General features: G+C 63.5%; 470 protein-coding genes, 2 tRNA genes, 1 other RNA gene, 7 pseudogenes and 2 riboswitches (2 of these 482 cut by a window edge). Of the genes and pseudogenes, 214 read left to right on the plus strand and 266 right to left on the minus strand.

The genetic code is table 11. The features are described 5' to 3' along the window. Positions 1-752, plus strand: partial view of a CHASE2 domain-containing protein gene (locus IB279_RS10175; RefSeq protein WP_112770899.1) — the end only. It extends 1420 nt beyond the left edge of the window; only the last 752 of its 2172 coding nucleotides appear in the window; its start codon lies off the left edge, out of view; it ends in the stop codon at positions 750-752. A gap of 168 nt (positions 753-920) precedes the next feature. On the opposite strand, the gene IB279_RS10180 is transcribed toward IB279_RS10175, so the two are convergent. Next, entirely contained in the window at positions 921-1925 is a 1005-nt protein-coding gene (locus tag IB279_RS10180) for a FecR domain-containing protein (protein ID WP_082566463.1), read from the minus strand. 252 nt (positions 1926-2177) lie between these two features. On the opposite strand from IB279_RS10180, the gene uvrB reads away from it, so the two are divergent. From uvrB to tyrS, 3 genes are all read left to right on the plus strand, one after another. Continuing rightward, entirely contained in the window at positions 2178-5159 is a 2982-nt protein-coding gene (gene uvrB / locus IB279_RS10185; RefSeq protein WP_060520654.1) for an excinuclease ABC subunit UvrB, read from the plus strand. A 91-nt stretch (positions 5160-5250) separates the two neighbouring features. Beyond that, positions 5251-5457 carry a hypothetical protein gene (locus IB279_RS10190; protein WP_060520653.1) on the plus strand — a complete coding sequence of 69 codons (207 nt, stop codon included), beginning with the start codon at positions 5251-5253 and terminating at the stop codon, positions 5455-5457. A gap of 297 nt (positions 5458-5754) precedes the next feature. Then, a complete protein-coding gene (gene tyrS / locus IB279_RS10195) occupies positions 5755-7017 on the plus strand; it encodes a tyrosine--tRNA ligase (protein ID WP_060520652.1) in 1263 nt (420 codons plus the stop codon). A gap of 589 nt (positions 7018-7606) precedes the next feature. Here tyrS and IB279_RS10200 read toward each other — a convergent pair. Next, complete coding sequence (locus IB279_RS10200) at positions 7607-7957, minus strand: helix-turn-helix domain-containing protein (protein WP_226020687.1); 351 nt, start codon at positions 7955-7957, stop codon at positions 7607-7609. Positions 7958-8123: 166 nt separating this feature from the next. Here IB279_RS10200 and IB279_RS10205 point away from each other — a divergent pair, with 166 nt between their 5' ends. Next, positions 8124-9005 (plus strand): NAD(P)-dependent oxidoreductase, encoded by an 882-nt coding sequence (locus IB279_RS10205; protein WP_112770901.1) that lies wholly within the window; start codon positions 8124-8126, stop codon positions 9003-9005. A gap of 135 nt (positions 9006-9140) precedes the next feature. Here the strand turns inward: IB279_RS10205 and IB279_RS10210 are convergent, their stop codons facing one another. Further along, positions 9141-9872: an LssY C-terminal domain-containing protein gene (locus IB279_RS10210; RefSeq protein ID WP_112770902.1), complete on the minus strand. Its 732-nt coding sequence runs from the start codon at positions 9870-9872 to the stop codon at positions 9141-9143. A 218-nt stretch (positions 9873-10090) separates the two neighbouring features. Continuing rightward, positions 10091-10678, minus strand: a complete 588-nt coding sequence (locus IB279_RS10215) for a J domain-containing protein (RefSeq protein ID WP_034788490.1) — start codon at positions 10676-10678, stop codon at positions 10091-10093. A gap of 677 nt (positions 10679-11355) precedes the next feature. Here IB279_RS10215 and IB279_RS10220 point away from each other — a divergent pair. After that, positions 11356-11568 (plus strand): cold-shock protein, encoded by a 213-nt coding sequence (locus tag IB279_RS10220; protein WP_034788487.1) that lies wholly within the window; start codon positions 11356-11358, stop codon positions 11566-11568. 322 nt (positions 11569-11890) lie between these two features. On the opposite strand, the gene dusA is transcribed toward IB279_RS10220, so the two are convergent. Continuing rightward, the gene (dusA, locus tag IB279_RS10225; RefSeq protein ID WP_112770903.1) at positions 11891-12982 is read right to left on the minus strand and encodes a tRNA dihydrouridine(20/20a) synthase DusA; all 1092 of its coding nucleotides are present in this window, start codon (positions 12980-12982) and stop codon (positions 11891-11893) included. Positions 12983-13157: 175 nt separating this feature from the next. Beyond that, entirely contained in the window at positions 13158-13958 is an 801-nt protein-coding gene (locus tag IB279_RS10230) for a glycosyltransferase family 25 protein (protein WP_192339184.1), read from the minus strand. 400 nt (positions 13959-14358) lie between these two features. Here IB279_RS10230 and IB279_RS37630 point away from each other — a divergent pair, with 400 nt between their 5' ends. The 7 genes from IB279_RS37630 to IB279_RS10260 all read left to right on the plus strand — a co-directional run bounded on the left by IB279_RS37630 (position 14359) and on the right by IB279_RS10260 (position 17919). Continuing rightward, positions 14359-14481, plus strand: a complete 123-nt coding sequence (locus IB279_RS37630) for a hypothetical protein (RefSeq protein ID WP_255380892.1) — start codon at positions 14359-14361, stop codon at positions 14479-14481. 187 nt (positions 14482-14668) lie between these two features. Further along, a complete protein-coding gene (locus IB279_RS10235; RefSeq protein WP_060584956.1) occupies positions 14669-15061 on the plus strand; it encodes a hypothetical protein in 393 nt (130 codons plus the stop codon). Positions 15062-15171: 110 nt separating this feature from the next. Next, positions 15172-15408, plus strand: a complete 237-nt coding sequence (locus IB279_RS10240) for a hypothetical protein (protein WP_234798742.1) — start codon at positions 15172-15174, stop codon at positions 15406-15408. Positions 15409-15601: 193 nt separating this feature from the next. Continuing rightward, the gene (locus tag IB279_RS10245; RefSeq protein ID WP_082566472.1) at positions 15602-15838 is read left to right on the plus strand and encodes a DUF982 domain-containing protein; all 237 of its coding nucleotides are present in this window, start codon (positions 15602-15604) and stop codon (positions 15836-15838) included. Between the two features lie 327 nt (positions 15839-16165). Continuing rightward, the gene (locus tag IB279_RS10250) at positions 16166-16372 is read left to right on the plus strand and encodes a hypothetical protein (RefSeq protein ID WP_034788476.1); all 207 of its coding nucleotides are present in this window, start codon (positions 16166-16168) and stop codon (positions 16370-16372) included. Positions 16373-16626: 254 nt separating this feature from the next. Beyond that, positions 16627-17313, plus strand: a complete 687-nt coding sequence (locus IB279_RS10255; protein ID WP_060520644.1) for a fumarylacetoacetate hydrolase family protein — start codon at positions 16627-16629, stop codon at positions 17311-17313. A 75-nt stretch (positions 17314-17388) separates the two neighbouring features. After that, a complete protein-coding gene (locus IB279_RS10260; protein ID WP_112770905.1) occupies positions 17389-17919 on the plus strand; it encodes a gamma carbonic anhydrase family protein in 531 nt (176 codons plus the stop codon). 49 nt (positions 17920-17968) lie between these two features. Here IB279_RS10260 and IB279_RS10265 read toward each other — a convergent pair whose 3' ends face one another. The 3 genes from IB279_RS10265 to IB279_RS10275 are packed head-to-tail and all read right to left on the minus strand — an operon-like array spanning position 17969 to position 20092. After that, a complete protein-coding gene (locus IB279_RS10265; protein ID WP_112770906.1) occupies positions 17969-18364 on the minus strand; it encodes a Fur family transcriptional regulator in 396 nt (131 codons plus the stop codon). Beyond that, the gene (znuB, locus tag IB279_RS10270) at positions 18364-19194 is read right to left on the minus strand and encodes a zinc ABC transporter permease subunit ZnuB (protein ID WP_034788464.1); all 831 of its coding nucleotides are present in this window, start codon (positions 19192-19194) and stop codon (positions 18364-18366) included. The genes IB279_RS10265 and znuB overlap by 1 nt, the downstream gene beginning before the upstream one ends. Then, positions 19187-20092, minus strand: coding sequence for a metal ABC transporter ATP-binding protein (locus IB279_RS10275; RefSeq protein ID WP_060584952.1), 906 nt, complete (start codon positions 20090-20092; stop codon positions 19187-19189). Before IB279_RS10275 ends, znuB begins: the two co-directional genes overlap by 8 nt. Positions 20093-20275: 183 nt before the next feature. On the opposite strand from IB279_RS10275, the gene znuA reads away from it, so the two are divergent. The 3 genes from znuA (at position 20276) to IB279_RS10290 (ending at position 23010) form a co-directional block, all read left to right on the plus strand. After that, positions 20276-21277, plus strand: coding sequence for a zinc ABC transporter substrate-binding protein ZnuA (gene znuA / locus IB279_RS10280; protein ID WP_034788457.1), 1002 nt, complete (start codon positions 20276-20278; stop codon positions 21275-21277). A gap of 318 nt (positions 21278-21595) precedes the next feature. Continuing rightward, positions 21596-22798 carry a GTP-binding protein gene (locus IB279_RS10285; RefSeq protein WP_112770907.1) on the plus strand — a complete coding sequence of 401 codons (1203 nt, stop codon included), beginning with the start codon at positions 21596-21598 and terminating at the stop codon, positions 22796-22798. After that, positions 22798-23010 carry a hypothetical protein gene (locus IB279_RS10290; protein WP_060600944.1) on the plus strand — a complete coding sequence of 71 codons (213 nt, stop codon included), beginning with the start codon at positions 22798-22800 and terminating at the stop codon, positions 23008-23010. The genes IB279_RS10285 and IB279_RS10290 overlap by 1 nt, the downstream gene beginning before the upstream one ends. Positions 23011-23045: 35 nt before the next feature. Here IB279_RS10290 and IB279_RS10295 read toward each other — a convergent pair whose 3' ends face one another. Both IB279_RS10295 and IB279_RS10300 read right to left on the minus strand, forming a co-directional pair. Beyond that, the gene (locus IB279_RS10295) at positions 23046-23447 is read right to left on the minus strand and encodes an RcnB family protein (protein ID WP_089044173.1); all 402 of its coding nucleotides are present in this window, start codon (positions 23445-23447) and stop codon (positions 23046-23048) included. A 124-nt stretch (positions 23448-23571) separates the two neighbouring features. After that, a complete protein-coding gene (locus tag IB279_RS10300) occupies positions 23572-25200 on the minus strand; it encodes a glycoside hydrolase family 43 protein (protein WP_192339185.1) in 1629 nt (542 codons plus the stop codon). A 345-nt stretch (positions 25201-25545) separates the two neighbouring features. Here IB279_RS10300 and IB279_RS10305 point away from each other — a divergent pair, with 345 nt between their 5' ends. Both IB279_RS10305 and IB279_RS10310 read left to right on the plus strand, forming a co-directional pair. Next, a complete protein-coding gene (locus tag IB279_RS10305; protein ID WP_034788445.1) occupies positions 25546-26121 on the plus strand; it encodes a TRAP transporter small permease subunit in 576 nt (191 codons plus the stop codon). Continuing rightward, positions 26118-27938, plus strand: coding sequence for a TRAP transporter large permease subunit (locus IB279_RS10310; protein WP_034788443.1), 1821 nt, complete (start codon positions 26118-26120; stop codon positions 27936-27938). Before IB279_RS10305 ends, IB279_RS10310 begins: the two co-directional genes overlap by 4 nt. 85 nt (positions 27939-28023) lie before the next feature. Here the strand turns inward: IB279_RS10310 and IB279_RS10315 are convergent, their stop codons facing one another. From IB279_RS10315 to IB279_RS10365, 11 genes are all read right to left on the minus strand, one after another. After that, positions 28024-28437 carry a cupin domain-containing protein gene (locus tag IB279_RS10315; RefSeq protein WP_090293957.1) on the minus strand — a complete coding sequence of 138 codons (414 nt, stop codon included), beginning with the start codon at positions 28435-28437 and terminating at the stop codon, positions 28024-28026. 149 nt (positions 28438-28586) lie between these two features. Next, the gene (locus tag IB279_RS10320; RefSeq protein WP_034788435.1) at positions 28587-29693 is read right to left on the minus strand and encodes a TRAP transporter substrate-binding protein; all 1107 of its coding nucleotides are present in this window, start codon (positions 29691-29693) and stop codon (positions 28587-28589) included. A gap of 275 nt (positions 29694-29968) precedes the next feature. Next, positions 29969-30997 (minus strand): L-glyceraldehyde 3-phosphate reductase, encoded by a 1029-nt coding sequence (gene mgrA, locus IB279_RS10325; protein WP_034788432.1) that lies wholly within the window; start codon positions 30995-30997, stop codon positions 29969-29971. Positions 30998-31126: 129 nt separating this feature from the next. Continuing rightward, on the minus strand, positions 31127-32305 hold the full coding sequence (locus IB279_RS10330) for a Gfo/Idh/MocA family protein (protein ID WP_112770909.1): 1179 nt from the start codon (positions 32303-32305) through the stop codon (positions 31127-31129). 15 nt (positions 32306-32320) lie between these two features. Continuing rightward, on the minus strand, positions 32321-33082 hold the full coding sequence (locus IB279_RS10335) for a sugar phosphate isomerase/epimerase (RefSeq protein ID WP_034788429.1): 762 nt from the start codon (positions 33080-33082) through the stop codon (positions 32321-32323). Positions 33083-33151: 69 nt separating this feature from the next. After that, complete coding sequence (locus IB279_RS10340) at positions 33152-33841, minus strand: D-lyxose/D-mannose family sugar isomerase (RefSeq protein ID WP_112770910.1); 690 nt, start codon at positions 33839-33841, stop codon at positions 33152-33154. Between the two features lie 5 nt (positions 33842-33846). Then, positions 33847-36321, minus strand: a complete 2475-nt coding sequence (locus IB279_RS10345; protein ID WP_112770911.1) for a glycoside hydrolase family 2 protein — start codon at positions 36319-36321, stop codon at positions 33847-33849. Between the two features lie 89 nt (positions 36322-36410). Continuing rightward, positions 36411-37505: an ABC transporter ATP-binding protein gene (locus IB279_RS10350; protein WP_034788421.1), complete on the minus strand. Its 1095-nt coding sequence runs from the start codon at positions 37503-37505 to the stop codon at positions 36411-36413. A gap of 4 nt (positions 37506-37509) precedes the next feature. Further along, on the minus strand, positions 37510-38337 hold the full coding sequence (locus tag IB279_RS10355; RefSeq protein ID WP_370689664.1) for a carbohydrate ABC transporter permease: 828 nt from the start codon (positions 38335-38337) through the stop codon (positions 37510-37512). Positions 38338-38452: 115 nt separating this feature from the next. After that, complete coding sequence (locus tag IB279_RS10360) at positions 38453-39361, minus strand: carbohydrate ABC transporter permease (protein WP_192339186.1); 909 nt, start codon at positions 39359-39361, stop codon at positions 38453-38455. A 200-nt stretch (positions 39362-39561) separates the two neighbouring features. Next, a complete protein-coding gene (locus IB279_RS10365) occupies positions 39562-40797 on the minus strand; it encodes an ABC transporter substrate-binding protein (RefSeq protein ID WP_089044178.1) in 1236 nt (411 codons plus the stop codon). Between the two features lie 520 nt (positions 40798-41317). Here IB279_RS10365 and IB279_RS10370 point away from each other — a divergent pair. From IB279_RS10370 to IB279_RS10385, 4 genes are all read left to right on the plus strand, one after another. After that, entirely contained in the window at positions 41318-42373 is a 1056-nt protein-coding gene (locus tag IB279_RS10370) for a LacI family transcriptional regulator (RefSeq protein ID WP_112770913.1), read from the plus strand. A gap of 112 nt (positions 42374-42485) precedes the next feature. Beyond that, complete coding sequence (locus tag IB279_RS10375; protein WP_112770914.1) at positions 42486-44108, plus strand: ABC-F family ATP-binding cassette domain-containing protein; 1623 nt, start codon at positions 42486-42488, stop codon at positions 44106-44108. Positions 44109-44435: 327 nt separating this feature from the next. After that, positions 44436-44798, plus strand: coding sequence for a hypothetical protein (locus tag IB279_RS10380; RefSeq protein ID WP_060584923.1), 363 nt, complete (start codon positions 44436-44438; stop codon positions 44796-44798). Positions 44799-44968: 170 nt separating this feature from the next. Continuing rightward, positions 44969-45166 (plus strand): hypothetical protein, encoded by a 198-nt coding sequence (locus IB279_RS10385; protein WP_112770915.1) that lies wholly within the window; start codon positions 44969-44971, stop codon positions 45164-45166. Positions 45167-45248: 82 nt separating this feature from the next. Here the strand turns inward: IB279_RS10385 and gndA are convergent, their stop codons facing one another. The 5 genes from gndA to ccoG form a co-directional block, all read right to left on the minus strand. Further along, entirely contained in the window at positions 45249-46679 is a 1431-nt protein-coding gene (gndA, locus tag IB279_RS10390; protein ID WP_112770916.1) for an NADP-dependent phosphogluconate dehydrogenase, read from the minus strand. 181 nt (positions 46680-46860) lie between these two features. Next, positions 46861-47019 (minus strand): cbb3-type cytochrome oxidase assembly protein CcoS, encoded by a 159-nt coding sequence (gene ccoS, locus IB279_RS10395; RefSeq protein ID WP_043615060.1) that lies wholly within the window; start codon positions 47017-47019, stop codon positions 46861-46863. Then, positions 47016-49304 (minus strand): cation-translocating P-type ATPase, encoded by a 2289-nt coding sequence (locus IB279_RS10400; RefSeq protein ID WP_192339187.1) that lies wholly within the window; start codon positions 49302-49304, stop codon positions 47016-47018. The genes ccoS and IB279_RS10400 overlap by 4 nt, the downstream gene beginning before the upstream one ends. Further along, a complete protein-coding gene (locus IB279_RS10405) occupies positions 49301-49813 on the minus strand; it encodes a FixH family protein (RefSeq protein WP_034788399.1) in 513 nt (170 codons plus the stop codon). Before IB279_RS10405 ends, IB279_RS10400 begins: the two co-directional genes overlap by 4 nt. After that, positions 49810-51384, minus strand: coding sequence for a cytochrome c oxidase accessory protein CcoG (gene ccoG, locus IB279_RS10410; protein WP_034788396.1), 1575 nt, complete (start codon positions 51382-51384; stop codon positions 49810-49812). The genes IB279_RS10405 and ccoG overlap by 4 nt, the downstream gene beginning before the upstream one ends. Positions 51385-51611: 227 nt before the next feature. On the opposite strand from ccoG, the gene IB279_RS10415 reads away from it, so the two are divergent. From IB279_RS10415 to IB279_RS10435, 5 genes are all read left to right on the plus strand, one after another. After that, entirely contained in the window at positions 51612-53090 is a 1479-nt protein-coding gene (locus IB279_RS10415) for a sodium:alanine symporter family protein (protein WP_089044184.1), read from the plus strand. After that, a complete protein-coding gene (locus tag IB279_RS10420) occupies positions 53066-53899 on the plus strand; it encodes a helix-turn-helix domain-containing protein (protein ID WP_246801892.1) in 834 nt (277 codons plus the stop codon). The genes IB279_RS10415 and IB279_RS10420 overlap by 25 nt, the downstream gene beginning before the upstream one ends. Positions 53900-53963: 64 nt before the next feature. Continuing rightward, positions 53964-54374, plus strand: coding sequence for an SRPBCC family protein (locus tag IB279_RS10425; RefSeq protein WP_112770918.1), 411 nt, complete (start codon positions 53964-53966; stop codon positions 54372-54374). Between the two features lie 4 nt (positions 54375-54378). Further along, entirely contained in the window at positions 54379-54732 is a 354-nt protein-coding gene (locus tag IB279_RS10430; protein WP_112770919.1) for a VOC family protein, read from the plus strand. Between the two features lie 138 nt (positions 54733-54870). Beyond that, on the plus strand, positions 54871-55767 hold the full coding sequence (locus IB279_RS10435) for a hypothetical protein (RefSeq protein ID WP_192339188.1): 897 nt from the start codon (positions 54871-54873) through the stop codon (positions 55765-55767). Positions 55768-55801: 34 nt separating this feature from the next. Here the strand turns inward: IB279_RS10435 and IB279_RS10440 are convergent, their stop codons facing one another. Continuing rightward, entirely contained in the window at positions 55802-56605 is an 804-nt protein-coding gene (locus IB279_RS10440) for a helix-turn-helix domain-containing protein (protein WP_113188881.1), read from the minus strand. A 104-nt stretch (positions 56606-56709) separates the two neighbouring features. On the opposite strand from IB279_RS10440, the gene IB279_RS10445 reads away from it, so the two are divergent. Beyond that, positions 56710-58263 carry an MFS transporter gene (locus IB279_RS10445; RefSeq protein ID WP_112770921.1) on the plus strand — a complete coding sequence of 518 codons (1554 nt, stop codon included), beginning with the start codon at positions 56710-56712 and terminating at the stop codon, positions 58261-58263. 379 nt (positions 58264-58642) lie between these two features. Here IB279_RS10445 and ccoP read toward each other — a convergent pair whose 3' ends face one another. The 4 genes from ccoP to ccoN are packed head-to-tail and all read right to left on the minus strand — an operon-like array spanning position 58643 to position 62049. Next, the gene (ccoP, locus tag IB279_RS10450) at positions 58643-59506 is read right to left on the minus strand and encodes a cytochrome-c oxidase, cbb3-type subunit III (protein ID WP_112770922.1); all 864 of its coding nucleotides are present in this window, start codon (positions 59504-59506) and stop codon (positions 58643-58645) included. Positions 59507-59510: 4 nt separating this feature from the next. Continuing rightward, entirely contained in the window at positions 59511-59663 is a 153-nt protein-coding gene (locus IB279_RS10455) for a CcoQ/FixQ family Cbb3-type cytochrome c oxidase assembly chaperone (protein ID WP_034788377.1), read from the minus strand. Between the two features lie 12 nt (positions 59664-59675). Beyond that, positions 59676-60407: a cytochrome-c oxidase, cbb3-type subunit II gene (gene ccoO, locus IB279_RS10460; RefSeq protein ID WP_034788367.1), complete on the minus strand. Its 732-nt coding sequence runs from the start codon at positions 60405-60407 to the stop codon at positions 59676-59678. A 13-nt stretch (positions 60408-60420) separates the two neighbouring features. Beyond that, positions 60421-62049 (minus strand): cytochrome-c oxidase, cbb3-type subunit I, encoded by a 1629-nt coding sequence (gene ccoN / locus IB279_RS10465; protein ID WP_112770923.1) that lies wholly within the window; start codon positions 62047-62049, stop codon positions 60421-60423. Positions 62050-62236: 187 nt separating this feature from the next. On the opposite strand from ccoN, the gene IB279_RS10470 reads away from it, so the two are divergent. Further along, positions 62237-62737 carry a hemerythrin domain-containing protein gene (locus tag IB279_RS10470; RefSeq protein WP_112770924.1) on the plus strand — a complete coding sequence of 167 codons (501 nt, stop codon included), beginning with the start codon at positions 62237-62239 and terminating at the stop codon, positions 62735-62737. A 94-nt stretch (positions 62738-62831) separates the two neighbouring features. On the opposite strand, the gene IB279_RS10475 is transcribed toward IB279_RS10470, so the two are convergent. The 8 genes from IB279_RS10475 to hemN all read right to left on the minus strand — a co-directional run bounded on the left by IB279_RS10475 (position 62832) and on the right by hemN (position 71014). Then, positions 62832-63542, minus strand: coding sequence for a PAS domain-containing protein (locus tag IB279_RS10475; protein WP_034788334.1), 711 nt, complete (start codon positions 63540-63542; stop codon positions 62832-62834). A gap of 371 nt (positions 63543-63913) precedes the next feature. Next, positions 63914-64843 carry a lipid A biosynthesis lauroyl acyltransferase gene (locus IB279_RS10480; protein WP_112771185.1) on the minus strand — a complete coding sequence of 310 codons (930 nt, stop codon included), beginning with the start codon at positions 64841-64843 and terminating at the stop codon, positions 63914-63916. A gap of 11 nt (positions 64844-64854) precedes the next feature. Then, complete coding sequence (locus IB279_RS10485; protein WP_034788322.1) at positions 64855-65883, minus strand: zinc-binding dehydrogenase; 1029 nt, start codon at positions 65881-65883, stop codon at positions 64855-64857. A gap of 277 nt (positions 65884-66160) precedes the next feature. Further along, on the minus strand, positions 66161-67444 hold the full coding sequence (locus tag IB279_RS10490) for a beta-ketoacyl-ACP synthase (protein WP_060520623.1): 1284 nt from the start codon (positions 67442-67444) through the stop codon (positions 66161-66163). Between the two features lie 12 nt (positions 67445-67456). Then, positions 67457-68659, minus strand: coding sequence for a beta-ketoacyl-ACP synthase (locus IB279_RS10495; protein WP_060520622.1), 1203 nt, complete (start codon positions 68657-68659; stop codon positions 67457-67459). A 1-nt stretch (position 68660) separates the two neighbouring features. Continuing rightward, positions 68661-69146, minus strand: coding sequence for a 3-hydroxyacyl-ACP dehydratase FabZ family protein (locus IB279_RS10500; protein WP_034788315.1), 486 nt, complete (start codon positions 69144-69146; stop codon positions 68661-68663). A 115-nt stretch (positions 69147-69261) separates the two neighbouring features. After that, entirely contained in the window at positions 69262-69546 is a 285-nt protein-coding gene (locus IB279_RS10505) for an acyl carrier protein (protein WP_089044188.1), read from the minus strand. A gap of 118 nt (positions 69547-69664) precedes the next feature. After that, on the minus strand, positions 69665-71014 hold the full coding sequence (gene hemN / locus IB279_RS10510; protein ID WP_113506194.1) for an oxygen-independent coproporphyrinogen III oxidase: 1350 nt from the start codon (positions 71012-71014) through the stop codon (positions 69665-69667). A gap of 216 nt (positions 71015-71230) precedes the next feature. On the opposite strand from hemN, the gene IB279_RS10515 reads away from it, so the two are divergent. Continuing rightward, the gene (locus tag IB279_RS10515) at positions 71231-71968 is read left to right on the plus strand and encodes a Crp/Fnr family transcriptional regulator (RefSeq protein ID WP_051659129.1); all 738 of its coding nucleotides are present in this window, start codon (positions 71231-71233) and stop codon (positions 71966-71968) included. Positions 71969-72200: 232 nt separating this feature from the next. On the opposite strand, the gene IB279_RS10520 is transcribed toward IB279_RS10515, so the two are convergent. The 6 genes from IB279_RS10520 to IB279_RS10545 all read right to left on the minus strand — a co-directional run bounded on the left by IB279_RS10520 (position 72201) and on the right by IB279_RS10545 (position 77465). Continuing rightward, the gene (locus IB279_RS10520; protein WP_034788308.1) at positions 72201-72629 is read right to left on the minus strand and encodes a L,D-transpeptidase; all 429 of its coding nucleotides are present in this window, start codon (positions 72627-72629) and stop codon (positions 72201-72203) included. Between the two features lie 129 nt (positions 72630-72758). Continuing rightward, positions 72759-73730 (minus strand): adenosylcobinamide-phosphate synthase CbiB, encoded by a 972-nt coding sequence (gene cbiB, locus IB279_RS10525; protein WP_192339189.1) that lies wholly within the window; start codon positions 73728-73730, stop codon positions 72759-72761. Position 73731: 1 nt separating this feature from the next. Further along, the gene (gene cobD, locus IB279_RS10530; RefSeq protein ID WP_192339190.1) at positions 73732-74733 is read right to left on the minus strand and encodes a threonine-phosphate decarboxylase CobD; all 1002 of its coding nucleotides are present in this window, start codon (positions 74731-74733) and stop codon (positions 73732-73734) included. Then, complete coding sequence (locus IB279_RS10535; protein WP_192339191.1) at positions 74730-76034, minus strand: cobyrinate a,c-diamide synthase; 1305 nt, start codon at positions 76032-76034, stop codon at positions 74730-74732. Before IB279_RS10535 ends, cobD begins: the two co-directional genes overlap by 4 nt. Continuing rightward, complete coding sequence (gene cobA / locus IB279_RS10540) at positions 76031-76870, minus strand: uroporphyrinogen-III C-methyltransferase (protein WP_375292943.1); 840 nt, start codon at positions 76868-76870, stop codon at positions 76031-76033. Before cobA ends, IB279_RS10535 begins: the two co-directional genes overlap by 4 nt. Before the next feature lie 130 nt (positions 76871-77000). After that, positions 77001-77465, minus strand: a complete 465-nt coding sequence (locus IB279_RS10545; protein ID WP_113553211.1) for a cobalamin biosynthesis protein — start codon at positions 77463-77465, stop codon at positions 77001-77003. A gap of 459 nt (positions 77466-77924) precedes the next feature. On the opposite strand from IB279_RS10545, the gene IB279_RS10550 reads away from it, so the two are divergent. Beyond that, a complete protein-coding gene (locus IB279_RS10550) occupies positions 77925-78710 on the plus strand; it encodes a TSUP family transporter (RefSeq protein ID WP_060584895.1) in 786 nt (261 codons plus the stop codon). 180 nt (positions 78711-78890) lie between these two features. Here the strand turns inward: IB279_RS10550 and IB279_RS10555 are convergent, their stop codons facing one another. Next, positions 78891-79391, minus strand: a complete 501-nt coding sequence (locus tag IB279_RS10555; RefSeq protein WP_210338622.1) for an HD domain-containing protein — start codon at positions 79389-79391, stop codon at positions 78891-78893. 142 nt (positions 79392-79533) lie between these two features. Next, a complete protein-coding gene (locus tag IB279_RS10560; RefSeq protein WP_146749511.1) occupies positions 79534-79866 on the minus strand; it encodes a hypothetical protein in 333 nt (110 codons plus the stop codon). 311 nt (positions 79867-80177) lie between these two features. On the opposite strand from IB279_RS10560, the gene IB279_RS10565 reads away from it, so the two are divergent. Beyond that, complete coding sequence (locus IB279_RS10565; RefSeq protein ID WP_060520613.1) at positions 80178-80771, plus strand: isoprenylcysteine carboxylmethyltransferase family protein; 594 nt, start codon at positions 80178-80180, stop codon at positions 80769-80771. A gap of 198 nt (positions 80772-80969) precedes the next feature. On the opposite strand, the pseudogene IB279_RS10570 reads toward IB279_RS10565, so the two are convergent. From IB279_RS10570 to cobU, 5 genes and pseudogenes are all read right to left on the minus strand, one after another. After that, positions 80970-81396 (minus strand): annotated as a pseudogene (locus tag IB279_RS10570) (EamA family transporter). Further along, positions 81396-82040 (minus strand): cob(I)yrinic acid a,c-diamide adenosyltransferase, encoded by a 645-nt coding sequence (cobO, locus tag IB279_RS10575; protein ID WP_043617391.1) that lies wholly within the window; start codon positions 82038-82040, stop codon positions 81396-81398. The pseudogene IB279_RS10570 and the gene cobO overlap by 1 nt, the downstream one beginning before the upstream one ends. A 146-nt stretch (positions 82041-82186) precedes the next feature. After that, the gene (cobN, locus tag IB279_RS10580; RefSeq protein ID WP_192339194.1) at positions 82187-86017 is read right to left on the minus strand and encodes a cobaltochelatase subunit CobN; all 3831 of its coding nucleotides are present in this window, start codon (positions 86015-86017) and stop codon (positions 82187-82189) included. Between the two features lie 103 nt (positions 86018-86120). Beyond that, positions 86121-87185, minus strand: a complete 1065-nt coding sequence (gene cobW, locus IB279_RS10585) for a cobalamin biosynthesis protein CobW (protein ID WP_089044197.1) — start codon at positions 87183-87185, stop codon at positions 86121-86123. A gap of 3 nt (positions 87186-87188) precedes the next feature. Continuing rightward, positions 87189-87713, minus strand: coding sequence for a bifunctional adenosylcobinamide kinase/adenosylcobinamide-phosphate guanylyltransferase (gene cobU / locus IB279_RS10590; protein WP_060520781.1), 525 nt, complete (start codon positions 87711-87713; stop codon positions 87189-87191). A gap of 134 nt (positions 87714-87847) precedes the next feature. Next, a riboswitch (cobalamin riboswitch) is annotated at positions 87848-88306 on the minus strand. A gap of 202 nt (positions 88307-88508) precedes the next feature. On the opposite strand from cobU, the gene IB279_RS10595 reads away from it, so the two are divergent. After that, the gene (locus tag IB279_RS10595) at positions 88509-89090 is read left to right on the plus strand and encodes a cation transporter (RefSeq protein WP_034788257.1); all 582 of its coding nucleotides are present in this window, start codon (positions 88509-88511) and stop codon (positions 89088-89090) included. 72 nt (positions 89091-89162) lie between these two features. On the opposite strand, the gene IB279_RS10600 is transcribed toward IB279_RS10595, so the two are convergent. Then, positions 89163-90620 carry a cobyric acid synthase gene (locus tag IB279_RS10600; RefSeq protein WP_112771186.1) on the minus strand — a complete coding sequence of 486 codons (1458 nt, stop codon included), beginning with the start codon at positions 90618-90620 and terminating at the stop codon, positions 89163-89165. Between the two features lie 250 nt (positions 90621-90870). Between IB279_RS10600 and IB279_RS10605 the strand changes: the two genes are divergently transcribed. From IB279_RS10605 to IB279_RS10620, 4 genes are all read left to right on the plus strand, one after another. Next, positions 90871-91014: a hypothetical protein gene (locus tag IB279_RS10605; protein ID WP_089044242.1), complete on the plus strand. Its 144-nt coding sequence runs from the start codon at positions 90871-90873 to the stop codon at positions 91012-91014. Between the two features lie 784 nt (positions 91015-91798). Next, complete coding sequence (locus IB279_RS10610) at positions 91799-92797, plus strand: ABC transporter substrate-binding protein (RefSeq protein WP_034788254.1); 999 nt, start codon at positions 91799-91801, stop codon at positions 92795-92797. 292 nt (positions 92798-93089) lie between these two features. Next, the gene (locus IB279_RS10615; RefSeq protein ID WP_034788251.1) at positions 93090-94001 is read left to right on the plus strand and encodes a proline/glycine betaine ABC transporter permease; all 912 of its coding nucleotides are present in this window, start codon (positions 93090-93092) and stop codon (positions 93999-94001) included. After that, the gene (locus tag IB279_RS10620; RefSeq protein ID WP_060520608.1) at positions 93994-95040 is read left to right on the plus strand and encodes a glycine betaine/L-proline ABC transporter ATP-binding protein; all 1047 of its coding nucleotides are present in this window, start codon (positions 93994-93996) and stop codon (positions 95038-95040) included. Before IB279_RS10615 ends, IB279_RS10620 begins: the two co-directional genes overlap by 8 nt. Positions 95041-95322: 282 nt before the next feature. Here IB279_RS10620 and IB279_RS10625 read toward each other — a convergent pair whose 3' ends face one another. Next, a complete protein-coding gene (locus tag IB279_RS10625; RefSeq protein WP_089044198.1) occupies positions 95323-96189 on the minus strand; it encodes a D-alanyl-D-alanine carboxypeptidase family protein in 867 nt (288 codons plus the stop codon). 365 nt (positions 96190-96554) lie between these two features. Here IB279_RS10625 and IB279_RS10630 point away from each other — a divergent pair, with 365 nt between their 5' ends. After that, entirely contained in the window at positions 96555-97913 is a 1359-nt protein-coding gene (locus IB279_RS10630; RefSeq protein WP_113293967.1) for an O-antigen ligase, read from the plus strand. Positions 97914-97978: 65 nt separating this feature from the next. Further along, a complete protein-coding gene (bmt, locus tag IB279_RS10635; RefSeq protein WP_112770935.1) occupies positions 97979-98995 on the plus strand; it encodes a betaine--homocysteine S-methyltransferase in 1017 nt (338 codons plus the stop codon). Positions 98996-99084: 89 nt separating this feature from the next. Here bmt and IB279_RS10640 read toward each other — a convergent pair whose 3' ends face one another. The 3 genes from IB279_RS10640 to IB279_RS10650 all read right to left on the minus strand — a co-directional run bounded on the left by IB279_RS10640 (position 99085) and on the right by IB279_RS10650 (position 103091). After that, positions 99085-101052: an acyltransferase family protein gene (locus IB279_RS10640; protein ID WP_192339195.1), complete on the minus strand. Its 1968-nt coding sequence runs from the start codon at positions 101050-101052 to the stop codon at positions 99085-99087. A 168-nt stretch (positions 101053-101220) separates the two neighbouring features. Next, the gene (locus IB279_RS10645) at positions 101221-102351 is read right to left on the minus strand and encodes an aminotransferase class I/II-fold pyridoxal phosphate-dependent enzyme (protein WP_112770937.1); all 1131 of its coding nucleotides are present in this window, start codon (positions 102349-102351) and stop codon (positions 101221-101223) included. A gap of 104 nt (positions 102352-102455) precedes the next feature. Continuing rightward, positions 102456-103091, minus strand: coding sequence for a transcriptional regulator (locus IB279_RS10650; protein WP_034788230.1), 636 nt, complete (start codon positions 103089-103091; stop codon positions 102456-102458). Between the two features lie 205 nt (positions 103092-103296). Here IB279_RS10650 and IB279_RS10655 point away from each other — a divergent pair, with 205 nt between their 5' ends. Next, the gene (locus IB279_RS10655) at positions 103297-103644 is read left to right on the plus strand and encodes a hypothetical protein (protein WP_034788228.1); all 348 of its coding nucleotides are present in this window, start codon (positions 103297-103299) and stop codon (positions 103642-103644) included. Positions 103645-103853: 209 nt separating this feature from the next. Here IB279_RS10655 and IB279_RS10660 read toward each other — a convergent pair whose 3' ends face one another. From IB279_RS10660 to IB279_RS10685, 6 genes and pseudogenes are all read right to left on the minus strand, one after another. Continuing rightward, positions 103854-105896: a VWA domain-containing protein gene (locus tag IB279_RS10660; RefSeq protein WP_210338623.1), complete on the minus strand. Its 2043-nt coding sequence runs from the start codon at positions 105894-105896 to the stop codon at positions 103854-103856. Between the two features lie 2 nt (positions 105897-105898). Then, positions 105899-106368, minus strand: a pseudogene (locus tag IB279_RS10665) (RNA polymerase sigma factor). Positions 106369-106559: 191 nt separating this feature from the next. Further along, positions 106560-107309, minus strand: coding sequence for a phosphodiester glycosidase family protein (locus IB279_RS10670; protein ID WP_112770938.1), 750 nt, complete (start codon positions 107307-107309; stop codon positions 106560-106562). Positions 107310-107399: 90 nt separating this feature from the next. Continuing rightward, positions 107400-107951, minus strand: a complete 552-nt coding sequence (locus IB279_RS10675) for a hypothetical protein (RefSeq protein WP_146749512.1) — start codon at positions 107949-107951, stop codon at positions 107400-107402. Between the two features lie 129 nt (positions 107952-108080). Continuing rightward, positions 108081-108785, minus strand: a complete 705-nt coding sequence (locus IB279_RS10680; protein ID WP_192339196.1) for a 4Fe-4S dicluster domain-containing protein — start codon at positions 108783-108785, stop codon at positions 108081-108083. 107 nt (positions 108786-108892) lie between these two features. Next, the gene (locus IB279_RS10685) at positions 108893-110467 is read right to left on the minus strand and encodes a trimethylamine methyltransferase family protein (RefSeq protein ID WP_034788211.1); all 1575 of its coding nucleotides are present in this window, start codon (positions 110465-110467) and stop codon (positions 108893-108895) included. Between the two features lie 334 nt (positions 110468-110801). On the opposite strand from IB279_RS10685, the gene IB279_RS10690 reads away from it, so the two are divergent. After that, entirely contained in the window at positions 110802-111497 is a 696-nt protein-coding gene (locus tag IB279_RS10690) for a B12-binding domain-containing protein (protein ID WP_034788208.1), read from the plus strand. Between the two features lie 96 nt (positions 111498-111593). Here the strand turns inward: IB279_RS10690 and IB279_RS10695 are convergent, their stop codons facing one another. Further along, on the minus strand, positions 111594-111752 hold the full coding sequence (locus tag IB279_RS10695; RefSeq protein WP_034788206.1) for a hypothetical protein: 159 nt from the start codon (positions 111750-111752) through the stop codon (positions 111594-111596). A 39-nt stretch (positions 111753-111791) separates the two neighbouring features. Between IB279_RS10695 and IB279_RS10700 the strand changes: the two genes are divergently transcribed. Next, positions 111792-112412, plus strand: coding sequence for a DUF1638 domain-containing protein (locus IB279_RS10700; RefSeq protein ID WP_089044205.1), 621 nt, complete (start codon positions 111792-111794; stop codon positions 112410-112412). An 85-nt stretch (positions 112413-112497) separates the two neighbouring features. Here the strand turns inward: IB279_RS10700 and IB279_RS10705 are convergent, their stop codons facing one another. After that, positions 112498-113157 carry a hypothetical protein gene (locus IB279_RS10705; RefSeq protein ID WP_146749513.1) on the minus strand — a complete coding sequence of 220 codons (660 nt, stop codon included), beginning with the start codon at positions 113155-113157 and terminating at the stop codon, positions 112498-112500. A gap of 182 nt (positions 113158-113339) precedes the next feature. Here IB279_RS10705 and dmeF point away from each other — a divergent pair, with 182 nt between their 5' ends. From dmeF to IB279_RS10725, 4 genes are all read left to right on the plus strand, one after another. Further along, complete coding sequence (dmeF, locus tag IB279_RS10710; RefSeq protein WP_110818617.1) at positions 113340-114329, plus strand: CDF family Co(II)/Ni(II) efflux transporter DmeF; 990 nt, start codon at positions 113340-113342, stop codon at positions 114327-114329. A gap of 27 nt (positions 114330-114356) precedes the next feature. Continuing rightward, positions 114357-114632: a metal/formaldehyde-sensitive transcriptional repressor gene (locus IB279_RS10715; RefSeq protein ID WP_034788200.1), complete on the plus strand. Its 276-nt coding sequence runs from the start codon at positions 114357-114359 to the stop codon at positions 114630-114632. A gap of 385 nt (positions 114633-115017) precedes the next feature. After that, complete coding sequence (locus IB279_RS10720) at positions 115018-115254, plus strand: hypothetical protein (protein ID WP_110818618.1); 237 nt, start codon at positions 115018-115020, stop codon at positions 115252-115254. 112 nt (positions 115255-115366) lie between these two features. Then, positions 115367-115669: a hypothetical protein gene (locus IB279_RS10725; protein WP_089044209.1), complete on the plus strand. Its 303-nt coding sequence runs from the start codon at positions 115367-115369 to the stop codon at positions 115667-115669. A gap of 30 nt (positions 115670-115699) precedes the next feature. Here the strand turns inward: IB279_RS10725 and IB279_RS10730 are convergent, their stop codons facing one another. Genes IB279_RS10730 through IB279_RS10740 form a run of 3 tightly spaced genes read right to left on the minus strand, consistent with a single transcriptional unit; the run spans position 115700 to position 116291 of the window. Beyond that, entirely contained in the window at positions 115700-115915 is a 216-nt protein-coding gene (locus tag IB279_RS10730) for a hypothetical protein (RefSeq protein ID WP_034788194.1), read from the minus strand. Next, on the minus strand, positions 115915-116073 hold the full coding sequence (locus IB279_RS10735; protein WP_156400735.1) for a hypothetical protein: 159 nt from the start codon (positions 116071-116073) through the stop codon (positions 115915-115917). Before IB279_RS10735 ends, IB279_RS10730 begins: the two co-directional genes overlap by 1 nt. 44 nt (positions 116074-116117) lie before the next feature. Next, positions 116118-116291, minus strand: coding sequence for a hypothetical protein (locus IB279_RS10740; RefSeq protein WP_089044211.1), 174 nt, complete (start codon positions 116289-116291; stop codon positions 116118-116120). 403 nt (positions 116292-116694) lie between these two features. Here IB279_RS10740 and IB279_RS10745 point away from each other — a divergent pair, with 403 nt between their 5' ends. The 15 genes from IB279_RS10745 (at position 116695) to IB279_RS10810 (ending at position 127001) form a co-directional block, all read left to right on the plus strand. Continuing rightward, positions 116695-117000 carry a hypothetical protein gene (locus IB279_RS10745; RefSeq protein WP_060520594.1) on the plus strand — a complete coding sequence of 102 codons (306 nt, stop codon included), beginning with the start codon at positions 116695-116697 and terminating at the stop codon, positions 116998-117000. Between the two features lie 42 nt (positions 117001-117042). Then, on the plus strand, positions 117043-117165 hold the full coding sequence (locus tag IB279_RS37635; RefSeq protein ID WP_034788190.1) for a hypothetical protein: 123 nt from the start codon (positions 117043-117045) through the stop codon (positions 117163-117165). Between the two features lie 47 nt (positions 117166-117212). Beyond that, positions 117213-117476 carry a DUF1488 domain-containing protein gene (locus tag IB279_RS10750; protein WP_034788542.1) on the plus strand — a complete coding sequence of 88 codons (264 nt, stop codon included), beginning with the start codon at positions 117213-117215 and terminating at the stop codon, positions 117474-117476. Positions 117477-117750: 274 nt separating this feature from the next. Continuing rightward, positions 117751-118524 (plus strand): pyrroline-5-carboxylate reductase, encoded by a 774-nt coding sequence (locus IB279_RS10755; RefSeq protein ID WP_112770942.1) that lies wholly within the window; start codon positions 117751-117753, stop codon positions 118522-118524. A 362-nt stretch (positions 118525-118886) separates the two neighbouring features. Next, positions 118887-119066 carry a hypothetical protein gene (locus IB279_RS10760; protein WP_060601062.1) on the plus strand — a complete coding sequence of 60 codons (180 nt, stop codon included), beginning with the start codon at positions 118887-118889 and terminating at the stop codon, positions 119064-119066. 45 nt (positions 119067-119111) lie between these two features. Next, positions 119112-119915, plus strand: coding sequence for a formyl transferase (locus IB279_RS10765; protein WP_112770943.1), 804 nt, complete (start codon positions 119112-119114; stop codon positions 119913-119915). Between the two features lie 237 nt (positions 119916-120152). After that, positions 120153-120455, plus strand: a complete 303-nt coding sequence (locus IB279_RS10770) for a virulence factor (RefSeq protein WP_060520592.1) — start codon at positions 120153-120155, stop codon at positions 120453-120455. Beyond that, entirely contained in the window at positions 120448-121050 is a 603-nt protein-coding gene (locus IB279_RS10775) for a methylenetetrahydrofolate reductase C-terminal domain-containing protein (protein WP_112770944.1), read from the plus strand. Before IB279_RS10770 ends, IB279_RS10775 begins: the two co-directional genes overlap by 8 nt. Continuing rightward, complete coding sequence (locus IB279_RS10780) at positions 121047-122138, plus strand: methylenetetrahydrofolate reductase (RefSeq protein ID WP_034788174.1); 1092 nt, start codon at positions 121047-121049, stop codon at positions 122136-122138. Before IB279_RS10775 ends, IB279_RS10780 begins: the two co-directional genes overlap by 4 nt. A gap of 89 nt (positions 122139-122227) precedes the next feature. Continuing rightward, on the plus strand, positions 122228-123193 hold the full coding sequence (locus tag IB279_RS10785) for a methyltetrahydrofolate cobalamin methyltransferase (RefSeq protein ID WP_034788171.1): 966 nt from the start codon (positions 122228-122230) through the stop codon (positions 123191-123193). A 39-nt stretch (positions 123194-123232) separates the two neighbouring features. Then, positions 123233-123535, plus strand: coding sequence for a hypothetical protein (locus IB279_RS10790; protein WP_034788169.1), 303 nt, complete (start codon positions 123233-123235; stop codon positions 123533-123535). Positions 123536-123582: 47 nt separating this feature from the next. Further along, complete coding sequence (locus IB279_RS10795; protein ID WP_060520591.1) at positions 123583-123915, plus strand: hypothetical protein; 333 nt, start codon at positions 123583-123585, stop codon at positions 123913-123915. A 157-nt stretch (positions 123916-124072) separates the two neighbouring features. Further along, positions 124073-126145, plus strand: coding sequence for an ASKHA domain-containing protein (locus IB279_RS10800; protein WP_051659127.1), 2073 nt, complete (start codon positions 124073-124075; stop codon positions 126143-126145). Between the two features lie 135 nt (positions 126146-126280). Then, entirely contained in the window at positions 126281-126484 is a 204-nt protein-coding gene (locus tag IB279_RS10805) for a hypothetical protein (RefSeq protein WP_112770945.1), read from the plus strand. A gap of 199 nt (positions 126485-126683) precedes the next feature. Then, entirely contained in the window at positions 126684-127001 is a 318-nt protein-coding gene (locus IB279_RS10810) for a hypothetical protein (RefSeq protein WP_034788160.1), read from the plus strand. A gap of 74 nt (positions 127002-127075) precedes the next feature. Here the strand turns inward: IB279_RS10810 and IB279_RS10815 are convergent, their stop codons facing one another. Then, positions 127076-127684 (minus strand): MarR family transcriptional regulator, encoded by a 609-nt coding sequence (locus tag IB279_RS10815; protein WP_210209345.1) that lies wholly within the window; start codon positions 127682-127684, stop codon positions 127076-127078. Between the two features lie 127 nt (positions 127685-127811). On the opposite strand from IB279_RS10815, the gene IB279_RS10820 reads away from it, so the two are divergent. Further along, positions 127812-128066 (plus strand): acyl carrier protein, encoded by a 255-nt coding sequence (locus IB279_RS10820; RefSeq protein ID WP_034788158.1) that lies wholly within the window; start codon positions 127812-127814, stop codon positions 128064-128066. A gap of 340 nt (positions 128067-128406) precedes the next feature. On the opposite strand, the gene IB279_RS10825 is transcribed toward IB279_RS10820, so the two are convergent. The 5 genes from IB279_RS10825 to IB279_RS10845 all read right to left on the minus strand — a co-directional run bounded on the left by IB279_RS10825 (position 128407) and on the right by IB279_RS10845 (position 133007). Further along, complete coding sequence (locus tag IB279_RS10825; RefSeq protein ID WP_034788156.1) at positions 128407-129264, minus strand: transporter substrate-binding domain-containing protein; 858 nt, start codon at positions 129262-129264, stop codon at positions 128407-128409. Positions 129265-129328: 64 nt separating this feature from the next. Then, a complete protein-coding gene (locus IB279_RS10830; RefSeq protein WP_034788153.1) occupies positions 129329-130105 on the minus strand; it encodes an ABC transporter ATP-binding protein in 777 nt (258 codons plus the stop codon). Between the two features lie 2 nt (positions 130106-130107). After that, complete coding sequence (locus IB279_RS10835; RefSeq protein WP_060520588.1) at positions 130108-130830, minus strand: ABC transporter permease; 723 nt, start codon at positions 130828-130830, stop codon at positions 130108-130110. After that, positions 130830-131549, minus strand: a complete 720-nt coding sequence (locus IB279_RS10840) for an ABC transporter permease (RefSeq protein WP_112770946.1) — start codon at positions 131547-131549, stop codon at positions 130830-130832. Before IB279_RS10840 ends, IB279_RS10835 begins: the two co-directional genes overlap by 1 nt. Positions 131550-131582: 33 nt before the next feature. Further along, positions 131583-133007, minus strand: coding sequence for a M20 family metallopeptidase (locus IB279_RS10845; protein WP_112770947.1), 1425 nt, complete (start codon positions 133005-133007; stop codon positions 131583-131585). A 293-nt stretch (positions 133008-133300) separates the two neighbouring features. Here IB279_RS10845 and IB279_RS10850 point away from each other — a divergent pair, with 293 nt between their 5' ends. Beyond that, positions 133301-133957: a GntR family transcriptional regulator gene (locus tag IB279_RS10850; RefSeq protein ID WP_112770948.1), complete on the plus strand. Its 657-nt coding sequence runs from the start codon at positions 133301-133303 to the stop codon at positions 133955-133957. A gap of 28 nt (positions 133958-133985) precedes the next feature. Here IB279_RS10850 and IB279_RS10855 read toward each other — a convergent pair whose 3' ends face one another. Then, positions 133986-134630, minus strand: coding sequence for a VIT1/CCC1 transporter family protein (locus IB279_RS10855; protein WP_060520584.1), 645 nt, complete (start codon positions 134628-134630; stop codon positions 133986-133988). Between the two features lie 83 nt (positions 134631-134713). Further along, complete coding sequence (locus IB279_RS10860; RefSeq protein ID WP_034788138.1) at positions 134714-135604, minus strand: LysR substrate-binding domain-containing protein; 891 nt, start codon at positions 135602-135604, stop codon at positions 134714-134716. Between the two features lie 112 nt (positions 135605-135716). Between IB279_RS10860 and IB279_RS10865 the strand changes: the two genes are divergently transcribed. From IB279_RS10865 to IB279_RS10880, 4 genes are all read left to right on the plus strand, one after another. Continuing rightward, positions 135717-135995: a hypothetical protein gene (locus IB279_RS10865; RefSeq protein WP_051659126.1), complete on the plus strand. Its 279-nt coding sequence runs from the start codon at positions 135717-135719 to the stop codon at positions 135993-135995. 99 nt (positions 135996-136094) lie between these two features. After that, positions 136095-136298, plus strand: a complete 204-nt coding sequence (locus IB279_RS10870; protein WP_112770949.1) for a DUF1127 domain-containing protein — start codon at positions 136095-136097, stop codon at positions 136296-136298. Positions 136299-137091: 793 nt separating this feature from the next. Further along, positions 137092-138096, plus strand: coding sequence for a GlxA family transcriptional regulator (locus IB279_RS10875; RefSeq protein WP_034788530.1), 1005 nt, complete (start codon positions 137092-137094; stop codon positions 138094-138096). Positions 138097-138244: 148 nt separating this feature from the next. After that, entirely contained in the window at positions 138245-138844 is a 600-nt protein-coding gene (locus IB279_RS10880; protein ID WP_112770950.1) for a YdeI family protein, read from the plus strand. 275 nt (positions 138845-139119) lie between these two features. Here the strand turns inward: IB279_RS10880 and IB279_RS10885 are convergent, their stop codons facing one another. The 6 genes from IB279_RS10885 to IB279_RS10910 all read right to left on the minus strand — a co-directional run bounded on the left by IB279_RS10885 (position 139120) and on the right by IB279_RS10910 (position 144585). Then, positions 139120-139533: a DUF805 domain-containing protein gene (locus IB279_RS10885; RefSeq protein WP_192339197.1), complete on the minus strand. Its 414-nt coding sequence runs from the start codon at positions 139531-139533 to the stop codon at positions 139120-139122. 234 nt (positions 139534-139767) lie between these two features. Then, positions 139768-140244, minus strand: coding sequence for a VOC family protein (locus IB279_RS10890; RefSeq protein ID WP_034788525.1), 477 nt, complete (start codon positions 140242-140244; stop codon positions 139768-139770). Between the two features lie 123 nt (positions 140245-140367). Next, a complete protein-coding gene (locus IB279_RS10895) occupies positions 140368-141660 on the minus strand; it encodes a diguanylate cyclase (protein ID WP_309142275.1) in 1293 nt (430 codons plus the stop codon). Between the two features lie 292 nt (positions 141661-141952). Beyond that, the gene (locus IB279_RS10900; RefSeq protein ID WP_034788121.1) at positions 141953-142786 is read right to left on the minus strand and encodes a response regulator; all 834 of its coding nucleotides are present in this window, start codon (positions 142784-142786) and stop codon (positions 141953-141955) included. Between the two features lie 185 nt (positions 142787-142971). After that, positions 142972-144045, minus strand: a complete 1074-nt coding sequence (locus tag IB279_RS10905; protein WP_112770952.1) for a cyclic nucleotide-gated ion channel — start codon at positions 144043-144045, stop codon at positions 142972-142974. 129 nt (positions 144046-144174) lie between these two features. Next, positions 144175-144585, minus strand: coding sequence for a GFA family protein (locus tag IB279_RS10910; RefSeq protein ID WP_112770953.1), 411 nt, complete (start codon positions 144583-144585; stop codon positions 144175-144177). 179 nt (positions 144586-144764) lie between these two features. Between IB279_RS10910 and IB279_RS10915 the strand changes: the two genes are divergently transcribed. Both IB279_RS10915 and IB279_RS10920 read left to right on the plus strand, forming a co-directional pair. Beyond that, positions 144765-145181: a nuclear transport factor 2 family protein gene (locus IB279_RS10915; RefSeq protein ID WP_034788108.1), complete on the plus strand. Its 417-nt coding sequence runs from the start codon at positions 144765-144767 to the stop codon at positions 145179-145181. Between the two features lie 120 nt (positions 145182-145301). Further along, positions 145302-146711, plus strand: a complete 1410-nt coding sequence (locus IB279_RS10920; RefSeq protein ID WP_034788105.1) for an adenylate/guanylate cyclase domain-containing protein — start codon at positions 145302-145304, stop codon at positions 146709-146711. 41 nt (positions 146712-146752) lie between these two features. On the opposite strand, the gene IB279_RS10925 is transcribed toward IB279_RS10920, so the two are convergent. The 11 genes from IB279_RS10925 to IB279_RS10975 form a co-directional block, all read right to left on the minus strand. Next, positions 146753-148510 (minus strand): adenylate/guanylate cyclase domain-containing protein, encoded by a 1758-nt coding sequence (locus IB279_RS10925; protein ID WP_112770955.1) that lies wholly within the window; start codon positions 148508-148510, stop codon positions 146753-146755. Positions 148511-148682: 172 nt separating this feature from the next. Further along, positions 148683-149444, minus strand: coding sequence for an MBL fold metallo-hydrolase (locus IB279_RS10930; RefSeq protein WP_192339199.1), 762 nt, complete (start codon positions 149442-149444; stop codon positions 148683-148685). 156 nt (positions 149445-149600) lie between these two features. Next, positions 149601-151157 (minus strand): caspase domain-containing protein, encoded by a 1557-nt coding sequence (locus tag IB279_RS10935; protein WP_112770956.1) that lies wholly within the window; start codon positions 151155-151157, stop codon positions 149601-149603. Positions 151158-151471: 314 nt separating this feature from the next. After that, positions 151472-151750 carry a hypothetical protein gene (locus tag IB279_RS10940; RefSeq protein ID WP_034788099.1) on the minus strand — a complete coding sequence of 93 codons (279 nt, stop codon included), beginning with the start codon at positions 151748-151750 and terminating at the stop codon, positions 151472-151474. Between the two features lie 168 nt (positions 151751-151918). Continuing rightward, the gene (locus tag IB279_RS10945) at positions 151919-154726 is read right to left on the minus strand and encodes a mechanosensitive ion channel family protein (RefSeq protein WP_162741178.1); all 2808 of its coding nucleotides are present in this window, start codon (positions 154724-154726) and stop codon (positions 151919-151921) included. A gap of 126 nt (positions 154727-154852) precedes the next feature. After that, positions 154853-155413, minus strand: coding sequence for a DUF924 family protein (locus tag IB279_RS10950; RefSeq protein ID WP_060601111.1), 561 nt, complete (start codon positions 155411-155413; stop codon positions 154853-154855). A 91-nt stretch (positions 155414-155504) separates the two neighbouring features. Then, the gene (locus IB279_RS10955) at positions 155505-156488 is read right to left on the minus strand and encodes an iron ABC transporter permease (RefSeq protein WP_192339251.1); all 984 of its coding nucleotides are present in this window, start codon (positions 156486-156488) and stop codon (positions 155505-155507) included. A gap of 87 nt (positions 156489-156575) precedes the next feature. Next, entirely contained in the window at positions 156576-157529 is a 954-nt protein-coding gene (locus IB279_RS10960) for an ABC transporter substrate-binding protein (RefSeq protein ID WP_034788092.1), read from the minus strand. Continuing rightward, entirely contained in the window at positions 157526-158329 is an 804-nt protein-coding gene (locus tag IB279_RS10965) for an ABC transporter ATP-binding protein (RefSeq protein WP_034788088.1), read from the minus strand. Before IB279_RS10965 ends, IB279_RS10960 begins: the two co-directional genes overlap by 4 nt. Positions 158330-158351: 22 nt before the next feature. Continuing rightward, complete coding sequence (locus IB279_RS10970) at positions 158352-158765, minus strand: DUF1636 domain-containing protein (RefSeq protein WP_034788085.1); 414 nt, start codon at positions 158763-158765, stop codon at positions 158352-158354. 104 nt (positions 158766-158869) lie between these two features. Then, positions 158870-159086: riboswitch (cobalamin riboswitch) on the minus strand. A gap of 177 nt (positions 159087-159263) precedes the next feature. Next, positions 159264-159740: a RidA family protein gene (locus IB279_RS10975; RefSeq protein WP_210209346.1), complete on the minus strand. Its 477-nt coding sequence runs from the start codon at positions 159738-159740 to the stop codon at positions 159264-159266. 481 nt (positions 159741-160221) lie between these two features. Between IB279_RS10975 and aspT the strand changes: the two genes are divergently transcribed. From aspT to IB279_RS10990, 3 genes are all read left to right on the plus strand, one after another. Next, the gene (gene aspT / locus IB279_RS10980; protein ID WP_226020693.1) at positions 160222-161910 is read left to right on the plus strand and encodes an aspartate-alanine antiporter; all 1689 of its coding nucleotides are present in this window, start codon (positions 160222-160224) and stop codon (positions 161908-161910) included. Positions 161911-161968: 58 nt separating this feature from the next. Then, on the plus strand, positions 161969-163621 hold the full coding sequence (locus IB279_RS10985) for a bifunctional aspartate transaminase/aspartate 4-decarboxylase (RefSeq protein WP_051659121.1): 1653 nt from the start codon (positions 161969-161971) through the stop codon (positions 163619-163621). A 179-nt stretch (positions 163622-163800) separates the two neighbouring features. Further along, complete coding sequence (locus tag IB279_RS10990; protein WP_051659120.1) at positions 163801-165480, plus strand: aspartate:alanine exchanger family transporter; 1680 nt, start codon at positions 163801-163803, stop codon at positions 165478-165480. Between the two features lie 178 nt (positions 165481-165658). On the opposite strand, the gene IB279_RS10995 is transcribed toward IB279_RS10990, so the two are convergent. The 3 genes from IB279_RS10995 to IB279_RS11005 all read right to left on the minus strand — a co-directional run bounded on the left by IB279_RS10995 (position 165659) and on the right by IB279_RS11005 (position 168406). Then, complete coding sequence (locus tag IB279_RS10995; protein WP_112770957.1) at positions 165659-166138, minus strand: SRPBCC family protein; 480 nt, start codon at positions 166136-166138, stop codon at positions 165659-165661. 128 nt (positions 166139-166266) lie between these two features. Beyond that, entirely contained in the window at positions 166267-168042 is a 1776-nt protein-coding gene (locus IB279_RS11000; RefSeq protein WP_034788081.1) for an SLC13 family permease, read from the minus strand. Positions 168043-168250: 208 nt separating this feature from the next. Further along, positions 168251-168406, minus strand: a complete 156-nt coding sequence (locus tag IB279_RS11005; protein WP_156400733.1) for a hypothetical protein — start codon at positions 168404-168406, stop codon at positions 168251-168253. Between the two features lie 858 nt (positions 168407-169264). On the opposite strand from IB279_RS11005, the gene IB279_RS11010 reads away from it, so the two are divergent. Continuing rightward, the gene (locus IB279_RS11010; RefSeq protein WP_034788071.1) at positions 169265-169564 is read left to right on the plus strand and encodes a hypothetical protein; all 300 of its coding nucleotides are present in this window, start codon (positions 169265-169267) and stop codon (positions 169562-169564) included. Positions 169565-169582: 18 nt separating this feature from the next. Here the strand turns inward: IB279_RS11010 and IB279_RS11015 are convergent, their stop codons facing one another. Beyond that, entirely contained in the window at positions 169583-170476 is an 894-nt protein-coding gene (locus tag IB279_RS11015; RefSeq protein ID WP_192339200.1) for a LysR substrate-binding domain-containing protein, read from the minus strand. 142 nt (positions 170477-170618) lie between these two features. On the opposite strand from IB279_RS11015, the gene IB279_RS11020 reads away from it, so the two are divergent. Beyond that, positions 170619-171011, plus strand: a complete 393-nt coding sequence (locus IB279_RS11020; RefSeq protein WP_192339201.1) for a RidA family protein — start codon at positions 170619-170621, stop codon at positions 171009-171011. 1 nt (position 171012) lies between these two features. Beyond that, complete coding sequence (locus IB279_RS11025) at positions 171013-172125, plus strand: NADH:flavin oxidoreductase (protein WP_112770960.1); 1113 nt, start codon at positions 171013-171015, stop codon at positions 172123-172125. 72 nt (positions 172126-172197) lie between these two features. Here the strand turns inward: IB279_RS11025 and IB279_RS11030 are convergent, their stop codons facing one another. Continuing rightward, positions 172198-173163: an MBL fold metallo-hydrolase gene (locus IB279_RS11030; RefSeq protein WP_192339202.1), complete on the minus strand. Its 966-nt coding sequence runs from the start codon at positions 173161-173163 to the stop codon at positions 172198-172200. 74 nt (positions 173164-173237) lie between these two features. After that, on the minus strand, positions 173238-174254 hold the full coding sequence (locus tag IB279_RS11035; protein WP_112770962.1) for an alpha/beta fold hydrolase: 1017 nt from the start codon (positions 174252-174254) through the stop codon (positions 173238-173240). Positions 174255-174373: 119 nt separating this feature from the next. Here IB279_RS11035 and IB279_RS11040 point away from each other — a divergent pair, with 119 nt between their 5' ends. Then, positions 174374-175402, plus strand: a complete 1029-nt coding sequence (locus IB279_RS11040) for a GlxA family transcriptional regulator (protein WP_234824412.1) — start codon at positions 174374-174376, stop codon at positions 175400-175402. Between the two features lie 107 nt (positions 175403-175509). Here IB279_RS11040 and IB279_RS11045 read toward each other — a convergent pair whose 3' ends face one another. The 11 genes and pseudogenes from IB279_RS11045 to IB279_RS11090 form a co-directional block, all read right to left on the minus strand. Continuing rightward, complete coding sequence (locus IB279_RS11045; RefSeq protein WP_309142276.1) at positions 175510-175890, minus strand: DUF1515 family protein; 381 nt, start codon at positions 175888-175890, stop codon at positions 175510-175512. Further along, entirely contained in the window at positions 175871-176128 is a 258-nt protein-coding gene (locus IB279_RS37085) for a hypothetical protein (protein WP_226020697.1), read from the minus strand. The genes IB279_RS11045 and IB279_RS37085 overlap by 20 nt, the downstream gene beginning before the upstream one ends. A gap of 120 nt (positions 176129-176248) precedes the next feature. Continuing rightward, positions 176249-176452, minus strand: coding sequence for a hypothetical protein (locus tag IB279_RS11050; RefSeq protein WP_060583383.1), 204 nt, complete (start codon positions 176450-176452; stop codon positions 176249-176251). Further along, positions 176449-177282 (minus strand): hypothetical protein, encoded by an 834-nt coding sequence (locus IB279_RS11055; RefSeq protein WP_192339203.1) that lies wholly within the window; start codon positions 177280-177282, stop codon positions 176449-176451. Before IB279_RS11055 ends, IB279_RS11050 begins: the two co-directional genes overlap by 4 nt. Before the next feature lie 26 nt (positions 177283-177308). Further along, on the minus strand, positions 177309-177797 hold the full coding sequence (locus tag IB279_RS11060; RefSeq protein WP_192339204.1) for a hypothetical protein: 489 nt from the start codon (positions 177795-177797) through the stop codon (positions 177309-177311). 656 nt (positions 177798-178453) lie between these two features. Beyond that, positions 178454-178915, minus strand: a pseudogene (locus IB279_RS11065) (hypothetical protein); the annotation flags it as partial. Beyond that, on the minus strand, positions 178912-179091 hold the full coding sequence (locus tag IB279_RS11070) for a hypothetical protein (protein WP_192339257.1): 180 nt from the start codon (positions 179089-179091) through the stop codon (positions 178912-178914). The pseudogene IB279_RS11065 and the gene IB279_RS11070, both read right to left, overlap by 4 nt. Beyond that, positions 179075-179815 (minus strand): annotated as a pseudogene (locus tag IB279_RS11075) (phage portal protein); the annotation flags it as partial. The gene IB279_RS11070 and the pseudogene IB279_RS11075, both read right to left, overlap by 17 nt. A gap of 120 nt (positions 179816-179935) precedes the next feature. Further along, on the minus strand, positions 179936-181108 hold the full coding sequence (locus IB279_RS11080) for a hypothetical protein (protein ID WP_192339205.1): 1173 nt from the start codon (positions 181106-181108) through the stop codon (positions 179936-179938). 120 nt (positions 181109-181228) lie between these two features. After that, the gene (locus IB279_RS11085) at positions 181229-182668 is read right to left on the minus strand and encodes a terminase large subunit domain-containing protein (protein ID WP_192339206.1); all 1440 of its coding nucleotides are present in this window, start codon (positions 182666-182668) and stop codon (positions 181229-181231) included. Continuing rightward, complete coding sequence (locus IB279_RS11090; RefSeq protein WP_134887784.1) at positions 182553-182942, minus strand: hypothetical protein; 390 nt, start codon at positions 182940-182942, stop codon at positions 182553-182555. Before IB279_RS11090 ends, IB279_RS11085 begins: the two co-directional genes overlap by 116 nt. Before the next feature lie 549 nt (positions 182943-183491). Between IB279_RS11090 and IB279_RS11095 the strand changes: the two genes are divergently transcribed. The 4 genes from IB279_RS11095 (at position 183492) to IB279_RS11105 (ending at position 185716) form a co-directional block, all read left to right on the plus strand. After that, entirely contained in the window at positions 183492-183860 is a 369-nt protein-coding gene (locus IB279_RS11095; protein WP_051659282.1) for a tetratricopeptide repeat protein, read from the plus strand. 616 nt (positions 183861-184476) lie between these two features. After that, on the plus strand, positions 184477-184647 hold the full coding sequence (locus IB279_RS11100) for a hypothetical protein (protein WP_156400691.1): 171 nt from the start codon (positions 184477-184479) through the stop codon (positions 184645-184647). A 233-nt stretch (positions 184648-184880) separates the two neighbouring features. Next, positions 184881-185012, plus strand: coding sequence for a hypothetical protein (locus tag IB279_RS37640; RefSeq protein ID WP_255380915.1), 132 nt, complete (start codon positions 184881-184883; stop codon positions 185010-185012). Between the two features lie 404 nt (positions 185013-185416). Further along, positions 185417-185716 carry a hypothetical protein gene (locus IB279_RS11105; RefSeq protein WP_089043607.1) on the plus strand — a complete coding sequence of 100 codons (300 nt, stop codon included), beginning with the start codon at positions 185417-185419 and terminating at the stop codon, positions 185714-185716. A 115-nt stretch (positions 185717-185831) separates the two neighbouring features. Here the strand turns inward: IB279_RS11105 and IB279_RS11110 are convergent, their stop codons facing one another. Then, positions 185832-186410: a BA14K family protein gene (locus IB279_RS11110; protein WP_112770965.1), complete on the minus strand. Its 579-nt coding sequence runs from the start codon at positions 186408-186410 to the stop codon at positions 185832-185834. Positions 186411-186601: 191 nt separating this feature from the next. Further along, on the minus strand, positions 186602-187684 hold the full coding sequence (locus tag IB279_RS11115; protein WP_112770966.1) for a D-alanine--D-alanine ligase family protein: 1083 nt from the start codon (positions 187682-187684) through the stop codon (positions 186602-186604). Positions 187685-187870: 186 nt separating this feature from the next. Between IB279_RS11115 and IB279_RS11120 the strand changes: the two genes are divergently transcribed. After that, the gene (locus IB279_RS11120) at positions 187871-188452 is read left to right on the plus strand and encodes a dienelactone hydrolase family protein (protein ID WP_112770967.1); all 582 of its coding nucleotides are present in this window, start codon (positions 187871-187873) and stop codon (positions 188450-188452) included. A gap of 71 nt (positions 188453-188523) precedes the next feature. Here IB279_RS11120 and IB279_RS11125 read toward each other — a convergent pair whose 3' ends face one another. After that, a complete protein-coding gene (locus tag IB279_RS11125; protein WP_051659281.1) occupies positions 188524-190176 on the minus strand; it encodes an arylsulfatase in 1653 nt (550 codons plus the stop codon). 507 nt (positions 190177-190683) lie between these two features. On the opposite strand from IB279_RS11125, the gene IB279_RS11130 reads away from it, so the two are divergent. Further along, positions 190684-191640 carry a hypothetical protein gene (locus IB279_RS11130; protein ID WP_060516144.1) on the plus strand — a complete coding sequence of 319 codons (957 nt, stop codon included), beginning with the start codon at positions 190684-190686 and terminating at the stop codon, positions 191638-191640. A 546-nt stretch (positions 191641-192186) separates the two neighbouring features. Here IB279_RS11130 and IB279_RS11135 read toward each other — a convergent pair. The 8 genes from IB279_RS11135 to IB279_RS11170 form a co-directional block, all read right to left on the minus strand. Next, positions 192187-192372 carry a hypothetical protein gene (locus IB279_RS11135; RefSeq protein ID WP_143556319.1) on the minus strand — a complete coding sequence of 62 codons (186 nt, stop codon included), beginning with the start codon at positions 192370-192372 and terminating at the stop codon, positions 192187-192189. Between the two features lie 8 nt (positions 192373-192380). Beyond that, positions 192381-192599 (minus strand): hypothetical protein, encoded by a 219-nt coding sequence (locus IB279_RS11140; protein ID WP_060516142.1) that lies wholly within the window; start codon positions 192597-192599, stop codon positions 192381-192383. A 10-nt stretch (positions 192600-192609) separates the two neighbouring features. Further along, positions 192610-192891 carry a hypothetical protein gene (locus IB279_RS11145; RefSeq protein ID WP_034793452.1) on the minus strand — a complete coding sequence of 94 codons (282 nt, stop codon included), beginning with the start codon at positions 192889-192891 and terminating at the stop codon, positions 192610-192612. A gap of 554 nt (positions 192892-193445) precedes the next feature. Further along, positions 193446-193619 carry a hypothetical protein gene (locus IB279_RS11150; protein ID WP_156400690.1) on the minus strand — a complete coding sequence of 58 codons (174 nt, stop codon included), beginning with the start codon at positions 193617-193619 and terminating at the stop codon, positions 193446-193448. Then, complete coding sequence (locus IB279_RS11155; protein WP_060516141.1) at positions 193616-194221, minus strand: hypothetical protein; 606 nt, start codon at positions 194219-194221, stop codon at positions 193616-193618. The genes IB279_RS11150 and IB279_RS11155 overlap by 4 nt, the downstream gene beginning before the upstream one ends. Before the next feature lie 86 nt (positions 194222-194307). Beyond that, entirely contained in the window at positions 194308-194901 is a 594-nt protein-coding gene (locus IB279_RS11160; protein WP_192339207.1) for a helix-turn-helix domain-containing protein, read from the minus strand. Then, positions 194891-195577, minus strand: coding sequence for a hypothetical protein (locus IB279_RS11165; RefSeq protein ID WP_162251803.1), 687 nt, complete (start codon positions 195575-195577; stop codon positions 194891-194893). Before IB279_RS11165 ends, IB279_RS11160 begins: the two co-directional genes overlap by 11 nt. Beyond that, on the minus strand, positions 195498-196232 hold the full coding sequence (locus tag IB279_RS11170) for a hypothetical protein (RefSeq protein ID WP_060583343.1): 735 nt from the start codon (positions 196230-196232) through the stop codon (positions 195498-195500). The genes IB279_RS11165 and IB279_RS11170 overlap by 80 nt, the downstream gene beginning before the upstream one ends. A gap of 812 nt (positions 196233-197044) precedes the next feature. Between IB279_RS11170 and IB279_RS11175 the strand changes: the two genes are divergently transcribed. Beyond that, on the plus strand, positions 197045-197695 hold the full coding sequence (locus IB279_RS11175; RefSeq protein WP_082566246.1) for a S24 family peptidase: 651 nt from the start codon (positions 197045-197047) through the stop codon (positions 197693-197695). Positions 197696-198401: 706 nt separating this feature from the next. Here IB279_RS11175 and IB279_RS11180 read toward each other — a convergent pair. Continuing rightward, positions 198402-198650, minus strand: coding sequence for a hypothetical protein (locus IB279_RS11180; protein WP_034793442.1), 249 nt, complete (start codon positions 198648-198650; stop codon positions 198402-198404). Between the two features lie 241 nt (positions 198651-198891). On the opposite strand from IB279_RS11180, the gene IB279_RS11185 reads away from it, so the two are divergent. The 3 genes from IB279_RS11185 (at position 198892) to IB279_RS11195 (ending at position 200017) form a co-directional block, all read left to right on the plus strand. Further along, positions 198892-199323, plus strand: a complete 432-nt coding sequence (locus tag IB279_RS11185; protein WP_060516136.1) for a hypothetical protein — start codon at positions 198892-198894, stop codon at positions 199321-199323. After that, positions 199320-199511, plus strand: a complete 192-nt coding sequence (locus IB279_RS11190) for a hypothetical protein (protein WP_192339208.1) — start codon at positions 199320-199322, stop codon at positions 199509-199511. The genes IB279_RS11185 and IB279_RS11190 overlap by 4 nt, the downstream gene beginning before the upstream one ends. A gap of 101 nt (positions 199512-199612) precedes the next feature. Beyond that, a complete protein-coding gene (locus IB279_RS11195; RefSeq protein ID WP_034793402.1) occupies positions 199613-200017 on the plus strand; it encodes a hypothetical protein in 405 nt (134 codons plus the stop codon). Positions 200018-200052: 35 nt separating this feature from the next. Here IB279_RS11195 and IB279_RS11200 read toward each other — a convergent pair whose 3' ends face one another. The 3 genes from IB279_RS11200 to IB279_RS11210 all read right to left on the minus strand — a co-directional run bounded on the left by IB279_RS11200 (position 200053) and on the right by IB279_RS11210 (position 201609). Continuing rightward, positions 200053-200205 (minus strand): hypothetical protein, encoded by a 153-nt coding sequence (locus tag IB279_RS11200; protein ID WP_034793400.1) that lies wholly within the window; start codon positions 200203-200205, stop codon positions 200053-200055. Positions 200206-200528: 323 nt separating this feature from the next. Then, the gene (locus tag IB279_RS11205) at positions 200529-200942 is read right to left on the minus strand and encodes a hypothetical protein (protein ID WP_060516134.1); all 414 of its coding nucleotides are present in this window, start codon (positions 200940-200942) and stop codon (positions 200529-200531) included. A 136-nt stretch (positions 200943-201078) separates the two neighbouring features. Then, positions 201079-201609, minus strand: coding sequence for a hypothetical protein (locus IB279_RS11210; RefSeq protein ID WP_246801893.1), 531 nt, complete (start codon positions 201607-201609; stop codon positions 201079-201081). Positions 201610-201812: 203 nt separating this feature from the next. On the opposite strand from IB279_RS11210, the gene IB279_RS11215 reads away from it, so the two are divergent. Then, positions 201813-202799 (plus strand): glycosyltransferase family 2 protein, encoded by a 987-nt coding sequence (locus tag IB279_RS11215; RefSeq protein WP_162727286.1) that lies wholly within the window; start codon positions 201813-201815, stop codon positions 202797-202799. Between the two features lie 224 nt (positions 202800-203023). After that, a complete protein-coding gene (locus IB279_RS11220) occupies positions 203024-203266 on the plus strand; it encodes a hypothetical protein (protein WP_034793396.1) in 243 nt (80 codons plus the stop codon). Positions 203267-203390: 124 nt separating this feature from the next. Here IB279_RS11220 and IB279_RS11225 read toward each other — a convergent pair whose 3' ends face one another. Together IB279_RS11225 and IB279_RS11230 are read right to left on the minus strand one after the other, a co-directional pair. After that, on the minus strand, positions 203391-204122 hold the full coding sequence (locus tag IB279_RS11225) for a class I SAM-dependent methyltransferase (protein ID WP_051659275.1): 732 nt from the start codon (positions 204120-204122) through the stop codon (positions 203391-203393). After that, positions 204119-205690 carry a GMC oxidoreductase gene (locus tag IB279_RS11230; RefSeq protein ID WP_181529498.1) on the minus strand — a complete coding sequence of 524 codons (1572 nt, stop codon included), beginning with the start codon at positions 205688-205690 and terminating at the stop codon, positions 204119-204121. Before IB279_RS11230 ends, IB279_RS11225 begins: the two co-directional genes overlap by 4 nt. 251 nt (positions 205691-205941) lie before the next feature. Here IB279_RS11230 and IB279_RS11235 point away from each other — a divergent pair, with 251 nt between their 5' ends. Then, entirely contained in the window at positions 205942-206142 is a 201-nt protein-coding gene (locus tag IB279_RS11235) for a hypothetical protein (RefSeq protein WP_034793392.1), read from the plus strand. A gap of 73 nt (positions 206143-206215) precedes the next feature. Here IB279_RS11235 and IB279_RS11240 read toward each other — a convergent pair whose 3' ends face one another. Continuing rightward, positions 206216-206482: a DUF1127 domain-containing protein gene (locus tag IB279_RS11240; protein ID WP_112770969.1), complete on the minus strand. Its 267-nt coding sequence runs from the start codon at positions 206480-206482 to the stop codon at positions 206216-206218. A 319-nt stretch (positions 206483-206801) separates the two neighbouring features. Here IB279_RS11240 and IB279_RS37645 point away from each other — a divergent pair, with 319 nt between their 5' ends. Together IB279_RS37645 and IB279_RS11245 are read left to right on the plus strand one after the other, a co-directional pair. After that, positions 206802-206924 carry a hypothetical protein gene (locus tag IB279_RS37645; protein ID WP_256439263.1) on the plus strand — a complete coding sequence of 41 codons (123 nt, stop codon included), beginning with the start codon at positions 206802-206804 and terminating at the stop codon, positions 206922-206924. Positions 206925-207099: 175 nt separating this feature from the next. After that, a complete protein-coding gene (locus tag IB279_RS11245; protein ID WP_060516128.1) occupies positions 207100-207531 on the plus strand; it encodes a GFA family protein in 432 nt (143 codons plus the stop codon). 283 nt (positions 207532-207814) lie between these two features. Here IB279_RS11245 and IB279_RS11250 read toward each other — a convergent pair. Continuing rightward, positions 207815-207890, minus strand: a tRNA-Lys gene (locus IB279_RS11250). Positions 207891-208186: 296 nt separating this feature from the next. Here IB279_RS11250 and IB279_RS36940 point away from each other — a divergent pair. Both IB279_RS36940 and IB279_RS11260 read left to right on the plus strand, forming a co-directional pair. Further along, positions 208187-208756, plus strand: coding sequence for a hypothetical protein (locus IB279_RS36940; RefSeq protein WP_210209347.1), 570 nt, complete (start codon positions 208187-208189; stop codon positions 208754-208756). A 134-nt stretch (positions 208757-208890) separates the two neighbouring features. Beyond that, a tRNA-Lys gene (locus IB279_RS11260) sits at positions 208891-208966 on the plus strand. Positions 208967-209021: 55 nt separating this feature from the next. Here IB279_RS11260 and IB279_RS11265 read toward each other — a convergent pair. From IB279_RS11265 to IB279_RS11275, 3 genes are all read right to left on the minus strand, one after another. After that, the gene (locus tag IB279_RS11265) at positions 209022-209939 is read right to left on the minus strand and encodes a PhzF family phenazine biosynthesis protein (RefSeq protein ID WP_112770970.1); all 918 of its coding nucleotides are present in this window, start codon (positions 209937-209939) and stop codon (positions 209022-209024) included. Between the two features lie 251 nt (positions 209940-210190). Next, positions 210191-210931 (minus strand): NUDIX hydrolase, encoded by a 741-nt coding sequence (locus IB279_RS11270; protein ID WP_112770971.1) that lies wholly within the window; start codon positions 210929-210931, stop codon positions 210191-210193. Between the two features lie 2 nt (positions 210932-210933). After that, positions 210934-212040, minus strand: a complete 1107-nt coding sequence (locus IB279_RS11275) for an endonuclease/exonuclease/phosphatase family protein (RefSeq protein ID WP_034793373.1) — start codon at positions 212038-212040, stop codon at positions 210934-210936. A 401-nt stretch (positions 212041-212441) separates the two neighbouring features. Between IB279_RS11275 and IB279_RS11280 the strand changes: the two genes are divergently transcribed. Next, entirely contained in the window at positions 212442-213893 is a 1452-nt protein-coding gene (locus tag IB279_RS11280) for a CHAD domain-containing protein (protein WP_192339209.1), read from the plus strand. Between the two features lie 48 nt (positions 213894-213941). Here IB279_RS11280 and IB279_RS11285 read toward each other — a convergent pair whose 3' ends face one another. The 6 genes from IB279_RS11285 to IB279_RS11310 form a co-directional block, all read right to left on the minus strand. Continuing rightward, positions 213942-215489 (minus strand): DUF1254 domain-containing protein, encoded by a 1548-nt coding sequence (locus IB279_RS11285; RefSeq protein ID WP_112770973.1) that lies wholly within the window; start codon positions 215487-215489, stop codon positions 213942-213944. Between the two features lie 376 nt (positions 215490-215865). Then, positions 215866-216783, minus strand: a complete 918-nt coding sequence (gene dapA, locus IB279_RS11290) for a 4-hydroxy-tetrahydrodipicolinate synthase (protein ID WP_112770974.1) — start codon at positions 216781-216783, stop codon at positions 215866-215868. A 463-nt stretch (positions 216784-217246) separates the two neighbouring features. Further along, entirely contained in the window at positions 217247-217888 is a 642-nt protein-coding gene (locus IB279_RS11295) for an Isoquinoline 1-oxidoreductase subunit (RefSeq protein WP_192339210.1), read from the minus strand. A 2-nt stretch (positions 217889-217890) separates the two neighbouring features. Further along, positions 217891-220044: a molybdopterin cofactor-binding domain-containing protein gene (locus IB279_RS11300; protein WP_112770975.1), complete on the minus strand. Its 2154-nt coding sequence runs from the start codon at positions 220042-220044 to the stop codon at positions 217891-217893. Positions 220045-220048: 4 nt separating this feature from the next. Continuing rightward, on the minus strand, positions 220049-220504 hold the full coding sequence (locus IB279_RS11305; RefSeq protein ID WP_034793355.1) for a (2Fe-2S)-binding protein: 456 nt from the start codon (positions 220502-220504) through the stop codon (positions 220049-220051). 240 nt (positions 220505-220744) lie between these two features. Next, on the minus strand, positions 220745-221140 hold the full coding sequence (locus tag IB279_RS11310) for an Ohr family peroxiredoxin (RefSeq protein WP_034793353.1): 396 nt from the start codon (positions 221138-221140) through the stop codon (positions 220745-220747). A 150-nt stretch (positions 221141-221290) separates the two neighbouring features. Here IB279_RS11310 and IB279_RS11315 point away from each other — a divergent pair, with 150 nt between their 5' ends. Beyond that, complete coding sequence (locus tag IB279_RS11315) at positions 221291-221776, plus strand: MarR family winged helix-turn-helix transcriptional regulator (RefSeq protein WP_034793351.1); 486 nt, start codon at positions 221291-221293, stop codon at positions 221774-221776. Between the two features lie 127 nt (positions 221777-221903). On the opposite strand, the gene IB279_RS11320 is transcribed toward IB279_RS11315, so the two are convergent. From IB279_RS11320 to IB279_RS11330, 3 genes are all read right to left on the minus strand, one after another. Then, positions 221904-222935 carry a DUF3095 family protein gene (locus IB279_RS11320; RefSeq protein ID WP_060583311.1) on the minus strand — a complete coding sequence of 344 codons (1032 nt, stop codon included), beginning with the start codon at positions 222933-222935 and terminating at the stop codon, positions 221904-221906. 199 nt (positions 222936-223134) lie between these two features. After that, positions 223135-223617: a transcription elongation factor GreA gene (greA, locus tag IB279_RS11325; protein WP_060583309.1), complete on the minus strand. Its 483-nt coding sequence runs from the start codon at positions 223615-223617 to the stop codon at positions 223135-223137. Between the two features lie 167 nt (positions 223618-223784). Further along, entirely contained in the window at positions 223785-225161 is a 1377-nt protein-coding gene (locus IB279_RS11330) for a phenylacetate--CoA ligase family protein (RefSeq protein ID WP_246801894.1), read from the minus strand. A 322-nt stretch (positions 225162-225483) separates the two neighbouring features. On the opposite strand from IB279_RS11330, the gene IB279_RS11335 reads away from it, so the two are divergent. Beyond that, complete coding sequence (locus IB279_RS11335; protein WP_112770977.1) at positions 225484-226137, plus strand: glutathione S-transferase family protein; 654 nt, start codon at positions 225484-225486, stop codon at positions 226135-226137. A 63-nt stretch (positions 226138-226200) separates the two neighbouring features. Here IB279_RS11335 and IB279_RS11340 read toward each other — a convergent pair whose 3' ends face one another. Beyond that, complete coding sequence (locus IB279_RS11340; protein WP_060516119.1) at positions 226201-227358, minus strand: M20 aminoacylase family protein; 1158 nt, start codon at positions 227356-227358, stop codon at positions 226201-226203. Positions 227359-227515: 157 nt separating this feature from the next. Here IB279_RS11340 and IB279_RS11345 point away from each other — a divergent pair, with 157 nt between their 5' ends. Then, positions 227516-228049 carry a putative immunity protein gene (locus tag IB279_RS11345; RefSeq protein WP_034793323.1) on the plus strand — a complete coding sequence of 178 codons (534 nt, stop codon included), beginning with the start codon at positions 227516-227518 and terminating at the stop codon, positions 228047-228049. A 7-nt stretch (positions 228050-228056) separates the two neighbouring features. On the opposite strand, the gene gcvA is transcribed toward IB279_RS11345, so the two are convergent. Beyond that, on the minus strand, positions 228057-229001 hold the full coding sequence (gcvA, locus tag IB279_RS11350) for a transcriptional regulator GcvA (protein ID WP_112770978.1): 945 nt from the start codon (positions 228999-229001) through the stop codon (positions 228057-228059). 124 nt (positions 229002-229125) lie between these two features. Between gcvA and IB279_RS11355 the strand changes: the two genes are divergently transcribed. Next, positions 229126-229830 (plus strand): SDR family oxidoreductase, encoded by a 705-nt coding sequence (locus tag IB279_RS11355; protein ID WP_034793321.1) that lies wholly within the window; start codon positions 229126-229128, stop codon positions 229828-229830. A 70-nt stretch (positions 229831-229900) separates the two neighbouring features. Here IB279_RS11355 and IB279_RS11360 read toward each other — a convergent pair whose 3' ends face one another. Next, on the minus strand, positions 229901-231103 hold the full coding sequence (locus tag IB279_RS11360; protein WP_082936511.1) for a sensor histidine kinase: 1203 nt from the start codon (positions 231101-231103) through the stop codon (positions 229901-229903). Positions 231104-231352: 249 nt separating this feature from the next. Between IB279_RS11360 and IB279_RS11365 the strand changes: the two genes are divergently transcribed. The 3 genes from IB279_RS11365 to IB279_RS11375 all read left to right on the plus strand — a co-directional run bounded on the left by IB279_RS11365 (position 231353) and on the right by IB279_RS11375 (position 232950). Then, positions 231353-231496, plus strand: a complete 144-nt coding sequence (locus IB279_RS11365; protein ID WP_034793319.1) for a hypothetical protein — start codon at positions 231353-231355, stop codon at positions 231494-231496. Positions 231497-231789: 293 nt separating this feature from the next. After that, positions 231790-232287 carry a GNAT family N-acetyltransferase gene (locus IB279_RS11370; RefSeq protein ID WP_034793767.1) on the plus strand — a complete coding sequence of 166 codons (498 nt, stop codon included), beginning with the start codon at positions 231790-231792 and terminating at the stop codon, positions 232285-232287. 246 nt (positions 232288-232533) lie between these two features. Beyond that, positions 232534-232950 carry a hypothetical protein gene (locus IB279_RS11375; RefSeq protein WP_034793318.1) on the plus strand — a complete coding sequence of 139 codons (417 nt, stop codon included), beginning with the start codon at positions 232534-232536 and terminating at the stop codon, positions 232948-232950. 38 nt (positions 232951-232988) lie between these two features. On the opposite strand, the gene IB279_RS11380 is transcribed toward IB279_RS11375, so the two are convergent. After that, positions 232989-233891: a LysR family transcriptional regulator gene (locus tag IB279_RS11380; protein ID WP_192339211.1), complete on the minus strand. Its 903-nt coding sequence runs from the start codon at positions 233889-233891 to the stop codon at positions 232989-232991. A 300-nt stretch (positions 233892-234191) separates the two neighbouring features. On the opposite strand from IB279_RS11380, the gene IB279_RS11385 reads away from it, so the two are divergent. The 5 genes from IB279_RS11385 to IB279_RS11395 all read left to right on the plus strand — a co-directional run bounded on the left by IB279_RS11385 (position 234192) and on the right by IB279_RS11395 (position 239193). Beyond that, positions 234192-234965: an SDR family oxidoreductase gene (locus tag IB279_RS11385; RefSeq protein ID WP_192339212.1), complete on the plus strand. Its 774-nt coding sequence runs from the start codon at positions 234192-234194 to the stop codon at positions 234963-234965. Positions 234966-235203: 238 nt separating this feature from the next. Beyond that, complete coding sequence (locus IB279_RS11390; protein ID WP_192339213.1) at positions 235204-237471, plus strand: mechanosensitive ion channel family protein; 2268 nt, start codon at positions 235204-235206, stop codon at positions 237469-237471. Between the two features lie 176 nt (positions 237472-237647). Then, a complete protein-coding gene (locus IB279_RS37650; RefSeq protein WP_256385282.1) occupies positions 237648-237779 on the plus strand; it encodes a hypothetical protein in 132 nt (43 codons plus the stop codon). A 416-nt stretch (positions 237780-238195) separates the two neighbouring features. Continuing rightward, positions 238196-238318: a hypothetical protein gene (locus IB279_RS37655; RefSeq protein ID WP_255380501.1), complete on the plus strand. Its 123-nt coding sequence runs from the start codon at positions 238196-238198 to the stop codon at positions 238316-238318. A gap of 482 nt (positions 238319-238800) precedes the next feature. Next, on the plus strand, positions 238801-239193 hold the full coding sequence (locus IB279_RS11395; protein ID WP_034793299.1) for a hypothetical protein: 393 nt from the start codon (positions 238801-238803) through the stop codon (positions 239191-239193). Positions 239194-239368: 175 nt separating this feature from the next. Here the strand turns inward: IB279_RS11395 and IB279_RS11400 are convergent, their stop codons facing one another. From IB279_RS11400 to IB279_RS11415, 4 genes are all read right to left on the minus strand, one after another. Further along, a complete protein-coding gene (locus tag IB279_RS11400; protein ID WP_309142277.1) occupies positions 239369-240169 on the minus strand; it encodes a nucleotidyltransferase domain-containing protein in 801 nt (266 codons plus the stop codon). Positions 240170-240251: 82 nt separating this feature from the next. Beyond that, positions 240252-241292 (minus strand): cell division protein FtsZ, encoded by a 1041-nt coding sequence (gene ftsZ, locus IB279_RS11405; RefSeq protein WP_034793296.1) that lies wholly within the window; start codon positions 241290-241292, stop codon positions 240252-240254. A 460-nt stretch (positions 241293-241752) separates the two neighbouring features. After that, positions 241753-242361, minus strand: a complete 609-nt coding sequence (locus IB279_RS11410; protein ID WP_034793282.1) for a glutathione S-transferase family protein — start codon at positions 242359-242361, stop codon at positions 241753-241755. Positions 242362-242528: 167 nt separating this feature from the next. Continuing rightward, on the minus strand, positions 242529-243326 hold the full coding sequence (locus tag IB279_RS11415) for an aminoglycoside phosphotransferase family protein (protein ID WP_112770982.1): 798 nt from the start codon (positions 243324-243326) through the stop codon (positions 242529-242531). 151 nt (positions 243327-243477) lie between these two features. On the opposite strand from IB279_RS11415, the gene IB279_RS11420 reads away from it, so the two are divergent. After that, positions 243478-243774 carry a hypothetical protein gene (locus IB279_RS11420; RefSeq protein WP_063891143.1) on the plus strand — a complete coding sequence of 99 codons (297 nt, stop codon included), beginning with the start codon at positions 243478-243480 and terminating at the stop codon, positions 243772-243774. Between the two features lie 12 nt (positions 243775-243786). Here the strand turns inward: IB279_RS11420 and IB279_RS11425 are convergent, their stop codons facing one another. From IB279_RS11425 to IB279_RS11440, 4 genes are all read right to left on the minus strand, one after another. Further along, positions 243787-244827, minus strand: coding sequence for an ABC transporter ATP-binding protein (locus tag IB279_RS11425; RefSeq protein ID WP_112770983.1), 1041 nt, complete (start codon positions 244825-244827; stop codon positions 243787-243789). Then, a complete protein-coding gene (locus tag IB279_RS11430; protein ID WP_246801921.1) occupies positions 244815-246521 on the minus strand; it encodes an iron ABC transporter permease in 1707 nt (568 codons plus the stop codon). Before IB279_RS11430 ends, IB279_RS11425 begins: the two co-directional genes overlap by 13 nt. A 74-nt stretch (positions 246522-246595) precedes the next feature. Continuing rightward, a complete protein-coding gene (locus tag IB279_RS11435) occupies positions 246596-247576 on the minus strand; it encodes an ABC transporter substrate-binding protein (protein ID WP_112770985.1) in 981 nt (326 codons plus the stop codon). A 171-nt stretch (positions 247577-247747) separates the two neighbouring features. Next, complete coding sequence (locus IB279_RS11440; RefSeq protein WP_112770986.1) at positions 247748-248674, minus strand: peptidoglycan-binding domain-containing protein; 927 nt, start codon at positions 248672-248674, stop codon at positions 247748-247750. Between the two features lie 233 nt (positions 248675-248907). On the opposite strand from IB279_RS11440, the gene IB279_RS11445 reads away from it, so the two are divergent. Both IB279_RS11445 and IB279_RS11450 read left to right on the plus strand, forming a co-directional pair. Continuing rightward, the gene (locus tag IB279_RS11445; protein WP_112770987.1) at positions 248908-249366 is read left to right on the plus strand and encodes a carboxymuconolactone decarboxylase family protein; all 459 of its coding nucleotides are present in this window, start codon (positions 248908-248910) and stop codon (positions 249364-249366) included. Next, complete coding sequence (locus tag IB279_RS11450; RefSeq protein ID WP_034793265.1) at positions 249366-250223, plus strand: sigma-70 family RNA polymerase sigma factor; 858 nt, start codon at positions 249366-249368, stop codon at positions 250221-250223. The genes IB279_RS11445 and IB279_RS11450 overlap by 1 nt, the downstream gene beginning before the upstream one ends. 27 nt (positions 250224-250250) lie before the next feature. Here IB279_RS11450 and IB279_RS11455 read toward each other — a convergent pair whose 3' ends face one another. After that, complete coding sequence (locus tag IB279_RS11455; RefSeq protein ID WP_034793253.1) at positions 250251-250658, minus strand: RidA family protein; 408 nt, start codon at positions 250656-250658, stop codon at positions 250251-250253. Between the two features lie 170 nt (positions 250659-250828). Here IB279_RS11455 and IB279_RS11460 point away from each other — a divergent pair, with 170 nt between their 5' ends. Next, positions 250829-251425 carry a TetR/AcrR family transcriptional regulator gene (locus IB279_RS11460; protein WP_176960261.1) on the plus strand — a complete coding sequence of 199 codons (597 nt, stop codon included), beginning with the start codon at positions 250829-250831 and terminating at the stop codon, positions 251423-251425. A gap of 35 nt (positions 251426-251460) precedes the next feature. Here the strand turns inward: IB279_RS11460 and IB279_RS11465 are convergent, their stop codons facing one another. The 7 genes from IB279_RS11465 to IB279_RS11495 form a co-directional block, all read right to left on the minus strand. After that, positions 251461-253365: an adenylate/guanylate cyclase domain-containing protein gene (locus tag IB279_RS11465; protein ID WP_112770988.1), complete on the minus strand. Its 1905-nt coding sequence runs from the start codon at positions 253363-253365 to the stop codon at positions 251461-251463. A 146-nt stretch (positions 253366-253511) separates the two neighbouring features. Next, complete coding sequence (locus tag IB279_RS11470) at positions 253512-254117, minus strand: deaminase (protein ID WP_034793244.1); 606 nt, start codon at positions 254115-254117, stop codon at positions 253512-253514. Between the two features lie 191 nt (positions 254118-254308). After that, on the minus strand, positions 254309-255808 hold the full coding sequence (locus IB279_RS11475; RefSeq protein WP_370689558.1) for a nucleobase:cation symporter-2 family protein: 1500 nt from the start codon (positions 255806-255808) through the stop codon (positions 254309-254311). Positions 255809-256196: 388 nt separating this feature from the next. Next, entirely contained in the window at positions 256197-256535 is a 339-nt protein-coding gene (locus IB279_RS11480) for a hypothetical protein (RefSeq protein WP_060516099.1), read from the minus strand. Positions 256536-256694: 159 nt separating this feature from the next. After that, a complete protein-coding gene (locus tag IB279_RS11485; RefSeq protein ID WP_060516098.1) occupies positions 256695-257333 on the minus strand; it encodes a glutathione S-transferase family protein in 639 nt (212 codons plus the stop codon). 85 nt (positions 257334-257418) lie between these two features. Then, positions 257419-257766 (minus strand): hypothetical protein, encoded by a 348-nt coding sequence (locus IB279_RS11490; protein ID WP_060583263.1) that lies wholly within the window; start codon positions 257764-257766, stop codon positions 257419-257421. Positions 257767-257858: 92 nt separating this feature from the next. Further along, entirely contained in the window at positions 257859-260294 is a 2436-nt protein-coding gene (locus IB279_RS11495; RefSeq protein WP_112770989.1) for an arylsulfatase, read from the minus strand. A 309-nt stretch (positions 260295-260603) separates the two neighbouring features. Here IB279_RS11495 and IB279_RS11500 point away from each other — a divergent pair, with 309 nt between their 5' ends. Next, positions 260604-261617, plus strand: a complete 1014-nt coding sequence (locus IB279_RS11500; RefSeq protein WP_089043569.1) for an aldo/keto reductase — start codon at positions 260604-260606, stop codon at positions 261615-261617. A gap of 285 nt (positions 261618-261902) precedes the next feature. Here the strand turns inward: IB279_RS11500 and IB279_RS11505 are convergent, their stop codons facing one another. The 4 genes from IB279_RS11505 to IB279_RS11520 form a co-directional block, all read right to left on the minus strand. Beyond that, on the minus strand, positions 261903-262844 hold the full coding sequence (locus IB279_RS11505) for an HlyD family secretion protein (protein WP_089043567.1): 942 nt from the start codon (positions 262842-262844) through the stop codon (positions 261903-261905). Then, positions 262841-263128: a DUF3302 domain-containing protein gene (locus IB279_RS11510; RefSeq protein WP_060583259.1), complete on the minus strand. Its 288-nt coding sequence runs from the start codon at positions 263126-263128 to the stop codon at positions 262841-262843. The genes IB279_RS11505 and IB279_RS11510 overlap by 4 nt, the downstream gene beginning before the upstream one ends. A 137-nt stretch (positions 263129-263265) precedes the next feature. Further along, positions 263266-264771 (minus strand): M81 family metallopeptidase, encoded by a 1506-nt coding sequence (locus IB279_RS11515; RefSeq protein WP_112770990.1) that lies wholly within the window; start codon positions 264769-264771, stop codon positions 263266-263268. A 291-nt stretch (positions 264772-265062) separates the two neighbouring features. After that, positions 265063-265851 (minus strand): transporter substrate-binding domain-containing protein, encoded by a 789-nt coding sequence (locus IB279_RS11520; RefSeq protein WP_034793219.1) that lies wholly within the window; start codon positions 265849-265851, stop codon positions 265063-265065. Positions 265852-266094: 243 nt separating this feature from the next. Between IB279_RS11520 and IB279_RS11525 the strand changes: the two genes are divergently transcribed. Continuing rightward, the gene (locus IB279_RS11525) at positions 266095-267006 is read left to right on the plus strand and encodes a LysR substrate-binding domain-containing protein (protein ID WP_051659269.1); all 912 of its coding nucleotides are present in this window, start codon (positions 266095-266097) and stop codon (positions 267004-267006) included. Between the two features lie 85 nt (positions 267007-267091). On the opposite strand, the gene IB279_RS11530 is transcribed toward IB279_RS11525, so the two are convergent. Further along, positions 267092-268075: an aldo/keto reductase gene (locus tag IB279_RS11530; protein ID WP_060603555.1), complete on the minus strand. Its 984-nt coding sequence runs from the start codon at positions 268073-268075 to the stop codon at positions 267092-267094. A gap of 71 nt (positions 268076-268146) precedes the next feature. Between IB279_RS11530 and IB279_RS11535 the strand changes: the two genes are divergently transcribed. Beyond that, the gene (locus tag IB279_RS11535) at positions 268147-268542 is read left to right on the plus strand and encodes a MerR family transcriptional regulator (protein WP_060516092.1); all 396 of its coding nucleotides are present in this window, start codon (positions 268147-268149) and stop codon (positions 268540-268542) included. On the opposite strand, the gene IB279_RS11540 is transcribed toward IB279_RS11535, so the two are convergent. The 3 genes from IB279_RS11540 to IB279_RS11550 form a co-directional block, all read right to left on the minus strand. Continuing rightward, entirely contained in the window at positions 268490-269560 is a 1071-nt protein-coding gene (locus IB279_RS11540; RefSeq protein ID WP_112770992.1) for an NAD(P)-dependent oxidoreductase, read from the minus strand. The two genes, IB279_RS11535 and IB279_RS11540, sit on opposite strands and share 53 nt — an antisense overlap. 27 nt (positions 269561-269587) lie before the next feature. Continuing rightward, complete coding sequence (locus IB279_RS11545) at positions 269588-270166, minus strand: TetR/AcrR family transcriptional regulator (protein ID WP_060583254.1); 579 nt, start codon at positions 270164-270166, stop codon at positions 269588-269590. Between the two features lie 504 nt (positions 270167-270670). Beyond that, complete coding sequence (locus IB279_RS11550; RefSeq protein WP_112770993.1) at positions 270671-272629, minus strand: elongation factor G; 1959 nt, start codon at positions 272627-272629, stop codon at positions 270671-270673. 353 nt (positions 272630-272982) lie between these two features. Between IB279_RS11550 and IB279_RS11555 the strand changes: the two genes are divergently transcribed. Then, a complete protein-coding gene (locus IB279_RS11555; protein WP_112770994.1) occupies positions 272983-273663 on the plus strand; it encodes a glutathione S-transferase family protein in 681 nt (226 codons plus the stop codon). 82 nt (positions 273664-273745) lie between these two features. On the opposite strand, the gene IB279_RS11560 is transcribed toward IB279_RS11555, so the two are convergent. Both IB279_RS11560 and IB279_RS11565 read right to left on the minus strand, forming a co-directional pair. Further along, positions 273746-274195 (minus strand): hypothetical protein, encoded by a 450-nt coding sequence (locus IB279_RS11560; protein WP_089043561.1) that lies wholly within the window; start codon positions 274193-274195, stop codon positions 273746-273748. Positions 274196-274466: 271 nt separating this feature from the next. Next, positions 274467-275444: a transporter gene (locus IB279_RS11565; protein WP_112975886.1), complete on the minus strand. Its 978-nt coding sequence runs from the start codon at positions 275442-275444 to the stop codon at positions 274467-274469. 239 nt (positions 275445-275683) lie between these two features. Here IB279_RS11565 and IB279_RS11570 point away from each other — a divergent pair, with 239 nt between their 5' ends. Further along, complete coding sequence (locus IB279_RS11570; RefSeq protein ID WP_112770995.1) at positions 275684-276733, plus strand: aldo/keto reductase; 1050 nt, start codon at positions 275684-275686, stop codon at positions 276731-276733. A gap of 98 nt (positions 276734-276831) precedes the next feature. Here IB279_RS11570 and IB279_RS11575 read toward each other — a convergent pair whose 3' ends face one another. Further along, the gene (locus tag IB279_RS11575; protein WP_060516083.1) at positions 276832-277455 is read right to left on the minus strand and encodes a hypothetical protein; all 624 of its coding nucleotides are present in this window, start codon (positions 277453-277455) and stop codon (positions 276832-276834) included. Between the two features lie 508 nt (positions 277456-277963). On the opposite strand from IB279_RS11575, the gene IB279_RS37090 reads away from it, so the two are divergent. From IB279_RS37090 to IB279_RS11610, 8 genes are all read left to right on the plus strand, one after another. After that, on the plus strand, positions 277964-278356 hold the full coding sequence (locus tag IB279_RS37090) for an antitoxin Xre-like helix-turn-helix domain-containing protein (RefSeq protein ID WP_034793180.1): 393 nt from the start codon (positions 277964-277966) through the stop codon (positions 278354-278356). After that, positions 278353-279048 (plus strand): RES family NAD+ phosphorylase, encoded by a 696-nt coding sequence (locus IB279_RS11585; protein ID WP_060603575.1) that lies wholly within the window; start codon positions 278353-278355, stop codon positions 279046-279048. Before IB279_RS37090 ends, IB279_RS11585 begins: the two co-directional genes overlap by 4 nt. A 431-nt stretch (positions 279049-279479) precedes the next feature. Beyond that, the gene (locus IB279_RS11590) at positions 279480-279920 is read left to right on the plus strand and encodes a GNAT family N-acetyltransferase (protein ID WP_112770996.1); all 441 of its coding nucleotides are present in this window, start codon (positions 279480-279482) and stop codon (positions 279918-279920) included. Positions 279921-280032: 112 nt separating this feature from the next. Then, on the plus strand, positions 280033-280542 hold the full coding sequence (locus tag IB279_RS11595) for a GrpB family protein (protein WP_089043558.1): 510 nt from the start codon (positions 280033-280035) through the stop codon (positions 280540-280542). Between the two features lie 72 nt (positions 280543-280614). Further along, a complete protein-coding gene (locus IB279_RS11600) occupies positions 280615-281016 on the plus strand; it encodes a GFA family protein (RefSeq protein WP_060516079.1) in 402 nt (133 codons plus the stop codon). Between the two features lie 104 nt (positions 281017-281120). Next, entirely contained in the window at positions 281121-281684 is a 564-nt protein-coding gene (locus IB279_RS11605; RefSeq protein WP_112770997.1) for a hypothetical protein, read from the plus strand. 292 nt (positions 281685-281976) lie between these two features. Next, positions 281977-282099, plus strand: a complete 123-nt coding sequence (locus tag IB279_RS37660; protein WP_256439264.1) for a hypothetical protein — start codon at positions 281977-281979, stop codon at positions 282097-282099. 219 nt (positions 282100-282318) lie between these two features. Beyond that, positions 282319-282885 (plus strand): hypothetical protein, encoded by a 567-nt coding sequence (locus tag IB279_RS11610; RefSeq protein ID WP_192339215.1) that lies wholly within the window; start codon positions 282319-282321, stop codon positions 282883-282885. A gap of 3 nt (positions 282886-282888) precedes the next feature. On the opposite strand, the gene IB279_RS11615 is transcribed toward IB279_RS11610, so the two are convergent. Together IB279_RS11615 and IB279_RS11620 are read right to left on the minus strand one after the other, a co-directional pair. Beyond that, a complete protein-coding gene (locus tag IB279_RS11615) occupies positions 282889-283659 on the minus strand; it encodes an adenylate/guanylate cyclase domain-containing protein (RefSeq protein ID WP_060516188.1) in 771 nt (256 codons plus the stop codon). 115 nt (positions 283660-283774) lie between these two features. After that, positions 283775-284662, minus strand: coding sequence for a LysR family transcriptional regulator (locus IB279_RS11620; RefSeq protein ID WP_127889144.1), 888 nt, complete (start codon positions 284660-284662; stop codon positions 283775-283777). 125 nt (positions 284663-284787) lie between these two features. Here IB279_RS11620 and IB279_RS11625 point away from each other — a divergent pair, with 125 nt between their 5' ends. After that, positions 284788-285132 (plus strand): antibiotic biosynthesis monooxygenase, encoded by a 345-nt coding sequence (locus IB279_RS11625; RefSeq protein ID WP_162728764.1) that lies wholly within the window; start codon positions 284788-284790, stop codon positions 285130-285132. Positions 285133-285194: 62 nt separating this feature from the next. Here the strand turns inward: IB279_RS11625 and IB279_RS11630 are convergent, their stop codons facing one another. Beyond that, positions 285195-286634: a DUF1254 domain-containing protein gene (locus tag IB279_RS11630; protein ID WP_112770999.1), complete on the minus strand. Its 1440-nt coding sequence runs from the start codon at positions 286632-286634 to the stop codon at positions 285195-285197. A 328-nt stretch (positions 286635-286962) separates the two neighbouring features. Here IB279_RS11630 and IB279_RS11635 point away from each other — a divergent pair, with 328 nt between their 5' ends. Continuing rightward, complete coding sequence (locus IB279_RS11635; RefSeq protein WP_112771000.1) at positions 286963-288900, plus strand: translation factor GTPase family protein; 1938 nt, start codon at positions 286963-286965, stop codon at positions 288898-288900. 106 nt (positions 288901-289006) lie between these two features. On the opposite strand, the gene IB279_RS11640 is transcribed toward IB279_RS11635, so the two are convergent. The 8 genes from IB279_RS11640 to napE all read right to left on the minus strand — a co-directional run bounded on the left by IB279_RS11640 (position 289007) and on the right by napE (position 296061). Further along, positions 289007-289855, minus strand: coding sequence for a hypothetical protein (locus IB279_RS11640; RefSeq protein ID WP_112771001.1), 849 nt, complete (start codon positions 289853-289855; stop codon positions 289007-289009). Positions 289856-290359: 504 nt separating this feature from the next. Next, positions 290360-290782, minus strand: coding sequence for a YciI family protein (locus IB279_RS11645; protein WP_060516071.1), 423 nt, complete (start codon positions 290780-290782; stop codon positions 290360-290362). A gap of 596 nt (positions 290783-291378) precedes the next feature. After that, entirely contained in the window at positions 291379-292077 is a 699-nt protein-coding gene (locus IB279_RS11650) for a NapC/NirT family cytochrome c (protein ID WP_034793141.1), read from the minus strand. 4 nt (positions 292078-292081) lie between these two features. Continuing rightward, positions 292082-292537 carry a nitrate reductase cytochrome c-type subunit gene (locus IB279_RS11655; RefSeq protein WP_089043553.1) on the minus strand — a complete coding sequence of 152 codons (456 nt, stop codon included), beginning with the start codon at positions 292535-292537 and terminating at the stop codon, positions 292082-292084. Between the two features lie 44 nt (positions 292538-292581). Then, positions 292582-295089 carry a periplasmic nitrate reductase subunit alpha gene (gene napA / locus IB279_RS11660; RefSeq protein WP_060603598.1) on the minus strand — a complete coding sequence of 836 codons (2508 nt, stop codon included), beginning with the start codon at positions 295087-295089 and terminating at the stop codon, positions 292582-292584. Next, the gene (locus tag IB279_RS11665) at positions 295086-295370 is read right to left on the minus strand and encodes a chaperone NapD (RefSeq protein ID WP_034793133.1); all 285 of its coding nucleotides are present in this window, start codon (positions 295368-295370) and stop codon (positions 295086-295088) included. The genes napA and IB279_RS11665 overlap by 4 nt, the downstream gene beginning before the upstream one ends. Further along, the gene (gene napF, locus IB279_RS11670; RefSeq protein WP_112771002.1) at positions 295363-295863 is read right to left on the minus strand and encodes a ferredoxin-type protein NapF; all 501 of its coding nucleotides are present in this window, start codon (positions 295861-295863) and stop codon (positions 295363-295365) included. The genes IB279_RS11665 and napF overlap by 8 nt, the downstream gene beginning before the upstream one ends. A 9-nt stretch (positions 295864-295872) precedes the next feature. Continuing rightward, positions 295873-296061, minus strand: a complete 189-nt coding sequence (napE, locus tag IB279_RS11675; protein WP_034793129.1) for a periplasmic nitrate reductase, NapE protein — start codon at positions 296059-296061, stop codon at positions 295873-295875. 389 nt (positions 296062-296450) lie between these two features. On the opposite strand from napE, the gene IB279_RS11680 reads away from it, so the two are divergent. Together IB279_RS11680 and IB279_RS11685 are read left to right on the plus strand one after the other, a co-directional pair. Beyond that, complete coding sequence (locus IB279_RS11680; RefSeq protein ID WP_112771003.1) at positions 296451-296825, plus strand: DUF4180 domain-containing protein; 375 nt, start codon at positions 296451-296453, stop codon at positions 296823-296825. A gap of 50 nt (positions 296826-296875) precedes the next feature. Beyond that, positions 296876-297457 (plus strand): GNAT family N-acetyltransferase, encoded by a 582-nt coding sequence (locus IB279_RS11685; RefSeq protein ID WP_112771004.1) that lies wholly within the window; start codon positions 296876-296878, stop codon positions 297455-297457. Between the two features lie 36 nt (positions 297458-297493). Here IB279_RS11685 and IB279_RS11690 read toward each other — a convergent pair whose 3' ends face one another. Then, the gene (locus IB279_RS11690) at positions 297494-298942 is read right to left on the minus strand and encodes an MFS transporter (protein ID WP_112771005.1); all 1449 of its coding nucleotides are present in this window, start codon (positions 298940-298942) and stop codon (positions 297494-297496) included. Positions 298943-299227: 285 nt separating this feature from the next. Here IB279_RS11690 and IB279_RS11695 point away from each other — a divergent pair, with 285 nt between their 5' ends. Both IB279_RS11695 and IB279_RS11700 read left to right on the plus strand, forming a co-directional pair. Beyond that, positions 299228-300118, plus strand: a complete 891-nt coding sequence (locus IB279_RS11695) for a LysR family transcriptional regulator (RefSeq protein ID WP_112771194.1) — start codon at positions 299228-299230, stop codon at positions 300116-300118. A gap of 156 nt (positions 300119-300274) precedes the next feature. Next, positions 300275-300643 (plus strand): VOC family protein, encoded by a 369-nt coding sequence (locus tag IB279_RS11700; RefSeq protein ID WP_089043548.1) that lies wholly within the window; start codon positions 300275-300277, stop codon positions 300641-300643. Between the two features lie 120 nt (positions 300644-300763). Here IB279_RS11700 and IB279_RS11705 read toward each other — a convergent pair whose 3' ends face one another. The 3 genes from IB279_RS11705 to IB279_RS11715 form a co-directional block, all read right to left on the minus strand. After that, complete coding sequence (locus IB279_RS11705) at positions 300764-301012, minus strand: cytoplasmic protein (RefSeq protein WP_112771006.1); 249 nt, start codon at positions 301010-301012, stop codon at positions 300764-300766. Positions 301013-301337: 325 nt separating this feature from the next. Further along, positions 301338-303647 (minus strand): rhodanese-like domain-containing protein, encoded by a 2310-nt coding sequence (locus tag IB279_RS11710; protein WP_112771007.1) that lies wholly within the window; start codon positions 303645-303647, stop codon positions 301338-301340. A gap of 124 nt (positions 303648-303771) precedes the next feature. Next, complete coding sequence (locus tag IB279_RS11715) at positions 303772-305508, minus strand: adenylate/guanylate cyclase domain-containing protein (RefSeq protein ID WP_060516063.1); 1737 nt, start codon at positions 305506-305508, stop codon at positions 303772-303774. A gap of 246 nt (positions 305509-305754) precedes the next feature. Here IB279_RS11715 and IB279_RS11720 point away from each other — a divergent pair, with 246 nt between their 5' ends. Together IB279_RS11720 and IB279_RS11725 are read left to right on the plus strand one after the other, a co-directional pair. Next, positions 305755-306678 (plus strand): bifunctional helix-turn-helix transcriptional regulator/GNAT family N-acetyltransferase, encoded by a 924-nt coding sequence (locus IB279_RS11720; protein ID WP_112771008.1) that lies wholly within the window; start codon positions 305755-305757, stop codon positions 306676-306678. Between the two features lie 250 nt (positions 306679-306928). Then, positions 306929-307285, plus strand: a complete 357-nt coding sequence (locus IB279_RS11725; protein ID WP_090294177.1) for a response regulator — start codon at positions 306929-306931, stop codon at positions 307283-307285. Positions 307286-307405: 120 nt separating this feature from the next. On the opposite strand, the gene IB279_RS11730 is transcribed toward IB279_RS11725, so the two are convergent. The 3 genes from IB279_RS11730 to IB279_RS11740 all read right to left on the minus strand — a co-directional run bounded on the left by IB279_RS11730 (position 307406) and on the right by IB279_RS11740 (position 310858). Beyond that, entirely contained in the window at positions 307406-308014 is a 609-nt protein-coding gene (locus IB279_RS11730) for a histidine phosphatase family protein (protein ID WP_112771009.1), read from the minus strand. A gap of 652 nt (positions 308015-308666) precedes the next feature. Beyond that, positions 308667-309362, minus strand: coding sequence for an SOS response-associated peptidase (locus tag IB279_RS11735; protein ID WP_089043543.1), 696 nt, complete (start codon positions 309360-309362; stop codon positions 308667-308669). 92 nt (positions 309363-309454) lie between these two features. Continuing rightward, positions 309455-310858, minus strand: coding sequence for a DUF1254 domain-containing protein (locus IB279_RS11740; protein WP_112771010.1), 1404 nt, complete (start codon positions 310856-310858; stop codon positions 309455-309457). A 288-nt stretch (positions 310859-311146) separates the two neighbouring features. Between IB279_RS11740 and IB279_RS11745 the strand changes: the two genes are divergently transcribed. From IB279_RS11745 to IB279_RS11795, 11 genes are all read left to right on the plus strand, one after another. Continuing rightward, on the plus strand, positions 311147-311722 hold the full coding sequence (locus tag IB279_RS11745; protein ID WP_060516055.1) for a TetR/AcrR family transcriptional regulator: 576 nt from the start codon (positions 311147-311149) through the stop codon (positions 311720-311722). After that, a complete protein-coding gene (locus IB279_RS11750; RefSeq protein ID WP_112771011.1) occupies positions 311719-312684 on the plus strand; it encodes a DMT family transporter in 966 nt (321 codons plus the stop codon). Before IB279_RS11745 ends, IB279_RS11750 begins: the two co-directional genes overlap by 4 nt. Before the next feature lie 16 nt (positions 312685-312700). Continuing rightward, entirely contained in the window at positions 312701-313642 is a 942-nt protein-coding gene (locus IB279_RS11755; RefSeq protein ID WP_112771012.1) for a DMT family transporter, read from the plus strand. Between the two features lie 78 nt (positions 313643-313720). Continuing rightward, complete coding sequence (locus IB279_RS11760; protein ID WP_112771013.1) at positions 313721-314452, plus strand: hypothetical protein; 732 nt, start codon at positions 313721-313723, stop codon at positions 314450-314452. A 256-nt stretch (positions 314453-314708) separates the two neighbouring features. Continuing rightward, positions 314709-315143, plus strand: coding sequence for an Rrf2 family transcriptional regulator (locus IB279_RS11765; RefSeq protein ID WP_113506301.1), 435 nt, complete (start codon positions 314709-314711; stop codon positions 315141-315143). A 164-nt stretch (positions 315144-315307) separates the two neighbouring features. Beyond that, positions 315308-316192, plus strand: a complete 885-nt coding sequence (locus IB279_RS11770; protein ID WP_112975906.1) for an NAD(P)/FAD-dependent oxidoreductase — start codon at positions 315308-315310, stop codon at positions 316190-316192. Positions 316193-316330: 138 nt separating this feature from the next. Further along, positions 316331-317149 carry an arginase family protein gene (locus IB279_RS11775; RefSeq protein WP_112975907.1) on the plus strand — a complete coding sequence of 273 codons (819 nt, stop codon included), beginning with the start codon at positions 316331-316333 and terminating at the stop codon, positions 317147-317149. Positions 317150-317286: 137 nt separating this feature from the next. Further along, positions 317287-318081: a DUF1194 domain-containing protein gene (locus IB279_RS11780; protein WP_089043536.1), complete on the plus strand. Its 795-nt coding sequence runs from the start codon at positions 317287-317289 to the stop codon at positions 318079-318081. A 79-nt stretch (positions 318082-318160) separates the two neighbouring features. Then, complete coding sequence (locus tag IB279_RS11785; RefSeq protein ID WP_090294187.1) at positions 318161-318685, plus strand: MarR family winged helix-turn-helix transcriptional regulator; 525 nt, start codon at positions 318161-318163, stop codon at positions 318683-318685. Continuing rightward, entirely contained in the window at positions 318682-319476 is a 795-nt protein-coding gene (locus IB279_RS11790) for a DNA alkylation repair protein (protein ID WP_112975908.1), read from the plus strand. Before IB279_RS11785 ends, IB279_RS11790 begins: the two co-directional genes overlap by 4 nt. Before the next feature lie 48 nt (positions 319477-319524). Next, positions 319525-319866, plus strand: a complete 342-nt coding sequence (locus tag IB279_RS11795) for a DUF6616 family protein (protein WP_034793040.1) — start codon at positions 319525-319527, stop codon at positions 319864-319866. Between the two features lie 25 nt (positions 319867-319891). Here IB279_RS11795 and IB279_RS11800 read toward each other — a convergent pair whose 3' ends face one another. From IB279_RS11800 to IB279_RS11810, 3 genes are all read right to left on the minus strand, one after another. After that, a complete protein-coding gene (locus IB279_RS11800) occupies positions 319892-320317 on the minus strand; it encodes a GNAT family N-acetyltransferase (RefSeq protein ID WP_090294191.1) in 426 nt (141 codons plus the stop codon). 196 nt (positions 320318-320513) lie between these two features. After that, entirely contained in the window at positions 320514-322106 is a 1593-nt protein-coding gene (locus IB279_RS11805) for an arylsulfatase (protein ID WP_192339216.1), read from the minus strand. A 152-nt stretch (positions 322107-322258) separates the two neighbouring features. Continuing rightward, on the minus strand, positions 322259-323923 hold the full coding sequence (locus IB279_RS11810; protein ID WP_034793006.1) for an arylsulfatase: 1665 nt from the start codon (positions 323921-323923) through the stop codon (positions 322259-322261). A gap of 331 nt (positions 323924-324254) precedes the next feature. On the opposite strand from IB279_RS11810, the gene IB279_RS11815 reads away from it, so the two are divergent. After that, the gene (locus IB279_RS11815; RefSeq protein WP_112975909.1) at positions 324255-324725 is read left to right on the plus strand and encodes a group III truncated hemoglobin; all 471 of its coding nucleotides are present in this window, start codon (positions 324255-324257) and stop codon (positions 324723-324725) included. Here the strand turns inward: IB279_RS11815 and IB279_RS11820 are convergent. The 4 genes from IB279_RS11820 to IB279_RS11835 all read right to left on the minus strand — a co-directional run bounded on the left by IB279_RS11820 (position 324683) and on the right by IB279_RS11835 (position 328093). Beyond that, positions 324683-324946, minus strand: coding sequence for an EamA family transporter (locus tag IB279_RS11820; RefSeq protein WP_112975910.1), 264 nt, complete (start codon positions 324944-324946; stop codon positions 324683-324685). The genes IB279_RS11815 and IB279_RS11820 overlap by 43 nt on opposite strands. 27 nt (positions 324947-324973) lie before the next feature. Beyond that, the gene (gene recX, locus IB279_RS11825) at positions 324974-325561 is read right to left on the minus strand and encodes a recombination regulator RecX (RefSeq protein ID WP_034792997.1); all 588 of its coding nucleotides are present in this window, start codon (positions 325559-325561) and stop codon (positions 324974-324976) included. A 260-nt stretch (positions 325562-325821) separates the two neighbouring features. Beyond that, positions 325822-326592: a siderophore-interacting protein gene (locus IB279_RS11830; RefSeq protein WP_034792990.1), complete on the minus strand. Its 771-nt coding sequence runs from the start codon at positions 326590-326592 to the stop codon at positions 325822-325824. Positions 326593-326863: 271 nt separating this feature from the next. Further along, positions 326864-328093, minus strand: a complete 1230-nt coding sequence (locus tag IB279_RS11835; protein ID WP_034792987.1) for a PLP-dependent aminotransferase family protein — start codon at positions 328091-328093, stop codon at positions 326864-326866. A gap of 499 nt (positions 328094-328592) precedes the next feature. Here IB279_RS11835 and IB279_RS11840 point away from each other — a divergent pair, with 499 nt between their 5' ends. Then, complete coding sequence (locus IB279_RS11840) at positions 328593-329042, plus strand: hypothetical protein (RefSeq protein WP_060605298.1); 450 nt, start codon at positions 328593-328595, stop codon at positions 329040-329042. A 122-nt stretch (positions 329043-329164) separates the two neighbouring features. Here IB279_RS11840 and IB279_RS11845 read toward each other — a convergent pair whose 3' ends face one another. Beyond that, positions 329165-329827 (minus strand): LysE family translocator, encoded by a 663-nt coding sequence (locus IB279_RS11845; protein ID WP_112771018.1) that lies wholly within the window; start codon positions 329825-329827, stop codon positions 329165-329167. Between the two features lie 240 nt (positions 329828-330067). Between IB279_RS11845 and IB279_RS11850 the strand changes: the two genes are divergently transcribed. Both IB279_RS11850 and IB279_RS11855 read left to right on the plus strand, forming a co-directional pair. Next, positions 330068-330667: a bifunctional 2-polyprenyl-6-hydroxyphenol methylase/3-demethylubiquinol 3-O-methyltransferase UbiG gene (locus IB279_RS11850; protein WP_112771195.1), complete on the plus strand. Its 600-nt coding sequence runs from the start codon at positions 330068-330070 to the stop codon at positions 330665-330667. A 590-nt stretch (positions 330668-331257) separates the two neighbouring features. Further along, a complete protein-coding gene (locus tag IB279_RS11855; RefSeq protein WP_192339217.1) occupies positions 331258-332778 on the plus strand; it encodes an arylsulfatase in 1521 nt (506 codons plus the stop codon). Between the two features lie 33 nt (positions 332779-332811). Here IB279_RS11855 and IB279_RS11860 read toward each other — a convergent pair whose 3' ends face one another. The 12 genes from IB279_RS11860 to IB279_RS11915 form a co-directional block, all read right to left on the minus strand. After that, positions 332812-333105 (minus strand): hypothetical protein, encoded by a 294-nt coding sequence (locus tag IB279_RS11860; RefSeq protein ID WP_226020593.1) that lies wholly within the window; start codon positions 333103-333105, stop codon positions 332812-332814. Positions 333106-333277: 172 nt separating this feature from the next. Then, positions 333278-333985, minus strand: a complete 708-nt coding sequence (locus IB279_RS11865) for a L,D-transpeptidase (protein WP_051659263.1) — start codon at positions 333983-333985, stop codon at positions 333278-333280. Further along, positions 333982-334896 (minus strand): glycine betaine ABC transporter substrate-binding protein, encoded by a 915-nt coding sequence (locus tag IB279_RS11870; RefSeq protein WP_192339253.1) that lies wholly within the window; start codon positions 334894-334896, stop codon positions 333982-333984. Before IB279_RS11870 ends, IB279_RS11865 begins: the two co-directional genes overlap by 4 nt. 543 nt (positions 334897-335439) lie before the next feature. Then, entirely contained in the window at positions 335440-337173 is a 1734-nt protein-coding gene (locus IB279_RS11875) for a PAS domain-containing methyl-accepting chemotaxis protein (protein WP_192339218.1), read from the minus strand. Between the two features lie 117 nt (positions 337174-337290). Beyond that, positions 337291-337806, minus strand: a complete 516-nt coding sequence (locus IB279_RS11880) for a metal-dependent hydrolase (RefSeq protein WP_060582795.1) — start codon at positions 337804-337806, stop codon at positions 337291-337293. Between the two features lie 130 nt (positions 337807-337936). Then, complete coding sequence (locus IB279_RS11885; protein WP_060516039.1) at positions 337937-338152, minus strand: hypothetical protein; 216 nt, start codon at positions 338150-338152, stop codon at positions 337937-337939. Between the two features lie 139 nt (positions 338153-338291). Next, a complete protein-coding gene (gene ubiA, locus IB279_RS11890; protein WP_112771021.1) occupies positions 338292-339206 on the minus strand; it encodes a 4-hydroxybenzoate octaprenyltransferase in 915 nt (304 codons plus the stop codon). 406 nt (positions 339207-339612) lie between these two features. Then, a complete protein-coding gene (locus IB279_RS11895; protein WP_034793680.1) occupies positions 339613-340275 on the minus strand; it encodes a peroxiredoxin in 663 nt (220 codons plus the stop codon). Positions 340276-340635: 360 nt separating this feature from the next. Further along, on the minus strand, positions 340636-341193 hold the full coding sequence (locus tag IB279_RS11900; protein WP_112771022.1) for a thioredoxin: 558 nt from the start codon (positions 341191-341193) through the stop codon (positions 340636-340638). Positions 341194-341308: 115 nt separating this feature from the next. After that, positions 341309-342298 (minus strand): threo-3-hydroxy-L-aspartate ammonia-lyase, encoded by a 990-nt coding sequence (locus tag IB279_RS11905; RefSeq protein WP_034792973.1) that lies wholly within the window; start codon positions 342296-342298, stop codon positions 341309-341311. A 63-nt stretch (positions 342299-342361) separates the two neighbouring features. Then, positions 342362-342949 (minus strand): hypothetical protein, encoded by a 588-nt coding sequence (locus tag IB279_RS11910; RefSeq protein ID WP_127889171.1) that lies wholly within the window; start codon positions 342947-342949, stop codon positions 342362-342364. A gap of 128 nt (positions 342950-343077) precedes the next feature. Continuing rightward, a complete protein-coding gene (locus tag IB279_RS11915; RefSeq protein ID WP_309142278.1) occupies positions 343078-344607 on the minus strand; it encodes a PLP-dependent aminotransferase family protein in 1530 nt (509 codons plus the stop codon). A 75-nt stretch (positions 344608-344682) separates the two neighbouring features. On the opposite strand from IB279_RS11915, the gene IB279_RS11920 reads away from it, so the two are divergent. The 11 genes from IB279_RS11920 to IB279_RS11965 all read left to right on the plus strand — a co-directional run bounded on the left by IB279_RS11920 (position 344683) and on the right by IB279_RS11965 (position 352094). Further along, positions 344683-345306 (plus strand): FMN-binding negative transcriptional regulator, encoded by a 624-nt coding sequence (locus IB279_RS11920; protein ID WP_192339219.1) that lies wholly within the window; start codon positions 344683-344685, stop codon positions 345304-345306. A gap of 131 nt (positions 345307-345437) precedes the next feature. Further along, positions 345438-346070, plus strand: a complete 633-nt coding sequence (locus IB279_RS11925; protein WP_192339220.1) for a LysE family translocator — start codon at positions 345438-345440, stop codon at positions 346068-346070. Between the two features lie 133 nt (positions 346071-346203). Then, the gene (locus IB279_RS11930) at positions 346204-347790 is read left to right on the plus strand and encodes an acetolactate synthase large subunit (RefSeq protein WP_192339221.1); all 1587 of its coding nucleotides are present in this window, start codon (positions 346204-346206) and stop codon (positions 347788-347790) included. 284 nt (positions 347791-348074) lie between these two features. Further along, positions 348075-348311, plus strand: a complete 237-nt coding sequence (locus tag IB279_RS11935; RefSeq protein WP_034792964.1) for a helix-turn-helix domain-containing protein — start codon at positions 348075-348077, stop codon at positions 348309-348311. 546 nt (positions 348312-348857) lie between these two features. Next, positions 348858-349067: a cold-shock protein gene (locus IB279_RS11940; RefSeq protein WP_034792962.1), complete on the plus strand. Its 210-nt coding sequence runs from the start codon at positions 348858-348860 to the stop codon at positions 349065-349067. Between the two features lie 126 nt (positions 349068-349193). Next, on the plus strand, positions 349194-349469 hold the full coding sequence (locus IB279_RS11945; RefSeq protein WP_060605329.1) for a hypothetical protein: 276 nt from the start codon (positions 349194-349196) through the stop codon (positions 349467-349469). Between the two features lie 47 nt (positions 349470-349516). After that, complete coding sequence (gene rpsU, locus IB279_RS11950; RefSeq protein WP_034792958.1) at positions 349517-349753, plus strand: 30S ribosomal protein S21; 237 nt, start codon at positions 349517-349519, stop codon at positions 349751-349753. 43 nt (positions 349754-349796) lie between these two features. After that, on the plus strand, positions 349797-350018 hold the full coding sequence (locus IB279_RS11955) for a hypothetical protein (RefSeq protein ID WP_060516031.1): 222 nt from the start codon (positions 349797-349799) through the stop codon (positions 350016-350018). 180 nt (positions 350019-350198) lie between these two features. Continuing rightward, entirely contained in the window at positions 350199-350582 is a 384-nt protein-coding gene (locus tag IB279_RS11960) for a hypothetical protein (RefSeq protein ID WP_060605332.1), read from the plus strand. A 304-nt stretch (positions 350583-350886) separates the two neighbouring features. After that, the gene (locus IB279_RS37665; protein ID WP_255380515.1) at positions 350887-351009 is read left to right on the plus strand and encodes a hypothetical protein; all 123 of its coding nucleotides are present in this window, start codon (positions 350887-350889) and stop codon (positions 351007-351009) included. A gap of 170 nt (positions 351010-351179) precedes the next feature. Beyond that, positions 351180-352094 carry a pyridoxal-phosphate dependent enzyme gene (locus tag IB279_RS11965; RefSeq protein ID WP_112771027.1) on the plus strand — a complete coding sequence of 305 codons (915 nt, stop codon included), beginning with the start codon at positions 351180-351182 and terminating at the stop codon, positions 352092-352094. A gap of 51 nt (positions 352095-352145) precedes the next feature. Here IB279_RS11965 and IB279_RS11970 read toward each other — a convergent pair whose 3' ends face one another. The 5 genes from IB279_RS11970 to IB279_RS11990 form a co-directional block, all read right to left on the minus strand. After that, complete coding sequence (locus IB279_RS11970) at positions 352146-352736, minus strand: hypothetical protein (RefSeq protein WP_210338625.1); 591 nt, start codon at positions 352734-352736, stop codon at positions 352146-352148. Between the two features lie 75 nt (positions 352737-352811). After that, positions 352812-353420: a hypothetical protein gene (locus IB279_RS11975; protein ID WP_146749517.1), complete on the minus strand. Its 609-nt coding sequence runs from the start codon at positions 353418-353420 to the stop codon at positions 352812-352814. 284 nt (positions 353421-353704) lie between these two features. Next, positions 353705-354724, minus strand: a complete 1020-nt coding sequence (gene ilvC, locus IB279_RS11980) for a ketol-acid reductoisomerase (protein ID WP_034792899.1) — start codon at positions 354722-354724, stop codon at positions 353705-353707. A 179-nt stretch (positions 354725-354903) separates the two neighbouring features. After that, complete coding sequence (locus tag IB279_RS11985) at positions 354904-355551, minus strand: TetR/AcrR family transcriptional regulator C-terminal domain-containing protein (RefSeq protein WP_034792897.1); 648 nt, start codon at positions 355549-355551, stop codon at positions 354904-354906. Between the two features lie 412 nt (positions 355552-355963). Continuing rightward, positions 355964-356482, minus strand: coding sequence for a hypothetical protein (locus IB279_RS11990; RefSeq protein ID WP_234824417.1), 519 nt, complete (start codon positions 356480-356482; stop codon positions 355964-355966). Between the two features lie 244 nt (positions 356483-356726). On the opposite strand from IB279_RS11990, the gene IB279_RS11995 reads away from it, so the two are divergent. Beyond that, the gene (locus IB279_RS11995) at positions 356727-357305 is read left to right on the plus strand and encodes an AAA family ATPase (protein ID WP_192339222.1); all 579 of its coding nucleotides are present in this window, start codon (positions 356727-356729) and stop codon (positions 357303-357305) included. Positions 357306-357670: 365 nt separating this feature from the next. Here IB279_RS11995 and IB279_RS12000 read toward each other — a convergent pair whose 3' ends face one another. Beyond that, a complete protein-coding gene (locus IB279_RS12000; protein WP_034792878.1) occupies positions 357671-358519 on the minus strand; it encodes a LysR family transcriptional regulator in 849 nt (282 codons plus the stop codon). Between the two features lie 296 nt (positions 358520-358815). Between IB279_RS12000 and IB279_RS12005 the strand changes: the two genes are divergently transcribed. From IB279_RS12005 to IB279_RS12045, 9 genes are all read left to right on the plus strand, one after another. Continuing rightward, positions 358816-359301, plus strand: a complete 486-nt coding sequence (locus tag IB279_RS12005; protein WP_309142279.1) for an isochorismatase family protein — start codon at positions 358816-358818, stop codon at positions 359299-359301. 177 nt (positions 359302-359478) lie between these two features. Then, positions 359479-360816 (plus strand): efflux RND transporter periplasmic adaptor subunit, encoded by a 1338-nt coding sequence (locus IB279_RS12010; RefSeq protein WP_112771034.1) that lies wholly within the window; start codon positions 359479-359481, stop codon positions 360814-360816. Between the two features lie 19 nt (positions 360817-360835). Further along, positions 360836-362779 carry a MacB family efflux pump subunit gene (locus tag IB279_RS12015; RefSeq protein WP_060605348.1) on the plus strand — a complete coding sequence of 648 codons (1944 nt, stop codon included), beginning with the start codon at positions 360836-360838 and terminating at the stop codon, positions 362777-362779. Between the two features lie 92 nt (positions 362780-362871). Next, positions 362872-363360, plus strand: a complete 489-nt coding sequence (locus IB279_RS12020; protein WP_060582757.1) for a hypothetical protein — start codon at positions 362872-362874, stop codon at positions 363358-363360. A gap of 39 nt (positions 363361-363399) precedes the next feature. Then, the gene (locus IB279_RS12025; RefSeq protein WP_112771035.1) at positions 363400-363582 is read left to right on the plus strand and encodes a hypothetical protein; all 183 of its coding nucleotides are present in this window, start codon (positions 363400-363402) and stop codon (positions 363580-363582) included. A gap of 11 nt (positions 363583-363593) precedes the next feature. Further along, entirely contained in the window at positions 363594-363824 is a 231-nt protein-coding gene (locus IB279_RS12030; protein WP_146749518.1) for a hypothetical protein, read from the plus strand. A 166-nt stretch (positions 363825-363990) separates the two neighbouring features. Further along, the gene (locus IB279_RS12035) at positions 363991-364389 is read left to right on the plus strand and encodes a hypothetical protein (RefSeq protein ID WP_034792862.1); all 399 of its coding nucleotides are present in this window, start codon (positions 363991-363993) and stop codon (positions 364387-364389) included. A gap of 44 nt (positions 364390-364433) precedes the next feature. Then, positions 364434-365132: a Type 1 glutamine amidotransferase-like domain-containing protein gene (locus IB279_RS12040; protein ID WP_112771036.1), complete on the plus strand. Its 699-nt coding sequence runs from the start codon at positions 364434-364436 to the stop codon at positions 365130-365132. Next, positions 365132-365704, plus strand: a complete 573-nt coding sequence (locus tag IB279_RS12045; RefSeq protein ID WP_112771037.1) for a nucleotidyltransferase family protein — start codon at positions 365132-365134, stop codon at positions 365702-365704. The genes IB279_RS12040 and IB279_RS12045 overlap by 1 nt, the downstream gene beginning before the upstream one ends. A 64-nt stretch (positions 365705-365768) precedes the next feature. Here IB279_RS12045 and IB279_RS12050 read toward each other — a convergent pair whose 3' ends face one another. Beyond that, a complete protein-coding gene (locus tag IB279_RS12050) occupies positions 365769-365993 on the minus strand; it encodes a DUF1127 domain-containing protein (protein WP_162766058.1) in 225 nt (74 codons plus the stop codon). Between the two features lie 95 nt (positions 365994-366088). Between IB279_RS12050 and IB279_RS12055 the strand changes: the two genes are divergently transcribed. Further along, positions 366089-367006, plus strand: a complete 918-nt coding sequence (locus IB279_RS12055; protein WP_112771038.1) for a LysR family transcriptional regulator — start codon at positions 366089-366091, stop codon at positions 367004-367006. 3 nt (positions 367007-367009) lie between these two features. Here the strand turns inward: IB279_RS12055 and IB279_RS12060 are convergent. Further along, positions 367010-367099 (minus strand): annotated as a pseudogene (locus IB279_RS12060) (DUF2280 domain-containing protein); the annotation flags it as partial. Positions 367100-367132: 33 nt separating this feature from the next. On the opposite strand from IB279_RS12060, the gene IB279_RS12065 reads away from it, so the two are divergent. Continuing rightward, positions 367133-367324: a hypothetical protein gene (locus IB279_RS12065; RefSeq protein ID WP_060582751.1), complete on the plus strand. Its 192-nt coding sequence runs from the start codon at positions 367133-367135 to the stop codon at positions 367322-367324. Here the strand turns inward: IB279_RS12065 and IB279_RS12070 are convergent. After that, positions 367321-367596, minus strand: a complete 276-nt coding sequence (locus IB279_RS12070; RefSeq protein WP_234824418.1) for a hypothetical protein — start codon at positions 367594-367596, stop codon at positions 367321-367323. The two genes, IB279_RS12065 and IB279_RS12070, sit on opposite strands and share 4 nt — an antisense overlap. Before the next feature lie 251 nt (positions 367597-367847). Between IB279_RS12070 and IB279_RS12075 the strand changes: the two genes are divergently transcribed. After that, positions 367848-368597 (plus strand): SDR family oxidoreductase, encoded by a 750-nt coding sequence (locus tag IB279_RS12075; protein WP_034792821.1) that lies wholly within the window; start codon positions 367848-367850, stop codon positions 368595-368597. Between the two features lie 232 nt (positions 368598-368829). Further along, positions 368830-369249 (plus strand): NUDIX domain-containing protein, encoded by a 420-nt coding sequence (locus IB279_RS12080; protein ID WP_112771039.1) that lies wholly within the window; start codon positions 368830-368832, stop codon positions 369247-369249. Positions 369250-369322: 73 nt separating this feature from the next. Here IB279_RS12080 and IB279_RS12085 read toward each other — a convergent pair whose 3' ends face one another. Further along, positions 369323-369775: an Lrp/AsnC family transcriptional regulator gene (locus IB279_RS12085; RefSeq protein ID WP_034792802.1), complete on the minus strand. Its 453-nt coding sequence runs from the start codon at positions 369773-369775 to the stop codon at positions 369323-369325. Positions 369776-369894: 119 nt separating this feature from the next. Here IB279_RS12085 and IB279_RS12090 point away from each other — a divergent pair, with 119 nt between their 5' ends. Both IB279_RS12090 and IB279_RS12095 read left to right on the plus strand, forming a co-directional pair. After that, positions 369895-370890 carry a nucleoside recognition domain-containing protein gene (locus tag IB279_RS12090; RefSeq protein WP_112771040.1) on the plus strand — a complete coding sequence of 332 codons (996 nt, stop codon included), beginning with the start codon at positions 369895-369897 and terminating at the stop codon, positions 370888-370890. Between the two features lie 371 nt (positions 370891-371261). Continuing rightward, positions 371262-372881 (plus strand): arylsulfatase, encoded by a 1620-nt coding sequence (locus IB279_RS12095; protein WP_112771041.1) that lies wholly within the window; start codon positions 371262-371264, stop codon positions 372879-372881. Between the two features lie 100 nt (positions 372882-372981). Here the strand turns inward: IB279_RS12095 and ftrA are convergent, their stop codons facing one another. After that, positions 372982-374019 carry a transcriptional regulator FtrA gene (ftrA, locus tag IB279_RS12100; RefSeq protein WP_112771042.1) on the minus strand — a complete coding sequence of 346 codons (1038 nt, stop codon included), beginning with the start codon at positions 374017-374019 and terminating at the stop codon, positions 372982-372984. Positions 374020-374105: 86 nt separating this feature from the next. Here ftrA and IB279_RS12105 point away from each other — a divergent pair, with 86 nt between their 5' ends. Together IB279_RS12105 and IB279_RS12110 are read left to right on the plus strand one after the other, a co-directional pair. Then, a complete protein-coding gene (locus tag IB279_RS12105) occupies positions 374106-374537 on the plus strand; it encodes a rhodanese-like domain-containing protein (protein ID WP_034792795.1) in 432 nt (143 codons plus the stop codon). Positions 374538-374725: 188 nt separating this feature from the next. After that, the gene (locus IB279_RS12110) at positions 374726-375202 is read left to right on the plus strand and encodes a GNAT family N-acetyltransferase (RefSeq protein ID WP_112771043.1); all 477 of its coding nucleotides are present in this window, start codon (positions 374726-374728) and stop codon (positions 375200-375202) included. A 732-nt stretch (positions 375203-375934) separates the two neighbouring features. Here IB279_RS12110 and IB279_RS12115 read toward each other — a convergent pair. Both IB279_RS12115 and IB279_RS12120 read right to left on the minus strand, forming a co-directional pair. Then, positions 375935-377167 (minus strand): HlyD family secretion protein, encoded by a 1233-nt coding sequence (locus IB279_RS12115; protein WP_034792791.1) that lies wholly within the window; start codon positions 377165-377167, stop codon positions 375935-375937. 3 nt (positions 377168-377170) lie between these two features. Continuing rightward, positions 377171-377644 (minus strand): hypothetical protein, encoded by a 474-nt coding sequence (locus IB279_RS12120; RefSeq protein WP_112771044.1) that lies wholly within the window; start codon positions 377642-377644, stop codon positions 377171-377173. A gap of 287 nt (positions 377645-377931) precedes the next feature. Here IB279_RS12120 and IB279_RS12125 point away from each other — a divergent pair, with 287 nt between their 5' ends. Then, complete coding sequence (locus IB279_RS12125) at positions 377932-378657, plus strand: bifunctional 2-polyprenyl-6-hydroxyphenol methylase/3-demethylubiquinol 3-O-methyltransferase UbiG (RefSeq protein ID WP_060582744.1); 726 nt, start codon at positions 377932-377934, stop codon at positions 378655-378657. Between the two features lie 38 nt (positions 378658-378695). Here the strand turns inward: IB279_RS12125 and IB279_RS12130 are convergent, their stop codons facing one another. Together IB279_RS12130 and IB279_RS12135 are read right to left on the minus strand one after the other, a co-directional pair. Continuing rightward, on the minus strand, positions 378696-379964 hold the full coding sequence (locus IB279_RS12130) for an NAD(P)/FAD-dependent oxidoreductase (RefSeq protein WP_112771045.1): 1269 nt from the start codon (positions 379962-379964) through the stop codon (positions 378696-378698). 128 nt (positions 379965-380092) lie between these two features. Continuing rightward, positions 380093-380407, minus strand: coding sequence for a DUF1272 domain-containing protein (locus tag IB279_RS12135; RefSeq protein ID WP_112771046.1), 315 nt, complete (start codon positions 380405-380407; stop codon positions 380093-380095). Between the two features lie 103 nt (positions 380408-380510). Here IB279_RS12135 and IB279_RS12140 point away from each other — a divergent pair, with 103 nt between their 5' ends. Next, the gene (locus tag IB279_RS12140) at positions 380511-381491 is read left to right on the plus strand and encodes a GlxA family transcriptional regulator (RefSeq protein WP_234824419.1); all 981 of its coding nucleotides are present in this window, start codon (positions 380511-380513) and stop codon (positions 381489-381491) included. Here IB279_RS12140 and IB279_RS12145 read toward each other — a convergent pair. Together IB279_RS12145 and IB279_RS12150 are read right to left on the minus strand one after the other, a co-directional pair. Further along, positions 381488-382084 carry an isochorismatase family protein gene (locus IB279_RS12145; RefSeq protein ID WP_112771048.1) on the minus strand — a complete coding sequence of 199 codons (597 nt, stop codon included), beginning with the start codon at positions 382082-382084 and terminating at the stop codon, positions 381488-381490. The genes IB279_RS12140 and IB279_RS12145 overlap by 4 nt on opposite strands. 6 nt (positions 382085-382090) lie before the next feature. After that, positions 382091-382555: an Lrp/AsnC family transcriptional regulator gene (locus tag IB279_RS12150; protein ID WP_043622517.1), complete on the minus strand. Its 465-nt coding sequence runs from the start codon at positions 382553-382555 to the stop codon at positions 382091-382093. Between the two features lie 189 nt (positions 382556-382744). Between IB279_RS12150 and IB279_RS12155 the strand changes: the two genes are divergently transcribed. Beyond that, entirely contained in the window at positions 382745-383464 is a 720-nt protein-coding gene (locus tag IB279_RS12155) for an aspartate/glutamate racemase family protein (protein WP_112771049.1), read from the plus strand. A 62-nt stretch (positions 383465-383526) separates the two neighbouring features. Here IB279_RS12155 and IB279_RS37930 read toward each other — a convergent pair whose 3' ends face one another. The 4 genes from IB279_RS37930 to IB279_RS12175 all read right to left on the minus strand — a co-directional run bounded on the left by IB279_RS37930 (position 383527) and on the right by IB279_RS12175 (position 386979). Next, positions 383527-384417 (minus strand): GrpB family protein, encoded by an 891-nt coding sequence (locus IB279_RS37930; protein WP_112771050.1) that lies wholly within the window; start codon positions 384415-384417, stop codon positions 383527-383529. Continuing rightward, positions 384418-384810: a glyoxalase/bleomycin resistance/dioxygenase family protein gene (locus IB279_RS12165; protein ID WP_112771051.1), complete on the minus strand. Its 393-nt coding sequence runs from the start codon at positions 384808-384810 to the stop codon at positions 384418-384420. Between the two features lie 52 nt (positions 384811-384862). After that, a complete protein-coding gene (locus IB279_RS12170) occupies positions 384863-386143 on the minus strand; it encodes an NAD(P)/FAD-dependent oxidoreductase (RefSeq protein WP_112771052.1) in 1281 nt (426 codons plus the stop codon). 431 nt (positions 386144-386574) lie between these two features. Next, a complete protein-coding gene (locus tag IB279_RS12175) occupies positions 386575-386979 on the minus strand; it encodes a helix-turn-helix domain-containing protein (protein WP_060605391.1) in 405 nt (134 codons plus the stop codon). 199 nt (positions 386980-387178) lie between these two features. Between IB279_RS12175 and IB279_RS12180 the strand changes: the two genes are divergently transcribed. Next, complete coding sequence (locus IB279_RS12180; RefSeq protein WP_060516005.1) at positions 387179-388063, plus strand: SDR family oxidoreductase; 885 nt, start codon at positions 387179-387181, stop codon at positions 388061-388063. A 207-nt stretch (positions 388064-388270) separates the two neighbouring features. Next, positions 388271-388654 (plus strand): VOC family protein, encoded by a 384-nt coding sequence (locus IB279_RS12185; RefSeq protein ID WP_034792755.1) that lies wholly within the window; start codon positions 388271-388273, stop codon positions 388652-388654. A 108-nt stretch (positions 388655-388762) separates the two neighbouring features. Here the strand turns inward: IB279_RS12185 and IB279_RS12190 are convergent, their stop codons facing one another. The 3 genes from IB279_RS12190 to IB279_RS12200 all read right to left on the minus strand — a co-directional run bounded on the left by IB279_RS12190 (position 388763) and on the right by IB279_RS12200 (position 391473). Beyond that, positions 388763-389977 (minus strand): multidrug effflux MFS transporter, encoded by a 1215-nt coding sequence (locus tag IB279_RS12190; protein ID WP_192339223.1) that lies wholly within the window; start codon positions 389975-389977, stop codon positions 388763-388765. 99 nt (positions 389978-390076) lie between these two features. Next, complete coding sequence (locus IB279_RS12195; protein WP_060605397.1) at positions 390077-390709, minus strand: histidine phosphatase family protein; 633 nt, start codon at positions 390707-390709, stop codon at positions 390077-390079. 11 nt (positions 390710-390720) lie between these two features. Then, positions 390721-391473 (minus strand): pyridoxine 5'-phosphate synthase, encoded by a 753-nt coding sequence (locus IB279_RS12200; protein WP_060516002.1) that lies wholly within the window; start codon positions 391471-391473, stop codon positions 390721-390723. A 473-nt stretch (positions 391474-391946) separates the two neighbouring features. Here IB279_RS12200 and IB279_RS12205 point away from each other — a divergent pair, with 473 nt between their 5' ends. The 3 genes from IB279_RS12205 to IB279_RS12215 all read left to right on the plus strand — a co-directional run bounded on the left by IB279_RS12205 (position 391947) and on the right by IB279_RS12215 (position 395059). Then, entirely contained in the window at positions 391947-393059 is a 1113-nt protein-coding gene (locus IB279_RS12205) for a hypothetical protein (protein WP_060516001.1), read from the plus strand. A 397-nt stretch (positions 393060-393456) separates the two neighbouring features. Beyond that, positions 393457-394131 (plus strand): MerR family transcriptional regulator, encoded by a 675-nt coding sequence (locus tag IB279_RS12210; RefSeq protein WP_034792747.1) that lies wholly within the window; start codon positions 393457-393459, stop codon positions 394129-394131. Positions 394132-394384: 253 nt separating this feature from the next. Beyond that, positions 394385-395059 (plus strand): hypothetical protein, encoded by a 675-nt coding sequence (locus IB279_RS12215; protein ID WP_112771056.1) that lies wholly within the window; start codon positions 394385-394387, stop codon positions 395057-395059. Positions 395060-395079: 20 nt separating this feature from the next. Here IB279_RS12215 and IB279_RS12220 read toward each other — a convergent pair whose 3' ends face one another. Both IB279_RS12220 and IB279_RS12225 read right to left on the minus strand, forming a co-directional pair. Next, positions 395080-395439: a VOC family protein gene (locus IB279_RS12220; protein WP_192339224.1), complete on the minus strand. Its 360-nt coding sequence runs from the start codon at positions 395437-395439 to the stop codon at positions 395080-395082. A gap of 38 nt (positions 395440-395477) precedes the next feature. Beyond that, the gene (locus IB279_RS12225) at positions 395478-396605 is read right to left on the minus strand and encodes an ATP-dependent RecD-like DNA helicase (protein WP_112771058.1); all 1128 of its coding nucleotides are present in this window, start codon (positions 396603-396605) and stop codon (positions 395478-395480) included. Positions 396606-397056: 451 nt separating this feature from the next. On the opposite strand from IB279_RS12225, the gene IB279_RS12230 reads away from it, so the two are divergent. After that, positions 397057-398097: an AbrB family transcriptional regulator gene (locus IB279_RS12230; protein WP_375292944.1), complete on the plus strand. Its 1041-nt coding sequence runs from the start codon at positions 397057-397059 to the stop codon at positions 398095-398097. A gap of 46 nt (positions 398098-398143) precedes the next feature. Further along, positions 398144-398566 (plus strand): hypothetical protein, encoded by a 423-nt coding sequence (locus tag IB279_RS12235; protein ID WP_051659255.1) that lies wholly within the window; start codon positions 398144-398146, stop codon positions 398564-398566. Between the two features lie 38 nt (positions 398567-398604). On the opposite strand, the gene IB279_RS12240 is transcribed toward IB279_RS12235, so the two are convergent. Further along, complete coding sequence (locus tag IB279_RS12240; RefSeq protein ID WP_112771197.1) at positions 398605-399495, minus strand: LysR family transcriptional regulator; 891 nt, start codon at positions 399493-399495, stop codon at positions 398605-398607. Positions 399496-399592: 97 nt separating this feature from the next. On the opposite strand from IB279_RS12240, the gene IB279_RS12245 reads away from it, so the two are divergent. The 4 genes from IB279_RS12245 to IB279_RS12260 all read left to right on the plus strand — a co-directional run bounded on the left by IB279_RS12245 (position 399593) and on the right by IB279_RS12260 (position 402575). Next, entirely contained in the window at positions 399593-400576 is a 984-nt protein-coding gene (locus tag IB279_RS12245; RefSeq protein WP_034792738.1) for a quinone oxidoreductase, read from the plus strand. 256 nt (positions 400577-400832) lie between these two features. Further along, positions 400833-401210 carry a lipoprotein gene (locus IB279_RS12250; protein ID WP_034792736.1) on the plus strand — a complete coding sequence of 126 codons (378 nt, stop codon included), beginning with the start codon at positions 400833-400835 and terminating at the stop codon, positions 401208-401210. Beyond that, positions 401194-401745 (plus strand): RNA polymerase sigma factor, encoded by a 552-nt coding sequence (locus tag IB279_RS12255; protein ID WP_034792734.1) that lies wholly within the window; start codon positions 401194-401196, stop codon positions 401743-401745. Before IB279_RS12250 ends, IB279_RS12255 begins: the two co-directional genes overlap by 17 nt. After that, positions 401742-402575 (plus strand): anti-sigma factor, encoded by an 834-nt coding sequence (locus IB279_RS12260; RefSeq protein ID WP_090294262.1) that lies wholly within the window; start codon positions 401742-401744, stop codon positions 402573-402575. Before IB279_RS12255 ends, IB279_RS12260 begins: the two co-directional genes overlap by 4 nt. 144 nt (positions 402576-402719) lie before the next feature. Here IB279_RS12260 and IB279_RS12265 read toward each other — a convergent pair whose 3' ends face one another. Continuing rightward, positions 402720-403355, minus strand: coding sequence for a TetR family transcriptional regulator (locus IB279_RS12265; RefSeq protein WP_112771060.1), 636 nt, complete (start codon positions 403353-403355; stop codon positions 402720-402722). 90 nt (positions 403356-403445) lie between these two features. Between IB279_RS12265 and IB279_RS12270 the strand changes: the two genes are divergently transcribed. The 4 genes from IB279_RS12270 to IB279_RS37100 all read left to right on the plus strand — a co-directional run bounded on the left by IB279_RS12270 (position 403446) and on the right by IB279_RS37100 (position 406737). After that, positions 403446-404099, plus strand: a complete 654-nt coding sequence (locus IB279_RS12270) for an O-methyltransferase (protein ID WP_112771061.1) — start codon at positions 403446-403448, stop codon at positions 404097-404099. Between the two features lie 71 nt (positions 404100-404170). Then, complete coding sequence (locus tag IB279_RS12275; protein ID WP_112771062.1) at positions 404171-405064, plus strand: SDR family oxidoreductase; 894 nt, start codon at positions 404171-404173, stop codon at positions 405062-405064. Positions 405065-405266: 202 nt separating this feature from the next. After that, positions 405267-405959, plus strand: coding sequence for a transporter substrate-binding domain-containing protein (locus tag IB279_RS37095; protein ID WP_246801895.1), 693 nt, complete (start codon positions 405267-405269; stop codon positions 405957-405959). Then, the gene (locus IB279_RS37100) at positions 405913-406737 is read left to right on the plus strand and encodes a transglycosylase SLT domain-containing protein (protein ID WP_246801897.1); all 825 of its coding nucleotides are present in this window, start codon (positions 405913-405915) and stop codon (positions 406735-406737) included. The genes IB279_RS37095 and IB279_RS37100 overlap by 47 nt, the downstream gene beginning before the upstream one ends. 54 nt (positions 406738-406791) lie before the next feature. On the opposite strand, the gene IB279_RS12285 is transcribed toward IB279_RS37100, so the two are convergent. The 3 genes from IB279_RS12285 to nthA are packed head-to-tail and all read right to left on the minus strand — an operon-like array spanning position 406792 to position 408444. After that, positions 406792-407181 (minus strand): nitrile hydratase accessory protein, encoded by a 390-nt coding sequence (locus tag IB279_RS12285; RefSeq protein ID WP_090294265.1) that lies wholly within the window; start codon positions 407179-407181, stop codon positions 406792-406794. Beyond that, entirely contained in the window at positions 407150-407809 is a 660-nt protein-coding gene (gene nthB / locus IB279_RS12290; RefSeq protein ID WP_112771064.1) for a nitrile hydratase subunit beta, read from the minus strand. Before nthB ends, IB279_RS12285 begins: the two co-directional genes overlap by 32 nt. Further along, entirely contained in the window at positions 407806-408444 is a 639-nt protein-coding gene (gene nthA, locus IB279_RS12295) for a nitrile hydratase subunit alpha (protein ID WP_112771065.1), read from the minus strand. The genes nthB and nthA overlap by 4 nt, the downstream gene beginning before the upstream one ends. 236 nt (positions 408445-408680) lie before the next feature. Between nthA and IB279_RS12300 the strand changes: the two are divergent. Together IB279_RS12300 and IB279_RS12305 are read left to right on the plus strand one after the other, a co-directional pair. Next, a pseudogene (locus tag IB279_RS12300) lies at positions 408681-408827 on the plus strand (DoxX-like family protein); the annotation flags it as partial. Between the two features lie 2 nt (positions 408828-408829). After that, positions 408830-409307 (plus strand): annotated as a pseudogene (locus IB279_RS12305) (DUF2269 family protein). Here the strand turns inward: IB279_RS12305 and IB279_RS12310 are convergent. Next, a complete protein-coding gene (locus tag IB279_RS12310; protein WP_034792716.1) occupies positions 409299-409892 on the minus strand; it encodes a LysE family translocator in 594 nt (197 codons plus the stop codon). The pseudogene IB279_RS12305 and the gene IB279_RS12310 sit on opposite strands and share 9 nt — an antisense overlap. A 541-nt stretch (positions 409893-410433) precedes the next feature. Here IB279_RS12310 and IB279_RS12315 point away from each other — a divergent pair. Then, a complete protein-coding gene (locus IB279_RS12315) occupies positions 410434-410673 on the plus strand; it encodes a hypothetical protein (protein ID WP_127889203.1) in 240 nt (79 codons plus the stop codon). 92 nt (positions 410674-410765) lie between these two features. Here the strand turns inward: IB279_RS12315 and IB279_RS12320 are convergent, their stop codons facing one another. Next, positions 410766-411677, minus strand: coding sequence for an MBL fold metallo-hydrolase (locus tag IB279_RS12320; RefSeq protein ID WP_112771068.1), 912 nt, complete (start codon positions 411675-411677; stop codon positions 410766-410768). A 116-nt stretch (positions 411678-411793) separates the two neighbouring features. Between IB279_RS12320 and IB279_RS12325 the strand changes: the two genes are divergently transcribed. Both IB279_RS12325 and IB279_RS12330 read left to right on the plus strand, forming a co-directional pair. After that, positions 411794-412702, plus strand: a complete 909-nt coding sequence (locus tag IB279_RS12325) for a LysR family transcriptional regulator (protein ID WP_112771069.1) — start codon at positions 411794-411796, stop codon at positions 412700-412702. A gap of 171 nt (positions 412703-412873) precedes the next feature. Beyond that, on the plus strand, positions 412874-413719 hold the full coding sequence (locus tag IB279_RS12330; RefSeq protein WP_090294459.1) for an aldo/keto reductase: 846 nt from the start codon (positions 412874-412876) through the stop codon (positions 413717-413719). Positions 413720-413852: 133 nt separating this feature from the next. On the opposite strand, the gene IB279_RS12335 is transcribed toward IB279_RS12330, so the two are convergent. Next, a complete protein-coding gene (locus IB279_RS12335) occupies positions 413853-414602 on the minus strand; it encodes a glucose 1-dehydrogenase (RefSeq protein ID WP_112771070.1) in 750 nt (249 codons plus the stop codon). A 94-nt stretch (positions 414603-414696) separates the two neighbouring features. On the opposite strand from IB279_RS12335, the gene IB279_RS12340 reads away from it, so the two are divergent. Beyond that, positions 414697-415593 (plus strand): LysR family transcriptional regulator, encoded by an 897-nt coding sequence (locus IB279_RS12340; protein WP_112771071.1) that lies wholly within the window; start codon positions 414697-414699, stop codon positions 415591-415593. A 53-nt stretch (positions 415594-415646) separates the two neighbouring features. Here IB279_RS12340 and IB279_RS12345 read toward each other — a convergent pair whose 3' ends face one another. Next, positions 415647-416609 (minus strand): acyl-CoA desaturase, encoded by a 963-nt coding sequence (locus tag IB279_RS12345; protein ID WP_246801898.1) that lies wholly within the window; start codon positions 416607-416609, stop codon positions 415647-415649. Positions 416610-416784: 175 nt separating this feature from the next. On the opposite strand from IB279_RS12345, the gene IB279_RS12350 reads away from it, so the two are divergent. Next, positions 416785-417129, plus strand: a complete 345-nt coding sequence (locus tag IB279_RS12350) for a metalloregulator ArsR/SmtB family transcription factor (RefSeq protein WP_060515980.1) — start codon at positions 416785-416787, stop codon at positions 417127-417129. Positions 417130-417329: 200 nt separating this feature from the next. Next, a complete protein-coding gene (locus IB279_RS12355; RefSeq protein ID WP_234824421.1) occupies positions 417330-417626 on the plus strand; it encodes a hypothetical protein in 297 nt (98 codons plus the stop codon). 53 nt (positions 417627-417679) lie between these two features. On the opposite strand, the gene IB279_RS12360 is transcribed toward IB279_RS12355, so the two are convergent. The 3 genes from IB279_RS12360 to IB279_RS12370 all read right to left on the minus strand — a co-directional run bounded on the left by IB279_RS12360 (position 417680) and on the right by IB279_RS12370 (position 421535). Then, positions 417680-418711 (minus strand): NADP-dependent oxidoreductase, encoded by a 1032-nt coding sequence (locus tag IB279_RS12360; RefSeq protein WP_246801900.1) that lies wholly within the window; start codon positions 418709-418711, stop codon positions 417680-417682. A 450-nt stretch (positions 418712-419161) separates the two neighbouring features. Next, positions 419162-419734 carry an acetolactate synthase small subunit gene (ilvN, locus tag IB279_RS12365; protein WP_034792687.1) on the minus strand — a complete coding sequence of 191 codons (573 nt, stop codon included), beginning with the start codon at positions 419732-419734 and terminating at the stop codon, positions 419162-419164. A 22-nt stretch (positions 419735-419756) separates the two neighbouring features. Then, positions 419757-421535: an acetolactate synthase 3 large subunit gene (locus tag IB279_RS12370; protein ID WP_192339226.1), complete on the minus strand. Its 1779-nt coding sequence runs from the start codon at positions 421533-421535 to the stop codon at positions 419757-419759. A gap of 524 nt (positions 421536-422059) precedes the next feature. Here IB279_RS12370 and IB279_RS12375 point away from each other — a divergent pair. Continuing rightward, positions 422060-423433: an MATE family efflux transporter gene (locus IB279_RS12375; protein WP_210209348.1), complete on the plus strand. Its 1374-nt coding sequence runs from the start codon at positions 422060-422062 to the stop codon at positions 423431-423433. Positions 423434-423479: 46 nt separating this feature from the next. Here the strand turns inward: IB279_RS12375 and IB279_RS12380 are convergent, their stop codons facing one another. Further along, entirely contained in the window at positions 423480-423848 is a 369-nt protein-coding gene (locus tag IB279_RS12380; protein ID WP_034792678.1) for a hypothetical protein, read from the minus strand. 397 nt (positions 423849-424245) lie between these two features. After that, a complete protein-coding gene (locus tag IB279_RS12385; protein ID WP_063979478.1) occupies positions 424246-424872 on the minus strand; it encodes a TetR/AcrR family transcriptional regulator in 627 nt (208 codons plus the stop codon). 116 nt (positions 424873-424988) lie between these two features. Here IB279_RS12385 and IB279_RS12390 point away from each other — a divergent pair, with 116 nt between their 5' ends. After that, a complete protein-coding gene (locus IB279_RS12390; RefSeq protein WP_090294282.1) occupies positions 424989-425600 on the plus strand; it encodes a class I SAM-dependent methyltransferase in 612 nt (203 codons plus the stop codon). 24 nt (positions 425601-425624) lie between these two features. After that, positions 425625-426635, plus strand: a complete 1011-nt coding sequence (locus IB279_RS12395) for an NAD-dependent epimerase/dehydratase family protein (RefSeq protein WP_192339227.1) — start codon at positions 425625-425627, stop codon at positions 426633-426635. An 18-nt stretch (positions 426636-426653) separates the two neighbouring features. On the opposite strand, the gene cax is transcribed toward IB279_RS12395, so the two are convergent. Then, on the minus strand, positions 426654-427748 hold the full coding sequence (gene cax / locus IB279_RS12400; protein ID WP_112771075.1) for a calcium/proton exchanger: 1095 nt from the start codon (positions 427746-427748) through the stop codon (positions 426654-426656). A gap of 164 nt (positions 427749-427912) precedes the next feature. Beyond that, positions 427913-428380: an Lrp/AsnC family transcriptional regulator gene (locus IB279_RS12405; protein WP_034792656.1), complete on the minus strand. Its 468-nt coding sequence runs from the start codon at positions 428378-428380 to the stop codon at positions 427913-427915. 107 nt (positions 428381-428487) lie between these two features. On the opposite strand from IB279_RS12405, the gene IB279_RS12410 reads away from it, so the two are divergent. The 4 genes from IB279_RS12410 to IB279_RS12425 all read left to right on the plus strand — a co-directional run bounded on the left by IB279_RS12410 (position 428488) and on the right by IB279_RS12425 (position 432885). Continuing rightward, positions 428488-429036 (plus strand): alpha/beta hydrolase, encoded by a 549-nt coding sequence (locus IB279_RS12410; RefSeq protein ID WP_112771076.1) that lies wholly within the window; start codon positions 428488-428490, stop codon positions 429034-429036. A 126-nt stretch (positions 429037-429162) separates the two neighbouring features. Continuing rightward, positions 429163-429681, plus strand: coding sequence for an ABZJ_00895 family protein (locus tag IB279_RS12415; protein WP_112771077.1), 519 nt, complete (start codon positions 429163-429165; stop codon positions 429679-429681). 135 nt (positions 429682-429816) lie between these two features. Continuing rightward, positions 429817-431844, plus strand: coding sequence for an ATP-binding protein (locus IB279_RS12420; protein WP_112771199.1), 2028 nt, complete (start codon positions 429817-429819; stop codon positions 431842-431844). A 345-nt stretch (positions 431845-432189) separates the two neighbouring features. Then, complete coding sequence (locus IB279_RS12425; RefSeq protein WP_112771078.1) at positions 432190-432885, plus strand: class I SAM-dependent methyltransferase; 696 nt, start codon at positions 432190-432192, stop codon at positions 432883-432885. Positions 432886-432937: 52 nt separating this feature from the next. Here IB279_RS12425 and IB279_RS12430 read toward each other — a convergent pair whose 3' ends face one another. Beyond that, positions 432938-433351 carry a helix-turn-helix domain-containing protein gene (locus IB279_RS12430; protein WP_234824423.1) on the minus strand — a complete coding sequence of 138 codons (414 nt, stop codon included), beginning with the start codon at positions 433349-433351 and terminating at the stop codon, positions 432938-432940. Positions 433352-433508: 157 nt separating this feature from the next. Here IB279_RS12430 and IB279_RS12435 point away from each other — a divergent pair, with 157 nt between their 5' ends. Continuing rightward, positions 433509-433901: an MAPEG family protein gene (locus IB279_RS12435; protein ID WP_034792642.1), complete on the plus strand. Its 393-nt coding sequence runs from the start codon at positions 433509-433511 to the stop codon at positions 433899-433901. Positions 433902-433940: 39 nt separating this feature from the next. Here IB279_RS12435 and IB279_RS12440 read toward each other — a convergent pair whose 3' ends face one another. Next, positions 433941-434228, minus strand: coding sequence for a hypothetical protein (locus IB279_RS12440; protein ID WP_112771079.1), 288 nt, complete (start codon positions 434226-434228; stop codon positions 433941-433943). A gap of 172 nt (positions 434229-434400) precedes the next feature. Between IB279_RS12440 and IB279_RS12445 the strand changes: the two genes are divergently transcribed. After that, positions 434401-434802, plus strand: a complete 402-nt coding sequence (locus IB279_RS12445) for a VOC family protein (RefSeq protein WP_112771080.1) — start codon at positions 434401-434403, stop codon at positions 434800-434802. Between the two features lie 19 nt (positions 434803-434821). Here IB279_RS12445 and miaA read toward each other — a convergent pair whose 3' ends face one another. After that, positions 434822-435733 (minus strand): tRNA (adenosine(37)-N6)-dimethylallyltransferase MiaA, encoded by a 912-nt coding sequence (miaA, locus tag IB279_RS12450; protein WP_192339228.1) that lies wholly within the window; start codon positions 435731-435733, stop codon positions 434822-434824. Between miaA and serB the strand changes: the two genes are divergently transcribed. Both serB and IB279_RS12460 read left to right on the plus strand, forming a co-directional pair. Further along, a complete protein-coding gene (gene serB / locus IB279_RS12455; RefSeq protein WP_112771200.1) occupies positions 435732-436619 on the plus strand; it encodes a phosphoserine phosphatase SerB in 888 nt (295 codons plus the stop codon). The genes miaA and serB overlap by 2 nt on opposite strands. Next, positions 436616-437191: a GNAT family N-acetyltransferase gene (locus IB279_RS12460; RefSeq protein WP_112771082.1), complete on the plus strand. Its 576-nt coding sequence runs from the start codon at positions 436616-436618 to the stop codon at positions 437189-437191. The genes serB and IB279_RS12460 overlap by 4 nt, the downstream gene beginning before the upstream one ends. 204 nt (positions 437192-437395) lie before the next feature. Here IB279_RS12460 and IB279_RS12465 read toward each other — a convergent pair whose 3' ends face one another. The 10 genes from IB279_RS12465 to IB279_RS12510 form a co-directional block, all read right to left on the minus strand. Continuing rightward, positions 437396-438298 carry a LysR substrate-binding domain-containing protein gene (locus IB279_RS12465; RefSeq protein WP_112771083.1) on the minus strand — a complete coding sequence of 301 codons (903 nt, stop codon included), beginning with the start codon at positions 438296-438298 and terminating at the stop codon, positions 437396-437398. A 488-nt stretch (positions 438299-438786) separates the two neighbouring features. Continuing rightward, the gene (locus IB279_RS12470; protein ID WP_112771084.1) at positions 438787-440307 is read right to left on the minus strand and encodes a DegQ family serine endoprotease; all 1521 of its coding nucleotides are present in this window, start codon (positions 440305-440307) and stop codon (positions 438787-438789) included. 271 nt (positions 440308-440578) lie between these two features. Continuing rightward, positions 440579-440965, minus strand: a complete 387-nt coding sequence (locus IB279_RS12475) for an ACT domain-containing protein (protein WP_034792627.1) — start codon at positions 440963-440965, stop codon at positions 440579-440581. A 6-nt stretch (positions 440966-440971) separates the two neighbouring features. Beyond that, complete coding sequence (locus IB279_RS12480; protein WP_034792618.1) at positions 440972-441157, minus strand: DUF2065 domain-containing protein; 186 nt, start codon at positions 441155-441157, stop codon at positions 440972-440974. 7 nt (positions 441158-441164) lie between these two features. Next, positions 441165-442085, minus strand: a complete 921-nt coding sequence (gene hflC, locus IB279_RS12485) for a protease modulator HflC (RefSeq protein ID WP_060515963.1) — start codon at positions 442083-442085, stop codon at positions 441165-441167. Further along, positions 442082-443200 (minus strand): FtsH protease activity modulator HflK, encoded by a 1119-nt coding sequence (hflK, locus tag IB279_RS12490; RefSeq protein ID WP_034792611.1) that lies wholly within the window; start codon positions 443198-443200, stop codon positions 442082-442084. The genes hflC and hflK overlap by 4 nt, the downstream gene beginning before the upstream one ends. A gap of 156 nt (positions 443201-443356) precedes the next feature. Further along, positions 443357-443893 carry a dihydrofolate reductase gene (locus IB279_RS12495; RefSeq protein WP_192339229.1) on the minus strand — a complete coding sequence of 179 codons (537 nt, stop codon included), beginning with the start codon at positions 443891-443893 and terminating at the stop codon, positions 443357-443359. Further along, positions 443886-444491: a glutathione S-transferase gene (locus IB279_RS12500; protein ID WP_060515961.1), complete on the minus strand. Its 606-nt coding sequence runs from the start codon at positions 444489-444491 to the stop codon at positions 443886-443888. Before IB279_RS12500 ends, IB279_RS12495 begins: the two co-directional genes overlap by 8 nt. 167 nt (positions 444492-444658) lie before the next feature. Next, the gene (locus tag IB279_RS12505; protein WP_060515960.1) at positions 444659-445453 is read right to left on the minus strand and encodes a thymidylate synthase; all 795 of its coding nucleotides are present in this window, start codon (positions 445451-445453) and stop codon (positions 444659-444661) included. A 99-nt stretch (positions 445454-445552) separates the two neighbouring features. Then, complete coding sequence (locus IB279_RS12510) at positions 445553-445861, minus strand: DUF2853 family protein (protein WP_034792600.1); 309 nt, start codon at positions 445859-445861, stop codon at positions 445553-445555. A 146-nt stretch (positions 445862-446007) separates the two neighbouring features. Between IB279_RS12510 and ssrA the strand changes: the two genes are divergently transcribed. Next, positions 446008-446366, plus strand: a transfer-messenger RNA (tmRNA) gene (ssrA, locus tag IB279_RS12515). 138 nt (positions 446367-446504) lie between these two features. Next, on the plus strand, positions 446505-446592 hold the beginning of the coding sequence (locus IB279_RS12520; RefSeq protein WP_034792598.1) for an SspB family protein. The gene runs 425 nt beyond the window's last position; the window shows 88 of its 513 coding nt (coding positions 1-88); its start codon is at positions 446505-446507; the stop codon falls past the right edge of the window.

Raw genomic sequence — 446592 nt, forward strand, 5'->3', positions numbered from 1 at the left:
GCTTCACCGAAATGAGCGAGCGCATGACGCCGACCGAGGTCGTCGCCTTTCTCAACACGCTGCTCGATGCGCTGAGCCGGCATGTGCTGGCCAACGAGGGCACGCTCGACAAGTTCATCGGCGATTCGATCATGGCCTTCTGGAATGCGCCGGTCGACGTCGCCAACCATCCGCAAAAGGCAGTGCGTGCAGCGCTTGGCATGCGCGAGACGCTGGCGCGGCTGAACGCCGACAATGCCTTCGGCTTCGGCGCCGATCAGGAAGTGCGCATCGGCATCGGCATCCACACCGGGCTTGCCTGCGTCGGCAACATGGGCGCCGAGACGCGGTTCAACTATTCCGCCGTCGGCGACACCGTGAACATCGCCGCGCGCATCGAAGCGGCCTGCAAGGACGTCAACATCGACATTCTGGTGTCCGAGGCGACCGCCCAGGCTCTGCCGGACCATGCCATGCTCGACGCCGGCTCCCTCGGGCTCAAGGGCAAGACGACGCGAACGCGGGTCTATGCCGTCGCCGGCGACGAAAACCTCGCTGCCTCGCCCGCCTTCGCGGATCTGCGCGGCCTGCACGATCGGCTGGTCGCCGCACTCGGCGCTCGGACGCAGACCAGCCGCAGCATCATCAACGCCGCCAAGCTGAAGGCAACGGCGCTGACGCCGGCACTCGCCGGTTTCTACGCCCGGATCGGCCGCCGCGCCGACCATTTCGCCCAGACGACCGACGAGAATACCAAGCGTCCTGCCGAATGAGCTTGCCAACGGCAGCCGAAAGCCACCTCACGGAGCACATGCGGAAACGACCGCAGCCTTCTGATTCAGAGCATTTTTCAAGAAACACGGCTCGCCAGAGGAAGGCGGCGAGGCGCACCGGCTCGGCTTTGAGATCAGGCGCGCGTCAGCAAAGCCTTCGCCGCCCCTTCAATCGTGGCTTGGGGCCTGATCCTGCGTCCCCTGATCCTGGCTCGGTTGATCGCCGCCACCGCCGTCTTGCGGTCCTGGGTCGCCGGGGTTGTTCGGCTGCGGGCCGGGATCGCCCGGGTTCTGGGGCTGCGGTCCGGGATCACCCGGGTTTTGCGGCTGCGGGCCGGGATCGCCCGGGTTCTGGGGCTGCGGTCCGGGATCGCCGGGGTTCTCCGGCTGCGGGCCCGGATCCCGGGGCTTTTCTTCCGGCGGCGGCTTCTCTTCACGCGGCTTTTCTTCAACGCGAGCCGGTTGCTCTGGGATGGTACGGGTGGTGCCCTCGAACTGCGCCGCGCGCAGCCCGCAACCGCCGCCCACCCAGCCGATCGCTCCGGACAGGCGTTGACCTCCGGAGAGGAACGGCAGCGCCTGGGCATTGCCCAGGGATTTCAACGTCGTGCGGCTGACCCGTTTCGGTTCGGTGGCCCTCCGGCCAGGCTTGGCGACAACGCAATCGCAGCGCTGCGTCAGCTGCCGGCAGCCGCCTGGACCGCAGAAATCCGCCGCGCCGCTGAGCAGCACCACAGCGGTGGTGCCATCCGGGCCGACAAAGAAGTCGAAGGCGGTGCCGCGCACCCCGATGGTGCCGGCCGGCGTAACGATTTCATAGGCGGAATGGCCGGATTTGCCGCTGATCCAGCGGAACGTGCCCTTGGCGGCCATGATGGTCAGCTTCTTCACCGACTTCTTGTCGTCATAGACGAACTTGTCGATGACGACGGAAGACCCCCAGCCGACGGCAAGCTTGGTGCCGTCCTCGAAGACAAACTGCCCGAGCCCGGACTTCGATGTCGATATCCGTTCGTTCTTGTAGACAGGGTCTCTGACCGCAATCGCACCCCGCGCACCGTTGACCGCTGTCCGGATCTCCACTGCCTTGCCGACCGGTTCGGCGGCAAACAGGGACATCGGACCAAGGACCACGGCACAAAGCCCAAGTGCGGCACCACGCAAGCAGAACATGGCACCCTCCAAAGAACTATTGTTATCACGCGGCAGGCTTGGCTGTCTTCTCGCCCAATCGGGGTAACGCTGCGTCAGGCCCGCAACCGTAAGGGTTACAATGCGACAGGAATCCGACCCGCCTCGGTTGAAGCCCGCGATTCAAGGCGCAAACGGCGCTGGAATCGACTTCGGCAACCCGGGGCGAAATGTTGCCCTTTTGTACTCCCTCGCCTCTTCACTTTCCGCCGGACTCTCTCCATATTCCCCGCCATGACCAAAGCTCCGAAGAATGCCCCGCCGAAGCCCTCCACCCCGTCCGGTTTCGAAGAAGCGCCGCAGGCGCCTTTGTCAGGCACGCCTCTATCCGGCAATGTTTCCGACTGGGTGAAGCAGCTTGAGGCGGACGCGGAAGCCTCGGCCTTCGAAACCCAGCGCCAGATCGCCTCCAAGGCCGGCAAGCACCGCAAGACGGTGGAGATCGCCGCCTCCAAGGCGGCGCGCAAGGCAGCGGGCGCCGATGACGAGGCGGGGCCGAAGAAGGCGGGCAAGAAAGGCAAGGTCGAGATCGTTGGCAGCAAGTCGGCGCGCGGCACCTCCATGGGCGGTTCGACCGACCCGAAGACCCGCGCCGCCGCCGGCCTCAATCCGGTGGCCGGCCTCGACGTCTCGCTGGAAGACGCCGCCAAGCTGACCTCCACCTCGGGCGTCACCGCCACCGTCGAGGCGCTTTCGGCGCTGATCGAGAGCGGCAACCCGTTGTTCAAGGACGGCAAGCTCTGGACGCCGCATCGCCCGGCCCGGCCGCCGAAATCCGAAGGCGGCGTCGAAATCCGCATGGCGTCGGACTACCAGCCGGCCGGCGACCAGCCGACGGCAATCGCCGATCTCGTCGAGGGCCTGAACTCCGGCGAGCGCAGCCAGGTGCTGCTCGGCGTCACCGGCTCGGGCAAGACCTTCACCATGGCCAAGGTGATCGAGGCGACGCAGCGCCCCGCCGTCATCCTCGCGCCGAACAAGACGCTCGCCGCCCAGCTCTATTCCGAGTTCAAGAACTTCTTCCCGGACAACGCGGTCGAGTACTTCGTCTCCTACTACGACTACTACCAGCCGGAAGCCTATGTGCCGCGCTCGGATACCTTCATCGAGAAGGAATCCTCGATCAACGAGCAGATCGACCGCATGCGCCACTCGGCCACCCGCTCGCTGCTCGAGCGCGACGACTGCATCATCGTTGCCTCGGTCTCCTGTATCTACGGTATCGGCTCGGTCGAGACCTATACTGCCATGACCTTCCAGATGAGCGTCGGCGACCGGCTCGACCAGCGGCAGCTGCTCGCCGACCTGGTGGCGCAGCAGTACAAGCGCCGCGACATGGATTTCCAGCGCGGTTCGTTCCGCGTGCGCGGCGATACCATCGAAATCTTCCCGGCCCACCTGGAGGATGCCGCCTGGCGCATCTCCATGTTCGGCGACGAGATCGACGCCATCACCGAGTTCGACCCGCTGACCGGCCAGAAGACCGGCGACCTGAAATCGGTAAAAATCTACGCCAACTCGCACTATGTCACGCCACGCCCGACGCTGAACGGCGCCATCAAGGCGATCAAGGAAGAGCTGGTCCACCGCCTTGCCGAGCTGGAAAAGGGCGGCCGCCTGCTCGAAGCCCAGCGGCTGGAGCAGCGCACCCGCTACGACATCGAGATGCTGGAGGCGACCGGCTCCTGCGCCGGCATCGAGAACTATTCGCGCTATTTGACCGGCCGCAATCCCGGCGAGCCGCCGCCGACGCTGTTCGAATATATCCCCGACAACGCGCTGCTGTTCATCGACGAGAGCCACGTCTCCGTCAGCCAGATCGGCGGCATGTATCGCGGCGACTTCCGCCGCAAGGCGACGCTGGCCGAATACGGCTTCCGCCTGCCCTCCTGCATGGACAACCGCCCCTTGCGCTTCGAGGAATGGGACGCAATGCGCCCAGACACGATCGCCGTTTCGGCGACCCCCGGCTCCTGGGAACTGGAACAGTCCGGCGGCGTCTTTGCCGAACAGGTCATCCGCCCGACCGGCCTGATCGATCCGCCGGTGGAAGTGCGCTCGGCGAAAACCCAGGTCGACGACGTGCTCGGCGAAATCCGCGAGACGGCGGCCGCCGGCTACCGCACGCTCGTCACCGTGCTCACCAAGCGCATGGCAGAAGACCTCACCGAATACCTGCACGAACAGGGCATTCGCGTGCGCTACATGCACTCCGACATCGACACGCTGGAGCGCATCGAGATCATCCGCGACCTGCGTCTCGGCGCATTCGACGTGCTCGTCGGCATCAACCTTCTGCGCGAAGGCCTCGACATCCCCGAATGCGGCTTCGTCGCCATTCTCGACGCCGACAAGGAAGGCTTCCTGCGCTCCGAGACCTCGCTGGTGCAGACCATCGGCCGCGCCGCCCGCAACGTCGACGGCAAGGTCATCCTCTATGCCGACCAGATCACCGGCTCCATGCAGCGCGCCATGGACGAAACCAGCCGCCGCCGCGAAAAGCAGATGGCCTATAACGAGGCCAACGGCATCACCCCGGAATCGGTGAAGGCCAAGATCTCCGACATTCTCGACTCGGTCTACGAGAAGGACCACGTCCGCGCCGACATCTCCGGCGTCGCCGGCAAGGGCTTTGCCGACGGCGGCCATCTCGTCGGCAACAACCTGCAGGCGCACCTCAACGCGCTGGAAAAACAGATGCGCGACGCCGCCGCCGACCTCGACTTCGAAAAGGCCGCGCGCCTGCGCGACGAGATCAAACGCCTCAAGGCCGCCGAACTCGCCGCGATGGACGACCCGATGGCGCGGGAAGAGGCACGGTCGCAGGAGGGTGGCAAGCGGTCCGGCTCCTCGACGTCATCTTCGGGCTCGACCCGAGGATCCAAATCCACCGACGACAAATCCCTATTTCAGAAGCCGTCCCTCGACGACATGGGCCCAGGCACGGACACGGAGACCCCACTGTTCCGCAAGCCCGACCTCGACGAAATGGGCCGCGACGTCGCGACACCCGCCGGCGCGGACAAATCGCTGTTCCGCCGGAACACCCTCGACGAAATGACCGTCGGCCGCACCGAAAAGCCAGTCATCGGCCACGTCCCGGAAAAACCGATCGTCACGCGGGCGAAACCGGGTGTCGGGTCGTATGAGGACCCGGCAGACCAAAAGCGGCAGAAGGGTCGGACGAAGGGCAAGACCGGGCGCCCGGGGCGGTGAGGTAGAACTTCGATGGAGTGGTTTGCATGACGAACGCTGAGAACAATCTCCGCGAACTGATCGATGGGGAAGCGCCGCTGCCGTTGTCGGCATGTTGTTAATCGGGCCTGTCTTCGCCGGCTTTGTGATATCGCGTTTCATCGCAGGTGAACTGCCCGGCCACCACACGCTTACCGTCGCCGAACACCAAATCCTGTTTTATTTGATAATCTCGGCGCTAGGTTATGGCGCCTTCAAGACGATGCAGCTCAGCCTGTTGTTCGTTGTCGCTCACTTCGGCGGCTGGTGGAAGCTTTAGAAAAAGTTGATTGAGATGACGGTCGGCCTGGCACAATACTCTGCGATCGTCAAGACTCTCGGAGAGCGCCCCGGCCAACTCCGACGTACTCACGGTGGCGCAGGGAACCTTGGCCTTGCCGCCTCCCCCATTCCCCGCTACAACCACACGATGATCAACACCGCGCTCATCGCTGCCACCTATTATGTGACGTCTCCATAGGGAGCGGCGCGTTTCGATCATGTCTTGAAACAAGCCGCCGTCAGGCGGCTTTGTTTTGTTCAGTGCTCCCTGGCGGCAATGCCACGGAGAGTACCGATGACAATTTCCGACAACCCCACCGATGCCTTTGAGCCGCGCTCCGCGATCACCCGGACGCTGGTCGAGCGCGGTTATGTCAACCAGGTAACCGACCTTGCGGGTGTCGATGGCGCCTTTGCGGCCGGGATCGTGCCGGTTTATGCCGGCTTCGATGCGACGGCGGACAGTCTGCATGTCGGCCATCTCATGCCGATCATGGCGCTGCGGCGGCTGCAGCAGGCCGGCCACAAGCCGATCGTGCTGATCGGCGGCGGCACCACGCGCATCGGCGATCCGAGTTTTCGCTCGGCGGCGCGGCCGATGCTGTCGGAGGAGGAAATCGCGGCCAATGTCGCCGGCATCAGGAAAGTGTTCGAGCGGCTGCTGACCTTCGGCGACGGGCCGACCGATGCGGTCATGGTCAACAATGCCGACTGGCTGGACCGGATGGCCTGGATCGACATGCTCCGGGACGTCGGCAAACATTTCTCCGTCAACCGCATGCTCTCCTTCGACAGCGTCAGGTCGCGGCTGGAGCAGCAGGAGAACCTGAGCTTCCTCGAATTCAACTACATGATCCTGCAGGCCGTCGATTTCCTCGAACTGTTCCGCCGCACCGGTTGCCGGCTGCAGCTTGGCGGCGGCGACCAGTGGGGCAACATCGTCAGCGGCGTCGATCTGTTGCGCCGGATCGAGGGCGCCGAGGTCTTCGGCATGACGACGCCGCTTCTGACCACCGCCTCGGGCGTCAAGATGGGCAAGACGGCAGCCGGCGCCGTCTGGGTCAACGCGGACCGCCTGTCGCCCTACGACTACTGGCAGTTCTGGCGCAACGCCGAGGATGCCGATGTCGTGCGCTTCCTCAAGCTCTTCACCGAGCTGCCGCTCGACGAGATCGAAAGGCTCGGTCGCGCCCAAGGGGCGGAACTGAATGCGGTGAAGGAGCGGCTTGCCAACGAGGCGACGGCACTGGTGCATGGGCGGCAAGCGGCCGATCATGCGCAGCGGACGGCGCGGCAGGCTTTCGGGCAAGGCGAAGCCGCCGCGGGCTTGCCCACAGTCGAACTCGACGACGCCGAGCGCACTGCCGGCGTGATGCTGATCGACCTTCTCGTCCGGGCCGGGCTGGCGGCATCGAAGAGCGAAGCGCGGCGGGCGATCTCAGGCCGCGGCGTCCGCATCGACGGCGAGGTCGTCGAGGATGGCGACGGACTGCTGACCGTCGACGGGCGCCCGCTGCGGCTCTCGCTCGGCAAGAAGCGCCATGTGGTGGTGAAGTAGCGGTTCTCCGCGACGACCACAGCCTCACCGCCCTCAACCCGGCGCTTGTTTTGGACCCTCCTCGCGCCACATCTGCGGCGCGAGGGATGCGTCGGCAAGCCAAAGCGCCTGTGTGCGCTGGGTCGGTATCTCCTGCCGCGCCGACGCGCGGCGGCTGGATCTCTGTGACAGGCACAGAGATGAGGGTGGAGATGATGCAGCCGCAGAGATCGTGGCTGCATGGGCGTAACGACGGTCACCGGCGACGCTCTCATGAAATCGGCTCGCAGCGAACCACCTTGGCCAAAGAAGTGCCGGGATTACCCGACCGCCCTCATTCCTGTGCCCGTCACAGGAGTCCAGCAGCGCCGCATCTGCGGCGAGAAAGGCCTACTGCCAAAAAGTTTGCCGGAACGAGCCGCCGCAGTTTTCCGCCGTGCGGCCGCATTGGTACGGGATCCCTGTGACGAGCAGAGATGGACGGGGCTGCAGCCGCCAAGATCGCGGCTCCAACGGCCCGGACAACACATCGGGGCTGTGGCGGGCGGCATCGTGGCGCCAATGCCGCTCGAAAGTGAGCCCGCCCACGGCCACGCCGACGTCGCGGCGGTCAGCCCACCGCAACCGCCCTCGCCTCGACCTGCCCTGCGTCGTCGCCAAACTCCTCGCCCCACTTGCAGAGCGCATCCGCCGCCACGTTCAGCGCGGCACCGCGTTTGGTCAGCGAATAGACCACCTTTGGCGGCGTTTCCGGATAGGTGGTGCGGCTGACGAGGCCATCGGCTTCCAGTTCGCGCAGTTGCTGCGCCAGCATCTTCTCGCTGATGGCGGGCATCGCCTGACGCAGGCGGCCGAAGCGGCGCGCCGCCTTGCCGAGTTCGCAGAGGATATCGACCTTCCACTTGCCCTCGATCGCCCGCAGCGCGGTCATGAAACCGCAGTTTTCCATCGCATCCGTCACGTCATCCTCCCTTACGCCGGGGTAACCACTTACCCGCGGGTGCGTATTGCGACCCGATGGTCCCGTCTTACGTCTCAGCCGCGACGACAAATGCGTCGCCTCGAACAAGCGAAGCGGGATGCGCGTAGCGAGCGCCGATCCCGCACCAAGGATATGGAGACTGGATATGCAACCTGCAATCAGCGTTTTGGGAATGGGGCGGATGGGGTCGGCATTGGCGCATGCGCTGCTCAAGGCCGGGCACCCGACGACGGTGTGGAACCGTACGCCGGCAAAGGCCGCGCCGCTCGCCGCAGCCGGAGCCGAAGTGGCGGCCAGCGTACGCAACGCCGTCGCAGCCTCCGACATCGTCATCGTCAATGTCAGCGACTACCTGGCGACGCAGAGCCTGCTGCGCGCCCCTGACGTCACGGGCACCCTCAAGGGCAAGCTGATCATCGAGCTGACCTCCGGCACGCCCGCCGGCGCCCGCGAGGTGCAGGATTGGGCCGGGCGACATGGCATCCACTACCTCGACGGTGCAATCCTGGCGACGCCCGATTTCATCGGCACCGAAGCGGGCACGCTGCTCATCTCCGGCCCGGCCGCGGCGTTTGAGGAAAGCCGCGCGGTGCTCGGCGCGCTCGGCGGCAATGTGCAGCATATCGGCGCTGATCCGGGCCTTGCCAACGCGCTCGACAGCGCGGTGCTCGCCCTGATGTGGGGGGCGCTGTTCGGCGCGCTGCAATCGATCGCCGTCTGCCGCGCCGAGGTGATCGATCTCGAAACGCTTGGCAAGCAATGGTCGGCGACGGCGCCTGTCATCGATGGCCTCGTCGCCGACCTGATCAAGCGCAGCGCCGCCGGGCGCTATGCGGCCGACGACGACACGCTTTCCTCGGTCTCGCCGCACTATGGCGCCTTCCACCATCTGGTCGAGCTGATGGCCGCCCGCGGCATCGACCGGACGATCACCGACGGCTACGAGGCGATCTTCCGCCGTGCCATCGACGCCGGCCACCTGCACGACGATTTTGCATCGTTGTCGCTGTTCATGGGGCGTCCGTAACGGGTAGGTGACGGGGCGCGCGCCGTCCGCTGTGCCGCCCCGCGCCACAATCTTTCAGATTTGCGCTTTAAGCCTTTGATCCATCGCCGCGTTCTGCGCCTGCCGCGTCCTTGCTCCGCGTGCGGCGGTAGGCACTCATTTCGCGGCCTCCGCACCGCCCCCTTCGCCTGCCGGCTTGAGTACTCCGACCAAGGTCTTGCCGTCGGTGAAGTAAGGATCGCCGCCGCCGTTGCGGCCCGATGTGGTGGCGCCGACGCCGGGGATCTCATAGGTCGATGCCACCTGCCCGGCCTTGTCGAGGTCGTCGATGACCAGATTGCGTTCGGCATCGAGATCGGGGCCGATGTGGTGGGTGATCTGGCCGGTATCGTGGCTGAGGCCGACGCCGCGGTCGAAGCTGGCCGAACCGAGCCAGAGCGGGCCGCTGCCCTCCACAGGCTTGGTCGTCTGCCAAAAGCGCACATGGTTGCGCTGGTCGGCGCTGTGGCCGACCGGCTTCTCGAAGGCCAGGTCCTGCTTGCGCCCCTCATAGAACAGCGGACTGACGGGCGCGTCGAGATCTGGCCGGTCGAGCACGACGCTGAGGCCGATATCGACCGAGGACCTGAGCGTCACCTTGTCGGCGGCGTCCCATCCGGCCGCGGCGAAGGCGCGGATGATCTGCTCCTTGGAGCCGACCAGCCCGACATTGATCGGGTCGCCGGGAATGCCCTGCTCCGTGGACGTTACCATGGGATTGAGCGGAGCCCTGCGCCTGGAATCATGGAAGACCCAGAGTTCCGGGACGAGAAAATAGCTGACCGCGAGATAGGCGGCGAGCATGGTCGCCAGCAGGAGAACGGCTGCACGCATGTGTGAGCGGCTCATGCCACTCTCCTTCGCTCCAGACGATGGCAGAGGTCCCGGCTATAGGACACAGACGAAGACTATGGCACCGATGGAGGCGACTGGACAGCGGTGCCACAAAGGCGAACGCCAGTGATATCAACGCCGGCGATCGCGCCGGCCGACAGCCAGGTGTCCGGATCACGGGTGTCGTCGTCGTCCCGGCGTACTTACCACAGGCAAAGTCGAGACGGCGCCGCCTACTCCGCCGCGTGCGCCTTCACCTCCAGTGCCTCAAGCTCGTAGGAATACCCCTCCAGCATTTCATAGGCCTGCTCGATCGTCTTGATCTGCTCGTCGGTGCTCTTGATCGCCTCGGCGATCGAGCGCGAGCGGGCGCGCAGCATCGAGCCGAGCACGTCGGTCTCCGGCCGGCGGCCGAGGCGGTCGAGGTGCTTGCGCACGCGGGCCCGGTGGCGCTCGAGCTCAAGGATGTGGAACCGGCTCTTGACGATATCGTCCGAAAGCTTGCGGCGCATGGCGGCGACGGGATCGAAGCTGCCGGGCTCGCGCTCGTCGAGGATGAACTCGTTGACCAGCGTTTCGAGCATCATCAGGCCCTTGAGATCGCGCGCGTCGGCCAGCTGCGGATCGTAACCGGTGTCGTCATAGACCTTGCGGCGCACCGGATCCTTGAGCAGCTCATAGGCCACCTGCAGTCGCGCGAACTGTTCGGGATCGCCGCCGGAATCCGGATGCGCGGATTTCGCCGCCTTGCGATAGGCGTTGCGGATCGCCTGATTGTCGGCGTCGCGTTCCAGTCCAAGCAGTTCGTAAGGGTCGATCACGCTGTCCCTCTCCGTATGTCACTCTCGCCACCAGCAAGACCTGGCCGGCGCACTCTCACCAATTCAGCCCCGGCGATACTTCGTCCGCACGGCGACACCTCGTCCGCACGGCGATACTTCGTCCGTCCTCGCGGCCGCCCGTCTGCGCCACTGGCTACGCCATCGGCGGCCAAGACGGAACCAACCTTCGGTAAAACCTGCGCGTTATCCCGGGGATGCGCAAGTGTTATGGAGAGGCGCAAGCCTTCCCCCCGGCAGTCCGCCCCCAAAACGCAAACGCCCGTTGGTGGCGCGCACGTTCGGTCGCGGTCGGGACGAAATTGTGTCCGGAAACCGGCCGTCCCCGATTTTTCTCCCTGCCCGGAAAGCGACGGTCGAGAACGGGCCAAAGCCCTGCAAAGACAGAGGCTGGACGGCTTCCCGCGGCGCACAAGGCGCTTGCCTTTTTCTGCAAATCCTGTCACTTCTTGCCCCGTTCGGGCGATTTCTATCCCGGAGACTGGACTTTCAACTGCGCCCGGCCTTGTGTCGGGACCGCCGGCAGCGGCACCGTAGACGTCTTTTCCCCGATATCGTGACCACTCGACGCCTTTCCGCTTGCAAGCGGAAGACGAGATGCCCACATCCCCCAGGGGGCGCGGGCAACGCAAATTGACTGAAGGAAAAGGACTTCTTCCATGGCCACCAAGGGCATCGTAAAATTCTTCAACCAGGACAAGGGCTTCGGCTTCATCACGCCGGATGGCGGCGCGAAGGACGTGTTCGTACACATCTCCGCCGTTCAGGCCGCTGGCCTCGCTACGCTCAAGGACGGCCAGCAGGTCACCTTCGACACCGAGCCGGATCGCATGGGCAAGGGCCCGAAGGCCGTCAACATCCAGGCTGCCTAAGCCGGATCGTCCAGTCGGACATTCATTTGGAAACGGCGCTCCGCAAGGGGCGCCGTTTTCGTTTGGGGGGCGCCTCAGCCCCCACGGATCAGCTCCTAACCCGGCCTTATAGGCAGCGGGTCTCCAGAAGCAGCTCCAGCCCCCATGCTCGGGCTCGACCCGAGCATCCAGAACCAGAGGCGCCATCTTCTCTCGACGCAGCAAAGCCTGCGCCGGACGCGCGGCCCAATGAGCGCTCGGGCGAACTCGAGGACGACAAACGGAGAGGTCTGCGGCACTTACCCTCGAACGCCCCGCGGGCGCCCGCACACTCGATGACCGCCTACTCCGCCGCCTGCTTGGCCGCCGTCGCCTCGAAGACCGCGTCGAAGGCCGCGTGGATTACGTCCGGCCCCGCGCCCTGGCGGGTCGCATCGGAGGACAGGATCTGGCGATAGCGTCGCGCACCCGCCCAGCCCTGGAACAGGCCGACCATGTGGCGGGTCACGTGGATCAGCCGGCCGCCATTGGCGATATGCGCGGCGGCGTAATCGGCCATGGCGTCACGGACCTCCGCCCAGAAATCAAGATCGAGACGATGGCCGCGCTCTGAGAAGGTGGCTCCGTCTTCGACGATTGGCTTGGCGCCAGTCAGCGGATGCGGGAAATGGCGATCGGCCGCTGTCAGCATGGCGCTGTCGTGATAGGCAGCACGGCCGAGCATGACGCCGTCCAGATGCGGAAGCTGCTCAAGCGCCTGATTCAGGGTCTGAAGACCGCCGTTGATACCGATGAAAAGATTGGGATTTTCCTGCTTCAGCCGATACACGAGGCCATAGTCGAGCGGCGGGACCTCGCGGTTCTCCTTGGGGCTCAGGCCCTGTAGCCAGGCTTTGCGGGCATGCACCCAGACGGCGTCTGTGCCGGCATCGATCACCTGCGCGACGAGCGTGCGCAACGCCACTTCCGGATCCTGGTCGTCCACACCGATACGGCACTTGACCGTAACCGGGATTTTTACCGCCGCCTTCATCGCCGCAACGCAGCCGGCCACCGTTTGCGGCTCCTGCATCAGGCAGGCGCCAAACGTGCCGGACTGCACCCGGTCCGACGGGCAGCCGACATTCATGTTGATCTCGTCATAACCGAAGCCTTCGGCGATCCGTGCCGCCTCCGCCATCTTCGCCGGATCGTTACCGCCGAGCTGCAGCGCCACCGGATGCTCGGATACGTCAAAGCCGAGCAGCCTCTGCCGGTCCCCCCGCAGGATCGCCTCGGCGACGATCATTTCCGTATAGAGCAGCGCATGCTTCGATAGCTGCCGCGCGAAAAACCGATAGTGCCTGTCCGTCCAGTCGATCATGGGCGCAACGGCGAAGACCGGTGCGTTGAAATACGCCTTAGTGCGCGCAGCTTTTCCTGCGGTCTCAGTCATCTTTCGTGCGTCTCTTGTTCAATGGCCGCGGCAAGGGCAGCGCCGAAAATTCGCGCATGCCGCCAGCAGGCATTATCTAGTGTTGCCGGGCTTATATAACGCGACGCCGAAGAAAGCGAGCTTTAGACACCTACGGCAATGAGAGGCAACGAGGAGGCCTCAGCAACGCGACCCGTCACCCAAAGGGAACGGTCGTCCAGCGGTAGCGAATGCTGCGCAAGAGGAACGGCGGCAACGCCGCCACCTGCAGTGACAGTCGCTTGCACTCGCGCCAGAGCTTCTGATGTATCTTGAGCTTCAACTTCACGCGAGCCGCTGCTCCCGCCGGCTTGCGGATCGTGCTTCCGTGCGCCGGGTCGGCGCTGTCGAGAAGCATGCCCTGGATGCAGACGGCCGGATAGAGCTGATGAATGCGGCAGTCGTCCGGCCGCGGCACCTCATCGTCGAACATGAAATGATCGACAGGGCATGGAAACGCCCCTTCCGAAAGCTCGAGCAGTCTTTTTGCATAGTCCCGAGAGATGACATAGCCGCCCGTGCCGACATGGCATCCCCGCAATGCATGGATCGTGCGCCCGGCATCGGCGAGCACACGGGCACGGCTGAGAAACACCTTCTGCCGGAAAGTTTCGATCTTCAGCAGGCCCACTTCGGCCGGGATCCAATCCGATGACGACAGCGCCTGGGTTGCGCTCGGCGAAAAGAAGACATCGTCCTCGATCACCGCGCCATAGGCATCGCTCCCTTCCGCGATGATGGCCCAGCACTTCCGATGGCTCATGAAGCAGGCGATTTCAGCCTTGTTCATCCTCTTCCACTGCTTCGACACCGGCTGCATCGCCAACACGGCGTCATCGAGCTCTCGCCCGTCAACGGCAGCCACGCGCTCAAAATTCAGGCCGAAGGTGGAAAACTGGCTTCCGATGTGGATCAGTCGCCCAGGGGAACGGTCGAGATTGATCACCAGGCAGCGCATGGATACCCCTTGCTTCCTTCCATCTTGACGTGTGTGGGCCGAAGGCGCACGCCGCTTGGTCAGCCTATCGCGCCCGATCCTCGGAACTGCGAAAAAACGCTCCGAAATCAACGGCAGGGTAACCGAACCCATCGTCGGGATTCGTACAACTGCGCGACGAGCTACCACGGATCGCACGACGTCACAACGATCAGCGCTGCAGCGACAAGCGCCTGCGTTACGACAACTCCCCTGAGCTCCTCGCGATACGGCACGGACGAGGCCACCAGCAAGGTGCCAGCAACACGGTCGCCGTCGATAGCCTCCTGCCGACGGCGGCTCCCCGCCGGGCATGGTTTCCACTTTGTTAAGAAGAATCGCACATCTTGCCGCCTCGACTGGATCGTCATCGGAGCGAAACATGAGCTACGATTGGAGCGGCGCACGGCGCCGACGGACAATAGCGACCGTCATCGGCGCCGCATTTCTGCTGCTGGCGCTGGCGGCCACGGTCGCTGCCGCGGTTGGCACGAGCCTTTTTTGAGCGACAGGCGCTTTTTGCGCCTTCGTTTCACAAAAGACGAAACTCGCGATTGCCAACGGAAAGAAGGCAGATGATCAGCTCGCCTCAGCCCGGCCGCTACGCACAGCACGGGGTTGACGGCGACCGCGGACAGGACTAGGGCAGCGTTCCTGTATCGTTACCGGTCACAGGAATAAGGACAGACGGCATGAAACGCGCGATCGCGGCACTTCTCACGCTTCTCTTGGCCGGGTGCCAATCGATGGAGTTGGAGGCGCCTGAGGTCGCAAAACCCCGGCCGACCGCCCCGTCCGTTCCGACGCTTTCGGGCGATGCGCTCCAGGCCTTCCTCGTCGGCAAGACGCTGCGGTACAATCTCAACGGCGTCAACTCCACCTTCTTCCCCGACGGCCGCTACGGTTATCGTGACTACGAGGTGCGCGATGGCGGCAGCTACACGATCACCGGCGACGAGGTCTGCATCACCTTCGAGGATGGCGGCCGGCGCTGCGACCAGTATGCGCAGATCGGCTCCGACTATTACCGGATCGAGGAAGGCGGTCGCCGAACCAAGGTGGACCGCGTCGTCCCGGCGGCCTGACAATTCCGACGGCAACGGGCGTGCCCGTATAACCCCTCATTCCCGAGGGGTTCAATTCGCCGGCCTTCTGCCATAGTGCGCGCGGGAATGCGGCCTTGTGGGAGGGACGGGTGGCCCCATTGCGAGCGACACAATGCCTGGCGCTGTCGAAGGCCGACATGGAGCGGTTGCAGCGCGTCTTTGACGCGCTTTGCATCGAACAGGGCTGGGCGCGAGACGGGGAGCCTGCGCGGCGGCATGCCAGGATGCTGATCGACGACTATCTCGCAGGCAATACCAGCGAAGGACGCCTGCTTATTGCCGGTCGCGCCTTCGCCGAAAGCTTGCAGCGTGGCATCCCCAGATAACGCCAATCGCGGCATTCGCGCCAGGCGGAGCGGCCGCCGGCGGCAGCCTGTCCTGCCATAACCGAAAAGCTGCTTACAAAAGCGAACTCCTGCGCTACATTAGCAAGATCGACTGCCGACCTTCTCGAGAGGAGCCAGAGGCCGGCGGTCGCAAATGCCGATGTTCATTGAGATGATCTCGAGGAGGAGACGCATGCAATTAGTCTGGAAACAGCCGATCGAACTCGACTTCGTTAGCGGCGATTGCCGCACCGTCAAAGGCCCCTCAGACGCCCTCGCCTGCCTTGCAGACCACTGGCCTCGCCGCGGACCATTCTATGTGGCCGCCCGCAGTGCCTGCCGCGCCGCCATCGACGGCCGTCGCACCGCAGAAGAGGCCCGATCGCTGTTCATCTCGGCCGCCGAAGAAGCCGAGTTGCCTACGCACTAACGCGCCTACCGGCGCTGAACGAAAAGTGCCGCTGGAAGGCGGCGAGCGTTTGCCATCGGGCAAGCGACACGATGACTTTTTTGATTGAAAGCTTCGGCCTTTGACGGCCGCGTACGATTATTCAGGCTCCGGGCATTCGCCCAGCAAACGCATCATTTCAGCACATTACTGCCCAATCTCGGGTGATTTTTCCAGAAATGGCCCGATTTCTGTCGTGAAGCATTCATTTCTTTCTACTATATTCTGAGGTGCCTCACAAAAACCAATTTCGGAGCGCCTTAGTCCCATTAAGGGAATTCAAGAAAAACGATATACGGGAGAGAACATATGAGCGAGAGCAATCTCTATCGCATCGTTGAAGTCACCGTGAAGCGTGAAGGTGGCCGTCGTGATCTCGGCATCATGACCGTGCGCCAGGCCCTTGAGCTTCCCCAGGTCCCCAGCCTCGAATACAGCCATCCTGAACTCAACTCGCGTTCGGACGGTCGGTTCCTGACCCGAGACCAGCTTCAGGCCTACGCTCATTGCGCCTGACTTTGCCGATGATGGCATCCTTCCGGATGCCGTGATCGCGCGCGCCCTGGTGGGCGCGCCTTAATCAAAATCTTCGTCCCCAATCCTTGTTCTTAATTTTTCTGCGGATCGATTCCGATTCGCGGATTTATGCAGTAACGTCCGGATTCTCTCTTGCCTCGCCTCAACCGAAATCGGCCAACGGCGAACGCCCAACAAACGCGCGGTGCTCTTCCTGTCGGTTGCGACAGGCGGACGCCCAAGACCGGACGATCATGGAAACAATCATCCCCCCACCGCTTCCCGTGCTGCTGCCGATTTCCGGCAGCCTCGTCGGCTTTCCGGTTCGCCGGGTCTATTGCGTCGGCCGCAACTATGCCGCCCACGCGATCGAAATGGGCCACGACCCGGACCGCGAGCCGCCGTTCTTCTTCCAGAAGAACCCGGACAACCTGCTTGCAGCCGGTAGCGCCTTCCCCTACCCGCCCTTGACCACCGACGTTCATCACGAGGTCGAACTGGTCGTCGCCCTGAAACGTGGCGGCAGCAACATCGCCGTCGAGGACGCGCTCGATTGCGTCTACGGCTATGCCGTCGGCATCGATTTCACCCGCCGCGACCTGCAGGCGGAGGCGAAGAAGGCTGGCAAGCCCTGGGCTGCAGCCAAGGCGTTCGAGCATTCCGCCCCGCTCTCGGCGATCGCATCGGCCGAAACGATCGGCCATCCGCTCAACGGCAATATCTGGCTGAAGGTCAACGGTGAACTCCGCCAGCAGGGCGATCTCGACCAGATGATCTGGAAAGTGCCGGAAATCATCGCCGAACTCTCCAAACTCTTCACGCTGGCCCCCGGCGACGTCATCATGACCGGCACGCCCTCGGGCGTCGGACCGGTCGCGCGCGGTGACGAGGTCACCTGCGGCGTCGATGGGGTTGCGGCGCTCGCCGTCAGCGTCGTCTAACCGGCTCACTTCCGGCAGGCGGCCCGCCGCCTGCCGGCCGGCCCCGATCGGGCATGTTGCGAAAGGACAGAATGGATGCCGCTTTACGCCCTTGGATCACTTCGCCCACAGACGCCGCCGAAGGGCAGCTATTGGGTGGCCCCGGACGCCAATGTCATCGGCCAGGTCGAGATCGGCGAAGAGGTCGGCATCTGGTTCGGCGTAACCCTGCGCGGCGACAACGATCCCATCCGGCTCGGGGCGCGCACCAACATCCAGGAAAACGTCGTCATCCATGTCGATCCCGGTTTCCCGGTGACGATCGGCGAAGGCTGCACCATCGGGCACGGCGCCATCATCCATGGCTGCACCATCGGCGAAAACTCGCTGATCGGCATGGGCGCGACCGTGCTTAACGGCGCCAAGATCGGCCGCAACTGCCTGGTCGGCGCCAATGCGCTCGTCACCGAAGGCAAGGAATTTCCGGATAATTCGTTGATCGTCGGCGCGCCGGCCAAGGCGATCCGCACGCTGGATGATGCGGCGGTCGAAGGCTTGAAACGCTCGGCAGCGCATTACGTCAAGAACTGGCGGCGCTACGCCGCTGACCTCACCCGGCTGGACTGAGCGCCAAACACCTCAAGGTAAGCTTTCCACGGGCCCTGAAGAGTTGCCCTTATGCGCAGCTCTGGCAATGGCCGCGGATCTCGATCGTCGTCTTCTCGGTCTTGAAGTTCTGCGCCCGCGTCAGCGCCGAAAGCCGCTGCTCGATCGCCTCGTCATGAAACTCGATCACCTGGCCACAGCCTTCGCAGATGGTGAAGGCGGTGACGCCGTGATCGTGTTCGTGGTCATGCGGGCAAGAACAGGCGACGAAGGCATTCAGGCTTTCCAGCCGATGCACGAGGCCATATTCGAGCAGTTTGTCGAGTGCGCGGTAAACCTGCAGCGGGGCGCGGAAGCCGTGATCGCGCAGCTTGTCGAGAATGGTGTAGGCGCTCATCGGCCCTTCGGAGTGGCTGAGCGCATCCATCACCAACGTCTGGTTCTTGGTCAGTTGCGGCGTAGCCATTAGTGGTGCCCTCCAGGCGTGGAATGATGCGCCGCCTCGAGCGGGCGGCGGCCGATCGGTAGCAGACTCAGAACGAAAAGCCCAACCGCGGCAACAACGATAGACGGTCCCGACGGGGTATCCCAGTGAAGCGAGCCGAAAAGTCCGCCGGTGACGGCGAGCGCGCCGATGACCGATGCGAGTACCGCCATCACTTCCGGCGAGGTCGAGAAGCGCCGTGCCGTTGCCGCCGGGATGATCAGCAGCGAGGTGATGAGCAGAATGCCGACGATCTTCATGGCGATCGCAATCACCAGCGCCATCAAGAGCATGAAAAAGAGCCGCGTGCGTTCGGGCTTCAGCCCCTCGGCTTCCGCCAGTTCCGGATTGACGGTGGAGGCGAGGAGCGGCCGCCAGAGATAGACAATCGCGAATATGACGAGGATGCCGCCACCCCAGATGATGTCGATGTCGGACTCGGAGACCGCCAGAATGTCGCCGAAGAGGAAGCCGACGAGATCGATGCGCACCCAGGTCATGAAGGCAACGATGACGAGGCCGAAGGAAAGTGCTGAATGGGAGAGGATGCCGAGCAGCGCATCGGTCGACAGCGCCCCGCGCCGCTGCAGGAAGAGAAGCAGTACCGAGACCACGGCCGCGACGATGAAGACGCTGAGCATCAGGTTGAGCTCGAGCAGCAGCGATAGCGCCACGCCGAGCAGCGCCGAATGGGCCATGGTGTCGCCGAAATAGGCCATGCGCCGCCAGATGACGAAGCAGCCGAGCGGCCCGGCCATGACGGCGATGCCGATGCCGGCGATCAGCGCGCGCACGAAGAAATCGTCAAGCATCACGCTTCTCCTTCACGTCATAGCCGTGCAGCCGCGAATGGTGGCCGCAGCCGCAATCCTCGCCGTGGTCGTGCACGTTTTCCTCATCGTCGTGGTGATGGCCGTCACCGGGATAGCAATGTTCGGTGATCGAACCGTCCGCATGCAGCACCCGGCCGTCGGGCAAATGGGTGTGGTCGTGGTGGTGGCTGTAGACCGCAAGCGTATTGGCGGCCCGCCTGCCGAAAAGCTTCTGATATTCCGGGCTCTGGCTGACCGCCTGCGGCGTGCCGCGGCAGCAGACATGGCCGTTGAGACAAACGACCGTATCGGTCTCGGCCATGACGATATGCAGGTCGTGCGAGATCAGGAGAATGCCGCAGCCTGTGCGGTTGCGGATCTGCTTGATCAGTTCGTAGAGCGCAATCTCGCCGCTGAAATCGACGCCCTGCACCGGCTCGTCGAGCACCAGCAGGTCCGGCTTGCGGGCAATCGCGCGGGCGAGCAGCGCGCGCTGGAACTCGCCGCCGGAGAGATGCTGCACCTCGGATTTCGCCAGATGCAGCACGCCGGTCGCCGACAGCGCCTCCTCGATCTCCCGCCCCTTCAAGGGGCCGGTCAGCGTCATCAGTCGTTCGACCGTCAAAGGCAGCGTCCAGTCGACGGCAAGCTTCTGCGGCACGTAGCCTACTTTCAGGCCCGGCTTGCGCTCGACATAGCCCTCATCCGGCTTCAAAACGCCGATCGCCGCCTTCGCGGTCGTCGATTTGCCCGAGCCGTTCGGGCCGATCAGCGTGACGATCTCGCCCGGGCTGATCGAGAATTCGACGCCACGCACCAGCCAGCGACCGTTGCGGCGCACGCCGGCATTGCTGAGATTGACCAGCGGCAGCGCTTCTGGGGAACGGAAATTCAGCATGAAAAAATTCCGGATTGCATGGTTGCCACTGGCTATCGCACACGTTATAGCATAACGCAATTGATGTAATAACATTACATGGCGACTTCAAGGCTGGCAACGGCCCGTTGGAGTAACAGTTTTGCATGCCCGAAGCGCGCCTGGCCGATGTGGCAGGCACGCCAATCAAGCCCGGAGAACCCGATGAAATCGACATCCGCCCTGCTTTTTGCCTCTACCATGCTTCTTGCGGCACCCGCCGCAGCGGACAGTCCCAATGTGGTGGTTTCGATCAAGCCGATCCACTCCCTTGTCGCCTCGATCATGCAGGGTGTGGGCGAGCCGTCGCTAATCGTCGAGGGCGCCGCCTCGCCGCACACCTACAACATGAAGCCTTCGAACGCCTCGGCCCTGCAGGCGGCAAAGGTGGTCTTCTGGGTCGGTCCCGGCCTCGAAGCCTTCCTCGACAAGCCGCTCGACGCCTTGAGCAGCGGCGCAAAGGTGGTGGAGCTCAGCGAAGCGCCCGGCATCGAGAAGCTGAAATTCCGCGAAGGCGGTGCATTCGAGGCGCATGACCACGGCGACGAAGGCCACAGTGAAGAAGGCCAGAGCGAGGAAGGCCACAAGCATGCCGAGGGCGAAGCGGGGCACGATCACGGCCATGACCACGATCACGGCCACGGCGATGCCGATCTGCACATGTGGCTCGATCCCATGAATGCCAAGGCGATGGCTGCCGAGATCGAAAAGACGCTCACTGAGGCCGATCCTGCCAATGCGGGCGCCTACAAGGCCAATCTGGACGCCCTGAACAAGCGCCTGGATGCGCTCGACGCCAAGCTCACGGAAACCGTGGCACCGGTGAAGGACAAGCCCTTCGTCGTCTTCCACGACGCCTACCAGTATTTCGAGCACCGCTATAAGGTTCGCGTCGCCGGCTCGATCACCGTCAGCCCTGAGGTCCTGCCTGGCGCGGATCGGGTGTCGCAGATCCATGCCAAGATCAAGGAACTCGGTGCCACCTGCGTCTTTGCCGAGCCGCAGTTCGAGCCGAAGCTGATCAATGTGGTGATCGAGGGAACGCCGGCGAAATCCGGTACGCTCGACCCGGAAGCCGGCACGCTGGAGGCCGGCCCGGATCTCTATTTCCAGATGATGGAAGGGATCGGCACCTCGCTGAAGACCTGCCTCGCCTCGGCAAGCTGACCCGTCCTCCCAAGGCGGTATCGGTGGGCGCTCGCTTGGCTCGGCTATACGGGCGCCCGCCCCTCTCTCTATCATTCTCGGGATTGGCATTCTCGGCGAGATGGTGCGGAACCGGGCCGCCTGCTGGAACCTCGGGTCAAGGAGGATTGACGGAAAGACTAGCCACAGGCGACCGAGAGATTGGAACGGCGACCTGCAGGCAAATTGGGTTCAGCCCAGAGGTCCGGTGCCAAACTTCGCACTCGTATCAGGCGAGCAAACGCGCTCGCCTTTTTTACCGACGGTATTCGTAACGATATAACATACAGGAACCAATCGATGGACAAGCTCCCTGTCACCGTTCTCTCCGGCTTTCTTGGCGCCGGCAAGACGACACTGCTCAACCACGTGCTTTCCAACCGCGACGGGCTGCGCGTCGCCGTCATCGTCAACGACATGAGTGAGGTCAACATCGATGCGGCACTGGTGCGTGATGGCGGTGCCGGTCTGTCGCGCACGGAAGAGCAACTGGTGGAAATGACCAATGGCTGCATCTGTTGCACGCTGCGCGACGATCTCCTGAAGGAAGTCCGCAACCTCGCCGAACAGAACCGCTTCGACTATCTGCTGATCGAATCGAGCGGCATTTCCGAGCCCCTGCCCGTCGCCACCACCTTCGATTTTCGCGACGAGGACGGTGAAAGCCTGGCCGATGTCGCGCGGCTCGACACGATGGTGACGGTGGTCGATGCCGCGAACCTGCTGGCCGACTATTCCTCGCTCGATTTCCTCGCCGACCGTGGCGAAACGGCGGGCGAAGGCGATACACGCACCCTCGTAGACCTCCTGGTCGAGCAGATCGAGTTCGCCGATGTGGTGGTCTTGAACAAGGTCTGCACTGCGACGCCCGAGCAGGTGGATGCCGCCCGCAAGATCATCGTCGGGCTCAATCCCGATGCGCGGCTGATCGAAACCGATTTCGGCAAGGTGAAACTGCGCGAGGTGCTTGGAACCGGCCGCTTCGATCTCGCCAAGGCCGAAGAACATCCGCTCTGGTACAAGGAACTTCACGGCTTCAAGGACCATATCCCGGAGACCGAGGAATACGGCATCCGCTCGTTCGTCTACCGCGCCCGCCGCCCGCTCGATCCCATGCGCTTCCAGGCCTTCCTCAACCGTTCCTGGCCGGGCGTGCTTCGCGCCAAGGGCTTCTTCTGGCTCGCCACCCGACCGCATTATGTCGGCGAGATCAGCCAGGCCGGCCCGCTTGTGCGGACCGGCAAGATGGGGCTCTGGTGGTCGGCCGTGCCTCAGGAGCAATGGCCGCGCGAACCAGGTTTCCTGAAGGCGGTCGGTCCCTACCTGGACCCGGTCTGGGGTGATCGTCGCCAGGAGATCGTCTTCATCGGCGCCGACCCGATGGACGAGGCGGAGCTTCGTGCCGAACTCGATGCCTGCCTGATCGCCGACGAGCGCTTTCGTCCGGAACGTTGGCGCGATCTTGCCGACCCCTTCGCCAGCTGGTCGCCACGGGCCGCCTGATGGCAGACGCCGCGCGCGTACCGCGCCGACCGCGCTTCACCTGCATGGCGCTCAACGCCGCCGGGCGGCCGGTGCCGATGTTCGATCCGTTTCTGGGAGATGAACCCGCAGATGGGGACGCGCCGGAAGCGGCAGGCGCTATCGAACTCCTGCTTTTTGGCGACCGGCAAAACCCACGCGCCGGTTACCGAAAAGGCGAAGGGGCGGCGTGAAAACGCCGCCCCTTCGCTGAACCCAGAGCGCCTTATCAGCGTGCTGCCGCCAGGCCGACAATGACGCCGGTGGCAAGGCTGATCAGCAGGAAGTCGTTGCCGGACCGTACCCATTGCTGGCCGCGCGGCGGTTGGCGAAGCTTGTAGTAACGGTAGTCGCGCACCTGCGCCATGTGGCGGCGCTCGGCCGGCGACAGGCGATGGCCGCGCGCCCAGCGCTCCTTCTTCTTGACGATCACCCGCTTTTCGATCGTGACGTGCTTGTCGACGTGACGATCCACGCGGCGGTCCATGTGACGATCGTAATCGCGATCGACGGATCGACGCGAACGATCATAGTTCTGCGCCACCTCGAAGGATCCTGCCGGCTGGGCAAGGGCTGCGACCGGCGTAATCAGAACGGAGCTGGCGACGAGCGCGATCAGGAGACGTTTCATTCGGGTGTCCTTTCTTTGTCTGCACCCGAAAATTAGACCCCGCTTCCTGAACCGAATATGAAACTCTACATTACAAATGCGTAATGATATCCATCACTTATTCCATAATTCTAATGTTTACGGATCAACTTGCCACAAGGCTGACGTAGCGGAAGCGGTCGAAATCGGCAGCCTTGCCCGCGCCTGAGGTGTCGAAGGCGTACATGCCGGCGAAGGCCCCGGTGAAGGATCCATGCTCGCCGCGGCCGCCCTCGTCTGAGACCACGCCCGCATCGAGAACCGGGCCGATCGGCTGCCAATCCACCGCTGCGGTCGCCCGCCAGAAGAACTGCAGGTCATTGTCGCGAACGTCCATGGCAAGGTCGATCGGACCATCGGGAATGGCGATGCCGCTGCCGACGGGGAACTGCAGCCGGCCGTGCGGAAAATCGCCGGGGCATGAGAGGATCGTCAGCGCCCGGCCCAACGTTTCGTGCCAGGTGATGCCGAGCGCATGGAACTTGTGGCGATTGTAGTAATGCGTCAAACCAGCAACCTGTTGGTAGGTGACGGCCGTGAAATCGACCGTCGTCTCGGCGCGGAAGGAATGATGCTCCTGCCGCCGCGCGACCAGCGCCTGCTCGAACCAGCTGCCGATGCTCTCTCTGCCGAACAGCCTGAGGTGGCCCGGCCGCCATTCGAGCGAGAAGATCCGCTCCGGTTCCGGCGTACGCAACCATTGGAACTCGACGGGCAATGCCTGGCCGTCGAAATGCGTTTCCGTAACCACCGGTGTCGCCACCCGCCCCGCCGGTCCCGGCGCCGGCACGAGCACCTCCGGAACCGGGCCGCCGTTTTCGAGATAGAGCCAGCCATCATCGCGCCAGACACATTTTTGCAGGGCCGTCTCGCGACCGAGCGTACAGCGGCGTCCCGGAGGCAGCGGTCGGCCGGTCAGATGCGTATGATAGGCCTGCCCATCTGGCGTCTCGACATATTGGCCGTGGCCCGCGCGCTGCAACGGCACTTCGGGGTGGTCCTTCGACGTGATCAGATAGATATCCGGATGCATCTCATAGGGGCCGTCGATCGCGCGTGAGCGGGCCATGGTGACGGCGTGATCGTAGCCGGTCCCGCCTTCCGCCGTCGTCAGATAATACCAGCCGTTTCGCTTGAACAGATGCGGCCCCTCGACGAGGCCGAGTGGTGAGCCGGCAAAGATGTTCTTCACTGGGCCGACGAGCCTGCGTGTCCGTTCGTCCCATTCCTGCAGCAGGATGCCGTCAAAGGCCGGATGTTTCGGCGAGCCGCCGAAGCTTTCGGTGCGGTGGTTCCACTGCATGTTGAGGAACCACTTGCGGCCGTCGTCATCATGGAAGAGCGACGGGTCGAAGCCAGAGGAATTGACGTAGACCGGATCCGACCAGGTCGCCTCGATCGCCTCAGCCGTGACGATGTAGTTGTGCGCGTCCTTGAAGTTGCCATCGAAGCGCTTGACGTCGGTGTAGACCAGCCAGAACAGGCCATCGTCATAGGAAAGACACGGCGCCCAGACGCCACAGCTATCCGGGTTGCCGCGCATGTCGAGCTGGCTTGCCCGCTCCAGCGGCCGGCGGACGAGTCGCCAGTTCACCAGATCCCGCGAATGGTGGATCTGCACACCCGGGTACCATTCGAAGGTGGAGGTCGCGATGTAGTAGTCGTCTCCGACACGGCAGATCGAAGGGTCCGGGTTGAAGCCCGGCAGAATGGGGTTTCGGATCATGGCAGTCATGGTTCAGGTGTCCTCCCTTGGCGGCGCCATCCGACCTCAAAAATCATACAAATTCAAGCCTGCAACGTTGCAGTAATTCGCGCGTCGTATCGCCTGTGACCGGCTTTCCACATCGATTCGCTCGGCGATGCGCACCTTAAGGCGGCTGACGATCGCCGTGCCTCGCCGTCTGCAACCGGATTGCACAAACAATGGGCAAAGCGCTGGATCACCCTATTCTACTTTAGTCGGAGGCGGCCGAACTACACGGGAAAATCGCGCCTCAGACTTGAACGTGCGCTTGAAATCGGCACTCTGGCTATGCTTGGCACAAGAACCATAAAAGCCATCGCGGGGAGGAAATCGATGAGAGCTTTGCTCGGCTTTAGCCGACTTATAGACACGATCACGGAATTTATCGGAAAGAGCGTTTCATGGCTGATCCTGGCCGCTGTTCTCGTCAGCGCCGGCAACGCAGTGATCCGCAAGATCTTCAACATGTCGTCGAATGCCTGGCTCGAGGCGCAATGGTATCTGTTCGGCGCCGCCTTCATGTTTGCGGCCGCCTATACGCTGAGCCAGAACGAGCACATCCGCATCGACGTGGTCTACGGTCAGTTCTCGCGCCGCGTGCAGCATTGGATCGACCTTCTTGGGCACCTCCTCTTCCTGATGCCCTTCGTGCTGCTCGTGCTCTATTACCTCTTCCCCTATGTGAAGATGTCCTACGTCTCGGGCGAGGTCTCATCGTCCGCCGGCGGCCTGATCATCTGGCCGGCCAAGGCCATCCTGCTCTTCGGCTTCCTGCTGCTGGCCTTCCAGGGCGTGTCGGAGATCATCAAGAAAATCGCGATCATGACCGGAAACATGGAAGACCCGACACCCTATGTGCCGACCCATGCGCCGCTTGACGATGTCGTGTCTCCGGAGACCCGTCCATGATCGAATTCATTGCTGAAAACCTGGCGCCGATCATGTTCGCGTCACTGATCGTGTTCCTGCTTTTGGGATACCCGGTCGCCTTCTCGCTCGCCGCCAACGGCCTGCTGTTCTTCATCATCGGCGTCGAGCTCGCGCCGCTGTCGGATTCGATCAACCTCTCCTGGCCCCTGCTCAACGCGCTGCCTGACCGGTTCTGGGGGGTGATGTCGAACGACACATTGCTCGCCATCCCCTTCTTTACCTTCATGGGGATCGTGCTCGAGAAATCGGGCATGGCGGAAGACCTGCTCGACACGATCGGCCAGCTCTTCGGCCCGATCCGCGGCGGTCTTGCCTATGCGGTCATCTTCGTCGGCGCGCTGCTTGCAGCCACGACAGGCGTCGTTGCCGCCTCGGTCATCGCCATGGGCCTGATCTCGCTGCCGATCATGTTGCGCTACGGCTATGACCGGAAGGTCGCCTCGGGCGTTATCGCGGCTTCCGGCACGCTCGCCCAGATCATCCCGCCGTCACTCGTGCTCATCGTTCTTGCCGACCAGCTCGGCCGTTCGGTCGGCGACATGTATGCCGGCGCGCTGATCCCGGGCCTGGTGCTGACCGGACTGTACATGGTCTACATCCTGATCATGACGATCCTGAAGCGTGATTCCATGCCGGCCCTGCCGCTGGAAGCCCGCACGCTGGGCTCCGGCGTTACCTCGCTGTTCATCGCGCTCGCGGTCGCAGCCGGCATTGCCTATGCCGCCCACGTCTATCTCTACCCGACCCAGGGCGAGAACGCCGACATCCTCGGCGGCACAGTGGGCGTTGCCTTCATCTATATCGTCGCCCTGCTCGACCGCGGCCTGAAGATCAATGCGATGTCGAGGCTTGCCCAGCAGGTCATCATCGTGCTGATCCCGCCGCTGGCGCTGATCTTCCTCGTCCTCGGCACCATCTTCCTCGGCATCGCAACGCCGACGGAAGGCGGCGCCATGGGTGCAGTCGGCGCGCTGATCATGGCGGCCGCCAAGGGTCGTCTCAATCTGGACGTCGTGCGCGGCGCACTGACGGCAACGACAAGGCTTTCCGCCTTTGTGCTGTTCATCCTGATCGGTGCGCGCGTCTTCTCGCTCACCTTCTACGGCGTCAACGGCCATATCTGGGTCGAGCACCTGCTGACGGCGATGCCGGGCGGCGAGACCGGTTTCCTGATTGCCGTCAACCTGCTCGTCTTCTTCCTGGCGTTCTTCCTCGATTTCTTCGAGCTCGCCTTCATCATCGTGCCGCTGCTTGCGCCCGCTGCCGACAAGCTTGGCATCGACCTCATCTGGTTCGGCGTGCTCCTCGGCATCAACATGCAGACGAGCTTCATGCACCCGCCCTTCGGCTTCGCGCTCTTTTACCTGCGCTCGGTCGCGGCCAAGGTGCCCTATCTCGACAAGATCACCGGCAAGTCGATCCAGCCCGTTACGACCGGCCAGATCTACTGGGGTGCCGTACCCTTCGTCGGTATCCAGATCGTGATGGTGGGCCTGACGATCATGTTCCCGCAGATGGTCATGCACTACAAGGGAACCGGAACGGGCGTCGATCCGAACACCATCAAGATCGAGGTGCCCGGCTTCGGCGCCGGCGGTGGCGGTCTCGGCCTGCCCGGCGGCCTGCAGCTTCCAGGCGGCAGCCCGCTCGACCAGAAGCCGGCCGATCAGGGTGGCGCCCAGCCGCAGACCGCTCCGTCGAACGACCTCAGCCAGCCTCCGTCGTTTGGCAGCCCGGGTGCCCAGCCACAGCCGGCCCCCTCAAACGACCTCAGCCAGCCGCCGTCGTTCAAGTAGGACCGCCGGCAGACAGAAAAGCAAAGGGCGGCCGATAAGCCGCCCTTTCCATTTCTACAATCGCTGAGACGACGACCGAACTCGTTCAATCCAGCCGCTTGGCCGGATTGTCGCGGTACCAGTCGACGATCATCGGCATCGCCTCCTCGAATGGACCGCCGACATAAACGTTGAGCAGCCCCATGCGCGCCTCGCTCTCGTTCTTGAAGTCATGCATCGTCCCGCGCGGGATGACGAACAGCGAGCCCTTCGGCTTCTGGTGCCAGATGTCGCCGACGAGCACGCTCGCCGTGCCCTCGATCACGTAGAAGATCTCGTCGTTGTCGTCGTGCTTGTGGGCGCCCGGTCCCTCGTGCCTGGCATCGAGCCACCATTCCGAGACCGAAAATCGACCAGCGGTTTCAGCGCCGTCGGCTTTGAAGACGGCCTGGATAGCGCCCATGTCGTAGCGGCGGCCCTCGTCGGGACCGAGCACGACCGATTGGCCTTCGCTTGGCATAGTTCTTCCTCCGTCCTGTTGAGGCAGCAACCCTACCACGAAATGCGTTCAGTACGGCGCGCAGCAATACGCCGTGCGCGCGGCAACGAAAAAGCCGCCCGCAACGGATATCGCGAACGGCTCGTTTCAATCGGCAATGAGGGAAAAGCTTAGAGCTTGCCGCCGCGCTGCTGGATCATCATGAAGGTGTCGTAATTGTATTCGGCGATCTGGGCGTTGAGGTAGTACTCGCCGCGGAAAGCCTTGATCGAGTCCCAGATCTTCTTGAAGGTCGGGTTCGAGGCTTCCATCTCCGCGTAGACCTCGTTGGCCTTGTCGAAGCAGGCTGACAGGATTTCGGCGCTGAACGGGCTGAGCTTGGCACCCGAAGCCACCAGGCGCTTGATCGCCGAGGGGTTCAGGTAATCGTACTTCTGCAGCATGTTCGCGTCAGTGGCGTGGCAGGCGGTGCGCAGCAGCGACTGGTAGTTCTTCGGCAGTCCTTCGAACGCCGCCTTGTTGAACATGGCGTGGACCGTCGGACCACCTTCCCACCAGCCGGGATAGTAGTAGTAGGGCGCAACCTTGTAGAAGCCAAGCTTCTCATCGTCATAGGGGCCGACCCATTCGGCAGCGTCGATGGTGCCCTTTTCCAGCGCCGGGTAGATGTCGCCGCCGGCGATCTGCTGCGGCACGACGCCGAGCTTCTCGACGACCTTGCCGGCGAAACCACCGATGCGCATCTTCAGGCCCTGCATGTCGGCGACCGTCTTGATTTCCTTGCGGAACCAGCCGCCCATCTGCACACCGGTGTTGCCGCCGGGGAAGCCGACGAGGCCTTGGGTGCCGAGGAACTCGTTGAAGAGGTCGATACCGCCGCCATGGTAGTGCCAGGCGTTCATCCCGCGCGCGTTGAGCGCGAAGGGAACGGCTGCACCGAGCGCCCAGGTTGGGTCCTTGCCCCAGTAATAGTATGCGACCGTGTGGCAGGCCTCGACCGTACCGGCAGCAGCCGCGTCAGCGGCCTGCAGGCCTGGAACGATTTCGCCGGCAGCGAAGACCTGGATCTGGAAAGCACCGTCGGTTGCCTCCGAGACGTATTTCGACAGCACTTCGCCGCCGCCATAGATCGTGTCGAGCGACTTCGGGAACGACGACGCCAGGCGCCAGTTCACCTTCGGGTTTGCCTGCGCGATGGCCGGTGTCGCAAGCGCGGCTGCACCTGCGGCCGCCAAGCCGCCGAGGCTTGCGTTTTTAATGAATGAACGGCGATCCATGGTTCCTCCCCTAGTTCTCGCCAAAGGGCGGGCGCAGCGCGCCTCTACCCATCAATCCACCCTGCCCCTTCCCGGACAAACGGTGGCTCTCCTCCTCGTTACCCGTCGAAAGCGACTGCGATCAGCACCGCAACCGGCAGGCATTGTCGCACCTTACAGAAACACCGGACCATGTCCAGAAGCCGCTTTCCGGCGTTTATTCGACTTTTGTCTAATACGCCGGAAAGCGATGTGCTTTGCCTAAAATGCAGGCAAATCAATATTTTCGGTCGAACTCAGAGCTCGGCCGACTTGGCCCAGAGGTTGATGTCCGCCTCGCGCGCATAGAGATCGATCTCGGCCAGTTCGTCGGCCGTGAACGTGTCGTTTTCGAGCGCCTTGACGCAATCGACGATCTGCTCGGAGCGGCTGGCGCCGATCAGTGCCGAGGTGATCCGGCCGTTGCGAAGCACCCAGGCAAGCGCCATCTGCGCCAGCGTCTGGCCGCGCTTTTCGGCGATACCGTTCAGCTTGCGGATGTTGTCGATGATCTCGGGGCGGATGAAGTCCTTCTTCAGGAAGTGGTTCTGCGCCGCGCGGCTATCAGACGGGATGCCGCCAAGATACTTCGTCGTCAGCATGCCCTGGGCGAGCGGCGAGAAAACGATCGAGCCGATGCCGAGATCTTCGAGCGTATGGATCAGCCCATCGTCCTCGATCCAGCGGTTGAGCATGGAGTAGCTCGGCTGGTGGATGAGGCAAGGCGTGCCGAGATCCTTAAGGATCGCGGCGGCTTCGCGGGTGCGCTGCGAGTTGTAGGAGGAAATCCCCACATAGAGCGCCCGGCCCGAACGCACGATATGGTCGAGCGCACCGCAGGTTTCTTCGAGCGGCGTCTCAGGGTCGAAACGGTGCGAATAGAAGATGTCGACATAGTCGAGGCCCATGCGCTTCAGGCTCTGGTCGCAGGATGCGATCATGTATTTGCGGCTGCCCCATTCGCCGTAAGGGCCGGCCCACATGTCGTAGCCAGCCTTGGACGAGATGATCAGTTCGTCGCGCAAGTGCGCGAAGTCCGTGCGCATGATTTCGCCGAAGGCAGTCTCGGCCGAGCCCGGAGGCGGGCCGTAATTGTTGGCGAGGTCGAAATGGGTGATGCCTAGATCGAACGCCGTGCGGCACATGTCGACCTTGCGGTCATGCGGTGTGTCGCCACCGAAATTGTGCCAAAGCCCCAGCGAGATCGCCGGCAGCTTCAGGCCGGAACGGCCGAGACGGTTATATTTCATGGTGTCGTAGCGGTTTTCCGCCGGTAGCCAGGTCATCGCACAATCCTCCGCGATCGATCTCCGGATGGCGAACTCGTCCGCCACCCTCAAAAATGAAACGGTTTCCGTAGCGGTTGGCCGCTACGGAAACCTCAGTTCACAAAGGTCTAAACCTCTCCGGTGTCGCTATGAAGCGGCAGCGACGCGATTTCCCGACATTTCTTCTTCGGTCTCGCGCAAGAGTGCCCGAGCTTCCTCGATGCCGAGGGCGGCCGGCTGGGTGCAAGTGGTGGAGAGTTCGACGAAACGTCCCTCCTCGCCAGATTTCAGGATCGACACCATGACGTCGACGCCGTGCAGCGCGCGGTCGAGCGAGCAGCGGGCATCGCGGCCTTCGAGGATGGCGAGCGCCATGTCGGCAAGGCCGGCGGTGCGGTAATTCGCCATCGGCCCCTGCGGATGCTCCTGGTTGGCAACACCGAAAGGATGATCCCAGGGCTCCAGCGGCTCGATTTTCTTGTCGCGGCCGCTTGCTTCCACCGTGCCGCCGAAGAAGTTCGGGTCGGGCACGTAGAGCGAGCCTTCGGTGCCGTAAAGCTCCATGTTGGCATGGCGGTGCGACCAGACATCCCAGCTGGCCGACAGCGTGATCGTCGCGCCGTTCTCAAATTCGAGCAGCGCGTGGATGTTGGTGGGCGTCCTGACCGGGATCACCTCGCCCTTGCGCGGTTCGCTGGTGATCGTGCGGGTCGGGTTGGCCATGGTGGCGAGCGCCGCCACGCGCTTCACCGGACCGATCAGGTTGATCAGGTTGGCGATGTAGTAGGGACCGAGATCGAGGATCGGGCCGCCGCCGGGCAGGAAGAAGAAGTCCGGGTTCGGATGCCACATCTCCATGCCCGGGCTCATGACGTGGCAGGTGCCCGAGGTCACCCGGCCGATCTTGCCCGCGTCAACATAGCTACGGGCAAGCTGATGCGCGCCGCCGAGGAAGGTGTCCGGCGCGCAGCCGACGGAAAGGCCCTTCGCCTTGGCGATCGCCCTCAACTCCTCGCCCTGCTCCAGGGAGAGCACCAGCGGCTTTTCCGAATAGACGTGTTTGCCGGCTTCGAGGATTGCCTTGGAGACCGGATAGTGCGCGTCCGGAATGGTCAGGTTGACGACGATGTCGACATCGGGATTGGCGAGCAGCGCCTCGATGCTCTCAGCTTTAACGCCGTATTCGGCCGCCCGCGCCTCGGCTGCCGCCGGATTGATGTCGGCGCAGGCGACAACCTTGATGCCCCGGAAAAGCGGGGCAAGCTTGAAGTAGGTGGTGGAGATGTTGCCGCATCCGATGATGCCGACGCCAAGTTCCTTGGTCATGGATAAACCTGCTTCTCAATAGGATTGGATGGAGGCGAGCGAACGCTTGGCGAAGCGCTTGAAATCGCTCGGGTTGTCGTGCTCGGCGATGAAGTAGCGGGCCTTCGTGCCGGAAAGTGCCGCAAACAGGCCTTTCCAGTCGACCGTGCCCTCGCCGACATCGGCCCAGCCGTCCTCGTCCTTCTTCTCGCCTGTCGGCGCGATGTCCTTCACATGCACGGCGGTGATGCGGTCGCCATACTTCTTGATCCAGGCGATCGGATCGGCGCCGCCGCGGATGATCCAGGCGATATCGGCCTCCCAGGAGAGATCCGGTCCGCCCGCAAAGATCAGGTCCTGCGGAATACTGCCATCCGGAAGGGCCGCGAACTCGAAGTCGTGGTTGTGCCAGCCGAAGATCAGCCCGGCATCACGATAGGGCTTGCCGGCCTTCTGCAGCCGCTCGCCGAAGGCGCGCCAGCCGGCGGCATCGGTCGGGCGCTGGTCGGGCATCAGGTAGGGGCAATAGATCGCCTTGATGCCGAGCGCCTTGGCGATTTCGAGCACGCGCGCCGGATCGCTTTCGAGCATGTCCAGGCCAAAGTGCGCGGTCGGCATGGCGAGACCATTGTCGTCGAGACCTTCCTTGAAGCTGGCGATCTCGGCGTCGCTGAGCGCTGCGTAAAGCGCGCCGTAACCTTCGACCTGGCTGTAGCCGGCGTCGCCGAGTGCTTTCAGCACATTGGCGAAAGGCGGGAAATTGCGAGCGCTATAAAGCTGGAAACTGACGTCCTTCATGAAATCCTCCTCGATTTCGTCCTGAGGGTCTTGGGATAGTGGGATCTTGGGGTTGTTGGGGTCTCGGTATCACCTGAGCCAGGTATCGTAGTCCGACACCAAGAGGTGGGCGGGGCCTGCGTCCTCCTCGATCGCCGAGAAGCGACCGACCGGCTCGCGGAAATAGTTGTCGGTGAGATCGTCGTTGACGGTCGATACTTCGCCCATCAGCACGTCGGCGCCCTCGGCCCAGAAGGCGTGCCAGTTGCCAGGGAGAAGCGTGACGCTTTCACCGGCCTTGAGCTTCAGCAGGCCGCCAGCTTTCAGCGTGCGCAGCCGTGCATCGGTCGCCACAACGACGTCGCTCTCCTCGTCAACCGAGCCGTCCGGTTTGGAATTGTACATCTGCAGCACCAGCGAACCGCCGCCACGGTTGATGATGTCCTCGGTCTTGACCGCGTGACGGTGCAGCGGGTTGACCTGGTCCTTGGCGGTGATCATCAGCTTCTCGGCGTAAACCATGCCTTGCCCGGTCTTCAGATTGGCGGCATTGCCGTTGCGCAGCGTGAAGAGCACCAGCCCGAACTCGTCGAAGCGGCCCTTGCCATAGTCGGTAATGTCCCAGCCGAGCCGGGCATCAAAGATCGTCGGACTGTCGGAAGCGACGCGCGCCTTCAGTTGCTCCGGCGACCAGTAGGCAAAGGGTGGCAGGGTGAAGCCGAAGCTCTTCATGAAGGCATCGCTCTCGGCGATGATGTCGTTGACGTGGCTGCGTTTCATGGCGGTCAACCCTTTCCCTGGCAGGATTCGAGATCGAAGGCGGAAAAGCGCGGCAGCTCACCTGCGTCAAACAGCACCTTCGGGGTGAAACGGATGACCTTCGTCTCGCCGGCCAAGAGGTCGAAGGCGTTGTCGGAATAGCGCCCGGCGACATCCGCCTCGATCATCACATGCAGCGCCAAGCCGCTCGCCTTGACCGTGACGTCGAAGGCGCCTTCGCCTGCGGGCGCGACATCGAGTGTCAGGCCGGACGGCTTGAGGTCGAGCGCCTTATAGGTGCCGTTGACGTGGTGCCCCTCACCGCGCATGCCGTTCGATGCCTCGAACGACCAGAACAGCAGGTCGCCTTCCGGAATGTCGAAAGCCGCGATCGTCGCCAGCGTTGCTGCCCGGTCCGGGCTGCAGGTACCGGCGACCGCCGCGAGCGGCGTGCGCTGGCCATCGAGCGAAACCAGGAAGGTTTGCAGCTCGACGGTCACCGGCTCTGCCGTATCGTTGACCATCGAGAACGCGATTTCCTTTCCATCTGCCGATGGGATCGCTGCGACCGAGACCGGCTGGAAGAAGCGACGGACCATGTAGTGCATCGCCTTCCAGCTGCCGCCATAGTCGAGGCTCGACCAGGAGGCGACCGGCCAAGTGTCGTTGAGCTGCCAGTAGAGCGTGCCCATGCAATGGGGCTTCAGCGAGCGCCAGTAGTCGACGGCCGTGCGGATCGCCAGCCCCTGCTGCACCTGGCTGAGATAGACGAAAGCCGGAAAATCCTTGGGGAAACGGAAGTAGCGGAACATCGTGCCGGCGATGCGCTCGTTGCCGCCGACATTCTTCTGGTGGCTCTCGATCACGGGCGACGCGATATTGAGGTCCTTCTCGGCCGCAAACTGCCGGATGACCGGCATCGACGTATAGGACTGGAAGCCGAACTCCGAGCAGAAGCGCGGCCGCACGGTGCGGTAATTGTCGAATGACTTGTTTTCGTGCCAAACCGACCAATAGTGCATGTCCCCGGAACCATCGGCATGCCAGGCGTCGCCGAAGTCGAGATATCCCGACGCCGGACTCGACGGCCACCAGATCGCTTCGGACAGCGCCGCCTTCAGCGCCACCTCGATGGTGCGGTTCAGCCGGTCATAGGAGACGAGATAACGGTCGCGATCCTTGCGCGGCTCTTCGAACCAGGTGAGCGCGCCGACGAGCTCGTTGTCGCCACACCAGACCGCGATCGACGGATGCGACGACAGGCGCTTGGCCTGGTAGTCCACCTCGGCTGCGACATTCTCCAGGAAATCCGGCGTCGAAGGATAGAGGTTGCAGGCGAACATGAAGTCCTGCCAGACCATGAGGCCCAGCCGGTCGCACAGATCGTAGAACCAGTCCGGCTCGTAGAAGCCGCCGCCCCAGACGCGGATCATGTTCATGTTGGCATCGACAGCCGAGGTCAAAAGGTCTTCGACGCCTTCGCGGGTCACCCGCGACGCCAGCGCATCGGCCGGGATCCAGTTGGCGCCCTTGCAGAAGATCTCGCGCCCGTTGACGCGGAAGGCGAAGCGGCTGCCGGCCTCGTCCTTGTCGGTCAGAAGCTCGACGGTGCGGAAACCGATCTGACGCGTCACCTGCTCCTGCGGCACCTCGACGGTCAGCCGCGACAGGTCCTGCTCGCCGCTTCCAGCCGGCCACCAGCGCTTGGGCTCGCTCACGGAGAAGACATGGGTGATGCGGGTCTCGCCCTTGCCGACGGCGCAATCGAGCCGTTCGCGGTCCTCGTCGAGCGAGAAGTGCACCGGCACAATGCCCGGCCCATCGGCAAAGAGCGTCAGCGTCACCACCAGATCGACGCTGCCATCCTCCAGCCAGACCTGCTTGCTCGTCACATGCTCGATGCGCGCGATCTCCAGCCGGCAAAGGGCGATCTCTCCGTAGACGCCGAGCGGCGCGATCGCGAGGTTCCAGTCCCAGCCGAAATGGCACTGGGGTTTGCGCAGCATATTGCCGTTGGCGATCGGTGAATTGCCAGGGTGATAGGGCACGTAGAAGGGCTGCTCCGCCTGCCGCCGCGCGCCTTCGGCAATCGAGGAATGCAACACGATGCGGATGCGGTTCTCGCCTGCAACCAGCGTCTTCGAGACATCCGGGCGATAGCGGCGGAAGCAATTCTCCGCTTCAAGCACCAGCTTGTCATTGACGAACACCGAGGCAACCGTGTCGAGGTATTCAAGGTCGAGATACCAGTAGCCGGCAATGTCGTCGGCACCGACCGTGACCGTGCGCTCGATCACCCAGTCCTTGTGCGCCACCCACTGCACGTCGTTCTCGTTGCGCCCCACATACGGGTCGTCGATCACGCCGGCCTTCAGCAGCGCCGAATGCACATCGCCCGGCAACTCCATTGCCAGCGCATGGCTATTGTCGACGGAAGAAAATTGCCAATCCCCTGAGAGATCGAGACGAATGGCGGTGCGGGTGAAATCCTCAGAGAGCATGCACATGGTTCCATAGATCGACCGGCCACGCCGGCACAGTCATTGCTGGGAGGCGCCGGGCAGAGGTGGCCGCCCGGCATCTCCTTATTTCAGAGTCGGTTCTCGCTTGTCGCATCGAAGATCGAGGCGACGCCCATGTCGAAGGAGAGCGTGACCGCCGTGCCCGGCGCATAGCGCCGCTGGCCGGCGATACGAACCGACATCGACTGTCCGGCAAGCTTCAGCCACAGCAGATTGTCGGCGCCCATCGGCTCCTCGATATCGACGACCGCCCGGTGCGAGGCCGGCGCGCCACTTGCCGCTTCGTCGACGCGCACATGCTCGGGCCTCAAGCCCAGCACCACCTTCTGGCCATGCACGAAGGGCGCGCGCGACGGATAGGCCGACACGTCGAAATCGACGCCGTTGGCGTGGACGTAGGCGCGCTGGTCGCGCAGCTGCAGTTCGCCGCGAAAGAAGTTCATCGACGGCGAACCGATGAAGCCGGCGACGAACAGGTTTTCCGGCGCGTTGTAGATCGTCATCGGATCGGCAAGCTGCTGGATCACGCCGCTCTTCATGACCGCGATGCGGTCGGCAAGCGTCAAGGCCTCGATCTGGTCGTGGGTGACGTAGATCATCGTGTTCTTCAGCGACTGGTGCAGCCGCTTGATCTCGACGCGCAGCTCCGAGCGCAGCTTGGCGTCGAGGTTGGAGAGCGGCTCGTCGAACAGGAACACGTCGACATCGCGCACCAGCGCCCGGCCGATCGCCACACGCTGGCGCTGGCCGCCCGAGAGTTCCGAAGGCTTGCGCTTCAAGAGCGGCTGGATCTGCAGGATCTCGGCGGCGCGGCTGACGCGCTTGTCGATCTCCTCTTTCGGCACCTTGGCGACCTGGAGGCCGAAGGAGAGGTTCTTCTCCACCGACATCTGCGGATAGAGCGCGTAGGACTGGAACACCATGCCGATGCCGCGGTCCTTGGGCTCCTCCCAGGTGACGTTCTTGTTCTTGATGAAGATCTGCCCGTCGCTGACATCGAGCAGCCCGGCGATGCAGTTCAGCAAGGTCGACTTGCCGCAGCCGGACGAGCCGAGCAGCACCAGGAACTCGCCGTCCTTGATGTCGAGGTTAAGCGTGTCGAGCACAGTGACGGCACCGAAGCTCAACGACAGGTCTTTGACCGATACGCTGACGTTTTGCATGTTGTTACCCTTTCACTGCGCCGGCGGCGATGCCGCGGACAAAAAGCCGTCCGGAAACGAAGTAGACGAAGAGCGGAACCGCCCCGGTCAGGATCGTCGCCGCCATGTTGACGTTGTATTCCTTCACGCCCTGGACCGAATTGACGATGTTGTTGAGCTGAACCGTCATCGGGTAGTATTCCGGCCGGGTGAACACGACGCCGAACAGGAAGTCGTTCCAGATCCCGGTGACCTGCAGGATCATCGCCACGACGAAGATCGGCAGCGACATCGGCAGCATGATCTTGAAGTAGATCGTCCAGAAGCCGGCGCCATCGACGCGCGCGGCCTTGAACAGTTCCTCCGGCAGGCCGGCGAAATAGTTGCGGAAGAGCAGCGTCAGGATCGGCATGCCGAAGATGGTGTGCACGAGGATGAGGCCGGTGAGCGTGCCGTAGATGCCCATTTCCCGCAGTACGATGACGATCGGATAGATCATCACCTGATAGGGAATGAAGGCGCCGACGATCAGGATGGTGAAGAACAGCTCCGCCCCCTTGAAGCGCCAGTTGGCGAGCGCATAACCGTTGACCGAGGCGATCGCGATCGAGACGATCGTCGAAGGAACGGTGATGCGCACCGAGTTCCAAAAGCCGCGCGAAAGGCCGTCGCAGTTGAGCCCCGTGCAGGCGCTCGCCCAGGCCTTTGCCCAAGGCTCGAAGGTGATTTCAACCGGCGGGGCAAAGATGTTGCCGAGCCGGATTTCCGGCATGCCCTTGAGCGAAGTCATGACCATCACGTAGAGCGGCAGCAGGTAGTACAGCGCCACGACGATCAGCGTGCCGTAGATCATGATGTTGCGGCCAGACAACGCCCGGCGGGGCTTGGCGCCGCGGGGGCCGGCGACGACCCGGTTTGTCTGCGCCTGCAGTGCGGCCTCTTCAGTCACCGAATTGAAAGCAACGATATCAGACACGCTTGCGCCCTCCCCCGAATTCCAGATAGGCCCAAGGCACGATGATGATGGCGACGGTGATGAGCATCATCGTCGAGGCGGCAAAGCCCTGACCGAGGTTCTGCGCCTGGAACATGTAGTCGTAGACATACTTTGCAGGCACTTCCGACGCGATGCCGGGACCGCCGCTCGTCTGCGCCACCACCAGGTCGTAAACCTTGACGATGCCGCTGGCGATGATCACCAGCGTGGTGATGAAGACGCCGCGCATCATCGGAATGACGACGAAGATGTAGGTCTTCCACATGGGTATGCCGTCGACGCGCGCGGCCTTCCAGATGTCCTCGTCGATGCCGCGAAGACCTGCGAGCATCAGGCACATGACGAGCCCGGTGCCCTGCCAGAGGGCTGCGATCAGGATGCCGTAGATGACGATGTCGGCATTATAGAGCGGGTCGAAGGTGAAGCTTTCCCAGCCGAGCGAGCGCACCACCGACTGGATGCCGAATTCCGGATTGAGCAGCCATTGCCAGACCAGGCCCGTCACGATGAAGGACAGGGCGAAGGGATAGAGCATGATGGTGCGGAAGGTATTTTCGAAGCGGATCTTCTGGTCCATCAATGCGGCCAGCACGAAGCCGATCAGCAGGCTGAAGATCAGCGAGAAGATGCCGTAGATTGCCAGATTCTGCACCGAAATCAGCCAGCGCGGCGCCGCCCAGAGGCGCTCGTACTGATCGAGGCCGACGAATGAGAGCCGCGGCAACAGCTTGGAATTGGTGAAGGAATAGACGACCGTCCAGATCGTGCCGCCGAGGAAGATCACCACGGCCGTCAGAATCATCGGGACGGAGGCAATCTTCGCGTTCAGGTTCCGCAGCCACTGGTTCGGTCGGCCCGGACCTTGTGTGTAACCCGCCATGTTTCGTTCCTCCGGAACTGCATTGGGTTTCGGACGATGGGCAGCCCCGCGCACTCAGCGCGCAGCGCTCTGCCACATCAGGGCGACAACCACTCCCATGGGGCCCGCAAACGCATCACGCGCGGACGACCGGCACATCCTGCCGAATGGGAGGCTTTGACCGGCCTCGTTTTCAAAGAGGCCGGCCAAGGCAGTTGCGGTTACTCCGCGTTCGCGATGATGTCGGCGAAGCGCTTCTGCGCGTCTTCCGGCGTGATCGACGGGTTGGCGAAGAATTCGGAGAACAGGTCTTCCTTCTGCTTCTGGCTGTCGGCCGAAAGCAGCTGGTCGGTACCCTGGATCACGTTGCCCTTGGCAAGAATGTCCAGCCCCTTCTTCATGCAGTCGTTGGCAGCCGCCAGATCGACGTCGCCGCGCACCGGCAGCGAACCCTTCTTGAGGTTGAAGGCGACCTGCGTCTTCGGATCGAGCAGCGTCGAGGCCAGCGCTTCCTGCGCCTTCGACTTTTCCTCGTCCTTCAGAAGCGGGAAGTAGAAGGCGTCGCCACCGGTCGAGATGATCTCGTTGACGCCGAGACCCGGCAGGCAGGTGTAGTCGGTTCCGGCCTTCTGGCCGGCAAGCGCGAATTCCCCTTGCGCCCAGTCGCCCATGATCTGGCCGCCGGCCTTGCCGGTGATGACCATGTTGGTCGCCTGGTTCCAGTCCTGGACGTTGGAGCCCTTCGACATGCGGCGGGCATCGTCGGCAGCCTTGAAGACCTTGGCGATCTCAGGACCCGCTGCCACTTCCTCGTCCTTGTCGCCGAACACCTTCTGGAAGGTGTCCTTGCCGGCGATCGCCACCATCAGCACGTCGAAGGCGCCGGCTGCCTGCCACGGCTGACCGCCGACGGCGAGCGGCACGATGCCTGCCTTTTCGAGCGCGGGCGCCGCGGCCACGAATTCATCCCAGTTCTTCGGAACCTCGACGCCGGCCGTCTTGAAGGCGGCATTCGACAGCCACAGCCACTGCCAGGAGTGGATGTTGACCGGGGCGCAATAGATCTTGCCGTCGATCGTGCAGGAATCGAGCAGGCTCGCCGGCTTGATGATGTCCTTCCACTTCTCGCGGGTTGCGACATCGGTGAGATCACGCATCAGCCCGGCCTGAACCAGTTCCTCAGCCTGGCGACCATGGTTGAACTGCGTGGCGCCCATCGGGTCGCCACCGGTGATGCGGCTGATCATGATCGGACGGGCGGTGCCGCCAGAACCGGCGATCGCGCCGTCGACCCAGTGATTGCCCGTCGCATCGAAGGCCTTGGCGAGTTCCGCGACCGCGGCAGCTTCGCCGCCCGAGGTCCACCAATGGGTCACTTCAAGATCGACAGCGTTGGCTGCGCTGAACGGCAGGGCCACGGCGGCTGAAAGCACGGCGGCGAAAGAACGTAAATTCATGAGTCTCCTCCCTCACTGTAACGTTACCGTAAAAAACTTAGTGCAATCGATTACAGGACGCAACACCCACCACAATCGATTTAAACAGAATCTTAAAAAACACCCATTGCGTGCATACGACAGCCGCGTTCCAAAGCGCTTTGCGCGCAGTGCCGGCCCCCACGCAGCCGACAAGAATCCCTTACATCGCGCTGAAATACATATATTTTCCGCAACAATGGCGCACCGGCATAGGAGGCGCCATCTCGCAAGCGCAAAAAACATGCGGCAAAACTTCCGATTCAACCAGTCCGCTCCATCTTTCGCAGCGCAGCAACGAAAACGCTCGACATCGCAACTGTATCGTTACAGATTTGAAGCAATTTGATCCATCCAAAGCAGCATAGCCGCCACCGACTTTTCGTATATAACGCGATGACGTGACTGGGCGACGGCGCGGCGGATGGAACTGAACCGACGCGTTTCGCTGCCGAATGGGCAATCTGGCGGCGGGCGGCAAGAGAGTGGGCGGGTGACGGCAATGGACAACAAGACGAAAAACAGGCCGCAGACACTGCCGGATGGAGCCCGTCCGACACTGAAGACGATCGCCTTCATGACCGGGCTCGGCATCACTACGGTTTCGCGGGCGTTGAAGGATGCGCCCGATATCGGTGCGGAAACCAAGGAGCGTGTGCGGCTCGTCGCCAAACAGATCGGCTACCAGCCGAACCGCGCCGGCGTGCGCCTGAGGACCGGCAAGACCAACGTCATCAGTCTCGTATTGACGCTGGAAGAAGAGATCATGGGCATCACCAGCCCGATGGTCGTCGGCATCACCGAGATCCTTGCCGGCACGCCCTACCACCTGGTCGTCACCCCCTATAGCGCCGTCAAGGACGCTCTGGCGCCGATCCGCTATATCCTCGACACGGGTGCTGCCGACGGCGTGATCATCTCGCGAACCGAGCCGCACGACCCGCGTGTGGCGCTTTTGACCGAGCGCGGCCTGCCCTTCGTCACCCATGGCCGCACGGAGATGGGCATCGTTCACCCCTATCACGACTTCGACAACGAGCGTTTCGCCTACGAGGCGGTACGCAAACTGGTGGCGCGCGGCCGGCGGAAGCTGGTGTTGCTCGAGCCGCCGCCGCACCTCACCTTCTATTCACACATGCGCGCCGGTTTCGAGCGTGGACTTCGCGATTTCCAGGCGGATGCAGTCGGCTTCCACCAGACCAACATTGACCATTCGCTGGTCGAGATCCGCGACGCCTTCGAGCCCCTGATGCGCTCGGCGGACGCGCCCGACGGCATCGTTTCGGGCAGCGGCTCCGGTGCGATCGCTTTGATTGCCGGCCTGGAAATGGCCAAGAAGAAGCTCAGCGAAGACTGCGACATGGTCTCGAAGTCACCGAGCGACTTCCTGCGCTGGCTGCGCCCGGAAGTCATGACCATGTACGAGGACATCCGCGTGGCCGGTCGGGAACTGGCCAAGGCAGTCATCGGCCACATCGACGGCCAGCCGCCAGAAACGCTGCAGAGCCTCAGCCAGCCCGAGTTCCAGCCGCCAATCACCCGCGGTTTGCGCGCCTAGGAAAGGCTGAAAACAGCCCTCAAGTCTTGCTTGTGACGCAGAAACCTGCGACAGGCCGGGGCAACAATTGGGCGCGACTGCGCCCCGCTCCTCCCTTCAGGCTACCGCAGACATGATCCGTATCGAAAACATCAGCAAGCAGCTCAGCCACCGCATCCTTTTCATCGAAGCCTCCGCCGCGCTCAACCGCGGTGAAAAGGTCGGCCTCGTCGGCCCGAACGGCGCCGGCAAGTCCTCGCTCTTTCGCATGATCACCGGCGAGGAAATACCGGACGAAGGCCAGGTCGCCGTCGATAAGGGCGTCACCATCGGCTACTTCAACCAGGACGTCGGCGAGATGTCCGGCAACAGCGCTGTTTCCGAAGTGATGAACGGCGCCGGACCGGTGAGCGAAGTCGCCGCCGAGCTGCGCGAGCTCGAAGCCGCCATGGTCGATCCGGATCGCCTCGACGAGATGGACGCGATCATCGAGCGCTACGGCGAGGTGCAGGCACGCTATGAAGAGCTTGACGGCTACGCGCTCGAGGGCCGCGCCCGCGAAGTGCTGGCGGGCCTGAGCTTTTCCCAGGAGATGATGGACGGCGACGTCGGCAAGCTCTCGGGCGGCTGGAAGATGCGCGTGGCGCTTGCCCGTATCCTGCTGATGCGGCCCGACGTGATGCTGCTCGACGAACCGAGCAACCATCTCGATCTCGAAAGCCTGATCTGGCTCGAAGACTTCCTCAAGAACTACGACGGCGCGCTGATGATGACCTCGCACGACCGCGAGTTCATGAACCGCATCATCACCAAGATCATCGAGATCGACGGCGGTCAGCTCAATGCCTATTCGGGCGACTACGGCTTCTACGAGCAGCAGCGCGCCCAGAACGAGAAGCAGCAGCAGGCGCAGTTCGAGCGCCAGCAGGCGATGCTCGCCAAGGAAATCAAGTTCATCGAGCGCTTCAAGGCGCGCGCCTCGCACGCCTCCCAGGTGCAGAGCCGGGTAAAGAAGCTCGAGAAGATCGACCGGGTCGAGCCGCCGAAGCGCCGCCAGACGGTCAACTTCGAATTCCGTCCGGCGCCGCGCTCCGGCGAAGACGTCATCAACATCAAGGGCGTGCACAAGAAATATGGCAGCCGCAGCATCTATGAAGGGCTCGACTTCATGGTGCGCCGCCGGGAGCGCTGGTGCATCATGGGCATCAATGGCGCCGGCAAGTCGACGCTGCTGAAGCTTGTCGCCGGCTCGACCGAACCGGACGAAGGCAATGTCGCGCTCGGCGCCAGCGTCAAGATGGGCTACTTCGCCCAGCACGCCATGGACGTGCTCGATGGCGACCGCACGGTGCTGCAGCAGCTCGAAGACACCTTCCCGCAGGCGGGCCAGGCGCCGCTGCGCGCGCTTGCCGGCTGCTTCGGCTTTTCCGGGGACGATGTCGAGAAGAAGTGCCGGGTGCTTTCCGGCGGCGAGAAGGCGCGCCTGGTGATGGCGATCATGCTCTTCGACCCGCCGAATTTGCTTGTTCTCGACGAACCGACCAACCACCTCGACCTCGACACCAAGGAAATGCTGATCAAGGCGCTCGCGGACTACGAAGGCACGATGCTGTTCGTTTCGCACGACCGCCACTTCCTCGCAGCCCTTTCCAACCGTGTGCTGGAGCTGACGCCCGAGGGCATCCATCAGTATGGCGGCGGTTACACGGAATATGTCGAGCGGACCGGCCAGGAAGCGCCGGGTCTTCGCAGCTGAAGCAAAGCAAGCTGGGCGTCGCGCGCCGGCGCCCAGCATTTCGCAGTCACCGCCTTCCTCGGCGGGACCGAGGACCTGCAAGCAGAACCCAAACGCATAACGCGACCCTGCTCTAAATCGGTACTGAAAAAACTAGGTTCTTGTGGCGCTGCCGTGGCAACGCCCACCGATCCTAACTTATCGCGCCGTGAAATCGATGGGACTTTGGTCCGACTCTTGCTGCCAAAGGTCTGAGTGTCATTGCCGCGCCATGCACCGGTCACATATTGCACGGGCTGGGGCGCCATCGCAGCAAACAAAAAAGCTGCCAATCACTTCAGACAGGTGATGTTCGGCATGACATCGAGAATTGCATGGAAAGACAGGCTGACTGACCGCGCGTGGGCCTTCCTGTCCAATCCCTTGACCATCGGCATCTATCTTGCGTTCGCCATGCTTTGCGCCTTCGTCGGCAGCGCAACGACCGGTGTCCCGGCCTATCTGCTTATGGCCATCGGCTTTCTGCTGGTGATCTTTGTCGATCCGCCAAAGAGGCTGGGTAGGCTGCGGCAACGGCGCCGCCGCTCGTCACCGGCAAACACGGTTACGCCATTCCCGCGTCGCACGGATGAGCGCGAAACGATGCGGGGTTCGCAGCGCCCTGGCGAACGCAGCCGAACCCGCGACGACCGCCACGCTTCTCGGCGCTAGCCGCGCCCGCCAGGGGTCTTTGGGACAACTGGCGTCACGCGGTGCACAAGCCTCAGCCCGCAACAATCGGCCCTTTCGGCCGTTTTCCGTCTGACGTACATTCCCATGAACGGACGCATGACGTCCACGGTGCAGCCAAGCCATCCAGCATGAGATGGCGATGAAAGCGCGTGGGCACGATGAAGACGAAACACTACGTGCTGCAAATCTTTCGCGCCGCCTTCACCGACAGGCTGGTGCTGATCATCGTTGTGCTGATGATTGCCTCGCTTTTCGCCGTCCTGCCGATCAAGTCCTGTTCCAATCCCACCGCGTCAGGCGGCGGGGGAACCACAGAACGATCTGTACCCGTCTCGATGACAGGCTAGCACCCCGTCCAGGCAAAACGAGACCCAAACGAAAACGGGGCGACCCGAAGGCCGCCCCGCATTGATCTGTTTACCCGAACGGTCAGGCGTTGAGGCCGCTGCCCCACGGGCCATGATGGCTGTCGGCACCGTCGACGCGGTCAAAGCCATGGGCGCCGAAGAAGTCGCGCTGCGCCTGGATGACATTGGCCGTGCCGCGGCCGCGGCGGTAGCTGTCGAAATAGCCGAGTGCGGAGGCGAGTGCCGGAACCGGCAGGCCGCCGAGAACGGCTGCCGAGACAACGCGGCGCAGCGCTCCGTCGGTGTCCTTCACCATGGCGGCAAAGGCCGGCGTCACGATCAGGTTGGCGGCGTCAGGCGCCTTGGTGAAGGCGGTGGTGATCTCGTCCAGGAACTGCGAGCGGATGATGCAGCCGGCGCGCCAGATCTTGGCGATCGTCGGCATCGGCAGGTTCCAGTTGAACTCCTTGGACGCCGCCGACATCACGGCAAAGCCTTGCGCATAGGCGCCGATCTTGGCGGCAAGCAGCGCGCTTTCGAGATCCTTGATGAAGGCTGCCTTGTCGGCAACCTTGAACTCGCCGACTGCGGGAAGGCCGAGGATCTTCTCGGCCGCTTCGCGCTCGTCCTTCATCGAGGAGATGCTGCGGGCTGCAACCGCCGCCTCGATGCCGGTTGCCGGCACGCCCATGTTCTGCGCCTCGATCACCGACCACTTGCCGGTGCCCTTCTGGCCGGCCTTGTCGAGGATCAGGTCGACGATCGGCTTGCCGGTCAAAGGATCGGCGGCCTTCAGCACCTTCTCGGTGATCTCGATCAGGTAGGAATTGAGGCGGCCCTTGTTCCAGGTGCCGAAGACTTCGCCAATCTCGCTCGCCGACATCTTCAGGCCGTCGCGCAGGATGCCGTAGATTTCGGCGATCATCTGCATGTCGGCATATTCGATGCCGTTGTGGATGGTCTTGACGAAGTGGCCGGCGCCGTTTTCGCCGAGCCAGGCGACGCAAGGCACGTTGTCATACTTGGCGGCGATCGAGGTCAGCACGGTCTCGACGCGCTTCCAGGACTCTTCCTTGCCGCCGACCATGATCGACGGGCCGTGGCGCGCACCTTCCTCACCGCCGGAAACACCCATGCCGATGAAGGTAAGACCCGAATCCTTCAGCGCCTCGAAGCGGCGCATCGTGTCGCGGAAGTTGGCGTTGCCGGCATCGATCATGATGTCGCCCTTGGCGAGATACGGCTTCAGGATTTCCATCTGCTGGTCGACCGGCTCGCCGGCCTTGATCATGATGATGATCGGACGCGGCGGGCGGATGGCGGCGACAAACTCTTCAATGGTTTCGCAGGGCACGATCTGGCCCTGGAGGTCGCCGGCCTCCGCGTAGAATTTGTGCGTCGCTTCGACGGTGCGGTTGAACACCGCGATCTTGTTGCCTTTTTCAGCGATGTTGAGCGCCAGGTTCGAGCCCATGACACCGAGACCGATTAGGCCGATTTCCGCCTGTGACACGTGATTGCCTCCATTGGACAGAAGTGCCGGGCGCGATCGGGATAAACGCGTCTGTGCCGGCCCTTCGAATTGAACTTCGCCCCCTCGCGCGGGGCTCTGTCGAAGGGCCCAGGCGCGAGAAGCGACGGCGGAGGCTGTTTTGGCATTCAAATCGATTAAGGACAAGTGATTACTGACGAAATCACTTCTTTTCAGGCTTGCCATCGCCATCGTCGAGCACCCGCCAGGAGGCGCCTTCGAGGTCTTCGTATTGGCCGCTCTTCAGTGCCCAAAGGAAGGCGACGAGGCCAATCCCACCGAGAAACAGCGCGATGGGAATGAGATAGATCAGCGTGTTCATGAGGCGCTCCCTACCGGCCGCAGCGTGACAGGTGCCTTCTGTTCGGCGACCTCCGTGACATTGCCGGTCGCCGCGCGCAGGCGCAAGGCGTTGGCAACGACGATCACCGACGAGGTTGACATGGCGACGGCCGCGATCAGCGGTGTGGCATAGCCGAGGATCGCGATCGGGACGGCGATGACGTTGTAGCCAATCGCCAGGGCAAAGTTCTGGCGGATCAGCCGCCCGGCCCGGCGCGACGTATCGATCGCCATCGGCACGGCGTTCAGCCCCTGGTGCAGGAAGACGAAGTCTGCCGCCTGGCGGCCAACATCGGCGGCCGTTGCCGGCGCCATCGAGACGTGCGCGGCGCGCAGCGCCGGCGCGTCGTTGATGCCGTCACCGACCATCAGCACGCGGTGACCACCCTCAGCGGCGGCCGCACATTCATCGACCTTGCCGCGTGGCGTCAGTTCCGCCTTGAAGCGCTCGATGCCGGCCCGCTTGGCAAGGGCGGCGACGACCGGCGCACGGTCGCCCGAAAGAATGCCCGTCGAAAGGCCGAGCCGTCCAAGTTCCTCGATGCTCTCGCGGGCGAACGGCCTGAGCCGGTCCTCGAAGCGGAAGCAGGCGAGTTCGCGGCCATCGAGCGACAGGATCACTTCCGACTGGCTGGTCGCCTCGCCGGCATCGCCGCAGGCAAAGGCGCGGCTGCCAAGCCGGTAGAGACCGGTTTGCGTCTGCGCTTCAATGCCGGCACCGGGGATTTCGCGGATGTCGCCATTGACGACGGGCGCGATCGCCGCCGCATCATGAATGGCCATCGCCAGCGGATGGCGCGAATGCACGGCGAGCCCCGCCGCCGTCGCGAGGATCGATGGCTGAATGTCCCCGCCATTGACGAGCCGCGGCTCGCCAACCGTGAGTGTTCCGGTCTTGTCGAGCAGCACCGTATCGATCTCGGCAAGCCGCTCCATCGCCGAGCCGTCCTTGACCATGACGCCGTTCTGGAAGAGCCGTCCGGCGGCAATCACCTGCACGACAGGTACCGCAAGCCCGAGCGCGCAGGGGCAGGTGATGATCAGGACCGCGACGGCGACCAGCATCGCATGATGGAAATCGCCGTTGACGAACATCCAGCCGATGAAGCTGAGCAGAGCCAGCAGATGCACCGCCGGCGAATAGTATTGTGCCGCGCGGTCGGCGATGCGGCGGTAGCGCGCCCTGCCTCCTTCGGCGGCTTCCATCAGCCCCATGATCTCGGCAAGCAGCGAGTCGCGTGCCGCCGCCGTCGCCTCGATCGTCAGCGGTCCGGTGAGGTTCAGCGTACCCGCCTCGACGGCGTCGCCGACCTTGACTGGCGCCGGCGCGCTCTCGCCATTGACGATCGAGCGATCGAGATCGCTGGTGCCCATGAGGATGCGGCCGTCGACGGGAATGCGCTCGCCGGCAGCGATCGCCAGTTTCTCGCCGGGCTTGATCTCGTCGACAGGGCGATACTCGCGTCCGCCCTCGGCATCCACCACCATGGCGCCGCGCGGCGAGAGCCTCGCCAGGCTGCTGATCGCCGAGCGGGCGCGCCCGCGCATCATATGGTCGAGCGTGCGGCCGATCAGCAGGAAGAAGAGCAGCATCACCGTGCCGTCGAACCAGGCATGGGTGCCGTGAGTGATCGTCTCGTAGAGCGAGATCGAATAGGAGAGCGTTATCGCCAGCGCAATCGGCACGTCCATGTTGGTACGGCCGTGCTTCAGCGCGTTCCAGGCGGACGCATAGAAGAAGCGTCCGGCATAGATCAGCGTCGGGGCGGCAATCAGCGCCGAGATCCAGTGAAAGAGATCGCGGGTCGCCGCCTCCGCCCCCGACCACACCGAGACCGAAAGCAGCATGATGTTGGCCGAGGCAAAACCCGAGACGGCAACGGCGCGCACCAGCTTCTTCAGCGTCTGATCGCCGTCTTCCTCGCCCGGCGCGAAAAGATGGGTCTCGTAGCCGCGCGAACGGATGGCCCGCGCCAGTTCCCGCGGATCGGTACGGGCGCCATTTACCTCTTCCTTCCAGACGATCGACACGCGCCGCGACGAAAGGTTCACGCGCGCCCGGTCAACCTCCGGCCGTGTCTTCAAGGCGCCCTCGAGCGTGGTAATGCAGGCGCCGCAATGCACGCCGGGCACGCTCAAATCCGTCTGGCGCAGGCCGCCGCCGAGCGACCGGCTCATCAACCACAGCTCTTCCGTTGTCGGCAGTCCCTGCCCGGCCCTGTCGACCTCCAGAGCCATTTCGGTTCCGGGAGCACAGCAGCTCATTTCGCAGCTCCCGGCACCATGAAGCGGATGGCCTGGCGGTAGACGACGGTCTCGCCTGATGTCGCGGTGATATCGGCGATCCACTGGCCGCGCTTCAGCGCGGTTGCGGCAACGAACACGCCCTCGCCCTGATGCGCCATTTCAACCGTGACGTCCTCATGCTCCTCGACCGGGCGTTTCAGCACAGCCACCACCTTGTCGGCAGTCATCTCCGGGTTGCCCCGGCGCGTCAGCGTGTAGCGCAGCGCCTCGTTTTCGACGCTGAGCTTGCCGTCGAGGCCATCGGCGACAAAGGCCTTCGCTTCCTTCACCTTGCCGTTGAACTGCTGGCTCGCGACATAGGTGTTTTGCACCACCAATCCGCTCCAGCTATGGCTGGCGTTCCAGGCCATAATCAGATTGACGGTGATGATCGTGCCGAAGAACAGCACCATGACGCCGAGCATGTGCCAGCCGGTGAAGGGCCGCGGTGCCTTTGCCTGTTTTGCCCCTGCCTGGTTTATCGTCATTTTGCGGCTCCCGGGCTGTTGAAGTTGGCCTTGTAGACGTCGCGCTCATGGCTCGACGGATCCTCGACGATCAGGCTGAAACCGTCGTCCGCCTCGCCAAGCTTGTCCTTTGGCAGCGTCACGAACACCTTGACTGCCGTCACCTTGTCCGGATCGACACCGAGGGCGAAGGTGCGGCCGTCGCCCGCCGCCTGGCCGGCGATGCGCATCGTAGCAGAGGGCATCCCGTCGATTGCGAGCGTGATCGTGCGTTGTTCCGGGATCATGTTCAAGAGCTTGACCATGTAGCCGTTGCGCACCGAACCATCGGATTCGACGACGAATTGCGGGTTGCGGTCGTGCAGCACGTTGAGTTCCAGCCGGTCGCGCGACAGGAGCGCATAGAGCAGACCGATACCGACCAGCGTCCAGACGCCGAGATAGACGAGCACACGGGGCCGGAAGACGATCTTCCAGTTGAAGTGGCGAACCTTGTCCGAAAATGCGCCGTCGGCGTTGCGCACCCGACCCGGATCGATCGCCGCCGTACCGCCATTGGTAGCAAGCGCCATATTGGCGGCATAATCGTTGAGCGTCGCGTAGGAAATCAGCCCGCGTTCACGGCCGAGCTTGTCCATGACACCGTCGCAGGCATCGATGCAGAGCGCGCAGGTGATGCATTCGAGTTGCTGGCCGTCGCGAATGTCGATGCCCATGGGACAGACGACGACGCAGGCGTTGCAATCGACGCAATCGCCGACGGCCTCCCCGGCAGCGACGGCCTTTTTCTGGTGGCGCGAGCGCGGCTCGCCGCGCCAGTCGTTATAGGTCACGACCAGCGAGTTTTCGTCGAGCATTGCCGCCTGGATGCGCGGCCACGGGCACATATAGGTGCAGACCTGCTCGCGCATCAGTCCACCGAAGACATAGGTCGTCGCCGTGAGAATCGCGACGGTCATGTAGGCGACCATGGGCGCTTCCAGCGAAACGAAGCTTTTCAAAAGCGTCGGCGCATCGGCGAAATAGAAGATCCAGGCGCCGCCCGTGGCGATGCCGATCATGATCCAGATCGAGTGCTTCGACACGCGCTTGACGATCTTGTCGAACGTCCAGGGACCGGCATCGAGCTTCATGCGGGCATTGCGGTCGCCTTCGATATAGCGTTCGACCACCAGGAAGAGATCGACCCATACCGTCTGCGGACAGGTATAGCCGCACCAGGCGCGGCCGACGGCAGACGTCACCAGGAACAGGCCGAAGCCGGCCATGACGAGCAGGCCTGCGACGAAGAAGAACTCCTGCGGCCAGATCTCGATGAAGAAGAAATAGAAGCGCCGGGCGGCGATATCTACGAGCACAGCCTGGTCCGGCGCATGCTCGCCACGATCCCAACGGATCCAGGGCGTCAGATAATAGATGCCGAGCGTCACCAGCATCACCAGCCACTTGAAGCGGCGGAAGCTGCCTTCGGCACGCTTCGGGAAGATCTTCTTGCGCTTTTCGTAGAGCGGCTTGCGCACATGCGCCGCATTGACCGGTTCGGCCTCGTGACGTTCGACGGAGGCTGGATTTGCGGCGGATTGTGGGCTCATTTGTGGGAAATCCCCGGATATGTCATGTATTGCACCACGTTTTGCCTGATTTGGCGGCCGAAAACGTTGATCTGTGTCAAGTTTGCGGGCTAAAGCGCCAGCATGCGGCGAAAGGTCCAGGCGCTCGAAAGAGATGCCAGGCTCAAAAGTAGTAAACGGCCTTTCCCATCCGATCCGCACCGCGGTTCGCCACATCACCACACCTTGCAATACCAATGAGGAACCGCATGGACACGATCATCGGCTTTCTGAACACGATCTTTTGGGGCTACGTGCTGATCTACGGCCTGCTCGCCGTCGGCATCTACTTCACCCTGCGCCTCGGCTTTCCGCAGATCGTGCATTTCGGCGAGATGTTCCGGGTCTTAAGCAGCGGCGGCTCGAAGGATGCGGCCGGTATCAGCCCGTTCCAGGCGCTGACCGTCAGCCTCGCCTCGCGCGTCGGCACCGGCAACCTCGCCGGCGTTGCCGTTGCGCTCTATCTCGGTGGTCCCGGTGCCACCTTCTGGATGTGGATGGTGGCGCTCGTCGGCATGGCGACGGCCTATGCGGAAAGCGCGCTGGCGCAGCTCTACAAGGTGCGCAACGAAAACGGTCAATATCGCGGCGGTCCCGCCTTCTACATCGCCCGCGGCCTCAACGCGCCCTGGGCGGCGACGATCTTCTCCGTCTGCCTGATCCTCTCCTTCGGCCTCGTCTTCAACGCCGTGCAGGCCAATTCCATCGCGGACGCCGTTCAGGGTGCGTTCGGTGTGCCCAAGATCGCCGTCGGTATCGCGGTTGCGACCATCTCCGGCATCGTCATCTTCGGCGGCATCCGCCAGATCGCCCGCGTCGCCGAAATCGTCGTGCCCTTCATGGCGATCGCCTATCTCCTGACCGCGATCTACGTGCTCGTCGTCAACGCGTCGATCGTGCCGAGCGTGCTGTGGACGATCATCTCCAGCGCCTTTGGCCTGCAGGAAGCGGCAGGCGGTGTCGCCGGCGGCGTCACGGCTGCGATGATGAACGGCGTCAAGCGTGGCCTGTTTTCCAACGAAGCCGGGATGGGCTCGGCCCCGAACATCGCGGCCGTCGCCACGCCCGTGCCGCATCACCCGGCGTCGCAGGGCTTCGTGCAGTCGCTCGGCGTCTTCATCGATACGATCCTGATCTGCACCGCGACCTCGGTCATGATCCTGCTGTCGGGCACCTTGGAACCCGGTTCCGGCGTCACCGGAACGCAGCTGACGCAAGCGGCCATGAACGTGCATATCGGCTGGGCCGGCAGCTACTTCATTGCCATCGCGATCTTCTTCTTCGCCTTCACCTCGATCATCGGCAACTATTCCTATGCGGAGAATGCGCTCACCTATCTCGGCGGCGCCAATCGCGTCGGCGTTCTGGTCATGCGCTGCGCCGTGCTCGTCATGGTCGTCTGGGGCGCGTCCGAAAGCATTACCACCGTGTTCGACGCGGCAGACGCCTCGATGGGGCTGATGGCAACGATCAACCTCATTGCCATCGTGCTCCTCTCCGGTACCATTGCCAAACTGACGAAGGACTATTTCGCCCAGCGCCGGCAGGGTCTCGACCCGGTGTTCCATGCGGCCGACTATCCGGAGCTGCAGGGCCAGATCGACGGCGAGATCTGGTCGCGCCAAGAGGCGGCCGGCACGGTCCGAAGCGTGGAGGACAAGGCATGGACGGCGCCCACGGGCCGCTGAGACAGACGGAGCCGGCTCCGACGGAGCCGACACTGGCCAAGCGGCGCGGTATCTATCGAGAGTATGCCGCGCCCGGCGCACTCGGCGGCCATGTCGAATGCCTCTGGCGCCACCAATTGCCGGAGGGGACGGCCGCACCCATCGCGGTCGTACCCGACGGCTGTGTCGATATCCTCTGGTCCAGGCACGGCCTGGCGGTTGCCGGGCCCGACCGGGTGGCCGCCTTCCCCGTCTTCGCGCCCGGCACCGACATCATCGGCCTGCGCTTCCGCCCGGGCATCGCGGCGTCCTTCCTGCACACATCGCTTTCGCAGATCATCGGCGAGGTCGTTCCGCTCGACGCCTTCTGGGGTCCAGCCGCGCGCAAACTCGAAACCAGGATTGAGGACGCGCCCGATGCGGTCCGCCGCGCCGAGATGCTCACGGAAGCGGTGCTTGAGCGCCTGCCGGCCGTCTCGCCGCCATCAGGCGATATCGCCGCCACCCTCGCCCATCTGCGGCAGAGCCATGGCTCGTCCGACAACAACCCCATCCGCGCCCTCGCTGCCGTCACCGGCACCAGTGAAAGGACGCTGAGGCGCCGCTGCCACGAGCATTTCGGCTACGGCGCCAAGACGCTCGACCGCATCCTGCGCCTGCAGCGCTTCCTCGGGGCTTGCCAAAGGGACCCCTCCGCCACGCTCGGCCTGCTTGCGCTCGATGCCGGCTATGCCGACCAGGCGCATCTGTCGCGCGAGGCCAGGCAGCTGACCTCGCTCTCACCCGCCGAAATCCGCCGCCAGCTCGTCGGTGACCGGCGGGCGGCCTGACTGGCCGTTTCGTTCAAGACCGGTCGGGCGACCCGTGCTACTCCGTCATGCAGGAGAACAAAGCATGGCAACACTTGAAGCAAAGATCGTTCACACCACCATCGACCGCGACTGGCGCGACGTCTATGCCTTCATGGCAAAGCCCGAGAACATGCCGCGCTGGGCGTCCGGCCTGTCGTCGGGCTTGACCCGCGAGGGTGATCACTGGCTGGCGCCGGGTCCGCTCGGTAATGCCCGCGTGCGCTTTGCGCCTGACAACGCCTTCGGCGTCACCGATCATCTCGTCACGCTGGAAGACGGCACAGAGGTCCACAATGCGCTGCGCGTCGTGCCGAACGGCGACGGCGCGGAGGTGATGTTCACGCTGCTGCGGCAGCCGGGCATGAGCGCCGAACAATTTGCCGGCGATGCCGGCTGGGTGGCGAAGGATCTCGCCACCTTGAAATCGATCATGGAATCCGGAGAAGACAGGTAGAAAAATGGGTAACAAGGGCAACGACAGCCGCATCGACTATGTCGAGTTCAATGTCTCCGACATCGCCGCCACCAAGGCCTTCTACGGCAGCGCCTTCGGCTGGACCTTCACCGACTACGGCCCGGAATATTGCGAATTCCAGGACGGCCGACTGACCGGCGGCTTTACCACCACCGGCCCCGTCGGCAACGGCGGACCGCTGATCATCCTCTATGCCGACAAGCTCGAGGATATGCTCGCCCGCGTCGAAAAGGCCGGAGGCAGGATCGTCAAGCCGATCTTCACCTTCCCTGGCGGAAGGCGCTTTCATTTCGCCGACCCGGATGGTTACGAACTGGCGGTCTGGTCTGCGCAGTAAATTGCCGGGAGGGTCAGGCCAGTAGGGCGGTGGCGCTACGACCGCACCGCTTCCCTGTGGACACGCGCTCCCGCTTTACGCCGGTTTAATCTCTACACGTCAGAATTGCGCGCAACGAACACGAGGGCGCGCAAGAGCATGGCCGACACGCATGATTTTCTGAAGAACTCCGTCATCATCGGCGCCCATCCCGATGACGAGTTGCTGTGGTTCACCTCGATCCTCCGAAAAGTCGACGAGGTGATCATCCTTTACCGCGATATCTGGTCGGAGCCGCAGATGGGCGACGCACGCGCCGCTGCGATCAAGGCCTACCCGCGCGGCAACGTGCGCTTTCTGGAAATGGCAGAAACCGGCTCCTTCGATTGCGCCGACTGGACGAACCCGAAGCCCGGTCCCTTCGGAATGGAATTCGGCACCGAAGGCACGCGCCGCAAAGCCAAGCGCATCGTCAAGAAATCGCTGTCGCAGATCATGCCCGGCAGCTTCCGCCACTCCACCCGGCCGATCGCCCAGGCTTACCGGGACAATTACGAAACGCTCTATCGCACGCTGCTGCCGCTCCTGAAGCCCGACATGAACGTCTTCACCCACAATCCCTGGGGCGAATACGGCCATGAGGATCACGTCCAGGTCTTCCGGGTGCTCGATCGGCTGCGCGACGAGATCGGCTTCAAGCTCTGGATGTCGAACTATTGCACCGAGCGCTCCATGCCGCTCGCCATGCAGTATTTCAGCCGCAGGCCGCAAGACTATATCCGTCTGCCCGCCGACAAGGGCTTCGCCGAGCAGGTGGCAAACATCTACCGCCAGCACGGCTGCTGGACCTGGCGCGACGACTGGATCTGGTTCGACGACGAGTGCTTCATGGAAGCGCCGTCGAGCAAGCCGGAAAGCGGCGGTTTTCACCTCCTGCCGATGAACCTTTTCAACTTCGGCACGGTCGTGAGAAAGCCGGTCAACACCTCGCTGCTGCTCGGCACGGCGCTATCGAGCGTCGTGGTCGGCGCTACCATCGCCGCAGCCCTCGAATAAGAAGGCCCGGCGCCTGCCGCTTCGGGCGTCGCCGTCAGGCAAGCGCCGGTTCGGCGAAGTAAACCACCATCCGCAGATGCCGGTGCTCGTCCACAACCAACGTCTCGTGGCGGAAACACAGGCGCTCGCCCCCGGCATCGATCAGGGAACCGATCCCGCGACGGACCTCGTCAACGCCAGGCGCTGCCCACCAGCGCCTGAAATCGGCCGACAGGTCCTTCAGGCTTTCGACCAGGGCCAGCATCGACGGATCATCCGGCGCCACGGCAAAATCGTATCGGAACTGGGCAAGCAGCTTCGGCGCGTCCTCGCGCCAGGCAGGCATGCGCCTCCGTATCTCGGGATCGGCAAACACCATTTGCAGGATATTGCCAAGCTCCGGCTGCCGGGCGCTAAAGCCGAACAGAGCGTCTGCCGAAGCGTTCCAGGCAACGACATCCCAGCGCAGGTTGATCACATGGGCCGGCCGGACCGTGAGCTCGTCCAGCAACGTCTGGATCAGCGGCGAAACGGTGACGCGATGATGTGCCTCCGGCGGTGGCGGCCGCTTGTGGGCAAGCAGGAACAGATGGCTGCATTCGGCGTCGTCGAGCTTCAGCGCTCGCGCCACATTCAGCAGGAACGCCTCCGACACTTTGATGTCGCGCCCTTGCTCGAACCACGTGTACCAGGTGAGCCCGACACCGGCGAGCGCTGCCACCTCCTCCCGCCTGAGGCCCGGGGTGCGCCGCCGCCCGGTGAAGGCAAGGCCGGCATCGGCCGGCGTCAGCTTCGCCCTGTGTCTCGTCAAAAACTCCGACAGCTCGTTCTTGCTTCGCTCAAGACTTCGTTCGTTCACGCTATTGCTCTCAGTAATAGGATAACTACTTAAATTGTAACAGGATGATTGTGCCCTGAAGATGTGGTCTCCGCAACCAGCCCAAGCGAAGACGGAGGCCACTTTTGACAATTCTCAGCGACCGACCATCCCACCTCACCGACCATGCCGATCCCGGTGAAACGCGCGCGGCCCTGCGAGAATGGGCCGGGCTCGCCCTGCTCGCGCTCCCCACCATCCTGCTCGGGCTCGACCTGACGCTGCTGCATCTCGCTTTTCCGGCGCTCGCGGCGGATCTGAAGCCCACCAGCACCCAGGCGCTCTGGATCGTCGATGCCTACGGCTTCATGATCGCCGGCTTTCTGATCACGATGGGAACGCTCGGCGACCGCATCGGTCGCCGCAAGCTCCTGATGCTGGGCGCGGCCGCCTTCGCAGTCGCCTCGGTGCTTTCGGCCTATTCCACCAGCGCTACCATGCTGATCACTGCACGCGCGGCACTCGGCGTTGCCGGCGCAACGCTGATGCCGCCGACCCTGGCGCTGATCAGCAACATGTTCCTGAACCCGCACCAGCGCGCGCTTGCGATCGGCGTCTGGGCGACCATGTTCGCGCTCGGCATGGCCGCGGGGCCGATCGTCGGCGGCATCCTGCTCGAACGTTACTGGTGGGGGGCTGCCTTCCTCGTCGCACTGCCGATCGTCGGGCTGCTGCTCATCGTCGCGCCGTTTCTGCTGCCGGAATATCGTGCCCCGCAATCGGACCGCCTGGACATGGCCAGTGTGGCGCTGTCGCTGGCGGGGCTGCTGCCCATCGTCTACGGCATCAAGCAGATCGCCAAGGATGGCCTTGGGCTCGGCGCCACGCTCGGCCTGACCGTCGGCCTCGTCGCCACGCTCCTCTTCATCCGGCGACAACGCCGGCTTCGAAGCCCGCTGATCGACCTCGAGCTCTTCTCCGACCGCGCCTTCCGCACCGCGCTGTTGATCCTCCTGATCGGCCTGACGGCTGTCGGCGGCACGATGCTGCTCGTCACCCAGTATCTGCAGCTTGTCGTCGGGCTTTCTCCGCTGTCGGCGGGCCTGAGAATGGGCCCCCCGGCGCTCGCCATGCTTTTGGCCGGCATCACCGCACCGCTCATCGCCAGGCGCTTCGGCCCCGGCCCCGTGATCGCAGCGGCGCTGGCGCTCTCGGTGGTCGGCTACCTCCTGCTCGCCCAGCTCGGCCATACGCCATACGGGGTCGGGCTGGTAACCGCCGCATTTGCGCTCGTCTATCTCGGCCTTGGAACCATTGCCGCGCTTGGCACCGATCTCGTCGTCAGTGCAGCGCCCGCCGAAAAGGCCGGAACGGCCTCGGCCCTCTCCGAAGTGGTGCAGGAACTCGGCCTTGCCGTCGGCATCGCCACGCTCGGCAGCCTGACGACGGCCGTCTATCGCGCCGAAATGGCCGGGCAGACGCTGATCCCCGGCGAGATCGGCAACAGGCTGTCGGACAGCCTCGCCGGCGCCGTATCCGTCGCGACCGAGCTACCGGCGGGCATGCTGGAGCAAGCGCAGGCCGCCTTCATGACCGGCTTCAACGCAGCCGCCGCCGTTTGCGCCGTCGCCATCGCGATCATGGCGACGCTGGCCGTGGTTTCGTTGCGAAGGCGTGTCGGCGAAAAGGCGAGATCTTGAGAGGACACGTCGGCCATTTCATTGACATCTCCCCTCAATGGCGAAGCGTCTCCAGATGAAAAAGGCCGCGCCCTTTGGCGCGGCCTTTTCGACTGGATGGATGAGAGCTGCCCCTCACTGTCCTGCCGGACATCTCTCCCCGCCTGGCGGGGAGAGAAACGCTGGGGGCACCCGCCCGGCATCAAGCCTGAAAAGTCTGAGCGGTAGCCCGCTCAAGAACGTGATGGGCGGCCCCATCGCCAACCTTACGTTTAACCTGGCGAGGCTAGCGCGGCTTGCGCCCTTCTCCCCGCCTGGCGGGGAGAAGGGCCAGCAGGCGAATGAGGGGCGCCACCATCACCTACGGATGCGTGGCAGGTCCGCAAGCCGCTCGTTCCTCTTACTCGCCGCCACCCAGCGAATGCACGAAGATGGCGAGCTGCTTGACGGTGGTGTCGCCGAGGCGTGGCAGCCAGGCGGGCATGACGCCGTGCTTGGGCGCCTTCATCTGGGCGACGATCGCCTGTTCGCTCGAGCCGTTGAGCCACAGCGCATCGGCAAGGTTCGGCGCGCCGAACTCGCGGTTGCCCTTGGCGTCGGCACCGTGGCAGGAGGCGCAGTTTGCCTCAAACAGCGCCTTGCCCGGCTCTACCATGGAGCCATCCGACGGCGTGCCGGTGAGGCTGACGACATAGGCCGCCGTCTGCTTGATCTCTTCCGGCTGCAGGATTTCCGCGAAGGACGGCATTTCCGAGACGCGGGTGTCGTCGTCGCCGTTATAGCGGATGCCGTGGGCGATCGTCTGGTAGATCTCTTCGGGCTTGCCACCCCAGAGCCAGTCGTCGTCGTTCAGGTTCGGGAAGCCGGCAGAACCGGCCGCACCCGAGCCGTGGCACTGGGCGCAGTTGACCTTGAAGGCCGAGGCACCGCCGGAAACGGCGAAGTGCTGCAGCTGCGGATCGGCCATGATGTCGGCGAGCGAGCTCGACGCGATCTTCTCGAGGTTGCCGGCCTGCGCCGCCTTGGCGCTGGCAAGCTCCGCACTCACCTCGGCGCGGCTCGAATAGCCGAGCACGCCCTTGGTGGCGTCGGTCAGAAGCGGCACGGCCGGATAGACGATCATGTAGCCGACCGCCCAGACGATGGTCGCGTAGAAGGTATAGACCCACCAGCGCGGCATCGGGTTGTTAAGCTCGCGGATACCGTCCCATTCGTGGCCGGTGGTCTCGACGCCGCTGATTTCGTCGACGTGTTTGTCCGCCATTCTATTAATCCTCCTTCAGGGGGATGGCTGCGGCATCATCGGCGGCCTTCTTGGCGCCGGGCCGGAAGATAAAGGCGACGACGCCCAGGAAAAAGAGCGTCATGGCAAGGAGCGCCCAGCTATCGGCGAACTGGCGCATGGCCGTGTAGGTTTCCATGGTGCGGTCTCCTTACCGATAGCCGGTGGTGTCGTCATAGGTGGAGAAGTCGACCAGCGTGCCGAGCATCTGCAGATAAGCGATGAGCGCGTCCATCTCCGTCAGCTTCTGCGGATCGCCGTCGAAGTCGCCGAGCTTGGCCTTCGGATAGCGGCCCTCGACGCCGGACGTGTCGGCGTTCGGATCTGCCTGCGCCTTGATGTCGGCAAGCGCGTTGTCGATCATCTCGTCCGTGTAGGGCACGCCGACCGCCTTGTTGGCCTTGAGGTTCGCGGCGATGTTGTTCACATCGAGCGGCGTCGCCTTGAGGAAGGCGTAGCTCGGCATCACCGATTCCGGCACCACCGAGCGCGGCTCGATCATGTGCTGCACGTGCCACTCGTTGGAGTAGCGGTCGCCGACGCGCGCCAGGTCCGGCCCAGTGCGCTTGGAGCCCCACTGGAACGGATGGTCGTACATGGATTCCGCCGCCAGCGAGTAGTGACCGTAGCGCTCCACTTCGTCGCGGAACGGGCGGATCATCTGGCTGTGACAGACATAGCAGCCTTCACGCACATAGATGTCGCGGCCGGCAAGCTCCAGCGGCGAATAGGGACGCATGCCCTCCACCTTCTCGATGGTGTTTTCGAGGTAGAAGAGCGGCGCGATTTCCACGATGCCGCCGACGGAGACGACGAGCAGCGAGCCGACGAGCAGCAGGGTCGCGTTGCGTTCGAGCGTCGCGTGTTTGTCGAGAATGGACATTCTCTATGCCCTCCTATTCCGCAGCCTTGAGCGCGGGCGTCGCACCGAAGATCGGGGCTTCATCGCGCACGCGGCCGAGGATGGTCATGGTTACGTTGAAGGCCATGAGCAGAGCTCCGGCGAGGAAGAGTGCGCCGCCAAGGGCACGCAGCACGTAGTAGGGAACCATGGCCGCGACCGATTCCGCGAAGGAATAGACGAGGAAGCCCTGGTCGTCGTACTCGCGCCACATCAACCCCTGCTGGATGCCGGCAACCCACATGACCGCCGCGTAGACGACGATGCCGAGCGTGGCGAGCCAGAAGTGCCAGTTGACCATGCGCACGCTGTAGAGGCGCTCGCGGTTCCACAGCTTCGGAACGAGATAGTAGATCGCGCCGAAGGTGATGAGGCCGTTCCAGCCGAGCGCGCCGGAATGCACGTGGCCGATGGTCCAGTCGGTGTAGTGGCTGAGCGAGTTGACCGTCTTGATCGACATCATCGGACCTTCGAAGGTCGCCATGCCGTAGAAGGCAACGGCCATGACCATCATGCGGATGATCGGGTCGGTACGGATCTTGTCCCAGGCGCCCGAAAGCGTCATCAGGCCGTTGATCATGCCGCCCCAGGAGGGCATCCAGAGCATGACCGAGAACACCATGCCGAGCGTCTGCGCCCAGTCGGGCAGCGCGGTATAGTGCAGGTGGTGCGGGCCTGCCCAGATGTACATGAAGATCAGCGACCAGAAGTGGATGATCGACAGGCGGTAGGAGTAAACAGGGCGATTGGCCTGCTTCGGGATGAAGTAATACATCATGCCCAGGAAGCCGGCCGTCAGGAAGAAGCCGACGGCATTATGCCCGTACCACCATTGCGTCAGCGCATCCTGCACCCCGGCAAAGGCCGAGTAGCTCTTGGAGCCGAGGAAGGAGACCGGAACCGCCAGGTTGTTGACGATGTGCAGCATCGCGATCGTGACGATGAAGGCGAGGTAGAACCAGTTGGCCACATAGATATGCGGCTCCTTGCGCGTCAGCAGCGTGCCGAGAAAGACGGCGAGATAGGCGACCCAGACGATCGTCAGCCACAGGTCCACATACCATTCCGGCTCCGCATATTCCTTCGACTGGGTGATGCCCAGCAGATAGCCGGTGGCGGCCATGATGATGAAGAGCTGGTAGCCCCAGAACACGAACCAGCCGAGATTGCCGCCGAAAAGGCGGGCACGGCTGGTGCGCTGGACGATGTAGAAGGACGTTGCGATCAGCGCGTTGCCGCCGAAGGCGAAGATCACCGCCGAGGTGTGCAACGGCCGCATGCGGCCGAAGTTGAACCAGGGCTCAATGTTGAGGTCCGGGAAGGCAAGCTGGAGTGCAACCACGACACCGACGAGAAAGCCGACGACGCCCCAAAAGACGGTGGCGATCACGCCGTACTTGACCACCTCGTCAAAATACTCCGACTGGGGTGGCGGCGGTGACGCCCTGCCCCCGGAAGCCGGGCTGAACTCGATGCGGCGCATCAGGAGGATGGTGCCGGCAAGAAGCGTGAAGAACAGCACCCACATATGGGCTTCGAAGTGCCGGTCCTGGGCAAACCCGGCGCCGACAAGCGCCAGGAATGCACCGACCCCGAGCAGGATCATCTCGAATGTGTATTTCATGGTTGGGTCCCCAACTTTATCCGAACGCACGCGACAACACCCCGAAACGAGGGGTGTCACCGCAGCTTGCCCGAAAGTGTCAGAATCGGGGCAGCCCGGCCTTGATTCAGATCAAGGCTTTGTCACCTCGTTTGGATCATCCTCGGCAAACAATAGGGAGCGCCGTGGGAGCTGGCGTCTGAAGCCGATGAAAAAGACTTTTGAAGACGGACGAATCCGCAGCCGGCTGGACCCGGCCCCCCGGCGGGAGTCCGTGGCCGAGCCGTTTGCCTGGCTTGCCCGCGCCCACGAGGAGCAGCTTGCGCTCTGCAATTGCCTGGAGGAAATCGCCGACAGCCTGCCTGCGGAAATCGACCGGCAGAAATGCCTCTATGCCGCAAAGGTGCTGGAGCCGCTGATCCGCGAGATGCACTCGGGCGAAGAAAACCTCGTCTTCTCCTGGATCGAACGCACCTACCGCGGCGATCCGACGCTCGGCGCGACGCTGGAGCGGCTGAAATACGAACATTGCGAGGACGAGTGCTTCGCCGAGGAGCTGACCGAAATGCTGGAGCGCCTCGGCACTGCCGACCAGACGGTCAATGCCGAGACCGCCGGCTACATGCTGCGCGGCTTCTTCACGAGCCTCAGGCGGCACGTCGGCTTCGAGCAGGAATGTCTGCGCAGCATCACCGCGCCGGTCGGGTGAACCGGCCTTCGCGGCAGGTGGACATGCAAGGCGGCCGTTACCCGGCCGCGCATCCCCTCATGCATTTTCGATTGATACCGCCGGAACCGGCGCCTCAGGCCGCGATCGCGCGGCGGCGGTCGGCATGTTCCTGGATCACTAGAATAGCGCCGATGAGCTTGCCGGTGCTCGACATGCACGGCGTCAGCCGGCAGCGCACGACGACCGTGCGCGCGTCGACCGTCTTGGCGAAGGTGTAGTCCACCACCTCGCCGGCGAAACACCGGTCGAGATAGGATTTCACCCGAAGCTCGAACCGCTGGATGCCGATGAACTCGACGATATGCCGGCCGATCAGGTCCATCGGGCGGCTTTCCAGATGCTCGGCATTGCGCGGATTGGTGTAAAGATAGCGGTAGTCGGGCGTGATCACCGCAAGCCGGTCCGGGAAGCTGTCGAGGATCGCCTCGTTGAGCAATCCTTCGTCCGCCCTGCCCTTGTTCGGCTGCGCCGGCAGGCGCTCCAGTTGCAGGTCGGCGAGGTTCTCCGCACCGGTCGCCGCGAAGTAGCGATTGATCAGCGATTGCAGCAACTGCGAATGGCGCAGCACGCAGGAAATGTCGTCGGCTTCGACGCGCAGAATGTCGATCAGGAACTGAAACTGAAGCCGGGCATCTTCGACGCTCACCGCCTTCTCGTCGTAGACGGATCTCAAGATCGGATCCAATTCGCGATCCAGAATGCTGATCAAATGCTCGTCTGCCGTACGAACGGCATACTGCAGCTGCGAATATTTGAACCAGAACAGCTCAATCAGTGCGTTCAATTCGAAACCCCAATTCCCCCACGGCAAAACCGCTTCGATGCACTTACAAAACAGGCGTAGATGCTCAGGACACTGATCTGGTTCTTGACGTTTCCCCCACCACTTCCGCGTAAAACCGCACTGCTCGGGTCATCCAAAGCGCTTGCAGGCATTTTCTCACGCGACAGGCATAAGTTTACACTCATTGCGATAGCGTTCAACAGCAGAAAGAAAAACTTAACGTTTACGCACGTTTTCGAGGGAAGATCGGCGCCGATGCCCCCGCGTACTTGGCAAAACGCAAAGCCCGGCACACGGGGTGCCGGGCTTGCAGGAAGATCAAGTCTGCTTGCGCAAGACGCAATCAGGCTGGGGTCGCGGGCGAACGAGAATCAGTCTTTCAGGTAGCGCTTGATGTGCCAGCGGTCGTGATACCAGAGCCATTGGCCGGGATACTCCCTCACCCAGCTTTCCACCTTGTCGTTCAGAACCTGCGCCGTAGCGGTCACGTCGACGCTGCCGTCGGCCTTGCGTGGGATGGCGATCGCCGGTTCGATCTCCAGGCGGAAACGGCCACCCGGCAAGCGGATGCAGCGGGCCGGATAGACCTCGCAGTTGAACTGGCGGACGAGCTTGGCGAGCAGCGGGTTGGTCTGCACGTCCTGGTCGAAGAACTTGGTCTTTAGGCCCTTGCGGAACTTCTGGTCGACGAGAACCCCGACGCCCTGGCCGCGCTCCAGCTGGCGGGCAAGCGCAAAGGACGAGCCCGCATGCGACGGCACGAGCTTGCCCATGCGTTCGGCGCGGAAGTTGAAGACCTTCTCGGCCACGTAAGGATTGTTCGGCGGCCGGAACAGCACCGTCACGTCGAGCCCGAAGGCTGAGCCGGCGACCGGCAGCATTTCGAAATTGCCGCTATGCGCGGTAAAGACGATGAAGGGGCGCGGATTGTCGCGAAGCTCGAGGAACAAGGGAATGCCCGAGACTTCGATGCGCCCGGGCGTCGTGCGCTCCGGGTCGAAATCGAAGAGACGGTCGAGGAACACGTATTCGGCCGCCATGCGGCCCATGTTGCCCCAACTTTCGAGCGCGATCTGCTCGATCTCCGCTTCGCTCTTTTCCGGGAATGCATTGCGCAGGTTCGTCAGCGTCAGCTTCTGACGGCTGGTCTTCGGGCCGATGAACCGCAGGGCGCGATCCATGAAGTTGATCGCGCCGTCAGCGGGAAACATCTTCAGGATCGTCAAAAGCAGAAACACGAACTGCGCAATCAGCCACTGGCGGAAACGATCCGCCGCCAGCACCAGCCGTGTGATCAGCATGCGCACGTCGATCAATCCATCTTCAGGATGATCTTGCCGAAGATCTGGCGCGATTCCATGCGCTCCAGCGCGCGGTCGATCTCGTCCAGGCCGATTTCGGTGTCGATGACCGGATGTACGAGGCCGCGCGCCATCTTCTGCATGGCGTTCGCCATGTTTTCCATGCGGCAGCCGAAGGAGCCGAGCAGCTTCAGCTGCTGCTGGAACAGCATCATCAGGTTCATGTCGGTGGACACGCCCGAGGTCGAGCCGCAGGTGACCAAGCGGCCGCCGCGCTTCATGCAGAGCATCGAGCCCGCCCAGGTGTCCTTGCCGACGTGTTCGAACACGACGTCGACGCCCTTCTTCTTGGTGAGCTTGCGCACCACGCCTTCGAAGCGGTCGGTGCGGTAGTTGATGACGTGATCGGCGCCGAGCGCCTTGGCCTTCTCGATCTTGTCGTCGGAGCCGACGGTGGTGATCACGGTGCAGCCGATCTTCTTGGCAAGCTGGATCGCCGCCGAGCCGATGCCGGAGCCGCCAGCATGCACGAGGATGGTTTCGCCGGGCTCAAGCTTGGCGTTATCGAACAGCATGTGCTCGACGGTACCGAAGGTGACCGGAGCAAGGGCTGCGGCGACCGCATCGACGCCCGGAGGTGCCGGAACCAGCAGGCGCGCCGGCAGGTTGATCTTCTCCTGTGCGAAGCCGTCGAGGTGGAAGCCGTGAACGCCGCCGACATGTTCGCAGAGGTTGTCGCGGCCTTCCTTGCACGGACGGCAGAGGCCGCAGGTGCGCGCGCCGTAGATCGAGACGAGCTGGCCCGGAAGCACGCTTGAAACACCGGGACCGATGCTGTCGACGACGCCTGCTGCCTCGGCGCCGATGACGAGCGGCATCTTGCGCTTGGCGAATGCCATGCCGCGCCAGCCCCAGACGTCGATATGGTTGAGCGCAACCGCCTTGACGCGCAACGTCACCTCGCCCGGGCCGGGTGCTTCCGGTTCCGGAATGTCGGTGATTTCGAGCTTGCGGTCATCGAGCAGTTGCAGGGCGCGCATGGTTCTTCCTTTAAATGTTCAGATCGACAGGCGGCATATACACGTCTTGTGGGCATGTCGCCATTCTACAGAGAGCGGCGCGTTAGCCCCCTCTGCCCTGCCGGGCATCTCCTCCACAAGGGGGGAGATTGGATGTGGCACCCCTTTGCCCTTCACGAAAAGCACCGAAATCGGGCCTTGTTATTGGAGCGATCGGCCGGCCGCGCGTCGATCTCCCCCTTGTTGGGGGAGATGGCCGGCAGGCCAGAGGGGGGTATTTCGTTTCACCAGGTCCGGCTCAAGCCGGCTCGGCCGTCATCACCAGGCTGGCGTTCTGGCCGCCGAAACCGAAGGAGTTCGACAGCACCGCAGACACCTGCTGGCTGCGTTTCACGTTCGGCACCACGTCGAGCACGATCGCCGGATCGGGGTTCTGGTAGTTGATCGTCGGCGGCAGCGTGCCCGTCAGCATCGTCTGAATCGAGAACACCGCCTCGACCGCGCCGGCGGCCGTCAGGGTGTGGCCGATCATCGACTTGTTCGACGAGACCGGGATCGACGGCAGATGCTCACCGAAGACGGCAGACATCGACAGATATTCCATCTTGTCGTTTTCGGGCGTCGAGGTGCCGTGCGCGTTGATGTAGCCGATGCCGCCTTCGTCGATGCCGGCGTCGGCAAGGGCCGCGCGGATCGTCGCAATCGCCGGGCCGCCGTCGGGCGACGAGCGCGTGCGGTGGAAGAGATCGGCCTTCTCGCCGCAGCCCTTCAGGATGCCGTAGACGCGGGCGCCGCGGGCAACGGCAGCTTCCAGCGATTCGAGCACCAGGGTCGCAGCGCCTTCGGCGATGACGAAGCCGTCCCGATCCTTTGTGAAGGGCTTGGAGGCCTTCTCCGGCGGATCGTTCTGGGTGGAGAGCGCGGAAAGCAGCGCAAAGCGGATGAGTGCTTCGGCGCTGACCGAACCATCGGTCGCTACCGTCAGCGCACGATCGGTGCGGCCCTGGCGGATCGCCTCGACGCCGAGCTGGATCGCGGTCGCGCCCGAGGCACAGGCCGTCGAGAGCGTCACCGGCAGGCCGCGCGTGCCGAAGCGATCGGCAAGGCGCTCGGAGATCGAGCCGAAGAGCACGGCCTCATGGAACACCGGATCGGCCTTCTGGCGCATCGCGGCGAGGAAACGGTTGTACGCATCGCCCGGCTGTTCGGAAGGCGGCGAGCGGTCGGCAAGCTCGAAGCGCGCGCTCCATTCCGGCTCGATCGGCGGGGCGGCCAGAAACAGCGGACCGTTGAAGTCGCCGGAAAGCCCGGCCTGCGCCAGCGCTTCCAGCGTCGTCTCGCGCGCCATGGCGTAGGAGCGCTCGACGGAGTTGGCCGCCGGCACCTCGATGAAATCGACCATGCCGGAGATGCGGGTGTTGAGACCCTCCGTCGGGAAACGGGTGATCTTGCGGATGCCGGAGACGCCGCCGGTCAGCGCTGACCAGTTGTCTTCCAGGCCCTGCCCGAGCGAGGTGATGACGCCCATGCCAGTGACGGCGACGATCGGACGACCGAGATGATCCTTGTAAGCGTTGCTCATCAATCGTTCCTCTTATTCGGCCGAAAGGACCGCGACGCCTTCGCCGCGTGAATGACCGACGGTGGTCACGACCGCCGACCGGGCAGCAGCCGTCATCGGCTTTTCGAAGCTGCCGTCGAAGGCCGGTACCTTGGCGCCGTGGCCAAGCGTGAGTGCAGCAAGCGCGAGGCCCGCCGGAAACTGCGCCTCGATGCTGTGCCCGACGACGCCGCCATAGGCACGCACCGGCGCGCCGGCCAGCTTGGCCTGCAGGAACGCCTTTTCGCTGGCGACGAGATCATGAAAGCCTGACGTGCCGGAAAAGACCACGGTGCCTGCCGGGTCGAGCTTTTCGGCCGGTTTCGCAAGGTCCGCAAGGCGTGCTTCGAGCTTGCCGTCAGCGCGGCTGCCGCGGTCGCTGCCGATCGCGTCGATCGTCGCATAGATGCGGGCACCACGGGCTTCGGCGTACTCGCGTGATTCCAGCACCAGGAAGGCTCCGACCGACCCGGGGATCATGCCGCCGCCGTTGTCGCGGCTGCGCGACCAGATCGGGTGCCAGTCACCGGTCGCCTGGCCCTGGATCGCCTCGATCATCAGCATGATGTCGAGGCGCTCGGCCGAAAACGCGCCGCCGACGAGCGTATGGGTCGACTGGCCGGCCTTGATCCGGGCAAAGGCGGTTTCGATCGCCGAGATGCCGGCCGCTTCCTCGCCCATGAAGGTGCGCGACGAACCGGTGACCTTGTGCACGATCGAGATGTTGCCGGCGAGCAGGTTCGAAAGCTGGGCCAGGAACAGCGTGGGGCGCAGTTCGGTCGTCAGCTTTTCATTGAGGAGCTGTTCGCGGTCGTTGCGCTTCAGCGCCTCGTCGACGATCAGCGAATCGACGTTGATGTCACGCTCGCCGCCGCCGGCAGCGACGATCATGTCCATGCTGCCGCAGGCTTCGAGATTGTCCTTGAGACCGGCGTCATCGAGCGCCAGGCCCGCGGAAAAAACGCCGAGACGCTGCCAGTTTTCCATTTGCCGCTGGTCGCCACGCTTGGCGATCTGCTGCGACCAGTCGATCTCCGGCAGCGGGTGCACCGGATAGGGGCTGAACTTTTCGGTCTCGACGCGCACGGCCGGCGACGTGCCGGCGGTAAGCAGCGCCAGATGCGGCTCGACGCCGACGCCCTGGCTGGTGACGATACCGACGCCGGTAATGACAACGTCGTTTGCAGATTTGCTCATCTTACTTCTCCGAACCGGCTGCCGCCGAAAGCGCCGCCATCAGACCCACTTCTCCAGCCCGCTTGCGCACGATATCGCCGAGCGGAACCTGATCGAACGGCATCGTTCTCAGTTTCAGCTGGGCATCGCAGACCTTCTTGCCGCCAGAGGTGATCTTCGCCTTGGTGACGGCAAAGCCCGAACCTTCATGCTCGAGGAAAGCCTCGATCTCGAGTTCGGCCGAGGGCTCGACGAAGGTCCGCATCTTGGCGCCGTCGACCGACATCAGGAAGGGCATGGCGGCGAAATTGGTGGCGGCGAGCACCAGGAAACCGGAGGCCTGCGCCATGGTCTCGATCAGAAGCACGCCGGGCACCAGCGGGTAGCCTGGGAAATGGCCTTCGAACACCGGGCTCTTCTCCGGCACGACGGACCGCGCCGTCAGCCGGCCAGCCGAAAGATCGACCGTTTCGACACGGTCGATCATCTGGAAGTATTCAAGGAGCATTGAGGCTCACCCTGTTGGTTTCGGGCTCAAGTAAAAACGCCAATGCCGCCTGTCAAGCGCGGGGCGCGACGGGCGGCATTGGAAATCGAGTGGCAAGGCTCGGGCGAAAGCCCGATCAGCCCTTGGCAGCCCGCAGTTCGTCGATCTTGGCGCAGAGGTTCTTCAGAACGAAGTATTCTTCGGTCGAAACCTTGCCTTCGTTGACTTCCTGCGTCCACTGCTCGAGCGGAATCTTGATGCCGAATTCCTTGTCGATCGCAAACACGATGTCGAGGAAGTCCAGGCTGTCGATGCCGAGATCGTCGATCGTGTGGCTTTCCGGCGTAATCGTCTCGCGATCGATCTCGCTCGTTTCCGCGATGATGTCGGCAACCTTGTCGAATGTAGCTGTCACGCGCATACCTCTAATATTTTAAGTCGAGTCTCGGCGATCCTATAGGTAAATGCGCCGCAAAAGCCAATGGCCTTGATGGCAAAGGCTTTCGAATTGGAAAACGGTGTTGCGACAGAGCATGGGGTCAGACGGCCACCGAATGCCGGCCCCGACCGTTGCCGAGATAGGCGTCGAAGGTGGCTGCAACCGAGCGGGCAAAGGGCCTGCCGCGTTCAGTCAGGCGGAAAACCCCGTTTTCGATCGTCGTCAGCCCATCCACGTCGCGCGCCCGAAACAGCCGTGCCTCCTCGATCACAGCCCCTGCCAGCCCGGGAAACGCTTCCTCAACCTCAGCAAAGGAGAAGGCAAAACGGCACATGACGTCGGCAATCACTTTTGCTCTCAAAGTGTCGTCCGGTGTGAAGCGATAACCGCGGACCGCAGCGAGCCCCGTGTTTTCAACATGGCGCAGATACTCACCGGTCGCCGGCATGTTCTGGACATAACCTTGACGAAACTGGCCGATCGCGGAGGCGCCAAGCCCAACGAGCGTTTCGGCGGCATCGTCGGTATAGCCCTGGAAATTGCGACGGAGACGCCCTTCCCGGCTGGCCCGCGCCAGGCTGTCATCGGGCTTCGCAAAATGATCGATACCGATGGCCTCGTAGCCGGCGGCAGCCAGCATTTCGGCCGCGCGACTCATCTGCGCGAAGCGCTCGACGATGCCGGGCAGGCTTTCGTCCGGGATCATCTTCTGATGCGTCTTCATCCACGGCACATGGGCGTAGCCGAAGAGTGCGACGCGATCGGGGTCGAGCGAAAGCACCGCCTCCATGGTGCGCTCAAGCGACTGGAGGCTCTGATAGGGCAAACCATAGAGCACGTCGCAATTGACCGAATGCACGCCCCTTACCCGTGATGCCTCGATCGCGTCACGCGTCTGCTCGAAGGTCTGGATGCGGTTGATCGCCTTCTGCACGACGGGGTCGAAATCCTGGATGCCGAAGCTCGCCCGCGTCATACCGATCTCCGCCAACGCATCATGGCGCGCTTCGTCGAGATCGTTCGGATCCATCTCGACGCTGATCTCGCAATCAGCCGCGAAGGTGAAGTGATCGGTAAAGGCGCGCTTCAGCGCGATCAGGTCGTCGGGCCTGACGAGCGTCGGCGAGCCGCCGCCGAAATGCAGGGCCGTTACCTTGGCTTCGCGGCTCACCCGCCCGCCAATCTCTGCAATCTCCCGATGCAGGCCCGTGAGGTAGGTTGCCACCGGATCATACCGCAGCGTCTGCTTGGTATGGCAAGCACAGAACCAACAGAGCCGGTCGCAGTAGGGCACGTGAGCATAGAGCGAGATCGCCTCATCCGGACCGATCGCCCCGAGCCAGCTTTGATAGTCAACCGGCCCCACCGCTTCGGAAAAATGCGGCGCGGTCGGGTAGCTGGTGTAGCGTGGCACGGGGTTCGCATGCTTGAGGATTAGCGCGTCGTCCATCAGTCTCTCCGCTGTCGTGAAAACGGCTTAGGACGGATCGGCAATGAGGCCTTTGATTTTGATCAAGTCGGCGAATTAACACGTTAAAATTGACAATGCTCAAGCCAGCATGAGACATTGTTTCGCGCTTTCGGAATTAGCACCTGTCAACTCTTGATTTAACGACCCGCATCCTCTTTGGTCATCCAGGGAGCAATGGAATGCAGGTAGAAAGAATTGCAGATCGTGAACGAACATCGCCGCAAGGATATCCATAATTCGGACGTTCCAGCCGTCTGCTCCGCCTGCGAGGCGCGCCATGGCGGCGTTTGCGGTACGCTCTCTCCGGATCAGCTTCTCGACCTCAGCCGTCACTCCACCCGCCGCAGCATCGAGCCCGGCCGCGAGGTCATCGGCCAGGGAGAAACCACCGACAGCTACGCAAATATCATCTCCGGCGTCGTCAAGCTCAGCAAGGTGCTGGCCGACGGCCGCCAGCAGATCGTCGGCCTGCAGTTCGCCCCTGATTTCATGGGCCGGCCCTTCACCCGCGAAAGCGCGCTGACGGCGGAAGCGGCTGTCGACACCGACATCTGTTGCTTCCCGCGCAACGTCATCGAGCGGCTGGTCTCCGAGGCTCCCGGGCTGGAACACCGGCTGCACGAGCAGGCGCTGAAGGAACTGGACGAAGCGCGCGACTGGATGCTCACCCTTGGCCGCAAGACCGCGCAGGAGAAGGTCGCAAGCTTCCTCTACATCATCGCGACTCACATCGACCCGGAAAACGGCACCTCGAACGTGTTCGACCTGCCGCTGTCGCGCGCCGACATCGCCGACTATCTCGGCCTGACCATCGAGACCGTCAGCCGCCAGATCACCAAGCTCCGCAAGGAGAATGTCATCCGCATCGAAAACAGCCGCCACGTCACCGTGCCGAGCCTCGACCGGCTGATGCATGTGGCAGGCATCGACTGACGGTCGCCAGCGGCGCTTAGCTGCCTCATCAAGTGCCCGACAGAATTGCCCTCTCCTCGGGTTTACCCCGAGGAAAGCCAAGCAGTCACGTTGAAGATGGGGACGCGCATTCTACCGTTCACTTCTTACGAAACGATCGGAGATGAAGCGGAAACGGTGCCTCGGATCCCTTCTCCCCTTCAAAACAGAGAGAAGGTCCCGGCAGGGGGATGAGGGGCTGGCTAGGCAGGCGTCACCGCGTAATTACGATCCGCGTGTTCTTCAGCCCATGTTCCCGCGTCAGCGCAAAAAACTCCGCCGCGTTGTTTGGATGGAGCCGCACGCAGCCGTGCGATGCCGGGCGGCCGAGCCGCTTGATGTCGTAGGTGGCGTGGATGGCGTAGCCGCCGTTGAAGAACACGGCATATGGCATCGGCGCGTCGTCGTATTTGCGTGAACGGTGATTGCGGGAAAGCCATTTGGCGCTCCAGCTGCCGCGTGGCGTCACATAGCCCTTGCGCGCCGTCGACACCTTCCAGCGATACATGACGACGCCGTATTGTCGCACGGTCATCGTCTGCGACGACAGGCTGATATCGGCAATGAGATTGGCGGCGTTCGCGGGTTGAACGGCAAACTGCAGCAGAGCGGCAATCAGCGCAGTCAGAAAGCTTTTGCGCATGCTTCTCTCTCCGGGAAGACGAACACGTACCGGTGGAACCAAACGTTCCAGGAGAATAACTGATCGAATATGATACGATCTTAATACATATGGAAAGCAGAGTCTTAATGCGAAGGTCAACTTCCGCGATCAAATCATTGCGATTGCAAGAACAAACCCGGCCATGACCGTACAGGCGCCATAAAATACAGCAATACCGGCGTCGATGTCTTCGCTTGTTGCAACCGCTCGGCCCGGACCGTTGATCATAGGTTCGCTGACCTTGACGCCGCCATAGATCCGCGGACCGGCAAGCTGCAGATCGAGCGCGCCGGCCATGGCCGCTTCCGGCCAGCCAGAGTTCGGCGAGCGGTGCAGACCATGGTCGCGAAGGGCCACGGCCAGCGCATCCTTGGCGGCGCTTACGCCACGATGGATCAGCGCACCGGCTGAGATCAAAAGGATCGAGAGCCTCGCTGCCGGCAGGTTGGCGAGATCGTCGAGTCGGGCCGAGGCCCAGCCGAAGTGCAGATATTTCGGTGACTTGTGGCCGATCATCGAATCGGCGGTGTTAAGCATCTTGTAGGCAAGAAGCCCGGGCAGGCCGGCAACCGCGTACCAGAAGGCCGGCGCCACGACGCCGTCGGAGAAATTCTCGGCAAGGCTCTCGATCGCGGCGCGGCAGACCGCCGGCTCGTCGAGCGTCTTTGGATCGCGACCAACGATCATCGCCACGGCGGCACGCCCGCCTTCCAGCCCGCCCTGTCGCAAGCCCCCGGCCACGCGACGCACGTGATCGGCGAGGCTCTTCTGTGCCAGGAAGACCGCGACCACAACCGCCTCGAGCAGAAAGCCGAGCGGTCCGAGGACGGCGAACAGGCGATGCAGCAGATGGCCGAACCAGGCGCTGATGCCAAGCAACAGGAGGATCGCGACGACGCCACGAAATTTGCGGGCACCATCCTCGAGGTCCTCCCGGTTCAGCCGGGCGTCGAAAAAGCCGATGGCCTTGCCGAAAAACACGACCGGATGCGGCATGCGCGCCCAGAGCCAGTCCGGATCGCCGACAACGCGGTCGATCACCAGCGCCAGCGCGAGAATGAGCAGGATCGTCTCCGACACCTCAGAGCTCCATGCGGGCAAGCGCGTCCGCCAGCCGTCGGTCACCGGCCGCGTCAGGCGCAAGACCGATCCTGAGCCAGGTAGGGGCATAGTCGAACTTGCGCGTGAGAATATGGGCCTCGCAGAGCCGTTCCTGCAGCAGAGCCGCCCTGGGATGCTCGACCAGCACGAATAGCCCCGTGCCGCCGATACGGTTGAGCCCTGCCCCATCGAGAGCCGCGTCGAGGCCGGCGCGACGCTCGAGGATGCCCGCCGCGATCGCCTTCGTATCGCCCTGCATCAGCGCTTTCGAGATCGTCAACGCCGGGCCGGAGACAGCCCAGGGACCGAGCCAATCGGCAAAGGACGCAAGCACTGGCTCGGTCGCAACGACGAAGCCGAGGCGCAGGCCCGCAAGGCCGAAGAACTTGCCGAAGGAGCGGAAGACGATGAGGTTGCCCTGCCCTGGCACGTGACCAGCGACACTCAGTTGCGGCTCAAGATCGCCGAAGGCCTCATCGACCAGCAGCAGTCCGCCGCTCGCCTTCTGCCTTGCGGCGATCGCCAGAAGCTCCGCCGGCGCCAAGGCGCGGCCGGTCGGGTTGTTGGGGTTGACGACGATGACAAGCCCATGTTCGGCCGTGAGCGCGTCGGCATCCGCGACGCGATCGACAGCAAAGCCGGCCGCTTCAAGCACGCGGGCATACTCGCCATAGGTCGGCCCGAAGATCGCGACGTGCCTGTCGGCCGGAGCAAGACGTGGCAGGAGCTGGATCACCGACTGGGTGCCCGGCACCGGCAAAGGCAGCACGCCGTTGGTGCGGTAGTAGTCGGCGGCGGCGCTCCGCGCATCATCTACCGTCTGCCGATCCGGCAGCCGGTGCCAGGCGCGCTCAGGGACCGCGGGCAAGGCGACGGGGCATGGATTGATGCCGGTCGACAGATCGAGCCAGTCTTCGGGCCGGCCGCCATAGCGCGCTGCGGCCTCGGTGATGCCGCCACCATGAACGATCGGTGCGCTCATGCAGCACCTGCGACGTCGATCAGATGCATGAAGGAACCGGCGACAGGGCCGCGCCGGAGGCCCGCCTGGCCGAGATCCTCGCCGGCGGCGTCGCTGACCGCAAACAGCCGATCGGCCGCCCCTTCGGCGACGATGGTCGCATAGTGGAATTCGTGCGCCGTCATGGGTCCATCGAAGAAGGCGTTGTCGACAGGCACGACGCGGCGATAGCCGAGGTGCCGCCTGCGCTCGGCAAAACTGGTTACGAGCGGCAGCAGGCCGAGCATGTCGTAGCGTGTGCCATCGGCAGCGACAAGCCCTTCACCGAGCACCATATAGCCGCCGCATTCGCCGAAGATGCGGGCGCCGCGTTCCGCCGCGAAATGCATGCCGGAACGGAATCGGGCGGCGGCGCTCAGCTGCCCCGCATGCAGCTCCGGATAGCCCCCCGGAAGATAGACGGCATCGGCTGCCGCATCCGGCCCCTCGTCGGCGAGCGGCGAGAAGAAGGAAATCTCCGCGCCGCCTTGCCGCCAGCCGTAAAGCAGGTGCTCGTAGCAGAAGGCAAAGGCGATATCGCGCGCGACCGCGATGCGCTGACCGAGCGGCCGCAACCGCTCGGCATCGGCCGCCGCGGCCACCTGCGGGAAAATCGTCGCGATCAGACGGATGGCATCGAGATCGCAGGCAGCCTCGACCCGCATGGCCGCCGCCTCGATGAAGCCCTCAAGCGCTGAGTGTTCGCCCGCCTGCACGAGCCCGAGATGGCGCTCCGGCAGTTGCAATGCGCTGTCCTGCCGGAGCACGCCGAAGACAGGCATGCGCACCTTGCCGAGCGCATCGCGCAGCATCATTTCATGCCGATCGCTGCCGACCTTGTTGAGGATGACGCCGACCACCCGGATATCGTCGCGATGATCCGCATAGCCGCGCACGAGGGCGGCAACCGACTGGGACATGCGGGCGCAATCGACCACCAGAATGACCGCAAGGTTCAGCGTCGCGGCGAGGTCCGCTGGCGTTCCCGAGCCGTCGGCAGCACCGTCATGCAGTCCCATCATCGCCTCGACGATCAATGTGCGCCCGCCGGAGGCGGCATGCGACGCATTGGCAAGCAGCAGTTCCGGGCGCATCGCCCAGGGGTCGTAGTTGAAGCAGGGCTCGCCGGTCGCCGCCGCGTGGAAAGCGGGATCGATGTAGTCCGGCCCTGCCTTGCCGGGCGCGATCGCCACGCCGCGCCTCTTCAGGGCGCGCATCAGCCCGAGCGTCACCGTCGTCTTGCCGGAGCCGGACGCGGGCGCGGCAATCAGCAATCCGCTCATGCCGGGTTCCTGAGAATGCGATTGGCGAACGGGTCGGCGGCAAGCTTGCGCCCGTCGAGCGCGCCGATCCAGTCGAGTGCTGCGCGCAGCCGCACCACCTCGCCGACGACGACGATCGCCGGCGGCTCCAGCCCTGCCGCCGCAACATCGGCCTCTGCACGCGCAAGCGTCGTTTCCAGCACCGCCTGCTGCGGCGTCGCGGCGTTGCAGACGAAGGCGACCGGTTCGTCCGGCGAGCGGCCGCCGGCAATGAGGTTGGCGGTGATCGCGCCGATATGCTTCATCGCCATGTACATGACGATGACAGGCGAGCCGCTGGCGATGCCCTGCCAGTTGATGCGATCCGGCACCAGGCCGGAGGAATCATGGCCAGTCAGGAAAGTGACCGCGTGGTTGACCTCGCGATGGGTCACGGGAATGCCGGCATAGGCAAGCCCGCCGATACCGGCGGTGATGCCGGGCACGATTCGGAACGGCACCTGGTGCTCGACCAGCGTCAGCGCCTCCTCGCCACCGCGACCGAAGACGAAGGGATCGCCGCCTTTGAGGCGCAGCACCCGGTTGCCGGCGCGCGCGAGTTCGACGAGGCGAAGCGAGATGTCGCGCTGCTTTGGCGACGGCTTGCCGCCACGCTTGCCCGCAAACTCCAGCACGGCGCCCGGCCGCGCGAGCTTCAGGCAATCCTCGTTGACCAGCGCATCATGCACGATCACATCCGCGTGGCGCAGCGCATTGGCCGCATGCAGCGTCAACAGGCCGGGATCGCCGGGGCCGGCGCCGACCAGCCAGACCGAACCTTTTTCGAGCGCCGGCAATCCGGCAAAGAGGTCGTCGATCATGCGTGCTGTCCCACCTGTATTTCGGCGCCACCCAACGGCACGCCTGACGCGCTCTCTAAAGAACCGGATTCCAATTGAGAGAAACCCCGGGCAAAAGATTGATTCAATTCAACAACATAAGAACGCATCAGACAGCCTCCGCCGCCTGGATGCGCTTTTCGGCGCGCAAGGTCGCCGGCCCGGCAAGTGCGGCCGTCGCATGGGCGGAGACGATCTTCTGCACAATCAGCACGGCTTCGCGCCCGGCGCCGACGAGCGCTGCACCCTCGGCAACGCCATGACAACCCGTGTAGGCAAAGACGATCTCGGAGGGGTTGGCGAGCCGGGAAGCTTCGGCTTCGAGCGTGGCGGCATCGTAGAACGCGGCCGGAACCGAGAAATGCTGAGCGGCCGCCAGGATCGCCGGCTCCTCGGCGCGAGCATCGAGCGAGGCGACCAGCCGCAGGTCGCCGGGCGCAGCACCGGCATCGACAAGCGCACGCTCGGCAAGGGCGATCACCTCTTCGGCCGGCGTGCGACGCTCGCAGCCGAGCCCGAGCACCAGCCCGGCTCCTGCTTTCGTCGTCTGTGCAGAGTGTTGGCCCGATGGCATCGGCGGCCGGCTCCCTTCGTTGGTTCTCCTTAACGAAGCGCCGGCTGGGACGATCCGTCCCGGCCGATCTGGACAGCACCGGCTGATGGCCCCCTGGCTGGGTCGGCCGCACCGGACGCTCTTTCAGTCCGCCAAAGCGGACGCCGTCGCATATCCTTCATTTTTACCGGAGCGCGGAAGGCCGGTCAAACCGGATTGCGCCATCGCCATGTCGCGTTTGAGGAAACTCGTCATCCGCCTGCCGTATCGCAAGGACAGCCCTTCTTCGGCACCATGCGGGCGAGAGCGCCTCCATCCAGAAAGACAGCGAGATGGAACAAGGCTTTGAATCTTTGTCGGTTTTTCAATTTCGACACCTGCATGGACAGCAACACCGCGACAGAAGGCTTTGCAAATCGCGCCGGGCTCTGACACAAGGCGGAAAATCCCGCCTGACAGCTCTCCTCTCGAGTCCCCGCCGTGCAAGATCTCGCCTTCCACCTGCTCGCCTTCCTGTTCGTCGCCGCCTTCATCGCAGGCTTCATCGATTCGATCGCCGGCGGCGGTGGCATGATCACCATTCCGGCCATGCTCATTGCGGGCATCCCGCCCTTGCAGACGCTCGGCACCAACAAGCTGCAGGGATTGTTCGGCTCCGGCTCGGCCACGCTGTCCTATGCCCGGCGCGGCCACGTGAACCTGAAAGAGCAGCTGCCGATGGCGCTGATGTCGGCCGCCGGCGCCGTGCTCGGCGCCCTGCTCGCAACCATCGTTCCCGGCGACGTGCTGAAGGCGATCCTGCCCTTTCTGCTGATCGCCATTGCGCTTTATTTCGGCCTGAAGCCGAACATGGGCGACGTCGACCAGCACAGCCGCGTCACCCCCTTCGTCTTCACGCTGACACTGGTGCCGCTAATCGGCTTTTATGACGGCGTCTTCGGCCCCGGCACCGGCTCGTTCTTCATGCTCGGCTTCGTTACCCTCGCCGGCTTCGGCGTGTTGAAGGCGACGGCGCACACGAAGTTCCTCAACTTTGGCTCCAACGTCGGCGCCTTCGGCGTCTTCCTCTTCTTCGGCGCCATCCTCTGGAAGGTCGGCCTGTTGATGGGCCTCGGCCAGTTCCTCGGCGCCCAGGTCGGCTCGCGCTATGCCATGGCCAAGGGCGCCAAGATCATCAAGCCGCTGCTCGTCATCGTCTCGATCGCGCTCGCTATCCGGCTGCTCGCAGATCCGACGCATCCCTTGAGGATCTGGCTGGGGCATTGAGGCGCGGCGCGGTCGGCAAATTCTGCGCTGTCCTAACGGCCGCAACCGCGCAGCCTGTTAGGCGTGGCTGGGCCACACCGGCGGGCAAAACCGCAAATGCATGTCCGTTCTGCGATCTTGGATGACCGGTTGACCGGGTCGACATGGCGCAGACATGCTTGCCGATAAACGGCGGCACTCTCATTGCGGCGCCAATGCACGGGCCTTTGCGAGAAGGGTCTCGTCGCCGTCGCCCAAGACCTCCAGCAAGCGTTTCATCTCGGCGCCGAACACTTTCCAGAAATTCGGATCGCCGGCTTTGATCGCTATCGCATTATCGATCAGGTCGGCGAGCTTGACGGTTTTCGCCGCGGCGGGCGCCGATGCGAGGTGCTGGCGATCCAGTTCCTTGCGCACCTGTCGGTTGCCGTGGAACGGAGTGGATATGTCGGTGAGCCACGCAACCAGTGTTGCGACCTTGGGGCCGAACGCTTCATTGAGCTCCAGCAGCGTCGCGTCGGTATCTTCGACCGTATCGTGAAGCAGCGCTGCGGCGATCATTTCGGGCGTATGGGGCACGCTTCGAACAATCTCCGCCACCGCAATCGGATGAACGATATAGGGCCGACCGTCATACTTACGCTTCTGTTCGCCGTGTGCTCGGGTTGCAAACTGGAGCGCGCTGTTCTCGAGATCGGTCATTATTTTGCGTTCAACGCCGGCTTCCATCACCTAAACCCAATCCCAAGCTTTCAGAACGAACCAGGCGACCCGTGATTTCTATCGCGTCAGGCGTCGCTTCGAGCGACGCACGCTTGCCTGCCCGCGCGAATGTCGCGGGCGGTCAACGCCTGACAGTTATGCCAAGATCAGGCGCACCGGATTTCGACCAGCACGAGCACTGCTCTCCGACCGGACCTGCGCCATAGCTGCATTCGTTCTCCCGCGTCTTGCAAATCCGTGGACGGCGCGCTTCGGCGAGCGCCTTGGCCTTGGCTTCATCCGCAGCCCTTTGCTTGCGCGTCGTTTTAGTTTTCGGTTTCGCCTTCTGGCTGGCCGTCGTTTCTTGAGCTCGTGACGCCCCGCTCTTCACGGTTTGCGCCTGCCCCGCCACACCTGATGACAAGAACAGCAAGACCGATGCGACACCAACCGCAGCTCTGAGAGTATTCTTCAAGGTTCACCCGTATTTAGCCTGTCGACGGTCTAACATGGGTGCGGCCTCCTGCCTATGCAATCGCTCGGCGGAAGGAGCAGCCGTCAAGACACGAATTTTGCCGACCTTCCGACACTGCAGGGCGACGATGACAGCCTCCAACGCTTGGCAATAAGATCCGGTAACCACGACGAAAGTCGGACAGGTCCGGCGCTTGAACCTCTAGTTACTAGAGATTGCAAGGTGATCAGAATGCTTCGCCGGGTAGACGCTCATATGGGCCGCCTACCCGTCGTGCGCTCCTGTCTTGTCAGCTCGCTCCAGAGGTTTCCATGTCCACCACCCTTCCCGCCATCCTGATGCTCGTCGTGGGATTGTCCACGCTCGCGCTGGCGATCCTCCGCCGTGTGCAATCCGGCCGCTCGCCGGTCGTGCTGACCTATGGCGACGATGCGGAGGGGTTTGCGGGCAGGCTTTTCCGCCTGATCGTCGCAGCGCTGGTGATCCACCTGCTGGCGGTCGCCATGCTCCCGGCCTCCGTCGATGCCGCCCTCGGCCGGATCCCGGCGCTCGACACGCCCATCCTTCACGCCGTCGGCCTGGCGCTGATGACGCTCGGCGGCGGGCTGACGATGCTGTCGCAATGGGCGATGCGTCATTCCTGGAAGATCGGCATCCCTGAAAAGCAGGACGCGCCGCTTGTGACCTCAGGCCTCTATGCCTTCTCGCGCAACCCGATCTATGTCGGCATGGTGACCGCGCTGATCGGCACGGTGCTGGCGGTGCCCAACGTCATCTCGGTGGCGCTGGCGCTCTCCGCCTGGATCTCGATTTCCTACCAGATCCGCATGGAGGAAACCCACCTCGCCAAGGTCTTCGGCGACGCCTACGGTGCCTATTGCAGGCGTGTCCGCCGGTGGGTTTGACGCAGGGCTCACCCTCAGGCTGCGACGCTTCCAGCGTCTGCCGAACTGCGCGACTTGGCCCGACGGATCAGGAAGGCGCTCGCTCCAATTGCCTTCAATCTGCATGCCGTCCTCCCGCTCGTCACAACCACTGCATGTGTCGGGATTACGGATTGATTGAGGCGAGCATTCAGTGAACAGGCACCAGAGCAGGCGCGCTCAAAACACCGCCACCAACAGCGCCCCGGCGGCAATGAAAGGCGACGCCGAGCCAGTTCATCAGGTTGAGCTTTTCACCGAGGAAGAGCACGCCGAAGATCGCGACCATGACGATCGAGAGTTTGTCGAGCGGCGCCACGCGGGCGGCGTCGCCGAGCTTGAGCGCGCGGAAATAGGCAAGCCAGGAAGCGCCAGTCGCAAGCCCTGACAGCGCCAGGAACAGCCAGGTGCGGCCCGGGATTTCCGATGGCTTCTGCCACTGCCCTGTCGCCGCCACGATGGCGGCGATCACGCAGAGGATGACGACGGTGCGGATCAGCGTTGCGAAGTCGGAGTTGATCTGCGCAACCCCGACCTTGGCAAACACCGCCGTGAGCGCAGCGAAGGCGGCCGAAAGCAGCGCCCAGAACTGCCAGCTCTGGCTCATCAGAACTCCACGCCCTGCTGCGCCTTGATGCCGGAACGGAACGGATGCTTGATCAGCTCCATCTCAGTGACGAGATCGGCGATTTCGATCAGGTCTTCTTTCGCGTTGCGGCCGGTGAGCACCACATGCGTCATGTGCGGCTTTTCTTCCTTCAGGAAGCGAACCACTTCGGCGACGTCGATGTAGTCGTAGCGCAGAGCAATGTTGATCTCGTCGAGCAGCACCATCGAGTTGCGCTCGTCACGGATCAGTTCCTTCGCCTTCTCCCAGGCCTTTTCAGCCATCGCAACATCGCGGGCGCGATCCTGCGTTTCCCAGGTGAAGCCCTCGCCGAGCGTATAGAACTGGCAGACATCGCCGAAATGCTTCTCGATCAACTCGCGCTCGCCGGTTGCCATCGCACCCTTGATGAACTGCACGACGGCGCAGGGCATGCCGTGGGCGATATGGCGGAAGATCATGCCGAAGCCGGCGGTCGACTTGCCCTTGCCCTTGCCGGTGTTGACGATGATCAGACCCTTCTCGTCGGTCTTCGTCGCCATGATCTTTTCGCGCGCTGCCTTCTTCTTCGCCATCTTCATGGCGTGGCGGGCATCGTCCTTCTCGGCCGGGGCTTCGCCGCCTACTGTCGTCTCGTCGCTCATGATCACTCCCTCAGTTCTCAAGTTCGGGATGGGCAGACGCCCTCGTCCCGCTTCGGTTCCTTTTCGCACTTCACTGAGCAGCGAAACGGAACCAGGTCTTTGTTTGCAAGCAATTCCGGACGGATTACCGCCAGCCCGGAACCGCTCTATTCATTGCCGGCACGAAGCCGGGTTGCTGCCGTGCCGATGCCGGCAAGTTCAAACCGCGCCGAATTCGAGCGCGGCGTCCAGAGATTGCGGTCGATTGCTTCAAGCAGGCGTTCGGCAAGCTCGGCAAAGGCGGCCGGGTTCTTGTCGCGCATGAAGTCAGCCACGCGCTCGTCGACGATGAACGCCTGATAAGCGGCCTCGAAATGATGGTCGCGCACCGCACCCGTGGTCGCGGCAAATGCGAACATGTAGTCGACCGTGGCAGCGATCTCGAAGGCGCCCTTGTATCCGTGGCGCATGACGCCATCGATCCACTTGGGATTGACGACGCGGGCCCGGACCACGCGACCGATCTCTTCTTCGAGCGACCGGATCACAGGCTTTTCCGGACGGGAATGGTCGTTGTGGTAGATCGCCGGACGGTGACCGCCGAGCTGTTCGGCGGCAGCGCTCATGCCGCCTTCGAACTGGTAGTAGTCGTCGCTGTCGAGCAGATCGTGCTCGCGGTTGTCCTGGTTCTGCACCACCGCCTCTATCGTGCGCAGGCGCTCCTCGAAAAGATCGCGCTCGGCCTTGCCCTCCTCGCCGGCGCCATAGGCATAGGCGCCCCAGGTAAGATAGGCCTCGGCGAGATCGGCTTTGGTTTCCCAGCCCTTCTCGTCGATCAGCGCCTGCAGGCCGGCGCCATAGGCACCGGGCTTTGCGCCGAAGACGCGGTAGGAGGCGCGACGCGCGGCCTCGGCAGCCTCGACACCTTCCGCTTCCAACCGTCGGCTTTCCGCCCGCATGCGTGCGGCGATCATGTTGTCGGCATCGTCTTCCTCCAGCGCGCCGACGGCGCGGATCGCCTTGTCGAAGAGCGCGATCTGGTCCGGGAAGGCATCGCGGAAGAAGCCGGAAATGCGCAAGGTCACGTCGACGCGTGGGCGGCCGAGGACTGCGAGCGGCACGATCTCGTAGCCCATCACCCGGCGAGAGACCATGTCCCAGGTGGGCTTGGCGCCGATCAGCGCCAGGGCCTGGGCGATGTCGTCGCCGCCGGTGCGCATGTTCGCCGTGCCCCAGGCGGTAAGGCCAAAGGAGGACGGCCATTCGCCGTGGTCCTGCAGGTAGCGGCGGATCAGAAGCTCGGCCGATTTCTTGCCGAGCTCGTAAGCCGCCGGCGTCGGCACCGCGCGGCTATCCACGGAGTAGAAATTGCGCCCCGTCGGCAACACATCCGGCCGGCCACGCGTCGGCGCGCCCGATGGACCGGGGGCGACGAAGCGGCCGCTGAGACCGGTGAGGAAGCCGGTCATCTCGGCGGCACCCGAGTTTGAAATCGACGGCTTCAGGCGCGTTTCGATTTCGCCGAGCACGGCGCGGGTGTTGGCCCAGTGGTCCGGGCAAGCCAGTTCACCCGACACGAGATTTGCGGCAAGCAACTCGATGCGCTCGACCGTATCGCCGGCGGTGCGCCAGGGGGCGTCCGAGAGGTCAGCGAGGATGGACGGTTTCGGGCCTGTCCAGGTGTCGGACATGACGCAGTCGAGCGGGTCGAAGGGTTGGGCGTCGCATGCGGGGTTACCGCCCGCGGAGATGGGAATAGCGAACCCACGCAGCCCCGCATCCGCTGCGATCGCCCGCTGCAGGCTCTGGTCGCCGCCTTCGCCGAGACCGCGGGGCACGCGCGCCAGCGCTACGGTGAGGTCCGTCAACAACCGCCCTTCCGGCGCGACGCCGAAGATGTGCAGGCCGTCGCGGATCTGCATTTCCTTGAGGTCGCAGAGATAGGCGTCGAGCTTTTCCAGCGCCTTGTCGTCGCTGTCGCCCCTGTCGATGCCTGCGTCGCTGTCGAGGCCGATGTCGCGCACGAGATCGAGGATCTGGCGGCTGAGCAGCCTGAGGCGGCGCGGATCACCGCCGGCGGCGTCGTAATATTCGTCGACGAGCGCTTCCAGATCCTTGAGCGGGCCGTAGGATTCGGCGCGCGTCAAGGGCGGGGTCAGGTGGTCGATGATGACGGCGCTGGTGCGGCGCTTGGCCTGCGTACCTTCGCCCGGATCGTTGACGATGAAGGGATAGATGTGCGGCAGCGGCCCGAAGATCGCTTCGGGATAGCAGGTTTCCGACAGCGCCAGCGCCTTGCCCGGCAGCCATTCGAGATTGCCGTGCTTGCCCATGTGGACGATCGCCTGCGCTCCGAACTGCTGGCGCAGGAAGGCGTAGAAGGCGAGATAGCCATGCGGCGGCACGAGGTCCGGCGAATGGTAGCTTTCCTTCGGATCGATGTTGTAGCCGCGCGCCGGTTGGATGCCGACGATCACCTCGCCGAAGCGGGCGAGCGGCAGCGCGAAGGCGCCATCGAGGAAGAAGGGATCGGCCTCCGGCACGCCCCAGCGACCGGTAACTTCATCCTTTATCTGTTTCGGAAGCGAATCGAAGAACGTTTTGTAATCGTTCAGCGAAATACGCTCGCGGATTTCGCGGTCATGGCTCGCCGCATTGGTCGGCCCGGCCATCAGATAGCGGATCAGCGCGTCGCCATCGGCGGGAACCTCACCGACCGCATAGCCTTCCCGCGCCATGGCGCTAAGCACCTCGACGGTACCGGCTGGCGTGTCGAGCCCGACACCGTTGCCGAGGCGACCGTCGCGGTTCGGATAGTTGGCCATGACGATGGCAATGCGGCGCTCGGCGGGCTCTGCCCGGCGCAGCTTCGCCCAGTTGACGGCAAGATCAGCGGCAAAGCGCACCCGGTCTTCGAGCGGCTCATGGCCGACGATATTGGCCTCCACCTTGGCGTCATAGATCGACGCCGCCTTGAAGGAGACGGCGCGCGCAAGGATGCGGCCATCGACTTCGGGTAGTGCCACGTTCATGGCGAGGTCGCGCGCCATCAGCCCCTGCGGCGACGTTTCCCATTGCGCCCGCGACGAGCCGGAGAAGATCACCTGCAGCACCGGCGCACCGGTCGATTCCAGCACCGTCGGCTGACGGTCGGCACCGGGCGACGAGACCGCAAAGCCAGTGGCGTTCATCACCACGTCGGGTGCGGCCTCCGAAAAAATCGCCTGCAGCGTGCCGACGGAAACGGCATCCTTGAGGCTTGAGACGAACACCGGCAGTGCCCGCACACCTTGAGCCTCCAGCGCATCGATCAGCGCCTCCACCGGCCGTGTCTCGCCACTCTGCACGAGCGCGCGGTAAAAGCAGATCCCAACCGTCGGGGGTTCGAATCCCTCCCTCGCTACCATCCGTCCCTGAATACGGGACTGCCATTCGCTGACGCCGATCACGCCAGCACCCGGCCACCAGATGCCGGCCTTCAACAGTGGCTTTGCCGGCTGCGGCTTCTCCGCACCCGTGACCAGTGCGGCCGCATAGTCGAGAAACAGCCCGGCATTGTCCGAGCCGCCTTCGGTGAAGTAAGCCCAAAGGCGCTGGCGGTCGTCGGCTGCGACGGTGGAGAAAGGCTCCAGCCCCGGATCCGGCTTGTCGTCACCCGGCAGAACCGCGATCTCGAAACGATGGGTGACGGCAGCCGCATGCAGGGCTTCCAGCAGATAACGGAAATAGCTGGCGCCACCGAGCGGCCGGACGACGATCAGCTTGGCGTGACGCGCCGTGCGCTCGACGTAAGTGTCGACCGACATTGGGTGCATCAGGCTCATCAGGCTGGCGATGCGCAGGCTCAAGCCTCCGTCGCGTCGGCCGTGAGCCGCGGCGATCGAGGAGAGCTCGGTATCGGCGGCTGATAGGAAAAGGATATCGGCCGGCGTTTGCCCAAGGTCGATCGCCTCGTTGCCGTCGGCGATCGTTCCTTTCTGGGCGAGAAGCAGATGCATTCGTCTTGTCCGGTGGGGCAATTCCGAACGAAAACGCTAAAAGCGTTTTCCATCCGGAACTGCATCATTTCAATGCGTTAGATCATTTCACTCAAAGAACGATCTAGACGAGCGCGGTAATCGCAGCGCGCACCGCCGCCTCGTCCATGTCGTGCAGGCCGATGACGACGAGGCGCGTACCGCGCTTTTCGCCGGCGCCCCAGGCGCGGTCGTAATACTGGTCGATGCGGGCCCCGACCGCCTGGATCAGGAGGCGCATCGGCTTGCCGGGCACGTCGGCAAAACCCTTGAGGCGCAGAACGTCGTGCTCCGCGATCACGCCCTTCAGGCTATCGATGAACGCCGAGGGATCGGCGATCGAACCGAGCTCGACGACGAAGCTGTCGAACTCGTCGTGATCGTGCTCCTCACCTGCCTCGTGCTCCATCTCGTGATGCGACTTGCGGTTGGCGATATCGCTTTCCGTGCCGACACCGAGGCCAAGCAGGATGGCAGCGGCGACTTCGCCGTTCTTCGCCTCGATCATCGTCGGCTTGCGGCTGGTGCGCGAAGACACCTCGTCGCGTACGGCCTTGAGGCCGGAGGCATCGATCAGATCGGTCTTGTTGAGAACGATGAGATCGGCAGCCGTCAGTTGGTCCTCGAACAGCTCCTCGATCGGGCTTTCGTGATCGAGATTGTCGTCCTCGACGCGCAGCGCATCGACCTTGTCGTGGTCGTCGGCAAAGCGGCCAGCGGCAACGGCGGCGCTGTCGACCACGGTGACGACGCCATCGACGGTCACTTCGCTGCGGATATCCGGCCAGTTGAAAGCGGCGATCAGCGGCTGCGGCAGGGCAAGGCCCGAGGTTTCGATGATGATGTGGTCAGGGCGGTTTTCACGCTCGAGCAGCTTCGTCATGGTCGGGATGAAATCGTCAGCCACGGTGCAGCAGATGCAGCCATTGGTAAGCTCGATGATGTCGTCCTCGGTGCAGGCCTCGGCACCGCAGCCCTTCAAGACATCGCCGTCGACGCCGAGATCGCCGAACTCGTTGATGATCAGCGCGATGCGCTTGCCGTCGGCGTTCTGCAGCAGGTTGCGGATCATCGTCGTCTTGCCGGCGCCGAGGAAGCCGGTGATGACGGTCGCCGGGATCTTGCCCTGGTTGGCTCTCGCAGTGGTCATGGATCAACCCTTCATTTTCAGCGGCAAACCGGCCGCGACAAAGTAAACTTCAGCGGATTTCTCCGCAACGATCTGGTGAAGCCGGCCGGCATGGTCGCGAAACTCGCGGGCCATGCGGTTCTCGGGCACGATGCCGAGGCCGACCTCATTGGAAACAAAGACGAGGCGCGCCCGCGCCTCAGGCAGATACGCAACAAGGGCGGCGAACTCCGCCGTCATGTCGCGCTCTTCCAGCATGAGATTGGTTACCCATAGCGTCAGGCAGTCGATCAGGACCACATGGCTGGGATCATCGATGCGTCTGAGGATGCCGACGAGATCGAGCGGCTCCTCATGCGTCGTCCAGCCCTCGCCGCGGCGCGTCCGGTGATGGTCGATGCGCTCGCGCATTTCGTCGTCCCAGGCGCGGCCCGTGGCGACATAATGCATGGTGAGACCGGACGCTTCGACGAGCCTCTCGGAAAAGCTGGACTTGCCGGAACGGGCGCCGCCAAGGACCAGCACGGGCCCGGCGCTGAGACTGCTCATCGTGGCTGCCTCAACATTCCCAAATCAGCCGTCGGTGGCAAAAGCCATCGGACGCGCCACGGGCGCGTTCTTGAAAACATCTGCGAGCCAAAACAACCTCCGTGATGGCGTTGGAGACAAAAGTCCCCTCGGGCGGAATGCCCATGCCGGATGGCAGGTCTCCTGGCTCACGGCGTCACGGGCCGAACATCGCCTCGCCCTTAAAGGGCAAGGTTCCGATGTCAGGGCCCGAGCGGCCCGCCTCACCTTCCCGGCGTCTTTCCGGTGCCACAGCGAACCTTTGCGCGTCGTCTCCGACGCATGGGCGCTGTGAGGGACATCGTGAAAGGCGGACGATTCGTAGAAGAAGAGGCGTCCAAACCCGGCTGATCACGATGCCACGCCAGTGGCTTTTCCGGCTTGATCCCCGACCTGCCCCGATTGCCCGTGCAACCGGCCGACAGCCCGGCACCAAACCCGATGGCGAACCCTGACCGTTCTACAGTCGCGGGGTCGGCTGCGATAAGGATGCCCGATTTGGGTCCATCCGTCACATTCCCAATTATTCCCCCAGATCGCCACGACAAGGGGGAACCATCCAACACCTGATGATTAGGAAGCGGGCAGCCCAAAGTCAATCGACGCATGCGACGCCTCCCCGGCCGAGTTGCGCCACGCGACGATTTGTCGGGCGTCAGGCACGACGGCAGTGTGAACGGAACCGATGTCGAAACCTAGTGCTATGGATAGCAAACTGCTGCTAACACCTGTGTCAAAGTGCCGAGGGCGAATTTCGCCAGAAAAGGAACCTTTCGAGTGGATACCGACCTGCGCCGCGTCGTCCTCATCGTCTCCCTGTTGAACCTCGGCTATTTCGGGGTCGAACTCCTTGTCGCGCTTTCCATCGGCTCGGTGTCCCTCATGGCCGACAGCGTCGACTTCCTCGAAGACGCTTCCGTCAACATGCTGATTTTCTTTGCTCTGGCCTGGACGGCGCGGACCCGCGCGCGGGTCGGCATGGCGATGGCGTTCATTCTACTGGTACCGGCGCTGGCCTTCCTTTGGACGGCCTGGGCGAAGTTCATGGATCCGGTCCCGCCAGAGCCCTTTGCCCTGTCCCTGACCGGACTTGGGGCGCTGGTGGTCAACCTCTTCTGCGCCTATCTGCTCGTCGCCTACCGTCACACGAGCGGCAGCCTCACGCGGGCAGCATTTCTCTCCGCCCGCAACGATGCCTTCGCCAATGTGGCCATCATCGCCGCGGGTCTGGCGACAGCCTATCTGTGGCAGTCGGCCTGGCCGGACCTGATTGTCGGCTTGGGGATTGCCCTGATGAACCTGGATGCCGCGCGGGAAGTCTGGGAAGCCGCAAGCGAGGAGCACGATGTCGCAGCGTAGTTCCGTCGGATAAGCTCGTTGCTCCTGTTGGGCCCGACGTACCGGACCTGCTGGCTGACCGTTGCCGCGTCCCTAGTGCCTGAGCAACTCGTCCAGCCAGCGACGATCGAGCACAGCCTCCAGTTCGTTCGCGACATCGTCGAGCGCCGCATCGACCGATTGGCGGTAGTTGTTGGCGCCGCCTTCGATGCCGAAACTCTTGAGCAGCGCGCCGCGATAGGCGTCGCTGGTGAAGAGCCCATGCAGGTAGGTGCCCATCACGCGGCCATCGGCCGAAAGCGCGCCGTCGGCGCGATTGTCGATGCGCACCGACGGCCGGCCACAGTCCGCACCTTGCGTCTTGCCAAGATGGATTTCGTAGCCTTCGAGCGCCACATCATGCTCCAGCGACCAGGCGCGGCTGTTGCGCACCGTCTTTTCCGGCGCCATCTCGGTCTCGACGTCGAGCAGCCCGAGGCCCTCGACCGCACGTTCGCCGCCCTCGATGCCGAGCGGATCGGTGACGCGCCGGCCGAGCATCTGGTAGCCGCCGCAGATGCCGATGACCCGGCCGCCCCGGCGCACATGACGTTCGAGGTCACGGTCCCACCCTTGCGCACGGAAATCGATGAGGTCGCCGATGGTCGATTTCGACCCGGGAATGACGACGAGGCCAGCGTCTGCCGGAATGGGACTGCCAGGCCGCACGAAGACGAGATCAATCTCCGGTTCGGCGGCGAGCGGATCGAGGTCGTCGAAATTGGCGATGCGCGACAGTACCGGGACGGCAACCTTCAGCGCCCGCCCCTCGCCGCGCGTCAGCTTCTCCAGCACGACGGAATCTTCCGCCGGCAGGCGTGCCGCCGCCTTCAGCCACGGCACGACGCCGAAGCAGGGCCAGCCGGTGTAGCGGTTGACGGCAGCAATGCCGTCGTCGAACAGCGTGACGTCGCCGCGGAACTTGTTGATGAGATAGCCGGTCACCATGCGCCGGTCTTCCTCGGCCAGGATCGCATGCGTGCCGACCAGCGAGGCGATCACCCCGCCGCGGTCGATGTCGCCGACCAGCACGACCGGCACGTTGGCCCGTGTCGCAAAGCCCATATTGGCGATGTCGCCGGGCCTGAGGTTGATTTCGGCCGGCGAGCCGGCGCCTTCGACCACCACGAGATCGGCACCGGCCGATATTTGTTCGAAACTCTCCATGACGGCGCCCAGCAGCTTGGGCTTGAGCGCCTGATATTCCCGCCCCCTAGCCTGCCCGGCGACCTTGCCCTGAACGACGATCTGGCTGCCCACGTCCGACTGCGGCTTCAGGAGCACCGGGTTCATGTGCACCGACGACGGCACGCGCGCGGCCAGCGCCTGCAGCCATTGCGCGCGGCCGATCTCGCCGCCGTCGTCGGAAACGGCGGCGTTGTTCGACATGTTCTGCGGCTTGAACGGCCGGACCTTCAGGCCCTGATTGGCGGCAAGCCGGCAGAGCCCCGCCACCAATACCGATTTTCCGACATCCGAGCCGGTTCCCTGCAACATGATCCTGCGTGTCATGCGGCCATCGGTAACACTGAAACGGGCAGCGGCAAAGGTCTGTTTCGACACGATTTCGCCGCAATTGACAAAGCCCTTTCACGCATTGTTTCGCGCTTTCGCAAGGCTTGTCGAAAATGTCGCGGCCGATAGCCAGAATGCGACATGGCGTGGCGAGTTTGGCATTCAATTTTTTGCAGCGCACACCTATATCAGCGGCATAGCAACACGCCCCGGAGGATAGGCCTCCGGCCTCTCAAGGTTCATGTCCATGCTGTATATTTTCAGCAAGCCCAATTTCGTTCAGATCGCCTGGAACTCGAAGGTTCCGTCCAGCCAGTCGCGCGTACGCAACCTCGTCGTCGACGCGCCCTTCGGCCCGCTCGGCGTCATCCGCACGTCGAACGTCGGCTAACGCCAGCGATCGGGGCGGAAGCCCCTTCGAGCTCTCCTCCCAGAGCCTCCTCCACCGCCCCTTCGGGGCGGTTTTTTTTATGTCCGGCATTGGCCCTGAAATGCGAAGGCCGCATCAACCTCTTCAAGAGGGATGCGGCCGCCAAAAAACGCCTGGTCACTTCGGAAAAACACACCGAAGGTTCGCTCAAAGTCCGGGACGCACAAACCTGATCCGGACCGGCGGCAGTCCCCCGCCGCGAGAAGAACAATTAGCTGGACATCGTTACCGGATGGTTAGTGAGGATTTAACCAAAGATGAATTCCGGACTTTTTTGTAAATTTTTCGCGACATGCGCGCCATTTGGCGTGACGCAATCACGACAGGAAACGTCAGGATCTCGACAGGGTTCTGAGGTCCGTGGCGCCCAGCGCCATTTTTTGCGGCAAGAATTGTCGCTATTGCTTAAATTCGGGGTCTCTCACGCACAAAATACGCGCTTCGGCGATGTCGCAGACAGAACGCACGAGACCCCGTCCTTCCCGGTCAACCGATTGAAGAGGTTGATTTCTCAGCGAGAAACCTTAGGCTTGGTTTGCGGTATAAGAGGAGATTGGCTGGCGACAGGGTTCCGCGGCCAGGGCTGAATACGAACTCCCGCACCGTCCGCAGCAAGGGTGAACCTTGGCTTGTTTGATGCCGAACCCCCGGCTGCATCGTTGTTTCGGGTGACGGAGGATGTCGCGTCCGCCGTGGATTCCCGTTTGGATCTTGGCTGCAAAATAAGACTGGGAGGTCTTGCAACATGAAGAAACTCCTCGCTTCCACCATTCTCGCCGCTGGCCTCTATGCCATGGCGGGTTCCGCGCAGGCCGCGGAATGCGGTGAAGTCAGCATTGCCGAAATGAACTGGGCTTCTGCCGGCGTCGCCGCCCAGGTGGACAAGTTCATTCTGGAGAACGGCTACGGCTGCACGGTGACGCTGGTCACCGGCGACACCATGCCGACCTTCGCTTCCATGAATGAAAAGGCGCAGCCCGACATGGCGCCGGAACTCTGGGTCAACGCCGTGCGCACGCCGCTCGACGCTGCGATCAAGGAAGGCCGTCTCATCGAAGCCGCCAAGATCCTGAGCGAAGGCGGCGTCGAAGGATGGTGGATCCCGAAATTCCTCGCCGACGCGCACCCGGACATCAAGACGGTGCAGGACGCGCTGAAGCACCCGGAACTGTTCCCGGCACCGGAAGACTCGTCGAAGGCCGCCGTTCACAATTGCCCGTCTGGCTGGAACTGCCAGGTCTCGACCGCCAATCTCTATCGCGCGCTGAACGCGGAGAAGGACGGCTTCCTGCTGGTTGATACCGGCTCGGCTGCCGGCCTCGACGGCTCGATCGCCAACGCGTTCGAAAAGAAGACCGGCTGGCTCGGCTACTACTGGGCACCGACCGCCATCCTCGGCAAATACGAGATGACCCGCCTCTCCTTCGGCGTCGATCACGACAAGGCCGATTGGGACGCCTGCACCGCCGTGCCGGATTGCCCGAGCCCGAAAGTCAATTCCTACCCGGTTTCCGACGTTTACACCGTCGTGACCAAGTCCTTCGCCGACAAGGCGAGCGTCGCCATGGACTACGTCAAGGCGCGCAAGTGGGACAATGGCACCGTCAACAAGGTTCTCGCCTGGATGGACCAGAACCAGGGCACCAACGAGGACGGCGCCAAGCACTTCCTCGCCGAGTTCCCGGATATGTGGACACAGTGGGTGAGCCCGGAAGTGGCCGAAAAGGTCAAGGCAGCGCTCTGATCGAATATGACGGCAGGCGGACCGTGGAATCGGCCGCCTGCCCGTTCCGGTTTTAATGCCGGGACAGGGAACGATGGGGCGTCCTTGCGGGTTTCGTTTGAACGTTCATCGTCTCAGAGGCGGCGAACCGGGAGCCTTCGCGTCGCTATCAGGTAAGCGGGCGACACATTTCGCTGCCACAGTTTAAGTGCCGGGACCCAAAGAGGTCACCCAAGTGTGCGCCGTCATCGACCCGTTCGATGCCGAGACGCGGCCGGCTTAAAAAAAACTTCCGGCCAAGAAGGGGAAACAAATGGCCTCCATCTGCAGTGTCTTGCCAGCGTTGCTCTGCAAGTTCCCTGCCATTGACGAGAGCACGATCCGGCTCGCCCGCAAGGCTGTCGATGATAGCTTCAAGGGCTTCGTGCGATCCTATGGTAACGCCATCGACACGGTGGTCCAGCCGCTTCAATGGTTCCTGAACTACCTCGAAAGCCTGTTCGTCGGCTCCCCCTGGATTGTGATCCTGGCGGCGATGACCGCGATCGTCTATTTCGGCAGCCGCAACATCAACGTCACCATCGGCACCGCGCTGTCGATGATCGCCATCGGCCTTGTCGGGCTTTGGAATGACACCATGGTCACGCTCGCCATGGTCACCGTCTGCACGCTGATCTCCATCCTCATCGGCATTCCGATCGGTATCCTGATGGCGCGCTCGGACCGGGTGCAGTCCTTCGTCAATCCGATCCTCGACGTCATGCAGACGATGCCGAGCTTCGTCTATCTGATCCCGGTCGTCATGATCTTCGGCATCGGCAAGGTGCCGGGGCTGATCGCCGTCGTCATCTACGCGGTGCCGCCGATGATCAGGCTCACCAATCTCGGCATCCGCCTCGTCGACAAGGAAGTGCTGGAAGCGGCCGACGCCTTCGGCTCCTCGACCTGGCAGAAGCTGAAGAACGTGCAGATGCCGCTGGCGTTGCCGACCATCATGGCCGGCATCAACCAGACGATCATGATGTCGCTGGCGATGGTCGTCGTCGCATCGATGATCGGCGTCGGCGGCCTCGGCAAGAACGTGCTGCAGGCGATCGCCAACCAGTTCTTCACCGTCGGCTTCCTCAACGGCTTTGCCCTTGTCGGTATCGCCATCATTTTCGACCGTACCAGCCAGGCCTTCGGCAAGCGGCTGCAAAAGCACTCGGAGGTTATCCATGGCTAGTCACGCGATCGAGGTGAAGAACCTCTACAAGATCTTCGGCCCCCGCGGCGTCGACTTCGTCGATGCCGTCAAGAAAGGCATGGGCAAGGCCGAGCTCAACGAGCAGCACGGCCACGTGCTCGGCCTGCAGGACATCAACATTTCCATGCCCGCCGGCAGCGTCATGGTGGTCATGGGTCTCTCGGGCTCCGGCAAGTCGACGCTGATCCGCCACATCAACCGGCTGATCGACCCGACCGCCGGCGAAGTGCTCTATGACGGCGTCGACGTCTGCAAGATGAACGACAACGATCTGCGCGAATTCCGCCGCCACAAGACGGCGATGGTGTTCCAGAAGTTCGCGCTGCTGCCGCACCGCACCGTGCTCGACAACACGGTCTACGGTCTCGAAATCCAGGGTGTGGAACGCAAGGAGAGCGAGAAGCGCGCCCGCGGCTGGATCGAGCGCGTCGGTCTCAAGGGCTTCGAGAACCATTACCCGAACCAGCTGTCGGGCGGCATGCAGCAGCGCGTCGGTCTCGCCCGCGCGCTGACCAACGATGCCGACATTCTCTTGATGGACGAAGCCTATTCGGCGCTCGACCCGCTGATCCGCGTCGACATGCAGACGGTGCTTCTCGACCTGCAGAAGGAACTGAAGAAGACCGTCGTCTTCATCACCCACGACCTCGACGAGGCGCTGCGCCTCGGCGACAAGATCGCGATCCTGCGCGATGGCCGCGTGGTGCAGCAGGGCACCGGCCAGGAAATCGTGCTGTCGCCGGCCGACGACTACATCACCGCCTTCGTCAAGGAAGTGAACCGCGGCCGGGTGATCAATGTCGAGACCATCATGCGGCCGATCTCCGGCAATGCCGAAGGCGTGCCGCTTGCAACCGGCACGGTACTGGAATCGGCGGCGCGCACGATGACCGCTGCCCGTGTGGGAACCGCCCACGTGGTCGATGAAAACGGCCGCCCGATCGGCGCCCTCGACCTTTCGACGGTCATCGCCGCGATGGTCACGCCGGTCAGCCACGAGGATCGCGCTGCGGCTTGAGACAAGCGATGATTGGGGCAGCGACCGACGCGGCCCCTCATCCGCCTGCCGGCACCTTCTCCCCGCCCGCGGGGAGAAGGGATTTGCGGCGATGCAGCGCTCCCAATCTCTGACAGGCTGCCCGGCGGTCAGTGCCCGACGACATCCTATCGTTTTCCCGACCTCATCATGGCCGTCTCTGGCGGCGGCCATGCAACGGACGGCGAACGTCAGCCCTCGTCCCCTCGCCCCGCGTGCGGGGAGAGGGTTAGGGTGAAGGGCAAATCTCAGTGGTCTGAGAGATCAGTTCGTGGTGGTCGTCGCCGCTGCAGCAGCCGGTTCAGTGACGCTGGCAGCGCTTGCGTCTTCCTTCGGCGGCAGGAACTTGTCGAGCAGTGCGATCATGTCGTCGTCGCGCGACTGCGCCGTCTTGCCACCCATGACGACGGCGACGAGGCGGGTGTCGCCGCGCTTGGCCGAGGTCACGAGATTGTAGCCGGAGGCGTCGGTGTAGCCGGTCTTGATGCCGTCGACGCCTTCGTAGCGCTTCATCACGCCGTTGTGACCGCGCAGCTTCATGCCACGAAACTCGATCGTCTTGTTGGCGAAGAGCTGGAATTCCTGCGGAAAGTCGCGCATCAGCGCGAGGCCGAGCGTCGCCATGTCGCGCGCCGTGGTTACCTGGGCCGGGTCCGGCAGGCCGTTGGCGTTCTTGAAGACGGTGCTGGTCATGCCGAGCGTCTTGGCCTTGCGGGTCATCATCTGGCCGAAGGCGGTCTCGTTGCCGGCGAGCGTCTCACCGATAACGACGGCTGCGTCATTGGCCGAAAGCACGACCATGCCCATGACCGCTTCGCGCACGGTGATCTGGCGTCCGGCGCCGACGGCAAGCTTGAACGGCTCCAGGCTGTTGGCGTGCTCGGAAACCGTCAGCTTCTGGTCCCATTGCAGGGTGCCGCTGCGCAGCGCTTCGAAGGCGAGATAGATCGTCATCATCTTCGTCAGCGACGCCGGGAAGTTCAGCTCGTCGGCATTGTCGGCCTCCAGGATCGAGCCGGTGTCGGCGTTGACGACAAAATGGGCCTGCCCGGCTGCGGCAAAGGACGCGCTGCCAAGCAGCAGGCTGACGGAGACCGCCGCGGACGCGACCATACGGATAAGGGACTGCATATCGTGTTTTCTCGTTTCGACGCTATCGAACGACCTCGGGACGAAAATCGAGATCGAATTATGGAAGACGGACCGCGAAATACGGCAAGGGCCGCGTTTTCCACACGGCCAATATACCCTAGCCTTTTAAGGGCATGGCGACCGGGCGGCAAGCACCTGCGGCAATCGGCGCGCAAATATCGGGACCGGTAATGCCGCGCCTGCCAATCCCGCCTGGGCGGCCCGTCCACCGTTTCACCGAGGTTTAACCTGATTGCGCCAAGGTGCGGATCTCCCAAGGCCGGCCCTGTCCGAACGGCAGGACGGCCCGGGGTCATGATCACCGATGCCGAACCGCGTCCCAGTCATTCGTTTTTTAAGCCGCCATGCACCCGAACACAGCCACGGCAGACACCTCCACCGCGCGCCAGCGCGTGCCGGAGGCGTTCGATGCCGGGCTGGCGGAACTCGTCAACGGCCTTGCCGCGCTGCTTTCGGGCCTTGGTCTGCTCCTCATCGTCTTCACGTTGATCCCGTTTCAGGGCGCGGTGACGACGGATCCGAACGCGGCGAACGAAGGCAACATCATCAACCAGGTCGGCTACCTGGTGCTCGGCGCGGTCTATCTCTTCGCCATGCTGCTCACCGTCGACCGGCGGGTGCTCGCCCGTCTCGTCTCTCCGGCCTGGATCGCGATCTTCGCCATCGCCTACCTCTCCTGCCTGCAGTCCTACGACCCGGCCGCCTCCGCCCGCGGCCTGACGCTGAGCCTCGTCGCCATGATCATGGTGGCGGGCGTGCTGGTGCTGCCGAAGAGCGAGCGCGATTTCGTCAACGCCGGCGCCAATGCGATCCTGCTTCTGATCCTGATCGACTACGCCGCTCTCTTCGTGGCACCCGACCGCGCCATCCATTCGGCCTTCGGCGACGAGCCCTGGCATGCCGGTTTCTGGCGCGGCCACCTCCTGCACAAGAACGTCTCGGCGCCGGTCTTTTCCATCCTCTGCATGTTCGGCATTTATTGCCTGCGTGCCGGCGCGCCGCTTCGCGGCTGGGCGATCACGCTGCTGGCGGCCAATTTCGTGCTGCACACCGGATCGAAGACGACGATCGGATTCCTGCCGATCGCGATCGGCCTCGTCTTTGCCGGCCGTGCGGTGCGCAGCCCCGGGCTGATGATCCTTGCCCATCTCGCCATGTCAGTGCTGGTCTTCGGCCTGACGCTCGGTACCATCTATTCCGACACGCTGCTTTCGATCACCAAGGGGCTGATCGACGATGCGACCTTCACCGGCCGCGACGACATCTGGAAATTCGCGAGCGCCAGCATCGCCGAGCGCCCCTGGCTCGGCCAGGGCTATGCGAGTTTCTGGCTGTCGCCCGTGATCATGGGCATGGAGGCGAATTTCGAGGCGAGCTGGGACGTGCGCGGCATCGTCACCGGCCACAACAGCTATCTCGACGCGGTGCTGATGTTCGGCCTGCCCGGCGGCATCCTCATGACCACCCTGCTTTTCGTCAAACCGCTCTTCGACTACGCACGGGCCTATCGCCGACCGCAGGGCCGCATCTTCGCCGATTTCTGCGTCATGGTGGTGATCTTCATGACCTACAACGCCATGCTCGAAAGCTTCTTCCTCAATCGCGCCGATCCGATGTGGCTGCTGACGGCACTTGCCGTCTTCGGCCTTGGGCTCGCCGGCCGCATGAGCATGCGCGCCGAACCGGAAGCCTCCCGTCGCTGAACGCTTGCCAAGACATAAAGATATCTTTATATCTTGTTGCAATCTATTCTAGCCGGGAAAAACCGATGACCGCAGCCTCCAATGCCCTCTCCGCTCTCATCGCCGAAAAAGGCGTTCTTCTCGCCGACGGCGCCACCGGCACATCCCTCTTCGCCATGGGCCTCGAAGCAGGCGAAGCGCCGGAACTCTGGAACGAAACGAAGCCGGAGAACATCACCAAGCTGCACCAGGATTTCGTCGATGCCGGCGCCGACATCATCCTCACCAACACCTTCGGCGGCACCCGTCACCGGCTGAAACTGCACCAGGCCGACGACCGCGTGCATGCGCTGAACAAGCGCGCCGCCGAGATCGCCCGTGCGGTTGCCGACAAGGCATCGCGCAAGGTCATCACCGCCGGCTCCGTCGGCCCGACCGGCGAACTGCTGATCCCGCTTGGCGCACTTTCCTATGAAGATGCGGTTACCGCTTTCGTCGAGCAGATCGAGGGCCTGAAGGCTGGCGGCGCCGAAGTCGCCTGGATCGAGACCATGTCCTCGCCGGACGAGATCCGTGCGGCCGCCGAAGCGGCCGCCAAGGTCGGCCTTCCCTACGTCTATACCGGCTCGTTCGATACCGCCGGCAAGACGATGATGGGGCTGCACCCGAAAGATATCCATGGCGTTGCCACCGAGTTCGGTGACGGCCCGGTCGCCGTTGGCGCCAATTGCGGCGTCGGTGCTTCCGACATTCTCTCCTCCCTGCTCGACATGACGGAGGCAGCACCCGAGGCGACCGTGATCGTCAAGGGCAATTGCGGCATTCCGGAATTCCGCGGCTCCGAGATCCACTATTCCGGCACGCCGCCGCTGATGGCCGAATATGTGCGCCTTGCGGCCGATGCCGGCGCCAAGATCATCGGCGGCTGCTGCGGCACCACCTGCGGCCACCTCGCCGCCATGCGCGTCGCACTCGACGAACATGTGCGCCGCGAACGCCCGACGCTCGACCTGATCATCGAAAAGATCGGCCCGCTGCGCAACAAGACCGCCAACGAAACGGCGGCCGCGCCTGCCCGCGAGCGCCGCAGCCGCCGCGCCTGATCAAGCCAGGCAAGGCAAATCGACAAGCAAACGCCCCGGCATCGAAAAGATCCGGGGCGTTTTGTTTATGCGTCGATGTGGCGGCTGTCTTAAAGCGCGGCGTTGTCGAAGGCCTTGGCGTCCGTTGCCCGCTCAGCCACGGGCCTGCCCTTCGCCGCCTCGATGAAAGCTCGGTAGAAATCGAAGGCGCGTCCCATCTGGCGGGACCCTTCCTTGGAGAAGTGCCCGAAGTCCTCGAAGAGCGCGACGCCCTTGTCCTCGATCTTGCAGCTGTCGTCGTCGCAGAGATAGTCCATGAAGCTGACGACGGGATACTCGTCGGCGATATCCGCAACCACGTTCAGGACATCGCGGTCATATTCGCGAACGGTCTTTAGCACCGGCTCGCAATGCCGGTCCGACAGGCCGAGCAGGCGGGCTCTCGCAACGCAGAGCCCGGTATCGCGGCCGTCATGCGGCGTCGGCGCGACGAAGACGGGTTCGAAGCCGTTCGAGCGCAGCCAGGCAAAGGTTGCCCGCAGGCCGTCGATGAGAAGCTTCGTCTCGGTCGTCACCTCGCTGCGGCCATCGACCAGCACCTTCTCCTCCTTCAGGTACTGGCTGAGCTGCGAGGACAGAACGACGTAGCGGATCGACCGGTTGGCAAGCAGGAAACGGCGGACCTCTTCGTTGTAGCGGGCGCAATCGTCGGACCAGTCGCGACCGAGCCGCGGCATGATCGGCGACAGGTTCAAAAACGGCCCGCAATTATTCTTGGCAAGCTGCACCAGCCGCACGTCCGGCTTCGACGCGATAATGCCGTCGACGAGGTGCCGGGCGAAGGAATCGCCCCAGACGGCGACCTCGGGTTTCGGGTTAGAGGCGCAGCGCAGGTCGGCGACGGCATCGCATTTCTTGCCGAGGCCGACGCTCGGCTCCGAAAGCTGCGCAAGTTCGCGGTTCCGGGCGGCGAGACCGTCGGAACCGTCGAGCGTGAAGCCGAAGGCGATCGCCGCCGATCCGGCCGCAAACGTCGCACCGAAAATCGCGCGACGGCTGAAGCGGCCCGGCTTGCGGAAGGGCTGCTCGACGAGACGCCAGCTGAGATAGGCAAGTACGAAGCAGAGCGCGATCAGGAGCGCGTAGCCTTCGGCCGGAATGCCCTCGATCGACCGCAAGCGCGCGAAGGCAAAGACCGGCTGATGCCAGAGATAGAGGCTGTAGCTGATGAGCCCGATCGCGACCAGCGGCTTCAGCGACAGTAGCCGGCCGACGACGGTATCGCTGCGGCCGAAGGCGAGAACCAGCGCCGTGCCCAGCACCACCGGCACGGTCGTCCAGCCGGGATAGAAGGCCGATTCCACCACGAAGACATAGCTCGCGACGATCGCCAGCAGGCCGAGGGCCGAGAGAATCTCGCGGCTGCCTTTCGAAAGATCGAGCTTTTCGACGCCGACGAGCGCAAGCAGCGCACCGACGCCGAGTTCCCAGAACCGGCTTGGCAGCAGGTAGAAATTCGCGGCCGGGTCCAGGTTCGCAAAGACCTGGGTCGCCGCAAAACTCAGGAGCACGAGCGCCGCCACCACCTTCAACAGCGTTGCCCGCGAGAAGCGGTGAAGCAGCAAAAGCAGCAGCGGGAAGACCAGATAGAACTGTTCTTCGACCGCCAGCGACCAGGTGTGCAGCAGCGGCAGCAGCGCCGTGCTCGGCGCGAAATAGCCGGTCTGGTCCCAGAAGAAGAAATTCGAAGCGAACAGGTTCACCGCATAGAGGCTCTTGCCGAAGCTGTTGAGTTCCTCCGGCAGCATCCACATCAGCGCGAAGGGAATGCAGACGGCGCAGACCAGGAGCAGCGCCGGTGCAAGGCGACGGGCACGCCGCTCGTAGAAACGGGCGATGCTGAAGTTCCCGTCGCTGATCTCGCGGTGGATGATCGCGGTGATGAGATAGCCGCTGATGACGAAGAAGACATCGACGCCGGCAAAGCCGCCAGAGACAAGGCCGAAACCGGCATGGAACAGGAGGACCGGGACGACGGCAAGCGCGCGCAGTCCATCGATTTCGGGTCTGTATTGCATCAGCAGAGGAAACACTCGGTGGCGGGGGCCGCTCGTTAACACAATCTTGACAATGGAACCATTGTCGCGCGGTCCGTATCCACATGCGCGCGTTCCAAGGCTCCCGGGGCATACGCCCGGGAGCGGGACCTGCGGGTAACTAGCAGGCCGAAGATGGCGACACTGGGGCTATCGCCGAATATGCCGGCGCCAGGCATCGAGCCCGACCTCGATATCCTTGCGGCCGAAACCGACGCGGAAGCGATCGGCGGCGACCGGCAGCAGATCGGATACGAAGAGGCTCGACGGCAAGAGCAGCACGCCAGCCTCCTCCACCAGCCCCCGGCAATGGCTCTCGACGCCATCGGCGCCGAGATAGCGGGCAAAGCCGACGCAGCCCCCGTCAGGTGCCCGCCACTCATAGAGATCCGGGAATTCCGCAAAGAAGGCGCCGAGCCTCTCGAGATTGGCGGCAACGAGCGCCCGGTTGCGATCGAGGATAACGGCACGCCCCTTGAGCGCGATTGTCGCCAGCACTTCCGACGGCCGCGAATTGCAGATCGACAGATAGTGCTTCATCTTCTCCATGCGTTCGAGAAGCGCATGGTCGCGGCAGGCGATCCAGCCGATTCTCAGGCCCGGCAGGCCATAGGCCTTGGACATGACATTCAGCGAGATTCCACGGTCAAAAAGTTCGGCCGCCTGCGGCAGGCGCAGCGAGGCGTCACGCTCCAGCCCGCGATAGACCTCGTCGCTGAAGAGATGAATGCCGCGCTCCGCGCAGAGCTTGGCGAGCGCCGCGAAGGTTTCCTGGTCGGCAATGGCACCGGTCGGATTGTTGGGGAAATTCACACAGATCAGCTTCGTGTTGGGTTTCAACGCCGCGCGCACGTCGGCGATATCGAGCCGCCAATTGTTCTCTGGGCGAAGCGGCACGCCGGTCACCGCGCCGGCGATCGTCACCGGAAGGGTCTCCATCGACTGGTAGTTCGGCACCGTCACGATCGCGTGGTCGTCCGGCCCGAGCAGCGCCAGCATGGCGCAATAAAGCCCCTCCTCCGCGCCGGCAAAGCAGAGGATATCGGCAGCCGTCAGCCCTTCATAGGTCGCAGCGATCGCTGCCCTCAGCGCCGGTGCGCCATAGGTCTCGGTATAGCCGAGCGTGATGTTGTCCCAGGCGGCGCGGTCCTCCGCGTCGGCAAGCGCCAGAAGATCGCTCATGCTGGTCGTCTGGCTGTCGCTCGCGGTCATATGGTGGCGGGCGCTGAACTCCCAGCGAGAGAAATGGGTTTCGAGCCGGAAATCGGGCAAGGTCGTCATGGATATTTCCTCCTCTCGCGGCTGAGGCGCACGCGAACGGTTATGGGTCAGGCAAGTCCGAAGAGCCGCGAAGCGGTCTCTGTCCGAAATATTGCGCGCAGCAATCAGGGCGCCTCGCCGCGGGCCGCAGCGAGATAGTTGTAGATCGACGCGCGCGAGGCGCCGATGAGGCTGGCAAGGTGATCGACCGCGTTGCGCGTCTGGAAGAGGCCGCGTTCGTCGAGCGCTGCCACCAGCGCCACGCGATCGCCGCGCTTGAGCGCCGAGAGCGCCAGCCCCCGCTCCTTCAGCCAGCCATGCAGGGTCGCGTTGATCTCCTCGCGCCAGTCGCGCGAAAACAGCGCCTGCGGCTTCGGCTGCTCGGCGCCGGCGAAAGCCGAGAGCAGCTTCACCGCCTGATCGATCATCGACATGTCGAGATTGATGCAAAGCAGGCCGACCGCGTCGCCCGTCCCGTCGCGCAGAACGGCTGAGATCGACTTGAAGCGCCGGCCATCCGCACCGGTCTTCTCATAGGGCCCGAGCACCGCTTCAGTGCTGCCGAGGGCTGAAAATTCCTCTTCGATCAGCGAATCTTCGCCGACCGCGCGACCGGAGAAACAGTTCCAGATCCCCGCGATCGTACCGGTTCGGAGATCATGCAGCACAACCTCCCCATGCGGATAAAGAAGCGCGCTGATCGCAGCCGCCGTCGGCGCGTGCGTTGCAAGGATCGAGGTGAAGGCGGGTGCTATGGTCATGGCTCGCATATGCCCATACTTGGATTAATTGTCAATATTGGACTATATGTTCAATATCTGCATATTCGCCACCGCTTGCGCACCCGTGACCGCTGGCCTATCCCCGATGAAAGAGAGATTCGCTGCTTGCAGCGGTTCAACGTGCCACACCGCGCCCTTGCGTCCCGCAGAACGCACCGCGCGGCCGCAGACGGGAGACAGTGACATGAACGCCGGCCCAGCCTCCTTTCCCGACCGGGACACCGTCGCCGAAAAATTCGGGAGTTTCAGCGAAGCCGACCAGTCCTTCCTGCGCCTGCTGATGGAAAACCCCGAGCAGGACGAGCGCCTGATGGACGGCCTCTACCGCCACCTCGACATCGCCTCGGAGGCGAAGTTCCTGAATTCGCTGAAACTCGAAAAGCTCGGCCAGTGGCTCGGCAGCCATGCACCGGCGCGGCTGCAGATGCGCCTGATGGAAGCCGGCCGCTCCAGCCAGCATGCGGCCTACCAGGCGTTCAAGGCGGGCCTGTCGAAGGCCGGTGGGCTGGAACGCGCCTTTCCGAAGGCTTGAGGCGACAGGGGATCGACGCTCGCGCGTGACGGGTGCCCCCTCACAGTCCTGCCGGACATCTCTCCCCGCAGGCGGGGAGAGAGCCGCTAGGCGCACCCTCCGGTGCCAAGCCTCAACGTCAGCGACAATCTCAGCCTTCACGATGGGCTGCCGGCAGGCGGATGAGGGGCAAACCCTGACCACGCGGTTGAGGGCTGCCCCACCCGACATCACTTGCCGGAACCGCCGAGCCCCTTGGAGAGCCGCACCAGATTGACGAATTCGCTGCGATAGCCGAACGGATCGGCGCCCTTGGCGGCTGCGGCGAGATCGATGACTGCGTCATAGGAATAGTCAGCGAGCGCCGTCACGCCTGCAAGCTTCTGCCCGAAGGCCGCCACTGCCACAGAGAAGCGCACGTCATTGGACGCCTCGGCGAGCGACGGCACCGCATTGGCCTCGGTTACCGGCGTGGTGATCAGCTCGCTCTTGTCTCCATCCGGCTTCTTGTAGCGGATCTTCAGGAAGGCGAGTTCGCCGCTGCTTGCGCTCACCTCTGCCGCCGGCTTTTCCGCCTCTGCATAGCGCAGGTCGTCGTTGAGCACCGCCGGGCTGCCCTTCGGCGTCACCTCGTAGATCGCCGTCACGCTGTGACCGGAACCGATGTCGCCGGCGTCCACCTTGTCGTTGTTGAAGTCCTCGCGCTTCAAGACGCGTGTCTCGTAGCCGATCAGCCGGTATTCGGCGATCGCGGCCGGATTGAACTCCACCTGCAGCTTGACGTCCTTGGCGATCGGGAAGAGCGAGGACCCCGCCTCCTCCACCAGCGTCTTCTGCGCCTCGGCCAGAGTATCGATATAGGCGGCCGTGCCGTTGCCGTTCTGGGCGATCGTCTGCATCAGCGCGTCGTTATAATTGCCGCGGCCGAAGCCGAGCACGGAGAGGAAGATGCCGCTCTTGCGCTTCTCCTCGATCAGCCGCTTCAGGTCCTCGTCGCTCGACGGGCCGACATTGAAGTCACCATCCGTCGCCAGCATGATGCGGTTGACCCCGCCCTTGACGAAGGCCTTCTCGGCAAGCCCGTAGGCCGCGTCGATCCCTTCCGCACCGGCGGTCGAGCCGCCGGGCTGCAAGGTGTCAATCGCCTGGAGGATCTTCGCCTTGTCCTTGACCGATGTCGGCTCCAGTACTGTTCCGGCGTTGCCGGCATAGGTGACGATCGAGACCGTATCCTCGGGCTTCAGCTTCTCGACCAGCAGCCGGAAAGCGCCTTTCAAGAGCGGCAGCTTGTCGGGCTCGTCCATCGAGCCCGATACGTCGATCAGGAAGACGAGGTTCGCCTTCGGCGCTTCCGCCGGCACGACGTCATAACCCTTGATCGCCACATGCATCAGCCGCGTGCCACCATTCCACGGCGTCGGCGTCAGCGTCACCGTCGCCTTGAAGGGTTCGGCAGCGCTTGCCGGCCTCGGCCAGTCATAGGGAAAGTAGTTGACCATCTCCTCGACCCGCACGGCGTCGCGCTCGGGCATCTGCCCTTCCATCAACGAACGGCGCACGAAAGCATAGGATGCCGTGTCGACGTCGACCGAGAAGGTCGAGACCGGATCGGTCGCAACGCTCTTCACCGGATTGCTGTCGGCCTTGCCGAAGCGCTCGCGGTTTTCCACGGGTGCCGGCTGCATCTCATCCTGAATCGTGGGCGCCGGCAGGTATGTCATCTGCGGCTGCGCACCGCCGACGGCCGAGAGCGGAGCGACGCTGTCGCGCGCAACACTGTTGGCCATCGCATCGGCCTGCGCGGCAGGGGCCGCAACCTCGCTCTCGGCCTCGACGGTCGCGGGCGCCTCCACGGTTTTCGCTTCCTGCTGGCGCGCGCGTTCGTCGGCGGCCGCCTTCCTGGCGGCGACCTGGGGCTCCGGCTTTTGCCGCGCCTCTTCCTTGGTGAGTTCACCCTTCAGCGCGATCTCCTGCGCAGGCTCGCCGAAGAGCGCACCGTCGCGCGTGAGTTCAAACGTCAGGAAAGCGGCGGCGGGCACGACGAGAAGAGTTGCCAGTGCCGATCCGGCGAGCAGTTTCCGGTTCATGATGGGGCTCCATATCCGGTTGAAGATGGAGCTTTGACGAACCGGCCGAACCGATCCTTGGGTGGCATTCGAATTTTCTTGCTGCTCGTCGAAGGCCTGCATGGCCAAGGCGAGCGCACGGGCGCGCGCTTCCGCAGAAGCCTTCGGCGGGTTCATCCGGCCAAGCTTTTCGAAATCGTCGCTCATGGTCACACTGCCTCCTTGCCGAGCAATGTCTTCAGGCGCTTGCGCGCTTCATGCACATGCCAGGATATGGTTGCCTCCGAACAGCCAAGCACGTCGGCGGCCGCCGCATGGCTCAAGCCTTCGGCATAAACGAGCAGCACCGCATCGCACTGCTTTTCCGGCAGTTCCCGGACCGCGGCCCAGAGCGCCTCGCGCTGCTCTTCGTCGGGATCCTGAGGGGGCGCTGCCGTCGCCTGCTCGCTGGCATAGGCCTGCATGCGGCTGTGATCGCGCACCTGCCGCCGCCTATGGTCGCGCGCGGCGTTCAACGTCAGCGTATAGAGCCAGGTGCGAAACCGGCTGGTGCCGCGAAAGCCGCGAATGGCGGCACCCAGCGCAGGCAGACATCCTGGGCGATGTCCTCTGCGTCAGAGATGTTTCCGGACCATCGCCAGGCGACCGCATGGACAAAATCATAGTGTCGCTCGACCAGCTGGCCGAAAGCCTGTCGGTCTCCATCCACCGCCTTTTCGACGAGTTCAGCGTCCAAATCCGTGCCCGCCCTCACCTCATTTGAACCTTAGACGTTGCAGGCTGCCCGTTCCTTGGGTGGGCGGCACATTTTTTTTCGGGGGAGGAGGAAAAGTGTGCGGTTTTCCGCCCGAATCCCGCGCCCAAGGAAAGTCAGCGTGGAAATTTTCCGACGACGGCGATGATCGGCCCCATCGGAAACAGCCGGTCATGGCGGTTGATATCAGGCGCATAGACGCTCGAAATCGTGCCGTCGAGGAAGAGCGCATTGGGGCAATCCAATGTATCGCGAAACAGCGTCGCGAAATCGTGGAACCGCACCGGGCGCTTCGAGACGACGAAAACCACCTCGCCCTCGGCCGTCACGCCGACGCCGTTGCGGGTCTTGTAACTGGTGCTGTCGGGCAGGAAGCGAGGATGCAGCGTGCCGTCGATGACCAGCATCGGTCCGGATTGCGTCGCAAATCGCGGCGTGAGCCTGGCGTCGCGATAGGCCTCCGCCGCCATTACCCCCGCTTTGCCGTCGTCGACATAAAACACCCCGTTCGGCAAAAGGTGGAAATTGCCCCAGCCGGAATTGGTGTTCAGCGGCGCCTGCTCGCGCCCCTCCTCGATATGCAGGCCGACCGGCGACAGATCGTCGTGATACATGCCGCCGTTCATGGCGAAGCTCATGTATTCTTCGCGATGGCGCAGTTCGAGCGACAGCGCCCGGAAGGAGCGGAAGGGCACGCCCGCCTGGTCCTTGTTGTAGAGGCGGATATCGGTTGTCGCCGGATCGAAGCTGCAGGCGACATAGTCCTGGCCAAGATGGCTGACATCGCGGCAGGCGCCGAGCGCAGGCCCGGCAAGACCGGCCGAAAGAACGGCACCGACGAGAAAGGGTTTTGGAAAAAGCGGCATGGCGAAAGGTCCAATCGAATCAGCCGCCAAGCATGCCTGAGATTGCGGCTTATTCTGGCGCGGGCACAGGCGAAATCATACGCTTGGCGACTAGCCGCCGACGATCGCCGCCATGGTGGTGACGAGACCGGCGATGCCGGCGAGACTTGCAAGGCCGAAGATCGCGCAAAGGCAGGCAAAGCCGCCGACGCCTGCAAGCAGATAGGATTTGGGATCGCGGTTCAGCACATCCTGCGACAGCGACAAAAGCAGCCGCTTCTCTCTGATCGTCGTTGCCACCTTCACCGCATGGCGCCTGGCTTCTTTCTGGACCTCGCCGTAATTGTTGCCGATCGCCCAGAACGTGAGGAACAGGCCGAGCGCGCTGACGGTGAGCGCAAATTTCCTGAGGATGTCGATGGCATCGGGCAGAAGATCACCGGTGAGAACCGAGCGGTCCACCAGCGCATCGAAGCCGGCAATGCAGGCGGTGATGACGGCCGCATGGCCAGCGCCGATCGCCAGCAGGCGCTTGAAAGCGTCCCCCAAAACCTGGCTGTTGGCCGCGTGAATACTGTCAAGCCGAGATATCTGCGCTTGCACGTCCTCGCGCGACAGGTGCGGAGGATAGTTGCTCACGGATACGACTGGGCTACCTCTCATACGATGGACTCCAACGCCACGCCGTCCAGATCGTTATAAATTCGATAATATTACCTTTCCACGACACCTCCAATTTTAGTCATTTTGGAGATTTGCACCATCTTTGCGCGCCAGAGTGGAGACCGGCGCTCACACTTCAAGCGCAGACATATGGAAGCGCAACTGCTCGGGCGGGTAGCGATATTGGCTCCCGATGGGACAGGCAGCGCGCGATAGACAGCCATTCGCAAGGCAGCCCGCCCTGCCCGCGTCCGTGCGCAGATGGCCGCGACAACGCCCGACATCGAAGCGTTCCCCTGCAAGCGCCGACGCCGGACAGCCCGAGATGCACGGCTTTTCGAGACAGTGGTCGCAAGGGCGGCTGGCGCTCGCTTCACCTGTCTCGCCAATCGGGATACCGAAAGCAAGTGCGCCGCGGTAACCGTGCCACAGGCCGAAACGCGAATGGATGAGAATGCCCAGCGGTGACGGTTTCAGGCCTTCGGCCCTCATCGCCCACTGCTGGAACGGCTGCCACGGGGGATCCGACGGAAAGAAGGCGGTCGCCCCCTGCTCGCCGGCGACCGGATTGATGACGGCCTTCGACCAATTGTCGAGCGGATCGGCGCCGCCGCCATCCGACCGGGCTTGCCGCCACGCGCTGAACGGCTGCCACAGCGAACCGCCGATATTGCCAATCAGCACCACGCTTGCCGCCAGGCGGCCATCGACGAGCAGCGGTGCGGCCTCACCGGAGGCCAAATTCACGGTTCCGCGCAAAAAAAGACCGTGCGGCGCCAGCGCCGCACGGATCGTTTCGATTGTCTTGTCCGCTGTCGCGGAAGGCGCCGTCATTTCGGTTTCGGCCCCTGGTGTTCGTAATGCGGGCGCCAGACCTCCTTCTGGATCATGTCGGCCACCTGCGCCGCGCCGCCTTGCTCCCTGGCTCGCTCGGGACCCTTTCAGGTGAAAGCGTCCGGCATCGAGTCCTTGCGGCTGGCGATGAACGCCTTCAGCTTCTCGTCGATCTCGGGATCGAGGTAAGGCGCCTCGTAGTGCTCCAGCCAACTGCGGCACAGGGCATTGGCGCGTTGCTCGATGCGCTTTTCGCCTTCCACTTCCCACTGTTCGAAGGAATTGTTGTCGGCGAGCGGAGAACGGTAGAACGCCGTCTGGAAGTTGGCCTGGGTATGCGCGCAGCCGAGATAGTGGCTGCCCGGACCGACTTCGCGGATCGCGTCCAGCGCCTGGGCGTTTTCCGAGAGATCCACGCCTTCGGCCATCTTCTGCATCATGCCAAGCTGGTCCTGGTCGATCATGAACTTCTCGTAGGACGAGATCAGACCGCCTTCGAGCCAGCCGGCCGCATGCAGCACGAAGTTGGTGCCGGCAAGAAGCGTCATGTTCAGCGTGTTGGCCGATTCGTGCGCTGCCTGCGCGTCCGGAACCTTGGAGCCGCAGAGCGAACCACCGGTACGGAACGGAAGCTTCAGGCGACGCGCGAGCTGGGCTGCGCCATAGGAGACGAGCGACGGCTCCGGCGTGCCGAAGGTCGGCGCGCCCGACTGCATAGAGATCGAGGCGGCAAACGTGCCGAAGAGCACCGGCGCGCCCTTGCGGATGAGCTGGGTGAAGGAGGCACCAGCGAGAACTTCTGCAAGGATCTGCGTCAGCGTGCCGGCAACCGTCACCGGGCTCATGGCGCCCGACAGGATGAACGGCGACAGCACGCAGGCCTGATTATGGCGGGCGTAAACCTTGAGCGCGCCCACCATGGTCTCGTCGAAGACCATCGGCGAGTTGGCGTTGATGAGGTTCAGCGTAACGCAGTTGTTTTCGACGAAGTCGTCGCCGAAGACGATCTTCGCCATGGCGATCGTGTCTTCCGCCCGCTCCGGCGCCGTCACCGAGCCCATGAAGGGTTTGTCGGAATATTTGATATGGCTGTAGACCATATCGAGGTGGCGCTTGTTGACGGGGATGTCGACCGGCTCGCAGACCGTGCCGCCGGACGAGTGCATCGACGGCGCCATATAGGCGAGCTTCACGAAATTGCGGAAATCCTCGATCGTCGCATAGCGGCGGTTGCCTTCCAGATCGCGCACGAAGGGCGGGCCGTAGACCGGCGCGAAGATCGTCGCCTTGCCGCCGACCTGGGCGCTGCGCTCCGGATTGCGGGCATGCCAGGTGAATTCGGACGGTGCCGTTTTCAGAAGCTCGCGGCAGAGACCCTTGGGGAAATGCACGCGCTGGCCGCGCACGTCGGCGCCGGCCTGTTTCCAGAGTTCGAGCGCCTCGGCGTCGTCACGGAACTCGATGCCGATTTCCTCGAGGATCGTATCGGCATTGCGCTCGATCAGCTGCAGGCCTTCCTCGTCGAGCACCTCGTATTCGCGAATCTTGCGCTGGATATAGGGCAAAGACGGCCCCGGGCCGCCGCCGGTGCGCGATGCGCGCCTTGCTGCTGCTCCCCGTCCCTCGCCGCGTGCGCGGCGACCGCCGCCTTCAACCGCGCCCTGATCTGTCACGTCGCTCATTCGCTTTTCCTCTCCCGCGCATCACTTTTTGCGCCTTCAAGCATCATTTGACCTTAATGCTACCAAGCATCGGGGGCCTTGCGGGTCTCAATGCGCCAAGGCGTGGCGCAACTCGAACACTGCCGAGCGGCGACAAGAGGGCGCAAAAACCGCGTGGCGCGAATATATTGTTTTTGTTAAGAATATACAGGCGGCAAAAGAAGCCGCCCTCCCGTCGCTTTTTGTCATATGCGACGTCGCTTTCGAAAACAGATTTTTAGACATCGACCGCTATGGATTGATGGACGCGTCCGAAAATTTCGCGCGACCGTGCCAGGAACCGAGGAACCCCAATATGGCAGACGATGAAATCATTCTCGAGGACCTTTCCGACGAAGAACTCGTGCAGCAGATGCACGACGACCTCTATGACGGCCTGAAGGAGGAAATCGAGGACGGGACCAACATCCTGCTCAAGCGCGGCTGGACGCCTTACGACGTCCTGACCCAAGCGCTGGTCGAAGGCATGCGCATCGTCGGCATCGACTTCCGCGATGGCATCCTGTTCGTGCCGGAAGTGCTGCTCTCGGCCAACGCCATGAAGGCCGGCATGACCATCCTGCGCCCGCTTCTCGCCGAAACCGGCGCGCCGAAGCTCGGCAAGATGGTGATCGGCACCGTCAAGGGCGACATTCACGACATCGGCAAGAACCTCGTCGGCATGATGATGGAAGGTGCCGGCTTCGACGTCGTCGACCTCGGCATCAACAACCCGGTCGAAAACTATCTCGAAGCGATCGAGCGCGAGCAGCCGGATATTCTCGGCATGTCCGCGCTTCTGACCACCACCATGCCCTACATGAAGGTCGTCATCGACACGCTCAAGGAAAAGGGCCTGCGCGACGACTACGTCGTTCTCGTCGGCGGTGCGCCGCTGAACGAGGAATTCGGCAAGGCCGTCGGTGCCGATGCCTATTGCCGCGATGCGGCGATTGCGGTCGAAACCGCCAAGGACTTCATGAAGCGCAAGCACAACCGCCTGGCCGGCTGAGCTTCGGACAATCCGAAATGACAAAGCCGGCCGCGTGGGTGAAATCCGCGGCCGGCTTTCCTATGTCTGGCGAGCGTGCCTGGCAGGTTTGCCGGGTTAGTTGACGGAGTTTGCCACCTTCTTGCCGGCCGACTGTGTCGCGTTGACCGTGTTTGCGGTATCCTGTCCGATGCCGCGGATGGTGTTGCCGCAGGCGGTAAGCGTCGAAAGGGCGACGAGAACGGCGCCGACGGTTGCAAGGGTCTTTACTGTCATGGTCAGGGTCCTTCCCGCTGATAGCCACATGGAATCAAGATGGAAAAAGTATCGCCCGCAATAGAACGTGCACAACCGGAAAAAGTTCACGTGATCGGTTGCGGCGCCATCGCCCGCGAAATCCTGGCGATCTGCGAGGCGAACGGGCTTGGCCATATCGACCTCAACTGTCTGCCCGCCATCTGGCACAACACGCCCGACAAGATCACCCCGGGCATTCGCGACGCCATCGCCAAGGCCCGCGCCGAAGGCTTCGAGCGCATCTTCGTCGCCTATGCCGACTGCGGCACCGGCGGCCAGCTCGACCGACTTCTGGAGGAGGAAAAGGTCGAGCGTATCCCCGGTCCGCACTGTTACTCCTTCTTTGCCGGCAACGATGATTTCGCCCGCCGTTGGGACGACGACCTCACCGCCTTCTTCCTCACCGACTTTCTCGCCCGCCAGTTCGAGGCCTTCGTCATCGAACCGCTCGGCCTCAACCGGCACCCGGAGCTCCGGGACATGTATTTCGGCCACTACCGCAAGCTCGTCTATCTCTCGCAGCAGGAGGATGAAGGCTTGCAGGAGAAGGCGAGAAAGGCCGCCGAGCGGCTCGGGCTCGAATACGAATATCGGTTTACCGGCTATGGCGATCTGACGGGGTCACTCTTAAGCGCGTGAGGTTAAGCACTCGTCTGCGGCACCCAGGCGGCGACAGTGTCGCCTGACAAGGAACGGCGGTCCTGTGGATTCAGACATCCGCCGGTCAGCGGTCCGCAGGCGGGTCGAGGCTGACGGAGATCATTCGCCTCGGGGGCCTCTTGCGCTCCTCTTCTTGGCGGGCCCGTTCGCGCCCGAGCCATAGAGCGCCGACCACGCCGACCAATAGCAAAACCCCGACGCCGAGGAGACCGAAAACCGGTAGAAGAATGGGATTCTCAAAAAGTTCGCCTCTGGAGCTCGTTGTTTCCCAACCGACCGGCATCGGGACACCAACGGAAAAGGCGATGCCAGCAAGGCCCGGCAATGCAAAGTGGCGGAATGGTCTCCACGGCAGAGACTGCGTCAAAGTAAACGGATGGCGTCGCCCGGTGCGATAACACTTCACAGCGGCAATCAGAAAAATGAGGCCGACCAGCGAGTAAATTATAAAGCTCGCCGAAAAATAGAACTGTATGTCTTCGACGGGGTACTTTGCCTTGAACTCCCGAGCTTCGAACCAGAACTTCGGCAAAAAAGTCATCGCTTTCCTCGCCCATGGAAGGTCGAACAGGTGCCGCGGCAGCAAGACCAGAAAACCATAGCTCCCGAAGAGCGCAAGAAGCGGCCCCCATCCCAGGAAAAATCCATAGAACTTCTGAAAGGATGCATCATCGACACCCTCCGCGAGCTGCTGAAGTGTCTGAACTTTCTTGCTCCTTTCCACCAACTGCCCCGCCCTTCAACCGGCAGAGCATTCGCTCCACCCCGCACCCACCGCGCGCTAAACCACGCTTAAGCCTGGGGAGATCTGCAATCAAGCGTTGCTCCGGCGAGGAATCGGGAAGCACGTACTTTACGTCGAATCCAATATAGGATACCCCCCTATATAATATTGGAGGCATCGACATGGGCAATCACGACCGCGACCATCATCACCACCACGGACACCACGGGCATTCGCATGACGACGCGCGCGTGCTCGCGGCCAGCCATGATCACGTCTTCCTCGGCGGCAATCACGAGCGCAACGAGCGGCGGACCTGGATTGTCATCGCGGTGACCGCAACGATGATGGTGATCGAGATCGCGGCAGGTCAGATCTTCGGCTCGATGGCGCTGGTTGCCGATGGCTGGCACATGTCGACCCATGCGGCCGCGATGCTGATCGCAGCGCTTGCCTATCTCTATGCACGCAAGCATTCGAACAATCGCCGCTTTACCTTCGGCACGGGAAAGCTCGGGGACCTCGCCGGTTTTTCGAGTGCCATCGTGCTGGCCCTGATCGCGCTTCTGATCGGCTGGGAGAGCCTGCGCCGCTTCAACGCTCCGGTGACGATCGATTTCAGCGAGGCGATCCTCGTCGCTGTTGCCGGCCTCATCGTCAATCTCGTCTGCGCTTGGCTCTTGAAGGACGATCACGACCATCATCACCACGATCATCACGGCCACCACCATGGGCACCATGGTGGGCAGGATCGCAACCTGCGCGCCGCCTATCTGCACGTCCTTGCCGACGCGCTGACCTCGGTGCTCGCCATCGTCGCCCTTGGTCTCGGCGCAATCTATGGCTGGCTGTGGCTCGATCCCGCCATGGGCATCGTCGGCGCACTTGTCATTGCGCGCTGGTCCTTCGGCCTCATTCGCGATACCGGCGCGACATTGCTCGACTATATCCCCGATGGCGAAGACCTGCCGGACGAGATCGGCGAGATCGTCGCCAGGGAAGACGCCGAGATCGTCGATCTGCACGTCTGGCAACTCGGGCCCGGCCACCACGGTGCAATCGTCTCGCTCGTCGCCGACAACCCGCGGGCACCGTCCTATTATCGCGAAAAGCTTGCCGCCATTCACGATTTATCGCATGTGACCGTGGAGGTGGAACCACGGGCCGCATAGCGGCGGCGCCCGAAACCGGAGTTTGCGATGACCCATACCATCCGCGAGAAGCAGAAGCTCATCAACAGGGTCCGGCGCCTGCGCGGCCAGATGGAGGCGGTCGAGCGGATGCTGGAGGAGGAGAAGGGCTGCGCCGAGGTCATGCAGGTGATCGCCGGCATCCGCGGCGCGGTCAACGGGCTGATGGCGGAAGTGGTCGAAGACCATATCCACATGCATGTCGCCGCAGCCGAGCTGTCGCAGAAGGACCGGGAGGAAGCGGCGGCCGAACTGGTGGATGTGGTGCGCGCCTACCTGAAATAGCGTCGCTGCCGCGCACTTTGCTTAAGGTCACCGTTGCCGCCGAGAACCGTGCAGTGCTCGGCGATGGCGACCGGTCATGCTGACTGCCAGCTCACAGATTAACCGCGAAGTCCTGCCGGCCGCACGCTTCCGGCCGCAACAGCACGTCGTCCGCCTGATCGCCGGTGATCGCGTTCCGTCAGAGGCCGACGATCCGGCTTCCGCCCGGGCCCCCTCATTGCCAGGCCCCTTGCCAGGTCCCCTCCTTCGCCGTCTGAACTCTTAATTTGAAACCATGTTCGCGCCAGCCCGTTTAGCTGGCGTAACTCATCCCTGACGCTTCCTCAGCCACCTGACAATTGGCCGTCTTTGCGCCAAGCACCGAGCCAGAACGCGGGAGCGTCCCATGACCAAGAATTTCACGAACGACAAGAAGAGACTGCTTCACGGCGGGGATGCGGTCTACGATCTCGAAGAGTTCATTCTAGCCTATCACTTGGCACCGCTGGCAGCGCGCGACATCTTCGCAAAAGTCGGCCCGCGCAGGCTCGATCTGGCGAATGCGATGGATGCGCGCAGCACAGCGACGGGCGACGAAGCGAAACGCGCGCTCGGCCAAAACAACCTCCCGGTGCTTGAGTGAAGTTCGTTGCGCTGGCGCGACAACGCGTGCAGGGTGCTTCATCGACGGCGATTGAAGCGGGCGCCGTCGCCTACGGGCCTTCGTGCCTGGGCCCCAACCAAAGGAGGACGCAATGTCTTCCAGCAATCCAGAACATTGTCTTCACTCTGACGACCTCAGCCTTCTGGTCGAGGTACTCGCCGCTGCCGGCTACTACGGAACGACCGCGACGGCAGACCCGGGCGGACGGCTTGCCGCCACGCGCTTCCTGATTGCGGCACTCGAAAGCGGCGTCGACAGCCACGCCACTCCGGAGGCGGCGCTGGCCGAGCCGGGCACTGCCGCGGAGTTTCCGAGGGCCCCTTCCCGTCCGGCGCCTTATGAGCAATTCAGACAGGCTGCAGTTGATCGAAAGACCGGCAGCGTGCCCCGCTGAGCCACCATCGTGGGTTTCCAGCCCACCCATCTAACCCCTATCTTCCGGCGGTCGGGGCGGAAGCTGGATCGTGCCCCTGCGTATGCGGTCTTTGAGATTGAGAATATCGAGAAGATCATCCGCTTCGTCGCGCGGCAAGTTGGACATCAGATAACCGTCAACAACAACCGGTTGCCCGGTGAAGACATCGACAACCGCCCAGACATTGTTGGCTTCGACCTTGAGACCGTACCTTAGTGTTGTCATCAGCCCAGTCCGTAATCGGGGTTTACCGCCTGCCCTTGCTCAGCCACATGCGGCATGGCGGGGCGATCGCTCGCATTGCCCTGAGGTGGCCTGAAGGCCCAGACAAGAAAAACCGACAGGGCGACCAGAAACAGTGAGAAGACCAAACGGGAGGACATCGCGCCTCTCCTTCATCGAATGAGGCCATCGCGGCTGGGGGGTGTCACGCGGTTGGAGAAAGAAAGCGCGCAATAACCTTCTGCAGGGTCTCGGCAGCCGCTCGGTTCAGGGCGACCTCGATCTGGCCGTCGTCGCATTCCAGGCAGAGAGTGCCGATCAGCGGCGCCTTGTGCAGGGTGATGATTTCGCTCTGGTAGAGTTTGTTCGGCTCGGACATGACAGTCTCCAGTTCCAAGCGACGAGCTTAACACATCCTCGATCGGCACGTGGCTTTTATCGCGCGAGCAGCGAGAAACACCGGCGTCGCGCCAAAAACACTTTAAATCTGCGCCGGCCGACACACGCGCCTCAATTGAAACTCAATCGACGCGCAATAGTATATCCAAGTAAATTTGGCCGATGTGGCTTTCGCGGTATCAGAATTTCTAACCGCACCTATTCTCCTAAATTTTCGAACGACACGCAAGCTTCGGATCCAGTGCTTGGTCCATGCTTCGCCTCGAAGCACATCGCGCATTGTAACGTCTGTTCGTTCCCCGAACCTTGGTTGATCGGTCGATAACCGGCTCATCGCAGCCGACCGACCGTGCCTGCCCACACCTAAAAGGACTGAGACCACTATGAACGCTTTATCTTTTACGAAACGCATCATCCGCGGCCCCCGCGACCAGTCGCCGGTTCACCGCTTCCAGGTCGGCCAGCTTGTTCGCTCGAAGGGAGCGCTGACCAGAGAGTCGATCATCGGGGACACCTACCGCATAACCGCCACGCTCCCCATCCGCGACAATGCGCTCCAGTACCGCATACGCAGCAGCGACGAATGCCATGAGCGCGTGACCGATGAAGGCAATCTCGAACTGATTCGTCCCGCCGATGAGCGAATGGCCCTGGCCGAACGGGCCTTCAAGTCCAGACACGCCCTTTAGATCCAAACCATCTTCCTAACAGATCAGCTGCAGGAGGCGATCATGAAGTACCACATACCGGCTCAGATCTATCTATTCGACTACCGCGGCCTGCTTGCCTGGATCGCCCTTTCGCTGGCGGTCGCCGTCGTCGTGACCACGATCCTTTTCGGGCGGATCCTGTGACGGCCCGTCTCTGGCCGGCCTGGCTTACCGCCAAAAGGATTACGACCATGCCGCTGACCTTTCCGAACCCATGCCGAAGCTTCGATGAAGCGCGCAAGGCCGTACGTTTCCTTGGCCATGATGGCATGTTCGAAGTGCCCTTCTATGTTGAGGCGGCGGCCCTCTCCCGTGGCGCGCCCACCCGGACGACCGAAGCAGCCTGCTTGCTGGCCTTCGATGCCGCGCGCAACGCAATCCACGAGGCCGCGACGGCAGCCTATGCCAAGGGGCGCCGGACGATCTATGTCCTCACCGCCGATGACTTTCGCTAGGTCCCGGGCCAAAACGCAGCACCCGTTCGACTAACACCCCTTGGCCTAGCAGGGGTCTCCGCCTTATGCGCAACGCCCCGCAGCGGCCGAAAGGGCGTGGCAATCTCAACCGCACTGTTGAAATGCGTCCTGCTCTCCTGTGGGCGACGCCATGGCGAGCGCTTGTCGCCGGCGCCTTTGCTATTATTATTCCGCCAATTCCAAACCCGTACCCGTGCATGCCACACCCGGCAGTTTCACGGACCTTCTGAAATCACCAGGCGACAGAACTTTCATGAAACTTGGATTCATCGGCACCGGCGCGCTCTCCTCGGCGATCGTCACCGGCCTCAAGACGCTTCCCGGCGAGATCACCACCGTCGTCCTTTCGCCGCGCAACGAAGAGATCGCTGCGGGCCTTGCCGCCCGCTTTCCTGACGTGACTGTCGCTGCCGACAATCAGGCGGTGCTCGACGCCTCAGACACGGTCATGCTCGGCGTCCGCCCGCAGATCGCCCGCGACGTGCTGCCGACCCTGCGCTTTCGCCCGGATCACCACGTCGTCAGCCTGATTGCGACCTTCTCCTGCGCCGAGATCGCCGCCATGGTCGGCCAAGTGAAGCGCGTGACCAAGGCCTTGCCGATGCCGATGATCGCGCTCCGCCAGGGCCCGACGATCATCTTCCCGCCGGATCCGGATATGGCGGCGTTTTTCGGCCGGCTCGGCACGGCGATCGAAGTAACAAGCGAGAGCGAGTTCGATGCGCTAAGTGTGGCGACCGCCACCTATGCCAGCTACTTCAAGTACCTGGAAACGATCCATAGCTGGCTAAAGGACAACGGCGTCGACGAAGCGAAGGGCCGCGCCTATATCGCCAGCCTGTTTGGCGCGCTCGGCCAGGCGCCGGAAACGACCCCGCACGCGAGCTTCGCGCATCTGGCGCAGGACTACGCGACACGCGGCGGCATCAATGAGCAGGTGCTGCGGGAGTTGACGGAGCACGGCACCTTCGAAAAATTCAGGGAAAGTCTCGGCGGCATCCACCGGCGGATTACCGCAGCGTCGTGAGAAAAGCCCCTCATCCGGCCTGCCGGCCACCTTCTCCCCGCAAGCGGGGCGGAGGAAATTCGCGGCACCCACTCCGCCAACAATAAACACCACGATTTCCGCCTCGCTGCGGCTTGCTCGGCGAAACTAAGATCGGGCCACGTCCCCTCTCCCCGCCTGCGCGGAGAGGGTTAGGGTGAGGGGCAATCCGGTTTGCAAGAACTCCGGCTAGCCTCGTCCACCGATGCTGGCCGAAGCGCAGCGGCTTACGTGAGCGCTCGCCCCTGCAACGAAAAATAAGCTCTTCCTAATCCCTATATCTGCGCTACCCTGCGTTACATCTCAGTGCGCGACTGCTGCGTCTTGGGACGGGAGGCACACCAGTGAAATTCCTCGAATACCTGCCCTACGCCATCGGCTGCGCCGCCGGGCTGCTGCTGTCGCTGGTCGTCGGCGCGGTCTGCAGCCTCTCGGATGACGTGAAGATGGTCGAATCCGTCGCCCTCGTCGTGCTCGGTGGCGGTGTCGCCGAATGGTACTGGAACCAGTTAAGCCGGCGGTAACGGGCAAGCCTTCATAACTCGGCCCTGTTCATCCGCGGGGCCGCCATGACCGACATCGCCAGCCAAAATCAAGCCGCAGGCGGACGCCCCGGCCGCGTCGTCGTGGTGACCGCGGGCGGCGAGAACCCCTGGATCATGATCAACGCGTTCTCCGCGCATTTCGCCGACGTTACGGTCGTCGAGGAGCAGCCGGAATCGAAGGGCCTGTTCCTGCGCCGCCGCGCACGCAAGCTCGGCTGGCTGACGGCGCTGGGGCAGCTTGCGACCATGATCGCCTCGCGCTTCGGCAAGCGTTTTACCCGCAAGCGCGCGGACGAGATCTCCGCGACCTACAAAGTCTCGGGAAAACCCGATCCGTCGATCCCGGTAAAGTCCATCGCCTCCATCAACGACACGGACGCCACCGCCCAAGTGCGCGCGCTCAAACCCGATGTCGTCTTCCTCATCAGCTGCCGCATGCTGAAGGCCGAAACGCTGGCCGCCATCCCCTGCCCGGTCCTCAACTTCCACGCCGGCATCAACCCGGCCTATCGCGGCCTGATGGGCGGTTACTGGGCGCGGGTCAACAACGACCTCGAAAACTTCGGAGCGACCGTGCATCTGGTCGATGCGGGCGTCGATACCGGCGGCGTGCTCTACCAGTCGCGCCAGAAGCCTGCCCCTCACGATACGATGCACACCTATCCGCTGCTGCAGACGGCGGCTTCCACGGATATTGCGATTGCCGCCGTCGGCGATGCGCTCGCCGGAAAGCTGCAGGTCATCGATGTCGCAGGCCCGTCACGGCAATGGTATCATCCGCCGATCTGGACCTGGATATGGAACGGCCTGAAGCGCGGCATCTGGTAGGCTGACAAGCCGCCCTTACCTCCTTCCGACATCGGCTAAAAGCCTGAAACTGCGGGTAATCCTTGCCGATGGTTCCTGGCTGCAAGAAGCGCCTCAACTGCGACTTGCGCATCACCGCCAAGACGTCTGATATGGCATCCGCGCCAGCGTCGTTTTTGGACATATCCGACGTCGTGGCGAGATGAGCCCGGACGCCGGTACATGCGCATTGTCGCAGAACGAGGAGAACAACACCCCATGGCAGATCGCATTATCGTCTACTGGCGCGACATTCCGGCCCAGGTCATCATCAAGAAGGGCCGCACGACGGCGAAGCGCGAGCTGTCTCTGCGCTTCACCGAAGCGATCGACATGTGCGCCATGCGCACCGGTGCGGCTGAAACCGACGACTACCTCGCCGAATGGCGCAAGGCCGATCCGGTGCCGGTCTCCGACGATCTGGAAACGGAAGCCGACCAGGCCGCCGCCGAGCTCGAAGCCGCCTATGACCGCGAACGCCTCGTCGCCCTCGTCAAAGCCGGAGGCCGCGACAATGGCTGACGCCAAACCGCCGGGCGAGCCGAAGGTCATGAAGGGCAACGCCGCCCCGGCCGCCAAGGCCGCAACCGGCGCGTTTACGCCGTCTGGCGTTTCGCCGAGCCGCCGCTCGCGCCACAAATATACGGTCCGCCTCTGGGCGGTCCGCAACTCCCGCTTCCTCGAATGGTTCTACCACCGCTTCGCCGATCTGTTCCTGCTGCTTCACCCGCTGTGGAACGCCATCGGTTATGGCCGGGTCGAGCGTCCGGTGACCTTCGTCGAGCGCCACGTGAAAGGCTTCCTCTTCGACTGTCGCATGTGCGGCCAGTGCGCGCTGTCGTCGACCGGCATGTCCTGCCCGATGAACTGTCCGAAGCAGCTGCGCAACGGCCCCTGCGGCGGCGTGCGCGCCAACGGCAATTGCGAGGTCGAGCCGGACATGCCCTGCGTCTGGGTGCAGGCCTGGAAGGGCTCGCAGAACATGGAGAAGGGCAACGCCATCATGAACGTGCAGAAGCCGGTCAACCAGTCGCTGCGCGAAACCTCGTCCTGGCTGCGCGTGACGGCGGAAGCCGCAGCGCGCCGTGAAGCGGCATCCAAGGAAGGCCAGGCATGAGCCCCGACATCAATCCCTTCGATCCCGGCGCGCCGCTCGAGCCCCTGCCCGGCCATTCCTCCCGCGGCCGTCTTGAGCGGGTTTTGCGCCGCGGCGAGTTCGCCGTCACCGCCGAACTCAACCCGCCTGACAGCGCAAACCCGCAGGATGTCTACGAGCGCGCCGCGATCTTCGACGGCTGGGTCGACGGCATCAACGCGGTCGATGCCTCCGGCGCCAACTGCCACATGTCCTCGGTCGGCATCTGCGCGCTTTTGACCCGCATGGGCTACGCCCCGATTATGCAGATCGCCTGCCGCGACAAGAACCGCATCGCCATCCAGGGCGACGTGCTCGGCGCCTCTGCCATGGGCGTTCAGAACATCATGTGCCTGACCGGCGACGGCGTGCAGGCCGGCGACCAGCCAGGCGCCAAGCCCGTCTTCGACCTCGACTGCATGTCGCTGCTCGAAACCGTCCGCATCATGCGCGACAACTCGAAGTTCCTCTCGGGCCGCAAGCTGACGACACCGCCGCAGGTATTCCTCGGCGCTGCGATCAACCCCTTTGCGCCGCCCTATGATTTCCGCCCCTATCGTCTCGCCAAGAAGATCGAGGCCGGCGCGCAGTTCGTCCAGAGCCAGTACTGCTTCGACGTGCCGATGTTCCGCGAATACATGAAGAAGGTGCGCGACCTCGGTCTGCACGAGAAGTGCTATATCCTTGTCGGCGTCGGGCCGATGGCATCGGCCAAGACCGCCCGCTGGATCCGCTCCAACGTGCCGGGCATCCATATTCCGGACAGCGTGATTACCCGCCTTGAGGGCGCGCAGGACCAGAAGAAGGAAGGCAAGCAGCTCTGCATCGACATCATCAACGAGGTGAAGGAGATCGAAGGCGTCTCCGGCATTCACGTCATGGCCTACCGCCAGGAAGAATATGTCGCAGAAATCGTGCATGAATCGGGCGTCCTGAAGGGCCGCCGCCCCTGGAAGCACGAGACGCTGCCGGAGGATGCGATGGTTGCCGAGCGCCTGGAGCACATTCGCGAGGGCAAGGAAGAAAACCAGCAACAGATGGCCGAAGCCGCGGCCCATCACCCGCACTGACCGCAGACAAAACTGGCGCCGGCCACAAGGCGCCTATCATCGACTTCACGGGCGTGATTACATAGACGCCAAATGACAAAGGACCCTGCATGACCCGGACCATCGTCGCTTCCGCCACCCGCGAGATCATCATCGGCTTCGACCAGCCGTTCTGCGTCATCGGCGAACGCATCAACCCGACCGGCCGCAAGAAGCTGGCCGCCGAAATGATCGAGGGCAACTTCGATACCGTCATCAAGGACGCGCTGGAGCAGGTTGCCGCCGGGGCGACGATGCTCGACGTCAACGCCGGCGTGACCGCCGTCAACCCGAACGAGACCGAGCCGCCGCTCCTGGTCAAGACACTCGAAATCGTCCAGGGCCTCGTCGACGTGCCGCTGTCGATCGACAGTTCGGTGACGGCCGCGATCGAGGCGGCACTGCGCGTCGCCAAGGGCCGCCCGCTGGTCAACTCCGTGACCGGCGAAGAGGAAAAGCTCGAAGCGATCCTGCCGCTCTGCAAGAAGTATGACGTTCCGGTCGTTGCCATCTCCAACGACGAAACCGGCATTTCCGAAGATCCGGATGTGCGTTTTGCCGTCGCCAAGAAGATCGTCGAGCGCGCCGCCGACTTCGGCATCAAGCCGCACGACATCGTCGTCGACCCGCTGGTCATGCCGATCGGCGCCATGGGCACCGCCGGCCAGCAGGTCTTCGCACTTCTGCGGCGTCTGCGCGAAGAGTTGAAGGTCAACACCACCTGCGGCCTGTCCAACATCTCCTTCGGCCTGCCGCACCGCCACGGCATCAATGCCGGCTTCATTCCGATGGTCATTGGCGCCGGCATGACGTCGGCAATCATGAACCCCTGCCGCCCGCAGGAAATGGAAGCCGTGCGTGCGGCAAACGTGCTGAACGGCACCGACCCGAACTGCACCCACTGGATCAAGACCTACCGCGACCACAAGCCGGCCGAAGGTGGCCACGTGGTTGCGGCAGCACCAGTGGCAGCCGCCGGTGGCGGACGTCGCGGTGGCCGCGCGGCCCGCACGGGTGGTGCGGCTGCCAGCGAGTAGTTCCTGGATCGGCGCTGATGCGCTCGAGGGAGAAGGACGATGAGAAGCCAGTTGCGCCTCCTTGCCGTCGTTCTCCCTCTGGTCGTTATCGCCAGGTACACACTGTTTGACGATGCGGCCGAGTTTCAGCGGTTCTACGCCGCGCTCCGCACCTATGGTGCACCCGTGATCATCGTGACGGCTGCCGTACTTGGAACAATAATGATCGCCACCGTCACCAGGAAGGTCTATCTCGGTCCGCAGGAGCAGGTGATCAAGGCTTGCCTCTGGGGCAGTTCGGCCGTGCTGGCCGCGACTCTTGCCTATACATTCGCAGTCGTAAAACTTGCCGGGGCGCCGTAGCAACGCACGTCGGTTCATCCATCCGCCAACGCAAAGTGGAGATCACCATGACACGCAGCCTACGCCTGGATGCCGCCACCCTCTGGTTCGAGGCCCCCTTCGTCATCGCCGTCCGACTGCAGGAGATGCAACTGGCGGCGCTCACCGGCAAGACCCAGGACGTGACCGAGCTTCATCGCATGGTCTCCGAGAAGATCGCCGCCACGGCCGAGAGCGTCATGGCCGTGAACATGGCCCTTTGGAAGGCCGCTTTCGACAACACCTTGCGCCTGATGACCGGCGGCACGGCGTCTGGCCACGGAACGGCGATTGCGTCCGCAGCCCTCAGGCCCTATGGCAAGCGCGTGCGCAGCAACGCCCGGCGGCTGTCGCGCAAGTAAGCCTGACGCGCCACCGTGCCCCACGCCTAACTGTTTGAAACAGAAGCTTCCATGTCGGGATTGGACAACTATCGGGCGCCGTTCCGGTGCAGTCTGAAACCGTTTACCCGTGCTTCGCTTGACCCATTGAAGCGGACCTGACGAAAGACCACAGAGCATGCGCATTGAAGGTACCTCCGAGATCGAGACCAACATGACCGAAGCCGCGCAAAAGGACCCTCTCGTGCTGTTCATGCCTTCGGGCAAGCGCGGCCGCTTCCCGGTCGGCACGCCGGTTCTCGATGCGGCGCGCAAGCTCGGCGTCTATGTCGAAAGCGTGTGCGGCGGGCGCGCCACCTGCGGACGCTGTCAGATCGTGGTGCAGGAAGGCAACTTCGCCAAGCACAAGATCGTCTCGTCCAACGACCACATTTCTGAAAAGGGCGCCAAGGAAGATCGCTACGAGAAGATCCGCGGCCTGCCCGACGGCCGCCGCCTCTCCTGTTCCGCCCAGATCCTCGGCGATCTCGTCATCGACGTGCCGCAGGATACCGTTATCAACGCCCAGGTCGTGCGCAAGGCCGCAACCGACCGGGTGATCGAGCGCAACGCCGCCGTTCAGCTCTGCTATGTCGAGGTGGACGAGCCCGACATGCACAAGCCGCTCGGCGATCTCGACCGGCTGAAGGTGATGCTGGAGAAGGACTGGGGCTGGAAGGATCTGCTGATTGCGCCGCACCTGATCCCGCAGGTGCAAGGCATCCTGCGCAAAGGCAACTGGGCCGTCACCGCCGCCATCCACCGCGACATGGATAGTTCGCGCCCCTTCATCGTCGGCCTGTGGCCGGGCCTCAAGAACGAGGCCTATGGCGTTGCCTGCGACATCGGCTCGACGACGATCGCCATGCATCTCGTGTCGCTGCTCTCGGGTCGCATCGCCGCCTCGTCCGGCGCCTCCAACCCGCAGATCCGCTTCGGCGAGGACCTGATGAGCCGCGTCTCCTATGTGATGATGAATCCTGATGGCCGCGAGGCGATGACCAAGGCCGTGCGCGAGGCGGTCAATGGTCTCATCGGCAAGGTCTGCGCCGAGGGTGAAGTCGACCGCCACGACATTCTCGACATGGTCTTCGTCGCGAACCCGATCATGCACCACCTCTTCCTCGGCATCGACCCGACGGAACTCGGCCAGGCGCCGTTCGCGCTCGCCGTGTCAGGCGCGCTGCAATATTGGGCGCATGAGATCGATATCGACGTCAACCGCGGCGCGCGCCTCTACATGCTGCCCTGCATCGCCGGCCATGTGGGCGCCGATGCGGCGGGAGCAACCCTCGCCGAAGGGCCCTATCGCCAGGACAAGATGATGCTGCTCGTCGATGTCGGCACCAATGCCGAAATCGTGCTCGGCAACAAGGACCGCGTCGTCGCCGCTTCCTCGCCCACGGGCCCGGCCTTCGAAGGTGCGGAAATTTCGTCGGGCCAGCGCGCCGCCCCCGGCGCGATCGAGCGCGTGCGCATCGATCCCGTAACGCTGGAGCCGCGCTTCCGCGTCATCGGCGTCGAAAAGTGGTCTGACGAGGAAGGCTTTGCCGAGGCGGCCGCATCAGTCGGCGTCACCGGCATCTGCGGCTCGGCGATCATCGAGATCGTCGCCGAGATGTATCTTTCCGGCATCATCTCCGAGGACGGTGTCGTCGATGGTGCCATGGCGGCAAAAAGCCCGCGCATCATCCCGAACGGCCGCACCTTCTCCTACCTCCTGCACGAGGGTGAGCAGCGCATCACCGTGACGCAGAACGACATCCGCGCCATCCAGCTCGCCAAGGCAGCGCTCTATGCCGGCATCAAGCTGCTCATGGAAAAGCAGGGCGTCGACCACGTCGACACCATCCGCTTTGCCGGCGCCTTCGGCTCCTTCATCGATCCCAAATATGCGATGGTGCTGGGCCTCATCCCGGACTGCGATCTCGACGACGTAAAGGCCGTCGGCAACGCCGCCGGTACCGGCGCACTGATGGCGCTCTTGAACCGCGGCCACCGCCGCGAGATCGAGCAAACTGTCAGCAAAATCGAGAAGATAGAGACGGCGCTTGAATCAAAGTTTCAGGAGCATTTCGTCAACGCCATGGCGATGCCGAACAAGGTCGACAGCTTCCCGAAGCTTTCGACCGTCGTCACCTTGCCGGAGCGCAAGGTGAGTAGCGATGACGGTGAAGGCGGCGGACGGCGGCGGAGGAGGAGCCGGGAGTAGTCCGGTAACCATTCCGCGCTCTCACAAGTCTCTGACGTGTCGAAATACGACAACCGCCGTATGTCTTCGTTCTCACAGCAGGTCTACGCCGAGGTTGGCGCGCTTTTGCGCGTGCTTTGAACCAAGGAGAGACCAATGAAAATCATCATCGCAGTCGCGGCATCGCTTGCATTTGCCGGCTCCGCCTTCGCAGCGAGTTCGCCGGGGGCCGCTGAAAATCAGCCGACCGCCAAAGCCATTGAAGCAATCGAGTTGGCGGGCGGTAGCGGGAAACCCAACACGACGCCAGGCACGGGCAGGTCCAACCTCACGCGCGGCAAAACCTCGTACTTTGGTTGACGCAAACGAAGGGCGGCACCAGCCGCCCTCTCGCCATGAACGTGGCGGCCGACCGCACAAGCGAAAGTCCTCGTTTGGTCGCGCATCGGGCTATTATGCTGTTTGGTGAATGTGGACACTGGAGATTTCAGCTTGCCTTAATTCCGGCGGCGGGCGACGGTCTGATGAAACCTATTCCTTAAACTGGCATCCAGAACCCATGAACGACAAAATTCTCGATACCCTGACCGGCATGTACTTCACCGTCGACGATCCCGATGGCACCTATGGCACCGGTCAGATCATCCGGCTTGCCGCCGAGGGGATCTACTTCATTCGCTACGACGGCAACGAGGTGGAATTGCCGATGGAGCTCGTTTCGATCGGCGAAATGCTGCAGACCACCGAAGAAGACTACAAGCTCTGGCGGTTCTTCGACACGACCGAGGAACGGGACAAGTGGATCGAGTGGCTGGACGCCCCCTCGAAGCCGCGCGTCGTCTCGCTGGTGCGGCCGACGCCTGCTCCGACGAAATAGGGCATCGTTGGAAGGTGACCGGGGCGGCTTTGCCGCGCCGGATTGGGCTTGGCGCGGTGGCTGCGGCGCCTCCCTCAAGGCTGGATCGAGGAAGGCTTTTCCTTAAGCCGTTCCATGAACCGACCATAGTCCGGCCGGAACAGGGCATAGGCGGTGGGTGCGGCATCGAACCAGTTTCTGGTCCCGACTTCAGCGGCCACCGGAAGCCTCCTTCTCCTGACGATGGGGGCGGCCTTCAGGCGGCTCGCGAACCCTTCCCGCTCCAGCGCCGCCCCGAGCGCCTGTAGCACCGCAAGAACCGGATATCCGATTTCCAGCTCGAGGCTCCGGATCGCCAGGAATGTCATCTGCCGGTGCGGCTCCAGAGTTGTCAGGAGCGCGACGCCCTTTTTCGTCAGCCGCAGGCCGGTCTTCCTGCCGTCGTCGAGGCCGCGCCGGGCAAGGAGCCCGCCCTTCAGCATCAGGCTGACCGTCTGGCTGATCGCGCCCTGGGTGAGACTGCTGTTGCTGGTGATCTCGGTGACGGTCTCGGCGCCGGCGGCAAGCGCGCGCAACAGGGGCGTATAGCGCGGCCTGTAGTCGATCTTCAGGGTTTCATATCGCTCGGCGGCACCCTGATCGACGCGTCCGCTGACATATCGCAGGAGTTCGCAGAGGTGCCGAGGTCTGGCACTGGCAAACACCCAGGGGCTCTCCCTCACCGAAATGGCCTAACCCATTTGGATCATGACGAAATCAGCGAATGATCCTATAGGCCTAGACGGCCGTTCACCGCCCTTTGTGTTATGCTTTAAGGGAGGGAGTAGATCCATGGCACCCACACGATCCGATGTTTCCGAACGCGTAAAGGCGATCCTCGTCGAGCTGCTCGGCGTGAAGGCTTCCGAAGTGAAAGACGATGCCGAGATCGAAGAGGATCTGGGCGCCGACTCGCTCGAAGTGTCTCAATTGGCGATGTTGGTGGAGGAAGAGTTCGAGATCTATCTGACCGACGACTCTGTCGAAAAGCTCGTCACGGTCGGCGACCTGATCGACTTTGTGCTCGCGTCGAAAACGCTGAAGTGATCATCCGGCAATAAAAAAGGCCGGGGCGAAACCGCACCGACCTTCCTCACCATCGCTCTTACACCAGTGCCAGTACATCCGTGGTCAAAAGTCTAAAGCGACGCGACAGTTGCGAGCGGCGAACACATTCAGCGCTCATAAGCAAATGTCGACAGATGGGCTTATACGAAGCGATTGTGTTCGAAAGATGTCCACACGCGCTGCGCGTCGCTATTAAATAAACAGCCCTGCCAACCGCCTCGCAAGCGCGCGAGGAAGCGCCGGGCATTCCAGACACAGAAAGCACCGCGCGTTCGACGGAACGCGCGGTGCTTTGGTTGAGAGGGCGAACCGACCCGGATTACTGCGGCGTCAGGTCGAAGCCGAACCACTTCTCCGACAGGCGCTTGATGGTACCATCGGCCTTGGCAGCGGCAATTGCGTCGTCGAACAGCGCCTTCAATTCGGGGTCGCTCTTGCGCAGGCCGACGGAGCTGCCGGCGCCGAGGAAGCCGCCCTGGAAGCGGGGGCCGGTGATGACCATGTCGCTGTTGGCGGGCTTTTCGACGGTCGTCTTCAGGTAGCCCATGGACGCCATGACGAAATCGACGCGGCCGGCGACGAGATCGAGATCGTGCTGCTCGGTCGTCTTGTATTCGCGCACCTCGACGACGTCCTTCAGATATTCGTCGATGAAGCGCGCCGCGATCGAGGCGGTCTGGACGCCGATGGTCTTGCCTTCGATCAGCGGCTTCAGCTCGTCGACCGCCTTGCGCGCGCCGGCCTCGTTGGAGGCAAGCGAGAAGAGCTCGCCCTTCATCGGCAGGGTTTCGAGATCACCGCCCTTCAGCGTCGCGAAGGCCTGGCCGGTGCTGCCGTAGGACATCGAGAAGTCGATGACTTCCTTGCGCTTCTCGGTGGCCGACATGCCGGCCATGATCGCGTCGAACTTGCCGGCGTTGAGCGCTGGGATCATGCCATCGAAGGACTGCGCGATGACGGTGCATTCGACCTTCATGTGGTCGCAGAGGATCTTGCTGAGCTCGATCTCGTAGCCGTCGAGCGTGCCGTCCGCCTTGGTCAGGTTATAGGGCGGAAAGGCACCTTCGGTGGCGATCGTCACCTTCGTCCACTTCTTGTCTTCGGCCTGCGCCGGCATGGACATCAGCCCCGCGGCAACGGCAAGCGCCGATGCCATGATTGCGGTGGTCTTTTTCATTGCAGCATTCCCCTTTTGTGGATGTTGATTGCTTTGTTTTTCGGCCCGCCGATCACGACAGGCTTCAACTCTTGATGAACTGGCGGAAGCGTTCGGACTTGGAATGGGTGAAGACCTCGTGCGGCGGCCCCTCCTCCTCGATCGTGCCCTTGTGTACGAAGACGACGCGGCTCGAGACGTCGCGGGCAAAGCCCATCTCGTGGGTGACGACCAGCATGGTGCGCCCCTCCTCCGCCAGACCGCGCATGACGCGCAGCACCTCGCCGACCAGTTCCGGGTCGAGCGCCGAGGTCGGTTCGTCGAAGAGCATCGCCTTCGGGCGCATGGCAAGCGCACGGGCGATCGCGGCGCGCTGCTGCTGGCCGCCGGAGAGATGCGAGGGATAATGGTTGCGCTTGTCGGCGATGCCGACCTTGGCAAGCAGGGCTTCGGCCTCCTCGATCGCCTCGACGCGCGGGCGCTTCAGCACATGCACCGGCGCCTCGATGACGTTTTCAAGCACGGTCTTGTGGGACCAGAGATTGAAGCTCTGAAACACCATGCCGAGTTCGGAGCGGATGCGGTCCACCTGTTTCTGGTCGGCCGGGCGGCTGCGCCCATCGTTCGATGTCTTCAGCCGGATCGCCTCGCCGGCGACCTCGATCGTGCCCGAATTCGGAACCTCCAGCATGTTGATGCAGCGAAGCAGCGTCGACTTGCCGGAGCCGGAGGATCCGAGGATGGAAATCACCTCGCCCTCGCGCGCGTCGAGCGACACGCCTTTCAGCACCTCGACCGGGCCGAAACTCTTGTGAAGGTCGTGCACGCGGATCGCGACCGGTGCGGTGACGGCGGCGGACATGTTCAATGGGCTTCTCCCTTGAGTTCGGCGGAGATCGGCAATGGCGCGCGCAGCTGCGGGTTAAACCGGTGTTCGGCAAACGCAACGAGCCGGGTCAGCGCGAAGTTGATGGCGAGATAGATGAGACCGGCGACGACGAAGACCTCGATCACCCGGTAGCTCTCCGAGATCAGCTTGGCGGCGACGCCGGTGATTTCCATCAGCGTGATGATCGAGGCGAGCGAGGTCGCCTTGACCATGGAGATCATCTCGTTGCCATAACCGGGTAGCGCCTGGCGCAGCGCCTGCGGCATGACGATGCGGCGAAAGATCATGACGCGCCCCATGCCGCAGGCCCGCGCTGCCTCGACCTGGCCGTGCGGAACCGAAAGGAGGCCGCCGCGGATGATTTCGCTCGCATAGGCGGCCGTGTTCAGCATCAGCGCCAGCACGGCGCACCAGTAGGGTTCGCGCAGAAGCGGCCAGAAGATGCTGTGGCGGACGGCGGGAAACTGGCTGAGGCCGTAATAGATCAGGAAGATCTGCACGAGCAGCGGCGTTCCGCGAAACAGGAACACGTAAGTGCGGGCAAAGAGATCGAGCGCAAGAATGCCCGACAGACGGGAGAGCGCCAGCCCAAGAGCCAGCACCGAACCAAGCGCGATCGATGTCGCGGCAAGCTCCAGCGTCAGCGGCAGCGCCGCCGCCAAGCTCCAGAAGGTTTCGAGGGCAAATTTGATATCCATCAGCCCCTCCTGACGCCGCGCGAGAACCGGCGCTCGGTAACCTGAAGAACCAGGCCCGACACGGTCGAAATCGCGAGATAGATCATGGCTGCGATGAAGAAGAAGTCGAAGGGACGGCTGGTCGATCCGGCGCCGATCTGCGCCTGACGCAAGAGTTCGACGACACCCGTGACCGACACCAGTGCGGACTCCTTCAACACCACCTGCCAGACATTGCCGAGACCGGGCAGCGCATAACGCAGCGTCAAGGGTGCAATGATGCGGCGAAACTTGAGGAGCCGGCCCATGCCGCAGGCGGTTGCCGCCTCCAACTCGCCCGGATGCACGGCGCGGAAGGCGCCGCGATAGACCTCGGTCTGCTGGGCGCCTGAGGTGATGCCGACCGCAAGTGCACCGGCGATGAAACCGGGGAAGCTGACGAAACCCTCCGCACCGAACAATTGGCCGACGGCCGTCACGACGGCGCTGCCGCCGAAATAGAAGAGATAGATGACCAGGAGGTCGGGAATGCCGCGAAGGACCGTCGTGTAGGCCTCGGCGCAGCCACGGACGACCGGGCCGCCGGAGATCTTCGCCCAGGCGCCGAAGGTGCCGATGAGGCCGCCGATCGCAAAACCGGCAATCGCGATCAGGATCGTCATCCAGGTGCCGGCGGCAAGCGCCGCCCCCCAGCCGTCCGGCCCGAAGCTGATGATGTCGAGGAAACCGGGCTCAGTCATCGCAGCGCCTCCCTTCGCTTGCCGATCGATGACTTAACCATGGCTCACCCCGGGGATCGGCGGGTCGACATTGTCAGGAATGGGATTGACGAAGGGCGTGCCCTCGAGCCGCAAGGCATGGTCGGCCTTGGCGGCGGCAATGAGCGCGGGATCGAGGATGAGCTCCACCGCCGTGCTCGCCATCACCTTGGCCGCGTGCTCCATGCCCTTGTGGGCAGCCGGCAGCTTGCCTTGCGCCACCAGCTGCCAGGAATGGCCGGGCGTGCCGATCGCGTAGGTCGCGCCGCGCATCTGCACGGTCGGCACCACCCAGCTCACCGTTCCGACATCGGTGGAGCCGACAAGCGTGCCGGCGCCGTTTTCCGGCGGAAAGATCGTGTCGCAGAGCGAAACGCCCCGTCGCAGCTTGAGCCCGAAACGCTCGAAGGCAGAGGCGATATCCTCGCCGGTAAAGGTCTCCTGGAACTTTGCCGCCGTCCGCCGATCGTCCTCGTCGAACTGCGGCGGTCCCAGATGCTCAAGCTGGCGGTGCATCAGCGCTTCGAGCGGGGTGTTTCCGACGAGGTTGGCGTCGCCGCTGACGATCTCGTCCGTGACCGTGGTGCCCGTCATCAGCGCCGCGCCCTTGGCAACGCTGCGGACACGTTCCACGAGATCGAGCAGTTCCGGCAGGCTGCGGGCGCGCACGAGATAGCGCGCCTTGGCGCGGGCCTGCACCACGTTCGGCGCGTTGCCGCCGGTGTCCGTCACCGCATAGTGGATGCGCGCCGACGATGGCATGTGTTCGCGAAGATAGTTGACGCCGACATTCATCAGTTCGAGCGCATCGAGCGCGCTGCGGCCGAGATGGGGGGCAGCCGATGCATGCGACGCCCGGCCGCTGAAGCGGAAGTCGAGCTCGTTGCAGGCAAGCGAAATGGGGTTGTTGACGCCGGCAAAGGGTGCGGGGTGCCAGGAAATCGCGATATCGACATCGTCGAACACACCAGCGCGCACCATGAAGCCCTTGGACGAGCCGCCCTCTTCCGCCGGGCACCCGTAATAGCGCACCCGCCCCTTGATGCCGCTGGCCGCGAGGTAATCCTTGACGGCGGTCGCCGCCATCATCGCGCCGGCGCCGAGCAGATTGTGGCCGCAGCCATGGCCATTGCCGCCGTCGACCAGAGGCCGCTCCTCGGCAATGCCGGCCTCCTGGCTGAGGCCCGGCAGCGCATCGAACTCGCCGAGAATGGCGATGACCGGTCCGCCCTCGCCCGCCTCGCCCATGACCGCCGTCGGCATGCCGGCGATGCCGCGCGACACACGGAAACCTTCGGCCTCCAGCAGCGCGGCGTGTTCGGCCGACGAGGAAAACTCCTCGTAGTTGGTTTCCGGCGTATCCCAGACCCGGTCGCTGAGCACGAAGAACCGTTCGCGCTTGGCTTCGAGGAGGTCCCAGACGGCATCGGCATTTTTCATCGTTTCTTGACTTCCGCAACAATAGTGACCAGAATTGGCGCCAATTTATGATAACATTTTTGGATACACAAGAGGGTCCTGAAACATTTCGAGCGATGTGCACAACGGCGAGAGGCAGGCAGGCAACGCCGCTCTCCCGCATTGAATTGTTCAGGACGGCATCATAGTTTCTCCAAAAATGGAGCCAATTCCGCTGCGGCGGGCGACGCGAGGCACGCGCCGGGGACCTGGGACATGCACCAGCAACGTGCGTCAGAGGCCGGTGACAGGCGGAAAGAGAGTGTAAGGCAGGAATGAGCAACGATCTGACGGAAATGCTGGCGCCCGAGGAAAAGCCCGAGGACAAGAAGGACGTTACCGACCTCCTGCTGCACGACATCCTGACCGGGACCCTGCCGGCCGGCGCCTGGCTGAAGCAGATCGACCTGGAGCGCCGCTACGACTGCACGCGGCCGGAGGTGCGCCGGGCGCTCGACCGGCTGTCGCAGCGCAGGCTGGTGCAGCACAATCCCAACCGCGGCTACCAGGTCTATGAACTCGACGACCAGCGCACGCAGGAAATCAGCGATATCCGCGTGATTCTCGAAACCGGCGTCGCCGACCGCATGGTTGCCAATGCAACGCCCGCCACCATCGCCGAACTGCGGCAACTCGCCCGGCAGTTCGACGAGATGTCGTTTCGCGGCTCCATCATGGAGCACTATGACGCCAACCTCGCCTTCCACCGCGCGCTTCTCATGCTCTCGGGCAATTCCGAACTCGTCGACGTCGTTGCCGAAATCCGCCAGCGCACCGTATCGGCCCCGGTATCGCAATGGCGCACCCGCGCCCGCATCGAGCAATCGGCCCGCGAGCACCACCTGATGGTCGACGCGCTGGAAGCCCGGGATCTGCCCGAACTGAAACGGCTGATCGAAATCCACATCCGCCAGGCACCGATCAAGGTGTGAGCGAACCCTCGTCGCTCAAGGGCGAAAGTTATCCGCCAAAGAGGATCGTCACCGCCACCAGAACCGCGCCGATCGCAGCCATCGCAAAGGCCATCGGCCAGGGGCTTCGGCCCATGTAGCGGCCGAGGCGCGCGCCGATGACGAAGAGCATGACGAGCGCAATGGCGTTGGAGGCGCGCATGGCGAGCGCGACATTGTCCGTCAGCAGGAAGGGAATGCTTGGCGGCAACGTCGAGGCGACGACCAGCAGGAAGATCGCGACGGCTGCCTTAAGGTCGTGTGCGGTCACCACCCTGTGCCTGGGATCGGCGGAAAGGGCCCTCACCCGGACAAGCAGCGCTTCCGTTTCCTTGGGCGAAGAGACGCGGCGCACATCGTCCGGCAGGCTTTCGAGAAACAGTTCGCGGGCGCGATCGAGCCGCTCAGACCTGAGCCTGTCGAGAAAACCGCGCCGTCGCACGCGCTCCACCACCGTCGTCAGCACATACATGACGCCGTCGACGATGCCCCAGGCGATGTTGCAGCCGAGGGCGGCGACGAGCACGGCATTGACGCCGCCCTCGCCGGCCGTGACCGTGCTCATGGTTCCCGTGAAGGACAGCGCCATCAAGAGGCCGAAGATGATCTCCGACAGGCGGTCGATCGGATCGAGGACGCGCGACCGTTCACTCATGGCCGGGCACCCGACGAAAGTGGCCAGGACGACAGGAAGGCGGCGGGCAGCGACCGGGAAGAGCGCAACCGCGATATCTCCCTTTACTGGACCTGCAGATCGGCGAAGGCGTCGCGCACATGGTCGGCGACCGCCAGTACAGGCGCCGGCGCATCGCTGATCACCTGCAGGCCGATATTGTAGTGGCCGAGATCCGGCAGGCCGTCGCGCTCGCCGAGTTGCACCATTTCCCCCTGGACGAGGTAACGCGGCAGCGGCGCGATCGCGAGACCGGCAAGCACGGCGGCGCGCTGCCCGGTGGTATAGGCGCTGAGGAACGCAATGCGGAACTTGCGGCCGGCGCGCGCGAGTTTTTCTACCGCATCCGCCCGCCAGACGCAGCCGTCCTCCCACATCGACACCGGCAGCGGATCCTTCAGATGCGCGCTGCCGCACTTTGCGCCGGCCCAGACCAGCTTTTCCTGCATCAGAATTTCGCCATTGCGGGGCGTTCCCTCGGTCAGGCTGTTGAAGATGGCGATATCGAGCCGGTGCTCGTCCACCTTCTTGCGCATGGCGTTGCTCATGCCGATCGACACATCGACCGTGACGTTCGGATAGGATTCGGCGAAACGCTTCAGCACCTCAGGCAGGATGCGCTCGCCAACGTCCTCAGGCGCGCCGACGCGCACGACGCCGTTCATATCCGGCAAGAGAAAGCGGGAAACCGTTTCGTTGTTGAGCGACAGCAGGCGGCGGGCAAAGCCGAGCAGCAACTCGCCCTTCGGCGTCAAGGTGACCGAGCGCGCGTCACGCAGGAACAGCGTACAGCCGAGCATCTCCTCGAGCTTCTTGATCTGCATCGAGACAGCCGACGGCGTGCGGTAGACGGTTTCGGCGGCGGTGGTGAAGTTGCCGGTCTCGGCAATCGCGATGAAAGTCTTCAGCACGTCCATTTCGAGAAGCGGAAGCGCATGGCGCATCAGCATGTTCATGGCGTCAACCTCATTCAAAAAAACTGAAAGATAGCTTCACTTCATTTCGTTTGATTGAACATCAGCAATGGCCGATAGTCAAGCTCAAGGACGACGCAGGAAGGAGAAACGCATGTCCACCGCAGCCCTTGTTATCGCCGCTTCGAAGAGTTCCCTCCGTAACAGCCGCCTGCCGCAGGCAGTGGTAAAAAAAGAGCATAGCAGGAGCAACGACATGGTCCTCAACGCCCTCAATCAAATGATCGCCGTCCTCGACGGTGTTGCAAGGCAACGACGCGAAAAACAGATCGCGCGGAATCGGGTGGAAGCCCGGCGCGAACTCGCCAAACTGCCACAGAGAGTCCGTGACGACGTGATGTTTGCGGACCCGCTAATCAATCACCATGTTTGATGAAAGGCATCAAACATATTCGTTGGAATGATAAGTCAGGTTAGGCCATAAATACCATCATGGTCGCGACCGGCTGAGACACTCAGAAGGAGCCATGAAATGTCCAACACTCAGTTTTCATCGGCCTCGGAACGGTCATCCTCCCACTCGTCCCTTCCGGGTCTCTTCAATCTGCAGGTTCGTGCCTGGGCAGTATGGAAGCGTTATCGCCAGGAACGGGCCCTCGAGAACCTGTCCTATGACACGCTGAAGGACATCGGCTTCCCGTCGGTGGACGATGCGGTGCATAAGACCGAACAATGAATGACGGCGTGATCTGTCCCTTCTGAGGGCGTCACGAACCGGATGAATCGAAGGGCATCGCCGACAAGGCGGTGCCCTTTTCCTTTGCGTTCGAACGTGTCGCCGCGCAATCCGAAACGCAATGCGGCCTAGTCAGCAACTCTGCGAGAAGCGACGGCCGACAGAGGAAACAGCCGGCGACAAGCCCCACGAACCCGAGCGCCAACGACCCCACGATGCCGTGGCCCAACCATCCGGCGTGGGCACCGATGGCGGTTGTCGCGACGATGACCGAAACAGTCCACAGGGCCTTCAGCAGCGAAACGGCGCGCCTCAGAACTGTTGGCTGATTCTGCCCCACGCAAAGTACCCTTCCAAAGAGACCGCCGCATCGCATGTAATGTCGAAAGCACGCGCCGCCAATGGTGTGTGATCATCGGCCGATTTGGCTCGCACCTCTACTCGCAGTGCCGTTAATCAGGCTAGCGATCGATCCCACGAGGTTCACTTGTCTTTTACCGACACCCGCACCAGCCGTGTGAAGCGTCGCAATCGGCAAACACAACCCTGGAGAGCGCTTTGCGAATGTTGCGTATCTCTGGCAGTTCTTGTCCGATAGCGTCAACAGCGCTGTAAAAACTGTCGCTTTCCTTACAAAAGCCTGAAAGCGGGGCCGAGCCGCCTTTCACCGCGCGATGTCGCAATGCGAAATCTCTTTGCGGTCGCTGCTATCCATGCGAATGTCGCAAACAGACAAGCCGAAGAGTATCTTCCAAGCGACGAATATACCGCATCGCCAAGCATGGGAAGCCTCATGAACAAGCCACTGACCAAAAAGCGTTCTCTCGTCTTCTTCCTGGTGCCGAACTTTTCCATGCTGCCCTTTTCGGCGGCGATCGAAACGCTCCGCATCGCCAACCGCATGCTCGGCTACGAGGCCTATTCCTGGCGCCTCGCTTCGTCCGACGGCGAAAAGGTCCTGTCGTCGAGCGGTATCGCGCTCGAGGTCAACTCGTCGCTTGCAGACGAGCGCAAGTTTCTCGGCGGCGAAAACCGCCCCTCGATGGTGCTGGTCTGTTCCGGCATCTATGTCGAGGACTTCAACAACAAGTCGGTCAATGCCTGGCTGCGCGAGGTCTACAATCGCGGCGTCGCCGTCGGCAGCCTCTGTACCGGCGCCCATGTGCTGGCGTCGGCCGGTCTTCTGACCGGCAAGCGCTGCGCCATCCACTGGGAAAACCTGCCGGGCTTTTCCGAAAGCTTCCCGCAGGTCGACGTCTATGCCGACCTCTACGAAATCGACAGCAACATCTACACCTGCGCCGGCGGCACCGCCTCGCTCGACATGATGCTGAACCTGATCGACCAGGATTTCGGCGAGAGCCTCGTCAACCGCGTCTGCGAACAGGCGCTGACCGATCGCGTGCGCGGGCCCCATGACCGCCAGCGCCTGCCGCTGCGCGCCCGTCTCGGCGTGCAGAACGCCAAGGTGCTGTCCATCATCGAACTGATGGAGGCAAACCTCGCCGAGCCGCTTTCGCTGCTCGAAATCGCCGAGGGCGCCGATCTCTCCCGCCGCCAGATCGAGCGCCTCTTCCGCCAGGAAATGGGCCGCTCGCCTGCGCGCTACTATCTCGAAATCCGCCTCGACCGCGCAAGGCACCTCTTGATCCAGTCGTCGATGCCGGTGGTCGAAGTGGCCGTAGCCTGCGGCTTCGTCTCCGCCTCGCACTTCTCCAAGTGTTATCGCGAACTCTACAACCGCTCGCCGCAGCAGGAGCGCGCCGACCGCAAGCTGACGCTGCAGATGGCGCGATAAGCGGCAGATCATATGGATCAGACAAGGGCGGAGCTTCTCCGCCCTTTCGTTGGTGACACTTTCCGCTTGTGCCGTCATGACGCTTGCACGCGCCGCTGTTTTGGATTGAATGGTCGGCGTTTCAGCGGAGCGAGGAGCACAACGAACGATGGCCCCCGTGGAGATCGATCCCGCCAAGGTTCACGAATTCAAGGACTTCCAGAGCTTCTACGACTGGCTCGCCGCTCACCACCAGAGCGAAACCGAAGTGTGGATCAAGACCCACAAGGTCAGCTCCGGCCTCGCCTCGGTCACGCCCAAGGAGGCGATCGACGCCGTGCTCTGCTGGGGTTGGATCGACGGCGTGCGCAAGGGGCACGACGACAGGAGTTTCCTCCAGCGCTATTCGCCGCGCGGCAAGAAGAGCATCTGGAGCCAGATCAATGTCGACAATGTCTCGCGCCTGATTGCCGAGGGCCAGATGACTGAGCACGGGCTCAAACAGGTCGATGCCGCCAAGGCCGACGGCCGCTGGGACCGCGCCTATGCCAGCGGCAAGGACATGCAGATCCCCGACGACCTGCAGGCGGCGATCGACGCTGAGCCCGAAGCCCGCGAAATGCTTGGCAAGCTCAGCGCACAGAACCGCTTCGCGCTCGCCTTCCGCACCCACAACATGAAGACCGAAGCCGGGCGCAAGAAGAAGATCGAGACCTTCGTCGAGATGCTGAAGCGCGGCGAAACGATCTATCCGCAGAAGAGCAAGTAAAGCTATTGCGGGGCACGACCGAAAGGTCGGCCGTCGCCCTGGCGGACCGGCATAGCCCGAGACCGATCCGGCACCGGCAAGGCTCGACGCCCGACGGCCGGGGGCCCAAAGCTGTTCGCACGCTCAATCTTGGCAATATCCGGCTTGATCATGCCCGGCATCGCCACCGTCACGCGCTTGGCACGTGCAGGGGCGAAAAATGAACGCCGAAGGCGACACGCGTTCTGTCGGACGCACACAAACGTCGCCGTAGCCCTTTGACTTACAGCCCGGCGTCACTGACCGGCGCGGCCGAAGCGCGCGGCACCACCTCCGACGAAGCGTAGGACCGGCGGACCAAAGCGGTTGTCACCCTCCTCGCTCGCGAGGAAGCCCAACATGACGAGGCCCAAGAGCGGTCCGACGACCGGGACGAACAGCGCAAGGTTCCACCACCCGGAACGGCCATGGTCGTGCCAGCGCTTGGTGTTGACCGTGAAGCCGAAATAGAAACTCGCGGCGATGATGAGGATGACAAGCATATGCATAAGGCTGAAGCCCGCGGCATAATTGTCGACGCCCGAAAGCGCCAACAACGACCCGCCGGCGAACATCGCGGCTATCGCCGCAATGCAGATAACGATCTGCGCCAACCACCAGGCCTGACGTCCGATACGGCCATGAACACTCGTAAACATCTGTAAATTCACGTCGTCTCCCCCCCAACAGCCAGTGCGTTTCCAAGTGCCCCCGCGCCGGCCAGCCTTGTCATCCTATAAAAGGTTCCCTCATAAACGGGTAGATGTCTTCGCGACAAAAAGCGCCCCATGGTTGCGCAGGCAGGCGGCCTTGTGCCTGGCATCTCGAGCGTCGCTGGAGGCGGGGCATGGCCCGCCTGCCGCTTCCATAACTTGCGGGTCCTGCACCCACGAGACAGCCGGCTTCTAGCCGTGAAACGCCCGCTCCAGTTCGGCGATATCGAGCTTGATCATACCGAGCATCGCCTCCGTGACGCGCTTGGCGCGCGCACGGTCGGAATGGGCGACCATGTCGCCGAGCACCCTTGGCACGATCTGCCAGCACAACCCCCAGCGGTCGCGGATCCAACCGCATTGTTCAATCTGTCCACCGTTTTCGCTGATCGCGTTCCAAATCCGGTCGATCTCCTCCTGGGTATCGCACTGGATCATGATCGAGAAGGAATGGTTGAACGGATCGAGGGGTCCGGCTTCGAGCGCCAGGAATTCCTGGTTGCCGAGCGTGAACTCGATGGTCGTCACGCTGCCGGGCGGTCCGCTCGGGCTTTCCGCCGGCAAGGTGGTGACGCGGATGATTGCCGAATTGGGAACGAGCGAAACATAGAAGTCGACGGCCTGGCGCGCCTCCTTCGCAAACCAGAGATTTGAAACGACATTGGTCATGATTTGGTCCTCCTCGTGCCGTCTGATCATGTGCGGTAACCGAAGGACGATCGACTTCGTTCCAAGCCGACAGGTGACGGATCATTATTTCCGAGGGTGGGCCTGCCGGTCTGGCCCGGCAGTTTACGAGGCCAGCGCGTCGAGCAGCGCCAACTCGGAAATCACCCGGTTCCGGCCGGCATGCTTGGCCATGTAGAGAAACTGGTCGGCGGCATGCAGGTAGTTCTCGAAGGCCTCCGAGGTCTCGATCGTGGCAAGCCCGATCGAGACGGTAATCGTCAGCTCCTCGTCGTCGGCGACGATGCGGGATTTTGCGAGTTCCAGGCGCAGCGCGTCGCAAAAGGCGAAGGCGCGCCGCACGTCGCAGCCGTTGAAGAGGATGCCGAACTCCTCGCCGCCGAGGCGGGCGAGCAGATGGTCCTCGCCAACGAGCACGGAGAGGCGCTTGGCCACATGCTTCAGCACGATGTCGCCGATCTCGTGGCCATAGGTGTCGTTGAGGCGCTTGAAATGATCGATATCAAGCACGGCGATCGCCGTCGGCTCGCCGCGCCTGAGGCACTGCTCGACCAGCCGCGGCCCCGCCACGAAGAAGTGACGGCGGTTGTAGAGGTCGGTGAGGTAGTCGCTGGCCGCCTGCCGCTGCAGCGTCTGCAGCCGCTTCTGCACACCGGCCGCCTGCGCAATGCGCCCATTGAACTCCGCTTCGAGGAAGGGCTTCTGAATGAAATCCGTACCGCCCGCTTCGAGGAAGCGGGCACCGGCACGCCGGTCGCCGCTGTCAGAGAGACCGATGACCGGCACCGCGCCGTCGCCCCGCCGCCGTTCCACCTCGGCAAGCAGCGCTGCGCCGGACATGTCGGAGAGATCAAGGTCGGTGACGACGAGATCGACGGCCTCGCCGCTATCAAGTACCTGCAGCGCATCGGCGGCAGATGCGACCTCGCAGACGGAAATCCGCTTGCGCCTCAAGATGCCGGCCAGTTCGCTGCGCGAGGCGGCATCGGAATCAGCAAGCAACACCGTCGTCTTGCCGTTGGTCAGCGCCCGATCAACGGCGCCAATCAAGAGATTGATCGATTCCGGCTGGTGCTTGATGACACAATCGAGTGCGCCCCGCCTGAGGATTTCCTCGCGCGTATGGTCGTTGAAGGCCGCGGTGAAGACGACGGCCGGCACCTGGTTGTCGAGGATGAATTCGAGCGCCTCGCAATTGGGCGCATCCGGCAGGTTGAGATCGAGAACGGCGAGCGAGAAGCTCTCCGGCGCCTGCTCCAGCGCTTCCTTCAGCGCCACCAGCGAGTTGCAATGGGTAACGCGAATGCCGTGGACGGACTCAAGCCCGTACTTCAGCGCCGTCGCAAACATCCGGGAATCTTCGACAAGCAGCATGCGCTTGTCACTGTGCTTCTGCACAGAATTCACCCGGCCTGGCGCGCGGCGCAATCTCACGTCCCTGCAACCCCTCTCGAGCCACAGGCGTGCTTCCCTCAAGGGGTGACGCTGGCTCCCGAAATCTTCAACCCGGCCACTTGCCGCGCCTGGCCTTTCGGCCGGCGTGATCCGTGTGACCGGGTTCCCCGCTCCTGCTGCGGCGGATTGAAGACCGTTCGGATTGCAATTTCGTTAATACGGCAACCTGTGCGCGGCGTTTTTGGTGCACCCACCCAATAATTCTTAGGGGTTTTTACCCATCCTGCTTTGATGGTTAAGCAGGAACCCTAACTTTTTCACTGAGTGTGCGGATCTTGGTCAGCGTATCCAGGTTCTGGTTGACGCGGCAGTAGAATTCCTCGTTGACGAAGGGACGAACGACGAAGTCGTTGCCGCCGGCCTTGAGGAAGCGCGCCGACAGAAGCCGGTTGGTCGACGACGAAACACCGATGATGCGCAGCTGGTGCGGCCCGTAGGAACTGCGAATGCGCCGCGTCAGCTCGAAGCCGTCGATATCGGGCATGTTGTAGTCGGTGATGACGAGGCCGATATCCGGATTGTTCTTGAGGAGCTCCAGCGCCATCGCGCCGTTTTCGGCCGAGCTGGTGCGGAAGTTGTAGCGCTTGAGCTGCGTCGTCAGCAGCGCGCGTGCGGTCGGACTGTCGTCGACGATCAGCACATGGTGCTTGTGGTTGGTGAGGAACCGGCAGACGGATTCTGCCAGCATGTCGACGGCAAAGACGCTGTCCTTGATGACGTAGTCGACGATCTCCTTGGCCAGGATCTTCTCGCGCGTCGATTCCTGGAACGAGCCGGTGAAGACGACGGTCGGCACGCTCATCTCGATCAGGTAGTTGAGCGCCTCGCCGTTTTCCGCCCCCGGCAGGTTGATGTTGGAGATGGCGAGCGAGGCCGGGAATGTCGCGTTTTCGACGGCGAACTGCAGATCGTCATAGTCGCGGCAGACGATGACATCGATGTCGAACAGCTCTTTCAGCCGCTTCGAGACCATCGAGGAAAAGAGGTTGGAGTCCTCGGCAAGCACGATGCGGTGCTCGGCAAGGGATTCGCCGGAATAATACATTCCGGAAACGCCAAAAAATGACATTGAACGCCTATGTGAAAGAGTGTCCCCCTACAGCTCCGCGCGTTCTTCATGCCCGCCTAGTCGCTGTAACTTGCAGGCGCCATGCTAGAGGAGAAAGGCTTTCTTCGGTGTTAATAAGCGGCCGGCGAATTAACGAGACCGGCGGGCCGGCTTGAGACATCCGGCCGCCGTGAAGCCGGCTTTTCTCATGCCTCCGGGGCTCGGCCACGCCGCGTCTCGGCGGTCCGGCGGATGACCTCGGCGATCTCCGGATTGCTGCTCGACAGCATCTGGAAATCCTCCGAATAGAGCGACAGCAAAGAGACTTCTGTGGCAGCCGTGACGGTCGCAGAGCGCGGCTCACCCGATATCAGCGCCATCTCGCCGAAGAAACTGCCGGGGCCGAGCTCGACCGGCGTCGGTGACGGCGTTGCAATCGTCACGCGCCCCTCGACGATGAAGTACATCTGGTCGCCCGGCTCGCCCTTGCGGCAGATGATGCTACCAGCCGGCACCGCCCGCGGCCGCAATGCCCTGACGATCTCGACGAAGGCGGCCGAGCCGAGCTTTTCGAACAGCGGCACCGCCGCGACCAGCTGCCAGTTGCGCACGAAATCCTGGCGGCGCACTTCTTCGAAAAACCCGGTGGCGAGAATGCCCGCCCAGAGCGCAAAGATGCCGATACCGCTCATCATCACCAGACCGGCAAGCACCCGGCCGGCCAGTGTCTGCGGGATCTCGTCGCCATAGCCGGTGGTCGACAGCGTCACCACCGCCCACCACATGGCCTGCGGAATGCTGCCAAACTTGTCCGGCTGGATGTCGCGCTCGATCAGATAGGCGACCAGCGATGCGCCGAAGAGCACGATGCCGAAGAGCGAGGTGACGCCGACGAGATTGGGCGCGGCGCGCGCCACCACCCGGCCGAGCAGCCGGAAGAAGGTGGAATGGCGCAAGGGCTTCAAGAGCCAGACTCCGCAATAAACGCTCTGGTCGCGCGGATCGGCGAACAGGAAGGCGGCCAGCGGAACGACGACGGCCACCATATCGATAACAAGATGCGGCATCAGCGCGCGACGATCCGCCGTGGGCCAGGCGGCGAGCGTATCGGCCAGCTGCAGCACATAGAAAAGCCAGAGGCCGCCAAGCACCACCTCCAGCGACAACCGCGCCGTCGCGCCGATATTGCGCGTCGTCAGCGCCGCGACGGCGGCAAGGCCGAGCGCTGCCAGCAATCCGTTGAGTGGCGTGGAAATTCGTAAGGAAGGCCGTGCCGACATTCACTCCCCCAGCGTCCGCTCGCCGACGACGCCTCGGCCGGACGGGGCGGCAACGCTTTGATCTAAAGCACAATTCACTGCATGAATCGATGCTCATTTAAGGGGATTCGAATTTGTCGCGAAAGAGGCCTAGTAGCGGGTGTCGGACGGCTCCTCGTCGCCGGTGCGTTCGCGATCTTCCTGGTACTGCGCGGCACCCTCCACTGGCCGCAGCCAAGGCTCCCGGCGCTTGACCCAGAGTTCGTAGCTCGGCTTCAGCGGCGTCGGCGCCTGGGACAGGATGCCGAGCTTGACCTCCGCCTCGCGCGCGTCGACCGAAAAGACACGCGAGCCGCAATGCGAACAGAAGCGCCGGCCCTGGAAATCCGAAACTTCGCCGGAATATTCAAACTGTTCCGCGGGCCAGATGCCATAGAAGGTGAAGGCGGATCCGCTCTCCTTGCGGCAGTCCATGCAATGGCAGATGCCGACCCGGATCGGTTCGCCGTGCACCGAGAGCGCGACCCGACCGCAAAGGCATTTTCCCGATAGCGTCGTCATGTTCCTACCCCCTGTCCCAACCGTGATGCCAGACCAGGGAAACGACGTGGTCGGTTGTTCGGTTCCACCCTTGTTGCCGGCATCAAGATGCGCTCTGAGATCGCCTGAACCCGACTGTCTTGGCGGAACCTTTCGCGGTTTGACGCCTTCTGCCGGTATGCCAAACGGAGGTACGAACCATGGCACATGCCGACGAACAGGAGATTATCGACCTCGAACAGGAATTCTGGCGAACCATTCTGGAGAAGGACACCGAGGCATCCGTGGCCATGCTGCCCGAACGCTCGATCGTCGTCGGCGCGCAAGGCGCGGCCGTGCTTACGCCGGACGACTATCGCAGAATGGCAGAACAGGCCGAGCGTTCCTGGAAGCTCAAATCGTTCCGCCTCGACGACGTCAGCGTGGTCTTTCCGCGCGAGGACGTCGCCGTCATCGCCTATACGGTGACGGAAGAGATGGATGTGGACGGGCAGCCTTTGACACTGAAAGCCGCCGACGCCACCACCTGGATACGCGAGAACAGCGGTTGGCAGGCCTGTCTGCACACGGAGTCCGTGCTTGGCGATCCCTTCGGTCGCGACCGCAAGGTAGCCTGAGGAGTGCTGGCGAGGTAGAGCGTAGCGAATGACGGGAAGGCGGTCGGCCGCTTTCCCCTCGACCAATCCTCACCGATAAACCGTCTGCCCCGGCGCCCGTTTTCGGTGTAGGATGCCGGCATGAGTGAAGCCCAGCCTCTGTTCGATATGCTGCGCCAGACCGTGCAGCCTGAAATCGCCGGCGTATTGGAGCGATTTGTCCGGGAAGCGCCGGACCGCAAACTCGGCCGCATCAACGCACTCGCCTTTGCCGCCGAGCACGGGCTCGACGAGGAGAAGGCGATCGCCGCCTTCCTACATGCTTCCCGCCTCGGCCTTTTCGAGCTTTCCTGGAATGTGCTTTGCCCCGGCTGCGGCGGCGTGCTCGATGCCAACACCTCGCTGAAAACCGTGCAGAGCGACACCTATACCTGCTCGCTCTGCGCCGCCGGCTATGAGCCGACACTGGACGAGATGGTGGAGGTGACCTTCACCGTGAACCCGCGCATACGCCACATCGAGGCCCACAGCCCGCATGAACTGACGCCGCTCGAATATTTCCGGCAGATCTACTGGGGCTCCGGCATTGAGTTGCCCGAGGAGGGTTACGAGGCCCAGGTCGACGATTTCATGATCGAGGCACTGGAATTGCCGCCCGGCGAAAAGGCGGTGATCTCGCTGCAGATGCCGGCGGAATTCATCATCATCTTCGAGCCGGTGACCCATGCTGCGCAGTTCATCGACGTCAAGGGCGAGCCGACCAAGGAGCGGCGCACGCTGTCGCTCGTCTTCGACCGCGGCCATCGCCACGACGAAGCGCTGACCATGCAACCCGGTCCCTTGCGCATCCAGGTGGAAAACCACACGGATGTCCGCACCCTGCCCTCGGTCTGCATCGCCAACGACGCGCTGCACGATATCCTCGGCCGCCGCCGGCCGTTCCTGACCGCCAAGCGGCTGCTCTCCAACCAGACCTTCCGCGACATCTACCGCACCGACACGATCGACGTGGACCAGCGGCTGAAGATCACCAGCCTCACCTTTCTCTTCTCCGACCTGCGCGGCTCGACCGAGCTTTACGAGCGGGTCGGCGACCTCGCCGCCTTCGATCTGGTGAAGACCCATTTCAGCGTCGTCAACGAGATCGTTGCGGCGGAAGCCGGCGCGGTGGTCAAGACGATCGGCGACGCCGTCATGGCCACCTTCCCGACGCCGGACCGGGCGGTTGCGGCCGCCATGCGCATGCGCGACGCCATGCGACAGCTGAACGAGGACCGCGGCTCGGAAGACCTGCTGCTGAAAATCGGCATCCACGAGGGACCGTGCATCGCCGTCAGCCTCAACGAGCGGCAGGACTATTTCGGCCAGACGGTCAACATCGCCTCTCGGGTCCAGCACCTCGCCAGCTCGCGCGAAATCTTTGCGACCGGTTCGGTGCTCGACGATCCGCGCGCCTCGAGCCTGCTCAGCGATCGCGGCCTCAACCCGCAATCGCACAATGTCGCGCTCAGAGGCATCACCAACGAGATCAGCATTTTCTCGATCCCGTGAGACTGGCCGGGAACGGAACGCCCATATCCCTCGAGCGGCGATCAGCGTTCGGGCAAGCCGGCTTGCCGTAGCGCCTCGGCCATCTGATGCTGCCACTGCGGTATCCTCTGAAACCAGGGCAGTGCCCGATACCGCTCGATCGTGAACCCCGGCTCTGCTGCCAGCAGCTTCTGCGCCGCCCATCGGGCGGTCTCCATGTCCCCGGTCATCGCGGACCAGGCCGCGAGGTGGCGATAGGACCAGGTCACGTCAGGATAGTTGTTGACGACGTCCTGGGCGATCGCGATGGCTTCGGAGAGAGCCCCTTGCATGGCCATGGAAAAAGCCATCCCCAGTTTCATGTTGAATGCGAGCGGGTCTCTCGGGCTCAGCGTCATCCCACGCCGGAACCGCTCCGTTGCGCGTGCGGGATCGTCCGTGAAGATCGCGATCCAGCCGAGCCGAGCCCATGCCCAGGCATTGTTCGGATCAAGCGCCAGCGCCTTTTCGATAAAGGTGGCGGCGCGATCCTGATCGCCGCAGATGCTCATTGCCGCGCCAGCCGCAGTCAAAGCGGTCGGATCGTCGCTGATCGAGCCTGCACCTTCGATCGCTGAACGCGCCTGATCCAGTTCCTGCTCCGGCCGGTCGGTCCATAGGTAGGAGGCGCTCGAGGCATGGCACCACGCCAGAAGCGCATGCGCGCGGCCGTAGCCGGGATCGACCAGGATCGCCTGCCGAAGCAGTTCGATCGCCTGGTTGTTGCTATCCCTGCGGCGCCCCCAGAGATTGGGGAAGGCGCGCATGACGAAATCATAGGCGCGCAGACTGGCCGGCGGCTTGCGCTTGGCAAGCTCGATCTCGGCATCGCGGATGGCGGGGTGAATGGCGCCTGCCACCTGCGCGGCGATCCGATCCTGGAACTCGAAAATATCCTCGATTGCGCCCTCGTAGCGATCCGACCAGGATTGGGTCCGCGTCTCGGCGTCGACCAGTTGCACGGAAATGCGCAGCCGGTCGCCACCGCGGCGCACGGTGCCTTCAACCACATAGGTGACACCGAGCTCCCTGCCGACGTCACGCACGTCGACGAAGCGCCCCTTGTAGGTGAAGGCGGACTGGCGCGCGATGACGAAGAAATCCCGGACGCGCGAGAGCGCCGCAGTGATCTCCTCCACGACACCGTCGACGAAGTACTCGTCGCCTGGACCGCTCAGATTGTCGAAGGGCATGACGACGAGCGACGGCTGGTCCTTGCTGCGACCGGCCAGCGGCGCCCCGTCGAGGACGCCACCTCCGACAGCGATCTCGTCTTGCCAGTCGACCCGGAAAACCAGAATGGGCCGGGGGATGTTCTTCAAGGTCCGCTCGCCGAGGCTGGTCAGCGCGAAGGGCACCTTGCCGTCGAGATGTTCGCGCACCGCCCCGGAAATACAGATGCCCGACGGGACGGCGATCTCCTGCAGGCGCGCAGCGATATTGACTCCGTCGCCAAGCAGATCGTCTCCCGACACGACGATGTCGCCGAGATTGACACCAATGCGAAACTGCAGGCGGCGTTCGGGGGGCAGTTCCTGCGCATCGAGAAGACCGCGCTGGATTTCCACCGCGCAGCGGACGGCCTGAACAGCGCTTGGAAACTCGGCGACGAGACCATCGCCGGCACTGCCGAAGATGCGGCCGCCATGGTCATCCACCAATTCGGCAATCCGCCCCCGGCAAAGGTCGAGCGCGCGAAGCGTGTTCTCTTCGTCGAGCGCTGCGAGGCGACTGAAGCCGGCGACATCGGCCGCAAGGATGGCTGCGAGCTTTCGATCCACAACGGTGACCGCTCCTGCGGCGGAGGATTTCGTTGTGTTTAATATGCGCGAATTTTCGAATATTCACAGATACCTGTGGCAAGCGAGAGCGGATCAACACCGCAGCCGGTCAAGAAGGCGCCCCCGGCAACCGTGCCGCACAACAGCTTGCCTACTTCGACCTGTCGGCCGCCTAGACCACGGGCGGTATCAGGGTCAACACGTCGCCATCATCCGGAATGAGCAACCTGGGCAAAGCGATGCCGTGGGCGCTGGCAGCGGCGCGGAGATCACCTCGGCCGACCGTCGCATGGTCGAGCGCCTCCATGTGCGTTGCAACCACGATGCTCTTCTTGGATGCCTCGCAGACCGCGATCGTCTGCGCCGCATCCATCACGATCAGGGCGCCGTCCCAGCGTGCGCCGCAGGAATGGGTGACGATCACATCCGGCTTCGTATCGTGGATGGTCTTTTCGATGGCCGGATAGAGCACCGTGTCGCCGGCCCAGTAAACCGTCGGCTCGCCCTTGGCCTCAAGGCTGAAACCCATGACCGGCCCCATGTCCTGAACGACAGGACCAAGGCCGTGGCTGCCGTCACGTCGGGTGAGCTTCAGGCCCTGCCACTGCGCCTTGCCGAGAAGGGGCGTGACGTCGCGAAAACCAGCGCCACGGATCGCCTCCTCGTCGCCCGGCTGGCAGAAGATCGGCAGCCCCTTCGGCAAGCGGTGCTTGGCGGTGTCGTCGAAGTGGTCCTCGTGCAGATGCGAGATAATGACGAGTTCGACCCCGGCAAGAATGGTATCGGTGTCGAACGGCAGCCCGACCAGCGGATTGGGCGCCCGCCCCGCAAAGGACGGCAGGCTGTCCTTCGGCCCTAGAAAGGGATCGATCAGCACCGTGTGACCGGCATAGTCGAGCTTGAGTGTCGCATTGCGGATAAGCTGGAGCTTCATGGGGTGTCCTCCCTTGCCGAAACCGGCCTTGACCATCGCGGCGATCCTTGCGCATGCGGCAGCGAAATCAAGCCCTGAAATGACGCGCGAGGGTTGAGAAACGCCGCCGTCCTTCACGCCAACCCCGTTCGATGGCGCCAGCATGCGCTGTCCGCGTTACCGCCAGCCGCAATCCCACGGCTGGCCCCTTGCGGTGCGATGACAGGCAAAGGCCCGGCCGCAGGAATGGGTGGCGGAAATCGTCATGCGGCCCCGGCCCGAGCCGCGGGCAAACATCTGCCGGAACGCGACATCGGCATTTGCGGGGCAATTGGCAAAGCTCTTTTTCTGCAGTTCGGCCGGTGGGCTGATCGCGCGGGTGCCGGTGTTTTTCTGCGGTGCCTTGATCGTGCCTTGCGTCTCGCCTGGTTGCGGCAGCTTCGCCTCGCGCCGGATCGTGACGCAGCGCCCATCCTTCGCCTCTTCGTTACGGCCGCAAGCAAGCGGGCAGATCCGCACCTTCTCCGACTTCAGGCGACCGAGCACGTCGCTGGAGGGTTCGAGCGTCGCAAGGTCGACCTTTGCGAACTTGCCGAAGGCTTCGAGCGCCTTGCGGCTGCCGGCACCCCAGACGCCATCCTCGCTGCCGGCGCGACAGCCCAGCCGGTTGAGCTCAACCTGTACGGAACGGGCCAATGTCGTGTCGTCGGCATTGGGCGCGGCCAGCGCCGGATCGATGGCCGCCACGGCCTGGCCACCCGATCCGCCGGGCACGCCTTCGGATGTAGGCACTGAAGCCCGCTCGATGATCTTGATCTTTGCCTTGGCGAGCGATGCGAACGCACCGTCGGGATATTGCTGCAGATAGGCGTCGAAGAGGTCGCGGTCGGTCGCATCCTTGATCGTTTCCCAATAGGCAAGCTCGGCGGCCTCACCCGTCGCGGGCGCCTCGGCCGGCGCCGGCTTGCCGTCAACGACGGGCTTCAGCACCACTTCGCCGGTCAGCGAGGAATTGTCCCAGGGCACCTGCTTGCCGCCGGTTGCCGCCAGCACGTCGCGGCGCACGTCGATCAGTTCGCGGGTAATGTCGCGCCCCGGCTGGCCGAGATGTTTCAAGAGCGCCGATGTGAACGGCGAATTGCGCCCCGATCCGTCGAGGGCAACATTGCCGGGCTGGGTGGAGAAAGCGATCAGCGTGCCGATGCCGGTGCCGACCTTGGCAAGGCCGCGGCCGACCGAGGCGGAGCGCGTGCCCATCGAGCGGGCGAGATTGACCGCTAGCGGATTGTCGCGGCAGGCGTCGAGCAGGATGATATTGACCCGTGTACTGCGCTCCATCGCCGACAGGATCAGGTTCATCGGCACCGCCTCGAATTCGAGATCGACAGAGGAAGCGAGCGTGGCATCGACGGGGGCGAGATAGTTTTCGCCGTTCACCTGCAGGCCGTGGCCGGCATAGAAGAACAACGCGAGGTCGGCGCCGTCGAGCCGGCCGACGAAGTCCCGCACCGCACGGCGCACGCCCGAGAGGTCGAGATCGGCGCCCGTCACCACCTCGAAGCCCAGCCCTTCGAGCTTTGCCGCCATGTCGCGCGCGTCATTGCCGGGATTGGGCAAGGTGGCCACATGCTGATAGGCGGAATTGCCGATGACCAGCGCCACACGCTTTTCGGCCAGCGCCTCCGATGCGAAAAGCACCAGCAGAACGGACAAGGCGATGCGAAGGAATGGCATGGCTCCCCCCGGCAATGCGCGGATGATCGCGACCACGCGCGTCACCCCAACGCCCAAGCGTGCTACCGGCAATGCAGCCTGTCAATGCAAGGAGAGTGTCCGGCAGGCCCGACGCGGGCTTGCCCGCCCGAACGAATGAGAGCTTCGGCGCCCGCGCCCATCCCTTGGGATTAGGCTTCGAGCGAAGAAAGCACCGCGACCGTTACTAGAGGGGTTGCCGGCGCCATCAGCGACGGCACCTGCCGACCTATCGAGCGAATGGAGTGCCGCCCGACAGCGGCGCGCCTGCCGCGCCGCTGTCGCGGAATGAAAGGTTACTTGACGACGACGTTGCCGTTGACGATCTCGACGTTCTCGTCGCCCTGCAGGCCGATGCGGTCACCGCTCGGCGCGGTGACGAAACAGCCGCTCGGGCAAATCATTTCGGTCGCTCCGGATGCGATCGCCACTTCCACACGGCTTTCACCCTCGACGACGATCAGAACGGCGGTCTCGCTGTCCTTGTTCGTGACAGTCGCGGCACTGGCAGCACCGGCCATCGGCGCGCCGGCCATCAGCAAACCGGAAAGCAAAGCAATCACAAATTTCTTCATCGCCCATCGACGCCAGACGCGCCGCCCTCTTGCCGAGCCGGCCGCCCCGTCGGTTACGCGACGCTGCGCCGGCCACCTCTTCAGCCGATGACCAGCGTAGTCGGTCACCAGAAGAATTGCATGCTTTTTATGGCAGGCCGGCTGAATAGTGGCTGAACGGTCCGTTTATCAGCGGTTTGGGTTTGCCCGGCGGCTGGCGCTCCGGCGGCTGCTTGCCCCCTCCACTTCGCGCTCCTCGTCGAGCGGCGCCGCAGCGGCAGTTTTCTTGTCCGAAGCGGCAGACTTGGCTGCGGCCCTTTCCTCGGCGGAGGTGGCGCCCTTCGGCTCGCCGACCTCTTCCGGGTGGTGGCTTTCGATGCCGGTCTGGTCCTCGACCGGCACGTCCTCGATCTTGACCGGGAACGGCGCACCGATGCCCTCGTCGCGGAAGCGTTCGTAGATCGAGACACGCAGGTCGTTGCGCACGCCGCCGCCGGTCAGGACGTCGGCCACGTAGATGCGCAATTCGAAGGTCATGCGGTCATCACCAAAGGCGGTGAAGCCGACGCTCGGCGACGGGTTCTTCAAGACCATGGGATGGGCGGCCGCGATCTCGGCGAGCAGCTCCATGATCCGGCGCGGCTCGCTGGCATAGGTGACGGTGATGGCGATTTCGGAGCGGCCAAGCTTGTTGCGGTGCGTCCAGTTGCCGACCGAGGCGTTGATGAGCAGCGAGTTCGGCATCATGATCGACTGGTGCTGGAAGGTCTCGATCTCGGTCGCGCGGACAGAGATGCGCTTGACGAAACCTTCCGTCGTGCCGCTGACGATCCAGTCCCCCACTTTGAACGGGCGCTCGACGAGCAGGATGAGCCCCGAAACGAAGTTCGAGACAATGTTCTGCAGGCCGAAACCGACACCGAGCGAGAGAGCACCGGCAACGAGCGCGAGGTTGGAGAGGTCGATGCCGGCCGCCGACAGTCCGATCAGCCCCGCAAGCCCGACGCCGGTATAGCCGATGCCGGTGCGGATCGAGTTGCGCACGCCCGCATCGACCCGGCTGCGTGCCATGATGTTGCCGTCGATCCAGCGCTGCACGAAACGGGTGACGGCGTAGCCGAGCGCGAAGAACAGGATGCCGGCGAGGATGCCAACCAGCGAAATCGTGATCGAGCCGATCTTGATCTCGGTCACCATCCGGTAGGCCCAGGACTCGATGTCGGCGACCTGGAAGCCCCACTGCAAGAGGATCAGCGGGATGAAGAACATCACGACCAGCGCGTAGATGCTGAGGCCCGCGGCAAGGCCGATCTGGTCGAGCGCCACCTGTTCGAGATTATAGCGCCGCTCGAGATAACGCCCGGCGGCGGTCTCCGCAAAGGCGCCCTGCTTGGCAACCGCCCGGCCGGTGAGGATGCCGATATACATCGTGACGAGGATCGCGCCCGTAATGATGATCTGCGTGGCGATGAAGCGGGCAAGACCGACATAGCCCGATACAGCGGCAATGATGAGCAAGGCGCCGGTCGCGAGCAGCGCGAAAGACACCACCCGCGGCCAGGCGCGGCCATGGGCATCGAAGGATTCATCCTTCCTGAGCGTCGGCTTGATCCAGGCCGAAGCCATGATGATGAGGCCGATAACGATGGAGGCAATGTAGCTCTTGACGACGGTCAGGACGACAGGCGAACCGAGCGCCTCGCTGACGCCGCCGAAGAGGTAGTCGAGGCCGTTGACCAGCGCCATGGCGAAGATCGCGATCATCAGCATCCGCGCGCCGCGATCAGAAACCCGGACGAGCCGCCAGCGCGAATCGCGCGGCGACAACACGGCCTGAGCGAGCCTCGTCACGAAGAAGACGACGACGGCGACCCCGAGCGTGATTGCAATGATCGGTGCGATATCGGAACGCAGCACGTTGAAGCCGCGCAGGAACAGGAAGCTCGAGACCGCGAAGGCGGCCGACGCAATGGTCGGGATCAGTGTCGACCAGAATGCGACGGAGAGCCGCCGGAAGTAGCTCGGCTCCTCATCGGTAATGTCATGCTCGATCAGTGGGCGAAAGAGCCTGCGGCTGCCGGAAAGGAACACGAGCGCCGCCAGCAGCGACAGGAACAGCGCCGTCAGGAGCGGCACGCGCTTGTAGTTCCAGGCAAAGCTCAGCCAGCTCCCGACGCTGCGCGACAGCACCCGGGTCTCGTCCGCCGTCGCCGTCAGCGCGTCGTCGAACATTCCGGTCGACACTTCGGTATTCTTCAGGAGCGTATTGGAAAACAGCGCGCGCCTTGTCGCGGTAATGGCGTTGGACAGCTTCGTCGCCTGCACCGACAGGCCTTCCGCCTCGCCGGTCAGCGCATTGATGGCACCACGTTCGGCCATCAGCCGCTTGCGCTCGGCCGTCACGATGTCGGCTTCGGGCGGTTGCCCCTCGGCCGGCGGATCGCCAAGTTCGGTCAGCCGCGCCTTGATTTCGTCGAGGCGCGGGCGGGTCGAAACCGAAACGCCGATGATCTGTTTGGCGAGCGCGTCGACCTGAACCTTGAGGTCGGCAAGCACGATGTCGTCGTCCTTGGCTTTCTCGACCCGTTCGGTCAGTCCCTTCAGTTCCTCGTCGGCCTTGGTCAGCTGCTCGGCCGCCTGGCTCTGGGCCGGCGGCGTCGCATCCGCCGGCAAGGCATCGGCCGCCGGCTGGGCATTCTGGGCAGGCTGTGTGGTTGTCGCCGCAGGTTCCGTGGCACCGGGGGTCGCCCCGTTCTCCGCTGGCTGCGCCTCCTGCGCCGGCTTGCCGGCAGCAGGCTGGGCGGCGGTCTGGGACGATTGTGCCCCTTGCGGCGATTGCGCCGGCTGTGCCGATTTCTGGCCCGCCTGCCCGTTTGCCTGTGCGGTTTGTTGCGCTGTCGGCTGCGCCGCCTTCTGGGCCATGACCGGGCCGCCCACGGCAAGCGCCAGCAGGCAGACGAGAATGGCGGGCAGTTTTCCGACAGAACGCAATTTCATGATCCTTGCAGATTGAGACCGTGGTCCGGAATCGCTCCGGCCGTCTTCACGTTTCGATGTGAATACGAAAGACGGCGGAAAGATGCAAAGAACGGCGATAAATCCCCGTCAGCGCCCGCTTTCCCGTTAAAAACCGGCGCCGGGCTGCGCCAGATAGGCAAGTTCGGCCTCCGTCGAGGGCCGCGCCAGGAAGGCGTTGCGATGCGGGAAACGACCGAACTGCTCGATCACCTCGCGGTGCCGGATGGCATAGTCGAGATAATCGGCATCGCCGAGCTCGGTAAAGAGCTTCACCGACATGGTCTGGTCGGTAAGGTTTTCCGAATGCTCGAAGGGCAGATAGACGAAGGCGCGCCATTCCGGCTTGATCGCCATGTCGGCACCGGCGCCAACGGCGAGCTTGGCCTCGTGCAGTGCCAGGCAATCGGTGGCAAAGGCGAGCGGCGTGCCGCGAAACATGTTGCGCGGCATCTGGTCCAAAAGCACGATCGCCGCCAGCCGGTTTTCCGGGCTCGCGCGCCAGATCTCGTCGACACCACGGGCCAGCGCCAGGTGCGACGCCTGGAAGCGGCTGATACAGGCCTGGTCGAGTTCGTGGCTCGTCCCGAACCAGTCGTCATAGGTGAGTTCGCCAAACCAGAAATTCAGAACGTCCTGCGGCGTGCAGATGTCAGCTTCGTTCGCCATATGCTCCTCATGCGGGCCAATCGCCGATCCCTCGGCTGCGCTAACACATAAGCCGGAACCGGCCCTTGTCCATAACGTGTTCCTACCCGCCTTACGCGCGTCGCTTCAGGATGGCAATGAAGGCGATGCCGCCGACGAGCCCGGTGACGACGCCGATCGGCATGTCCTCCGGCGCCATGATGACGCGGGCCGCCAGATCCGCAAGGATGAGCGTCAGCGCCCCGAAGAAGGCCGAGAGCGGAATGACCCGCACGTTGTCGCTGCCGGCCAGAAGCCGCACGAAATGCGGCACCATCAGCCCGACGAAACCGATCGCGCCGGAAAAGGCGACCATCACCCCGGTCAGAAGTGCGGTGACGACGAACAGCGTCAGCCGGAAGCGGCGCACGGGAATGCCGAGCGTCATCGCGGTTTCGTCGCCCATGGCGAGCGCATTGATTTCGCGCGCCCGGATCATCAGCCAGCCGAGGGAGGCGAAAAGCACCACGCCGGGATAGACGAGCTGCGACCATTGCGCCAGGCCAAGACCGCCGAGCATCCAGAAGATGACCGTATGGGTCGCCCTCGGGTCCCCAAGGAAAATCATGAGGTTGCCGACGGATGTCAAGACGAAGGCGACCGCGACGCCGGCCAGCACGAGACGGTCGGCGCTGCTCCCGAGCACGCGGGAGACGAAGGCGACGAGCACGGTTGCGAGCAGCGCGCCGGCAAAGGCAAAGAGCGGCACCGTGGCAAGACCGAGGATCATGCCGGTGTGCAGCAGCGCCACGATCGCGCCGAGCGCGCCGCCGGAGGCAACGCCGAGCAGATGCGGATCGGCAAGTGGATTGCGCGTGACCGCCTGCAGCACGGCGCCAGTCAGCCCCAGCCCGGCGCCGACGAGGCCCGCCAGCATGACGCGCGGCAGGCGCACGTCCCAGACGATGCTCTCGCGCCCCGCCGACCAGAAAGCCTCGACGCTGCCCGGAGAAATCTTGCTGGCGATGATCGACCAGACGGTCGCAACCGGGATCGGCGCCGAGCCGAGCGATACGCCGGCCGTGACGGTCAAGGCCAGCAGCAAAAGCGCCGTCATGAGACCGGCACCCGCCTTCAGCGCCCGTGCCGGCGCTAGGCGTGAAACGGCGACGGGACCAGGCGACGCATCCTCAGCCAGCATCGCTTACAGGCCCTCGCCCTGAAAGGCCTTGGCAAGCCTGGCAATGGCGTCGATGTTGCGCGGGCCTGGCGTCGCTTCGACATAATCGAGCACGACGAAGCGATCGTTCTTGACGGCATCGACATTCTTGAAGGCTGCATTGTTCTTCATGAAGGCGATCTTGTCCTCGGCCTTCACCTCGCCGTAGTTGACGATGACCACCACTTCCGGGTTGCGCTCGATCACCGGCTCCCAGGAGATTTCCACCCAGCTCTTTTCCACGTCGTCCATGATGTTGGCGCCGCCGGCGGCCTCGATCATCGCCGTCGGAATGCCGAAGCGGCCGGAAGTAAACGGCTTCTCTTCGCCGGAATCATAGACGAAGACCCGCGTCGGGTTAGCCTTGCCGGCGTTCGCCTTGGTGATCTCGGCAAGCTGGCGGCGATAGCCGTCAACCAGCGTCTCGGCGCGATCCTCGACGCCGAAGATGCGGCCGAGATTGAGAAGATCGACGAACATGTCGTTCATATCAGGCTTCTGCTTGGCCATCACGTGGATGCAGGATTCGGTCAGCTCGTAGACGCCGATCTTGAAGGGCGCCAATGTCTCGGGCGTGACCTCGCCGCCCACCTTCATGCCGTAGTTCCAGCCGGCAAAGAGGAAATCGGCATCGGCGTTGAGCAGCACTTCCTTGGTCGGATATTTCTCCGAAAGCTCCGGCAGTTCCTTGACGCCTTCGCGCAGCTTCTCGTCCAGCGTCTTCCAGCCGGAAACGCCGGTATAGCCGACCATGCGGTCCTGGAGCCTCAGCGCCAGCATCATCTCCACCAGGTTGACGTCGTTGGCGATCGCCCGCTTCGGCGCCGCGTCGAAGGTCACCTCGCGGTTGCAGCTCTTGACGGTGACCGGATAGGCGAGCGCCGGCGTGGCGGCGGCAAGCACGAAAAGAAGGGAAAATGGGGCAATATTGATCTTCATGAAATCGATCCCTGTCGAGGAAGTGAAAAGGAAAAGCGGGCGCCGCCGGCAGCGGCATTGTGAACGGTGGCGGTGACGCCGAAGGCGGCCGAAAGCTCGCTGGGGCTGAGCACCTCTTCGGGCGGGCCGAAGGCCGTCAGCCGCCCGGCGGTCAAGATCGCGACATCTGTCGCAAACTCGGCGGCGAGATTGATGTCGTGCAGCGTCGAGACGATTGTCAGTTTCAGCGTCTGCAAGAGCTCGAGGATTTCGAGCTGGTGGCGGATGTCGAGATGGTTCGTCGGCTCGTCGAGGATGATGATGCGCGGTTCCTGTGCCAGCGCGCGGGCGATCAGCACCCGCTGCTTCTCACCGCCCGAAAGCGTCGAGAACTGGCGACCGGCAAGATGGGCGAGATCGAGATGCGCGAGCGCATGCTGCACCCGCTCGCGGTCGAAATCGTTCCAGCCGCTCAAGCCCTCCCGCCGCGGAATGCGTCCCATCATCACGACGTCGCGCACGCTGAAGGGAAAATCGCCGGGCATCTCCTGCAAGACGACGGCGATTGTCCTTGCCGCCTCGCGCGCCGAGATCGACCAGAGATCGACGCCATCGACCGAAACACGGCCGGCGTTCGGCTGCACCGCCCGGTAGAGGCAGCGCAGAAGCGAGGTCTTGCCGGCGCCATTCGGCCCGAGGATCGCAAGCCGGCTGCCGGCCGCGATCGCAAAGCCGATGTCGTTGACCAGCGTCAGGCCCGAACGCGGCCCCCAGCGAAGGCCCTCGACCGTGAGGGCTGCACCCGTTGCGTTGCAGCTCATGGGTTCGTTCCTCTGCGCGACCTCATTGGAAGTGCCCGCCAAGATCTTCGGAGACGAGCATCGCCGCGGGAATGCGGGCAAGCGTCTTGCCTTTCAGCCCGCGCGGCCGTTCCGCCGCCCGCGTCATGCCATCGCCACGCTCGGCATAGGTTGTGGCAAAGCGCACGAGATCGTCGATGTCCTCTTCCGGCGAGACGTCGCCGAAGAGATAGGTCGCCTTCCCCGTCGCCTGGAAGGCGATGGTGCAGGGCCGCGTGCAGGCCGCCATGCAGACCGTTCCGGCGATCGAGAAGTCGCGATCGAGCGGTGCGCCGAGCGCTGCGATGCTCAGGTTGAGCCGCTTGATCAGCTCGGCACCGGGCACGCATGGGCCGCCGGTGAAGCGGCAATCGGTGCAGACCGTTATCTTGTGCTGTCGGAAATTCGGCTCAGCCATTCCTGCCCTCCGCCGGACTGACGGCAAGAGATGGCGAAACGGCAAGAGGACGGAAAACCGTCGTATGAAAGCCAGTTCTTTTCCATCGGAACACCCCGTCCGTTGTGGTTGATCGGTTCGATGGCAGGTCTCCTGGCTCGCGGGTCGTGGCGCATCCACGTCTTCCCGGTCTTCGACCAGTGACATGGTGTGAATGCGCTTTCCGCTCACAGTTGCGGGGGCAGCCACGGTCTCGGCCCCATCAGGGTCGTCCGTTCCGTGTTCCCTTTTCAGCCGCTTCCGCATTGTCGCGGACGCAGCACCATCAACGCCTTCCTCGCATGAATCGGCGGATGAGACAACCGCACGACACAGGCGGGAGGGATCTATCAACATGCGGCGTTTCGTCATGCGACGTTTGTTATAAAATAACATTACGTAGCGCAAGCCAAAAATTGGGCGCCGGACACAATCCGACGCCCGCGATAGCGACCACGCTAAAAGACGTGCCGTGCTGCCTCAGAACTCCGGCGGGAAGAGTTCGGCCGTCAGCGTCACCGCGACAGAGGCGTTGCCCGGCAGGTTGCGCACGCCGCAGACGGAGCGAACATGGCCAGCCCTTTCGCCAAAGGCGGCCGCCAGAAGCTCGGAAGCACCGTCGAGTATCTTCGGGTGCTCCAGGAAATCCTCAGTGCAGGCGACATGTCCCTCCAGCCGGACGATCTGGCGAATACGCTCGAAACGGCCGAGATGCTCGTGGATCTGCGCCAGCGCGTTGAGCACTGCCAACTCTGCGGCCTTGCGCCCCTCGTCGATGGTCACATCGCGCCCGAGCAGCCCCGTATGCACGAAGCGCCCGTCCAGCAATGGCCCCTGCATCGAAACATGAAGCATCTCACCCGCCTCGATCACCGCGCGGTAGGCGCCGAGCGGCCTCGGCGGCGTCGGGAGCTGAACGCCAAGTGCGCCGAGCCTTCGGATAACCTCGTCCATCATTGCTTCCCCTCCTCGTCACCTTACGAACCGGCCGCCTTGCGGAGACGACACCGCTTTTTTCTCAAGCCCTCGAAGTTCTGCCGCCCCTATCGCAAGCAGAAAGACGCGCCGTTCCGTGCCCAGCAACTTTTCCAAGCATAACCAAGAGAAAACGCCTCATGCCTCACGTTGGGAGATAACGTTACGAATTACAACACCAGAGTTGAAGTGCCATCGCGATCCGGGCCAGTGCCGCGGTCTTGCGATCGAATGCGACCGACACATCGCGGCGGCCTCGATCCCCAACCCCAAGTAAAAACGCTGAAATGTAACATACGTTACGCTCACGTAACCCTATGCCCGTTGAGAATTTCGACGACCGAAGCGACAATTGCCGGGATTAAGATTGGGCATCGACAAGCCTCGGAAACAAGCTCAACTTAGCCGCGCAGATCCCGAAATGAAGTGACGGCAACTCAACTTTCAGAAGGGAATAGCATCAGTGAATCCCATTGATTTCTTCGTCGACACGCTTCGGACCTATCCGCCTGTCGCCGTCTTCCTCGCCCTCGGCATCGGCTTCCTCATCGGTCCGATCAAGGTCGCGGGGTTCAACCTTGGAAATGTCACCGCCACGCTGCTTGCGGGCGTTCTCATCGGACAGCTGGGTATCCAGGTTTCCGGCGACCTGAAATCCACCCTGTTTTTGATTTTCCTCTTCGCCGTCGGCTACGGCGTCGGGCCGCAATTCGTGCGGGGCTTGAGCACCGATGGACCGAAACAGATCGCCTTTGCGCTCTCCGTGCTGGTGCTGTGCCTCGTCGTTCCCTATCTCTGCGCGCTGATTGCCGGGCTGCCGCTCGGCTATGGCGCCGGCATGTATGCCGGCTCGCAGACGATCTCGGCTGCAATCGGGGTTGCGACCGACCAGATCAATTCGCTCGGGCTGACGCCGGAGCAGGCCAAGACCTTTGCCGACCAGATCCCGATCGCCTATGCGGTGACCTATATCTGGGGCACGATCGGCTCGGCGATCATCCTCGCCCAGCTCGGTCCCAAGCTTCTTGGCATCGACCTTCCGGCGGCCTGCCGCGAATACGAGGCCAAGCTCGGCGGTGGCAGCGAAAGCAGCGAGCCCGGCATTACCCGCGCCTATCACGACTTCGGCCTCCGGGCCTATCGCGTCGACGCGGCAAGCGGGCTCACCGGGAAACCGGTCAAGGACATCCTTCCCGGGATCCGCGTCTTCGTCGAGCGCCTGCGGCGCGGCGACCAGATCATCGAGGCCGATGGCAACACCGTGCTGCAGCCGGGCGACGTCGTCGCCTTTTCGGGCCGGCGTTCGCTGCTCGTCGAAAACCTCGACAACAAGCTGCTCGAGGTCGAGGACAAGGAGCTGCTCAACGCGGAAGCCGAAGTCCTCGATGTCTACGTGACCAGCAAGGCGCTCGCCGGCAAGACGCTGGCGGAAGTCAGCACCATGGATTGGGCGCGCGGCGTCTATGCCCGCAAGATCATCCGCTCGCTGGTCGAGATCCCGGTGCTGCCCGGGACGACGGTCGAGCGCGGCGACATCGTCACCATCGGTGGCGCGAAACGCCATGTCGAAGCGGCGATCAAGGCGCTCGGCTTTGCCGACCGGCCTGTCGAGACGACCGACATCGCCTTTCTCGGCTGGGGGCTTTTCATCGGCGCGATGATCGGTGCGCTGACGATCACGATCGGCGGTATCCCGATCGGCCTTTCGACCTCCGGCGGCGCGCTTCTGGCCGGCCTCGTGCTCGGCTGGCTGCGCACCACCTACCCGGCCTTCGGCCGCATCCCGTCACCGGCGCTGTGGCTGATGAACACGCTCGGCCTCAACATCTTCATCGCCGTCGTCGGGATCGGCGCCGGCCCGGGCTTTGTCGCGGGCCTGCAGGAGGTCGGCATTTCGCTGTTCATCTGGGGCGTGGTCGCCACGTCGATCCCGATGATCGCCTCGGTGCTCCTCGGCCACTATGTCTTCAAGTTCCACCCGGCGATCCTGTTTGGCGCCTGCGCCGGTGTGCGAACGACGACGGCAGCGCTCGGCATGATCCAGGAGGCGGCCAAGAGCAAGGTGCCGGCGCTCGGCTACGGCATGCCCTACGCCATCGGAAACACGCTGCTGACCATCTTCGGCCTCGTCATCGTCATCATGCTCGCCTGAGGCGAACGGGCGAAGCCGACCATCGTTCAAAATGCATAGATCACAGGGAGTGTGGACCATGTTGGACAGAAATTTCTACGACAGCCTATCCGATCTCAGCCCGTTCGAAATCAAGGACGAACTGATCAAGCTCGCCAAGTCGAGCTCACAGAAATCCGCCAAGGCTTTCCTCAATGCCGGCCGCGGCAACCCGAACTGGACGGCGACACGCGCTCGCGAGGCCTTCTTCCTGCTCGGCCAGTTTGCGCTGACGGAAGCCAAGCGCGCCTATTACGACCCGAAGGCCGGCGTGGCCGGCATGCCGCCGAAGGACGGCGCCCACGCACGGTTCGAAAAGTGGACGAAGAAGCTGCTGCAAAACACGGCCGACTGGGACGAAGAGGATGAAGGCATCCCGCCGGCAAAGACGCTTTCCGACGCCGTCAACTACGCCATCACCACCTTCCGCTTCGATGCGGACGCCTTCGTGCACGAGCTCACGGACTCGATCATCGGCGACAACTATCCGGTTCCCGATCGGGCGCTGCACCACAACGAGATCATCACCCACGAATACCTGATGTGGGCGATGTGCGCCGGCCACCGACCGAAGGCAAAGTTCGACCTTTACCCGGTCGAAGGCGGCACCGCCGCCATGTGCTACATCTTCAAGGCACTGAAGAACGCCCGCCTGCTTAACGCCGGCGACACGATCGCGCTCGGAACGCCGATCTTCACGCCCTATCTCGAAATGCCGGAGCTGGAGGACTACGATCTCAAGACGATCAACGTCAGCGCCGAGCAGGAGGACCGGTTCCAGTTCACCGACGAAGACATCAAGGCGCTGGAGAACCCCAAGGTGAAGGCGTTGTTCCTGGTCAACCCCGGCAACCCGTCCGCCGTGGCGATGGATCCGGATTCGATCAAGCGCCTTGTCGACCTCGTCAACAAGAAGCGCCCCGACCTGATCGTGCTGACGGACGACGTCTACGGCACCTTCGTTCCGGGCTTCCAGTCGCTGCTTGGGCATCTGCCCCGCAACACGATCGGCGTCTACTCCTATTCGAAGTACTTCGGCTGCACCGGCTGGCGCCTCGGCGTCATTGCCGTCGCCGAGGACAACATCTTCGACGAGAAGATCAAGGCCCATGGTGAACCGATCCAGAAGCTCCTCGAAAAACGCTACAAGGCGATGACGCCGAAGCCGCGCGAGGTGAAGTTCATCGACCGCATCGTCGCCGACAGCCGCGACGTGGCGCTGAACCACACCGCCGGCCTGTCGCTGCCCCAGCAGGTGATGATGACGCTCTTCGGCCTGGTCGAGCTGATGGACGTCGAGAAGGCTTACCAGAAGGCCTGCATCGCCATCTGCACCAAGCGCTTCTGGAACCTGATCGAGGGCATGGGGGTCGAGTCCAATCCGGGCATCTATTTCGACCACTATTACGGCATCATCGACTTCGAGTTCTGGCTGCGCAAATATGTCGGCGAGGATGTCGTCACCTGGGTGAAGGACAACATCCACCCGCTCGACATTCCCTTCCGGCTTGCCGAGGACCACGGCATCGTGCTGCTCAACGGCTCGGGTTTCGATGCGCCGAGCTGGTCGGCACGCGTCTCCTTCGCCAACCTCAATGACGAAGCCTATTCGCAGATCGGCCGCGCCGTGCGCTCGGTGGCGCGCGGTTACGTCCAGACCTACCAGGCCGCCAAAGGCCTGAAGATCAGCTAGCCGATCGGGCGGCCGGCAGCCATGCCGGCCGCCCTTCCCCAACGCCTGGCCAGTGTTTCCCTCGGCCGACAAGCATCCCCGCATCTCCGGCTGGCGACTTTCTTTCCGCCGGCTCAGCGACCAGCGCATCATCCAGCTGAAGCGGCTTTCTTCGGCTTGGCACCGGGAGGAACCGCCGCGTGATCGACCACCTGTTCAGCATCCTGCGGGCGCATCCGGAGCTTGCCCTGTTCCTCGCGCTCGGCATCGGCTACGCGGTCGGCAAGATCACCATCTTCGGTGTCACCATCGGCGCCGTCACCGGCTGCCTGCTGGCGGGCGTGCTGATCGGCCAGACCGGTGCTGTGCTCTCCAACGACGTCAAGCAGGCGTTCTTCCTGCTCTTCCTCTTTGCCATCGGCTACCGCACCGGCCCGCAATTCTTCCAGAGCCTCAACGCCGACGCGCTGCCGCAGATCGCCGTCACCGTCACGCTCTGCGTCGTCGCGCTTGCCGTTGCGATCGTGCTCTCGATGCTCTTCGGCTTCGATCTTGGAACGGCAGCCGGCGTGCTCGCCGGCGGCGCGACGGAATCGGCGACCGTCGGCGTCGCGATCGACACCTTTCGCAAGACGGCACCGACGCCGGAAGCGGCGAGCCAGTTCGAATCCGCCGTGGCGACCGGGTTTGCCGTCGCCTATCTCGTCGGTGTCGTCACCGCCATCCTCGTCCAGTCGCAACTGGCGCCGCGGATGTTCGGCCGCAGCCTCAAGGAGGCCTGCGCCGAGCTAGAAGCCGAACTGAAGATCGCGCCGCAGACGAGCGGCGACACCGCACGGCGCGAAATCGAGGCGCGCGCCTTCGTCATCGCCGACGCCCTCGTGGGGCTGACGGTCGCGGAAGCCGAAGCGCGCGTTCCCGAAAACCAGAAGGCCTATATCGAGCAGATCCGCCGGGGCGAGGAGATCATCACCCCAACGCCCAAGGAGCGCCTGCAGGCTGGAGACATCATCGCCGTTGCCGGTCTTCGCGGCTTCCTCGTCGAATATTCCAGTCGGATCGGCACCGAGATCGACGACCGCACGCTGCTCGATATCCCGGTTGAAGTGCTCGATATCGTGGTGACGAACAAGGAGGTTGCGGGAAAACGCCTGTGGCAGCTGAGGCAGCAGCCGGAAGCGCGCTCGGTGTTCCTGCGCGGCATCCTGCGCGCCGGCCAGCCGATCCCGATCTTTCCTGGCCTCACCGTCCGCCGTGGCGACGTGATGTCGATTGCCGGCGCCAGACGCCATGTCGAGGAGGTGGCGAAGCTGCTCGGCTATGCCGACCGTGAGACCACCGCAACCGACATGGTCTTTGTCGGCGTCTTCATCTTCCTCGGCGGCCTCATCGGCATCCCTGCCCTGAAACTCGGCGCGCTCGAAATCGGCCTCGGCGTCGCCGTCGGCGTGCTGATCGCGGGCCTTTGCGCCGGCTGGCTGCGCTCGGTCCGGCGCACCTTCGGTTTCGTGCCGGAGGCAACCCTCTGGTTCTTCGACAGCGTCGGGCTGTGCGCCTTCATCGCCTGCGTCGGAATCTCGGCCGGCCCGAGCTTTGTCGCCGGCCTCGTCCAGTCCGGCCCGGCGCTGGTCATCGCCAGCCTGCTGATCTGCCTGATCTCGCATCTGGCCGCACTTGCGCTCGGCCGCTGGGTCTTCGGCATGAACGAAGGCGTGCTCGCCGGCACCTGCTGTGGGGCAGGAACCTCAGCCCCGGCGCTTGCCGCCGTGCAGGAAGCGGCCGGAAGCAAGGTCCCGACACTCGGCTACGGTCTCGGTTACGCGATCGGCAACGTGCTGCTGGCGCTCTGGGGCGCGGTTCTCGTCACCGTTCTGGCGTAGCGCAGCGAGGCACCGCTCGGTGTCGAACTGCGAGAAGGTGCGGTTGCGAGGGGGCCAGCCGACCCCGACAACGCCGCCGCGGCGCGCCCTCTCGTTACGACACAAGAACGCGCGGCCCACAGCGGCAGCGCCCGCAAATTGTGTCGAACGCGCCCGTCCGACTGACGACCTCCAGGGGCTAGACGCCTTCCAGAAAATGCGCTTTCTGCGCCGGATAATAGTCTGAAAATGACGGCAAAGCCTTGCCGGCGCGCGCGGCGACCAGCATATCGAGGTAATATTCCCAGCCCGGCCCGACGTCGCCTGCGAGTTTCGGGTCGCTCAGATGTTGAACCAGGCGCAGCTCCGTCGTGTCGCCCGTCTGCGTAAACGTCAACGCGATGCGCCACTCGCCGGCGTCATCCTTCATCACCACGACCAGGCGGTGCGGCGCGGCGCACTCCTCGATCAGGACATCCGTCCATGGCTGGCTTTTCTCATGGAGCAGTTGCAGCCGCACGGTCTTGCCGGGCCCCGCTTCGCCTTCCCAGCGGCCGAACCAGAGCGCGGTGCTCTCGGACTTTGTCACGCTCGTCCAGACGTCGGCGATGGGTGCATGAAACGTGCGCGTCAGGATCAGGTCATTGCCACTGACGTGGCCGGTGGGCTTGGGGCTCATGCCATCTTCTCCCTGTTGTCGCTCACGGATAGGCAAATCTGCGGCGGGCGCTACCGCGCGTCTACCTGTACACGGTAGCGGCTATTTATGCGAGCATCCCTGCGGGCGAGGCGCCACTCGCACCACACCTAGCGCAGCGGCCACACCAGCATCAGTGTCGGGATGCTGACGATCACGATCACCACCGACAGCGGAAGGCCGAGGCGCGGATAGTCGCTGAACTTGTAGCCGCCCGGCCCCATGACCAGCGTGTTGCACTGGTGGCCGATGGGGGTGAGGAAATCGCAGCCGGCGCCGATGGCAACTGCCATCAGGAAGGCTTCCGGCTTGTAGCCGAGCGCGCCGGCGAAACTCGCGGCGATCGGCGCCATAACGAGCACGGTGGCGGCATTGTTGAGGAACGGCGTCACCGCCATGGCGGCAAGCAGGATGATCGTCAGCGCGCCGGCCGGCGGCAGGCCCGCGGCAACCGTGCCGAGCCAGGCCGCAATGACATCGGTACCCCCGGTCGTGCGCAAGGAATCGCTCACCGGAATCAGCGCCGCCAGCATCACCAGGATCGGCCCATCGACTGAGCGATAAAAATCGCGCAAGGGGATGATGCGGAAGACGACCATGGCGAGGGCCGCCGCGAAAAAGGCGATCGGCACCGGCACAAGTCCAACCGCCGTTGAGCCCATCGCGGCCGCCAGAACCAGAAGCGGCAGCGGTGCCTTTCGCGTCGTGCCAAGCAGGATCTCGCGCTGCGCCAGCGGCAGGCAGCCGAACTCCTGCAGGAAGAGCGTCAGTTCGCGCCGCGCGCCCTGCAGCACGATGATGTCGCCTGCCCTCAAGCGAATGCTGCCGAGCCGCTGCTTCAGCCTCTCGCCCTGGCGGCTGACGGCGAGCAGGTTGATGTTGTGGGTGTTGAACAGCGCCAGGCGCTGTGCCGACATGCCCTCGAGCGGCGAACCGCTGCCGACGACAGCTTCGATCGCCTCGATCTCGTCCCCTGCCTTTTCCCGCCCATGCGGCGCGCGGTCGCCGGCAATCTTCAGCTTGCCTTGCGAGACGATGCGATCGAGCGCTCCCGGCCCGCCTTCAAAAATCAGGATGTCCTCGGCTTCGAGGGTAACGTCGGGAAGCGGCGCCAGATGCAGGCCGCGGCGAAAGATGGCGATGACGACAGCGCCGCCGTCGCCCAGTTTCACCAGATTGCTGAGCGCCTTGCCGATCGCCGGCGAACCGGCGGCAACAACCGCCTCGGACGTATAATCAGTGATCTCGATCGCCGAATGGACGGAGACCTGGCTGCTGGAGCGCTGCGGCACCAGCTTGTAGGCAAAGAGCAGGAAGATGCAGCCGACCAGCGCCAGCGTCGCGCCGACGGGCGTGAAGTCGAACATCGTGAAGCTCTCGCCGGTCAGCTCCTGGCGCACCCGTGAGACGACGATGTTCGGCGACGTGCCGACCTGGGTCATCAGCCCACCGATCAGCGAGCCGAAGGCCATCGGCATCAGGAAGACCGAAGGCTGGACATTCGACCGCCGGGCAAACTGGAAGGCGACCGGCAGCATGATTGCCAGCGCCCCGATGTTCTTGATGAAGGCGGAAAGCACTGTCACCGTAATGACCAGCAGTGCGAGCTGGGCCCGGACCGACGAGATGTTCGGCAGGAACCGCTGGATGGCGGCGTCGACGATCCCCGAGCGCGCCACCCCGGCGCTGACGATCAGGGCGCTGCCGACGATGATGACGATGTCGTCGCTGAAACCATCGAAGGCATGATCGTAAGGCACGATGCCGACGGCGACCGCCAGCATCAGCGCCGAACAGGCGATCACGTCGTATCGAAACCGCCCCCAGATAAAGAAGACCATCATGGCGCCGATGACGAGAAACGCGAGAGACTGTTCGGCGGTCATGCAATATCCGGGTTCAGCAAAGAGACTGGGCGGGACGGAACGTGCGGCCGACACAAGCCGAAACGCGCAATCCGCGCAGAAGTTCACACAAGACGTAACCCATGTTTCGGCAAATCGGAATTCATCTCAGCGACAAATCTGGGCATGAGTGCGAAGCGCATGGACCGCCGGCCGCGCCCGGCGGCGAGGCGACAGCCCCTGCCGCCCGCTACTCGATGGTCCCGAATACGGCCGTCTCCAGCGTATCGATCGCCTCGTCCCGCTTCTTGCCCTTCATCAGAAATCTAACCATCCGCCAGGCGTCTCGCCCGCGCAGCGCAATGGTTATCTCGGCGGTGGCGTCCGGTTCCTTGAGCGACTTCATCGCCAGGCGCCCCTTGGCCGTTGATCATAACCGGCGTCCAGTCCGCGCTCGCCTCGTATCCCGCCCTCGCCTGCAGTTCGGCGAGCACCTCGGCATATGGCCGTTCGTTCATTGTTGCCGGGACCTGCTCGTGCCCGCCGTTTGCTTGGTCCGCGCTGATCGCGAAGAGCATGTTGTCGCGCGCGGGATCCTCGACGTGCCAGGCGGCCTCGAACGTCGTCTGCCAGCTTATCACCGGTTTGACGAAGGTCTGCATCGGGGGCGGCGGGCCACCAAGGCAGCCGGTATGTAAAGCAGCAGCATGTCGAAAATGCGCGCCAGAAAACGGGGCCATGGCCGGGCAAGCGGATATTCGGGCACTGGCGGCGGCACGTCGGCGGACGGTCCGGGTCCTGGCGTCGCGCGGCGGAGGCCGCTTTGATTTCGGCCATGTCGCAGGCCGGGGTCCGCTCCCCGTGTCCCTGCCGCCAAACCAGCAGGTGAAAGCTCGTCCCGCGCGATCATCACCAGCAAAATGTTGTCGCTCACGGGCCCGTGTCGCTCGACCCGATCACATAGTGCCACGCTGCCATTTCGCCCCCAAAGGCGCGTCCAAAAAAGCTCGGAACGCACCCGAACGCTAGGTTGCGCACAAGCCCGCCGCAACTGTCGCGATCAGGCATTCCACAACTGGGACAAGCCGTGAACATTTGCAAGCATTGCTTGCCGGAATCCGCATGACAGAACTTGGAAATTTCCGTTTAAGCGCTACACTTTAGAAGAGAGTGCTGGACCGCACCGGCAACGATCGTCCAAGGCGTTTCCGCCTGACGCTTGACGCCGTGTGGGCCAGGCTCAGCCATTCTGAGGATCGCCGACATGAAACACGCTTTTGCCGCCCTCTCCGTCGTGCTGCTTCTCAGTGGCTGCACGGCGACCACCGGCCCCGACATCAGCTACGGTTACTCGCCGAACATGCAACCGATTCCTGGCAGCATCACCTATGGCGGGCAACCGCGTACCAAGCTGAAGAAGGCACCCGTCGGCAGCATCGTCCCGCACCAGTTCATCGATTCCTACGGCCGCAAGGTCTACGAGACCTATATCATCGAGCCTGACCGTTCGTTGCGCCTCACCAGTCGCCGTTGGGCGCCGGACTTCCTCGGCTTCGACGACTGAACGAGATCACCTCACGGATCAGGCATCGCCGCTGAACTGCGCGTGCACCCAATCGCGAAGCACGCGGGTCGCTGGCCGGCCCGCCATGCGCGGACTGTAGACCAGGTCGTATCGGTCGCTTTCCAGCGTCAGGTCGAACGGCTGGACGAGAATGCCGGAGGCAAGCTCCTCGGCGACCAGCGTGAGGCTCAAGAGGGCAATGCCCTGCCCGGCGATGGCCGACTGAACGGCATGGATCTCGTCGGTAAAGGAAAGCCCCGCGCCGGCCTCGACATCGGTGGCGCCAGCCCGTTCCAGCCATTGCCGCCAGACCGGCGCGCGCGCATCGTGGCGGCGCAGCGTGCCCCAATCGTAGTGGATGAGCGTCGCGTGCTTGAGGTCCGCGGCACTGGCCGGCGCCAGTCGCGGCACGCAAACCGGGGCGAAACGATCGGCGAACAGCGGTTCGGTGACGAGGCCCGGATAATCACCGCCGCCAAGGCGGATCGCAGCATCCGCATCCACCTCCAGATCGACCATCCGGTGGGAGGCGTCCAGCCTCAGCGTCCACTCGGGATAGGCTTCGCGGAAGGAACCGGCAAGCGGCGCCAGGCGCTTGGCGACGAAGGCGACGGTGGACGTCAACCGCGCCACCTTGCTCGCCTCCTGCCGGCGCATGTCGGCGATCGCCTGCTCGAAACGGTCGAGGCCATCACGCAGCACCGGAAAGAGCACCTTTCCCGCAGTGGTCAGCCGGACCTGCCGCGTCCCTCGTTCGAAGAGCTTGGTCTCCAGCATCTCCTCCAGCTGGCGGATCTGGTGGCTGACGGCAGTGGCCGAGACGTTCAGTTCCTCGGCCGCCAGCTTGAAGCTCATCCGCCGGGCGGCCGCTTCAAAGACCCTGAGTGCGCCGAGCGGCGGCAACTTCCTCATGATTTCCTCAATGGATGAACTCAGCTCATCTGTCGGCTGAGAAATCACTCTTTGTCAGCCGCCGAATGCCCCAGCATATTAGGATCAACAGCCAAGGCAACAGCGCCAAGCTGAGAAAATCTCAAGCATGAAAGGACATCTTATGTCTCTCGAACAGGTCGTCACCCAGCCGGATCCCTACGCGCCCTTCCTGCTTTCCCAGGCGATCAAGGCCAATGGCTTCGTCTTCGTCTCCGGTCAGGCGGCAATCGGCGACGACGGCAAGCTCGTCGGCGTCGGTGACTTCGACCGCCAGGCCGAACAGGCGTTCCGCAACCTCGACCGGGCGCTCAAGGCGGCGGACTCTGGGTTAGACAAGATCGTCAAGGTCACGATCTTCCTGCGCTCCATGGAGAATTTCGCGAAGATCATCGAGCTGCGCCGCACGTGGTTTTCAGCCCCCAATCCCGCCGACAGCATCATCGAGGTCTCCTCGCTCTATTCACCGGACGCGCTGATCGAGATCGAAGCGATCGCGCTCGATGGAGGCAAGTGACATGAACGCACCGTTTGGCATCGCGTCCCCCGCCTTCACCGGCACCCGTCTCAAGGGGCTTGATTTCGCCAATCGCCTGTCCGTGGCGCCGATGACCCGCATCAGCGCCACGGCGGCCGGCGCGCCCAGCGAGCGCATGCAGCACTATTACCAGCGCTTCGCCCACGGCGGCTTCAGCCTGATCACGACCGAGGGCATCTACACCGACAAGGCCTATTCCCAAACCTACAAGGACCAGCCAGGCCTGACCGACCGGGAGCAGGCTCTCGCCTGGCGGCCGATCGTCGAGGCCGTTCATGCGGAGGGCGGGCGAATCTTCGCACAACTGATGCACGGCGGCGCGCTGGCGCAGGGCAACCCGCACAGGCCCGAGACGGTAGGCCCCTCCGCCGTCCGGCCGAAGGGCAGCCAGTTGACCGGTTATCACGGCGACGGCCCCTATGCCCTGCCGCGCGAGATCAGCGATGCCGAAATCGCCGAGGCGATCGAAGGCTTCGCCAGAGCCGCCCGGTTTGCAATCGAGGTTGCCGGTTTCGACGGCATCGAGATCCACGGCGCCAACGGCTATCTGCTCGATCAGTTCTTCACGGACTTTTCGAACCGGCGGGCGGATCGCTGGGGTGGAGATATCGTTGAGCGGCTCGGCCTGTCGCTCGAAGTGCTGAAGGCAGTGCGCGTGGCGATCGGCCCCGACGCCCCGCTGGGGCTGCGGCTCTCCCAGGGTAAGGTCAACGACTTCAGGCACAAATGGGCAGAACGCGAACAAGGTGCAGCCCGCGTGTTCGAGGCGCTCGCCGAAAGCCCGGCAGACTTCGTGCACGTGACCGAGTTCGAAGCCTGGAAGCCGGCCTTCGAGGGCGGCGACGCCTCGCTCGTTTCCCTCGCCCGCCGCCACGCGCCGCGCCTGTTCATCATCGCCAACGGCAGCCTGCACGATCTCGCCCGCGCCGAGGAGGTGATGGAAGCCGGTGCCGACATGATCGCGCTTGGCCGCGGCGCGCTCGTCAATCCCGACTGGCCACAGCTCACCGCGAAACGCACCGCTCTGCGTCCGTTCGAGCTGCCGTTCCTTGCGCCGATCAGCGATATCAAGGACAGCGAACTGGCTCTCTGAATGCAGAGAAACGGGCGCGCCCCGCAGGAGGCGCGCCCGTCAACTGTCCTAGTGATTGCCGGCTCCAGGCGGTCACCCCGCCGCCACGAAGCGATGGGCCGCCCCGTTGCGCTCCGCCCGCCCGATCCCCGGATAGGCCCAATGATAGCCAAGCAGCGCCAGCCGCTCCGACGCGGCCCGGTCGATCAGGGCCTTGCGATTCTTCAAGGCCAGCTCCGCATCTGTGTCGAAGCCGAAATGCCAGTCGGGGTGCTCAAAGAAGACGATGTTGCTGGTGACCGCATCGCCCGTGATCACCAAGCCCTCATGTCCGGCGCCGTCACCGCCGGAAAGCTGAAGCGAGATATGACCGGGTGTGTGGCCCCGCGTGTCGAGCACCTGCATGCCGCTGACGATTTCGTCGCCGGGCTTCACCAGGGTCAGCCGGTCCTTGACCGCAAAGAGATCGCGCTGCGCACCCTTGGCAAAGCCATGAAGCACCTGCGGCATGGTTTTTTCGAAGTTGGGATCGGTCCAGAACCGCCATTCCCCCTCCGAAACGAAGTACTGCGCATTCGGAAAGGCGAGCGTGCCGTCGGCGCCAACGGTGCCGCCCGCATGGTCAGGATGGGCATGCGTCAGCACCACCTTCGTCACCGCACTCGGGTCGATGCCGGCCGCAAGCAGATTGGCGTGAAGCTTGCCGGCGCTCTCCTGGAAACGTGTGCCCGAGCCGTCGTCGACCACAATCAGATCGTCGCCAGTGCGAATGACCGGAATATTGGTGTGAAACGGCGCCTTTTCGGGAGTGCCGCCAAGCCGGCGCATGATCTCCGGCCGCTCTTCCGCCGTTGCATCCGGCAGCACGATGCTGACCGGCAGCATGATGAAGCCGTCGCTGACGACGGAAATATCGAAGCCGCCATGCCGGAAACGTTTGATATCTGCGGCATAGGCACCTTTCGGCAGCAGGACGGAGGCTGCAAGCGCACTGGTGCCTGCAAGGAATTCACGACGGCCGGGGCCGGAGACGTCGGTGGGATTGTGGGAAGAGGTCATGGCTCTGATCCTTGGCTGAAGCGTTTGACATAGGGTGTCGGCGCCACCTGTGAGGTGGCACCGGCGAACAACCATCAGGCCTTGGCGAAGGCGAGCAGGTCGGCGTTGAGCTGGTCCTTGTGGGTGTCGGTGATGCCGTGCGGTGCGCCGGCATAGACCTTGAGCTCCGCATGCGGCACCAGCGTCTTCGAGGCTCGTGCAGCCGCATCGATCGGCACGATCTGGTCGTCGTCGCCATGGATGATCAAGGTCGGCACGTCGAACTTCTTCAGGTCCTCGGTAAAGTCGGTCTGCGAGAAGGCGACGATCGAGTCATAGGTGTTCTTGTGTCCCCCCATCATGCCCTGCAGCCAGAAGCTGTCGATCATGCCCTGAGAGGCGACCGCGCCCGGGCGGTTGAAGCCGAAGAACGGGCCAGACGCGATGTCGCGGTAGAGCTTCGAGCGATCCTTCAGGCTTGCCGCCTGCAGGCCGTCGAAGATTTCCTTCGGTAGGCCGCCGGGGTTCCTGTCGGTCTTGACCATCAGCGGCGGCACGGCTGAGATCAAACCGGCCTTGGCGATCCGGCTGGTGCCGTGGCGGCCGATATAGCGGCTGATTTCGCCGCCGCCGGTCGAAAACCCGGCAAGGAAGACACCCTTCAGATCGAGCGCGTTGATCAGATCCGCGAGGTCGTCGGCATAGTGGTCCATGTCGTTGCCGTCCCAGGGCTGCGACGAGCGGCCGTGGCCGCGGCGGTCATGGGTGACGACGCGGAAGCCGTTGGCGGCAAGGTGGAAGGCCTGCGCTTCCCAGCTGTCTGACGACAGCGGCCAGCCGTGGCTGAGCACGACGACCGGGCCATCCTTCGGACCCCAGTCCTTGTAATAGATCTCGACGCCATCGCGGGTGATGATGCGGCTGCCCATGGTGTTTGCTCCCTTAGTGCCGGACGCGCCGGCGGTTGTTGCGGTGTTGGATGCGGCCTTGGCCGGCGTGTTCATGGCATTGACCGCGGCTGCCGTGGCGGCAGCGCCAAAGGCGGCCGAGAGAACCGTGCGGCGGGAGATACCGTTGGAAACGCTTGCGGAAACTGCTTTTGCCTGTGTCATTGTCCTCACCTCTTTGATCTCTGTTGCTCGGGCTTCCATTCGGTGGAAGCGATGGTTGAATTGATAAATCGGTGGGCCTAACCTCTCGACCGGCAAAGCTGACAACGATGGGGGCAGAAGTGACAAAACGACCCGAAAACGAGCCGGCGGAGATCGGCATCGTCGTCTATCCCCGCGCCCTGATGTCGGCGATCCATGGGCTGACCGACATGTTCCAGGTGGCGAGCATGCAGTCGGTCGAGCAAAGCGGCAGAGACGCGCCGCAAATCCGCATCAGCCACTGGAAACTTCAGGAAGATGGCTCGGTATCGAAATCGCGCGACACCCACGAAGGCCCCTCCTCGGGCCTTGTGGCCCTGATCCTGCCGCCGACGCTCTCCGATCTGCCGGTCGGCGATCGCATCGGTGCCCTGCCCGCCTTCGTGCGCGAACAGCATCAACGCGGCGCGACGATCTGCTCCGTCTGCGGCGGCGCCTATCTGCTGGCAGAGTCCGGCCTCGCCGCCGGCCGCACCATCACCACCCACTGGTCGCATCAGGACCTGATCTCCAACCGCTACAGCGACATCCGCGTCGACACCGACAGGCTGCTGATCGACGAGGGCGACATCATCACCGCCGGCGGCATGATGGCCTGGATCGACCTCGGCCTGAAACTCGTCGACCGATTCCTCGGAACCGACGTCATGCTGGCAACCGCACGCTACATGATCATCGACCCCGGCGCGCGCGAGCAGAGCTATTACAGCGTCTTCGCTCCGAAGCTCGATCACGGCGACACGATCATCCTGAAGATCCAGCACTGGCTGCACGGCGCCAACACCAAGGGCGTGACGCTGCAGATGATGGCCGACCGCGCCGGCCTCGGCGACCGCACCTTCCTGCGCCGTTTCCAGAAGGCAACCGGCTTCAACCCGACCGAATATTGCCAGCGCCTACGGATCGCCAAATCCCGCGATCTGCTGGAGCGCTCACATCTCTCGATCGAGCAGGTTGCCTGGCAAAGCGGCTATGACGACACCAACGCCTATCGCAAGATCTTCCGCAAGATCCTGGGTCTCTCACCGAAGGAGTATCGTCTTCGCTTCTCGGTTTCGGAGAGCGTCCGCACTTTGGGCGCTCCGGCAAATCCGATACCGGCCGTGTGATCATCGACGGGCGAAACCCTTTAGAGCACCAAACGCAAAAAGCGCCGCGCACCCTTTCGGGTGCGCGGCGCTTTGATTAAAAGACGTAGGTCAAGCAGCCCTGAGCGCTAGGCTTTTCCGGCAATCACGAACACGATCCGCCGGATCGCTTCGGCAAAACTGACACCGAGGGCCATCGCAGCAATTCCCGTCACCCCAAGGGCACCAATGCCCATGAGCTTCCACCGCCTGACGTCATCGGTCACCGGCTTCATATCGGAGATTTCGGCACCGATAGCGGAAGCCGACGCTTCCAGTTCGTTGACCCGCTCGGCAAGTTGATCCATGCGCCGGTGAACGCTGGCCTGACTGGCGGCAGATTTATCCTCCGCCCGCCTCGCGCCATCCTCGATCCGATGAATGGACTCCTGCAGGCCGCGCATGCCGGCAACCAGTTCTCCCAACTGGCGATGAACGGCGATATCGATTTCAGCCGGGGACATGACCATCTCCCCCGTGCTTCGCGCATTCGGCCTTCGTCCAGATATCCGCGGCACAAAGGCCGACGACCGTGCGATCGATCCGGCGCTGATCCGCTGGCGATGCTCCGCGCGCGCCGACAAGATCAGTTCCGACCACGGCGCGCAGCCCGGGAGCACTGGCCGGACGCGAAGTCCCACAGCCTGCCAGCATCAAGGCAGGAATCGTAATCAAGGCGCTTCCCACGAGCGCGGCTCTGAGCGTCATTGTTCTGCCTTTCGATGGCATTGGCGTAGGATCGTGCGCCGTCTGCGCGGATTTCATGAATGAGCCAGACGAGACCCGAGACGATGAGGCCGGCGATGAGAAGCTTCGGCCAGGCAAACATCATTTCGCCCAGCCAAGGCGTCGCGCCAGCACGTACCAGCACTCCGAGAGAATGCCCGCACAAAGCCCGATACCCACCTCCATCAGCATCTGCACGTCGGGATCATCGGCAAGCACCAGCCCCGCCTCCGGCGCCAGCAGCCCTTTAGCCACGAGCAGCCCCGCGCCGTAGCGCAGCAGGATACGGATGACGACAGCACTCATTTCGTCCACCGCCCAAGAAACCCGGCAACCGCCTCGATGAGACGGCGCAGGCGATTGAATTTGGCCCCGTGCGAAGCGTTGACGCCTTCCATGTCGGGCGCCCTTTCGACCGAGCCGGGCCGCAGCACGACAACAACGGAGGGATCGGCCGAAGCGCTCTCGCGACCATATCCGGCCGCACGCAGCGCCGCCTCGAAGGCGCGGCCGTAGGCCTCGATCTTCGGCCCGTTCTGCCTGATATCGCCGTTGATAATCGCGCGTGAGGCGGCATAACGATAGCCGGTCGCGGCTGGAGACCGGCTATCGTCCGTGTCGAAATCAGTCAGTCGCTTGCCCGTGAAAAGCCCGTGCACCATGCCGTCGAAAAGAATGCGAATGGCCGTTGCCGGATCACAGGCACGATCCGGCATCTCCACCAGACCAAACTTGCCATAGTTCGCGCGACCGGTAATTTGCGCCAGTCCTCGCCCGCGAAAGACCCACCCGTCGTCGTCTTCGACATTGCCAAGCCGCCCGCCATAGACCCGGTTCGCAAGCTTGCGCGGATTGCCCGCGTAGGGTTCCGCGCTCGCAAGCGTCGGAAATCGCGCCGGCCATACTTGCATGAGCCGCCCTGCCGAGTAGTTCAGATTCTCCTCGACCGGCCGCATTGTGCCGCCGGTTTCGTGATGGGCCTCGGCGAGAATTGCGGCCAGATGGCAGAGGCCTACCGCACGCCGGCGCCCCTCCAGGACGACCGCGTCCAGGCTTTCGAACTGCTTTGCAGAATAGGACTTGAATACACCCGACGCGGGATCGCGCAGGGCCGCGTAAAACGCTGCTCTGTTCATGGATTCACCTTTTGGAGATCTTCCGGTTAAAGCGCGGCGGCCGCCACCCACAATGCATCGATCTGGGTGTCAGAAAGACCAAGCGCCGTACCAACCGTCCCGATCAGCGGGTGCAACCGGTTGAACGTGGTCGCATACTCCCACTCGATCTGAGCCTTGTCCTGATCCGAACCAGCGGGCATCCTCGCGATCGCTGCGGTCACGGTCGACGGCGAGATGTCGGCATTCACCAATCCGAGGCGGAATTGGCGGGCGGTCAGACTGGGCATCCGCTGCCGCAATTCGTCTTCCGTCGGCGGATCGGGGGGGATGTATGGCTCGATCTGGAAGCCGGGATTATCGAGCAACCACTGGCGGATCAGGGGATTGACGCCGACGGTGTCATCCGGACGACTGCAGTAGTCGGTGTCGTAGGACGCGCCGAGATAATCCGTGATGTTGCAACGGATGTTGTAGACGTCAGCCTCTTGAGTAGCTCGAACGGCATAAACCATGTTCACAGACATCGATGTCATTATGCTGTCCTCACGAAGCAGTAGGTCCATGCACCCGACCCAGGCGAATCGTAGCCGCCTCGAGCACGCCAAGTTCCAGCAAGTTGCGCCCCAGCCCCGCCAAAGGCGTAGCCGTAGCTGGAACTAAGATAGATCGCATGGGCGGAGTTCCTCTCTTTGATGTCCCCATTACCCGTTTCGACCAGGATGGTATGTCCGATTGGGAAATTGGTTTCATCTCGGTTTGAGCCGGCGTAGATGCCAGCTTTCTGCTCGAAGATCTGGTGCAGGAACAGACCCGCCCACGGCATGTACTGGTTACCGTCCGTCTGCAGCGACCACCCCGCATAACGGATGATGTCGGGTGAGCCTGCATCGACCCCAAAGCCGTTCGCCATAGCCCCGAAGCGAATCCAGCCAGCGTTAAAATTGTTCTGACCACGAACCGCTACGGTGTTGGCTTGGTTGATGTCGCCAATCCAAGCGTCGTCCCCTACTCGAATATTGTTGCCGTTACCGTTTGCTGTCGTACTGAAAGACGAAGCCGACACAGAAGCAGGGAAGTTCACGTTCCCGGTGGCATCCCAGAAGGCCATGTTCTGGTTCGCGCTGGCCCAATTATCCGTTGATCGCTGAATATATAGGCCGCCGAACGAGTCACCATAGAGCCTGTACGCCACCCGCCGCGGGTCGGCGCCGTTGAGGCAGACGAGAAACGAGCTCCCCGCATTGGTGTGCTGGAAGGTGCACCAGTCGCCACCGGAAAGCCCCTCGACAGCGGCGGCCATCGCCGCCGGCGGTGCGGCCGGCGATGTCATGTCGTAGATCGCCGTATCCGTCGCCATGAACAGCTTTTCGAACGAACCGTACTTGTATCTGAAGGCACTGCGGATCGTGCCGCCATCGGCCGCACGTCCGCGTTTCTGCGAGCCGCCGCGAATGCGGCAACCCACGAGCGTCGGCAGGAAATTGCGAAGGACGGTCGCCGAGCCCGGCTGTTGCGAGGCCATGTCGGCTGTCGTCACCAGACCGTTCCTGGGCGCCGGAAAGGTAATGGGTTGCGAGGTCTGCGCCCTGCCGATGCTGACGGCGCCGCGATTGCTTTGCCCGATCCTTCCGGGCTTCGGTTCAACCTTCATGAAGCCCCCCGGTCGGCGTTGATTTCCTGTAGAAGATCGGCTTCGAATTCGGCGAGGCTGTCATCGAAGGGCAGCCCCTTCTGCCGTTTCCATCGCCAGAGAATGCCCTTGGCGAGCAGACGCTCCGGAAACAGTGTCCGGTCGTCATCCGCGGTCAAAGCCTTCGACGAGATCACGGTCATAGCCCATGGCGATGAGATCGGAGCGGCGCATCCGCCGCTTGATCCCGGCAATCGGGCTGTCGTCGATCGAGATCGCATCGGGGTGCACGAGGAATTCCTCGAGCGGCACGGCGGCAAGCCTGGTCGCCCCGCGCTCGGCAGTGCGACGGATCTTGACTGTGAAGACGGGCTGCTCGACGGGTCCTGTCGAAAGCTCGATCCGCTCGACCGATTGCGCCTGTTCCAGCACCTCCACCGTGTCATCGGCGATCAGCTGCACCAGCGCCGCCTCGTCGAGCCCGCTATGGGTCGAAACCTCGACGCTCTTTTTCTTCTCGTACCACCAGCGGATCACGCCGTTGCCGAGCTTCAGCGCGTCGTGCGCCGCATCCTGCACCGCGTCATAGCCGTCGCTTTCGGGAAAGACGATATAGTTGATGTAGTCGGTCGCCTGCTCGGCGCCGGCCTCGTCGCCCTGGTTGACCGGCTGGTATTCCACCACCTTGTCATTGCCGAGCACGGTGCGGATCAGCGACGGCAGCACCTTCTTCACCGCCGCCCGCACATCGCGCGAAACCACCTTGGAGCGGTTCGCTTCCGCCGGCACGTCGGCCATCACGCCGTCGTAATATTCCATCGCCCTGATACGCGCCGCGGAAAGCTGGTCGCGATAATCCTCGCATTCCCTGACGAGCTGGCCCACGAGCTCCGTCAGTTCCGGTTTCGTCATCGCTGCCATCTGGAGAACCTTCCGATCGGTAAAGGCCCAGGCGGCATGAGTGGCCTGCCCGGGCACAGCGTTCCGTCAATCGGCTCATAACGACCGAAAGAGCGTCATCACGTTGTTTTGCTTGTGAAATCAGGTGATCCGGATCGTGCCGATCTTGTAGCGCACGCCTTCGTCGGCCGTTATCACGACCGCGCTGTCACCGAGGATCGTCTTGTAGTTCTGATCCTGAGAGTTCGGATCGAAGACGCTGATGTAGTGGTTGCTGTGGTATTCGTTCGTGGCGCCGCCGCCGGCAAGGCTCACCAAACGGTGCCCGTTCGCCTCGAACTGCGGATTGGCGAGCGTATCCGAAACGCAGTAGCAGAAGCCGGGCGTCTGCAGGCCAGTGTAGCCGAACAGAACCCATTTCTGTGTGGGCACGTGGTAGCGGATGCTCTGCGCCATGCGGCCGTTCTGGTCATACATGGTGTAGGGGTTGTAGCCCGCCACCTTGAAGAAGATTTTCGGCTGCTGCGGCGCGATGTTGCCCTGGTAGTACTGGTGGTTCACCGTCTCCCACTGGTTGGCGTTGTTGTAGAACTGCCAGCCAACGGAAGCGTCGAGGTTCGATGTTCGGATGATGGTGAAGCCGTTGTCGAGCAGCGTGGTGTTGCCCGGCAGATTGCGGACCTCGATGAAGGCATAATAGTAGTTGCCCTCCTGCACGATGTTCGACGGATGCAGGAAGCCATAGGCCGTGTCGATGGACTGGTAGGACCACGGCTCCGGGATCAGCACGCAGCGCACATTGTGATGGTTCTGGCCGAAATCGCCGGGATTGGGGACTGTCCAGGCCTGACCGTCATTGGTCGAGCGCACATAGCCGATGCCGTTGACCCAGCGGGTATTGAAGCCGTGGGCGTGGGAATTGAAGCCTTTGACCCCGCCGATCGTCGTCGACGATTGATAGAATTCGTGGTGGGTCAGGCCGACCACCAGAGAGCCGCGCGCGAACGGTGACACGATCCAGTGGCGGTTGGCATAGTGCCCTTCAACGGTGTCGCGCGGCGAGTTCCAGTGCCGGCCGGCATTCCAGTTGGTCCAGGTGTGGCCGTTGTGCCAATCGGAGAGGACGTTGTAGCGATACCCTTCGGAATGGCCGGTGATGAAGGTCGGCGTTCCATTGGCGTCGCGCCACGGATGCAAGGGACCGTCCACCCACAGGCCATAGGGCGTGTTACCGCCAACATAGCCGTGCCACTGGTTCGTGCTGAAATCCATGCACGTCGTGTTGCCCGACGTGGTAACAACGCTGGTAACCATTGAATTCTCCTGACGTTGAAAGCGGAAGTGCACCGGGTCCGTCCGCGGAGCCGGTATCTCGTGCCGAAGCGACCGGCCCTCATGGGTCGAGGCGTAGGAGCGGAGACTGCGGTGGGTCGATCAGAGAACCTTCCGATCGGTAAAGGCCCAGGCGGCGTTATCCGCCTTCACCCGGGCAAAGCGTTTCATCATCAGTGCGTAGCGGCTGGCCGAAATCACGTCGTCGCGTTCCTTGACGATCCGGCCGTCCTTGCGGTGGTAGAGCCTGAATTCCTCGAACCATTCGCCGGCAGTCGAAAACACCTTGAAGCGCCCGGTCTGCATGCGTTGCAGCATGTCGGAGATCCCCGCCTCGACACCGTTGGTGCCGTCGTCGAAGGTCGCCCGCTCGGGCAGCATGGCGAGCCCCTGCCCGCGATATTGCGCCGCCAGTTGCTCGCCCGAGCCCTTGTCGTGCTGCAGCCCGTCATGCGGCCAGGCCCAGGGCAGCCAGGGCCCCCAGGGTTTGAGTGCCGCCGCATGGATGATCGGCGTCGCCTCGCGCTCGCGGTAGCAGCGGGTCACGTAAAAGACATCCGCATCCCGGTCCCAGGCGCAAAGCGCTGCGGCAAACGGGTGATCCCAGCCGAAATCGAGCCCGCCGATCTGCACCCAGTGGCGCGGTATCTCGAAGGGCTCGATGCGGATCTGCTCCTCCGTCACCGGAAAGATCCGGCCGGAACCGAGCGTCGGCACGCCCTTGGTGCGCGCTTCCTTCTCGTGCGCCGGATAGCTCGCGACAATTTTTGCCCGCTCCTCTGGCGAATAATGTTCGGCATCGTCGATCGTCATCGTCACCACGGTCCGGTCGTCTGATGGTTCCAGCAGATAGCGGCTGACGACCGAGCTCATGCCTTTCAGCGGCGTAAACGTCACGGCGACCGATCCACCGGTCGCATTGGTGCGGGTGATGCCCTCGAAATAGACGTCTTCCGGCGGCTCCTCGTCGAACCAGAGATAGTCGACGGTGTTCGCCTGCCATTTCGCCCGGCCCTGCTCGTAAGCCTTCAAGAGCAGCGTCGAGGTGCCGCCCGCGGTGTGCCGCACGGTCACGCTGTCGAGCGCGCCGGAAGCGCTGGAGCGCCGGGTCCAGCCTGAGATCGCCGCCTTCGGCAGATAGCCCGTGCCCCAGTCCTCCTCGCTCATCGGCGGGCCGACGAGCAGCCGCTGCACGCCATCGCGTGTCAGCTCGTGCGATTCCGAACCGCCGATCATCGTGATCGGCCGGTCGAACCGTCGGCCCGCCCACCAAGAGGGATAGTCGCCTGTCAGATGCATTGCCGCTTCCGCGGCGCCGGCAAGCGTCTTGCCGAGCTGGTTGCCGGCCATGAACAGCCGCTCGCGAAAGGTAGCGCCTGCCTCATGAAATGCCGTCTGCTTCGTGTAGGGCTGGTAATAGCGCAGCCTATTCGTGTTCTGCCTGCGCCCGATCTCCATCGTCAGTTCCATCCGCTCCCGAAGCAGCAAGGAAAGGCCTGATGGTCTGGTCGAGCTTGCGGATCCGCTCGAGGAGTTGTTCATCCGTCATCTCGCCCATCTGGTTTGGATTGATGGTCACGTCCTTCGGCATCAGCGCCGCTATCGTCTTCAGGAAGTCGTTTGGGTTCTTCTCGATCAGCGCGTGGATCGCGGCCGCCCCTCGGCTCTCCCAGGCCGAAAGCATGTCCTCGAGAAAGAGTTCGCCGAGCTTGGTGCGGACCGCCTTGCGCGTGCGCGCCCGGGGGACGGCCCCACCCCCTCCGGCGCGCGGCAGAAAGCGCCCGGTCTTCGGGTCCTTTGCGGGTTTCACTGTCATGGGATTTGCTCCGGGGCACGAGGCGATTGCTCCTCCTGCGCACGTTGGATCGGCCGCCGCTTGACCAAAAGTTGCATTCTGCCATCAAAGCCGACCGGTAGCGGCGGGCTTTGGAGGCGATCGCAGGTGATCCGGCGTTTGTGGACGAAACTGCTTGGCATGTTCGCGAGGCCGGCTCCGGCCCTGGCCGAAGTCGACGAGCCGACATCTCCGAAGGTCTCGGCGCCCAAGCTGGGAACGCCAATGCCTGCGGGAGACACCATCGTGTCGCCGCGGCTGTTCAAGCTAGCAAGCGTGACAGCCGATCACAGAAAAATGCGTGTGTCACGCCGGATGTCACGCTTGCAACCTTGACTTCAGGTTGCATTCGGTCATCAATACCGCTCACCGGGTTGCCCCACATCGGGTGCTTCTGGCGCAATGCATCGCAAGCGCTCCTGCTCTACCGGCAGTGGCCAGGGAAAAGTCAAATTAGTTCAAGATTTTAAGCAGTTTTTCAGCCTAGCAGTCCAGCCGCGGGAACCATGCAATGAATGCAACAGGTGCCAGATGATCCGCAACACGTTCAGCAAGTTGAAGACCATTTTCACCCCGCGGCCGTCCGCAACGAATATCTCGCCCAGGTTGCTTGAACTGGCGACGTCAGGAAATGTCGATGCCCAGGCGAAACTCGCCGAAATCTATTTCAACGATGGCGGCGCGGAACACTATGCCGCCTCGCTTCATTGGAACCGCCAGGCCGCCCGCCAGGGTCATCCGGCTGCCCAGGCCCGCCTCGTGACCATCTATCAGAGAGGCCTCGGCGTCGAGCGCGATCCGAAGGAAGCCTCGCGCTGGCTGCGCAGCATCGGGCAGCCCCGCCCGCGACATGAGACCGGCGCCTCCGTCACCGGCAAGATCGCCAAGCAGGAAGCCTAAGGCTTTTCGCGTAAAAGTGGGCAGCGGTATTGCCGCAACGACATGCATAAAAACAAGATCTTAAAACCTGTCGCGTGAGCCCTTTCCACGCGACCAGCTTTAGGGCTTTCGCACCAGAACATGCAGCGATCTTGCGACAGCAGCATGCGGGCGCCGAGGACGTGAAGCCCAAGTGCGGATCCGAAAAATCGCGAAGCGCCGTGACGCCGTAGCGGCCGTCGTCACCCGCGTCTCAGCGGTCGCAGCCGGCGCCGGCGCGGATTTGAGTTTTTTGGATATCGGCATCAGCGCCCAGGCAAGGCCGCGCCAATCCGCCGGAATCAAAAAGGCCGCTTCAATGACGAAACGGCCAGCCTGTAATATCCTTAGCCCGCTTCCGTTCGCTTGGCAAGCCCCTTTGCCAAAATTTGTTTCCGTTTTGTTCGTTTTCTTCCTTTACCCCCGCCCCGCCTCTTTGCCAGCCCATGTGCGCGATCGGTGGTACAATCGCGAGCGCCATGCAAGGCCGCTGGCGCCATGTCTCCTTCCTCAACGGATCCGGGGCCGGCGGCGGCATGGTTGATCCGTTTCGATGCGGAAGCGGTTGATGCCGCTCCCACGACCACGGGAGATACCCATGACACGACAATACCTGATCGCCGCTCTTTGCGCGGCGCTTCTTGCGGCTGCCGGCTGCACCACCGACCAGGCGAGTCGCACCAGCACTCCTGCTCCGAGCCCCAGTTACCAGGGCATGCAAGGCGTCCAGGGCATGAGTCAGGGCGGCGGCGGTGCTGGCGGTTATTGAGGTCGCTGATGCTTCGTAGACGGCGAAGCTGGCGGGGCTCGACGTTGGTCCAGATCGCCCGCCCGCAGTGTCGCTCCCGTGCAAAGCCTCGGCCGAACGCACCGCGCACCGAAGCCAATCGGATTGAACATCTTGGGCCGACATGCGTTGAGTAACCATGACGCGCATTCTCGCTGCCGCGCCATTTGTTTGCGCGCATTCTGTGTTAAGCTTCCGCTCGGGAGGAAAATGCCATGGAGAATTTCTTCGCACTCGCCGCCATCGTCGTCGGCTCCGCAATCCTGGGGCTCGCGCTCGCCTACGGGTTTCGTCGCAAGGACGCGCACCGCCCTCCCGAACATGACGACGCCCGGTTGAAGTTCTAAAAGACGTTGACGTTCTGGAAGACCGGGCTTTTCCGACCTGCCGGTCCGCGGCCGCTCCGCTTGTCTGCCTCTTCGCGGGGTTGCCGCAATGAGCGATTCCTAGCAGACGCCTCCCCTGCAAACGCGCGACCGGTTTTTACAATTCCCGCTAGAATGGACGCGGCAGAGTTCGCCCCGATATCATCGACAGGATGTCTGGCTCGATAGCGCGTGCTTGGGATGCCGATTGCATCGCGGGCCAAGACTTGAAAAACGACAGGAGCCGGATGCGATGTCCCCCAATCCGCACGGCCACGCCCCCTCATTGAACCACCTCCAATCTTGAGATCTTGAACGCCCAGACCGGAACCTTTTCCGCTCGCCTCGGCTTATTCCTGGTAAACCGCCAGCAAGGAGATGCGACGATGAACAAGGCAAACCCGAAATCCCGTGACCGAGAGACACCGGAAGACGTGCCCCCGTCTGGCGAAACACGCGCAGTGCCGATCGGTAAGATCCCGCCGCTCCCCGTCGACCAGCTTCCCGCGGGAGACGATCCGACGCCGGTCGATCAGGGTCGCGTGCCGCCCGTTCCGAGCCGCGACGAAGCCAATGTCGATCCGGACGATGCACTGCCTGACGACCGCGAAGAGAAGATCCTCGAGGATGATCCGGGGCGCGAGAAAACCCGCTTCGACGAGGAGATGCCGCGCAGCAGTCGATAGAGGCTGCGTTCCCACCCATGCCGGGCCGCGTTCCCTCAGCGCATGTGAATGCCAGAAAACAAAAAAAGAGGCCCGCCGGTCAGCGACCGGCGGGCCTCCTTAAAACACGCTCGCCTCAGAAGTAGGGCGAATAGCACTGCTGGCGCGGGCCACCATAGGGCTGGAACGAGTTGTCCCAGGCACGGTAGGAGCGATAGCGCGCATAGCACCAGTCGGCATGGCGCGGGTTGACGCCGGTCTCGTAGCGACGCGCTGGCGGAGCGGCGATCGCGCCGCCGATGATGACTCCGGTGCCGAAGGCCGCCAGCGGATACCACCAGCCGTCATTGTGGCGGCGATAGCCGTAGCGCTCGTAACGATAGCCGCGGTGGCCGTTATAGTAGCCATAGCGGTAGCCGCCGTCCCAACCCGGACGCGGACGATAGCCGCCATGCCAGCTTGGCCGCGGGCGGTAACCGCCATCCCAGCCTGGCCGCGGGCGGTAACCGCCGTCCCAGCCCGGGCGCGGCCGATAGCCCCCGTGCCAGCCCGGCGGACGTCGGCGATGGTGACCGCCGTTCCATTCCCGGTGCTGCACCAGTTGAACGTCGCTCTTCTGCACCCGCTCGATGGCAACAGCCGGCAGGGCGTTTGCCGGCGTGATGCCCGAAAGAGCCGTTATCGCCGCAAGCACGACGATGCCAATCTTCTTCATTTCATCACCTGTCCGTTTGTAACAGGTGCGAGTTTTGGCCGGGGCGACGTGAACCCACAATGAATGCGACAATCCTAATATGGACCGCAACTCATAGGTAGCATCGCAATACTCCAGGGTGACACTGCCGCCCGGCAAGCCCGCCATCCCCGGCGATGGCGTGCCATACCCGGGTTGCCCCTGTCATCCCCTCAGGTGCGCGCGCCCGCCTTGCCGCGCAGCTTCAGCGCATGGGCGATCAGCGTCTCCACCACCTGGCCGTAGGCGATGCCGTCGGCTGCCAGCGCCTTGGCATACATGCTGATATTGGTGAAGCCGGGAATGGTGTTGATTTCGTTGATCATGAGGCTTCCATCGGCGCGCAGGAAGAAGTCCACCCGCGCCATCCCCGCGCAGTCAAGCGCCCGGAATGCCCGCGCGGCCATGTCCTTGGCCTCGGCGATCACCTCTTCGGAGAGTTTGGCGGGCGCCTCGACGACTGCGCCGCCGGCATCGACATATTTGGCGTCGTAGCTGTAGAAACCGTGGCTCGCAGCCGGAATGATTTCGCCCGGTCGCGAGACGGTGAGCTGTCCCTTCGCATCCTCCAGCACCGAGCACTCGATCTCGCGGGCCTGGACGAACTCCTCGATCAGCACCTTGTCGTCGTGCCGGAACGCCTCGTTAAGCGCCGCCTGAAGCGCGTCCAGACTGTCGACGCGGCTGACGCCGACGGAAGATCCCTGCCGCGCCGGCTTGACGAAAACCGGCAGTCCCAGGCTTTCGAGGATGGTCTCGCTTGAATAGGCGTCGCCCTCATGAAGGCCGATCGCCCGCGCAACGGCAATGCCTTCGGCCACCAGCAGGCGCTTGGCGAGCGCCTTGTCCATGGCGACCGCCGAAGCCGCGACACCGCAGCCGACATAGGCGACATCGGCAGTTTCCGCATAGCCTTGCACCGTCCCGTCTTCGCCGAAGGGACCATGCAAAACCGGAAAGATCAGGTCGATCGCCGGCAGCAACCCTTGGCGGCCGTCGGCCGCGATGGTGACCGCCCGCCCCCGTCCGCCGGGGATTAGCGCCACCTGCGTTCCCGACACGGGGATCGCCTTCGGCAGTTCCCCGTCTTCGAGATCGACCAGCATCCAGCGGCCATCCCTGGCGATCCCGATCGGCACGATCTCGTAGCGCGTCCGATCGAGCGCCGCGACGGCGTTGCGCGCCGACATCAGCGAAACCTCATGCTCCGCCGACCGGCCACCGAACAGCACGGCAATGCGCAACTTACCTGTCATGATCCTTTTCCCTCCAGAATCGTGGTGCATCGTGCGCAACCAAGCGAGCGAAGATGGCAAGAAAAGGTCGAGAGACGCGGCATCAGCGCGGGAGGAATATTTTCCTTAAGGGCAGCCTTGCCGCTTGAATTCCACCGAACGAAATACAATTGATGCGCGAACACTGGTTTGAAGGAGAAGCTGCCGATGGCCGAGGTCCTCGTATTCCACCATGCCCAGGGGCTGACACCCGGCATGCACGCCTTTGCCGACGACCTGCGCGCGGCCGGGCACGTCGTCCACCTGCCCAATCTCTTCGAAGGACGTACATTCGCGAGCATCGAGGAGGGCGTTGCCCATATCGAGGCGGTCGGCTTTGAAGAGATGCGCGAGCGCGGCGTGCGCCTCGCCGATGCCCTCCCCGAAAACCTCGTCTATGCCGGCTTCTCCTTCGGTGTCCTGCCGGCTCAGAAACTCGCCCAGACCCGCCCCGGCGCCCGCGGCGCCCTGCTCTTTTACTCCTGCATCCCGATCAGTGGCCAGTGGTCATTCGGCCCCTGGCCGGCCGGCGTACCCGTTCAAATCCACGGCATGGACAACGACCCGATCTTCGTCGGCGAAGGCGATGTCGACGCCGCCCGCGAGATCGTCGAGAAGGCAGAGGACGCCGAACTGTTCCTCTATCCGGGCGACCAGCACTACTTCGCCGACAGCTCGCTGCCCTCCTATGACGCGGCGGCAACTGCGCTGGCGATGAAACGGTTACTTGCCTTCCTCGAGCGGATCTGACCGGCGCCTCGAAAGCCCGACGATCGAGCGGCGCTGCCGTGATCAGACAGCGCCGCTTCTCATTTTCCGGTTCAGTTGCCGGTCGGCATCGGCAGACTGAAGCCTTCCTTGCCGAGCTCATCGCGCAGCCACTGGAACTGCTGATACTTCGAGATTTCGATCGGACCGGTATAGGTCCCGCTTTGAAGCTTGCGCGGTGGATATTTCACGTAGGTCATCATCAATTGCTTGATGGAGTCGCTGATGGTCACCATCGTCCAGGTGCGCTCGGTGTAGTTGTTCATGAAGATGTCGTAGCGCTCCTGCGGGTCCTGCCAGAGGTCGAAGATCTGCGGCACCGTCGCCACATATTTGTTCGGACCCTTCCAGCCCTGATTGCTGTCGACGGCAAGGCCGCCGGTCGCCTGTCCATTGTCGCCACGCAGGTTGAACACCGCCTTGTAATTGCCGACGCGGGCAGCACCGGGAGACAGTTCGTTCTCGGTGAAATAGAACCATGAGTTCCGTTCCGACTTGCCGGTTCCAAGCAGGACCGGTGACATGTCGAAGCTGTCGAAGATGATCGGCTGGCCCTCGCGGTCCTTGTCCGGCAGAGCGACACCGGCAACCGAAGCAAATGTCGCCATCAGGTCGAGGCCGCCGACGATGTCATGGTTCTTGGAGCCGGCCTTGATCTTGCCCGGCCAGACGGCGATGGCGGGAACGCGGTTGCCACCCTCGCGCACCGTGCCCTTGGTGCCACGAAACGGCGTATAGCCGGCGTCGGGATAGACATCCTGCCAGGCGCCATTGTCGGTCGTGTAGAAGACCAGCGTATTCTTGTCGAGGCCGGTCTCGCGCAGCTTGTCCATGATGCGGCCGATGCGGGTGTCCAGCTCGACGATGCTGTCGGCATATTTCGACTTCGACAGCGATTTATGCTCGAACTCCGGCGCCGGCATGTTCGGCTGGTGCACCTTCATGAAGTTGACGTCGATGAAGAACGGCTTGTCGGATTTCGCCGCGTCGTCAAGAAACTCGATTGCCGCCTTTTCGACGTAGCTGTCGAAATAGGGGATGCCGACGACCCCTGCCGCGCCATTGACCGTGGGCGTGTCGATATATTGGCCGTTGATCTTGAAGTCCTCGACCGCCGTTTCGCCGGCCTTACCGGAGAGCGCGCCCTTGGTGACCTTCTGGAACATGGCCCTGAGCTTGGGGTCCATATCCGGGAACCAGGTCGGGTCGGCGTAGGTGTAGGCGTTGAGGTGGTAAAGGCCGCAATACTTCATGACGTCGAAGCCATGGGCGTTCGGCAAGGCATAGTCCGCCTCGCCCAAATGCCATTTGCCGGTGAAATAGGTCTGGTACCCGCCGAGCTTCAACACGGAGGCGAGCGTCCATTCGGCCGCCGGAAGACCGCCGCCTTCCCCCTGGAATGCAACCGTCGTCATGCCGCTGCGGTTGGGAATACGCCCGGTGATCATGGCGGCGCGACCCGGCGTGCAACTCGGCTGGGCATAGAAATCATAAAACAGCATGCCCTGTTCGGCCAGCTTGTCGATGTTGGGTGTCGGCATGCCTCGTCCTTCACCGCCGCCATAGGGGCCGAGGTCTCCGTAGCCGGTGTCATCGGAAACGATCAGAAGGATGTTGGGTTTTGGTGTTGCTTGCTGCGCACGCGCCGGGGTTGACAGGCCAGCGACAATGCTCAGCCCTGCCACGCACGACGCCAGAAGTTTCATCGGAAAAGTCCTCGACACGCAGCGGGACGAATTTGAATGATCAGATGCCTTTATCATTGTCAGGTTCCTTCCTGCGATGAGCCATCGCGCGAAAAACTGATCTGGGAAGAAGCACGTCTCCATTGAGGTTCGACGCGCAAAGCCATGCCTGAATTTTCAAACAAATTTCGGCTGCCAAAACGGCAACTCACGACCGATTGCGAAAGGCCGTTGCCGTCTGCGCGGGCATGCTGCTCCTTTCGCGCGGGCAATCAAGTACGTAACTGTAACGAACGCCATAAACGTGGGCGCTCAACCGGTGGCGCAGTGACCGCATCGGGCCGAAATCGACCGGAAACGAGCCTCCCTTGAGCCGCGACCTCATTATTGGATTTGCCTTGCAGAAAGATCCAGGCACTGGAAATCTGATACAAATACGCAATACTGAAGAAATCCGAGGTGACCGCAAATCATTCTCGAACTTTCAAATAATATTGCTGCAAGAATTGAAATTGTTTTGGAGTAACCGTGCTGATCTACTCGGACGAAAATCTTGAAGTCATCCATCGACCGGGTTCATCCCCCTATCTGCTGGTGACCTTCAACGAGATGGAGATCCAGGCAAACGGCAGCCGCTACTGGGGCCAGCGCTTTTGCGAGAAGGCCGACATCTCAGCCCTCGGCTTCATCAGTAGGCGGCCCAACTGGTTTCCGACGGCAAGCGTGGTCAAGGCGGTCGAAGCCGCAGCACCCATTCTGAATGCAGCTCCCGAGCGCATTCTGTACGGCCATTCGCAGGGTGGTTATGCGGCGCTTCGCTATCGCCGGCGCTTCAATGCCACCACGGCCATCGCCTTTTGCCCGCAGGTCTCGATCGACCCGAAATCCGTTCCCTACGACAATCGCTTCCTCCGGCATTTTTCGCCCGATCTGCACGCCAATATGGGCATTTCGCCCGATCAGGCCGCCGGCCGCGCCTTCATTTTTTATGATCCCTTCCACGCGATAGATCGCCGCCACGCCGAGCGCATCGCAGCACTTCAGGCCGAAACGCATCTCGTGCGCGTTCACATGACCGGCCACGGCACCGTCCGCGTCTTTACCGGCACCGAACGTGCCCTTTCGCTGATCGCCGCCTGCAGAACCCATGACGTTTCGCGCCTGAGGGGTCTTGCCCGCGCCGCCCGGGTCGATGCGCCCATGCGCCCCTATCAGGTCGCCGTCGCCGCCATGGCCCGGCATCCCGCCTGGTCCGACGCGCTCGACGCCCGCTTCGGCGACCGTTTTGCGCCAACGGAGCGGGTCAACTTCCTTTATCACCGCGCCAATCGCCACATCCGCGACGGCGATCTCGTCACCGCACGCAATATGCTGGCGAAGGCTCTTGCCCTCCTGCCCGGCGATCCCGCCCTCACGCACCGGCTGAAGGAACTCGACGCTCGCATCCTGCGCGAACGGAAGGTTGCGAGGCGCCTCGTAGGGTAGGATAGGCGATGTTATTCGGCCGGCTGCGCGTTGCTTAGCTTTCCTCGTGGGGCGGAGCGCGTCGGAGATAGACCTCATCGACGGCTGCCAGGAGAGAGCTTTCGGTTGAGGTAGACAAATTGAACTCGAACATAAGAAACCGGGCAAGATGTTCGGCGCAGCTTCCCTCCCGCGGTATCTGGTGCTCCGCGCAGGTCGCCTCGAACACACACCGCAACAGCTCGATTTCCGCGACGCTCATCAAGACATTTCCATTCGCGTCAGACACGGGCGTTTACCTCGTCTTCTTCAGGTCCGCTGTGGTGCGTTGAGAAGCACAGCGGAGGCCAAATTGCTGGTCGAGGCCGGCCATAGTCCAGGAGCCGATATACAACCGCGCTCCCGTCCAGGACCCGTCACGTTCCACACGCCTGCCATATTGATCGAGTTCGCCCGTGTTGCCGGTTGCCCCACCGTTTCGCAGCCAAAGCGCGGGGCCAATCTGATGTGTGCGATGGAGCGGTTTCATCGGCGTCTATCTCCTTGTCTTGACGCAGATCAGTTGCTCTACAAAAGCCGGTGGCGCTCCTGCGTATCCCGGCTGCGCTTCAATATGCCGGAGCTGTCATGACGTTCCTGCGGCCTTTCGCATGCCTTTTGACTGGCCGGCTTTGCGACCGTCAGCACAAGACCACGGTGACGGATTTCAGGTTTAACCCGGAATAGTCGCTTCAATGTTTCGACATAGCGCATGGCATTCCTCAGTGGCTGCGGGTCATTCCCCAGTCGATCGGTTCCAGATTGCTTTCAGCGCTGACCCGCTCCTGTCCGAGTTCATCGTTGCGAATTCGATATTGAGGGGCGTTGTCGCGTAGCGGCATCTTTGCGGTGATGCGATAGGTTTCGGCGGTTCTCGGTGAGAGATGATGACGGTCTCGCAGGCGAACGGACAGTCCGACGGGATAGCGATGTTGGGACATGGTTTTATCCTCACTGTCCGGGCGCATCTGATATCTCGGCGCCGCTGAGCGCGACCAAACGCGCCAACTCGTCGGGTTCGATTTGTATCAACCGCATGCGGTAGTGGTTCTCGACTGTCGCGGGCAACTTGATGAAGGTGGCAACACGGCGGTAGGCGAGCCAGGAAAGCCCTTCGATCGGCACCTCGTCGTCATCGATTTCGTAGGCGCCGGCGACGATCGTCTCATCGACGCCCGGCAATCTGAACGGTCGGTCGAAATGGATTGTCCGGTGAATCGTTCGGTCGAACATGACATCTCCTCCCGATACCGGCAGCCGCCGGCACGCGATCTCGTTTGATACCGCTGCGTGCGGCAGCGCTACGACGCGGCGATCTAAGGGGGAAATGGCGGGTCGAGGTTCTGACGCCGCGAGAAGCCAAGCAGGCTTAAATCGATTTAATCAGGGTGCGCGTCAATTGAGGTCTATTCAAGGCCAAGATGAGGCAGACCCTTCGTGGCCTGGATACCCGGGCGCAGGCGGCTGGCGACCGCTGACAAAGCAATCGGCCGCATCAATGACGCGAAAGTCTCGCATGCGGTCAACAAAAAAGCCCGGGGCGAAATCGCACCGAGCTTCCTCATCATCGCTCTTACACCAGTGCCAGTACATTCGTGGTCAAAAGTGTAACGCGACACGGCAATTGCGAACGGCGAAACGTTCAGCGCTCACCTGCATGATGTTTTCCGACGAACCGGAGGTGGCCACCACGACCGAGGGAAGAGCCTTCCGGGGATAATCGTTACCGTGCCTGAGAGACCGGCGCGCGCCCCATCCACACGGTTCCGGTCGCGTCCGCCGCCCCCTCAGGCCGGTTCGAGCGTCGCGTGTTCAGCCGAACATGCGACGCTCGTCGCGGTGCGCAGCCGCGCTGACGCGAGGGCATTCGAACCCGCCATCGCGGCAAGCGGCGCGGCGAAGCGCGAGCCGGGCTTGAAACCGCGCCACTGGCAGCGGCCGATCCTCGCGCTCGCTTTCACGCCCCTTCCTTCTCCCGCGAAAGCCCCAGCTGCCAGTGCAGCTCCATCAGTCCGCGCTTCAGCCAGGCGAGCTGCGGTTCCGGCATGGTGCGCAGCATCTCGTAGTCCATGATGCAGACGTTGAAGACAGTGGTCTTCACCTGCGGCCCGTCCGGCAGTTTCAAGAGCACGCCTTCCAGCTCCATCATCCGGTTCGCCGCCTGGCGGGCGCCGCGGGCGCGCTCGGCGCTCGTCTCGCCGGCAAAACCCTTCACGTCGAACAGCGATTGGGCCCGCACGCTCGGGAAAGGAATGCCGGTGAGGCTGTAGTAGCGCGCCATCTGCCGGCTGTATTCGTCGCCCGCCTCGCGCTCATGCGCGGTCAGCTTGCCGTCGAGGAACATGCGACCGAGCGTGTAGCCGGCAAAGGGGCTGGCAACATCGGCGTCGCGCCTGCCGGAAAAATGCATGCGCCGGCGCGCGTCCAGCGCCACGGAGCAGACCTCGCGCTCGCTTTCGCCATGCTTGATCTGCCCGCCCGGATAGCGCGCCACATTGGCCCTGCGCGGCCGGCCCGCCCGGCTGGCGCGCTTGATGCGGATGCGCTCTGCCTTTGATGTCATGGTCTCTTCTCCTTTTGCAATCTGCATGTGCCCTCGCCCGCTGCATGTGTCTGCGGCCGCGGGCGGGACTGAAATTCGTCGGAAAATCAAAATGCCGGCGCGCCGATCCCGTCGGCACCGGCATTCGCGGGCAAGCGGCCCGGCTGCTGGGTCCGTCCGCGCCGCCGCGCATTGCCGGGCTCGCGCTTGTTGACGGCGTGCAGCACCGAGGTGTGGTCGCGCCGAAAGATCCGCCCGAGCGCCGGCAGCGATAGATCCGGGCGCTCGTCGTAAACGGCGGTCATGCAGCGGTGCCGCGGCTCGACCAGCCGCCGCTCGCGGCCAACCCCGATGATGTCCTCGAAGCTGATCCCAGGATAGGCGCCAAGCACCTCCTCGATAATCGCCCGCACCGGCCGGCGGTTGAACAGATCGCTGTTTGCCACCGCCGTGGCACCGCAGATCAGCCGCGCCTGAGAGAGGATGCGCGCCTCGGCATCGGCGAGCGCCAGTTCCAACTCCTGGATCCGGCTCGCCTGCGCCCGCACCTGAACGGCGACGATGCCGACGAGATCGTCGAGCGTCGCCGGTTTTGCAGCCGCGCCCCCCGCTTCGTCCCCCGAGAGCATCCTTTCCGCCAACCCTTCCGCTGCGCGGCCCGGTGCCTGTCCTGTCGTCAATTCAGTGCCTTCAGACCGCATGGAAAGCCTCCCTCGAAACGGCTGGATTGAGATTTGCACGCTCGACGCCGGACACGAGCCAGTCGCGAAACGCATTCCGCGCCGCCGGATTTTGCGGGGCCGTATCATCCGGCTGCCTATCAGCTGCGCTTTCGGTCGGGACGTTCGCGCCTTGCGCCCGCCCGTCGGTGGAAACTGCATCTCGCCCGGCCTTCGCTGCCGCATGCGCCTGACGGAAGCTTTCGACCATCGCCCGCACCCGGCTGCGGCTTGCCGGCGATCGCCGATCGTCGGCCGGGCGCGGCGTCAGCGCCGCAACCATCTCGCGTTTGCGGGCAAGATCCGCCCTGAGACCCAGCGCCTCCGCCTTGGCGAGCGCTGCCAGCACCGGCGGCTTGGGAATCGTGCCGAGAAGCACGTTGGGATTGGCGGCATAGTCGCCGCGGATCAGTTTCTGCGTCGCCGCCGAAAGCCCCGAGGCCGGCACGCCCGAAAGCGCGTAGTGGTAAACCGCAATGATCTTCCTCGGCTCGATCGTCGGGGGCATGGTCATGCCGGCCGTCTGCATCGCGTCGAGGCTGCGCAGCACCGCCGCCTCGTTGACGCAAGCCAGCCGCTCAGTGAGCGCGGTAATCTCCCGGCCCAAGGTCGAAAGCCGGGCCTCCGCCGGCGAAATCATCATCTCTGAATAGGTCATTGTTCTCGTTTCCGTTCAGTTGGTTTTCGATTGTCTGCCTGCATTCCCGCTGATGGCGGGCAAAGGCGGTCTCGTGTGGCGGCGCCTGGGGGTGATGGCCGCGACGGGCCTGTCCGCCACCGCGCAACCCGCGGCCGCCGGCATTGCGCATCCAGTTTCGCCAGGTGGCGGCCCAGTCGAGCTTGGTCGCATCGCGTCCGGATTTGGCGCGCCAGTAGTCGCGGAACTTGTCGAACTCGACGCCGGCCTCGGCCCGGCCGAAGCCGAGGCCGGCGGCAAAGCCCCAGTCGGGCTCGAAATCTTCAGGCAGCCGCATCGCCCGGCCGCTCCCGTTGCGCCGCGAGCCTGCCGCATCCGGAACGGCTGCAGCCGGAACCGGCCGGTCGGCGTCCCCACCCGGATTCGGGTCGGGAGAGTTAGTTTCTTTAGGGGGTGTGGGGGAGCTTTCTTTATCAGAGAGGGCACCGTCGGCCGTCACCGTGACATCGCGTGACGTCACGCGGGCCCGACGGCGCTGCTGCCTTTCGCGGTCGCCCGCCCGGCGGCGCTCGATCTCGGATACGTGCCCCGCCTCGGCAGCGCGCACGGCAGAAAGGATCATCTCGGGCGACGCGCCCGATTGAACAAGAGCTTCGACGATTGCGGTAATGCGCATGCGCTCAAGCCCTCGCCGGCCGGGGGAAAGGAGAGCGCACCACCTGGCGGGAGGAGACGCCCGCCACCCGGCTTGGACGACGAATCCCGGCCTTGGAATCGACGTCCCCGGTCGCCAGCCGCCCCGGAGTTTCACACGTCGGCAAAACCCCGCGCCCTCCCGGCGCCTTCCCTGTCAAATCATTGTCAGCCATGCCGCTTCCCATGCTTTCCCCTTTGGCCGTGCCCATTGGCACGGCCATTCGTCGCGCCTGCCGCGCGCCCGCTTCCGATTGTTCTTCCCGTCACTGGCCGGTCGCCTTGCCGCCCACCGTCAGGCAAGCAGCCGGTCGCCTTCGCCGTCCCCTCCCGGTGTCAGGGGGCCACGCCTCCGCCGAAGGAGGCACTTCAACGGCCGAAACCCGTGACCTTGGCGCCGCCGGCGCGCACTGGCTGCGCGCCGGCTGCTCGACACCGACGTGGCGCACGTCATCGACCACGGACCGTCATCGGCCCGCGTGGCAACCATGCGCCGGCGCGCCGGCATCGATTGGAAAAGCGAGAGGTCGCCGGGGAGGAAACGACGGCCTCTCGCCTGGACCACCGCACAAGATGCGGCGATCGATGCTGAATGCGCCCCCTGGTCGGCATCGGCTGAGACGGATCGATCATCCGCATCCAGTCCGCTTGCTGCCCACTGGGCGCCGTGACGGTTGCTGCAGCGGTTTCTGCCGCTCATTTCCGTTGACATCCTATTCATAGTAGGATTTCTTATTGCCATCAAGAGGAAAAATCCTATTGGACGACGGAAACGGAATCTGGGATGCCAGTGCCATGGACGAATTGCGCCACCTCATCCGGGAAGCAGTCGACGCGAAGAAGACGACCTACAAGGATCTGTCGATCGCGATCGGGAAGAACCATGCCTATATCCAGCAGTTCGTGGAGCGGGAGACGCCGCGGGAACTGCGCGAGCGCGACGCCCGCGCGATCGTCGAGCTGATCCAGGGGGCTGCCGCCGCCGGCGAAGCCGCGCCCAGACGCGCGCCGGGTTTTGCGCCGCAGATCGTGCCCGGCGAGCAGCTCGTCGGCCATCGCGACCTGCCGATCTTTGCGGCCGCGCAAGGCGGCGACGGCCATGTGATCGTCACCTTCGATGCGGTCGAATATGTCAAGCGCCCGTCCGTGCTCGAGGGCGTCAAGGGCGCCTACGGCATCTACCTCACCGGCAGCTCGATGATCCCGGCCTATGAGCCGGGCGACATGGCGCTCGTCCACCCGCACCTGCCACCCACGCGCGACAAGGACGTGGTGCTCTACCACGTCCCCCCCGCCAACGATGCCGAGGCAATCATCAAGCGGCTCGTCTCGTTCAACGACCGCGAATGGACGCTGAGGCAATACAACCCCTTCCTGGAGTTCACCGAAAGCCGGGTCGAATGGTCCTTCTGCCACCGGGTCGTCGGCAAATACAGCGCGCGGTAAACGGGGCGAGCACCACAAACAATCACAGGATTTTAAAGAGATTGAGCGGCAATCCGGTCGGGATCGCCGAGCAGCCGCCCGTTAAGGCACGCCGCAATCTTCCGGCCCCCTCGTCGCGCTTTAAGTCTTTGATTTTTCGCCCATCGCCGCCGCAAACAGCACAAATAAGCGAGTTGCCCTAGTCGGAACACCGATCGACCAAGGCCTGAAAAGCAGCATCAACCGCTGTCCGAGGGCTGTTTGCGACCACCCAGATCGGATCGGCCGCAGCGACGACCCTATCACCGGAACCACCAAGGTCAGCCGCCCGAACCGCCTCGAAAATGGCGCAGGCGCGCTTGCTCCTGCGATTGTACGCAAGCTCGAACATGGCCTCTGGAGGCCCGGCAGGATCGGCAAACACCTGCACGACATAGGCCCGAAATCCGCGCCTGTCGTCGCAAAAATTGATCTGTCGCAGGAGAACGGGGCTCAACTCGGCCTCGTCAACCGGAATGGGCGAAGACCAATATTGACCGGTAGACGGCTCGCCGCTTGCACGACTGTCGACGGACATCATTTCACGCCTCCCAACGTTGCGCGACGACATTACCACGGCGCACCCGGCTCGTAACCAATGAACATTGAGTGGCGCCCAAGCGGTGAGCGCCTTCTCGACCGCTCACGGATGTGACCGTTACGGGCCACCCCTGCCCGGCGACAGCCGTCACGCCGCCATCGCCTCCTCGATCTCCGTGGGCAGGTCGCCGATCGTAAAGAGCACCCTGGCATCCTCGAACTCACCGGTCGCCAGGTCGCCCGAGCGGCTGAAGGCGATCACCCCCACCTTGGTCGCCGCGAGCCTTTCGGCCAGCCGCTGGGCATGCTCGGGTCCGGTCGCCTGCACCGGATCGTCGGCGAGAAATGCGCCGCGGCTCCCCAGTGTGAAGCTCTGAACGACGAAGTAGGTGATCATCCCATGCTCCTTTTCCGCCACCTGGAATGGCGGCCCCACAGTGGCGCAATCACCCGAACAAAACAAGAACAAACAGTGCGTCATCGACAACTTGAACAAGGCAATTCCTGCCGGCAGTGTTTTTCCTATTGACTGAAAGATAGGATTTTTCCTATATCTACATCAGAAACACAGCCGGAGGGGCCGACAGGAAACCCGCGAAGGGTGTTCCAGTGCGCACCTCGAACAGACGAGGTGAACGATGTCGGATGCGATCTCCGTGGGCGCCGCAACGGCGATGAGCGCAGCACCCTTTCTAAAGCGCCGAGAAATCATTCTCGCCATGATGACGCTCGGTGCCGGCACCTTCTGCGACGAGACCGACACGACGGGCACCACCTACCGAACCGCAGCCGACTGGCTCGATGTGCATGACGGCGAGCATGTGGAGCGGCTAATCCGCTTCGATCTCGACGCGCTTCACGGCGAAGATGTTACCGAGACCGTCGCCGATGCCTGGCTGAACGGTTTCGACCAGAGCCCCGAGCAGGAACACAGACTGCCCGCTTTCGTGCGAACGTCGCAGGCATGGGAACGCTGGTGCGCCGATTTCAGCGCGCAGTGCGCGCCTTTCGGCCAAACCGCCCACGGCACCCTCAACCACCGCCAGCAGTTCGGAACCAGCTTGCGATGACCGTCACGCTCGACAGATCCGCCCTCTTTGCAGCCATCGAAGCCTTCTGGGAAACCGAAGGCGGCAACGATCGCGGCATCGAGGCGGCGATTTCGGCTTACCTGCAGCACCAGGGGCTCACCACCTTCGACGGCATGGCGACGCGCAAACGCGCCGCGCTCGCCGCCGCCACCGCCCGGTCCGCCTGACCTTCGCCTGCCCGGACGCCCCCACACGCCCAATATTGGCAATCTCCAATCATTTGCGAACATGCTAATAGACAGCAAAGGCATCGCGGAGGAGACAGTCCATGCCAAGGCTTGCGCAACTCTATTTCAAGACCGCAATCATCTTCCTGATCATCGGCCTCTGCATGGGCCTGCACATGGCGATCAGCCAGGACCATGCAGCAACGCCGGCCCATGCCCATACGAACCTGCTCGGCTGGGTGACGATGGCGATCTTCGGCATCTATTACGCGCTCAACCCGGCCAAGGCCGAGCGGCGGCTCGCACTGATCCAGTATTATGTCTACACGTCAGGCGTCGCGGTGCTCGTGCCCTCGCTCTATCTGATGACGACAGGCAGGCCCGAGATCGAGCCCATCGTTGCCGCCGCGTCGATCGTCGCCTTCCTCGGCGTGCTGCTATTTGCCGTGGTGATCTTCAGCAGCGCTGAAAGTCCCGCGCGCGCCAGCACCGCCCCATCGCGGTAGGTAGGCCGCTGCAGCCCGGGGCACCTCGTATCGCGTCACTTCGATGTCGATTTCAGCACGCGATGGGTCGCATCGTCCAGCGCATGGCCGGTTTCGACACCGTCCTGCCGAAAGCCGCGCGCCGTGTTGGCGCAAGCCGAAAGCACAAGCACCGCCAGGCACAGGAACGTCAGCATCGCCTTTGACATGATCGTCTCCGTCTTTTCCTCCAATCGGAAATGAAGCGCCGACCGGCAAAGTCAATCGATAGCCATGAAAACCGACCAGTGAAGCGACCACGGGGGCGCGCCTGCCCGCCCGTGCGCGGGCCACTTTATTTTGGCAACCGTACCAGAATCAGCGAATCCGGCCTTTCCCGCTCCGGCGGATGCACGTTAGCTTCCGTACCGCGCAGTACGTTCTTTCTGGACTGCGCTTCCCCGCACCCCGAGCCATTTTGGGTGCCTGCTTGCCCCGCCCTCGTGCGGGGCTCTTTCTTTCTAGGGGCCTGCCGGGTCGTTACCAACCGGTCTCAATCAACCTTGAACACTGCGTCGCCGACAAAGACGATGACATATTGTCCGCCCTCGCCCTCGCGCGCCCAGCCCTGCAGCACCGCTGCATAGGGTGCCCGCTTCCAGGCGTCCGGATGGTCCGGATCGACGAGAACCGTGACCTGCGGTCCCTGGCGATAGATCATCATATGCGAACGCGCCGGATCCCACGCCTCGCCCAACGTCTCGTCCGTACGCCAGAGACAGAGAAAGTCACGGCAAAGCTGCGGCCGGTCCTCATAGATCCGGCATCCCGCACCCGTGCAATGCCGACACCAGGCATTGGCCGGCTTCTCCAGCGCATCGATATCCGGCAGGCGGCAGCAGAGCGTACAGGTGCCGCAGGCGCGCTCGGCGAGCGGGGTGGCGTTGAAATGGGAAAGTGCGGTCATGCGGCGAGGTCTATCACCGTGCCCGGCCGCAAGGAAACCCGCAAAACTTCGACGTTACCCGACCGCCGACGCCGAACGATTGCCGGCACCGGCCTATGCGAGAGAACGATGCGATCGTCATGCGACCGCCCAGCCGTTATCCGATGCGCGGACAGCCGCTGCGGTTCGCCAGATAGATCCGGGCATATTGGCCGCGCCGGGTTTCGCCTTCAACGACGATCCGGTTGCGGCTCATGGCGGCAATTTCTGGATCGCGCAGGCCGGCGCGATAGGCCCGGCGCAACGCCTGACCGGTGCTGCAGCCGCGCGGGCGAACGTAATCTTCGTCGTCATACCGCCGCTCGCGACGGAAGTCGTCGCCGTAATAATCCCGGTCCCGGCCGATATAGAGGTCGAGTGATTGCGCCGGCGAGACGACCGGCATTGCGGTGACCGATCCCGCGGCCACCAGGGCCGCCATCAACAGCTTGCTCATCATGCTTGTCATGTCTGCCTCCTCCACTTCTTGGCGCATCAGCGCGAACGTGGATGAAGGAGAAACAGGATAGCGGCCAAAAAGTTTCGCAGAAAACGCTTTGACGTCAGGCTGCGCACCAGTGCCGAGCCGCTTGAATGCCGCCTTTTGCGATTGAAGGATACCCGCAGAAACTGTAGCAGCCGGGCGCACTCCACGTGTGCGAGCCACTCGACACAGCGATTTTCGCTCCCCATATCCGTGCGATCGTATGGATTGCCACGCCTGTGCTTTTGATTTAGTCCGGGTTCATATTGTTTATGACAAATGTCGGAATGAGCATGACGGATATCGCGTATCCCTTCAAGAATCGATCCGATGCCGAGTCGATCACGGATCGAAGCTTGTTTGATCGCATCGCGACCTGGTACGAGACGACCAAGGTCGAGCGGCGCGAGCGCAGGATGAACCACGCGGTCGATCTGCGCTGTGTCAGCCCCCAAGGGCAGACATCGCTCTATCCCGATGACCTGCCGCTGATCTTCCTGACCCGCAACGACGCCAAGCTCATGCCGGGCTTCCTCGCCCATTACCGGTCACTCGGGATCACCCGCTTCATCTGCGTCGACGATGCCTCGACCGACGGCACCCGCGAATTTCTGCTCTGTCAGCCGGATGTCGACCTGTGGGCATCCTCGGTCCGCTACAAGGATGCGCGGCGCGGACGCGCCTGGAGAGAGTCGCTGTTCGCACTGTATGGTGGCGAACGCTGGTACGTGAACGTCGATTCCGACGAATTCCTGATCTATGACGATTGCGAAAACCGCACGCTCTGGTCGGTCATCCACGCGCTCGAGGGCCTGAAGATCTCGCGCCTCCCGGCACCGATGCTGGACATGTATCCGGTCGATCTCGGGGCCGCCGACATCGACCAGTTGCAGACAAGTGCCCCCTGGGAAGTCGCCGATCATTTCGACAGCCGCGGCTATACGCTGACGACGACGAAGCGGGCGATCACCATCAAGGGCGGCGCTCGCCACCGCGAGTTCGACTCCGACCTCGAAATGATCAAGTATCCGCTGATCTATTGGGACGAAGACTGTCGCTTCGGCCCCAGCATCCACCAGCCGCTCCCCTATCAGCGCAACTTCTCGTCTATTCTTGGCACGCTGCTGCACTTCAAGTTCTTTGCCGACTACCAGAAGGTCATCAACGACGCGGTGGCCGATGGGCAGTATTTCGACGGCTCGGCGGCCTACGCGAAGATGACGGATGCGCTTTCGAGCACCGGTGCCCTGCAGCTCTTTTCCGAGTCTTCGATGAAGTTCGACGGATCGAAGCAATTGCTGCGGCTCGGCTTCATTACCGCGGTCCCGAAGGCTCCCGACGAAGGCACCCGCTAAGGCGGGTTTGTCGGTTCGCGCTTTCGCTTAGCCGGCTGTCGATGGGGAAAACCACCCGGCTCATGTTTATACTTCAGGGACAGCCGCACACGTCGGGGCGGTCACAGCCGCCCCACGCCACGTTTGGCATGTGTTTTTCAACCGACCCGCGAACCGGCCCGTTGATAATTCGACCAACCGCTCCATTTACAGCTTCAAGGCACTTAACCTGAGGAGAAGCCTTGATGAATCGAAACACCATCATCGGTATCGTGGTTGTGGTCGTGCTCATTGTACTTGCTGTGATGTTCCTGAAACCGGGGGCGAACCAGCAGGCAACCGAGACAGCGCCGACAACGACGACGACACAGCCGGCAACGACCGAGCAGCCAGCGACGACCCAGCAGCCCGCAACGACAGACCAGTCGGCGACGCCGCCAGCAACAACCACGCAGCCGGCCACGACGCAGCCCGCGACGACCCCGTAAACGCCCGCGAGCACCCGGCGCCAAAAACGAAATCACCCACGGGCGCCGCCCGTGGGTGATCCTTCATCGGAATTTTAAAGGCGAAGCGGCGACGGACGTCGCCCAAGCCGCGGGCGGGCCCGCGCTATTTCCTCACCACGGCTTGAATGTTGGAAGGCATCATCGAATCGATCTTGTGATCGTCGGTGTATTTCCACGTCGTATCGTACTGCTGGGTAATGAAGACGTCGAAGAACCGGGCCGAGCGCGCCATGAGTTCGATGAACGGGCGCGCCAGCGGAAACACGTCGCACTGCAGCAGAATGCGCTGCATCAGAATGCCAATCGTTTCGAACGGCATGCTCGAGCCGCGCAGGTCCTCGATCTCGCTCCAGTCCTTGAACAGCATCTTGAAGGAGAAGGGCGTGAAGTGGAAATAGTTCTCGGGCCCCTCGTGGAAGGAGAACACCGCCGAGGCGGAGATGATCAGCTTGCCGTTCGGCTTCAGGATGCGGCGCATGTCGTCGATCAGCCGCTGCGGATCGGGAACATGTTCGAGCAGGCCGGTGCAGAGCACGATGTCGTAGCTTTCGCTCTCGATGGCATCGAGATGGTAATGCGTGTCGACGACGAGATCGGCCTTCTTGCGATCGGACTTCGAGACCAGGAACGAGTTCGGGAAAAACTCAGTATAGTCAACGTCTTCGGTGTGAACGATGATCGTGCGCTTGTTCGAAGCATTTTCCTGGCATAGCCGGACCAGGTTCTTCGTCGAAAGCTTGCCCCCGAAGTAGTTCTTTCGCGAGAGCTTTTGCCAGCGCGTGCGTTTCGCCCGCTGTTCCTTGCCGCTAAGTTCCGGGGAAGTCATTTCCGTCATGGATTACCCGCCTTTGTTTTGTGGCGCTGGCATATCTTATCGGCGGTAAGCATTGCAAGCGCCATGACTGTCAGTACTGGATTGGCGTAGCCGTAGGAGGTGAAGACCGACGCGCCTGCCGCATAGAGGTTGTCGACCCCGTGCACCCGGCCATCGCGATCGATGACGGACATGTCGGCCGAGCGGCCCATACGCGTTGTGCCCATGAAATGGGAATGGATGCCGGTGATGTCCCAGGGCTTGCCTGCCGGCGGCAGCGTCGAGATCAGCTTGCCGATATTGTGGCGCAGCAGCAGCCCGGAAAGCTCGTCTAGAAATTCGCGGATCGACGCCTGGTCATCTTCTGTCAGCGACCAGCGCACGACGCCCTTCGGCAGCCCATGGGGATCGCGCGCCTCGCTCAACTCGACCCTGTGCTCGGCATTGGGATGTTGGTCGAAGAAGCCGCGCACCACGAGGATCGAGCCGCCCGGCCCGAGCAACCCCATCTTGCCGATGACGTTGAAGGCGACCTGGCCGACAACCGCCAGCGCCGAGGTCAGGCGACGACGCAAGGTCGATTGCGGGCGATCGCCGCCCTCGCCGGCAGCCACCACGTGCTGCGCATGCTCGAGAAGCTTGAGCCCGATCGATTCAAAGCGCGGCGAAAACTGAACATAATGGTTCAGCTGGTCTCTCTTCTGACCTTTGCGCACGCCGACACCGAAGCGCAGCGAGCTGCTGCCGCTCTTGTGATCGCTGAACAGCGGCCCTGCCGTCTTCACCGTCTTGAACAGGTGAATGCGCCCGACATTCGCCTTCGGATGGGTGGAAAAGAAGCGGCCGATATTGTCGTTTGCCAAAAACCCGCCTTGGCGGCTGTTCAGCATGATGCGCGGGTTTTCGAGCCCCCCCGCGCAAAGCACGAATTCCGGGGCGGAAAGCTCCACGGTTCGCCCCTCGCCGATCGCCGCCCGCACCGCACCGACGCGATCGCCGGCGGCGGTCGGGATCACCTGCAGGACGCGGCAATTATAGACGATGGTGAGATCAGGGTTCTTGCTCGCAAGCGCCTTCAGATAATCCTGACCGTTGAAGGCCGGACGGCTCCACTGGAACCGCTTGACCGAGACGGCCGGGTCGGAGACAAAATCCCGCCAAGGCGCCGAGCCGCCGTCATAGGCTGGCACCTGGTCGATGGCGCCGATCGGCTTCAGCTGCAGGAGTTCGATCGCCTGCTGGTAATATCCATCGAGTTCAGCGCGCTCCAGCGGCCAGTCGTTGCCGGACGTCAGGTCGACATCTTCCAGCGGCGCGACACGCCCGGACCAAAGATTGGTCGCGCCGCCGATCTGGAACGAAAGTCCGAACGGCTCCTGGTTGGCGATCTCGAAGAAGGGCGAGCTGTCGGAGTTGACGAGGTTGTCGCCGGTTTCAAGCAACGTGACCTTCAAGCCCTCCGCCAAGAGCCGCGTCGCCATGGCGCAGGCCGCGGCCCCCGACCCAACAATCAGCACATCGGAACCGATCGCCTGCAGGGCCTCGTCGCTGCACGCACGCGCGTCAATAATATTCCTGGTGTCCGTCATCGCTACTGCACTTCCACCCGCGGTTTCAAATGCCGGATGTCCCGACCTCGTCACCGTCATAGCTAATTGAGCAAACCGGGCAAGCGCGCTCGTCGATATAATCAGGGAAAACCGGCCCGGGTAGCAGACGGGAGGCGGCGTTCACACACCAGATTAGAAGGTTTGTGATCAGGACATGAGTGACGTTTTCGATACCCAGCCTTCCCGCAACCAGTGCTATGAATGAGCCCTTGCCCCCACGGAGCCCCTGAATGCGCGTCGTCTTCCTCTCTTCGCTGCTCTTTCTTTCATCCTGCATACCGCACATCCCGGAGGACGTTCTCGACGCCGGCTGGTGCAGGGAGATGGCGGCGGCAAGGGCGAAGGCGACCGGCAAGGGGCGGGAAAACCTTGCCGCGGCGATGATCAAGCATGACTGCGCGGCCAAGCTCGCCGCGCCAGTGCCCCAGTGAGCCGATTGCCCTCTGAGCCGTTGTTCATCGGCCACCGGTTGCTGCGGGAAAAGAGGCCCGCTTGACGCGGGCCTCAGTTGTGTCTCGTCACCGGATAGCCGACCGGCATCTGCCAGAGCGAGATGTCGGCGATCTCCGGCTTCTTCACGCCCTCTCCCGTTTCTGCGCCGATATCGCGCAGCATACGGTCGGAGAGGTGGCTGAGCTGGTTGAGCGTCCGCTGACGCCTCCAGGCAGCAAGCAGGAAAGCGCCGACCGTGCGGCGGAAGCCGAACGTTCGAAAAAGGTCGTCCATGATCACCGGCAAAGCGCCAGCGGTGGTCAGTTGCAATTCGCGCATGATTTTTCCCGCCGCGCAAAGCGGTCGGGTCCTCTAGATTATGGATGCGCGCGGATACGGAACTACGTTCCGGAATCCGGTCACATCAAGTCAAAATGGAAGATACGAAAAGGCGGAACTCAGGACGCAGTTATGCGCCGAAGTAATACACAGGATTACGGCACACTCGTCGTGACGGGTGAACCATTCCACCAGAGGCGCGCATCTGAACAAAATTGATATTCATCGTATGCCTCCTCTAGTTTGAGCTCCGATTTGGCGAAAATTACACAGGATTACTTTGTCGGCAAGAGGACAATCTGCAGACGCAGGATTGAAGATGCGCCTGTTGCATGACGGCAACACCAGCAATGCTGCGGCGGGCTTTGTGAGCCTTGCGACCACCCCTGGTTCGGGCGTGACCGTCATCAACGGAAACGATCCCAATTGCGCCGCCAATTGAACGGAGCCTGCTGATCTCGAAAACATAGGGGCGGCCGACGCCGAACGGTGCCGGCGGCACAGCTGGCCGAGGGTCGGTCGCGCCGGCCGCGACGCCGGTGGCCCGCACTTGAGGATCGGTGATCCAGCCCTTATGGAACAGACATCAATTCGGCTCAGACCAGACGGATGTTTCCATGAATTTCGACGTTCAGGACCTCAACGGCGCCTGCCACTGCAAAACGGTTCGCTTCAATGTTCGGCTGAAGAATGGCCTCCATACGGCCCGCCGCTGCACCTGCTCATACTGCCAGCTGAAGGGCGCGGTTGCCGTCTCGGCGGCCAAAGACGGCGTGACTGTGCTTTCGGGCGGCGAGGCGCTGACCAAGTATCAGTTCAACACAAATGCAGCAGAACACTTCTTTTGCTCGAAATGCGGCATCTACACCTTTCACAAGCCGCGCTCCAACCCCGATTTCTACGGCGTTAACGCAGCCTGCCTGGAGGGCGTGAGCCCCTTTGATTTTGAAGAATTGCCGGTCAACGACGGCATCAATCATCCGATGGACACCAAGGGCTCAACCGGCCCCCGGCTCGCCGGAACCCTGCGATATTTTCCGGCCAAGTGATTCACGAGCCCTGCAAGACACGGCGCGACGGCGGCCCGGCCGTCGCGCGTGCTTGGCGACTGATCGCCGGAAGACCAATCACGCTGGACAGCCCTGTCTTTGCGATCCTCATCCGCCGCCCGTCCCACGGTTCAGCGGAATGCGCGCCACCCACTGGGGTCGCAACATCGAACCGGTATATTTTGCAGCGGAAACGGGGCGTGACTTCTGCCCAGAAGCCCGGACACATGCGATCGGCGAAAATATAGGAATTGTAATCTAATCAGCGCTTTAGGAGAAGTTTTGGTGGGTGATCACGGGCTCGAACCGTGGACCCGCTGATTAAGAGTCAGCTGCTCTACCAACTGAGCTAATCACCCATCCGCGACCGCCGCGGTGTGTCCCGCTGCTGTCGTGAGGGGGCGTATAAAGGCGTTCGGTTTGGTTGTCCAGCGCCTTTGTGAAAATCTTTTGAAAAATCTCGTGGGGCTAGAGCACCCCCTGTGGAGAACTCGCCCGCTATCAACCGGGGGCGTTCCGGCCACCCCTCGCGCCTCTCCGCGGGTACAGGCCACAGGGGAAACGCGACGAAAGACCCGTTTGACGCGAGGCGCATGCTCGGCATACTGCAGTGAAGCGGGCACACGAAACGAGCGATGATTGGAGAGGTATCCCCATGCGCAGCACGATCGCCACAGGAATGCTCGTCGGTATCCTTGCCGGCTTCGCCACCGAGGCGAAGGCCGAAGTGCCGTTCTTCAACGCCACCTGCCCCGGCCGTATCGAGGTCCACGCCGATCAGGGCGGTCCCGTCTTCATCAACGGCAGCCAGGCCCGTCTGAAGCGGTTCAGCAGCGATTATTACGAGGCGAGCCAAGGACGAACCACGATCTCGATCAGCGTCAACCGCGATGGTTCGCCTTCAATCAGCTATACGCGCCGGGGCGTCGGCAACGGCGTCTGCCGTGTCACGTCTGCCGGCGGCAACACACGGCCACGCCCGGAACGCCCGCCGCAATACGACGACACGCAGCAGCCGGATCGTGTCGACGCAAGGATGATGCCGCGCTTCTGCCAGGGCGAAGCGTCTGCCGCCTTCGGCGTGCGTCCCAACCGGATCACCGTCAATATGGCCTTCCGAAGCGGCCGCTACTATTGGGTGCAGGGCAACTACGATGGCGGCCGCGGCGTCACCTTCTTCAACTGCCGCTTCGACCTCAGGGGCAACTTCATCGACGTGCGCTGACGACGGGGATGATTGAAGGCAAGAATCTAGCCGTTTCCGACCGCTCCGGTGGAAACGGCTGTGAGTTTATCATTGCGAGATGCAAATACCCTCTTGAGTGTGATGAGGTCGTGCGCTAAAGCGACGCCACGGATGGGTGATTAGCTCAGTTGGTAGAGCAGCTGACTCTTAATCAGCGGGTCCACGGTTCGAGCCCGTGATCACCCACCAAAACTTCTCTTAAGACGCTGATTAAGCTGAATTTCCCAAGTCTTATGCCGACGCCTCAGACGTAGAGTTCGCCGGCCGCAATCTTCACCGCATGGCCGCCGATGCGGGCGTTGCTGATCTCGCCGCCCGAGATGTCGAGATGCAGGTGAATGAAGGACGGCCGTCCCATTTCCACGCCCTGCTCGACCAGCACCGGATGATGGCCGTCGACGAACTGGTCGAAATAGTGGATCGCGCCGGAAAGGGCGGCAACGGCCGAGCCGGTTGCCGGATCCTCCAGATTGCCGGCACCAGGGCCGAACTTGCGGGCGTGAAAGCGCGCCGTGTGGTTCACTCCGCCGCGACAATAGACGTAAGCCGCGGCCAGCCGTCCCTCGGCCATCGGCGTCAGTTGCTCCCAGCGCAGCGAATCGAACTCGATCGACGAAGCCGCCGCCACATCATGCACCGGCACCATGACGAAGGGTGCGCCCGCGCTCCAGAACGACGGCACGTGATTCTCGAAACCGATCTGCGAGAGTTTCAGGCTTAGCGCATCGGCGATCGCCTGCCGGTCGAAGCGTGCGTCGAGCCTGATCGATTTTCGCGGCAGGTCGAATTCGGCAAAGCTCGCCTGCCCGGGCTTGAGCCGCACGGCGCAGCGCACCGGCCCTACCTTCTCCTCCAGCACCTGCACGAGGTCGAAGCCTTCCTCGGTCGCGCCACGCTGGGCCTCGGCGATCGCAATTGCCGCACCGACGGTCGGATGGCCGGCAAAGGGCAGTTCCTGGGCAGGCGTGAAGATCCGGAGCTTCGCCGTATGCGCCGCACCGCCGGGCCTGCGGATAAACACCGTCTCCGACAGGTTGAATTCCTGCGCGATCGCCTGCATCGCTTCATCGTCGAGCCAGTCGGCGCCGAAGACCACGGCCAGCGGATTGCCTTCCAGTCGCCTGTCGGTGAAGACGTCGTAGATCGCGTAGCTGAGCGCCATTCATGTCCCCTTGCGAATATGCGCGAACTTTGCAGCGTCGGGACGCGGGCGGCAAGGCTTAAAAGCGCCGGTACACAGCTCGGCGCGGATCACGTTTTCTTTAGCTCCGGCTCCGGCAGCACGCTTCGCCGCTCACGCGGCCAAAAACCCTCCCAGCCGTAACCGGCGCGCATCCGCCGCCGCGCGGCCGCGTGGCGACCCCCGCTAAAACGCACAAATACAAGGAGATGCGACGTCCCGTTGATTCGAAATCAGAGCGGTTTCTCGCGCCGAAACAGCCAGTCGAGGATCGGCGGTATGAAGGGCGGATAGTTGTGCGCCACGGGATCCGGGCCGAAAACCGCGATCGCCTCGTCAATCTCCGGCTCCGGGTCCGCGGCAATGTGCTCCGCCACGCGCGCAACCAGCGCTGCCGCCTTCTCCGGATAGCGATAGACGCGGATGAGCGTCACGGCGCGGCCCATATGCAGCAGGTGATAGCCGGGCTCCACCGTCGCGAGCGAAAGGTCTATGCCGGTTTCTTCCATCGCCTCGCGGCGGATATTGCCGTCGATGTCGCAGCCGCCATCGACGATATCCTCGGGCTCGAGCGAACCGGAGGGGCTGTAGACCCGGCCCGGATTGGCGGTGTGCCTGCCCATGCGCACGAGGATCAGCGCACCATCGGAAGAAAGGATCGCCGGCATGGCAAAGAGATGAAAGGCACTCTTTGCTCGCGTCTTCCGCCACCAGAGAAAGGTCGAATAGGGCACCACATGCCCCTCGCCCCGCAGCCGGCCGTCCGCGATGCGAAGCGCCCTGAGCAACACCATCCGCCCGTCGAAGAGGTGCGGGTTGGCGGTAATCTCCCGTTGCCAGTTTTCCTGCGCGCGCTCCACCTCCTCCTGGTGAAACGGATGCGCCGCGCCGGTGACGCGGACATCCACCGCATCGATCGGGATGATGACGCCTTCATCCGGCCAGGCGTCCGTGTTGCTTTCAAGCGCGCTCATGCTCACACATCCAGGGTGATGGCCACGGGGCAATGGTCGGACGCCTTCGGCCGGTCCCAGCCGGTGCGAGGATAGCGCTCCACCTCCAGATCAGGCGGAAAGATCGTGCGGAACGGCTGGCCGCCGCGAATGACCTCGGGCACCTGGTGCGCGTTGCGCTTGGCAAGCGCCGGCGAAAGCCAGATATAGTCGAGCTGGCAGAGATGCCGCTCCTGCGGCCCGCGGCTGTGGAACAGCGTCCAGCGATCCATCACCGGACGGCGCAGCATCGGGTTCTCGACAAAGCCGTCGCGGGTAAAGACGTCGAGCGAACTCGTCTCCTCCTCATGCGGCACGAACTGGTAGCCGGTGCGCCGGTCGCCGAGGATGTTCACCTTCTCCTGGTAATCGTTCATGTCGCCGCAGATCGCGAACATCTTGTCGGCCGTCTTCCCGCGGCCGAAGCGGCTTTCGATGATGTGGCGCACGGCCGAGGCTTCGGCCACGCGCAGCGGCATCGTCGCCTGCCGGCCGTCGAGCCCTTCGCGCGCCGGCCCCATCGACTTGAAATGCACCACGTAGAGCGTCAGCGGCCGCCCGCCGATCCTTAAGTCCAGCTCCAGGCAGTCGCGCTTGAAGATCCGGTCGGCCGGACGGTTGGTAAGCGCTATTCTGTCGTTGAAGAGGTCGAGGTCCTCATAGGTCAGCCCCGCATGGCTCTTCACGTCGAGGCATTCGATCGGCTGGCCGTCGCGCGTCTCCTCGCGCATCAGCACGGCGACGTCGATCCCGCGCGAATCATTGCCCTCGATCAGGTACTTCTGGCGATAGCCGTTGCCGACCATGCGAAAAAGGTAGTTGTATTCGAAGGCCTGCAGCGAGGCCATGTTGTCGGCTTCCTGCAGGCAGAGGATATCGGCATCGCAATCGGCGATCGCCAGCGCCGACATCTGCCGCGTATCGTCCGTATGCGCAATCGTGCGCGCCTCCTCCAGCCGCTGGTACTCGGCTTCCGTCTTCACGTCGAAGAGCCGGAGCACGCGGTCCTGTTTCAGCTGGTTGCGAAAGCCGGAAAAATCGAAGCGGCTCAAAAGGTTTTCGATGTTGAAGGTGGCAAGGCGAAGCGACATTTATCAATTCCGTGGCATGAAATGCGGGGAGCTTAAGCAATTCCAGGAAAAGTGTGAAACGGTTTCCGTTCGGAATTGGTCATCTCAAAAAGCAATTCCAGGAAAAGTGCGAAGCGGTTTTCCGTCCGGAATCGCGCCATCTCAAAAAGCAATTCCAGGAAAAGTGTGAAGCGCTTGTCCGTTCGGAATTGCGTCGCCTCAAAAGCAATTCGAGGAAAAGTGCGAAGCGGTTTTCCGTCAGGAATCCATTGAAATCCCGTACACACCGGCGGCCTCCAGCTTCGAGCGCGACCTATCGCGTGGGACCGCCGCCGCAAATACGATCCATGTCATCCAGAACACGAACCAATGTGCTCATATGGCATTATCGCGTTGTCTCTTGCACTTGTTGGAGGATTGGGTTGAACACGGAAATCGAAATCAAGCTCGAGCTTCTCCCTGAAGATCTCGATCGCTTCGCCGCATCCGGGTTTCTGGGTGAGCCGGCGCGCGTCGAAAGCCAGCGGTCCGTCTATTTCGATACGCGCGCCCGCGACCTGTTCCAGTCGGGTTTCACGCTGCGCATCCGCACGGTCGGTTCTGCCCGCACCCAGACGATCAAGGCGACGGGAGCGAGCGCCTCGGTTTTCGCCCGGCCGGAATGGGAGCAGCCGCTGGACAGCGACGAGCCGGTGGTCGACCACACCACGCCGCTTGCCGCCCAGTTCGACCTCGAGCCAGGCGATCTGCAGGCGCATTTTGCCGTCGATGTCGAGCGCACCACCTGGAAAGTGAAACAGGATGGCGCCGACGTCGAGGTCGTGCTCGACCGCGGCCTGATCACCGCGGGCACCCGCCAGACCGCGATCGGCGAGATCGAACTTGAGCTCAAGGACGGCGCGCCCGAGGCGCTCTTCACGCTCGCCCGCCGTATCGAGGCGATCGTTCCCATCCGCTTCGGCGTCATGTCCAAGGCGGAGCGCGGCTTCCGTCTCATCGATGCCGAGCAGATGGTCTTCAAGGCCGAGCCGGTCGAACTCGACCGCGAGATGCGGGTGGCAAAAAGCTTCCGCACGGTCGCCCTTGCCTGTCTTCGCCACCACCGCCTGAACGAAGACGTGCTGCGCGTGCGCCAGAACCCGGAGGCCCTGCACCAGGCTCGCGTTGCCCTTCGGCGCCTGCGATCGGCCTTCTCGCTCTACAGGGATTTGCTTCAGGACGACGAAAGTACGCGCCTGAAAGGCGAGCTGAAGTGGCTGGCGGGCGTCTTCGGCAAGGCCCGCGACGTCGACGTTCTCCTGGCCCGCGCATCCCAGCCGGAACTTGTCGAGTGGCTGAAGACAGCCCGCGCCGCCCGCTATCGGGAGGTGTTCGCGGCGCTCGATGACGGACGCGGCCGCGCCCTCATGCTCGATCTCCACCAGTGGCTGCACTGCGGCGCCTATCTTTCATCGCCGCCCGCCGAACTTCACGATCGGCCCGTGACCGATTTCGCCGAGGCCGTGCTCGACCGCGAGCGCCGGAAGCTGAAGAAGCACGGCCGCGCGCTCGCCAAGATCAACGACGAGGAGCGGCACGAGGCCCGCAAGGACGCCAAGAAGCTGCGCTATGCCGCCGAATTCTTTGCGACACTGTTCGACGACAAGCGTGGCGCCAGGCGCCACAAGCGCTTCACGGCCGCAATGGCCGCACTGCAGGATGAACTCGGCACGCTCAACGATCTGGTTTCGGCGCCGCATGTGCTTGGCGAGATCGGCCTCGAAGGTCACCCGGACGCCGGAAAGCTCGTCGTTCAGGCCAACAAGGACAAGCTCATCGACCGCGCGCAAGCTGCGCTCGACGACGTGATCGACGTCAAGCGCTTCTGGCGTTGAGCATGCCGGGCAAACCGACGTCGGTTTATCCCGGCACCTTGGCCACCCTCATGCCGCAACCGTGATCTTCGGCGGCTGCCAGGTGCCGTCGAGGATCGCGTCCTTGCCCCAATAGGCGCGAATGTAGAGCGAGAAGATTCCGTGCGGCGCCGGCAGCCAGTTGCTGTCCTTCTCCCCGCCGGGGCGCTCGGCGCTCACATAAAGCGTCAGCGAGCCGTCGGCATTGCGCTTCAGCCTGTCGCTCTTGGTGCCCAGCGAATAGCGCTTGAAGTCGTTGGTGTGGAAGAGGTGCTTGTCGTCATAAAGGGTCAGCGACCAGAAGCCGTTGACCGGCGGTTCCTGGCCGGGCGCAAAGGTGATCTCGTAAAGTTTCACGCCGGTCAGCTGGTCGCCGGCGCCGTCGAAGTCGGTATAGAAATACTGCGTCTCGCTCGGCCGGTTGTTGAACATGTTCGACTTGGCGGTGCCGGTCCGGTTGAAGTAGTCGATCCCCCATTGCGCATTGTTGACCGAGCGGTTCCAGCCATTGCCGGCCGGCAGCCCGTTGCGCTGCCATTCCAAGAAGGGGTGGATGACCTTGTTCTCGGTCTCGATCGCGGTGTCGACGAGCATGCCCCGAAGCTCGGGATCCCGCTCGGCCGCGTCGAGCAACAGGCGGAACTGGGCAAAAAGCGCCTCCTCCCCCGGCAGCGGATCGACCGCGGCGATGGCGTCGCCGAACTGGTCGAAGAACGTCTCCGGCGTCACCCATTTGGTTTCGGCGTCGGTCGCGCCGCCGTTTAAGGGCGGAGCCGGAATGTCGGTCAGCTTTGCCCATTCGATCGTCTTCGCCTCGCCGGTAAACTCTTTCAGCGGATAGAAAACCACCTGGTTGATCAGCGGCTGGACCGCCTGGTTGTCGTCGCTCACATCGGTCTGGAAGATGCGGGGAATGGCGCTCGCAAGCGATGTCGGGGAGCGGATGATGTCGGTGATGCCGGCGGGCTTCAGCCCGTCCCAGTCGGGGCCGACAAGAAGATAGAAGCCGGGCCGCGTGCCATAGGGCTTGCCGAGCTGGCCGAACTGATCGGTGCGGGCATCGTAGAGCGAATAGAGCCAGAAGCGGTCGCCGAAGTCGGGCACCTGCGCGACGACGGGCTCATCGTCGAGCTCGAAGAAACCGAGGCCATAGACGACGTCCTGGTTGGGGCATGTGACGAAGGTTTCCGACGGCTCGATATAGTCGTGCAGCATGCCCACCTGGCCGCGCGGGGCCACAGGCGAAAGGCCACCGAGCAGACCCGCATAGGGCGCCTGGGTGACCTTGGCCCTGCGGTTCAGCATGTTGACGATCGGCCAGCCCCAGATATAGGCCATCTGCCCGATCGTACGGGCATAGCCTGGATGCATGGCAACACCGGTCACCGGCAGCGTCGGCGCTCCCGGCCCGAGCTCTTGCTGCGCCTCGGCGGGCGTGGCCGAGGTAACGACCGAGGCGGCGGTCAAAGCCGCCGGAACGGCCGCGCCGGCACCGATCGCGGCAAGCGAGGCTGCTCCGATCCCGCCTTTCATCATGTCGCGTCGAGTGATTTCAAGATTGCTGCCGGATGTTTTCATCATCGTCTCCAGGCGTCCTGATCAATCAGCTTTCGAAAGGCACCCGCACAGGCGCCCCGTTTTTGGCACACCGTCCATCTCGCCCGGCTCGTCCTCGCGCCGGGAAACCGGCCTTTCGCCCTCACCCGTGACGGTTCAGGACACGGATCGCTCGCAAGAATGGTTCTCTGTTTTTTTTCCTCAACTGCGGCATTTCAATGCCCAGCAGCACGGGTCCGCACAGGGCCGTCGGACACCGCGCGTGAGGACCGCTATCCTGCCGAAACAAGCCGTTCGGCGAAAGTACGTAACTGTTAAAATACGATGCAAATGACCACGCAAAGCAGGGCGATCTTCCTTTCACCGATCGCCCCCGCCTTGAGGAACCGTCGCAGGCTCAGCGGCGGCCGTCCTGCGCCGCTATCGCCCTTTCGATCCTCAGCGCCAAGTCATCACTCACCGGCACCATCGGTAGGCGCATCTCCGGGCTGTCGATCAGCCCCGCGCGCCACAGCCAGTGCTTGATCGGCCCGGGGCTCGGCTCGGCAAAGAGCAGCCGCGGCAGGTCGGCAAGGCGCTGCCATGCGGAAAGCGCCCCCGCCTGGTCGCCGGCAAGCAGCCTGTTGCGAACATCGGCGAACGCTGCCGTCTGCACATGGGCTGACGCCGTGATCCCGCCTTCGGCCCCTTGCGTCAGCGCCGTGTAGAACAACGGGTCCTCGCCGGTCAGTACGGCGAAATCGCGCGGCTTGTGGCGCAGCAGATCGAAGGATTGCGTCGCATCCGCCGAACAATCCTTGACGCCGACGATGTTTCTCCGTTCCGCCAGTTGCAGCATCGTCTCGTTGCCGAGGTTGACGCCCGTCCGGTAGGGAATGTTGTAGATCAGGATCGGCCGGTCCGTGGCATCAGCAAGGGCCGAGAAATGCGCAAACAGCCCCCGCTGCGACGGCCGCGTGTAATAGGGGCAGGCAATCAGATAGCCATCGACGCCCCAAGCGGCCATCCGCTCCAGCGCCTTCACCGACTTCCGCGTATCGCTGCCGGAAAGCCCGAAATAGACCGGGATGCGCCGGCCGGATCCAGCCAGGGCCTGATTGGTGATCGCAACCACCCGCTCGCACTCCGCCTCGTCGAGCGCCATGCCCTCGCCCGTGGTCGCGCCGAGAATGAAGCCATCGATCGGCTCGGCCGCATAGTGGGCGACCAGCCGGCGGAGTGAGCGCTCGTCCAGTTCACCATCGCGAAAGGGCGTGATCAGCGGCAGCCAGAGGCCGCCAAGGCCCGGCGATTGCGTTGAAGCTGTGCTTTCCATGAAATTCCATCTCCTTGAAAAAACCGGAGACGGAGAGCGCAAGCGAAAACCCCGTCCGAACCGGCGGGGTCGATCTGGTCCTTGTGCTTGCTATGCTCTGCGCGCAACGACCGACAGCCCCGGGTGCGGGGCTTTTTTCGCAGTCGTCAGTTTGGCGAGGCGGCAGGTCATGGGCGCGAAGGTCGAACAGTCCGGCTGCATTGTCAAGGAGGACCCGCTCCTAGCGACGACGTGCCTGCGCTCCCCGATCGTCGCAGCAACGCCTCGATCTTGCAATTTTCAGTTGTTTACAGTTACTCGGCCGCATCAAATCCAATCTTGCAGCAGGCTTGGCGAAGGCTGCTGAAGATTGCATGACGCCGTGCGCGGCACGCGCTTCGACAGGCTGATACAGCGCTCGCCGGCAATCCAATCCGCTTAGCCCAAACTTGAGCTTCCGCTCAGTCCGGACATGAGCTTCCGCTCAGTCCGGACATTCCGCGCCGGTCTCCACCCAGGCTGTGATCAGCGCGGCGAACTCCGGTTGCGAACCGGGCGGCGCACTGCGGCCCTCACCCGGATGCCAGGCCCAGCCGACCAGGTGATCCTCGCCCATGTGCTTGATGAGATCGGCATGGGAGCGGTTGCCGTTACGCTCGGTGTCCTTCACCTGTTCGCAGATCTCGCGAACGGTGAGGCCCTGCCAGGCCATGCTTTCGGGCGCCAGCTGCCAATGGGCGTTGCCGGGGATGGATTTCAGCCGGCTGCCGACGATCGCCCGGTTCTCCGCGCCGTGGCAGGTGCTGCAGGCAAGGCCGGCCGGCCCCATCGAACTGTCGGCGTCGATCATCAGTGGCACATGCGGGTGCATGTCCTCGCCCTGCGTCGGGCTGCGCGTTGCCGGGTGGCAGTTGATGCAGCGCGGATGGGTGAGCACCCGGCTCGCCTCGGCAAAGATCGCCTTCGAGCGCTGGCGCGCGTCGGTGATCGAGGCAAAGTCGGCCGCGCCTTTCAAGGCGCCGCCGCTGGCGGTTTCGGCAAAACCGCTGACCGGCTCGAAAGTGGCGATGAGACCTGCGGCCACGAGCGCGGATGCAAGCGAGAGAGCAAGGGCGGGCCTGTTCATGGTCACACCCTCCTCAGGTCGCCCTGGTCGATCGGCAGGGTTCTGAGCCGCTTGCCGGTCGCCATGAAGATCGCGTTCAGAAGCGCCGGCGCCACGCCGGGCGTGCCCACTTCGCCGATGCCGCCGGGCGCCTCGGCGCTCGGCACGATATGCACCTCGATCGGCGGCGTCTCGTGAATGCGCAGGACAGGCGCATCGTCGAAATTCCCTTCGACCACCGCGCCGTTTTCAACGGTGATGCGCCCGTAAAGTGCCGCACTCAGGCCGTAGACGACGCCGCTCTGGATCTGTGCTTCGACCGTGTCCGGGTTGATCACCTGGCCGCAATCGACCGCGCAGACGATACGCTCGGTCTTGAACCTGCCGTTCCCGTCGAGGCTGACTTCGGCGACCATCGCCGCGAAGCTGCCGAAATCCTCGGCAACCGCGATACCCCGCCCCCTGCCCTTGGCAAGCGGGGTCGACCAGCCGGCCTTCTCGGCTGCAAGGTCGAGCGCGCCGAGCAGCCGCGGCTTGTGCTGCAGCAGCCGCCGCCGGTATTCGAGCGGATCGATGCCCGCCAGTTCCGCCAGTTCGTCGATTCCGCATTCGACCGGGGGAATGTTGCGGGTGGCGCCGACACCACGCCAGTTGCCGGTGAGCATGCCATCCGGCGCCTCTTGGCGGGCAAAATCGGTCTGCCTGTTTTCGATCGCATAGGGCGTTTCGGCCCCCGCCATCTGGTCGAGGTCGACACCGTCCTTGGTAAAGCCTGGGAACCAGCGCGCCATGACCGACGGGCCGATGACCCGGTGCCGCCAGGAGACCGGCATGCCGTCGGCCCCGAGCGTCGCCGTCACCTTGCTGTAGTTGAGGTAACGATAGCAGTCGTGACGGATGTCCTCCTCCCGGCTCCAGGTCACTTTCACCGGGCCCTTCACCTGCTTGGCGATCTTCGTCGCGAGGATCACGCCGTCGACATCGAGCCTGCGGCCAAAGCCGCCGCCGAGCAAGTGGTTGTGCACCACCACCTTTTCGACCGGCAGGCCGGTCACGTCGGCTGCCGCCTGCCGTGCCCGGCTCATGATCTGCGTTCCCACCCAGACCTCGCAGCCATCGGGGCGCACATGCACGGTGCAATTCATCGGCTCCATGGCGGAATGGGTCAGGATCGGCATGCGGTAGACGAATTCGTGCACCGGCCCATGCTCGGCCTCGGCCTTGGCGACATCGCCTTCGCTGACATGCGGCAGGGCCTTGCCGTCGATCGCCGCATCCATGAGGTGCTCGAGTTCGGCTTGCGAAACCGAGGCGCTCGGCCCCGGATCCCATTCGATCGAAAGGGCCGCGAGCCCCTTCCGCGCAGCGCCGGTATTGTTGGCGACGACCGCGACGGCCTCCTCGATGCGGACCACCTGGCTGACGCCCTTGATCGCCATGGCCGGGGCCTCGTCGACTGAGCGCAGCTTGCCGTTGAAGTGCGGACAGATCGCGATCGCCGCATAGGAGACGCCATCCGGGCGGGCATCGATGCCGAATTTCGCCGTGCCGTTCACCTTCTCCGGGCTGTCGAGACGATGCACCGGCTTGCCGATCACCCGGTAGCTGGACGCCGGCTTCAGCGGCACCTCCTGCGGCACGACTTCAGAGGCCGCAGCCGCAATCAGGCTGCCATAGGCGGCGCGCCGGCTGGCGGCGGTCTCGACCACATGTCCCGCCTCGGCCTTGCAGGCGTCCGGCGAAACGCCCCAGTCGCGCGCCGCAGCGCCGATGAGCATGATGCGGGCCGCAGCACCCGCCTTGCGCATCTGCTCGTAGACACCGCGGATCGCAAAGGAACCGCCGGTGATCTGGTCGCCCAGCAGCGGATTGGCATATTGCTTGGGGTCGGCCGGCGCATGTTCCAGCACCACCTGGTCGAGCCCGACCTCCAGCTCTTCGGCAAGTATCATCGCGACCGCCGTATAGATGCCCTGCCCCATTTCCACCGAGGGCATGACGAAGGTGATCTTGCCTTCCTGGGGAATGCGGATGAAGGCGTTCGGCGAAAAGGGCTCGCCCGCTGCGACGGCAGCCTGCGGCCTGAAGCTGATCACCAGCCCCGCGCCGGTCAGCGATGCGCCGATCAGAAGCTGGCGGCGCGATAAGGATAGGTTCGTTCTGTCGAAGATGGACATGGCATCACCCCCGCGCCGCAAGCTTGATGGCTGCACGAATGCGCGGATAGGTGCCGCAACGACAGATGTTTCCGGCCATGACCGCATCGATGTCGTCGTCGGTCGGCGTGGGATTGGCGGCAATGAGCGCGGTCGCCGACATGATCTGCCCGGATTGACAGTAGCCGCACTGCACCACGTCGATGTCGAGCCAGGCCTGCTGCACCCGTTTGCCCTCGGGCGTGTCGCCGATCGCCTCGATCGTGGTGATCGGTTTCTCCGCCGCCTCTGACACCGGCATCACGCAGGAGCGCGCCGCCTGCCCGTCGACATGCACCGTGCAGGCGCCGCACATGGCGATGCCGCAGCCGAATTTGGTTCCGGTAAGCCCTATCGTGTCGCGCAGGACCCAGAGCAGAGGGATATCGCCGTCCACATCGACGGCATAGCTCTTTCCATTGACCGTGAGGTTGTAAGGCATGCGACCATCGGCCCCTCAGGGCCGCTCCCCTGTACATGCGAAGGCGCGAAAATACCAACAAGGGCGACGATCGGCCAAATTACATTCTTGTGAGGTCCCGTCGGGAAAATCCCTCCTCCGCCGCCGCCGGACGCGATGCGTAGAGGAACGAGCGCTGCTGAAACGAAATCGGGATGCGCCGCGGCTGGTGACCAGCTCAGGCACATCCCGATGATATCAATAGGTTTTTTTACGCAGAAATCAGAGGAGATTGGTCTCGACGTCGATGTTGCCGCGCACTGCCTTGGAGTAAGGGCAGATATCATGGGCGGCGTGGATGATGTCGTGCGCGACGTCGCGGTCGAGACCATCCAGGCGAACGTTCAGGCGGGCACGCAGGAAATAGGAGCCGTCGTTGACGTTGAGATCGATCTCGGTATCGACCTGCGGCCCGGCCGGGAGCTTCACCTTGCGCTGCAGCGCTGCGAGCTCGATCGCGCCCAGGTAACAGGCCGACCAGGCGGCACCGAACAGGTTTTCCGCGGCCGGATGCGGCTGGGTGAGCTTGAGTTCCAAAGTGCCGTCTTGGCTGATGGTGCCGCCGTCGCGGCCGCTGGTGTTGTGGGTCTTGCCGGTGAAAAGAAGCTTCTCGGTCATGTCATTTCCTCTCTGTTTGATTTTTTATTGGATCCGATTTAATCGGATGCGATGTTTATAGATGAAGCGCTAGGCATCGTCAACACCATTGCGATTTAATCGGATACGATTTATATTAAGTGCAGACAACGAAAAGGAAAAAAGATTCCCATGTCCACGTCCAAGACTGCCAAGGACCCTGGCACTGCATCGGCCAAGGGCGGCAAGAAGCTCTCGAACTTCCTGTGCTTTGCGATCTACTCGGCAAATCTTGCCTTCGGCCGCGCCTACAAGCCCCTGCTCGACAAGCTGGGCCTCACCTATACCCAATACGTGACCCTCGTGGCGCTGTCGGAAGAGGACGACCAGACGGTGAGCACGCTTGGTGAAAAGCTCTTTCTGGAATCGAACACGCTGACGCCGATCCTGAAGAAGCTCGAGGCTGACGGTTACCTTCAGCGTCGCCGCGATCCCGCGGACGAACGCCAGGTGCGACTGACGCTGACGCCGGCCGGCCAGGCGGTGGTGGATGCCGAGCCGGGTGCTGCGCTGACCGACGTGATCGGCCTCGGTGACGACTTTGAGACGGTGCAGCGGTCGGTGGCAAAGCTGCGCGACAACCTGCTAGGCGCTGGTCAGCCCGGAAACCGGAAATAGTGAAGGTCGCTGAAACGCCCGCCTGCCGCTGCCGCGATTATCGCTCGCGCAAAGGCCGGCACGGCGATTGGAGCGGCCAGCATCACGCGCAAGGGCGGCTCTCCGCCGTCCTTGCCGCTTGGCCGGATCAGGCACTCAAGCGCTCACGCGGCACCATCATTTCCGCCGCTTTGGCGTAACCGCCGTCCATGCCGTCGAGAAAATGTAAGTGCGCATCCGGTCGCGCCGACGGCACAAGGCAGGTCATCAGCGCGTGGCTCTGCCGATGCAGCCCGAAGATCACCTCGCCCCGCGCCTTGGCGGCCGCAAGGATCGCCTCGATGCGGTCGATCTGCTCCGTCGTGCAATCCACCGTCAGGCGCAGGCCGTCGTCATATTTGCGGAAATCGGAACTGGCGGCCACTCCCGCCCAGCGCTCGGGCGCAACCCGCACCCGCGCGTCCTTCGGCACACCCATTTCCTCCGGCAGAGGATGCGACTGCCGCGGCCCTTGATCGAAGACAGCGATCACCGCGCGCGCCACGGCGGCAAAGCGCTCGGGCGTCACGTCGTCGGCGGGTTCGGCCAGCAGCGACAGGATCTGCCCCTGCCGGCTTGGAAACGGCCGCCATTCGCAGGCAAGGCCGGTCAGATCCGGTTCGGCACCATGGCTTTCCGGCGAAAGCAGGTAGCGCCCCTGCTTCAGCTGCCGCTCCGCCCATTTAAGCCCACCGCCGGTAAACATCGCATAGGTCGCGTTTTCCGATGCGGCATAGCGGGCGATGCGCACATCCTGGCCATGGTCCCTGATATCCCGGACCGTCAGCAGGCCGACGCGCAAATCGAGACCAAACCGGTCCCTTGCGAAGGCGGCGAGCTGCCGCAGCGCCGAAGCTGCCATTGCCGCGCCGCCGGGCGCCAGCGCAAAGGCCGCGCCATCGCCGCGAAACACGAAGGGAAAATCGAAATCGCCGCGCGCATTGCCGATGGCGGCAATCGCCGAAGCGCCGACATAGTTGACGTCCTCGTAGCGCCCGGCCCGGATCGCGCCGGTGGAATTCACGACGTCGGTGATGCCGATCAGCCAGTCATCCGGCAGCGGCTCGTAGACATCGGGATCGAGCACGCGGGAAAACTCGCGATAGGCGCGAACGGGCGTAGCGTCACCAGTGTTGTGCATGTCCATTCTCCGTACCGACGAACCGAGCAAACCTCTTGGCCGCCTGCCTCCGGCAAGCGCCTCCGATCATCCGGCACCGCCAAATTAGATCGGACGCGATATAAATACCGAGCAACAGCGGAATGTCAAGATGACACTATTAAATCGGATACGATAATAATGGCCACGAATCCACGCGATCAAGCCGATACGCTAAAGGTCAGGAAATCGCCACGACCTCGAGCTCCTGGTCGCCGACCGTGACGAGGTCGCCCACTGCCTTGCCCATGAGGATGCGTGCCACCGGCGAGACATAGGAGATCGATCCCGCCTTGGGGTCTGCCTCGTCCTCGCCGACGATCCGGTATTTTTGTACCCGCCCGTCGTCCCGGCTGAAGGTCACCGTGCTGCCAAAGGCGACGATCTCGTTGGAGGCAGGTTCGGGCATCAGCTGTGCGGTGCGCAGCCGTTCGGAGAGATAGCGCACGTCCCGCAAGGGTCCCGCCTGCTGCCGCCGCTTTTCGTTCACGTCGTCGATCGTGGCTGCCGCTTCATAGGCGACCCGCGCCTCCTGCATCTGCGCCTCCAGCGCCGTCAGCCCCGCCTTTGTCACCAGGTTCGGATGCGGCGAAACCGCCCGGTCCGGCAGCAATGTCTCGGCGGCGGTTTCGGCACTTTCTTCCTTGGTGAAGGCAACGCTCAATCTTCAAAACTCCGTATCGCGGGCAAGAGGCCGGCTTCATATCGGCCCCGGACCGGCCTATCAACACTATAAGCCGCTTGCCCGCCCGCCGGCCACCGGAATGTCCACCTGCTGCCGCGTGGCCGAAGCCGGGCCGCGATTGCACCACGCGTGCATCCTGCCCTCTCCTAGTCGCCGCCGGAGACCACCAGCTTTTGCTTGGCGCCGCCGCCCGAACGCGCGATCGCATCCACCACCCGCACACGGAACTCCGCGGGTTCGGCTTCCACCGCCTCGAGTGCCGCACGCACGCTCAGTTCGACGGCAGCGTGGACGGCGGCCGCATCGGCGCCTTCAAACACGGCGATCGCGATTTCCAGACCATCCGGCAGTTGCACGAACTGGAATTGCCGCACCCCGGCCGCACCCGTCAGCGGCGAGCGAAGCCGGTGGGCGTGCACATTGACCGTTCCGCCACCGCGCCTGGGCAGCCGCAGCGTCTCTTCCCTCCGCCCGGCAATCGACCCGATCCGCCAGAACGGCAGGCCGCAGCGGCACGGCTCGGTCGCCATCGCCACGATGTCGGAGATCTCGTAGCGCACCAGCGGCAGCGCGCGATTGGCAAGGGTCGTCACCAGCAGCTTCGCGCCCTCCACGCCGTCGGGTACCGGGCGGTCGTCTCCGTCCACCACCTCGAAGACGAAGCTGTCTTCGGCGAGATGCAGCCCGTCGCCAAGCAAGCATTCGTGGCCCATGGGTCCCGCCTCGGTGCAGACATAGCTGTCGGCGATGGCCGCCTGCCAAGTCTCGGCCGCAAGCTCGCGCACCTCCTCCGTCAGCGTCTCGGCGCTGGTTCGGAAAAGCCGCGGCCTGATCTTCAGCCGCCCCGCCTGCTGCTCGCCCACCAGGACACGCACGAAGGACGGATAGGTCGAGATCACCTCGGGCTGGTTCAGGTTGAGGCCCTCCACGATCTCCTCGATCGGCATCAGCACGTTGAACCGGGGCGCCGGCGGCCTCAACGCCCGAAGCTCCACGCCGATATGGTAGGAAATATGGACCGGCGACGAGGCGAATATGGCAACACTGCGCGTCGTCTCGTCGATGCCGACGATCGCCTGGAAACGCACCATGTTGGCGATGGCCGATAGCCAGGCTGCGGGATCGAAGACCGCGACCCCACGCTCGCCGGTCGTGCCGCCCGTGGCAACGGCCCTGTATTCACCAAGCAGAAGCGAGCCGGAAGACTGTCCGCTGAGATGCCCCTCGACCAGTTGCCGGCTCAGCCTCGGGTCGGTAACGATCCGGTCGAAATTCTCCATAAGCGCCCGCTTCGTCAGCACGGGCAGATCCTTGAGTGCGGCCCCCTGCGCCAAGCGGTCGCCAATGGTTTCGCGATAGTAGGGTGACGCATTGACCGCATGCTTCAGGGCGGATTGCAGCGCGCCGCCTTGAAACGATCGCAACAGCTCCCGCGACCATTCCGAGCGCAGCAGACGCTCCTGTGCCGCCTTCAGCAGAAGGTCGCGATCGAGCGTCGGAGACGCGGCGGTGACTGGCGACATCGGATCAATCCTCGTGTCCTGCTTCAGCCTGGAACCGCGCCAACTGCCACCGGGCACGGTCAAAAGGTCCGCATGCGGACGAACCGTCGCTCCGGCAGATGGAACCGGGCCCCTTGCCGCGGAAAGCGGAATCGGCCCGCCTGCCCGCTGCAACCGGGATTTGCGGCGAAACGTCCAATTGCACCTCAGGGCCTTGATTGTATCGCAAAAGGGGGGATCTATGCGGCTGCAACGCGAAAAAGCCGCCCCGCCCCAGTCTCGACGCAGGGCGACCAGGCTTCGGCCGGATTCGTCGCGGCACGATCAAGGAGGAGAAAAGCAGTTGGCCGAGCCGTTTGTCGTCTACGGAGCCTCAGGCTCAGGATCGGTTCCGATCGAGGCCGTTTTGAGCCTCATCGGCGTGCCCTACCGCGTCGAGGAACACACCCCCTGGGAAGGAAAGCAGGAGGCGGACAGGCTGGCGCGCATCAATCCCCTGCGCCAGGTTCCGGCCCTCGCACTCCCGACCGGCGAACTGATGACCGAAAGTGCCGCGATCCTGATCTGGCTCGCCGATGCCTATCCCGAGGCCCGGCTGGCACCGGCGGTGACCGACGCAAGACGACCGGCGTTTCTCCGATGGATGACCTTCGTATCCGCCGCCATCTACGCGCTCTACTGGATTGCCGACGATCCCTCCCGCATCGCCGAACGGGAGGAGGACCACGCGACCGTCAAGGCCCGCGTGTTCGACCGCGTCGCCCATTGCTGGCAGCGAATGGGCGCGGAACTGCAACCGGGCAAATATCTTCTCGGCGATGAACTGTCGGTCCTAGACCTCTACGTCGCCACCGCCTCGCGCTGGTCACCCGGCCGCCGCCGCTTCTACGAGGTCGCCCCGACCCTTGCCGACATCGTCCGCCGCGTCGATACCGATCCGAAGCTCGCGACGCTCTGGGCGGAACGCTTTCCGTTTACCGAGGGCTGGGAGCGTTGAGGGCAGGAAACCTCGTTGATGTCGTCGCTGCAGCCGCAGCGCGATGGACATCCGGCCGATCGCTCAGAGCGGCATTCTGCCCTCCACGATGGCCCTGAAATAGGCCACGCCGAAAGGAATGGCATCGTCATTGAAATCGAACCGCGCGTCATGCACCGACGCGCTGTCGCCATTACCGATCAGCATGATGTTGCCGGGGCGCGCTTCGAGCATGAAGGCAAAGTCCTCCGAGCCCATCAGCGGCTCCAAGGCGTCGTTGACGTGCGCGTCTCCGACCAGGGATCGCGCCACGCTGACGGCAAAGGCGGTCTCTCTTCCATGGTTCACGGTCGGCGGAAACATGCGTTTGTAGGTGACCGTGGCGCTGGCTCCGTAGGCCTCGGCAATCCGTTGCGCGATGGAGGTAACGCGCGCCTCTATCAGATCTCTCGTGCCGGGATCGTAGGTCCTGGTCGTCCCGCCCATCTCGGCCGATTGGGGGATGACGTTGCCGGCCTTGCCTCCTGCCATCCAGCCGACCGTGACCACGGCGCACTGACGCGGATGGACGTTGCGGGAGACGATCGTCTGCAAGGCCAGAAGTATATTGGCGCCGACCACCAGCGGATCGACGCTGACGTGCGGGGAAGCGCCATGCGCGCCCTTGCCGTCGACCCTGATCCTGAAGCCATCGGCCGAAGCGGCCAGAGGTCCACAAGCGGTGGCAAACTGCCCGATCGGCAAACCGGGCTCCGTGTGCATGGCATAGATCTCGTTGATTCCGAAACGCTCCATAAGGCCATCGTCGACCATGGCCTTGCCACCGCCGCCGCCCTCTTCGGCCGGCTGAAAGACGACCACGGCCGTGCCGTCAAATGCTCGCGCCTCGGCCAATTCCCGCGCGGCCCCCAGCAACATCGCCGTGTGGCCGTCATGACCGCAGGCGTGCATGACGCCCGTTGTCCTTGACGCCCAGGCGGCCCCGGTCGCCTCCTCGATTGGCAAGGCATCCATATCCGCCCGCAGGCCAATCACCCTGCCGCTTGACCGCTTCTGGCCGTGGATAACGCCCACGACGCCCGTCCGACCGATGCCGGTCACGACCTCGTCGCATCCGAACGCGGCGAGTTTGGAACGCACGAACTCCGCCGTCCTGTGGACGTCGAACTGCAACTCCGGATGGGCATGAATGTCGCGCCGCCAGGCAACGACATCGCCATAATCGGAACCGACGGCCGGCATGGAGCCTCCCTTTTCCTGAGTTTGCGGCTGCAAATGGCTCGGCGGTGAAAGATATGGCGTTTATGAAGGGATGCAACCTGCGCCCTCTATACAACCGATCGGCTTGTCACGTGGCGACCGCATGATATGCATTCGGCCTGTTCACCATGAGCACCCCATGACCGACGAAGCCCCACCACCGCTCCTGACCGAAGACGACCTGCGCCATATTACCCGCTGGGCGGTCCTGTGCGCCGCGCGCGCGCTGCCGGTCTTCGAGGCGGCGGTGCCGGGCGATACCCGGCCGCGCGAGGCGATCGCCGCGGCTGTCGCCTTTGCCGAGGGTGGTCCGCGCACGGCCGTCTTGCGCAAAGCCGCCTGGGGCGCCCAGGCAGCGACGCGCGCGGTTGACGATCCCGCCGCCAAGGCTGCCGCCCGCGCGGCCATTGCTGCGGCCGGTGCGCCCTATACCCACCCGATCGAGACGCCGCACCAGATCAACCATGTGCTCGGCCCCGCCGCCTACGCCATCCAGGCGCTGTCGATCGGAACAGCCGACGAGGCAGCCGCCACCGAAACGGAACTCCGGCAGCTGATCGCGCTCGCATCGACGGAAATCCGAGGCATCGTCGGCAAGTTGCCGGGACGAAAGCCCAGCAAAGGCGCGTTTCACGCCCTGCTCTACCGGCTCGACACGGCGCTGCGTCGCTGATCGCGGATCAGGAACCCTCGCTCCGCCACCCATTTGCAGGATCCCGATCGGTCGGGCCTCCCCGCTCCTTTTTCGCCTCGTCACTGAGCCAGGCGATCACAGTTTGAAGGCTGAGCGACTTTCGGTAGCGCGGCCAGACCAGATAGAAGTCCGAGGGCCCAGTCATCGAGCCCTCGAACAGCCGGATGAGCCGCCCTTCGGCGAGATCGCGCGCGACGAAATCGCGGTTGGCAAGAACGATCCCCTGGCCTGCCGTCGCCGCCTCGATCGCGTGCGAAGTCTGGTTGAAGCTGATGCCCTTGAACGAGGCCTGCCGGCTGCCACCGAAATGCCGCTCGATGAACTCCGGCCAGAAATTATGGGCGTCGTGCAGCAGCGTGTAGCCGGCCAGTTCCTCGGCGGTTTTCGGCGCCGGCCGCCCGGCAAGCAGCATCGGGCTGCAGACCGCGACGATCTCCTGCTCGAACAGCAGTTCCACCGCAAGCCCCGGCCCGAAGGGTGGCCGCCCGTAGCGCACGGCGAGATCAACGCCATCGGCCTGGAAGCTCGACATGCGGTCGGTCGCCAGAATATGCAGGTCGAGATCCGGATGCCGCGCGGTGAAATCCGGCAGGCGCGGGATCAGCCAGCGCGACGCGAAGGACGGCGTGGTGCTGATCGTCAGCCGCACCGGCTGGGGCTTCAGCCCGTCGGTCGCCCGCGCGATGATCTCCAGCGCCCGCCTGACATCGGCGATATAGGCGCGCCCCTCGCCGGTCAGCGCCAGCGCGCGCGGCAACCGCTCGAAGAGCTTGACCCCAAGCTCGGCCTCGAGCCCGCGGATCTGCTGGGCGACGGCCCCTTGCGTCACGCCCAGTTCCTCGGCTGCGAGGCGAAAGTTCAGGTGGCGCGCGGCCACCTCGAACACTTTCACCCCATTCAGCGAAGGGAGCTTTCCCGGTGCATCACTCATCGGATAGTTTTTCTACTGCCATATGAAAGCGAAATTGCTTCGTCGTCGCATGGAGGAGATGGTATTTCAATGGCAGCACCCGCGAAAGCGGCATTCCACGAATATGGATGAGGAGATTGGTAAAATGGCAGTAGAAAAAGTGGCCGTAATCACCGCCGGCGGCTCAGGCATGGGTGCCGAGAGCGCCAGGCGTCTGGCAGCCGACGGCTACAAGGTTGCGATCCTCTCCTCCTCCGGCAAGGGCGAGGCGCTCGCCGCCGAGCTCGGCGGCATCGGTATCACCGGCTCCAACCAGTCGAACGACGACCTGAAGCGTCTTGTCGATGCGGCCATGGAAAAATGGGGCCGGATCGACGTGCTGGTCAACAGCGCCGGCCATGGCCCGCGCGCCCAGATCCTCGAAATCACCGACGAGCAGTGGCACACCGGCCTCGACGTCTACCTGATGAACGTCATCCGCCCGGTCCGCCTCGTCACGCCGATCATGCAGAAGCAGAAGGCGGGCGCGATCATCAACATCTCCACCGCCTGGGCCTTCGAGCCCTCGCCGATGTTCCCGACCTCCGCCGTCTTCCGCGCCGGTCTTGCCTCCTACACCAAGATCTTCGCCGACACCTATGCGGCCGACAATGTGCGCATGAACAACGTTTTGCCCGGCTGGATCGACAGCCTGCCGGCGACCGAAGAGCGCCGCGATGCCGTGCCGATGAAGCGCTACGGCACCAGCGCCGAGATCGCCGCCACCGTCGCCTTCCTCGCCTCTGATGGTGCCGCCTACATCACCGGCCAGAACCTGAAGGTGGATGGCGGCCTGACGCGTTCGGTCTGAACGCGAGCCACCCCTGTTACTCCCGTCGCGCGCCTCCCAGGGGCGCGCGCCAGCCATTGTCGCACCCCGTTCAGGCCGTCACGGCCGGCGCGGCGTTGATGGCAGCATCGGCAAGCCGATCGGCGGCGGGTGCCCTCAACGGCATGGTCAGGGTCACGCGGAAATGGGCCGGGGAGACCGGTCCGGCGATGAGCGAACCGCCCTCGGGGAAGCGCGCCTTGACACGCTCTTCGACATTCGCAAGCCCCACACCGAGCCCGGATCGATTGACCATCGGCAGGACTTCGCCGGCATCGGACACGTTGTCGACCGAAAGCTGCAGCCGGTCCTCCTCCTGCGACGCGCTGATCGTGATCTTCAGATCGCCGGACGAGCGCCCGAGCCCATGCTTCACGGCATTCTCGACGAGCGGCTGCAGGATCAGGCTCGGCACCAGCGCCGTTCTCAGCTCCTGCGGAATGTCGAGCGTGACGCTGATGCGATCGGAGAACCGCTCTTTCTCGATCGCCAGATATTCCGATTGCAGCGCCAGCTCCTCCGAAAGCGCCAGATCCCGCAGAGGATCCATCTCCAGCGTCTTTCGCAGAAACGACGACAGCGAAAGCACCACGCGGCTCGCCTGAGAGGAGGCGCCCTCCTCGATCAGACCGACGATCGAGTTCAGCGTGTTGAACAGGAAGTGCGGATTGATCTGGTAGTAGAGCGCCTGCATCTTCGCGGTCAGCGCCTCTTCGCGCGAGATCGCCAGCCGGCGCTCCTGCGCGCTGACCTTCAGATTGTACATGTAGGCGATGAAGAAGCAGGACCAGCCGAAGAACAGCGAGACGCCGTAAAACAGCGTGTAGCAGAAGTTCTCGATTGTATAGTCGACACCGACTGCGGGCTTCACATAGGTGAACAGGTGATAGTCGATGGTGGTTGCAACCGTCGACGCCAGAATGGACAGGACGGCCGACACGAAAACCTGGGCTGCGATGTTCCGCGCGCGCATCATCGCCACGATGTGCGAAATCATCAGCGTGATCAGCACGCAAACCAGCGACACGACGAGCTTGATCGGCGCGTAGTCGACCGGATTGACGCCCAGCACCACCCAGAGCCCGCCGGTCATGAAGAACTCGGCCGCCCAGAAGGAGAGCACGAGCTTGATCACGCGTGAGAAGAACGCCGCGGCGCTCGTGTCCGAATGGTCCATGTCGAAGGTTTTTCGGTAGAAACTTCCAAGCACCATTATTCCGGCCACCATCCGCATTCGGTCATTCGCGTCGTTCAATCTATTTGCCTCAATTAGCGAAAATCAACCAATGCAGGCAAATCAACCTTTGTACGCCACAGGAATAGAAGGCGCTGCGGGCGCGCTGAGGTTCCCCTGCGCGGCCACACAGACGCCAGCATAGTGGTCAAATCGGCCCCCTCAGTCGCTTGGCCGGGCCACCCTCCGTGCGCATGTTCGTCGCTATCCCGTTGTCTTTCCTTGAGAAGCTCCTATTTCCCTGACGAAACCGCGAAAAAGGAGTTCCGCATGAACCGAAACGGCCTCTATCTCGTCATCGCCCTGCTTGCCGTCGCCGTCGTCGGCCTCGGCATCTATGTCTACCAGGAAGAGACGAAGCCGGGCGTCGAGATCAAGATCGGCCAGGACGGCGTTTCGGTTCAGGAAAACTAGGACGCAGGCAACAGGCGCGAACGACGAAGCGGGAACGGACCTCAACCGGCCGCCGCGTGAACGCGTTGCGCTACCAGAGCCGCCTGTTGACCATGGCAAAGGCCTGGCCCTATACCGAACCTGCTCGCCTGAACTGAGCAGAGGAATTGTCGATGCTGGAGCTTGTTCTCACCCACTGAGCGTCTCGATCGGTCGAGACGCGAAACCGCGCCACCGGCGAACGATACCCGTCGTTCGCGGTCGACAGCGCGCGACTGAAGGGTTTCAAGAACAGGTTTTTGACAATGACCACCATCGACATACGCTCCGAACGAGCGACTGACATCGCAACCATCCGGCAGATCACCAAGGCCGCTTTTGCGCCGATGGCCTATAGCAGCCAGACGGAGGCCGAAATCATCGACGCGCTGCGCAACGCCGGCGCCTTGACGATCTCGCTGGTCGCCCTCGACCAGGGCGAAATCATCGGTCACGTCGCCTTCTCCCCGGTCACGATCGACGGGAAGGACAAGGGCTGGTTCGGTCTCGGCCCCGTCTCCGTCAGGCCCGACCACCAGAAGAGCGGCACCGGCGGCAGGCTGATCCGCGAAGGCCTTGCGCGCCTTGCAAAGACCGGCGCCAAGGGCTGCGTCGTTCTCGGCGAGCCCGACTACTACAAACGCTTCGGCTTCGAGAACCACGCCGCCCTGCGCCTTGAAGGCGTTCCGGCCGAATACTTCATGGCAAAGGCGTTCGAAGGTCCGGTACCGTCAGGGCGCGTCAGCTTTCACGCGGGCTTTGATGCAAGCTGATTGACCTGACGACATGCCTCGGAGCGCGATGTGGAAGCACATCGCGCTCCGATACTCGCCTGCTTCCTCGTCGCCGAGAAGGGACGCCTGTTCGGCGACGCCAGCGTCAGAACCGCGCCGGCGCTGGACGCATGAGCATCTTGATTTTGCATCCCGAATGACTGTCCATGACGACAACCGTCGCGACTCGCTGCTGCCAGGCGATCACGAGAGACCGCGACATCCCGAAACGCCAAAGGTGCCGCGTTGCCTGCAAGCCTTTCCTTCACCGCCGCGCTGCTGCTTGTGGCCGCATCCGCCTCTGCGGCGATGGCAGGCGAGACGAGCACCGCGCCCTCGGGCACCTATTGCGGCCAGCTTTCCTCCGCCGGCGTGCTCTCGGACGCCGAGACGCATTTCGAAACCGCTGCCGATGGTACGGTCGTCGGCAAATACGTGTTTTCCGATCAGGGCCAGTCCGTCGACGGTGAACTCGCCGAAACCGGCGACGATGGCGACGGCAGCGATCTCACCCGAAGCTTCATGTGGCGCGACAAATACGGCTACGGCCAGCTGATCGTCACCTTCACGCCGGATTTCTCCGAATTCGACGGCAAGTGGAATGCCGGCGGATCCGAGTTCCTGCCGTGGAACGGCAGGCGGTGTCATCAGACGATCAGCTAGAGCGCGCCAACAAAGCGAGCCCAAACCGCATCGCCGCCTCACGCCGCAATCACCGCCCGCATCAGCCCCTCCAGCCAGTCGGCAAACACCTTGAGCCGGCGCGACAGATGCTGGCGGTGCGGGTAGAGCAAAGCCATCGGCATCGGCGCGGCGACGTGATGCGGCATCACCTCGACCAGCTGGCCCGCTCTGATGTGATCGATCACGTCATAGGCCGGGATCTGGATAAGGCCGAGGCCGGCGAGGCAGCAGGCGATGCTGCCTTCGGCGCTGTTGACGCTGACCCGGCCGGCAACCGAAACCGTGCGCGCATCGCCGTTCTCCATCCATTCCCAGTCCTCCACCCGGCCGCTCGAGGGTGAAGCGTAGTTGACCGCGACGTGGGCGCTGAGATCGTTGGGCGTCTCCGGCGTGCCGTGGCGCTCGAGATAGTCGGGGCTTGCGACATTGATCAGCCGGAGCGTGCCGAACGGCCGGGCAATCAGGCTCGAATCCCCGAGCGGCCCGACGCGCAGCGCGCAGTCGACGCTTTCCTCGATCAGGTGCACCGCCCGGTCGGTCATGCCGAGATCGATGTCGATGCCGGGGTACCGCGCCAGGAACTCCGGCAGCGCCGGCGCCACGATCAGCCGGCCGATGCGGCTCGGCAGGTCGACCCGCAGTCGTCCGGTCGGGCCGGAGGTGTCGCGGCGAAACAGGTTCTCCGCCTCGTCCATATCGGAAATCAGCCGCAGGCAGCGCTCGTAGAAGGCTGCCCCATCCTGCGTCGGCGCAACCTTGCGCGTGGTACGATGGAGAAGTCGCGTGCCGAGCCGGGTTTCGAGCGTCTGCACCGCCGCCGAAACCGAGGAGCGCGGCAGGCCCAGCGTGTCGGCCGCGCGGGTAAAACTCGCGCTTTCGACGACACGGGTGAAGATGCGGAAAAGCTCGATCCTGTCCATGCCGGCGCGCGACGCCTCACTCCCATTGTTCGTCATTCCTGACAAGTAATGTCACGTTCGGGGGCTTTATGCCAGCAGCGCCGACGATATTCTCCTGGTCGCGATGCCGGTCGCATCACCGACCTCTCGCGTCGGCGGCGATAAGGCCCGCCCCCTATGAAGCAAGAGACACGACGTCCGCAACGAGCGGCGGTCGCACAGGCGGCCCGTACCGGAGAGCGGGGCGATCTCGGGCAAATGCGTAGCCCCGCCCGCCGAACGAAAGCATCCGCAACCAGGCGGCCACAACAGGAGAAACCCATGGCAGACCACAGCATCAACGGCAAAACCGCCCTCATCGCCGGCGGCGCGAAGAACCTCGGCGGCCTGCTCGCACGCGATTTTGCCGCACACGGCGTCCGTGGCATCGCGATTCATTACAACAGCGCGGCGACGAAGGCGGCAGCCGATGAAACCGTGGCGGCGATCAAGGCGACCGGTGCCGCGGCCCACGCCTTCTCCGGCGATCTCACCAGCGCCGCCAATGTCGAAAAGCTCTTTGCCGACGCCAAGGCGGCGCTCGGCAGCATCGACATCGCCGTCAACACCGTCGGCAAGGTGCTGAAAAAGCCCTTCGTCGAGATCACCGAGGCCGAATACGACGAGATGAGCGCGGTCAATTCGAAGTCCGCATTCTTCTTCCTGCGCGAGGCCGGCAGGCATGTCAGCGACAACGGCAAGGTCTGCACGCTGGTCACCTCGCTGCTCGGCGCCTTCACGCCCTTCTATGCGGCCTATGCCGGCACCAAGGCGCCGGTGGAGCACTTCACCCGGGCAGCAGCCAAGGAGTTCGGCGCGCGCGGCATCTCCGTGACCGCGATTGGACCCGGCCCGATGGATACGCCCTTCTTCTACCCGGCCGAAGGCGCCGACGCCGTCGCCTATCACAAAACCGCATCGGCCCTTTCGGCCTTCTCCAGGACCGGCCTCACCGACATCGAGGACATCGTCCCCTACATCCGCTTCCTCGTCTCCGACGGCTGGTGGATGACCGGCCAGACGATCCTGGTGAATGGCGGCTACACGACGAAGTAGGCCGGAGGACCTGGCACCGGAGCGTCCGCCCAGCGTCTCTCTCCCCGCTTGGCGGGGAGAGATGTCCGGCAGGACAGTGAGGGGGCAGCTTCGGCGCAGGGCAACCCTTGGTGAGCGGCGGCCCTGGCGCGGCCCAGTCCCCATCCCGCCCCACAAAATTCGATTGGAATTTTAGAACGTTATGTAATGTGATGGACAAGGCCGCAGGGCGGACAACCGATTTTGATGGATGAATTTCATGCTGCGTTTCCACTTCCTCTGCCGCCATCTGCTGGCGGGCCTCGTTCTCGTCCTGACCCTCGCCCTGCCCGCACTCGCCGAGACGACGCCTCCGCCGGTCACCGTGATCCTTACACCCGGCCAGAGTGCTGCCGAGATCGAGGAGACCTTGCGCGCCGCCGCCAAGGCCGGCGGGTCGGTGACCGTCGAGTGGCGCGACGCTGCGGCGCAGGCCTCGGGCGAACCGACGACGCCCGCGTCGGGGGGCGCGGCCACGCATCAGGCTGCACCCGCAACCACGACGCCTGAACCAACGTCCTCGCCCGATCAGCCGGACACGCTCGACACGCTTTCCGCTCGTTTTGTCAATGGCTTGCAGATGGGCGTTGCCGGTATGTCCGGCATCGCCGGGGTGATGGCTGACGTCGCGGCAGGTATCCGCGCCGAGGGCTGGTCGGTGGTTTCGGTAACAGCCGTGGCCCTGCTCGCCGTCGCAGCCGGCCTTGCCGCCGCCTTTGCCAGCCGGCTCCTCATCCACCGGCTGTTCGGCGCCTCGTTCGAAGTGGTCGATCTGCTCCACCGCATGCGCGCCTCGCTGATCCGGCTTGGCTTCGACATCGCCTATCTGGCGATCTTCGCCGTGGCCGCGCATGCCGTTGCCCGCCTGTTCCTGACGCCGGCCACGGCCTCTGCCGAACTCGCCCACGCCCTCATCACCATCGCCCTCGCCTCCGTGGTCTATGCAGTCGGCGCCCGCTTCCTGTTTGCGCCGACGCGGCCCGAGATCCGCCTGCTCGATATCGCCCACCCGCGCTTCCACGCCAACATGCTGACCGCCTATGGGGCGATCGGCGCCATCCTCGGCGCCAGCCTGCGCTTTGCCCACCAGCGCGGACTGGAGAATGCTGCAACCGATGGCTGGCTGTTGATCGGCGTGACCCTGTTGACGCTGTTGAAACTCTATTGGTTCATCGCCGGCGCCGGCGATATCCGCACGGTGTTTGCCGGTGAAAACCCAGGCCCGGTGCGCCGCGCCATCGCCTTCGGCGTGCCCGAATTCTATGCGGCAAGCGCCATCGTGCTCTGGCTGATGAGCGTCATCGTTGCCGGCAGCCCGAACAGCGCCGCCTGGAGCTTTGCCGGCGGCACGACACAGATCATCCTGCTCGCGCTTCCGATCCTTGCCTTCGGCATCCATTCGCTGGCGGGGGCTGCCGCCGAGCGCCGGCGCACGCCGGCCTCCCACGCGCTGCACGCGGCGATTTCGGGCAGCGTCCAGACGGCGCTTGCCGGCGCCATCTGGCTGATCGGCCTGCATCTGATTATCACGCTCTGGCGCCCGGTGCTCGTCCAGCATGATACGGCCGGTGCCATCGGCTGGATCGTCATCCTCGAGCGCATCAGCCTTGCGGTGGTCGCGAGCTGGGTGATCTGCAGTTTCCTCTGGAAGAGCTTCGAGGCCTTCGCGCCCACCGCCCGCCTCGCTTTGCCCGGCGACAGCGAGGACGATACGGTGGTCCACCAGCAAAGCCGGATTTCGACCATCCTGCCGCTCGTCCGCAACCTAATCTTCGGCGGTATCTTCGCCGTCACCAGCCTCGTCATCCTTTCCGCACTCGGCATCAATATTGCGCCGCTGATCGCCGGCTTCGGCGTGCTGGGCCTCGCCCTTTCCTTCGGCTCGCAGACGCTGGTGAAGGACGTCGTCTCCGGCATCTTCTTCATCGCCGACGATGCCTTCCGCGTCGGCGAATATGTCGATACCGGCAAGCTCAAGGGCACGGTCGAGCGCATCTCGCTGCGCTCGCTCCGGCTGCGCCACCAGAACGGCCAGATCCACACGATCCCCTATGGCCAGCTTCAGGCGGTCACCAATTTCAGCCGCGACTGGAGCACGGTGAAGTTCGAGTTGAAATTCGAGCGCGATGCCGACCCCGAGAAAATCCGCAAGACCATCAAGAAGGTCGGCCTTGCCATGCTGGAGGATCCCGAGATCGGCGGCGAATTCCTGGTGCCCTTGAAGATGCAAGGTATCCAGGACGTCACCGAAAACTCGCTCGTCGTGCGCCTCAAGTTCACCGCCCGCCCCGGCAACCCCAGTATCCTGCAGCGCGAGTCGATGAAGCGCCTGCTGCCGGCGCTGCGCGAAGCCGGCCTCGACCTCGCCTCCAACGCCGTCACCGTGCGCTCCGGCGCTGCCGGTGCAGCCGAGGCGGAAGCGGCCGCCGCCAACCTGGCGCTGGCGAAAAAGCCGGCAGCGGCCGAAACGGCGGAGGCGGAGGGATAAGCAGGCAGTCGATGGCGACAGCGGCATGGACATGCCGTGTCCGCCAACGGCACGCGTCCTCCACCGATCTCGGTCCGGCGGCGAGGACACGCAATCATCCAGGTGCCGCGACGACCTTTGCGTGTATGGTGGGTCGCGCGGGCGCGGCAGCAGCGCCTTTCGATGGAGCGTCAGGAATGGATAACGATCACCTCTGGTACTGTCTCGTCGGCACGAAGGACACCAACACCGGCATGGCCCGCTTCCTGCTGGCCGTCGGCGCATTCATCGTGCTGTTCGGCGTCGTCTTCTGGATCCTCGGCCACTAGAGCCGTTCGGCGGCCATCTCTTCAAATCGACATCGAAGGTCCAGAAGCCCGAGGAGATGCGAAGCGCTCCTCACGCGTCCGAATTCACACGGCTGCGCCGCTTCACCCGCCCGTTGAACTTCTCGGTGGCCGGCCGCAACTCCGATCCGTCGTTCTCGCGCTACCGCTTCAACACGGCGTGTAGCTCCCCGGGGAAATCTCCGGCCTAGGACGGGCTGGAGCACACCGAAAAGCTGCATTCCTCCGCGATTTCCCGCTGTCCCCACGGGAACAATAGTCGGCCCCGCCCATTTGCTAGAACAGGTTCAACAAAAGGCCGGAAGGCCTTTGACCGGAAAGCACAGGGCTTCCGGATCGATCACCGCCCGGCGCAACGAAGGATCAAGGCCAGGCAAGAAGGAAGTCGGAGCAACGCCATGCGCATCATCCTGGTAGCCCTTGTCGCCTCAGTCATGAGCATCCTGGTGTTCAAATATGCCGATCATTCGCTTGGCAACACGCAGATCGTTGCAACAGCCGAACAGCTGGCCGCCCTTTAAGAACCTCCCGCTGATCGCGCTGCCGGTAGCAGAACGATGCTCCGGCCCGGCGCGACACCTCTCCATTCTCCCCATCTCTGGCTGAAGACGGCACTCGCGCTCGAAGCGCCACCACAGGGATTGCCTTTGTCCAGTTGGCGCGAAGGACAACGGTCGTGGCCCGCCGACCGTTACCGTTTCCATCCCAGGCGTCTCTGGCAGCTGCCCCGCAGGCGCAGCGACATAGCCCCGCCACCGATCGTGCCCTGCCCGCCCGTCCCCGCTCCGGCTGAGGGCGCAATTGGGAGCGCCCAATTTCGCAACCTCTAATAGACACCGAACGATCGGAGAACGGTCCAAGCACGAAAGTGGTTTTCCCGTAGCCTCCTCCCCCAAATGGGGGAGGAACATTTCGTGAAACCACTCGACGCGTAAGCGCGCCTCTTGCTAACCGTTAAAGTTGTCTTACATAGGCATGAGCAACAATTTATACGATTGAATAAATGGACTTTCGTCTCGTCGCCGGCGGCATGTTTGTCGCTCTGCTGTGCGCAATCGCCATCGTCCTGTTCGCGCCGCGAACCGAGCAATATATGAGCTATTCCAAATATGAGTGGACGATCTCCGCGTTGCGCAAGCGCCCGGGCGCGCAGCGGCAATATGTAGAGGCATGCGTATCGGAGTACCTGCCCGACCTAAAGGACAATGCGCTTGAGGGAACGCCCTATTCCAGCCGGAAAGAAATGGCGGAGGACGTCTGCCGGCGCTACTTCAAAGTGTTCATCGATGGCAGGCTGAGCTTCGCCGAGTTCAACCGCTCGATGTACGAGGAGCTTCCATTCTCCGTGGTCGAGGAGGCTGAGCGCCGGGAGCCACGCCCTCCGCGCAGCAAGTGAAGGCCAAAGGCCTCGCCTCTGCACTCGCCGTAGCTGTTGGCTCACCCAGAACTTGGCCGTCAGCCCTGCGGGCGCCGGCGCTCGTGTTGAAGCGTCCCGGCGGTTCCTCGCAAACAGATCATGTCCCCACCCGCGCCCAAGGCATCGGAGGCGGCCATCCCACGAGCCGGCGCATTCACTGCGCGAGAAGACCAGGACGCCGGGCATCCGGCGGCGCCGTCCGACGGTCCCCGGCAAACAACGGCCCGCCATGCGGCGCCAGTTCCAGCTCGGCAAGCCGGATCAGCTCTGCTGCCTGTCCTGCGCCCGCGTGGCGCAATGCCGTGTCGAAGCTTTCGGCAAGCGACGCGTCCGCCCGGACGAGCAACCGCGGTAGCCATTTGCCGCGCCCAGACCATCGTCCGCGGCCAAGCAGCATCAGATCGGCGAGCGGCTTCGTCAGTTCGGCGGCAATGGCGCGGATCTCGGCGGCCGGGCGTGCATCGCGCAGATCATCCACCAGATCGGTGATCTGGTAGCGTAGTCGGTCGCGTATCTCAGGCGTCAGCGGCGCCGGCCCTCGTTCCAGGCGCTGTTGCGCCCCGGCCTGAAGCGCTTCGGCACGCGCCCGCTCAGGCCCGATAGCAACGCCGCCCGCCACCATGTCCGCAAGCACCGGGCAACCGCCCGCCATATCCTGGTCGACAAACCAGTTGAGCGTCTCGAAGTCGTGCACGAAGGCCTCGATCGGAAAATCGTCGAAATGGAAGCTTTCCCGCCAGGCGGCCGGCAGGGCCTCGTGCAGCACCACCAGGTCGATATCCGAGGTCTGCGTACCCTCGCCGCGCAGGATCGAGCCCGCGACGATCGCAAAGATCGCCTGCGGAAAGCGTTCCGCAAGCACCGCCTCAGCCGCCATCACCGCTCTCGCCGCACGGCCTGGTGCCGCTGGCGCGTGCTTTGCCGCCTCATCGGCGGGCACACCCTCGTCGCTCATTCGAGCCTCCAAACGCAAGGACCCTCCCGATATGGCGTCATCACATCGGGAGGGTCCTTGAAGCAGGCGATGGATGCGAATGCTATTGCAGCGTGCGGGTCGGTGCAGGTTCAGCCGCCGGCTGGCCGACGGCGGCACCGGCCGGGTTGGCGGATGAGCGCGCGCCGTCGAGGCCGGTCGCAACGACGGACACGCGGAAGGTACCGTCGAGCGTACGGTCGAAGATCGAACCGACGACGATGTCGGCTTCGTCATAGACCTCTTCGCGGATGCGGGTCGCGGCTTCGTCCACCTCGAACAGCGTCATGTCCATGCCGCCGGAGATCGAGATCAGCACGCCGCGGGCGCCGCGCATCGACACTTCGTCGAGCAGCGGGTTGGCGATGGCGGCTTCGGCCGCCTTCAGCGCGCGGCCCTCGCCGGTCGCCTCGCCGGTGCCCATCATCGCCCGGCCCATGCCCTTCATGACAGATTTCACGTCGGCGAAGTCGAGGTTGATCAGGCCTTCCTTGACGATCAGGTCGGTGATGCAGCCAACGCCCGAATAGAGCACCCGGTCGGCGATCACGAAGGCATCGGCAAAGGTGGTCTTGGCGTCAGCGATGCGGAAGAGGTTCTGGTTGGGGATGACAATGACGGTATCGGCCGCCTCGCGCAGCCGCTCGATGCCCTGCTCGGCCGTTTCCATGCGGCGCTTGCCTTCGAAGCTGAAGGGCTTGGTGACGACGCCGACCGTAAGGATGCCGGCCTTGCGTGCCGCCGCCGCAATTACTGGGGCCGCGCCCGTGCCGGTACCGCCGCCCATGCCGGCGGTGACGAAGCACATATGCGTGCCGCCGAGGTGATCCATGATCTCGTCGATCGATTCTTCCGCCGCCGCCCGGCCGACATCCGGCAGCGAGCCCGCGCCGAGGCCTTCGGTCACGGCGGCGCCGAGCTGGATGATGCGCGACGACTTCGACATGGCGAGCGCCTGCGCGTCGGTGTTGGCGACCACGAAATCGACGCCCTGAAGCCCTTCGTTGATCATGTTGTTGATGGCGTTGCCGCCACCGCCGCCGACCCCGATCACGGTGATCTTCGGGCGCATTTCGGTGATCGTGGGCTTCTTGAAATCGGTCATGGCTTGTCTCCTAGAGCCAGCGCCTTGCAGGCGCCCGGCAGCGGCGAATCGGGCAGCTTGTATTTTAGGAATTGAAAAAAGCCATGGAGAAGGCAAGCAAAAAGGGCGACGCGCCTATCCACATATGAATTTTAGCGGGGGCGCAGAGGCGAGAATTCGGTCGTTGGGTTTCGTCTGCAGAATGGGGAAATCTACAAAATAATCAATGCTATGGCGCATGCCATCCCCTCACCCTGACCCTCTCCCCGCCTGCAGGGAGAGGGAACGCGGACGACGGCCGGCTCCCAGGTCGAGACCTGCCGACGGGCAACGCGGCTGCCACATTGGCCGAAGGAACGAGCGGCCGCCACGTCCCACCTTCTCCCCGCGACAACGGGGAGAAGGTGGCCGGCAGGCCGCATGAGGGGCCGATCTCGCCACCCTAAGACTGCGCGAAACCGCCCCTGCCACAGGCTGTCCCTTAGGCCTCAAAACTCGGCCGCGAACGCACCCGCTCCAGCCAGCGCTGGACGTTTTTTGCGGAAGCCGGGATTTCCATGCCGAAGACCTCGCAGAGCCAGGCGGTGACCCCTGCGGTGATGTCGGCGATCGAGAATTCGTCGCCTGCCAGGAACGGCCTTCCATCCGAGAGCTCATCGTCGAGCCAGCCCCATTTCTGCGGCACCGCCGCCCGCTCGGTCTCGGCAAAGGCCGGAAACTGCGTCAGCCGCTCGGCAAAGAACGCGTCCGAATGCAGCGCCACATTGCCGACGGTACCGAGGATCACCAGTTCGGCGCGCCGGTTCCACATCTCCACCTTGGCGCGGCTGACGGCGTCATGGCCGAAGAGCTGCGGCTCGCGCGTGGTCTCTTCGAGATAGCGGCAGATCGCGACGCTCTCGGTGATAACAGTGCCGTCGTCGAGTTCCAGCACCGGGATCTGACCGAGCGAATTGACCGCCAGGAATTCCGGCGCCTTGTGCTCGCCCTTGGCGAAATCGACATCCACCATCGGCAGCGAGATCCCCTTCTCCGCCATGAAGATGCGCACACGATACGAATTCGGTCCCATGCCCTGATAAAGCTTCATCTTATCCTCCTGTCGATGAGGCGACCGCCCCGTTCCTCCTCAACCGCATAAAAGCGGAACACCGGTTGTTTATAACAACCAGTTTCATTTAACTCAATGGTTTATTTCAGTAGGCAAAAATTCTTTTTCGCGAACGCTATCGGCTTGCCCCGCCGCTTCGCCGGTCGTCAGACAAGGTTTCGGGACAATAGCGTCCTATGGCGCTCGAAGGCGTCCCGCTCTCGCCGCCAGTGATCGAGATGCCCGTCCCGTTTCAGCCGCTCGGTCGCGGCCGCGCCGATCATTGCCAGCATCGCCGCCTCGTCGCCCATATGCCCGAGCACATCGGCGACCATCCCAAGCAACGCATCGTCTAAGGCAAGACCGTAGGTCGCGCACAGCCGTTTCAGCCGCCGGCTGCCATCATCGAGATCCGCCAGCGCCGCGGCCTTCAAGTCATCGGAATGGAAGGAAAGCGGCACGGTCCAATAGGCGAGATAGGCAAGGTCTCGCAGCCGCGGCCCGGGACCGGCGAGATCGAAGTCGATGATCCCCACCGGTTCGCCGGCCCGAAAAACGAGATTGTACGGCGCAAAATCATTGTGGCAAATGACCTCCCATCGACGCCGATCCGGATATCTAAAGGCCCAGCGATCCGCCGCGCCGAAGTCGAATTCGGCCGTCGCGTCATGATAGGCGCGAAGCAGCCGCCCTGCGGCAATCAGCGCATCCTCGCAAAGCCAGATGTCGGAAGAGACACCGGCATCGCCTTCAACAAAGCTCAGCATCTCTCGTCCCTGGCCGTCGAGGCCCAGGAACCGCGGCGATCCCGCAAAGCCCTTTGCCTCGAGACGGAGGAGCAGCCGGTGAACGGTCGCGCTCTCAGGGCGCGTGGCGCGGCGCACCGTATCGCCCACGCGCACGACGCCGGCATTGACGTTCCCGCCCGCAAGCGGCGTTTCCTGTATCGGCGTTTCGGATGTCATCGGACCGTTCGAGAGGCTGGAGGCGAAGCTGGCCGAGGATCGTCTTCGGATCACCCCCTGTCAACGAACCGTTCCCATCGACGGCCCGGCCGATCGCTGTCCTTGAATCTGCCGGGCGATCATGCTTGCCTCTTCCAAACAGGAGCTTGCCATGTTCGCCCGATCCGCCGTCGCCTGCCTCGTCCTCGTCCTTGCCACTGGTCAGGCCAATGCCGCCCTTGCGCCGAATTTTCAGCGTGCCCGCGAACTGAACGCGGTCATCAACGCGGTCGCCGTCGCCGTTCCCAAACACCCGATCGACAAGGTCATCAGCCAGGGCCGCGACCGTTATGCCGTCGTCGCCGGCAAATGCACGGTGATCGCAAGGATCGTCGGTCTGCCGGCAAAGCCTGGCGTTGTCGGCCCGCGCCAGTTCGAGGTCGAACTCGACAAACCCGATTGCGACTGACGCCAACCCGGCCTAGAGCCGCCACCCCTGGCTCATCACGAAGCGCGCCGTGTCTCCCGGCATGATCGCCCTGTCGCCATAGGCCTTCAATGACTGACCGTCCGGCAAAGCCAAGGTCAGGGCAAAACGCTCGCCTTCGAACACGCAGGAGACGACGCGGAGCGCCATGCCCTCGCCGTCGTGGCGCACATGTTCCGGGCGCACGAGGACGTCGCGCACGGCGCCATCGCCTGCGCCTTCCATGCCGACGCCGGCAAGCGCTGACCGCAGCGTTGGCCAATCCATCGCCCGCGGCATGCCCTCCGGCACGGCGAGCTTGAGCACCGAGCCACGGCCGATCAGGCCGCCGACGACGGCGCCTTCGGGTCTTGCGTAGATCTCGGCCGGCTGCGCCATCTGCATCAGCCGCCCCTCGTGCATGACGGCGACATCGGTTGCGAGCGCCATGGCTTCCGCCTGGTCGTGCGTCACATAGATCATCGTCGCGCCCGAGCGCTCGTGGAAGATGCGGAAGGTCTCCTCCATCGACTTGCGTAAGTGCTGGTCGAGATTGGCGAGCGGCTCGTCGAGCAGCACGACATCCGGTGAGGTCACCAGGCAGCGGGCAAGCGCCACGCGCTGGCGCTGACCGCCGGAAAGGGCTGCCGGCCGGCGGTCGGCATGGTCCGTAAGCTTCACCAGCGCCAGAGCATCGGCGACGCTCCTTTGCCACGCCGAGCCTGAAATGCCGCGGACCTTCAGCGGATAGCCGACATTTTCGGCCACCGTCATATGCGGCCAGAGCGCATAGGACTGGAACACCATCGCCATGTTGCGCCGCTCCGGCGGCAGCGCCCGTGCAGCATCCGAAAGCCGTCTTTCGCCAAAATCGATCGATCCATCGCTGGGCTGCTCGAAGCCGGCGATCATGCGCAGCACCGTCGTCTTGCCGCAGCCGGAAGGCCCGAGCAGCGCCAGGAAGCCGCCTTCCCGCACGGTCAGCGACACATCGGAAACCGCCGGTCGGCCGCCGCCAAAATGCTTGGTGACGTGATTGAGGATCAGTTGCGCCACGGCAGCACGCCTTCCGGGAGATAGTTTGCGAGAGCCTCGAGCGCGGCCATCAGCACGACGATCATGACGACCACGAGCACGGAAAGGGCTGCAGCCAGGTCCGACGAGCCGCTGTCGTCGAGATTGAAGATGGCGACGCCGAGTGTCTGGGTACCGGCCGACCAGAGCAGCGCCGAGACCGTCAGCTCATTGGCGGCAATCAGGAAGACGAGGATGATCGCCGCACCCGCGGCCGGCGCTACCAAGGACAGGATCACGTCGGACATCCGCCTGAAGAAGCCAGCACCGGCGAGACGCGCCGCCTCTTCCAGCGATGGGTCCATCTGCAGGAAAGCACTCATCACCGGCTTGAGGCTGACGGCGAGGAACGAGGAGAAGTAGGCAACCAGGATGATCCAGATGGTGCCATAGAGCGAGACCTTGAGGATCGGCAGAGGTGCGGCAAAGGTAAGGATGAAGGCGACGGCCAACACGATGCCCGGCAGCGCATAGGGGATCTCGATGAGGATGCCGAGCGTATTGGCAAGCCACCCTTTGCGTCGCGTCATGAGATAGGCTGATGGCACCGAGACGGCGAGCAGGCCGAATGCGGCCGTTGCTGCAAGGAACATCGAATTGCCAAGCGCCTTCAGCGTCATCGACTGGCGGAAGAGAATTTCTTCGTAAGCGCGCAGCGACACCGTCTGAAGGTTAAGCGGCACGCCATAGGCCGGCACCAGCGAGCTCGCGACAAGAGCGGCGAGCGGTGCGACCAGCACGAGAAGCAGGATCGCCACGAGGACCAGCTCAACGACCGGGCGGAAGCGGCCGAGCGAAAAGGCGGCATTCGCCCCGGAAAGGCCGATGATGCGGTAATCCCTGCCGACAAGCGCCTTCTGCTGCAGGATCAGCCCGGCAGCCGCGATCATGGCGATGAGGCTGGAGAGCAGCGCGATCTCGCCGAAGGTGCCGGCGCCGAAGCTGGCGAGCCGCGTATAGATCAGGGTCGGCAGCACCTCGATGCCCGCGGGAATGCCGAGGATCGCCGGAATGCCAAAATTGCCGACGCCGGAGACGAAGGCGATCGCCGCACCGGCAATCAGTCCCGGCAGCGACAGCGGCGCGACGATGTCGCGAAAGACACGGAATGGCGTGGCCCCGGCAAGCCGTGCCGCCTCCACCCCGTCGCGCGGCGTGGCGGAAAGCCCGGCTTTCAGCGCCAGGAAAACCAGCGGCGCATGCTGGACGCCGAGAAGCAGCGAAATGCCTGCCAGCGAATAGAGCGGCTGCGGGCTGCCGAGCGGCGGCGCAATCCCGAGCGTCTTTAACAGCGGGCTCGCCGGCCCGGTCATCTCCACCCAGGCAAGCGCCGTCACCTGCGGCGGGATCATCATCGGCAGCATGAAGGCAAAGCTGAGCGCAAGCTTGCCGCGCACATCCGTCAGCGCCACCGAGAAGGCGAAGAGCGCGCCGATGACAACGGAGACGACCATGCCGCCGGTCGCGGTTATCAGCGTGTTGCGGATGGCGGCAAAGGTTGCAGGTTCCGTGAGCACGCCAATCGACCGGCCCGAAATAAGCCCGGCAAAGCCGGCCTTCGCCAGGCTGAAGAGCGGCAGCAGGCAGAGGAGAAACAGGCAGCCGAGAACGAAGGGCACCAGCCAGCGCGGCTCGGCGGCGGGGCTCGCCCCTGCCCGCACCTTGGGCGCGCCCATCGTCCGGCCGTGAAAGGAAAGGCGCAGCCAGCGGGGCCGGCTGCGCGCATCGTTGCGTTCAAGCATTCCCGGGATCAGTTCGTACCGAAGATGCCGGAGAAGGTTTTGAGATCCGCGTCGGAGTTCTTCACGGCCTCGGCCGCATTGACCGGCAGCACCTTGATCGTCTCGCGGGCCGGATAGCCCGCAGGCAGCGCCACGCCGTTGCGGGCCGGGATATAGCCCATCTTCACCGCCGCCTTCTGGCCTTCCTCGGACAGCAGGAAGTCGACGAACTTCTTCGCCGCCTCGACGTTCTTGGCGGTCTTCAGGATGCCGACGGGCTCGGTCACTGCAGACACGCCCTCGGCCGGGAAGACGAATTCCACCGGCGCGCCCTTGGCCTTCTCGCGGATCGCCATGAAATCGACGAGCATGCCATAGGCCTTCTCGCCGGTCGCGACCGCCTTCAAGACGCCGCCATTGCCGCCGGCAGCCGTAGCACCGTTCTCGGCGAGTGCCTTGTAATAGTCCCAGCCGAGGCCATCAATGCCGGTCAGGGTCTGAGCGTGAATGAGAGCCGCACCCGAGGTCAGCGGGCTCGGCATGGTGACGAGGCCCTTGGCCTCCGGCTTGCTGAGATCCTGCCAGCCTTCAGGCTTCATGGCGGCGGAGGTGTTATAGACGATGCCGGTCGTGATCATCTTGGTGGAGTAATAGGCGCCGTCCGCATCATAGAGTGCCGCGTCGTAGCTTGCCGCTTCAGGCGACTTGTAGTCGGCGAGATGGCCTGCTTCCTTCAGCCGCTGCATGGTCACGGTGTCGGCGATGAGCAGCACGTCGGCCACCGGATTGCCGGCCTCGATCTCTGCCATCAACTTGGCCATGATCTTGGTCGTGCCCTCGCGCACCCATTCCACCTCGATGCCGGGATTGGCGGCCTGGAACGCGTCGACCGTCGCCTGCGCATCCTCGTTCGGCTGGCTGGTATAGAGCACCAGGCTCTCGGCATTGGCCGCGGTCGAAAGCAGGCCTGCGACAACAGCGCCGGCAAGGACGGAGACAAACGATTTCATGGATACACCCTCGTGTTGAAACTGGCGCCGAGGGATAGGGCCACCCTTTTACAGGGGTATGACAGAACCGGGGGACGCGCGATCTGTGGGTCCCGATGCAGGTCGCGCAAATGTGCGCAGCGGTTTTGCGGCGACGACGTGCATAAAAACAAGAGCTTCACGCGATGAGCTTTAGCGCGCGCCCGTCGACATCTGGCTGCGGTGGAGCACATAGGCATTGGCCAGTGTGTAGAGGAACTCGCGGTCACTGTAGTGCGCATAGTGGTCCAGCCTGTAGACGCGCGCGAAATTTCGGGCAGCGACCTCGAACTCCGGTCCGAGCGCATTGTCGACATCACCAAAATAGAAGCCGATGGCCTTCAGGTATTTCTGAATGAGGCGAAGGTCGCCCTCCGCCGACTGGATGGTCAGCTTGTTGAATTCGTTGGTGGTGAAGATCGACAGGTCGTCATTGGTGTTGCGGTGCTCGAAGGCCATGACATAGCCGAGGTTCTCCGCAGCGATGAAGGCGTGCATCGTCTTCAGGATGACGTTGTACTCGACCGGCCGGCCGTTCAAGGGAGCCATGCCACGGTTGAAGAGCAGCATCATCGAGGCGATCCTCGACGTCATGGAAAAGGGACTGCTCGGCGAATAGCCGAGCACCTCGAAGACGCAGCCAGCGGCCTGATAGTCCTCGGCCGGATCGAGCACCCGGCGCAGATACTCGTTGTCCACACCGATAATCCGGTTGTCCTTGCCATAGTGAAGCCGGCCCTTGATGGGAGCGCCCTCTTGGGTCGCGGCCTGGCCCGCCTCGACGGCCAGCTCGCGAATGGCCATGCCGAGTCGGCCCATCAGCATTGTCGCGATTACCGCCTCGACAGCGGCCTTTTCCATGCCGTTTCGGGGAATGACCGCACTGCCGTGGCCGACATAGGCATCGAGCGCGCCGAAGCTTGCTGCGAATTCTCCCTGGAGCTGGCCATACCAGTTAGGCAAAAGCGCCTTCAGCGCAAAGCTTCGCCTCTCCAGCTTCCGCCACAGCGCCGCAAAGTCGTTAATGGTGATCTCGAAGACATACGGAATATCGAGTGCGGCATTGAATTCGTCTGCCATTGAGTACCTCCCGAAGCACTCGGCACCACCACCTGCAATAAAGGATCCCCCAGGCTACACTCACATATCGGCCGAATGCGGCATAGTCATCCAAACGGGTTAGTGCGGCGCGGCATGCGCCGGCTCCGCACAAAACAATCCACACTGGAGTTTTCAAAAAAAATTCGCGGCCATGTCACACCGGCCGTCGCTCGCTCGTCATGGTATCGGAACCAACGAAAGGAAACGGAACCATGACTGCCAAGATCGACCTTTTCGCCGCTGCCCCGCAACTGATGAAGAGCTGGACCAGTGTCTCGATGGCCGTTGCCGCGAGCCTTGACGCCACTATTATCGAACTCGTGAAAATCCGCGCCTCGCAGATCAACGGCTGCGCCAACTGCATCAACATGCACACCCAGGAAGCCCGCGAAAAGGGCGAGACGGAACAGCGCATCTACCTGCTTTCCGCCTGGCGCGAAGCGCCCTGCTATTCCGATCGCGAGCGCGCCGCGCTAGGCTGGACAGAATCGCTGACGCGGCTTTCGGAGGGCCACGGCCATGAAGCGGCCTATCAGGCGCTGAAGGACCATTTCACCGAGGAGGAACAGGTGAAGCTCACGCTGATGATCAACGTCATCAACGGCTGGAACCGTCTGGCCGTCGGCTTCGGCCTCTGGGTCGATCCGGCAGCCGCCAAGGCCGCCGCCTGATGGTGGACAGCGCCCATGAGGACGCAGCGGCGGTTTTCGACCCGCTGCGTCCGAAGCTCGTCCGCGTCGCCTACCGCATGCTCGGCTCGGTCGCCGATGCGGAGGACATGGTGCAGGAGGCCTTCATCCGCTGGATGGGGGCCGACCGCACATCCGTGCGCGAGCCGGAGGCGTTTCTGCGTCGCACCGTCACGCGGCTCTGCCTCGACCAGTTGAAATCCGCGCGGCTGAAGCGCGAGACCTATGTCGGCCCCTGGCTTCCCGATCCGGTCGTCGAGGAGGAGCCGGAGGACGACGTCACCCTGCCCCTGATGCTGGCACTCGAACGGCTCTCGCCGCTGGAGCGCGCCGCCTTCCTGCTGCACGACGTCTTCGGCCAGAGCTTCGATGAGGTAGCGGCAACGATCGACCGCGACGCCGCCGCCTGCCGCCAGCTTGCGGCCCGGGCCCGCACCCATGTGCGCGAGGAACGCCCCCGCTTCCAGATCGAGCAGCAGCGCGGCCTGGAACTCGCCAACGCCTTCTTTGCCGCCTCCCGCCACGGCGATATGAAAACGCTCGGCTCCATGCTCGCAGCCGATGTCAGCGTACATTCCGACGGCGGCGGCAAGCGCCCGGCCGCCCTGCAGCCGATCCTCGGCTTCGACGCCGTGATGAAGGTGCACGCGCAACTGGCCGCCCTCTTTGCCAAGCACGGCTCGACGCTCGTGCGCGCCGGCTTCATCAACGGCCTGCCCGGCTTTGTCACCCGGGAGGCCGATGGCGAACTGCAGACGACTGCGCTGGAGATCGAGAACGGCAAGGTCGTGGCGATCTATGTCGTGCGCAACCCGGACAAGCTGGTGCATCTGCACTAGAACCCGGGTTGCCACGTTCCCAATGACCTACGCGGCCAGTTGGCCGGCCGGAATCCGCGCGATCACCTTGATCTCGAAATCGAAACCGGCGAGCCAGTTGACGCCGATGGCGGTCCAGTTTGGATAGGGCTTTTCGCTGAAGATCCGGTTCTTGACGGCCATGATCGTCTCGAACTGGTGTTCGGGATCGGTGTGGAAGGTCGTCACATCGACGATGTCGTCGAAGCTGCAGCCGGCTGCCGCGAGCGTCGCTTCGAGATTGTCGAAGGCGCGTTCGACCTGGCGTTCGAAATCCGGCTCCGGGGTGCCATCCTCACGGCTCCCCACCTGCCCCGAGACGAACAGCAGGTCCTGCGACCGGATGGCCGCGGAGTAGCCGTGCGCCTCGTAGAGCGCATGACGATTTGCCGGAAAGATTGCGTTGCGTTTGGTCATCGGTCTGATCCTTCTCGTAAATTGAGGGCGCGCAAACGGGCGCGCGCTGCCGTTTCAGGCAGAACTTCACAAAACCCGCTTCATTTGATATACGGAACGTATCTGAAATAGCGAAATACGACGCGCATGTCAAATCCATATACGCGCCGTATCTGAATTTGAGGTCAATGATGGCCAGAAGCCGCCAGGAAACGATGGAGGAAAACCGCGCGAAGCTGATTTCGGCCGGCCGAAAGGCCTTTGCCGAAAAGGGCTATGCGGCGGCCTCGATGGATGAGTTGACCGCCGATGTCGGGCTGACGCGCGGCGCGCTCTACCACAATTTCGGCGACAAGCGCGGGCTCCTGGCCGCGGTCGTAACCCAGATCGACGGCGAGATGGCCGCCCGCGCCAAGCAGATCGGCGCAGATGCGGCAGCCGGTGACCACTGGCAGGCGATGCTTGCCGAAGGAGCGGCCTATATCGAGATGGCGCTCGATCCCGAAGTCCAGCGCATCGTTCTGCTCGATGGCCCGGCCGTGCTCGGCGACCCCTCGAAATGGCCGAGCCAGAACAGTTGCCTGCTGGCGACGAAGCGGTCGGTGGAAGAACTGCTGGACAAGGGCGTTCTGAACCCGGTCGATCCGGAAGCGGCCGCGCGGCTCTTGAGCGGTGCCGCCCTCAACGCTGCCCTCTGGGTCGCCGCCAGCGACGAGCCGAAAGCGGTCTTGCCGAAGGCGATCGAGGCCTTCCGCGCCATGGCCACCGGCCTGCTGGCGGAGCGCTGATCCGCCCCGTTGGGCGGTCGTCGCGGCGGCAAGGACTAACGGGCGTTCGCGCCCACCAACTCCCAGAGGTCGATGCCTCCCGAGCGCCCCTTCACGTGCACCATCCCCATCGCGCGGAAGTCGAAGAGGTCGGCAACCGCAGACTGCACCGCCCCGCTCACCAGGATCGAAGTGTTGAACTCCTTGTTCAGCCCTTCGAGCCGCGAGGCGACGTTGATCGTGTCGCCCATGGCCGTGTATTGCTGCCGCGCGATCGCTCCGAAGCTGCCGACGACCGCCGGCCCCGTATGCACGCCGAAGCGCGTGAACAGCTCCGGCCGGCCGCCTTTGCGGTTGGTCTCGTTCAGGCGATCGACCGCCGCCTTCATCGCCAGCGCGCAATGACAGCCATTCTCGATGTGCTGCGGATCGGCAACCGGCGCGTTCCAGATGACGAAGATGCTGTCGCCCAGATACTGGATCACGGTCCCGTGGTACTGCTCGGCCACCGTGTTCAGCATCTCGAAATAGGCCGAGAGAATATCGACGACTTCCTCCGGCGAATGCTGTTCGGAGATGGTGGTGAAGTCGCGCACGTCGGTGAAAAGCGCCGTCACCTCCTGCCGCCTGCCCCGGACCGCCGCCCCGCCTTCGGGGTCGATGATCCGGCGCACCACCTCGCGCGGAACATAGAGCGCAAACTGGACGATAGCGCGCCGGCTGGCGGAAAGCGCGCCGCCAAGCGTATTGATCTCGGTGATCCAGGAATGCGGGGCGTCCGTGCCGGCAAAGTTCAGGTCACCGATCCGCCGCGCCTCGTCGGCGAGGTGATAGAGCTTGCGGCTGATCACGCGTGACAGCATGAGCGAGCCGACCACGCCGGCCACCAGCACGGCTGCGGCAATCATGAGGTTGCGCACCAGGAGCCGGTTTGCCTGCACCACCAGATCCTGCAGCGGCACGACGATCGCGACCGAGCTGCCCTTGAAGAGGCCGGATACGCTGACGGGTGCCATCTGGACCAGATAGCGCTCGCCGGCAAAATCGGCTTCGGCAAGACCACCGCCCGCATAGGCGGGATCCTTGCGCAGCCCGGCGACGACGTCGAGGCTGGGATCCAGGCTGCGCATGCCGGCGCCGCCACCACCCGACCAGGCGCCGAGGATTGTGCTCATGACCGCGGGATCGGAATGGGCGACGAGGTTGTTGTCGCTGCCGATGACATAGGACCGGGCCCGCGGTGAGATCTCGCGCGCATCGAGAAGGCGGCTGATGGTCTGAAGATGGATGTTGGTGCCGACCACGATCCCCTCCTTGCCCTTCAGCGGAACGGCCAGCGCCAGCGTCGGAACCTTCAGCGTTCCGGTGACATAGGGCCCGACGGAAACCGGACCGCCGGCTCGCAACGCCGTCTGATACCAGGGGCTCTGCCGCGGGTCGAAATTTGTGCGCTCGAACGGACGCTCCCCGATCGTCTGCGCCGCAGCATCGAGGAACCGAAGGGTCGAGACGGTGCCCGCTTCCTTGGCATGCGCAAGCAACCGAACGGCAAAGGCGGTGCCTGCCGGTGCCGCCAGACTTTGGCGAACATAGTCCCGCCCCGTGTTGATCACCTGCAGGTAGGATCCATCAGGATAGCCGGCGTAGACGCTCGTCGCGTTGGAAACGCTTCTGAGCACCTCCAGGAAGAACTGCTCCTTCGGCTGCAGGTCGCCCGGCGGCGCGACGGCCAGCTGCGGCACGGTGGACGCAAGCGCGACCGCCTCGTGGCCGCCCTCGAGCGCATTCCTGTAGCCCTCGATCAGCCTCAGGCTCATCTCGCGCATGTGCTTTTCGCCGGCAAGGATCGCCGCCTGCCGCCCCTGGCTGAACGCCATCCAGATGATCGGCGTCGCCGTTAAGATGAGCAGCGCCACGACGAGCACGCTGAGATGCACCCTGAGAGGCCTGGACCAGTTCACGCAATTCCCCCGAAACGCGACTGTATGGAGGCGACCCTAGCACCTGCCCTGGCGAGGAGGAATGCATATTCTTTCAAAGAAATAGGCCATTTCAATCTCTGATGAGAGAATGAAACGGCCCGGTACAGGTGACGGCTTTTCGAGCGTCAGTTCAGCGGAATGGCGTTGCCGTCCTTGCTGTCCTGATAGACGGAGGAGAGATCGTCGTATTTCGCCCGGATCGCCTCGGCGCGGGCCTTGAGTTCCTGGCGTTGCGGCTCGGGCAGAGCGTCGATCAGCGCGTGGATCGACTGGCCCTTCCAGAAGGCATTGGTGCGGTTGTAGCCGCCCGGCTCCAGCGTGAAGACCTCCTTCAGGATCTTCAGGTCATGCGGAATGGAGAAACTGTCGCGGGAATCCTCGTGGCTGAAGAAGTAGAAGAAATTATCGAAACCCGCCCAGGTGATCGCCGAAAGGCACATCGAGCACGGCTCATGCGTCGAGAGGAAGATGAGGTCGCGGCTGTCCGGCCGCTTCTCGCCCTCGATCTCGTAGAACCGCTTCAGCGTGTGCACTTCGCCGTGCCAGAGCGGGTTTTCCGTCTCGTTGTTGGTTTCGACAAGCACGGTCGAAAGATCGGATTTGCGCATCAGCGCCGCGCCGAAGATCTTGTTGCCGGCGGCAACGCCCGCTTCCGTTGCCGGAATGATGCCCTTCTCCATCGTGTGAAGCAGCGCATCGAGCAGCGCGTAATTGTCGGTCTCACGTGTCATTCCCAATGTCCTTTTGTTGGGTTTTTCAATCAACGCCAGGAAAAACAGGAAGCGGCTTCCTGCCCGGAATGGCGGGTTTCACAAGCAACTCCAGAAAAAGTGCGAAGCGGTTTTTCGTCCGGGATTGCGTAATTCAAAGCAACCCCAGGGAAAGCAGTCTGGGATTGCATCATTTCAGGGAGCTTGCCGGTTCAGTGCGCCTCCGCCGCAATCAGCGGCACCTCGGTGCCCTTGGCATCGTAGAGCTTGCCGTTGAGGAAGTAGTCGCCGTCGTGCAGCCTTGCGATGTCCTGGTAGCGGATCGTGCGTTCGGTTGCAGCCACGAAGACCGACTGCTGGTCGGAATTGCCTGCGGTGAAGTGATTGAACAGGAGGTTGAGCAGGATCGCCATGACGGCCGCCGACGAGATGCCCGAATGGAAGATCGTGGCGACCCAGGCCGGGAAATGCTCGTAGAAGCCGGGCGCCGCAATCGGGATCATGCCGAAGCCGATCGAGGTCGCGACGATCACCAGGTTCATGTTGTTATTGTACTCGACCTTGGACAGCGTGCGGATGCCGCTTGCCGCAACCGTGCCGAAGAGCACGATGCCGGCGCCACCAAGCACCGAGGTCGGCACCGAGGCGACGACGCGACCCATGATCGGCAAGAGGCCGAGCGTTACCAGGAACAGGCCGCCCGTTGCCACCACGTAACGGCTCTTCACGCCCGTCACCGCCACGAGGCCGACATTCTGGGCAAAGGCGCTCTGGGTGAAGGAGCCGACGACCGGCGCGAGAATGCTCGACAGCATGTCGGCACGAAGGCCGTCACCAAGCCGGCGCGAATCCACCTTGGTTTCGACGATCTCACCGACGGCGAGAATGTCGGCCGAGGTCTCGACCAGCGTCACCATGATGACGATCAGCATCGAGATAACAGCCGCAAGCTCGAAGGTCGGATAGCCGAAATGGAAGATCCTCGGCAATGCGAAGACCGGGCCGTTTGCAACTTGCGAGAAATCGGTCATGCCGGCGACATAGGCAATGCCGGTACCGATCACGATCGACAGCAGGATCGAAAGCCTGGAGATCGAAGCATTGCCGAGTTTGCTCAAGAGCAGCACGATGATGAGCGTGACCGCCGCAAGCTGGATGTTGGCGGTGCTGCCGAAGTCCGGCGCCGCCTTGTTGCCGCCCATCGCCCAGAATGCCGCAACCGGCATCAGCGTCAGGCCGATGGTGGTAATGACGATGCCGGTGACGAGCGGCGGGAAGAAGCGGGTGATGCGCGAAAACACCGGCGTGATCAGAAGGCCGATCAATGAGGCCGCGATGACCGCGCCAAGGATCGCCGGAATGCCGCCATTGCCGGAAATGGCGATCATCGTGGCGACACCCGAGAACGAGACGCCCTGCACCAGCGGCAGGCGGCTGCCGAAGAATGGCACGCCGATCGTCTGCAGGATGGTGGCGAGGCCACCGGCGAAAAGCGAGGCGGTGACGAGCAGGCCGACATCGCTGGAATTCAAGCCCGCCGCCTGGCCAAGGATCAGCGGAACGGCGACGATGCCGCCATACATGGTCAAGACGTGCTGCAGGCCATAGGCCAGATTGGCACCAATGCTCAGCCGTTCGTCCTCCGGATTTTGCGCCGGATTCTGGGTATGCGTAGTGTCCTCTGAAATGCTTGCCAAGGGTATCTCCTCCATACCTTCGCGATATGTCCCGTCTCCAGCGGGACAACCAAAAGGGTACTGAAGGTAGGCAAATCTCGCTTTCCTAAAAAAGGCGAAACACCTTTCGGGTTTTGGGCGGGAATGGTTGGGGCGGGAATATCTGCCGCAATCGGCCTTTTTTTGGCGGTTTCCGACGCTTTCAACCGCAAAATCCGATCGCCAGGGGCAATCTGCTCCACCGATAGGCCATTCAAAGGAGAGCAGAGATCATCGCATTGCGCAATGGTCGCGGCGCTCTCGTACCGCTTTCCCCGCCGATCGAAGGGGCACAATGAAGCCGAGGCGGCCGCCGGCACCGCCCGTGTCACCGTTGCCTTCACTGCGAAAGTTCCAGCCCAGCACCAGTTGGACGCGACTGCCCCTAGAGGCTGCAGCCCGGATGCTTGTAGAGATCGGCCTGCGACAGATCCGGCGGGCATGGCGTGCTCTTGCCGCTCCCTTGGCCGCAAGCCGAGGGCTTGATCTGCGAGATCGCCGAGTAGTGTCCCTGGGAGACATGCACCCGGACGCAGGTCTTGGTGCCGGCATTCCACCAGGTATTGTTGCCGCCGACGTCGACATAGCCCCTGGACTGCATCTCGCTCTCGGCGCCAGGCGCGCGTGCGCCGACGAGATCGGCGATATCGGCCGGCGATTTGGCAAGGGTTGCTGTCGGAAGGGACATCAATGCTGCTGCTGCGATTGCGACTGTGAAACGCATCGGACGAATTCCTTCTGAGCAAGAAGAGGCTGTTCGCATGCTAGCGCGACTGTATTAGCAGAGGAGAAAATGGATGGCGAGAACAATCACGCAACCTGCGAATGCGCGGCGACAACCACCGGCCGTCGCCGCCGCTCGACGGCAGGCAAAGGCCGCCGCTCAGCCTGATATCGGAGGCAACGCGGGCGCATCAAGCCCGCGGAACGGATCGCGCCAGGCGTCGATCGCCTCGAGCTGCCCGGCCCAGCGCGCAAGTGCCGGATAGTCCGCGAGCGGCAGCCTTGCCACATCATTGTAGGGCAGGAATGTCGCCATGCGAAAATCGGCGTAGGAGACCGCCTCGCCGACCAGCCAGGCGTGACCGGAGAGTTCGGCATCGAGCAGCCGGGCCGCCTTGTGGAACGCCATCATCCCCTCCTCCACCATGGCCTCGTCACAAGTGCCGATGCCGTAGCGCAGCTTGGTGCCGCGCTCCCAATGCACCATGTCACAGGCCTTCACGAAGTTCTCCTTGCCCCAGCTGATCCAGCGGATCATCTCCGGCTCGTCGTCATCCCTTCGCCAGAGGTTGGAGCCGACCTGGCGAGAGAGAAAGCAGGCGATCGCATCCGCCTCCCACAGCGCCCGGCCGGGACGCTCCAGGATCGGCAAAAGCAGGTTGGGATTGAGCGGCCGATAGCGGTCCGCCTGCCCCGACGCCAGCGGCTCGGCATATTCGAACGCGACCTCTGCCTTCAGAAATCGGGCCGTGGCGACCGCCAGGCGCGGATTGGGGTTGCGGCTGAAATAGAGCTTCATGCGGCTTGGTCCTCCGTGTGCACATCCTGAAGACGCACGAATGCTGCGTTTGCCGACAGAGACCGAGACAAAATCGACCGGGACTCTAGCCGGCGCCGGGCGTGTGACGTCCGCGCCAGAGCAAGACCGACAGCACCGCATGAACTGCGATCGCAGGCCACAGAAGGACGCCGGTGGAGCCATCCGTCAGTCCGAACCAGGCCAGATAGAGCGTGACGGCCGCACTGTAGATCAGCATGCCGATGAGGCTTGAGTTCTTCCAGCAGGCAACGCCGAGGGCGATCAGGGCAATTCCCGCCACCCGGGCCGTCGGGACCGCCGGCCCGGTGAGTAGCTCGCCAAGCAGCACCTGCCCCACGAGCGAAGGCGCCACCACCAGTGCGAGCCCTGTTGCCATCTCCCCGAAGGCGGCGAGATCAAGCACGCGTATCATCGGAACGCACCTCTGCCAGTCGTTTGTGTCCGGGCCTTGCGATGCAAGGTCGCCAGATCGTCCCATGTGCGTTCACGTGAACGCACGGCGCTCTAGGGCGTTGCGTTTGGCTTCAATTCGAAAGTCAGTTTGTCGATCTTGCCCGTAAAGCGGAAGGGCGTGTCGTAGCGGTGTTCCAAAAGGGCGACGCCGGTGCGCGTGTCGAGACCGACGTCGAAGGTCTCATCCTCGGGGAAAGTGACCGGGATGCCATGATCGATGCTGTTCCTGGCGACCTCCTTGCCGTCCACCGACAGAACGCCGGTGCCGCCGGCGCCAAGTCCCTTTCCATCCGACTTGAAGTCGAAGACGATCCTGTGTTTGCCGGGTTCGAGTTCCGATCCTTCCCACAGGGTGCGCTTGAGGTCGAGGAGATTGTAGAGGAACACGACCTGCCCACTGCCGACACCGAAGTCGCCCTGGCTGAGGAAGAGGCCGTAACCGCCAAAGCGGCCACCCTCGGTGACGATCATGCCTTGCGCACCGTCGTCGGGTATCTCGACATCGGCCGTAATCGTATAGGACTTGTTCAAGGTGCTCGGCGCAGCGCTGGCCGGCACACCACTCAGTTCGCCGCGGTAGGTGAATTCCGTACGGCCGGCCGTCAGGTTCGGCCGCGGGGCGTTCCAGCGTGCGAGCGTCGAATTGTCGAGCGGCAGCACGTTGTACTTCTTCGCCTCGGCATAGAAGAGGTCCTGCAATTCCTTGAGTTTGTCAGGCATTTTGGCGGCAAGATCGGTGAATTGCGTCGGGTCTTCATCGACGTTGTAGAGTTCCCAGTTGTAGCCGGTGATCACGTCGGGCGGCGTCTTGGTGCTGAGTTCCCACGGCAATGTCGCGGGCGTCGTCGCGGCGACCCATCCGTCGTGGTAGATCGCGCGGTTTCCCAGCATCTCGAAGTACTGGGTCTTGTGTTCGGTCGGGGCAGCGGCATTCGCCTTGTCCCATGTGTAGGCCATGCTGACGCCTTCGATCGGCTCCTGTTTGATGCCGTTGATCGTCTCCGGTTGCGGGATGCCTGTCGCCTCCAGGATCGTCGGCACGATGTCGATGAAGTGGTGAAACTGCGCGCGGACACCGCCAGCGTCGTTGATATGGCCGGGCCACGACATGACCATGCCCTGCGCCGTCCCGCCAAAGTGCGATGGCACCTGCTTGACCCACTTGAACGGTGTCCCCATCGCCCAGGCCCAGCCGGCTGCGAAATGCGGGAATGTCCGCTCCGAACCCCAGAACGGATACCAGAGAAACTGGTCCTTCACCGGAACGTCGACGCCGTTGAATGTGGTGAACTCATTCGGCGTGCCGTTGAGCATGCCCTCGGCGCTCGCGCCGTTGTCGCCGCCGATGTAGATGATCAGGGTGTTGTCGAGCTCGCCGATATCTTCCACCGCCTGGATGACGCGCCCGATCTCGTTGTCGGCATAGGCAAGGTAGGCGGCGTACACATCGGCCTGCCTGATGAACAGTTTCTTCGCCTCCAAACTGAGGGAATCCCATCGCGGCAACCCCTCCGGCCACGGCGTGAGCTTCGCGTTCTCAGGCATGATGCCGAGCCGCTGCTGATTGGCGAAGATCGTCTCGCGCACCTTGTTCCAGCCCTCGTCGAAGAGGTGCATGTCGCTGATCTTCTTGATCCATTCGGGCGTCGGGTGGTGTGGTGCATGGGTGGCACCGGGCACGTAGTAGACGAGCCACGGCTTGCCCGGGGCGATCTCGCTCAACTGCCTGATGTGCTGGATCGCCTCGTCGGCCATGGCCGTTTCCAGGTTCCACTTGGGATTGCCTTCAAACGGATAGATGGCCGTGGTGTTGCGGAACAGGTTCGGCTGCCACTGGCTCGCATCGCCGCCGACGAAGCCATAGAAATAATCGAAGCCCATGCCCGTCGGCCACTGGTTGAAGGGGCCCGCCTGGCTCGATTGATAGGACGGCGTGTTGTGGTTCTTGCCGAACCACGCGGTGGCGTAGCCATTTTCCTTGAGGATCGTGCCAACAGTTCCTTTCTCGATCGGGATGATCGAATCGTAGCCCGGATATCCGGTCGCGATCTCCCCGACGACCCCGTAGCCAACCGAATGGTGATTGCGCCCGGTGATCAGCGCCGCACGAGACGGCGAGCAGAGCGATGTCGAGTGGAAGTTCGTGAAGCGCAACCCCTCCTTGGCGATGCGGTCCATGGCCGGTGTCGGAATGACCCCGCCAAAGGTGCTGGGCGCACCGAAGCCCTGATCATCCGTCATGATCAGCAGCACATTGGGCGCGCCTTTCGGAGGCACGACACGCGGAGCCCACCAGGGCGTCGATTCCGAGGCCTTTTCCTTGATTACACCGCCAAAAGCCGGACTTGGTGACGGAAGCTGCTTACCCGTAATTGTTGTCGTCGCTCCCGGGGCGCCGAGCGTCCCTGAAACCTGCTGTGCCCATGCGGACGTAAAACCAAGCGCGAAGAAGGCTGCACCCGCAAGCATGCTCTGGCCAATGGTCATGGCGAACACCCCTATTGCAGATCGTTGAATCTCCACCGATTTAGACTGGTCTAATATACGCAAACCAGACCCGAGACGCGAGAAGTTTACGACCGGTGTTCTCCATCCGATCCGTCGCAGACGGTCTGCCCGATGGCTTCCCCGGAACACTTCACCAGTTATCCGGCTCCGAACATCGCATCTGTGAATTCGTTTCCCATATCCTGCGAAGCGTACCCCGCTACCGGTGATCCGCTCGCTGACCTATTTTTCCAAATAACGGCGATGCACCGCATCACCTGCCCCATCGATCAGCAAAGGACAGGACACATGACACTCAAGGATATTCTGCCCGGCAAGCTCGGTTTCGGCGCAGCTCCGCTCGGCAACATGTTCCGCGAAATCCCCGAAAAGGAAGCGCTTGCCACCGTCGAGGCCGCCTGGAACGACGGCATCCGCTATTTCGACAACGCCCCGTTCTACGGCGCCGGCCTTGCCGAGATCCGCATGGGCGAAGCGCTCGGCGGTCGCCCGCGTGACGAATACGTCATCAGCACCAAGGTCGGCCGGGTCATCCTCGACGAGATAGAGGACGTCAGCGCCCGCGACCTTGGGGAAAAGGGCGACGTCTTCCGCTATGGCCGCCCCAACAAGATCGTCAACGACTACTCCCATGACGCCACCCTGCGGTCGATCGAGGACAGCCTCAAGCGCCTGAAGACCGACCGGATCGAGATCGCCTTCGTTCACGACGTTGCCCAGGATTTCTACGGCGACGAATGGCTCGACGTTTTCGAGACGGCGCGCAAGGGCGCCTTCAGGGCGCTCGACCGGCTGCGCGACGAGGGCGTGATCAAGGCTTGGGGGCTCGGGGTCAACCGGGTGGAGCCGATCGAACTGCTGCTCGCGCTCGAAGGCCCCCGCCCCGATGGCTTCCTGCTTGCCGGTCGCTATACCCTGCTTGACCATGATCGGGCGCTCCAGCGCGTCATGCCCGAGGTCACGAAACGCGGCCTCGGCATCGTCGTCGGCGGCCCCTATAGCTCCGGCGCGCTCGTCGGTGGCCCGAACTTCGAGTATGCCCCGGCCACGCCGGCAATTCTCGACAAGGTCGCGCGTATCAAGGCGATCGCCGACCGTCACGGCATCTCGATGAAGGCGGCCGGCCTGCAGTTCTCGCTCGCCAACCCCGCGGTTGCCGCCGTCATCCCCGGCGCCAGCCAGCCGAGCCGCATCGCCGAAGACCGCGCCGCCCTGAACGAGGCCGTGCCGGCCGACTTCTGGCGGGACTTGAGGGCAGCCGGTCTCGTCAACCCGGAGGCGCCGCTACCGATTGCCGGCTAAGCAATTCCAGGAAAAGTGTGCGGCGGTTTTCCGTCCGGAATTGCGTCGTTTGGCCAAGCAATTCCAGGAAAAGTGCGCAGCGGTTTTCCGTCCGGAATTGCGTCGTTTGGCCAAGCAATTCCAGGAAAAGTGTGAAACGGTTTTCCGCTAGGAATTGCGACATCTGGCCAAGAAATTCCAGGAAAAGCGCGCAGCAGTTTTCCGCCAGGAATTGCGAGAAACCGTCCTATCCTCGCCCGTCTTCCAGCGGGCGGGGCAGCCGGTGGCACACCGCCGCGCAGCCGATCAGAACGGATTGACGTAGTTGGTGATCGCGATCTGGCGCAAAAGCACTCGGCGGATCACGTGCGCCACCTTCACCCGGTCGGTGAAGATGGCCGCGTCCCCCGTGGCGCCGGCTGGCAGCCGTGCGGCGAAAGCCTGGTCGTCGAGTTTCACCCGCACGATGAAGGGCGCGGCGGAGACTGCCTCCGGGGTCACCGCCGTGCCGGACACCCGGGCTTGCCCGGAGGCGATCGCCTGCAGCACGCCCTCGACCTCACCGGTATAGGTCTCGCCGGGCGCAAACTTGAAGGTCGCCTCCACCATCTGGCCGGGCTCTATATAGCGCGCATCGATCTGGTTGATCTCGACCCCGATGATCGTCTCGGAGGTGTCGATAAAGGCCATGGCCGGCGACAGCGGCAGCGTCGTCACGCGCGCGCCCTTGCGCAGCGCAAGGTTGGTCACGTAGCCATCGGCAGGCGCCCGCACCGTCGTCTTGCCGAGTTCCCACTCGGCATTGCTGATCTGGGCTCTCAGATTGTCGACGTCCGCCTGGCGTTGCTGCACGTCGAATTCGGTTGCGGCATCGCGCGACTGCAGCTTCGTCATCTGCGCAAGCCGCAGCTCCTGCAGCGAAAGCTGCGCCTGCAACGCGTCTACCTTCGCCTGGTAGGGCACGGGGTCGATGCGGAAGAGCACGTCGCCGGCTTTCAGGGGGCTGTTGGAGGCGACCGGCACCTCCGTGACCTCGCCGGCGACATCGGGCACGATCGCCACCGAATTGCGCACCACCAGCGCCTTGCCCTGCGGCGCCCCCCAGTTCATCGGAATGAACAGGCCGACGAGGAGTAACAGGAACACGATCGCCGGCGAAATCTTCCAGAACAGGTTGAAAGGCACGATCCTGAATTTCACCAGGCAGAAGAGGATCGCCAGATAGACATTGAAGAGAAAGACGATCATGACTGGCCCGCCTCGCTCGGATGAACCTCGCCCGCAGGGGTCGCCGCCGGATGCGCGCCGCTCGGGCGCGGCACGTCGACATAGGCCCAGATGAGCGCGATCGGCCACAGCGCGAAGCCGAGGAACAGCGTCACCCAGCCCGCCACATTGACCGCCTCGCTCCAGGGATGATTGCGCCTTTTCGCGATCGACCCCGGCAGCATGGCGAGAAAGATCAGCACGGCGACCGTGCTCACCACGAGCACGATCAGCACGATCCAGGCGAAGAGATCGATAAAACTCATGAAGTTGCGCTCCCCTTCACGACGGGGACGCTAGACCCAAAGCCGGGCACTGCGGAAGTACGTAACGGTTACCGCGCCATACGGCTGCCCCTTTAGAGGGCGCAGCATGAACCTTGGCCCGTGAACGGCAGCCCGCCTCAGCCGAGTTCGCCGTGATCCAGCGGATAGACCGGCCGCCGCACCCGCTGGAATTTGCGCGCGCCGATATTGGCACTGCTGAGGCCCGTGCCGTCGATCTCGACGATCTCGGACGCGATCGGACCGAAGGCGGCGCGGAAGTGCTGCTGCGATTTGACGACGACGATCTGATAGTCGGACGGCTCGATGCCGACGGCGCGGAAGAGGTTGCGATCGAGCATCTGCTGACGTTCGCTGCAGATGAGGATGTCGATGCCTTCGACATGAAAGCGCACGCTCGGCCCCATCGTCGCCGGCAGCCCTTGAAACATCGGCCCCTCGAAGACGATCCTGCCGTCCGAAATCGCCTCCACCCTGCCCTTGATCGTGATCGGCCCGCCGCCGACTTCAGGGTCGATCTTGCAGCCGAGCGTAACCTCGCGTGTCGCACCGATGCCGGCAGCCATCAACTCGGCCACGACTTCCGGATCGCAGAGCGCGCCGAAAGCCGCGTTTCGGACGCCGGTATCGAGCAGCCTGGCGAGCACGCAGGTGGAATCGCTATAGGCACCGCAGCCGGGATTGTCGGAGAAGTCGGCAATGACCAGCGGCGTCCCGGCCCCATCTTTCGCAAGATGCGCCGCGACGATGCCGGGCAGCGCGTCGAGCGGCAGCTGCACATCCTGGTGCTCGCGCCGGTCCCAGATCCCGCGGCAGAGACGCTCGGCCTCGGCGTCCGCGTCTTCGGCCGCCACCCGGTTGCGGTCGTAGCAGATAACCGCCGATGGGCCGGTATTGAAGATATCGGCATCGTAGAAGCCGGCATTGATCGAGGTCGCCAGCATGCCGTCGCGCGCCGCGATCCCGTCGGCAATTTCGAGCAGCTCGGTCATGGCGCAGGCATGGGTCGTGCGCCCGTCGTTGCAGCCGTTCAGCATCGGCGGCTGGCGGATGGCGAGCGCCGGCCGGATTTCGCCGCGCATGGCGCGCTCGAGCAATGCGCCCGCCTTGTGAGCGCATTCGGCCATGTCCACATGCGGATAGGTGCGGAACGAGACGGCAATATCGAGCAGGCCGGCCATTTCGGGCGCCGAATTGGCGTGCAGGTCGAACGTCGCGGCGATGGGAAGTTCCGACCCGACGATGCCACGCACCACCTCCAGAAGCTGGATCTGCGCATCGTCAGCCGTTTCCGTGCACATAGCCCCATGGAAGACGATAAACACGCCGTCGAGCCTTTCGCCGTCGAGCGCGCTTTGGAGATCCGCGACGAAGCGCTGCCGCATCGCCTCCTCGATCCTGCCGCCGGGTTCGGCCCGCGCCGCCACGGTATAGACCGGCTGCCAGCCGTACGTGTCGCAACAATCGATGAAGCCGCCGATCTCCGAATTGGTGCCGCGGCAATGGGTTTCGATCTCGGCGCCAACGAAATAGTGGCAGGCCTCGAAGTCCCTGAACCCGGTCTTGAGCTTCGAAAACGTGTTGGTTTCCTGGTTGAATTCGAGAACGGCGACCCGGAAGCTCATCCTATGCACTTTCATTTTGCTGACTGGAAAAATCGAGAAGACGGGCGCCGGGGAAAACGCGAAACCCCGACGCCGCGCCTGTTCTCCTGCCGCGCGATGCGTTGAACGCAGGGCGCGACAGGCGAATTCTGGATGGTTGGAGTTGAACCTTGGATCCGCGGCGGCCCCTCTCGGCACCTTAGAAGAGACGCCCTCGCGCATCTTCCGAGGAGTTGCCCCTCACCCTAACCTTCTCCCCGCAGGCGGGGAGAAGGTGGCCGGCGGGCCGGATGAGGGATAGAGCCACAAACCTCAGCGGAAATACTCGCTCGTGGTCTTCGGCTTTGCCATGATGTCGAAATCGAAATACTGCTTGCGGATCTTGTCGTAGGTGCCGTTTTCCATGATCGTCTTGAGGCCGGCATTGAGCTTGGAGAGCAGCGCCTCGTCGCCCTTGCGTACCGCCATGGCGTTGCCCTCGGCCGTGTCGAGCACGAAGCTCTCGCCGACAAAGGCGCAGCAGCCGCTTTCTTCCTTGGCCAGCCACTCCGTAAAGGCCATCTGCCCTTCGAGGATCAGGTCCAGCCGGCCGTTTTCCATGTCGAGAAACACTTCGCTCATCGTCGGATAGAGCTTCACTTCGCTATCGGGAAAAAACTCCTGCAGCGCCTCGACCGCGACCGAGCCGGATTGCGTGCCGATCACCTTGCCCTTCAGCGCCTCGGGCGAGATGTCCTTGAGGCCGAGATCCTTGCGGGCGACGAAGCGCATGGCGTTGAAATAGTAAGGGGTTGTGAAGTCGACCTGCGTCTTGCGATCCGGATTGATCGCCATCGAGGCGATCATCACGTCGAACTTCTTGGCCTGCAGGGCCGGGATGATGCCCGCCCACTCATTGGTGCTCCAGACACAGTCTACCTTGATTTCGGCGCAGACCGCCTGGCCGATATCGTAGTCGAAGCCTTTGATTTCGCCGGCTGCGGTCACATAGTTGAATGGCGCGTAATCGCCCTCGGTGCCGATCGCCAGCGTCTCGGCATTGGCGGTGCCGGCCGCAAACAGCGCGGCGATGACCGATGCGGTCATGAACTTCTTTTTCATCTCGTTCCCTCTGTCCTTCCTGTCGGCCACCCACGAAGTTCCGGTCGCAAGCGTGACCATTGGCCTGACCAAAGGAGCAACTTGCTTGAAACTATCTGGATTTTCGGCCGATTTCAGTTTTCGTTTTGCTTTATTATGCTTCGACAATGCGGGAGGTCTCCAGCCTTCGCAATGTGAAAGAAATCATTCCAGCTATCGAAAAAATTCATGTAGGCTGCAACCGATCCAGACCCGGAGCAACGGATGCGTGACCTGCCGAGCCTCAAATCCTTGCGCGCCTTCGAGGCGGCCGCGCGCAACGGCAGCCTGACGGCCGCCGCCGACGAGCTCTGCATCGGCCAGGGTGCGATCAGCCACCAGATCCGGAATCTGGAACTCAATCTCGGCCTTCGGGTCTTCGTCAGAAAACAGCACGGTGTCGAACTGACGCCGGAGGGCGGGCTGCTCTACGCCTCCTGCCAGCGCGCCTTCGACGATCTCGAAGGCGTGGTCCAGCACATCCGCCCACGCACGAGCGACAAGATCCTGCGCGTCCGGGTCGGCCCGTTCTTTTCGATGAAAGTGATCGCGCCGCGCATTTCCGAGTTTCTCGCCGCCAATCCCGGCGTGCAGATCCACCTCTCCCACCTCGAAACGATCACCGCCGGCACCGGCCCGGCCGACGTCACCATCGCCTATTGCCTGCAGCCGCCACCCGGACGCTTCACCCGCAAGCTCTTGCGCGAGCGCCTGGTTCCCGTCTGCGGCCGCGACCTCTGGCAGGGCGACAGGCAGGCACTGCTTTCCGGCAACCGGCTGCACTATCGCGGCCTTCAGGAGTGGCAAAGCTGGATCGCCTCCTCCGGCCTCGCCCTTCCGCGCAGCCGCCAGGACCTGATCTTCGACGACCAGCACATCATTCTCGAAGCGGTGAGAGAAGGCCAGGGCGTGGCGTTGATCGACCGCACCATGGTCGAACACGAACTCAAATCCGGTCAGATTCGCCTGGCCCACGACCATTTCTACGAGCCGCCCGAAACCTACCAGTTCGTCTGCCAGGAAGACCTCCTGCGCACCAAGCCGGTAACAAAGGCCTTTCTCAACTGGCTGATCGCCGAGATCGAGGAGCGCGAGCGGCAGAGCGCAGAGGCAGTGCAAACATCTGGCACAAGCTAGCCGTCGGCGGCCGGCGAGCGTCCCTCCTCCCCACCCAACACAAGAACCGGCCGCCGCACGCCCGTCGCGCACGGCGGTCGCACCCTTAGACGGCAGCTCCTTGCACAGCCCCGGCGAGCGGATCGAGCATGGCCGTTACATCATCGGGGAGGATGATGGACGCCGCCGCGACGTTCTCCTCAAGGCGGCTGCGCCTGCGTGTTCCGGGGATTGGCACCACCTTCGCATTCAACTTGCGGCCCTGCATGTGCAGCCAGGCTAGTGCCAGCTGGGCCGAGGTAATGCCGAGGCCACGCGCGGCTTCCTCGACCTTTGCCACCACCTGCATGTTCGCCTGGTGGTGCTGCGATGCAAAGCGCGGGAAATTCCTGCGTGCATCTCCCTCCGTCAGGGATTGGGCAAAGGCCTGGCCGGTCAGCATGCCACGTCCGAGCGGAGAGTAAGGCACGAGCGTCACGCCGAGTTCGAATGCAGCGGGAACGACATCTTCCTCGATCTCACGCGTGAAAACAGACCATTCCGACTGCAGCGCTGCAATCGGATGGATGGCATGCGCGGCCCGCAGCTCCGCCGCGGTCACCGCCGAGAGGCCGAGCCAACGGACCTTTCCGGCCGCGACCAGATCGGCCATCGCGCCAATGGATTCTTCGAGTGGTACGGCATCAGTGCGGCGATGCATGTAATAGAGGTCGATGACATCGACACCCAGGCGCTTCAGCGAGCGGTCAGCGGCAGCACGAATGAACTCGGGCCGGTTGTCTATGCTCCAGTCCTCTGGGCTTTGCGGCGTGCGCGCATAGCCGAACTTGGTGGCGATCAGGACCGCTTCACGATGCGTCCTGACGAAGGACGCAAGAAAGGCCTCGTTGGCGCCGATACCGTACATGTCCGCCGTGTCGAACAGGGTGACGCCGAGTTCGAGCGCCCGTTCCAGAGTGGCGCGAGATTCGGCCTCGTCCGTCGTGCCGTAGAACTCGCTCATGCCCATGCAGCCGAGGCCCTGGGCTCCGATCGGCGGGCCATCCGAGCCGAGTTGGACGCGGTGTAGAATCTTTTCCTTGCTTGTCATCATGGGTCTCCAATTCCAGACAAGCAGCTCTTATAAGTATTGACCATACTCTATGGTCAAGGGTTTACTACATGCTGATTTCGGAATTTGCGAAGGCCACGGAACTGCCGGTCGATACGATCCGCTTCTACATTTCCAAGGGGCTGCTGAAGCCCGAGCGCAGCGCCAAGGGCGGCTCTAATCCCTATCAGCTGTTCAGCCAGGAAGACGTTACCGCCGCGCGGATGATCCGGCTGCAACAGACGCTGGGTTACTCGCTGCGGGAGATTCAGGCCCTCAATGACGCGTATCGCGCCGGCGAAAGTTCGCCCGCACGAACGGTCGAGATCCTGCAAGCGCAGATCGCTCGACTAGAAGAGCGGAAGGCCGCGCTGGACGCGGCTCTCTCGTTCCTGCGCGGCAAGGTGGACTGGATCAAGGCAGGCAAGCCGGACACGGCGCCGCAACTGGAGGACTACCGGTGCTGACGGTCCGAAGCTCGTCCAGCCCCTGCTCCCGCGAGATGACAGGAACATAGCCCAGCGCCCGCTTTGCCTTGCCGATATCAAGCGAGATCTCGACGGCCGACGTCGCATAGACCTGTGATGTCAGCGGAACGCTGATCCTCCCCCTGGAGAGGGCAGCGAGCACATTGCCGCCCCAGGCAACGGCTCTGACGACGGCGCGGGGAACGGATTTTTCCGGCGGGACGATCCCTTGCGTTTCCAGAAGCTGCGAGACGAACGTCCTGAACGGCACGGCATCGCCATCGGTGATGAAATAGACCTCCCCGCCCTGCCCGTTTGCAAGCGCAAGCGCCACGGCCTGGCACAGGTTGGCGATATGCGTGGTCGAGGTCAGGTAGGTGCCTCCCGCGATCCAGGCGAGCTTGCCAGAGCGGGCAGCCTCGACCAGTGCCGGCAACGCCGTGGTATCGTCACGCCCCCAGACGAAGCGCGGCCGAAGGGCGACGACCGGGAAAGCCGGACTGCTGGCCGCAAGGGCTACACGCTCGGCCGCCGCCTTGCTGCGCGAATAGCTGCCGGCCGGGCGGCGCGGAAACGGCGCCGTCTCGTCCACCTGCACCAGCGGGTGCCCATCGGCAAGCACGGATTCGGTGCTGATATGGATCGCTTTGCGGATACCGGCGGCGCGGGCCGCCTCCATGACGATCCGCGTGCCATCCTCGTTCACCCGCCGCTGCTGCGGCGTGCCTGGTCCATGATCGGTATCGGCCGCGGCATGGACAAGCGCGTCGCAGCCCGCCATTCCCGCGGCGATGTCTGGACTGAGCAGGTCGCCCATAAAGGCCGTCGCACCGAGTTGGCGGACGCGGTCGGCCGCCTTCCGGCTGCGCGCCAGAGCGACAACAGAAGCGCCCGTCGTGACGAAATGGCGGATGAGGTTGCGGCCGACATAGCCGCTGCCACCCGTGATGAAGATGCGCCGGAACGGGGCGCGTTCGCCCGTGGCCACGGCGGATGTGGCATCGCATGCTTGGTTCATTTCGCTGCACCTATGAGGTTTGGACGCTTAGCGCTCGTCCGGAAGATCGGCTGCCTGCGGGGTTGCAGTCACGAGCCAGTTGATTTCGCGCAGCACCTCGTCGCGGTCCGCACGCGCAAAATGGTGAAAGTCGAGATATTCGAGGAACTTGAGACCCTCGAGCGCGAGATAGGCAAGCAACGCCCCGCGCGGCGACTGGGAGTTCTGGAGAATTCTCGCGATCGTCGCATCCTGGCTTGCCTGCATCTTCCGGCGCAAACCGGCATCGAGCGTAAGCGCCGCGCTGAGGTTCAGTGCTACCGCCCGGAATTCCTCGGGCGGCGGTTCGGCCGCAGCAACGATGCGCCCCCTGACCGCTCGATCCTGAATGTCTCCGATCTTCTGCTCGACCTGCGCATGGTGTGCGTTGTCGCGCTCAAACGCCCGGTCGACGACGGCCTCGATCAGCGCCTGCTTGGACTTATAGTCATAAAGCACACTCGCCTTGCTGACGCCGGCTTCCCTGGCGACGGCATCGACAGTCAGGTTGGCAGCGCCATCACGACCGACGACCCGTTCGGCGGCATCCAGCACCTGCTGTTGATCAATTGCGCGTTTCCGGCCCATGGCTCCATCCGATTTATTTCCGACCGGATGGTTATAAATAATCTATCGGCGCCTTTGTCAAGCGCGTCGGATCCCTCAGAAAGCTGGATCGCCTCCTCCGGCCCCACCCATGCGCGCAGCGCCAGGACCTGATCTTCGATGACCAGCACATCATTCTCGAAGCGGTGAAAACGCAGCCGAACCCCAGGCCCGATCAACGGTTGCTCGCGGACTACCGCGCCGATCCGCCTCTACACGAAGTCGAGAGAGCGTGATGTCGGAGACTGTATCCGCAGAACGGCGATGCCGGGTTGGGGCCTTGAAAGCAACCTCACGGAAGGCGACCCGCGCACTCGACCTTGCCCGTCGGCGGTCCGGGGAATCGGCGAGACCTATCGCGACAACAAATACGCTCCGTGATTGCGCGGCAATAAATTCGCCACCGAAGAGACGTTGATGCGCGACTAAAATTGCTCGGCGCGGTCATGGTGTATCGCGCCAAGCCGCTGCTCTCATAGACGATCATCACCCAGCCTGCTGTGCCCCATGCGCGTGGATTACCGCATCCGCCTCCTTGCCGTAAAGCTCCTCGAAATGGTCGAAGCTCTTGGAGAAGTAGCCGATGCCTTGCGTCGCGGCCCTTAGTGTCCGGGCGAGATCGTCGAGCGCCGATCCCGGCACCAGGGCGCGAAAGATGTCCCAGCCCTTGGCGCTCTCGTCACGGTCGAAGCCGAGCACCTGGCCCTTGTAGGTGGAGACGATCGGCACCAGGCTGCCGGAATAGATCGAGGGGATGTGGATCTCGACGCGGATGACCGGCTGCATCAGAACGGCCGAGGCCTGCGACAGCGCCTGGCGCACGCCCATCTTGGCGGCCGCGCGGAAGGCGAAGTCGTTGCTGTCGACCGCATGGTGCTGGCCGTCGGTCAGGGTCACGCCGACATCGATCACCTGAAAGCCGAGCGGCCCCTTCTCCATCGCTTCGCGCGCGCCGGCCTCGATCGCCGGGATGAAGTTGCGCGGCACCGCCCCGCCCTTCACCGTCTCGGCGAAAGAGAAGCCGGCGCCGCGCTCGTTCGGGTGCACGCTGAGCTTGACGTCGGCGAACTGCCCGGCACCGCCCGTCTGCTTGCGGTGGCGGTAGTGCACATCGGAGGGTTTCAGCACGGTCTCGCGATAGGTCGGGCTCGGCGGCCTGTCGGTGACGCCGACATGGAAGACGTCGGCGAGCGTCTTGCAGAGGTCGCGCAGGTGCATCGGCCCCTGCACGCAGACGAGCTGCGCGCCGCTGCCTTCCTCCTGCATGACCGCGAGTGCGCGGTCGGTCTCGGCGAGCTTGGCAAGCGTGCCCGAGAGCTTGGTCTCGTCGCGCTCGCTGTCGGGCACCAATATGCGCACCAGCATCGGCGTCGGCGGCAGCGTCCAGTCCGGCGCCTCGGCGGTGCTGCTGGCGGCAAGCAGCGCCGGCACCGGCAGATGGTCGGCCTTGACAGCGGCAAAGATCGCGCCCGCCTCCGGCGTGGCGTTCGGCAGCGGCTTGCCGGTCGCCGGGTCCTGCAGCGAGCCGAGGCTGCCGCCACCGAGTGTCGCGCCCTGCTTGATACCGGATGTCAGCGCCCTGACCAGCACCGTCTTGCCGACATTCGCCTTGTGATAGGCGTGGAAGCTGACGGCCGAAAGTGCCGTCTCGGCGATCGGTCCGGCCTCAGCCAGCCTCTTTCGAAGCGCGTCGACCTGAGGCGCCTCGTGGCGCAGCGCCTTCATCAGCCGCAGAATGCCGTTGGCGTGGCTTGCAGCGCCCACCAGCACCGGGATGATGCGGTTTTCCTTCAAGAGCCGCGTGGAGATCGCATAGATCGTGTCGTTGGCCGGCGCCCGGTCCTCGATCAGCTCTTCGAGCAGCCAGTCGTCGAATTCCGAGAAATGCTCGAGCAGCTCGGCCCGCGCCTCCTTTTCCCGATCCATCACCGTGTCGGGGATCTCGATCAGCGCCGAGGTCTGTCCCTCGCGGTAGCGCCAGGCGCGCTCGGAGATCAGGTCGCAGGTGCCGACGATCTTGTCGCCTTCGCGGATCGGCACCTGGCGCAGGAGCAGCATGTGGCCGGAATAGTCCTGAAGCGCGGCGATCACGTCGCGCAGCCGCCCCTGCGGCTCGTCCATTCGGTTGATGAAGAGAATGCAGGGCGTGCCCGACGCCTCGATTGCCTTCAGATAGGGCGCGGCCAGCACCGCCTCCTCCGGCACCGGCGAAACGCAGAGCACGCAGGCGTCGCTGGCGATCAGCGCGTGCTGGGCGTGTCCCAGCGCCTCGGTGCCGCCGGGTGCGTCGAGCGCGCACCAGGCTTCGCCGCCAAATTCGAATTCCGTGAGGTTCAATCCGTAGGGTGAAGCAGCTTTTCTGGAGGCCCCCTCCAGACCGGCCAGCTTGTCTGCCAGCGTGGTCTTTCCGGTCTGCGAGGGCCCAAGTACCGTGAAGCAGCGCATCGGCAATCCTCCCCTGTCGCGATGACGACGGGCGCCGAGCGTTGCGACGCCCTTGTTCTATTAATTCTAGGGCAGCTTTTGCGCTTTCAATGGTAGCCGGGCACGATGGCGGCAAGTCTTTACGCGTGCGCGTCCTTTTCCGGCGCTAACCGCTTGGAATCGATCAGCATGGCGTCCCCAAAAAATCGGCGCGTATCCGGCGCGGCTGCCGCCGTTCTGCGCCACGGGCCCCGATCTTTTGGCCCTGAACCCCGAAAACCGATTGCGAAACAGGACCGGTTTTGCGATAAACGGGCACGTAAAGACCTGACGACCGATCCGCAAGCGTCCCTTCCGCACTGGAGAATACGCGCATGTCCCTCACGCTTTACCAGCATCCACTCGCTTCCTTCTGCCACAAGGTGCTCATCGCGCTTTACGAAAGCGAGACCCCGTTCAAAAGCAGCCTGGTCGACCTGCTCGACCCGGAAGAAGCGGCCCGCTTCGCGGCGCTGTGGCCGGTCGGCAAGATGCCGGTCTTGACGGACAGCGCTCGCGACGTGGTGATGCCGGAGACATCGATCATCATCGAATATCTCGACCGCCATTATCCGGGACGCCAGCGGCTGATCCCCGATGACCCCGACATGGCTCTGAAAGCCCGGCTCTGGGATCGCTTCTTCGACAACTACATCCACGTGCCGATGCAGAAGATCGTCACTGACACGCTGCGGGCGCCAGGTGAAAGCGACCACCGCGGCGTTGCCGATGCCCGCGCCGCGCTTGGCTTGGCCTATGGCATGGCCGACAAGCACTTCGCCACGCATGAATTTGCCGCGGGCGATACCTTCAGCCTTGCCGATTGCGCCGCCACCCCGGCTCTCTTTTATGGCGGCATCGTCGAGCCCTTCGATGAGACCCATCCGCATCTTGCGGTCTATTTCGAACGGCTGCTCGAACGCGCGTCCGTCCGCCGGGTGCTCGCCGAGGCGCGTCCGTATTTCCATATGTTCCCCTACCGGAACCTGATGCCGGAGCGGTTCTTCGAGATGTAGAGAATGTCGCGCAAAAGCGCGCAGCGGTTTGCGATAGACAACTCAATCTGAAAATCGCGATGTGCTTCAGGCGCCGCCGGCGTCAATTGTCGGCGCGATGCCGCGTTGAACCACCCTGCTGCTCCAGCCACATGGCGTTTTCGAACAGCACGCGCTCGTCGGCAATGCCCCTGCGGAACTGGCCCGTGATGTGGCGGGCCAGCCGGTCGGCACGTTTGCCGTAGCGCGGGATGTCGCACCAGATGCAGACCCGGTCGAAGGTGCGTTGCAGCATATCAAGATCGTCGGGGCCGATCGGGCCGTCCGGTTCGCGTGCAAACTCCTGCATTGAAACCTCCTGGCTGCCAAGGGCCGGCGCGCCGCTATCCGCGTACGCCGCCAACCGCGGGTCGAAACCAATTGCGCCTTTCAGGGCGGACGCTCTTACGAATGCCCGCCGGCTGCGGCGGAAGTGACGCGTGGCACTTGCTTCCGCCCAATCGCCGTTGCACGGACACCCGATCTCGGCGAAGGCCTGATCGATCCGGTCCATTGCGTGCAGGAGAAGCGCCTGTGGCCTGGCCGTCCGAGACATTACGCGACCGCCCGTATCGGGACGAAAACGCGAACGATCTTACAGCCGCCGGAGCCGCATCCTGCCCAGCGAAGGCGGCAGTATGCGCCGATCGGGAGATAAAGCAACGTCGCCGCACGCGAACCCTGCCGCGATCGGTCGTTTCCAGACCGGCACGAAGGTCACGCGTCATCCATGCCTCCGCCGGTCGAAAACGGCGCCGGCGGGGCATGCGAGGCTTGGCTCAAGCCTACTTCACCTGGGCCGGCGGCGTGCCGATCGGGAAGGCGATGGTGACGAAACCGGCCGTGCCTTCTGGCCGGTTCTTGGCGCCAAATTCCTGGAAGACCTTGAGCGTCAGCGATACCGGCGTCTCGGCCATCTTGAAATTGTAGCCCATGGTGCCGCCGATCGCGGCAATACGGCCCTTGAACGGGCCGAGCCTTGCGCCGGCGCCACTGTCGCCGGTCACCTGCTGGTAGAAGTAGCCTGCAACGCCGGCGGAGAACTCCTGCCCGAAGTGCTTGGTAACGGCCCATTCCGCGTGGAATTCCGTACCCGTGCGGTAGTCCGTCGCCGGGTTCTCGCCGTTGAAGGTGAAGCCCGCGGCGCCCGAGATGTCGAAGCCCGTTTCCGGATTGAACCAAGTGCCGGCGAGCGTGAAGTCGCCAGCCCAGCGGTTGAACGAGAGATTGGCGAGCTGCCCCTTCTGGTAGTCGCCGATCGGCACGTTGACCGAGGCGTTCGCCGTCCAGTGGAAATCGCCCTCATGCCAGCCGAGAACCGCGCCCAAAACGGGGTCGCCGATAGTGAAGACAGAATCGCTGACCGAGGCCGAGCGACCGGCCCTTGGCGCCGAAAGCGTAGCGTCGATATCCGGCCCCCCGAAGGGCACGATCGCGGTGAAGCCGAGGTTGCCGCCGAGCACTTCTTCGGGCATCACCCAGAGGCCGGTGCCGAAGATGCCGATCAGCGTCGCATCGACCTCGCCGACGATCTCGCCACCGAGCGGAAGCTGCTTGTTGCCCTTGAGCTCGCCCACATAGAAGTAGGTGTCGTTCTGGAAATAGGTCCCGGGCGGCGCCAAAAGGCCGGCCATCGGGCCACGTGCGCCGAGCAGATAGAAGCCGGCACCGTTTTCGGCCGCATTCGCCGTCAAAGGCGCAACAATGCAACCCAGACCGGCAGCGATCGCCGATGTGGACAGCAGACGCTTTACAACGCTCATCCAGTGATTCCCCTTAATCTCTCGACGAAACGATAACATTTTGCCGTGTTCAAGCCAGCCCTAAGAAACCGGAGCTGCAACCACCGCAACATCCGATTGCAGAGTGTTGCAGGCCTACACACTGGGCCCGCGCCGCGGACGCGGCCTCTTTGCTCGCCACTTGACCGCCGCTGTCGCCTTCGGCTTTCATCCCGTGAAGCTTGCGTTCCCGTTTCCCCACCAGCAAAGGACCAGAGACCATGGAATACCGGCTGCTCGGCCGTTCCGGCCTGAAAATCTCTGTCATCACCATGGGCACAATGACGATCGGCGGCCGCGGCAAGTTCGCCGAGGTCGGCAATGTCGGGCTGAAGGAGGCGCGCCGCTATGTCGACCTCTGCCTCGATGCCGGCGTCAACCTGATCGACACGGCCGACATCTATTCGACCGGCCATTGCGAGGAGATCATCGGCGAGGTCCTCGGCGGCCAGCGCAAAGCCGGTGTGCTCGTCGCCACCAAGGCGCGCTTTTCGATGGGGCCGGGGCCGAACGACGGCGGGCTCTCGCGCCAGCACCTGATTGCCGCTTGCGAGGCGAGCCTGAAGCGGCTGAACACCGACGTCATCGATCTCTACCAGGTGCATGAATGGGACGGCCTAACACCGCTCGAAGAAACGATGGAGGCGCTCGACAGCCTCGTTCGCAGCGGCAAGGTCCGCTATATCGGCTGCTCCAACTATTCCGGCTGGCACATCATGAAGGCGCTCGGCGTCAGCGCGCTCGAAGGCCGCCAGCGCTTCATCAGCCAGCAAATCCACTACACGCTCGAGGCCCGCGAGGCTGAATATGAGCTGATGCCGATCGCCATCGACCAGGGGCTCGGCGTGCTCGTCTGGAGCCCGCTTGCCGGCGGACTTCTCTCCGGCAAGCACCGGCGAAACGAGACACCGGACGGCACCCGCCAGCTTGCCGGCTGGAAGGAGCCGCCGATCCGCGACGAGGAGCGGCTCTGGAAGATCGTCGACATGCTCGTTGCCATCGGCGCCGAGCGCGGCGTGTCGCCGGCGCAAGTTGCGCTCGCCTGGCTGATCGGCCGCAAGGGCGTCACGTCCGTCATCATCGGCGGCCGCACCGAGGCGCAGTTCAGCGACAATCTCGCTGCCGCAAACCTGAAGCTCACCGATGAGGAGAAGGAACTGCTCGACGCCGTCAGCCTGCCGCCGGTGATCTACCCTTACTGGCATCAGCTCTGGACCGCCAAAGACCGGCTCGGCGAGGCCGACCTGTCGCTGCTCGGGCCGCATGTCTGACGCACGTGGGAACGGACCTGCGACCCGGGCCGAGTGTCCGGGCCGTCAGGATGAAACCAAGGCGTGTCCCTTGCGCGTTACAATAAGCTGAAAGCGCCCTATTTCGCAGCAAAGCAATAGAACAGCCCCTCGCCGCCGGTGCCCTTGAAGGCCTCGACGGTGCAGCCGCCCCGCGTCGCGTGCGAAGAGTTCCAGGATTTGGCCTCGGCGGAATCGTTCAATCCCGTGCGGTCGCTGTGGCCGACGATCGCCGCGCCGTCGGCGCCGCCCATCGTCCAGTTGCCGCAGGTGTCCGGTGCCGCCGTGCCATCGGCTTTCGAGCCCGTCAGAATGTCGTGGCGGTTGGGCGTATCGCCGCGCCCGTTGATCACCTCGCCCTTTTCATTGAGCGCCGTCTGCTTCGTCAGGTTGTTCTTGTCGCTGTGGAGCGATGCGACATCATCGGCGATCTTCTCGCCCTTGGCGTTGTACCAGGGGCCTGCGCCGATCCGGTCCTTGGCGTTCTCAGCGTCGGTGGAAAGATAGGCCTTCCAGCTCTTGCCCGTCGCCCCCGCTGCCTTGGCGAGCGTATCGCAATAGGCGTCCGCCCCGGTGAGGCCGCCCAGATCGCCGCCCTTTCCGGGGTTCACGCTGGTGACGAAGAAACTCATGCTGGTGTCCTGCGCATAGGCCGCGCCGGAACAGGCCAAGGCGAATGCGATTGCTGCTAATGCGCGCTTCATGGCTCTCTCTCCCATCAACTGTGCCGAAAAGCCTATCGGCCGCCGCCAACCGAGTAAAATCGAATTGCCGTGATGGAGACCGCGCCATCTCAACGGATGGCGACGCAACGCGCGCGGCGACCTCTGCGCCACGTCAGGTGAAGGGCGATCCAAGCGCCGAGAGCCTCGACAGGTTTGAGGATGGCCCTTTTGCAGCAGAAGCGCTGCCCCTCACCCCCTGCCGGGACCTTCCCCCCGTCACGACGGCGAGAAGGAGACGTGGTCACCCGCTCCCCCCTCACAGAAACCTGGCCTACCTTGGGTTTGTGAGATCAGCCGCCGAGTGACGGTGCCCCCGTCGTCTATGTCCCCTCTCCCCGCGTGGCGGGCAGAGCGTTAGGGTGAGGGGCAGAGCCGGGCGCGTTCGCTCGGCAGTGCAAACAGGCATCAGCCGGCCACCCCTTGACTTTCCGCCCAACATCGCCATTTCATATCATATGATACACTCAGTCACCGCATAGGAGACATTATGGCCCTCGCGCAACCGGCTTTCGCACCCGCCCGGCAGGAAGAAGCTGTGATCGTAAAGGCGGTGGTGAAAGCCTGCGACCTCTGGAATCTCACCAATAGGGAGGCGGCCCAGCTCTTCGACGTGCCGATCGCCACCTGGAACCGCATGAAGGCCGGCGACTTCAAGGGCAGGCTCGACCAGGACAAGCGCATGCGCGCGAGCCTGATCGTCGGCATCTTCAAGGGCTTGCGGCTGTTCTTCAACGGGCCGCTTACCTATCAATGGCCGAAGGCGGTCAACACCGGCCCGCTGTTTTCCGGCCGCTCGCCGGTCGACCTGATGATCGAGGGCGGCATTCCCGTGATGATGAAGGTCAGGCGCTATCTCGACGGGTTGCGCGGCGGCCTATGATCGCGCTGCCGGAAATCGACTTCAACGAGCCGGCAACCGTCCGGCTGATCTCGACCGCCTATATCGACGAGCCCGCGGTCAAGCCGCTCGCCGACGATGACGACGAGATCGAGATCCTCAACCGGCTGGAGGCGATGACCTCGGCGCGGCTGAGCCCGCTCGCTCTGCCCATCGGCGTCGATCCTGCCGAACTCCTGAACGAGACCTTCGGCTACGGCTGGTCGCTGATCAATGCCGCCTTCTGCCATGCCCGGCCTCCAGGCAACCGCTTCAACGGCGAGGAGCGCGGCGCCTGGTATTGTGCCTTCGGCCCGCGCGCACTCCAGACCTGCCAGGCGGAGATCGTCTATCACCGCACCCGGGCGCTTCGCGAGGCCGGCAGCTTTCATGACATCGGTCGCTACCGCGAACTGATCGCCGGCTTCACCTGCCGCTTCCATGACGTGCGCGGCGAAGTGGACGCCGCCTATCTCTCCCCCGACACCGCCGTCGCCTACCCCGCCGGCCAGGCGCTCGCCGCCACCATTCTTGCAGAAGGCGGCAACGGCCTGATCTATCCGTCGGCCCGTGATCCTGAGGGCACGTGCCTCGCCGTCTTCCGCCCCTCGGTCATCCAGAACGTCCGCCAGGGCCACACCATCACCTTTGAATGGACGGGCAAAGCAGAGCCACGCATCATCGAGGAAACCTGAGCGGCTGGCGCGAAGGCCGTTTCTTTCTTGCCATCGCAATGTTGCGGTAATGCGCCCGTTGGAGAAGGGCTCGCTTTCCGGATTTCGGCGCCTCGAGCGGCCCGGCCGGTACGGCAGAAACTGAAAACGTATAAATCAGATTGTTATTGACGCTTTGCCAGGCTGGACGCGTGTCCCCGTCCCTCCGGTTCCTTGCCCCCAACTCCCTCGCCCGCTGATCGGGAAAGGGAATGGCAGCGGCCCGGCTCCGCCTACCCTTCGGCTCCCCTGCCCGCCCCGCAGAGGGAACCGCTCGCGCCCAGGCGCAGGATGTGGACGCCGAGAGCGCTGCAAGGTCCCTTCTCCCCGCTCGCCCCGCGGGGAGAAGGTGACCGCAGACGGGATTAGACAGAGACTGCCGCCCAGGCCACAGCGTCGACCATGAGGACCGAATGACGATTACACTCCTGCCCGTCGATACCGTCGATGCCGATGTCATCCGGAGGCTCGACGTTCACGAAAACCAGATGGATTTCATCGCCAGCAACGACGAATCTCTCGAAGAACTCGGCGAACGCCCCGAATGCGTCGGTTTTGCCGTGATGGCCGAAGGCGCGCCGGTGGGTTTCGCCATGTATGCGCTCGACCCCGATGACGGCAACCACTGGATCTACCGGCTGATGATCGATGCCCGCCGCCAGGGCAAGGGCTATGGCGCCAAGGCGCTCGCAGCCCTCCTGGAGCACGTGGCCAAGATCCCTGAATGCGGCGACATCTATCTCGGCGTCTACCCGGAAAACATCCGCGCCCACGCCCTCTACCACCGCTTCGGTTTCTGCGAGACCGGCATGGTCCTCGGCGAGGAAAAGGTCATGCGGCTCGACCGCAACTAGGCGGTGGCGCGATCCGGCCAAACGACCTTCCTCCGTCCAGGCGGGGGAAGGTCCATGAATTCGTTCCGGGTGCTACCATGACACCACCGTCAAGAACCCGGAGCAAGCCGCCGTGCCGCTGACCAGCCAGATTTCAGTCTATGATCCGCGATGGCCCGATCTGTTTCTCTCCGAGCAGCAGCGCATCCGCAGCGTATTCGCAAATGCGCTCGTCACGATCCACCATGTCGGCAGCACCGCCGTCCCCGGTCTCGCCGCGAAGCCGGAAATCGACCTTCTGGTCGAGGTGTCCGAGCATCGCGACGTGGGCGATGTGACGGAGCGGATGAAATCGCTTGGATATGTTCGCGGCACGGACCTTTCGCAGGATCACCACTTCTATCGGCGCGACGTCAATGGCGTTCGAACCCACAAGGTCCATGTGTGCCGGTCAGGACATTGGCAGATTGCAAGAATGCTGCGGTTTCGCGATCTTCTGCGGCAGGATCCGGACCTCAGCGCCCGCTATCAGGCGCTGAAGCTGCACCTCGAAGCCACGAACCAGCATGGCATCGGCGAGTACCTCGCCTCGAAGGCTCCCTTCATCGACGCTGTCTTGGCGCACAAGCGCGAGCGAGATTGATATCCGGCCCCGATTGCGGACATCCCGCCATCGGGGCACTATGCCGCCTCGGTACAATAGCGGGAGCGGCTCATGCTTGACGGCTCATGTCACTGCGGCAATGCGAAGTGGACGCTCAAAGGCGACCCCGGCCCGATCACCGCCTGCAACTGCACGCTCTGCCACCGCTACGGCACGCTCTGGGCCTATGACTACGAAGGCGAGCGCATCGCAGTCAGCGGCGAACTCACCGCCTATACCCGCGCCGACGAGAAGGACCCGACGCTCGAAATCCTCTTCTGCCCGACCTGCGCCGGCGTCGTCGCCTGGCGCAGCCTGCACCTTGACGAACGGGGCCGCCGGCGCATCGCCGTCAATCTCAGGCTGGCGGCGCTGGACCGGGTCGCAAACCTTCCCATCGACCATTTCGATGGCCTGGTCACCTTCGAAGACCTACCATCCGACGGCCGCTGCGTGCGCGACCTTTGGGCGTAGGAGCTCGCACCACCACGAGATGGCAACCCCAAGGCAAGAAACAGTCTGGCGGCTCCAGCCTGCACAACGGCTGCAATCAAAGTAGATCGGTTCCAAGAAAGTAGATGAATATGCTCGAGCAAGCGAAGCCGTCACGGGGTTCCAAAATGTCGGGCTGCCTCTTCCTCTCCTTTGTCGGCGTTGCTGTCTCGCCGGTCTTGCCGGAACTGTTCGGACATCCCTACGTCCCCACAGCCAGTTGGATTGACTGGAGCGGGTCGGCGGCTATCGTGATCGGCATTCTCGCGGCAGTCTATTTCTTATGGTTGATCACGCTGGGGGCTGCGGGTCGCTTTCAGCGCCTGGGTGCAAAGACAGTTTTGCTCACTTTTGCCGCGCCATTTATTGGCTTCTGGCTCGGGTACAGGGTCGTGGTGCTCGGCGGACCGATGCTCGTTGCTCTCGCCATCGGCAGCGGTATCGAACACACCTTCACAGTCAAGTCGAGTGAATCGGACTTCAGATGCTCGAGCAGTATCACGGTCGCCGAACTCCCCGTGCTGGCTAACAGGTTCTGTGGTCTTGCTAAGGAATTGGCAGGCCCGCTCGGCCTTGGCTCGCGCGTTTCAATCACGGGGCGGGGCTGGCGATGGGGCGTGTTTGCGGGCAGTGTCAGACGGATCGATTGAGCCTCGGCCGCCTTCATGCAAAATTGAAGCAATCAGGCGTTGATCCGCACGCCGCCGCCAGATGGAGAGAGAACGTCCATGCGACATTTGACTTACGCGACCGCGTCACTTCTCGCTCTCCTCAGCCTGTCGGCCTGCTCCCAGTCATCCTCGTCGTCGCCTCCACGTCCCTCGACATCGGAGGCGACCGCAGCGGCGCTTCGCGGCGGAAACCCGACCGACGAGCGCGCCTGCGAACAGGCCGTCGTCAAGCAGACCAACAACCCCGACATTTGCGACGCTGAGCTCAGAGATGTCGCAGGCCAACACGCAAGTCATCATCGGCGTCGGCCCCGAGCGCGCCAAGTGGCGCTGCCTCGTCTCCCGCGGCAAGGTCGCCGAGGTGATGTCGTTGACCGACGAAGGTGCGATGTAGGTAGGCGATCCGTGGACGGAAGCCACATCGCGCCCGGCGGGCAGTTCGCCCTGCCTCGCTCGGTCGCGCTTTCCCGGATCGACAATAACCGAACGTTGCTACGATATTGATGCACAATCGAAAACAGCTTATGTCTTGAGATGCCGGATGGTGAGGGACGTCTTGGTCCGCAATCGCACGGTTGCCGCCCACCGACCTGCCCCATATCCGGAACATCCCATGGACGCACCTGAGCCTGCGAAAGAGCCACTCTTCACCAAGCTTCTGCGTTATGTCGTCGTAACCTGCTTCTTGCTCTTTGCACTCCCTATGCTTGGCGCGTTTGTCGGATACCTCTATATCCCCTCACCTGAATGGATGGAGTTGACCCGGACAGCCGCTCTGATCGGCGGCGCCTGTGGCTCCGCGCTGATCCTGTTGGCGGTCGCGACCAGCCCGGACTCCATGAATTATGCCTACGCCGATCCAAAGACAGCCTTGTTTGTCGCCATAGTGCCGTTCCTCGGCTTCGCGATGGGGTACATCATCGTAACGATGGGCGTTCCGATGGCCGGCGCATTGGTCGCGGGCAGCCACGTCGAGCGCATCTACACCGTCGCCTCGATGGCCCGTTCCAAAAAATGCTGGAACTCCATCGAACTCATCGAGCCGCCGTTTCAGGCAGATCAGCTCTGCGGGTACTCGTCCGAACTTCGAGACAGTCTTTGGCCCCGTGATCGGGTGGCGATCAGCGGACGCGGCTGGAAATGGGGCCTCATCGCCAGCGACGTCAGGAAGATCAAATGAGCCTCAGCTCTGCTTTGCGATGACCCGCGCCGCGACCGGCTGATCGATGCCCTTTAGCGTCAGCAGCCGCGTCGCCGCTCCTGACGCCAGCTCCCCGGCCTGGCCCGCCGTTTCGGTCGAGACGATGATCTCCCCCGCCTCGGCCTGGGATTCGAGCCTCGACGCCAAGTTGACCGTGCCGCCGATCGCGGTGAAATCGCTGCGGAATGTCGAGAACTCGCCGATCTCGACCTCGCCCGAATGAATGCCGACGCCGACCCCGAGCGGCCGTTCGCCGAGGTCGTCGAGGTCGAGGCGGCCGAGTGCATCGGCGCAGAGACGCTGGATATCGCGTGCTGCCATGATCGCCGCTTGCGCATGGTCTTTCCGGATGATCGGAAAGTTGAAGATCGCCATCAGCCCGTCGCCCATCTGCTTGTTGACGATGCCGTCATGCGCCCAGATCGCCTGGGCGCAGCGATCCTGGAACAGGCTGACGATCTGGCTCAAGCGCACCCGCTCGATCCGCTCCGAAAGATGCGTGAACCCGCGGATGTCGGCAAACAGGATTGTGGCACTTGCCGCAACGTGACTCTGCTTCTTCACGTAACGGAAGGAGCGCTCGCAGATCGTACAGATGTTCGGGTTCATCTTGCTGCGGGTAATACCGAAGGCGCGGAACGGCAGCGCCAAGGGCCCGCGGATCGGGATCGGCACATGCATCTGGTCCCAGCATCCCCGGCAGATGCGGGCGTCATGGCTGGCGGCAGGCTGAATGGAAGAGGCGTCTGTCATGGTGCGCATCTGCTCCGGCTCGCATGACCCGATGGCGTCAGCGAAGCTTCGGACATTTGGAGCACTTTAGCAACGGCTGGATCGACGCCGGGGAACGTTCCGTACCGCTCGGCCGTCACGCGGCAAACAGGTTCTCCGCCATGAAATCGACGAAGGCACGCACCTTTGGCGAAAGATAGCGATTGGTCGGCCAAAGCACGCGGAACGTGCCGGTTTCGCGAAGGTAATCTTCCAGCAGCGAGACCAGCTTGCCTTCCGCCAGTTCAGGCGACACGGCAAAGGGCGGCAGGCAGGTGATGCCGAAGGAGCGCTCCGCAAGAAAGATCAAGGGGTCGAGCGTACTCGCCACCGTGGTAACAGGCAGGTCCAGCTTCACCTCACGCCCGTCACGAACGAGCGGCCAAGGTTCAAGGCGGCCGGAATTGGCGTAGCGGTGATGAAGGCAGCGGTGCCCAAGCAGGTCCTCCGGCACATCCGGCCGCCCATGAGCCGCGAGATATTCCGGCGAAGCGACGATCCGGTGCCGGAACGTCCCGAGCTTGCGGCTCATCAGGCGTGTATCCTTCACGTCGCCGGTGCGGATGACCGCATCGAAGCCCTCCTCGATCACATCGACCAGCCGATCGGTGAAATCGAGATCAAGATTGATCAGCGGATAGGCGCGCATGAAGTCCGATATGGTCGGCATCAGCAGCATGCCGGCGAGCGGCAGGCTGACGCGCAATTGCCCGCGCGGCGTCGCATGCGAACGTGACAGTTGCGCCTGGGCCGTTTCGAATTCGGACTGGATGCGGCGGCAGGTGTCGAGAAAGAAGCTGCCGTCCTCGGTCAGCGCCATGCTTCTCGTCGACCGGTTGAAGAGGCGCACGCCCATCTCGTCTTCGAGCCGCGCGATCGCCTTGCCGACGGCCGAACCTGAAAGCCCTAGGCGATGCCCGGCGGCCACGAAGCTGCCCGCCTCTGCCACCTGAATGAAAATGCTGAGCGTTCCGAGCTTGTCCATCGCGCGCCGATTACGGAATATTTTTCCGAAGTGATGAGAATACGCGCTCGTTTATCCGCTATTTCTCTCCCGATATCCAGATGCCGTCGCGGCCGATACGCCGCGGCGTTTAAATGGAGAGAAGCATGACAACGATCCCTACCCCCACTTTCACGGCGTCCCCCGTTCCGACGACCTTCGTCGTCAACGTCATCCACGCCCATCCCGGCAAGCAGGAAGAAGCCTTCGCCGTCATCCAGGACGTCGTGCACTACGTTGCCGAACGGAAGGAAGGTTTTCTGTGGAGCACGCTGTCGAAGAGCACCGACGGCGAGACCGTCGTCAATGTCGAGGCGATCCAGGGCACCGGAAATGTCGATGAGTTCTTCTCCGATCCGGTGTTCGCGGAGAAGTTCCGCAAGCTGGACGAAGTCTCCCGCAGCGAGTTTCACATCTATACGGTCGGCGATCTCGTGCTGCCGAAGCGCTGAGCCGGCGCCTGATCGCCACGCCCTGCGCCTTCACGCGAAGACGCAGGGACTCTTCGCCTCTGTCATCCCGCCTTCTTCACCGGCGGGATGAGCCACGACCCGTCGAGAATGGAAGGCGGGCTGTCGTCGGGCCAATAGAGCCGCATCATCAGGATGAACTTGCCCTTCGGCGCCGGCAACCAGTTGTTTTCCTTGTCCTTGCCGGGTGATTCATTCTGGATGTAGATCTCCGTCGAACCTTCGGCATTGGCCTTGGGGCTGACGCGCGCGCTGATCGAATAGCGGTTGAGCGGATTGTCGACGAAGAAATAGTTCTCGTCGTACATGGTGATTGACCAGAAGCCGCGCACCGGCGGCAATTGCCCCTTGGGGAAGGTGACGACGTATTTGTTGGAGCCGTGATAGGCGCGGGAAACCAGGCCGTCCCTGGACTTCAGCGACGTCGGATAGATCGCATCCTGCGGACGATTGGCGCCAAGCCCGATCGCCGTGATCAGCGCCCGCTGCAGATAGTTGGTGCCGTAGATGCCGGTCTTGGTGGTAAAGCCCCAGCCGTTGACGTTCTGGATGTCACCATCGCTGAACTTGAAGTGCAGCATGATGCGATGGAACGCCATGACGGGGATGCGCGAGACGAAGGCGGCATCGAGCTTGCTCTTGTCGAAGTCCTGGCCCGGCACGATGCCGATTTCGGCGAATTTGGCGATCGCCTCGCCATCCGCCGCCGTCGGCGGATTGGTCTTCATCAACTCGCAAAGAAGCGTGAAATATTCGACCGCATCCATGCGATTGACCTGCTCGCGCACCGCCGTCTTCATGTCGATCGACGGATCGACCTTGCCGACCGGCGGCGTCCAGTCCTTGCCATAGGCGCTGAGCGGACAAAGCTTGCACTCGTCCTGAAGTGCATGCACCGCCGCATAGTCCTCCGGCGTGCCATCGCAATAGATGCGCCCGAGGATCCAGACGATGCCGGTTGAGGATTTGTATTCGGTCACGCCGTCGGGAAGGCTTCCCTGCCAGCCCGGCCCGGTAATGGCATAGGCCTGCGCCCCGCCGCCGGTCGTGCGCTTGCCCGGCACCTGAAACACCGTCGTCCAGCCGTCGAGCATCGGAAACAGGAAGAAGCGATCCTTCATGTCGGGGATCGACAGCACCCACGGCTCCTTGCCCACATCGACGAAGGCTGTCGTGTACAGCGTATCGGCATTCGGCGCGGTGACATCCTTGAAGGATGCGTTCGGATATTCACGCAGCTTGATGACGTGGCCCATCGGCCCCTTGCTGCCTTCGGGCTTGGCCACATTGGTCACCACCCGGCGGGTCATTTCCGTCGTCACCAGTGGGTAGCCGTAGATATAGGCTTCCACCGCCAGCCAGAAATCATCGGCAGCCTCGACCGGATCGAAAAGCGGCGATTCCAGCGCGTTCGCAGGTAAGAACGATGCTGATGCAAGCAGGCCGGCGCCGCCCAAAGCGACGGCGCGACGGGTCATGTCCATGTTTGCCTCCCCCTTTTTCTTTGGCGGGAGGAAGTTAGCATATACTAATAAGTACGACCAGACATTGTGTTCGGCCTACCCTCGCGTGACCGCCCGAAGCGGGAGCATCGCCATTTTTCGATGGCCCCGACCACACCAGCAAATCTGCAACACCGCGTCGGAGTTGTCAGGCGGCGCTTGACGCCCTTCCTGTGGCGTCCTTAGATTTCACGAGCACCCCGCCTGCCGTGGGTTGCGCGATCCGCAAGAAGCTCAAGTCTGGAGACCCCGATGCGCCGAGTCACTTCTCAAGAAACCCAGATCCGAATTTTTGAGAAGCTGATGGGATATGCGCACATTGAATCTGGGCATCCTCGCCCACGTGGATGCAGGCAAGACTAGCCTTACGGAAAGACTCCTTTTTGACACCGGCGCGATCGACAGGCTCGGCAGCGTCGATAGCGGCAATACCCAGACCGACAGCCTTGAACTCGAACGGCAGCGTGGCATCACCATTGCCGCCTCCGTCGTGTCGTTCAGGCTTGGCGATCTGGTCGTAAACCTCATCGACACCCCCGGGCATCCGGACTTCATCGCCGAGGTCGAGCGCGTGCTGCAATCGCTCGATGCAGCCGTCGTGGTCGTCTCGGCGGTGGAAGGCGTGCAGGCGCAGACGCGCGTGCTGGTGCGCGCCTTGCGCCGCCTCGGCGTCCCCTTCCTGTTCTTCGTCAACAAGATCGATCGCCTGGGGGCGCGTCCCGCCGAAGTGGTCGAAGAGATCGCCAGCCAACTCTCGGTCCGCCCCGTCATCATGTCGGCGGCGGTCGAGGCCGGCAGCCGACACGCGAGAGCCGAGCCGATCGACTTTGCGCAGGAACCGCATTTTTCGGCACTTTCGGAAGCGCTTGCCGCCAATGATGAAGCCTTGCTCGACGATTATGTGCTGGCACCGCAGCGTCTGACTGTCGAGCGGCTGCGGAAGGCCTTGGCGACGCAGCTTGCCGAAGGCCTTCTGCACCCGGTCTATTGCGGCATCGCCATGACCGGCGTCGGCGTGCCGGGCCTGATCACCGCGATCGAGACGCTGTTGCCGGCGAAGGCGCCCGCCCCGGATGCACCGGTCGAAGGCCGGATCTTCAAGATCGAGCGCGGCTGGGGCGGTGAAAAGCTCGCCTTTCTCAACCTGACGTCCGGCACCGTCGCCATGCGCGACTATCTCGTCCTTCCCGGCGGCGCGGCGAAGGTGACCAGCATCCAGCTCTTCGACCAGGGCCGGCTGGAAAAGGTGGACCAGGTGACAGCCGGCCGCATCGCCAAGGTGGGCGGGCTTGCCCATGCCCGCATCGGTGACTGGGTCGGCGTCGACGGAAGGCGTGCCGGAGCGTTTCACTTCGCCCCGCCGACGCTCGAAACCCTCGTGCGGCCGAGGCGCCCTTCGGACAACACGGCGCTGTGGCTTGCCCTTCAGCAACTGGCCGAACAGGACCCGTTCATCAACCTGCGCACCAGCGACGATGCCAGCGAGATGTTCGTTTCGCTCTATGGCGAGGTGCAGAAGGAGGTGATCGAGGCCACCCTGTCGGCCGATTTCGGGCTGGAGGCGCATTTCGAGGAAAGCACGGTCATCTGCGTCGAACGGCCCCTTGGCACCGGAACCGGCATCGAGATCATCTTCCGCGAGCCGAACCCCTTCCTTGCGACCGTCGGCCTCAGGATCGAACCGCGGCCGGCGGCAGCGGGCAACAGTTTTGCCCTCGAAGTGGATGTCGGCCAGATGCCTGCGAGCTTTTACCGGGCGGTCGAAGAGGCCGTTGCCGAAACGCTGAAGGCCGGGCTCTTCGGCTGGCAGGTGATCGATTGCCACGTCGCCATGACAGCGGCACGCCAGACCTCGCCGGCCAGCACCGCCGTCGATTTTCGCCGGCTGACGCCGCTGGTGCTCGCCGAGGCGTTGTCTTCGGCCGGCACGGTCGTCTGCGAGCCGATCGACAGCTTCCGCCTTGAAGCGCCCGCGTCCGTGCTGACGGCCATTCACACGCTGCTCGCCAAGTCAGGCGCGTCGACGACGGATTCGATCATCGAAGGCGGCGTCGCCCGGCTTGCCGGAACGATCGCATCGGCCAACGTCCAGGGCGTCCAGCGGCAGTTGCCGGGGCTCACCAGCGGCGCCGGCGTGCTCGAAAACAGCTTCGATCACTACGCGCCGATCGCAGGCACGCAGCCTTCCCGGCCCCGGTTGGGCGCGAACCCGTTCGATCGGGCCAATTATCTCCGGAGCCTGCGATAACATAAGAACACCGCGCGCCTCTTCAGACGCGCGGTGCCACCATGCTCTTGCTTGATGATTGTACCTGGCTGGCAGCGGCGCAAAATGCTGCCGCCTGCCAAGCCGATCAGAACGCCAGGCGATTGCTGGACCAGACCGGGCCGAGGCGCTCTTCTTCCTTGAGCGTCGTCGAACCGTAGGAGAAGCGCAGGCCACCGAAGAGGGTGCTGGTGTCGCCGGAAACCGAAGCGCTCAGCCCTGAAAGCTCTTCGTTGGTGTATTTGTAGCCGGCAAAGAGCGTGACGGGGAAAGCGTCCAGCCGGTAGTTGGCCGTCAGCTTGACGCTGCGCAGGTCGTAATCCAGGTCGTTTTCGCTCATACGATGCAGCGAGCCGTCGACGTCGAAGCGCAGGTTGTCGGTCGCGTAGATGCGCGCGCCGAGCGAGCCCATGTAATGATCGGCATCGATGTCGTCGAAGTCTTCCACACTCGCCTGGCCGTAGCCGATCGCGCCATGCAGCGTCCAGGTATCAAGGAAGTAGGCCGCTTCGACGCCACCCATGTAATCGTTGAGGTCGAGGCCGATGCCCGGGTCGAGGCGTGCGCCTTGCACGAAAACGCCTGCCGCAAAGAGATCATTGCGGTAGTAGCCGTGCAGCGCGCCGTCATAGCTGTCCGTGTCGATATCCTCAAAGGAGGCGCGCGTGTAGCCGAGATCGACCTGCAGGTTGAAGCCGGCGCCGGCGTCGAAGTTCACCGCACCGCGCAGGTCCCATGCATCCGCATCGATATCGCCGGGCGAGTCCACGGCAGCGCCGTAGGACGTCTCGACGTAGCCGACGATGCCGCCCGACGCCTGCTCCACCGGCACCTCATAGGCGTCCTGCGGCCCCACCAACGGACCATCGATATCGGCAGCCGCCGCGATCGAAACACTTGAAAGAAGAAAAATGACGAAACTGCTCGTCCTGACCATTGCCCCACTCCGGTTCAAACCCCGGAAATAAGGTAAACGAACACGGTTAATACAATCTCTACGGGAAGCGGAGCAGACGTCCTGCCAACATCGACACGATCCGGACACCGTGGCAGCCGTTCAGCCCGCGAACGGCCTTCGTCCCGCTCGCCGCACAACACCTTGTCACCGCGCAAAACCGGCGGCTGCCCCTCATCCCGCGGTGAGGACTAACTCCTCATCCGCCCGGTGACGACTTGCCCCTCATCCTGTCGGCACCTTCTCCCCGCTTGGCGGGGAGAAGGACATACGTGGCACTCACTCCCTCGGCGACAAGCACCGCAATCCGGCGCCCCGACCAAACACATTTGACCGTGACGGCGCTGCGTTCGAGATCACCGAGAACCGGGCTCGTCCCCTCTCCCCGCCTGCGGGGAGAGGGTTAGGGTGAGGGGCAAGCGGAGTTGCTCCCGGGTTAAACCTGAGGAGATGGGCAAGGCCACCCCAAGGTTCGGCTAACAGCCCTTACTGGTTGGCGATCTTCTCGCGCAGGCGCTCGTCCTGGGCGGCGATCTCCGGCGTCACCAAGTCGCCGAAATCTTCCATCTCGAAGACCGGGCGGATTTCGATTTCGCTCGGGCCCGGCATCGGGTTCGGGCAGCGCTTCACCCAGGCGATTGCCTCGGCCATGTCCTTGACGGTCCAGATCCAGAAGCCGGCGACCAGTTCCTTGGTCTCGGCAAAGGGGCCATCGATGACCATGCGGTCGGCGCCGTCGAAGGCGACGCGGGCGCCACGCGACGAGGGATGCAGCCCCTCGCCCGCCTGCATGATGCCGGCATTGACCAGTTCCTCGTTGTACTTGCCCATGGCTTCCAGCAGCTCGGTCGAGGGCATGTTGCCCGCTTCGCTGTCCTTGGTCGCCTTTACAAAAACCACTACGCGCATTGTCCATTCTCCTCTGTCACGCCAGTCCCGGTCCTCGTGACCTCTGGGGGTGCCGGCGTGGTGAAACCCAAATAGTGAGAGCAGGCTGCGGGCGAAAGACCCGCGCGGATTTTTTTCCTATCCCGCTCCGGTGGAGGAAGCCAGATTGCCTCCCTGCCTAAATGACGAACGGGAAATGGCGGCGCCGACAACGGTGTCGAATTTTTTCCGAAAAAAGGATTGGCGGGGGGAAATGAAGAGAGAAAAGCGCTGTTCGACAAGACCATCGCCGCAGATCCGAATGTGGGCCGTTGGCTCAAGAACCCCCAAGCCACTCCCCTCATCTGGCGGCTTGGCACGAGGCCGGCCCCCACCCACCCTCATCTCTGTGCTCGTCACAGAGATCCAGCAGCCGTGCGTCGGCACGGCGGGAAGTACGGTCTTGGCACGACGCCTCTTGGGAACCAGGTCCCTCGCGCCGCCGACGCGACGCGGCTGAATTCCTGTGACAAGCACAGGAATGAAGGACGCACTGCCCAAGAACCGTAAAAAAGAGGGCCACACCGCACCGGCATGGCCCTGGAGAATTCAATTCGGCTCAGGCGGGCCGGCGCGTCTTACTGCGCCTGCATATGCAGATCCGCCATCGCTTGCCTCAGATCGTCGATCGGCGTCTGATTGGCCATCTTCTTGCCCTCCAGTTCCGGCGGCATCTTCCAGCCTGGATCGATGCCTTCCATGTTGGGCAGCTCGTGGGCGATGCCCTTATGGCAATCGATGCAGGTGGCCTTGCCCGAGAGCAGATAGCGGGTGTGGATCTCGGCCGCCCGCTGCGTCTGCTTCTGCAGGTCCATGGCGACGGAGGAATGGCAGTTGCGGCATTCCAGGCTGTCATTGGCCTTCATGCGCGCCCATTCGTGCTGCGCCAGTTCCAGCCGCTTCTCGAGGAACTTCGGCCTGGTATTGATCGTGCCGAAGATCTTGCCCCAGACTTCCTTCGAAGCCTGCATCTTGCGGGCGATCTTGTCGGTCCATTCATGCGGCACGTGGCAGTCCGGGCAACTGGCGCGCACGCCCGAGCGGTTGGAGAAGTGGATGGTGCGCGTCAGCTCCTGATAGACGTTGTCGTGCATCTCATGGCACGAGGTGCAGAACTTTTCGGTGTTGGTGAGTTCCAGCGCCGTGTTGAATGCACCCCAGAACATGACGCCGCCGATGAAGCCGCCGAGCGTGAGGAAGCCAAGGCCGAGCGTGCCGGCCGGCGTCTTCATGATGCCCCAGGCCCAAAGGATGATTTTCCTGATCCATGCGATCATGTCGTCACTCGCTTCCGGCCGGCTTGAAGCCCAGTTCGCTCATGTCCTTGAAATTGCTCGGCACCAGCGGGCTGGTATCGGCCTGCGGCACGTGGCAGGCGGTGCAGAAGTAACGCCGGGGCGAAACGTCGGCGATCATCTGCCCGTCGCGCGTCATGTAATGGGTGACGCTGATCATCGGCGCGCCCGAATCCTGGGTGAACTCGCGCTTGTGACAGGACAGGCACCGGTTGGCATTGACCGAAAGCTCATAGCCCTCGATCGAATGCGGAATGACCGGCGGCTGATCGGGATAGGCGCGCATCTTGCGCTTGTCGTCGACCACCCATTTCGGCAGCGGTGCCGCCGCCTCCGTTGCCATCTGCGGCGTCGGCCCTTCGAGCTGCGGCACCAGTTTTTCCGCCACTTGGGCGACGGCCGCCGTCGTGACGAACATCAGAAGGCCAGCCGCAAGGGCCATCCATGCGGGCCGTTTGGCAACGGCCCGAACCAGCCGTGACCACCCTAGAGGGTGACGGGAAGAATCTTGACCGCGCATTTTTTGAAATCCGTCTGTTTGGAGATGGGATCGGTGGCGTCGAGCGTAACCTTGTTGATCAGCTGGCTGGCATCGAACCAGGGAACGAAGACGACGCCGGGCGGCATGCGGTTGCGGCCGCGGATGTCGACGCGCGAGCGGATCTCGCCGCGGCGCGAGACGATGCGCACTTCCATGCCCTGGTTGATGCCGCGCTTGCGGGCATCCTCCGCGTTCATGAAGACGCGCGCGCCCGGAAACGCCTTGTAGAGTTCCGGCACCCGCATGGTCATCGAGCCCGAATGCCAGTGTTCCAGCACGCGGCCGGTCACCAGCCAGGTATCGTATTCGTCGTCGGGGGATTCGGCCGGCGGCTCGTAGGGCACCGCAAGGATGATCGCCTTGCCGTCCTTGTTGCCATAGAACTTCACGCCCTCGCCCGGCTTCACATAGGGGTCGAAGCCCTCGCGGTAGCGCCAGCGCGTCTCCTGGCCGTTGACCACAGGCCAGCGCAGCCCGCGCACCTCGTGATAGGTGTCATAGGGCGCCAGATCATGACCATGGCCGCGTCCGAAAGTGGCATATTCCTCGAACAGCCCCTTCTGGATGTAGAAGCCGAAATCCTTGGCTTCGTTGTTGTCGTATTCGGCGCTGACATCGGTCAGCGGGAAACGATCGACTTCGCCGTTCTTGAACAGAACCTCGAACAGCGTCTTGCCGCGATATTCGGGGCTAGCGTCGAGGATTTCCTTCGGCCACACCTCGTCGGTGGTGAAGCGCTTGGAAAACTCCACCATCTGCCAGAGGTCCGAGCGCGCTTCGCCGCCCGCTTGCACCAGCTGGTGCCAGACATGGGTGCGCCGCTCGGCATTGCCGTAGGCCCCTTCCTTCTCCACCCACATGGCGGCGGGCAGGATCAGGTCGGCGCTCATCGCCGTGATTGTCGGATAGGCATCGGAAACGACGATGAAATTGTCCGGGTTGCGATAGCCCTGCCAGGTCTCGTTGGCGGTGTTCGGCCCCGCCTGGACGTTGTTGTTGACCTGCACCCAGTAGAAATTGAGCTTGCCGTCCTTCAGCATCCGGTCCTGCTGCACGGCGTGGTAGCCGGGCTTTTCCGGAATGATACCGTGCGGAATGCGCCAGATTTCTTCAGCGTGCTTGCGGTGCTCGGGATTGGTCACCACCATGTCAGCAGGCAGGCGATGGGCGAAGGTGCCGACCTCGCGCGCCGTGCCGCAGGCAGACGGCTGCCCGGTCAGCGAGAACGGGCTGTTGCCGGGCTCGGAGATCTTTCCGGTCAGAAGATGCAGATTGTAGACCATCTGGTTGGCCCACACACCGCGCACATGCTGGTTGAAGCCCATGGTCCAGAGCGACATGACCTTGCGGCTCGGGTCGGCATAAAGCTCGGCCAGCTGCTCCAGGAACTCCGGATCGACGCCGGTCATCTCGGCGGTCTTCTTCAGCGTATATTCGGAAACGAACTCCTTGAACGCCTCGAAATCCATCGGCTCGGTCTTGCCGGGGTCCTTGGAGTTGGCGGCATTCACCTCGACCGGGTTGTCGGGCCGGAGACCATAGCCAATGTCGGTGACCCCGCGAGCAAACTTCGTGTGCTTGTTGACGAAGTCCTCGTTGACCTTGCCGGTCGTGATGATGTGGTTGGCGATGTAGTTGAGGATGACGAGGTCGGTGCCTGGCTTGAAGACGATCGGGATATCGGCCAGGTCCATGCTGCGATGGGTGAAGGTCGAAAGTACCGCGACGCGCACATGCGGCTGGCCGAGACGCCGGTCGGCGACTCGGGTCCAGAGGATCGGGTGCATCTCCGCCATGTTCGAGCCCCAGAGCACGAAGGCATCGGCGTTCTCGAAGTCGTCGTAGCAGCCCATCGGCTCGTCCATGCCGAAGGTGCGCATGAAGGCGACGGCGGCGGACGCCATGCAGTGGCGGGCATTGGGATCGAGATTGTTGGAGCGGAAACCCGCCCGCATCAGCTTGGTCGCCGCATACCCCTCGAAGATCGTCCATTGACCGGAGCCGAACATGCCGACGGCCGTCGGGCCTTTCTCCTTCAGCACCTTCTTTGCCTGCTCGGCCATCACGTTGAAGGCTTCGTCCCAGCTGACGGGCTCGAACTCGCCGTCCTTGGCGTAAGTGCCGCCGCGCTTCCTCAAGAGCGGCGTCGTCAGGCGGTCCTTGCCGTACATGATCTTGGAAAGGAAATAGCCCTTGATGCAGTTGAGACCGCGGTTGACCTCGGCCTGCATGTCGCCGTGGGTGGCGACAACCTGGCCTTCCTTCACGCCCACCATCACGCCGCAGCCCGTGCCGCAGAAGCGACACGGCGCCTTGGACCACTTGATTTCCAGCGCGTTGACGCCGCCCGGCACCGGCTGTGCGGCGGCAGGCAGCGCAATGCCGGCCGTGGCGGCGGCGATGCCGGCCGCATGGGCCTTCAGAATGTCACGCCGCGTCAGTTCTCCGCTCATGGCTCCTGCCCTTCCTCTTCCATTTCCACATGCTCGAAAACCATGTTGGCCGAGATCACCCCGTCGAGCAGCGAGATCTGTGTCAGCCGTTCGCCGAGCGCGCCCGTGCTTCTGCCTTCGATGACGACGACGATCTTGCCGCCGCCATGGCCATGGATTTCGACGTTTTCCATTCCCGCGAGCGTCGCCAGGATCGCTTCGGTGCTCTGCGGCATCGTGGCGACCACGGCGCTCGAAATGTGATAGGGCGTACCCGCCTTTGCCGCTGCGGCCTCAGACATGCGCCACCTCCACTTCCAATGCCTTCACTGCAATCGCACTCACCGGGCAGCCACTGAGGCAGGCGCCGCAGCCGGTGCATCGGTCTTCGTTGATCTCAGGCAGAAACGGCCCGCCGATACGCGGGCGAAAACGGATCGCCTGCTCCGGGCAGCTTTCACCGCAGGACTGGCAGGCAATGTATCGGCGCGCGAGACAGGTATCGGTGACCGCGGCGACATGCGGGAAACGGCGCACGGCCTTCTCGGTGAATACCGGCTCGGGACAGGCTTCCTCGCACGCACCACAGAAGGTGCATTCGCCGCCCGAAAAGTCGACGAAGGGAAGACCGTCAGAAAGACGGATTATGCTGGTGGGACATCGCTCCGCACAGGCGCCGCAACCGGTGCAGGCGGCAAGGCTGAGCTCCGAAACGCCCGGCAGGCGAATGCGGACGGGCTTTGCGGCAGCGCGGCCGGTAAAGAGTTCACGGCGTGAGAGAGGTTCGACCTTCATGGCTCGACCTCAATGCCCGGGCGGGCCCGGCGGGCCGAAAATGATCTGCAGCATCCAGACAAGGAAACCATAGCCGCCGACGATACCAACGGCGACGATCGGCCAGATGCCGAAGGCGAGCACGAAGAAGGTAATCAGCTCCGCGCGTCGCGAGCGCGGCGGCTTTTCGATCGGCTGTGCCTGAACGACTTCCGGCATTCCTGCGTCCCCCAACACAATCCAAGGTAAGATGCGCCACCGGAAATAAAAATCAATCCCGTGACCGGCCGATGACAGCTTTTCACCGTGCCTCAGAGTAAATGCCGAACAGAAGGGGTCATTGATCTGTGTCAAATTGACAGAAAACTGGTACCGGAATTCCCGAGAAATTCTCACGCGTCGTTCCGGCATAACTTGCGGACGCCAATCAGTTTTTGCGAATATCGATATATTTCCAGAAATACATCGACTTATGCCCGCTCGGCCGAACCGGCCGGACATGCGGATACGGGACCAATCCTGCCGGCGGCGAGTGCAACCTGCCCCGACGGCAGAACCCGAGGCAACAGCCCTTGCAACCCTGGGCTTTGCAGCCTACTTCTTGGCGCATGACACAGCTGATCGAAATCGGAACCGCGCGCGTGCTGCGATGCGCTGTCGATGGCCCTCTGCTTGCGGCACCGGGCGACGCCAATGATTTTCTTGGCGACGGCTGGGCGCATGAGGCCAACTTGCTGGCAGTCCCGGTCGAACGGCTGGGTCCCCATTTCCTCGATCTTTCGACCCGCGTCGCCGGCGAGGTGTTCCAGAAATTCGTCAACTACCGCATGCGACTCGCCATCGTCGGCGATATCAGCACCAGGCTCGAAGCCAGCAAGGCGCTGACCGATTTCGTGCGCGAAACGAACAAGGGTGATTCGATCTGGTTCGTGCCGGATTTCGAAACGCTTCGCGCCCGGCTCGAGCGTTTGCCGACCGCCTGAACGCGGTAGTGTCTGACGATCAGTGCGGATCGATGGGGAAACCTCTGACAATGCGCCCATCCGCGGCGAACACTGGAAATCGCCCTGCGGTCACGCTGACGACCGATCGACTCGCGCTGCGCCCGACAACGCCCGCCGATGCGCAGCGCGCCTTTGAGATCCAGTCGGATTGGGACGTCACGCGGATGCTACGCATGGCGCAGTTTCCACCCGATCCCGACGACATGACCGGCTGGTTCGGTGTGCACCGGCAGGAATGGATCGCCGGCACGGCCTTTCGATTTGCCATCGAGCGCAAAGGCCACATGATCGGCCTGGTCGATCTCGACGAGATCGACGGCGAAGAAGGCGAACTCGGCTACTGGCTGGAGAAGCCAAGCTGGGGCCAGGGCTACGCCTTCGAGGCGGCGCAGGCAGTGGTGTCCTTCGCCTTCGAGCAGCTCGGGCTCGCGAGGCTGAAAACAGGCCACGCGGCCGACAATCCGGCATCCGGCAAGGTGCTGCTCAAGCTCGGCTTTCGCCCTGAGAAAACCATGCGGAAGGCCTCCCGCTCGAGGGGCGAAGAGATCCTCCACCAGAGCTACAGCCTCGCGTCAGAGGCATGGCGCAATCGGTCGGGTGCCGATCGCTGAGCGGCGCCGCGTCGGCCCCGCCCGCCTCTTGCGGGATCAACGCTCTCCCGCTGGCTCCGCGGCGACGGCCCGTTGTGCGCGCCTGAACGCCCTGTCCGCAACGGCGATCGCCAGCGCGGTCACGGTCAACAGCCCAGCCACCGCAAAGGTCACCTGCATGCCCCTGGCGACCAAGGCTGGCGCCGCCCCGGCCATGTCGCTTGCCGCCACGGCTGAGGCAAAGACCGCGCCCATGACCGATGCGCCGGTGACGAGGCCGAGATTGCGCGAAAGGTTGAGCAGGCCGGAAACGACGCCGCGCCGGTCCGCGCTCACCTCCGCCATGACCGCCGTGTTGTTGGCAGCCTGGAACAGCTGGTAGCCGGGCGTCAAAAGCGCGATCGCCGCGACATAACCGGCAACGCCAAAAAGCCCCGGCAGCAGCACAAGCGCCGCGCAGCCCGCAACCATCGCGGCAAGACCGATCGTGACTACGAAGCCCGCGCCCAGCCGATCGACGATACGGCCGGCGACCACGCCACCGAAGGCCGAGATGACGGGACCGACCGACAGGACGAGCCCGACCATCGCCGCATCGAGCCCCAGCCCGCGCGACAGATAAAACGGCCCGACCACCAGCGTCGCCATCATCACGGTCGAGACCAGCGCATTGGTCGAAAGCCCGCGGCTGAAAACCGGATCACGCAACATCGCCGGCCGGATCAGCGGCGAGGCTACCTTGGTCTCGACCCGCAGGAACAGTGCAGAACCCACAACGGCGGCCGAAAGCAGCGCGACATTGAGCGCGCCGAAACTGCCGCGGCCCACCGTCATCGCCAATGCATAGGCGCCCAGCGAAAGCGCAAGCAGCAAGGTGCCGGCGACATCGAAGCGTGGGCGTTCCCTGCCCTCATACCCCTTGTCCGCCGGCAGATACCGATGGGCGAGCACGAGCGCCAGAAGCCCCAACGGCACATTGACGAGAAAGATCGCCCGCCAACCGGGCCCGGCAATCAGCGCGCCGCCGAGCGACGGCCCGAGCGCTGTGCCGATGGCCGACATGGTGCCGAGCAAGCCCATGGCGCTGCCGGTCTTCTCCGTCGCCACCGTCTCGCCGACAAACGCCATGGTCAGCGCCATCATGATCGCAGCCCCGATGCCCTGCATCGCTCGCGCCGCGACGAGCAGCGGGAAAGCGGGCGTCAGGCCGCAAAGCACCGAGGCTGCAATAAAGAGCGCGATGCCGGCAAGCAGAAGCCGCTGCCGGCCGACGATATCGCCAAGCCGCCCGACGCTGACGATCAGCGTGGTGATGGCAAGCAGATAGGCAAGCACCACCCATTGCACCGCCTGGAACGAGACACCAAAAGCGTCCGCCAGCGCCGGAAGCGCCACATTGGCGCTGCTGGTGCCAAGCGAGGAGAGCAGCATCGACAGCGACAGGCTGGTGAGCACGCAGCGAACCGAGGCGGTGGCGGGAGCGTTTGCAGTCTTCGTCGCGCTCATCGACCACCTCCCGCGCGCGAGGTTTCGCACCGATCTTTTGCAGCACGGGAAATCGCGGGGAAACAAGGCGATGGCGCGCTTTCATGAATCAAAATATGCGGCAACGACTTCCGATCAGACAGGGAAATCGGGGCGGGCATCTGTGGGCATGGGATCATCGGAAAACCCTCCAAGGTCGGTTCTCCGAAAAATTAGACCTCGGCTTCATGTGGCGGAAGACGCAGCATTTGCACTTCATTCGTGCGTTTGACGCCACATCATGAGCCAACTGTGTTATGGATGGGCATGACCAGACCGGATCTCAACCTGCTCGTGACCCTCGACGTGCTGCTTGCGGAAGGCAGCGTCGCCCGCGCCGCCAGGCGCCTGCGGCTCAGCCCCTCGGCCATGAGCCGGGCGCTGGCAAGGCTGCGCGAGGCGACCGCCGATCCGCTGCTGGTGCGCGCCGGCCGCGGCCTCGTTCCGACGCCGAGGGCGCTGGAACTGCGCGATCGCATCGGCCCCATCGTCGAAGCGGCCGAAGCCTGCCTTCGCCCGGCCGAGAGCCTGGACCTGAAGACGCTTTCCCGCACCTTCACGCTCAGGAACCGCGAGGGTTTCGTCGAGAATTTCGGCGCCGCGCTGATTGCCCGTGTGGCAAGCGAAGCACCTGGTGTACGCCTGCGCTTCGTGCAGAAGCTCGACCGGGAAAGCAGCCCGCTTCGCGAAGGAACCGTCGATCTCGAAACTGCCGTTGTCGGCGACATGACGGGCCCGGAGCTTCGCGCCCAGGCCCTCTTCCACGACCGTTTCGTCGCCGTGGTCCGCCCGGGCCATCCGCTGACATCAGGCGAAGTGACGCCCGCCCGCTACGCCGAAGGCCACCACATCCATGTCTCGCGCCGCGGCAACGACGTCGGCCCGATCGACACTGCCCTCCAGGCCCTCGGCCTTAGCCGCAAGATCACCGCTTCCGTAGGCAGCTTCTCCGAGGCCCTGGCGCTTGTCCGTGCCACCGACCTCGTCGCCAGCGTGCCTGAGCGCTACACCGGAAGCTTGCGCGAAAACCTCGTCACCTTCCCTTTGCCCGTCGCCCTGCCCGAAATCACCATCTCGTTGCTCTGGCACCCCCGCCTCGACACCGACCCGGCGCACCGCTGGTTGCGGGCCTGCGTGCGGGAGGTCTGCACCGTGTGACGCGCCGCGCGGCAAGAGGCTAGGCCCCGAGCGCATACCGATGCGCCCCCTAGGACCTACGGTTGCCTGCAACAGGCCATCGGGGTATCAGCCCAATCCCGGCCGCAAATGCGCCGCCTCGCCAGCGCACGTCAAACCCGCACACAGGAGAACGCGATGTTCGACCACGTCAAATTCGGTGTCCGCGACTATGCGGCAAGCCTCGACTTCTACCTGAAGACGCTCGAACCGCTCGGCGTTTCGGTGGTCGATCATGGCGCGCATGGCGTGGAGATGAGCACGGACGGCAAGTCGTCGCTGTGCCTCTACCAGACCGAGGAAACGCCGGCGCATCTTCACCTCGCCTTCATGGCCACGACCCGTGAGCAGGTCGACGCCTTCTACAGCGCAGCCCTTGCGGCCGGCGGCAGGGACAACGGCGCGCCGGGCCTGCGCCCGCGCTACCACGCCAACTACTACGCCGCCTTCGTTTTCGATCCGGATGGCCACAACATCGAGGCTGTCTGCCACGAGCCTGAGGCCTGATCCGACCAAGATCGCGGCAAGGAGCCGCCATCGATGCCCGGCAAGCGAGCTGGGCCTTGATGGCGACAGGCTGAAGTCTACGTCGCGTTGCGCCCCGCTTCAGGGCGGACGGCGCGACGCTCAAAACCAATAGCGTCTCATCCGCGCCAGGAATTCGACCGTCGTCACGGGAAAGCCTGAGCCACTGCCGATGACGGAATCGATGCCGCAACGAGGACAGATCGCCGTTGTGTCATCGTCGATCCATTCGTTTATCTCGGCCGCCGGAAAGATCTCGCAACAATAGAAGCATCCGCAGGGCGGGCTCGCTTCGATTTCCGCTCGATGGTTCGCGCTATGCTTGTGCGCCTGAATGATTGTCTCGTCCATACCGCAATCATTGGCGCGCGCATAACCGGTTGTCCAGTGACCGCTGCACACAACGCACGGGCGTGTAGGCCGCCTTGGTGACCTTTGGCAGCGAATGACGTGACGGCGCAGCCAACGCCTGGCGGAATGACAGAGGCGCTTCGAGCTACGTCCTCTTGAGGTTAAGCTGCCCCGCAGCGATCTTTAAATTGCTGCCTGTCTTTGTCCTAAAGTCGAGCGCGATTTGAGGAGACGGGCAGTGGGCTTCGATCGAACGGGGACCGGACAGGCACTGTCGGCTGATGGACGCAACGGTGCTCAAGGCGCCCGAGGGTTCGGCCGCTTGCTACTTGCCGACCTCGATCACGAGCGGGTAGCCCTCGTCATCCCACTCCAGAAATCCGCCGGCGAAATAGTAGACGCGGGTGTAGCCCCAGGCGATCGCCTTGGCGGACGCATAGGCGGCATGGGTGCAGTTTCGGCCCTGACAATAGAAGGCGACCTCGTCTGCCTTTCCCACCACCTTGGCGAGGCTTTCCTTCGATAGCGCGGTCAGCAGCGACAGATTGACGGCCTTGGGGAGATGGCCAATGTCATAGGTGAGCGGCGCCCGCACATCGATGAAGGTGACGCCGCGCGCAAGCAGCGCTTTCACTTCCGCAACGTCGACCTTTATCGTTCGCTCGACGCTGAGCTCGCCCTTCGTCAGCGTCATGAACTTGGCATAGTCGTCGAAGGCAAGGTCCGTGCCGGCCCCTTCCGGCAATCCGGCCTTGCGAAGTCCCTCCTGCAGCCGCGCGATATAGGGTCTGTGGTAGCTGAAGGCGCTGCCATACCAGTCATAGGCGCTTTCCTGGACGGTGAGCGGATCTCCCAGCGAGGACGCCGCCAGCTTGTTGTACTGGTCGACCAGCCTCTGAATGTCGCTCGTGCGGCCGAGATGTCCGTAGCTCGAAGTCAGCGTGGCGTAATCCCCCAAGAGTTCGGAGCTTTTCTCGAGCACCCGCTCGTAAGTGGCGGCGGCCTCGTCGTACTTGCCTTGAGAAAACAGCGAGACGGCGAGCATGCGCAGCGTTGCCCGCGTCGGGTGAGGATCGAACCGCATCGCCAGGCGCGCCTCCTGTTCCGCCTCCGTCGCGCGTCCTGTCGCGTTGAGGATCCGCGCCATGCCGACATGGTTGTCGGGATCGTTGGGCGCAAGCGTCATCGCTCGGTCGATGGCGGCGAAGGCTTCGTCGTAACGCCCCTGCTGCGCAAGCACCTGCGCCGAGACGGCATAGGCAAGCGGCGTCGGCCTCTCCATCGCCTTTGCGAGATTTCTGGCGAGGTTCCTGGACGCGGCCTCCCTGCGGGAATAATCCCAGGACAGGATGCTCGCCCGCCAGTTTGCCGCCGCCAGCGACGCGTAGGCGCGGCTATAGTGCGGGTCGAGCACGATCGCCTTCTGGAAAAATGCGGAAGCTGCGACCGTTTCCGCTTCGCTGTCGCGGCGAAGATGCTCCCAGCCGCGCAACAGGGTATCGTAGGCCTTCGGGTTCGTCGTTTCCGGCACCGCCGCCACGTTCTTTTCGGCACTCGTCAGCTTCACGGAGAGCGTCGAGACGATCTGTCCGATCACCTTGTCCTGCAGCCCGAACACGCCGCTCATTTCCCCATCATAGCGCTCGGCCCACAGGTGGTGCCCGTCGATCGCGTCGATCAATTGGGCATTGACCCGAACCTGGTTTCCCTCCCGACGGACGCTGCCCTCAAGGATATAGTGGACGCCCAGTTCCGCCCCCACCTGCTGCGCCTTGGTGGGTTTGCCCTTGTAGGCAAAGGTCGAGTTGCGCGCGATGACGAAGATGCCCGACAGTTTCGACAGTTCGGTGATCAGGTCGTCGGTCATGCCGTCGGCGAAGTAGCTTTGCGCTGAATCGGAGCTGAGATTTTCGAAAGGCAGCACCGCGATCGAGGGCGTCTGCGGCAGCGGCAAGGCGCTCCGCGCAACGGACGCGGGCTCGACGCTCTCGCGCCTCTGCACCAGCCACGTCGCGGCAAGGCCGGTCGCAACGATCACGGCCAGCGCAGCCGCAACGGGCCAGCCGCGAAGGGTCTCGAAGGTGAAGCGCCGACTTTTGAGATCTCCGTCGAACTGCACCCGGTAGACGCGGACGGGCCGCTGGATGTTCTTCACGTGATGCTCGCCAATGAACTCCAGCGGCAGTTCGAACTTGCCCTGCAGGTGGTCGAAGGCGGTGCCGGAGACGAACAGGCCCCCTGGCTCGCACATCTGCTCGAGGCGGGCTGCGACGTTGACGCCGTCGCCGAGCAGATCATCCCCCTCGACGACGACATCGCCGAGGTTGATGCCCATGCGCAGCAGCAGCCGATGCTCGCGCGGGATATCCGCCTGGCGCGCCGCAACCCTGTTTTGCGACGCGACCGCACAGGCGACGGCATCGACGACGGAGCCGAATTCGACGATCGCACCGTCGCCCATCAGTTTGACGATGCGGCCGTGGTAGTCCTGCATGAGGGGATCGAAGATGTCGCAACGCCACGCCTTGATGGCTGCGAGCGTACGGGCCTCGTCGGCCTCCATCAGCCGCGAGTAGCCGACAACGTCGACGGCAAGAATGGCCACCAGCCGCCGTTCTGCGCGAACTGCTTCCATAGCCACCTCTCCCGACGGTGCAGCAGGCTCCGCAATTGCGTTGTCAGGGGCGGAAACGCATCCTCCTCGCCTCCGGATCCGTGCTTGCGTCCACGCGCGGGCCTTGAGCGCGCGGGCCCGCTTTTCACCCCGCCCCCGCCTTCACCAGCCCCTCGCGCAGATGCTGCAGGTCCTCCTCCTGCGCATAGTGCATGGTCGCCAGAAAGGTCTCGATCTCGAAGCTCGGCGCCAGCGCCTTGACCTTGCCGATATGCGCGCCCGCCGCAATCGCATCACCGCGCCAGCCGTGGCAGGCGGCGACGAAGGCGTGCTGGGTCTCGTCCATCGAGGTCAGGTGCATGAAGGCCTCGATCGCCTCGCCATATCGGCGCGCGGCGAAATGCGCCTTGCCGAGGTGGCTCCAGAAGCGTTCCGGGTGGTGCGGGTTGAGGCGCATCGCCTTCAGGATCCATTCCGCTCCCTCCTCCGGCCGGCCGAGCCAGGTCAAGAGTTCGCCCTGCTGCACCACGACGAGGTCGTAATTGGGGTTGAGGAACAGCGCCCGCTCCTGGTGATAGCGCGCGGTCGTCAGTTCGTTGGTGTTGACGTTGACGGCGGCAAGGATGCGATGCACGTCGGCGTCGTTGTCGTCGAGCGCAAGCGCCCGTTCGAGCTCGGCATTGACCTCGGCCCAGGTCGCCTCCTTGTCGGCACACCAGCCGTAGACCCAGGATTGCCCGAGGATGCAGGCGCGCCAGGCATGGGCGTGGGCATAGCCGGGATCGAGCGAAACGGCACGGTCGATCAACGCCTGCGCCTGCCTGTTGTCGTCGGCACTGCTGCGGTGATGCAGCACCTTGGCGGCAAGCGCACATTCATAGGCGGCCATGTTGGCCGGCTTGGTGCGCGAAAGCTGGTCGCGCTGGGCGGCCTCCAGCCGACCGGGCACGGTCGCGGCGATCGCCGCCGTCACCTCGTCCTGAATGGCGAAGATGTCATCGAGCTGCCGGTCGTATTTGTCGGCCCAGATGTGTGCGTCGTTGACCGCGTCGATCAACTGGACGGTGACGCGCACCCGCTCGCCGATCTTGCGCACGCTGCCTTCCACCAGATATTGCGCCCCGAGGCTGGCGGCCACCTCGCGCACGTTGACCGACTGGTTCTTGTAGACGAAGGAGGAGTTGCGCGAGATGACGAAGAGCTCATGCCTTCGCGAAAGCTCGGTGATGATGTCCTCGGTCAGCCCGTCGGCGAAGAACTCCTGGTCGGGATCGCCGCTCATATTGTCGAAGGGCAAGACGACGATCGTCGGTTTGCAGACGCCCTTTTTCGCTTCGCTCCCCCCCGTCGAGGCCGGAAGGTCCAGACCCTCGAGACCGACGCGGTAGAGGCGCACCGGCCGGCTGATGTTCTTCAGCGTCTTCTCTCCGAGATCTTCGATCGGCAATTCCAGCCGGTCAGCCACTTGTGTCGCCACCGCCGCCGTCACGCAGATGCCACCGACCTCGGCCAGCTGCTCGGCGCGCGCGGCGATGTTGACGCCGTCGCCGAAGATGTCGTCGTCCTCGAAGATGATGTCGCCGAGATTGATGCCGATGCGGAATTCGATCCGCCGGTCCTCCGGTACATCGGAGTTCCGCCTCTTCATGCGCTGCTGGATCTCGACCGCGCATTTGACCGCATCGGTCACGCTCTGGAATTCCACCAGCAGCCCGTCGCCGGTGGTCTTGATCAGCCGCCCCTTGTTCTTGGCGATCGCGGGATCGATGAGCTCGATGCGGTGGGTGCGGAGCCGCGCAAGCGTGCCCGCTTCGTCGGCCTCCATCAGCCTGGAGTAGCCGGCCATATCGGCCGCCAGCACTGCGGCTAATCTCTGCTCCATGGGCTTGCCAAACACGTTGAAAAGCGGCCCGTTCCGGATTTCCGGACCTAAGAGATATCCGATCCGATATTATCGCAGCCTGAAACGATCTCCTACCTAAATTAGCAAATGCAAAAACCAAAAGGGGGCGCACATGCGCCGGCGCTCGGCAGCGGGCGGTCCCGCAGGCCTTGGCGCATTCCTGCTTGACAATACTTGCCTTAGGCAACTAATTATCTGATCAAGGCAAACTCATGAAGGCATCCCATGTCTCCGCAGCAAATCGATGACCGCGCCCAGACGGTGCGGCGCTTCAACCGCTTTTACACCCGACTGATGGGCCTGCTGCACGAGCATCTGCTCGCCAGCGCCTTCTCGCTGACCGAAGTCCGCATTCTCTATGAGTTGGCGCATCGCTCCGGTCTGACGGCGAGCGACCTCTGCCGCGAACTCGGCCTCGATGCGGGATATCTCAGCCGCGTCATTACCGGCTTCGAGAAGAAGGGGCTGATCGAAAAGACCCGTTCGCCGGCCGACGGCCGGGTCACGCAACTCGAGCTGACGGACGCGGGGCGCGCGATCTTCCAGCCCCTGGAGGATGCGTCACAGCGCGAAGTCGTCGCCATGCTGGAAAAGCTTTCGGTGCCGGAACAGAAGCAGCTGGTGGGCGCCATGGGCGAGATCGAAAGCCTGCTTGCCGAGGAGCGCACGCCGGGCTTCATCCTGCGCGATCCGCAGCCGGGCGACATGGGCTGGGTGATCCACCGGCAGGGCGCGCTCTATGCGCAGGAATATGGCTGGACCACCGCGTTCGAAGCGCTGGTCGCCGAGATCGTCGTCAAATACATGCACGACTACGATCCGAAGTCGGATCGCTGCTGGATCGCCGAAAAAGACGGCAAGGTCGTCGGCTCGGTATTTCTCGTCCGCCACGATGAAACGACGGCGAAGCTGCGCCTGCTCTATGTCGAGCCCAGCGCCCGGGGCCTCGGCATCGGCCGTCGGCTGGTCGAGGAATGCATGCGCCACGCCCGCCTTCTGGGCTACCACCGCATGATCCTGTGGACCAATGCCGGCCTCGACGCCGCCCGCCACATCTATGAGAAGGCCGGCTTCGCGCTGATCGAGGAAGAACAACACCACAGCTTCGGCAAGGATCTCACCGGCCAGATTTTCGCGCGGGATCTGTAGGAACGGCAGGCACGCCATCCGCTGGAAGATCGAGAAGGCCTTTAAGGGGCGTCTTCCGCTGGCCTCGCAGGAAAGCGGCGGTCCGTCGGTCACGCCCCCCGACGACGTCGGGTTTCGGCACCAGGCTTATCGAAATTCTCCGTGAGAAGCGAATTGGGCGCGCGCGTGGAACTGAACTATGCACCAAAGGGTTTGGCAGTAGAGATCGATACGCCCCTGTCACCGGTCTCCAAAGACAGAGACTGGTTTTATGTCCAAGTCCGTGCTTCTCGTCGAGGATGAGTTCCTGATCGCCATGGACCTCGAGCTGCTGCTGGAAAGGCACGGCTGGCATGTCTTGGGACCCGCCGCGACGGTAAAGCAGGCCCTGCAGCTCTTGCGAAGCGCCGAGCCGGCGGTGGCCATTCTGGACGTTACCCTGAAAGACGGCACCGTGACGCCGGTGGCGGAGGCGCTGCGGGCGCAGAGCGTGCCCTTCGTGCTTGCCAGCGCCTATGAAAAGCCGGAGCAGGTCGGCGGAGAGGTTCTGGCGGGGGCAGTCAATGTCGGCAAGCCGGCGGATACGCGGGCGTTGCTGAGCGCTCTGGAGCAGGTGATGCAAACGTGATGCCTGCGCAGTCCGCGCCTGCCTTTGGCCGATAGCCCTCCAACCGCGAAGAAACGTCGATCCACCGCGGCGGCCACTGGAAAGGCCCGGGAGCCGACACGAGGTGCCGCGCTGGTGTTTTCACTCGGTTGCGGACGCCAGTTGCCGGCCGGTCGATACGCCGGTGACGAGGCTGAACGCCCCATCGCCGAGACGATAAAATCCATCCTGCGGCACCGGCAGCTCCAGCATTTCCCGCCTGGAGAGGCCGGCATAGACGCCGCGCAGCAACCGGCCGAACAGCCCATGGGAAATCGCGACCGTCGGCCGCCGGATATCCGCAAGCCAGCTTTCCGCCCGCGCACAGGCGGCATCGAAACTCTCCCCATCCGGCGAACGGAAATACCAGTCGAAGACATCGGAACCATCGAGTTTGCCCGGACACTCCATGTCGATCTCGAACTTGGTCATGCCATCCCAGCAGCCGACCGAAACCTCCATCAACCGCGCATCCTCGCGGCTCGCAAGCGGCAGCACCCGCTGCACCCTTTCGGCGGTTTCGCGGGTCCGTCCGAGCGGGCTGACATGCATCTCGAACGACGGCACCTCATCACCAATCTCGGCGCGAAGGAGGTTGGCGACAGCATCTGCCTGCTCGACGCCAAGCCTCGTCAGCGGCGAATCCAGCTGCCCCTGGAACCGACCGAGCGTGTTCCAGACGGTTTCGCCATGGCGGAGAAGATAGATCAAGAGCTGGCCTTTCCATGAGCCTGTGGCTGGCGCAGGCAGCTAGATCAGGTCGCCAAGACAATGTCGAGCACTGAGCTTGCGCTCCCGTCAGGCGATACGACGCTTTTCCAGGCCACCCCTCTCGCACAACACAAAGGATCGTGTTCAGTTTCAGCCGCAATCAAGGAAGGCATCGATGTCGCAACGGTACATATGGACGTTAGCTGCTCACATTGGGCGCAAGCTCCAGCGTGCCTCTTCCGGCGTCCGCTGAGCCGGAAATGGCGGCGAACTGTGCGCTTCTCCGCCATGAAGACGTCGCGGGTATCGCTGCTACGGTCTATCGATATGAGCGACAGATCCAAAAGGACTATAATGTCCGTGTCGAAATGTGGATTTCCAAGGAAACCGGGTTGCCGCTAAAATCCCATTTCAGGGCGCTGCCTCTCGATAACATCTCTGAGCGCCGTCTGACCTACACCTACGGCGATGACGTAAAGGCACCGATTTGAGACGGCAAAGCTGCAGCGGGAGGATCGTGAAGGTTGCCAAAACAATCGTTCACGATATCGCCTTTATCATCATCGCGTACATCGTGTTTCAGGTGGTTATGGCACTTGCGATCGTGCCTTCATTGCTTTGGGCTCAATGGACGAAGTGAAGCGCTTCCCCTTCAATCCACCGGATCCAAGATATCCGGCGTATCGTTCTTCGGCGAGCCGACCTTGCTGCCGATCTTCCACATCGTCATGAGCTCAGGCGGAAACGGCTTCATCAGGTCAGGGGCTTCCGGCTCCGGCGAAAGCCAGCGCTCGTAATCGTCGGGATGCAGGATGACAGGCATGCGGTCGTGGATGTCGGCCATCATCGCGTTGGCGTCGGTGGTGACGATCGCAAACGTGCGGATATCCTCGTCGGTATCGGGGTTCCGCCAGCTCTCCCAGATGCCGGCAAGGCAGAACGGCTCGCCCGTTTTCATGGCGATTGCATAGGGCTGCTTGTCCTTGCCGGTGCCGTGAATGTCCTTCCATTCGAAGAAGCCGTCGATCGGCACCAGGCAGCGGCGGCGCTGATAGGACGAGCGGAACTTGCTGGCGATCGTGTCGGAACGCACGTTGACGAGCGGCCTGCCCGCTTTCGGGTCCTTGGTCCAGCTCGGGATCAGGCCCCAGCGGGCCGAGACGAAGACCGGACCGAAGAGATCGGGATCGCGGATCACGTCGCGGATGATGATCGGATAGGTGAGCGTCGGCGCTCCGTTATAGCGCGGAAACTGGTTGGCGATCGTCTCGACGCCGCCACGCTCGGCAAAGCCGAAGGCGCGCAGCAACCCCTCCAGATTGGTCTTCAGATAGACGCGTCCGCACATGGTGGCTCCTTCCGCCCGCGGCTGCATGCATAGCTATGGCTCCGCCGGAATGCGTCAACACCGTCACTTTGCAAGTACGGCATTTGCAAGCGCTACGGCATCTTCTCCACGTCGGGCAGCTTCCAGCTTTTCTCGAACAGCGGCTTCTCCGGGCCGTAGAGCCTGAAAAGCAGTTCGAACTTGCGGGCAGGGTCGACGGGCACGAAGTTCGCCTCCTTGCCCGCAGGCGCCTTGGCGCCGAAATAGACGTCGACCGAGCCGTCGGCATTTTTCTTCACCCCCTCGCCGATCGAGGCGACGCTCGCCTTGTCCATGTTGCGGATCAGCGCATGGGTCTCGCGGTCGTAGGCGGTCACCGACCAGTACTGCTCGACCGGCGCATCCTTCGGCACGACGAGGCGGTAGTTAGCGCCGCCGTCGAACGGATTGCCGTCCTTGTCCTTGTTGGCCATCAGGTAGAACTGCGCCGTGCCCAGCCGCTTGATGCCGGTGAAGCCGAGCGTATAGGTCACGCCTCGGGCATCGACCGGATAGAGACCGGGATCGGCATAGGCCTCCGAGGCGGCCTTCACCATGTCCGGCAGCCCGGCGGGGAACCAGCGGATGCCCTCGTTGATGACAGGAAAGCCGGCGTCATAGCGCGCCGAAAGCTCGGCTCTGGCTTCGGCCGCCGCCTTGTCGAGCAGCGCCTTGGTTTCGGCGCTTGGCTGGAAGGGCTTGCCCTTCTCGATGCCGAGCGTCTTCAGCTGGTCGATCATCGCCCGGTCGCGCTCGAGCCACGGCTCGGTCTGGACGACCCGGTTCAGATTGTCGAAGAAGCTGGCGTCGAAGCGGATGGTGCTGTCGAACAGCACGTCATAGGCGTCGGTAAAGACCGTTTCCGGCGGCTTGTCGGTCACCGGCATCGGGTAGATCTTGATCTTCTTGCCATAGGCGACCGACTTTTCGATATCGGCGTCGGCATGGCTCTTCAGGTTGGAACGCAGCAGCGCAAATCCGGTGAAGGTGTCCGAGCGAAGCGGAATGAAGCCCTCCGGCACCTCGCCCATGTAATCCGGCGGCAGGATCAGGTACTTGCCGCCCTTGCCCTCGTCGGCGCCATGCGGGCCGGCATCTTCGAGCGGCATCTGCCAGGCGTTGACGATGTTGCCGGCGATCGATCCGCCCTCGGCCGGTGGGATCTCGATGACGATGGGCCCGTCCTTCACGTTCCAGAAGGACATGAAATAGATCGAATCCGGGTTCGGCGTCAGCGTCTGGTTCTTCCAGTTGACCGGGCGAGACCAGTAGACGACTTCGTTGACCCTGGCCTTCGTCGTCGAAAGCATCGTCTGCAGCATCAGGTCGGCATTGACCGCCGGCATGCCCCAGATCACCGCCTCCGTCGCCCGGCGGGCGATCGCGCGGTCCCGGAGTTCGGCCGGCAACATATCCTGCGCCGCGACGTTCGTCGCGCCGGCCAGAAGCACCACGCCTGTGAGTATAAATCGCAGCATGCCGAATCTCCCTCATACGCCGCGGCCGGCGGCCTTGAAATCTCTCGACCGCCGCTGCCTCGCAAACTCCATTGCGGGCCACCAATGCGAAATTTAGTGCGAATGCATGCCGAGCAGTAGACCCGTTGCGTGCGACGCGCGGAAGTACGTTACGGTTACAGCCGCAAACACAAACGGCGGCGATCGGCCGGCGCATCACCGCATCCTCATCCCCTTCGAAAAACACCGCGTCACTTGACATCGGACCAAAATAGGTAGATCGGTCTACCTAATAGATTGGAGAAAGCGATGAGCGACAAGGCGCCGGCGCGCGAGCGGCTTTTGAAGGCGGCAGCCGAACTGTTCTACCGGGATGGGGTCGGTGCCACGGGCATCGATGCGATCACCGCGCATGCGGGCGTCGCCAAGATGAGCCTCTACAACAACTTCTCGTCCAAGACCGATCTGGTGAACGCCTATATCGAGGCGCGCCACCGGGAATGGCAGGAGCTTTACCGCGAGCGCCTGGCCCATGCGGCAACGCCGAGAGACCGTGTGCTGGCGATCTTCGACAGCTATGTCGACCACGCTGAAATGGCCTATTCCTGGGGCTTCCGCGGCTGCGGCCTCCTGAATGCCGCAGCCGAGCTTTCGGTCGGCGATCCCGCCCGCGACATCGTCGCCTCGCAGAAGGACGAGGTGGAAACGCTCTTCAAGCAATATCTCGCCGAGATGAAGCCCGACGCGGGTGCCGCCATCGACGAGACGGCGGAGCACCTCTCCTTCCTGCTCGAAGGCGCGATGTCGCGTGCCGGGCTCGACGGACATGACGCCCGGCTGAAGACCGCGCGCCGGATCGCCATCTCGATCATGGACCAGCTATGACCTCCCGAAATTCCGCTTCTCTCGTCGGCTTTGCCTGCGTGCTCACCGCCTCCGCGCTCTGGGGCACGACCGGCACCACCGCCACCTTTGCTTCAGGGGTCAGCCCGCTTGGCATCGGCGCCGTCGCCATGGGCCTCGGCGGCCTGCTCCTGGCGCTGACGGCGCTGCATTCGATCGTCAAAAGCAGGGCGAAGATCGCCGCGCAGTGGCCGATGCTGATCCTCGGCTCGCTCTCGGTCGCGATCTATCCGCTCGCCTTCTACTCTTCCATGCATCTCGCCGGCGTCGCCATCGGCACCGTCATCTCCATCGGCTCGGCGCCGCTCGCCGCTTCGCTGATCGAGCGCATCTTCGACGGTCAGAAGCTCACCACTCGCTGGTTGCTCGGTGCCGCCGCCGGCCTTGGCGGCGCCGTGCTTCTCACCTTTTCGGAAAGCCACGGCAGCGCCGGTGCTGCCGACGCGACGGCCGTCCTCTACGGCATCCTGCTCGGCCTCGTCTCCGGCCTGCTCTACGCGCTCTATTCCTGGGTGGCGCGGCGGCTGATGCAGGCGGGCATTCCGCCGCGTGCCGCCATGGGCTCGATCTTCGGTGTCGGCGGCACTCTGCTGTTGCCGGTGCTCGCCTTCACCGGCGCGCCGCTTTTAGCGTCGTGGACCAATGTCGCCGTCGGTATCTACATGGCGCTGGTGCCGGTGCTGGTCGCCTACGTGCTCTTCGCCTATGGCCTCGCCCGCGTGTCGGCCACCATGGCGACCACGCTGTCGCTGCTTGAACCGGTCATCGCCGCCGTGCTTGCCGTCGTCATCGTCGGCGAGCGCCTGTCGGCCGAGGGCTGGGCGGGCATCGGGCTGATCGTCGGCTCGCTCTTCATCCTTACCCTGCCGATGCCGGGCTGGCGCCGCCGCGCCGAACGCCCGCGATCCGCCGCCGCCATCGACGCGGCCCTCCCCAGCCGCTAGAGCCGGAACCCTTGATATGAGCGACGTCGCTGCGCTGCCTTCCCGCCAGCCAAACCGGATGTGGGCCGTCGTCATCCTGATCCTGCTTGAGGCCGCGCTGGTGATCTCCTGGAGCGCCGGCTTCGTCGGCATCCGCTTCGCCATCGATCACGCGCCGCTCTTCCTGATCCTCTTCTGGCGCAGCCTCGTCTCCGGTCTCATACTGCTGCCCTTCGCCCTGACGGTCGGGCCAAAGATCCGGTTGCAGGACGCCGTGCCGCAGATGCTCTTCGGCGCGCTTGCCATGTCCGGCTATCTCGCGGGCTTTGCGCTGGCGATCTCCTATGGCGTGCCCACTGGCCTCGTGGCGCTGATCACCGACATGCTGCCGCTTGCCGTCGCCATCCTCTCCTGGCCGGTCCTCGGCCAGGCCTTGACCGCCCGCCAATGGCTCGGCTCCTTCATCGGGCTGACCGGTGTCTTGATCGCCTCCGGCTGGTCGCTCGATATCGGCAACGTTCCGCTCTGGGCCTATGGCCTGCCGGTTCTCGGCACCCTGTCGCTGGCGCTGGCGACCCTGTTGCAGAAGCGCAGCCCGGCGGGCGCCATGCCTGTGCATCAAAGCCTCTCGATCCAGTGCCTGTCGGCGGCAGCGATCTTCGCGCTCTTTGCCTGGCATGAGGGCAGCGTTCTGCCAGTGCTCGATCCGGGCTTTATCGGCGGTATCCTCTGGCTGGTCTTCGTCGCCACCTTCGGCGCCTGGAGCCTCTATTATCTGGCGCTGAAAAAATCCTCGCCCGCCCGCGTCACCGCCATCCTCTATTTGAGCCCGCCCGTGACGATGATCTGGGCCTTTATCATGTTCGGCGAGCCCCTCTCCTGGGCCATGGCCGCCGGCCTCGCCGTCTCACTCGTCGGCATCGTCATTGTCGCACGAGCACAGCAGCCGGCCCGGGGGCAAAGTCCGGAGCACGTCTAGGAAAGCCATCCACTGACCGCTTGCATCTTGTGGTGGTGTCTGCGACAGCTTCGCCCAAACCACCGGGGGACAGCGGCCATGAGCTTTTCCGAAGTCAAACCACGTCACGTGCTCTGCCTGCTCGGCGGAGAACGCCCCTTCTCCGTGCTTTGCGAGATGATCCAGTCGGCGATCGAGAGTCTCGCGCCAGGCTTCGAGATCGACGACACCTTTTCCGAGGACGCCCCGGACGACCGAATGCCGATGTCCTTCGAGGTCTGCCGGGATCGCGTCAAGAAGGGTGCCTGGACCGAAGCCGACGAAGAGGCCGTCAGCGACCATCGCTCGGTCATCTATGTGCTCGGCCCGCCGATGACGGCAAACGATGCGGTCAAACATTCAGCCATCGCACTTCGGCTGGTCGCCCACACCCTCGATAACGGCATCGTCGCCGCCAAGGGCGAGAGCGCCGGCGTCGCCCACGGCGTTGAGAGGTGGAAAGAGCTTGCTCGCGACGCCGAAGGCCAAACAGGCGCTGCACTTGCCCGCCCCTGCCGCCTCGCCTTTGCCAAGCGGCCGATCGGCACCGACGAACATCTCTACAGCATCGGCTTCCATCTGATCGGGATACCCGAAGTCTACGCGCCGAAAACCCTCTCCGACGACGAACTGGCCCTGAGCGCGTTGATCGACACCGTTGCCGACAAGGTCTTCAGCGACGGCGTCGAGACGGTGCTTAAGCACCGCGGCGCTCAATTGCTGCCCGTCGATGCCTATGATGAGGACGAGTTCAAGTACAATCCCTACGGCGCCATCCATCTCGCGTCTTAATCAGGATGGCGGATGCCGCCGTCATTCCTGTGCTCGTCAGAGATCCGGCAGCGCCGCGTCTGCTGCGCGAAAGAGTCCTTTCAGCCCAAGGACTTGGGCTGGCTGGATTCCTGTGACGAGCACAGGAATGAGGACTGCGGAAATGGCTTGCCATACCGTATGACTTGCAATCGCAAGCCGGGCTCCAAATCCCACCTGCCCCACCGCCCGCCACGCCCTCTTGCATCACGCCTCGATTCGTAATAATTGAAGTTACATGAAAAAAGACAGCCGCCTTTCCTCCGTCCTGCACGCGCTCCTGCACATGGCCGAGCGCGGCGAGCCCTTGACCTCGGACGAGCTTGCCATGTGCATGCGCACCAATCCGGTGGTCGTACGCCGCACCATGGGTTTCCTGCGCGATGCCGGCATCGTTTCCTCCGCCCGCGGCCATGCGGGCGGCTGGGCGATCACCGCCGATCTCAAGACTGTGACGCTCAGGCAGTTGCACGAAACACTCGGCGAACCCGCGATCTTTGCCATCGGCAACCGGCAGGAAATGCCGGATTGCCTCGTCGAACAGGCGGTCAACGCCGCCCTCGATACCGCCTTTGCGGAGGCCGAGGCGCTGCTGCTCGACCGGTTCGCCCACGTGACCCTTGCCGACCTCGCCGAGGACTTTGCCCGGCGGCACCGGCTCCGATCGCACTGACAGCAGCCGATCGATCCGTCCTGACGTGATCGATCCCGACACATCCGACTACACCGGGACCGCATAAGCGGTTTCCGGCCGGAATCCTATTGCCCAAAGCCCGGGTCGAGACACTGGTTCAAGAAACCGGTGGGCTGGCCTGCGCCCAACCGAAAGGAAGACCCATGCAACAGGACGTCATCATCATCGGCGGCAGTTATGCCGGCATGGCCGCCGCCCTCCAGCTTCTGCGCGCCCGCCGGCGCGTGACGATCATCGACGAGGGCATTCGCCGCAACCGTTTTGCCAGCCATTCCCATGGCTTCCTCGGCCAGGACGGCATCGACCCCGGCGAGATCGCCGCGAGCGCCCGCAAACAATTGCTCGCCTACCCCACGCTCACCTGGATCGACGGCCGTGCCGAGAAAGCCAGCGGCAAGCAGGATGCCTTCTTCGTTACCACCGCTGACGGCGCCTCCTTCGAAGGCCGGCGCCTGCTCTTTGCAACCGGCGTCAAGGACGGCCTGCCGCAGATCGAGGGGCTGGCCGAGCGCTGGGGCAAGAGCGCCTTCCATTGCCCCTATTGCCACGGCTACGAGCTGAACCAGGGCGAGATCGCCGTCATCGCGGCAAGCCCCATGTCGATCCACCAGGCGCAGCTCATTCCGGAATGGGGCAAGGTGACCTTCTTCACCAATGGCGCCATCACCCTCGACGCCGAAGGCCGTGCCGATCTCGTCAGGCGCGGCGTAACCATCGACGAAACCCCGGTCGCACGGCTCGAAGGCCATGCCGACGTCGTGCTGACGGATGGCCGCCGCCTGCCCTTCGCAGGCCTTTTCGTCGCCACCCGCACCACGCCCTCATGCGACATCGCCGAGCGCTTCGGCTGCGAGATCGAGGAGACCCCGATGGGCCTGCAGATCCGGGCGACGGCCGCCAAGGAAACCACCATTCCCGGCGCCTATGCCTGCGGCGACGTCGGCCGCGTTCCCCACTCCGTCTCGCTTGCCGTCGGCGACGGCGCCTGGGCCGGCGCGCAACTGCACCGCTCGCTGGTGTTCGGATAGAAGGCACACCGAGCAAGGACGCTGGCATGAAGGAATACCGAACGGACGCAACCGCATTGCGCCGTTCGGCTTCCAGCCTTGCCAAATCGACGGCCTCTGTGCTTCGTTCGCTGCAAACGCGAGTTGGAGCCGCCATCGATGCCCATTGCCCTCACCTGCTTTCAGGGTCGCGCCGGCGATCACAACGACCTCGGCATTCCCGGCGCGAAGTCCGTTGCCGCCCATCTCGCCCGAAAACTCGGCCTCGAAACGGTCACGGTCGGAGATCCGGAACCGGCGCTGAACGGCCACTGGGCGGTCGAGCTCGAAGCCGCGATGCCGGCTCTGAAGCGCATGCGAGATCGCTTCGATGTGGTCTACGCCGAGGGATCGTTTTCGCTGGCAGCGACCAGCCGCTGTGCCGTCTCGCTCGCAACCCTGCCTGCCCTTGCGAGGCACCACGGCAATGCGGTCGTCGTCTGGTTCGACGCCCATGCCGACCTCAATACGCCCGAGGCCAGCAGCACCGGCTATCTCGGCGGGCTGGCGCTGTCCGGGCCCTGCGGCCTCTGGCAGTCCGGTCTGGGCGGCGGGCTTTCCATCGAAAATATCGTGCTCGTCGGCCAGCGGGACCTCGATCCCTTCGAGGCCGAAGTCATCGAGGCGAAGCGCATTCCGCATATTCGTCCCGGTGCCAATCTCCCGCAAAGGCTGGCCGAAGCCGTCGCCGGCCGTCCGGTCTATATCCACCTCGACTGCGACGTGCTGAACCCCGGCATCGTGCCCACCGACTACCAGCATGAAAACGGGCTGTCGCTCGATGACCTGCGTGCAGCCTGTGCGGTCCTTGCCAGGAGCGAAGTCGTCGGGCTTGAAATCGCCGAGTTTCAGAATGTTTGGGAGGAAGGCGGCGATCCGGTTTCGCCCGAACCGCTGATCGAGGCGCTGGAACCGCTTTTGCAGAAGCTGCGCCGCTGACCTGACCAGAGCCTGCCGGCAGGTTTGCCTAACCGCAGGGGGCTCAGCCGGCCAATCCATCGGCGGCGGACCCCGCATTGCGCTAGGTCGGTTTGGGCGTAGCATGGATATCCCGCTCGCCTTCGGTATCGGCTGCCATGAAGCTCGGATCGATCCTTCTTGCCTACGTCTGCCTTTTCTGCGGGAGTGCTTCCGCCGAACCGCTCCGGGTCGATCTCGAACTGGTGCTCGCCGTCGACGTTTCCTATTCCATGGAACTCGACGAGCAGCGGCTGCAGCGGCAGGGCTATGTCGCGGCCTTCCTGGAGCCCGCCCTCATCGAGGCGATCGAGAATGGTCCCGTCGGCCGCATCGCCGTCACCTATGTCGAATGGGGCGGCTCGGCGGTGCAGGTCACGCCCTGGACGCTGATCGACGGCCGCGGCACGGCCTCGCAATATTCCGAGCTGCTGCGGCGGCAGCCGATCCGGCGGATCGCCTTCACCTCGATCTCCAACACGCTGGCCTTCACCCGACGGCTGTTCGACTACAGCCCCTTTGAGGGCAGCCGCCGCGTCATCGACATCTCGGGCGACGGTCCCAACAATTCCGGCGTCCCCGCCCCTGTCGCCCGCAATTCCACCGTTGCCCGCGGCATCACCATCGACGGCCTGCCGATCATGCTGAAGACCCACGTCGCCTGGGACTCCGCCGCGATCCCCGATCTCGACGCCTATTACCGCGAATGCGTGATCGGCGGCGACGGCGCCTTTCTGGTGAAGGTGACGGACAGCGGCGAGTTCGCCCGCGCCATCCTGCGCAAGCTGATCATCGAAATCTCCGGCCTGGAGATAAGCCGCCTGTCGCCCGAAACGGTGCGCGCAGCCCGGTTCGGTGAGGGCTACAATTGCTTCATCGGCGAAGAAATGCAGGAGCGGATGATCGGGCGGTAGGGCAGGTCTGCCGCCCCATCCACAGCCGACAACGAAGAAGCCGTTGACTCTAATTAGGCGCCTTATTATCTGTCGCCTTATGACAATGCTGGAACAAAAACACCGGGCCATGTTGCAGGAAGCCGAGCGTCGTGCGGTCGCCGAGACCGGCAACATGCGCGCCTGCTTCGAACTGCTGGCGCTGTCAGGCGCGATCGACCGGGATTGCGCCGCAAGACTGGCGCCCCACCGGCTGTCGGAAGGCAAGTTCGTTATCCTCTTCCTGCTCAACGATCAACCCGAGGGCCTGTCGCCGCATGAGCTTGCCGATCGCGCGGGCGTGACGCGCGCCACCATCACCGGGCTCCTCGACGGCCTGGAGCGCGATCGCTTCGTCGAGCGCCGCTCGGGCCTTAATGACCGGCGCAAGATCGCGGTAATGCTCACCGAAACCGGCCGCAGGACTGCCCGCGATCTGCTGGGCGAACACAGCGCCTGGATCGCCTCGCTGTTTGCCGGTTTCAGCGCCGATGAACACCAGACGTTCCACCGGCTGCTCAAGCGCATCTGGCAAAATCTGGAGACCGGCGCCACGCCCAAGAACACGCCGGAAACACAGGCGTGAGCGAGAGCAAGACCAAGAAACGCGGCGCCAGCGGCATTGGCGCCGAGCGCCTGGCGCAGCTGAACGCCGGAGCGCAAGCCATCACCTTGACCGAATGCCTCGCGGTCGACTTCGCAGCGCTGATGGGCAACATCGTGCCCGGCATCGACGACGATGCCCTTGCCGAGATGACATCGGCCGCGTCGGCCGGCATCTCCCGGCGCATGCCGCTTGCCGCCCGGCTGATCGGAGAGCGCCTCGGCCCCTCGACTTTCGAGACGCTCAAGCAGCATTCCTCGGACACGGTGCGCGGCTGGGCCTGTTTCGTGGTGGCGGCCGGAGAAAACATGACCCTCGCCGAGCGGCTGGCCGCGATCCGGCCGCTGGCCGACGATAGCCATTTCGGTGTTCGCGAATGGGCCTGGATCGCCGTTCGCCCGCATCTCGCGGCCGATCTGGATCAAGCGATCGCCCTGCTGGCGGCAGAGTGGACATCAGATCCATCCGAACGCATCCGCCGTTTCGCCTCGGAATCCATCCGCCCGCGCGGCGTCTGGTGCGCCCATCTCTCAGTGCTCAAGAAAGAACCCGAACGCGCGCTGCCCGTGCTCGAGCCGTTGCGCGCCGATCCCTCGCCTTACGTGCAGGATTCGATCGGCAACTGGCTGAACGATGCGGCCAAGGATCGGCCCGAGTGGGTCCAGGCGCTGGCGGCACGCTGGTCCGCCGAAAGCTCAGGACCCGCGACATCGCGCATCTGTCGCCGCGCGCTTCGATCCATCCCCACCAGATCCAGTTCCGGAAACGCTTGAGAGCGCCCGGAATGGCATAACCTCAGACTGACAACAAGAAAGCAGACTATGCCTCACTACCTGACCGAACTTTACAGCGCCAAGCCGGCGTGGCTCGCCCTTCCCCGTCAGGGGCGCCAGCAGTTCCTGGCCGCGATCGGCTCCGCCATGCCGGGCCTGTCGGCGCTCGGCGTCGAGCTCATCACCTTCGGCAAGGTCGACCAGTCGAAGCTGCATGCGGCATCGCAGACCTTCTTCGCCGTCTGGCGCTGCCCGGACGCGACAGCACTCGAAGCCCTCGTCGCCGGCATCGCCCAATCCGGCTGGCACGAATATTTCGACACGATCAACGCCGCCGGTCGGGGCACCGACCTCGCCGGCCACCTCGCCGAGCTCGGCGCGGCCGCCTGAGCCCCACGCTATCCAGCCCCTCAGGTCACGCTCGGCTTGGGGGGCTGTAGAACACGATCTCCGGATCGTTCTCGTCGAGATTGTCGATGTAGCCGCTCGGCCGGAACCCGGCCTTGACCAACAGGTCCTGCATCGGACGGTTCGACATGTTGGTCGAGCTGAAGAGTTTCGCGCCCGACGACATGGATTGAAAGTGGGCGATCAGCGTCCCAGCCAGACCACGCCGGCGCCAGGACGTCCCCACCATCAGCATTTCGATGAAGGCCTGGCCAAAGAAGTGGTGGGTCAGCACGCCATAGGCGGCAGCCTCCCCCTCGATCTCGATGAGATGGCAGCAGCCCTGCTGGATCCAGTCGGCAATGTCGGCGCGTCGCTTCAGATCGTCGGCCGCAACGCTGTCGATCGCGCAAAGCGCCGGATGGTCGTCCTTGACCGCAGGTCGAATTCGCATGGTTCAGCTCCCGGCAGATTTGGCGGGAAACTAGGATGTGGTGTCGCTGGGCGCAATCGCGAAAGCGCTATCTCAACTGCCCCTCTCACGGCGGCAAGACGAAGTCGCCACCGGACCTCACTGGGCCGGCGCGGCGCCTGAAAATCCCCGCCGCGTCCACTGAAAATCCGACGTCCCCTGTTATGTACCGGATCGCTCACTGTCCAAGGCCGATGTTCTTCGCCGGGTATTTCTTGAAGGTGGCGGCATGCGCCTTCATCTCGGCCAGCATCGAGGCGAGGAAGGCGTTCATCCGGTGGCCGACCGGATATTCCTCCTTCGGATCGATGTAGAGATTGAAGAGCCACGGCGCGAGGCCAACGTCGCTGACGGTGGTCATGTCGATGTTCAGCCACTGGGCCTTGGTTTCCACCACCTTCACGTGGATCTTGTACTCGTACATGCGCATCGCCATCAGGTTCTGCTCGTTCCAGACGAACACCTTCTCGCGGTTCGAACGGCCGTCGTCGGCAAGCAGGAACGAGGTCTGGTCGATGCCGTCGATGTAGCGGTCGACCGGCACCTTGTCTCTGATGCCGCCAAGGCTCAGCGACGTGTTGAAGAGGTCCATCAGGTCGAAGAGCTCGTCGCTTTCGCGGCCGGGCTTGATCATGCCCTTCCAGTAGGCGATCGCCGGGATGCGGATGCCGCCCTCCCAGGCCGATCCCTTTGCGCCGCGAAACGGCGTATAGCCGCTGTCCGGCCAGCTATCGAGCTGCGGGCCGTCGTCGGAGGTGACGAAGATGAAGGTATTGTCGAGGACGCCGGCCTGATCGAGCGCATCGACGATCTCGCCGGTATAGGCATCCACCTCCACCACGTCGTCCTTGTAGGGGTACTTGCTGCCGCTCTTGCCTTCGAAGGCCTTGGAGGCGAAATTGTCGGCGTGCACTTTCATGAAGCAGTGTTCGAGGAAGAACGGCGCCGTTCCCGAAGCAAGCTCCTTGATCTTCTTCACGGTGAATTCCTTGAGCATCCGATCGCCTTCGGCCATCTTCTCGATGCTGTCGATCTCTTCGACCTTCTTGACTGGCCCGCCCTTTACCGCCTGTACCAGCGCCGTGCTCGATCCGGTCTTCCTCAGCATCGCCAGCCGCTCGGGGTTCAGCACCAGATCGGGGTAACGCCGCTTGTCGACCCCTTGGGTGATTTCCTTCTCGGCCTCGTAGAAGCCGTAGAATTCATCAAACCCGACCTCGTGCGGCCGCATGCCTTCGCTTTCGCCCACATGCCACTTGCCCGAGAGCACGGTCTTGTACCCTGCCCCACCAAGCAGCGTCGGCAGGGAAATCTCGTCGGCCCAGGGGTTCTTGGTGATCTTGTCGCCGGCAAGGATCGGCCGCGTCAGGCCGGTGCGAACCGGCAACCGGCCCGTCAGGATCGCCGAGCGCGTCGGCGTGCAGGTGGGTTGCGAATAGGCCGAGGTGAGCCTCAGGCCCTCGCGCGCCAACCTGTCCATGTTGGGTGTCGCAGCGCCGATCGCAGCACCTCCGCCATAGGCGCCGGGGTCGCCATAGCCCATGTCATCAACCACGAGCCAGACGATGTTCGGCCTCTTGCCCAGCCTGGCATAAAGCGTATCGAGCTTCTGTTGCGCCGCGGACTGCTGGTCGGCATGGATCAGCGCTGGCTCCTGCGCCTCGCTCGTGCGTATGCCCTGAGTCATCACCGATTGTGCCGGCGCCACTGTCGGCAACGCCACCAGGATCGCCGTGTGTAGGGCAAGGGCACGCAGACTCCGCAGGCACATCGCACGCTCCTTTTTTGCGATCGAACGCAAGGAATTACGCAAGGGATGCCGCCGGACCTTGACCCGCGGCAAGAGGTGGCGGCCTTTTTACAAGCCGCCGGCGCTTTGCGTCCCGCCGCCAGCGGTCGCCGGCGGCGGAGTCTTTCCGCTCTTTACCGCGGCGCCAGGCTTTCCAGTTCGCCCAGCCGCTTCATCGCTGCCTGCTGCGCCAGCCAGCCATAGTTGATGCCGCTGGCGTTCAGCGTGCTGCCGGCCTGGTACGGATAATCGTTGAAGTCGGCGAAGAACTCCTTGATCTTGCCCTGGATCGGCACCAGCAGCCACATGTTGCGGGCGAGGAACTCGATCGCCCCGCCGCCGTCTTCCATGCCGCGCTCGTAGGGGTCCATGCGCAGGTTGGCGATGACGGCCCAGCTCGGCACCTCACGGGTGGCCGTCGCGATGTTGCCGTGGCTCGCCTGGGCGAAGCTCAGCTTCCAGTCGTTCCAGCGGATAGCGTTGAGGTTGCCGCCCTGGTCGAAGTAGTAGACCGAGTCACGCGGCGGCTCCTTCGCCTCGCCCTTCAACAGCCCCGTCAGGTCGTAGCCGTCGAGATGCACCTTGAAGGTCTTCGACGTGCCCTTGAAGCCCTTCTTCATCTCTTCCTTGACGTCGGCGATGCCGGCGGCGGTCGCAAAGGTCGGCAGCCAGTCCATCAGCGTCACCGGGTCGTTGATCTGCGTGCCCGGCTTTACCACGCCCGGCCAACGCACCATCATCGGAATGCGGAAGCCGCCTTCCCAGGTCGTGCCTTTCTCGCCGTGGAACATCGTCTGCGCGCCGTCCGGCCACAGCGCCAGTTCCGCGCCGTTGTCGGTGGTGTAGAGCACGATGGTGTTCTCGGCGATGCCGAGATCGTCGAGCTGTTTCAGGAGCTGGCCGACGTGACCGTCATGCTCCACCATGCCGTCGGCATGGATGCCCTTGCCGGTCTTGCCGAGCGAGTCCGGCTTCAGGTGGGTGAAGACATGCATGCGGGTCGAGTTGAACCAGCAGAAGAACGGTTTGTCGGCCTTCACCTGCCGGTCGATGTAATCCTTGGCAGCCGTCAGGAATTCCTCGTCGATCGTTTCCATGCGCTTGGTGTTGAGCGCGCCGGTGTCCTCGATCTTGCCGTCGGCGCTCGACTTGATGACGCCGCGCGGGCCGAACTTCTTCTTGAACTCCGGATCCTTGGGATAGAAATAGCCTTCCGGCTCTTCCTCGGCGTTGAGGTGGTAGAGGTTGCCGAAGAACTCGTCGAAGCCATGTGCGGTCGGCAGATGCTCGTCGCGGTCGCCGAGGTGGTTCTTGCCGAACTGGCCGGTCGAATAGCCCTTGGTCTTCAACACGTCGGCGATTGTCGGCATCCAGTCCTGGATGCCGTGCGGGTCGCCCGGCATGCCGATCGTCAAGAGCCCGGTGCGGAAAGGCTCCTGGCCGAGGATGAAGGAGGCGCGGCCCGCCGTACAACTGTTCTGGCCGTAGCTGTCGGTAAAGATCGCGCCTTCGGCGGCGATACGGTCGATATTGGGCGTGCGATAGCCCATCAGCCCCATCGTGTAGGCGCTGATCTGCGGAATGCCGATATCGTCGCCGAAGATGACGAGGATGTTCGGCGGCTTGCCGCTCGCGGAAGAAGAGGATTGCGCCTTGGCCGGACTTACCGAAGCAGCGCCTGCCACCAGCGACGCGGCTGCAAAAATTGTTCCACTGAGAAGGAGATCGCGGCGGCTGACATCCGTTACCCCATTCTCGGCCATCGCTGGCGCAGCCTTGTTATCGTCATGCATGCTCATCGTACTCTCCTAGTTAAGGCGATCGGAAATGCACTGCTGTCGAGGACCGGGCGGATGATGCGCGTGCGGGGGTGGGTGTCCAAGTACGTAACAGTTACGACGTGCCGGCTCGCAACCGTTACTGCGACGCGCGACGCGGGCAATCCGTTGCAAGGCCGGGTAGAACAGCACTGGCAAAACTCACCCAGCGTTACCTCTGACAGATTGACGCAATCGCCCCTTCGGCCTCTGGCGCGACGCCCCCGCATGCCTATATGCAAGACGCCAAAGATAAGGGCCTGGGCCTGAGACATGGGCATCGAGACAGGGGCATCGAGACAGGGACATCGGGATGGACGACAACGACTTGCAGGGCCGCGCCGCTCATGTCGCAGCAATCCGCGAACGAGCGGAAGCCGAGATGAAGGCGATCGGCATCGATGCGGCCTTCATCGATCGTCTCGTCGAGACCTTCTACGCCCGCGTGCTCGTCCATCCCGATCTCGGCCCCGTCTTCGACGCCAGGCTTTCCGGCCGCTGGCCGGAGCACATGGACAAGATGAAGAGCTTCTGGTCGGCCGTCGCCTTCCGCAACGGCGCCTATGGCGGCAAGCCGGTGCAGGCGCATGTCGGCGTCGCCAACATGACGCCGGATCTCTTTCCGAAATGGCTTGATCTCTTTTCCACGACGCTCGACGACATCGCCCCGAACGGCGAGGCCAAGGCCTGGTTCATGGCCACGGCCGAACGCATCGCCCGCAGCCTGACGCTTTCGCTATTCTACAATCCGGCGATGGACGATCCGGCGCTGAAGCGCGGGTAATTGCCGCGGCCTTTACGCCCGATGCCGAAGACGGGCGTCAGGGTCAGGAACAGCGCAGCCGTGCTCGCCGGCAGGCGCTTGAGGCCGATCAGGTAGAGCCAGAAGGCAAGCGCGTACTGGACGATGCCGGAGATCAGGGCGAGCGCCAGCATGCCCGCCTCCGCGGCGGCAAGGTCCTTGCCGATCGCCTGAGGCCTGACCCAGGCGAACAGGAAGACCAATCAGACAACACGACCTGCCCCCTTGGGTCAGAGCGAGCGGCCTGCAAACAAAATGTCCTCGGCCTCGTCAACCGACATCGCAAAGACCCGCTTGCCCAGTTCGAAGCTGAAGCCGCCGCGGGCAAAGGCGGAGAGCTCTTTTGCCGTACGCTTCTCGTCGAGCGCCGCCTTGCGGAACGGCCCGAAGGCGCGCTTTCGCGCCAAGACGACGGCCGCATAGAGATCGTCGGCTTCCGCCACCGCCGCAGCGACGGCGTCCCGCGCGACGCCCTTTTCCGACAGCTTCTGGGCGATCGCCCGCTTCGACTTGCCACCGCGCATGGCCGAGCGGGTCTTGATCTCGGCATAAGCTTTGTCGTTGAGCGCGCCATTGTCATAGGCAAAGGTCACGGCCGCAGCCGCCAGCAGCTCCACCTGGTTCACGCTGATATCCTCGAACTTCTCCCGCGCCTTGCGCGAGATGGCGTCGAAGAGCTGCTTTTCCGTCAGCATCTGCCGCGCCAGCCGATAGGCCGCTGAATTGCGCGCCCAGGCATACATGCGCGGCGTCGGTTGATCGGATTGCGCTTGATCGTCGATGAGGTCCAAGCCTGCCCTGCCCTCGAATTGAACCATTGATGGCATCAGTCGATCCGCAGGATCGGATAGACGTCGCCCCAAGATGCGAAATGACCTGACTCTCCGCGACAAGGCAATTGCGCACCCGAGCCCACGACATGTTTTCCCGGCCTTGTTCCGCCGGCATGAGGGCGGCAGGCGCCCCTCAAGAGAGGCGCGCCTGAGGTAACCGCAGCAGGGCCTGCGCGGATCTTTTGATCCGCCGGCCGAGCGTTCCCGTCGTGATGCCCGAGCAAAGGCACCGGAAAGCGTGATGTCTATTCGAACTTCTCGGTGCTGTCGGCCTTGCCCTTCACCCAGTAGCCGGAGGCTTTCAGCCAGCTGAGCGGCAAGCCGCGCTCCTCGACGAGATGGGTGCGGATCGCCCGGGTGACTGCGGCTTCGGCCGCGATCCAGACGAAGGTGCCGGGCTCGAGCGCCACTTGACGCACGACGGCAAGCAGCGCTGACGGATCGTGCGCTTGATCGAGCGGGCGATAGGCCCAATGGGTGGTGAGCGCCGCCTTGGTGCGGAATTTCTGCCGCTCGTCCAGCCCGGTGACGGCGGCGACGCTGGTGATCTGATGCCCCGCCGGCGTCTCCTCGATCCGCCGCCCGATCGCCGGCAGCGCCGTCTCGTCGCCGATCAGCAGCCATCGCGTGAAATCTCCAGACACGACCGCCGAACCGCGCGGCCCGCCGATCTCGAGCTTGTCGCCCACGGAGGCCGCCATTGCCCAGGCGGTCACGGGGCCCGCCTCGTGCAACGCGAAATCGAGCGCCAGAACGCGCGCGTCTGTGTCGTAGCGCCGTGGCGTATAGTCCCGGCGCTCTTCGGTGCCGTTTGCGCCGGGCACGAAGATCTTGATGTGGTCATCCGCCCCGAGGCTGACGAAGTCGGCGAGATCCTCACCGGAAAGCGTGATCCGGAGCATGCCCGGCGTCACCCGCTCGATGCCGGAAACGACGAGCGAGCGGCGCTTCAGCTCATGGCGAACACGCTCGATGCGCGGCGTCGGGAGATGGGAATAGTTGGGAGAATTGTCCATTTGCATCCTTTGGAGGGCCCCGAAAAGCTCGATCCGCAGGACACAGTCGCGCAGATCGAAGCCGCTTCTGGCCGTTCGATCATACGCGTTGAGTGACGTTAACGCTTACGTGGCCGGGGGTGGCCCGGTCATGTCACGTTCTAACTATCGGAAGGCCCCGCTTCGATCAATGCGTCATCTTGACTAAAACACGAAGGTTTTACCAGCCAAAAGAAAAACGCGCCCGCAGGAGCAAGCGCGTTTCTCAAAATGAAGAAGGTCTGACGAAGCCTTAAGCCGCCAGAGCAGCAACTTCGCCACGGATGAGGTCGCCGAGCCGGCGGATGCCCTCGTCGATCATCTGATCGTTGGCGCAGGAGAAGGAAACGCGCAGGGTGTTTTCGCCCGAGCCATCGGCAAAGAAGGCGCGACCGGGAACGAAGGCGACCTTGGCGGTCTCGATCGATTTTGCAAGCAGTGCGGCGCCGTCCATGCCCTTTGGCAGCGTCACCCAGACGAACATGCCGCCTTCCGGCTTCGTCCAGGACACGCCCTCGGGCATGTACTTTTCAAGCGCTGCGAGCATGGCGTTGCGGCGCTGCTTGTAGACCCGGTGGATCTTCGCCACCTGCTCATCGAAGCCCCGCTCGGCAACGGTGCAGATCGCCATCTGGTTGATGGTCGAGGAATGCAGATCGGCTGCCTGCTTCAAGAGCACGAGCTTGCGGATCACCTTTTCCGAGGCGCAGACCCAGCCGACGCGAAGGCCGGGAGCGAGCGTCTTCGAGAACGAGCCGCAATAGATCGTGCGGGTGTTGTTGATGTCGCCCTTCTTGGCGATTTCGAGCGCCAGGATCGGCGGCACCGGCTCGCCGTCATAGCGCAGCGACTGGTAGGCCGCGTCTTCGATGACGGCAATGTCGAGCTCTTCGGCGAGCGTCAGCACGCGCTCGCGGCCGGCCCGGTCGACGGTCTCGCCGGTCGGGTTGGCGAAGTCGGCCGAGAGATAGGCAAACTTGACGCGGCCGCCCGCCTCGCCCGCCGCCTGACGGTAGGCTTCCGGCGTGCGGTTGCCGTTGGGGTTCAGCTGGTCGTAGGTCGGCTCATAGGCGTTGAAGGCCTGCAGCGCGCCGAGATAGGTCGGCCAGGTGACAAGTGCGGTATCGTTCGGCGACAGGAACAGCTTGCCGAGATAGTCGAGGCCCTGCTGCGAACCGGACGTGATGAAGATGTTGTCGGCGCCGGCGGGAATGCCGAGATCGGCCATCTGCTTGGCAAGCCATTCGCGCAGCGGCTTGTAGCCTTCGCTGACCGAATACTGCAGTGCGGCACTCACGGCCGGGCCGGAAAAGATCTCCGCATAGGCGTCCTTGAATTCCGCATCCGGAAACAGCGCGGGATCGGGAATGCCGCCGGCAAACGAGATGATGTCGGGGCGATCGAGCAGCTTCAACAGTTCGCGGATTTCCGAAGCGCGCATCCGGTTCGAGCGCGTCGCGAAGATATGTTCCCAATCCAGCATGGGGTGTTTCCTCAGAGATTATAAGCGGAAAGCGGTTCTCCGCTTCCTCCCGCGTCATTCTAGAGCGCCGTGCGTTCGCATGAACGCACAAAGCACGCTCTGGTTTTTTTGGTTTAGAGCATCTTTCCGCTTCGGGCGATCCCCCTGGAAGGAAGGATGCTCTGGACGGTGACGGGACAGGACCATGACGACCAATTTATGTCAATATTATTGACCTAATTCCGTGCGCTTTTCGGGCTTTTGGGGCTCCGCGCACGTTACGTCCAGGACCTGACGTTACGTCAGCTTGAGCCGAATGCCACGCGCCATGAGGTAAAGCAAGCCATCTGCTCAACCGCTACGCTCGCGCCGCTTGGCCCCAATCGCACAGACGCCCGTCGTCCGCTTGTCCTTGCGCCGGCAGCGGCACCCGGCGCCTGATAACCCAAAGTGGCAAATTGCCGGAGAAGGAGGCGAAGCGTAAAATTTCTCCCCTCAATTCGACCGGAGGAACTAGGCCATGAGCAGACTGTTTATCCTGTCGGCTGGCGCCGCCCTGGCGCTGGCACAAGCGGCGTCGGCGGCACCCGCAGCGCCGGAGACGCAACCCCTCAAGATCGCCAAGGAGTGCAGCCAGTTCACCGGCGACACCCCGAGCTTCTGCACCATTACGGAATCGAACCTCGAAGCGATCCCGGCTGGCAGCAAAATCCTCTACTATGGACCGGTGGTCGCCAATCCCCTCTTCTCCAGCAGCACCGCCGTCATCGCTGTCGGAAACGGCGACTCGGCGCTCGGATACTGCGTCGTCTACGATACGGCCAAGCCGCCGCTCGGCACCTGTGCGTTCCACGCCGGCAGCGGCACGCTCGCTGGCTTCCAGGCGATCGTGAAGGTCACGGTTGACGACAAGCAGATCTGGCACTGGGACGGAGACTACGTGCTCGGCACGACCCAGGCGGCCAAGTGAGACCGTAGGCATTGCCGGCTCCACACCCGGCCAATCGACACGACCCGGCAGAAGACCTAGGCACTCTGCCATCAAGCAACGTCTTTCAAGTGCTGTCCCCGCCCAGCGGGGACAGCGCCGCCTTACGTTTTGAGCGCCGGCGCGCTGGCGTTGCCTGCAAACAGGAGCCGGAAGCCGAGCCCCAGCATGACGGCGCCGGTAAAACGCTGCTGCCAGACGAGCAGCCGCGGAAAACGATAAAGCGCCTGCCCGACCGTTCCCGAAGCAAGCGCTACCGAACCGAGCGAAAGGATGCCGGCAAGCTTCTGCACGGTGCCGAGCACGGCAAGCTGCAGCCAAACGGGGCCGGCGGTCGGGTCCACGAACTGCGGCAGGAAGGCGAACATGAAGAGCAGCGACTTCGGGTTCGTCAGGCTGTTGATCGTTCCCTCGCGGACCGCGCGCCAGTCCGACACCTCGGTCGCCGCCAGCCGCTTGCTTTCGGCCGCATCGCCGAAACTCGACCAGACCATGCGCGCGCCGAGATAGAGCATGTAGGCGGCCCCCACCCACTGCAGAAGCATGAGCCCGGCGGGATAGGCCTTCAGCAGCGAGGCGACGCCGAGGACCAGCAGGCCTACCTGCACGACGCCGGCGACGAAGATCATGCCGACCACCGTCAGCAGCGCCACCCGGCGCCCCTGCCCGATCCCGCGGGCGAGCACCAGCATCATGTCCGGACCGGGCGTGATCTCCAGAACGAAGAGTGCAGCAACGAAGGTCAGGAGAATGGGGAGATCGGCCATTGAAGGTTCCGGCTGAGGACAACTGCCACATGCTTATCCGGAAGCGTCAGGCCTGTCGATCAGCCCGCTTTACCCGCAGCATGCCGATATTTTTTGCTCCGCCTGCCGCCATCTTCGTCTAGTCTGCTCTCGGGCTTCGAACGGAGAAAAACGATCCATGACGAAACGCTGACGGAACGGATTTTCGCAGCCCAAGGCAATCGCCCTTCCCACGCCGGCGCCAACGCCCAGAAAGCATCGATGACAAAACCCGACGACGACACCCTCGCCTTCTATCGCGACAATGCCGCCACCTATGCGGCGCGCGAACGCAAGCCGCCGGCAACCCGTCTCGCGGCCTTCATGGCCCGTCTCGCCCCCGGCGCCTCCGTGCTCGATCTCGGCTGCGGCGGCGGGCATGACAGCCTTGTTCTGCTGGACCATGGCTTCGACGTCAGCGCCTGCGACGGTTCGGCGGAACTGGCGCGGGAAGCCGAAGTGCGCATCGGCCGCAAGATCGAGGTCATCACGTTTCAGGAGATCATTTGGGAAGGACGGTTCGACGGCATCTGGGCCGAGGCCTCGCTTCTGCATGTGCCGCGCACGGAGCTTGCCGACGTGCTCACACGCATTCGCCGGACGCTGAAGCCGGGCGGTCTTCTGCAGGCGAGTTTCAAGGCCGGCGAGACGGAAGGCCACGACCGCTTCGGCCGCTACTTCAACTACCCCTCAGCCGAATGGCTGCGCGCCTGCTTCGAAGACGCCGGCTGGCCCGAGCCTGATATCAGCGAGGCCGATGGAAGCGGCTACGACGGCGAACCGACCCGCTGGTTGCATGTCTCGGCAAGGCGCACGGCTTGATCCGGTTCAGCGCTACAGTAAAGCGATGCAGATCGAAGTGCACGACGCCACGTGTTGTCGCGGTTCAGCGACGGCAAGCTTGAAGCGCCCGCGCGCCATTGCGGAACCCCTCCGGGTCGTCCACGGACCCCGTTTTGCTTCCCCGCGCCCTCAGGCCTCGCTGCTGAAGTAACTCAGGATCAGAAGCGTGCAGATCGCCGCAACGATCAAGGCGTCGAAAAGTGCAAAGTGCTCGAAGAACGAGAGCATGGCATGTCCTCCTTACAACTAAACCTATGAGAGCACAGATTTTCCAAACTTGGAAGAAGTTCTGGAAAATATACTGACCAAACAACGCAATTCTCCAAAATACTATTTGCACTGCAGCATTATTTATTTGCACCGCACAAAGCTTAATTCCATGAAAATTATCGGTGACAGTGCCGCGATAGCTCAACGATACAGCCGTCGATAGGCCGTCAACGACGCGCCATTTCGCCCCTTTGCCACCACGACAATGTTAATTGACGGCGCTACCGGAAGGTGCAGATATTAGAAACGTCGAATAAAAGATCCACCGTCCGGTCGGGTCGCATTTCCAGGGGGTGCGCATGTCTGAACTGCAAGCGAACAACGCCCGTGCAAACGCATGCGGCGGCAAGACGGCTGAGGCGGATCCGGAAGCCGGCCTGACCCGGCGCGACATTCTCATGAGCAGTGCGGCGATCGCCGTTGCCGCCGGGCTGCCGGCGAGCCTTGCGGCTCTTGCCCCGAATGCGGCACAAGCAGCCGGCGCGACGGCGCCGAACATCGTCTACATCATCGCTGACGATCTCGGCTGGGGCGATGTCGGCTTCCGCGGCTCGGACATCAGCACACCCAATCTCGACAGGCTGGCGGCGACCGGCGTAACCTTCGACCAGTTCTACACCCAGCCGATGTGCACGCCGACGCGCGCAGCCTTCCTCACCGGCCGCTACCCGCTGCGCTACGGCCTGCAGACGGGCGTGATCCCCTCGCCCGGCTCCTACGGGCTGGCGCTCGACGAATACCTGCTTTCCCAGGTCATGAAGGATGCCGGCTACAGAACCGCGCTGGTCGGCAAGTGGCATCTCGGCCATGCCAAGCCGGAATATTGGCCCAAGCAGCGCGGCTTCGACACCTTCTATGGCGCGCTGGTCGGCGAGATCGACCACTTCAAGCACGCCTCCCATGGCGTGAAGGACTGGTACCGTGGCAACAGGCTGCTCGAGGAGACCGGCTTCGACAACACGCTGATCGGCGACGAGGCAGCCCGGGTGGTCGAAAGCCACGATCCCGCAAGCCCGCTCTTCCTCTACCTCGCCTTCACGGCGCCGCACACGCCCTTCCAGGCGCCCGATGACTATCTCGAGCGCTACAAGCACATCGCCGACAAGAACCGCCGTGCCTATGCGGCGATGATCTCCGTGCTCGACGACGGTATCGGCAAGCTGCTGGCGTCGCTCGAAAAGCGCGGCATGCGCGACAACACGATGATCGTCTTTCACAGCGACAATGGCGGTGTGACGAGTTCGCTCTTTGCCGGCGACAGCAAGGTGAGCGGCGAACTCCCGGCCGACAACGGCCCCTATCGCGACGGCAAGGGCACGCTCTACGAGGGCGGCACCCGCGTGGTCGCGCTTGCCAACTGGCCGAAGAAGATCAAGCCCGGCAAGGTCGCAGGCATGGTCCATGTGGTCGACATGTATCCGACGCTGGCAGCGATCGTCGGCGCGACGCTCGACAAGAACCAGCCGCTCGACGGCATCAACCTCTGGCCCTCTTTGAGCGAGGGCAAGCCGACGCCGCGCACCGAGGTTGTCTACAACGTCGACCCCATGGGCGGCGGCGTGCGCCGGGACAACTGGAAGCTCGTCTGGAAGGCGACGCTGCCGCACAAGGTCGAACTCTTCGACCTTGGCGCCGACCCGTCCGAGGCACACGATGTTTCGGCCGATTACGCCGACCGGGTGCGCGACTTCCAGGACTGGATCACCAGCCTTGCGGTCGAGATGGACCAGCCGCTGCTGCTGATGGACGCGGCGCGCCTGACCTTCTACGCGCCGCCCGTCGTTGCCGATCCCTCGACCCTATTCAATATTGGTGATTGACGGCCGGCAGCATGGCCGCGGCCGGGTCGTCTGCTAGACCGGCGTGACCGACTTCACGCTGCCGGCGGTGTCGACGATGCAGGTGAACTTGCGGCCGGCGGCGTCGAGGTCGACGCTGTAGGAGGCGGCATCGAGCGCCCGTGAACTGGTCGGCAAGACCTTGGCGCTGTCGACCTGGGCAGCACCGGCGGCCGCATGGGCACACAGAAGCTGCAGATCAGCCGGCGCCGTCTGCAGGCTGGTGCGCGCCATATCCTCGGGCTTGGGCGCGGACTGGCAACCGCTGATCGCGGCCGTGGCCGCCAGCGCCAGAACAAGGCCTTTCATACGCAATATCCCCTCGCTCACCACTTATCCTCCCCTTCGCATCTTCTGTCCCTGTTCCTTCGCGCGATCGGCCACGCGTGTCCCCGGCGGCCGACCGGTTCTTTCCTGGCGCCCGCAAGGTGCCTGCGTCGACGCGCCGCCCTCGCGGGCCGCCCGCCTCATCCCTGCTGCCTCAAACACCCTTGTAGAGCGCTGCCCCCTGCATCAGCACGATCACCTTGGCGCCGATCTCGATGCGCGAATGCAGGTCGATGACGTCGTCATTGTTCATGCGGATGCAGCCGGAGGAAACGTCGAGCCCGATCGTCCAGGGCTCCACCGTGCCGTGGATGCGGTAGATCGTGTCCTGGTCGCCCTCGTAGAGATAGAGCGCGCGGGCGCCGAGCGGATTGTCCGGCCCGCCGGGCATGCCGGCCGCCCATTTCGCCGCATTCGGGTCGCGCGCCACCATCTCGGCCGGCGGCGTCCAGGTCGGCCATTCGGCCGTGCGCCCGACGCGCACGATGCCGGCCCAGCCGAAGCCCTCGCGCCCGACGCCGATGCCGTAGCGGATCGCCTGGCCGCCGGGTTGCACCAGGTAGAGGAAGTGCTGGTTGCCGTCGATGATGATCGTGCCCGGCTGTTCCGCCGTTCGGAAGGTCACCACCTGGCGGCGGAACGCCTCTGGCAGCTGATTGTTGCGGGCGAAATACTGCCGCGCTTTCTTCTTGTCGTAGTTCACCCATTTCTTGGTGCGGGCGTCGTAGATCTGGGTCTGCGCCCAGGCGGCGAGCGGCCCGAGCGTAAGGGCGGCGGCAAGCACCGCGACACCGAGCCTGCGCCGCGTCCACAGGGGCCGGTCCGTGCCGGCAAGGCGATTGTCGTCAGAACGTCCGCTCATGGCTTGGCCCACCCGTCGATGCGCGCCGCGTTGTCCTCGGCCCATTTCTTCGCGTAGTCGGCCGGCGCCTGCCGCTCGACCTCCAGCGCGTAGCTCATCTTCGTCACTTCCTCCGGCGACAAATCCACCTTCTCCAGGAACTTCGCGACATCGGGGTGTTTCTTGCCGAAGGCAGTGGCATAGGCAATCTGGAAATGTGCCGCTTGCCAGGCGGTCGAGGCACTGGATTTCGACACCCAGAGCGGGTCGCTCGGCGGCAGGATCTTCCACTTGGCGGCATCGTGCGGCGGCTCTTCGAGCCGTGCGATCGGGTGCAGCTCGAACACGTGATGCGGCGCGTAGCAGTAGAACACCATCGGCCTCTCGGTCGCGACGGCCGCATCGACGGCAGCCATCGCCACCTCCTCTTCCGCCTCGAACAGCGTCAGCGTCTTGTCGTAGCCGTAGCCGGCCGCCCGCGCCCGCTCGATGCCGGTCGAAAGCCAGGTGGCGGCGCCGATCCACATCTCGCCCTTGCCGTCGCCGTCGGTGTCGAGGACCTTGGTCTTTTCGGGGTCGCTGAGATCGGCGGCGGACTTGATCGTCTTGGCCGCTTCCGGCGTGGCGCAAAGCCCCTGCCAGGCCGGCACGCTGCGTTCGGTCAGCTGGCCGACCCCCTTTTCGGTCACGTATTTGCGCACGACGTCTTCGAAGTTCGGTCGCCAGACCTCAGGCTGAATGTCGACCGTGCCCGCCTCGAAACCGACGAAGGCATTGAGCGTGCCGAGCTCCTTGACCTCGGCATCGAGCCCGAATTTCTTGGCGATGCCCACTTTCAGGATATTGGCCGTCGCCTGGCCCGACGGCCAGTTCGGCATGGCGATCACCAGATCGGCGGCAGTGGCAGGCAGCGCCACGGATGCGGCCAGCATGGCAGCCAGCACCGCTGGCAGAAACCTCGACTTTTCCTTCACAATCCCCTCCGGCCTCGAGCAATCGATGCGAATGACGTCGTGAATGCGTATGTCGTGCTCAAGCGACGCTGAAACGCGTCGCAACTCTGCAGGTTTCCCTTGATCGCGAGCCCCTGCAGCTCTTCAGAATGCCATGGCGACCTGGCGAGACGCACGGGCGCCGTTTGCGAATGCGAAGCTTATCAATGCCTTGGGCCTTTGGCCCTGCTCTTCCCGTGCCGTATCCGGCATCTTCGTTCGTTGGCCGGCAGGATGCATAGAACCGTGGGCTTCGTCAACGTATCAGCGATACCACACGTTGCACGAACACGTCTGCCGATCGTCTATCACGCGCCAATGCCACGGGAGACCTCGGAGACAGTGCGGTCACAATTTCGTTGCTGCGGTAGGGCTCTCCAACGCACGAAGGTTGCCTTGGAGGGGATGAGGCGGGCCGCACCCCCGGCCCGCCCGCCCGCGAACGGCAGGGCATGATCGCCCCGCACGTCCCGCTTTATTCCCTCAGGCGGCCCGCGCGTCGGTCGCGCGGCGACGGTCACCCATGCCGCCCGTTGCCGCTGCCGTGCCCGCCTCGCGCCGCTCGGCACGGCGGTTGAGCTGGAAGCGGTTGACCAGTTCCGTCAGCCGCTGCGCGCCTTCGGCCAGCCGGACGCTGACGTCGGCGGTGCGCTCCACCATGCCCGCATTCTTCTGCGTCATGACGTCGATGTCGTTGACCGCAGCGTTGATTTCGCCGAGGCCCGCCGTCTGCTCGGTCGCAGCCGTCGCGATCGCTGCGATCCGCGTGTCGATCGCCGCGACGAAGTCCTCGATTTCCTTTAGCGCGCTGCCGGTATCGCCGACGAGGCGCACGCCTTCGGCGACTTCGGCGACCGAATTCTGGATCAGCGCCTTGATCTCTTTGGCGGCCTTGGCCGAGCGCTGGGCGAGCTCGCGCACCTCCGAGGCAACGACCGCGAAGCCCTTGCCGGCATCGCCGGCGCGCGCCGCCTCGACACCGGCGTTGAGCGCCAAAAGGTTGGTCTGGAAAGCGATCTCGTCGATCACGCCGATGATCTGGCTGATCTCCTCGGAGGCCGCCTTGATGCGTTGCATCGCCGTCACCGCATCGCGCACGACGCCGGAAGAGCTGTGCGCCGATTGCCGCGCATTCTGCACCAGTGCGCGGGTCTGCTGGGTATTCTCGGTCGAGGTGCGCACCGTCGCCGTCGCCTGTTCCAGCGCCGCCGAGGTCTGCTCCAAGGCTGCCGCCTGCTGGCGCGTGCGGTCGGCAAGATGCTCGGCGGCATCCTTCATCTCGTGGCTGTTGCTGTTGAGGTCACGGGTCTGGCTGAGCACGGCCGACAGCGTTTCCTGGAACATGCCGATCGAGGTGTTGAAGTCGCGCCGAAGGATTTCGAGCTCACCGACGAAGGGCTCGTCCAGCGTCATGCGGATGTTGCACTCGGCTAGGCGGCCGAGCCCGGCGCCGATCTCCTGGACCGCAAGCACGCGGTCGGAAACATCGACGGCGAATTTCACCACCTTCGACACGCGACCGGCATCGTCGAGGATCGGATTGTAGGACGCCTGGATGAAGACCGTCTTGCCACCCTTGCCGATACGCTTGAACTGGTCGGTGACGAAGCGCCCGGCCGCAAGATCGCGCCAGAAGTCGGCATAGGCGGGCGAATGGACATCGTCCGGCTCGCAGAACATGGAATGGTGCCGGCCGACGATCTCGGGAAGCGCGTAGCCCATGGCCGAAAGGAAGTTTTCGTTGGCGGTGATGATCTCGCCCGAAGGCGTGAATTCGATGATCGCCTGGGCCCGCGACAGGGCGTCGATCTTGCCCTGACCGTCGGTGCTCTTTGCCTTCGACGCGGTGATGTCCGTCGCGAACTTCACCACCTTGTAGGGCTTGCGGCCGCGAAACACCGGATTGTAGGAGGCCTCGATCCAGATCTCCCGCCCGCCCTTGCCGATGCGCCGGTACTGCTGGCTGTCATATTCGCCGCGGGCAAGGCGTGCCCAGAAATCGGTATAGGCAGCGGACGCCGCCTCCTCCGGCTGCACGAACATGCGGTGATGCCGGCCGACAATCTCGTGGAGATCGTAACCCATCGCGCGGCAGAAATTCTCGTTGGCGGTCAGGATCGTGCCGGAAAGATCGAATTCGATGATCGCCTGCGACCGGTTGATCGCATCGAGCATGGCTTTGGCATCGGACGAAAAAAGAAACGGCAGGCCAGTCATGAGGGCGGGACCTATAGCTAACAAATCGAAAAGGGATACATGCGAATTGTAGCTATTCGTATGATAAATTTCTTAAGCGATTCTTTTCGCGCCCCTAGAATTGCCCTGTTTTTGCTCTCATGCGGCCTCGGTCCCGATCGTGCGCCGCGCTCTCAAATCGTGCAAAGCGAAATGGCCGGCCAGCAGCCAGATCAAAACTTCGAGCGCAAAGGTCCAGTGCAAGAGGAAGTTCAGGTACCAGGGTTTGTAGACCGCCTGCACATGCACAAGGTTCACCCTGAGATCCACAAAGGGAAAGAACCAGCGGATATCAGCCGCGACAGAATCCATCACCAGATGCAGGAGCACGCTCGAAAGCCCGACACCGACAAGGACGAGCTGTTTGCGCCGCCCGGTGGCGATGAGAACAAGCGCAACCGTCGCCGCCAGCACCAGCCAGAAGATCGGCGTGTGCACCCAGTAGTCGTGATGCGGCGTGCGGCGCTGGTCGATCAGGTAGAAATAGGCGAGATCGAAATCCGGCAGGACGGAACAGACAAGCCCGACACCGAAGATGGCGCGGGCCTGCGACGGGTTGCGGCGCGCAAACGGGCGGCACAGCAGATACCCGGCCGGCAGATGTGCAATGAACAAGCAGGTTTCCTCCCGAAGCGCGGCGATACCCGCGCCCAACGGGCGCAGTCTTTACGCGAACTCCGGAGGATTTGCAACCAAACTTGCCGCTTTGATGGCTTCCGCCCACAGGCATCGCCGCCAGCGAACGTTACCAGTTGCCCGGATCTGCCGTGTGGTCGACGCTCGCGAATTCGTCCGCCTTGTCGCGCTCGAGCGTCAGCCTGGTGATGTTCTTCGCCTCGTCGGTGATGGCGTAGGAAAGCGGCGCCGGCTCGCGGGTCAGATACTGGTACATCAAAAGGGCCGCCTCCTCGGCGCTATCGGCCTCGAATTCCTTGGCGACGCTGACGAAGAACCTTTGCATGGCCTGCCCCTGCCCGTTTGACTGCGCTGAACGCCTGGATATGACATCTGGATATGACATGGAGCGCTCGCGCCGGGCGTCAATGCGTCGCCCGCCTGTCGGCCGTATTCCAGGCGGCAGGCCGGACGCTCGGCGTCCCTCAAAAACTTCCGGCGAGAGCCGCGGCAGCCAGCAGCCCGCCGGTCAGGATATTCGCCAGAAACAGTCGATAGCTGATTTCGGGGCGATCGAGGTCGAAACGCCGGACCTGCCACGCGAGATGGGCCGCGATCACCACCATGCCGATGGCATACAGGCTCGACATGCCGAGCATCCAGCCGCCAACAGACCAGGCGGCCAGCGTCAGGCCGTAGAACAGGGCGATACAGGCCTTGCCGCGAGAGCCGAACAGGATCGCCGTCGACTTGAGACCGAGACGCGTGTCGTCTCGCACATCGACATAGGCGTAGGCCGTATCATAGCCGATCTGCCACGCAACGGCGCCGGCCCACATCAGCACAGCGCCCGCCGGAACATGGCCGGCAACCTGCGACCAGGCCATCAGCATGCCCCAGTTGAAGGCAGCGCCCAAGACCGCTTGCGGCCAATGGGTGAACCTCTTGCAGAAGGGGTAGAGGAACACGAGCGGCACGACGCACACCGCAAGCACACGGGTCGCGGGGCTCAAGAAGACAAGGAGCGAAGCGGCGAGCGCAAGTTGCGCAATCAGGAAGACAACGGCCCGGGACATGCCAATCTCACCATTTGCAAGCGGACGAAACCGCGTGCGCTCGACATGCCCGTCGATATTGCGGTCGGCCATGTCATTGATGGTGGAGCCGGCACTGCGCATCAGAAATGCGCCGAGCGTGAAAACCAGAATATCCCGGATCTCGGGAAGGCCATGCGCCGCCTGGAAAAGCGCCGCCCAACAGGGAAAGAGCGTCAGCCAGATACCGACCGGCCTGTCGAGCCGCGCAAGACGGGTATAGGGCCGCACCGCCCGCGGCAACCGGCGATCCACCCAGTCGCCGCGGTGAATGTCTGTCAGGTCGGGGCGGCTTGCTGCGGTCATGGGGCGGGTCATCCAGTCAGCGTGCGGCGCGCTCCGGCGGCGGCCGCAAACAGCGGCACTATAGGCGCGGGCGTGCTCAGATAAAGGAGGGATTCTGTCGCAGAGGAAGCAGGCTTCCGGCGCGGGGTTCGCCGCTCCGGCAACCATGGGTCGTGGGAATGGAAGCTAAACGGCCTCTCCGCCGCCCCCCAGAGGCGGGGAAAAGGAACCGCGGAAAGCACGCCAACGTCCCTTCTCCCCGCATACGGGGAGAAGGCGCCGGCAGGCGGGTGAGGGTCAGCTCCCTCACCGCGAGATGAGGGGCAGCCCCCTCGTCACGGAATGCGGATAAACCCTCACCACCAGCAACGAAGGACGAACCCGTAGCGCGGGCGCTTCCGCGCCCTGGCGAAATGTCAGCCCCGCCTCAGCCCTTCGGCTGCGGCACGATGCGGATATAGGGCTTCGGCGCGCGCCAGCCCTCCGGATAGACCTTGCGGGCATCCTCATCCGTGACGGAGCCGGCGATGATCACGTCGTCGCCCTGCTGCCAGTTCACCGGCGTTGCCACCTTGTGCTTGGCCGTCAGCTGCAGCGAGTCGATGACACGCAGCACCTCGTCGAAGTTGCGGCCTGTCGTCATCGGATAGATGAGGATCAGCTTGATCTTCTTGTCCGGGCCGACGACGAAGACGTTGCGCACCGTCTGGTTGTCAGCGGGCGTACGCTTGGTCGGATCGCCGGAAACCGGCGCCGGCAGCATGCCGTAGAGCTTCGAGACGGTGTAGTCGACATCGGCGATCATCGGGAAGTTCGGCGCATGGCCCTGTGTCTCCTCGATATCGGCGGCCCAGCCGGCATGGCGGTCGAGCGGATCGACCGAAAGGCCGATGATCTTGACGCCGCGCCGGTCGAATTCCGGCTTGATGCGCGCCATGTAGCCAAGCTCGGTGGTGCAGACGGGCGTAAAGTCCTTCGGGTGCGAAAACAGCACCGCCCAGGAGTCGCCGATCCAGTCGTGAAACCGGATCGTGCCGTCGGTTGTCCCGACCTCGAAGTCCGGTGCGAGGTCATTGATTGCAAGCGTCACGATACCCTCCAGTTGTGTATGCACCGCGCCCATCCGGAGCGGTGGCAGCGCTTAGATTTTTGGCAACGCGGCGTCCGAAAAGGCGCTCAAAAAGCCTGCTGTATTCCTCTGGCTTTTTCCAACACGTGTTTTCCGACGGAAATCGGCCGGAGAGAAATCCATTTAGAAAAACAAAATATTACAGTGGCCTCCGCCCTGTCATTCAGACGCTTGGCGCCGTCGCGCGAGGCTCAGTGTGCCACTTTTGCCGGTTAAGGCAACTGGAAAGACGGGCGTCGCCAACGGCCCGGTCGAGCCCCGGGAAAATGCCCGCAACGGGGGCCCGGCCGCTGCCCGCCGGAAGCGTCCTTGCAACCTTCGTCAGGCGAGCAACTTCGCCGCCCAGGCCGAAACATCATCGCCGCTGCTCACGTCCGGCCGCACGATCCCGTCGATCATGAAGGTCGGGGAGACGTGGATGCCGTTCTGGCGGGCGTACCGGCAATGCCATTTGATCTCCCGATCGAGATCGGGGATCGCAAAGGCCGCCTTCAGTTGCACGCCGCTGTAACCTTCCAGTCGCTCGATGATCATGTTGGGGGTCACGTCCATGTTGGGCCCGCCGGCGTGGTGGGTGAACTCGAACTCCTCCCGATGCGCAGCGACGGCCGCGATGACGGTCTTTGCGGTCTCCTTGCCGCCCGCCAGCGTCGAGGCCGCAAGAATACAGCGAACGACGACGCCGGAATACATGTGCCAGGGCTGCGACTGCAGCCGGATCTTGATGGTGATCCTGTCCGCGCCGGCGCGGGCGAGAAGGGCATCGAGCTTGCCGAATGCCTTGGCCGAGTAAGGATCCGTCGGTTCCAGAAAGACCTCGAAGAGGTGCGGACCGGTGCCCCAGGTAAGTGGATCGGCGTGCCAAGGTGCGTCTGTCATGTGATGTCCCCTTCTTCAAGCCGCCTGATCTGTTCGATGAACGTCGAGAGCCATGCGCCCGGTCTGCAAGGCTTCGACGAAATGGCGGGCACCAGGACGGCGGTCCGGGTAAAGTTCACGTCGCCTGCAGCAGCGCGCCGTACGTCGCCAGATCGACATTGCCGCCGCTCAGGACGATGCCGACGCGCTTGCCGGCGCAGGCAAGCACCCCCTCGAGCACGGCGGCCGCCGCAAGGCAGCCGGTCGGCTCGACCACGATCTTCATGCGCTCGCCGAAGAAACGCATGGTTTCGACCAGCTGTGCGTCGCTCACCGTGACGATGTCGGCGACCGCGCGCTGGATGATCGGAAAATTGTGGGCGCCGATGCTGGGGGTGAGCGCGCCGTCGGCGATCGACTTCGGGATGGCGATTTCGACGATCCGGCCCTGGCGCAGCGACTGCTGGCCGTCATTGCCGGCCTCGGGCTCGACGCCGACGATGGTCGCGCCGGGCGAGCGCTCCCTGGCGGCTAGCGCGGTGCCGCCAAGCAGCCCGCCCCCGCCGAGCGGCGTGACGATCAGGTCGAGCTCACCCACCTCCTCGATCAGCTCAAGAATTGCCGTCCCCTGGCCCGCGATCACGTCCGCATGGTCGAAGGGAGGGATCAGCACGGCGCCGCGCTCGGCCGCCAACCGGGCGCTGATGGCCGAGCGGTCTTCCTTGTAGCGGTCGTAGAACACGACGTCGGCGCCATAGCCGCGCGTTGCCGCCACCTTCATGTCGGGCGCATCGGCGGGCATGACGATCGTCGCTGCGACGCCCTGCAGGCGCGCGGCATAGGCGATCGCCTGGGCATGATTGCCGGAGGAAAAGGCGACGACGCCCTGCCTCGATCCCTTTTCCCTGAGCGCGGCGATGGCGTTATAGGCACCGCGGAACTTGAAGGCGCCGCCGCGCTGGAAGTTTTCCGCCTTGAAGAACAGCCGGGCGCCGGTGGCGGCATCGGCCGTGCGCGAGGTCAGGACCGGCGTTCGGTGCGCGATCCCGGCGATCCGGTTTCGGGCCATCTGCACGTCGTCGAATGTCGGAATGCGCAATGCCTCGTCCGCCGCTGAAACTGCCATCGAGTCTCTCCCCTGAGCCTGCTTTCCGGAGGCTAGTAAAGACCGCCATGCAAGGCAAGGACGTCAGCCGTGTCCCCCGTTTTTGGACGCCTGCCCATCTTGGTGCGGGACCGTGCGGTAATGGTCGACGGCGAAGCTGAAGAGCACCTTGAGCATGAAGAGGCCTGAGACCGCCATCATCGCCGGCGTCAGACCGGGCAGAAGCGGCAGGCCGGCAAGGCCAATCGCTGTGAGCAGCCCGCCGACGAAGGTCTGCGCCTCCCGCCCCGCCAGCCGGTTGACGAGCGCGGCCGCTGCGATCGTATAGGCCCAGACGACAACCGCGGCCGCGATCCCGCTGCCAAGAAGCAGCGCGACGAGGACGATGTGGAAATGGATGGCGATGAATATCCAGCGGTTGCGCGGCCGGGCTGCGTAGAAATCATTGGTCGACGGCGTGAAATTGGCGACGCAGCCGGCGGCGATGTCGAGCACGAGAACAAGCGCCAGCGCCGCCCGCCACCAGGCAAGATCGGCAAGCATCGACCCCGCAGACAGCGCAAAGACGACGGCAACGCCGGCTCCGAACAGGAGTATGGCGGCGAGATAGGCGAGTGGTTGCTCTTCACCGAAAACGTCGTGCAGGTGGGGATGGATGCGAAGAGATCTCATGGAGGTCGCCTGGGCAAACGCGGAATGGCCGCCACTATGAAGGGACGTTGGCCGGGCGCAAGCGGCTAACCGTAACGAGCTGCCGGGATGCCCAGCCGCGCACTGGCTCCGCTCCGCCCGCTCCCGACCTATGACGGCTTCGCCTCCGCCTTCTCGTCGCCCCAGGACCGCAACACCTGCGCAAGTGCTGCCACGCCCTTGCCGATCTCGGCCGCCTCGAGGCTCGCATAGCCCATGACGATGCCGGCCCGGTCCGGCCGATGGCCGGCATCACCTGCCGCATAGAGCGGCGAAACCGGATATAGGCCGACGCCAGCCGCCCGCGCTCGCGCGATCAGCGCGTCTTCCTGCGCCTTTTCCAACTGCTCGAACCAGACGACCACATGCAGGCCGGCATCGGCGCCGGATATGGTCGCCGCGTCGCCGAGCTCCGCCTTGAGCGCCGTCAACAGGGCCTCCCGCCGGCGGCCATTGTTGCGCCGGCTGCGGCGGATGTGGCGCTCATAGGCGCCGCTTGCAATCATCGCCGCCAGTGCTTCCTGCTCGAGGCTCGGCGAATGGCGGTCGATCAGTTGCTTGGCGGCGGCAAAGGTCGGGACAAGCGGCGGCGGCACGACGAGATAGCCGAGCCGGAGCATCGGCGAGAGGCTCTTGGAAATCGTGCCGAGATAAAGCACGTTTTCCGCCTGCCCCATGGTCTGGAGCGGCGGGATCGGCCGGATGTCGTATCGATATTCGCCGTCGTAATCATCTTCGAGCACATAGGCCCCGGTTCGCCTGGACCAGGCCAGAAGCGCCTGCCGCCGCCGGGCCGAAAGCACGCTGCCGAGCGGGAACTGATGCGAGGGCGTGACATAGGCGAGCCTGGCATCCTCCAATTGTTCGAGGATGTCGGTCCTCAGCCCTTCCGCGTCGACCGCGAGGGGAACCACCGCGGCGCCGGCGGCAGCAAAGACCCGGCGCGCCATCACATAGCCCGGATCCTCCATCGCCACCCGGTCGCCAGCATCGACGAGCACGCGCGCCGCAAGGTCCAGCCCCTGCTGCGAGCCGTTGACGACGACGATCTGATCCGGATCGCAACTGAGCCCTCGCGCGCGCCAGAGATAGGCCTGCAGGGCCATGCGCAGGGCAGACGAACCGGCGGGGTGATCATAGGCAAGCCGCGGCCTTCGCCGGCGGAGCGCCGCGTTGACCGACTGCCGCCACGCCTCCTCCGGAAAATCCGCGGCCGACAGGTCGCCGTAACGAAAGTCGGCAATCAGCCGAGCAGAAACCGGCGGCATCCAGATCGGCCCGTCGCAAAGGGCAGCCCCCAGGCGTGACAGGCGAACCGCCGCCGCACCCTTGTCCCGATGCTTCTGGCTCGCTGGACGCCCTGGCGCGGCCACCGAGCCGGGACCCTGCCGGGCCGCAAGCAACGCGACCCGCGAGCGCGCGCCCTGCCGGCTTTCCAGATACCCCTCGGACAGAAGCTGCTCATAGGCGGCCGTCACCGTCGTGCGCGAAACGCCAAGTTCGGCGGCGAGCGCCCGTGTCGACGGCAGCAGCGCCTCGGCGCCATAGGTGCCGTCAAGGACCTGTGCCTTCAGCGCCTCATAGATCCGCCGGGCGGTCCCGACCGTCGCCTCTTCCTTCATCGTCACAAGCTGGCCCACGCATTTATACGGAAACTGGATATTCTTGGCCGTCCAGTTTGCCTCTATGACGGGACGAGCACAAGGAGCGAGATCATGTACACACCGCCTGCCTTCAAGGAAGAAACGCTGAGCGTGTTGCACGACATCATCGAGGCGGCTTCGCTTTCGACCCTCGTCACCGCCACGGCCGATGGGCTGCTTGCGACCCCGCTGCCGCTGCTGCTTGATCGCAACGAGGGGCCGAACGGCACGCTCTACGGCCACGTCGCCCGCGCCAACCCGCAAGGAACGACATCGGTCATCGGCGCGGCTATGGCGACATTCATGGGTCCGGACGCCTATGTCACGCCCTCCTGGTATGCCTCCAAGCGCGAACACGGCAAGGTCGTGCCGACCTGGAACTATGTCGCCGCGCACGCCTATGGCGCGGCCGAATTCTTCACCGACGAGGACCGGCTGCTCGACATCGTCACGCGGCTGACCAACCGGCATGAGGCCAGACGAGCCGAGCCCTGGCAGGTCAGCGACGCGCCCGCCGCCTTCGTCAAGGCGCAGCTTCGCGGCATCATCGGCCTCAGGCTGCCGATCGAGCGTCTCGACGGCAAGCGCAAGATGAGCCAGAACCGCAGTGCCGAGGACCGCACCGGCGTCGCGGCAGGGCTTGCCGCCAGCGCCCGCCGCGAGGATCGCCTCGTCGCTGAGGAAATACCGGTCTGACCACGGACGAACGGACCGCCGGTGGCTGACCCGCCGGCCCGAGCACTTGTGATTTTCCTTCAACTTTCCCGCGCAAGCCCTTACAACGACTCCCGCAAGTGGCCACGCAGCAGCAGACGAGGTATAACCGCATGCCATCGCTCGACATTCTCCTCACCTTCTTCGTCACCACGGCGATCTTCGCCTATATCCCGGGCCCGGCCATGCTCTACGCCGCCGCGCAAACCGTGGCCCGCGGCCGCTCTGCCGGAATGATGGCCTCGCTTGGCATTCATCTCGGCTGTTACGTGCACGTCATTGCCGCGGCTGCCGGCCTTTCGATCCTGTTCCATGCGGTGCCGACGCTGTATCTGGCGGTGAAGCTTGCCGGGGCCGCCTATCTCGTCTGGCTCGGCTTCACGCTGATGCGTACCAAGGCGACGGGCGACGGCAGCCTGCCCCTGACCGAGGCGAAATCGGCGCGCCGCGCCTTCTTCGAGAGCATCACTGTCGAAGTACTGAACCCGAAGACCGCGATCTTCTTCGTCGCCTTCCTGCCGCAGTTCACCGATGCGTCTGCCGCCTTCCCGATCTGGGTGCAGTTCCTGCTGCTCGGCGCCCTCGCCAACCTGATGTTCTCCTCGGCCGATATCGTCTGCGTGATCCTCGCCGGCGCCGTCGTCTCACGGATGCGCCGCTCCGGCAGGGCGCAGCGCCTGATGCAGCGCGCCGGCGGCACAGTGCTGATCGGGCTTGGCGCCCACCTCGCCTGGCAGCGGACCTGATGCCCGTCCGTTGAGCCGGCGCAGCGCTGGCCGATTGGCGCTGGCCGACTGGTGCTGCGCCGGGCGGCTCGCCGGTTGCACCGGCGCAAGTTGCCGCTATCATGGCCCTTGAGGGCCATCGAGGGATACGCGCATGGGAGAAGGCGGCCAGGGATTTCGCACCACCGGCGCGGATGTGCTTGTCGATACGCTGCTTGCAAACGGCGTCGACGTCTGCTTCGCCAATCCCGGCACCTCGGAAATGCACTTCGTCGCGGCACTCGACCGCAAGCCGGAGCTGCGCTGCATCCTCGGCCTCAGCGAAGGCCTCGTGACCGGCGCCGCCGATGGCTATGCGCGCATGGCCGGGCGCCCGGCAGCGACCCTTCTGCACACCGGCCCTGGCCTTTCCAACGGCCTTGCCAACCTGCACAACGCCCGCCGCGCCCGGGCGGCTGTCGTCAACATCGTTGGCGACCACGCCTCCCATCACCTCCCGCTCGACGCACCGCTGACGACCGACATCGAGAGCTTGGCCGCGCCGATGTCGAACTGGGTCCGGCGCGTGAAGGATCCGGCTGATGTCGGTCCCACCGTTGCCGCCGCCGTTCAGGCCGCGCTGACGCCGCCGGGTGTCGCCACCATGATCCTGCCCGCCGACGCCGCCTGGGGAACGCTTGCCCTTGCCACCGCGCCACAAAAGGCGCCCATCGAAGCGCCGCGGCCGGCCAGCGCCGAGACGGTGCGCGAGGTAGCCCGCCTGATACGTTCGAATCCTCAAGGGATCGCCATGGTCGTCAGCGGCGCTGCGGCGCAGGCCGATGGCCTGGCCGTCGCCGGGCGGATCGCGGCTGCGTGCGGCATCCAGCTTTTCAACGAGGTTCTGGTCGCCCACACCCAGCGCGGCCGCGGACGGGTCGCGCCGGCGCGCATCCCCTACCCGATCGACATGGCGCTCGCCACGCTCAAGGACGTCCGCGTTCTCATCCTTGTCGGCGCGCCCGAGCCGGTCGCCTTCTTCGCCTATCCCGGCATGCCGGGCCGGCTGGTGCCGGAGGGCTGCACGGTCGCAACCCTTGCCCGCCATGGCGAAGACCTGAAGGCGACGCTGGAGGCGCTTGGCGACGAACTCGGCGTCAGCCCGACCGGGCCGCTGCCGACGGCAGGCACCCCCACCGACACCGGCGAGCCCTCGGGCCCGCTCACCGAAGACGCGATCGCCGTCATCGTCGCGCACAAGGTGCCGGAGGACGCAATCGTCTGCGACGAAGGGGTCACCTCGGCGCGGCGCTTCTTCGCCCTGTCCGCCTTCTCCGCGCCGCATGACCTCATCATGCAGACCGGCGGCGCGATCGGCGACGGTATCCCGCTTGCGACCGGCGCGGCCATCGCCTGCCCCGATCGGAAAGTGATCTGCCTGCAGGCCGACGGCAGCGCCATGTACAACATTCAAGGCTTGTGGACCCAGGCGCGCGAAAACCTCGACATCGTCACCGTCATCTTCTCCAACCGCACCTATGCCATCCTGCATGCCGAGATGCGCAATGTCGGCGTCGGGGAGATCGGCATCAATGCGCGGCAGATGCTGAACCTCGACAACCCCGCGCTCGACTGGGTGTCGCTTGCCCGCGGCCTTGGCGTCGAAGCCGCCGTTGCCACCTCCTGCGAGGCCTTCGCCGCGCTCTTTTCCGCAGCGCTGTCGCGGCGCGGACCGTTCCTGATCGAGGCGCGCCTGGCGTGAGTTTCGGCGCCGTTTTCGCAGTCCTTGGGACGGCGATTGGCGAGCAGCCGCGGTACCCCGGATCGCCCGAAAAAGGACCGTCCAGCACCCGATAGTCACAGGGTAACATATTGATATAAATAGTATTTTTACAAAGATTCGGGCGCAAACTTGCGCCTGCGGACTTCTCGCTTATATTAGCGACGCCCTAGGTTCGCACTCATCTGCCTTGAGTCGCATTTCAGTTTTGGGCCCCCTTCAACCGGCAGCGTTCTTTGCCGGTGGACCAACGAAGGAGACACTTCATGTCCTTTAAGAAAGACCTAACCAAGGCTCCAGGCGCATCTCTGTCCCGCGTCAAAATCGGAGCCGCCATCAAGCGTTCGCGTGAAACCGCCGGTTATTCGGTTGACGATCTGTCGGTCACGACAGGCCTGACGGAAATTGAAATATCCAAGATCGAGCTCGGCGCCGATACCGATCCCGCCAAGCTGCAGCGCATCGCCGCCGCACTGCAGGTCTCGCCGCAGACCTTCACCTGAAAAGCGGGGGCGGTGCGCGACAGATACGCGTACCGCCGCCTGACCTCCCCTGCCACCGCTGTCTGGCGTGTTTGCTTTACCCCGTAGCCGATTAAAGGACAAAAGCATGCAGGATTTCAAAGTTCTGCAGCGACCTTCGCCCGTCTGACAAGACGCCCGACGCTGTCGGGCGCGATGCGGGAGGCCAAGCCAGACTTCTCCCGACAGCAATCACACAAATGCACGGCCGCCAAAGCGGTCGCGCTGTCGGCTGACCCATGCGCCATATTCAGTCTCCATTGGCAGGGACCGAGCGTTCAATAGAAAGAAAAATAGCGGCACGAAAACCCGCATTTTCAGGCCTTTAACAAGGCTTATACAAGGACGGGAAAATAGATAATTTAATATTTTCATTGAGTTTCAAAAAGTATCGTCTATATATCAACTCATCGAATATTGCTTGTGACCTTTGACACAGCGCTTATGCGCGGCCAGATCTCCTCTCAAATATCGATCACCGCCAGAGAAATATTTTCTGGCAAACTCCACGATTGAAAGGAAATCGTCATGGCTTCGGGCACTGTAAAGTGGTTCAACAGCACCAAGGGCTTCGGCTTTATTCAACCGGATGACGGCAGCACCGACGTGTTTGTCCATATCTCCGCAGTAGAACGCGCTGGTCTGCGCTCGCTCGCCGACGGTCAGAAGGTGACCTTCGACGTCGTCGCCGACCGCAAGTCGGGCAAGAGCTCGGCCGACAATCTGCGCGCCGAATAATTTGTCATTCGCCCTTCTCTGACCACGGATGTACTGGCAGGAAAGGCTTGAATGATGGGAAGAGGTCGGGGAACAACCCGGCCTTTTTGCATCTTTGGCCCCTTCACTTCCGATATGGAGCTCGTCATGAGCCGCACGGCCTGCGAGATCGGCGACAGGGTCAAACTGAGGGCATCCGCCACACAGTCGGCCTTGATCAGCCCCTTCGGCGTCATCGTCGGCCTTTTGCCCACGGAAGATCGCGGCGAGCCCCGCTTTCGCGTACGGGTCGACGGTGAGACATTTGAACGCTCGGTCCTTGCGACCGACATCGAACACGCCGAGACCGCCACACCGGACCCCGCTCAGGCGGAAGCTACCGGCCCCTGGCTCAAGAAACTGAGCGCCAAGCGCGGCAGATAGGCGCATGCGCCTCGCCCGCGCTGCAATCGACAACAGGAGAACATGTTTTGCAGGTACTCGTTAGAGACAACAACATCGACCAGGCTTTGCGCATTCTGAAGAAGAAGATGCAGCGCGAAGGGCTTTTCCGCGAGTTCAAGGCCCGCAGCAGCTATGAAAAGCCGTCGGAAAAGCGCGTGCGGGAAAAGGCGGAAGCCGTCCGACGCCAGCGCAAGCTGGCGCGCAAGAAGCTGCAGCGCGAAGGCCTGCTGCCCAGCCCCAAGAAGGCGGCGCGCACGCGCTGACCCCTCTGGGTCGGCAGCACCCGCCCGTTTCAGGAGACAGGTCATGACGCCCAACGCTAACGCAGCATTCAAGCCGGCCAAGACCTCCGCGAGCGACAAGGCGGCCGCAACCGATCATACGGCGAGAGCCATCGTTGCGGCTGAAAAGATCGCCCGCGACAAGAAGACCGAAAAGCTCAAGGCGCAACGCCTTGAGCGCGCCGCCGCCGAACCGGCCGCGGAGGTGTCCGCAAGCAAGCCGACCCGGAAATCGCGCCGGTCCTGACTGACACAGAAAAACACACACCCTCCTGGCCGCCGGCAACGGGCGTCAACCCTGAGGTCATCCCAGCACGGTCCACCCGAGACGGAAAGACGCTCCGGGGGTAGAGTTCCTGGAAGCGCGCCTTGCGCGCTCGCACGCATGCGCCACGCAAACGACAGTTCCCATCAACAGGAGGGGCCTATGTCATCCGCAGAGCAGCATCCACTGATTCCCTCGGACCTTGCCATGCTCGACGGCGTGCTGCGGCGCGCGGGCTTTCACCAGCATGTCGACCTTGATGACCAGGAAAGCCTCCGTCTTGCCGCTGTCTTTCTGATCGGCAGGTTCCAGGCGGGCGTTACCACTGCCGATGCCCTGCTTTGCGAGCTTCAGGGCCGGAGCGGGCAGCGCACTCCGCGTCAGATTGAAACCGCAAATCTCGAACAGTGGGAGAACGATGGCGGCGCGCCGCAAAGGCGCAGCGCCGTTACCCGCTACACCGGCGCCCGACGCCTCCCCTGGCCGGAGGCCGTGCCGCCCCGGGACCTGGCCTCGTTTGCTCGCAAAGGCCCAAAATCGGGATGAGGCTTGTGTGCTGGAACGCAAAAGGGTGCCGCCAAGGGGATCTTCCTTGTGCCGGACACTTTTGAGGCGCATGGTTTGACGATCGACACGGGCCGACTTGGCTTATCGCGGTGTGAGGGGCTCTCGAGCCGCCATATCCTCCTTTATCGACAGCAGCGCATGCGTGCGTTCGCGCCAAGGCGAGCCGCCGTCTGGCCAATTTCGCGGGCTGGGTAGCCATTGTCGTCACTGCCGAATTGCGGGCACCGCATTTCGCTCGAACGAACGGCGACGAGCCGCCGCTTACTCACGATTGGACGAACCCATGTTCCACACGCTGACACACAGACTTCGCCGATACGACTATACCCTGGCGGCAATCAAGGCGTCGCTCGTCCTGTCCCTGCTCTTCGTCGCGTTCGTGACGCTGAGCGGCCTCTTGTGGTGATGGCCGCCGCAAATCCATGATGTTCCGTGAGATGACACGCAGCCATCCGCGGCGGAGTGCTTCCCCATATTGCGCCGACGTGGCGATCGGGGGCAAATTGCCTCACGATTCTCCCTGAGCTCCGTCACACCGGGGCACCCATCGGCATCGCGCCCGCAACGGAACATCTCATGCCACTTCACCTCGAAACTCCGCTGATCGAATCCCTGCCGCTGGGGCTTGCCTCGGGCCGCTCAATCTTTCTGAAGATGGACGCGCTGCAGCCACCGGGTTCGTTCAAGATCCGCGGCGTCGGCGCTGCCTGCGAGCACCACGCGCGCGCCGGCAAGCGGCGCTTCGTCTCCTCCTCCGGCGGCAATGCCGGCATGGCGGTCGCCTATGCCGGGCGCATGCTTTCGATCCCTGTATCCGTCTTCGTTCCCGAAACGACGACCGAGCGCGCGAAGGGCCTGATCCGCCAGCAGGGCGCCGACGTCATCGTGCACGGCGCCGCCTGGGATGAGGCGAATGCAGCCGCCCTCGCCTCCCTCGATGCCGACACCGCCTTCATCCATCCCTTCGACGACCCGCTGCTGTGGACCGGTCACGCGACGATGATCGACGAGGTCGCGCGATCCGGCCTCGCCTTCGATGCCGTGGTGCTGTCGGTCGGCGGCGGCGGACTGTTTGCAGGCGTTGCCGAGGGGCTCGCGCGCAACGGGCTTGGCCACGTGCCGATCCTTGCCGTCGAGACCGAAGGCACCGCTTCGCTGGCCGCCTCGATGGACGCGGGCTCGCTGACGGAACTCCCCTACGTCAGCGGCATCGCAACGTCGCTCGCCGCCCGCAAGGTCAGCGAGCGCGCCTTCGAGCTGAGCCAGACGCGCCCGGTCGAGAGCGTCGTCGTCAGCGACACGGACGCCGCGCAAGCCTGCATCCGCTTCCTCGACGACCACCGCGTGCTGGTCGAGCCCGCCTGCGGCGCCGCCCTCGCCGTCGCCTACGCCCACGCCGACCGACTGGCGCGCTTCGAGCGCATCCTGATGATCGTCTGCGGCGGTGCGACGACGACGGTCGAAAGGCTGCAGGCCTGGCAGGAATTTTGAACCTCCTGGCCGCCATCGCGGAGACCGTCGACCAAGCCGCTGGCGGCAACCTCAAGAGGTAACGACAGCGTCAATAAATGCCATCAGCATCCGAGGAATCCTGGATGACGCATCGATCAAGAACGACAAGTCGGCGTCGCTTCCCTTGCCGGCCGCGATACGGTCCGCAGCCTCCTTCGCCTCTACCGTGAGCGCCAGTAGCTGCACCAGAAGATCGTTCTGCGTGAGGAGCGGATCGGTAAACAACTGCGTTTGAACCAGCCAGGCGAGCGTCTTGGCGCTGATCTTTTTCGAAAAGCGCTTGTTTTTCGTCAGCAGTGTCAGCGAGTCGATAGCGGTTTTGTAGCTGGAAGCCGCTGATTTCATTGCCTCAAGCAGCTGCTCGTTTCCGCCCGAGACGATCGCCACCAGTGCTTTGCCTACCTGGCAATTGCCTTCCGCAAGGCCGCTGGTCGCTTTCCCGATCTCATTTCCTTCGTCGACCTTCCGCGCTTCCTCCTGGAACTTTTCGCGCTTGAATCCGATCAGGTCAAACTGGTCCTTCACCGGCTCCTCTTTGGCGGCGTCCTGCGTGGCTTCCTGTGCGAGGGCAAACCGAGGATCCGGCAACGCGTTTAAGGTCATAGAGAGCAAGAACGTCACGCAGCACAGCGACCACGCTCTTCTGGAGCTACGAGTCCTCGACATCATTCCTCTCCCTCAAGAAGCTGGACGGAATTACTGGGTGTTTTTCTGACAAATGCTTCGTGTGTCCGCGAGCGGATCGTCGTCGCCTTTATAGAAGTTCTTGTCCTTCAACGGTCCGCAATATCTGTCGATGAACTCCTGCCATCCCTTCACAAAGCCGCCGTCCTCATGGAGGTCGTTGGCGATCACAAATGCGCTGTTGAAATCAAACAATCTGTTTGTCACTTCGCCCGCGGGCGCCGATGCGGTCTCTGTAAGCTTGTTTGCCACCAGAATCTGGACCTCATACCGGTTCTTCGCATCCAGTTGATCGCCTGCCACTTTGGTGGAGCACATCGTCAATCCCGTCGCGAGGCAGGCGGCAACCGCGGATATGGCGGCAGTCACGGTCGCCGCCTTCACATGCCACATGGATGGTTTGGCCTCGGCCAGCTCGGCTTGGGTGGCGCTCAGCTGGGAACGGAGCGGGCCTAGCTGCTTTAGCTCGTCTTCCGCAGCGAACAATTGATCGAGCGTGTCGGCCGCAACCGTTTCGCCTGCCGCGCTCGGCCGGACATCCAGTTTGTACTTGGCAACAAGCGCCCTGACCTCGCCTTCAACGCGAGTTGCCGCGTATTCCCTGATCGGTACGCGTGGCATCTGCCCTGCCCCCAGGATGTAGCAAATCACCCCGCCAAACATATCAGCACTACCGAATATTCACAATTCCTAATTGACTTCTGCTGATTTTGCACGCCGCAGGCAGGAACGGGGCCATGGTGCGCGCGCCCTGCACGTGAACGGCCGTAGCGTCGATGGGCCAAGGATCGTCATGGTCGACTGCCCCAGGAGGCGCAGTCGGCTGCGAGGGGACCCTTGCTTCACCAAACGAAAAAAGCCGGAGCTTGCGCCCCGGCTTTCCTCATTCAACCGTTCGATAAGGCTTAGTTCTTCGCCTTGTCGACCAGCTTGTTCTTGCCGATCCAGGGCATCATGCCGCGGAGCTTGGCGCCGACTTCTTCGATCTGGTGGCTGTCGTTGACGCGGCGGATGCCCTTGAAGCGAGCCGCACCCGACTTGTATTCCTGCATCCACTCGGAGGTGAACTTGCCGGTCTGGATGTCCTTGAGGACGCGCTTCATCTCGGCCTTGGTTTCTTCGGTGATGATGCGCGGACCCGTGACGTATTCGCCCCACTCGGCCGTGTTCGAGATCGAGTAGTTCATGTTGGCGATGCCGCCTTCATAGATCAGGTCGACGATCAGCTTTACTTCGTGCAGGCACTCGAAATAGGCCATTTCCGGGGCGTAGCCGCCTTCGACCAGCGTTTCGAAGCCGGCGCGGATGAGCTCGACGAGACCACCGCACAGAACGACCTGTTCGCCGAAGAGGTCGGTTTCGCACTCTTCCTTGAAGTTGGTCTCGATGATGCCCGAACGGCCGCCGCCGACGCCGCAGGCGTAGGAGAGAGCGAGGTCAAGGGCGTTGCCCGAAGCGTCCTGGTGAACGGCAACGAGGCAGGGAACGCCGCCGCCCTTCTGGTATTCGCCGCGAACCGTGTGGCCCGGGCCCTTCGGCGCGATCATGACGACGTCGAGCGAAGCCTTCGGCTCGATCAGGCCGAAGTGAACGTTGAGGCCGTGGGCGAAAGCGATCGCAGCGCCGTCACGGATGTTGCCGGCGATTTCGGCCTTGTAGATTTCGGCCTGGAGTTCGTCCGGGGTCGCCATCATGATGAGGTCGGCCCACTTGGCGGCTTCTGCTACCGAGAGAACCTGGAGACCGTCGGCCTCGACCTTGGCAGCCGTTGCCGAACCCGGCTTCAGAGCGATGCGGATTTCCTTGGCGCCGGAATCCTTGAGGTTCAGCGCATGGGCGCGGCCCTGGCTGCCGTAGCCGACGATGGCGACCTTCTTCGACTTGATCAGGTTGATATCGGCATCACGATCGTAATAGACGCGCATTGTTGTGGTCCTTCCCGTTGTTTGTCAGTTGCTTCCGCTGCATTACCCGGGAGCTCCGGAGCCCTGCAGCAATTCCTGGTGTCGCAGCGACCTTTGCGCTTCTTTCGAAGCGCGGCGCTGTGACTTTTCTTTGCCGCAGCGACCTTTACGCTTCTTTCGAAGCGCGGCGCTGCGGGCCGTTACCTTTTCGTGCCGTAAAGCGAAAGGAAGGCGGATACCGCCTGCTCCGCCTTGCGGCCAAAACTTTGTCTCATCTCGCCGGCCTCTTCGCCGAGCAGCATCTTCAGATGCCAGTCGGAGACGATCAGCCCATAAAGCGCGCCATAGGCCTCGTCGGCATCGTCGAACGTCAAGAGGCCTGCCTTGCGGCCGGCTTCGAGCAGCGCTGCGGCCCGGCGGCCGATCTGCCGACGCCCGCGTTCCTGCAGCATGTGGCCGAGCTTGGAGCCGTCGCGGCTCGCCTGGCCGATCGCCAGACGGTTGAGCGCCAGCGACACGTCACCGGCGAGAACCTCAAGCAGATCTTTGGCAAAAACGATCAGATGCCGCTGCAGGCTCTCGGCATCGAGCGCGCGGGCGGCAACGTCCTGCGTGCGCACCTTGCTCGCCTGGAAGCCGATCATCGCCGAAATCAGCCCGTCGCGATCGCCGAACCACTTGTAGAGGCTTTCCTTGGAGCAATTGGCAGCACGCGCGATGCCGGCCGTCGTCAGCGCCTTTTCGCCGCCGTCGACGAGAAGTCGCAATGCCTGCTCGAGAACGGCGCCCTGACGTTCCGTCAGCCCCTCCCCGGCATTCGCCTCCCTCATCGCCACAGTCATCTGCACGCTGCCTCGCCCTCGATCAGTACCGTACGGTACGGTTCGCAGTGTTCTAGTGAAGCGTCCCTGACGCGTCAAGACGATTCTCAAGAAGCGGCGAAATTTCGGCGGTGACGGCGAAAGACGAGCGCCATAAGCTGTAGAAGCAGACTGGAGAGAGGTCGACGGTGCCGCCGCATCAAAAGGCATACATTCTTGTTGTCGTGGTTTTCTTCATCGCGGCCTCCATCAAGGTGGCGAGGCGTTTCCGGCACGAGAAAGACGCAATCTCTGCGTGGTTCTGGGGGGATTGTCGGCGCAGGCGGCGCACTTGTTCTCGCCCGCTTTGTTTACGTCGCCTGGGGATGACGGTCCTGCAACTCATCCGTCCGCGCGCTCCGGCAACTCTGCGCCACCTGCGGTCGTCGAAAACGAACCGTCACGGTTCGGTACGAGTAAGTTCGGTCACCAGTTCTGGAAATTTCGTATAAATACAACTGCCTAACGAAAAGTATTCCACTCCCGGCGCCAGTTCCTGGCGCGATAGCTCCACTTCGAATATGTCTTCCTCGCCCAATCCGAAGATGGCCGCCATGAAAACCAGTTCCCTGATCGGCCCCGGGGGAAACACGCCGCCATACAGGATTGCCTCCTTTTTCGGAAACTTCCCTTTGATGACCTTCTCAATCTCCAATTCCGCGCGCACCATCCTCGTCGGAACGCCCTCCTCCACCAAAAAGCCCGAGTCTCCGATTGAAAACGACCTAACACGCGCCTCGACCACGATCTTCGCATTCGAAAGCAGTTGGCTGTCAGGAGGGCATGGCTGCATCGCCCCCGCCGGGCGAAGGCAAACAACGAGCGAAATCAGGGCAAGGAGCCCAGCCTGCCTCAGCGCCGAGAGGCCCATCAGCCGCGCAACAGCGGCTCTGCCGATTGGTCGTGAAATCGAAGCCATATCTATTTTCCCGTAGCTTAGGTCCGGCAGACAGCGAATGCTTCGCGAAAGTGCCGAAAGCCAGGGCACACGGCAAGGTAGAGGAACGAACCGTCCGGTGGTTATCAACGGTCATTTGCATTGCTGGACTTGCCCCGGTATCCAACAGCCATGACCTTGTTACACCGGACAGGGCGCGTTCTTCGGATGCACCGATTTCCACGTTAGAAAACGACAGACCACTCGCTGTAATGGAGTTCAACGCATGCAGCATCCGGCCCTCGGCATCCTGATCGGAGGCAGCTCGCATGTCGGGAAATCGACGCTCGCCGGCGCCTTGGCCGGTTCGCTCGGCCGCGAGCTGATCTCGACGGACGCGCTCGGCCGTCATCCCGGCAGGCCCTGGCCATCGGTGCGGCCGGAAGTGGCCGAATACTATGCCAGCCTGACGGACGACACCATCCATTGGTTCCTGAAGGTTCATCACGAAAACATGTGGCCGCGCATTCGCCAGATCATCGACAACCACCGCCAACGCGCAAAACCGTTCGTACTGGAGGGCGCAGCGCTGAGGCCGGAATATGTGGCCGAACTCGACCCCGGGAGTGTCACCGCCGTTTTCCTCTATGCGGACGACGATTTCCTGCGGCAACGGATGCTGGACGAAGCGCGACGTGACGAGAGATACGAGCAGAAAGCCGGGATCATCAATAAATTCATTGAGCGCTCGCTTCGGGAGAACAGAGACATGCTGCAGTCGGCGCGAGCAGCCGACATCCGCTGTGTCGATGTCGCGGCACCGGGGGCGGTAGAGGCCGTGGTGCAGGCGTTCTCGGCGGGCTGAACGGTAAGCATCGATGGCGGCTTGGGCTGATGGTGGCCATGGCCGTTCTCCCGAGCGCATTCACGGTGTTCGGTTCCCGTTTTTGCGCCCCTCATCCACGCGGTGAGGGGATCGCCCCTCACCCGCCTGCCGGCACCTTCTCCCCGCAGGCGGGGCGAAGGACGCGTGCGGTACCCGCTCGCCTCGACACTCGCGCTTGAGATTTCCCTGTGGATGCGCCCTTAGAGCACGGACGCTTTCGCCGACAGCCTCACATGAGGACGCCGCCGTCGTCCCCACGCCCCGCTTGGCAGAGAGAGGGTTGGGTGAGGGGCAGATCTCCGCCCTTGCGGAACGGCGCCACGGATCGCGCCAAAGGCATCCGCCTATTTCCACCCCCGAACCGCCTCTTCGATGAAAGCCGCCACCGCCGCCACGCTCGGCACGCGCGCCCGTTCCGGGTGCATCATCAGATAGACTGGGCGCTCGGCGGCCGCCCCCGGTTCGTCCACCGCCTCGAAACGCGGATCGCGTGAGGCCGAAACCTCCGGCAGCATCAGTTCGGCGCCGAGCGAAAGGGCCGCCTCCATCAGGATCTCCAGCTTGTCGGCCGTCAGCGCCACGCGGGCATCCGGTCTGAGCCGGTCAAGCGCCTGCATCTCCGGCACATGGGCGAGTGCCGGGCCGTAGCGCACGACCGGGCATGGGCCTTCTCCCTGCCCCCTCGGCCGGAACAGACGGAAACGCAGCGTGCCGAGGCTCTTCACCCGCACACTGTCTTCGCCGGTGCGGGCCATGCGGATGGCGATGTCGGCCTCGCGCCGCTCGATGCTCAGCATCTGGTTGTCGGCAACGAGATCGAGGGTGAGGCCCGGATGGCGCTGTTCGAGGCGGGCAAGCGCCGGCGCCAGGATGGCGCTCAAGACGAAGCCGATGCTGGTCACCCGTACCTGGCCCTGCAGTTCCGCCGTGCGCCGCAGCAGCGTCGCCAGCGACAGCGACGCCTCCTCCGAGATCGTCCGGAGCCGCTCGACGACGGGGGAAAGCACCGGCGTCGGCGTCAGCCGGCCGTCGATGCGGTCGAAGAGCGCCGCCCCCACCCGCCGCTCCAGCGCCGCAAGCCGGCGCGACACCGTGGTCTGGTCGACACCAAGCGAGCGCGCCGCCTGGCTGAGCGTCGCACCGCGCACCAGATGATCGAGCAGTTCGAGATCCGCCCATCCCCCTGCATTCATGCAGATAGTCCTCCGAAAAATTCGGATCACTCTGCGCCAACGCAGCCGCTAAGATCAAGCCCATAGACCGACCACTTCGACGAACCAACGCCAGGGCTACGGCCCCGAAACCACCGCCCGGCCAGGGCTGCCTTCCACCGCCCCCCTGCGCCGTCCGCACAAACAAGGAGCCTTCCCATGTCCGATTCCGCGCCCGCAGCAACCCTTTTCTTGCCGGCGTCACGCTCGCCCCGCCGCCGCTTGGCGAAGCGACGCTGGTGCTGATCGACTACCAGAACTAATATCTGGCCGGCCCCGTGCGCCTGGTCGAGCCGGAAGCGGCGATCGAAAAGGCGCGGCAGTTGCTGGTCGCCGCTCGCGCCGCCGGCGCGAAGATCATCCACGTCGCTCATAAGGGGGCCGCCGGCGGCATGTTCGACCGGGGGGCGCACCGCGGCGCGATCGTCGATGCGGTGACGCCAATCGCCGGCGAAGCGGTGGTCGAGAAGATCCGGCCCAACGGCTTTTCGGACACCAACCTTGCCGAAATCATTGGCCCGGCCGGCACGCCGGTGATCTTCGCCGGCTTCATGACCCACAATTGCGTGTCGTCGACGGCCCGCGCCGCCAAGGATCTCGGCTACGGCATCACCATCGCAGCCGATGCCTGCACCACACGCGACCTACCATCGGCAAGCGGCACCATCTCCGCCCGTGCCCTGCATGAGGCCGAACTTGCCGGCCTTGCCGACCACCACGGCGCGGTCGTCAATGTCGCCGCGCTGATTGCGGCACGCAGCTGAGAGACCCGTCGTTCCCCTTCGAAAACGGGCGTCCGCAGCCGCGGGCGCCTTTCTCTTGCCATGCAGATGGCGAAGATTACGAAAATATAATGATCTCAATGCTTTTCGCCGGGTCCATTCGCTTCTATTTTTGAACCTATCCATTTTGGCATCGGCGATGCCGGTTAGGCGCAAGCGATGAACAAGACAGCCAAGACGGCGCGAGCCGACACCACGCCCCGCGACGATGCGGCGCCCAACGTCACCTTCATTCCCGGTGCGGTGAAGACGGTGAAGCGCAGGCGCCGCTCGCGAGCCTGGCTGTGGCTGCCCGTCATCCTCGCCGTCGCCGGCGCCGGGTATTACGGCTGGACGCGCTATGGAGAGAACCCGGCCTCGACCGCAATGGTGACCGAGGTGGTGACCCGCGGCGACATCGAAAACAGCGTGACCGCCGTCGGTACGCTCGACGCGGTCAATTCCGTCGATGCCGGCGCCCAGGTCTCCGGCCAGTTGAAGGCGCTGCATGTGGCGATCGGCGACACGGTTACGCAAGACCAGCTCGTCGCCGAAATCGATCCGGCCACCATCGAGAACCGCATAGAGATCGACCAGGCGGAGCTTGCCAACCTTCAGGCCCAGCTCATTTCCAAGAGGGCGCAGCTGGTTCTCAAGCAGGCCAATATCGACCGCCAGCGCAATCTCGTCGAAACCCGGAGCGTGGCGCAATCGACGCTCGACCAGGCGATTGCCGATCTCGCCGCCGCCGAGGCCGACGTCAACGCCATTGAGGCGCAGATCCGCAAGCAGCAGGCGACCCTTGCCGGCGACAAGGTCGATCTCGGTTACACCAAGATATACGCTCCGATCTCGGGCACCATCGTCGCCAACCCGGCCAAGGCCGGCCAGACGCTGAACGCCAACCAGACGACGCCGACCATCGTCACCATCGCTGACCTCTCGACCATGACCGTCAAGGCGCAGGTGTCGGAAGCAGACGTCACCCGGCTGAAGGTCGGCATGGATGCCTATTTCACCCTGCTCGGTCAGCCCGGCAAACATTTTGCCGGCAAGCTTCGTCAGATCCAGCCGATGCCGGACACGGCCAACAACGTCGTGCTCTATTACGCACTGTTTGACGTGCCCAATCCCGAAGGCGAACTGATGATGTCGATGAGCGCCCAGGTGTTCTTCGTGCAAGCCGCCGCCAAGGACGTATTGATCGTGCCGAGCGGCGCCTTGAGCCATCCGGCCAAGGGTACGGGAGATGCAACGGGTGAGAGCAATGGCCGGCGCGACGGCCAGAGAAACGGAACCGGAAGCGAGCCCCGCAAGGCGCAGGTGACCGTGGTTACGGCTTCCGGCGCGCTCGAAACCCGCGACGTTGAAGTCGGCATTCGCAACCGCGTCAGCGCCGAGATCAGAAGCGGCCTCCAGGAGGGCGAGAAGGTGGTCGTCAGCACCGGATCGACAGGGAGCGGCAACGCCCGCGACAACCGAAACCAGCGCGGCATGCGCATGCCGCCGATGTTCTGATCCAAGCTCGATAGTGGCCATGACCCCGCTTCTCTCACTCAGGCACGTCAGCAAGACCTATTTCAACGGCGACCTCGCCGTCGAGGTCCTGCACGGCCTGTCGCTCGATATCGAGGCGGGCGAGTTCGTAGCGATCGTCGGCCAGTCGGGTTCCGGCAAGTCGACGCTGATGAACATACTCGGCTGCCTCGACCAGCCGACCGGCGGCGACTACCTGATCGATGGCGAGAGCGTCGCCACCCTCGACAGTGACGAGCTCGCGGCCCTTCGCCGCCGCACCTTCGGCTTCGTCTTCCAAAGCTACAACCTCATCCCGACAGCAAGCGCCAAGGAAAATGTCGAAGTACCGGCCGTCTACGCCGGCATGTCCGCCCGCGACCGGCACGACCGCGCCGAGGCGCTGCTTGAAGCGCTGAAGCTCGGCGAGCGCCTCGACCACCGGCCGGGCCAGCTGTCGGGCGGCCAGCAGCAACGCGTCTCCATCGCCCGCGCGCTGATGAACGGCGGCCGGGTGATCCTGGCCGACGAGCCGACCGGCGCGCTCGACAGCCAGAGCGGCTCCGACGTAATGGCGCTGTTGCGCGACATGAACGAGCAGGGCCATACGGTCATCGTCATCACCCACTCGCGCGAGGTCGCCGAACAGGCCGACCGGCTGATCGAGATCCATGACGGCCGCATCGTCGCCGACCGCGCCAAGAAGGCCCGCGTCAACGCCGAAGGGGCGGCCGCCCTCGCCCGCCATGTCAGCGAAGGCTCGGCCGCGATCGCCGATGTCACCGAAGCCGTCAAGATGGCGTTCCGGGCGCTGAAGGCCAATCTGTTCCGCACCATCCTGACCCTGCTCGGCATCGTCATCGGCGTCGGCTCGGTGGTCGCGATGCTCGCGATCGGCACCGGCGCGCAGGATTCTGTTCTGAGCCGCATCTCGTCGATGGGCTCGGACCTGCTGGTGGTGCGGCCGAGCATGGCGAATTTCCGCGGCAGCGCGGGCGGCAGCAACGTGACGCTGGTGCCCGCGGATGCGGACGCGATCCTGGAGGTGCCGAATGTCGCCTTCGCCGTGCCGGAGATGACCAGCTCCGTCACGCTTCGCCGCGGCAATGTCGACTATCAGACCACCGCCAACGGCACCGTACCGCAGTTTACCACCGCCAAATCCTGGAAGATGGCCAAGGGCGAGTTCATCAACCAGAACGACATGGACACCTACGCACCTGTGGCCGTACTCGGCCAGACGGTCGTGAAAACGCTCTTTCCAGACGGCGACAACCCGATCGGGCAGTATGTGCTGGTCAACAAGATCCCCTTCCAGGTGATCGGCGTGATGGCGGAAATGGGCGCCACCTCCTTCGGCAACGACCAGGACGACGTGGTGCTGGTGCCGCTTTCGACCGGCAGCATCCGCCTCTTCGGCCAACGCAACATCCGCACCATCACCGTTCAGGTGAAGGACGGTTCGGCGATCGACATCACGCAGCAGACGATCCAGGCGCTGCTCGACCAGCGCCACAAGCGCCAGGACACGCAGATCACCAACATGTCCTCCGTGCGCGAAGCCTTCACCGAGACCTCGAACACATTGAAGCTGTTCCTCGCCTCGGTGGCCGCGATCTCGCTGCTCGTCGGCGGCATCGGGGTCATGAACATCATGCTCGTCTCGGTCAGCGAGCGCACCCGCGAAATCGGCGTGCGCATGGCGACCGGCGCCCGCCAGCGCGATATCCTGCTGCAGTTCATCATCGAGGCGCTGGTCGTCTCCTTGATCGGCGGCACGCTCGGTGTGGCGCTCGGGCTCGGCACCGGCGCGCTTGCCGGCCAGTTCGGCATGCCCGTTTCCTTCACCCTCGGCCCGGTGGCGCTCGCCTTTGCCTGCGCCTTCCTGACCGGCCTCGTCTTCGGCTTCCTGCCCGCCCGCAACGCCTCGCGCCTGCAGCCGGCGGTGGCGCTGAGCGCGGATTAGGCAAAAGCCACGCTCCTGCCCGCCAGACGATAGACAAGTGTCGCGACACGACCCAAGATGGCAGGCATTGCATGCTTGGGGGATAATTCGCGATGTGGAAGGCGTTTGCTGTTTTTTACTGCCTGTTGGCGACGTTCGGCGTCCTGCTTGGCGGCTACATCATGGCGGGCCGGTCAGTGCCGATGTCGACTATCGGCCTTGGCCTGGCTTCCGTGGCCTTCGTGATGGCGTTTTTGACCGCCGTCGGGCTCGTCGCCTACGCCTTCAACCTGAATGCCCCACCCTATGGGCTCTGGCGGCCGCTGAGCTGGCTCATCGGCGTCTATCAGTTGCTGGTGTCGCTGCTCAGCGTCGTGCGGTTCGCACAGATGTTCGCCACCATCCCGGCCGGAAGCGACGTGGGCGTCACGAACCTCATCTGGCTGGTGCTCGGCCTGGCTCTCAACTATTTCAGCTGGCTCGGCGTCTGGCGCTATGGACGGCGCATGGCGCAGCAACCGGCGCAAGCGCGGTGGAGGCAAGCGTTGCAGGATCTATTCCAGGCTGGTGCGGATCCTGCGGCAAAACCCCGTTCCTTCTGAGGACGGACGAAGCATTCTGGTTGGGAGATAGGCGTCGCGATGTGGAAGGCGTTTGCAGTTCTCTATGGGCTGCTTTTCATTTTCATGCTGTCATCGGCTTTCGTCACGCTACCCCCTGAAATCGCGGTGCAGCTGTCGTCCGCCGACCGAGCCCTGTTCTATGCGGGCCTGGCCGTGGAATTTGCTGCCATGATAGGCGTCTTGCCTATGCCTTCGGCCTGAGGGTCCCGCCCTTGCCATTTTGGCGGCCATTCAGCTGGGTTCTCGCCTGCTGGTGTCTCTACACGTTGATGGCCGATGCCTGGGATCTCGTCACGCTCATTTCCAGCCCCCAGCCCGGAGACGAAGGCCTGCTGTCGGCCTCCCTCGGTTTGCTGTTCCTGCTCCTTCTCAGCTATTTCGGCTGGCTCGGCGTCTGGCGCTATGGCCGCCGCATAGAGCAGCAGCCGGCCGCGATGGGCTGACAGCGGAACGTCAGCGCGCCAAGCACTCCGGTGAAAGAATGAGAGAGCGGGCGGCATGCAGGCCGTTTGAGGCGTAAGGCCTTGCGACAACCTCGCCCGCCGAACGATAGACAAGGCGCCCATCACCGCCGAAGCTGCCACCAACGCAGATACAGGATGATTCGCGATGTGGAAGGCATTTGCAATTTTCTACGTGCTCAGCCTTGCTTTCGGCCTGGTCATAGGCGCGACGCTGCTCCTGAGCTTTTGGGACGAGATGGCATACGGGATCAAGATCCTCGGCGGCGTCAGCCTGGTCATGGCGCTGGCAACGGCGATCGGTCTCGTCGCTTACGCCTTTAATCTGCAGGTCCCGCCGTTCGGGTTCTGGCGGCCCTACAGCTGGCTGCTCGGCATCCTTCTCGGCGGCCTGTCGCTGATCAGCGTCGTGCGATTTGCCGGTCAGTTCGAAGGCGGTGACGACCTCACCACTCTGCTCTGGCTTTGCCTGTCGCTTCTCGTCAACTATTTCAGCTGGCTCGGGATCTGGCGTTACGGCCGCCGGGTGAAGGCGATCGCGGGCTAGCCCGAGCGAACCGGGCTATAGCCCTTCGTCACGACAGGAAAGACATGCTCAACCTCGTCCTCTACAGCGACCAGATCGTCTCCGCCTGCTCGGCGATCGACCTCAGGCTTGTGGAGATGTTGGCGGCAGGCGGCGCTGGAAAACGCATCGCCTATGTCGCCTCCGGTCCGGAACGGGACCGCGGCTTCTTCCTTGCCGGGCAGGCCTATTACGGCAGGCTGGGTCTCGATCTCGCGCTGTTCTTCGATCTCGACGAACCGCATTCGGCAGACGACATTGCAGCGCTCTTCGCCTCAGACGCCATTCACCTTGCAGGCGGTCACACCGGCGGCTTTCTCGAACGGCTGAAGCGAAGCGGCATGCTCGGGCCGCTTCGCGACTGGGCACAGTCCGGCGGCATCCTCATCGGCGTCAGCGCCGGCGCCATTCTCATGGCGCCGACGATCGCGACCGATGCGCTCTTCATCGGGCTGGAGCCGGAGGAAATCACCGACGGCGATGCGCTTGATCTCGTGCCCTTCGAGTTCTTCCCGCACCTGAGCGACGACAAGAGCTACCTGCCCGCTCTCTTGCGCTACAGCCTGTCGACGCCGCGACCGATCCTTGCCTGCAATGACGGCGACGGCATCGTCGTTGCAGACGGGCGGATCGAGTGTCTTGGCGATCCTCTATGGATCTCGGCGGGAGCCGCGCGAGCGCCGGCGGAACGCATGGTCCACGGCTTCATGCCGATGCAGATTTGATGACGGACCTGCAGACTATCATCCTGAAGAGCCCGCTCTTGGCTCCGATCCTCGATCGCTGGGACCGGATTGCCCTGCCCGATGGCTGGCTGGCAGCCGGCGCGATAGCGCAGACCGTCTGGAACCATGCGTTCGCCCTGCCGCCGACGCACGGCATCAGCGATATCGACATCGTCTATTTCGACGGTGACGACCTCTCGCAAGAGGCGGAGGCCACGCATGCGAAGCGGATCGAAGGCCTGTTTGCGGATCTGCCCGTGCGGATCGACGTCAAGAACGAGGCACGCGTTCACCTCTGGTACGAGGAAAAATTCGGCACGCCGATCAGGCCCTATCTATCGGCGGAAGAGGCGATCGCGACATTTCCGACGACAGCGACCGCTATCGGCCTTCGCCCGTCCCAGGGCGGACTGGAGATCTGCGCCCCTTTCGGCCTTGAGGACCTGCTCGCACCGATCGTTCGGGCCAACAAGAGCCAGATCACCCGCGCCATCTACGAGTGCAAAGTGGAACGGTGGCGCGCCCTTTGGCCGGGCCTTGCGATCGAAAGGTGGGACGTGAGGCCGGCTTGAGACGAGACGCCCCTGTCACTGCCGCCCCACCAGTGTGGTCGGGAACGGCACGCGCGCCGAAACATCACATCGCGCCCGCCCGTGCGGCCTCCGCATGCCGAACGACGACGCCCCCTTCGCGCGCCGGAACCGGCGCAACCTTGCGCCTTCCCAGCTGAGCTTCCGCCTCCGTCAGGCCGATATCGGCCAGATGCTCAGCATCCAGTTCGCGCAGTTGCTGCAATTGCCAGTACCGCGAGCGCGGCGAAGCGACGAGATAAAGCCCGAGTTCCCGGATCATGTCGAACATCCATGTTTCGTTTCCAACCATGGACACAGTCTGCGCCTCGACATTCCCAAAAAGAAGCTTAGCATTCCTATTCAAAGCATAAAAGAAACTTTGATATGAGTGCTCTCAACCTCGACTATCTCAAAACCTTCGCGCTGGTCGCCGAACTCGGCAGCTTCTCGGCCGCCGCCGAGCGCTTGGGCCTGACCCAGCCGGCGGTCAGCCTGCAGGTGCGGGTGCTGGAGAAGCAGCTCGGCGTGCGCCTCGTCGAGCGGGTCGGCCGCAGAGCGCGGCCGAGTGCGGCCGGCGAGGAGCTGCTGGCCCATGCCGGCAGCATCGAGGCTGCCACCAGCCGGGCGATCGAGGCCGTCGCCCGCCACGCCAAAGGCGTTCTCGGGCGCGTCCGGCTCGGCACCGGCGCCACCCCGTGTGCCTTCCTGCTGCCGCCGCTTCTGGCCGATCTCAAGCGCCGCTTTCCCGATCTAGACATCACCGTGACAACCGGCAACAGCGCCGACATCGTCCGCGCGGTCGACGAGAACCTCATCGACATCGGCCTCGTCAGCCTGCCTGTCTCCGGCCGCATCTTCGAAATCACGCCGCTCTTCGACGAGCGCTTCGTGGCGATTGCCCCGCTCGGGACCGCCCTGCCCGATACCGTCACGCCCGCGATCCTGGCTGAACGGCCGCTGATCCTCTACGAGCCCGGCGCCAACACGCGAAGGATCACCGACGAATGGCTGGCCACCACAGGCACGACCGTCAAGCCGGTGATGGCGCTCGGCAGCGTCGACGCGATCAAGGAGATGGTCGCCGTCGGCCTCGGCTCAGCCCTCGTTCCGGAAATCGCCCTTCGCCCCGGCGACCGGGAACGGCTGGTGGTGCGGCCCCTCACCCCAACGCTCTTCCGCCGCTTCGCCCTGGTGCTTCGAAGCGACAAGCGGCTGGACCGGGCGCTGCGCGAAACGCTCGCCGCGCTGAAGACAACGGCAACTGGACTAGATACGCCCGAGGGCCGGACGCAGGGCCGCTAAAGACGCCGCAGCGACGACGGGCGGGCTGTCGAAGCATGCCAGAGCCTGCACGATGTAGGTCTTGACCTCATCGCTTAGTTTTGGTTTGGCCATTGATCTGTCAAAGTGCAGTCAAAGGAGCAAGCAGTGACGAAGTACGATCCCGACAGATTGAAACTCCGCATCCAGGGACGCGGCCTGAACACATGGAACTGGCAGCTACTGCTTGATGGCAAGCAGCTCATAAAATCCGGAACCATCTCGGGCTCAAGACGCAATGCCGAAGTCGCGGCTGAGGCAGTGTTGCGCGATATGTCAACTGCGCCGGATAAAGACTAAGCGAATAGAAGCTGGCAGGTGCCGCAGGCATGCGCGATCTGCACTCTGGCGATCTCGGGTTTCTGGTTGGCTGTATCGACCATGGCCCGGACGCCGGCAGCATCTGCACCATTATGTCTGACCACGCCGGCGAACGCCTCGGACGCCGTGTGCACGGATGACGAAGACTGGGCGGCCGGGTTGCGGCCGCGATAGTCGGTCAGTGCCGCCTCCGCGGCGATCAGCCGGAAGGCGTCAGGCTTCGCCACCATCGACCAGAGCCGCCTCTTCATGCAGGCCGTGCCGTTGCATTCTCCGTGCCGACGCTGAAGTCGAGGTCCGTCTCGATCCGCGCCGCGCCGCAATGGCGGCTGCCGCCATAGGTCCTCAGCATCCCTTCTTCCCTGCCCTCGTTGTCGGCCCGGACTATGCCACCGGGGCGATTGAGAATCTGCGCCGTCACAATCACCGATCGGAAATCGGGTGGGCGCTGATGCCCGCCGGCAGTAGTCAGGGCGCCTCAATCAAGAGAAGGGAAAAGTCCATGACCATGCTGCAAGACAAGATCGTGATCGTCACCGGCGCCTCATCCGGCATCGGCCGTGCGGTCGCCAGGCTCTTTGCCGCCGAGGGTGCGAAGATCGTCGCCAACGCCCGCGGCGAAGAGCAGCTTGACGCCGTCGTCGAAGCGATCCGCGAGGACGGCGGCGAAGCGATCGCGGTTGGCGGCGACGTCACCGCGGAAGAAACCCATATCCGGCTGGTGGAAGCGGCGCTCAAGCATTTCGGCGGCCTCGACATCGCCGTCAACAATGCCGGCGCGGTCAACGTCATGAAGCCGGTCGCCGAGATCACGTTCAAGGAATGGCAGCAATCGCTTGCCACCAACCTCACCTCCGCCTTCCTCGGCGCCCGCCACCAGATCCCGGCAATGCTCGCGCGTGACGGCGGCTCGCTGGTCTTCACCTCCACCTTCGTCGGCACCAGCGTCGGTATTCCCGGCATGGCCGCCTATGGCGCGGCAAAGGCCGGCCTGATGGGCCTCGTCAAGGGCATCACTGCCGACTATGGCGCAAAGGGCATCCGCGCCAATGCGCTCCTGCCCGGCGGCGTCGACACGCCGGCGGCCGGCAGCAAGGAAAACAAGGAATGGGCGGCCGGCCTGCACGCCATGAAGCGCATCGCCCAGCCGGAAGAAATCGCCCAGGCCGCCCTCTTCCTCTCAGGCCCGATGGCAAGCTTCGTCTCCGGTGCGGCGCTCTTTGCCGATGGAGGGAACGCTGCGGTGAAGTAACGGCAGCTCAAGCGCCGGGGGCAGATTTCCAGTCATGCTCCCGGTCAACCGGCCTTTTCGGTCCAGATAAGACGACGCCTGTCAGGATGGTAACCCGAAAACGCCGGGTTGTGTCACACCAGAAACAATCATTGCGAGCGTTGCCAAATTGCAAGATCTTCGGCTTTGCAAAAAATCGGGATTCATCGAAGACGAGAGTTGAGCTTCGCTCAGCAAGCGCAGGGTTTCGCAAATGGCCTTCATCCCCTTCAAGGGCGCAAAAATCGCATTGCTCTTTCAGGGGCTTTTGATTGCCTACCAGCGTGATCAGAAGCCGGAAATCCCCTTCCCCGGCATGTGGGATCTTCCGGGGGGCGGACGGGAGGATGGTGAGAGCCCGGTCGAGTGCGCAATCAGGGAGACCCGCGAGGAGTTCGATATCGCAGTCGATCCGGCGTGGATCGTGTGGAGGCGGTATTATCCGGCACAGAATACGACCGCCCCCGGAAGTTACTTCCTTGTTGGCAAGCTCGAAGAGGGTTTCGGGCCCGTAAGGTTTGGCGACGAAGGCCAGCAGTGGGCAATGATGTCGATCGCTGACTTCCTGAACCACCCTGAAGTCGTCGACAGTTTGAAGAGCAGATTGCGCGATTATCTCGTCGAAAACACTTGATCGGGATCCCGTCGGGACCGCCGGCCCATCAGCGCCTGTCGTTTCGGGTCGTCCCCCGTGGTTCGGCGTCTTCTCACACCGGTATCTCCGTCGTCTCCTTGCCGGTACGGATCACGAAGGCCGTGTAGTAGCGCGCGACATTGGTTTCCTCGCGAAACAGCCGTTCGGTCAGCGCGTCGAGCTCGTCCATGTCTTTCAGCCGCAGCATCAAAATGGCGTCGGTCTCGCCGCTGACGCTGTAGGCCTGGATCACTGCCGGCTCCTTTTCCGCCATGTCGAGGAAGCGGCGGATATATTGCTCGCCGTGGCGCTCGAGCTCGACTGTGATGATCGCCTTCATGGTGCGACCAGCCTTTGCCGGATTAAGCACCGCGACGATCCGGTCGATGACGCCGGTCTCGTGTAGCCGCCTGATGCGACGCAGGCAACTCGATGGCGAAAGGCCAACCTCTTCCGCAAGCTCGGCATTGGTGCGAGAGGCATCCACCTGCAAGAGCCTCAAGAGCTTGCTGTCGATCTTGTCCATCCCCGTCCGTCCCCCTGTTGCGGTCATTTGCAATTTTATTGCACAAAGGTGCATATTTTGACCACAACTGCGAACGGCCTGGCGTTAGTCCTTGGACAACATCCCAAGGAGAGACCGCCATGACCGTCCTGATCATCCTCTACCGCAAGACACTTGCCACCCTCGAAGTCTACTTCGATCTGGTGCGCATCATCGTGCCCGTCACCATCGTCACCCATGTGCTGCAGGAACTCGGCGTGATCCGCGCGGTCGCACCCGCCTTTGAGCCGGTCATGACGGTGATCGGCCTGCCGCCCGAGTTTGCCTTCGCGTGGCTCACCGGCCTGCTCGTCGGCATCTGGGGCGCCGTCGTCGTGGTCTTCGCGCTGGTGCCGGTCTCGGAGCTGACGACTGCCGACATGACGGTGTTTTCAGCGCTGATGCTGGTGGCGCATGCCATCCCGATCGAACAGCGCATCATCCAGAAGGCGGGCCCAAGCTTCCTAGTCACCGCCGCGATAAGGATCGGCGGCGGCCTCATCTTCGCAGCCCTCCTGCATCAGCTCTTCGCCGTCACCGGATGGCTTGCAACCCCGCTCGCCCCCACCTGGATCCCGGCCAACGAAGGCTCCGGCTGGGTCGCCTTCGCCTTCGGCACGCTGAAGACGCTTCTGACCATGCTCGTCGTGCTGCTCGTGCTCAGTTGGACGATCGAGATCCTCAAGCTCGTCGGCATCCTCGCATGGCTGAACCGGGGCATGGCGCCGCTCTTTCGCCTTGCGGGCGTCAAGACCGAGACCGTGCCCTTTGCCGCCGTCGGCGTGCTGCTTGGCATTTCCTATGGTGGCGCGCTTCTGATCCGCGAGGCGCGCGAGGCCAAGGTCGAGCCGCGCCAGGTGTTCCTCGCCTGCGTCTTCATGGGCTTTGGCCATAGCCTCATCGAGGACACGCTGGTGGTCGTGGCGCTGGGGGCGGATTTCACCAGCGTCTTCTTCGGCCGGCTGGTCTTTGCCATCGTCGCCACGGCCATCGTCGCCAGGGCGATCGCCGCAGCACCCGACGCCGTGTTCTTCCGGTCGTTCTTCCGCAAGGACGACTTCAACCTTGCGTCCCCTCAGGCCGAGCTCAACGGATGACCGTGTGACAGGGCGGCGAACGCCGCCCTGTCACATTGAAGCCCTGGTTCACCCGACGAAATTGGGCGTGCGCTACCGGGCGCACGCCTTGGGGCGAGCACCCATCGTTCTAGCATGCCCCTGGATTTTTTAACTGTTACGTACTTACGGGCTTGCCGCTTTTCTGTCTTGCTCCGGCACGCACAACGCAGTGTCGGAAATGCAGTTCGGCCATGCCTGAAACCAGAGCCGCCAAGTCCGGTCGCAAGGACCGGCAGGTGCGCACCAGTTCGGCCATTGCTTTCAGGACTGCACGTGGCTGGAGCCAGAGACGGATCCAGACCGACTGAAAGATCATCGACAATCCCATATCCCAATGAGGAGTACGATTGATGAAGGCCTTCAACTATCTTCTCTCTTGTTCCCTTGCAGCTTCGTTCACGTTGCTCGCCACCACGTCGCACGCCCAGGAGGCAATGGGGTGGGACCGTACGGTCAGAACCGCGGACTATCTGGAGCCGGCCATTCCGCGCCCCGCTCAGGAGCAGACGGCCGCGGACCGGCTTCGCGAGTTTGAGACGAGGACCGGTCGCAAACCCAACATCCTGATCCTGCTCGTCGATGACCTTGGATATGGCGACCTGGGTGCGTTCGGCGGCGGCGCGATGCTCGGGGCTCCGACACCGAACATCGACAAGCTGGCAACCGAGGGCCTGAAGCTGACATCGGCCTATGCGACGCCGGTGTGCACGCCCTCGCGCGCGGCCCTGATGACGGGTCGTATTCCGGCGCGAAGCGGCCTTACGCGTCCCCTGCTTGCGAGCGACCACCCCACCAAGAACCCCTGGGCCGACGAGGTCTCGGCGGCAAAGCTCCTGAGCGACAACGGCTATGTCACCGGCCTCTCGGGCAAGTGGCACATCGGCGAAGCCAAGGGCATGCAGCCCCAGGACGTCGGCTATGACGAATTCCATGGTTTCCTGTCGGTCGTCAGCGAATACACGCAGTACATGGACAGCCGGAAATATTCGCAGCTGATGCTCGATCCGCAGCGGCTGGAGACGTTCAAGAGCCTCAGCGAGTATAACGGCGTGGTCGAAGGCAAGAAGGGCGGCGACCTGAAGATCGTCTATCCGCTGGAGACGCAGAAGCAGATGGGAAATGTCGACCAGGATTTTGCCAACTGGTCGGTGGATTTCATCAAGCGCGCGGCCAAGGACAACAAGCCGTTCTACCTGATCCACGCCTTTGCCAAGGTCCATTTCGACAACTATGCCGCTGATGGCTACGAGGGGCGCAGCCCCGCCAAGCTGCCCTACCGCGACGCCGTGGTCGAGGTCGACGACATCGTCGGGCGGCTGACGAAGACCCTTCAAGAATCCGGCCAGGCCGACAACACCTTCGTGTTCTTCACCTCCGACAACGGCCCGGAGGAAGACAGCTACCCGGACTCCGGCTTCACCCCGTTCCGCTCCGGCAAGGGCACGACCTGGGAAGGTGGCGTGCGCGTGCCGGGCATCGCCTACTGGCCCGGCATGATCAAGGCGGGGCGCATCAGCGACGGCCTGTTTGACCTCATGGACCTGTTCAACACGTCGCTGGCGCTTGCCGGCATCAAGGACAAGATCCCGACCGAGCGTTATATCGACGGTGTCGACCAGAGCAGCTTCCTGCTGGCCGACGACGGTCAGACGTCCCGCCAGGCGGTCTTCTCCTATAACCAGGCCGAGTTCTCGGCCATCCGCTGGGAAAACTTCAAGGGCTATTTCAAGGTCATGCAGTACGACCAGCCATTTTCCAACATCAGCATGTCGACATTCTCGCCGGTCGGCGTCGCCCCCTGGATCTTCGATATCTATCGTGATCCCAAGGAGCGCATCACCCGCAGCAATGGCGACTATGAATGGCTCTACGGCCCCATCCTGCAGCTGCAGACCCAGCACGCAGCGACCTTCGTCAAATATCCGAAGAAGGACATCGGCCTCGGGATCGGCGGCGGCGATCCCAAGTAGGCTAGCATACCCGGCTGACATTCTAGACCGTGACTGGCGGCCCCCATCGAAATCGGTGGGGGCCGTTGTTTGAGGTGGGATGCGGCACCGACGATGCGACCTATTCCGCAGCGGCAGGCCCAACCCCGCCTTCAGAAATCGCCATCCGCCCGAAGGCGGCACGGTAGGCGGCGGGTGTGGTCGAAAGCTGCTGGCGGAAATGGTGGCGCAACGTCTGGGTCGAGCCGAAGCCGGAGGCTTCCGCCACCTGCTCCATGCCGAGCGCGGTTTCCTCCAGCAATTGCCGGGCGCGCGACAGTCGCTCGGACAAAAGCCAGCGCGCCGGCGTCGTGCCGGTCGCCGCCTCGAAGCGGCGCAGGAAGGTGCGCTCGCTCATGCCCGCAGCCTTTGCCAGCGCCGCAATCGAAAAGTCCTCACCGAGCCGTTCGCGCATACGGTCAAGCAGCGGCCCGAGCCGGGCGCTCTCATGAACGTCGGGCACCGCCCGCTCGATGAACTGCGCCTGGCCGCCATCGCGATGCGGCGGCACGACGAGACGGCGGGCGACGCGGTTGGCCGCCTCGCTGCCGAAATCGCGGCGGATCAGGTGCAGGCAGAGATCGATGCCGGCCGCACTGCCAGCCGAGGTCAGAACCTGGCCGCCATCGACATAGAGCACATCCGGCACCACCTCGATGTCTGGATAAAGCGCTTTCAGCTTGTCGGTATAGCGCCAGTGGGTCGTCGCCCGCCGGCCCGATAGCAGCCCGGCAGCCGCCAGCACGAAGACGCCGGAGCAGATGGAAAGCACGCGCGCGCCCCGCGCGCAGGCGTCCTTCAGCGCCTGGCACACCGCCTCCGGCACGGGCTGATCGGCGCCGCGCCAGCCGGGCACGATGATCGTGCCGGCCTGGCCTAAAAGCTCGATGCCGCCGTCGGCGACAAAGCGAACGCCGCCGGTCGCCCTAAGCTCACCCGGATCGACCGAGGCGACGGCAAAACGGTACCAGCCCTCGCCCATTTCCGGCCGCGGCAAGCCGAACATCTCGACGGCGACGCCGAACTCGAAGGTACAGAGCCCGTCATAGGCGAGCGCCACGACGAGCGGGTTTGTGAGTGGTGCGGCAACGGAAAACGACTTTGGCATGATCTTGAGCATATATGGCAATGTTGCCAACTGCCAGCCCTGATCCAGCGCTGCTACACATATCCTCGTCAACGCGCACCGAGCCAAGGAGAACCCCGATGAGCACCGTCACCGAAATTCCCGCCGCATCGCCTGAGATCGCCATTGCCCATTTTGCCGGGCGGCTCAGTGTCGAGACCGATTGCTCCGACGTCGCCCAGGCGCTGAAGAGTGGCGAGCAGGACTTCGTGCTGCTGCACGTCGTCGGCTCGGATGCGGCCTATGCGCGCCGCCACGTGCCGGGCGCGATCCACCTGCCCCACCGGCAGATCACTGCGGAGCGTTTGGCAGAGTGGCCGGCCGATACCCTCTTCGTCGCCTATTGCGCCGGCCCCCATTGCAACGGCGCCGACCAGGCCGCACTCAAGCTCGCCAGGCTCGGCCGGCCGGTGAAAATCATGATCGGCGGCATCACCGGCTGGGAAGACGAAGGCCTCGCGTTTGCGACCGGCGCTACCCCCGGCGAAGCGCTGTCTCTGCTCGCTGCTTAAGCCGGCGCCAAACGCCCTTTGCAGCGCCGCACGCCTTGCCGGATGCGCGGCACTGCAGCATTTTGGATCGCGATCGATTTCAGCCTGAAATCGATCGCGATTGCGGCAAATGATGGGGCAAGTTCGGCCTTCCACCGGCCCTCGGTAACCCGCCCCGGCCAGCTAACCCCTTTGCACGAGATATCGCGATGCCCGCGTCACCCGTTATCGTCCGCCCATTTGAACGAGATGACGTCGCCTGCGTGCTGCGGCTGATGCGCGGCCTTGCAGTCTTCGAAGCTTATATTGACGCGTTCCGCGTGACCGAGAGCGATCTGATCGAGCATGGGCTTGGCGACAACCCACGCTTTGGCGTGCTGGTCGCGGAGTTTGGCAGCCGTGTCATCGGCATCGCTGTGCATTACGTCATCCCCTGGACCTACGATCTGAAGCCGACGCTGGTGCTGAAGGAACTTTTCGTCGATGAAACAGCACGTTCCCTGGGGGCCGGCGCGGCGCTGATCGACGCCTTGAAACGTCATGCCGCAGCGATCGGCGCACCGCGCATCGAATGGTCGGTGCTTGCGAGCAACGAAAATGCCAAGCGCTTCTACCTGCGCCAGGGCGCGATACACGATGCGATATGGGAGCCCTGGACGCTGCCGATCGGGACCGACGAGACCTAAAAGGGAGTGTGGGGGATTTGTCTTTGTCCATGCGGGCTACCGTCAGGAAAATCCTGACCCGATTGGGTGAAAAAGCTGGGGATTTTCCCGTAACCCAAATTGACTATTAAAATCCCCTTAAAATCCATTGCTTTCAGATCACGCTTTTGCCACACTGTACTTGCGATTGCGCCCCGGAAGTATGCAATCCCCGGAAGAGTATGCATGCTTGTGGTTATATTGCAGTGCAGTTGCTTTATTAATTTTATTGCGCGCTTGAGCCTCCGTCCCCACGGGGGCTCAATCATTTTTGGACACCCCTTTTCCCTCCGTGACGGCCCGGCGCTCTCGGGGCCTTCCAGAGAAGGAGGCAAGGCATAGACGCAACGGAAGATAGCGCCGCATAGATCGCTCCCGCAAACATTGCGGCCTTTCAGGTGGGAAGCTGTCCGTTGAATTCCACGCCCTTGAAACCATCGATCCCGGCAAGATCGACGATGCAGCCGAAGCGATCTTGCCGCGCGAAGATGCGCTGTCTCGCATCGCAATTCGACGGCACACGCGACCGCTTCAACCGCGAGGACCCCGCGCGGGCTTTGGCGCTGGAAGATGGGACCCGCCTGCAAGGAGGGGGTTCAACGTTTGCAGGCCGATCGGACGAGGCTGAAGGAAGCGGTGGCCCGCCTGAAGGGGAATATCTGCAGGCGGCAGGCGCCGGCCGGGATCGGAAACCCCGGCCGCGTGTCTTCGTGCTTAATGCCCGCCGAGCACCAGCGTCTGCACCGGCAGCATCAGCGCCTGAATGCGCAGGATCGCCGCATGCACGAGGCCAACGGCATCGACACCGTGCAGATAGGCCCACTGCAGCGTGCTGATCCCCGGCTTGTCCAGTTCGTCGTGGTTGCTGGTGTAGGCATTGGCGATGCAACTGCTGCCGGGCGGAACGTCGTCGAGCACGCCGGGATAAAGCGGCTCCATGACCACGGTCAGCGTGCCGGGTTGCGAGATCTGCGTAACGTCGATCAGCTGGTCGCTGGCGCGCACCTGGCCGGAGGCAATCACGTCCTGCACCTCTGTGACGACGAGCGGAATGATGGTGAACGGCTTGCCGACGCAGGTCGCCTCGCCGATCATGCCGGGCTTCATCACCTGAGCCTCGATCTGCCCGAAGCCGGCCACCAGCCGGGCCCGGCCCGCGTCTTCCGGCACGAGCACGCCCGCTGGCCTCAGCAGCGGGTTGACGATTTCGCCGACCCGAAGCGTGAACTGCTGCAGCGTGCCGGACACGCCGGCGCGCACGGTGGTCTTGGTAATATCGACCTCCGCCTGCTTCAGCGCCGCTTCGGCGCTGGCCTTCTGCGACGGCAGCAGCGATTGCAGCTTCGTCTCCAGCGTCTGCTTGTTGGAAAGCACAGCGGTCAGCGCGCCCTTGCGCCCTTCGAGAAGCACCTGCTTGCGCTCGATTTCGCGGCGGGCAACGACGTTCGGGTTGAGCCGGTTAAGCTCCACCTGTGTGTTGTATTCGTCCTCGGCCTGCTTCACGTCGGCCTGTGCCTGGACGATCGCGCCATCAGCGGCAACAAGCTCGGTGCGACCGACAGCCAATTCGGCGTCAACCTCGGCGATCTGGCGGCGGGCGACTTCGGCGGCCGCTTCCTCCTCCGAACTGTCGAGCTTGAACAGCGGCTGGCCGGCCTTCACCTTCTCAAAGCGCGTGGCATAGATCTCCGTGACGCGCCCGTTGGTCTCCGGCAGCACGGCGACCGTCCGGAACGCGGCCGTCACGTTCTTCGTCGACGGATGGAAGTAGAAGATCAGCGTGATCAGCGAGATCGTCAGCACGATGCAGGCGGTGATGCCCCAGCGCAGCTCGAACCAGACCGAATAGATGGTGATCTCGCGCCCGATGCGTTTTCCCTGGCCGTAACGGCGGAAGAGATAGTCGGGCAGGATGGTCAGCATCGAGCAAAGGATAAACTCGAACATGGCTTATGCCTTCCCTTCCGTCGATGGCTGAGCGGGCGATGCGTGGCCGTGGCTGGACAACGCGTGCGGCTGTGGGTGGCTTGCTGCAGGCTCGGCCTCCACGTCCCTCGCCTCCGGCACGGTCGGCTGGTCCACCTTACCGGCAATCCGCTCCAGCGAACCGGCGATCGATGAAAGCGGCGATGAGAAATCGGGAAGGTCGATCAGGGCGAGAAGCAGAGCTGCGCCCCACAGGAGGTTGTTGTGGGTGAGCAGCGACAGGAGCGCCAGGACCGCCACCAGCTCCAGCTGGATCTTGTTGGTCTTGTGCGCCATGACCTCCGGCAGCGAATGCAGCCTGAGATAGAGTGTACCGAGCGCGAAAATCGCCACGATCAGAAAAACGGCAACCGCATTCAAAAGCCAGTCGGACTGGCCCGGGGCTGTAATAAAGCCCGGCAGGTGATGGATGGCTGCAGGATGGATGGCTTCGGACATTACGCCTCCGCAAATCGGACTGGACCACGAGAATCGAACATTAGCACCCCTCAAAAAAAACGAAATAGAAGCTTGCACTTCAGCCGCAACTTGACCTTGCGGCAACACGCGCCCTATCAATCGACGCGCCGGCACTTCGAAGCGCCGCCGGTTTCGAGCAGGATCGAAAGGCACATGCTGTTCCCGCGGTAACGGCACCGGATGCCCACTCGCCCTAACGCGCGCAGACGCCCGCGCCCCTTTCGCGGCGCGTGCCGGCACAAGTACAGCCAGAAGGAGAGACCGCCATGGCCCAGAACATCTATGATCGTCAGGAGTTTTTCGAGGGCTACAGCCAGCTCGGGCGCTCGGTGCATGGTCTTGCCGGGGCCGCGGAATGGCCGGCGATTCGCGCGCTCCTACCGGATCTTTCCGGAAGCCGCGTCGTCGATCTCGGCTGCGGCTATGGCTGGTTTTCGCGCCACGCCCGCGAGGCCGGTGCCGCCCATGTGCTCGGGCTCGATCTCTCCGAGAAGATGATCGCCCGCGCCAAGGCCGACACATCAGATCCAGCAATCGACTACAAGATTGCCGATCTCGACCAGCTCGACCTGCCCGAAACGAGCTTTGACTTCGCCTACAGCTCGCTTGCCTTCCACTATGTCGAGGATTTCGGCCGGCTGGTCGCGACCATCCACAAGGCGCTGGTACCCGGCGCCCATTTCGTCTTCACCATCGAGCACCCGATCTACATGGCCTCGCACAATCCCGGCTGGCGCCTCACCGATAGCGAGCGCACCTGGCCCGTTGATCACTACTCAGCCGAAGGCCCGCGCACGACGAACTGGCTGGCCAAGGGCGTGATCAAACACCACCGCACCATCGGCACGACGCTGAATACACTGATTGGCGCAGGCTTCGCCATCCGCCACGTCGAGGAATGGCGGCCGACGCAAGAGCAGATCGCCGAGATCCCGGCTCTGGCCGAAGAGATGGACCGGCCGATGATCCTGATCGTGAAGGTGCAGAAGTAAGCGACGACGACGGCCGTTACATTGGCCGCCTCTCGCCCTTACCCCTTCTCCTTCAGCGTCTCCTTCTGGGTGATCAGCCGGGCACTGTGCTGTCCGCTCAGATACGTCCAGAACCAGCTCCAGGCGACGGCGAAGCGGCTGCGCGTGCCGATCAGGAAGTAGATGTGGGCGATGCCCCAGATCCACCAGGCAAGCGCGCCCTTGATCTTGAAGCGGCCGAAATCGATGATCGCCGCGCGCCGGCCGATGGTGGCAAGGCTGCCCTGGTGGCGATAGCGGAAGTCTCCGGGCGGCTTGTCGCCTGAAAGCCGTGCGCGGATGACGTCGGCCACATAGGCGCCCTGCTGCTTGGCGGCGGGCGCAATGCCCGGCACCGGCTTGCCGCCGTCATAGGTGACGGCAGCCGTGTCGCCGATGACGAAAACGTCGGGATGGCCGGGAGCCGTGAGGTCAGCGCCGACGATCGCCCGGCCGGCGCGGTCGGCCGGGATATCCAGCCAGCGGGCAGCGGGCGAGGCCTGCACACCGGCGGCCCAGACGAGCGTACGGCTGCCGACGAACTGGTCGCCGATGACAACGCCCTCTTCCGTGCAGGATGTCACGGGTGTACCGGTGCGAACCTCGACGCCGAGCCGCTCCAGCTCCTTGACCGCATAGGCCGAAAGATCCTCGCTGAAGGCGGCGAGAATGCACGGCCCCGCTTCCACCAGGATCACACGGGCCTGCCGCGTGTCGATGCGGCGAAATTCGTCGGGAAGCGTGCGGTGCGCCATCTCGGCGATGATGCCGGCAAGCTCGACGCCGGTCGGGCCGGCACCGATGACGGTGAAGGTCAGGAGGGCGGCACGGAGATCAGGATCCTCTTCGAGCTCGGCGCGCTCGAAGGCGAGCAGCACCCGCCGCCGGATCGTCGTCGCGTCTTCCAGCGTCTTCAGGCCGGGGGCAAAGGGCTCCCATTCGTCATGGCCGAAATAGGCATGCGTCGCCCCGGTCGCCAGCACCAGCGTGTCGTAGGCGATCCGCTTGCCGTCCCTGAGCACCACGGCCTTTCCGGCCCCGTCGACATCGCTCACCTCGCCTAGCAGCGTCGTCACCTCCGGCCGGTCGCGCCAGAGGCTGCGGATCGGCCAGGCGATTTCGGAGGTCGCGATCAGCGTTGTTGCCACCTGGTAGAGCAAGGGCTGGAAGAGATGATGGTTGCGCCGGTCGATGAGGGTGATCCTCACCGGCGCGCCGGCAAGCCCCTTGACGAGTTGCAATCCGCCAAACCCGCCGCCGACAACGACCACGTGATGCCTGTCCTGCATGTTCTTTCCAGTCGGCTTTGCGACCGGCCTTCCGTTGGACATGCCACAACATTGGGGTTGTGACCGCCAAGGACAAGCGCAACCACCTCATGTCACCCTTGCAAAAAGTCAAGAACAGCCCGCAACCGTCAGCGCTCGTTCGGCGCGAGATGCCGGATCCGCGCCACATGCGCCGCAATATCCTCAGCCGTAAACGGTGAATGGCGACGTACGTCGCTGGCGGGATCAAAGCCGAGACCCAACCGCTTTTCCGGGCGAAAGGACCGCTGGGGCCGGATCGGCCTTGGCGCAAATCCGCCGCCGCAGGTCGGGCAGACATTGTGAAGCACCGTTTCCACGCAGCTTGCGCAATAGGTGCATTCGTAAGAGCAGATGCGCGCATCCGCAGACGCCGGCGGCAGGTCGCGGTCGCACAGTTCGCAGTTCGGTCTGAGTTCAAGCATGGTCGGCTCCAAGGGTGGCGGGTGATGGCCCCGCTTGCTCCCATGAAAAGCCTTTGGCATAAATGACAATATGCCCTCGTTTTACGCCAAACCCGAAAAAGCCGTGCGAACGGTCGCGATCGTGCTCTTCGACCGCACCAAGCTGATCGATGTGACCGGCCCGTTGCAGGTCTTCAACGACGCCCGCACCGCGTCGGGCTCCCGGGCCTATTCCATCGCGCTGGTCTCTGAGTTCGGCGGCCCGGTCGCAACGGACACAGGCGTTGCGCTCAATACCCGTCCGTTCTCCGATTGCACCGCGCCCGACACCCTGCTCGTCTCGGGCGGGCAAAGCGCGCTCGAAGCGGCGAATTCGGAAGAGCTGCAAGCATTCCTGGCGGCCATGGCCGGCCAATGTCGGCGCCTCGGCTCCATCTGCCTCGGCGCCTTCATTCTCGCGCGCGGCGGCCATCTTGATGGGCGGCGCGCAACGACCCATTGGGAAGATTGCGCCCAGTTGCAGCAGGATTTCCCAGATATCGACGTGCGCGAGGATTCGATCTACGAGCAGGATCGCGGCATCTGGACCTCCGCCGGTGTGACCGCCGGCATCGACATGGCGCTTGCGATGGTCGAAGAGGACCTCGGCCGCAGCGAGGCCCTGCGGCTCGCGCGCTCCCTGGTGCTCTACGTCAAGCGCACGGGCGGCCAGCGCCAGTTCAGCGCCGCCCTGCACCAGCAGATGACGAGCCGAGGCGACCGCTTCGATGCGCTGGTGGCCGAGATCCGCTCCGATCTTGCAACCGACCTCTCCGTGCCGCGGCTTGCGGACATGGCGCGCATGAGCGAACGGAGTTTCTCCCGCCTGTTCACGCAGGAGGTGGGCGCAAGCCCTGCGCAATTCGTCGAGGAATTGCGGGTCGACGCGGCCTGCGAGGCGCTCCAGCGCGGGGACGTGCCCGTCTCGCAAGCGCCGTTTCTCTTCGGCTTCGGAAACGCCGAGCGTATGCGCCGCGCCTTTCAGCGCCGCAAGGGCATCGCGCCCTCGGACTATGCGGCCCGCTTCGGCCCGCCCTCACGGGCGAAACCCGGAGGGGAAGCTTAAGAGGACGGAGACGCGACGGCGAAGGCGATGTCTTCCACCGCATCCGTGAGCACGATCTCGTCACCGAGCGACCATTCGGCCGCGCGTGCGGCGAGACGCGCAGGCACCATCGGCGAGCGGCCAGGCCCGGGCGGCACGTCATAGGTGGCGTGTGCGTCATTGGCGAGGATCATGGTGAAGTCCTTAGCCATGGCCGTGCGGGCTGTCGCCGCCAGGCACATTTCCGAAAGCATGCCGCAGATCGCGATCGTCTCGACCTTGCGCGCCCGGAGCTGGTCTTCGAGATCGGTGCCGTCGAAGCCGTCGTCGTGCCGTTTGCGCACGACCACCTCGCCTGACTTGGCGGCAAAGAACAACTGCCAGCCATCGGTCTCCGGTTCGTCGACAGCGCCCTCAGGCCCATCGTTCTGCAGGAAGATCACCGGCACGCCGGCCGAACGCGCCTTCTGCAGAAGCAGGCCAACTGCCCGTTGCAGATCGACATGGCCGGGCACGGCTTCAGGCCCGGAAATAAAGGCCCGCTGCACATCGACAATCACCAGCGCATCGGCAACGTCGCCACCGACCGCCTTGCTCACAGCGTCATTCGTCATTTCGCCTCACACCGCATAATCGACCGGCACCGCCGTGCCGCTCTTCAGGATTTCCATCGAGATCGAGGCGGAGACGTCGAAGAGTTCGACCTTGCGCACGATCTGCTTGTAGACCACGTCGTAGTGCTCGACACGCGGCAGCACGACCTTGACGATATAGTCATGATTTCCCGTCAAACGATGGGCCTCGACGATTTCGGGGATATCGCTGATCGCCCGGCGGAAGGTTTCGATCCATTCGTCCGAGTGGTGCGCCGTCTTGATCAGGGCAAACACGGTCGTCGGCACGCCCATGCGCTCGCGGTCGAGCACGACGATGCGCCTGGCGATGTAACCCGCCTCCTCCAGCCGCTGGATGCGGCGCGAACAGGCTGAAAGCGACAGGTTCACCCGCTCCGCCAATTCGCCGACGGCCACACTCGCATCCTGCTGCAGCAGCGCCAGCAGCTTCCTGTCTCTATCGTCGAGCACGCCGATCCCTCCCATGATCAGAAATTCATACGCTACATAATTGCACATTCACTCCAACATGCGCAAACCATTCGCGCGCATGGCCGCTTTTGCTCCCATCAAAGCGAACCATTGCCGCCGACCCTGCGGCATAGTTCAGCCCATCAAACGACGGTCGCCACGGACGGCGGCGGTAGCGGACAGAGAGGAATGGTTATGCGCAAGATCGGTCTTATCGGCGGCATGAGCTTCGAAAGCTCGGCGGTCTACTATCGCATGGTCAACGAGGCCGTTCGCGACCACCTGGGCGGGCTGCATTCGGCCGAGGTGCTTTTGCATTCCGTCGACTTCCAGTCGATCGTCGACCTGCAGAAGGCCGGCCGCTGGGAAGACGCTGCCAAGCGGCTTGCCGATGTCGCCCAGGGCCTCGAAGCGGCCGGTGCGGACTGCGTGCTGATCTGCACCAACACCATGCACCTGATCGCCGATCAGGTTCAGGCAGCAATCGACATCCCCCTCATCAACATCATCGACGAGACGGCAGCGCGCCTGAAGGCCGCAGGCAGCCGCCGGCCGCTGCTGCTTGCCACCCGCTACACCATGGAGCACGGCTTTTATGCCGAGCGCATGAGAAGCCACGGCATCGACATCCTGGTGCCGGATGCGGACGGCCGCACCCTCGTGCACGATGTCATCTTCGACGAACTTTGCGCCGGCAAGGTGCTGCGCTCGTCCCGCCGGGCGCTGATCGAATTGATCGACAAGGCCGAAGCGGAAGGCGCGGACGCCGTCATCCTCGGCTGCACCGAAATCTGTCTGACCCTCGACCCGAGAGCCTTGCCGCTGCCGGGCTTCGATTCCACCGCGATCCACGCGGAAGCTGCCGTCGAATTCGCACTGGATGGGGTTTGCCTCAAGCAGGCCGCGTAGTTAGCCGAGCGCGGGGCTAGGCTGCCCAATCGCGTCACATCGATCAGCCGCCACAAAGACGGCTATCGGCGGCGCGCAAGCGGCTGCAGGAAGACGCGCTCATAGCTCACGAACGGCGGATCGTCGGCGTAAAGCGCGTTCGCTGCCATCCCATCGGGATCCGCGGCCACATCGCTGCGATAGCGCAGATACGCCGCCTCGTCCGCAAAAGTGAAGAGCGCGACGGCGATGTCGCCGGCTCCGTCTTCGCCCACCCCCGGAAAACTGGCGCCGACGCCCTCAGGTTTTTCGCGCGGCACGAAATAGCCGTGATGCGTCCCGCCGTGCCGCTCGATCAGCGTCATCCAGGTTTGCGCATAGGCCTCGAATTCCGCCAGGCGGGCCGGTTTCAGCCAGTAGCGGATCTCGCAAGTGACTGTTGCTCGCACCATAGCGGACCGATCTCCTGTCATCCGGTCTTCGCGATCGACGGTCGCGTCGACGAAGCGCGTCTTCTCAGCGGTGTAGCGATCGCCGTCATATCGATAGGTCTCGGCGAGGCGTGCCTTCAGCGCCGCGTAGGCCAAGGCGGTGTCCGCATGGCTGCGCAGATGGTCGCGGAAGACAAGACGCCGTCGATGGGTCTCGTTGTCCGGCGGGCAGAGATAGACGCGCCGCTTCGGCTCGACCCCCTGCAGCATAAAGGCCCAGACATCGTCGTCGTACCGGTTGCCGCGCGCCTGGTAGCCGGCCGCAACGAGCAAGGCGCTGGCAACCGCAATGTCGGGCAGCCCCCTCAAGGTGACATCGATGTCGATGACGGCCTTTGCGGCCAGGCCGGGAACGGCCGTGCTGCCGATATGATCGACGGCGATTGCCAGCGCACCGAGGATGCGCCTGAGGTCCCCTTCGATCTCCCGGTAGCACTGCGGCCAGCCTGGGTCATAGGCAACGATCTCCACCCGCGTCGCCATTCAGAACTCCGCCTCGTTGCCGATGCCGCCCTCTCCCGGACGCGGCCCGCGAAGGCCGATGCAATTGCCCCAGGGGTCGCGCACCTGGCACATCCAAAGCCCCTCCTGGATCGCCATCGGCCCGCGATAGAGATGTGCGCCGAGCGCTTCGAAATGGGCGAGCGCCCGATCGAGGTCCGCGACCGCCCAGTAGACGACGGAACCGGCAGCACCGCTCGCCACCTTCTCGTCGGCCTGGACGATTTCGAGATCGATGGTGCCGATCCGCAGATAGGAAAAATCAAAGGCGGCAAGAAACCGATGTTCAGCGTCAGGAAATGCGCGCTGATACCAGGCAAGACCCGCCTGCGTATCGGCCACATGCACCAGAATGGCCGCCACCCCGTCCGCCATCACCCCCTCCATCCGCCATCCGGATCGCCTTGATACAGGATTCGCGGCCGTCTCAGGTGGAAATCGCCGGAGCGGCCGCTTGGCCGCGCCCGTCCGCGCCGCCCCGCACCGCCTGCCAATCGCATTCGGCAAGCCCCGCCGGCTTGAACGGGTCGATCAGCGTGCCCGAGACGATCGAGGCGAGCAGCCCCTGCATCGGCGGGGTGCGCGCAACTGTGGCTACCAGCCTGTCGCGCAGCCAGGCGAGAGCCGTCGAGTCCGACTGGTAGAAGGGCGTGAAGAGAAGCGACAGCAACTGGAACAGCGCGACGTGGTTGCGGCGTGCGGCGGCATAGGCGGCAAGTGCGGCATCGAGATCGCCAGCCGTCTCCAGCGCATGCGAAAGTGCTGCGACGTCGAGCAGCGCCATATTCGCCCCCTGCCCGAGCTGCGGGCTCGTCGAATGGGCGCTGTCGCCGACAAAGGCGATGCGGCCGGAGACCGGCGGGCGCATGGTGCGGTGCGCATAGCGCGCCAGCGTCAGTTGCTCCCAGTCACTGATCTGATCCAGCAACGGCGCACAATCCGGCCAGTAATCGAGAATGCGCGCCTTCCAGCGATCGAGCCCGGCCTGCCGTATCACGTCTGCGTCCGCTACCCGGAGGCTCCAGAAGAAGGCGACCCGGTCGCGCTCGCCCATCCGCGCGCGGCCCGCCGGCAGGATGCCGATCATCACCTTCGCCCGGTCGTAGCGCTGCACCAAAGCGTGCGCATCATGATTGAGGCCGTCGCTGTCGAGCGTCGCCCAGAAGGCGCTATAGGCAAGCTCGCGCACCTTGGGCGCGGCGGTCGAACCGGCTGCCAGCGCCGAGCGTGCGCCGCTTGCATCGATCACCAGATCATAGGCGCCCGCCTCATGCCCTTGCGCGTCCAGCATCACCGCCTTGCCGCCAGCCATTCGAACCTCGGTCAGCGTGACGCCGGTCTTGACCGGCAGCCCGGCCGCGGCCACGGCATCGTGAAGCGTATTGAGGAGGGCCGCGCGCTGCACCGCCAGCCCGAAGCGCCCACCGGCGAGCGCATCATAGCGCACGTCGAGCACGGTGCGCCCGGATTTGGCATCGGCGCCATAGAGCCGATCGATCCGGCTGCCGAGGACCAGCATCGGCTGCAACAGGCCGAGTGTGTTCAGGACCGTCAGCCCCGTCGGCTGCAGCATCAACCCGGAACCGACAGGTGAAGCTGCGTCGAACCGCTCGAGGATCTCCACCCGATGACCGCGCCGCGACAGCATCAGTGCCGCTGCCAGCCCCGCCGGGCCGGCGCCCGCTATGCCGATATGAAGTGTCTTCATGGTTCCCCGAGGTGACGCGGATGATCGGCGAAACTATAGGGAAAATCAAAGTGCTAGGGCAAGGTCACGCTACCGGGACACGACGTCGCGCGTGGCGCATGACGTTGCGTCATGCTGCAAAGGAGTGGCCGCGCCTCATCCGGCCTGCCGGCCATCCTCTCCCCGCAGGCGGGCGAAGTGGCACCCGCTCGTTCCATCGTCGCTCCCGCCAGTTGCGTCACCGTAGGAACGATCGGCGCGCCTTCGGTCTCATCTGACGGCTGCCCCACTCGGCAACGCTCCGACCGGCCGCGTCCCCTCTCCCCGTCTGCGGGGAGAGGGTTAGGGTGAGGGGCAAGCCCCACGAAACGATCACCGGACACGAAAATAGCAGGCGCGCCACAGCGCAACCAACCCGCGACTAAGGGGCATCATCGCCGCTACGAAACGCCCTACCCCTCCGCGTCATACACCTCGCGCGCGGCCCGAATGGCGCCGTGGTTTTCCACCGACCAGTCGACGAAGTGCTTGAGCAGGCCGAGCAGCGAGCGCCCGAGATCGGTCAGCGCATATTCGACGCTCGGCGGCTGTGTCGGGTAGACGGTGCGGTGGATGTAGCCGTCGCGCTGCAGGTCCCGCAGCGTCTGGGTCAACATGCGCTGGGAGATGTCGGGGATCAGCCGGCGGAGCTGCGAGAAGCGCAAGGGGCCGTCGGCGAGCGACAGGATCATCAGCGAGTTCCACTTGCCGCCGATATTGTCCATGACGTCGCGGACCGGGCAGTTTTCCATATCCATCGGCACGCCGCAGACGATCGCCACGCGCTTGCCCTTCATGTCCCCGGTCGGCTTGTTCATCGGCGGTACCCTTTTTGTAACCACAGCAGAAAAAACTGCCTCCTTTACAGCCCTACTGCGATTACGCGATAAGAGCAAGTCTCAAAAAGAGACCATGTGCCGAAGCATCTCCCAGGCAACGGCAGGAAGAGCCGGCGAGGCCTGCGCCGCGGCGTTCTGCGCGCGTTTCCGTCTCGGCCAAAACAGAAAAGGTAAGACCATGTCCGATACATTGCTCGTCACCGGCGCAACCGGCCAACTCGGCAAGCTCGTGCTCGACCAGTTGCTTGCGTCCGGCATCGCACCGGCCCGGATCATCGCCACCAGCCGCGATACGGCGAAGCTCGCCGATTATATCGCCAGGGGTGTTCAGGCCCGCGTCGCCGATTTCGACGATCCCGCTTCGCTCGACCAGGCCTTTGCCGGCGCCGACCGGATCCTGATCATCTCGACCGACGCGCTGGACCAGCCCGGCAAGCGGCTGAAGCAGCATCTGGCCGCCGTTGCGGCTGCGAAGAAGGCCGGCGCCAAGCACATCGTCTACACCTCGATGCCGAGCCCGGAAACCTCGGTCATTCCCTTCGCACCCGATCATCTCGGCACTGAAAACGCCATCAAGGCGACCGGCATTCCCTATACGATCCTGCGCAACGGCTGGTACATGGAGAACCTGTTCATGGCGCTGCCGCATGCTCTTGAGACCGGGCAATGGTATTCTTCTTCGGGCGAAGGCCGCCTCGCCCACATCGCCCGCGGTGATGCCGCCAAGGCCGCAGCCGCAGCCCTTGCCGCCTCCACAAGCGAGAGCCACACCTATACGCTGACGGGCGGCGAGCTGCGCTCGACGGACGAGATCGCAGCCCTCGTCGCCAAGGCGACCGGCAAGTCCCTCAACGTCGTGCACATCTCCGACGAGGCGCTCGCAGGCGGCCTGAAGAGCGCCGGCCTGCCGGACTTCCTGATCCCGATCGTCGTTTCCTTCGACGCCAACACCCGCGGGGGCCACATCGACATGGTGACGGGCGATGTCACCGCGCTGACCGGCGCGACGCCGGTGACGCTCGCCGCCTTTCTCGAAGCGAGCAAGGCGCGACTTGCCAGCTAAGCGGTAAGCCAGGCAGCGGGAGCCCGGCCGTTTGCGTCGGGCTCTCGAAACGACCTTTGCCATGCTGTCGGCACCGGGAGGGCACGAGCTGCCCGCCCTGCCGGCCAGACAATCTTCGCCATGGTCGTCACCGCCATTTGTTCTTGCTTTGTTCACGTTTTCGCTCTATGAATTCTCCTGGCTTCACCGCTTAAAAAAGGGGAAATCATGAGCGTTTATCTGACCGTCGGTGCATTGGATTCCGCCAGGTCCAATGCATTCTACGATGCCACCCTGGCGACGATCGGCTGGAAGGCGCACACGGACTTTCCGGACTGGCGCGCCTATTCCGAAGGCGGAACCGGCAATGGTCCCGTGCTGTGGGTCTGCAAGCCCTTCAACAATGAACCGGCAAGCGCTGGAAATGGTTCGATGGTCGGCTTCATGGTCCAGTCCCGTCAGGACGTCGATGCCTTCTACCAGGCAGGCATGGCCAATGGCGGAACGGATGAGGGCGCCCCCAATCCGCGGCCGCATTATGGGCCGCACTGGTACGCGGCCTACATGCGCGATCCCTCCGGAAACAAGATTTCCGTCGTCTACAACGGTTAGCCCATCGCTGCCTTGGCGGGACACAGTAGCCGGGCATCCCAAGCACCGCGCTCGCCGGCATGGGAAGGCTGATGCCTGGCACGCGGGCTTGGCAGCTTTTGCCGTCGCCTACCGGAAGGCCTCCACCGGCGAAGCATCGGCCCTCAGCGCAAGCTCGGCCAGAACGAGCGCGCCGACACCGGCGAGAAAGAAGCCGGCCGAAAGGTTAAGTGTCGTGCCATCGTAGAAGGCGCCCACCGCGATCGAAAACACCGTCGCCACGAGGCTGGAGCCGGAGGCGATCAGCGATGCGCCGAGCCCGGCCACCTGCCCGAGCGAACGCATGGCCATGGCGTTGAGATTGCCGAACAGCACGCCGACCGCAAAGAAGGCGGCAAAACCAAGCACCAGCAGCATCGCAAGCGGCGGCCGCCCGCCCCAATAGAGCGATGCCGCAAGCATCGCCAGCCCTGCCGCGGCCAGGCCCACAAAACCCCGGCGCGCCATCGCCTCCGCGCCAAAGCGCTGCACGAGCTTGGCATTGAGGAACGAGGCAAGCCCGATGCCCGTCGCCAGCATGGCAAAATAGAGCGGGAAGGTCTCACCGATTCCGTAGGCGTCGAAGAAGAGGTCGGCGGCCGTGCTCAGATAGAGAAGCTGCGCGCCGAAGACGAGCCCGGTCGCGACGATCAGCAACGTCACCCGCCGATGCGACAGGATGCGCCGCCCGTTCGATACGAGCAGCCCCAGGCGAAAGGGAATGCGTTTGTCGGCCGGCAATGTTTCCGGCTGCCGCATCACCAGCCACAGGCCGAGAACGCCCGCCGCCGCGAGATAGACGGCAAAGATGCTGCGCCAGCCGGCTACAGTGATGATCCCCTGCGCCAGTGTCGGCGCCAGCATCGGCACCAGAATGAACAGCGTGAACATGAACGACATGACGCGGGCCATGGCGTCACCCTCGAACTGGTCGCGGATCATCGCCCTCGTCGCGATCTTCGGCCCGGAGACGCCGACACCCTGAAGAAACCGGCCGAGGATGACCATTTCGAGCGAGTTCGCCACCATGGCGATGACCGTTCCGAGCGCATAGACGCCAAGGCCCAGGACCAGCGCCCTCTTCCGCCCCATCGCATCGGAAAGCGGCCCGAGCAGCAGTTCGCCGAACGCCATGCCGAGAATGAACAGCGAAATCACATGCTGGGTGGAAAGCGGCGGCGCGACGCCGACGTCGGCGCCGATCTGGCGCAGACCCGGCAACAGCGCGTCGATGCTGATCGAGGTCAGCGATGTCAGAAGCGCATAGAGAACGATGCGCTCGCGAAAACTGGTCTGAATGGTCATGGGCCGGAGATGGGCGAGAGGACGGGCTTGCTCTATAGCAGCCCCCGTTGCAGATTGCATTGCGTTCGCGCCTGCGTTGCCCTGAGTATTTTCAGGATGTTACGGCGTCTCATTTGCCAGATGCGCGGCATCCGCCAGGCGGACGACGGCGCGATTCCTGAAAAAATCATCCTCGCGCAGATGAGTGATGCTTCCGGATTTCGCCGGGAAGCTCAAGAAGCCGGCGGCCTCGATCGGAACCTTCATCCAGGCCGCCATCACCAGCGTCAGCGTGAAACCGTGGGTGACGATGATCTGCGTCGGACAGGGCCTGGCGACGATGGCCTCGACGCAAGGGTAGACCCGAAGCGCCACGTCGCGGCGGGTTTCCGCGCCGTCGATACCGCAATCATGATCCAGCCGATTGTCGTCCGGCGCCGCGGTATAGCGCGCGTCGAGCCAGGCCTGCGGCCTGCCGCCGGCCACGCCATAGCTGATTTCGCGAAGAGCGGCGGTTTCCGTCACGGGCGCGGCAAGGCGCGCGGCGATCGCCGCCGCCGTTTCAGCAGTGCGCAAAAGGTCGGAGCTGAAGATCTCGACCTGTCTCCCGCCGACAAGGGTCGCAAGACGCTCGGCCGTGGCTGCCGCATCCTTTCGGCCGCCCTCGGTCAGGCCGGTATCGTACCAGCCGCCCACCCTGCCCTCGACATGGTGGACGGATTGCGTGTGGGTGACGACGAAGAGTTCCTTCATGCGAAGGCGCCTCAGACCTCCTGCCCGCAGGCGCGACGGAAGCGGCGCACGGTCTCGGCCATGCCGTACTCCAGCGCATCGGCGGTCAGGCCGTGGCCGATCGACACTTCGGCAAGGTTCGGAATGTGCCTGGCAAGCAGCGGCAGGTTGGCGACAGTCAGGTCGTGGCCGGCATTGACGTCGAGACCGAGCTCGGCCGCCATCGCCGCCGTGCGGCCAAGCTCGCCGGCGATCTTCTCGGCCTTTTCCGGATCGTCATAGCAGCCGCCATAGGGGCCGGTGTAGAGTTCGATGCGGTCCGCACCCGTTTCCTTGGCGATGCGCAGCGCCTCCATGTCCTCGTCGCCATCGGCAAACAGCGAAACGCGAAAACCCTTCTTCTTCAGCCGGCCGACCACATGGCCGAGCAGATTGTGGTTCTTGCGGAAATCCCAACCGTGGTCGGAGGTCGCCTGCGCCGGATCGTCGGGCACCAGCGTCACCTGTTCCGGCCGGTGCGCTTCGACGAGACCGAGGAACTCCTCGTTCGGGTAGCCTTCCATGTTGAATTCCGTCTCCGGGAATGCGCCGTCGATCAGGTCGCGGATCGGCTGCAGGTCGGAAAAGCGGACATGGCGCTGATCCGGCCGGGGATGCACCGTGAGGCCGGCGGCGCCGGCTTCGAGCGCAATGCGCCCGAGTGCGGTGACGGAGGGCCAGGGTAGATCGCGCCGGTTGCGAAGCATTGCGACGGCATTCAGATTCACGGACAGTTTTGCAGGCATGTCTGAACTTTCCAGAGGCGGGGCCGCTCACGGCCCGATGCGGGCAATGTGGATGCAATGTTCTACTGCATATTTAACGAAAGCAGAAACGGTTTGAGGTCGGGATTATGCAGCAATTCCAAGGAGTACCAATGCAATATCCGCGTCAATGGCGCGCAGTGCGTTTGCCCGCCTTGTCTTGATCAAATCTTGACAATCGATCTCTCTAATATGCAGGAAAGCTCAATCACCGGAACGAAACCTTCGGGCCGCCGACACGCCGGCACCGGGCGAGCGAGCACCGCTACGATCTGTCACAGGGATTGAGGACGCAATTTTTACGTTTATTTCAGAAAAAACTCAAATTTGGCGTCTATCACCCCTGACAACCACTTCTTTTGGCCTTAAATTTCCGAATCAGATCGAATGGCCCTGGCCTACGCCGCGATCGCCTTCATAGATTTTTAGATCACATGACCCTGGAGCAAGCACCGATGACGACGGTCGAAAGACCCTGCGATGAGACGATACGGCGGACGCTCCGTCGCATCCTCGAAAGCAAGGCTTTCGCGCGCTCCGAGCGCTTGCGGGCGTTCCTCGCCTATGTCGTCGAAAAGGAGATGATCGGCGAAGGCCATCAGCTCAAGGGGTACTCGATCGCCATCGACGTCTTCGACCGGCCACAGGCCTTCAACGCCGACAGCGACCCGCTGGTGCGCGTGCATGCCGGCAAGCTGCGCAAGCTGCTCAAGGCCTTCTACGAGGGCGACGGCGCCGACGAGGAATGGCGCATTGCCATTCCCAAGGGAACCTACGTTCCGGAATACCGCCACGCGCGGACGGAAGTGGCCGAAACTGCCGCCCCCGCGCCGCGTCAACCGAAGCCGGCCAAGCGGCGCTTTGCCGGGCATCGCCCCGCCTGGCCGCCGGCCCCGCTCTCCTCGCCGCTCTCCGTTCTGAGCGTCCTGCCGCTGTTGCTCTTTGCCCCGATGCCGTCGCAGGAAATGACGCTGGACCTCGACGCCCAGGCCAAGCTCTTCAACGCCCGCCACGCAACCGAGCGGGTGCTGCCCGCCGTTACCGTGAAGCTCAGCGGCGCCGAAAACAGCGATGCGAAGGCCTTCGCCACGGCGCTGCGGCTTGCCGCCCAGCGCCACAAGACGCTGGCGCGCGCCACCGATGGCGACACCGGCCGACCGGTCTCGCGCAACTCAGCACTTTCCTTCACAGTCCAGGTGACCTGGTACGACGCACCGGCCCAGGGCATTCGCGTCACCCTCTCCCATGACGGCGAGAACGTGCCGATGCGCCAGGACTTCATCACCTGGAAGCGGCTCGAGACCGAGCCTGACCTGCTTTTCGAGAGCATGTCGCTCGCCGCCGAACTGTTTTCGCTCGATGGCGAGATCTATAATCACGCCCGCGAAGAGCAGATCGAAAGCCCGCTGATGGGCTGCATGGCCGCCACCCAGCGCTATCGCAAGCACCTCACCCGCGACACCTTCGAGACCGCCTGGTCCTGCCAGCAGAAACTCTCGCCGCTGCGCGGCGACGAGCCGCTGTTCATCCTCAGCGCCAACAGCCCGCTCAAGGTCATCGGACACTGAGCCTGCCCGGCGGGGCGGGCAAAGGCCGGTCCGCATGAAGCGGCTGCGACCCCCGGTCCGCCACATTCGCCTGCCATACTGGGACTGGTCATATTAGCGATTCGCGTATACGGTACACGCATGCGTTGGGAATGGGTGCCTGGGTGCTCGTCAGGCAAGCATCGATGTCCTGAGTAAACCGTGCCTTGCGCGCGGAGGTGCCCCAACCGAGCAGCAGGTATTGTCGTTGACGATCAACGAGTGTCTCACCGCGCGGATCCGTCCGCACCTTTGAGACCCGACGATCGCCACCGCTTCCGGACGCGGATTGCGCGCGCCCCTGGGTCGGTCTCGATTCAGGAAATTGCAGAAACCGCGCGTCGAAAGACGCGCAGGCTGTAGACCGGGGACCTTCGACATGCCGCGAGACCACTGGAAATTCGAGGGCGTGCTGGCCGCGCCCGATCGTGTCGGCTTTCTGCCCGACCTGCCGCTTCCCCACCACGACCCCACGACGCCGCTGGCGATCGCCGACATGGCCGACGCTTTCGGCGTCACCCATCGCACGCTGCACTTCTACGAGGAGAAGGGGCTCCTGACCGCCGCCCGCATGGGGCCGATGCGGGTCTACAACGAAGATCACATTCGCCGCATGGCCGTCATCAACGCCTGCCGCGAGATCGACATGCCGATCTCGACCATCCTGGAACTGCTGACCGGACTTGCGGGCACCGAGGAGCAGGCCGAAGCCGACAAGCTGTTTCGCGACGCCCTGCTTGCCCGACGGCGTGAGCTTGCCGCCCAGCAGGCAAACCTGCGCCGGCAGATGCAGCGCATCACCGAGCTGCTCGAAACCACCGACGGAGGCGAAGCCACCGATGAGGACGGCCATGTCCATCTCTCGCCGATCGAAAGCGAGTGCCTGACCTTCATGGCCGACGGCTATCCGGCGGCGCGCATCGCCGGGCTAATGGATATGGACGTGGCGGCAGCGCTTACCCTTGAAGCCGGCATCATCCGCAAGTTCGGCGCCAACAACCGCTTCCAGGCGATCGCCAAGGCGGTGCTTTCAGGCATGATCTCGCCGGAATAGCGAGAACACGGCAGCCGCCCCCGATGCCTTGCCGTCCGCATCCTCGTGCGTGAAGAGGACGAGGTCGCGTTGCGCCTCACCTAGGTCACGACGCTCTGCTGCAGCCCCTGCCCGCAGGCCTGCCACAGTAAGGCGCGCCGAACAGTTTGCAGGTCCACGCGGCACAATTCTCTTGAACGGCAGACATTGCGGTGTCGCCATTATCCCGCACGTGTTACGAGGGCGCCTGAACAAATACGGACGAGAGACCCCGATGCTTCCCTGGATAGAGCTGGACCGCGCAACCATTCCCGGTGACGGCGACGAGCTGCGCCTGAAGCAGCGCGGGCAGGAATTCTCGATCATGCTCGGCTCGAACGAGCTGATGAACAGCCGGTTGAGCGGCTCGGAAGAAGCGCTGGCAACGCTCGCCCATGAGCGCATCGCCGGCGGCAAAAACCTGAGCATGCTGATCGGCGGCCTGGGCATGGGCTTTACCTTGCGCGCGGCCCTTGCCGTGCTGCCAGGCGATGCCCGTGTGACCGTCGCCGAACTGGTTCCGGCCGTCGTCGACTGGGCGCGCGGCCCCATGGCCGATCTGCACAAAGGCACGCTCGACGATCCCCGCGTCGATATCCATGTCGGCGATGTCGGCGCGCTGATCCGCTCGAAGAAGGCCGCCTACGACGCCATCCTGCTCGATGTCGACAATGGTCCGGATGGCCTGACGCGTCCCTCCAACGACAGCCTCTACAGCCACACCGGCCTTCGCGCTGCGCAAGCCGCCCTTCGGGCTGGCGGCGTGCTTTCCGTCTGGTCGTCGGCACCCGACAGCGCCTTCACCCGCCGCCTGCGCGAAGTCGGCTTTGCCGCCGACGAGGTGAACGTGCGCGCCAACGGCAAACGCGGCGGCGCCCGCCATATGATTTGGATGGCAACGAAGCGGTAACAGCTCAAGACGGCTGCACCTCAGATCTTGCGGAAGGCGCGGCTCGATATCGAGATCGGATTGCCTGATGGGTCCTTCGCATTGGCGAACTGATAGCCATCGGCCTGATGGATGGACCCGAATACCAGCCCTTCCTGAGCGCACTCTCGGCTGAAGGCTTCGACATCCCTGACATCGAACACCAGCTTGATGAGGGATTGGCCTTTCCGCTGCCCCTTGGCCGCCGGATGGACCATCAGGCTGGCGCCACCGTCTTGCGGGATCAGCTCGACGATACGGTCGCCCGCCTCGCGCGATGCCTGAAAGCTGAAGTGCTTTTCGTAGAAGCGAACCGTCGCTTCCACGTCATGGGCGTAGAGAATGATCCTGTTGATCGGCAACGACGTCCCTTCCCTCAGGTCGCGCCCAGCTCAATCAATCAACGAACGATGGTCAGCCGCTCCGCAGCGCGAGTGATCGCGGTATAGAGCCAGCGCTCGCGGGTATCGCGGAAGGCCCAGCTTTCGTCGAACAGCACGACATTGTTCCACTGCGAGCCCTGCGCCTTGTGCACCGTCAGCGCGTAGCCGTAGTCGAACTCGTCGTAGCGCTTGCGCGTCGTCCAGGGGATCTCGCCCTCGACATCCTCGAAGGCCGCCTTCAACAGCTTGATCTTGGCGGCACCCCGATCCATGTCGTCGTCTTCGGGCCGGATCATCAGGTTGATGCCCGGCTTCACCGTCTCCTTCGAAGAACTCATCACCTGCCACAGCGAGCCGTTGAGCAGGCCCTTGGCCGGGTCGTTCCGGAGGCACACGAGCTTGTCGCCCGATTGCGGATAGTCGCTGGTGAAGCCTTTCAGTTCGCGCAGGCGCTGGTTGTAGCGCCGGCGGGTCTTGTTGGTGCCGACCAGCACCTGGTCGGCTTCGAGCACCAGTTCCTGGTTCACCTGAGAGCGACCGATCACATGCGTGGTGCCATAGTCGCCATGCATGATTTCCTTGCCTTCGCGCACCTGCATGGCGAGCTGGATGATCGGATTGTCGCGCGCCTGGCGGTGAATGTCCGTCAGCAGGTAGTCCGGCTCCTGATTGGTGAAATAGCCGCCGCCCGTAACCGGCGGCAACTGGCCGGGGTCGCCAAGCACCAGGATCGGCGTGCCGAAGCTCATCAGGTCCTTGCCGAGTGCCTCGTCCACCATCGAGCATTCGTCGACGATGATCAGCGCCGCCTTGGCGACCGGGCTCTGGCGGTTGATCGCAAACATCGGCGCGATCGAGGTCTTGCCGGTTTCCTCGTCGGAAACCTCCTCTTCGCCGCGCGGCCGGTAGATCAGCGAGTGAATGGTCTTGGCGTTGCTCGCGCCCTTGGAGCGCAGCACCTGCGCCGCCTTGCCGGTAAAAGCGGCAAACAGCACGTCGCCATCGACATGCTCGGCAAAATGCCGGGCCAGCGTCGTCTTGCCGGTACCGGCATAGCCGAACAGCCTAAAGAGCGGCGAGCGGCCCTCTTTCAGCCATTGCGAAACGGCCTTCAGGGCCTCGTCCTGTTGCGGTGCGAATTGCATGAGGCTGAGTGTCAGGATTCGGGCCGCACACGCAAGCCCGGAATTGCGGCCCCACCGGAGGACCAGGAGCCGCCAGCTTCGCGAGCGTCAACGCCGCGCGCAAAATTACCCCGCAAAATCAAGGCCGCGCCTCGTCACCGCTCCTTCCGGCGCGGCTTACGCCCGGTCGAATCTGTTCACGTTTTTTTCTCATTTCGCCTCCTGCCCGCACGGTGCTCGCATTGCCCGCTGGCAATCCTGTGGCACTTTCTTGCTCTGCCCCTTGAATGCAACGCCGCATTGTTGCTAACGAGCGTGACGTGATGGCGCCCGCGCTTCTGCTGGCGAAGACCATCGCTCGAAGCCCGTCAAGGCCGGCCCCGGTGGCCGTTCCCGCCTTTCCGGGCCATGCCGGAGAGTGCCCGTGAAAACCGACAAGCCAGCTGCGCCGCTCGCCCCGGACAAGGTCGGCATCGGACGGTTCGCGCCCTGGCTGCAATGGAGCCTGCTGCTTGCGGTCTCCATCGTCCTTGCCTCGTTTTTCGAATTCATCGGCCTTCCGGCCGGGCTGCTCATGGGCCCGATGCTGGCCGCCGTGCTCGTCGGCATGAATGGTGGCACGATACGCCTGCCGCGCCAGCTGTTCTTCTGCGTGCAGTTCATCCTGGCAATGATGATTGCCGGTGCCATGACGCCGGGCATGCTCGCCACCTTCTCCGGCAACTGGCCGCTGTTTCTCGCCGTCATCCTCTCGGTCATCGCCGTCAGCACGCTCTGCGGCTGGGTCATCACCCGCATGCGCATCCTGCCGGGCACAACCGCGATCTGGGGATCGTCGGCAGGCGCCGCTTCGACCATGCTGCTGATGGCTGACGCCTATGGGGCCGATGCACGCCTCGTCGCCTTCATGCAGTATCTGCGCGTGATCTTCGTCGCCAGCACCGCGACCGTGGTTGCGCATATGTGGGTCACCGGCGCCGAAGCCGAACAGACCACCCACTGGTTCGCACCGATCGACGGCCTGCTTTTCCTCGAGACAATCGCCGTCGGCCTTGGCGCAGCGCTCGCCGGCCGCTTCCTGCGCGTGCCCGCCGGTGCCTTCCTGCTGCCCTTCCTTCTCGGCGCCGTGCTGAACGTCTCAGGCGTCATGACCACCGCGCTGCCGCAATGGCTGCTGGCGATCTGTTTTGCCATGCTCGGCTGGAACATCGGCCTCGGCTTCACCCGCCAGATCCTCATCCATGCCCGCCGCGCGCTGGTGCCGACGATCATCTCGATCGTCGTGCTGATCTCGTTCTCCGGCCTGCTTGCCCTGCTTTTGATCAAGGTGGTCGGCATCGATCCGCTGACCGCCTATCTCGCCACCAGCCCCGGCGGCCTCGACTCGATCGCCGTCATTGCCGCCTCGAGCAAGGTCGACCTCTCCTTCGTCATGGCCCTGCAGACAGCCCGCCTGCTGATCATCACCATGATCGGGCCGGCGCTCGCCCGCTTCGTCGCCGACCGGGCTTGACGATGTTGGCCCGACACGTTTCCAATGCGCTGCCGGGAGAGCACTCGTGAAGACGCTCAGAATCTATGGACCTCCGGAAGCCGCGCTTCCCTTCGACCTGCGCGACATCCTGCAGCGCCTCGCACCCCGCTCGCTGAGAGCGTCGTGGAGAGTTTCCGCCGTCGACGCAGGTTATCAATGGTTCGATGCCACCGGCCCCGGCGGCGACGTTCTGGAGAGTTGGGCCCAGTCCGGGAGCATGATCGAGGGCCGGCACCTGGCCGCCGCTGTGCAAGACGTTCTCCAGATCATCTGGGGAGAGTTTACCGGTTTCCTGCCCGGCACCCCGAACAGCCCCTGGATCGTCATTCGCGCCATCGACAGCACGTTTTACGAAATCACCACGGACGACGAGACGGTTCTGCAACGGGTGGAGACCGGTTTCCAGGGCGCTCGCCGTTCTGATGCCCCGTGGAAACCGGCCGACTAGCACCATCGGCTGCTCCCTCACGAAAGCGTCTGCAATCCTCAGGCGCTTTCCGCCAATCGCGCAGCGAAGCGCGCCATCACGGTGGAGACCGCCTCCTTGGTGAGCCGCACGCGCGGCAGTTCGGCCGATTGTTCATGGACCAGCAACCAGAGATCCGGGGCCAATGGCGGCGCCTCCGGCAGCAGCGGAGTGAAGCCTGCCGCCTCGGCCGCAAAGGCCGGAAGCACGGCAAAGCCGAGCCCGTTTTTCACCGCCGCCATCTGCGCGCCGAGCGAGGAGAAGCGCATCGCAGGCTGCAGGCCGGGGCATAGGGTTTCCAGCCAGGCGACCATAATCAGGTAGCTCAGCCCCTCGCTCCAGCCGACCAGCCGGTGGCGGTAGAGGTCGGCAGGTGCGCTCGGCATGCCGTGACGCGCGATGTAGCCAGGCATCGCATAAAGGCCGAAGGCGAGTTGGCCGAGCCTGCGCTGGCGATAGTTGCCCTGCTGCGGCCGCACCAGGCGCAGAACGATGTCGGCCTCTTCGCCGGCAAGCCGCACCGGGCGCACGCTCGAATGCATCTCCAGGCGGATTTCCGGATGCTCCAGCAGGAAACCGGCGAGGCCCGGCAACAGGACCTCCTGCCCCAACAGTTCAGGCACGTCGATGCGCACCGGGCCGGCAAGGTCGTTGTCCTTCTCCCGCGCCGTCCGCTCGAAGACCCGCATCTGCGCCTCGGCCCGCTCGGCCGGCGCCAAAAGCGCCTCGCCCGCCGGCGTCAGGTCGTAACCGTCGCGGTGCGGCCGGAAAAGCCTGACCTGCAACGCCGCCTCCAGCACCTCGATCCGGCGTGACACGGTCGATGCGCTGACACCAAGCCTGACGGAGGCCGCAGTCAGCGAGCGCGCATTGGCAACGGCAAGAAAGAATTTGAGATCGTTCCAGTCCATATCGCTTTCCATTTTTGGAAATCAGAATTGCGGAATGGTTTCTCGACCGAAGCCAGGAAATCAAGCAGTTTCTTCTGAAATCCGGAGAGAAACCAGCATGACGCCCAACATCGATACCTTTCGATTTTCCGAATTTGGCGAGCCGTCGGTGCTCGCCTTCAAGGCCGAGACGCTGGGCGAGCCCGGGCGCGGCGAAATCCAGATCCGCCATCTCGCCATCGGCGTGAACTACATCGACATTTATCACCGTCGGGGTTCGGCACCCCTGCCCCTGCCGAGCGGGATCGGCGTCGAAGGCGTCGGCGTGATCACCGCGCTTGGCGAAGGAGTCGAAGGCTTCTCGATTGGCGCACGCGTCGCCTATGTGGGCGGCCCGCCCGGCGCTTATGCCACCCACCGCAACCTGCCCGCCGCCCGGGCGCTGGCGCTGCCGGAGGAACTGGACAGCCGAGAGGTCGCAGCCCTCGTCTTCAAGGGACTGACCGTCGAATACCTGATCCGTCGCTGCATCGAGGTGAAGCCCGGCGACACGGTGCTCTTCCATGCGGCGGCCGGCGGTGTCGGCTCGATTGCCTGCCAGTGGCTGAGCCACATCGGCGCGACCGTCATCGGCACCGTCAGCTCCACAGAGAAAGCCGAGATCGCCCGGGCCAATGGCTGCCATCATGTCATCCTCTACAGCCAGGAGGATTTCCGGGTCCGCGTCGGCGAAATCACCGGTGGCAAGGGTGTCGGCGTCGTCTATGATTCCGTTGGCGCCGACACCTTCGCCAGGTCGCTCGACTGCCTGCGCCCGCGCGGCACGCTGGTTTCCTTCGGCGCCTCCTCCGGTCCGGTTCCCCCGCTCGACGTCGCCTCGCTCTCGGCCAAGGGCTCGCTCTATGTCACTCGTCCCTCGATCGCCCACTACACTGCCGAGCGAGGCGAGTACGAAGCGGCGGCGCGAGAGTTGTTCGGCGCCATGCAGGCAGGTGTCGTTCGTGCCCCAGCCATCACCACCTATCCGCTTCACGACGCCCGCAGGGCTCACGAAGACCTGGAGGCCCGGCGGACGACCGGATCCGTGGTCCTGCTGCCCTGAACGGCTGTCGCCTCCAACTGGTCAGCGCCCTATTCCCCCTCTCGTCGGCCGCGCGATGAACGTCGCGTGGCCGGATGCGTCCTGTGGCCGACCTGCAAGAACCGAACCGAAACTTCCGCCAGTTCTCCGGGAATAAACCCTGTGCTTGCCGTGTCTTACGGTTGGATCTGCACCATGCGGCTCCCGCGGAAACGGGACGAGGAGGCTTTTCGCCCGTTTCCGGACAGGAAAACCATCTTGAGGAAGGACAACTGCCATGAGAACGTTTCCACTGACGATCGCCATGCTGCTTGCGGCCAGCGTTACGGCTTTCGCCGCGCCGCCGGTCAAGGAAGTCGAGACCGCCAAGGGCAAGGTGCTGGCCGGAGAAAACGGCATGACGCTCTACACCTACAAGGACGATCATGGCGGCGTGTCCATGTGCTACGATGATTGCGCCAAGAACTGGCCGCCCTTCTTCGCGGAAGCCAGCGCCAAGGCAGATGGTGCCTATACGGTCGTCGAGCGCAAGGACGGCAAGAAGCAATGGGCCAAGGACGGTATGCCGCTCTACTTCTTCATCAAGGACAAGAAGATGGGTGACATGACCGGCGACGGCATGAAGAAGGGCGAATGGAATGTCGCCAAGCCGTAACGGCGGCAACGAGGATGCGGGGGCACCCCCCGCCTCCGACCGGTTCGAAGAGGATGTGCTGGCCCTGGTGCCGGCACTGCGGCGCTATGCCCGCAGCCTGGTGCGCTCGGACCCGGATGGCGAGGACCTGTTGCAGGATTGCGTGGAGAAGGTGCTTTCACGCCGCGCGCAGTGGCGCGGCGTGAACCTGCGCGCCTGGGCCTTCACCATCATGACCAATCTCGGCCGCAACCGGCACCGCTATGTGGCGATGCACCCGCAGGTGGCGCTGGACGAGGACCTGGGCCTTGAGGCCGAGACCCACGAGAGCGACCCGCTGGAGCGCTCGCGGCTCGAACGGGCGCTGAACGGGCTCTCCACGGAGAACCGCTCGGTGCTGATGCTCGTGGTGATCGAAGGATACCGCTACCAGGACGTGGCCGAGATGATGGCCATACCGATCGGCACCGTGATGTCGCGCCTGTCGCGCGCGCGGCGCCAGCTTGCAGAAGCCATGAAGGACGACAATGTGATCAGCATGCGGAGACCGAAATGACGGAAGGCCACAACACCGTCTCCGAAGACGACCTGCACGCCTATGTCGACGGCGCCCTTGGCCCGCGCGAGCGGTTGCGGATCGAGCAATGGCTCGAGCAAAACCCCACGCAGGCCGAAGAGGTCCGGCAATGGCGGGCGCAGGCGGTCGAGTTGCGCGCGCTCTTTGCCGGCTATGCCCGCAGCGACGCCGATGACCGGGCTCTGCTTCTGAGCAACGGCAGCGAACGCCCGCAACCGGATCCCGGCAAGGACACCCGATCGTTTGCCAGCATCGCCCGCGCCGTCGCCGCCGGCCTGGTGCTCTTTGCGGCCGGCGGCCTCACCGGCCTTTACGCGCCCTCCTTGCTCGCACCCGAGCAAAGCCCCCGGCCGACGCAGACGGCCGACAGCCTGCCGCGCCAAGCGCAATCGGCCTTCCTGGTCTATGCCAGCGAAGTGCGCCATGCCGTCGAGGTCGGCGCCGACGACCAGACCCATCTCGCGACCTGGCTTGGCAAGCGCCTCGATCATCCGCTCTCGATCCCTGATCTCTCCTCGCTCGGCTTCTCGCTGGTCGGCGGCCGGCTGCTGCCGGTCAACGGCAAGGCAGGCGCGATGTTCATGTATGAGGATGGCACCGGCCGACGGCTGACGGTGCTGCTCGGCCGCAACGACGACAACCGCGAAACCAGCTTCCGCATCGACGAGAACGACGGCGTCGAGACCTTCTACTGGATCGACGGCCCGCTCGGCTACGCCGTCACCGGCGAGGTGCCGCGCGATCTGCTGCAGCAGGTGGCGGATGAATGCTACCGGCAGTTCGAAAAGAGCGAGGCGACGAAGAGCTGAGGGGGAACCCGGCCAACGCCGATCAGGCTTTGTCGGCAAGGTATTTCAAAGAGTTACAGTCGAGCCCGCACATTCGTCTCACCCTGCGTACCCGAGACGCCCTGCGCTCAAAATCGCCGGGACGCTCACAATTTTCGGGATGCATCAGGTGCCGGCGCCCTTCGCCACGAGATAGGCCGAGAACATGTCGGCCATCGCATCCGCATAGGCCTCGATCTCCGCATCGCTGCGCGCCGTTCCCGAAAAATCCTTCCCCACCGTCGTCATCGTCGTCATGATCAGGTCACCGGCAAGTTCCCTGAGGTCGGTGGGTGCGTTCGGAAGAAGCTCGATCATGAACTGGTCGATGAGCGGATCGTTGGCCTCCTTGGCTTCCCGGGCTTCGGGCGCATCGCGATAAAGGGGTGCCGCGTCGCCCAGGGCAACCCGAACGGCCGCTTCCTCGCATTCCGAGCGCAGGAAGGCGTGAACCAGCGACCGCAGCCGATCGAGCGGCGACCGCGACCCGTCACTGAGGATCGTCGCCAGCAGCCCCGACGTCTGCCGCCATTCGTCGCTTTGCAGGCGGAACAGGATCGCGCCCTTGTTGGGAAAATACTGGTACAGCGACCCGACGCTGACGCCCGCCCGTTCCGCGACGCGGGCAGTGGTAAATCGCTGCGCTCCCTCCTCCTCCAAAACCTGAACAGCAGCCTGGAGAATGGCCTTCACCAGCTCGTTCGAACGCGCCTGCTTGGGCGCTTTTCGTGAAGAAATACGGGCACTTGATCTGTTGGCCATTGGCACCGTCCGCAATGCGATTAGCGAATGCGACGAATTATTCGTATTTTCCTCGGGAACGCAAGCCCATCGAAAACGAAGGAACATCCGATGACCACGCTCACCAGCCAGCCTCTCAAGGGCCTTCTCGACCGCCTGTTCGACGAGGCCGATGCCGCGACCAGCCCCGCAGTCGCGCAACTGCCCGCAAGCGAACGCGAACGATTGCTGCACAGCAAGACCGAATATCTGCAGCTCTACGGGCTCTTGAAGGATCTGTGGCTTCCGGTTTCGCGTGAGACCGGCAACCTCCTCTACATGCTCGCCTGCGCGAGCCGCGCCCGCCGGATCGTCGAGTTCGGAACGTCCTTCGGCATTTCGACGCTCTTTCTCGCAGCGGCGCTGCGCGACAACGGCGGCGGCGAGTTGATCACCAGCGAATTCGAACCGGCGAAGGTGGCGCGGGCCGGACAGAACCTCACGGCAGCCGGTCTCGAGGATCTCGTCGAGATCCGGCAGGGTGACGCGCTGACGACTTTCACCGACCTTCCCGACGCGATCGATCTGGTGCTGCTCGACGGGGCAAAACCGATCTATCTCGACGTCTTCAAGCTGATCGAGCCTCGCCTGCGTCCAGGCACCCTGATCATCGCCGACGACGCCGACAGTTGCCCGGAATATCTCGACTACATCCGTTCGGCCGCCGGCACCTACCTGTCGACACCGCTTGCCGAGGACATCGAAGTGACGATGCGCCTCGCCTGATCGGCGCCATCGTTTCGGTTGAGCGCCGGCGTTTACGCCCACGCAAGGGCACCACATCAAGGAGAACTGCAATGCATGTATTCGTAACGGGCGCGACCGGCTGGGTCGGGTCGGCCGTGGTCAAGGACCTGATCGCGGCGGGGCACAGCGTGTCCGGCCTGGCACGCTCCAGGGAAAAGGCCGCAACCCTCGCCGCAACCGGGGCTTCGGTCGTCGAAGGCGGGCTTGAGTCCGCGGCGATCCTGCAGCGGGCCGCAGGGCAAGCCGATGCCGTCATTCACACGGCCTTCAGGCATGACTTCGTCCACGGCCCGCTCGACCAGGACTTTTCCAGTTTCCTGGAAAGTGCGGCCGAGGATCAGCGCGTCATCGCGCTTCTGGGTGAGGGTCTCGCCGGATCGGATCGGCCGCTACTCGTAACCTCGGGTCTCGCCGGGCTGCCGCTCGGTGCCACGGAAACCGATCGGCCCAATGCCGCCGTGCCGCGCAAATCCGAAGCCGCTGCCCGTGCCCTTGCCGAGCGCGGCATTCGGGCGGCAACGGTCCGGCTCGCGCCTTCGGTTCACGGCGTGGGTGATTATGGCTTCGTCCCCATCCTCGTGCGTCTTGCGCGCCAGACGGGCGTTTCGGCGTATCTGGATGATGGCGCCAATTGCTGGTCGGGCGTCTACCGGGATGATGCAGCACGGGTCTATCGGCTTGCGCTTGAAAGCGGCACGAGCGAGAGCGTCTACCACGCTGTGGCGGACGAAAAGATCCCGTTCCGACAGATCGCCGAGATCATCGGCCGAAATCTCGGCCTGCCGGTCGAAGCCCGCCCGCCCGCGCATTTCGGCTGGTTTGCCGGCATAGCCGGCGGCAACATGGCCGCGTCCAGCGCCCGGACGCGAGCCTTGCTCGGGTGGAAACCTGTTGGGCCTGACCTGCTCACCGATCTGGATCAGGCAACCTACTACGGCACCTGACAAACACGTCCCTGCCGATGACGTCTCGGCAGTTCCCGCGCCTCGACAGTGTCCGTGCACGACTGCAGCCACCGAATGCCACATATTCCAAACTGCTTGTTTACGGTTGCAGGGAGCGTAATCTCAATCCATCCAGTCTGGGCCAGAGCGTGGCAACTTTGGCCCTGTGGCCGGCTAGAGAGCAACTTTGGGGGTCTGGGCAATGTTCACGCTTCTCGCTGTCGTCGCGCGGGTCGAATTGGCGCGCGCCTTTTTTATCCTTTCCGCCCTAGGTCTTGCAGGCCTTTCGCCCGGCAACTCTCGGGCCCAGGAGCAAACACCCGGCTACCGCGCCTGGACTGGCGATTTCGACGGCATGCAGCAACGCCGCCTGATCCGCATTCTCGTCCCTTTCAGCAAGACGATCTACTTCATCGACCGCGGCGAGCAATTGGGCACAGCGGTGGAGACCGGCAATGCGCTCGCAGAGGAACTCAACAAGGACCAGAAAAAGGAGATCGACAGGATCAAGGTCGTCTATGTGCCAACCAGCCGGGATCTGTTGCTTCCGGCCCTTGTCGAGGGTCGCGGCGACATCGTTGCCGCCAACCTGACGATCACTCCCTCGCGCAAGGAGGTCGTCGACTTTACCGATCCGCTGGCAACGGGCGTCAACGAAATACTAGTGACGGGTCCGTCGGCCCAGTCGATCGCAACGCTTGACGACCTCGGCGGAAAGACGGTGTTTGCGCGGCACAGCAGCAGCTACTTCGAACACCTCGGCGCGCTGAACGCCCGCCTGAAGGCATCCGGCAATACCGGGATCGATATCCGGCCGATCGACGAAAACCCTGGAAGACGAGGACCTGATGGAGATGGTCAATGCTGGCCTTCTTCCCTGGTGCGTCGTCGATGATCACAAGGCGCGCATATGGGCAACCGTGTTCGATCGCGTCGTTCTGCATGAGGATATCGCCATTGCTGCGGAAGGCGAGATCGCTTGGGCCATCCGCAAGGACAGCCCGAAGCTCGCGGCCACCTTGAATGCCTTCATCAAGACCCACAAGGTCGGTACCGCCTTCGGCAACGTTCTGAAGAAGCGCTATTACCAGAGCGAGAAGATGGTGCGTGCCGCCTACGAGCGCTCCGAGCTTGAAAAGTATCGCACCCTGCGTGGCTTCTTCGAGACACACGCCACCACCTACGACTTCAACATGCTGCTACTTGCCGCGCAGGGCTATCAGGAATCGCAACTCGACCAGAGCAAGCGCAGCCCACGCGGCGCCGTTGGCATCATGCAATTGCTGCCGACAACGGCCGCCGACAAGTCGGTCGGCATTAACGGCGTAGAAAAGGATCCGAACCGCAACATCGAAGCCGGCGCCAAATACATGCGCTATCTGATCACCACCTATCTCAATGAGCCGGGCCTCGATCCCGTCAACCGGACATTGCTTGCTTTCGCCGCCTACAATGCCGGCCCCGGAAACCTGCGCAAGATCCGCCGTATCACCAATGAAATGGGGCTCGATCCGAACATCTGGTTCGGCAATGTCGAGAACGGGGCGGCGAAGGTGATCGGCCGCGAGACCGTGCAGTATGTCGGCAACATCTACAAATATTATGTCGCCTACTCACTCTTCACCGATCTGGAAGCCCGCAGGGCCGAGAGCGCCGCACAGTCACCGCAATGATGCGATGCCTTTGCAGCGCACCGAGTTGCCATATGATGGAACCGGCAGGCCGCCTCACCGCAGCGGATCGTTCTCGATCACGATCGGTTGCCCATGCGGCGTTGCCTCCGCCGCGCGCTGCCAGCTCAGCGTCAGGTCTTCCAGTTCTCGACCGGAGGCGAGCGAAAGCTCCGTGACGAGGCGCGAGAGTGCGGCCACCCAGCAGTCGTAGTAGTCGCTGGCATCGGCCTTGCGGCCGGGTTTGTAAAGTTCGGCCGAAAGCGCTTCTGCCCATTCGGGCCAGGAGAACACACCCTTTTCGTGCAGGCGCACGGTCATGGCGAAGGCGTTCGCCTGCCAGGGCTCGGCAAAGACCGGATCGCCCTCCGGTGACTTCGGCAGTTCGGCCGAGGCAATCAGCGGCGATGTCACCTTACACGTGCTCAAGATAGCTCTCCCAGGCATCGATCGAGACGGTCAGCGTCGGGTCGGCGCCCTCGCCCCAGATCTCCGGCCCATCGAAAACGACCGTGTAGACCCATTGTGGATTCTCGCCGCGGCCATGGGCGTTGTCGTCAGGAAAGACGAAAGAGCCCTGCACCGCCTCGACCCGGCCGAGCTTGGCACGGGCATAGCGCGGCAGGCGCGTATGGGTCTCCGGATTGAAGTTTTTCGTGCGCACCCGGTCGCCGGCGGCAAAGCGTGGGCGCCCCTCGACCGGACGATCGCAGGGGCCGCCTTTGGCGAGCACGCCCGCCACCATGTCGGCCTTCAGCACCCGTTTCGGCGCCGCACCCTGTTCCAGCCTGTGGCCGCCATCGAGTTCGGCCTGGGTCACGAAGCCGTGGCGCTTCAACAGCGTTTCGAGCGCCCGCGTCCAGATCTCGTAATAGCTCGCCGAGAGATAGGTCGCCGGGGCCAAGTTTTCGCGCGCATGCCGGCTTTCGTCGATCGTCCAGGCGCCAAAGGCGCCGCAGGAAAGCGTGACGCCGAGCGCCCGCTTTTCCCACGCCGCATGGAAGTAGGGCTCGTCCTTTTCAGGCGCCACCGGGCCGAGGCCGTGGGCGCCGCCGAGATCGTGTGGACCGTTCATCGAAGCACCTCCGCGGAAAGTGCCAGGCCCGTGCCGATCATCGCGTCGCGGGTGACGAGGGCAGCAAGCTCGTCCTCGCTGAACCCTTCCGTCCCTGCCGGGCGCTCGGGGATCACGAGATAACGCAGTTCCGCCGTCGAATCCCAAACGCGAATGCGCGTCGTCTCGGGAAGCGTCAGGCCGAATTCCTGGAGCACACCGCGCGGATCGATGACGGCGCGCGAACGATAGGGCGGCGCCTTGTACCAGACCGGCGGCAGACCGAGCACCGACCACGGGTAACAGGAACAGAGCGTGCAGACGACGAGATTATGGGTTTCGGGCGTGTTGAACACGGCGCGCATATGCTCGCCCTGCCGGCCGGTATAACTGAGGCTGGCGATCGCTTCCGTCGCATCGCGCTTCAGCCACTCGGCAAATTCCGGATCCACCCAGGCCTTGGCGACCACACGCGCGCCGTTGCGCGGACCGATCTTCGTCTCATAGGTCTCGACGATCGCATCGATCGCCGCCGGGTCGATCAACCCCTTCTCTGTCAGCACCGTCTCCAGCGCCTTCACCCGCGCTTCCATGTCGGTGAAATGGTTGTCGTGGTGATGGTCGTGATGATCGTGGCCATGATGGTGTTCGGACATTGCCTGGCTCCTCGCAACGCCGTGCCATCACAGGCACAAAGATGGCGCTGCCTCCTCATAAAGTCGTAGCGCATAAACCCCGGATTCGAAATCGATTTCAACGCCCGCGGGTACCCGCAATTGTCACCATAACAAGTCTGGCCCGATGCGGTTCGTACCAGGCCACCGAGTAAGCCGGCTACCGCTGCCGGCGATCATTTGCCACGCAGCTCCGAATGTATCACGTCCGCCATCTAGGCATGCTCGCACTGTCGGTCGCCTATCTCGCCTCCGCCACCCTCGTCGAACCCCAACTTTGGGCGGATCCGCTCGGGCCGCTCGTCAAGGTGCTGCCGTCGCTGCTTCTCACGCTGGCGACGCTGGCCATACTGGATGAACGCTGATGATGCTCGAAGATCTGCTGCGCCTTGCCCATGTGATCGGTGCCGCGGTGCTCTTCGGCACCGGCGCTGGTATCGCCTTCTTCATGCTGATGGCCAGGCGCACGCGCGATGCCCGGCTGATCGCGCACGTCGCCGGAACGGTGGTCGTCGCCGACACGGTCTTCACCGCGACAGCGGTGCTGCTCCAGCCGATCACCGGTTACCTGCTGGCGACGAGTATCGGCTGGTCGCTGACGGAAGGATGGATCGCGCTGTCGCTGATCCTCTATGTCGTCACCGGCCTCTTCTGGCTGCCGGTCGTTTGGATCCAGTTGCGGCTGCGCGATCTCGCCCGGCTTGCAACGGCCAACGGTGCGCCGCTACCACCGGAGTTCGACCGGCTCTATGCCATCTGGTTTGCCTGCGGCTTTCCCGGCCTTCTTCGCCGTCACCGGCATCTTCTGGCTGATGCTGATGAAACCACAATTCGCACTATTTTAGCATCGGCCAGAGGCTGATGACGAGAAGCACCGCCATGGTGATGTTGAACCATTTCAGCCGCGACGGTTCCGAGAGCCATTGGCGCAGCGCCGAACCGAAGCCCGCCCAGGTGGAAACGCTCGGCACGTTGACGAGCGCAAAGACGACGCCGACGACGAGCACGCTGAAGAGGTAGCTTTCGCTGCTGGTATAGGTCGCCATCGCTGACACCGCCATGACCCACGCCTTGGGATTGACCCATTGGAAGGCGGCAGCCCCGATGAAGGTCATCGGCTGTGCGCTGGCCTTGCCTTCGGACAGCGAACGCGAGGTGCCGATCTTCCAGGCGATCCAGATGAGATAGGCACCGCCTGCGAACTTCAGCGCCGTGTAAACGACCGGCACGGAATGGAGCAGCGCACCGAGGCCGAAACCGACGGCGATAAGCAGCAGGAAGAAGCCGGCGCCGATGCCCAGCATATGCGGAATGGTGCGCACGAAACCGAAATTCACGCCCGACGCGAACAGCATCATGTTGTTCGGCCCCGGCGTGATCGAAGTGGTGAATGCGAACAAAAACAGCGCCAGCAGCGTATCGGCCTGCATGGTTTCCTCCCGGTCAATTGGGTCAGCATAATTGACCTATTAGCCGGCATCAGCCGCGAACTTGTCATGGTGACAAGTTTCCCCTCGGCGATAAATTGCCAAAAAACCGTTATAATACAGCAATTTGGCTACAACGTTCGTGCGGCTTTGGACCTAGGGCAGCGCTAGGGTACCCGCCTGGGCCCTGCGTCCCTCAGACCCCGTTATGTCGTGTCGGGCCCCGGTGGGATGGGCCTGGCGGAATCTTACTTGAGGTCGTCAGGGTCCCTACACGCCTCTCAGGCTCCGGCTCAACGGTAGATGGTCGGAGCAAGGAAGCGACCAGTCGGTTGATTGAGCGGCCTGCCGAGAGGCCTCGGTGATGGGGTGGCAATGCGATGACAATGCGCCCAAGCCCGTCGTTGTCCAGCCTCAGCCGTGTGTGTACTCTCGCTGTCATACACGTGGGTAGGAGGCCACAATGAGGAGGACGATTATTGCCGCTCTCGCCACTTTCGTGTTCACGGCCCCAGCCATGGCGCGATCAGAGGAGAGGCAGTCTATGACAACGCCATCCTTCACCGAATGTCAGAAGGTGCAGCAGGAGGTCATGCGTCTCGTCACAGGTGGAAGGGACTGGAAGCTGGTGCCGTGGGACGGTGGCGCAGTCGCTCTATTTCTCCAAATCGACGGCACAATCGCCATCACATGCAGCAGCGACGGCACAGCCGAAATCTACGCGACGGGCGTCGCTACCAATGCGTTTCCGGGATTTGTTCGCGCCTTTGAACTCCTAAAGTAACAGTGTCCTTGGTCTTGGTGCGCACCGTTTTCAGCATCCGTACATTCATGTGACCGGTCGCCGCCTCGCCTGTGCAAGAACGGTGGTCGGCCTCAGCCCCACTTCATCTCGCCCTTGGCGACCTTGGCGCCGAGCTCGAGCGTCGAGACGCCGGGCAGATCCGGATAGCGCTTTGTCATCGCTGCGATCAGCTCGCCGCTGTCCTTGGCGGCGGCCGCCGCTTCGTTGAAGGCTGCGAGATAATCGCGGGTGAAGCGGATGGCCTCGACGCCCTCCGGCCCGCCCGCACTCTTGTGCGCCGGCACGACGATCGCGGGCTTGCGCGCCGCCATGGCATCGAGCGCCTCGATCCATTTCTGCCGCCCTTCCGCCGTCGCCTCGTCGGCCACCCAGACATGCGAGCCGGAATAGACGAGCACGCCACCGAAAATCGCCTGCAGTTCCGGCACGAAGAGATAGCGCCGGTCCTTCATCCCCTCGATCGTGACGATCTCGATCGTGCTGCCTTCGAGCGTCAACGCGGTGCGGTCGTCGGGCGTCGGCATCACCACATCGGCGAGCGTCTGCGGGCCATTGTCCTTCAACTGCGGCCCCCAGGTTTCAAGCTTTCCTTCAACATTGACCTTGATCGCCTCGACGGTCGCTGAAGCGCCGATAACCTTCGCATCCGGAAAGGCTTCGACGATCGGCTTGAGGCTGAAATAGAAATCCGGATCGTTGCAGCTGACATAGATGGTCGTCAGCCGCTTGCCCGTTGCCTTGATTGCCTCGGCCACCGCCCGGCCGTCGGAAAACGTGAAGCCGCCATCGATCAGGATCGCCTCGCTCTTTCCGGTCAGCAGCACCGGTGTACGGTTGAAGCCGGCATCATCCGCCTGGAAATAACGCCATTCGAGCGCCGCGGCCGCATTGGCAAGGCGGCCACAGACCGGCTGAATGAGGATGGCGGCGCCAGCCGCCGCTACCGTCTTGAGTGCGGTCCGCCGGGTCAACTGAATCTGCATGGGGTCTCCTTGGGCTTTTGTCGTGCCCGGCAGGATGACGGCACGGGCGCTCTTGAAAAAGCCCGGCAGTCCGAACAGACTGTCTGACAAATTCAGACAATCGCGAAGAATTTCGAATGACTGTAAACTTAAATCGCCTCTCGCATTTTGTTGCCGTGGTCGAGTGCGGCTCTTTCACCGCGGCTGCCGAACGGCTCGGGCTTGCCAAAGCCGCCGTCAGCCATCAGGTCGCCCAACTCGAAAAGGAGCTGGGCACCACCCTGCTCGTGCGCACCACCCGGCGGCTAAGCCCGACCGCCACCGGCCAGCGCTTCTACGAGCGCTGCGCGCTGATCCTGCGCGATGCCGATGAGGCCGTCGGCGCGGTCTCGGCCGAAACCGAGACCCCGAGCGGCACGCTGACGCTGACGGCGCCGCTCGACTATGGCGCCAAGGTCGTAACCAACGCCATTGCCGCCTATCTCGCGGCCTATCCCGCCATGCGGGTGGAGCTGAGCTTCAACGACACGGTTCTCGACATGATCGAGAACCGCCTCGATCTCGCCATTCGCGCCGGCTGGCTGGTGGATTCCAGCGAACGGGCAAAACGCATCGGCACGTTTCAGCAGCACCTCGTCGCAGCGCCCGCCTATGCCGCAAAGCTCGGGGACATCACGCACCCCAATCAATTGATGGAGGCAGACTGGATCGCCAACGGCGCGCTGAAGGCGCCGCTGGAATGGACCTTCACGCATGCTTCCGGCAACGGGGCGGCAATCCACGGCAACGCGCTGGTGACCGCCGACAGCACCGATTCCGCCCACTGCTGCGCTGTCGCCGGCATCGGGCTTGCCGTGCTGCCGGACTATCAGGTGCGAACCGACATCGCCGAGGGCCGGCTGGTGCGGTTGCTTTCCGACTGGTCGCTGCCCTCGGGCGGTATCCATGTCGTCTATCCGCCCTCCCATTTCCGCCCGGCGCGCGTGCGCGCCTTCGTCGAGATCCTGCAGCGCATGGAAAAAGAGCGCGGGCGGCTTGCCGGATGAAGGCTCGAAAGACCGGCGGGATGCGCTAGATTGCCCGCTACCCGCCGATTTCCTGAAAGCGTTTCCGCTTTTACGGATAGCAACGGGGCGCACGTCAAAGTGCTACAGCGTCTGAGGCGCATATTGAAAGCTGCGGCCGCTGTGGGCAATTTCGGCCGCGAGGAGAAAAGCATGCACGATCCGATCCCGACGACGACACTTCCCGACGGCCGCTCGATCCCGGTTCTCGGCCAAGGCACCTGGCGCATGGGCGACAGCGCAGCACGCAAGACCGATGAGGTGAAGAGCCTGCAACTCGGCCTCGATCTCGGCCTGACGCTGATCGACACGGCCGAAATGTATGGCAACGGCGCCTCGGAGCGCGTGGTCGGCGAAGCGGTGCGCGGGCGCCGCGACGAGGCCTTCATCGTCAGCAAGGTGCTGCCGTCCAACGCCAGCCGCATTGGCACCGAGGCCGCCTGCGCGCGCAGCCTGAAGCATCTCGGCGTCGACCATATCGATCTCTACCTCCTGCACTGGCGCGGCGGCTATCCGCTGGCGGAAACGGTTGCCGCCTTCGAGGCGCTGAAGAAATCAGGCAAGATCGGCGCCTGGGGCGTCTCGAACTTCGATGTCGACGACATGGAGGAGCTGCTGGACGTGCCGGATGGCAAAAACGTCGCCGTCAACCAGGTGCTCTACAACCTGTCGCGCCGCGGCATCGAATACGACCTCTTGCCCTGGTGCCAGAGCCAAGGCATCGCCATCATGGCCTATTCTCCGCTCGACGAGGGTCGGCTCTTGCGCCACCCCGATCTCATTCACATCGCCAAGGCGCATCAGGCGACGCCCTCCCAGATCGCCCTTGCCTTCCTCAAGACCCGCCCCGGCGTCATCTCGATCCCCAAGACCGGTTCGGCCGACCGCCTCCGCGAAAACCGCGACGCAATGGACATCCACCTGACCGCCGAAGACCTCGCCGCCCTCGACCACGCCTTCCCGCCGCCGAAGCGCAAGCGGTCACTGGAGATGATTTGAGAGAAGCGTCGCGATAACGTTGACCGCGCCCTCAGCCGCTCAGCCCGACTGCGCGCCGGAGGCGCAGTCGGTGCAACATCGATGACGGTTCAATCAAACGCCCTCGCTGCTGTTCGGCGACATCCGCTATCCGTCAGACAAGCAACATTCCGCCGTCGACGTGGAGTTCGATGCCGTTGACGAAGCGACCGGCATCCGAAGCGAGGAAGAGTGCCGCACTGGCAAGCTCCCCGGACGTGCCCAGCCGGCCAGCCGGGATCGTCTCGGCCATGTGCTCGAGAAATGGTCCGCGTTCAGCCTCGGAGATTCCGAGCTTTCCAAGGATTTCCGTGTCCGTCGGCCCCGGGCTGAGAACATTCACGCGAATGCGGCGCGACTTGAACTCGATCGCCCAGTTGCGCGCGAACGCCGCTGCGGCAGCTTTGGAACCGGCATAGACGCTATGGTTCGGGAGAACCTTGGTCGCCGCCAGCGAACTGGTGATGATGATGCTCCCGCCCTCGTTCATGATGGGAGCGATGGCTTGAACGCCGAAGAAGACGCCCTTTGTGTTGATGGAAAAATGCCGGTCATAGGCTTCTTCGGAGATTGCGTCGGTCGGTTTGAGGTCGATCACGCCCGCGTTGGCAAGGTAGATATCGACCGCGCCAAATCGTTCCGCAACTGTGCCCGCGACCGCCCGATGATGGGCGAGATCAGCCACGTCACCCTGGATGCCGATCGCGCCGAAGCCGATTTCCTGAACGGCTTGATCTAGAAGGTCCTGGCGTCGAGCCGTGATGATGACCTGGGCGCCTTCTTCGGCAAAGAGCTTGGCGGTCGCCTTTCCGATGCCGCTGTTGCCGCCAGTAATGACGGCGACCTTTCCTTGAAGTGTCTTCATTTTCGTCTCCATGTTAGGTGTCATGGAGATAGAGATGCCTTGGACGGCGCATTAGCGGGTTCATGAGCACATGACATGTGCCTGCGAGGTGTAGATGCCCAATCTGCTGAACGAGACGCCTGGCTTGATCGCGTTCGTCAGGACCGTGGAGAGCGGTTCGTTCAGCGCTGCGGCCAAGATCCTGAGGACATCGCCGTCTGCCGTCTCGAGGAGCGTCGGAAGGTTGGAGACCTTGGTCAGGGCCCGCCTGTTTCTGAGGTCAACGCGAGCATTGGTTCTAACCTTCGAAGGGCAATCCTTGTTCGACAAGGTTGCTCCTCTCCTGCGCCAGCTTGATACGTCGGACGAGGTCGCCAGCCGTGAGGACACGCTCGCCGGCAGAATTCGGTTCAGCATGCCAAGCGATCTTGCCCGCTACTTCTTGACCCCGATATTTCGAGATTTCGCATCGGCCTTTCCCGCCATCAAGCTGGAGGTGGGGCTCGCAGACCGGCAAGTTGATTTGATCCGGGAGGATTACGACGTGGCCTTCCGCGTGGGCGGCGGTGGCCAAGGCGAACTGCGCGTACGAAAGCTAGCGAATGTCAACATGGTGATCGTCGCGTCTCCAGCTTACCTCGAGAAACACGGCAAGCCGCGTTCAGTAGACGAGGCGTCGGCTCTTCCCTTCGCCCGATACATCGTGCGTGGTCATCCGAGCCCGATGGTCTTTGCGGGCGGCAAGCAGTTTTCACCGCAGGGCCGCGTGGATTGCGATACCGGGCAGGCACTGCGGGCAGCGGCACTCCACGGTCTGGGGGCGGCACTGCTCATGAAGTGTGTGGTTCAGGACGAGTTGAACGACGGCCGGCTGATCGATATCTCCACTGAACTGGACCTGCCGCCGCAGCCTCTCAACGTGGTGCACGCCTTCGGCTCGATGATACCGCTTCGCGTTCGGCGATTTTGCGATTTCGTTGCCGACCAAACCAAGAGCATACCAGGTCTGTGACGGCATCAGGCAGACGATGCCCGGAACGCCGGAAAGAATCTGGGGGGGCGACACTAGCGCCGAAGCGTGCTCACGACCGGACAGATTTTTCGCTGAGCATCGGGGCCCGCGACCACTTTGGCGACGCGCTTGAGACCGGCGCGCCGGTTCGTGTTGGTCGGCAGCTTGATCTCTGAGGCCAGCCCGAGGTGCGAAAGCAGGCGGATGAACCACCAGCCGAGATCGACCTGCCCGGCCTCGATGCCAAGCAGGGCGGATTCCGGAAAGGCATGGTGATTGCCGTGGTAGGCCTCGCCGAAGGTTACCAGACCGAAACGCGGCAGATTGTAGCCCTGCACGGCAACGTGATCCACACGCCACCCCTGCTCGCCGCCACGATGGGCGAAATGACCGACGAGCCAGTGACCGGTGAGAGAAACGGCAACGCGCACCGCCACGCCCCAGACGACCCACGAGACGCCTCCAAAGGCGAAAAGCAAAAGCGCCAATGGCACCTGCTGCAGCATCCAGGTCGCCTCAAGGAAGCGATAGAAGGGGTCGCGCGCAACCCGATTCTCGATGGTGAACCGTGGCGGATGATCAAGCGCGACGGCGCAATGCATCTGCCAGAACGCGTCCTGAAGGAATGGGCGCCGGTGCGCGAAGAGATCGTGGCAAGCCTGTTGGCGTTGCGCCCAGTCGCGAATGTCGTGGGCGTGGATCATGCCTGAAGGTCCGGCCATGCCGACGAGCGTGCCGAAGTAGACGAGCGTCCGTTCAAGCCAAAGCGGCGTTTCGAAGGAGCGATGGATCAGCAGGCGATGCATGCCGACCGAATGACCAAGACAGATCGTCAGAGCCGTCAGAACGGCGAACACGACAAGAACGTCCACTGAGACAGTCATCGGCCCGCCGATAACGGCCACCAGCGTCATTCCGGCAATCCAGAGCGACTTGCCCGGAATCCAGACGACCTTGCCGCTCACCGGGTCACTATCAGGCTCCGATATCATTCGGCCCGTCGACACAAGATCCATGGCACCCTCCGCGATCATATTTCGAGCAACACTGAAGGACCCGGTTGAAAACAACCGGCACAGAAGGTATTTAGGAAATAAACTAATTACATATTTAGCTGCGAAAAAATATTTAGGCAATATCCTAATTGCCTAACAGAACGATGATCGGTGCCAGCCCGGCAAAGGAGACGCTGTGAACGACGATACGCTCAACCATGACGCAGGCGGACCGGCGCAACGCATCTTCAACGCGCTTTCTTCGCTGCATCGGCGCAAGATACTGGCCTACCTGTCAGCCTCGAGCCTGACAGCGGGCGAAATTGCCGAGCGCTTCAACATGAGCAAGCCCTCGGTGTCGCAACATCTGACGGTACTGGAAAACGCCGGCCTTATCGCCAAGGAAAAGCGCGGCCAGTTCGTCCACTACACGATCGTGACCAACAATCTGATCAACACGCTGAACGGCTTTGCCCAGGAGGTTTGCCCCGTCAGCCGCCCTCTCAAGCGGGAGAGCGAAGCGAAGGCGAAGGACGGTTGAGGGCGACGCCCCTCAGCGGCTCGCCGGCCACCTTCCCCGCCTGCGCTGAGAAGGAAATCTGCGGCTTATGTAGCAATGCCACCAGCCTTGCCCCGCGGTCCGGCGAACGATTTGCACCCGTTCGTGAACCGCGCCAAATTCCTGTATATTTATCGGAGCGCTTCACGTCATATGCGGTCTGGCAAAGAGGCGAAATGTCTATGCAAGTGCTGCTGATAGTGCATGCCGAGGTTCCGAATGAAGTGGACCGAACTCCCTTCGACCAATGGTATGGTCGCCATATGCCGGAGGCATTGCGCGCGTTTGGTGCAGTCCGGGCGTGGCGCACCTGGAGCCGAACCGATCCCTCCAAGCACACCGCCTTCTACGAGTTCTCCAATTTAGAGACCGCGAACGCCGCCATTCAATCACCGGGCAATGAATTTGATGCCAAATGGAGCGGGCGGGCGACCCGCACGCGCGACGTGGTTGAGGTTGTTCAGCGACTACCCGATTAAGCTGACCACGCCGGCGCACGTCATCGCAGGGATGCCGGTGCAGCCGACTTCGATCACGCGGACGAGCCTTCGATCTCCACCACCACCTTGCCCTTGGCGCGGCCGGATTCCAGATAGGCGAAGGCTTCGGCGACATCGTTCAGTGCAAACACGCGGTCGATCACCGGCCTGACCGTCCCGGCGTCGATGAGGCCTGCGAGTTCGGCAAGCTCGGCACCATCAGGATGCATGAAGAGGTAGCGGTAGGAGACGCCGTGTTTCCGGGCGACGGCGCGTATCTTATAGGACGCAAGCCAGAACAGCGCCCTGAGGAACAGACCGCGGCCGAGATCCTTTCGCGCGGTTTCGGGTTCGGGCATGCCGGCGATGGAAACCACCTTGCCGCCGCGCTTGACGACGCCGAAGGATTTTAGGAGCGTCTCGCCGCCCAGCAGATCGAAGGCGCCGTCCATGTCGCGCAAGCGCTCCTCGAAGCGCTCCTTCGTGTAGTCGATCACCACGTCGGCGCCGAGCGCTTCGACCAGCGCGCGGCCGCGGGGCGATGCGGTCGTCGTGACCTCCGCGCCCAGCCATTTCGCCAACTGAATGGCGAAGGTACCGACACCGCCGGCGCCACCGGGGATGAAGATCCGGCTGCCCCGCCCCACATGAAGCTCGTCGCGCAGCGCCTGCAAGGCGGTAAGGCCGGCAAGCGGCACGCCGGCTGCCGTGTTGAAGTCGATCGATGCAGGCATCTTCGCCAGGAATTGTTCGGGCACGACGGCATACTCAGCAAGGCCCCCCATGGTGTCTTTGGGCATGCGCGCAAAGACCCGGTCGCCCGGCGCAAACGACGCGACGCCTTCTCCCAGTTCCTCGACGACGCCTGAGAGTTCGTTGCCCATGACGACAGGCAAGGGATAGCGCTGGACGACTTTCAGCATGCCGTCGCGCGTCTTGTAGTCGACCGGATTGAGGCCGGCGGCATGCACTCGGACAAGCACCTCGCCGCGCGCTGCGCGTGGGCGCCGCACGTCGCGCAACTCCGCGGCATCGGAACCACGATATCTCGTAAGGACCAAGGCCTTCATCTTGGTAGAATTCATCGGGCACCTGCGATCGTGAGAAATCTTCTGAGGGAATACTCGGCGAGAAATGCCGTGCGAAGTCAACCACGCGCGTGACGTCTGGCGGCTTCGGTCGCAAGCGCGTGCACGGATCATCCGGCCGGCCGGGAGGTTTCGGCTGCAACTGCGGCGGCCCCTCATCCTGCCTGCCGGCCACCTTCTCCCCGCAAGCGGGGAGAAGGAAACGTGCGGCGGGCGCCCGGTTTCCCTTGAACCGCGAGCGCTTAGCATCTTCAGCAGAAGCGTGCCTTTGATAGGCGGTCATCATGAAGGAGGAAAGAAGCGGCTCGCTCGGTGCGAGCGCCCCCTCTCCCCGCCTGCGGGGAGAGGGCTGGGGTGAGGGGCAGCCTCCGCACAAAGTGCGAGGGGCAATCCCGCTCGGAAAATCTCGCGCGCAAGAATGCACGCGAGCCCCTCACCTCGGCAAAATCACATGCCCTGCGGGCCGCGGTTCATCGCTGCGATGCCGGTGCGGCAGACCTCGATGAGGCCGAGCGGCTTCATGATGGCGATGAACTGCTCGATCTTCGACGGCTTGCCGGTGATTTCGAAGACGAAGTGATCGATGTTGGCGTCGATGACCGAGGCGCGGAAGGCGTCGGCAAGGCGCAGAGCCTCGACGCGGTGGTCGCCCGAGCCGTGTACCTTGACGAGCGCCAGTTCGCGCTCGATCGGCCGGTCGTGGCCCAGGCTGGCGGCGCGCACGGTCAGGTCGACGACGCGGTGGACCGGAACCAGCCGTTCCAGCTGGTTCTTGATCTGGTCGAGCACGTGCGGCGTGCCGCGCGTCACGATGGTGATGCGCGACAGGTGCGCCTCGTGTTCCGTTTCCGAAACCGTGAGGCTCTCGATGTTGTAGCCGCGGCCGGAGAACAGGCCGATGACGCGGGCAAGGACGCCCGGTTCGTTGTCGACGAGAACCGAAAGCGTGTGGGTTTCGGCGACTTCGGTCTCCTTGGCGATGAAGTAGGCGGAGCCGGTCGGTTGAAGGTGTGCGTTCATGTGAGTGGTTCCTCTACCTATCTCAGACCAGCTGACGGCCCTTGGCGTCGATCGCGTTGGCGACCGCTTCGTCCGTGGCTTCGTCGGGCAACAGCATCTCGTTGTGGGCCTTGCCCGAGGGGATCATCGGGAAGCAGTTGGCGAGGTTGGCGACGCGGCAATCGAAGATAACCGGCGCCGGCGTGTCGATCATCTTGCGGATCGCTGCATCGAGCTCGCTCGGCTTGTCGCAACGGATGCCGACGCCGCCATAGGCTTCCGCCAGCTTGACGAAGTCAGGCATCGCTTCGGTGTAGGAATGCGACAGGCGGTTGCCGTGAAGCAGCTGCTGCCACTGGCGCACCATGCCCATGTACTGGTTGTTGAGGATGAAGATCTTGACCGGCAGGCCGTACTGGACCGCGCAGGACATTTCCTGGATGCACATCTGGATCGAGGCGTCACCGGCGATGTCGACGACGAGGCTGTTCGGGTGCGCGACCTGCACGCCGATCGCCGCCGGGAAGCCGTAGCCCATGGTGCCGAGGCCGCCCGAGGTCATCCAGCGGTTCGGCTGCTCGAAGCCGAAGAACTGGGCTGCCCACATCTGATGCTGGCCGACTTCCGTGGTGATGTAGGTGTCGCGGTCCTTGCTCAGCTCATAGAGCCGCTGGATCGCATATTGCGGCATGATGACGTCGTCGTTCGGCGCATAGGCGAGCGAATTGCGGGCGCGCCACTTGGTGATCATCTCCCACCAGTCCGAGAGACGTGCCTTGTCGGTCGACTTGGAAGCGGCGCGCCAGAGGCGAACCATGTCTTCCAGAACCGTGCCGACATCGCCGAGGATCGGCACGTCGACGCGGACGTTCTTGTTGATCGACGACGGGTCGATGTCGATGTGGATCTTCTTGGAGTTTGGCGAAAACGCGTTGAGGCGGCCGGTGATGCGGTCGTCGAAGCGGGCGCCGATGCAGATCATGACGTCGCAGTCATGCATCGCCATGTTGGCCTCATAGGTGCCGTGCATGCCGAGCATGCCGAGCCAGGCCTTGCCGGAGGCCGGATAGGCGCCAAGCCCCATCAGCGTCGAGGTGATCGGGAAACCGGTGAGCTCGACCAATTCCCGCAGCAGATGCGAGGCTTCCGGACCGGAATTGATGACGCCGCCGCCGGAATAGATGATCGGCTGGCGCGCATTGCGCATCAGTTCGACCGCTTCCTCGATCTTCTTCAGATCGCCCTGCTTCTTCGGCTGGTAGTTCTTCTGGGTCGGGACGGCAGACGGCGGCGTGTAGGTGCCGGTCGCAAACTGGACGTCCTTCGGGATATCGACAACGACAGGACCCGGACGGCCGGACTGGGCGACGCGGAAGGCCTCATGGATGATGCGGGCGAGATCGTTAACGTCGCGAACCAGCCAGTTGTGCTTGGTGCAAGGCCGGGTGATGCCGATCGTGTCGCATTCCTGGAAGGCGTCCGAGCCGATCAGCGAGGTCGGAACCTGGCCGGAGATGCAGACGAGCGGGATCGAATCCATCAGCGCGTCCTGCAGCGGCGTCACCGCATTGGTAGCACCTGGGCCGGAGGTGACCAGCATGACGCCGACCTTGCCGGTAGAGCGGGCATAGCCCTCGGCCATGTGGCCGGCGCCCTGCTCGTGGCGAACGAGGATGTGCTGGATATCGTCCTGCTGGTGGATTTCGTCGTAGATCGGAAGCACGGCGCCACCGGGATAGCCGAAGATATGCTCGACGCCGTTGTCCTTCAGTGCCTGGAGAACGATCTCCGCGCCTGTCATCTGGTTTTCTGTACCGCTCATTGACTTGCTTCCGTCCCTTTTCCCAGTTGGGTGCTTAGCTTGTTTGAAGGCATAAAAAAAGGCCCCGTCAGGAGCCTCGTTCAGCGCATGGGTGGCTACCGCCGGATGGTTACACCATCCTGCCCATGCGCCGTCCCACCACAAGAATAACCGCAAAATTTTTCATGGGCCGAGTTGATAAACACAAATGCCTGAGGCGTCAACGGCTTTTCGTTACACGATCCGGCGCTTTCTCGGAACATTGTTGCGCAAACCGTCCGAGAAAGCTGCGCGAACAGGCCCATAGCGACTACGGCAAGGCACCGCTTGTCTCATGACGCGCAAGGGTCATCGTCCCCCGGCTTGACGGCGATGCGGCTTGGCGCTACCTCCCTTTCCGGGCTTCAGATCCCCGCCGCTCGCAGGCTTCCAGTCTCGGTGAAATCTGACTTCTGACGATATCCTCTCGCCCCGATCGCATTTCGTGTGGCAGGCAATGCGAGCCCCTCCTCTTCCCAATCGAAATGCGAGAACAGGAGTGCGGGATGTCCAAGGACACCTCCAAGCCGAATGCCTACTTGACCGCGCCGCTCGGCGCGATCTTCTTGAAAACGGCGCTGCCGATCATCTTCGTCATGGGCATGAACGGGCTGTTGACGGTGGCCGATGCCATCATGCTCGGCATCTATATCGGCGCCGAAGCCGTCGGCGCCGTGACCACGGTGTTTCCGATCTTCATTCTCACCGTGGCGCTGGCCACCCTCGTCGTCAGCGGCATGGCGAGCCTGCTTGCCCGCCATCTCGGCGCCGGCCGCTTTGCTGAAGCCCGCGGCGTCTTCGCCGGCGCCCACATCCTGGCGCTGACGATCGCTGTTGCACTGATCGCGCTGTTCGCAGCCTTTGGCGACCGCCTGGTGCTGACGCTCACCAATGGTCCGGGGCCGCTCGCCGGCATGGCCGAGCGCTATATCGCGATCATCATCTTTGGCGCGCCCGTCCAGTTCCTGCTGGCGGTGCAATCGGATGCGCTCCGATGCGAGGGACGCGCCGGGCTGATGGCCGGCCTCAGCCTGCTGGTCTCGCTCGCAAACCTTGCCCTCAACTATGTGCTGATCGCGCTGCTGGACATGGGTGTCGCGGGGTCCGCGACCGGCACCGTGCTGGCGCAGCTCCTCGCGCTCGGCCTCATCGCCCTCTTCCGCCTGTTCGGACGCACGGAACTGCGGCTCTCCGCCCTCCTCCGGCATAATCCGCTGACGGGATGGAGCCGCATGATCGCGCTGGGCAGCCCCCAGAGCCTCGGCTTCATCGGCATGGCGCTGGTGTCGGTGACGATCATGGCGGCGCTGCAGAAGACGGCGGCCGAAAACTACGCCACCACGGTCGCCGCCTACGGCATCATCACCCGCATCATGACCTTCGCGCTGCTGCCGCTCTTGGGCCTGAGCCAGGCGATGCAGGCGATCGTCGGCAACAATGTCGGCGCCGGCCTCGCGGACCGGGCAGAAAGGATACTGCGGCTTGGCATGCTTGTGGCGTTCTTCTACTGCCTCGCCGTCGAGGTGCTGCTCCTCGGCTTTGCCACGCCGATTGGCGCGACCTTCGTCGACAACGATGCGGTCATCGCCGACGTCGCGCGCATCATGCCGGTGATGGTCGCGATGTACGTCTTCTCCGGACCGCTGATCATGCTCGGCAGCTATTTCCAGGCGATCGGCGATGCGCGCCGGGCGGCGATCCTGGGGCTTGCCAGGCCCTATCTCTTCACCATGCCGCTGGTCGCACTCTACGCGTCGAGCTTTGGCGAACCCGGCATCTGGTTCGCCATGCCGACTGCAGACGCGCTGCTTCTCGCGGTCGCGCTGCTGGTGTTGTGGCAGGCCTCGCGCCAACGACCCGCAACGGCTCCGTCAGGCTGATCTGCGCGCGACGCGCCGGCTCTCCGGCGCGTCGCAGTCCCTATCGCTAGAACCGCGAGAACCCGACAAGCGACGGCATGATGGAACCGCGGCCATCGTTGATGAACGGCGCCAGCCCCGCGGCCACCTCTTTGCTCGGATTGCCATAGACCTCGAGCCGCTCCACCGAGCAGTGCGCGGAGACGTCGTTGATGTGTGCATCCGACATTTGCCAGTGCCGGAGCACGTCCTCAGAATTGCGGTAGAGCTGGATGCTCACCGCCTGCATCTCTTTCTCGTCGATGAACGTCTGCACCATCAACTGCGGCGCATGCTCTTCGACGAAGGCGATCGCGCTGCGCACCGCCTCGCGGAACGGTTCGAGATGGCCGGGAGTAATCCTCATCAGATTTCGGAAAAGCAGTTGCTCGGTCATGCATCCTCCATGTCGCGTATTGTTGGCTCCTCGGGCCGGATCCGAGCCGGAGATGGCGTTCGGGCGAACGCCGATGGAGAGGTTTGTAAGAGCTCAAGCATGGTTGAGGTCAAGCGGCAGATACCAGAGCAATTTTGGAGGTCGGCCGCGTCCGCATGCACCGGCCATTAACATTTGCCGTGGCAAATTAGCTTGGCTGCATGATGCAGCTTAAAAACAAAGGCAATGAGATGCTTGACCTTTCCGTGCTCACACCTCTCCTCCTCAGTTTCGGCGCGATCTACCTGTTCTTCCGCTGGGTCGTGTTCGATATGAACGCCCCGAAATAGACCCCCGCGCTCCAAGCCTGCCTCCGTGAGAGGCCTGCGATCCCTGCCGGAGCGCACGGAGGCACCCCCTATTCATCGACAAGCCTGGCGACGAGATCACCGAGCAGGCGCTCGAGCTCGGCGTCATGCCCCTTGTTCAGCGCTTCCAGCCCCACCACCTGGCGCATGATCTGCACGCCGGCGACGAGCGACATCAGCAGCGCCGCGCGCTGACCTGCATCCGGGCCTGAAAGCGCCTCAGTGACGTTCTTCTGGTGGTGGCTTTCGACCACCTGTCGCGCGATATCGACCGCACGCTCGTTGGAGATCGAGCGGAGCATGATGAGGAAGCCGTCGAGCGCGGTTGCCTCCGGCTCCGTCACCTTCAAAAGCGCGCTTGCGATGCGCGCTGCCCGGTCCGGTGCGCTGAGCGTCTCCGGCGTGGCGATGATCGGCCGTTGGTTGGCGGTCGAAAGCACTTCGGCAAAGAGCCCCTCCTTTGAACCGAAATAGCGGTTGATCAGCATCGCCGTAACCCCGGCCCCTTCAGCGATCTCGCGCACACCGGCGCCTTCATATCCCGAGGCGATGAAGGCGGAGCGTGCGGACTCAAGAATTGCGGCGCGCGTGGCGTTCGCGTCGCGGCGGCGCCCGTCCTTTTCGGCAGGCCGCTTTTCTGCGCCCCCTTTTTCAGCAGCCCCCTTTTTGGCAGGCATGGCCCCTCCTTAGTATACACCTGTAGACATGATCATGAATCGGAAGTATACAGACGTAGACTTGCCGCTGCAACGCGCCTTGCAAGACAGCCTTCATTCCATCCACGGAGCCTCACGTGACCAGCATTTGCGCCTATGGCGACAGCCTGCATTTCTTCCGCTCCTGGCTCGCAGATCCACTGCGCGTCGCCTCGGTCACGCCGTCCTCCCGGTCGCTTGCCCGGTTGATCACGCGCGAGATCGACCCTCGCTATGGCCCGGTGCTCGAACTCGGTCCCGGCACCGGTGTCTTCACGCGCGCGTTGATCGAGCGGGGCGTGCGCGAGGAAGACCTTGTGCTGGTCGAATCCGGCCCTGACTTTGCTGCCGTCCTGAAGGCGCGTTTCCCGGCCTCCACCATTCTTTCGATCGACGCGGCGCGGCTTGCCGATGGTCATTCCGAAATTCCCGCAGGCATCGGCGCTGCGGTCAGCGGCCTGCCGTTGCTCTCCATGCCCACCCGCAAGGTTATGGCAATCCTTTCCGGTATTTTCCTGCACATGCGGCCGGGTGGCCACCTCTACCAGTTCACCTACGGTCCGCGTTGCCCCATCCCGCGGCCGCTGCTCGACCGGCTCGGCCTTCGCGCCCGGCGCATCGGCGGCACCATCAGAAACTTCCCGCCCGCCTCCGTCTACCGGATCAGCCGGCGCAAGCCCTTCGCGGCCATGCACAGGACCTGCGACTGACGCAACGAAAGAAGATGAAAACCGATGAATGAATGTGTTCTTGTCACCGGCGGCACCGGCTTCGTCGCCCGCTGGTGCATCGTCTCTCTGCTCGAAGGCGGATACCACGTTCGCGCCACCTTGCGCGATCTCGCAAAGGCCGACGCCGTCAGGCGCTCGATCGCCGCCGTCAGCGACGCGACAGACCGACTGTCCTTCGCCAGGGCCGATCTGACCGGAGATGACGGCTGGGCCGAGGCGATGGAGGGCTGCACCTATGTCCTGCACGTCGCGTCGCCGCTCGGCGGCATTCCCGGCGGCGGTCGCGACGCCTATGTTACGCCGGCTCGCGAAGGCACGCTGCGGGTGCTTTCCGCCGCCGTCGATGCCGGCGTCCGGCGTGTGGTGATGACTTCGGCGGCCGCCACGACCCGGCCGCCGCTGGACTCAGGCCTTGCTAGCGACGAGACGCGCTGGGCCGACCCCGACGACCCGCAATTCGACAATTACCGGGTCTCCAAGATCCTCGCCGAACGTGCCGCCTGGAAGTTCATGGAGGGCAAGGCGACGGAGTTCGCCACGGTACTGCCCGGCGCCGTCTTCGGTCCGGTGCTTTCGAGCGAAAATCTCGGCTCGGTGAAGATCATCGGGGGCCTCGTTGGCGGCCGGCCGCGGTTCCTGCCGCGCCTCGGTTTCTGGGTGGTGGACGTACGCGATCTCGCCGACCTGCACGTCACCGCCATGACCGCGCCTGAGGCCGCAGGCGAACGCTTTCTCGCCGCCGGCGACTTCCAATGGATGGAGGAGATCGCCGCCACGCTGCGCCTGGGCCTCGGCGTCGATGGCCGCAAGGTGCCGACGCGACGGCTGCCGACGGCGCTCGTGCGGCTGCTGGCCCCGCTCAGCGCCGATTTGAAGCCGCTGGCCCCGCTGCTCGGTCGCAAGTTTGCGCTGTCATCCGACAAAGCCCGGCGCCTGCTTGGCTTTGCGCCGAGGCCCGTGAACGCCACCATCCTCGACTGCGCCCGCAGCCTGATTGCGGCCGGCGGGCGCTGATTTCAGCCGACCGCAGGGCTACACCTGCGGCGGCAGCAGGAACAGCGTCATGGCGAAGATCACGTAGACGGTGAGTGCCAGCACGCCCATGTACCAGGCAGACCGCCCGCCGTTGGAAAGCAGCGTCGCGGCCATGGTCGCGACCAGCATCATCACGATCGCCCCCGGCCAGAACTGCAGGTCCATCGGCTGCGGCCCGAGCACGTAGCTCAGAAGCACCAGCAGCGGCGCGACGAAGAGCGCAATCTGCACAGCGCTGCCGAGCGCTATGCCGACGCTCAGGTCCAGCCGATCCTTGCGCGCAGCGGAGAAAGCCGTCGCCATCTCGGCCGCAGCACCGACGAGCGCGACGACGACGAAGCCGACGAAGGCCGGCGTCATGCCAAGCTCTTCGGCCGCGACCTGCACCGAGCCGACGAAAACTTCGCTGACGAGCGCCACAAGAACGGTCACCACCAGCAGAACGATGATGCCCGTCGCCAGCGGCCAGTGCGGTTCATCACCGCCATGCTCGGAAGTGGCCGAGACGAACAGCTCGCGATGGGTTTTCAGCGAAAACAGCATCCAGAGCCCATAGGTGATGATGAGAAGGACGGAGAGGCCGGCGCTCAGCTGTTGGGTGAAAGCCGTCTGCGGCTGGCCGTCGGCAGCACCGATCAGCGAAGGCACGAGCACGGCGATCGTCGCCATGAACAGGAGGCTCGCCAGAAAGCGCGCATTCACCCGGTTGAACTCCTGCAGGTGAAACTTGAGCCCGCCGAGCAGAAACGAACCACCCAGCATGAACAGCGTGTTGGTGACGATCGCGCCGGCGATCGAGGCCTTGACCAGCAGATACTGGCCGGCAGCAAGTGCCATCAGGGCGATGACGAGCTCGGTCAGGTTGCCGAGCGTTGCATTCAAGAGCGCGCCAACCGTGTCGCCGGTGCGGGACGCAACCGCCTCCGTCGCCTGGCTCAGGAGCGCCGCCAGCGGCACGATCGCCGCCACCGACAGCAGGAAGAGCAGCGTATGGGCGTCCGGCCAGATGTGCTCGCCGGCGATCGCGATCGGCACGAAGACGATCAGCCAGAGTATGGGTGTCCGACGAAAATAGGCAATTGCATCGCTCATGGCTTCCCCTCGCCCGCTTCCCGCTCGCCCTTCGAGCGTCCGTGGCCGGCAACGCCCCCGACGGTCACCCGAACGGACGTGCCTGGCCTATGGTTGAATTATCCCGCGTCCTCTCGCGTTCTGCATTGACTTTCATCAAGTCGGAGCGTGCCAGGCGCCCAGTCTCAGACCCGCTGGATCAGCGCCCGCCCGATCGGCTTTTCCGGCTCGCCGCTCAAGACAAGCGACGTCGTCACGGCGCCATAGCGCGCGATCGTGTCGACGATCGTTTCAAGCTCGCCCGGCGTCGGCACCAGCACCTTGAGAAGGAAACAGTCCTCGCCGGTCAGCCGCAGCACCTCGATCACCTGCGGCATCTCGGAAAACTGCTTGAGGCATGCACGGATATGTTCGTGCGTCGTCTTCAGGCGGATCACCGCCATCATGCCAAGCCCGAGGCGTGCCGCATCGATGCGTGCGCCATAACCGGAAATGATGCCGCGCTCCTCCAGCCGCTTGACCCGCTCCGAGGTCGCCGGCTGCGACAGACCGATACGCCGCCCGAGCTCCGAGATCGCGATGCGTCCGTCTTCCTGCAATACCTCGATGATCGCGATATCGGTCGGGTCGAGGGCAGAACGGTCAACCGCCATATTTCACCTTTAATCCATCGGCAAACGGCCGCACTTTCCGATGATTGCGCATTCAGATGGTCAAGGGAAGCTGGCAGTCTCCCCCATGTTGAAGATGAGAGGACGACATGAACGATATCATCATCCTGCCCGGCATCGGCGGTTCCGGCGAGGCGCACTGGCAAACCCGATGGGAGTATGCAGACCCTCACATGCGCCGTTTCCAACCGGGCGATTGGGATCGTCCGCAGCTTGCCGACTGGATCCAGGCGCTCGACAGCGCCATTGCCTCAGCAAGCGAGCCGCCCCTTCTCGTCGCCCACAGCCTTGCCTGTCTGCTCGTCGCCCATTGGCATGCGGTCCGCACCCGTCCGATCGCCGGCGCTTTTCTCGTGGCGGTTCCCGATCCGACGTCTGCGGCCTTCCCGGCGGAGGCTGCCAGCTTCGCCAAGGTCCCGACGGAACGCTTCCGCTTTCCCTCCCTTATCGTCGCGAGTTCCAACGACCCCTTCGGCACCATCGGCTACGCGCAGATGCGGGCGGCGCAATGGGGCAGCCGGTTCGCCGAAGCCGGCGCCGTCGGCCATATCAACGGCAAGAGCGGGTTGAGTGACTGGCCGGAAGGGCGGGCGCTGTTCCGGTCGTTTGCTCAGTGCATCAAACCATCGGAGGGCTGAGGCGTCACACAGTCCGGCCAACGTCGGCGAGCTTTCCCGACAGTTTGCTCAGGGAGAGCGCACAATCTTGCACGTTATGCGCTAATCACGCCAAGTGGCGCCACAACCGCGCGCCAGGAACCACGCATGAAGCCGACCGTGTCACTGACGCCATATTATCGCTACTTCGCCCTCGTTTGCCTGGCGTTGACAGGAGTCTGCGTGACCGGGATGTTCGCCTACGAGACCCTTGTTGGCCCGATACCGAAGGGAACTGCATTCGGCGTCTGGTTTGCGCAGACATTGTCATCGGCTACCGCCACAGCCAGCCGTTTCGTGCAAAGGCATCGCCGATGCCCGACGGAAGAAGAGAAAGCGAAACTGGCCCGCGTCTCCTTGGGCTTAGCCACGGCAATTAGCATTCTGCCGGGTGTTGCAATTGCTGCTTGGGTCTACGTCATGGCGTTTGTATTCGGCGACCCAGGCTATGAGATCGCCTACTACGTCAACCGGCAGCAGTTCGTCTCCCTGCTGATGTCTCTGGACATGGTTCTCTGTCTCGTGATCGCAGGCGGTATGGCCCTTCTCCTGACCGTCTCGTACTTCATGATGCGCTGGCAGTACGGTAGCTCGGCGAGGAGGATGGCCGGCCGGCTATCGCTCTGACAGGGAACTAAATCGGAGTGCGCAAGTCGCCATGCCGCTGCCCGTGCCCCGCGTGCTCGAGCGTGCAACATCTCGAAACCACTTGTTAAATCCCCTTGGCTAACATGAAGCGCCGTATTGCCGGGGTTTCTCGCGTTGCTGAACAATGAACTTCATTCCTCGATCCGTGCCGGAGAGCAGGATCGCCGTGACGGCCTGAAGCCCGGCAACCGGTTCCTCGGACGGGTGGTTGCCTGCAACGGCGCGCGCGCGACGATCGCCGCGATCGCAGAGAGCGGCGAGACGTCGCTGACCGAACTCTGGTCCGTCGGCCGGCTGATTTCCATTTCCGTCGGCAGGAACCGCGTGGTGGCGCTGGTCTATTCGATGCAGACCACCTCCAGCGAATGGGGCGAAGAGACCAACAACACCTTCCGCATCGAAGTCGAACTGATGGGCGAGGTCCATAGGGGCCCCGACGGTCGTGAAGAGTTTTCCGCCGGTATCAGCCAATATCCCTATCTCGGCGCCATCGCCCACCGCATCCGCGCCGCCGACCTTGCGCGCATCTACGATTCCGGCCGCAACGACAGCTGCATCATCGGCAAGCTGACCCAGGACGAGAGCCTCGACGCAACCATTCACGTGCCCTCGATGCTCGCCAAGCATTTCGCCATCGTCGGCACGACCGGCGTCGGCAAGTCGACCGCGGTCACGCTGCTGCTCAACAAGGCGATCATTGCCGATCCGAAGCTGCGCGTGCTGATCCTCGACCCGCACAACGAATTTGCCGCCGCCTTCCCCGACCTTGCCGTCGTCATCGACACCGATACGCTCGACTTGCCCTTCTGGTTCTTCCGACTGGAGGAGTTCGCAGAGGTGATCTTCCGCGGCCGCCCGGCGCCGCCGGACGAGCTCGACATGCTGCGCGACATCATCCCCGAGGCGAAGAAGGCCTTCCGCGGCGGCGGCGACGCCGGCATCGTGCGGCGCCAGACGGAAAAGAGCTCGATCACCGCCGACACGCCGGTGCCTTACCGCATCGCCGACCTCTTGGCGCTGATCGACGAGCGCATCGGCCGGCTCGAAGGGCGCAACGACAAGCCGCATCTGCGCTCGCTCAAGGTCAAGATCGTCTCGGCGATCAACGATCCGCGCTATCATTTCATGTTCTCGTCGAACACGATCACCGACACGATCCAGGATACGATCGCCCGGGTTTTCCGCATTCCAGGCGACGGCCGGCCGATCGCCACCTTCCAGCTGGCCGGCATCCCCTCGGAAGTCGTTAATTCCGTCGCCTCGGTGCTTTGCCGCATGGCGTTTGAAATCGGGCTCTGGAGCAATGGCGGCATCCATATGCTGGTCGTCTGCGAAGAGGCGCACCGCTACGTGCCGGCCGATCCGTCGCTCGGCTTCCTTCCGACCCGCCAGGCCATTGCCCGCATCGCCAAGGAAGGCCGCAAATACGGCGTCTCGCTCGGCATCATCACCCAGCGCCCCGGCGAACTCGATCCGACGATCCTGTCGCAGTGCTCGACGGTCTTTGCCATGCGGCTTGCCAACGACCGTGACCAGGACATCATCCGCTCGGCCATTCCGAACTCGTCGACATCGACGACGAGCTTCATTTCCTCGATCGGCAATGGCGAGGCAATCGCATTCGGCGAGGCGGTGGCCGTGCCGATGCGCATGCGCTTTTCTCGCATCGCCGAGGAGCGCCTGCCGCGCGCCCACGGGATCATCGACCGGATCGACGAGGACCATCCGCCGACCGTTGACCTGCGCGCGATCGTCAGCCGCATGCGCGCCATCAACGGGCCGGATATTTCGAACTTCCAGCAGAGCTACATGGCGGCGCAGACCGTGAGCGAAGAGCAGCGCTGGGAGACCGAACTGGGCGCCACGGCAGAAGCCGAGCCGCAACCGGGCCTCAGCGAGCCGCAGGTCGAGATCGAGCCCTATCGTCCGGACATGCTTCCGCGCGCGCCTGCCCCCGTCAATCCGGAGCTGGAGCGCTTCAATCAGATCCGCCAGCAGCTCTTGAACGAGCCATCCCCGGCCGATCAGGCCCAACGCCGTTCGCAACCGGCTGACCCGGCGTCGGGCGAGCGGCCGCGCCAGGGGTCGCTGCGCGAAAGCCTGTTGAAGCGGCCCCTCGGCAGCATCATCCGCAAGACCTAGGCAGCGAACGCGTAAAACTGCGGGCGCCCCATTTGACAACCAGAGATGTAAAAGCGTTTCGTCCAGACATGCGCTGCGGGCGGCAGTGCGTGAACAACTCTGGAGGGGAATAGCGGCTCGCTGGGTGGTCGCACGCGTCCTCGCGACCGTAGGTCCTCCAGGGGCCGCTCCATATTAATGCGATTGCCATGCGTTGGCCCGCCCCAATGCGGCCGTGGCTCCGGGCACCCGAACAGAACGGTACAAGCGGCGTTGCCCGATGGCGTCGCAGACCGATAGAATAGAAGTTTCAAGCGCTTCGACATCTGATCGCGCACGCCTTTCGGTGGCAGCGGAGAAAAGACCTTGCCAGAGAACGACTACGATGCCTTTGCGGCAGCCTATGATGCCGACAACGAGAACAACGCCTGGAACGCCTATTACGAGCGGCCGGCGACTTTGGCACTCGCCGGCGACGTCGCCGGGCTTCGGGTGCTCGACGCCGGTTGCGGCGGCGGAGCGCACGCGGCAGCGCTCATCGAGCGCGGCGCCACGGTGACCGGCATTGATCGCAGCGCCGGTCTTCTGGACATCGCCCGTCGACGCCTCGACGGGCGTGCGCAATTGCTGATGGCCGATCTGGGCGAACCCTTGCCGTTCGACGACGGTGCCTTCGACCTCATCGTGGCATCCCTCGTCATGCACTATCTGGAGGACTGGTCGCTCCCGCTTTCCGAATTCAACCGGGTTCTGCAGAAGGGCGGCCGCCTGGTTTTCTCAACGCACCATCCGTTCATGGATCATTCCCTTTCCGGTCACGACAACTATTTCGAGACCTATCGCTTCGACGATACCTGGGAACGGGGCGGCAGGACCATCCACATGCGCTTCTGGCACCGCCCGCTGCACGCCATGTTCGATGCGCTCAAATCAGCCGGATTTGCCACCGAGACGGTGAGCGAACCGGAGCCCGATCCGCGTGCCAGCACGCTCTTTCCGGACGCCTACAGGAGCCTGACGACCAAACCGCGCTTCCTCTTCTTCTCGGCCGTGAAAGCGTGAGCGCGACAGCCTTCTCGACGTTTTGAAGGGCCGAGCAGGAGGCAGGAGGAAGTCATATCCCGAGGATTTGCTCGTGCGCGCCCGTTGCGCCCCAGCGGACGATTTCGGCGAGGATCGGCAACAGCGCCCGCCCATGTTCGGTCAGGCTGTACTCCACCTTGCGCGGCACCACGGGATAGTCCCGGCGACTGATCAGGCCCCGTTCTTCCAGTTCCCGCAGTTCGCGGCTGAGAATACGCGGGGTGATCGGCTTACCGAGCCCGCCACGAAGCAGCGACCGTCCGATTTCGCCATAGCGGTGCGTCCCGCCTTCGAGCACGCAGAGGATGTGCAGCTTGTAGCGCCCGCCGACGATCTGGTTGAAGGCGATGGCGGGGCAGAGCCGGATATGGCTCATGTCGAGACCGGTCAGGCTGGACACTTTCGGCCCGACACCTCGGTCCGATGCCACGGCTTGTTCCGTCATGTCGGCGCCCCCCGTACTATCCTTTTTGTCCGTATTTACGATATCGTACCAGAGAGTTAGCGTGCTTTCAGCAAACAATGCGGGAGGAAAGCACGATGGCTGACATGGCGCAGGCACACGCGACAGTAAAGTTCGAGACGGCTTTCGGAGCGCGGCCATGAGCATGGAGATGACCGTGCTGGCGCTCGGCTGCATCTTCGGCATCATCCAGGTTTTTGTCGCGGCGCAACTCCAGACGCGCCAGAACGGACTGGCCTGGTCGCTCTCTTCGCGCGAAGCGGCCGGGCCGCCGCCAACGCCCCTCGTCGGACGGCTGAAACGCGCGCAGGCAAACTTCCTCGAGACTTTTCCCTTCGCCGCGTCCGCGCTGCTTGCGGTCGAAGTCACCGGCGCAAACAACACGACGACGGAACTCGGTGCGATCGTCTGGCTTTCGGCACGGCTCGCCTTTTGGCTCGCCTATGCGATCGGCATTCCCGTGCTGCGCTCGGCCCTGTTTGCGACCAGCATCATCGGGATCGGACTGGTGCTGTGGCCGCTGCTGGCGTGACTGGTGTGAGCCGATCAAGCGTAGGCACAAGCAAGCAAATCACCCCCTGAGGTCAGGGTAATCCCACGATGGCGCCAGACGGCGGCGTGCCGCTTTCACCGCTTCGGCGTAGTCTTCGCGAAAGGGTGCAACCAACTGCTTTTGAAGGTCTGCCAGCACTCCGAGCAGCACCGCGCATTCGGCCGTGCTTTCGAAACAGGAGGCGTCCGGCGTTGGAACTGCGTTCTCCTCGCTCCAACGCGACAGAAGTTCAAAAAGCACCAGGGCTTCATCGGGAGACAGACGGATTTCCGCGCTGTCAGGAGACGTTTTCTGCTCGTCTGTCATGATCGGGACATGGCATGCGCCGCCCGAACCTGCAAGCCGCCCCGCTCACAGCAAGGCATCAGCGCCTATCCTGCAAGGAAACTTTGCCGCGGGCCGACCGTTGTCGTGGCGACATCCTGGGGTAGGATCAGTCAGCCGGTTTTGTTGACACCGACGACAACGGGAGCGCGCCATGGTTACAAGCATCACGCCCTTTCTGATGTTCCAGGATGGCGTCGCCGACGACGCCATGGCCTTCTACGTCTCACTGTTCCCGAATGCCGAGGTGCTGGAAGTCGAGCGCTATGGACCGGATGAGCAAGGTCCCGAAGGCAGCGTCAAGGTGGCGCTTTTCCGGCTCGGCGCGCAGCGGGTCAAGTGCATCGACAGCCCGGTCCGGCACGCCTTCGATTTCACCCCGTCGTTCTCCTTCTTCGTGGAATGCCAGAGCGAGGATGAGATCATCACGCTTTATGGCATGCTCGCCGAAGGCGGGGCAGTGCTGATGCCACTCGACAATTACGGCTTCAGCCAGCGCTTCAGCTGGGTCACCGACCGCTTCGGCGTGTCCTGGCAGTTGAACCTCTCCGACTGATCCGCAGCAACGGCGCTCGTCAAAGCACCTCCTCGGCGCTCGAAATGCGCTGCCAGCTGTCGTCGAGCTGGTTACGGAACCAGGTCATCTGCCGCTTGGCATATTGTCGCGTTACCGCAGCACCCATCTCGATCACTTCGGCCTCGTCGAGTTCGCCCTTCAGAAGGGCTGCGATCTGGCTGACGCCGATCGCCTTCATGATGGGCATTTCCGACGGCAGCTCGAGCGCAAGCAGCGCCCGCACTTCGTCGATCGCGCCGCCGGCAAGCATCAACTGGAAGCGACGGTTGATGCGGTCGTGCAGGAGCTTTCGCTCCGGCAGCACGACATATTTTGCCGCCCGGTCCGGGTCGACGATCATGGGTCCGGTCTGCTGTTGGAAGAAGCGGATCGGCTTGCCGGTCGCCTCCACCACTTCGAGCGCCCGCACGATCCGCTGGCCATCACCGGGCTTCAGTGTCACCGCCGTTTCCGGATCCCTGGCTTCGAGGTCGCGATGCAGCGCCTCCGCCCCTTCCCCTTTCAGCCGCTCGCGCAGCCGCTCGCGGATCGCGGCCGGGATCTCGGGCATATCCGAGAGACCACCGGTCAGCGCCTTGAAATAGAGCCCGGTGCCGCCGACAAAAACCGGCAAGCGTCCCTCGCCCTTGAGCTGAGCGACCAATGCCTGCGCTTCACGCGCCCAGGCACCGGTGGAATAGGCGGATGCCGCCGGCACATGGCCGTAAAGACAGTGCCCGATGCCGCCCATGTCGGCCTCGTCCGGCCGCGCCGTCAACAGCCGCAGCGTGTCATAGACCTGCATGCTGTCGGCATTGACGACCACGCCGCCGTGTCGGCGCGCCAGTTCGACGGCAAGCGCGGACTTGCCGCTGGCGGTCGGCCCGGTTATCAGGATCGCGTCGCTCTCGGTATCAAGGTTGTTGTCCATGGCTCTCGTTGCCACGCTTATCGCCAATCCGTCAAATCCTGTTCTGACGCCAGCACTGGCGGAAGCAGCCGCTGACGCCGTCAAGGCATCCGGCCTCTATTGGCTCGCCGATGGCATCGCCTGCGATATCGCGCTGACCGACGGCACCGATCCGGATGCCGCCGAAACCCTGCTGCGCGGCGTGATCGGCGATGCACCGGTCGATGCCGCCGTGCAAGACGCCGAGAGCCGCCGCAAGAAGCTGCTCATCGCCGACATGGACTCGACCATGATCGGCCAGGAATGCATCGACGAACTCGCCGCCGAAGTCGGCCTGAAAGACAAGGTGGCGGCGATCACCGCCCGCGCCATGAACGGCGAGATCGCCTTCGAGCCGGCGCTGATCGAACGCGTAGGACTTCTGAAGGGCCTGCCACTTGGCGTCGTCGACGAGGTCATCGCCAAGCGCATCACGCTGACGCCGGGCGGAAAACAACTGATCGCAACGATGAAGAGCAAGGGCCACTATACCGCGCTCGTCTCCGGGGGTTTCACCGTCTTTACCGGCCCGATCGCCGAGATGCTCGGCTTTGACGAGAACCGCGCCAATACGCTGATCGCCGAAGACGGCATCCTGACCGGCGAAGTCGCCAATCCCATCCTCGGCAAGCAGGCCAAGGTCGATTCGCTGATCGAGATCGCCGACCGCCTCGGCATCTCGACGGACGATGCCCTTGCCGTCGGCGACGGCGCCAACGATCTCGGCATGATCCAGCTCGCCGGCACCGGCGTGGCGCTGCATGCCAAGCCCGTCGTTGCCGAGCAGGCGAAGGTCCGCATCGACCACGGCGACCTCACCGCCCTTCTCTATCTCCAGGGCTATCGCAAGACGGATTTCGCCGGATGATCATTGCCGAGACTGAGCGGCTGCGCATCCGCGCCTGGAAGGAAAGCGATCGCGATCTCTTCTTCGCGATCAACAGCGATCCCAAGGTGATGGAATTCTTTCCCTTCCGCCGCAGCCGCGCAGAATCAGACGCGCTGTTCGATCGCGTCGGCAAGGGCATCGCCGAAACCGGCTTCGGCTTCTTCGCCATGGCGCTCAAGGCCTACGACAAGCCAATCGGCTTCTGCGGCCTCGCGCTCACGGATTTGGAGCCGCACCTGCCCAAAGGAACGGTCGAAATCGGCTGGCGACTGGCCCCGCCCTACTGGGGCAAGGGCTACGTCACCGAAGCGGCCAACGCCCTGCTGCGCTACGGCTTCGAGGAAAAGGGCTTGAGCGAGGTCGTCTCCTTCGCGGTTCCCGCCAACACCCGCTCGACCGCTGTCATGCAACGGATCGGCATGCACCGCGACCCAAGCCGCGACTTCGACCACCCCCGCGTCCCAATCGATCAGCCGACCCTGGTTCGGCATGTGCTCTATGCGATCAGCGCCGAGGAATGGCGCGCGCATCGTTCAAAGGCCGGGAAATAAGCTGCCGCTTCGTGGGTTGCCCTCTCTGTCTGCCGGACATCTCTCTCCGCAGGCGGGAAGAGAGACGCCAGCCGCACTGGCACTACCCAACCACCTCTGAAGAATGGCGGGCGTTCGCCATATCTTTCCGTCTCCCCGCGTGCGGGGAGACGGTGCCGGCAGGCGGAAGAGGGGCAAGCGCTCGCCCTGAGGATAAGGGCCGCCTCACCGCTTTCGCCCCGCCCCCGGGTAGCTCCGTTCGATCCAGTCGACAAAGGCCCTGGCCGCCTCCGACAGCGCCTCGAAGCGCCGCGCCACGATAAAGAACGCGCCATAGGGCACTGAGGCGTCGAACGGCTGGATCAGCCGGCCGGCGGCGATGTCGTCGCGGGCATGGTCGCGGTCGATGAGGCCGACGCCGCTGCCGCGCAGCGTCGCCTGCAGCACCATCGAGCCATCGGCGAAGATCGCGCCGCGTGCAAGCTTCACCGGCGCGGTGCCGGCCGCCGCAAACCATTGTTCCCAGAGTTGCCGGTTATCCTCATGCAACAATGGATGCTGCAACAGGTCTTCGGGTCGGTCGAGCGGCCGCCCGGCGCCGGCAAGCGCAGGCGTGATCACCGGGACCATCTCCACCTCGGCAAGAGGCCGCGTCTCCACCCGCGACCAGGAGCGCGCGGTCAAGCTGTGGCGGATGGCGATATCGGCCTCGCCGCTTCGAAACTCGGCGAGCCGCGACTCCGCATCGATCACCAGATCGATCTCCGGATGCGCCCCCTGAAATTCCTGCAAATGCGGCACCAGCCAGCAGCCGGCAAAGGATGGCTCTGCGCTGACCTTCAGCGTCTGCGACAACCGCCGCCCCGAGAGCGCGTCGAGGCTTTCGCCCACCATGTCGAAGGCAGATGTCAGCGTGCCGAGCAGCGCCTGACCATCGGCCGTCAACCGCACACCGCGGTGGAGCCTCTCAAACAGCGGCCGCCCGATCAGCTCTTCGAGCTCGCGCACCTGCCGGCTGATGGCCGCCTGCGAGACGAAAAGCTCCGATGCAGCCAGTGTGAAACTCTCCAGTCGCCCGGCCGCCTCGAAACTCCGCAACGCTGTCAGGGGCAGTCGGCCGCGCTTCATGCATAACCTCAAGTTATCCGACGGCGACTGTAAACTCGTTTGAGGGGTGCCGGCAAGTGGAGTGAAATGCTTGCAAGAAAGGAGGTGCGGCAATGCATACGATTATCGAAATTCTGTTCGAAGCCCTCAGGCTGATGACCTTCCAGCCGGCGCGCAAGCCGTCCCCGCACCCCAGGCAAGCGAGCGACGACTGCTGAAAGAAGAGCACCTCACCACTTCTCGAATGCCCCTCACCCTAACCCTTTCCCCCGCAAGCGGGGAGAAGGTCGCGGCAGCGGGATGAAGGGCCGTGTCTGTGCCCATCATGAGCGCGCTGCGGCCCGTCGGCCGAATCGCAGCCTTGAATCAAAACCTGAGGACGTGGATTCAGCCTCTCAGCCCCAGAGGCGATAGCACTGAAAAGATTCAGACAATCGGCTTCGACCGAAAGCGGCGCTGCGGCATCGATCCGATGCCGCAGCCGCAACTGCCGAAAGGCGCGATGCGCCCTACTCCACCCGAACGGTGACGAAGCGCAATTCGCCGGACTTGTTGGAGATCAAGAGGGCGGCGTGGCGACGGCCGCTGGATTTCAGCTCCTCGACCCGGTCGGCCACGTCGGCGGGCGTCTCCATCGCCTCCTGACCGACCTCGACGATGACGTCGCCCGCCTCTACGCGCCGCTCTGCCGCGACCGAATTCGGCGCGACCTCGGTGATGACAACGCCGTCCACGTCTTCGGCAATGCCGTATTTCTTGCGCGCCTCTTCGTTGAGCGTCGCAAGCTTCATGCCGAGCACGACGTCGGTCGCTGGAAGCGGCGCAGCCTCCGGCTTGTCAGCCTTCGACCCCTCGTCGCCGGTTGCCGCGTCGGAACTTGCAAGCGCGCCATCCTCGAGGCGTCCGAGCGTCACCTTGACTGTCTGTTCCTTGCCGTCGCGGATCACCACGACATCCACCGCCTTACCGACGGGGCTTTCGGCGACCACGCGCTTCAGGTCGCGCACCTCGCCGACATCATGGCCGTCGAATTTGACGATGACGTCGCCGGCCTTGATCTCGCCGTGCGTGATCGGCCCGCCTTCGATGATGCCGGAGACGAGCGCGCCGCGCGGCGCGTCCATCTTCAGGCTCTCGGCGATATCGTCGTTCACCGGCTGGACGCGCACGCCGAGCCAGCCGCGACGCGTCTCGCCGAAGTCCTTGAGCTGAAGTACCACATTGGCGGCAAGTTCGGTCGGCACGGAGAAGCCGATGCCGATCGAGCCGCCCGTTGGCGAGATGATCGCCGTGTTGATGCCGATCACTTCGCCGGCCATATTGAACAGCGGCCCGCCGGAATTGCCGCGGTTGATCGCAGCGTCCGTCTGGATGAAATTGTCATAGGGGCCGGCGTTGATGTTGCGGCCGCGCGCCGAGATGATGCCGACCGAAACGGAACCGCCAAGGCCGAACGGGTTGCCGATCGCCATCACCCAGTCGCCGATGCGCATCTTGCGCGAATCCCCGAAAGGCACGGCCTTCAGCGGCGCCTTCGGCTCGACCTTCAGCAGCGCGAGATCGGTCTGTGTGTCTTTGCCGACGAGCTTCGCCTTCAGCTTGCTGCCATTGGCGAAGTTGATCTCGATGTCGTCGGCGCCCTCGATCACGTGGTTGTTGGTGACGATGTAGCCAGAGGGATCGATGACGAAGCCGGAGCCGAGCGATTCGACCGTGCGCTGGCGGTTACCGCCCTGATTGCCCTGGCCCTTGAAGAATTCGTCGAAATAGCGCTGGTAGGGCGAGCCCTCCGGCACCTGCGGCGCCGGTGCATCATCGTCGTTCTTGACCTTCTGCGAAGTCGCGATGTTGACGACGGCATCCAGCAGTCCGGCGGCCAGATCGGCGACGGAGGCCGGGCCATTGCTCGGCGGCCGGATCGCCGTGTTCTGGGCGAGTGCGGTGCTGCTGAAGGCAAGCGCGCCTGCGAGCGCCAGAACGCCGAGGGAGGCGCCAAGCGAGTGTACTCGGGATTTTGATCGCGTGGACAATTCGCTTCAGCTCCTCTGGCTGTGTGCGGTGACACCGGCACACCATAGCACTTTGATTCTTCGCATAATTCCGCCTCGACCGAAACCGCCGGCCGGGCTTATGCGGCAGATTTGACAAACGCAAGCCGCGAGACCGCGACGTCCGACTTTCCTCTGAAGATAAGGCGGAATTCGGAAGGGTCCAAACACGATTTCCTGATCCTTGCGCGCAAGGGTGCGAAAGGATGGGCGTTCCCGGCCGAGCCTTTAGGTCGAGGCCGGGCGTGGCTGATCAGGTGGTGAGCTCGTGGCCGTGGTCTTTCAGCGCCTGGACCGCCTTGTCGAGATCGGAGCCGGCAACGAAAATGTAGTCGGTGCTGAAGGTCGAATTGGCAAAGACGCCGACGCCGGCATCCGAAAGCGGCCGGAGCACCGAGGCGAGCACGCCGGGCACGTCAAAGGCAAAATGTTGCTCGACGCGGAAGCAGCGCCAGCCGAGCGAACTCTGGACGCTGGACGGCACGCGGGCGGCCCGGCAGACCAGCGTCATCTCCTCGCGCGAGCTCGACACGGTCCAGAAGCCCGGCCCCGGCAGCCATTCCGGCATGCTGGAGCCGATATTGAGGCGGGTGATGGCGTATTCGGCATCGACCAGCCGGATCAGCAGTTTATGTGGCATTTCGCATTATCCTCGAAGCAACCATACAAGTCCGACCCCGGCAGCCACGCAAACGAGCCCCGCCAGTCGAAGCTGATGTTCGGGGACATACGGCAAACGCTTCGCCATTTCCACCAAAACCAAAGGGGCCAGTGCGTACACCAGCCCCTCGATGATCAGGAAGAAAGCGAATCCTGTCAGAAAGTCTGACATCGCCCGCCTAGTTTCCGGTCGCTGCTTGAGGTGCCGCGGCCGGCGGAGTGCCTTCCGAGTTATTGAAGTAACGGAAGAATTCCGAATGCGGCGAAAGCACCAGCGTCGTGTCCGGGCTACCGATCGACTGCGTGTAAGCGGTCATGGAGCGATAGAACTCGAAGAACTTCGGATCGCGCGCAAAGGCGTCGGCAAAGGTCCTTGTGCGTTCGGCTTCGCCTTCACCGCGCAGGATTTCCGAATCGCGCTGGGCCTCGGCCACGATTTCGACGACCTGACGGTCGGCAATCGCGCGGCGGCGCTGGCCTTCTTCGTTACCGCGGGCGCGGATCAGTTCCGCTTCCGCCAGACGCTCGGCCTTCATGCGGTCGTAGGTCTGTTGCGAGACCTCCTGCGTCAGGTCGGTGCGACGGATACGGACGTCCTCGATGTTGAGCCCGAGCGACTCGGCGTCGGTTTTGAGGTCGGCGCGCACTTCGCGCATCATCGACGCACGCTCGTCCGAAAGGGCAGCCTCGAAGCCACGCAGACCGTAGACACGGCGCAGCGATGCGTCGAGACGGGTCCTGAGACGCGATTCCGCCGAGTCGCGATCGCCCGAGACCGTCTCGCGGAAGCGGCGGGGATCGGAGATCTTGTAGACGACGAAGGCATCAACTTCATAGAACTTGCCGCCCGAGACCTGGACACGGATGTTGTCGAGGTCGAAGCGCAGTGCCTGGTCTTCGACGTACTGGACGCGGTCGGCATCCATGAAGGCGAAGGGCAGCTTGAAGTAGAGGCCCGGCTGGCTCTTGACGTCCTTGATCTGACCGAAGCGAACGACGATCGCCTGCTGGCGCTCGTTGACGACGAAGACCGAGGAATAGATGCCGACGAAGACGACGGCGAGCAGGATCAGGATAACGGAGGTACGATTGTTGATCACTGGCCTGCTCCCGAAACTGCTGCGGCACCCGACGTCGTCGGACGACCGATTTCATTCAGCGGCAGATATGGCAGTACGCCCTGCCCGTTCTTCTCGTCGATGATGACCTTCTTCGACTTGCCGAGAACGCCCTGCATGGTTTCGAGATAGAGACGCTTGCGGGTAACGTCAGGCGCCTTGGAGTACTCGTCATAGACGGAGATGAAGCGCTGCGCCTCACCCTGTGCTTCCTTGACGACACGGTCCTTGTAGGCGGCCGCCTCTTCGCGGATCTGCGCACCCTGACCGCGTGCCTTACCGAGCACCTGGTTGGCATACTGGTTGGCTTCTTCGACGAAGCGGTCCTCGTCCTGCTCGGCGCGCTGCACTTCGTCGAACGCATCGGCCACTTCGCGCGGCGGTGCGGCGTCCTCGATTGCGACCGTGTTGACGGAAACGCCGGTGCCGTAGGTGTCCATCGTTGCCTGGATCGTGCTCTTCACGTCCGCGGCGATCGCCTGACGGTTGTCACGGAAGATGTCCTGCGCCGGACGGCGACCAACGACTTCGCGCATCGCGCTTTCGGCCACCTGCTGCAGCGTGTCGGACGGGTTCTCGACGTTGAAGAGGTAAGCCTTCGGATCGGTGACCGAGTAAAGAACCGAGAACTGGACGTTGACGATGTTCTGGTCGCCGGTGAGCATCAGGCCGGAATTCGACTGGCCGCTAGAGCGCCCGCCGATGTTCTGCTGCTGCTCGGTGATCTTGACGAATTCGACGGTCTCGAATGGCCAGAAATGATAGTGCAGGCCAGGCATCGAGATCTCGTCCTTCGGCTTGCCGAAGCGCATCTCGACGCCGCGCTCGTCCGGCTGCACCGTGTAGATCGAATTGATCAGGACAAAACCGACGATCAGCAGGCCGATAATGGCGAAGACGCCACCATTGAAGCCGCCGGGAACGACGTTCTTGAGCTGGTCCTGGCCACGGCGAATGATCTCTTCCAGATCCGGCGGGCCGCCCTTGCCGCCACGCGGCCGGTTTGGCCCCTGGCCCCAGGGACCCCCCTGATTGCCGCCGCCACCGCCGCCGCCCCATGGGCCACCGCCGCCGCCATTCTGATTGCTCCAGGGCATCAAAACCTCTCTTTTGAATACTTCCCACGCTGAACGGCCGCGCCACCGCACGGTCGTTCATGATGTGAAACCGTTATAGGTATCACCCGCACCGCTTTCAACGCGATAGACCCGAGTTCACCGTAAATGGTTCAAAATAGTTGACGATCCGCCGCGTCAGGCTGTCGCACGCCGCTTAAAGGTGACGAAATGCATGGCGTGGCTGTCCTTTTCACCCTGCGGCAGGTCCTCTTCGAAGACCTTCTCGAAAATGCCGGGATCGATGTCGGGGAAGCGCGTGTCGCCATCCACGGTCGCCTGCACCTCGGTCACATGCAAGATATCGGCACGCGCGATCGACTGGCGGTAGATCTCGCCGCCACCGATCACGCAGATCTCGTCCACGCCCGCGGCCTCCGCCTCTCGGCCGGCAAGCGCTACCGCCGCATCGAGCGACGGGACGACGCTTGCCCCTTCCGCCACAAAATCCGCGTTGCGGGTGATGACGATGTTGGCGCGGCCGGGAAGCGGACGCCCGAGCGACGCCCAGGTCTTGCGCCCCATGATCACGGGCTTGCCGATCGTCAGCGCCTTGAAGCGCTTGAGATCGGTCGAAAGCCGCCAGGGCAGATCGCCATTGCGGCCGATGACGCCGTTTGCGGCAACGGCGACGACGATCGATATCTTCGGGTGGGTGGTCTTCGTTTCAGTCATGGAACCCGTTCGGTTTGCTGTCGATTTCTCTGGCGCGGTCATAGGCTGCTCGGTCCGTCACCACGCGGATGTAGCGATCGACGACCGTGCTTTCCGGCAGGATCTTGCGCATCCACTGCAGCGCGCTTGCCAAGAGCAGATCGGCGGCACTCATCGTCTCGCCGAGCAGATAGGTCCGTCGGGTGAGCACGTCGATCACATGGGCGCACATTTCGCTGTAGAGCCGCGCCTGCGCCGGGTTGTTGATGGTGGCGCCGGAGATATGGGCAAGCGCCGTCGGCTCGATCACCCCCGCGTAATAGGCAAGCCAGGAGAGATAGGCGCCACGCTCCTTGTGGCCGGGCGGCCGGCCGAGGCTGCAATCGGGATAGAGGTCGGTGAGATACTGCACGACGGCGGCCGACTCCCAGATCACCGCGCCATTATGGATGAGCGCCGGCACCTGCTTGTGCGGATGCGGGTTGTTGTCGTCGGGCTCACCCGAGCCGTCCCAGCGGCGGATCGAGACGTAGCGGATCTCGTATTCCGCGCCCAGCTCCTCAAGCAGCCAGACGATGCGCGAGGATCGCGACAGCGGCGCATGAACGAGTGTGAGCATCGATACCTCCCTTGGACGACAGCCCTCCCCGGCCGCCCCTCACCTTGGATTGCCGGCCCCTGCGCGTGCGGGCGACGGAAGCTCCTGCCCCGCCCGAAGGGTGGCGCGGCATCGGCATCGAGAAGAATTCAGAAATGCGGACCGGCCACCCGCAGCATCAGGATATGTCAGACGGCGATCGGCGCCTTGATGGATGAATCGGCTTCGTAGCCGACAAGCGTAAAGTCTTCGAAACGGAAGGAAAAGAGATCTTTCACGTCTGGATTGATTTCCATCCTCGGCAGCGCCTTCGGCGTGCGGGTGAGCTGCAGCCGGGCCTGCTCGAAATGGTTGTGGTAAATGTGCGCGTCGCCAAGCGTGTGCACGAAATCACCCGGCTTCAGGCCCGTCACCTGCGCCACCATCATCGTCAAGAGCGCATAGGAAGCGATGTTGAAGGGCACGCCGAGGAAGATGTCGGCCGAGCGCTGGTAGAGCTGGCAGGAGAGCTTGCCGTCGGAGACGTAGAACTGGAAAAGGCAATGGCAGGGCGGCAGCGCCATCTCGTCGACGAGCGCCGGGTTCCACGCCGAGACGATATGGCGGCGGGAATTCGGGTTGGTCTTCAGGCTTTCGACGAGGCCGGCAATCTGGTCGATATGGCGCCCGTCCGGCGCCGGCCAGGAGCGCCACTGGTAGCCATAGACCGGGCCGAGGTCGCCGTTCTCGTCTGCCCATTCGTCCCAGATGGTGACGCCGTTTTCCTTGAGATAGCGGATATTGGTGTCGCCCTTCAAAAACCACAGCAGTTCATGGATGATGGAGCGCAGGTGCAGCTTCTTGGTCGTCAGCACCGGGAAGCCCTCGGAGAGGTCGAAGCGCATCTGGTGGCCGAAGACTGAGCGCGTGCCCGTTCCCGTCCGGTCGCCGCGGTCGGATCCGTTGGTCATCACATGGTCGAGAAGGTCGAGATATTGCTGCATGGTCTGGCGCCGCCGATTCGTACTTTCGCTAAATTTAGGACGAAGCCGGCGGCGAACCAATGACCACGGGACGATTATCCCGGATAATTCGGCGGGGAGCTACAAGGTCTGTAGCTTGCCGAGATTCTTGGCCACCAGATAATAGAAGGTGACGCGCGATTTCGACCGGTCCGCCGACATCGCCTTGACGGTGGCGTCGATCGCGCTGTCCGCATCGGCGCCGCTGATGCCGAGCTTCTTCTCGCACCATTTCTCCTTGACCCGCTCGAGCTCCTTCGGATCCGACGCCGAAACGAGCGAGGAATCCCGGTTGCGAAGCGCAATGCCAAGGTGACGCACGATCTTGTTCACGATCGCTTCGTCGGCGCCGCTGTCGTATTTCTGCACATCTGCGAGGTAGTCCGTCATGAGGCCTCCAGCTTGCTTTGCTTTTCGAAACTGCGGCCGGAGATTGCCGGCCGCGTGGCAGCAGCGGGAGTTTTTCATGGATGCCGGTCAAGTCAAGGCGGTTCGGCACCGGGCAGTCCGGGAGAAAGTCATATATCCGACACATCCCCCTTTTCTTGGGGCCCGGAAAGACCTATATGAACTCTGCCGTCTTCGGGCGGCTATGGCAATAAACGGGCGATGAAATAAACCCATTGGACCCGGGGGCGGTACCCGGCGCCTCCACCAAAAACCGATCAGAATCGATCGGCTTTTGCTGGGGGCGAAATAGGATCGACAAGGGCGTAAAGATCGACTTTTTGCTCGGCATTGTACCACCGTTATCGGGCTAAACTTATAGTTGCAAACGACAACTATGCTGAAGCACGTCTCGCTGCTTAATCGCGGTGCGACACTTCAAATCAAGTCCTTCCGGGTAGCACCGTAAGGCGGGGTCCGAAGGCACCTGGCAACAGAAGCCTTCACCTTCTCCCCCGCTTCGAAATGGTCTATAGATGCTTGAATAATTGACTCGTCTGCTTCAGACGGGCAATGAAAAGCCGACGGCTTGACCTCCAAGCCGGCAGCAGACAGTAGATTGAGTTCGAGGAAAGACGGGACGCTCATGGGCCAGGACCACATCCGCTACGACATTCTGGCACAGGACGCACTGCGCAGCGTCATCCGAAAGGTCCTGACGGAGGTTGCCACCA

Source organism: Ensifer sp. ENS06, from assembly GCF_014852205.1.
In the GTDB taxonomy this organism is placed as follows: Bacteria; Pseudomonadota; Alphaproteobacteria; order Rhizobiales; family Rhizobiaceae; genus Ensifer; species Ensifer adhaerens.

Bases quoted from the DNA above. Each gene is read 5' to 3' on its own strand.
- IB279_RS10180 (WP_082566463.1), bottom strand. From the start codon at position 1,925: ATGTTCTGCTTGCGTGGTGCCGCACTTGGGCTTTGTGCCGTGGTCCTT.
- uvrB (WP_060520654.1), top strand. From the start codon at position 2,178: ATGACCAAAGCTCCGAAGAATGCCCCGCCGAAGCCCTCCACCCCGTCC.
- IB279_RS10190 (WP_060520653.1), top strand. From the start codon at position 5,251: ATGTTGTTAATCGGGCCTGTCTTCGCCGGCTTTGTGATATCGCGTTTC.
- tyrS (WP_060520652.1), top strand. From the start codon at position 5,755: ATGACAATTTCCGACAACCCCACCGATGCCTTTGAGCCGCGCTCCGCG.
- IB279_RS10205 (WP_112770901.1), top strand. From the start codon at position 8,124: ATGCAACCTGCAATCAGCGTTTTGGGAATGGGGCGGATGGGGTCGGCA.
- IB279_RS10210 (WP_112770902.1), bottom strand. From the start codon at position 9,872: ATGAGCCGCTCACACATGCGTGCAGCCGTTCTCCTGCTGGCGACCATG.
- IB279_RS10220 (WP_034788487.1), top strand. From the start codon at position 11,356: ATGGCCACCAAGGGCATCGTAAAATTCTTCAACCAGGACAAGGGCTTC.
- dusA (WP_112770903.1), bottom strand. From the start codon at position 12,982: ATGACTGAGACCGCAGGAAAAGCTGCGCGCACTAAGGCGTATTTCAAC.
- IB279_RS10230 (WP_192339184.1), bottom strand. From the start codon at position 13,958: ATGCGCTGCCTGGTGATCAATCTCGACCGTTCCCCTGGGCGACTGATC.
- IB279_RS37630 (WP_255380892.1), top strand. From the start codon at position 14,359: ATGAGCTACGATTGGAGCGGCGCACGGCGCCGACGGACAATAGCGACC.
- IB279_RS10235 (WP_060584956.1), top strand. From the start codon at position 14,669: ATGAAACGCGCGATCGCGGCACTTCTCACGCTTCTCTTGGCCGGGTGC.
- IB279_RS10245 (WP_082566472.1), top strand. From the start codon at position 15,602: ATGCAATTAGTCTGGAAACAGCCGATCGAACTCGACTTCGTTAGCGGC.
- IB279_RS10250 (WP_034788476.1), top strand. From the start codon at position 16,166: ATGAGCGAGAGCAATCTCTATCGCATCGTTGAAGTCACCGTGAAGCGT.
- IB279_RS10255 (WP_060520644.1), top strand. From the start codon at position 16,627: ATGGAAACAATCATCCCCCCACCGCTTCCCGTGCTGCTGCCGATTTCC.
- IB279_RS10260 (WP_112770905.1), top strand. From the start codon at position 17,389: ATGCCGCTTTACGCCCTTGGATCACTTCGCCCACAGACGCCGCCGAAG.
- IB279_RS10265 (WP_112770906.1), bottom strand. From the start codon at position 18,364: ATGGCTACGCCGCAACTGACCAAGAACCAGACGTTGGTGATGGATGCG.
- znuB (WP_034788464.1), bottom strand. From the start codon at position 19,194: ATGCTTGACGATTTCTTCGTGCGCGCGCTGATCGCCGGCATCGGCATC.
- IB279_RS10275 (WP_060584952.1), bottom strand. From the start codon at position 20,092: ATGCTGAATTTCCGTTCCCCAGAAGCGCTGCCGCTGGTCAATCTCAGC.
- znuA (WP_034788457.1), top strand. From the start codon at position 20,276: ATGAAATCGACATCCGCCCTGCTTTTTGCCTCTACCATGCTTCTTGCG.
- IB279_RS10285 (WP_112770907.1), top strand. From the start codon at position 21,596: ATGGACAAGCTCCCTGTCACCGTTCTCTCCGGCTTTCTTGGCGCCGGC.
- IB279_RS10290 (WP_060600944.1), top strand. From the start codon at position 22,798: ATGGCAGACGCCGCGCGCGTACCGCGCCGACCGCGCTTCACCTGCATG.
- IB279_RS10295 (WP_089044173.1), bottom strand. From the start codon at position 23,447: ATGAAACGTCTCCTGATCGCGCTCGTCGCCAGCTCCGTTCTGATTACG.
- IB279_RS10300 (WP_192339185.1), bottom strand. From the start codon at position 25,200: ATGACTGCCATGATCCGAAACCCCATTCTGCCGGGCTTCAACCCGGAC.
- IB279_RS10305 (WP_034788445.1), top strand. From the start codon at position 25,546: ATGAGAGCTTTGCTCGGCTTTAGCCGACTTATAGACACGATCACGGAA.
- IB279_RS10310 (WP_034788443.1), top strand. From the start codon at position 26,118: ATGATCGAATTCATTGCTGAAAACCTGGCGCCGATCATGTTCGCGTCA.
- IB279_RS10315 (WP_090293957.1), bottom strand. From the start codon at position 28,437: ATGCCAAGCGAAGGCCAATCGGTCGTGCTCGGTCCCGACGAGGGCCGC.
- IB279_RS10320 (WP_034788435.1), bottom strand. From the start codon at position 29,693: ATGGATCGCCGTTCATTCATTAAAAACGCAAGCCTCGGCGGCTTGGCG.
- mgrA (WP_034788432.1), bottom strand. From the start codon at position 30,997: ATGACCTGGCTACCGGCGGAAAACCGCTACGACACCATGAAATATAAC.
- IB279_RS10330 (WP_112770909.1), bottom strand. From the start codon at position 32,305: ATGACCAAGGAACTTGGCGTCGGCATCATCGGATGCGGCAACATCTCC.
- IB279_RS10335 (WP_034788429.1), bottom strand. From the start codon at position 33,082: ATGAAGGACGTCAGTTTCCAGCTTTATAGCGCTCGCAATTTCCCGCCT.
- IB279_RS10340 (WP_112770910.1), bottom strand. From the start codon at position 33,841: ATGAAACGCAGCCACGTCAACGACATCATCGCCGAGAGCGATGCCTTC.
- IB279_RS10345 (WP_112770911.1), bottom strand. From the start codon at position 36,321: ATGCTCTCTGAGGATTTCACCCGCACCGCCATTCGTCTCGATCTCTCA.
- IB279_RS10350 (WP_034788421.1), bottom strand. From the start codon at position 37,505: ATGCAAAACGTCAGCGTATCGGTCAAAGACCTGTCGTTGAGCTTCGGT.
- IB279_RS10355 (WP_370689664.1), bottom strand. From the start codon at position 38,337: ATGATCTACGGCACGCTGATCGTCGTGGCGCTGTACTACCTGCTGCCG.
- IB279_RS10360 (WP_192339186.1), bottom strand. From the start codon at position 39,361: ATGGCGGGTTACACACAAGGTCCGGGCCGACCGAACCAGTGGCTGCGG.
- IB279_RS10365 (WP_089044178.1), bottom strand. From the start codon at position 40,797: ATGAATTTACGTTCTTTCGCCGCCGTGCTTTCAGCCGCCGTGGCCCTG.
- IB279_RS10370 (WP_112770913.1), top strand. From the start codon at position 41,318: ATGGACAACAAGACGAAAAACAGGCCGCAGACACTGCCGGATGGAGCC.
- IB279_RS10375 (WP_112770914.1), top strand. From the start codon at position 42,486: ATGATCCGTATCGAAAACATCAGCAAGCAGCTCAGCCACCGCATCCTT.
- IB279_RS10380 (WP_060584923.1), top strand. From the start codon at position 44,436: ATGTTCGGCATGACATCGAGAATTGCATGGAAAGACAGGCTGACTGAC.
- ccoS (WP_043615060.1), bottom strand. From the start codon at position 47,019: ATGAACACGCTGATCTATCTCATTCCCATCGCGCTGTTTCTCGGTGGG.
- IB279_RS10400 (WP_192339187.1), bottom strand. From the start codon at position 49,304: ATGAGCTGCTGTGCTCCCGGAACCGAAATGGCTCTGGAGGTCGACAGG.
- IB279_RS10405 (WP_034788399.1), bottom strand. From the start codon at position 49,813: ATGACGATAAACCAGGCAGGGGCAAAACAGGCAAAGGCACCGCGGCCC.
- ccoG (WP_034788396.1), bottom strand. From the start codon at position 51,384: ATGAGCCCACAATCCGCCGCAAATCCAGCCTCCGTCGAACGTCACGAG.
- IB279_RS10415 (WP_089044184.1), top strand. From the start codon at position 51,612: ATGGACACGATCATCGGCTTTCTGAACACGATCTTTTGGGGCTACGTG.
- IB279_RS10420 (WP_246801892.1), top strand. From the start codon at position 53,066: ATGGACGGCGCCCACGGGCCGCTGAGACAGACGGAGCCGGCTCCGACG.
- IB279_RS10425 (WP_112770918.1), top strand. From the start codon at position 53,964: ATGGCAACACTTGAAGCAAAGATCGTTCACACCACCATCGACCGCGAC.
- IB279_RS10430 (WP_112770919.1), top strand. From the start codon at position 54,379: ATGGGTAACAAGGGCAACGACAGCCGCATCGACTATGTCGAGTTCAAT.
- IB279_RS10435 (WP_192339188.1), top strand. From the start codon at position 54,871: ATGGCCGACACGCATGATTTTCTGAAGAACTCCGTCATCATCGGCGCC.
- ccoP (WP_112770922.1), bottom strand. From the start codon at position 59,506: ATGGCGGACAAACACGTCGACGAAATCAGCGGCGTCGAGACCACCGGC.
- IB279_RS10455 (WP_034788377.1), bottom strand. From the start codon at position 59,663: ATGGAAACCTACACGGCCATGCGCCAGTTCGCCGATAGCTGGGCGCTC.
- ccoO (WP_034788367.1), bottom strand. From the start codon at position 60,407: ATGTCCATTCTCGACAAACACGCGACGCTCGAACGCAACGCGACCCTG.
- ccoN (WP_112770923.1), bottom strand. From the start codon at position 62,049: ATGAAATACACATTCGAGATGATCCTGCTCGGGGTCGGTGCATTCCTG.
- IB279_RS10470 (WP_112770924.1), top strand. From the start codon at position 62,237: ATGAAAAAGACTTTTGAAGACGGACGAATCCGCAGCCGGCTGGACCCG.
- IB279_RS10480 (WP_112771185.1), bottom strand. From the start codon at position 64,843: ATGCTGATCACACGGCTGGTGCTGGCGGCGGATCGTTTCCGCCAGTGG.
- IB279_RS10485 (WP_034788322.1), bottom strand. From the start codon at position 65,883: ATGCGCGCCCTGCAACTGCTCGATGACCGCAAGCTCGAAATCACCGAC.
- IB279_RS10490 (WP_060520623.1), bottom strand. From the start codon at position 67,444: ATGAGCAACGCTTACAAGGATCATCTCGGTCGTCCGATCGTCGCCGTC.
- IB279_RS10495 (WP_060520622.1), bottom strand. From the start codon at position 68,659: ATGAGCAAATCTGCAAACGACGTTGTCATTACCGGCGTCGGTATCGTC.
- IB279_RS10500 (WP_034788315.1), bottom strand. From the start codon at position 69,146: ATGCTCCTTGAATACTTCCAGATGATCGACCGTGTCGAAACGGTCGAT.
- IB279_RS10505 (WP_089044188.1), bottom strand. From the start codon at position 69,546: ATGCGCGTGACAGCTACATTCGACAAGGTTGCCGACATCATCGCGGAA.
- hemN (WP_113506194.1), bottom strand. From the start codon at position 71,014: ATGGACGACGCGCTAATCCTCAAGCATGCGAACCCCGTGCCACGCTAC.
- IB279_RS10520 (WP_034788308.1), bottom strand. From the start codon at position 72,629: ATGCGCAAAAGCTTTCTGACTGCGCTGATTGCCGCTCTGCTGCAGTTT.
- cobD (WP_192339190.1), bottom strand. From the start codon at position 74,733: ATGAGCGCACCGATCGTTCATGGTGGCGGCATCACCGAGGCCGCAGCG.
- IB279_RS10535 (WP_192339191.1), bottom strand. From the start codon at position 76,034: ATGAGCGGATTGCTGATTGCCGCGCCCGCGTCCGGCTCCGGCAAGACG.
- IB279_RS10545 (WP_113553211.1), bottom strand. From the start codon at position 77,465: ATGCCATCGGGCCAACACTCTGCACAGACGACGAAAGCAGGAGCCGGG.
- IB279_RS10555 (WP_210338622.1), bottom strand. From the start codon at position 79,391: ATGACCGATCTCGAGAACAGCGCGCTCCAGTTTGCAACCCGAGCACAC.
- IB279_RS10565 (WP_060520613.1), top strand. From the start codon at position 80,178: ATGTCCACCACCCTTCCCGCCATCCTGATGCTCGTCGTGGGATTGTCC.
- cobO (WP_043617391.1), bottom strand. From the start codon at position 82,040: ATGAGCGACGAGACGACAGTAGGCGGCGAAGCCCCGGCCGAGAAGGAC.
- cobN (WP_192339194.1), bottom strand. From the start codon at position 86,017: ATGCATCTGCTTCTCGCCCAGAAAGGAACGATCGCCGACGGCAACGAG.
- cobW (WP_089044197.1), bottom strand. From the start codon at position 87,185: ATGACCACTGCGAGAGCCAACCAGGGCAAGATCCCGGCGACCGTCATC.
- cobU (WP_060520781.1), bottom strand. From the start codon at position 87,713: ATGAGCAGTCTCAGCGCCGGGCCCGTGCTGGTCCTTGGCGGCGCCCGT.
- IB279_RS10600 (WP_112771186.1), bottom strand. From the start codon at position 90,620: ATGACACGCAGGATCATGTTGCAGGGAACCGGCTCGGATGTCGGAAAA.
- IB279_RS10605 (WP_089044242.1), top strand. From the start codon at position 90,871: ATGCTGTATATTTTCAGCAAGCCCAATTTCGTTCAGATCGCCTGGAAC.
- IB279_RS10610 (WP_034788254.1), top strand. From the start codon at position 91,799: ATGAAGAAACTCCTCGCTTCCACCATTCTCGCCGCTGGCCTCTATGCC.
- IB279_RS10615 (WP_034788251.1), top strand. From the start codon at position 93,090: ATGGCCTCCATCTGCAGTGTCTTGCCAGCGTTGCTCTGCAAGTTCCCT.
- IB279_RS10620 (WP_060520608.1), top strand. From the start codon at position 93,994: ATGGCTAGTCACGCGATCGAGGTGAAGAACCTCTACAAGATCTTCGGC.
- IB279_RS10625 (WP_089044198.1), bottom strand. From the start codon at position 96,189: ATGCAGTCCCTTATCCGTATGGTCGCGTCCGCGGCGGTCTCCGTCAGC.
- IB279_RS10630 (WP_113293967.1), top strand. From the start codon at position 96,555: ATGCACCCGAACACAGCCACGGCAGACACCTCCACCGCGCGCCAGCGC.
- bmt (WP_112770935.1), top strand. From the start codon at position 97,979: ATGACCGCAGCCTCCAATGCCCTCTCCGCTCTCATCGCCGAAAAAGGC.
- IB279_RS10640 (WP_192339195.1), bottom strand. From the start codon at position 101,052: ATGCAATACAGACCCGAAATCGATGGACTGCGCGCGCTTGCCGTCGTC.
- IB279_RS10645 (WP_112770937.1), bottom strand. From the start codon at position 102,351: ATGACGACCTTGCCCGATTTCCGGCTCGAAACCCATTTCTCTCGCTGG.
- IB279_RS10650 (WP_034788230.1), bottom strand. From the start codon at position 103,091: ATGACCATAGCACCCGCCTTCACCTCGATCCTTGCAACGCACGCGCCG.
- IB279_RS10655 (WP_034788228.1), top strand. From the start codon at position 103,297: ATGAACGCCGGCCCAGCCTCCTTTCCCGACCGGGACACCGTCGCCGAA.
- IB279_RS10660 (WP_210338623.1), bottom strand. From the start codon at position 105,896: ATGAGCGACGATTTCGAAAAGCTTGGCCGGATGAACCCGCCGAAGGCT.
- IB279_RS10670 (WP_112770938.1), bottom strand. From the start codon at position 107,309: ATGCCGCTTTTTCCAAAACCCTTTCTCGTCGGTGCCGTTCTTTCGGCC.
- IB279_RS10675 (WP_146749512.1), bottom strand. From the start codon at position 107,951: ATGAGAGGTAGCCCAGTCGTATCCGTGAGCAACTATCCTCCGCACCTG.
- IB279_RS10680 (WP_192339196.1), bottom strand. From the start codon at position 108,785: ATGACGGCGCCTTCCGCGACAGCGGACAAGACAATCGAAACGATCCGT.
- IB279_RS10685 (WP_034788211.1), bottom strand. From the start codon at position 110,467: ATGAGCGACGTGACAGATCAGGGCGCGGTTGAAGGCGGCGGTCGCCGC.
- IB279_RS10690 (WP_034788208.1), top strand. From the start codon at position 110,802: ATGGCAGACGATGAAATCATTCTCGAGGACCTTTCCGACGAAGAACTC.
- IB279_RS10695 (WP_034788206.1), bottom strand. From the start codon at position 111,752: ATGACAGTAAAGACCCTTGCAACCGTCGGCGCCGTTCTCGTCGCCCTT.
- IB279_RS10700 (WP_089044205.1), top strand. From the start codon at position 111,792: ATGGAAAAAGTATCGCCCGCAATAGAACGTGCACAACCGGAAAAAGTT.
- dmeF (WP_110818617.1), top strand. From the start codon at position 113,340: ATGGGCAATCACGACCGCGACCATCATCACCACCACGGACACCACGGG.
- IB279_RS10715 (WP_034788200.1), top strand. From the start codon at position 114,357: ATGACCCATACCATCCGCGAGAAGCAGAAGCTCATCAACAGGGTCCGG.
- IB279_RS10720 (WP_110818618.1), top strand. From the start codon at position 115,018: ATGACCAAGAATTTCACGAACGACAAGAAGAGACTGCTTCACGGCGGG.
- IB279_RS10725 (WP_089044209.1), top strand. From the start codon at position 115,367: ATGTCTTCCAGCAATCCAGAACATTGTCTTCACTCTGACGACCTCAGC.
- IB279_RS10730 (WP_034788194.1), bottom strand. From the start codon at position 115,915: ATGACAACACTAAGGTACGGTCTCAAGGTCGAAGCCAACAATGTCTGG.
- IB279_RS10735 (WP_156400735.1), bottom strand. From the start codon at position 116,073: ATGTCCTCCCGTTTGGTCTTCTCACTGTTTCTGGTCGCCCTGTCGGTT.
- IB279_RS10740 (WP_089044211.1), bottom strand. From the start codon at position 116,291: ATGTCCGAGCCGAACAAACTCTACCAGAGCGAAATCATCACCCTGCAC.
- IB279_RS10745 (WP_060520594.1), top strand. From the start codon at position 116,695: ATGAACGCTTTATCTTTTACGAAACGCATCATCCGCGGCCCCCGCGAC.
- IB279_RS37635 (WP_034788190.1), top strand. From the start codon at position 117,043: ATGAAGTACCACATACCGGCTCAGATCTATCTATTCGACTACCGCGGC.
- IB279_RS10750 (WP_034788542.1), top strand. From the start codon at position 117,213: ATGCCGCTGACCTTTCCGAACCCATGCCGAAGCTTCGATGAAGCGCGC.
- IB279_RS10755 (WP_112770942.1), top strand. From the start codon at position 117,751: ATGAAACTTGGATTCATCGGCACCGGCGCGCTCTCCTCGGCGATCGTC.
- IB279_RS10765 (WP_112770943.1), top strand. From the start codon at position 119,112: ATGACCGACATCGCCAGCCAAAATCAAGCCGCAGGCGGACGCCCCGGC.
- IB279_RS10770 (WP_060520592.1), top strand. From the start codon at position 120,153: ATGGCAGATCGCATTATCGTCTACTGGCGCGACATTCCGGCCCAGGTC.
- IB279_RS10775 (WP_112770944.1), top strand. From the start codon at position 120,448: ATGGCTGACGCCAAACCGCCGGGCGAGCCGAAGGTCATGAAGGGCAAC.
- IB279_RS10780 (WP_034788174.1), top strand. From the start codon at position 121,047: ATGAGCCCCGACATCAATCCCTTCGATCCCGGCGCGCCGCTCGAGCCC.
- IB279_RS10785 (WP_034788171.1), top strand. From the start codon at position 122,228: ATGACCCGGACCATCGTCGCTTCCGCCACCCGCGAGATCATCATCGGC.
- IB279_RS10790 (WP_034788169.1), top strand. From the start codon at position 123,233: ATGAGAAGCCAGTTGCGCCTCCTTGCCGTCGTTCTCCCTCTGGTCGTT.
- IB279_RS10795 (WP_060520591.1), top strand. From the start codon at position 123,583: ATGACACGCAGCCTACGCCTGGATGCCGCCACCCTCTGGTTCGAGGCC.
- IB279_RS10800 (WP_051659127.1), top strand. From the start codon at position 124,073: ATGCGCATTGAAGGTACCTCCGAGATCGAGACCAACATGACCGAAGCC.
- IB279_RS10805 (WP_112770945.1), top strand. From the start codon at position 126,281: ATGAAAATCATCATCGCAGTCGCGGCATCGCTTGCATTTGCCGGCTCC.
- IB279_RS10810 (WP_034788160.1), top strand. From the start codon at position 126,684: ATGAACGACAAAATTCTCGATACCCTGACCGGCATGTACTTCACCGTC.
- IB279_RS10820 (WP_034788158.1), top strand. From the start codon at position 127,812: ATGGCACCCACACGATCCGATGTTTCCGAACGCGTAAAGGCGATCCTC.
- IB279_RS10825 (WP_034788156.1), bottom strand. From the start codon at position 129,264: ATGAAAAAGACCACCGCAATCATGGCATCGGCGCTTGCCGTTGCCGCG.
- IB279_RS10830 (WP_034788153.1), bottom strand. From the start codon at position 130,105: ATGTCCGCCGCCGTCACCGCACCGGTCGCGATCCGCGTGCACGACCTT.
- IB279_RS10835 (WP_060520588.1), bottom strand. From the start codon at position 130,830: ATGGATATCAAATTTGCCCTCGAAACCTTCTGGAGCTTGGCGGCGGCG.
- IB279_RS10840 (WP_112770946.1), bottom strand. From the start codon at position 131,549: ATGACTGAGCCCGGTTTCCTCGACATCATCAGCTTCGGGCCGGACGGC.
- IB279_RS10845 (WP_112770947.1), bottom strand. From the start codon at position 133,007: ATGAAAAATGCCGATGCCGTCTGGGACCTCCTCGAAGCCAAGCGCGAA.
- IB279_RS10850 (WP_112770948.1), top strand. From the start codon at position 133,301: ATGAGCAACGATCTGACGGAAATGCTGGCGCCCGAGGAAAAGCCCGAG.
- IB279_RS10855 (WP_060520584.1), bottom strand. From the start codon at position 134,630: ATGAGTGAACGGTCGCGCGTCCTCGATCCGATCGACCGCCTGTCGGAG.
- IB279_RS10860 (WP_034788138.1), bottom strand. From the start codon at position 135,604: ATGAACATGCTGATGCGCCATGCGCTTCCGCTTCTCGAAATGGACGTG.
- IB279_RS10865 (WP_051659126.1), top strand. From the start codon at position 135,717: ATGTCCACCGCAGCCCTTGTTATCGCCGCTTCGAAGAGTTCCCTCCGT.
- IB279_RS10870 (WP_112770949.1), top strand. From the start codon at position 136,095: ATGTCCAACACTCAGTTTTCATCGGCCTCGGAACGGTCATCCTCCCAC.
- IB279_RS10875 (WP_034788530.1), top strand. From the start codon at position 137,092: ATGAACAAGCCACTGACCAAAAAGCGTTCTCTCGTCTTCTTCCTGGTG.
- IB279_RS10880 (WP_112770950.1), top strand. From the start codon at position 138,245: ATGGCCCCCGTGGAGATCGATCCCGCCAAGGTTCACGAATTCAAGGAC.
- IB279_RS10890 (WP_034788525.1), bottom strand. From the start codon at position 140,244: ATGACCAATGTCGTTTCAAATCTCTGGTTTGCGAAGGAGGCGCGCCAG.
- IB279_RS10900 (WP_034788121.1), bottom strand. From the start codon at position 142,786: ATGTCATTTTTTGGCGTTTCCGGAATGTATTATTCCGGCGAATCCCTT.
- IB279_RS10905 (WP_112770952.1), bottom strand. From the start codon at position 144,045: ATGTCGGCACGGCCTTCCTTACGAATTTCCACGCCACTCAACGGATTG.
- IB279_RS10910 (WP_112770953.1), bottom strand. From the start codon at position 144,585: ATGACGACGCTATCGGGAAAATGCCTTTGCGGTCGGGTCGCGCTCTCG.
- IB279_RS10915 (WP_034788108.1), top strand. From the start codon at position 144,765: ATGGCACATGCCGACGAACAGGAGATTATCGACCTCGAACAGGAATTC.
- IB279_RS10920 (WP_034788105.1), top strand. From the start codon at position 145,302: ATGAGTGAAGCCCAGCCTCTGTTCGATATGCTGCGCCAGACCGTGCAG.
- IB279_RS10930 (WP_192339199.1), bottom strand. From the start codon at position 149,444: ATGAAGCTCCAGCTTATCCGCAATGCGACACTCAAGCTCGACTATGCC.
- IB279_RS10935 (WP_112770956.1), bottom strand. From the start codon at position 151,157: ATGCCATTCCTTCGCATCGCCTTGTCCGTTCTGCTGGTGCTTTTCGCA.
- IB279_RS10940 (WP_034788099.1), bottom strand. From the start codon at position 151,750: ATGAAGAAATTTGTGATTGCTTTGCTTTCCGGTTTGCTGATGGCCGGC.
- IB279_RS10945 (WP_162741178.1), bottom strand. From the start codon at position 154,726: ATGAAATTGCGTTCTGTCGGAAAACTGCCCGCCATTCTCGTCTGCCTG.
- IB279_RS10950 (WP_060601111.1), bottom strand. From the start codon at position 155,413: ATGGCGAACGAAGCTGACATCTGCACGCCGCAGGACGTTCTGAATTTC.
- IB279_RS10955 (WP_192339251.1), bottom strand. From the start codon at position 156,488: ATGACGGCGCTTTTGCTGCTGGCCTTGACCGTCACGGCCGGCGTATCG.
- IB279_RS10960 (WP_034788092.1), bottom strand. From the start codon at position 157,529: ATGAAGATCAATATTGCCCCATTTTCCCTTCTTTTCGTGCTTGCCGCC.
- IB279_RS10965 (WP_034788088.1), bottom strand. From the start codon at position 158,329: ATGAGCTGCAACGCAACGGGTGCAGCCCTCACGGTCGAGGGCCTTCGC.
- IB279_RS10970 (WP_034788085.1), bottom strand. From the start codon at position 158,765: ATGGCTGAGCCGAATTTCCGACAGCACAAGATAACGGTCTGCACCGAT.
- IB279_RS10975 (WP_210209346.1), bottom strand. From the start codon at position 159,740: ATGATGGACGAGGTTATCCGAAGGCTCGGCGCACTTGGCGTTCAGCTC.
- IB279_RS10985 (WP_051659121.1), top strand. From the start codon at position 161,969: ATGTTGGACAGAAATTTCTACGACAGCCTATCCGATCTCAGCCCGTTC.
- IB279_RS10995 (WP_112770957.1), bottom strand. From the start codon at position 166,138: ATGAGCCCCAAGCCCACCGGCCACGTCAGTGGCAATGACCTGATCCTG.
- IB279_RS11000 (WP_034788081.1), bottom strand. From the start codon at position 168,042: ATGACCGCCGAACAGTCTCTCGCGTTTCTCGTCATCGGCGCCATGATG.
- IB279_RS11005 (WP_156400733.1), bottom strand. From the start codon at position 168,406: ATGAAGTCGCTCAAGGAACCGGACGCCACCGCCGAGATAACCATTGCG.
- IB279_RS11010 (WP_034788071.1), top strand. From the start codon at position 169,265: ATGAAACACGCTTTTGCCGCCCTCTCCGTCGTGCTGCTTCTCAGTGGC.
- IB279_RS11015 (WP_192339200.1), bottom strand. From the start codon at position 170,476: ATGAGGAAGTTGCCGCCGCTCGGCGCACTCAGGGTCTTTGAAGCGGCC.
- IB279_RS11020 (WP_192339201.1), top strand. From the start codon at position 170,619: ATGTCTCTCGAACAGGTCGTCACCCAGCCGGATCCCTACGCGCCCTTC.
- IB279_RS11025 (WP_112770960.1), top strand. From the start codon at position 171,013: ATGAACGCACCGTTTGGCATCGCGTCCCCCGCCTTCACCGGCACCCGT.
- IB279_RS11030 (WP_192339202.1), bottom strand. From the start codon at position 173,163: ATGACCTCTTCCCACAATCCCACCGACGTCTCCGGCCCCGGCCGTCGT.
- IB279_RS11035 (WP_112770962.1), bottom strand. From the start codon at position 174,254: ATGACACAGGCAAAAGCAGTTTCCGCAAGCGTTTCCAACGGTATCTCC.
- IB279_RS11045 (WP_309142276.1), bottom strand. From the start codon at position 175,890: ATGGTCATGTCCCCGGCTGAAATCGATATCGCCGTTCATCGCCAGTTG.
- IB279_RS37085 (WP_226020697.1), bottom strand. From the start codon at position 176,128: ATGACGCTCAGAGCCGCGCTCGTGGGAAGCGCCTTGATTACGATTCCT.
- IB279_RS11050 (WP_060583383.1), bottom strand. From the start codon at position 176,452: ATGAGTGCTGTCGTCATCCGTATCCTGCTGCGCTACGGCGCGGGGCTG.
- IB279_RS11055 (WP_192339203.1), bottom strand. From the start codon at position 177,282: ATGAACAGAGCAGCGTTTTACGCGGCCCTGCGCGATCCCGCGTCGGGT.
- IB279_RS11060 (WP_192339204.1), bottom strand. From the start codon at position 177,797: ATGACATCGATGTCTGTGAACATGGTTTATGCCGTTCGAGCTACTCAA.
- IB279_RS11080 (WP_192339205.1), bottom strand. From the start codon at position 181,108: ATGGTTACCAGCGTTGTTACCACGTCGGGCAACACGACGTGCATGGAT.
- IB279_RS11085 (WP_192339206.1), bottom strand. From the start codon at position 182,668: ATGAACAACTCCTCGAGCGGATCCGCAAGCTCGACCAGACCATCAGGC.
- IB279_RS11090 (WP_134887784.1), bottom strand. From the start codon at position 182,942: ATGACAGTGAAACCCGCAAAGGACCCGAAGACCGGGCGCTTTCTGCCG.
- IB279_RS11095 (WP_051659282.1), top strand. From the start codon at position 183,492: ATGATCCGCAACACGTTCAGCAAGTTGAAGACCATTTTCACCCCGCGG.
- IB279_RS11100 (WP_156400691.1), top strand. From the start codon at position 184,477: ATGACACGACAATACCTGATCGCCGCTCTTTGCGCGGCGCTTCTTGCG.
- IB279_RS37640 (WP_255380915.1), top strand. From the start codon at position 184,881: ATGGAGAATTTCTTCGCACTCGCCGCCATCGTCGTCGGCTCCGCAATC.
- IB279_RS11105 (WP_089043607.1), top strand. From the start codon at position 185,417: ATGAACAAGGCAAACCCGAAATCCCGTGACCGAGAGACACCGGAAGAC.
- IB279_RS11110 (WP_112770965.1), bottom strand. From the start codon at position 186,410: ATGAAGAAGATTGGCATCGTCGTGCTTGCGGCGATAACGGCTCTTTCG.
- IB279_RS11115 (WP_112770966.1), bottom strand. From the start codon at position 187,684: ATGACAGGTAAGTTGCGCATTGCCGTGCTGTTCGGTGGCCGGTCGGCG.
- IB279_RS11120 (WP_112770967.1), top strand. From the start codon at position 187,871: ATGGCCGAGGTCCTCGTATTCCACCATGCCCAGGGGCTGACACCCGGC.
- IB279_RS11125 (WP_051659281.1), bottom strand. From the start codon at position 190,176: ATGAAACTTCTGGCGTCGTGCGTGGCAGGGCTGAGCATTGTCGCTGGC.
- IB279_RS11135 (WP_143556319.1), bottom strand. From the start codon at position 192,372: ATGCGCTATGTCGAAACATTGAAGCGACTATTCCGGGTTAAACCTGAA.
- IB279_RS11140 (WP_060516142.1), bottom strand. From the start codon at position 192,599: ATGTCCCAACATCGCTATCCCGTCGGACTGTCCGTTCGCCTGCGAGAC.
- IB279_RS11145 (WP_034793452.1), bottom strand. From the start codon at position 192,891: ATGTTCGACCGAACGATTCACCGGACAATCCATTTCGACCGACCGTTC.
- IB279_RS11155 (WP_060516141.1), bottom strand. From the start codon at position 194,221: ATGACATCAAAGGCAGAGCGCATCCGCATCAAGCGCGCCAGCCGGGCG.
- IB279_RS11160 (WP_192339207.1), bottom strand. From the start codon at position 194,901: ATGCGGTCTGAAGGCACTGAATTGACGACAGGACAGGCACCGGGCCGC.
- IB279_RS11165 (WP_162251803.1), bottom strand. From the start codon at position 195,577: ATGACCTATTCAGAGATGATGATTTCGCCGGCGGAGGCCCGGCTTTCG.
- IB279_RS11170 (WP_060583343.1), bottom strand. From the start codon at position 196,232: ATGCGCATTACCGCAATCGTCGAAGCTCTTGTTCAATCGGGCGCGTCG.
- IB279_RS11175 (WP_082566246.1), top strand. From the start codon at position 197,045: ATGGACGAATTGCGCCACCTCATCCGGGAAGCAGTCGACGCGAAGAAG.
- IB279_RS11180 (WP_034793442.1), bottom strand. From the start codon at position 198,650: ATGATCACCTACTTCGTCGTTCAGAGCTTCACACTGGGGAGCCGCGGC.
- IB279_RS11185 (WP_060516136.1), top strand. From the start codon at position 198,892: ATGTCGGATGCGATCTCCGTGGGCGCCGCAACGGCGATGAGCGCAGCA.
- IB279_RS11190 (WP_192339208.1), top strand. From the start codon at position 199,320: ATGACCGTCACGCTCGACAGATCCGCCCTCTTTGCAGCCATCGAAGCC.
- IB279_RS11195 (WP_034793402.1), top strand. From the start codon at position 199,613: ATGCCAAGGCTTGCGCAACTCTATTTCAAGACCGCAATCATCTTCCTG.
- IB279_RS11200 (WP_034793400.1), bottom strand. From the start codon at position 200,205: ATGTCAAAGGCGATGCTGACGTTCCTGTGCCTGGCGGTGCTTGTGCTT.
- IB279_RS11205 (WP_060516134.1), bottom strand. From the start codon at position 200,942: ATGACCGCACTTTCCCATTTCAACGCCACCCCGCTCGCCGAGCGCGCC.
- IB279_RS11220 (WP_034793396.1), top strand. From the start codon at position 203,024: ATGAATCGAAACACCATCATCGGTATCGTGGTTGTGGTCGTGCTCATT.
- IB279_RS11225 (WP_051659275.1), bottom strand. From the start codon at position 204,122: ATGACGGAAATGACTTCCCCGGAACTTAGCGGCAAGGAACAGCGGGCG.
- IB279_RS11230 (WP_181529498.1), bottom strand. From the start codon at position 205,690: ATGACGGACACCAGGAATATTATTGACGCGCGTGCGTGCAGCGACGAG.
- IB279_RS11235 (WP_034793392.1), top strand. From the start codon at position 205,942: ATGCGCGTCGTCTTCCTCTCTTCGCTGCTCTTTCTTTCATCCTGCATA.
- IB279_RS11240 (WP_112770969.1), bottom strand. From the start codon at position 206,482: ATGCGCGAATTGCAACTGACCACCGCTGGCGCTTTGCCGGTGATCATG.
- IB279_RS37645 (WP_256439263.1), top strand. From the start codon at position 206,802: ATGCGCCTGTTGCATGACGGCAACACCAGCAATGCTGCGGCGGGCTTT.
- IB279_RS11245 (WP_060516128.1), top strand. From the start codon at position 207,100: ATGAATTTCGACGTTCAGGACCTCAACGGCGCCTGCCACTGCAAAACG.
- IB279_RS36940 (WP_210209347.1), top strand. From the start codon at position 208,187: ATGCGCAGCACGATCGCCACAGGAATGCTCGTCGGTATCCTTGCCGGC.
- IB279_RS11265 (WP_112770970.1), bottom strand. From the start codon at position 209,939: ATGGCGCTCAGCTACGCGATCTACGACGTCTTCACCGACAGGCGACTG.
- IB279_RS11270 (WP_112770971.1), bottom strand. From the start codon at position 210,931: ATGAGCGCGCTTGAAAGCAACACGGACGCCTGGCCGGATGAAGGCGTC.
- IB279_RS11275 (WP_034793373.1), bottom strand. From the start codon at position 212,040: ATGTCGCTTCGCCTTGCCACCTTCAACATCGAAAACCTTTTGAGCCGC.
- IB279_RS11285 (WP_112770973.1), bottom strand. From the start codon at position 215,489: ATGAAAACATCCGGCAGCAATCTTGAAATCACTCGACGCGACATGATG.
- dapA (WP_112770974.1), bottom strand. From the start codon at position 216,783: ATGGAAAGCACAGCTTCAACGCAATCGCCGGGCCTTGGCGGCCTCTGG.
- IB279_RS11295 (WP_192339210.1), bottom strand. From the start codon at position 217,888: ATGAACAGGCCCGCCCTTGCTCTCTCGCTTGCATCCGCGCTCGTGGCC.
- IB279_RS11300 (WP_112770975.1), bottom strand. From the start codon at position 220,044: ATGTCCATCTTCGACAGAACGAACCTATCCTTATCGCGCCGCCAGCTT.
- IB279_RS11305 (WP_034793355.1), bottom strand. From the start codon at position 220,504: ATGCCTTACAACCTCACGGTCAATGGAAAGAGCTATGCCGTCGATGTG.
- IB279_RS11310 (WP_034793353.1), bottom strand. From the start codon at position 221,140: ATGACCGAGAAGCTTCTTTTCACCGGCAAGACCCACAACACCAGCGGC.
- IB279_RS11315 (WP_034793351.1), top strand. From the start codon at position 221,291: ATGTCCACGTCCAAGACTGCCAAGGACCCTGGCACTGCATCGGCCAAG.
- IB279_RS11320 (WP_060583311.1), bottom strand. From the start codon at position 222,935: ATGCACAACACTGGTGACGCTACGCCCGTTCGCGCCTATCGCGAGTTT.
- IB279_RS11330 (WP_246801894.1), bottom strand. From the start codon at position 225,161: ATGTCGCCAGTCACCGCCGCGTCTCCGACGCTCGATCGCGACCTTCTG.
- IB279_RS11340 (WP_060516119.1), bottom strand. From the start codon at position 227,358: ATGCCGGCCGTCGGTTCCGATTATGGCGATGTCGTTGCCTGGCGGCGC.
- IB279_RS11345 (WP_034793323.1), top strand. From the start codon at position 227,516: ATGACCGACGAAGCCCCACCACCGCTCCTGACCGAAGACGACCTGCGC.
- gcvA (WP_112770978.1), bottom strand. From the start codon at position 229,001: ATGAGTGATGCACCGGGAAAGCTCCCTTCGCTGAATGGGGTGAAAGTG.
- IB279_RS11355 (WP_034793321.1), top strand. From the start codon at position 229,126: ATGGCAGTAGAAAAAGTGGCCGTAATCACCGCCGGCGGCTCAGGCATG.
- IB279_RS11365 (WP_034793319.1), top strand. From the start codon at position 231,353: ATGAACCGAAACGGCCTCTATCTCGTCATCGCCCTGCTTGCCGTCGCC.
- IB279_RS11380 (WP_192339211.1), bottom strand. From the start codon at position 233,891: ATGGACAGGATCGAGCTTTTCCGCATCTTCACCCGTGTCGTCGAAAGC.
- IB279_RS11385 (WP_192339212.1), top strand. From the start codon at position 234,192: ATGGCAGACCACAGCATCAACGGCAAAACCGCCCTCATCGCCGGCGGC.
- IB279_RS11390 (WP_192339213.1), top strand. From the start codon at position 235,204: ATGCTGCGTTTCCACTTCCTCTGCCGCCATCTGCTGGCGGGCCTCGTT.
- IB279_RS37650 (WP_256385282.1), top strand. From the start codon at position 237,648: ATGGATAACGATCACCTCTGGTACTGTCTCGTCGGCACGAAGGACACC.
- IB279_RS37655 (WP_255380501.1), top strand. From the start codon at position 238,196: ATGCGCATCATCCTGGTAGCCCTTGTCGCCTCAGTCATGAGCATCCTG.
- IB279_RS11395 (WP_034793299.1), top strand. From the start codon at position 238,801: ATGGACTTTCGTCTCGTCGCCGGCGGCATGTTTGTCGCTCTGCTGTGC.
- IB279_RS11400 (WP_309142277.1), bottom strand. From the start codon at position 240,169: ATGAGCGACGAGGGTGTGCCCGCCGATGAGGCGGCAAAGCACGCGCCA.
- ftsZ (WP_034793296.1), bottom strand. From the start codon at position 241,292: ATGACCGATTTCAAGAAGCCCACGATCACCGAAATGCGCCCGAAGATC.
- IB279_RS11410 (WP_034793282.1), bottom strand. From the start codon at position 242,361: ATGAAGCTTTATCAGGGCATGGGACCGAATTCGTATCGTGTGCGCATC.
- IB279_RS11415 (WP_112770982.1), bottom strand. From the start codon at position 243,326: ATGACATCCGAAACGCCGATACAGGAAACGCCGCTTGCGGGCGGGAAC.
- IB279_RS11420 (WP_063891143.1), top strand. From the start codon at position 243,478: ATGTTCGCCCGATCCGCCGTCGCCTGCCTCGTCCTCGTCCTTGCCACT.
- IB279_RS11430 (WP_246801921.1), bottom strand. From the start codon at position 246,521: ATGGGCGCGCCCAAGGTGCGGGCAGGGGCGAGCCCCGCCGCCGAGCCG.
- IB279_RS11435 (WP_112770985.1), bottom strand. From the start codon at position 247,576: ATGAAATCGTTTGTCTCCGTCCTTGCCGGCGCTGTTGTCGCAGGCCTG.
- IB279_RS11440 (WP_112770986.1), bottom strand. From the start codon at position 248,674: ATGGCAGACGAATTCAATGCCGCACTCGATATTCCGTATGTCTTCGAG.
- IB279_RS11445 (WP_112770987.1), top strand. From the start codon at position 248,908: ATGACTGCCAAGATCGACCTTTTCGCCGCTGCCCCGCAACTGATGAAG.
- IB279_RS11450 (WP_034793265.1), top strand. From the start codon at position 249,366: ATGGTGGACAGCGCCCATGAGGACGCAGCGGCGGTTTTCGACCCGCTG.
- IB279_RS11455 (WP_034793253.1), bottom strand. From the start codon at position 250,658: ATGACCAAACGCAACGCAATCTTTCCGGCAAATCGTCATGCGCTCTAC.
- IB279_RS11460 (WP_176960261.1), top strand. From the start codon at position 250,829: ATGGCCAGAAGCCGCCAGGAAACGATGGAGGAAAACCGCGCGAAGCTG.
- IB279_RS11470 (WP_034793244.1), bottom strand. From the start codon at position 254,117: ATGACACGTGAGACCGACAATTACGCGCTGCTCGATGCGCTGCTTCAC.
- IB279_RS11475 (WP_370689558.1), bottom strand. From the start codon at position 255,808: ATGGAGGAGATACCCTTGGCAAGCATTTCAGAGGACACTACGCATACC.
- IB279_RS11480 (WP_060516099.1), bottom strand. From the start codon at position 256,535: ATGCGTTTCACAGTCGCAATCGCAGCAGCAGCATTGATGTCCCTTCCG.
- IB279_RS11485 (WP_060516098.1), bottom strand. From the start codon at position 257,333: ATGAAGCTCTATTTCAGCCGCAACCCCAATCCGCGCCTGGCGGTCGCC.
- IB279_RS11490 (WP_060583263.1), bottom strand. From the start codon at position 257,766: ATGATACGCGTGCTTGATCTCGCCGCCTTCGGGGAGATGGCAACAGGG.
- IB279_RS11495 (WP_112770989.1), bottom strand. From the start codon at position 260,294: ATGACCATTGGCCAGAGCATGCTTGCGGGTGCAGCCTTCTTCGCGCTT.
- IB279_RS11500 (WP_089043569.1), top strand. From the start codon at position 260,604: ATGACACTCAAGGATATTCTGCCCGGCAAGCTCGGTTTCGGCGCAGCT.
- IB279_RS11505 (WP_089043567.1), bottom strand. From the start codon at position 262,844: ATGATCGTCTTTCTCTTCAATGTCTATCTGGCGATCCTCTTCTGCCTG.
- IB279_RS11510 (WP_060583259.1), bottom strand. From the start codon at position 263,128: ATGAGTTTTATCGATCTCTTCGCCTGGATCGTGCTGATCGTGCTCGTG.
- IB279_RS11515 (WP_112770990.1), bottom strand. From the start codon at position 264,771: ATGAGCTTCCGGGTCGCCGTTCTCGAATTCAACCAGGAAACCAACACG.
- IB279_RS11520 (WP_034793219.1), bottom strand. From the start codon at position 265,851: ATGAAAAAGAAGTTCATGACCGCATCGGTCATCGCCGCGCTGTTTGCG.
- IB279_RS11525 (WP_051659269.1), top strand. From the start codon at position 266,095: ATGCGTGACCTGCCGAGCCTCAAATCCTTGCGCGCCTTCGAGGCGGCC.
- IB279_RS11530 (WP_060603555.1), bottom strand. From the start codon at position 268,075: ATGACAAGCAAGGAAAAGATTCTACACCGCGTCCAACTCGGCTCGGAT.
- IB279_RS11535 (WP_060516092.1), top strand. From the start codon at position 268,147: ATGCTGATTTCGGAATTTGCGAAGGCCACGGAACTGCCGGTCGATACG.
- IB279_RS11540 (WP_112770992.1), bottom strand. From the start codon at position 269,560: ATGAACCAAGCATGCGATGCCACATCCGCCGTGGCCACGGGCGAACGC.
- IB279_RS11545 (WP_060583254.1), bottom strand. From the start codon at position 270,166: ATGGGCCGGAAACGCGCAATTGATCAACAGCAGGTGCTGGATGCCGCC.
- IB279_RS11550 (WP_112770993.1), bottom strand. From the start codon at position 272,629: ATGCGCTGCTTCACGGTACTTGGGCCCTCGCAGACCGGAAAGACCACG.
- IB279_RS11555 (WP_112770994.1), top strand. From the start codon at position 272,983: ATGTCCCTCACGCTTTACCAGCATCCACTCGCTTCCTTCTGCCACAAG.
- IB279_RS11560 (WP_089043561.1), bottom strand. From the start codon at position 274,195: ATGGACCGGATCGATCAGGCCTTCGCCGAGATCGGGTGTCCGTGCAAC.
- IB279_RS11565 (WP_112975886.1), bottom strand. From the start codon at position 275,444: ATGAGCGTTGTAAAGCGTCTGCTGTCCACATCGGCGATCGCTGCCGGT.
- IB279_RS11570 (WP_112770995.1), top strand. From the start codon at position 275,684: ATGGAATACCGGCTGCTCGGCCGTTCCGGCCTGAAAATCTCTGTCATC.
- IB279_RS11575 (WP_060516083.1), bottom strand. From the start codon at position 277,455: ATGAAGCGCGCATTAGCAGCAATCGCATTCGCCTTGGCCTGTTCCGGC.
- IB279_RS37090 (WP_034793180.1), top strand. From the start codon at position 277,964: ATGGCCCTCGCGCAACCGGCTTTCGCACCCGCCCGGCAGGAAGAAGCT.
- IB279_RS11585 (WP_060603575.1), top strand. From the start codon at position 278,353: ATGATCGCGCTGCCGGAAATCGACTTCAACGAGCCGGCAACCGTCCGG.
- IB279_RS11590 (WP_112770996.1), top strand. From the start codon at position 279,480: ATGACGATTACACTCCTGCCCGTCGATACCGTCGATGCCGATGTCATC.
- IB279_RS11600 (WP_060516079.1), top strand. From the start codon at position 280,615: ATGCTTGACGGCTCATGTCACTGCGGCAATGCGAAGTGGACGCTCAAA.
- IB279_RS11605 (WP_112770997.1), top strand. From the start codon at position 281,121: ATGAATATGCTCGAGCAAGCGAAGCCGTCACGGGGTTCCAAAATGTCG.
- IB279_RS37660 (WP_256439264.1), top strand. From the start codon at position 281,977: ATGTCGCAGGCCAACACGCAAGTCATCATCGGCGTCGGCCCCGAGCGC.
- IB279_RS11610 (WP_192339215.1), top strand. From the start codon at position 282,319: ATGGACGCACCTGAGCCTGCGAAAGAGCCACTCTTCACCAAGCTTCTG.
- IB279_RS11615 (WP_060516188.1), bottom strand. From the start codon at position 283,659: ATGACAGACGCCTCTTCCATTCAGCCTGCCGCCAGCCATGACGCCCGC.
- IB279_RS11620 (WP_127889144.1), bottom strand. From the start codon at position 284,662: ATGGACAAGCTCGGAACGCTCAGCATTTTCATTCAGGTGGCAGAGGCG.
- IB279_RS11625 (WP_162728764.1), top strand. From the start codon at position 284,788: ATGACAACGATCCCTACCCCCACTTTCACGGCGTCCCCCGTTCCGACG.
- IB279_RS11630 (WP_112770999.1), bottom strand. From the start codon at position 286,634: ATGGACATGACCCGTCGCGCCGTCGCTTTGGGCGGCGCCGGCCTGCTT.
- IB279_RS11635 (WP_112771000.1), top strand. From the start codon at position 286,963: ATGCGCACATTGAATCTGGGCATCCTCGCCCACGTGGATGCAGGCAAG.
- IB279_RS11640 (WP_112771001.1), bottom strand. From the start codon at position 289,855: ATGGTCAGGACGAGCAGTTTCGTCATTTTTCTTCTTTCAAGTGTTTCG.
- IB279_RS11645 (WP_060516071.1), bottom strand. From the start codon at position 290,782: ATGCGCGTAGTGGTTTTTGTAAAGGCGACCAAGGACAGCGAAGCGGGC.
- IB279_RS11650 (WP_034793141.1), bottom strand. From the start codon at position 292,077: ATGATCGCATGGATCAGGAAAATCATCCTTTGGGCCTGGGGCATCATG.
- IB279_RS11655 (WP_089043553.1), bottom strand. From the start codon at position 292,537: ATGGCCCTTGCGGCTGGCCTTCTGATGTTCGTCACGACGGCGGCCGTC.
- napA (WP_060603598.1), bottom strand. From the start codon at position 295,089: ATGAGCGGAGAACTGACGCGGCGTGACATTCTGAAGGCCCATGCGGCC.
- IB279_RS11665 (WP_034793133.1), bottom strand. From the start codon at position 295,370: ATGTCTGAGGCCGCAGCGGCAAAGGCGGGTACGCCCTATCACATTTCG.
- napF (WP_112771002.1), bottom strand. From the start codon at position 295,863: ATGAAGGTCGAACCTCTCTCACGCCGTGAACTCTTTACCGGCCGCGCT.
- napE (WP_034793129.1), bottom strand. From the start codon at position 296,061: ATGCCGGAAGTCGTTCAGGCACAGCCGATCGAAAAGCCGCCGCGCTCG.
- IB279_RS11680 (WP_112771003.1), top strand. From the start codon at position 296,451: ATGACACAGCTGATCGAAATCGGAACCGCGCGCGTGCTGCGATGCGCT.
- IB279_RS11685 (WP_112771004.1), top strand. From the start codon at position 296,876: ATGCGCCCATCCGCGGCGAACACTGGAAATCGCCCTGCGGTCACGCTG.
- IB279_RS11690 (WP_112771005.1), bottom strand. From the start codon at position 298,942: ATGAGCGCGACGAAGACTGCAAACGCTCCCGCCACCGCCTCGGTTCGC.
- IB279_RS11695 (WP_112771194.1), top strand. From the start codon at position 299,228: ATGACCAGACCGGATCTCAACCTGCTCGTGACCCTCGACGTGCTGCTT.
- IB279_RS11700 (WP_089043548.1), top strand. From the start codon at position 300,275: ATGTTCGACCACGTCAAATTCGGTGTCCGCGACTATGCGGCAAGCCTC.
- IB279_RS11705 (WP_112771006.1), bottom strand. From the start codon at position 301,012: ATGGACGAGACAATCATTCAGGCGCACAAGCATAGCGCGAACCATCGA.
- IB279_RS11710 (WP_112771007.1), bottom strand. From the start codon at position 303,647: ATGGAAGCAGTTCGCGCAGAACGGCGGCTGGTGGCCATTCTTGCCGTC.
- IB279_RS11715 (WP_060516063.1), bottom strand. From the start codon at position 305,508: ATGGAGCAGAGATTAGCCGCAGTGCTGGCGGCCGATATGGCCGGCTAC.
- IB279_RS11720 (WP_112771008.1), top strand. From the start codon at position 305,755: ATGTCTCCGCAGCAAATCGATGACCGCGCCCAGACGGTGCGGCGCTTC.
- IB279_RS11725 (WP_090294177.1), top strand. From the start codon at position 306,929: ATGTCCAAGTCCGTGCTTCTCGTCGAGGATGAGTTCCTGATCGCCATG.
- IB279_RS11735 (WP_089043543.1), bottom strand. From the start codon at position 309,362: ATGTGCGGACGCGTCTATCTGAAGACCAATCTGGAGGGGTTGCTGCGC.
- IB279_RS11740 (WP_112771010.1), bottom strand. From the start codon at position 310,858: ATGCTGCGATTTATACTCACAGGCGTGGTGCTTCTGGCCGGCGCGACG.
- IB279_RS11745 (WP_060516055.1), top strand. From the start codon at position 311,147: ATGAGCGACAAGGCGCCGGCGCGCGAGCGGCTTTTGAAGGCGGCAGCC.
- IB279_RS11750 (WP_112771011.1), top strand. From the start codon at position 311,719: ATGACCTCCCGAAATTCCGCTTCTCTCGTCGGCTTTGCCTGCGTGCTC.
- IB279_RS11755 (WP_112771012.1), top strand. From the start codon at position 312,701: ATGAGCGACGTCGCTGCGCTGCCTTCCCGCCAGCCAAACCGGATGTGG.
- IB279_RS11760 (WP_112771013.1), top strand. From the start codon at position 313,721: ATGAGCTTTTCCGAAGTCAAACCACGTCACGTGCTCTGCCTGCTCGGC.
- IB279_RS11765 (WP_113506301.1), top strand. From the start codon at position 314,709: ATGAAAAAAGACAGCCGCCTTTCCTCCGTCCTGCACGCGCTCCTGCAC.
- IB279_RS11770 (WP_112975906.1), top strand. From the start codon at position 315,308: ATGCAACAGGACGTCATCATCATCGGCGGCAGTTATGCCGGCATGGCC.
- IB279_RS11775 (WP_112975907.1), top strand. From the start codon at position 316,331: ATGCCCATTGCCCTCACCTGCTTTCAGGGTCGCGCCGGCGATCACAAC.
- IB279_RS11780 (WP_089043536.1), top strand. From the start codon at position 317,287: ATGAAGCTCGGATCGATCCTTCTTGCCTACGTCTGCCTTTTCTGCGGG.
- IB279_RS11785 (WP_090294187.1), top strand. From the start codon at position 318,161: ATGACAATGCTGGAACAAAAACACCGGGCCATGTTGCAGGAAGCCGAG.
- IB279_RS11795 (WP_034793040.1), top strand. From the start codon at position 319,525: ATGCCTCACTACCTGACCGAACTTTACAGCGCCAAGCCGGCGTGGCTC.
- IB279_RS11800 (WP_090294191.1), bottom strand. From the start codon at position 320,317: ATGCGAATTCGACCTGCGGTCAAGGACGACCATCCGGCGCTTTGCGCG.
- IB279_RS11805 (WP_192339216.1), bottom strand. From the start codon at position 322,106: ATGTGCCTGCGGAGTCTGCGTGCCCTTGCCCTACACACGGCGATCCTG.
- IB279_RS11810 (WP_034793006.1), bottom strand. From the start codon at position 323,923: ATGAGCATGCATGACGATAACAAGGCTGCGCCAGCGATGGCCGAGAAT.
- IB279_RS11815 (WP_112975909.1), top strand. From the start codon at position 324,255: ATGGACGACAACGACTTGCAGGGCCGCGCCGCTCATGTCGCAGCAATC.
- recX (WP_034792997.1), bottom strand. From the start codon at position 325,561: ATGGTTCAATTCGAGGGCAGGGCAGGCTTGGACCTCATCGACGATCAA.
- IB279_RS11830 (WP_034792990.1), bottom strand. From the start codon at position 326,592: ATGGACAATTCTCCCAACTATTCCCATCTCCCGACGCCGCGCATCGAG.
- IB279_RS11835 (WP_034792987.1), bottom strand. From the start codon at position 328,093: ATGCTGGATTGGGAACATATCTTCGCGACGCGCTCGAACCGGATGCGC.
- IB279_RS11840 (WP_060605298.1), top strand. From the start codon at position 328,593: ATGAGCAGACTGTTTATCCTGTCGGCTGGCGCCGCCCTGGCGCTGGCA.
- IB279_RS11845 (WP_112771018.1), bottom strand. From the start codon at position 329,827: ATGGCCGATCTCCCCATTCTCCTGACCTTCGTTGCTGCACTCTTCGTT.
- IB279_RS11850 (WP_112771195.1), top strand. From the start codon at position 330,068: ATGACAAAACCCGACGACGACACCCTCGCCTTCTATCGCGACAATGCC.
- IB279_RS11855 (WP_192339217.1), top strand. From the start codon at position 331,258: ATGTCTGAACTGCAAGCGAACAACGCCCGTGCAAACGCATGCGGCGGC.
- IB279_RS11860 (WP_226020593.1), bottom strand. From the start codon at position 333,105: ATGAAAGGCCTTGTTCTGGCGCTGGCGGCCACGGCCGCGATCAGCGGT.
- IB279_RS11865 (WP_051659263.1), bottom strand. From the start codon at position 333,985: ATGAGCGGACGTTCTGACGACAATCGCCTTGCCGGCACGGACCGGCCC.
- IB279_RS11870 (WP_192339253.1), bottom strand. From the start codon at position 334,896: ATGCTGGCCGCATCCGTGGCGCTGCCTGCCACTGCCGCCGATCTGGTG.
- IB279_RS11875 (WP_192339218.1), bottom strand. From the start codon at position 337,173: ATGACTGGCCTGCCGTTTCTTTTTTCGTCCGATGCCAAAGCCATGCTC.
- IB279_RS11885 (WP_060516039.1), bottom strand. From the start codon at position 338,152: ATGCAAAGGTTCTTCGTCAGCGTCGCCAAGGAATTCGAGGCCGATAGC.
- ubiA (WP_112771021.1), bottom strand. From the start codon at position 339,206: ATGACCGCAGCAAGCCGCCCCGACCTGACAGACATTCACCGCGGCGAC.
- IB279_RS11900 (WP_112771022.1), bottom strand. From the start codon at position 341,193: ATGACAGACGCACCTTGGCACGCCGATCCACTTACCTGGGGCACCGGT.
- IB279_RS11905 (WP_034792973.1), bottom strand. From the start codon at position 342,298: ATGGCAGTTTCAGCGGCGGACGAGGCATTGCGCATTCCGACATTCGAC.
- IB279_RS11910 (WP_127889171.1), bottom strand. From the start codon at position 342,949: ATGAGATCTCTTCGCATCCATCCCCACCTGCACGACGTTTTCGGTGAA.
- IB279_RS11920 (WP_192339219.1), top strand. From the start codon at position 344,683: ATGTACACACCGCCTGCCTTCAAGGAAGAAACGCTGAGCGTGTTGCAC.
- IB279_RS11925 (WP_192339220.1), top strand. From the start codon at position 345,438: ATGCCATCGCTCGACATTCTCCTCACCTTCTTCGTCACCACGGCGATC.
- IB279_RS11930 (WP_192339221.1), top strand. From the start codon at position 346,204: ATGGGAGAAGGCGGCCAGGGATTTCGCACCACCGGCGCGGATGTGCTT.
- IB279_RS11935 (WP_034792964.1), top strand. From the start codon at position 348,075: ATGTCCTTTAAGAAAGACCTAACCAAGGCTCCAGGCGCATCTCTGTCC.
- IB279_RS11940 (WP_034792962.1), top strand. From the start codon at position 348,858: ATGGCTTCGGGCACTGTAAAGTGGTTCAACAGCACCAAGGGCTTCGGC.
- IB279_RS11945 (WP_060605329.1), top strand. From the start codon at position 349,194: ATGAGCCGCACGGCCTGCGAGATCGGCGACAGGGTCAAACTGAGGGCA.
- IB279_RS11955 (WP_060516031.1), top strand. From the start codon at position 349,797: ATGACGCCCAACGCTAACGCAGCATTCAAGCCGGCCAAGACCTCCGCG.
- IB279_RS11960 (WP_060605332.1), top strand. From the start codon at position 350,199: ATGTCATCCGCAGAGCAGCATCCACTGATTCCCTCGGACCTTGCCATG.
- IB279_RS37665 (WP_255380515.1), top strand. From the start codon at position 350,887: ATGTTCCACACGCTGACACACAGACTTCGCCGATACGACTATACCCTG.
- IB279_RS11965 (WP_112771027.1), top strand. From the start codon at position 351,180: ATGCCACTTCACCTCGAAACTCCGCTGATCGAATCCCTGCCGCTGGGG.
- IB279_RS11975 (WP_146749517.1), bottom strand. From the start codon at position 353,420: ATGCCACGCGTACCGATCAGGGAATACGCGGCAACTCGCGTTGAAGGC.
- ilvC (WP_034792899.1), bottom strand. From the start codon at position 354,724: ATGCGCGTCTATTACGATCGTGATGCCGATATCAACCTGATCAAGTCG.
- IB279_RS11990 (WP_234824417.1), bottom strand. From the start codon at position 356,482: ATGGCTTCGATTTCACGACCAATCGGCAGAGCCGCTGTTGCGCGGCTG.
- IB279_RS11995 (WP_192339222.1), top strand. From the start codon at position 356,727: ATGCAGCATCCGGCCCTCGGCATCCTGATCGGAGGCAGCTCGCATGTC.
- IB279_RS12000 (WP_034792878.1), bottom strand. From the start codon at position 358,519: ATGAATGCAGGGGGATGGGCGGATCTCGAACTGCTCGATCATCTGGTG.
- IB279_RS12010 (WP_112771034.1), top strand. From the start codon at position 359,479: ATGAACAAGACAGCCAAGACGGCGCGAGCCGACACCACGCCCCGCGAC.
- IB279_RS12015 (WP_060605348.1), top strand. From the start codon at position 360,836: ATGACCCCGCTTCTCTCACTCAGGCACGTCAGCAAGACCTATTTCAAC.
- IB279_RS12020 (WP_060582757.1), top strand. From the start codon at position 362,872: ATGTGGAAGGCGTTTGCTGTTTTTTACTGCCTGTTGGCGACGTTCGGC.
- IB279_RS12025 (WP_112771035.1), top strand. From the start codon at position 363,400: ATGTGGAAGGCGTTTGCAGTTCTCTATGGGCTGCTTTTCATTTTCATG.
- IB279_RS12035 (WP_034792862.1), top strand. From the start codon at position 363,991: ATGTGGAAGGCATTTGCAATTTTCTACGTGCTCAGCCTTGCTTTCGGC.
- IB279_RS12040 (WP_112771036.1), top strand. From the start codon at position 364,434: ATGCTCAACCTCGTCCTCTACAGCGACCAGATCGTCTCCGCCTGCTCG.
- IB279_RS12045 (WP_112771037.1), top strand. From the start codon at position 365,132: ATGACGGACCTGCAGACTATCATCCTGAAGAGCCCGCTCTTGGCTCCG.
- IB279_RS12050 (WP_162766058.1), bottom strand. From the start codon at position 365,993: ATGTTCGACATGATCCGGGAACTCGGGCTTTATCTCGTCGCTTCGCCG.
- IB279_RS12055 (WP_112771038.1), top strand. From the start codon at position 366,089: ATGAGTGCTCTCAACCTCGACTATCTCAAAACCTTCGCGCTGGTCGCC.
- IB279_RS12070 (WP_234824418.1), bottom strand. From the start codon at position 367,596: ATGAAGAGGCGGCTCTGGTCGATGGTGGCGAAGCCTGACGCCTTCCGG.
- IB279_RS12075 (WP_034792821.1), top strand. From the start codon at position 367,848: ATGACCATGCTGCAAGACAAGATCGTGATCGTCACCGGCGCCTCATCC.
- IB279_RS12080 (WP_112771039.1), top strand. From the start codon at position 368,830: ATGGCCTTCATCCCCTTCAAGGGCGCAAAAATCGCATTGCTCTTTCAG.
- IB279_RS12085 (WP_034792802.1), bottom strand. From the start codon at position 369,775: ATGGACAAGATCGACAGCAAGCTCTTGAGGCTCTTGCAGGTGGATGCC.
- IB279_RS12090 (WP_112771040.1), top strand. From the start codon at position 369,895: ATGACCGTCCTGATCATCCTCTACCGCAAGACACTTGCCACCCTCGAA.
- IB279_RS12095 (WP_112771041.1), top strand. From the start codon at position 371,262: ATGAAGGCCTTCAACTATCTTCTCTCTTGTTCCCTTGCAGCTTCGTTC.
- ftrA (WP_112771042.1), bottom strand. From the start codon at position 374,019: ATGCTCAAGATCATGCCAAAGTCGTTTTCCGTTGCCGCACCACTCACA.
- IB279_RS12105 (WP_034792795.1), top strand. From the start codon at position 374,106: ATGAGCACCGTCACCGAAATTCCCGCCGCATCGCCTGAGATCGCCATT.
- IB279_RS12110 (WP_112771043.1), top strand. From the start codon at position 374,726: ATGCCCGCGTCACCCGTTATCGTCCGCCCATTTGAACGAGATGACGTC.
- IB279_RS12115 (WP_034792791.1), bottom strand. From the start codon at position 377,167: ATGTTCGAGTTTATCCTTTGCTCGATGCTGACCATCCTGCCCGACTAT.
- IB279_RS12120 (WP_112771044.1), bottom strand. From the start codon at position 377,644: ATGTCCGAAGCCATCCATCCTGCAGCCATCCATCACCTGCCGGGCTTT.
- IB279_RS12125 (WP_060582744.1), top strand. From the start codon at position 377,932: ATGGCCCAGAACATCTATGATCGTCAGGAGTTTTTCGAGGGCTACAGC.
- IB279_RS12130 (WP_112771045.1), bottom strand. From the start codon at position 379,964: ATGCAGGACAGGCATCACGTGGTCGTTGTCGGCGGCGGGTTTGGCGGA.
- IB279_RS12135 (WP_112771046.1), bottom strand. From the start codon at position 380,407: ATGCTTGAACTCAGACCGAACTGCGAACTGTGCGACCGCGACCTGCCG.
- IB279_RS12145 (WP_112771048.1), bottom strand. From the start codon at position 382,084: ATGACGAATGACGCTGTGAGCAAGGCGGTCGGTGGCGACGTTGCCGAT.
- IB279_RS12155 (WP_112771049.1), top strand. From the start codon at position 382,745: ATGGTTATGCGCAAGATCGGTCTTATCGGCGGCATGAGCTTCGAAAGC.
- IB279_RS37930 (WP_112771050.1), bottom strand. From the start codon at position 384,417: ATGGCGACGCGGGTGGAGATCGTTGCCTATGACCCAGGCTGGCCGCAG.
- IB279_RS12165 (WP_112771051.1), bottom strand. From the start codon at position 384,810: ATGGCGGACGGGGTGGCGGCCATTCTGGTGCATGTGGCCGATACGCAG.
- IB279_RS12170 (WP_112771052.1), bottom strand. From the start codon at position 386,143: ATGAAGACACTTCATATCGGCATAGCGGGCGCCGGCCCGGCGGGGCTG.
- IB279_RS12175 (WP_060605391.1), bottom strand. From the start codon at position 386,979: ATGAACAAGCCGACCGGGGACATGAAGGGCAAGCGCGTGGCGATCGTC.
- IB279_RS12180 (WP_060516005.1), top strand. From the start codon at position 387,179: ATGTCCGATACATTGCTCGTCACCGGCGCAACCGGCCAACTCGGCAAG.
- IB279_RS12185 (WP_034792755.1), top strand. From the start codon at position 388,271: ATGAGCGTTTATCTGACCGTCGGTGCATTGGATTCCGCCAGGTCCAAT.
- IB279_RS12190 (WP_192339223.1), bottom strand. From the start codon at position 389,977: ATGACCATTCAGACCAGTTTTCGCGAGCGCATCGTTCTCTATGCGCTT.
- IB279_RS12195 (WP_060605397.1), bottom strand. From the start codon at position 390,709: ATGAAGGAACTCTTCGTCGTCACCCACACGCAATCCGTCCACCATGTC.
- IB279_RS12200 (WP_060516002.1), bottom strand. From the start codon at position 391,473: ATGCCTGCAAAACTGTCCGTGAATCTGAATGCCGTCGCAATGCTTCGC.
- IB279_RS12205 (WP_060516001.1), top strand. From the start codon at position 391,947: ATGACGACGGTCGAAAGACCCTGCGATGAGACGATACGGCGGACGCTC.
- IB279_RS12210 (WP_034792747.1), top strand. From the start codon at position 393,457: ATGCCGCGAGACCACTGGAAATTCGAGGGCGTGCTGGCCGCGCCCGAT.
- IB279_RS12215 (WP_112771056.1), top strand. From the start codon at position 394,385: ATGCTTCCCTGGATAGAGCTGGACCGCGCAACCATTCCCGGTGACGGC.
- IB279_RS12225 (WP_112771058.1), bottom strand. From the start codon at position 396,605: ATGCAATTCGCACCGCAACAGGACGAGGCCCTGAAGGCCGTTTCGCAA.
- IB279_RS12240 (WP_112771197.1), bottom strand. From the start codon at position 399,495: ATGGACTGGAACGATCTCAAATTCTTTCTTGCCGTTGCCAATGCGCGC.
- IB279_RS12245 (WP_034792738.1), top strand. From the start codon at position 399,593: ATGACGCCCAACATCGATACCTTTCGATTTTCCGAATTTGGCGAGCCG.
- IB279_RS12250 (WP_034792736.1), top strand. From the start codon at position 400,833: ATGAGAACGTTTCCACTGACGATCGCCATGCTGCTTGCGGCCAGCGTT.
- IB279_RS12255 (WP_034792734.1), top strand. From the start codon at position 401,194: ATGTCGCCAAGCCGTAACGGCGGCAACGAGGATGCGGGGGCACCCCCC.
- IB279_RS12260 (WP_090294262.1), top strand. From the start codon at position 401,742: ATGACGGAAGGCCACAACACCGTCTCCGAAGACGACCTGCACGCCTAT.
- IB279_RS12265 (WP_112771060.1), bottom strand. From the start codon at position 403,355: ATGGCCAACAGATCAAGTGCCCGTATTTCTTCACGAAAAGCGCCCAAG.
- IB279_RS12270 (WP_112771061.1), top strand. From the start codon at position 403,446: ATGACCACGCTCACCAGCCAGCCTCTCAAGGGCCTTCTCGACCGCCTG.
- IB279_RS12275 (WP_112771062.1), top strand. From the start codon at position 404,171: ATGCATGTATTCGTAACGGGCGCGACCGGCTGGGTCGGGTCGGCCGTG.
- IB279_RS37095 (WP_246801895.1), top strand. From the start codon at position 405,267: ATGTTCACGCTTCTCGCTGTCGTCGCGCGGGTCGAATTGGCGCGCGCC.
- IB279_RS37100 (WP_246801897.1), top strand. From the start codon at position 405,913: ATGGAGATGGTCAATGCTGGCCTTCTTCCCTGGTGCGTCGTCGATGAT.
- IB279_RS12285 (WP_090294265.1), bottom strand. From the start codon at position 407,181: ATGCCTGGGAGAGCTATCTTGAGCACGTGTAAGGTGACATCGCCGCTG.
- nthB (WP_112771064.1), bottom strand. From the start codon at position 407,809: ATGAACGGTCCACACGATCTCGGCGGCGCCCACGGCCTCGGCCCGGTG.
- nthA (WP_112771065.1), bottom strand. From the start codon at position 408,444: ATGTCCGAACACCATCATGGCCACGATCATCACGACCATCACCACGAC.
- IB279_RS12310 (WP_034792716.1), bottom strand. From the start codon at position 409,892: ATGCAGGCCGATACGCTGCTGGCGCTGTTTTTGTTCGCATTCACCACT.
- IB279_RS12315 (WP_127889203.1), top strand. From the start codon at position 410,434: ATGACAACGCCATCCTTCACCGAATGTCAGAAGGTGCAGCAGGAGGTC.
- IB279_RS12320 (WP_112771068.1), bottom strand. From the start codon at position 411,677: ATGCAGATTCAGTTGACCCGGCGGACCGCACTCAAGACGGTAGCGGCG.
- IB279_RS12325 (WP_112771069.1), top strand. From the start codon at position 411,794: ATGACTGTAAACTTAAATCGCCTCTCGCATTTTGTTGCCGTGGTCGAG.
- IB279_RS12330 (WP_090294459.1), top strand. From the start codon at position 412,874: ATGCACGATCCGATCCCGACGACGACACTTCCCGACGGCCGCTCGATC.
- IB279_RS12335 (WP_112771070.1), bottom strand. From the start codon at position 414,602: ATGAAGACACTTCAAGGAAAGGTCGCCGTCATTACTGGCGGCAACAGC.
- IB279_RS12340 (WP_112771071.1), top strand. From the start codon at position 414,697: ATGCCCAATCTGCTGAACGAGACGCCTGGCTTGATCGCGTTCGTCAGG.
- IB279_RS12345 (WP_246801898.1), bottom strand. From the start codon at position 416,609: ATGGATCTTGTGTCGACGGGCCGAATGATATCGGAGCCTGATAGTGAC.
- IB279_RS12355 (WP_234824421.1), top strand. From the start codon at position 417,330: ATGCAAGTGCTGCTGATAGTGCATGCCGAGGTTCCGAATGAAGTGGAC.
- IB279_RS12360 (WP_246801900.1), bottom strand. From the start codon at position 418,711: ATGAATTCTACCAAGATGAAGGCCTTGGTCCTTACGAGATATCGTGGT.
- ilvN (WP_034792687.1), bottom strand. From the start codon at position 419,734: ATGAACGCACACCTTCAACCGACCGGCTCCGCCTACTTCATCGCCAAG.
- IB279_RS12370 (WP_192339226.1), bottom strand. From the start codon at position 421,535: ATGAGCGGTACAGAAAACCAGATGACAGGCGCGGAGATCGTTCTCCAG.
- IB279_RS12375 (WP_210209348.1), top strand. From the start codon at position 422,060: ATGTCCAAGGACACCTCCAAGCCGAATGCCTACTTGACCGCGCCGCTC.
- IB279_RS12380 (WP_034792678.1), bottom strand. From the start codon at position 423,848: ATGACCGAGCAACTGCTTTTCCGAAATCTGATGAGGATTACTCCCGGC.
- IB279_RS12385 (WP_063979478.1), bottom strand. From the start codon at position 424,872: ATGCCTGCCAAAAAGGGGGCTGCTGAAAAAGGGGGCGCAGAAAAGCGG.
- IB279_RS12395 (WP_192339227.1), top strand. From the start codon at position 425,625: ATGAATGAATGTGTTCTTGTCACCGGCGGCACCGGCTTCGTCGCCCGC.
- cax (WP_112771075.1), bottom strand. From the start codon at position 427,748: ATGAGCGATGCAATTGCCTATTTTCGTCGGACACCCATACTCTGGCTG.
- IB279_RS12405 (WP_034792656.1), bottom strand. From the start codon at position 428,380: ATGGCGGTTGACCGTTCTGCCCTCGACCCGACCGATATCGCGATCATC.
- IB279_RS12410 (WP_112771076.1), top strand. From the start codon at position 428,488: ATGAACGATATCATCATCCTGCCCGGCATCGGCGGTTCCGGCGAGGCG.
- IB279_RS12415 (WP_112771077.1), top strand. From the start codon at position 429,163: ATGAAGCCGACCGTGTCACTGACGCCATATTATCGCTACTTCGCCCTC.
- IB279_RS12430 (WP_234824423.1), bottom strand. From the start codon at position 433,351: ATGACGGAACAAGCCGTGGCATCGGACCGAGGTGTCGGGCCGAAAGTG.
- IB279_RS12435 (WP_034792642.1), top strand. From the start codon at position 433,509: ATGAGCATGGAGATGACCGTGCTGGCGCTCGGCTGCATCTTCGGCATC.
- IB279_RS12440 (WP_112771079.1), bottom strand. From the start codon at position 434,228: ATGACAGACGAGCAGAAAACGTCTCCTGACAGCGCGGAAATCCGTCTG.
- IB279_RS12445 (WP_112771080.1), top strand. From the start codon at position 434,401: ATGGTTACAAGCATCACGCCCTTTCTGATGTTCCAGGATGGCGTCGCC.
- serB (WP_112771200.1), top strand. From the start codon at position 435,732: ATGGCTCTCGTTGCCACGCTTATCGCCAATCCGTCAAATCCTGTTCTG.
- miaA (WP_192339228.1), bottom strand. From the start codon at position 435,733: ATGGACAACAACCTTGATACCGAGAGCGACGCGATCCTGATAACCGGG.
- IB279_RS12460 (WP_112771082.1), top strand. From the start codon at position 436,616: ATGATCATTGCCGAGACTGAGCGGCTGCGCATCCGCGCCTGGAAGGAA.
- IB279_RS12465 (WP_112771083.1), bottom strand. From the start codon at position 438,298: ATGAAGCGCGGCCGACTGCCCCTGACAGCGTTGCGGAGTTTCGAGGCG.
- IB279_RS12475 (WP_034792627.1), bottom strand. From the start codon at position 440,965: ATGCCACATAAACTGCTGATCCGGCTGGTCGATGCCGAATACGCCATC.
- IB279_RS12480 (WP_034792618.1), bottom strand. From the start codon at position 441,157: ATGTCAGACTTTCTGACAGGATTCGCTTTCTTCCTGATCATCGAGGGG.
- hflK (WP_034792611.1), bottom strand. From the start codon at position 443,200: ATGCCCTGGAGCAATCAGAATGGCGGCGGCGGTGGCCCATGGGGCGGC.
- IB279_RS12495 (WP_192339229.1), bottom strand. From the start codon at position 443,893: ATGACTGAAACGAAGACCACCCACCCGAAGATATCGATCGTCGTCGCC.
- IB279_RS12500 (WP_060515961.1), bottom strand. From the start codon at position 444,491: ATGCTCACACTCGTTCATGCGCCGCTGTCGCGATCCTCGCGCATCGTC.
- IB279_RS12505 (WP_060515960.1), bottom strand. From the start codon at position 445,453: ATGCAGCAATATCTCGACCTTCTCGACCATGTGATGACCAACGGATCC.
- IB279_RS12510 (WP_034792600.1), bottom strand. From the start codon at position 445,861: ATGACGGACTACCTCGCAGATGTGCAGAAATACGACAGCGGCGCCGAC.